The organism is Pseudomonas sp. NY5710 (assembly GCF_013305665.1).
In the GTDB taxonomy this organism is placed as follows: Bacteria; Pseudomonadota; Gammaproteobacteria; order Pseudomonadales; family Pseudomonadaceae; genus Aquipseudomonas; species Aquipseudomonas juntendi.
In genome coordinates this window covers 3,925,142-4,378,648 of record NZ_CP045554.1, presented here as the reverse complement: position 1 = coordinate 4,378,648, position 453,507 = coordinate 3,925,142, and the positions used below count along the sequence as shown (strand labels likewise).

General features: G+C 62.1%; 412 protein-coding genes, 7 tRNA genes, 3 rRNA genes, 1 other RNA gene and 10 pseudogenes (2 of these 433 only partly in view). 213 read left to right on the top strand and 220 right to left on the bottom strand.

The features are described 5' to 3' along the window. Positions 1-44 carry the 5' portion of an alpha/beta hydrolase gene (locus GEV39_RS20200; protein ID WP_173890984.1) on the bottom strand. The gene continues 613 nt to the left of window position 1, outside the view, so 44 of the gene's 657 nt are visible here — the first part of the coding sequence; it begins with the start codon at positions 42-44; its stop codon lies beyond the left edge, outside the window. A gap of 332 nt (positions 45-376) precedes the next feature. Here GEV39_RS20200 and GEV39_RS20195 point away from each other — a divergent pair, with 332 nt between their 5' ends. From GEV39_RS20195 to GEV39_RS20180, 4 genes are all read left to right on the top strand, one after another. Continuing rightward, positions 377-1,405 carry an amino acid ABC transporter substrate-binding protein gene (locus tag GEV39_RS20195; RefSeq protein WP_009684450.1) on the top strand — a complete coding sequence of 343 codons (1,029 nt, stop codon included), beginning with the start codon at positions 377-379 and terminating at the stop codon, positions 1,403-1,405. 67 nt (positions 1,406-1,472) lie between these two features. Continuing rightward, positions 1,473-2,651 (top strand): amino acid ABC transporter permease, encoded by a 1,179-nt coding sequence (locus GEV39_RS20190; RefSeq protein ID WP_173890983.1) that lies wholly within the window; start codon positions 1,473-1,475, stop codon positions 2,649-2,651. 10 nt (positions 2,652-2,661) lie between these two features. After that, complete coding sequence (locus GEV39_RS20185) at positions 2,662-3,759, top strand: amino acid ABC transporter permease (RefSeq protein ID WP_173890982.1); 1,098 nt, start codon at positions 2,662-2,664, stop codon at positions 3,757-3,759. A gap of 10 nt (positions 3,760-3,769) precedes the next feature. Next, positions 3,770-4,534 carry an amino acid ABC transporter ATP-binding protein gene (locus GEV39_RS20180; protein ID WP_003251792.1) on the top strand — a complete coding sequence of 255 codons (765 nt, stop codon included), beginning with the start codon at positions 3,770-3,772 and terminating at the stop codon, positions 4,532-4,534. A 31-nt stretch (positions 4,535-4,565) separates the two neighbouring features. On the opposite strand, the gene algW is transcribed toward GEV39_RS20180, so the two are convergent. Next, positions 4,566-5,726, bottom strand: a complete 1,161-nt coding sequence (gene algW / locus GEV39_RS20175) for a Do family serine endopeptidase AlgW (protein WP_173890981.1) — start codon at positions 5,724-5,726, stop codon at positions 4,566-4,568. A gap of 168 nt (positions 5,727-5,894) precedes the next feature. On the opposite strand from algW, the gene GEV39_RS20170 reads away from it, so the two are divergent. From GEV39_RS20170 to cysN, 4 genes are all read left to right on the top strand, one after another. After that, positions 5,895-6,653 carry a Nif3-like dinuclear metal center hexameric protein gene (locus tag GEV39_RS20170; RefSeq protein WP_009684446.1) on the top strand — a complete coding sequence of 253 codons (759 nt, stop codon included), beginning with the start codon at positions 5,895-5,897 and terminating at the stop codon, positions 6,651-6,653. Between the two features lie 272 nt (positions 6,654-6,925). Next, complete coding sequence (cysD, locus tag GEV39_RS20165; protein ID WP_009684445.1) at positions 6,926-7,843, top strand: sulfate adenylyltransferase subunit CysD; 918 nt, start codon at positions 6,926-6,928, stop codon at positions 7,841-7,843. A 103-nt stretch (positions 7,844-7,946) separates the two neighbouring features. After that, on the top strand, positions 7,947-8,288 hold the full coding sequence (locus GEV39_RS20160) for a four helix bundle protein (protein ID WP_173890980.1): 342 nt from the start codon (positions 7,947-7,949) through the stop codon (positions 8,286-8,288). 53 nt (positions 8,289-8,341) lie between these two features. Beyond that, complete coding sequence (gene cysN, locus GEV39_RS20155; protein WP_009684444.1) at positions 8,342-10,243, top strand: sulfate adenylyltransferase subunit CysN; 1,902 nt, start codon at positions 8,342-8,344, stop codon at positions 10,241-10,243. A gap of 98 nt (positions 10,244-10,341) precedes the next feature. Here the strand turns inward: cysN and GEV39_RS20150 are convergent, their stop codons facing one another. Continuing rightward, positions 10,342-10,821, bottom strand: a complete 480-nt coding sequence (locus tag GEV39_RS20150; RefSeq protein ID WP_173890979.1) for an Lrp/AsnC family transcriptional regulator — start codon at positions 10,819-10,821, stop codon at positions 10,342-10,344. 127 nt (positions 10,822-10,948) lie between these two features. Between GEV39_RS20150 and GEV39_RS20145 the strand changes: the two genes are divergently transcribed. After that, positions 10,949-12,145 (top strand): methionine gamma-lyase, encoded by a 1,197-nt coding sequence (locus tag GEV39_RS20145; RefSeq protein WP_173890978.1) that lies wholly within the window; start codon positions 10,949-10,951, stop codon positions 12,143-12,145. 167 nt (positions 12,146-12,312) lie between these two features. Here the strand turns inward: GEV39_RS20145 and GEV39_RS20140 are convergent, their stop codons facing one another. After that, on the bottom strand, positions 12,313-12,750 hold the full coding sequence (locus tag GEV39_RS20140) for a Z-ring associated ZapG family protein (RefSeq protein WP_173890977.1): 438 nt from the start codon (positions 12,748-12,750) through the stop codon (positions 12,313-12,315). 135 nt (positions 12,751-12,885) lie between these two features. On the opposite strand from GEV39_RS20140, the gene GEV39_RS20135 reads away from it, so the two are divergent. The 3 genes from GEV39_RS20135 to zapE all read left to right on the top strand — a co-directional run bounded on the left by GEV39_RS20135 (position 12,886) and on the right by zapE (position 16,075). Beyond that, positions 12,886-13,521 carry an alpha/beta hydrolase gene (locus GEV39_RS20135; protein ID WP_054905345.1) on the top strand — a complete coding sequence of 212 codons (636 nt, stop codon included), beginning with the start codon at positions 12,886-12,888 and terminating at the stop codon, positions 13,519-13,521. A gap of 25 nt (positions 13,522-13,546) precedes the next feature. Beyond that, a complete protein-coding gene (locus tag GEV39_RS20130) occupies positions 13,547-14,896 on the top strand; it encodes a tryptophan--tRNA ligase (protein ID WP_173890976.1) in 1,350 nt (449 codons plus the stop codon). An 84-nt stretch (positions 14,897-14,980) separates the two neighbouring features. Beyond that, positions 14,981-16,075, top strand: coding sequence for a cell division protein ZapE (gene zapE, locus GEV39_RS20125; RefSeq protein WP_029886538.1), 1,095 nt, complete (start codon positions 14,981-14,983; stop codon positions 16,073-16,075). Positions 16,076-16,195: 120 nt separating this feature from the next. Here zapE and GEV39_RS20120 read toward each other — a convergent pair whose 3' ends face one another. After that, a complete protein-coding gene (locus GEV39_RS20120) occupies positions 16,196-17,116 on the bottom strand; it encodes a GlxA family transcriptional regulator (protein ID WP_173891736.1) in 921 nt (306 codons plus the stop codon). A gap of 285 nt (positions 17,117-17,401) precedes the next feature. Then, complete coding sequence (locus GEV39_RS20115) at positions 17,402-18,442, bottom strand: NADP(H)-dependent aldo-keto reductase (RefSeq protein ID WP_173890975.1); 1,041 nt, start codon at positions 18,440-18,442, stop codon at positions 17,402-17,404. Positions 18,443-18,700: 258 nt separating this feature from the next. On the opposite strand from GEV39_RS20115, the gene rplM reads away from it, so the two are divergent. From rplM to GEV39_RS20080, 7 genes are all read left to right on the top strand, one after another. Continuing rightward, positions 18,701-19,129, top strand: coding sequence for a 50S ribosomal protein L13 (rplM, locus tag GEV39_RS20110; RefSeq protein ID WP_003251819.1), 429 nt, complete (start codon positions 18,701-18,703; stop codon positions 19,127-19,129). Positions 19,130-19,143: 14 nt separating this feature from the next. Beyond that, positions 19,144-19,536: a 30S ribosomal protein S9 gene (rpsI, locus tag GEV39_RS20105; RefSeq protein ID WP_003260797.1), complete on the top strand. Its 393-nt coding sequence runs from the start codon at positions 19,144-19,146 to the stop codon at positions 19,534-19,536. 262 nt (positions 19,537-19,798) lie between these two features. Continuing rightward, positions 19,799-20,392 (top strand): ubiquinol-cytochrome c reductase iron-sulfur subunit, encoded by a 594-nt coding sequence (gene petA / locus GEV39_RS20100; protein WP_009684434.1) that lies wholly within the window; start codon positions 19,799-19,801, stop codon positions 20,390-20,392. Continuing rightward, positions 20,392-21,603 (top strand): cytochrome b, encoded by a 1,212-nt coding sequence (locus GEV39_RS20095; protein ID WP_046616511.1) that lies wholly within the window; start codon positions 20,392-20,394, stop codon positions 21,601-21,603. The genes petA and GEV39_RS20095 overlap by 1 nt, the downstream gene beginning before the upstream one ends. Beyond that, on the top strand, positions 21,603-22,382 hold the full coding sequence (locus GEV39_RS20090) for a cytochrome c1 (protein ID WP_173890974.1): 780 nt from the start codon (positions 21,603-21,605) through the stop codon (positions 22,380-22,382). The genes GEV39_RS20095 and GEV39_RS20090 overlap by 1 nt, the downstream gene beginning before the upstream one ends. 115 nt (positions 22,383-22,497) lie before the next feature. Then, positions 22,498-23,121, top strand: coding sequence for a glutathione S-transferase N-terminal domain-containing protein (locus GEV39_RS20085; protein ID WP_054913251.1), 624 nt, complete (start codon positions 22,498-22,500; stop codon positions 23,119-23,121). Between the two features lie 10 nt (positions 23,122-23,131). After that, positions 23,132-23,566 (top strand): ClpXP protease specificity-enhancing factor, encoded by a 435-nt coding sequence (locus GEV39_RS20080; protein WP_173890973.1) that lies wholly within the window; start codon positions 23,132-23,134, stop codon positions 23,564-23,566. Positions 23,567-23,814: 248 nt separating this feature from the next. Here GEV39_RS20080 and GEV39_RS20075 read toward each other — a convergent pair whose 3' ends face one another. The 4 genes from GEV39_RS20075 to GEV39_RS20060 form a co-directional block, all read right to left on the bottom strand. After that, positions 23,815-24,393 carry a BON domain-containing protein gene (locus GEV39_RS20075; RefSeq protein ID WP_009684429.1) on the bottom strand — a complete coding sequence of 193 codons (579 nt, stop codon included), beginning with the start codon at positions 24,391-24,393 and terminating at the stop codon, positions 23,815-23,817. Further along, complete coding sequence (locus GEV39_RS20070; RefSeq protein ID WP_173890972.1) at positions 24,390-24,983, bottom strand: phosphoheptose isomerase; 594 nt, start codon at positions 24,981-24,983, stop codon at positions 24,390-24,392. The genes GEV39_RS20075 and GEV39_RS20070 overlap by 4 nt, the downstream gene beginning before the upstream one ends. Positions 24,984-25,069: 86 nt before the next feature. Then, entirely contained in the window at positions 25,070-25,441 is a 372-nt protein-coding gene (locus GEV39_RS20065; protein WP_173890971.1) for a YraN family protein, read from the bottom strand. After that, a complete protein-coding gene (locus GEV39_RS20060; protein WP_173890970.1) occupies positions 25,441-27,258 on the bottom strand; it encodes a penicillin-binding protein activator in 1,818 nt (605 codons plus the stop codon). The genes GEV39_RS20065 and GEV39_RS20060 overlap by 1 nt, the downstream gene beginning before the upstream one ends. A 186-nt stretch (positions 27,259-27,444) precedes the next feature. Between GEV39_RS20060 and rsmI the strand changes: the two genes are divergently transcribed. The 18 genes from rsmI (at position 27,445) to lpxC (ending at position 46,878) form a co-directional block, all read left to right on the top strand. Next, positions 27,445-28,320: a 16S rRNA (cytidine(1402)-2'-O)-methyltransferase gene (rsmI, locus tag GEV39_RS20055; RefSeq protein ID WP_173890969.1), complete on the top strand. Its 876-nt coding sequence runs from the start codon at positions 27,445-27,447 to the stop codon at positions 28,318-28,320. A 67-nt stretch (positions 28,321-28,387) separates the two neighbouring features. After that, positions 28,388-28,748, top strand: an RNA gene (rnpB, locus tag GEV39_RS20050) — RNase P RNA component class A. Between the two features lie 308 nt (positions 28,749-29,056). Further along, positions 29,057-29,512, top strand: a complete 456-nt coding sequence (gene mraZ / locus GEV39_RS20045; protein ID WP_021784148.1) for a division/cell wall cluster transcriptional repressor MraZ — start codon at positions 29,057-29,059, stop codon at positions 29,510-29,512. Beyond that, positions 29,509-30,456: a 16S rRNA (cytosine(1402)-N(4))-methyltransferase RsmH gene (rsmH, locus tag GEV39_RS20040; RefSeq protein ID WP_009684422.1), complete on the top strand. Its 948-nt coding sequence runs from the start codon at positions 29,509-29,511 to the stop codon at positions 30,454-30,456. Before mraZ ends, rsmH begins: the two co-directional genes overlap by 4 nt. Further along, the gene (ftsL, locus tag GEV39_RS20035) at positions 30,453-30,746 is read left to right on the top strand and encodes a cell division protein FtsL (RefSeq protein WP_009684421.1); all 294 of its coding nucleotides are present in this window, start codon (positions 30,453-30,455) and stop codon (positions 30,744-30,746) included. The genes rsmH and ftsL overlap by 4 nt, the downstream gene beginning before the upstream one ends. Further along, entirely contained in the window at positions 30,746-32,494 is a 1,749-nt protein-coding gene (locus GEV39_RS20030) for a peptidoglycan D,D-transpeptidase FtsI family protein (RefSeq protein WP_161893096.1), read from the top strand. The genes ftsL and GEV39_RS20030 overlap by 1 nt, the downstream gene beginning before the upstream one ends. Then, positions 32,491-33,981 (top strand): UDP-N-acetylmuramoyl-L-alanyl-D-glutamate--2,6-diaminopimelate ligase, encoded by a 1,491-nt coding sequence (locus GEV39_RS20025; RefSeq protein WP_457254268.1) that lies wholly within the window; start codon positions 32,491-32,493, stop codon positions 33,979-33,981. Before GEV39_RS20030 ends, GEV39_RS20025 begins: the two co-directional genes overlap by 4 nt. After that, positions 33,974-35,341: a UDP-N-acetylmuramoyl-tripeptide--D-alanyl-D-alanine ligase gene (locus GEV39_RS20020; RefSeq protein WP_173890968.1), complete on the top strand. Its 1,368-nt coding sequence runs from the start codon at positions 33,974-33,976 to the stop codon at positions 35,339-35,341. The genes GEV39_RS20025 and GEV39_RS20020 overlap by 8 nt, the downstream gene beginning before the upstream one ends. Then, positions 35,341-36,423: a phospho-N-acetylmuramoyl-pentapeptide-transferase gene (gene mraY, locus GEV39_RS20015; RefSeq protein WP_003251852.1), complete on the top strand. Its 1,083-nt coding sequence runs from the start codon at positions 35,341-35,343 to the stop codon at positions 36,421-36,423. The genes GEV39_RS20020 and mraY overlap by 1 nt, the downstream gene beginning before the upstream one ends. 6 nt (positions 36,424-36,429) lie before the next feature. Next, positions 36,430-37,776, top strand: a complete 1,347-nt coding sequence (gene murD / locus GEV39_RS20010) for a UDP-N-acetylmuramoyl-L-alanine--D-glutamate ligase (protein ID WP_173890967.1) — start codon at positions 36,430-36,432, stop codon at positions 37,774-37,776. Further along, positions 37,776-38,987: a putative lipid II flippase FtsW gene (ftsW, locus tag GEV39_RS20005; protein ID WP_173891733.1), complete on the top strand. Its 1,212-nt coding sequence runs from the start codon at positions 37,776-37,778 to the stop codon at positions 38,985-38,987. The genes murD and ftsW overlap by 1 nt, the downstream gene beginning before the upstream one ends. Continuing rightward, complete coding sequence (gene murG, locus GEV39_RS20000; protein WP_173890966.1) at positions 38,977-40,056, top strand: undecaprenyldiphospho-muramoylpentapeptide beta-N-acetylglucosaminyltransferase; 1,080 nt, start codon at positions 38,977-38,979, stop codon at positions 40,054-40,056. Before ftsW ends, murG begins: the two co-directional genes overlap by 11 nt. Further along, positions 40,049-41,497 carry a UDP-N-acetylmuramate--L-alanine ligase gene (gene murC, locus GEV39_RS19995; protein WP_029886559.1) on the top strand — a complete coding sequence of 483 codons (1,449 nt, stop codon included), beginning with the start codon at positions 40,049-40,051 and terminating at the stop codon, positions 41,495-41,497. Before murG ends, murC begins: the two co-directional genes overlap by 8 nt. Further along, a complete protein-coding gene (locus GEV39_RS19990; RefSeq protein WP_009684410.1) occupies positions 41,494-42,450 on the top strand; it encodes a D-alanine--D-alanine ligase in 957 nt (318 codons plus the stop codon). Before murC ends, GEV39_RS19990 begins: the two co-directional genes overlap by 4 nt. 5 nt (positions 42,451-42,455) lie before the next feature. Continuing rightward, a complete protein-coding gene (locus tag GEV39_RS19985) occupies positions 42,456-43,325 on the top strand; it encodes a cell division protein FtsQ/DivIB (RefSeq protein WP_173890965.1) in 870 nt (289 codons plus the stop codon). Between the two features lie 14 nt (positions 43,326-43,339). Beyond that, the gene (gene ftsA / locus GEV39_RS19980; RefSeq protein WP_054912891.1) at positions 43,340-44,602 is read left to right on the top strand and encodes a cell division protein FtsA; all 1,263 of its coding nucleotides are present in this window, start codon (positions 43,340-43,342) and stop codon (positions 44,600-44,602) included. A gap of 55 nt (positions 44,603-44,657) precedes the next feature. Continuing rightward, positions 44,658-45,854: a cell division protein FtsZ gene (ftsZ, locus tag GEV39_RS19975; protein WP_009684407.1), complete on the top strand. Its 1,197-nt coding sequence runs from the start codon at positions 44,658-44,660 to the stop codon at positions 45,852-45,854. A 112-nt stretch (positions 45,855-45,966) separates the two neighbouring features. Next, positions 45,967-46,878, top strand: a complete 912-nt coding sequence (gene lpxC, locus GEV39_RS19970) for a UDP-3-O-acyl-N-acetylglucosamine deacetylase (RefSeq protein WP_003260771.1) — start codon at positions 45,967-45,969, stop codon at positions 46,876-46,878. Between the two features lie 53 nt (positions 46,879-46,931). Here the strand turns inward: lpxC and GEV39_RS19965 are convergent, their stop codons facing one another. Continuing rightward, positions 46,932-47,387, bottom strand: coding sequence for a DUF721 domain-containing protein (locus GEV39_RS19965; RefSeq protein ID WP_009684406.1), 456 nt, complete (start codon positions 47,385-47,387; stop codon positions 46,932-46,934). 389 nt (positions 47,388-47,776) lie between these two features. Between GEV39_RS19965 and secA the strand changes: the two genes are divergently transcribed. The 3 genes from secA to GEV39_RS19950 all read left to right on the top strand — a co-directional run bounded on the left by secA (position 47,777) and on the right by GEV39_RS19950 (position 52,890). Beyond that, on the top strand, positions 47,777-50,512 hold the full coding sequence (secA, locus tag GEV39_RS19960; protein WP_173890964.1) for a preprotein translocase subunit SecA: 2,736 nt from the start codon (positions 47,777-47,779) through the stop codon (positions 50,510-50,512). A 90-nt stretch (positions 50,513-50,602) separates the two neighbouring features. Further along, entirely contained in the window at positions 50,603-51,820 is a 1,218-nt protein-coding gene (gene argJ, locus GEV39_RS19955; protein ID WP_173890963.1) for a bifunctional glutamate N-acetyltransferase/amino-acid acetyltransferase ArgJ, read from the top strand. A gap of 125 nt (positions 51,821-51,945) precedes the next feature. Then, positions 51,946-52,890, top strand: a complete 945-nt coding sequence (locus GEV39_RS19950; RefSeq protein ID WP_173890962.1) for a Nudix family hydrolase — start codon at positions 51,946-51,948, stop codon at positions 52,888-52,890. Between the two features lie 48 nt (positions 52,891-52,938). Here the strand turns inward: GEV39_RS19950 and GEV39_RS19945 are convergent, their stop codons facing one another. Genes GEV39_RS19945 through GEV39_RS19935 form a run of 3 tightly spaced genes read right to left on the bottom strand, consistent with a single transcriptional unit; the run spans position 52,939 to position 56,494 of the window. Next, positions 52,939-53,505: a cob(I)yrinic acid a,c-diamide adenosyltransferase gene (locus tag GEV39_RS19945; protein WP_173890961.1), complete on the bottom strand. Its 567-nt coding sequence runs from the start codon at positions 53,503-53,505 to the stop codon at positions 52,939-52,941. A gap of 1 nt (position 53,506) precedes the next feature. Beyond that, positions 53,507-55,537 carry a sensor histidine kinase gene (locus GEV39_RS19940; protein WP_173890960.1) on the bottom strand — a complete coding sequence of 677 codons (2,031 nt, stop codon included), beginning with the start codon at positions 55,535-55,537 and terminating at the stop codon, positions 53,507-53,509. Positions 55,538-55,576: 39 nt separating this feature from the next. Beyond that, positions 55,577-56,494 (bottom strand): putative 2-dehydropantoate 2-reductase, encoded by a 918-nt coding sequence (locus GEV39_RS19935; RefSeq protein ID WP_173890959.1) that lies wholly within the window; start codon positions 56,492-56,494, stop codon positions 55,577-55,579. A gap of 100 nt (positions 56,495-56,594) precedes the next feature. Between GEV39_RS19935 and GEV39_RS19930 the strand changes: the two genes are divergently transcribed. The 3 genes from GEV39_RS19930 (at position 56,595) to GEV39_RS19920 (ending at position 59,406) form a co-directional block, all read left to right on the top strand. After that, positions 56,595-57,080, top strand: coding sequence for a YajQ family cyclic di-GMP-binding protein (locus tag GEV39_RS19930; RefSeq protein ID WP_054884610.1), 486 nt, complete (start codon positions 56,595-56,597; stop codon positions 57,078-57,080). Positions 57,081-57,192: 112 nt separating this feature from the next. Continuing rightward, entirely contained in the window at positions 57,193-58,035 is an 843-nt protein-coding gene (locus tag GEV39_RS19925; protein WP_173890958.1) for a mechanosensitive ion channel family protein, read from the top strand. A gap of 126 nt (positions 58,036-58,161) precedes the next feature. Then, positions 58,162-59,406, top strand: a complete 1,245-nt coding sequence (locus tag GEV39_RS19920; RefSeq protein ID WP_173890957.1) for an MFS transporter — start codon at positions 58,162-58,164, stop codon at positions 59,404-59,406. A 602-nt stretch (positions 59,407-60,008) separates the two neighbouring features. Here the strand turns inward: GEV39_RS19920 and GEV39_RS19915 are convergent. Together GEV39_RS19915 and GEV39_RS19910 are read right to left on the bottom strand one after the other, a co-directional pair. Further along, positions 60,009-61,556 carry an AmpG family muropeptide MFS transporter gene (locus tag GEV39_RS19915; protein WP_173890956.1) on the bottom strand — a complete coding sequence of 516 codons (1,548 nt, stop codon included), beginning with the start codon at positions 61,554-61,556 and terminating at the stop codon, positions 60,009-60,011. 43 nt (positions 61,557-61,599) lie between these two features. Further along, the gene (locus GEV39_RS19910) at positions 61,600-61,953 is read right to left on the bottom strand and encodes an MGMT family protein (protein WP_033690708.1); all 354 of its coding nucleotides are present in this window, start codon (positions 61,951-61,953) and stop codon (positions 61,600-61,602) included. A gap of 151 nt (positions 61,954-62,104) precedes the next feature. Here GEV39_RS19910 and GEV39_RS19905 point away from each other — a divergent pair, with 151 nt between their 5' ends. From GEV39_RS19905 to groL, 5 genes are all read left to right on the top strand, one after another. Next, on the top strand, positions 62,105-63,115 hold the full coding sequence (locus GEV39_RS19905; protein WP_029887495.1) for a DUF481 domain-containing protein: 1,011 nt from the start codon (positions 62,105-62,107) through the stop codon (positions 63,113-63,115). 90 nt (positions 63,116-63,205) lie between these two features. Further along, positions 63,206-63,937 carry a HugZ family pyridoxamine 5'-phosphate oxidase gene (locus GEV39_RS19900; protein WP_173890955.1) on the top strand — a complete coding sequence of 244 codons (732 nt, stop codon included), beginning with the start codon at positions 63,206-63,208 and terminating at the stop codon, positions 63,935-63,937. A 67-nt stretch (positions 63,938-64,004) separates the two neighbouring features. Further along, the gene (locus tag GEV39_RS19895; RefSeq protein ID WP_009684395.1) at positions 64,005-64,466 is read left to right on the top strand and encodes an FxsA family protein; all 462 of its coding nucleotides are present in this window, start codon (positions 64,005-64,007) and stop codon (positions 64,464-64,466) included. Between the two features lie 254 nt (positions 64,467-64,720). Further along, entirely contained in the window at positions 64,721-65,014 is a 294-nt protein-coding gene (locus GEV39_RS19890) for a co-chaperone GroES (RefSeq protein WP_009684394.1), read from the top strand. Between the two features lie 49 nt (positions 65,015-65,063). Next, a complete protein-coding gene (gene groL / locus GEV39_RS19885; RefSeq protein ID WP_009684393.1) occupies positions 65,064-66,704 on the top strand; it encodes a chaperonin GroEL in 1,641 nt (546 codons plus the stop codon). A 78-nt stretch (positions 66,705-66,782) separates the two neighbouring features. Here groL and GEV39_RS26615 read toward each other — a convergent pair whose 3' ends face one another. After that, positions 66,783-67,523, bottom strand: a complete 741-nt coding sequence (locus GEV39_RS26615; RefSeq protein WP_502708018.1) for an RHS repeat-associated core domain-containing protein — start codon at positions 67,521-67,523, stop codon at positions 66,783-66,785. A gap of 276 nt (positions 67,524-67,799) precedes the next feature. Next, complete coding sequence (locus tag GEV39_RS19875; RefSeq protein WP_173890953.1) at positions 67,800-68,528, bottom strand: phosphatase PAP2 family protein; 729 nt, start codon at positions 68,526-68,528, stop codon at positions 67,800-67,802. A gap of 183 nt (positions 68,529-68,711) precedes the next feature. On the opposite strand from GEV39_RS19875, the gene colR reads away from it, so the two are divergent. The 5 genes from colR (at position 68,712) to GEV39_RS19850 (ending at position 72,421) form a co-directional block, all read left to right on the top strand. After that, the gene (gene colR, locus GEV39_RS19870) at positions 68,712-69,395 is read left to right on the top strand and encodes a two-component system response regulator ColR (RefSeq protein WP_009684391.1); all 684 of its coding nucleotides are present in this window, start codon (positions 68,712-68,714) and stop codon (positions 69,393-69,395) included. Next, complete coding sequence (locus GEV39_RS19865) at positions 69,385-70,695, top strand: sensor histidine kinase (RefSeq protein ID WP_173890952.1); 1,311 nt, start codon at positions 69,385-69,387, stop codon at positions 70,693-70,695. The genes colR and GEV39_RS19865 overlap by 11 nt, the downstream gene beginning before the upstream one ends. 107 nt (positions 70,696-70,802) lie before the next feature. Then, positions 70,803-71,483, top strand: a complete 681-nt coding sequence (locus tag GEV39_RS19860) for a class I SAM-dependent methyltransferase (RefSeq protein WP_054913949.1) — start codon at positions 70,803-70,805, stop codon at positions 71,481-71,483. A 6-nt stretch (positions 71,484-71,489) separates the two neighbouring features. Further along, entirely contained in the window at positions 71,490-72,188 is a 699-nt protein-coding gene (locus GEV39_RS19855) for a lipopolysaccharide kinase InaA family protein (protein ID WP_173890951.1), read from the top strand. Further along, entirely contained in the window at positions 72,188-72,421 is a 234-nt protein-coding gene (locus GEV39_RS19850; protein WP_029887498.1) for a hypothetical protein, read from the top strand. The genes GEV39_RS19855 and GEV39_RS19850 overlap by 1 nt, the downstream gene beginning before the upstream one ends. Before the next feature lie 82 nt (positions 72,422-72,503). Here GEV39_RS19850 and GEV39_RS19845 read toward each other — a convergent pair whose 3' ends face one another. From GEV39_RS19845 to GEV39_RS19795, 11 genes are all read right to left on the bottom strand, one after another. Next, on the bottom strand, positions 72,504-75,548 hold the full coding sequence (locus GEV39_RS19845; RefSeq protein WP_173890950.1) for a multidrug efflux RND transporter permease subunit: 3,045 nt from the start codon (positions 75,546-75,548) through the stop codon (positions 72,504-72,506). A gap of 12 nt (positions 75,549-75,560) precedes the next feature. After that, positions 75,561-76,709, bottom strand: coding sequence for an efflux RND transporter periplasmic adaptor subunit (locus GEV39_RS19840; RefSeq protein ID WP_173890949.1), 1,149 nt, complete (start codon positions 76,707-76,709; stop codon positions 75,561-75,563). A gap of 313 nt (positions 76,710-77,022) precedes the next feature. Further along, positions 77,023-78,120 carry a DUF1513 domain-containing protein gene (locus tag GEV39_RS19835; protein ID WP_173890948.1) on the bottom strand — a complete coding sequence of 366 codons (1,098 nt, stop codon included), beginning with the start codon at positions 78,118-78,120 and terminating at the stop codon, positions 77,023-77,025. A gap of 2 nt (positions 78,121-78,122) precedes the next feature. Further along, positions 78,123-79,187 carry an imelysin family protein gene (locus tag GEV39_RS19830; protein ID WP_173890947.1) on the bottom strand — a complete coding sequence of 355 codons (1,065 nt, stop codon included), beginning with the start codon at positions 79,185-79,187 and terminating at the stop codon, positions 78,123-78,125. An 18-nt stretch (positions 79,188-79,205) separates the two neighbouring features. Continuing rightward, the gene (locus GEV39_RS19825; RefSeq protein WP_173890946.1) at positions 79,206-80,633 is read right to left on the bottom strand and encodes a di-heme oxidoreductase family protein; all 1,428 of its coding nucleotides are present in this window, start codon (positions 80,631-80,633) and stop codon (positions 79,206-79,208) included. 110 nt (positions 80,634-80,743) lie between these two features. Beyond that, the gene (locus GEV39_RS19820; protein WP_009686821.1) at positions 80,744-81,130 is read right to left on the bottom strand and encodes a hypothetical protein; all 387 of its coding nucleotides are present in this window, start codon (positions 81,128-81,130) and stop codon (positions 80,744-80,746) included. Positions 81,131-81,142: 12 nt separating this feature from the next. Further along, positions 81,143-81,625: a hypothetical protein gene (locus GEV39_RS19815; protein WP_033691313.1), complete on the bottom strand. Its 483-nt coding sequence runs from the start codon at positions 81,623-81,625 to the stop codon at positions 81,143-81,145. A 145-nt stretch (positions 81,626-81,770) separates the two neighbouring features. Then, positions 81,771-83,105: an imelysin family protein gene (locus tag GEV39_RS19810; protein ID WP_173890945.1), complete on the bottom strand. Its 1,335-nt coding sequence runs from the start codon at positions 83,103-83,105 to the stop codon at positions 81,771-81,773. Positions 83,106-83,249: 144 nt separating this feature from the next. Further along, positions 83,250-85,301 (bottom strand): putative bifunctional diguanylate cyclase/phosphodiesterase, encoded by a 2,052-nt coding sequence (locus GEV39_RS19805; protein ID WP_173890944.1) that lies wholly within the window; start codon positions 85,299-85,301, stop codon positions 83,250-83,252. A gap of 260 nt (positions 85,302-85,561) precedes the next feature. Then, entirely contained in the window at positions 85,562-86,158 is a 597-nt protein-coding gene (locus tag GEV39_RS19800; protein WP_009686825.1) for a superoxide dismutase, read from the bottom strand. A gap of 219 nt (positions 86,159-86,377) precedes the next feature. Further along, positions 86,378-86,977, bottom strand: a complete 600-nt coding sequence (locus GEV39_RS19795; protein WP_173891732.1) for a LysE/ArgO family amino acid transporter — start codon at positions 86,975-86,977, stop codon at positions 86,378-86,380. 100 nt (positions 86,978-87,077) lie between these two features. Between GEV39_RS19795 and GEV39_RS19790 the strand changes: the two genes are divergently transcribed. The 3 genes from GEV39_RS19790 to GEV39_RS19780 all read left to right on the top strand — a co-directional run bounded on the left by GEV39_RS19790 (position 87,078) and on the right by GEV39_RS19780 (position 89,925). Continuing rightward, on the top strand, positions 87,078-87,968 hold the full coding sequence (locus GEV39_RS19790; protein WP_173890943.1) for a LysR family transcriptional regulator ArgP: 891 nt from the start codon (positions 87,078-87,080) through the stop codon (positions 87,966-87,968). A 49-nt stretch (positions 87,969-88,017) separates the two neighbouring features. Further along, positions 88,018-89,013: an NAD-dependent epimerase/dehydratase family protein gene (locus GEV39_RS19785; protein ID WP_173890942.1), complete on the top strand. Its 996-nt coding sequence runs from the start codon at positions 88,018-88,020 to the stop codon at positions 89,011-89,013. Positions 89,014-89,100: 87 nt separating this feature from the next. Further along, positions 89,101-89,925 (top strand): ATPase, encoded by an 825-nt coding sequence (locus GEV39_RS19780; RefSeq protein ID WP_173890941.1) that lies wholly within the window; start codon positions 89,101-89,103, stop codon positions 89,923-89,925. A gap of 50 nt (positions 89,926-89,975) precedes the next feature. Here the strand turns inward: GEV39_RS19780 and GEV39_RS19775 are convergent, their stop codons facing one another. Both GEV39_RS19775 and GEV39_RS19770 read right to left on the bottom strand, forming a co-directional pair. Then, positions 89,976-91,025, bottom strand: a complete 1,050-nt coding sequence (locus GEV39_RS19775) for an alkene reductase (protein WP_009686830.1) — start codon at positions 91,023-91,025, stop codon at positions 89,976-89,978. Between the two features lie 16 nt (positions 91,026-91,041). Continuing rightward, entirely contained in the window at positions 91,042-91,344 is a 303-nt protein-coding gene (locus tag GEV39_RS19770) for an ArsR/SmtB family transcription factor (RefSeq protein ID WP_054906130.1), read from the bottom strand. 150 nt (positions 91,345-91,494) lie between these two features. Here GEV39_RS19770 and GEV39_RS19765 point away from each other — a divergent pair, with 150 nt between their 5' ends. Then, on the top strand, positions 91,495-92,079 hold the full coding sequence (locus tag GEV39_RS19765; protein ID WP_173890940.1) for an acyl carrier protein phosphodiesterase: 585 nt from the start codon (positions 91,495-91,497) through the stop codon (positions 92,077-92,079). Between the two features lie 125 nt (positions 92,080-92,204). Here the strand turns inward: GEV39_RS19765 and GEV39_RS19760 are convergent, their stop codons facing one another. Next, complete coding sequence (locus tag GEV39_RS19760) at positions 92,205-92,993, bottom strand: lysophospholipid acyltransferase family protein (protein ID WP_173890939.1); 789 nt, start codon at positions 92,991-92,993, stop codon at positions 92,205-92,207. Further along, complete coding sequence (gene olsB / locus GEV39_RS19755; protein ID WP_173890938.1) at positions 92,993-93,748, bottom strand: L-ornithine N(alpha)-acyltransferase; 756 nt, start codon at positions 93,746-93,748, stop codon at positions 92,993-92,995. Before olsB ends, GEV39_RS19760 begins: the two co-directional genes overlap by 1 nt. Before the next feature lie 161 nt (positions 93,749-93,909). On the opposite strand from olsB, the gene GEV39_RS19750 reads away from it, so the two are divergent. The 4 genes from GEV39_RS19750 (at position 93,910) to GEV39_RS19735 (ending at position 97,252) form a co-directional block, all read left to right on the top strand. Beyond that, positions 93,910-94,797 carry an acyl-CoA dehydrogenase middle domain-containing protein gene (locus GEV39_RS19750; RefSeq protein ID WP_173890937.1) on the top strand — a complete coding sequence of 296 codons (888 nt, stop codon included), beginning with the start codon at positions 93,910-93,912 and terminating at the stop codon, positions 94,795-94,797. An 84-nt stretch (positions 94,798-94,881) separates the two neighbouring features. Next, positions 94,882-95,463, top strand: a complete 582-nt coding sequence (locus GEV39_RS19745) for a YceI family protein (protein WP_173890936.1) — start codon at positions 94,882-94,884, stop codon at positions 95,461-95,463. A 1-nt stretch (position 95,464) separates the two neighbouring features. Next, entirely contained in the window at positions 95,465-96,622 is a 1,158-nt protein-coding gene (locus GEV39_RS19740) for a phospholipase D-like domain-containing protein (protein ID WP_173890935.1), read from the top strand. Positions 96,623-96,673: 51 nt separating this feature from the next. Beyond that, a complete protein-coding gene (locus GEV39_RS19735; RefSeq protein ID WP_173890934.1) occupies positions 96,674-97,252 on the top strand; it encodes a DJ-1/PfpI family protein in 579 nt (192 codons plus the stop codon). Between the two features lie 39 nt (positions 97,253-97,291). On the opposite strand, the gene GEV39_RS19730 is transcribed toward GEV39_RS19735, so the two are convergent. Further along, on the bottom strand, positions 97,292-97,690 hold the full coding sequence (locus tag GEV39_RS19730) for a nuclear transport factor 2 family protein (RefSeq protein WP_173890933.1): 399 nt from the start codon (positions 97,688-97,690) through the stop codon (positions 97,292-97,294). A 115-nt stretch (positions 97,691-97,805) separates the two neighbouring features. On the opposite strand from GEV39_RS19730, the gene GEV39_RS19725 reads away from it, so the two are divergent. After that, complete coding sequence (locus tag GEV39_RS19725) at positions 97,806-98,396, top strand: GNAT family N-acetyltransferase (RefSeq protein WP_173890932.1); 591 nt, start codon at positions 97,806-97,808, stop codon at positions 98,394-98,396. After that, a complete protein-coding gene (locus GEV39_RS19720; RefSeq protein WP_173890931.1) occupies positions 98,393-99,265 on the top strand; it encodes a carbon-nitrogen hydrolase family protein in 873 nt (290 codons plus the stop codon). Before GEV39_RS19725 ends, GEV39_RS19720 begins: the two co-directional genes overlap by 4 nt. Positions 99,266-99,369: 104 nt before the next feature. On the opposite strand, the gene GEV39_RS19715 is transcribed toward GEV39_RS19720, so the two are convergent. Next, on the bottom strand, positions 99,370-100,893 hold the full coding sequence (locus tag GEV39_RS19715) for a fumarate hydratase (RefSeq protein ID WP_009685641.1): 1,524 nt from the start codon (positions 100,891-100,893) through the stop codon (positions 99,370-99,372). Between the two features lie 279 nt (positions 100,894-101,172). On the opposite strand from GEV39_RS19715, the gene GEV39_RS19710 reads away from it, so the two are divergent. Further along, positions 101,173-102,093, top strand: a complete 921-nt coding sequence (locus GEV39_RS19710; RefSeq protein WP_173890930.1) for an iron-sulfur-binding ferredoxin reductase — start codon at positions 101,173-101,175, stop codon at positions 102,091-102,093. 140 nt (positions 102,094-102,233) lie between these two features. On the opposite strand, the gene pyk is transcribed toward GEV39_RS19710, so the two are convergent. Further along, positions 102,234-103,688, bottom strand: a complete 1,455-nt coding sequence (gene pyk / locus GEV39_RS19705; RefSeq protein WP_009685639.1) for a pyruvate kinase — start codon at positions 103,686-103,688, stop codon at positions 102,234-102,236. Between the two features lie 234 nt (positions 103,689-103,922). Here pyk and GEV39_RS19700 point away from each other — a divergent pair, with 234 nt between their 5' ends. From GEV39_RS19700 to sbcB, 3 genes are all read left to right on the top strand, one after another. After that, positions 103,923-104,309 (top strand): tetratricopeptide repeat protein, encoded by a 387-nt coding sequence (locus GEV39_RS19700; RefSeq protein ID WP_173890929.1) that lies wholly within the window; start codon positions 103,923-103,925, stop codon positions 104,307-104,309. 123 nt (positions 104,310-104,432) lie between these two features. Next, the gene (locus tag GEV39_RS19695; RefSeq protein WP_173890928.1) at positions 104,433-104,792 is read left to right on the top strand and encodes a PilZ domain-containing protein; all 360 of its coding nucleotides are present in this window, start codon (positions 104,433-104,435) and stop codon (positions 104,790-104,792) included. A 59-nt stretch (positions 104,793-104,851) separates the two neighbouring features. Beyond that, the gene (gene sbcB / locus GEV39_RS19690; RefSeq protein ID WP_173890927.1) at positions 104,852-106,285 is read left to right on the top strand and encodes an exodeoxyribonuclease I; all 1,434 of its coding nucleotides are present in this window, start codon (positions 104,852-104,854) and stop codon (positions 106,283-106,285) included. Positions 106,286-106,359: 74 nt separating this feature from the next. Here sbcB and mvaT read toward each other — a convergent pair whose 3' ends face one another. After that, positions 106,360-106,737, bottom strand: coding sequence for a histone-like nucleoid-structuring protein MvaT (gene mvaT / locus GEV39_RS19685; protein ID WP_173890926.1), 378 nt, complete (start codon positions 106,735-106,737; stop codon positions 106,360-106,362). Between the two features lie 284 nt (positions 106,738-107,021). On the opposite strand from mvaT, the gene purU reads away from it, so the two are divergent. Further along, positions 107,022-107,873, top strand: a complete 852-nt coding sequence (purU, locus tag GEV39_RS19680) for a formyltetrahydrofolate deformylase (protein WP_047149623.1) — start codon at positions 107,022-107,024, stop codon at positions 107,871-107,873. Between the two features lie 209 nt (positions 107,874-108,082). Here the strand turns inward: purU and gpgF are convergent, their stop codons facing one another. The 5 genes and pseudogenes from gpgF to GEV39_RS26605 form a co-directional block, all read right to left on the bottom strand. Beyond that, positions 108,083-109,075 (bottom strand): glucosaminyl phosphatidylglycerol flippase, encoded by a 993-nt coding sequence (gpgF, locus tag GEV39_RS19675; RefSeq protein ID WP_173890925.1) that lies wholly within the window; start codon positions 109,073-109,075, stop codon positions 108,083-108,085. Next, the gene (gpgD, locus tag GEV39_RS19670) at positions 109,072-109,836 is read right to left on the bottom strand and encodes an N-acetylglucosaminyl phosphatidylglycerol deacetylase (protein ID WP_173890924.1); all 765 of its coding nucleotides are present in this window, start codon (positions 109,834-109,836) and stop codon (positions 109,072-109,074) included. Before gpgD ends, gpgF begins: the two co-directional genes overlap by 4 nt. Further along, the gene (gene gpgS, locus GEV39_RS19665) at positions 109,829-110,950 is read right to left on the bottom strand and encodes an N-acetylglucosaminyl phosphatidylglycerol synthase (protein ID WP_173891731.1); all 1,122 of its coding nucleotides are present in this window, start codon (positions 110,948-110,950) and stop codon (positions 109,829-109,831) included. Before gpgS ends, gpgD begins: the two co-directional genes overlap by 8 nt. Positions 110,951-111,106: 156 nt before the next feature. Then, complete coding sequence (locus GEV39_RS26610; RefSeq protein ID WP_392483593.1) at positions 111,107-111,871, bottom strand: methyl-accepting chemotaxis protein; 765 nt, start codon at positions 111,869-111,871, stop codon at positions 111,107-111,109. Between the two features lie 93 nt (positions 111,872-111,964). Further along, a pseudogene (locus GEV39_RS26605) lies at positions 111,965-112,981 on the bottom strand (cache domain-containing protein); the annotation flags it as partial. Positions 112,982-113,149: 168 nt separating this feature from the next. Here GEV39_RS26605 and GEV39_RS19655 point away from each other — a divergent pair. Continuing rightward, a complete protein-coding gene (locus GEV39_RS19655) occupies positions 113,150-114,625 on the top strand; it encodes a helicase HerA-like domain-containing protein (RefSeq protein WP_173890922.1) in 1,476 nt (491 codons plus the stop codon). Between the two features lie 109 nt (positions 114,626-114,734). On the opposite strand, the gene GEV39_RS19650 is transcribed toward GEV39_RS19655, so the two are convergent. Continuing rightward, entirely contained in the window at positions 114,735-116,207 is a 1,473-nt protein-coding gene (locus GEV39_RS19650) for an inorganic phosphate transporter (RefSeq protein ID WP_173890921.1), read from the bottom strand. 310 nt (positions 116,208-116,517) lie between these two features. Next, entirely contained in the window at positions 116,518-116,718 is a 201-nt protein-coding gene (locus GEV39_RS19645; protein WP_009685625.1) for a hypothetical protein, read from the bottom strand. Between the two features lie 476 nt (positions 116,719-117,194). Here GEV39_RS19645 and pcaR point away from each other — a divergent pair, with 476 nt between their 5' ends. The 7 genes from pcaR (at position 117,195) to pcaC (ending at position 125,250) form a co-directional block, all read left to right on the top strand. Continuing rightward, positions 117,195-118,070 (top strand): pca regulon transcriptional regulator PcaR, encoded by an 876-nt coding sequence (pcaR, locus tag GEV39_RS19640; RefSeq protein ID WP_373875749.1) that lies wholly within the window; start codon positions 117,195-117,197, stop codon positions 118,068-118,070. A 309-nt stretch (positions 118,071-118,379) separates the two neighbouring features. Further along, positions 118,380-119,726, top strand: coding sequence for a 4-hydroxybenzoate transporter PcaK (gene pcaK, locus GEV39_RS19635; RefSeq protein ID WP_173890920.1), 1,347 nt, complete (start codon positions 118,380-118,382; stop codon positions 119,724-119,726). A gap of 259 nt (positions 119,727-119,985) precedes the next feature. Next, positions 119,986-121,191: a 3-oxoadipyl-CoA thiolase gene (gene pcaF, locus GEV39_RS19630; RefSeq protein WP_173891730.1), complete on the top strand. Its 1,206-nt coding sequence runs from the start codon at positions 119,986-119,988 to the stop codon at positions 121,189-121,191. Between the two features lie 201 nt (positions 121,192-121,392). Continuing rightward, positions 121,393-122,682 (top strand): MFS family transporter, encoded by a 1,290-nt coding sequence (locus GEV39_RS19625; protein ID WP_009685621.1) that lies wholly within the window; start codon positions 121,393-121,395, stop codon positions 122,680-122,682. A 9-nt stretch (positions 122,683-122,691) separates the two neighbouring features. After that, positions 122,692-124,044, top strand: a complete 1,353-nt coding sequence (locus GEV39_RS19620; protein WP_173890919.1) for a 3-carboxy-cis,cis-muconate cycloisomerase — start codon at positions 122,692-122,694, stop codon at positions 124,042-124,044. Between the two features lie 11 nt (positions 124,045-124,055). Next, positions 124,056-124,847, top strand: a complete 792-nt coding sequence (gene pcaD / locus GEV39_RS19615; RefSeq protein ID WP_173890918.1) for a 3-oxoadipate enol-lactonase — start codon at positions 124,056-124,058, stop codon at positions 124,845-124,847. A gap of 10 nt (positions 124,848-124,857) precedes the next feature. Then, positions 124,858-125,250 (top strand): 4-carboxymuconolactone decarboxylase, encoded by a 393-nt coding sequence (gene pcaC / locus GEV39_RS19610; protein ID WP_173890917.1) that lies wholly within the window; start codon positions 124,858-124,860, stop codon positions 125,248-125,250. A 170-nt stretch (positions 125,251-125,420) separates the two neighbouring features. Here pcaC and GEV39_RS19605 read toward each other — a convergent pair whose 3' ends face one another. The 5 genes from GEV39_RS19605 to ttgA form a co-directional block, all read right to left on the bottom strand. Beyond that, positions 125,421-125,933, bottom strand: coding sequence for an Mpo1 family 2-hydroxy fatty acid dioxygenase (locus GEV39_RS19605; protein WP_173890916.1), 513 nt, complete (start codon positions 125,931-125,933; stop codon positions 125,421-125,423). A 199-nt stretch (positions 125,934-126,132) separates the two neighbouring features. Next, positions 126,133-127,389, bottom strand: coding sequence for an OprD family porin (locus GEV39_RS19600; protein ID WP_009685614.1), 1,257 nt, complete (start codon positions 127,387-127,389; stop codon positions 126,133-126,135). Between the two features lie 198 nt (positions 127,390-127,587). Beyond that, positions 127,588-129,042 (bottom strand): AdeC/AdeK/OprM family multidrug efflux complex outer membrane factor, encoded by a 1,455-nt coding sequence (locus GEV39_RS19595; protein WP_054912198.1) that lies wholly within the window; start codon positions 129,040-129,042, stop codon positions 127,588-127,590. Then, positions 129,039-132,191 carry a multidrug efflux RND transporter permease subunit TtgB gene (gene ttgB, locus GEV39_RS19590; RefSeq protein WP_173890915.1) on the bottom strand — a complete coding sequence of 1,051 codons (3,153 nt, stop codon included), beginning with the start codon at positions 132,189-132,191 and terminating at the stop codon, positions 129,039-129,041. Before ttgB ends, GEV39_RS19595 begins: the two co-directional genes overlap by 4 nt. A 3-nt stretch (positions 132,192-132,194) precedes the next feature. Further along, positions 132,195-133,349 carry a toluene efflux RND transporter periplasmic adaptor subunit TtgA gene (gene ttgA, locus GEV39_RS19585; RefSeq protein WP_009685610.1) on the bottom strand — a complete coding sequence of 385 codons (1,155 nt, stop codon included), beginning with the start codon at positions 133,347-133,349 and terminating at the stop codon, positions 132,195-132,197. Between the two features lie 259 nt (positions 133,350-133,608). On the opposite strand from ttgA, the gene ttgR reads away from it, so the two are divergent. Continuing rightward, positions 133,609-134,241 carry an efflux transport transcriptional regulator TtgR gene (gene ttgR / locus GEV39_RS19580; RefSeq protein ID WP_054912197.1) on the top strand — a complete coding sequence of 211 codons (633 nt, stop codon included), beginning with the start codon at positions 133,609-133,611 and terminating at the stop codon, positions 134,239-134,241. Positions 134,242-134,346: 105 nt separating this feature from the next. Here ttgR and GEV39_RS19575 read toward each other — a convergent pair whose 3' ends face one another. After that, positions 134,347-135,798 carry an MDR family MFS transporter gene (locus tag GEV39_RS19575; RefSeq protein WP_173890914.1) on the bottom strand — a complete coding sequence of 484 codons (1,452 nt, stop codon included), beginning with the start codon at positions 135,796-135,798 and terminating at the stop codon, positions 134,347-134,349. A gap of 438 nt (positions 135,799-136,236) precedes the next feature. Between GEV39_RS19575 and GEV39_RS19570 the strand changes: the two genes are divergently transcribed. Further along, positions 136,237-137,106 (top strand): oxaloacetate decarboxylase, encoded by an 870-nt coding sequence (locus GEV39_RS19570; RefSeq protein ID WP_173890913.1) that lies wholly within the window; start codon positions 136,237-136,239, stop codon positions 137,104-137,106. A gap of 19 nt (positions 137,107-137,125) precedes the next feature. Here the strand turns inward: GEV39_RS19570 and GEV39_RS19565 are convergent, their stop codons facing one another. Next, positions 137,126-137,299 (bottom strand): hypothetical protein, encoded by a 174-nt coding sequence (locus GEV39_RS19565; RefSeq protein ID WP_173890912.1) that lies wholly within the window; start codon positions 137,297-137,299, stop codon positions 137,126-137,128. Between the two features lie 75 nt (positions 137,300-137,374). Then, positions 137,375-138,289: a LysR family transcriptional regulator gene (locus tag GEV39_RS19560; RefSeq protein ID WP_173890911.1), complete on the bottom strand. Its 915-nt coding sequence runs from the start codon at positions 138,287-138,289 to the stop codon at positions 137,375-137,377. 103 nt (positions 138,290-138,392) lie between these two features. On the opposite strand from GEV39_RS19560, the gene GEV39_RS19555 reads away from it, so the two are divergent. Together GEV39_RS19555 and GEV39_RS19550 are read left to right on the top strand one after the other, a co-directional pair. Continuing rightward, positions 138,393-139,268 (top strand): MBL fold metallo-hydrolase, encoded by an 876-nt coding sequence (locus GEV39_RS19555; RefSeq protein ID WP_173890910.1) that lies wholly within the window; start codon positions 138,393-138,395, stop codon positions 139,266-139,268. Between the two features lie 27 nt (positions 139,269-139,295). Continuing rightward, a complete protein-coding gene (locus GEV39_RS19550; RefSeq protein WP_173890909.1) occupies positions 139,296-139,910 on the top strand; it encodes an NAD(P)-dependent oxidoreductase in 615 nt (204 codons plus the stop codon). 98 nt (positions 139,911-140,008) lie between these two features. Here the strand turns inward: GEV39_RS19550 and GEV39_RS19545 are convergent, their stop codons facing one another. Then, entirely contained in the window at positions 140,009-140,884 is an 876-nt protein-coding gene (locus tag GEV39_RS19545; RefSeq protein WP_173890908.1) for a LysR substrate-binding domain-containing protein, read from the bottom strand. Between the two features lie 114 nt (positions 140,885-140,998). Here GEV39_RS19545 and GEV39_RS19540 point away from each other — a divergent pair, with 114 nt between their 5' ends. Continuing rightward, complete coding sequence (locus GEV39_RS19540; protein WP_173890907.1) at positions 140,999-142,636, top strand: 5-guanidino-2-oxopentanoate decarboxylase; 1,638 nt, start codon at positions 140,999-141,001, stop codon at positions 142,634-142,636. Between the two features lie 173 nt (positions 142,637-142,809). Here GEV39_RS19540 and GEV39_RS19535 read toward each other — a convergent pair whose 3' ends face one another. After that, positions 142,810-143,730 carry an AraC family transcriptional regulator gene (locus GEV39_RS19535; protein ID WP_173890906.1) on the bottom strand — a complete coding sequence of 307 codons (921 nt, stop codon included), beginning with the start codon at positions 143,728-143,730 and terminating at the stop codon, positions 142,810-142,812. Positions 143,731-143,931: 201 nt separating this feature from the next. Between GEV39_RS19535 and GEV39_RS19530 the strand changes: the two genes are divergently transcribed. Then, positions 143,932-144,225, top strand: coding sequence for a putative quinol monooxygenase (locus GEV39_RS19530; protein WP_173890905.1), 294 nt, complete (start codon positions 143,932-143,934; stop codon positions 144,223-144,225). Between the two features lie 84 nt (positions 144,226-144,309). Further along, the gene (locus GEV39_RS19525) at positions 144,310-144,543 is read left to right on the top strand and encodes a hypothetical protein (protein WP_173890904.1); all 234 of its coding nucleotides are present in this window, start codon (positions 144,310-144,312) and stop codon (positions 144,541-144,543) included. Here the strand turns inward: GEV39_RS19525 and GEV39_RS19520 are convergent, their stop codons facing one another. After that, entirely contained in the window at positions 144,544-145,149 is a 606-nt protein-coding gene (locus GEV39_RS19520; RefSeq protein ID WP_173891729.1) for a flavin reductase family protein, read from the bottom strand. Positions 145,150-145,266: 117 nt separating this feature from the next. Next, positions 145,267-145,593 (bottom strand): hypothetical protein, encoded by a 327-nt coding sequence (locus GEV39_RS19515; RefSeq protein ID WP_173890903.1) that lies wholly within the window; start codon positions 145,591-145,593, stop codon positions 145,267-145,269. A gap of 340 nt (positions 145,594-145,933) precedes the next feature. On the opposite strand from GEV39_RS19515, the gene GEV39_RS19510 reads away from it, so the two are divergent. Further along, positions 145,934-146,686, top strand: a complete 753-nt coding sequence (locus GEV39_RS19510) for a COG4705 family protein (protein ID WP_173890902.1) — start codon at positions 145,934-145,936, stop codon at positions 146,684-146,686. Positions 146,687-146,851: 165 nt separating this feature from the next. Here the strand turns inward: GEV39_RS19510 and GEV39_RS19505 are convergent, their stop codons facing one another. The 4 genes from GEV39_RS19505 to bglX form a co-directional block, all read right to left on the bottom strand. Then, complete coding sequence (locus GEV39_RS19505) at positions 146,852-148,171, bottom strand: MFS transporter (protein ID WP_173890901.1); 1,320 nt, start codon at positions 148,169-148,171, stop codon at positions 146,852-146,854. 221 nt (positions 148,172-148,392) lie between these two features. After that, positions 148,393-149,724, bottom strand: coding sequence for a two-component system response regulator MifR (gene mifR / locus GEV39_RS19500; protein WP_173890900.1), 1,332 nt, complete (start codon positions 149,722-149,724; stop codon positions 148,393-148,395). Then, positions 149,718-151,475, bottom strand: coding sequence for a sensor histidine kinase (locus tag GEV39_RS19495; RefSeq protein WP_173890899.1), 1,758 nt, complete (start codon positions 151,473-151,475; stop codon positions 149,718-149,720). The genes mifR and GEV39_RS19495 overlap by 7 nt, the downstream gene beginning before the upstream one ends. 122 nt (positions 151,476-151,597) lie before the next feature. After that, on the bottom strand, positions 151,598-153,889 hold the full coding sequence (gene bglX / locus GEV39_RS19490; protein ID WP_173890898.1) for a beta-glucosidase BglX: 2,292 nt from the start codon (positions 153,887-153,889) through the stop codon (positions 151,598-151,600). A 186-nt stretch (positions 153,890-154,075) separates the two neighbouring features. Between bglX and GEV39_RS19485 the strand changes: the two genes are divergently transcribed. Beyond that, entirely contained in the window at positions 154,076-154,693 is a 618-nt protein-coding gene (locus tag GEV39_RS19485; RefSeq protein WP_173890897.1) for a TPM domain-containing protein, read from the top strand. A 345-nt stretch (positions 154,694-155,038) separates the two neighbouring features. Beyond that, complete coding sequence (locus tag GEV39_RS19480) at positions 155,039-156,253, top strand: class I SAM-dependent methyltransferase (protein ID WP_173890896.1); 1,215 nt, start codon at positions 155,039-155,041, stop codon at positions 156,251-156,253. Between the two features lie 39 nt (positions 156,254-156,292). Here GEV39_RS19480 and GEV39_RS19475 read toward each other — a convergent pair whose 3' ends face one another. From GEV39_RS19475 to GEV39_RS19445, 7 genes and pseudogenes are all read right to left on the bottom strand, one after another. Continuing rightward, a complete protein-coding gene (locus GEV39_RS19475; protein WP_173890895.1) occupies positions 156,293-157,303 on the bottom strand; it encodes a DUF4917 family protein in 1,011 nt (336 codons plus the stop codon). Between the two features lie 63 nt (positions 157,304-157,366). Next, positions 157,367-159,073 (bottom strand): annotated as a pseudogene (locus GEV39_RS19470) (SulP family inorganic anion transporter). 182 nt (positions 159,074-159,255) lie between these two features. Continuing rightward, positions 159,256-159,329 (bottom strand) — tRNA-Gly (locus GEV39_RS19465). Between the two features lie 110 nt (positions 159,330-159,439). After that, on the bottom strand, positions 159,440-160,327 hold the full coding sequence (locus GEV39_RS19460; protein WP_173890894.1) for an alpha/beta fold hydrolase: 888 nt from the start codon (positions 160,325-160,327) through the stop codon (positions 159,440-159,442). A gap of 459 nt (positions 160,328-160,786) precedes the next feature. Next, on the bottom strand, positions 160,787-161,479 hold the full coding sequence (locus GEV39_RS19455) for a pseudouridine synthase (protein ID WP_173890893.1): 693 nt from the start codon (positions 161,477-161,479) through the stop codon (positions 160,787-160,789). A gap of 9 nt (positions 161,480-161,488) precedes the next feature. Next, positions 161,489-161,701 (bottom strand): cysteine-rich CWC family protein, encoded by a 213-nt coding sequence (locus GEV39_RS19450; RefSeq protein WP_009683070.1) that lies wholly within the window; start codon positions 161,699-161,701, stop codon positions 161,489-161,491. Next, a complete protein-coding gene (locus GEV39_RS19445) occupies positions 161,698-163,173 on the bottom strand; it encodes a sensor domain-containing diguanylate cyclase (protein ID WP_173890892.1) in 1,476 nt (491 codons plus the stop codon). Before GEV39_RS19445 ends, GEV39_RS19450 begins: the two co-directional genes overlap by 4 nt. A 212-nt stretch (positions 163,174-163,385) precedes the next feature. On the opposite strand from GEV39_RS19445, the gene GEV39_RS19440 reads away from it, so the two are divergent. Further along, complete coding sequence (locus GEV39_RS19440) at positions 163,386-163,844, top strand: hypothetical protein (protein ID WP_173890891.1); 459 nt, start codon at positions 163,386-163,388, stop codon at positions 163,842-163,844. Between the two features lie 12 nt (positions 163,845-163,856). On the opposite strand, the gene dspII is transcribed toward GEV39_RS19440, so the two are convergent. Next, positions 163,857-164,963 (bottom strand): enoyl-CoA hydratase/isomerase DspII, encoded by a 1,107-nt coding sequence (dspII, locus tag GEV39_RS19435; protein ID WP_173890890.1) that lies wholly within the window; start codon positions 164,961-164,963, stop codon positions 163,857-163,859. Positions 164,964-165,089: 126 nt separating this feature from the next. Here dspII and ung point away from each other — a divergent pair, with 126 nt between their 5' ends. Then, positions 165,090-165,782 carry a uracil-DNA glycosylase gene (gene ung, locus GEV39_RS19430; RefSeq protein ID WP_009683066.1) on the top strand — a complete coding sequence of 231 codons (693 nt, stop codon included), beginning with the start codon at positions 165,090-165,092 and terminating at the stop codon, positions 165,780-165,782. Positions 165,783-165,842: 60 nt separating this feature from the next. Here ung and GEV39_RS19425 read toward each other — a convergent pair whose 3' ends face one another. The 5 genes from GEV39_RS19425 to GEV39_RS19405 all read right to left on the bottom strand — a co-directional run bounded on the left by GEV39_RS19425 (position 165,843) and on the right by GEV39_RS19405 (position 171,339). After that, complete coding sequence (locus tag GEV39_RS19425) at positions 165,843-166,871, bottom strand: AbrB family transcriptional regulator (protein ID WP_173890889.1); 1,029 nt, start codon at positions 166,869-166,871, stop codon at positions 165,843-165,845. Further along, positions 166,864-168,378 (bottom strand): tripartite tricarboxylate transporter permease, encoded by a 1,515-nt coding sequence (locus GEV39_RS19420; RefSeq protein WP_173890888.1) that lies wholly within the window; start codon positions 168,376-168,378, stop codon positions 166,864-166,866. Before GEV39_RS19420 ends, GEV39_RS19425 begins: the two co-directional genes overlap by 8 nt. A 3-nt stretch (positions 168,379-168,381) precedes the next feature. Beyond that, positions 168,382-168,840, bottom strand: coding sequence for a tripartite tricarboxylate transporter TctB family protein (locus GEV39_RS19415; RefSeq protein WP_173890887.1), 459 nt, complete (start codon positions 168,838-168,840; stop codon positions 168,382-168,384). A 183-nt stretch (positions 168,841-169,023) separates the two neighbouring features. Continuing rightward, positions 169,024-170,004 (bottom strand): Bug family tripartite tricarboxylate transporter substrate binding protein, encoded by a 981-nt coding sequence (locus tag GEV39_RS19410; protein WP_054912178.1) that lies wholly within the window; start codon positions 170,002-170,004, stop codon positions 169,024-169,026. A gap of 45 nt (positions 170,005-170,049) precedes the next feature. Next, the gene (locus tag GEV39_RS19405) at positions 170,050-171,339 is read right to left on the bottom strand and encodes an OprD family porin (protein ID WP_009684775.1); all 1,290 of its coding nucleotides are present in this window, start codon (positions 171,337-171,339) and stop codon (positions 170,050-170,052) included. Between the two features lie 198 nt (positions 171,340-171,537). On the opposite strand from GEV39_RS19405, the gene tctD reads away from it, so the two are divergent. Then, on the top strand, positions 171,538-172,209 hold the full coding sequence (gene tctD / locus GEV39_RS19400) for a two-component system response regulator TctD (protein ID WP_173890886.1): 672 nt from the start codon (positions 171,538-171,540) through the stop codon (positions 172,207-172,209). Continuing rightward, entirely contained in the window at positions 172,202-173,581 is a 1,380-nt protein-coding gene (gene tctE / locus GEV39_RS19395) for a two-component system sensor histidine kinase TctE (protein WP_173890885.1), read from the top strand. Before tctD ends, tctE begins: the two co-directional genes overlap by 8 nt. 48 nt (positions 173,582-173,629) lie before the next feature. On the opposite strand, the gene GEV39_RS19390 is transcribed toward tctE, so the two are convergent. Both GEV39_RS19390 and ygfZ read right to left on the bottom strand, forming a co-directional pair. Further along, a complete protein-coding gene (locus GEV39_RS19390; protein ID WP_173890884.1) occupies positions 173,630-174,436 on the bottom strand; it encodes an HDOD domain-containing protein in 807 nt (268 codons plus the stop codon). Positions 174,437-174,491: 55 nt separating this feature from the next. Further along, positions 174,492-175,433, bottom strand: a complete 942-nt coding sequence (ygfZ, locus tag GEV39_RS19385) for a CAF17-like 4Fe-4S cluster assembly/insertion protein YgfZ (protein ID WP_173890883.1) — start codon at positions 175,431-175,433, stop codon at positions 174,492-174,494. Between the two features lie 133 nt (positions 175,434-175,566). On the opposite strand from ygfZ, the gene GEV39_RS19380 reads away from it, so the two are divergent. Both GEV39_RS19380 and GEV39_RS19375 read left to right on the top strand, forming a co-directional pair. After that, positions 175,567-175,821, top strand: a complete 255-nt coding sequence (locus tag GEV39_RS19380; RefSeq protein WP_009684770.1) for an FAD assembly factor SdhE — start codon at positions 175,567-175,569, stop codon at positions 175,819-175,821. After that, entirely contained in the window at positions 175,805-176,269 is a 465-nt protein-coding gene (locus GEV39_RS19375) for a protein YgfX (RefSeq protein ID WP_173890882.1), read from the top strand. Before GEV39_RS19380 ends, GEV39_RS19375 begins: the two co-directional genes overlap by 17 nt. Here GEV39_RS19375 and nadB read toward each other — a convergent pair. Further along, positions 176,256-177,860: an L-aspartate oxidase gene (gene nadB / locus GEV39_RS19370; protein WP_173890881.1), complete on the bottom strand. Its 1,605-nt coding sequence runs from the start codon at positions 177,858-177,860 to the stop codon at positions 176,256-176,258. The genes GEV39_RS19375 and nadB overlap by 14 nt on opposite strands. 432 nt (positions 177,861-178,292) lie before the next feature. On the opposite strand from nadB, the gene rpoE reads away from it, so the two are divergent. From rpoE to pdxJ, 10 genes are all read left to right on the top strand, one after another. Next, complete coding sequence (rpoE, locus tag GEV39_RS19365; RefSeq protein ID WP_003252049.1) at positions 178,293-178,874, top strand: RNA polymerase sigma factor RpoE/AlgU; 582 nt, start codon at positions 178,293-178,295, stop codon at positions 178,872-178,874. Between the two features lie 31 nt (positions 178,875-178,905). Further along, positions 178,906-179,496, top strand: coding sequence for a sigma-E factor negative regulatory protein (locus GEV39_RS19360; protein ID WP_173890880.1), 591 nt, complete (start codon positions 178,906-178,908; stop codon positions 179,494-179,496). Positions 179,497-179,508: 12 nt separating this feature from the next. Continuing rightward, a complete protein-coding gene (locus tag GEV39_RS19355; protein WP_173890879.1) occupies positions 179,509-180,474 on the top strand; it encodes a MucB/RseB C-terminal domain-containing protein in 966 nt (321 codons plus the stop codon). A 176-nt stretch (positions 180,475-180,650) separates the two neighbouring features. Then, complete coding sequence (locus tag GEV39_RS19350) at positions 180,651-182,084, top strand: DegQ family serine endoprotease (RefSeq protein WP_173890878.1); 1,434 nt, start codon at positions 180,651-180,653, stop codon at positions 182,082-182,084. Positions 182,085-182,265: 181 nt separating this feature from the next. Beyond that, positions 182,266-184,065 (top strand): translation elongation factor 4, encoded by a 1,800-nt coding sequence (lepA, locus tag GEV39_RS19345; protein ID WP_029886108.1) that lies wholly within the window; start codon positions 182,266-182,268, stop codon positions 184,063-184,065. Between the two features lie 5 nt (positions 184,066-184,070). Beyond that, on the top strand, positions 184,071-184,925 hold the full coding sequence (lepB, locus tag GEV39_RS19340) for a signal peptidase I (protein WP_009684762.1): 855 nt from the start codon (positions 184,071-184,073) through the stop codon (positions 184,923-184,925). Positions 184,926-185,088: 163 nt separating this feature from the next. Continuing rightward, a complete protein-coding gene (gene rnc / locus GEV39_RS19335; RefSeq protein ID WP_009684761.1) occupies positions 185,089-185,778 on the top strand; it encodes a ribonuclease III in 690 nt (229 codons plus the stop codon). Next, positions 185,771-186,673 carry a GTPase Era gene (gene era / locus GEV39_RS19330; protein ID WP_003252061.1) on the top strand — a complete coding sequence of 301 codons (903 nt, stop codon included), beginning with the start codon at positions 185,771-185,773 and terminating at the stop codon, positions 186,671-186,673. Before rnc ends, era begins: the two co-directional genes overlap by 8 nt. A 170-nt stretch (positions 186,674-186,843) precedes the next feature. Continuing rightward, positions 186,844-187,527: a DNA repair protein RecO gene (recO, locus tag GEV39_RS19325; protein ID WP_173890877.1), complete on the top strand. Its 684-nt coding sequence runs from the start codon at positions 186,844-186,846 to the stop codon at positions 187,525-187,527. A gap of 61 nt (positions 187,528-187,588) precedes the next feature. Continuing rightward, positions 187,589-188,311, top strand: coding sequence for a pyridoxine 5'-phosphate synthase (pdxJ, locus tag GEV39_RS19320; RefSeq protein ID WP_232108691.1), 723 nt, complete (start codon positions 187,589-187,591; stop codon positions 188,309-188,311). A 155-nt stretch (positions 188,312-188,466) separates the two neighbouring features. Here the strand turns inward: pdxJ and GEV39_RS19315 are convergent, their stop codons facing one another. Together GEV39_RS19315 and GEV39_RS19310 are read right to left on the bottom strand one after the other, a co-directional pair. Continuing rightward, a complete protein-coding gene (locus GEV39_RS19315; protein WP_173890876.1) occupies positions 188,467-189,849 on the bottom strand; it encodes a heavy metal sensor histidine kinase in 1,383 nt (460 codons plus the stop codon). Further along, on the bottom strand, positions 189,846-190,520 hold the full coding sequence (locus tag GEV39_RS19310) for a heavy metal response regulator transcription factor (protein ID WP_173890875.1): 675 nt from the start codon (positions 190,518-190,520) through the stop codon (positions 189,846-189,848). The genes GEV39_RS19315 and GEV39_RS19310 overlap by 4 nt, the downstream gene beginning before the upstream one ends. 261 nt (positions 190,521-190,781) lie before the next feature. On the opposite strand from GEV39_RS19310, the gene GEV39_RS19305 reads away from it, so the two are divergent. Continuing rightward, positions 190,782-190,985: a hypothetical protein gene (locus GEV39_RS19305; RefSeq protein ID WP_173890874.1), complete on the top strand. Its 204-nt coding sequence runs from the start codon at positions 190,782-190,784 to the stop codon at positions 190,983-190,985. Between the two features lie 246 nt (positions 190,986-191,231). Here the strand turns inward: GEV39_RS19305 and cmoB are convergent, their stop codons facing one another. From cmoB to GEV39_RS19270, 7 genes are all read right to left on the bottom strand, one after another. Beyond that, positions 191,232-192,188 (bottom strand): tRNA 5-methoxyuridine(34)/uridine 5-oxyacetic acid(34) synthase CmoB, encoded by a 957-nt coding sequence (gene cmoB, locus GEV39_RS19300; RefSeq protein ID WP_173890873.1) that lies wholly within the window; start codon positions 192,186-192,188, stop codon positions 191,232-191,234. Beyond that, the gene (cmoA, locus tag GEV39_RS19295; protein WP_173890872.1) at positions 192,185-192,928 is read right to left on the bottom strand and encodes a carboxy-S-adenosyl-L-methionine synthase CmoA; all 744 of its coding nucleotides are present in this window, start codon (positions 192,926-192,928) and stop codon (positions 192,185-192,187) included. Before cmoA ends, cmoB begins: the two co-directional genes overlap by 4 nt. 88 nt (positions 192,929-193,016) lie before the next feature. Further along, positions 193,017-193,409 carry a protease inhibitor I42 family protein gene (locus GEV39_RS19290; protein ID WP_173890871.1) on the bottom strand — a complete coding sequence of 131 codons (393 nt, stop codon included), beginning with the start codon at positions 193,407-193,409 and terminating at the stop codon, positions 193,017-193,019. 184 nt (positions 193,410-193,593) lie between these two features. Further along, positions 193,594-196,014 (bottom strand): endopeptidase La, encoded by a 2,421-nt coding sequence (lon, locus tag GEV39_RS19285; RefSeq protein ID WP_173890870.1) that lies wholly within the window; start codon positions 196,012-196,014, stop codon positions 193,594-193,596. 148 nt (positions 196,015-196,162) lie between these two features. Beyond that, positions 196,163-198,574, bottom strand: coding sequence for a glucose/quinate/shikimate family membrane-bound PQQ-dependent dehydrogenase (locus GEV39_RS19280; RefSeq protein WP_110679982.1), 2,412 nt, complete (start codon positions 198,572-198,574; stop codon positions 196,163-196,165). A 28-nt stretch (positions 198,575-198,602) separates the two neighbouring features. Further along, positions 198,603-199,937, bottom strand: coding sequence for a carbohydrate porin (locus GEV39_RS19275; protein WP_173890869.1), 1,335 nt, complete (start codon positions 199,935-199,937; stop codon positions 198,603-198,605). A gap of 290 nt (positions 199,938-200,227) precedes the next feature. Continuing rightward, positions 200,228-202,267 carry a TonB-dependent receptor gene (locus GEV39_RS19270; protein ID WP_173890868.1) on the bottom strand — a complete coding sequence of 680 codons (2,040 nt, stop codon included), beginning with the start codon at positions 202,265-202,267 and terminating at the stop codon, positions 200,228-200,230. 163 nt (positions 202,268-202,430) lie between these two features. Here GEV39_RS19270 and GEV39_RS19265 point away from each other — a divergent pair, with 163 nt between their 5' ends. Both GEV39_RS19265 and GEV39_RS19260 read left to right on the top strand, forming a co-directional pair. Further along, positions 202,431-202,652 (top strand): VF530 family protein, encoded by a 222-nt coding sequence (locus GEV39_RS19265; protein ID WP_003252112.1) that lies wholly within the window; start codon positions 202,431-202,433, stop codon positions 202,650-202,652. A gap of 2 nt (positions 202,653-202,654) precedes the next feature. Then, positions 202,655-203,290: a Pr6Pr family membrane protein gene (locus GEV39_RS19260; RefSeq protein ID WP_173890867.1), complete on the top strand. Its 636-nt coding sequence runs from the start codon at positions 202,655-202,657 to the stop codon at positions 203,288-203,290. Positions 203,291-203,410: 120 nt separating this feature from the next. Here GEV39_RS19260 and GEV39_RS19255 read toward each other — a convergent pair whose 3' ends face one another. The 3 genes from GEV39_RS19255 to GEV39_RS19245 form a co-directional block, all read right to left on the bottom strand. Further along, a complete protein-coding gene (locus tag GEV39_RS19255; RefSeq protein ID WP_173890866.1) occupies positions 203,411-204,172 on the bottom strand; it encodes a siderophore-interacting protein in 762 nt (253 codons plus the stop codon). Next, the gene (locus GEV39_RS19250) at positions 204,165-204,710 is read right to left on the bottom strand and encodes a PadR family transcriptional regulator (RefSeq protein WP_173890865.1); all 546 of its coding nucleotides are present in this window, start codon (positions 204,708-204,710) and stop codon (positions 204,165-204,167) included. Before GEV39_RS19250 ends, GEV39_RS19255 begins: the two co-directional genes overlap by 8 nt. A gap of 89 nt (positions 204,711-204,799) precedes the next feature. After that, entirely contained in the window at positions 204,800-207,946 is a 3,147-nt protein-coding gene (locus GEV39_RS19245) for a transglycosylase domain-containing protein (RefSeq protein WP_173890864.1), read from the bottom strand. A gap of 312 nt (positions 207,947-208,258) precedes the next feature. On the opposite strand from GEV39_RS19245, the gene GEV39_RS19240 reads away from it, so the two are divergent. After that, positions 208,259-209,677, top strand: coding sequence for an amino acid permease (locus GEV39_RS19240; protein WP_173890863.1), 1,419 nt, complete (start codon positions 208,259-208,261; stop codon positions 209,675-209,677). A 420-nt stretch (positions 209,678-210,097) separates the two neighbouring features. Here the strand turns inward: GEV39_RS19240 and GEV39_RS19235 are convergent, their stop codons facing one another. Then, positions 210,098-211,717 (bottom strand): FMN-binding glutamate synthase family protein, encoded by a 1,620-nt coding sequence (locus tag GEV39_RS19235; protein WP_173890862.1) that lies wholly within the window; start codon positions 211,715-211,717, stop codon positions 210,098-210,100. A 160-nt stretch (positions 211,718-211,877) separates the two neighbouring features. Then, complete coding sequence (locus GEV39_RS19230; protein WP_173890861.1) at positions 211,878-216,152, bottom strand: DEAD/DEAH box helicase; 4,275 nt, start codon at positions 216,150-216,152, stop codon at positions 211,878-211,880. A gap of 133 nt (positions 216,153-216,285) precedes the next feature. Between GEV39_RS19230 and GEV39_RS19225 the strand changes: the two genes are divergently transcribed. Continuing rightward, positions 216,286-216,699 carry an NUDIX hydrolase gene (locus tag GEV39_RS19225; protein WP_173890860.1) on the top strand — a complete coding sequence of 138 codons (414 nt, stop codon included), beginning with the start codon at positions 216,286-216,288 and terminating at the stop codon, positions 216,697-216,699. Here GEV39_RS19225 and metR read toward each other — a convergent pair. From metR to GEV39_RS19190, 7 genes are all read right to left on the bottom strand, one after another. After that, on the bottom strand, positions 216,683-217,600 hold the full coding sequence (gene metR / locus GEV39_RS19220; RefSeq protein ID WP_009684539.1) for a transcriptional regulator MetR: 918 nt from the start codon (positions 217,598-217,600) through the stop codon (positions 216,683-216,685). The genes GEV39_RS19225 and metR overlap by 17 nt on opposite strands. 162 nt (positions 217,601-217,762) lie before the next feature. Continuing rightward, a complete protein-coding gene (aauR, locus tag GEV39_RS19215) occupies positions 217,763-219,091 on the bottom strand; it encodes a two-component response regulator AauR (protein ID WP_173890859.1) in 1,329 nt (442 codons plus the stop codon). Beyond that, entirely contained in the window at positions 219,088-220,992 is a 1,905-nt protein-coding gene (gene aauS, locus GEV39_RS19210; protein ID WP_029887761.1) for a two-component sensor histidine kinase AauS, read from the bottom strand. The genes aauR and aauS overlap by 4 nt, the downstream gene beginning before the upstream one ends. A gap of 73 nt (positions 220,993-221,065) precedes the next feature. Further along, on the bottom strand, positions 221,066-221,800 hold the full coding sequence (locus GEV39_RS19205; RefSeq protein WP_009684542.1) for an amino acid ABC transporter ATP-binding protein: 735 nt from the start codon (positions 221,798-221,800) through the stop codon (positions 221,066-221,068). Next, on the bottom strand, positions 221,797-222,468 hold the full coding sequence (locus GEV39_RS19200; RefSeq protein WP_173890858.1) for an amino acid ABC transporter permease: 672 nt from the start codon (positions 222,466-222,468) through the stop codon (positions 221,797-221,799). Before GEV39_RS19200 ends, GEV39_RS19205 begins: the two co-directional genes overlap by 4 nt. Beyond that, positions 222,469-223,215 (bottom strand): amino acid ABC transporter permease, encoded by a 747-nt coding sequence (locus tag GEV39_RS19195; RefSeq protein ID WP_009684544.1) that lies wholly within the window; start codon positions 223,213-223,215, stop codon positions 222,469-222,471. It abuts the gene before it with no gap. A gap of 143 nt (positions 223,216-223,358) precedes the next feature. After that, on the bottom strand, positions 223,359-224,276 hold the full coding sequence (locus tag GEV39_RS19190) for a glutamate/aspartate ABC transporter substrate-binding protein (protein WP_009684545.1): 918 nt from the start codon (positions 224,274-224,276) through the stop codon (positions 223,359-223,361). Between the two features lie 350 nt (positions 224,277-224,626). On the opposite strand from GEV39_RS19190, the gene GEV39_RS19185 reads away from it, so the two are divergent. After that, positions 224,627-228,922: an NEL-type E3 ubiquitin ligase domain-containing protein gene (locus tag GEV39_RS19185; RefSeq protein WP_173890857.1), complete on the top strand. Its 4,296-nt coding sequence runs from the start codon at positions 224,627-224,629 to the stop codon at positions 228,920-228,922. Between the two features lie 20 nt (positions 228,923-228,942). On the opposite strand, the gene glpD is transcribed toward GEV39_RS19185, so the two are convergent. From glpD to GEV39_RS19165, 4 genes are all read right to left on the bottom strand, one after another. Continuing rightward, entirely contained in the window at positions 228,943-230,481 is a 1,539-nt protein-coding gene (gene glpD / locus GEV39_RS19180; RefSeq protein ID WP_173890856.1) for a glycerol-3-phosphate dehydrogenase, read from the bottom strand. Between the two features lie 231 nt (positions 230,482-230,712). Further along, positions 230,713-231,468, bottom strand: coding sequence for a DNA-binding transcriptional repressor GlpR (gene glpR, locus GEV39_RS19175; protein ID WP_173890855.1), 756 nt, complete (start codon positions 231,466-231,468; stop codon positions 230,713-230,715). 143 nt (positions 231,469-231,611) lie between these two features. Then, positions 231,612-233,111: a glycerol kinase GlpK gene (gene glpK / locus GEV39_RS19170; protein ID WP_173890854.1), complete on the bottom strand. Its 1,500-nt coding sequence runs from the start codon at positions 233,109-233,111 to the stop codon at positions 231,612-231,614. A gap of 51 nt (positions 233,112-233,162) precedes the next feature. Next, a complete protein-coding gene (locus tag GEV39_RS19165) occupies positions 233,163-234,014 on the bottom strand; it encodes an MIP/aquaporin family protein (RefSeq protein ID WP_173890853.1) in 852 nt (283 codons plus the stop codon). A gap of 298 nt (positions 234,015-234,312) precedes the next feature. Between GEV39_RS19165 and ybaK the strand changes: the two genes are divergently transcribed. Next, positions 234,313-234,783: a Cys-tRNA(Pro) deacylase gene (ybaK, locus tag GEV39_RS19160; RefSeq protein WP_054904052.1), complete on the top strand. Its 471-nt coding sequence runs from the start codon at positions 234,313-234,315 to the stop codon at positions 234,781-234,783. 36 nt (positions 234,784-234,819) lie between these two features. On the opposite strand, the gene GEV39_RS19155 is transcribed toward ybaK, so the two are convergent. Together GEV39_RS19155 and argF are read right to left on the bottom strand one after the other, a co-directional pair. Continuing rightward, complete coding sequence (locus tag GEV39_RS19155; RefSeq protein WP_173890852.1) at positions 234,820-235,929, bottom strand: ABC transporter ATP-binding protein; 1,110 nt, start codon at positions 235,927-235,929, stop codon at positions 234,820-234,822. Beyond that, positions 235,926-236,846 (bottom strand): ornithine carbamoyltransferase, encoded by a 921-nt coding sequence (gene argF / locus GEV39_RS19150; RefSeq protein ID WP_054913622.1) that lies wholly within the window; start codon positions 236,844-236,846, stop codon positions 235,926-235,928. Before argF ends, GEV39_RS19155 begins: the two co-directional genes overlap by 4 nt. Positions 236,847-237,228: 382 nt before the next feature. Between argF and GEV39_RS19145 the strand changes: the two genes are divergently transcribed. Both GEV39_RS19145 and grxD read left to right on the top strand, forming a co-directional pair. Beyond that, positions 237,229-239,337 carry a molybdopterin oxidoreductase family protein gene (locus GEV39_RS19145; RefSeq protein WP_173890851.1) on the top strand — a complete coding sequence of 703 codons (2,109 nt, stop codon included), beginning with the start codon at positions 237,229-237,231 and terminating at the stop codon, positions 239,335-239,337. Between the two features lie 91 nt (positions 239,338-239,428). After that, the gene (grxD, locus tag GEV39_RS19140) at positions 239,429-239,764 is read left to right on the top strand and encodes a Grx4 family monothiol glutaredoxin (protein ID WP_009684557.1); all 336 of its coding nucleotides are present in this window, start codon (positions 239,429-239,431) and stop codon (positions 239,762-239,764) included. A gap of 55 nt (positions 239,765-239,819) precedes the next feature. On the opposite strand, the gene bfr is transcribed toward grxD, so the two are convergent. Next, the gene (gene bfr / locus GEV39_RS19135; RefSeq protein WP_173890850.1) at positions 239,820-240,293 is read right to left on the bottom strand and encodes a bacterioferritin; all 474 of its coding nucleotides are present in this window, start codon (positions 240,291-240,293) and stop codon (positions 239,820-239,822) included. 199 nt (positions 240,294-240,492) lie between these two features. After that, positions 240,493-240,711 carry a bacterioferritin-associated ferredoxin gene (locus GEV39_RS19130; protein ID WP_009684559.1) on the bottom strand — a complete coding sequence of 73 codons (219 nt, stop codon included), beginning with the start codon at positions 240,709-240,711 and terminating at the stop codon, positions 240,493-240,495. 223 nt (positions 240,712-240,934) lie between these two features. Between GEV39_RS19130 and GEV39_RS19125 the strand changes: the two genes are divergently transcribed. Continuing rightward, entirely contained in the window at positions 240,935-241,537 is a 603-nt protein-coding gene (locus GEV39_RS19125; protein ID WP_009684560.1) for a peroxiredoxin, read from the top strand. A 250-nt stretch (positions 241,538-241,787) separates the two neighbouring features. On the opposite strand, the gene rnt is transcribed toward GEV39_RS19125, so the two are convergent. Beyond that, a complete protein-coding gene (gene rnt, locus GEV39_RS19120; protein ID WP_259369752.1) occupies positions 241,788-242,399 on the bottom strand; it encodes a ribonuclease T in 612 nt (203 codons plus the stop codon). 59 nt (positions 242,400-242,458) lie between these two features. Beyond that, positions 242,459-243,505, bottom strand: a complete 1,047-nt coding sequence (gene pyrC, locus GEV39_RS19115; RefSeq protein WP_173890848.1) for a dihydroorotase — start codon at positions 243,503-243,505, stop codon at positions 242,459-242,461. 130 nt (positions 243,506-243,635) lie between these two features. Between pyrC and GEV39_RS19110 the strand changes: the two genes are divergently transcribed. Beyond that, the gene (locus tag GEV39_RS19110) at positions 243,636-244,571 is read left to right on the top strand and encodes a flagellar protein MotY (protein ID WP_173890847.1); all 936 of its coding nucleotides are present in this window, start codon (positions 243,636-243,638) and stop codon (positions 244,569-244,571) included. A gap of 171 nt (positions 244,572-244,742) precedes the next feature. After that, positions 244,743-245,960 (top strand): argininosuccinate synthase, encoded by a 1,218-nt coding sequence (locus GEV39_RS19105; protein ID WP_029886602.1) that lies wholly within the window; start codon positions 244,743-244,745, stop codon positions 245,958-245,960. A 239-nt stretch (positions 245,961-246,199) separates the two neighbouring features. On the opposite strand, the gene GEV39_RS19100 is transcribed toward GEV39_RS19105, so the two are convergent. Next, positions 246,200-246,673, bottom strand: a complete 474-nt coding sequence (locus tag GEV39_RS19100) for a hypothetical protein (RefSeq protein WP_173890846.1) — start codon at positions 246,671-246,673, stop codon at positions 246,200-246,202. Between the two features lie 362 nt (positions 246,674-247,035). On the opposite strand from GEV39_RS19100, the gene GEV39_RS19095 reads away from it, so the two are divergent. Beyond that, complete coding sequence (locus GEV39_RS19095; RefSeq protein ID WP_009684566.1) at positions 247,036-247,659, top strand: response regulator transcription factor; 624 nt, start codon at positions 247,036-247,038, stop codon at positions 247,657-247,659. 46 nt (positions 247,660-247,705) lie between these two features. Here GEV39_RS19095 and GEV39_RS19090 read toward each other — a convergent pair whose 3' ends face one another. From GEV39_RS19090 to metG, 3 genes are all read right to left on the bottom strand, one after another. Next, positions 247,706-247,882 (bottom strand): PA3496 family putative envelope integrity protein, encoded by a 177-nt coding sequence (locus tag GEV39_RS19090; protein ID WP_173890845.1) that lies wholly within the window; start codon positions 247,880-247,882, stop codon positions 247,706-247,708. A gap of 104 nt (positions 247,883-247,986) precedes the next feature. Continuing rightward, positions 247,987-248,625, bottom strand: a complete 639-nt coding sequence (gene nth / locus GEV39_RS19085; protein ID WP_173890844.1) for an endonuclease III — start codon at positions 248,623-248,625, stop codon at positions 247,987-247,989. Positions 248,626-248,718: 93 nt separating this feature from the next. Continuing rightward, positions 248,719-250,758 carry a methionine--tRNA ligase gene (gene metG / locus GEV39_RS19080; RefSeq protein WP_173890843.1) on the bottom strand — a complete coding sequence of 680 codons (2,040 nt, stop codon included), beginning with the start codon at positions 250,756-250,758 and terminating at the stop codon, positions 248,719-248,721. A 157-nt stretch (positions 250,759-250,915) separates the two neighbouring features. On the opposite strand from metG, the gene apbC reads away from it, so the two are divergent. Further along, the gene (gene apbC, locus GEV39_RS19075; RefSeq protein ID WP_173890842.1) at positions 250,916-252,010 is read left to right on the top strand and encodes an iron-sulfur cluster carrier protein ApbC; all 1,095 of its coding nucleotides are present in this window, start codon (positions 250,916-250,918) and stop codon (positions 252,008-252,010) included. Between the two features lie 182 nt (positions 252,011-252,192). Here the strand turns inward: apbC and GEV39_RS19070 are convergent, their stop codons facing one another. Further along, entirely contained in the window at positions 252,193-252,402 is a 210-nt protein-coding gene (locus GEV39_RS19070) for a cold-shock protein (RefSeq protein WP_003254922.1), read from the bottom strand. Between the two features lie 327 nt (positions 252,403-252,729). Here GEV39_RS19070 and dcd point away from each other — a divergent pair, with 327 nt between their 5' ends. After that, positions 252,730-253,296 carry a dCTP deaminase gene (gene dcd, locus GEV39_RS19065; protein WP_009684571.1) on the top strand — a complete coding sequence of 189 codons (567 nt, stop codon included), beginning with the start codon at positions 252,730-252,732 and terminating at the stop codon, positions 253,294-253,296. Positions 253,297-253,388: 92 nt separating this feature from the next. Then, on the top strand, positions 253,389-253,616 hold the full coding sequence (locus GEV39_RS19060) for a hypothetical protein (RefSeq protein WP_009684572.1): 228 nt from the start codon (positions 253,389-253,391) through the stop codon (positions 253,614-253,616). A gap of 7 nt (positions 253,617-253,623) precedes the next feature. On the opposite strand, the gene pdeM is transcribed toward GEV39_RS19060, so the two are convergent. The 7 genes from pdeM to GEV39_RS19025 form a co-directional block, all read right to left on the bottom strand. Continuing rightward, a complete protein-coding gene (gene pdeM / locus GEV39_RS19055) occupies positions 253,624-254,280 on the bottom strand; it encodes a ligase-associated DNA damage response endonuclease PdeM (protein ID WP_173890841.1) in 657 nt (218 codons plus the stop codon). Beyond that, positions 254,277-256,724 (bottom strand): ligase-associated DNA damage response DEXH box helicase, encoded by a 2,448-nt coding sequence (locus GEV39_RS19050; protein ID WP_173890840.1) that lies wholly within the window; start codon positions 256,722-256,724, stop codon positions 254,277-254,279. The genes pdeM and GEV39_RS19050 overlap by 4 nt, the downstream gene beginning before the upstream one ends. 67 nt (positions 256,725-256,791) lie before the next feature. After that, positions 256,792-257,907 carry a succinylglutamate desuccinylase/aspartoacylase family protein gene (locus GEV39_RS19045; RefSeq protein ID WP_173890839.1) on the bottom strand — a complete coding sequence of 372 codons (1,116 nt, stop codon included), beginning with the start codon at positions 257,905-257,907 and terminating at the stop codon, positions 256,792-256,794. Between the two features lie 157 nt (positions 257,908-258,064). Next, positions 258,065-259,723, bottom strand: coding sequence for an ATP-dependent DNA ligase (locus tag GEV39_RS19040; RefSeq protein WP_173890838.1), 1,659 nt, complete (start codon positions 259,721-259,723; stop codon positions 258,065-258,067). Next, on the bottom strand, positions 259,720-260,736 hold the full coding sequence (locus GEV39_RS19035; RefSeq protein ID WP_173890837.1) for a ligase-associated DNA damage response exonuclease: 1,017 nt from the start codon (positions 260,734-260,736) through the stop codon (positions 259,720-259,722). Before GEV39_RS19035 ends, GEV39_RS19040 begins: the two co-directional genes overlap by 4 nt. A 109-nt stretch (positions 260,737-260,845) precedes the next feature. Beyond that, the gene (locus GEV39_RS19030) at positions 260,846-263,287 is read right to left on the bottom strand and encodes a penicillin acylase family protein (RefSeq protein ID WP_173890836.1); all 2,442 of its coding nucleotides are present in this window, start codon (positions 263,285-263,287) and stop codon (positions 260,846-260,848) included. A 103-nt stretch (positions 263,288-263,390) separates the two neighbouring features. Then, positions 263,391-264,731 (bottom strand): aminotransferase-like domain-containing protein, encoded by a 1,341-nt coding sequence (locus GEV39_RS19025; RefSeq protein WP_173890835.1) that lies wholly within the window; start codon positions 264,729-264,731, stop codon positions 263,391-263,393. A 180-nt stretch (positions 264,732-264,911) separates the two neighbouring features. Here GEV39_RS19025 and GEV39_RS19020 point away from each other — a divergent pair, with 180 nt between their 5' ends. Genes GEV39_RS19020 through GEV39_RS19005 form a run of 4 tightly spaced genes read left to right on the top strand, consistent with a single transcriptional unit; the run spans position 264,912 to position 268,508 of the window. Next, positions 264,912-265,616 carry a serine O-acetyltransferase gene (locus GEV39_RS19020; protein ID WP_173890834.1) on the top strand — a complete coding sequence of 235 codons (705 nt, stop codon included), beginning with the start codon at positions 264,912-264,914 and terminating at the stop codon, positions 265,614-265,616. Continuing rightward, positions 265,613-266,401 carry an alanyl-tRNA editing protein gene (locus tag GEV39_RS19015; protein WP_173890833.1) on the top strand — a complete coding sequence of 263 codons (789 nt, stop codon included), beginning with the start codon at positions 265,613-265,615 and terminating at the stop codon, positions 266,399-266,401. The genes GEV39_RS19020 and GEV39_RS19015 overlap by 4 nt, the downstream gene beginning before the upstream one ends. Next, positions 266,398-267,609: an MFS transporter gene (locus GEV39_RS19010; protein WP_173890832.1), complete on the top strand. Its 1,212-nt coding sequence runs from the start codon at positions 266,398-266,400 to the stop codon at positions 267,607-267,609. Before GEV39_RS19015 ends, GEV39_RS19010 begins: the two co-directional genes overlap by 4 nt. Next, positions 267,606-268,508 carry a pyridoxal-phosphate dependent enzyme gene (locus tag GEV39_RS19005; protein ID WP_173890831.1) on the top strand — a complete coding sequence of 301 codons (903 nt, stop codon included), beginning with the start codon at positions 267,606-267,608 and terminating at the stop codon, positions 268,506-268,508. Before GEV39_RS19010 ends, GEV39_RS19005 begins: the two co-directional genes overlap by 4 nt. Positions 268,509-268,601: 93 nt before the next feature. Here the strand turns inward: GEV39_RS19005 and GEV39_RS19000 are convergent, their stop codons facing one another. The 6 genes from GEV39_RS19000 to GEV39_RS18975 all read right to left on the bottom strand — a co-directional run bounded on the left by GEV39_RS19000 (position 268,602) and on the right by GEV39_RS18975 (position 272,652). After that, positions 268,602-268,799 carry an SEC-C metal-binding domain-containing protein gene (locus GEV39_RS19000; RefSeq protein WP_173890830.1) on the bottom strand — a complete coding sequence of 66 codons (198 nt, stop codon included), beginning with the start codon at positions 268,797-268,799 and terminating at the stop codon, positions 268,602-268,604. 7 nt (positions 268,800-268,806) lie between these two features. After that, positions 268,807-269,283, bottom strand: a complete 477-nt coding sequence (locus GEV39_RS18995) for an LEA/WHy family protein (RefSeq protein ID WP_173890829.1) — start codon at positions 269,281-269,283, stop codon at positions 268,807-268,809. Positions 269,284-269,285: 2 nt separating this feature from the next. Then, complete coding sequence (locus GEV39_RS18990) at positions 269,286-269,762, bottom strand: YchJ family protein (RefSeq protein ID WP_173890828.1); 477 nt, start codon at positions 269,760-269,762, stop codon at positions 269,286-269,288. A 670-nt stretch (positions 269,763-270,432) separates the two neighbouring features. Next, on the bottom strand, positions 270,433-270,897 hold the full coding sequence (locus GEV39_RS18985) for a Rha family transcriptional regulator (protein ID WP_054881156.1): 465 nt from the start codon (positions 270,895-270,897) through the stop codon (positions 270,433-270,435). Positions 270,898-271,201: 304 nt separating this feature from the next. Continuing rightward, on the bottom strand, positions 271,202-272,212 hold the full coding sequence (locus GEV39_RS18980) for a hypothetical protein (protein ID WP_041478056.1): 1,011 nt from the start codon (positions 272,210-272,212) through the stop codon (positions 271,202-271,204). Between the two features lie 44 nt (positions 272,213-272,256). After that, entirely contained in the window at positions 272,257-272,652 is a 396-nt protein-coding gene (locus GEV39_RS18975) for a hypothetical protein (protein WP_041478055.1), read from the bottom strand. Between the two features lie 579 nt (positions 272,653-273,231). On the opposite strand from GEV39_RS18975, the gene GEV39_RS18970 reads away from it, so the two are divergent. After that, positions 273,232-274,394, top strand: a protein-coding gene (locus GEV39_RS18970; protein ID WP_173890827.1) for an IS3 family transposase whose coding sequence is annotated in 2 segments (ribosomal slippage) — positions 273,232-273,487 and positions 273,487-274,394 — 1,164 coding nt in all. Because the reading frame shifts where the segments join, the coding sequence is not laid out codon by codon here. 244 nt (positions 274,395-274,638) lie between these two features. Here the strand turns inward: GEV39_RS18970 and GEV39_RS18965 are convergent. From GEV39_RS18965 to GEV39_RS18950, 4 genes are all read right to left on the bottom strand, one after another. Continuing rightward, positions 274,639-275,265, bottom strand: coding sequence for a hypothetical protein (locus GEV39_RS18965; RefSeq protein ID WP_054881155.1), 627 nt, complete (start codon positions 275,263-275,265; stop codon positions 274,639-274,641). A gap of 101 nt (positions 275,266-275,366) precedes the next feature. Then, positions 275,367-275,771 carry a hypothetical protein gene (locus GEV39_RS18960; RefSeq protein WP_041478052.1) on the bottom strand — a complete coding sequence of 135 codons (405 nt, stop codon included), beginning with the start codon at positions 275,769-275,771 and terminating at the stop codon, positions 275,367-275,369. A 49-nt stretch (positions 275,772-275,820) separates the two neighbouring features. Next, positions 275,821-277,095 (bottom strand): site-specific integrase, encoded by a 1,275-nt coding sequence (locus tag GEV39_RS18955; protein WP_041478051.1) that lies wholly within the window; start codon positions 277,093-277,095, stop codon positions 275,821-275,823. A gap of 227 nt (positions 277,096-277,322) precedes the next feature. Beyond that, positions 277,323-277,817 (bottom strand): DUF6231 family protein, encoded by a 495-nt coding sequence (locus tag GEV39_RS18950; protein ID WP_173890826.1) that lies wholly within the window; start codon positions 277,815-277,817, stop codon positions 277,323-277,325. Between the two features lie 159 nt (positions 277,818-277,976). Here GEV39_RS18950 and GEV39_RS18945 point away from each other — a divergent pair, with 159 nt between their 5' ends. The 3 genes from GEV39_RS18945 to GEV39_RS18935 all read left to right on the top strand — a co-directional run bounded on the left by GEV39_RS18945 (position 277,977) and on the right by GEV39_RS18935 (position 279,909). Then, the gene (locus GEV39_RS18945) at positions 277,977-278,672 is read left to right on the top strand and encodes a PA1041 family peptidoglycan-binding anchor lipoprotein (RefSeq protein WP_009684601.1); all 696 of its coding nucleotides are present in this window, start codon (positions 277,977-277,979) and stop codon (positions 278,670-278,672) included. Positions 278,673-278,882: 210 nt separating this feature from the next. Next, entirely contained in the window at positions 278,883-279,158 is a 276-nt protein-coding gene (locus GEV39_RS18940) for a DUF1145 domain-containing protein (protein ID WP_173891728.1), read from the top strand. Continuing rightward, positions 279,151-279,909, top strand: a complete 759-nt coding sequence (locus GEV39_RS18935; protein ID WP_173890825.1) for a collagen-like protein — start codon at positions 279,151-279,153, stop codon at positions 279,907-279,909. The genes GEV39_RS18940 and GEV39_RS18935 overlap by 8 nt, the downstream gene beginning before the upstream one ends. Positions 279,910-280,000: 91 nt before the next feature. On the opposite strand, the gene GEV39_RS18930 is transcribed toward GEV39_RS18935, so the two are convergent. Beyond that, entirely contained in the window at positions 280,001-280,465 is a 465-nt protein-coding gene (locus GEV39_RS18930) for a CopD family protein (RefSeq protein WP_173890824.1), read from the bottom strand. Between the two features lie 98 nt (positions 280,466-280,563). Here GEV39_RS18930 and dinG point away from each other — a divergent pair, with 98 nt between their 5' ends. The 5 genes from dinG (at position 280,564) to pdxH (ending at position 288,032) form a co-directional block, all read left to right on the top strand. Further along, positions 280,564-282,708, top strand: coding sequence for an ATP-dependent DNA helicase DinG (gene dinG, locus GEV39_RS18925; RefSeq protein ID WP_173890823.1), 2,145 nt, complete (start codon positions 280,564-280,566; stop codon positions 282,706-282,708). Positions 282,709-282,787: 79 nt separating this feature from the next. Beyond that, positions 282,788-285,025 (top strand): beta-galactosidase, encoded by a 2,238-nt coding sequence (locus GEV39_RS18920; protein WP_173890822.1) that lies wholly within the window; start codon positions 282,788-282,790, stop codon positions 285,023-285,025. A gap of 118 nt (positions 285,026-285,143) precedes the next feature. Next, on the top strand, positions 285,144-286,289 hold the full coding sequence (locus GEV39_RS18915; protein ID WP_173890821.1) for a serine hydrolase domain-containing protein: 1,146 nt from the start codon (positions 285,144-285,146) through the stop codon (positions 286,287-286,289). Between the two features lie 99 nt (positions 286,290-286,388). Beyond that, positions 286,389-287,366, top strand: coding sequence for an OmpA family protein (locus GEV39_RS18910; protein WP_054904080.1), 978 nt, complete (start codon positions 286,389-286,391; stop codon positions 287,364-287,366). Between the two features lie 18 nt (positions 287,367-287,384). Further along, positions 287,385-288,032 carry a pyridoxamine 5'-phosphate oxidase gene (gene pdxH, locus GEV39_RS18905; RefSeq protein WP_009684611.1) on the top strand — a complete coding sequence of 216 codons (648 nt, stop codon included), beginning with the start codon at positions 287,385-287,387 and terminating at the stop codon, positions 288,030-288,032. A gap of 112 nt (positions 288,033-288,144) precedes the next feature. Here pdxH and GEV39_RS18900 read toward each other — a convergent pair whose 3' ends face one another. Beyond that, positions 288,145-288,384, bottom strand: a complete 240-nt coding sequence (locus tag GEV39_RS18900; RefSeq protein WP_173890820.1) for a hypothetical protein — start codon at positions 288,382-288,384, stop codon at positions 288,145-288,147. A gap of 146 nt (positions 288,385-288,530) precedes the next feature. On the opposite strand from GEV39_RS18900, the gene GEV39_RS18895 reads away from it, so the two are divergent. After that, positions 288,531-288,995, top strand: a complete 465-nt coding sequence (locus tag GEV39_RS18895) for an outer membrane lipoprotein (RefSeq protein ID WP_009684613.1) — start codon at positions 288,531-288,533, stop codon at positions 288,993-288,995. Between the two features lie 112 nt (positions 288,996-289,107). Here the strand turns inward: GEV39_RS18895 and GEV39_RS18890 are convergent, their stop codons facing one another. The 7 genes from GEV39_RS18890 to GEV39_RS18860 all read right to left on the bottom strand — a co-directional run bounded on the left by GEV39_RS18890 (position 289,108) and on the right by GEV39_RS18860 (position 296,641). Then, positions 289,108-290,715 (bottom strand): NAD(P)/FAD-dependent oxidoreductase, encoded by a 1,608-nt coding sequence (locus GEV39_RS18890; RefSeq protein ID WP_009684614.1) that lies wholly within the window; start codon positions 290,713-290,715, stop codon positions 289,108-289,110. A 103-nt stretch (positions 290,716-290,818) separates the two neighbouring features. Next, the gene (locus GEV39_RS18885; RefSeq protein ID WP_173890819.1) at positions 290,819-291,490 is read right to left on the bottom strand and encodes a COG3650 family protein; all 672 of its coding nucleotides are present in this window, start codon (positions 291,488-291,490) and stop codon (positions 290,819-290,821) included. Positions 291,491-291,697: 207 nt separating this feature from the next. Then, entirely contained in the window at positions 291,698-292,399 is a 702-nt protein-coding gene (locus tag GEV39_RS18880; RefSeq protein ID WP_009684616.1) for an ABC transporter ATP-binding protein, read from the bottom strand. Beyond that, positions 292,400-293,167, bottom strand: coding sequence for a high-affinity branched-chain amino acid ABC transporter ATP-binding protein LivG (livG, locus tag GEV39_RS18875; protein ID WP_013973920.1), 768 nt, complete (start codon positions 293,165-293,167; stop codon positions 292,400-292,402). After that, positions 293,164-294,420: a high-affinity branched-chain amino acid ABC transporter permease LivM gene (locus tag GEV39_RS18870; protein WP_009684618.1), complete on the bottom strand. Its 1,257-nt coding sequence runs from the start codon at positions 294,418-294,420 to the stop codon at positions 293,164-293,166. Before GEV39_RS18870 ends, livG begins: the two co-directional genes overlap by 4 nt. Next, the gene (gene livH / locus GEV39_RS18865; protein WP_008097482.1) at positions 294,417-295,340 is read right to left on the bottom strand and encodes a high-affinity branched-chain amino acid ABC transporter permease LivH; all 924 of its coding nucleotides are present in this window, start codon (positions 295,338-295,340) and stop codon (positions 294,417-294,419) included. Before livH ends, GEV39_RS18870 begins: the two co-directional genes overlap by 4 nt. A 185-nt stretch (positions 295,341-295,525) precedes the next feature. Further along, on the bottom strand, positions 295,526-296,641 hold the full coding sequence (locus GEV39_RS18860; protein ID WP_173890818.1) for a branched-chain amino acid ABC transporter substrate-binding protein: 1,116 nt from the start codon (positions 296,639-296,641) through the stop codon (positions 295,526-295,528). Between the two features lie 360 nt (positions 296,642-297,001). On the opposite strand from GEV39_RS18860, the gene GEV39_RS18855 reads away from it, so the two are divergent. Further along, a complete protein-coding gene (locus GEV39_RS18855) occupies positions 297,002-297,313 on the top strand; it encodes a DUF2288 domain-containing protein (RefSeq protein ID WP_161892842.1) in 312 nt (103 codons plus the stop codon). Between the two features lie 165 nt (positions 297,314-297,478). After that, on the top strand, positions 297,479-298,366 hold the full coding sequence (locus GEV39_RS18850) for an NAD(P)-dependent oxidoreductase (protein WP_173890817.1): 888 nt from the start codon (positions 297,479-297,481) through the stop codon (positions 298,364-298,366). Here the strand turns inward: GEV39_RS18850 and GEV39_RS18845 are convergent. Both GEV39_RS18845 and rapA read right to left on the bottom strand, forming a co-directional pair. Beyond that, positions 298,266-300,530, bottom strand: coding sequence for a putative bifunctional diguanylate cyclase/phosphodiesterase (locus GEV39_RS18845; RefSeq protein WP_173890816.1), 2,265 nt, complete (start codon positions 300,528-300,530; stop codon positions 298,266-298,268). The two genes, GEV39_RS18850 and GEV39_RS18845, sit on opposite strands and share 101 nt — an antisense overlap. A 248-nt stretch (positions 300,531-300,778) precedes the next feature. Beyond that, positions 300,779-303,625: an RNA polymerase-associated protein RapA gene (gene rapA / locus GEV39_RS18840; protein ID WP_173890815.1), complete on the bottom strand. Its 2,847-nt coding sequence runs from the start codon at positions 303,623-303,625 to the stop codon at positions 300,779-300,781. Between the two features lie 151 nt (positions 303,626-303,776). Between rapA and GEV39_RS18835 the strand changes: the two genes are divergently transcribed. The 7 genes and pseudogenes from GEV39_RS18835 to GEV39_RS18810 all read left to right on the top strand — a co-directional run bounded on the left by GEV39_RS18835 (position 303,777) and on the right by GEV39_RS18810 (position 308,640). Then, positions 303,777-304,472, top strand: coding sequence for a M949_RS01915 family surface polysaccharide biosynthesis protein (locus tag GEV39_RS18835; protein WP_173890814.1), 696 nt, complete (start codon positions 303,777-303,779; stop codon positions 304,470-304,472). 63 nt (positions 304,473-304,535) lie between these two features. Beyond that, positions 304,536-304,865, top strand: coding sequence for a hypothetical protein (locus GEV39_RS18830; RefSeq protein WP_009684625.1), 330 nt, complete (start codon positions 304,536-304,538; stop codon positions 304,863-304,865). A gap of 67 nt (positions 304,866-304,932) precedes the next feature. Next, positions 304,933-305,094, top strand: a complete 162-nt coding sequence (locus GEV39_RS18825; RefSeq protein WP_009684626.1) for a hypothetical protein — start codon at positions 304,933-304,935, stop codon at positions 305,092-305,094. Positions 305,095-305,229: 135 nt separating this feature from the next. Beyond that, positions 305,230-305,346, top strand: a complete 117-nt coding sequence (gene ccoM, locus GEV39_RS26385; protein ID WP_003254862.1) for a cytochrome c oxidase subunit CcoM — start codon at positions 305,230-305,232, stop codon at positions 305,344-305,346. Positions 305,347-305,590: 244 nt separating this feature from the next. Continuing rightward, positions 305,591-307,577, top strand: a pseudogene (locus GEV39_RS18820) (FUSC family protein). After that, a complete protein-coding gene (locus GEV39_RS18815; protein ID WP_173890813.1) occupies positions 307,564-307,770 on the top strand; it encodes a DUF1656 domain-containing protein in 207 nt (68 codons plus the stop codon). Before GEV39_RS18820 ends, GEV39_RS18815 begins: the two are co-directional and overlap by 14 nt. Before the next feature lie 12 nt (positions 307,771-307,782). Further along, the gene (locus tag GEV39_RS18810; protein ID WP_173890812.1) at positions 307,783-308,640 is read left to right on the top strand and encodes an efflux RND transporter periplasmic adaptor subunit; all 858 of its coding nucleotides are present in this window, start codon (positions 307,783-307,785) and stop codon (positions 308,638-308,640) included. 22 nt (positions 308,641-308,662) lie between these two features. Here GEV39_RS18810 and GEV39_RS18805 read toward each other — a convergent pair whose 3' ends face one another. Continuing rightward, complete coding sequence (locus GEV39_RS18805; protein WP_173890811.1) at positions 308,663-309,421, bottom strand: SDR family NAD(P)-dependent oxidoreductase; 759 nt, start codon at positions 309,419-309,421, stop codon at positions 308,663-308,665. Positions 309,422-309,533: 112 nt separating this feature from the next. On the opposite strand from GEV39_RS18805, the gene GEV39_RS18800 reads away from it, so the two are divergent. Next, the gene (locus GEV39_RS18800; protein WP_173890810.1) at positions 309,534-310,442 is read left to right on the top strand and encodes a LysR family transcriptional regulator; all 909 of its coding nucleotides are present in this window, start codon (positions 309,534-309,536) and stop codon (positions 310,440-310,442) included. 125 nt (positions 310,443-310,567) lie between these two features. Then, on the top strand, positions 310,568-310,897 hold the full coding sequence (locus GEV39_RS18795) for a DUF2025 family protein (protein ID WP_173890809.1): 330 nt from the start codon (positions 310,568-310,570) through the stop codon (positions 310,895-310,897). Positions 310,898-310,955: 58 nt separating this feature from the next. Here the strand turns inward: GEV39_RS18795 and GEV39_RS18790 are convergent, their stop codons facing one another. Both GEV39_RS18790 and GEV39_RS18785 read right to left on the bottom strand, forming a co-directional pair. Continuing rightward, positions 310,956-313,520 carry a bifunctional diguanylate cyclase/phosphodiesterase gene (locus tag GEV39_RS18790; RefSeq protein ID WP_173890808.1) on the bottom strand — a complete coding sequence of 855 codons (2,565 nt, stop codon included), beginning with the start codon at positions 313,518-313,520 and terminating at the stop codon, positions 310,956-310,958. A gap of 51 nt (positions 313,521-313,571) precedes the next feature. Further along, positions 313,572-314,645, bottom strand: a complete 1,074-nt coding sequence (locus GEV39_RS18785) for a diguanylate cyclase (protein ID WP_173891727.1) — start codon at positions 314,643-314,645, stop codon at positions 313,572-313,574. A gap of 129 nt (positions 314,646-314,774) precedes the next feature. On the opposite strand from GEV39_RS18785, the gene GEV39_RS18780 reads away from it, so the two are divergent. Further along, a complete protein-coding gene (locus GEV39_RS18780; protein ID WP_173890807.1) occupies positions 314,775-315,866 on the top strand; it encodes an MBL fold metallo-hydrolase in 1,092 nt (363 codons plus the stop codon). 3 nt (positions 315,867-315,869) lie between these two features. Here the strand turns inward: GEV39_RS18780 and GEV39_RS18775 are convergent, their stop codons facing one another. Beyond that, positions 315,870-316,766 carry a formate/nitrite transporter family protein gene (locus GEV39_RS18775; protein WP_173890806.1) on the bottom strand — a complete coding sequence of 299 codons (897 nt, stop codon included), beginning with the start codon at positions 316,764-316,766 and terminating at the stop codon, positions 315,870-315,872. Between the two features lie 456 nt (positions 316,767-317,222). On the opposite strand from GEV39_RS18775, the gene GEV39_RS18770 reads away from it, so the two are divergent. The 13 genes and pseudogenes from GEV39_RS18770 (at position 317,223) to GEV39_RS18710 (ending at position 331,653) form a co-directional block, all read left to right on the top strand. After that, positions 317,223-318,759 (top strand): 16S ribosomal RNA (locus GEV39_RS18770). Positions 318,760-318,845: 86 nt separating this feature from the next. Beyond that, positions 318,846-318,922 (top strand) — tRNA-Ile (locus GEV39_RS18765). 114 nt (positions 318,923-319,036) lie between these two features. Then, positions 319,037-319,112, top strand: a tRNA-Ala gene (locus GEV39_RS18760). Positions 319,113-319,361: 249 nt separating this feature from the next. Beyond that, positions 319,362-322,254 (top strand): 23S ribosomal RNA (locus GEV39_RS18755). Positions 322,255-322,388: 134 nt separating this feature from the next. After that, positions 322,389-322,504 (top strand): 5S ribosomal RNA (rrf, locus tag GEV39_RS18750). Together the 16S, 23S and 5S rRNA genes with 2 tRNA genes alongside form the textbook arrangement of a ribosomal RNA operon. A gap of 229 nt (positions 322,505-322,733) precedes the next feature. After that, positions 322,734-324,377: an acetolactate synthase large subunit gene (locus GEV39_RS18745; RefSeq protein ID WP_144189107.1), complete on the top strand. Its 1,644-nt coding sequence runs from the start codon at positions 322,734-322,736 to the stop codon at positions 324,375-324,377. Positions 324,378-324,600: 223 nt separating this feature from the next. Further along, positions 324,601-325,497, top strand: a complete 897-nt coding sequence (locus tag GEV39_RS18740) for a nitrilase family protein (RefSeq protein WP_173890805.1) — start codon at positions 324,601-324,603, stop codon at positions 325,495-325,497. Positions 325,498-325,507: 10 nt separating this feature from the next. Further along, on the top strand, positions 325,508-326,662 hold the full coding sequence (locus GEV39_RS18735; protein ID WP_173890804.1) for a hypothetical protein: 1,155 nt from the start codon (positions 325,508-325,510) through the stop codon (positions 326,660-326,662). Then, positions 326,659-327,060 (top strand): annotated as a pseudogene (locus tag GEV39_RS18730) (asparaginase domain-containing protein); the annotation flags it as partial. The gene GEV39_RS18735 and the pseudogene GEV39_RS18730, both read left to right, overlap by 4 nt. Positions 327,061-327,219: 159 nt before the next feature. Continuing rightward, positions 327,220-327,771, top strand: coding sequence for a UPF0149 family protein (locus GEV39_RS18725; protein WP_173890803.1), 552 nt, complete (start codon positions 327,220-327,222; stop codon positions 327,769-327,771). A gap of 213 nt (positions 327,772-327,984) precedes the next feature. Next, a complete protein-coding gene (locus tag GEV39_RS18720; protein WP_054913713.1) occupies positions 327,985-328,614 on the top strand; it encodes a glutathione S-transferase family protein in 630 nt (209 codons plus the stop codon). A 22-nt stretch (positions 328,615-328,636) separates the two neighbouring features. Beyond that, positions 328,637-330,673, top strand: a complete 2,037-nt coding sequence (locus GEV39_RS18715; RefSeq protein ID WP_173890802.1) for a pyridoxamine 5'-phosphate oxidase family protein — start codon at positions 328,637-328,639, stop codon at positions 330,671-330,673. Positions 330,674-330,756: 83 nt separating this feature from the next. Then, positions 330,757-331,653 (top strand): LysR family transcriptional regulator, encoded by an 897-nt coding sequence (locus tag GEV39_RS18710; protein ID WP_173890801.1) that lies wholly within the window; start codon positions 330,757-330,759, stop codon positions 331,651-331,653. Between the two features lie 21 nt (positions 331,654-331,674). On the opposite strand, the gene GEV39_RS18705 is transcribed toward GEV39_RS18710, so the two are convergent. The 8 genes from GEV39_RS18705 to GEV39_RS18670 all read right to left on the bottom strand — a co-directional run bounded on the left by GEV39_RS18705 (position 331,675) and on the right by GEV39_RS18670 (position 339,675). Next, positions 331,675-332,544 (bottom strand): aldose 1-epimerase, encoded by an 870-nt coding sequence (locus GEV39_RS18705; RefSeq protein WP_173890800.1) that lies wholly within the window; start codon positions 332,542-332,544, stop codon positions 331,675-331,677. Positions 332,545-332,569: 25 nt separating this feature from the next. Further along, entirely contained in the window at positions 332,570-333,493 is a 924-nt protein-coding gene (locus GEV39_RS18700) for an EamA family transporter (protein WP_173890799.1), read from the bottom strand. A 154-nt stretch (positions 333,494-333,647) separates the two neighbouring features. Then, entirely contained in the window at positions 333,648-334,928 is a 1,281-nt protein-coding gene (locus tag GEV39_RS18695; RefSeq protein WP_173890798.1) for a TRAP transporter large permease, read from the bottom strand. Then, positions 334,929-335,456 (bottom strand): TRAP transporter small permease, encoded by a 528-nt coding sequence (locus GEV39_RS18690; RefSeq protein ID WP_173890797.1) that lies wholly within the window; start codon positions 335,454-335,456, stop codon positions 334,929-334,931. It lies immediately after the preceding gene. 64 nt (positions 335,457-335,520) lie between these two features. After that, positions 335,521-336,492: a TRAP transporter substrate-binding protein gene (locus GEV39_RS18685; protein ID WP_029885563.1), complete on the bottom strand. Its 972-nt coding sequence runs from the start codon at positions 336,490-336,492 to the stop codon at positions 335,521-335,523. Between the two features lie 67 nt (positions 336,493-336,559). Beyond that, positions 336,560-337,441, bottom strand: coding sequence for a glucurono-1,5-lactonase (locus GEV39_RS18680; RefSeq protein WP_173890796.1), 882 nt, complete (start codon positions 337,439-337,441; stop codon positions 336,560-336,562). A 24-nt stretch (positions 337,442-337,465) separates the two neighbouring features. Continuing rightward, positions 337,466-338,272, bottom strand: coding sequence for an NAD-dependent epimerase/dehydratase family protein (locus GEV39_RS18675; protein ID WP_173890795.1), 807 nt, complete (start codon positions 338,270-338,272; stop codon positions 337,466-337,468). A gap of 158 nt (positions 338,273-338,430) precedes the next feature. Further along, on the bottom strand, positions 338,431-339,675 hold the full coding sequence (locus GEV39_RS18670) for an OprD family porin (RefSeq protein ID WP_173890794.1): 1,245 nt from the start codon (positions 339,673-339,675) through the stop codon (positions 338,431-338,433). A gap of 312 nt (positions 339,676-339,987) precedes the next feature. Here GEV39_RS18670 and GEV39_RS18665 point away from each other — a divergent pair, with 312 nt between their 5' ends. The 7 genes from GEV39_RS18665 to GEV39_RS18635 all read left to right on the top strand — a co-directional run bounded on the left by GEV39_RS18665 (position 339,988) and on the right by GEV39_RS18635 (position 348,532). After that, on the top strand, positions 339,988-342,369 hold the full coding sequence (locus tag GEV39_RS18665; protein WP_173890793.1) for a glucose/quinate/shikimate family membrane-bound PQQ-dependent dehydrogenase: 2,382 nt from the start codon (positions 339,988-339,990) through the stop codon (positions 342,367-342,369). Positions 342,370-342,584: 215 nt separating this feature from the next. Further along, on the top strand, positions 342,585-343,559 hold the full coding sequence (locus GEV39_RS18660) for a 2-dehydro-3-deoxygalactonokinase (RefSeq protein ID WP_173890792.1): 975 nt from the start codon (positions 342,585-342,587) through the stop codon (positions 343,557-343,559). A gap of 12 nt (positions 343,560-343,571) precedes the next feature. Then, a complete protein-coding gene (locus GEV39_RS18655) occupies positions 343,572-344,192 on the top strand; it encodes a 2-dehydro-3-deoxy-6-phosphogalactonate aldolase (RefSeq protein WP_173890791.1) in 621 nt (206 codons plus the stop codon). A gap of 38 nt (positions 344,193-344,230) precedes the next feature. Then, positions 344,231-345,379 (top strand): galactonate dehydratase, encoded by a 1,149-nt coding sequence (gene dgoD / locus GEV39_RS18650; protein ID WP_173890790.1) that lies wholly within the window; start codon positions 344,231-344,233, stop codon positions 345,377-345,379. Positions 345,380-345,437: 58 nt separating this feature from the next. Further along, complete coding sequence (locus tag GEV39_RS18645; RefSeq protein WP_173890789.1) at positions 345,438-346,748, top strand: MFS transporter; 1,311 nt, start codon at positions 345,438-345,440, stop codon at positions 346,746-346,748. A 60-nt stretch (positions 346,749-346,808) separates the two neighbouring features. After that, positions 346,809-347,600 carry an IclR family transcriptional regulator gene (locus GEV39_RS18640; protein ID WP_173890788.1) on the top strand — a complete coding sequence of 264 codons (792 nt, stop codon included), beginning with the start codon at positions 346,809-346,811 and terminating at the stop codon, positions 347,598-347,600. A 95-nt stretch (positions 347,601-347,695) separates the two neighbouring features. Continuing rightward, entirely contained in the window at positions 347,696-348,532 is an 837-nt protein-coding gene (locus GEV39_RS18635; protein WP_173890787.1) for a hypothetical protein, read from the top strand. A gap of 352 nt (positions 348,533-348,884) precedes the next feature. Here GEV39_RS18635 and GEV39_RS18630 read toward each other — a convergent pair whose 3' ends face one another. The 5 genes from GEV39_RS18630 to GEV39_RS18610 all read right to left on the bottom strand — a co-directional run bounded on the left by GEV39_RS18630 (position 348,885) and on the right by GEV39_RS18610 (position 356,206). Continuing rightward, complete coding sequence (locus GEV39_RS18630) at positions 348,885-350,108, bottom strand: type II toxin-antitoxin system HipA family toxin (protein ID WP_173890786.1); 1,224 nt, start codon at positions 350,106-350,108, stop codon at positions 348,885-348,887. Continuing rightward, positions 350,108-350,374, bottom strand: coding sequence for a helix-turn-helix domain-containing protein (locus tag GEV39_RS26210; protein ID WP_283246111.1), 267 nt, complete (start codon positions 350,372-350,374; stop codon positions 350,108-350,110). Before GEV39_RS26210 ends, GEV39_RS18630 begins: the two co-directional genes overlap by 1 nt. A gap of 313 nt (positions 350,375-350,687) precedes the next feature. Further along, entirely contained in the window at positions 350,688-351,224 is a 537-nt protein-coding gene (locus tag GEV39_RS18620; RefSeq protein WP_173890785.1) for a BRO-N domain-containing protein, read from the bottom strand. Between the two features lie 202 nt (positions 351,225-351,426). Further along, on the bottom strand, positions 351,427-352,677 hold the full coding sequence (locus tag GEV39_RS18615) for a ribonucleotide-diphosphate reductase subunit beta (protein WP_029885549.1): 1,251 nt from the start codon (positions 352,675-352,677) through the stop codon (positions 351,427-351,429). Between the two features lie 649 nt (positions 352,678-353,326). Continuing rightward, positions 353,327-356,206, bottom strand: coding sequence for a ribonucleoside-diphosphate reductase subunit alpha (locus GEV39_RS18610; protein WP_173890784.1), 2,880 nt, complete (start codon positions 356,204-356,206; stop codon positions 353,327-353,329). 746 nt (positions 356,207-356,952) lie between these two features. Here GEV39_RS18610 and GEV39_RS18605 point away from each other — a divergent pair. Beyond that, a complete protein-coding gene (locus GEV39_RS18605; RefSeq protein WP_173890783.1) occupies positions 356,953-357,651 on the top strand; it encodes a response regulator in 699 nt (232 codons plus the stop codon). Further along, positions 357,648-359,255 (top strand): ATP-binding protein, encoded by a 1,608-nt coding sequence (locus GEV39_RS18600; RefSeq protein ID WP_173890782.1) that lies wholly within the window; start codon positions 357,648-357,650, stop codon positions 359,253-359,255. Before GEV39_RS18605 ends, GEV39_RS18600 begins: the two co-directional genes overlap by 4 nt. A 3-nt stretch (positions 359,256-359,258) precedes the next feature. Here GEV39_RS18600 and GEV39_RS18595 read toward each other — a convergent pair whose 3' ends face one another. Beyond that, positions 359,259-359,960 (bottom strand): 4'-phosphopantetheinyl transferase family protein, encoded by a 702-nt coding sequence (locus GEV39_RS18595; protein WP_173890781.1) that lies wholly within the window; start codon positions 359,958-359,960, stop codon positions 359,259-359,261. 175 nt (positions 359,961-360,135) lie between these two features. After that, positions 360,136-360,927, bottom strand: a complete 792-nt coding sequence (locus tag GEV39_RS18590; protein WP_173890780.1) for a dienelactone hydrolase family protein — start codon at positions 360,925-360,927, stop codon at positions 360,136-360,138. Between the two features lie 129 nt (positions 360,928-361,056). Between GEV39_RS18590 and GEV39_RS18585 the strand changes: the two are divergent. Then, positions 361,057-361,314, top strand: a pseudogene (locus tag GEV39_RS18585) (hypothetical protein); the annotation flags it as partial. A 20-nt stretch (positions 361,315-361,334) separates the two neighbouring features. Here GEV39_RS18585 and GEV39_RS18580 read toward each other — a convergent pair. Both GEV39_RS18580 and GEV39_RS18575 read right to left on the bottom strand, forming a co-directional pair. After that, positions 361,335-361,910, bottom strand: coding sequence for a recombinase family protein (locus GEV39_RS18580; protein WP_001173919.1), 576 nt, complete (start codon positions 361,908-361,910; stop codon positions 361,335-361,337). Positions 361,911-362,036: 126 nt separating this feature from the next. Next, positions 362,037-362,336, bottom strand: a complete 300-nt coding sequence (locus GEV39_RS18575; RefSeq protein ID WP_196240184.1) for a type II toxin-antitoxin system YafQ family toxin — start codon at positions 362,334-362,336, stop codon at positions 362,037-362,039. Between the two features lie 102 nt (positions 362,337-362,438). On the opposite strand from GEV39_RS18575, the gene GEV39_RS18570 reads away from it, so the two are divergent. From GEV39_RS18570 to GEV39_RS18540, 7 genes are all read left to right on the top strand, one after another. Beyond that, entirely contained in the window at positions 362,439-362,816 is a 378-nt protein-coding gene (locus tag GEV39_RS18570) for a type II toxin-antitoxin system RelE/ParE family toxin (protein ID WP_003151133.1), read from the top strand. Beyond that, positions 362,797-363,132: a helix-turn-helix domain-containing protein gene (locus tag GEV39_RS18565; RefSeq protein ID WP_001172026.1), complete on the top strand. Its 336-nt coding sequence runs from the start codon at positions 362,797-362,799 to the stop codon at positions 363,130-363,132. Before GEV39_RS18570 ends, GEV39_RS18565 begins: the two co-directional genes overlap by 20 nt. Positions 363,133-363,146: 14 nt before the next feature. Beyond that, a complete protein-coding gene (locus GEV39_RS18560) occupies positions 363,147-363,482 on the top strand; it encodes a hypothetical protein (protein WP_000741275.1) in 336 nt (111 codons plus the stop codon). A 23-nt stretch (positions 363,483-363,505) separates the two neighbouring features. Beyond that, positions 363,506-363,832 (top strand): hypothetical protein, encoded by a 327-nt coding sequence (locus GEV39_RS18555; RefSeq protein ID WP_000091614.1) that lies wholly within the window; start codon positions 363,506-363,508, stop codon positions 363,830-363,832. Further along, the gene (locus tag GEV39_RS18550) at positions 363,829-364,209 is read left to right on the top strand and encodes a hypothetical protein (RefSeq protein ID WP_001054412.1); all 381 of its coding nucleotides are present in this window, start codon (positions 363,829-363,831) and stop codon (positions 364,207-364,209) included. Before GEV39_RS18555 ends, GEV39_RS18550 begins: the two co-directional genes overlap by 4 nt. Positions 364,210-364,365: 156 nt before the next feature. Beyond that, positions 364,366-364,662, top strand: a complete 297-nt coding sequence (locus tag GEV39_RS18545; protein ID WP_249414369.1) for a DUF3391 domain-containing protein — start codon at positions 364,366-364,368, stop codon at positions 364,660-364,662. Between the two features lie 91 nt (positions 364,663-364,753). Then, on the top strand, positions 364,754-365,623 hold the full coding sequence (locus tag GEV39_RS18540; protein ID WP_223198360.1) for an HD-GYP domain-containing protein: 870 nt from the start codon (positions 364,754-364,756) through the stop codon (positions 365,621-365,623). Positions 365,624-365,907: 284 nt separating this feature from the next. Here GEV39_RS18540 and GEV39_RS18535 read toward each other — a convergent pair. The 3 genes and pseudogenes from GEV39_RS18535 to GEV39_RS18525 form a co-directional block, all read right to left on the bottom strand. After that, positions 365,908-366,684, bottom strand: a pseudogene (locus GEV39_RS18535) (Tn3 family transposase); the annotation flags it as partial. Between the two features lie 415 nt (positions 366,685-367,099). Further along, entirely contained in the window at positions 367,100-368,602 is a 1,503-nt protein-coding gene (locus GEV39_RS18530; RefSeq protein ID WP_151883860.1) for a methyl-accepting chemotaxis protein, read from the bottom strand. A 179-nt stretch (positions 368,603-368,781) separates the two neighbouring features. Beyond that, positions 368,782-369,354 (bottom strand): DUF6436 domain-containing protein, encoded by a 573-nt coding sequence (locus tag GEV39_RS18525; RefSeq protein WP_125855394.1) that lies wholly within the window; start codon positions 369,352-369,354, stop codon positions 368,782-368,784. Positions 369,355-369,455: 101 nt separating this feature from the next. On the opposite strand from GEV39_RS18525, the gene GEV39_RS18520 reads away from it, so the two are divergent. The 6 genes and pseudogenes from GEV39_RS18520 (at position 369,456) to GEV39_RS18495 (ending at position 374,642) form a co-directional block, all read left to right on the top strand. Next, positions 369,456-369,755: a type II toxin-antitoxin system YafQ family toxin gene (locus tag GEV39_RS18520; protein ID WP_196240184.1), complete on the top strand. Its 300-nt coding sequence runs from the start codon at positions 369,456-369,458 to the stop codon at positions 369,753-369,755. A 126-nt stretch (positions 369,756-369,881) separates the two neighbouring features. Continuing rightward, a complete protein-coding gene (locus tag GEV39_RS18515; protein WP_001173919.1) occupies positions 369,882-370,457 on the top strand; it encodes a recombinase family protein in 576 nt (191 codons plus the stop codon). 32 nt (positions 370,458-370,489) lie between these two features. Next, positions 370,490-370,852: pseudogene (locus GEV39_RS18510) on the top strand (outer membrane protein); the annotation flags it as partial. A 149-nt stretch (positions 370,853-371,001) separates the two neighbouring features. Further along, positions 371,002-371,679, top strand: coding sequence for a response regulator (locus GEV39_RS18505; RefSeq protein WP_009682561.1), 678 nt, complete (start codon positions 371,002-371,004; stop codon positions 371,677-371,679). Next, positions 371,676-373,022, top strand: a complete 1,347-nt coding sequence (locus GEV39_RS18500) for an ATP-binding protein (protein ID WP_173890778.1) — start codon at positions 371,676-371,678, stop codon at positions 373,020-373,022. Before GEV39_RS18505 ends, GEV39_RS18500 begins: the two co-directional genes overlap by 4 nt. 297 nt (positions 373,023-373,319) lie before the next feature. Beyond that, positions 373,320-374,642 (top strand): dicarboxylate/amino acid:cation symporter, encoded by a 1,323-nt coding sequence (locus tag GEV39_RS18495; RefSeq protein WP_054911991.1) that lies wholly within the window; start codon positions 373,320-373,322, stop codon positions 374,640-374,642. A gap of 561 nt (positions 374,643-375,203) precedes the next feature. Here GEV39_RS18495 and tsaA read toward each other — a convergent pair. The 5 genes from tsaA to rimO all read right to left on the bottom strand — a co-directional run bounded on the left by tsaA (position 375,204) and on the right by rimO (position 379,189). After that, the gene (tsaA, locus tag GEV39_RS18490) at positions 375,204-375,896 is read right to left on the bottom strand and encodes a tRNA (N6-threonylcarbamoyladenosine(37)-N6)-methyltransferase TrmO (RefSeq protein WP_009682558.1); all 693 of its coding nucleotides are present in this window, start codon (positions 375,894-375,896) and stop codon (positions 375,204-375,206) included. Positions 375,897-375,902: 6 nt separating this feature from the next. Next, positions 375,903-376,364 (bottom strand): YehS family protein, encoded by a 462-nt coding sequence (locus GEV39_RS18485; RefSeq protein WP_029887591.1) that lies wholly within the window; start codon positions 376,362-376,364, stop codon positions 375,903-375,905. A 49-nt stretch (positions 376,365-376,413) separates the two neighbouring features. Next, positions 376,414-377,124: an rRNA pseudouridine synthase gene (locus GEV39_RS18480; RefSeq protein ID WP_173890777.1), complete on the bottom strand. Its 711-nt coding sequence runs from the start codon at positions 377,122-377,124 to the stop codon at positions 376,414-376,416. 109 nt (positions 377,125-377,233) lie between these two features. Beyond that, complete coding sequence (locus GEV39_RS18475; RefSeq protein ID WP_173890776.1) at positions 377,234-377,701, bottom strand: GNAT family N-acetyltransferase; 468 nt, start codon at positions 377,699-377,701, stop codon at positions 377,234-377,236. Positions 377,702-377,857: 156 nt separating this feature from the next. Continuing rightward, complete coding sequence (rimO, locus tag GEV39_RS18470; protein WP_009682554.1) at positions 377,858-379,189, bottom strand: 30S ribosomal protein S12 methylthiotransferase RimO; 1,332 nt, start codon at positions 379,187-379,189, stop codon at positions 377,858-377,860. A gap of 235 nt (positions 379,190-379,424) precedes the next feature. On the opposite strand from rimO, the gene GEV39_RS18465 reads away from it, so the two are divergent. Continuing rightward, positions 379,425-381,335 (top strand): potassium transporter Kup, encoded by a 1,911-nt coding sequence (locus GEV39_RS18465; RefSeq protein WP_009682553.1) that lies wholly within the window; start codon positions 379,425-379,427, stop codon positions 381,333-381,335. A 135-nt stretch (positions 381,336-381,470) separates the two neighbouring features. Here GEV39_RS18465 and GEV39_RS18460 read toward each other — a convergent pair whose 3' ends face one another. The 5 genes from GEV39_RS18460 to GEV39_RS18440 all read right to left on the bottom strand — a co-directional run bounded on the left by GEV39_RS18460 (position 381,471) and on the right by GEV39_RS18440 (position 386,145). Further along, positions 381,471-382,763: a virulence factor family protein gene (locus GEV39_RS18460; protein ID WP_173890775.1), complete on the bottom strand. Its 1,293-nt coding sequence runs from the start codon at positions 382,761-382,763 to the stop codon at positions 381,471-381,473. Beyond that, the gene (gene mprF, locus GEV39_RS18455; RefSeq protein ID WP_173890774.1) at positions 382,763-385,405 is read right to left on the bottom strand and encodes a bifunctional lysylphosphatidylglycerol flippase/synthetase MprF; all 2,643 of its coding nucleotides are present in this window, start codon (positions 385,403-385,405) and stop codon (positions 382,763-382,765) included. Before mprF ends, GEV39_RS18460 begins: the two co-directional genes overlap by 1 nt. Before the next feature lie 253 nt (positions 385,406-385,658). Continuing rightward, positions 385,659-385,735 (bottom strand) — tRNA-Met (locus GEV39_RS18450). Positions 385,736-385,856: 121 nt separating this feature from the next. After that, positions 385,857-385,933 (bottom strand) — tRNA-Met (locus GEV39_RS18445). 135 nt (positions 385,934-386,068) lie between these two features. Further along, positions 386,069-386,145: transfer RNA gene (locus GEV39_RS18440), tRNA-Met, on the bottom strand. Between the two features lie 221 nt (positions 386,146-386,366). Between GEV39_RS18440 and dinB the strand changes: the two genes are divergently transcribed. After that, positions 386,367-387,425 (top strand): DNA polymerase IV, encoded by a 1,059-nt coding sequence (dinB, locus tag GEV39_RS18435; RefSeq protein ID WP_161892868.1) that lies wholly within the window; start codon positions 386,367-386,369, stop codon positions 387,423-387,425. 81 nt (positions 387,426-387,506) lie between these two features. Here dinB and GEV39_RS18430 read toward each other — a convergent pair whose 3' ends face one another. The 3 genes from GEV39_RS18430 to GEV39_RS18420 form a co-directional block, all read right to left on the bottom strand. After that, positions 387,507-388,460, bottom strand: coding sequence for a hypothetical protein (locus GEV39_RS18430; RefSeq protein WP_173890773.1), 954 nt, complete (start codon positions 388,458-388,460; stop codon positions 387,507-387,509). A gap of 20 nt (positions 388,461-388,480) precedes the next feature. Then, positions 388,481-390,196: a proline--tRNA ligase gene (locus tag GEV39_RS18425; RefSeq protein WP_173890772.1), complete on the bottom strand. Its 1,716-nt coding sequence runs from the start codon at positions 390,194-390,196 to the stop codon at positions 388,481-388,483. A gap of 159 nt (positions 390,197-390,355) precedes the next feature. After that, the gene (locus tag GEV39_RS18420; RefSeq protein ID WP_173890771.1) at positions 390,356-391,639 is read right to left on the bottom strand and encodes an OprD family porin; all 1,284 of its coding nucleotides are present in this window, start codon (positions 391,637-391,639) and stop codon (positions 390,356-390,358) included. 692 nt (positions 391,640-392,331) lie between these two features. On the opposite strand from GEV39_RS18420, the gene GEV39_RS18415 reads away from it, so the two are divergent. Further along, complete coding sequence (locus GEV39_RS18415; RefSeq protein ID WP_173890770.1) at positions 392,332-392,751, top strand: HIT family protein; 420 nt, start codon at positions 392,332-392,334, stop codon at positions 392,749-392,751. Between the two features lies 1 nt (position 392,752). Further along, the gene (locus tag GEV39_RS18410) at positions 392,753-392,959 is read left to right on the top strand and encodes a SlyX family protein (protein WP_173890769.1); all 207 of its coding nucleotides are present in this window, start codon (positions 392,753-392,755) and stop codon (positions 392,957-392,959) included. 89 nt (positions 392,960-393,048) lie between these two features. On the opposite strand, the gene GEV39_RS26380 is transcribed toward GEV39_RS18410, so the two are convergent. After that, positions 393,049-393,642, bottom strand: a complete 594-nt coding sequence (locus GEV39_RS26380; RefSeq protein ID WP_173890768.1) for a cold-shock protein — start codon at positions 393,640-393,642, stop codon at positions 393,049-393,051. Between the two features lie 282 nt (positions 393,643-393,924). On the opposite strand from GEV39_RS26380, the gene GEV39_RS18400 reads away from it, so the two are divergent. The 18 genes from GEV39_RS18400 to GEV39_RS18315 all read left to right on the top strand — a co-directional run bounded on the left by GEV39_RS18400 (position 393,925) and on the right by GEV39_RS18315 (position 407,702). Beyond that, complete coding sequence (locus GEV39_RS18400; RefSeq protein WP_009684045.1) at positions 393,925-394,398, top strand: Dps family protein; 474 nt, start codon at positions 393,925-393,927, stop codon at positions 394,396-394,398. 295 nt (positions 394,399-394,693) lie between these two features. After that, entirely contained in the window at positions 394,694-395,023 is a 330-nt protein-coding gene (locus GEV39_RS18395) for a ribbon-helix-helix domain-containing protein (protein ID WP_009684046.1), read from the top strand. A gap of 92 nt (positions 395,024-395,115) precedes the next feature. Beyond that, complete coding sequence (locus tag GEV39_RS18390; RefSeq protein WP_003254776.1) at positions 395,116-395,337, top strand: FmdB family zinc ribbon protein; 222 nt, start codon at positions 395,116-395,118, stop codon at positions 395,335-395,337. Positions 395,338-395,430: 93 nt separating this feature from the next. Next, positions 395,431-397,206 (top strand): aspartate--tRNA ligase, encoded by a 1,776-nt coding sequence (gene aspS / locus GEV39_RS18385; RefSeq protein ID WP_173890767.1) that lies wholly within the window; start codon positions 395,431-395,433, stop codon positions 397,204-397,206. 113 nt (positions 397,207-397,319) lie between these two features. Next, positions 397,320-398,066, top strand: coding sequence for a YebC/PmpR family DNA-binding transcriptional regulator (locus GEV39_RS18380; protein WP_029888029.1), 747 nt, complete (start codon positions 397,320-397,322; stop codon positions 398,064-398,066). Positions 398,067-398,251: 185 nt separating this feature from the next. Next, positions 398,252-398,776 carry a crossover junction endodeoxyribonuclease RuvC gene (ruvC, locus tag GEV39_RS18375; RefSeq protein ID WP_029888028.1) on the top strand — a complete coding sequence of 175 codons (525 nt, stop codon included), beginning with the start codon at positions 398,252-398,254 and terminating at the stop codon, positions 398,774-398,776. 109 nt (positions 398,777-398,885) lie between these two features. Further along, positions 398,886-399,503 carry a Holliday junction branch migration protein RuvA gene (ruvA, locus tag GEV39_RS18370; protein ID WP_173890766.1) on the top strand — a complete coding sequence of 206 codons (618 nt, stop codon included), beginning with the start codon at positions 398,886-398,888 and terminating at the stop codon, positions 399,501-399,503. Then, complete coding sequence (gene ruvB / locus GEV39_RS18365) at positions 399,500-400,546, top strand: Holliday junction branch migration DNA helicase RuvB (protein WP_029887414.1); 1,047 nt, start codon at positions 399,500-399,502, stop codon at positions 400,544-400,546. The genes ruvA and ruvB overlap by 4 nt, the downstream gene beginning before the upstream one ends. Positions 400,547-400,671: 125 nt before the next feature. Further along, a complete protein-coding gene (gene ybgC, locus GEV39_RS18360) occupies positions 400,672-401,124 on the top strand; it encodes a tol-pal system-associated acyl-CoA thioesterase (RefSeq protein WP_054911979.1) in 453 nt (150 codons plus the stop codon). Positions 401,125-401,126: 2 nt separating this feature from the next. Beyond that, on the top strand, positions 401,127-401,822 hold the full coding sequence (tolQ, locus tag GEV39_RS18355) for a protein TolQ (RefSeq protein WP_009684054.1): 696 nt from the start codon (positions 401,127-401,129) through the stop codon (positions 401,820-401,822). 14 nt (positions 401,823-401,836) lie between these two features. Further along, on the top strand, positions 401,837-402,289 hold the full coding sequence (tolR, locus tag GEV39_RS18350) for a protein TolR (RefSeq protein ID WP_003254760.1): 453 nt from the start codon (positions 401,837-401,839) through the stop codon (positions 402,287-402,289). Beyond that, positions 402,289-403,398 (top strand): cell envelope integrity protein TolA, encoded by a 1,110-nt coding sequence (tolA, locus tag GEV39_RS18345; RefSeq protein WP_054905832.1) that lies wholly within the window; start codon positions 402,289-402,291, stop codon positions 403,396-403,398. Before tolR ends, tolA begins: the two co-directional genes overlap by 1 nt. Then, a complete protein-coding gene (gene tolB, locus GEV39_RS18340; protein ID WP_173890765.1) occupies positions 403,395-404,696 on the top strand; it encodes a Tol-Pal system beta propeller repeat protein TolB in 1,302 nt (433 codons plus the stop codon). The genes tolA and tolB overlap by 4 nt, the downstream gene beginning before the upstream one ends. A 54-nt stretch (positions 404,697-404,750) precedes the next feature. Next, complete coding sequence (gene pal / locus GEV39_RS18335) at positions 404,751-405,251, top strand: peptidoglycan-associated lipoprotein Pal (RefSeq protein WP_029887416.1); 501 nt, start codon at positions 404,751-404,753, stop codon at positions 405,249-405,251. Between the two features lie 6 nt (positions 405,252-405,257). Next, a complete protein-coding gene (gene ybgF, locus GEV39_RS18330) occupies positions 405,258-406,061 on the top strand; it encodes a tol-pal system protein YbgF (RefSeq protein ID WP_029887417.1) in 804 nt (267 codons plus the stop codon). Between the two features lie 168 nt (positions 406,062-406,229). Then, positions 406,230-406,877 carry a 7-carboxy-7-deazaguanine synthase QueE gene (gene queE / locus GEV39_RS18325; protein ID WP_009684060.1) on the top strand — a complete coding sequence of 216 codons (648 nt, stop codon included), beginning with the start codon at positions 406,230-406,232 and terminating at the stop codon, positions 406,875-406,877. Positions 406,878-406,894: 17 nt separating this feature from the next. Then, positions 406,895-407,569: a 7-cyano-7-deazaguanine synthase QueC gene (gene queC / locus GEV39_RS18320; protein ID WP_173890764.1), complete on the top strand. Its 675-nt coding sequence runs from the start codon at positions 406,895-406,897 to the stop codon at positions 407,567-407,569. 57 nt (positions 407,570-407,626) lie between these two features. Beyond that, a tRNA-Lys gene (locus GEV39_RS18315) sits at positions 407,627-407,702 on the top strand. A 338-nt stretch (positions 407,703-408,040) separates the two neighbouring features. Here the strand turns inward: GEV39_RS18315 and GEV39_RS18310 are convergent. From GEV39_RS18310 to GEV39_RS18290, 5 genes are all read right to left on the bottom strand, one after another. Then, the gene (locus GEV39_RS18310; protein WP_023662949.1) at positions 408,041-409,294 is read right to left on the bottom strand and encodes a site-specific integrase; all 1,254 of its coding nucleotides are present in this window, start codon (positions 409,292-409,294) and stop codon (positions 408,041-408,043) included. Then, positions 409,291-411,186: a MobH family relaxase gene (gene mobH, locus GEV39_RS18305; protein ID WP_031325672.1), complete on the bottom strand. Its 1,896-nt coding sequence runs from the start codon at positions 411,184-411,186 to the stop codon at positions 409,291-409,293. Before mobH ends, GEV39_RS18310 begins: the two co-directional genes overlap by 4 nt. 96 nt (positions 411,187-411,282) lie before the next feature. After that, positions 411,283-411,888: a hypothetical protein gene (locus GEV39_RS18300; RefSeq protein WP_128637346.1), complete on the bottom strand. Its 606-nt coding sequence runs from the start codon at positions 411,886-411,888 to the stop codon at positions 411,283-411,285. A 118-nt stretch (positions 411,889-412,006) separates the two neighbouring features. Beyond that, a complete protein-coding gene (locus GEV39_RS18295) occupies positions 412,007-412,360 on the bottom strand; it encodes a type II toxin-antitoxin system RelE/ParE family toxin (RefSeq protein ID WP_023662951.1) in 354 nt (117 codons plus the stop codon). A gap of 8 nt (positions 412,361-412,368) precedes the next feature. Continuing rightward, positions 412,369-412,647 carry a type II toxin-antitoxin system ParD family antitoxin gene (locus tag GEV39_RS18290; RefSeq protein ID WP_009402065.1) on the bottom strand — a complete coding sequence of 93 codons (279 nt, stop codon included), beginning with the start codon at positions 412,645-412,647 and terminating at the stop codon, positions 412,369-412,371. 112 nt (positions 412,648-412,759) lie between these two features. Here GEV39_RS18290 and GEV39_RS18285 point away from each other — a divergent pair, with 112 nt between their 5' ends. Continuing rightward, positions 412,760-413,086 carry a hypothetical protein gene (locus GEV39_RS18285; protein ID WP_023662952.1) on the top strand — a complete coding sequence of 109 codons (327 nt, stop codon included), beginning with the start codon at positions 412,760-412,762 and terminating at the stop codon, positions 413,084-413,086. A gap of 48 nt (positions 413,087-413,134) precedes the next feature. Here GEV39_RS18285 and GEV39_RS18280 read toward each other — a convergent pair whose 3' ends face one another. The 12 genes from GEV39_RS18280 to intI1 all read right to left on the bottom strand — a co-directional run bounded on the left by GEV39_RS18280 (position 413,135) and on the right by intI1 (position 424,167). Continuing rightward, positions 413,135-414,676, bottom strand: coding sequence for a conjugal transfer protein TraG N-terminal domain-containing protein (locus tag GEV39_RS18280; RefSeq protein WP_023662953.1), 1,542 nt, complete (start codon positions 414,674-414,676; stop codon positions 413,135-413,137). Beyond that, entirely contained in the window at positions 414,673-415,029 is a 357-nt protein-coding gene (locus GEV39_RS18275; RefSeq protein WP_023662954.1) for a hypothetical protein, read from the bottom strand. Before GEV39_RS18275 ends, GEV39_RS18280 begins: the two co-directional genes overlap by 4 nt. A gap of 2 nt (positions 415,030-415,031) precedes the next feature. Continuing rightward, entirely contained in the window at positions 415,032-416,393 is a 1,362-nt protein-coding gene (locus GEV39_RS18270) for an integrating conjugative element protein (RefSeq protein WP_023662955.1), read from the bottom strand. Positions 416,394-416,412: 19 nt separating this feature from the next. Continuing rightward, the gene (locus tag GEV39_RS18265) at positions 416,413-417,348 is read right to left on the bottom strand and encodes a TIGR03756 family integrating conjugative element protein (RefSeq protein WP_023662956.1); all 936 of its coding nucleotides are present in this window, start codon (positions 417,346-417,348) and stop codon (positions 416,413-416,415) included. After that, positions 417,348-417,767, bottom strand: a complete 420-nt coding sequence (locus tag GEV39_RS18260) for a TIGR03757 family integrating conjugative element protein (RefSeq protein ID WP_023662957.1) — start codon at positions 417,765-417,767, stop codon at positions 417,348-417,350. Before GEV39_RS18260 ends, GEV39_RS18265 begins: the two co-directional genes overlap by 1 nt. A 329-nt stretch (positions 417,768-418,096) precedes the next feature. After that, entirely contained in the window at positions 418,097-419,422 is a 1,326-nt protein-coding gene (locus tag GEV39_RS18255; protein ID WP_249414368.1) for a cyclic di-GMP phosphodiesterase, read from the bottom strand. Positions 419,423-419,578: 156 nt separating this feature from the next. After that, the gene (locus GEV39_RS18250; protein WP_001054412.1) at positions 419,579-419,959 is read right to left on the bottom strand and encodes a hypothetical protein; all 381 of its coding nucleotides are present in this window, start codon (positions 419,957-419,959) and stop codon (positions 419,579-419,581) included. Further along, the gene (locus GEV39_RS18245; protein WP_000091614.1) at positions 419,956-420,282 is read right to left on the bottom strand and encodes a hypothetical protein; all 327 of its coding nucleotides are present in this window, start codon (positions 420,280-420,282) and stop codon (positions 419,956-419,958) included. The genes GEV39_RS18250 and GEV39_RS18245 overlap by 4 nt, the downstream gene beginning before the upstream one ends. Before the next feature lie 23 nt (positions 420,283-420,305). Next, on the bottom strand, positions 420,306-420,641 hold the full coding sequence (locus GEV39_RS18240; protein ID WP_000741275.1) for a hypothetical protein: 336 nt from the start codon (positions 420,639-420,641) through the stop codon (positions 420,306-420,308). A gap of 13 nt (positions 420,642-420,654) precedes the next feature. After that, complete coding sequence (locus GEV39_RS18235) at positions 420,655-420,990, bottom strand: helix-turn-helix domain-containing protein (protein ID WP_001172026.1); 336 nt, start codon at positions 420,988-420,990, stop codon at positions 420,655-420,657. Continuing rightward, positions 420,971-421,276 carry a type II toxin-antitoxin system RelE/ParE family toxin gene (locus tag GEV39_RS18230; RefSeq protein WP_019819701.1) on the bottom strand — a complete coding sequence of 102 codons (306 nt, stop codon included), beginning with the start codon at positions 421,274-421,276 and terminating at the stop codon, positions 420,971-420,973. The genes GEV39_RS18235 and GEV39_RS18230 overlap by 20 nt, the downstream gene beginning before the upstream one ends. Before the next feature lie 1,877 nt (positions 421,277-423,153). Next, positions 423,154-424,167, bottom strand: a complete 1,014-nt coding sequence (gene intI1, locus GEV39_RS18225; protein ID WP_000845048.1) for a class 1 integron integrase IntI1 — start codon at positions 424,165-424,167, stop codon at positions 423,154-423,156. A gap of 152 nt (positions 424,168-424,319) precedes the next feature. Between intI1 and GEV39_RS18220 the strand changes: the two genes are divergently transcribed. From GEV39_RS18220 to aadA1, 4 genes are all read left to right on the top strand, one after another. After that, positions 424,320-425,060 carry a subclass B1 metallo-beta-lactamase IMP-1 gene (locus GEV39_RS18220; protein WP_003159548.1) on the top strand — a complete coding sequence of 247 codons (741 nt, stop codon included), beginning with the start codon at positions 424,320-424,322 and terminating at the stop codon, positions 425,058-425,060. A 147-nt stretch (positions 425,061-425,207) separates the two neighbouring features. Beyond that, on the top strand, positions 425,208-425,762 hold the full coding sequence (locus tag GEV39_RS18215) for an aminoglycoside N-acetyltransferase AAC(6')-Ib4 (protein ID WP_003159191.1): 555 nt from the start codon (positions 425,208-425,210) through the stop codon (positions 425,760-425,762). An 81-nt stretch (positions 425,763-425,843) separates the two neighbouring features. Further along, complete coding sequence (locus GEV39_RS18210) at positions 425,844-426,671, top strand: OXA-2 family oxacillin-hydrolyzing class D beta-lactamase OXA-21 (RefSeq protein ID WP_014386432.1); 828 nt, start codon at positions 425,844-425,846, stop codon at positions 426,669-426,671. A 36-nt stretch (positions 426,672-426,707) separates the two neighbouring features. Continuing rightward, positions 426,708-427,499: an ANT(3'')-Ia family aminoglycoside nucleotidyltransferase AadA1 gene (gene aadA1, locus GEV39_RS18205; protein WP_001206316.1), complete on the top strand. Its 792-nt coding sequence runs from the start codon at positions 426,708-426,710 to the stop codon at positions 427,497-427,499. A 157-nt stretch (positions 427,500-427,656) separates the two neighbouring features. Here the strand turns inward: aadA1 and GEV39_RS18200 are convergent, their stop codons facing one another. The 4 genes from GEV39_RS18200 to GEV39_RS18185 form a co-directional block, all read right to left on the bottom strand. After that, positions 427,657-428,280, bottom strand: a complete 624-nt coding sequence (locus tag GEV39_RS18200; RefSeq protein ID WP_003155741.1) for a recombinase family protein — start codon at positions 428,278-428,280, stop codon at positions 427,657-427,659. Positions 428,281-428,341: 61 nt separating this feature from the next. Further along, on the bottom strand, positions 428,342-429,559 hold the full coding sequence (locus GEV39_RS18195; protein ID WP_006122485.1) for a TniQ family protein: 1,218 nt from the start codon (positions 429,557-429,559) through the stop codon (positions 428,342-428,344). Continuing rightward, a complete protein-coding gene (locus tag GEV39_RS18190) occupies positions 429,556-430,464 on the bottom strand; it encodes a TniB family NTP-binding protein (protein WP_003155746.1) in 909 nt (302 codons plus the stop codon). Before GEV39_RS18190 ends, GEV39_RS18195 begins: the two co-directional genes overlap by 4 nt. Before the next feature lie 2 nt (positions 430,465-430,466). Further along, entirely contained in the window at positions 430,467-432,146 is a 1,680-nt protein-coding gene (locus GEV39_RS18185; protein WP_000179844.1) for a TnsB C-terminal domain-containing protein, read from the bottom strand. A 338-nt stretch (positions 432,147-432,484) separates the two neighbouring features. Here GEV39_RS18185 and GEV39_RS18175 point away from each other — a divergent pair, with 338 nt between their 5' ends. The 6 genes and pseudogenes from GEV39_RS18175 (at position 432,485) to GEV39_RS18160 (ending at position 436,246) form a co-directional block, all read left to right on the top strand. After that, a complete protein-coding gene (locus GEV39_RS18175; RefSeq protein WP_033902000.1) occupies positions 432,485-433,462 on the top strand; it encodes an IS5 family transposase in 978 nt (325 codons plus the stop codon). A gap of 199 nt (positions 433,463-433,661) precedes the next feature. Further along, positions 433,662-434,426, top strand: a pseudogene (locus GEV39_RS26600) (PAS domain-containing protein); the annotation flags it as partial. Positions 434,427-434,513: 87 nt separating this feature from the next. Next, the gene (locus GEV39_RS26595) at positions 434,514-434,972 is read left to right on the top strand and encodes a methyl-accepting chemotaxis protein (RefSeq protein WP_275941885.1); all 459 of its coding nucleotides are present in this window, start codon (positions 434,514-434,516) and stop codon (positions 434,970-434,972) included. Between the two features lie 20 nt (positions 434,973-434,992). Further along, positions 434,993-435,255: pseudogene (locus tag GEV39_RS26180) on the top strand (Tn3 family transposase); the annotation flags it as partial. A gap of 33 nt (positions 435,256-435,288) precedes the next feature. Continuing rightward, positions 435,289-435,603: pseudogene (locus GEV39_RS18165) on the top strand (Tn3 family transposase); the annotation flags it as partial. Between the two features lie 421 nt (positions 435,604-436,024). Continuing rightward, complete coding sequence (locus GEV39_RS18160) at positions 436,025-436,246, top strand: hypothetical protein (RefSeq protein WP_060495291.1); 222 nt, start codon at positions 436,025-436,027, stop codon at positions 436,244-436,246. 325 nt (positions 436,247-436,571) lie between these two features. Here the strand turns inward: GEV39_RS18160 and GEV39_RS18155 are convergent, their stop codons facing one another. The 21 genes from GEV39_RS18155 to GEV39_RS18055 all read right to left on the bottom strand — a co-directional run. Continuing rightward, a complete protein-coding gene (locus GEV39_RS18155) occupies positions 436,572-436,892 on the bottom strand; it encodes a hypothetical protein (protein WP_023660755.1) in 321 nt (106 codons plus the stop codon). Between the two features lie 8 nt (positions 436,893-436,900). Next, a complete protein-coding gene (locus tag GEV39_RS18150; RefSeq protein ID WP_225624752.1) occupies positions 436,901-437,506 on the bottom strand; it encodes a DsbA family protein in 606 nt (201 codons plus the stop codon). Positions 437,507-437,537: 31 nt separating this feature from the next. Beyond that, positions 437,538-437,843 (bottom strand): death domain-containing protein, encoded by a 306-nt coding sequence (locus tag GEV39_RS18145; protein ID WP_023660753.1) that lies wholly within the window; start codon positions 437,841-437,843, stop codon positions 437,538-437,540. Next, positions 437,840-440,833, bottom strand: coding sequence for a conjugative transfer ATPase (locus tag GEV39_RS18140; protein WP_225624740.1), 2,994 nt, complete (start codon positions 440,831-440,833; stop codon positions 437,840-437,842). The genes GEV39_RS18145 and GEV39_RS18140 overlap by 4 nt, the downstream gene beginning before the upstream one ends. Further along, the gene (locus tag GEV39_RS18135) at positions 440,833-441,282 is read right to left on the bottom strand and encodes a TIGR03751 family conjugal transfer lipoprotein (protein ID WP_023660752.1); all 450 of its coding nucleotides are present in this window, start codon (positions 441,280-441,282) and stop codon (positions 440,833-440,835) included. The genes GEV39_RS18140 and GEV39_RS18135 overlap by 1 nt, the downstream gene beginning before the upstream one ends. Further along, a complete protein-coding gene (locus GEV39_RS18130) occupies positions 441,260-442,759 on the bottom strand; it encodes a TIGR03752 family integrating conjugative element protein (protein WP_023660751.1) in 1,500 nt (499 codons plus the stop codon). The genes GEV39_RS18135 and GEV39_RS18130 overlap by 23 nt, the downstream gene beginning before the upstream one ends. Next, complete coding sequence (locus GEV39_RS18125; protein WP_023660750.1) at positions 442,740-443,633, bottom strand: TIGR03749 family integrating conjugative element protein; 894 nt, start codon at positions 443,631-443,633, stop codon at positions 442,740-442,742. Before GEV39_RS18125 ends, GEV39_RS18130 begins: the two co-directional genes overlap by 20 nt. Beyond that, positions 443,630-444,280, bottom strand: a complete 651-nt coding sequence (locus tag GEV39_RS18120) for a PFL_4703 family integrating conjugative element protein (protein ID WP_023660749.1) — start codon at positions 444,278-444,280, stop codon at positions 443,630-443,632. Before GEV39_RS18120 ends, GEV39_RS18125 begins: the two co-directional genes overlap by 4 nt. Positions 444,281-444,288: 8 nt before the next feature. Further along, positions 444,289-444,672 (bottom strand): TIGR03750 family conjugal transfer protein, encoded by a 384-nt coding sequence (locus GEV39_RS18115; protein WP_023660748.1) that lies wholly within the window; start codon positions 444,670-444,672, stop codon positions 444,289-444,291. A 13-nt stretch (positions 444,673-444,685) separates the two neighbouring features. Further along, positions 444,686-444,991 carry a TIGR03745 family integrating conjugative element membrane protein gene (locus GEV39_RS18110; protein WP_225624753.1) on the bottom strand — a complete coding sequence of 102 codons (306 nt, stop codon included), beginning with the start codon at positions 444,989-444,991 and terminating at the stop codon, positions 444,686-444,688. Positions 444,992-445,051: 60 nt separating this feature from the next. Next, a complete protein-coding gene (locus GEV39_RS18105; protein WP_023660746.1) occupies positions 445,052-445,285 on the bottom strand; it encodes a TIGR03758 family integrating conjugative element protein in 234 nt (77 codons plus the stop codon). Between the two features lie 2 nt (positions 445,286-445,287). Beyond that, positions 445,288-445,605, bottom strand: coding sequence for an integrative conjugative element protein, RAQPRD family (locus tag GEV39_RS18100; RefSeq protein WP_028690570.1), 318 nt, complete (start codon positions 445,603-445,605; stop codon positions 445,288-445,290). A gap of 520 nt (positions 445,606-446,125) precedes the next feature. Beyond that, the gene (locus GEV39_RS18095; protein ID WP_023660744.1) at positions 446,126-446,449 is read right to left on the bottom strand and encodes a DUF4177 domain-containing protein; all 324 of its coding nucleotides are present in this window, start codon (positions 446,447-446,449) and stop codon (positions 446,126-446,128) included. Positions 446,450-446,467: 18 nt separating this feature from the next. Further along, positions 446,468-447,937, bottom strand: a complete 1,470-nt coding sequence (locus tag GEV39_RS18090) for a UvrD-helicase domain-containing protein (protein ID WP_023660743.1) — start codon at positions 447,935-447,937, stop codon at positions 446,468-446,470. Between the two features lie 11 nt (positions 447,938-447,948). Beyond that, positions 447,949-448,698, bottom strand: a complete 750-nt coding sequence (locus tag GEV39_RS18085) for a TIGR03747 family integrating conjugative element membrane protein (protein WP_023660742.1) — start codon at positions 448,696-448,698, stop codon at positions 447,949-447,951. 10 nt (positions 448,699-448,708) lie between these two features. After that, positions 448,709-450,925, bottom strand: a complete 2,217-nt coding sequence (traD, locus tag GEV39_RS18080; protein WP_023660741.1) for a type IV conjugative transfer system coupling protein TraD — start codon at positions 450,923-450,925, stop codon at positions 448,709-448,711. 1 nt (position 450,926) lies between these two features. Beyond that, the gene (locus GEV39_RS18075; RefSeq protein WP_060500124.1) at positions 450,927-451,175 is read right to left on the bottom strand and encodes a hypothetical protein; all 249 of its coding nucleotides are present in this window, start codon (positions 451,173-451,175) and stop codon (positions 450,927-450,929) included. Between the two features lie 8 nt (positions 451,176-451,183). Further along, positions 451,184-451,660: an integrating conjugative element protein gene (locus GEV39_RS18070; RefSeq protein WP_031324279.1), complete on the bottom strand. Its 477-nt coding sequence runs from the start codon at positions 451,658-451,660 to the stop codon at positions 451,184-451,186. A 50-nt stretch (positions 451,661-451,710) separates the two neighbouring features. Beyond that, positions 451,711-452,271 (bottom strand): lysozyme family protein, encoded by a 561-nt coding sequence (locus GEV39_RS18065; protein WP_031324278.1) that lies wholly within the window; start codon positions 452,269-452,271, stop codon positions 451,711-451,713. After that, positions 452,256-453,014 carry a TIGR03759 family integrating conjugative element protein gene (locus GEV39_RS18060; RefSeq protein ID WP_055985437.1) on the bottom strand — a complete coding sequence of 253 codons (759 nt, stop codon included), beginning with the start codon at positions 453,012-453,014 and terminating at the stop codon, positions 452,256-452,258. Before GEV39_RS18060 ends, GEV39_RS18065 begins: the two co-directional genes overlap by 16 nt. Positions 453,015-453,024: 10 nt before the next feature. Beyond that, positions 453,025-453,507, bottom strand: partial view of a hypothetical protein gene (locus tag GEV39_RS18055; RefSeq protein WP_031324277.1) — the 3' portion only. It continues 216 nt past the right edge of the window; only the last 483 of its 699 coding nucleotides appear in the window; its start codon lies off the right edge, out of view — the gene reads right to left on this strand; it ends in the stop codon at positions 453,025-453,027.

Below are 453,507 nucleotides of genomic sequence, written 5' to 3'. Positions count from 1 at the left end.
GCATCGGCGGTTTTCTGGGGTTCGAGAATCAGCGGGTTGGTCATGACTGCTCCGAAAGAGTGCGGGTGATCGTGTTGTGTGCCTGAAAAAAAGGCGCTGCAAAGGGTTGTCAGAAAAAGAATGTCGCAACGATACAACTTTCCCTACTTGACGAACGCTTAAACGCTCCAGCCAAAACATTTGGTACGCGCTTTGCAGCTGAGGTTGCGATGCAAAGGGCAGGCCGTGACGGTAACACCCTTTGTACGCGAAGGCTGTCATAGAACAGCCCATTGCGCCAATTGACCCAATAACTAGCCAATACGGGTCGGACATGCCTCAAAAGGGTGCGGTGCAATTCCGGCTCGATACAACAAGAGCGATTTGGAGGTTGTGAATGAAAGTGTTGAAAACCACCCTGGCAGTCCTCACCGCTGCCGCCGCGCTGGGCGCCGTGAGCAATGCCCAGGCCGGCGCCACCCTTGATGCGGTAAAGAAGAAGGGCTTCGTCCAGTGTGGCGTGAGCGACGGTCTTCCAGGCTTCTCGGTACCTGATGCACAAGGCAAGATCATCGGTATCGACGCCGATGTCTGCCGCGCCGTGGCCGCTGCCGTGTTCGGCGACGCCAACAAGGTCAAGTTCAGCCAGCTCAACGCCAAGGAACGCTTCACGGCCCTGCAATCGGGCGAAGTTGACGTGCTGTCGCGCAACACCACCTGGACCAGCTCGCGCGATGCCGGCATGGGCCTGGTGTTCACCGGTGTCACCTACTACGACGGCGTCGGTTTCCTGGTCAACAAGAAGCTCGGTGTTTCCAGTGCCAAGGAGCTCGATGGCGCGACCATCTGCATCCAGGCAGGTACTACCACCGAACTGAACGTGTCGGACTTCTTCCGGGCCAATGGCCTGAAGTACACCCCGATCACCTTCGATACCTCTGACGAGAGCGCCAAGTCGCTGGAGTCCGGCCGTTGCGATGTGTTGACGTCCGACAAGTCGCAGCTGTTCGCCCAGCGCTCCAAGCTGGCCGCACCGACCGAATATGTGGTGCTGCCGGAAACCATCTCCAAGGAACCACTCGGCCCGGTGGTGCGCAAAGGCGACGAAGACTGGTTCAGCATCGTCAAGTGGACCCTGTTCGCCATGCTCAACGCCGAAGAGGCGGGCATCACCTCGAAGAACGTCGAGGCTGAAGCCAAAGCGACCAAGAACCCTGACGTGGCCCGCTTGCTGGGTGCGGACGGCGAGTACGGCAAGGACCTCAAGCTGCCCAAAGACTGGGTAGTGCAGATCGTCAAGCAAGTCGGCAACTACGGTGAAGTGTTCGAGAAGAACCTGGGCCAAGGTACCGACCTGAAGATCGACCGTGGCATGAACGCCCTGTGGAACAACGGCGGCATCCAGTACGCGCCACCTGTGCGCTGATGGCTGCACCCTGCGGCGGCATCCGGCCGCCGCAGGTTGTTCGAATCCCTATTTTCCGGGGCACTTCATGCAAAATCATATTGGCGCACAAAAGGGGTTATCCCTGAGCGATCCACGTGTGCGCGCGTGGCTGTTCCAGATTCTTACCATCGTTTTCGTGGTCGGTCTGGGCTGGTATCTGTTTCACAATACGCAAACCAACCTGCAACACCGGGGTATCACCTCGGGCTTCGACTTTCTCGATCGCAGCGCCGGCTTCGGCATCGCCCAGCACCTGATCCCCTATGTGGAATCGGACAGCTACGCACGGGTGTTCGTGATCGGCCTGCTCAACACCCTGCTGGTCACCCTCATTGGCGTCATCCTGGCGACCATCCTGGGTTTCATCATCGGCGTGGCGCGCTTGTCGCCGAACTGGATGATCAACAAGCTGGCGACGGTGTACGTGGAGACCTTCCGCAACATTCCGCCGCTGCTGCAGATCCTGTTCTGGTACTTCGCCGTGTTCCTGACCCTGCCGGGACCGCGGGGCAGCATCAACCTCAACGACCTGTTCTTCATCAGCAACCGTGGCCTGAACATGCCTGGTGCCTCCATGGCGGACGGTTTCTGGCCATTTGTCGCGGCGTTGGCGGTGGCGGTCGGGGCGGTCTGGCTGATGGTGCGCCTGGCCAACAAACGCTTCGACGAGACCGGTGTACCGTTCCACAAGTTCTGGGCCGCGCTGGCGCTGTTGCTGGTCATTCCAGGCCTGAGCGTGCTGCTGTTCGGCAGCCCGGTCACGTGGGAGGCACCGCAGCTCAAGGGCTTCAACTTCGTTGGTGGCTGGGTGCTGATCCCCGAACTGCTGGCGCTGACCCTGGCGCTTACGATCTATACCGCCGCCTTCATCGCCGAGATCGTGCGCTCGGGCATCCGTTCGGTCAGCCACGGCCAGACCGAGGCGGCGCGCTCGCTGGGGCTGCGCGAAGGGCCAACCTTGCGCAAGGTGATCATCCCCCAGGCCTTGCGGGTGATCATTCCGCCACTGACCAGCCAGTACCTGAACCTGGCGAAGAACTCGTCGCTGGCGGCCGGTATCGGCTACCCGGAGATGGTCTCGCTGTTCGCCGGTACCGTGCTCAACCAGACCGGCCAGGCCATCGAAGTGATCGCCATCACCATGAGTGTCTATCTCGCCATCAGCATCAGCATTTCGCTGCTGATGAACTGGTACAACAAGCGCATTGCGCTGATCGAGCGGTGAGGATACGCCTGTGAATGCCCATGTTTTCAAACCCGATATGCCGCCACCGGTGAAAACCGTCGGCGTACTCGCATGGATGCGTACCAACCTGTTCTCCAGCTGGCTGAACACCCTGTTGACCCTGTTTGCGCTCTACTTGATCTGGTTGATCGTGCCACCGCTGTTGCAGTGGGCGCTGATCGACGCCAACTGGGTTGGCACCACCCGCGCCGACTGCACCAAGGACGGCGCCTGCTGGGTGTTCGTGCAGCAGCGCTTCGGCCAATTCATGTACGGCTACTACCCGGTCGAGCTGCGCTGGCGGGTCGACCTGACGGTATGGCTGGCGGTGCTTGGCGCAGCGCCGTTGTTCATCAAGCGCTTCCCGCGCAAGGCCCTCTATGGCCTGGGCTTCCTGGTGTTTTACCCGCTGCTGGCCTACACCTTGTTGCACGGTGGCCTGCTGGGCCTGAGCACCGTGTCCACCAGCCAGTGGGGCGGGCTGATGCTGACCTTGGTGATCGCCACCGTGGGCATCGTCGGCGCCTTGCCCCTGGGCATTCTGCTGGCCTTGGGGCGGCGTTCGAGAATGCCGGCGGTGAAGGTGGTGTGCGTGACCTTCATCGAGTTCTGGCGCGGCGTGCCGCTGATCACCGTGCTGTTCATGTCTTCGGTGATGCTGCCGTTGTTCCTGCCTGAGGGCATGAGCTTCGACAAGCTGCTGCGGGCGATGATCGGCGTGATTCTGTTCCAGTCGGCCTATGTCGCCGAAGTGGTACGCGGTGGCCTGCAAGCCATCCCCAAGGGCCAGTACGAAGCGGCCGCAGCCATGGGCCTGGGGTACTGGCGGGCGATGGGCCTGGTGATCCTGCCGCAGGCGCTCAAGCTGGTGATCCCTGGCATCGTCAACACCTTCATTGCCCTGTTCAAGGACACCAGCCTGGTGATCATCATCGGCCTGTTCGACCTGCTGAACAGTGTCAAGCAAGCCGCCGCCGACCCGGCCTGGTTGGGTATGGCGACCGAGGGCTATGTTTTCGCCGCCCTCGTGTTCTGGATTTTCTGTTTCGGTATGTCCCGCTACTCCATGCACCTGGAGCGCAAGCTGGACACTGGCCACAAGCGTTAGGAGTTTCGAAATGAGTGAAGCGATCAAGCAGCCTGCTGGCCCCGAAGGGATCATCCAGATGCAGGGTGTGAACAAGTGGTACGGTCAGTTCCATGTGCTCAAGGACATCAACCTCAATGTTCGCCAGGGCGAGCGTATCGTGCTGTGCGGGCCGTCCGGCTCGGGCAAGTCCACCACCATCCGTTGCCTCAACCGCCTGGAAGAACACCAGCAGGGGCGCATCGTGGTCGATGGCGTGGAGCTGACCAACGACCTCAAGCAGATCGAGGCGATCCGCCGTGAAGTGGGCATGGTGTTCCAGCACTTCAACCTGTTCCCGCACCTGAGCATTCTGGAGAACTGCACCTTGGCGCCGATGTGGGTGCGCAAGATGCCGCGCCGCAAGGCCGAAGAAATTGCCATGCATTACCTGGAGCGGGTACGTATCCCGGAGCAGGCGCACAAGTACCCGGGGCAGTTGTCTGGTGGCCAGCAGCAGCGCGTGGCGATTGCCCGGGCGCTGTGCATGAAGCCGAAAATCATGCTGTTCGACGAACCCACTTCGGCTCTGGACCCGGAGATGGTCAAGGAAGTGCTCGATACCATGGTCGGCCTGGCCGAAGATGGCATGACCATGCTCTGCGTGACCCACGAGATGGGCTTTGCCCGCACCGTGGCCAACCGGGTGATCTTCATGGATAAAGGTGAAATCGTCGAGCAGGCGGCACCGGATGACTTCTTCGACCGGCCGCGCAGCGATCGGACCAAGTTGTTCCTCAGCCAGATCCTGCATTGATACAGCCGGGGCCGCAAAGCGGCCCCGATGTTTACTTCTCTTCTTGTGGGGCAGCGGGTGCCGGTGGCGGCCGCAGCCCCACCTCCGCCACCAGCTTGAGCTGCTGCCCGTTACGCATCACCTCGATGGTGATCTTTTCGTTCGGCTTGATCCGCGCCACCTGGTTCATCGACTTGCGCCCGTCACCTGCCGGTTCGCCGTTGATGCTCAAGATCACGTCCCCCAGCTGCAGCCCGGCCTTGGCCGCCGGCCCTTCGCGGAAGATGCCTGCAACCACGATGCCTGGGCGGTCCTTCATGCCGAACGACTCGGCCAGTTCCTGGCTCAGTGGCTGCACTTCGATACCCAGCCAGCCGCGGATCACCTGGCCATGCTCGACAATCGATTTCATCACCTCCAGTGCCAGCTTGACCGGGATGGCGAAGCCAATGCCCTGCGAGCCACCAGACTTGGAGAAAATGGCCGTGTTGATGCCGACCAGGTTGCCGTTGGCATCGACCAGCGCACCACCGGAGTTGCCCGGGTTGATCGCGGCGTCGGTCTGGATGAAGTCTTCGTAGTTGTTCAGGCCCAACTGGTTGCGGCCGGTGGCGCTGATGATGCCCATTGTCACGGTCTGGCCAACGCCGAACGGGTTGCCGATGGCCAGCGTCACGTCACCGATATGGATGGTGTCGGAGCGGCCGATGGTGATGGCGGGCAGGTTCTTCAGGTCGATCTTCAATACCGCCAGGTCGGTCTCCGGGTCGCTGCCAATGACCCGGGCCAGGGTCTCGCGGCCATCCTTCAAGGCCACCACGATCTGGTCGGCGCCACTGGTGACGTGGTTGTTGGTCAGCAGATAGCCCTCGGGGCTCATGATCACTGCCGAGCCCAGGCTCGACTCCCAACGGCGCTGCTTGGGCAGGTTGTCGCCGAAGAAGCGGCGGAACTGCGGGTCTTCGAACAGCGGGTGGGCGCTCTTGTTGACCACCTTGGTGGTGTACAGGTTGACCACCGCCGGGGCCGCGAGGGTCACGGCGTCGGCGTAGGACACCGGGCCCTGCATGATCTTCGTGGTCTGCGGTGCCTGCTGCAGGTTGACGTCCTGGCTGGGCAGGCCGACCCATTCCGGAAACCGCTGGATGATCAGCATGGCGATCAATACGCCGGTAAGCAGGGGCCAGCCAAAGTAACGCAAAGCCTTGAACATGAACGAGTCCTGAAAAGAGCGGGGGCCAGTGGCCGCGCGGTGGGGCATGAGCGCGCGCGATCATACACCGGTTCCCCCAGTGCCGGCGACGGCCCATAATGGCCGGCATTATACGGGCGTTCCCGGTGCGTTGTGCCTGGGGAAAGTGCAGTTTTCGAGGAGATTTTCATGGCCGTCGCGCTAAACACCCTGGTTGAAGAAGCCGAGCGTTACCTGGGCAGCGCCAGGATCCAGGACTACTGCCCCAATGGCCTGCAGGTCGAAGGCCGGCCGCAGGTCAGCCGTATCGTCAGCGGTGTCACCGCCAGCCAGGCGTTGCTGGATGCCGCGGTCGAGGCCGAGGCCGACCTGGTGCTGGTGCACCATGGCTACTTCTGGAAGGGCGAAAACCCCTGCATCACCGGCATCCGTCAGCGCCGCCTGAAAACCTTGCTGAACAACGATATCAGCCTGCTGGCGTTTCACTTGCCGCTGGATGTACACCCTGAGGTGGGCAACAACGTGCAGCTGGCGCGGCAACTGGAGATCACCGTCGAAGGGCCGCTGGACCCGGAGAACCCCAAGGTGGTCGGGCTGGTCGGTTCGCTGGCCGAACCGGTGACCGCCCGCGATTTTGCCCGGCGCGTGCAGGAGGTGCTGGGGCGTGAGCCGCTGCTGGTCGAAGGCGACGAAATGATCCGCCGGGTTGGCTGGTGCACCGGGGGCGGGCAGGGCTATATCGACACGGCGATTGCCGCCGGGGTAGACCTGTACTTGACGGGCGAGGCGTCTGAGCAGACCTACCACAGTGCGCGGGAGAATGGCGTCAGCTTCATCGCTGCCGGGCACCATGCCACCGAGCGGTACGGGGTGCAGGCACTGGGTGATTACCTGGCGCGGCGGTTTGCCGTGGAACACCTGTTCATTGATTGCCCGAACCCGATCTGACCTGACTGGCCCCATCGCGGGCACGCCCGCTCCCACAGGGGATCGCGCATTTCTTGAGTTCAGCGCCAAACGTGTGGGAGCGGGCGTGCCCGCGAAGGGCTGCAAAGCAGCCCCAGTAACGCTTGACTGACAGGCATTAGCCTAACCCCCAGTCATATCGTTAGACTTTTTCGATCTAGCTGGCTGCCTAAATAGAAGCAGCCGCTGTGATAGAGTGATCCGCTCGAACACGGCCCGCAGGCCGTCCATAAGATCGTTTTACGTGAGTAGCCATGGTCGACAAACTGACGCACTTGAAACAGCTGGAGGCGGAAAGCATCCACATCATCCGCGAGGTGGCCGCCGAGTTCGACAACCCGGTGATGCTGTACTCGATCGGCAAGGATTCCGCCGTGATGCTGCACCTGGCGCGCAAGGCCTTTTTCCCGGGCAAGCTGCCGTTCCCGGTCATGCACGTCGACACCCAGTGGAAATTCCAGGAGATGTACAGGTTCCGCGACAAGATGGTCGAGGAAATGGGCCTGGAACTGATCACCCACGTCAACCCCGAGGGTGTGGCGCAGGGCATCAACCCGTTCACCCATGGCAGCTCCAAGCACACTGACATCATGAAGACCCAGGGTCTGAAACAGGCGCTGGACAAGCATGGTTTCGACGCCGCCTTCGGTGGTGCTCGCCGCGACGAAGAGAAGTCGCGGGCCAAGGAGCGTGTGTACTCGTTCCGTGACAGCAAGCACCGCTGGGACCCGAAGAACCAGCGCCCCGAGCTGTGGAACGTGTACAACGGCAAGGTCAACAAGGGGGAGTCGATCCGCGTCTTCCCACTGTCGAACTGGACCGAACTGGACATCTGGCAGTACATCTACCTCGAAGGCATCCCGATCGTGCCGCTGTACTTCGCTGCCGAGCGTGAAGTCATCGAGAAGAACGGCACCCTGATCATGATCGATGACGAGCGCATCCTCGAACACCTCTCCGAGGAAGAAAAGGCCCGCATCGTCAAGAAGAAGGTGCGTTTCCGTACCCTCGGCTGCTACCCGCTCACGGGCGCTGTCGAGTCGGAGGCCGAAACGCTCACCGACATCATTCAGGAAATGCTCCTGACGCGCACTTCCGAGCGCCAGGGCCGGGTCATCGACCACGATGGCGCCGGTTCCATGGAAGACAAGAAACGTCAGGGCTATTTCTAAGCTTCAAGTTACAAGCGGCAAGCTGCAAGACAGAAGCGGAGCGAGTAGTTTCTGAGTTTTGTGGACTGCCGCCTGCATTGCGGGCGCACTGGGAGTGCCTGCAGTGGGTTTTGAGAAGTTGCTGGTTTGGCAGAGAAGTAAAAATTTAGCCGTTGAGATCTATCGGGCATTTGCTGGGTGTCGGGATTTTGGATTCAGGTCCCAAATCACTCGAGCAGCCGTTTCAGTCCCCTCCAATATCGCTGAGGGAATGGAGCGCAGAGGAATGCGGGAGGAAGCATGGTTCCTGAGCGTGGCGAAGGCTTCCTGCGCAGAACTGCGGACCCAACTGATCATCGCCGGTGAAATCGGTTATTTGCCTGCCGAATTGGCCAACGACTGGATAACTGAAACCCGTGAGCTATCCAGAATGCTTGCTGGGTTGATCAACAAAATTTCTAACTAGCTGTACGCCGACAAGCTTGCTGCTTGAAGCTTACAGCTTGGAGCTTGAATGCAATGAGTCATCAATCCGATCTGATCAGCGAGGACATCCTCGCCTACCTGGCTCAGCACGAGCGTAAAGAACTGCTGCGTTTCCTCACCTGCGGCAACGTGGATGACGGCAAGAGCACCCTGATCGGGCGCCTGTTGCACGACTCCAAGATGATCTACGAGGACCACCTCGAGGCCATCACCCGCGATTCGAAAAAGTCTGGCACCACCGGCGAAGAAGTTGACCTGGCGCTGCTGGTAGACGGCCTGCAGGCCGAGCGTGAGCAGGGCATCACCATCGATGTCGCCTACCGCTATTTCTCCACCGCCAAGCGCAAGTTCATCATCGCCGACACCCCGGGCCACGAACAGTACACCCGCAATATGGCCACCGGTGCATCCACCTGTGACTTGGCGATCATCCTGGTCGATGCCCGCTATGGCGTGCAGACCCAGACCCGCCGCCACAGCTACATCGCGTCGCTGCTGGGCATCAAGCACATCGTGGTCGCGGTCAACAAGATGGACCTGAAGGGCTTCGATGAAGGCGTCTTCGAGGCCATCAAGGCGGACTACCTGAAGTTTGCCGAAGCCATCAACCTGACCCCGAGCAGCTTGCACTTCGTGCCGATGTCGGCGCTCAAGGGTGACAACGTGGTCAACCACAGCGAGCAATCGCCGTGGTACACCGGCCCGACCCTGATGGAAATCCTCGAAACCGTCGAAGTGTCGGCTGACCGCAACTTCACCGACCTGCGTTTCCCGGTGCAGTACGTCAACCGGCCGAACCTGAACTTCCGCGGTTTTGCCGGCACCCTCGCCAGCGGCGTGGTGCACAAGGGCGACGAAATTGTCGTGCTGCCGTCGGGCAAGAGCAGCCGGGTCAAGTCCATCGTCACCTATGAAGGTGAACTGGAAAGCGCCGGCCCAGGCCAGGCCGTGACCCTGACCATGGAAGATGAGATCGACATCTCCCGTGGCGACCTGCTGGTGCATGCCGACAACGTGCCGCCGGTCACTGACCAGTTCGACGCCATGCTGGTGTGGATGGCCGAAGAGCCGATGCTCCCGGGCAAAAAGTACGACATCAAGCGCGCCACCAGCTACGTGCCGGGCTCGATTGCCAGCATCACCCACAAGGTTGATGTGAACACCCTCGAGAAGGACGCCGCCAGCGCCCTGCAGCTGAACGAGATTGGCCGCGTCAAGGTATCCCTGGACAGCGCCATTGCCCTGGACGGTTACGACAGCAACCGCACAACCGGTGCGTTCATCGTCATCGACCGCCTCACCAACGGCACCGTCGGCGCCGGCATGATCATCGCCCAGCCAGTCTTGCCGCATGGCAGCACCGGCCAGCATGGCAAGCAGGCCCACGTGTCTACCGAGGAGCGCGCCCTGCGTTTCGGTCAGCAGCCAGCCACCGTGCTGTTCAGTGGCCTTTCTGGCGCCGGCAAGAGCACCCTGGCCTATGCCGTTGAGCGCAAGCTGTTCGACATGGGCCGTGCAGTGTACGTGCTCGACGGGCAGAACCTGCGCCATGACCTGAACAAGGGCCTGCCGCAGGACCGCGCTGGCCGCACCGAAAACTGGCGCCGTGCCGCCCATGTGGCGCGCCAGTTCAACGAAGCCGGCATGCTGACCCTGGCAGCGTTCGTTGCCCCGGATGCCGAAGGCCGCGAACAGGCCAAGGCGCTGATCGGCAAGGATCGCCTGGTAACGGTCTACGTCCAGGCGTCCCCACTGGTTTGCCGCGAGCGTGACCCACAGGGCCTGTACGCTGCCGGTGGCGACAACATCCCGGGTGAAAGCTTCCCGTTCGATGTGCCGCTGGATGCCGACCTGGTGATCGACACCCAGGCCACCAGCGTGGACGAAGGCGTTAAACAGGTGTTGGACGTACTGCGTCAGCGTGGTGCGATCTAAGCGCTGGCCTGCACTACCAAAAACCCCGCTCCGGCGGGGTTTTTTTGTGCAGGTTGTCTCACGCCTGGTGATGCGCTAGGGGGGGGCGTGCTTGCCGTTCAGATGTGGTGTTCCGATACAGGAATTACCCGGCGCTCCTTCACCGCCTTGAACGAAAAACTCGAATAGATCTCCTTCACCCCTGGCAACCGCTGCAGCACCTCGCGGGTGAATTCGCCGAACGATTCCAGGTCTCTCGCCAGAATCTCCAGCAGAAAGTCGTAGCGCCCAGAGATGTTGTGGCAGGCGACGATTTCGGGAATTTCCATCAGCCGCTGCTCGAACGCCAGGGCCATGTCCTTGGTGTGCGAGTCCATCATGATGCTGACAAAAGCAGTGACGCCGAAGCCCAGTGACTTGGGCGAGAGCACGGCCTGGTAACCGGTGATGTAGCCGTTGTCCTCCAGCAGTTTGACGCGGCGCCAGCAGGGCGAGGTGGTCAGTGCCACTTGGTCGGCGAGCTCGGCAACGGTGAGGCGGGCGTTGTCCTGCAGGGCGGCCAGCAAGGCGCGGTCGGTGCGATCGAGGCTCGAAGGCATGTTTTGCCCTCCTGCTTGTTTGATTGTTGTTTTCTTTCCACCAAGCAGGCCGCTGTGTGGGCTACTTTGGAAAAATTCGGGCAGCTCGGTGGCATAAGCTTATAGCAAACCACAAGAGGCTGTTGCCATGCGCGACTCCCATAACAACACCGGTTTTTCGACGCGAGCCATCCACCACGGCTACGACCCGCTGTCCCATAGTGGCGCGCTGGTGCCGCCGGTTTACCAGACCGCCACCTATGCCTTTCCCACTGTTGAACACGGCGCAGCGTGCTTTGCCGGGGACGTAGCAGGGCATTTCTACAGCCGCATCTCCAACCCCACGTTGGCGCTGCTGGAAGAGCGCATGGCTTCGCTGGAGGGTGGTGAGGCAGGCTTGGCGCTGGCGTCGGGGATGGGCGCGATTACCTCGACGATCTGGACTCTGCTGCGCCCCGGTGACGAACTGATCGTGGGGCATACCTTGTATGGGTGCACCTTTGCGTTTCTGCATCACGGCATTGGCCAGTTCGGGGTGAAGGTCCGTCACGTCGACCTCAATGACGTCAAGGCTTTAAGCGCGTCCATCACTCGCAAGACACGGATGATCTACTTTGAAACGCCAGCCAACCCCAACATGCAGCTGGTGGATATCGCGGCGGTCGCCGAGGTGGCCCGCGGGCATGACTTGCATATCGTGGTCGACAACACCTATTGCACGCCGTACCTGCAGCGGCCACTGGCGTTGGGGGCGGACCTGGTGGTGCATTCGGCGACCAAGTACCTCAGTGGCCATGGTGATATCACCGCGGGGTTGGTGGTGGGGCGCAAGGCGCTGGTCGACCGTATCCGTCTGGAAGGGCTGAAAGACATGACCGGGGCGGTGCTGTCCCCGCATGACGCGGCTTTACTGATGCGCGGGATCAAGACCCTTGCACTGCGCATGGACCGCCACTGCGCCAATGCGCTGGAGGTGGCGCAGTTCCTGGCTCGGCAGCCTCAGGTCGAGCTCATTCACTACCCGGGCTTGCCATCGTGCGCCCAATACGAGCTGGCGCAGCGGCAGATGCGTTTGCCGGGCGGGATGATTGCTTTTGAGCTCAAGGGTGGAATCGAGGCCGGGCGCAGGTTCATGAACGCACTGCAGCTGTTTGCCCGGGCGGTGAGCCTGGGGGATGCCGAGTCGTTGGCGCAGCACCCCGCGAGCATGACCCATTCCAGCTATACGCCAGAGGAGCGGGCGCATCACGGGATCTCGGAGGGGTTGGTGCGCTTGTCTGTGGGGTTGGAGGATGTGGAAGACCTGCTGGCGGATGTCGAGCAGGCATTGCAGGCTTGCAGCTAGGTTGCTTGGGCCGGCCGTTCCATAGAACAGTACATAACTTATTGATTTAGCAAGGGCCTGTGGGAGCGGGCGTGCTCGCGAACACCGGCGTAGCCGGTGCCCGCTGTTGCGTACCTGGGCTGCCCACAAAAAAGGCCTCTCGCGAGGCCTTTTTCATGTTCAGCGAATCAACGCTTGAGCCCGTAGCTCTCGTCGAGCATGCCCGGGGAATTCGGCGCTTTGGGCGCATAATCACGCGGCACTTCGGCAGTGTCCTTCGGTGGGGTCAGGCGATCACGTGGGCCATGCGCACCTTCGGAGTGCAGGGCGGCCAGCAGGCGCTGGCGGGTCAGTTCGTCCAGCGCCAGGGTGTTGGCACCGTCGGCCAGGTGATCCTGGACATCCTGGTAGCTCTGGGTCAGCTTCTTGACCAGTACTGCAGTGCTGTTGAAGTGGGTAACCACTTCGTTCTGGTAGTTGTCGAAGCGTTTCTGCATTTCATCCAGCTGGCGCTGTGTGCTGCTGGGCGCGGCATTGGGCAGCAGGCGAGCCACGACGAAACCGACGACCACGCCAATGACCAGGGCCAAGGTCGGCAACAACCAAACAAGGAGCGAGAGTTCCACGAGTCCTTCCTCTATAAACGGCTTTGCTTTACGTTAACGGCTCAGACCTGCGCTGTATACCGCGAGCGATCGCAAATCAGAACAGAATTCCTCACCTAGACGAAACGACCCACCCCGAGGTCACGGAGTAGTGCCTTGCTTGTCCGCGAAACCCCCTTGTTCATCGATGGCCCCAGTGGCCAGTTGGAAGCCTTGTACCTGGACGTGGCCGATGCCCGCGGCGCGGTGCTGATCTGCCACCCCAACCCGGTTCAGGGCGGCACCATGCTCAACAAGGTGGTCTCGACCCTGCAGCGCACCGCCCGTGATGCCGGCTATGTGACCCTGCGGTTCAACTACCGGGGTGTCGGGCAGAGCGCTGGCAGCCACGACATGGGCGCAGGCGAAGTGGCCGATGCCGAGGCTGCTGCGGCCTGGCTGCGCGATAAGCACCCGCAATTGCCGCTGGTGCTGATGGGCTTCTCGTTCGGCGGTTTCGTTGCCACCAGTCTGGCTGGCCGCCTGGAGGCGGGTGGGGTGAGCCTGCAGCACTTGTTCATGATCGCCCCAGCGGTAATGCGCCTGACCGACGAATTCCCGTTGCCACAGCAATGCCCGATCACCGTGGTGCAGCCGGAGGCTGATGAAGTGGTCGCGCCGCAGCTGGTTTACGATTGGTCCGACAGCCTGTCGCGTCCCCATGAGCTGCTGAAAGTGGCAGAATGCGGACACTTCTTTCATGGCAAGCTGACCGATCTCAAGGATCTGCTGCTGCCGCGCCTTTCGAACTGAGCCAAGCCTGAATAAGCGAACACCCATGACCACGCGCATTCTCACCGGTATCACCACCACCGGCACTCCGCACCTGGGCAACTACGCCGGCGCCATCCGCCCGGCGATCCGTGCCAGCCAGCAGCCCGGTGTCGACTCGTTCTACTTCCTGGCCGACTATCACGCGCTGATCAAGTGCGACGACCCGCTGCGCATCCAGCGCTCGCGCCTGGAAATCGCCGCCACCTGGCTGGCCGGTGGCCTGGACGCCGACAAGGTGACCTTCTACCGCCAGTCCGATATTCCGGAAATCCCCGAGTTGACCTGGTTGCTGACCTGCGTTGCAGCCAAGGGCCTGCTCAACCGTGCACATGCGTACAAAGCCTCGGTGGACAAGAACGTGGAAGCCGGTGAAGACCCGGATGCCGGCGTGACCATGGGCTTGTTCAGCTACCCAGTGCTGATGGCGGCCGACATCCTGATGTTCAATGCCAACAAGGTGCCGGTGGGCCGCGACCAGATCCAGCACGTGGAAATGGCTCGGGACATCGGTCAGCGTTTCAACCACCTGTTCGGCCAAGGCAAGGAGTTCTTCGCCCTGCCAGAAGCGGTGATCGAAGAAAGCGTGGCGACCCTGCCGGGCCTGGACGGGCGCAAGATGTCCAAGAGCTACGACAACACCATTGCGTTGTTCACCAGCGCCAAGGACATGAAAGACGCCATCTCGCGCATCGTGACCGATTCGCGTGCGCCCGGCGAAGCCAAGGACCCGGACACTTCGCACCTGTTCACCCTCTACCAGGCCTTCGCGACGCCAGAACAGTGCGCCGGGTTCCGCGACGAGTTGTTGCAAGGCTTGGGCTGGGGCGATGCCAAGCAGCGCCTGTTCCAGCTGCTGGACGGCGAGCTGGCGGAAAAACGCGAGCACTACCACCAGCTGATCGCGCGCCCGGCCGACCTTGAGGATGTCCTGCTGGCGGGGGCCGCGAAGGCCCGCAAGATTGCCACCCCGTTCCTTGAGCAACTGCGCGAGGCGGTTGGCCTGCGCTCGTTCCGCAGCAGCGTGCAAACCAGTACCGAAGTGAAGAAAAAGGCCGCCAAGAGCGCGCGTTTCGTCAGCTTCCGTGATGAGGACGGCAGCTTCCGCTTCCGCCTGCTGGCCGCCGACGGTGAGCAACTGCTGCTGTCGCGCAGCTTTGCCGACGGCAAGAGTGCAGGTGCGGTGAGCAAGCAACTGCAGCAGGGAGCTGAGGCCGATGTGCGTGTGCAGGGCCTGGGTTTCGGCGTGTGGCTCAACGGTGAACAGGTTGCCGATGGGCCGCAGTTCGCCAGCGCTGAAGCGCGGGATGCGGCCATTCACAGCCTGCACGAAGCCCTGGCTCCACAACAGGACTGAGGCAATTCGCCGCAACTCTAATTGCCATAAAGCGGGCCGGTCGCTACAGTGACGGCCCGTTTTTTGTTGCCTCGCTAACGAATCATGACTCCCTTAGAACGCTATCAAGCAGATCTGAAACGTCCCGACTTCTTCCATGACGCGGCGCAGGAAACTGCGGTGCGTCACCTGCAGCGCCTGTACGACGACCTGGTACAGGCGCAGAACAACAAGCCGGGGGTATTCGGCAAGCTGTTCGGCAAGAAGGAGCAGACCCCGGTCAAGGGCCTGTACTTCTGGGGTGGGGTAGGGCGGGGCAAGACCTACCTGGTCGATACCTTCTACGAGGCGCTGCCGTTCAAGCAGAAGATGCGCACCCACTTCCACCGCTTCATGAAGCGTGTGCACGAGGAAATGAAGACCCTCAAGGGTGAGAAGAACCCGCTGACCATCATTGCCAAGCGCTTCAGCGAAGAGGCCAAGGTGATCTGCTTCGACGAGTTCTTCGTCTCGGACATCACCGATGCGATGATCCTCGGCACCTTGATGGAAGAGCTGTTCAAGAACGGCGTGTCGCTGGTCGCCACCTCCAACATCGTGCCCGACGGCTTGTACAAGGACGGCCTGCAGCGCGCGCGTTTCCTGCCGGCAATCGCCATGATCAAGCAGTACACCGACGTGGTGAACGTCGACAGCGGCGTGGACTATCGCCTGCGTCATCTGGAGCAGGCCGAACTGTTCCACTACCCGCTCAATGAGGCGGCGCACGAAAGCATGCGTGCCAGCTTCAAGGCGCTGACCCCGGAATGCACCCAGGCAGTCGAAAATGACGTGCTAATGATCGAGAACCGCCCGATCAATGCCTTGCGGACGTGCGACGATGTTGCCTGGTTCGACTTCCGGGCATTGTGCGACGGGCCGCGTAGCCAGAACGACTACATCGAGCTCGGCAAGATCTTCCACGCGGTGCTGCTGAGCAATGTCGAGCAGATGGGGGTGACCACCGATGATATCGCGCGGCGTTTCATCAACATGGTGGACGAGTTCTACGACCGCAACGTCAAGCTGATCATCTCGGCCGAGGTGGAGCTAAAAGACCTGTACACCGGTGGGCGCCTGAGCTTCGAGTTCCAGCGTACCCTGAGCCGCCTGCTGGAGATGCAGTCGCACGAGTTCCTGTCTCGGGCGCACAAGCCCTGAGATCAGCGGCAAGCTTCTAGCTGCAAGCCTCAAGAAAAAGCCGGAGCAGGCCATGAGCTGCTCCGGCTTTTTGCTTTGTCTTGTAGCTTGCAGCTAGAAACTTGCCGCTGCTGGAAGCCCTCAAGCCTCCTGCATGAACTGCTGCCGGTACTGGTTCGGCGACAACTCGGTATGCTGGCGGAACAGCCGCGCAAAGAAACTGGCATCGTCGTAACCGACCTCGTAACTGATGGTCTTGATGCTCTTGCGCGTGCTCGACAACAACCCCTTGGCCGTTTCGATCCGCAGCCGTTGCAGGTAGTGCAGCGGCTTGTCACCGGTCGCCCCCTGGAACCGGCGCATGAAGTTGCGAATGCTCATGCCATGGTTGCGGGCCACATCCTCGAAGCGGAACTTGTCCGCGAAGTGCTCTTCCAGCCAGTGCTGGATCTGCAGGATGATCAGGTCCTGATGCAGCTTCTGCCCGCCAAACCCCATGCGCCCCGGGGTGTAGTTGCGCTGCACTTCGTAAAGGATGTCGCGCGACACCGCACGGGCCACATTGGCCCCGCAGAAACGCTCGATCAGATAGATGTACAGGTCGCAGGCCGAAGTGGCGCCGCCAGCGCAATAGATGTTGTCGGCGTCGGTCAGGTGCTTGTCCTGGTTCAGGCGGATCTTCGGGAAGCGCTCGGCGAAACTGCTGAAGAAGCGCCAGTAGGTGGTCGCCTCCTTGCCGTCGAGCAGGCCACTTTCGGCCAGCCAGAACACGCCACTGGCCTCGGCGCACAGCACCGCGCCGCGGGCGTGCTGGTCCCGCAGCCACGGCAGCACCTGGGGGTATCGTTGCAGCAGGTTGTCGAAGTCGTCCCAGTAGGCTGGCAGGATGATGACATCTGCGTCATCCAGGCCGCCGTCGACCGGTAGCTGTACATTGCTGAAGCTGTCCACGGGCAGGCCATCGGGGCTCACCAAGCGGATCTCGAACATGGGCTGCAAGCCCAGGCCCAGCTGCTTGCCGTAGCGCAGGCTGGCGAGGTGGAAGAAGTCCTTGGCCTGCATCAAGGTCGAAGCGAACACCTTGTCAATGGCCAGGATGCTGACGCGCCGCAGCGACGCGGGGGGTTGGGTAAACATCATTGTCATTGTTCTTATAGGGTAGAGTGGTCAATCACCGGCTGGATCGTCTTATTTTTTTGGTCGAGCTGCAAGCTTCAAGCTGCAAGCTGCAAGCTGCAAGATAAAGCAGGTCAGCATGCGGACCGCTCTGTCTTGTAGCTTGTAGCTTGTAGCTTGTAGCTTGTAGCTTGTAGCTTGTAGCTTGTAGCTTGCAGCTTGCAGCTCTGATCAAGGCGCCGGGTTCGGCTGCTCCTGGTGAATGGCTTCGATCGCCGCCAGCAGTTCGTCGCTCAGGTGCAGCTCGGCGCTGGCCAGGTTGCTGTCCAGTTGCTGCAGGCTGGTCGCACCAATGATGTTGCTGGTCACGAACGGCTGGTGCGTCACGAACGCCAGGGCCATCTGCGCCGGGTCCAGGCCGTGTTCACGGGCCAGCTGCACGTAGCGGCTGCAGGCGGCCACGGTCTGCGGGTTGGAGTAGCGGGCAAAGCGGCTGAACAGGGTCAGGCGGGCGTTTTCCGGGCGAGCACCGTTCTCGTACTTGCCCGACAGCATGCCGAATGCCAGCGGCGAGTACGCCAGCAAACCGCATTGCTCGCGAATGGCGACCTCCGCCAGGCCCACCTCGAAGCTGCGGTTGAGCAGGTTGTACGGGTTCTGGATCGACACCGCCCGTGGCCAGCCCCGGCTTTCGGCCAGTTGCAGGAATTTCATGATGCCCCACGGGGTTTCGTTGGACAGGCCGACATGACGGATCTTGCCCGCCCGTACCTGGTCGTCCAGCACTTCCAGCGTTTCTTCCAGCGGCGTGAAGTGATCGTGCGGCAGGTGCTGGTAGCCCAGTTTGCCGAAGAAGTTGGTGCTGCGTTCCGGCCAGTGCAACTGGTACAAGTCGATGCATTCGGTCTGCAGGCGCTTGAGGCTCTCGTCCAGCGCCGCGACGATGTGCTGGCGGTTGTGCTTGAGCTGGCCGTCGCGGATGTGGCTGATGCCGTTGCCGGGGCCGGCAACCTTGCTGGCCAGCAACCAGTCATCGCGGTCACCGTTGGCCTTGAACCAGTTGCCGATGATGCGCTCGGTAGCCGCGTAGGTTTCCGCGCGTGGCGGCACCGGGTACATTTCGGCCGTGTCGATGAAGTTGATCCCCGCGGCCTTGGCCCGGGCAATTTGGTCGAAAGCCTCGTTCTGGTCGTTCTGCTCGCCCCAGGTCATGGTGCCCAGGCACAGGGCGCTGACGTTGAGGTCGGTTCGGCCGAGCTGGCGGTATTCCATCGGGTAAACACTCCTTGGCAATGGAAGCTCATCAAAGCAGGTTGAAATTTTTCGCGCAATCTGGATAATTCAGCCCCTCTCCGCGTGGCGGAAGTGATGCACCATCACGCAGGAAGAACCCCGTCGAATATTGGCGTGCCCGACCCGAGCCCCCAAAAGCGTCAGTGTTCGGCTGCGCGCTTGCCCTTGGCAAGCTGTGCACTATCCAGTAAGATTCGCCGTCTATTTTTCGCTGGGCGGCCTCTGAGGCTTTAGAGAATGAAAACTTTTACTGCTAAACCGGAAACAGTAAAGCGCGAGTGGTTCGTAGTCGACGCCGCTGGCCAGACCCTGGGTCGTCTGGCTACCGAAATCGCTACCCGTCTGCGTGGCAAACACAAACCAGAATACACCCCTCACGTTGACACCGGCGACTACATCGTCGTTATCAACGCTGAACAGGTTCGTGTGACTGGTGCCAAGTCTTCCGACAAGATGTACTACTCCCACTCCGGTTTCCCAGGCGGTATCAAGGAAATCAACTTCGAGAAGTTGATCGCCAAGGCCCCTGAGCGTGTTATCGAAACCGCGGTCAAAGGCATGCTGCCTAAGAACCCGCTGGGTCGCGACATGTACCGTAAGCTGAAAGTGTACGCGGGTGCTGCTCACCCACACACTGCTCAGCAGCCTCAAGAACTGAAGATCTAACGGGATAGTTCATTATGTCGGCGACTCAAAATTACGGCACTGGCCGTCGCAAGACCGCAACCGCTCGCGTATTCCTGCGTCCGGGTACTGGTAACATCTCCATCAACAACCGTTCTCTGGACGTGTTCTTCGGTCGCGAAACCGCTCGCATGGTTGTTCGTCAGCCGCTCGAGCTGACCGAGACCGTTGAGAAGTTCGACATCTATGTCACCGTTTCCGGTGGTGGTGTCAGCGGTCAGGCCGGTGCGATCCGTCACGGTATCACCCGCGCTCTGATGGAATACGACGAAACCCTGCGTGGCGCTCTGCGTCGTGCTGGCTACGTCACCCGCGACGCTCGTGAAGTCGAGCGTAAGAAAGTGGGTCTGCGTAAAGCGCGTAAGCGTCCTCAGTACTCCAAGCGTTAATACCGCTTCGGCAGTCGAAAAGAGCCCGGTTCCTTGGAACCGGGCTTTTTTTTTGCCTTGAACTAACCTGTCAGCATGTCTGTGGCCGCTCGTCGCATAGACGCAGATCAAGCAAAGCGCTGGTAGTGGGCCCTTGCCCGGCTAATCCCTTGTCAGTGTGTGGATTTGTTTCTTACCATGGCGACCAAATTTTAGTGCCACAGACACAACCTAAGTACAGGCCTGGTTCAACAGGCCAAGCAAGCTGATGGGAGAGGACTGAATGAGCAATGACGGCGTCAACGCAGGCCGGCGCCGCTTCCTCGTAGCCGCGACATCCGTGGTCGGGGCAGCGGGAGCAGTGGGGGCTGCGGTACCGTTCGTGGGGTCATGGTTTCCCAGTGCCAAGGCGAAAGCCGCGGGGGCACCGGTGAAGGTCAATATCGCCAAGGTCGAGGCCGGGCAGCAGATGGTAGCCGAATGGCGAGGCCAACCGGTGTTCATCGTCAGGCGCACCGAGGAGATCCTCGGTAACCTGAAGAAAATTACTGGCGAATTGTCTGATCCCGATTCCAAGTCTTCGGTGCAGCCGACCTATGTCGACCCCGAAGTCCGCTCCATCAAGCCGGAAATCCTCATTCTCGTCGGCCTGTGCACGCACCTGGGCTGCTCGCCCACCTTCCGCCCGGAGGTTGCGCCAGCCGACCTGGGCCCTAAATGGGTGGGTGGCTACTTCTGCCCGTGCCACGGCTCCCACTACGACCTGGCTGGGCGTGTCTACAAGTCGCAGCCGGCGCCACTCAACCTGCCCGTACCGCCGCACTCGTACGAGTCGGACGATATCATCGTCATCGGCGTCGACCAGGAGAAAGCATGATGAGCAAGTTCATGGACTGGATTGATGCTCGCTTCCCCGCAACCAAGATGTGGGAAGATCACCTGAGCAAGTATTACGCGCCCAAGAACTTCAACTTCCTGTACTTCTTTGGCTCCCTGGCATTACTGGTGCTGGTCAACCAGATCGTCACCGGTGTGTGGCTTACCATGAGCTTCACACCCTCGGCAGAAGAGGCATTCGCCTCGGTCGAGTACATCATGCGTGACGTCGAATACGGCTGGATTCTGCGCTACCTGCACTCCACGGGCGCTTCGGCGTTCTTCATCGTGGTTTACCTGCACATGTTCCGCGGCCTGCTCTACGGCTCCTACCAGAAGCCGCGCGAGCTGGTCTGGCTGTTCGGCATGTTGATCTACCTGGCGCTGATGGCCGAGGCCTTCATGGGCTACCTGCTGCCGTGGGGCCAGATGTCCTACTGGGGGGCCCAGGTCATCATTTCGCTGTTCGGTGCCATCCCGGTGATTGGTGGCGACCTCACCCAATGGATTCGTGGTGACTACCTGATCTCCGGCATTACCCTGAACCGCTTCTTCGCCCTCCATGTGGTCGCCCTGCCTATCGTCATTCTCGGCCTGGTGGTGTTGCATATTCTTGCTCTGCACGAAGTGGGTTCGAACAACCCCGATGGCATCGACATCAAGAAGAAAAAGGACGAAAACGGCATTCCGCTCGATGGCATTCCGTTCCACCCTTACTACACCGTCAAGGATATTGTCGGCGTGGTGGTGTTCCTCTTCGTGTTCTGTGCGGTGGTGTTCTTCTTCCCGGAAATGGGCGGTTACTTCCTGGAGAAGCCGAACTTCGAGCAGGCCAACGCCTTCAAGACACCGGAGCATATTGCCCCTGTATGGTACTTCACACCGTTCTACGCCATCTTGCGTGCGGTGCCTGACAAGTTGATGGGTGTGATCGCCATGGGGGCGGCGATCGCGGTGCTGTTCGTACTGCCCTGGCTCGATCGCAGCCCGGTGCGTTCCATGCGTTACAAAGGCTGGATCAGCAAGCTCTTCCTGCTGGTGTTCTGCGTGGCCTTCGTCATCCTCGGCGTGCTGGGCGTGCTGGCACCTACACCTGGGCGCACGTTGTTGTCGCAGGTGTGTACGGTGCTGTACTTCGCCTACTTCCTGTTGATGCCGTTCTACACAAGGCTCGAGAAGACCAAACCGGTTCCGGAAAGGGTGACTGGCTGATGAAAAAGTTGATTGCAGTATTTTTGCTGGCACTGGTGCCTGCCTTTTGCTTCGCTGCCGAACACGGGCTGGAGCTGGACAAGGTCGATATCGACCTGACTGACAAGGCCGCGATGCAGGACGGGGCGCGGACGTTTGCCAACTATTGCATGGGCTGCCACAGTGCCAAGTTCCAGCGTTACGAGCGTGTGGCAGATGACTTGGGCATCCCCCATGAGCTGATGCTCGAAAAGCTGGTGTTTACCGGGGCCAAGATCGGTGATCACATGCAGATCGGCATGAAGCCTGAAGACGCCAAGACCTGGTTCGGTGCCGCGCCGCCCGACCTGACCCTGGTGGCCAGGGTGCGCGGTACCGATTGGCTGTACACCTACCTGCGCAGCTTCTACGAGGACCCCTCGCGGCCTTATGGGGTGAACAACAAGGTGTTCCCGAACGTCGGCATGCCCAACGTGTTGGTCGGCCTGCAGGGCAACCAGGTGATTGGCTGCAAGCAGGTGCAGACGGTGACTGATGGGAAGAAGCAATTCGACCCGTTGACCGGTAGCCCGATTACCCATGAGGCCTGTGACCAGCTGACCGTTACGCCGAAATCCGGTACCCTGACCGCCGAGCAGTTCGACGAGAAGGTCAAGAACCTGGTGACCTTCCTGGCCTATTCGGCCAACCCGGTCAAACTGGAAAGCCAGCGCATCGGTACCTATGTGCTGCTGTACCTGGCTTTCTTCTTCGTATTCGCCTATTTGCTCAAGCGTGAATACTGGAAGGACGTGCACTGATCACGCAGTAATTTCTGGTTGTTGAACGCGCCCGGGGCGCCTGGCAGAAATGCCAGGATGCCCCGGGCGCGTTTTCATTTAAAGTTGCACAGCATCTCGTGCGAGGAGCCGCTACATGGGCGCAACCAACAGGTTAGCCTGCTATTCCGACCCCGCTGACCATTATTCTCATCGGGTACGCCTGGTGCTGGCCGAGAAGGGGGTCAGCGTGCAGGTCATCGATGTCGATCCGGCGCGCCTGCCGCCGAGGCTGGCCGAAGTCAACCCGTACGGCAGCGTGCCGACCCTGGTCGACCGTGACCTGGCCTTGTATGAATCGACCGTGGTGATGGAATACCTCGAGGAGCGTTACCCGCACCCGCCGCTGATGCCGGTGTACCCGGTTGCGCGCGGCAACAGCCGTTTGCTGATGCACCGCATTCAGCGCGACTGGTGTGCCCTGGCCGATAGCGTGCTCGATTCGCGCAGCAGCGAGGCTGCCCGAAGTGAAGCGCGCAAGGCCCTGCGCGAAAGCCTGACCGGTGTTTCGCCATTGTTCAATGAGTTCGCCTGTTTCATGAGCGATGAGCAAAGCCTGGTCGATTGTTGTCTACTGCCCATACTCTGGCGCCTGCCAGTGTTGGGCATCGAGTTGCCCCGGCAAGCCAAACCGCTGCTGGATTACATGGAGCGCCAGTTCGCCCGCGAGCCATTCCAGGCGAGCCTGTCCTCTGTAGAACGTGAAATGCGTAAGCTTTAAGGAGCCGTTGATGAACTCCAGTCGCCCCTATCTGGTTCGAGCACTGTACGAGTGGATCGTCGACAACGATTGCACGCCCCATATGCTGGTCAATGCCGAATACCCTAAGGTGCAGGTACCGGATGGTTTCGCCAGTGATGGCCAGATTGTCCTTAATATCTCGCCAAGTGCGGTGCGCAACCTGCACATGGATAACGACGCGGTCAGTTTCGAGGGCCGTTTCAGTGGCGTGACTCACTCTCTTTTCGTGCCGACAGGCGCCATCCTGGGTATCTATGCCCGGGAAAATGGCCAAGGCATGGTCTTCGAGCTGGAACCGCCGCACATGGAAGAAGATGATCTGGTAGACGATGACCACGTGCAGCCGGATGATGATGGCCCGCCAGAAGGGGGTGGGCAGCCGCCGCGACCGAGTGGCCGGCCTAGTCTGAAAGTGGTCAAGTAATAAAAAAAGGCGACCTTGAAGGGTTAGTGCCAGTCAGTTAAGTAATTGGGGCCGCTTTGCGACCCATCGCGGGCACGCCCGCTCCCACAAGGGATCGCGCATTGCTTGAGTTCAGCGCCAGACGTGTAGGAGCGGGCGTGCCCGCGAAGGGCTGCAAAGCAGCCCCAATAACGCTTAACTGACAGGCATTAACTTCCAAGGGTCGCCTTTTTTAGACCGGGATTGTTGCCTTACCGGCCCAGGGTTCTTCAGTCGATGTACTCGAAGAGTTTGACGATTTTTTGCACGCCCGATACACCCTGTACTACGGCGGTGGCGGAATTGGCCTCCTGCTGGGTCACCAGGCCGAGCAGGTAGACGATACCGTTCTCGGTAATGACCTTGATTCGCGAGCTGGGCACGGCGCTGTCGGTCAGCATCTGGGTCTTGATCTTGGTGGTCAGCCAGGCATCGTTGTTGCGCGCCAGGATCGAAGACGGCTGCATGACCTGCAGCTCGTTGTGCACCTTTTTCACCCGTTGAACCTGGCTGGCGGTTTGCTCGGCAAGGCTCTTGAGGTCGGCGCGCGGGGTTTGGCCAGCCAGCAAGACGATGCCGTTGTAGCTGCTGACAACGATGTGCGAGCCCTTGTCCAGGTCCGGGTTGGCCTTGGAGATGTTGACCGCGGCTTTGGTTTCGATCAGCGAGTCGTCGATCTTGCTGCCGATGGTGCGCGTGCCGCGGTCGTCTTCAATGGGCGAATTGCGGGCAGAGGTGAGTACCGAGCTGCAGCCGGTAACGCTCAGGCACAAAGTCAGGGCCAGCAGGCCAAGGCGCATAGGGGTCATTCTTCACTCCCGAACAGTTGGCTGTCGATCAGGTCGCACAGGCAGTGGATCGCCAGCAGGTGGACTTCCTGGATGCGCGCGGTCACTGTCGAAGGTACGCGGATTTCCACGTCCTCTGGCAGTAGCAGCGAGGCCATGCCGCCGCCGTCGCGCCCCGTCATTGCTACGACAATCATTTCGCGGTCATGCGCGGCCTGGATCGCCTGGATCACGTTGGCCGAGTTACCGCTGGTGGAGATCGCCAGCAGAACATCACCCGGTTGGCCCAGTGCGCGGATCTGCTTGGAAAAGACTTCGTTGTAGCTGTAGTCATTGGCGATCGACGTCAGGGTCGAACTGTCGGTGGTCAAGGCGATGGCCGGCAAGCTCGGGCGTTCGCGCTCGAAGCGGTTGAGCAGTTCCGAGGAAAAGTGCTGGGCGTCGCCGGCCGAGCCGCCGTTGCCACAGGCGAGCATCTTGCCCTCATTGAGCAGCGCATTGACCATGATCAGGCTGGCCTGCTCGATGTGCGGTGCCAGGATGTCCATTGCCTGTTGCTTGGTTTCGATGCTGGCCTGGAACAGCCGGCGAATTCGGGATTGCATGTCCATCTGGTGACCTTAAATGGGGCGGTGGCCTTTGTTACGCGCAACAACGACCAGCCCGCGATACATAGAGCAAAAAAAACGTAGAGGGTTCAGCACTCGAAGGCGTTTTTCAGCCACTGGAGCGGTTTGCCTGCATGGTGACTACCCTGCAGGGCGACAACGTCGAAGCGGCAGGGTTGGTTGCCCCATTGAGGCTCCTTGAGCAAGAACAGGCTGGCCGCATGCACCAGCCGTTTCTGCTTGCGCCCATCGATACTGTCGAGGGCGCCTCCGAAGGCCGCGTGCAGCCGGTAGCGGACTTCGACGAATACTACTGTATCGGCGTCGAGCATGACCAGATCAAGCTCGCCGCCTTTGCATCGCCAGTTGCGCGCCAGCAGCCGCAGGCCTTGCCCCTGAAGGTACTCAAGGGCATGGGTTTCTGCGGCGTGGCCGGCGCTGGTTGGTGATGCTGCAGCCATCAGCGTGGGGTATCAGGCAGGCGCTTGACCTGGCCGCCAGCGAATTCAGCCCATGGCAGTTGGCGCTCCACACGCTGGTTGGCATTGATGCTCAAGCTGCCGGAAAGGCCCTGGACGCGGTTATCCGGCAGCGCCTTCAGTTGGCCCAGGCGCGGTGCCAGGCTGTAGGCATCGACGCCCATGGCGTACAGACGGCCCAGGCTGCCGGCGGCTTGCGGCCACTGCTGAACCACCTGTTGGCGCAGGCTGTTGCTGGTATCGAGCAGCCACGGGGTTTCGCAGAAGCGGATGCCGTTCATGTCGTTGTACTGGTTGACGTCACCGCTGGCGCTGTACAGGTTGGAAGTGGCGTATACCGGTACGTCACCGGCGTACTGGAAGTTCAGGGTCGGCTTGATCTGTTGCGCCTGCTGGGGTGTAGAGGCAAGGAAGATGAAGTCGATGTCCTGGCGGCGCGACGGTTGTGCGGCGATGTTGCCGCCAACCGTGCTTTGCAGGCTCTTGGCGCGGCTTTCGCTCTGGCGCAGCTGGAACAGGTCGGCAATCTGCTGGGCCAGCGCAACCGGTTGCGCAATGCGTTGGGCCGCGAGCACGGTGCCGCCATTGCCTTCCCAGTCCTGGCGGAAGGCAGCCAGCACGCGATCACCCCATTCGCCGCTCGGCACCAGGGCTACGGCGCGGACCATGCCGTCGGCACGGGCGCGACGGGATACTTCGCGTGCTTCGTCCTCGGCCGCCAGGCCGAACTGGAACAATTGCGGTGGGGCCACCTGGCCCGCATCGGCGTAGTTGAGCGCCAGGGTGGTGATCGGCAGTTGCGGTTTGCTGGCCAATTGCTTGACCAGCGGTTTTTCCAGCGGGCCGATGACCAGCTGCACGCCTGCGGCCTGGGCCTGGCGGTAGAAGTCGTCGAGCGAGCCGATGCGCGAGCTGTCGAACACCTGCACTGCAGGGGCGGCTTGGCCAGCCTGCTGGGCCTGGAAGTGGGCGGCCATGAAGCCGTCACGCAGGGCCCGGGCAACCCCGGCCAGTGGCCCTTCCTGGGGCAGCAGCAGGGCGATTTTGGTCAGCGGTTGGCTGGCCAGTTCCTTGAGCTTGACCAGTGGCGCTGGCAGCTGTTTGGCAGCCGGGTGGTCCGGGTGCTGTTTGACCCAGCTCTCGATGGCGCTCTGTTGCTGCTCGAGGGTGCCGGCACTTTTCACCGCCAGGGCCAGGCTGGTCCAGCCGGCCAGGGTCTGATCATTGGCCGGCTGTTGCAGCTGTTCGGCCGGCAGCGAGGCGACCAAGGCCCAGATGGCGTCATTGTTGGCGCTGGCGGCCTGATCGCTGAGCAGCGGGGCCAGCAGAACGCGTTGCTGGGCGGCGGCCAGGGCCTGGCCGTCGGCCTCCAGGGCGGCAGCGTGCACGTAGTAGGTGCGCGCCTGCTGTTCCTTCGGCAGCTCGGGAACGTGCTGCAGGCTTGGGTGGGCCAGGGCGGCCAGGGCAGCCTTGGGTTGGTTGCGGCTCATGGCCAGTTCTGCCGCCAGGGTGCTGGCGAACACTTGCTGGGCCGGCTTGAGCGTGTCCAGCGGGACCTGCTCGAGAATGCGTGCGGCGCGGGGGAAGTCCTTCTGCTTGTAGGCCAGGTCGGCTGCGCTCAGGCGCAGCAGGGCGGCGTCTTGTGCAGACTTGCTGGAAGCAGCCTGCTCGAGCAGTTGCTCGATGCTGGCATCCGGGGTGCGTGGCAGTTCGCCCAGGCTGGATGAGGGCGAGCTGGCGCAGGCTGCCAGCAGGGCAGCGAGGCAGAGGGCTGTGAGCAGCCGCAGGCAAGCGATCATGTAAAGGTCCTGTTACTCGATCAAGTTGGCCGGCAATTGTACCCAAGCACTGGCCGGGGCGCGATGTCGCCGTGTCGATCCTTCACTATAGGTGGCTTGCCGCCGGACGCGTGTGAAGTTCTTTGCGCCCTGTTGCAGGCGCTCGGGCTACAATACCGCCTTTGATCCGACTGACAGGTGTGCGCAGTGACTGATGTGGCAGGGGCTTCTAAATCCACCGTGGGAACGCTGTATGTGGTGGCAACTCCCATCGGCAACCTCGATGACATGAGCGCCCGGGCGCTCAAGGTGCTGGCAGACGTAGCGCTGATCGCGGCCGAAGACACCCGCCATTCGATCCGCCTGCTGCAACACTTTGGCATCGATACGCCACTGGCGGCCTGCCACGAGCATAACGAGCGGGACGAAGGCGGGCGCTTTCTCGGCAAGCTGCTGGCCGGCGAAGATGTGGCGCTGGTTTCCGATGCCGGTACCCCGTTGATTTCCGACCCTGGCTACCACCTGGTGCGCCAGGCGCGGGCTGCCGGCGTCAGCGTGGTGCCGGTGCCGGGCGCCTGCGCCTTGATCGCGGCGTTGTCGGCGGCAGGCCTGCCATCGGACCGTTTCATTTTCGAAGGTTTCCTGCCGGCCAGGCAGGCGGGGCGCCTGGCACGCCTGGAGCAAGTGCGCGAAGAGCCGCGCACGCTGATTTTCTATGAAGCGCCGCACCGTATCCTCGAGTGCCTCCAGGACATGGAAACGGTGTTTGGCGGTGAGCGCCCGGCATTGCTGGCGCGCGAATTGACGAAAACCTTCGAGACGCTCAAGGGCTTGCCTCTGGCCGAGCTGCGGGCGTTCGTCGCCGGTGATAGCAACCAGCAGCGCGGAGAGTGCGTGGTGCTGGTCGGTGGCTGGAGTGCACCGGAGGGCGAGCAAGCCATCAGTAGCGAGGCCCAGCGCGTGCTCGACCTGTTGCTGGCCGAGTTGCCGCTGAAGCGGGCGGCGGCGCTTGCCTCGGAAATTACCGGCGTGCGCAAGAACCTGTTGTATCAACTTGCCCTGGATAAGCAGAAAGCCCAGTAGTGGCAAATTGATATAAATGCTGCTGCCGCTTGTTCTTGAGCGCGTGTGCCGTTAACCTTGTCGGCGGAGAGTCGATCGGACAGTCGCTGCCGTCTTTTGTTCCGCAAAAGATCGGGGGAGGAAAGTCCGGGCTCCACAGGGCAGAGTGCCAGGTAACGCCTGGGAGGCGCGAGCCTACGGAAAGTGCCACAGAAAATAACCGCCTAAGCACTTCGGTGCCGGTAAGGGTGAAAAGGTGCGGTAAGAGCGCACCGCACGGCTGGCAACAGTTCGTGGCTAGGTAAACCCCACTCGGAGCAAGACCAAATAGGGTTCCATCAGGCGTGGCCCGCGTCGGAACCGGGTAGGTTGCTAGAGGCGTCCAGTGATGGCCGTCGTAGAGGAATGACTGTCCTCGACAAAACCCGGCTTACAGATCGACTCTCCACCTTTCTTTTCTGCATCTTTCGATAGCAGACCCCCCTTTGGTAATACCGAAAAAATCTTACTCTTAATAAATTACTTTAAGTTCAAGCCCCAGTGGCTTGTGCAGGTTTGATTTTTCTCGTGTTTTTTTCATTGTGAAATACCTTTCACAATCCTTTAACGCGCTAAATCTCGGTCCTGTAAGGCTTTTCCTTCCGAACGTGCCTTGACGGTGCCTCCGGCGGATTCCTATAGTGTGCGCAAGTGGCAGAAAGTGGGATGAAGTGGGTTTTCTGGCACAAAAAAGATAACATTGTGGGGAATCGCAGCCGTGTTCCGCGGAGCCAACGCCGTCAGTCTCGATGCCAAGGGCCGACTCGCCATGCCGAGCCGGTACCGTGACGAGCTCGATTCGCGTTGCAACGGTCAGCTGATCGTGACCATCGACGCCGTGGACCCGTGCTTGTGTGTTTATCCCCTCGATGAGTGGGAACAGATAGAAGCCAAGTTGCGTGCCTTGCCATCGTTGCGTGAGGAAAACCGCCGCCTGCAGCGATTGCTGATTGGCAATGCGGTAGACCTGGAGCTCGACGGCAGTGGGCGTTTCCTGGTGCCGCCCCGTTTGCGTGAGTACGCCAAGCTCGACAAGAAGGCGATGCTGGTGGGGCAACTGAACAAATTCCAGCTGTGGGATGAAGATGCCTGGAACGTGGTTTCGGCAGCCGACCTTGCAGCTATTCAACAACCGGGCGCCATGCCCGACGAACTGCGTGACCTGATCCTGTGACCATAGATAGCGGCTTCAACCACATTACCGTCCTGCTCGACGAAGCTGTCGAGGCATTGGCCTTGCGCGCCGACGGTTGCTATCTGGACGGCACGTTCGGCCGTGGCGGACACAGCCGCCTGATCCTCAGCAAGCTCGGGCCGCAAGGGCGGCTGCTGGGCTTCGACAAAGACCCACAAGCGATTGCCACAGGGCAAGCGCTGGCGGCCGAAGACGGCCGCTTTGTCATTGTGCAGCGCAGCTTTGCCGAGTTGGGCGCAGAAGTGGCCGAGCGCGGTCTGCATGGCAAGGTCAGCGGCGTGCTGCTGGACCTTGGCGTGTCCTCGCCGCAACTGGACGACCCCGAGCGGGGCTTCAGCTTTCTCAATGATGGCCCGCTGGACATGCGCATGAACCCCGACCAGGGTGTCAGCGCTGCCGAATTCATTGCCACCGCGCCGGTGGAAGAGATTGCCCGCGTGTTCAAGGAGTATGGCGAAGAGCGCTTTGCCGGGCGCATGGCGCGTGCCGTGGTCGAGCGCCGCGAAAAGCAGCCGTTCACCCGCACTGCCGACCTGGCAGAGGTGCTCAAGGTGGCCAACCCGGCCTGGGAAAAGGGCAAAAACCCGGCTACCCGCGCCTTCCAGGGCTTGCGCATCCACGTCAACAACGAACTGGGTGACCTGGAGGCGGGGCTTGAGGCCGCGCTCGACGCGCTCGAAGTCGGCGGTCGGTTGGCGGTCATCAGCTTCCACTCGCTGGAAGACCGTATCGTCAAACTGTTCATGCGCAAACTGGTCAAGGGCGAAGCCGACAACCTGCCACGCAACCTGCCGGTGCAGCACAAGGTCTTCGAGCCCAAGGTCAAGCTCATCGGCAAGGCCCAGTTCGCCTCCGAAGCTGAGCTCAAGGCCAACCCGCGGTCGCGCAGCGCCGTGATGCGTGTGGCGGAGAAGTTGCGGTGAGCAGGCTGTTCGCCAAGCCCTTGCCAGGCGGGAGCTTCCTGATGCTCCTGCTGTTCGTTGCCGTGCTGGTTTCGGCCATTGCGGTGTCCTACAGCGCGCACTGGAACCGCCAGTTGCTCAATACCCTGTACGGTGAGCTGAACGAGCGTGACAAGGCCCAGGCCGAGTGGGGCCGGTTGATCCTCGAGCAGAGCACCTGGACCGCGGCCAGCCGTATCGAAAACCTTGCGTCCGAGCAATTGAAGATGCGCGTGCCTGCGGCTGACGAAGTGCGGATGGTGGCGCCATGATGAAACTCGAAGGCGCACTGTACCCATGGCGTTTCCGCGTGGTCATCGGCCTGCTGGCACTCATGGTCGGCGCGATCTGCTGGCGCATCATCGACCTGCAGGTGGTCGACCGTGACTTCCTCAAGGGCCAGGGCGACGCGCGCAGCCTGCGCCATATCTCGATCCCGGCACACCGTGGGCTGATTACCGACCGCAACGGTGAGCCATTGGCGGTCAGCACCCCGGTCACGACCTTGTGGGCCAACCCCAAGGAAATGCAGGCCTCCAAAGAGCGCTGGCCGCAATTGGCAGCAGCGTTGGGGCAAAACCCGCAGCAGCTGAGCGAGCGCCTGACCCAGCAGGCCAACAAAGAGTTCATCTACCTGGTTCGCGGCCTGACCCCGGAGCAGGGCCAGCACGTGCTCGACCTGAAAGTGCCCGGCGTGTACGGGCTGGAAGAGTTCCGCCGGTTCTACCCGGCCGGTGATGTCACTGCGCATATGGTCGGCTTCACCGACCTGGACGACCACGGGCGCGAGGGGGTCGAGCTGGCCTATGACGAGTGGCTGGCCGGCGTGCCTGGCAAGCGCCAGGTCATCAAGGACCGGCGCGGCCGGCTGATCAAGGATATTCAGGTCACCAAGAACGCCAAGGCCGGGAAGACCTTGGCGTTGTCGATTGACCTGCGTCTGCAGTACCTGGCTACCCGCGAGCTGCGCAACGCCATTGCCGAACAGAACGCCAAGGCCGGCAGCCTGGTGATCATGGACGTCAAGACCGGTGAGGTCCTGGCCATGGTCAACCAGCCGACCTACAACCCCAACAACCGCCGCAGCATGTTCCCGGCGGCCATGCGTAACCGGGCGATCATCGACGTGTTCGAGCCAGGTTCGACGGTAAAGCCGATCTCCATGAGCGCAGCGCTGGAAAGTGGCCGCTGGAAGCCTACCGACAAGGTCGAGGTATACCCCGGCAGCCTGCAGATCGGCCGTTACACCATCAAGGACGTGTCGCGTAGCGAGGGGCCGATCCTCGACCTGACCGGCATCCTGATCAACTCCAGTAACGTGGGCATGAGCAAGATCGCCTTCGACATCGGTGGCGAGGCCATCTACCGCGTGATGTCCCAGGTCGGCCTGGGCCAGTACACCGGCCTTGGTTTCCCGGGTGAGCGTGTCGGCAACCTGCCGAACCACCGCGAGTGGCGTAAGGCCGAGACGGCCACCCTGTCTTACGGCTACGGCGTGTCGGTGACCGCCCTGCAGCTGGTGCATGCCTACGCGGCATTGGCCAACGACGGCAAGATGGTCCCGCTGTCGATCCTCAAGGTGGACAAGGCGCCCGAGGCGGTGCAGGCCATTCCGAAGGAAACCGCAGAAACCATCCAGGGCATGTTGCAGCAGGTGATCGAGGCCCCGCGCGGCGTGTTCCGCGCGCAGGTGCCGTTCTACCACGTGGCCGGCAAGTCCGGTACTGCACGTAAAGCCACGGTGGGTTCCAAGGGTTACACCGAAAACGCCTACCGCTCGCTGTTCGCAGGCTTCGGCCCGATGAGCGATCCGCGTTACGCCATCGTCGTGGTGATCGACGAACCGGGCAAGGGTGGCTACTTCGGTGGCCTGGTTTCGGCACCGGTGTTCAGCAAGGTCATGTCCGGCACCCTACGCCTGATGAACGTGCCGCCAGACAACCTGCCGCCGCCAGCTGCTGCTGCACCTGCCGGGCAACCACAAGTCAATGCTGCCGCTGCCAAGGGAGGGCGTGGATGATGACAATGCCATTGAGCAAACTGTTCGCCCACGCCAGCCGCGACCCGATGATCCGCGAACTGACCCTGGACAGCCGCAACGTGCGCCCGGGTGACCTGTTCCTGGCAGTGCCGGGGGCCAAGGTCGATGGCCGTGAGCACATCGCCGATGCCTTGGCCCGCGGTGCTGCCGCCGTGGCTTATGAAGAGCAGGGCGCCAACGTGCTGCCGTTGACCGATGTGCCGTTGATTCCGGTCAAAGGGCTGATCGCTCAGCTGTCGGATATTGCCGGCCGCTTCTATGGCGAGCCCAGCCGGCAGTTGGACCTGGTCGGCGTGACCGGTACCAACGGCAAGACCAGTGTCACCCAGTTGCTGGCGCAAGCGTTGGACCTGCTCGGCAAGCGCTGCGGCCTGATCGGCACCCTCGGTACCGGGTTCTACGGTAAATTGCAAAGTGGCCGCTTGACCACCCCCGACCCAATTGCCGTGCAGTCCACGCTGTATGACCTGAAAAAGGATGGCGCCAAAGCCGTGGCCATGGAGGTGTCTTCCCATGCCCTGGAACAAGGCCGCGTGGCTGCCCTGGCTTTCGACATTGCGGTGATGACCAACCTGTCCCGCGACCACCTCGACTATCACGGCAGCATGCAGGCGTACGAAGCGGCCAAGGCCAAGCTGTTCGCCTGGCCGAGCCTGCGCTGCCAGGTGGTGAACCTGGACGACGAGTTCGGTCGGCGCCTGGCTCAAGCTTTCGACGATAGAGCGCCGGCAGATGCTATCGAGTCACGGCTGCTCAGCTATAGCCTGGAAAACCGGGACGCGGATCTGTTCTGCACCAAGGCCGAATTCGACGACCATGGCGTGCGCGCCACATTGGTCACTGCCCAGGGTGAGCGCATTCTGCGCAGCCAGCTGTTGGGCCGTTTCAACCTGAGCAACATGCTGGCGGCGGTGGCAACCCTGCTGGCAATGGACTTCGCCCTCGACGAGATTCTCCGCGTCATCCCCAAACTGCAAGGGCCGGTTGGCCGCATGCAGCGCCTGGGTGGCGGTGCCAAGCCATTGGTGGTGGTCGACTACGCACACACGCCCGACGCGCTGGAGAAGGTTCTCGAAGCCCTGCGCCCGCATGCTCACGGCCAGCTGCTGTGCCTGTTCGGCTGCGGCGGCGACCGTGATCGCGGCAAGCGCCCACTGATGGCCGAAGTGGCCGAGCGCCTGGCGGACCGCGTGCTGGTCACCGATGACAACCCGCGTAGCGAAGACCCGCTGCGCATCTTCGACGACATTCGCCCCGGTTTTGCCAAGCCTGCCGAGGTGGAATTCATCGCTGGCCGCGGCGCGGCCATTGCGCACCTGATTGCCACCGCTGCTGCCGACGACGTGATCGTGTTGGCCGGCAAGGGGCACGAGGATTATCAAGAGATCAACGGCGAGCGCCATGATTTCTCCGACTTGATCGAAGCCGAAAAGGCACTTGCAGCCTGGGAGGCTCCACATGCTTAAGCCCATGTCACTCAGCCAGCTGGCCCCGCTGCTGAACGGTCAGCAGATCGGCGCAGATGCGGCGTTCACCGGCGTCAGCATCGACAGCCGCAGTGTCAGTACCGGGCAACTGTTCGTTGCCCTGGCCGGCCCGCGTTTCGACGGCCACGACTACCTGGCCGATGTCAAAGCCAAGGGTGCCGTCGCGGCGCTGGTCGAGCGCGAGGTGGCCGATGTCGACCTGCCGCAATTGCGCGTGGCTGACTGCCGCCTGGCCCTGGGCCAGCTCGGGGCACTGAACCGTGCCGCCTATGACAAGCCGGTGGTGGCCATTACCGGCTCCAGCGGCAAGACCACAGTCAAGGAAATGCTTGCCAGCATCCTGCGTACCCGTGGCCTGGTGCACGCCACCCGTGGCAACCTCAACAACGACCTCGGTGCGCCGCTGACCCTGCTGGAAATCGCCGCGGAGCACAGTGCTGCGGTGATCGAGCTGGGCGCTTCGCGCATCGGTGAAATTCGCTACACCGTCGGGCTGACCCGGCCGCAGGTGGTCGTCATCAACAACGCGGGTACCGCCCACGTTGGCGAGTTCGGCGGCCCGGAGAAAATCGTCGAAGCCAAAGGCGAGATTCTTGAAGGCCTGGGCGAGGGCGGTATCGCCATTCTCAACCTGGACGACAAGGCGTTCGCAACCTGGAAGGCCCGTGCCGGGGCCCACAAGGTCATCAGCTTCGCCCGCAGCGACGCCCGTGCCGATTTCCATGCCAGCGCCATAGGGCGCGACGCCCGTGGTTGCCCGTCATTTCAGCTGCATGGCGCCGGCGAGGTGGCCCAGGTACAGCTCAATGTGCTCGGTGAGCACAATGTCAGCAACGCCCTGGCCGCTGCCGCCGCTGCCCATGCCGTTGGTGTGAGCCTGGCAGGCATTGCGGCTGGCCTTGCGGCGGTACAGCCGGTCAAGGGCCGCACCGTGGCGCAGATCGCGCCCAGTGGTGTGCGTGTGATCGACGACAGTTACAACGCAAATCCCACCTCGATGTGCGCGGCCATTGATATACTCGCCGGCTTCCCCGGCCGCACCGTCCTGGTGCTTGGGGATATCGGCGAATTGGGGCAGTGGGCGGAAGAAGGCCACCGGCAGGTCGGCGACTACGCGCGCGGCAAGGTCGACGCCCTGTATGCAGTGGGTTCCAACATGAAACATGCGGTCGAGGCGTTCGGCGCCAATGGCCGTCATTTCGCTACTCAAGCTGAGCTGATCGATGCAGTTACTGCCGAGAACGCCAGCGACACCACTATTTTGATCAAGGGCTCGCGCAGCGCTGCGATGGAAAACGTCGTGGCGGCTTTGTGCGGTGCCAGCGGGGAGAAACATTAATGCTGCTGCTGTTGGCCGAGTATCTGCAACAGTTCCACAAAGGCTTCGCGGTCTTTCAGTACCTGTCCCTGCGCGGGATTCTGGGTGTACTGACCGCGTTGTCCCTGGCGCTGTGGCTGGGGCCGTGGATGATTCGTACGCTGCAAATTCGCCAGATCGGCCAGGCCGTACGTAACGACGGCCCGCAATCGCACCTGTCCAAGTCCGGCACCCCGACCATGGGCGGCGCACTGATTCTGTCGGCCATCGCTGTCAGCACCCTGCTGTGGGCCGACCTGAGCAACCGCTACGTCTGGGTGGTGCTGATCGTCACCCTGGCCTTCGGTGCCATCGGCTGGGTCGACGACTACCGCAAGGTGATCGAAAAGAATTCCCGGGGCCTGCCAAGCCGCTGGAAGTACTTCTGGCAGTCGGTGTTCGGCCTGGCGGCGGCGGTGTTCCTGTACAAGACCGCACCGACCAGCGTCGAAACCACGCTGATCCTGCCATTCATCAAGGACGTTACCATTCCGCTGGGCGTCGGCTTCGTGGTGCTGACCTACTTCGTCATCGTCGGCTCCAGCAACGCGGTCAACCTCACCGACGGCCTCGACGGCCTGGCCATCATGCCCACGGTGATGGTCGGCGGCGCGCTGGGCATCTTCTGCTACCTGTCGGGTAACGTGAAATTCGCCGAGTACCTGTTGATTCCCTACGTGCCTGGCTCGGGCGAACTGATCGTGTTCTGTGGCGCCTTGATCGGTGCCGGCCTGGGTTTTTTGTGGTTCAACACCTACCCGGCACAAGTCTTCATGGGTGACGTCGGCGCGCTGGCGCTGGGCGCTGCCCTGGGCACTATCGCGGTGATCGTGCGCCAGGAAATCGTGCTGTTCATCATGGGCGGCATCTTTGTCGTGGAAACCCTGTCGGTGGTGATTCAAGTCGCCTCGTTCAAGCTGACCGGCAAACGGGTGTTCCGCATGGCACCGATCCACCACCACTTTGAACTCAAGGGCTGGCCAGAGCCACGCGTAATCGTCCGCTTCTGGATCATCACTGTGATCCTGGTGCTGATCGGCCTTGCCACCCTGAAACTGAGGTAGATGAGCGTGTCTTTGATCGCTTCCGACCAATTCCGCATCGTTGTCGGCCTCGGCAAGAGCGGCATGTCCCTGGTTCGCTTCCTGGCGAGCCGGGGCATTGCCTTTGCGGTCGCCGACACCCGCGAGCAACCGCCGGAACTGGACACCCTGCGCCGTGATTACCCGCAGGTGGAAGTGCGTTGTGGTGAACTGGACGTAGACTTCCTGTGCCGCGCCAACGAACTGTACGTAAGCCCTGGCCTGGCCCTGGCTACCCCGGCCCTGCAGCAGGCCGCTGCGCGGGGCGTGCAACTGTCGGGGGATATCGAACTGTTCGCCCGCCATGCCAAGGCGCCGATCATCGCCATCAGCGGTTCCAACGCCAAGAGCACCGTGACCACGCTGGTGGGTGAAATGGCAGCCAAGGCCGGCAAGCGCGTGGCCGTGGGCGGTAACCTGGGAACCCCGGCACTGGACCTGCTGGCCGATGACGTCGAGTTGTACGTGCTGGAGCTGTCGAGCTTCCAGCTGGAAACCACCGACCAGCTCAATGCCGAAGTGGCCAGCGTGCTGAACATCAGCGAAGACCACATGGACCGCTACAGCGGCCTGCCGGCCTATCACCTGGCCAAGCACCGCATCTTCCGCGGTGCCAGGCAGGTGGTCGTGAACCGCCAGGACGCCCTGAGCCGGCCCCTGCCGGTAGAGGGCCGCCCTTGCTGGTCCTTCGGCCTCAACCAACCAGACTTCAAGGCCTTCGGCCTGCGCGAAGTGGATGGCGAGAAATACCTGGCGTTCGAATTCCAGGCATTGCTGCCGGTGCGCGAGCTGAAGATTCGCGGCGCTCATAACCAGAGCAATGCACTGGCTGCGTTGGCCTTGGGCCATGCTGCCGGCTTGCCGTTCGAGCCGATGCTCGAGGCGCTGCGCGAATTCGCTGGCCTGGCCCACCGTTGCCAGTGGGTGCGCGAGCGCAACGGCGTGAACTGGTACGACGATTCCAAGGCCACCAATGTCGGTGCTGCCCTGGCCGCCATCGAAGGCCTGGGGGCCGATATCGAGGGCAAGCTGGTGTTGATCGCCGGTGGCGACGGCAAAGGCGCCGAGTTTGGTGCCCTGCGTGAACCGGTCAAGCGTTTTTGCCGCGCCGTGGTGTTGCTGGGCCGTGATGCCGAGCGCCTTGCCCAAGCCTTGGGTGATGACGTGCCGCTGGTGCGGGTAAAAACCCTCGACGACGCCGTGCAACAGTGCGCCGACCTGGCCCGGGCCGGCGATGCCGTACTGTTGTCGCCAGCCTGCGCCAGCCTTGACATGTTCAGGAACTTCGAGGAACGCGGGCGGCTGTTCGCCCAGGCAGCGGGGGCCCTGGCATGATCTTCGGTGTGCTCAAACCCTATCCGTCGCCGCTGATCAGCGGCCGTGGCATCGACCTCGACTTCGCGATGCTGGCCGGCTGCCTGGCCTTGCTCGGTCTGGGCCTGGTGATGATCACCTCGGCCTCCTCGGAAGTGGCTGCAGTGCAGTCGGGCAATCCGCTCTACCACATGTTCCGCCATCTGGTGTACGTGCTCCTCGGTGTGGTGGCCTGTGGCGCAACCCTGATGATCCCGATCGCCACCTGGCAGCGCATGGGCTTCCTCATGTTGCTGGGCGCCTTCGGCTTGCTGGTGCTGGTGCTGGTGCCGGGGATCGGCCGCGAAGTGAACGGCTCCATGCGCTGGATCGGCTTCAGCTTCTTCAATGTGCAGCCTTCGGAAATCGCCAAGGTGTTCGTGGTGGTCTACCTGGCCGGGTACCTGGTGCGCCGCCAGACTGAAGTCCGCGAGACGTGGATGGGCTTCTTCAAACCTTTCATCGTGTTGCTGCCGATGGCTGCGCTGCTGCTGATGGAACCGGACTTCGGCGCCACCGTGGTGATGATGGGCGCGGCCGCGGCCATGTTGTTCCTTGGCGGTGTCGGGCTGTTCCGCTTCAGCCTGATGGTGGTGCTGGCAGTGTTGGCGGTGTTCGTTCTGGTGCAGGCGCAGCCTTACCGCATGGCGCGCCTGATCACCTTTACCGACCCATGGTCCGACCAGTTCGGCTCCGGTTACCAGTTGACCCAGGCGTTGATCGCGTTCGGCCGCGGCGAGTGGCTGGGCGTTGGCCTGGGCAACAGTGTGCAGAAGCAGTTCTACCTGCCTGAAGCGCACACCGACTTCGTGTTCTCGGTATTGGCCGAAGAGCTGGGGGTGGTCGGCTCGCTGGTGACCATCGCCCTGTTCGTGTTCGTGACCGTCCGCGCCCTGTACATCGGCCTGTGGGCGGAGAAGGCCAAGCAGTTCTTTGCCGCGTACATGGCGTTCGGCCTGGCCTTCCTGTGGATCGGCCAGTTCCTGATCAACATCGGGGTGAATGTCGGCTTGCTGCCGACCAAAGGCCTGACCTTGCCGTTCCTCAGCTACGGGGGCAGCTCGCTGGTCATCTGTTGTGCTTGCGTGGGCTTGTTGTTGCGTATCGAGTGGGAAAGCCGTACGCACCTGGGCAGCGAGGAGCACGAGTTCAGCGAAAGCGATTTTGCCGAGGAGACCAGTCATGGCCGCTGACGGCAAGAACGTACTGATCATGGCCGGCGGTACCGGCGGCCATGTGTTCCCGGCGCTGGCCTGTGCCCGTGAGTTCCAGGCGCGCGGGTACAGCGTGCACTGGCTGGGTACCCCGCGCGGTATCGAGAATGAACTGGTGCCCCAGGCCGGCGTGCCCCTGCACCTGATCCAGGTCAGCGGCCTGCGCGGCAAAGGCAAGCTGTCGTTGCTCAAGGCACCCTTGACCCTGATCAAGGCCGTTCTCCAGGCAAGGCGGATCATTCGCCAGCTCAAGCCGGTATGCGTGCTGGGCTTTGGCGGTTATGTGACCGGCCCCGGCGGCGTGGCTGCGCGGCTGTGTGGTGTGCCGCTGGTGATCCATGAGCAGAACGCCCGCGCCGGTACCGCCAACCGCTTGCTGGTGCCGCTGTCTGCGCGGGTTTGCGAGGCGTTTCCGAACACCTTCGAGGCCAGCGACAAGCGCCGCACCACCGGCAACCCGGTGCGCCCCGAGCTGTTCCTGGATGCGCCACGCGCGCCCTTGGCCGAACGCCGGGCACGGCTGTTGGTGCTGGGCGGCAGCCTGGGGGCGGAACCATTGAACAAATTGTTGCCTAAGGCCCTGTCCGAAGTGCCTGCTGCCCTGCGGCCCGAGGTGTTTCACCAGGCCGGCAAGCAACACGCGCAGGTCACCGCCGAGCGTTATCACGAGGCCGGCGTCGAGGCTCAGGTCGAGCCTTTCATCAAGGACATGGCCCAAGCCTATGGCTGGGCCGACATGGTGGTGTGTCGGGCGGGGGCGCTGACCGTCAGCGAGCTGGCGGCGGCAGGCCTGCCTTCGGTGCTGGTGCCGTTGCCTCACGCAATCGACGATCACCAGACCCATAACGCCCAATATCTGGCTCGCGAAGGTGCTGCCTTCCTGATGCCACAAGCGACAACTGGCGCAGCGCAGCTCGCTGAACGCCTGAACGAGGTGCTGATGCAACCCGAGAAACTCAATGTCATGGCAGGTACCGCACGGCGCCTGGCCAAACCTGCAGCAACCAGCACCGTGGTCGATATCTGCCTGGAGGTGGCTCATGGTTGAGAGCCAGAAAGCCATGCCCCAGCCGAAAATGGGTCGTATCCGTCGCATTCACTTCGTCGGTATCGGCGGCGTGGGCATGTGCGGCATTGCCGAAGTGTTGCTGAACCTGGGCTATGAAGTGTCCGGTTCCGACCTGAAGGCCTCCCCGGTCACCGAGCGCCTGGAGTCATTCGGTGCCGAGATCTTCGTCGGCCACCGTGCCGAGAACGCTGCCACTGCCGATGTGCTGGTGGTTTCCAGCGCCATCAACCCGGCCAACCCGGAAGTGGCCACCGCCCTCGAGCGGCGTATCCCGGTGGTACCGCGTGCCGAGATGCTCGCCGAGCTGATGCGCTACCGCCACGGTGTGGCAGTCGCCGGTACACACGGCAAGACCACCACCACCAGCCTGCTGGCCTCGGTATTCGCCGCCGGCGGTCTGGACCCGACTTTCGTCATCGGTGGTCGCCTGACTGCGGCCGGCACCAATGCCCAGCTGGGCACCAGCCGTTATCTGATCGCCGAAGCCGATGAAAGCGATGCCAGCTTCCTGCACCTGCAGCCGATGGTGGCTGTGGTCACCAACATCGACGCCGACCACATGGCGACCTATGAAGGCGACTTCAACAAACTGAAGAAAACCTTCGTCGAGTTCCTGCACAACCTGCCGTTCTACGGCCTGGCGGTGATGTGCCTGGACGACCCGGTGGTGCGCGAGATTCTGCCGCAGGTGAAGCGCCCGACCGTGACCTACGGTTTCAGCGAAGAGGCCGACATCCGCGCCATCAACGTGCGCCAGCAGGGTATGCAGACCCATTTCACCGTGCTGCGCCGCGACTGCGAGCCGCTGGACGTGTCGGTGAACATGCCGGGCAACCACAACGTGCTCAATGCCCTGGCCACCATCGCCATTGCCACTGACGAAGGCATCACTGACGAAGCCATCGTGCAGGGTCTGTCCGGCTTCCAGGGTGTCGGCCGTCGCTTCCAGGTCTACGGCGAGCTGCCGGTCGAAGACGGCAGCGTGATGCTCGTCGATGACTACGGCCACCACCCGACCGAAGTGGCCGCGGTGATCAAGGCTGTGCGCGGTGGCTGGCCAAGCCGCCGCCTGGTGATCGTCTACCAGCCGCACCGCTATAGCCGCACCCGCGACCTGTACGACGATTTCGTTCAGGTGCTGGGCGATGCCAACGTGCTGCTGCTGATGGAGGTGTACCCGGCTGGCGAAGAGCCCATCCCCGGCGCCGACAGCCGGCAGCTGTGCCACAGCATTCGCCAGCGCGGCAAGCTCGACCCGATCTACATCGAACGCGGCGCCGAGCTGGCGCCACTGGTCAAGCCGTTGCTGCGCGCTGGCGACATCCTGCTCTGCCAGGGTGCCGGTGACGTTGGCGGCCTGGCCCCGCAACTGATGAAAAGCCCGCTGTTCGCTGGCGCCAAGCAGGAGAAGTCGAAATGACCAGCGCCTACGACAAGCTGCACTCTACCCTGGACGTGAAAGCGTTTGGCCGCGTTGCCGTGCTGTACGGCGGCAAGAGTGCCGAGCGCGAAGTGTCGCTCAAGTCTGGCGCCGCCGTGATCGATGCGTTGACCAGCGCCGGTGTCGACGTCGTTGCCATCGACGTCGGTGACGACCTGCTCGACCGCCTGCAGAACGAGAAGATCGACCGCGCCTTCATCATCCTCCACGGCCGTGGCGGTGAGGATGGCAGCATGCAGGGGCTGCTGGAGTGCCTGGGCATCCCTTATACCGGTAGCGGCATCCTCGCTTCGGCCCTGGCCATGGACAAGCTGCGTACCAAGCAGGTGTGGCAGAGCCTGGGCATTCCTACCCCGCGCCACGCGGTGCTGGCGAGTGAAAGCGATTGTTTGCAGGCCAGTACGGAACTGGGCTTCCCGCTGATCGTCAAACCCGCCCATGAAGGCTCTAGCATCGGCATGGCCAAGGTGAACAGCGCCGAGGAACTGATCGCCGCCTGGCAAGACGCTGCCCAGTACGATTCCCAGGTACTGGTGGAGCAGTGGATCCACGGCCCGGAGTTCACCATTGCGGTGCTGCGCGGCCAGGTGCTGCCGCCGATCGCCTTGGGTACACCGCACGTGTTCTACGACTACGACGCCAAGTACATCGCCAACGATACCCAGTACCGCATTCCGTGCGGCCTGGATAGCGCCAAGGAACAGGAACTGATCGACCTGACCGCCCGTGCCTGTGATGCCGTTGGCATCGAGGGCTGGGGGCGGCTGGACGTAATGCAGGACGAGCAAGGCCGGTTCTGGCTGCTCGAAGTAAACACCGCACCCGGCATGACCGATCATAGCCTGGTGCCCATGGCGGCCCGCGCGGCTGGCCTGGACTTCCAGCAACTGGTGCTGGCAATCCTGGCCGAAAGCGTGGCAACGCGAGGTTAACCATCATGCAAGGCGCAATGATACGTCAGCAGCAACCCGTAACCGGCCGTAGCAAGCCGGTGCCGCGTGGTGCCAGCAGGCTGGTGGCCGACGAGCCCGTATCGGCGCGCCTGCCGCGGCCCAGCCTGGGTGGCCTGAAGCGCCTGCTGTGGCCGGTGTTGCTGGTGGCAGCAGGCTTCGGTGCCTACGAAGGGGCCATCCGCCTGATGCCTTATGCCGACCGGCCCATCGCCAAGATCGATGTGCAGGGCGACCTCACCTACATCAGCCAGCAGTCGGTGCAGCAACGCATCGCCCCTTACGTGGCCGCGAGCTTCTTCAGTGTCGACCTGCCGGCGATGCGTACGGAGCTCGAACAGATGCCCTGGATCGCCCACGCCGAAGTGCGTCGGGTGTGGCCTGACGAGGTGGTGATCCGCCTGGAAGAACAGCTGCCGGTGGCGCGCTGGGGCGACGAAGCCTTGCTCAACAACCAGGGCCAGGCATTCACCCCGCGTGAGCTGGCCAACTATGAGCACCTGCCGCAGCTTGCCGGGCCGCAGCGTGCCCAGCAACAAGTCATGCAGCAGTATCAGGTATTGAGCCAGATGCTGCGCCCCTTGGGCTTTTCCATCGCTCGCCTGGAGCTGCGCGAGCGAGGCAGCTGGTTCTTGACCACTGGCGCGAGCAGCGCCGGGCCGGGCATCGAGCTGCTGCTGGGGCGCGACCATCTGGTGGAGAAGATGCGCCGTTTCATTGCCATTTACGACAAGACACTCAAAGACCAGATCAGCACTATCGCCCGCATTGATCTGCGTTATTCCAACGGACTTGCCGTTGGTTGGCGGGAACCGATTGCACCGACGACGGCCCAACCCGCCGTTGCGAAGAATTAGAGAGAGGCAGGACCATGGCAAACGCGCATAGCGGCAAAATGATCGTCGGGCTGGACATTGGCACCTCCAAGGTGGTGGCGCTGGTCGGCGAAGTGGGCGAAGACGGCACCCTGGAAATCGTCGGTATCGGCACACACCCGTCCCGCGGCCTGAAAAAAGGCGTGGTGGTGAACATCGAGTCGACCGTGCAATCGATCCAGCGCGCCGTCGAAGAAGCGCAGCTGATGGCCGGCTGCCGTATCCACTCGGCATTCGTGGGCGTTGCCGGTAACCACATTCGCAGCCTGAACTCCCACGGTATCGTCGCCATCCGTGACCGCGAGGTCAGCCTGGCCGACCTGGAGCGGGTACTGGACGCGGCCCAGGCGGTGGCCATTCCGGCCGACCAACGCGTGCTGCACACCCTGCCGCAGGACTACGTGATCGACAACCAGGAAGGCGTCCGCGAGCCGCTGGGCATGTCGGGCGTGCGTCTGGAAGCCAAGGTGCACGTGGTGACCTGCGCGGTCAACGCGGCACAGAACATCGAAAAGTGCGTGCGCCGCTGCGGCCTGGAAATCGACGACATCATCCTCGAGCAGTTGGCTTCGGCCTATTCGGTGCTCACCGACGATGAAAAGGAACTGGGCGTGTGCCTGGTCGACATCGGTGGCGGCACCACCGACATCGCCATCTTCACCGAAGGCGCGATCCGCCACACCGCGGTCATTCCGATTGCAGGCGACCAGGTGACCAACGATATCGCCATGGCCCTGCGTACCCCTACCCAGTACGCCGAAGAAATCAAGATCCGCTACGCCTGCGCCCTGGCCAAACTGGCGGGCGCTGGCGAGACCATCAAGGTGCCGAGCGTGGGCGACCGCCCACCGCGCGAGCTGTCGCGTCAGGCCCTGGCCGAGGTGGTGGAGCCGCGTTACGACGAGCTCTTCACCTTGATCCAGGCCGAACTGCGCCGCAGCGGGTACGAGGACCTGGTGCCAGCGGGCATCGTCCTCACCGGCGGTACCGCGAAGATGGAAGGCGCCGTTGAACTGGCCGAGGAAATCTTCCACATGCCGGTTCGCCTGGGCGTACCGCACAGCGTTCGGGGCCTGAGCGACGTGGTTCGCAACCCCATCTATTCCACCGGCGTGGGCTTGCTCACCTACGGCCTGCTCAAGCAGTCCGAGGACATGGTCCTGACCGGCAGCAGCAACAGCAGCAGCAACAGCTATGGCGATGAACCGAAGGCCCCAGTGCTTGAACGCTTCAAGCGCTGGGTACAGGGCAACTTCTAAGTTTCAAAGCAGTAGTGGTAGGCGCAACAACTAGAGAACTGTAAGGAGAGGGAAAATGTTCGAGCTCGTAGACAACGTCCCGCAAAGCCCGGTCATCAAGGTGATCGGCGTTGGTGGTGGTGGCGGCAACGCCGTCAACCACATGGTCAAGAGCAGCATCGAAGGTGTGGAGTTCATCTGCGCCAACACCGATGCTCAGGCGCTGAAAAACATTGGTGCACGCACCATCCTGCAATTGGGCACTGGCGTGACCAAGGGCCTGGGTGCTGGCGCCAATCCGGAAGTCGGCCGTCAGGCCGCACTGGAAGACCGTGAGCGCATCGCCGAAGTGCTGCAAGGCACCAACATGGTGTTCATCACCACTGGCATGGGCGGCGGTACCGGTACCGGTGCTGCACCGATCATTGCCGAAGTGGCCAAGGAAATGGGCATCCTCACCGTAGCCGTGGTGACCCGTCCGTTCCCGTTCGAGGGCCGCAAGCGCATGCAGATCGCCGATGAAGGCATCCGCATGCTGGCTGAAAGCGTCGACTCGTTGATCACCATCCCCAACGAGAAACTGCTGACCATCCTGGGCAAGGATGCCAGCCTGCTGTCCGCCTTCGCCAAGGCCGACGATGTACTGGCCGGTGCCGTGCGCGGTATCTCCGACATCATCAAGCGCCCGGGCATGATCAACGTCGACTTTGCCGACGTGCGCACCGTCATGGGTGAGATGGGCATGGCGATGATGGGTACTGGTTGCGCCAGCGGCCCGAACCGCGCACGCGAAGCCACCGAGGCAGCCATCCGCAACCCGCTGCTGGAAGATGTCAACCTGCAGGGCGCCCGCGGCATCCTGGTGAACATCACCGCCGGCCCGGACCTGTCGCTAGGTGAATACTCCGACGTGGGTAGCATCATCGAAGCCTTCGCCTCTGACCACGCCATGGTCAAGGTCGGCACCGTGATCGATCCGGACATGCGTGACGAACTGCACGTGACCGTTGTGGCCACTGGCCTGGGCGCGCGTATCGAGAAGCCTGTGAAAGTGGTCGACAACACCCTGCAGACTGCCCAGCAAGCGTACGAAGCGTCCAACCCGGCGCCAGTTCGTCAGGAGCAGCCAGCCGTGAACTACCGTGACCTGGAGCGCCCGACCGTGATGCGCAACCAGGCCCACGCCGGTGCTGCGGCAGCCGCGAAAATGAACCCTCAGGATGACCTGGATTACCTGGATATCCCAGCATTCCTGCGTCGTCAGGCTGATTAATGGAATTTATCAGGGGTATAAAGGTGATTGGTATTCATCAAAGGTTGGGTCTGTTATCATCCCCAGCCTTTGTTGATACCTGTTCGCAATTTGCGCTGAAGCGGCCAATGCCATGATTAAACAACGCACCCTGAAGAATACCATCCGTGCCACAGGTGTCGGCCTGCACTCCGGGGAGAAGGTTTACCTGACCCTCAAGCCTGCACCTGTTGACACCGGCATCGTCTTCCGCCGCGCCGACCTCGACCCTGTGGTCGAGATCCCTGCGCGTGCGGCCAACGTCGGCGAGACCACCATGTCGACGACGCTGGTCAACGGTGACGTCAAGGTCGATACGGTCGAGCACCTGCTCTCCGCCATGGCGGGCCTGGGCATCGATAACGCCTACGTCGAGCTCTCCGCCTCGGAAGTGCCGATCATGGATGGCAGCGCCGGACCCTTCGTATTCCTGATTCAGTCTGCCGGCCTGGAAGAACAGGACGCAGCCAAGAAGTTCATCCGCATCCTGCGTGAGGTGACTGTGGAAGAGGGCGACAAGCGCGCCACTTTCCTGCCTTTCGACGGTTTCAAGGTGAGCTTCGAGATCGACTTCGATCACCCGGTCCTCAAGGGCCAGACCCAGAGCGCGGTTGTCGACTTCTCCAGCACCTCGTTCGTGAAGGAAGTCAGCCGCGCCCGCACGTTCGGTTTCATGCGTGACATCGAGTACCTGCGCAAGCACAACCTTGCGTTGGGTGGCAGTGTCGAGAATGCCATCGTGGTCGACGAGACGGGTGTGCTCAACGAAGACGGCCTTCGTTCCGATGACGAATTCGTCAAGCACAAGATCCTCGACGCCATTGGCGACCTCTACCTGCTGGGCAACAGCCTGATCGGCGAGTTCAAGGGCTACAAGTCCGGCCACGCGCTGAACAACCAGCTGTTGCGCAAGCTGATCGCCGAAACCGATGCCTGGGAAGTGGTTACGTTCGAAGATGCCAGCACGGCACCGATCTCGTACATGCGCCCTGTTGCGGCCGTGTAAGTTCGAACACTCTCTCTAGTGTTGTAATCAAGGCCACCTTCGGGTGGCCTTTTTTATTGCTTGTCGCCAGCGTGGGCGGCCAAGCGCTCCAGTGCTGCGCGCAGCTTGGGGTCGGCGATGCCCTCGGCGGTGTCACGCAGGCTTGCCGCGGCGCTGGTGGACAGCTCGGCAGCATGCCCGCCGCGTTTGGCCGGTACCAGGGGCGGCTGCACCTTGTAGAGTATGCGCCGGAGGTTGCCAAAGGCCTCCATGGCCTGCAACGCCGCCAGCAGGCGCTTCTGCTGGTAGCGCAGGCGGGTAGCCCAATGGCCATCGGTAACCACCAGCAACAAGGTGCCATCGCGCCATGAGGCCACGTGGCAATGCTCGCGGGCAGCCGGCTGCAGCTGGCTTTCCAGCAGGCGCTGCAGGTGCTCCAGGCGTTCGGCCTGGTTCAGCAGCAGGCGCAGCGGGCGCACCTGGCGTAGCAGCGCCGAGGGGGGCTGGGCGGGGGAGGGTTTGTAGGCCATGGGGGTACGCATGAGGTTCAAGATGGGCAGTTTAACACCTGTATAACCTGTGCTGGCCTCTTCGCGGGCCCGCCCGCTCCCACAGGATTACTCCAGGCCTGAGTATTGTGGGGTCCCTGTGGGAGCGGGCGTGCCCGCGAAGAGGCCAGCACAGGCGACGCAAGATAAGACTGGTTCTCGATACCTTTCATGTTGCCAAACCTTGAACTCAGGGAAAATACCCCTATCTAAGACAAGCCCCTGCCAAAACGCTGTAATAGCATCGTGGAAATCCACCACTTTCCTCACCATCGTTTCCGGGTAGAATGCTCGTTCGCATGCGGCCTCAGGGCTGCACGGGCGACTCATGGGGCCGCCCTCCATCCCTACGTGTGGAAGATCCTGCCGATATGTTTGCGCCTTTGTTAAAAAAACTTTTTGGAAGCAAGAACGAGCGTGAAGTAAAACGCATGCTCAAGACGGTGAGTATCGTCAATGCCTTCGAAGAGAAGATGGTGGCCCTCTCCGACGAGCAACTGCGGGGCAAGACTGCAGAGTTCAAGGAGCGCCTGGCCAAAGGCGAGACACTGGACCAATTGTTGCCCGAAGCCTTTGCCGTGGCCCGCGAGGCCGGCAAGCGCGTGATGGGCATGCGCCACTTCGACGTTCAGTTGATTGGCGGCATGACCCTGCACGAAGGCATGATCGCAGAAATGCGTACCGGTGAAGGCAAGACCTTGGTGGGTACCCTGGCCGTGTACCTCAACGCATTGTCCGGCAAGGGCGTGCATGTGGTTACCGTCAACGACTACCTGGCCCGCCGCGACGCCAACTGGATGCGCCCGCTGTACGAGTTCCTCGGCCTGTCGGTCGGTATCGTATCGGCCTTCCAGCCGCCGGAAGAAAAGCGTGCCGCCTATGCGGCCGACATCACCTACGGCACCAACAACGAATTCGGTTTCGACTACCTGCGCGACAACATGGCCTTCAGCCAGGACGAGAAGTTCCAGCGTGAACTGAACTTCGCCGTGATCGACGAAGTGGACTCCATTCTCATCGACGAAGCGCGCACCCCGCTGATCATTTCCGGCCAGGCCGAAGACAGCTCCAAGCTGTACATCGAGATCAACCGCCTGATCCCGCGCCTGACCCAGCACATCGAAGAAGTCGAAGGCCAGGTCACCCAGGAAGGCCACTTCACCATCGACGAGAAGAGCCGCCAGGTCGAGCTCAACGAGGCCGGTCACCAGTTCATCGAAGAGATGCTGACCCAGGCCGGGTTGCTGGCCGAAGGCGAGAGCCTGTACTCGGCGCATAACCTGGGCCTGCTGACCCACGTGTATGCCGGCCTGCGCGCGCACAAGCTGTTCCACCGCAACGTCGAGTACATCGTCCAGGACGGCCAGGTACTGCTGATCGACGAGCACACCGGCCGGACCATGCCGGGCCGGCGCTTGTCCGAAGGCCTGCACCAGGCCATCGAGGCCAAGGAAAACCTGAACATCCAGGCCGAGAGCCAGACCCTGGCCTCGACCACCTTCCAGAACTACTTCCGCCTGTACACCAAGCTGTCCGGCATGACCGGTACCGCCGACACCGAAGCGTTCGAGTTCCAGTCGATCTACGCGCTGAACGTGATGGTCATTCCGCCGAACAAGCCGCTGGCGCGCAAGGACTTCAACGACCTGGTGTACCTGACCGCCGACGAGAAGTACGCCGCGATCATTGCCGACATCAAGGAAAGCATGAAGCAGGGCCGGCCGATTCTGGTCGGTACCGCGACCATCGAAACGTCCGAACACATGTCGAACCTGCTGAAGAAAGAAGGTATCGACCACAAGGTACTGAACGCCAAGTACCACGAGAAAGAGGCCGAAATCATCGCCCAGGCCGGTGCGCCGGGCGCCCTGACCATCGCCACCAACATGGCCGGCCGTGGTACCGACATCCTGCTGGGCGGTAACTGGGAAGCCGAAGTGGCAGCCCTGGAAAACCCGACCGCCGAGCAGATCGCCCAGATCAAGGCCGACTGGCAGAAGCGTCACCAGCAGGTGATCGAGGCCGGTGGCCTGCACGTGATCGCCTCCGAACGCCACGAGTCGCGCCGTATCGACAACCAGTTGCGCGGCCGTTCCGGCCGTCAGGGCGACCCGGGCTCCAGCCGCTTCTACCTGTCGCTGGAAGACAGCCTGATGCGTATCTTCGCCTCTGACCGGGTGAAGAACTTCATGAAAGCCCTGGGCATGCAGGCGGGCGAGGCCATCGAGCACCGCATGGTCACCAATGCCATCGAGAAGGCACAGCGCAAGGTCGAAGGCCGCAACTTCGACATCCGCAAACAGTTGCTTGAATACGACGACGTGGCCAACGAGCAGCGCAAGGTGATCTACCACATGCGCAACAGCCTGCTGGCGGCCGAGAACATCGGTGACACCATCGTCGAATTCCGCAAGGAAGTCCTGGACGCTACCATCAGCCAGCATATTCCGCCGCAGTCGCTGCCCGAGCAGTGGGACGTGGCCGGCCTGGAGGCATCGCTGGCCAGCGACTTCGCCATCAAGCTGCCGATCCAGCAGTGGCTCGACGAAGACGACCACCTCTACGAGGAAACGCTGCGCGAGAAGCTGCTGAACGAGATCACCACGGCCTACACCGAGAAAGAAGACCAGGCCGGCCTCGAGGCTCTGCGTACCTTCGAGAAGCAAATTCTGCTGCGTGTGCTGGACGACCTGTGGAAAGACCACCTGTCGACCATGGACCACCTGCGCCACGGTATCCACCTGCGTGGCTATGCGCAAAAGAACCCGAAGCAGGAATACAAGCGCGAGTCGTTCAGCCTGTTCCAGGAGCTGCTGGAGTCGATCAAGCGCGATACCATCCGCGTGCTGTCGCACGTACAGGTACGCCGCGAAGACCCGGTCGAAGAGGAAGCCCGCTTGCGCCGCGAGGCCGAGGAACTGGCCAGCCGCATGCAGTTCGAGCACGCCCCTGCCCCTGGCCTGGAAGGCGAGCAACTGAGCGAGGAGGGCGCAGAAGTGGCCGTTGCCTCGGCGCCGGTGCGCAACGAGCAGAAGCTGGGCCGCAATGAGCCGTGCTGGTGTGGTTCAGGCAAGAAGTTCAAGCATTGCCACGGGCAGATCGAATGATCTGACCTGGGTGTTGTAACCTGATACATCCTGGGGCCGCTTTGCGGCCCCGTTTTTTGTACATCCACCGAATTTTCTAGGAGCGCTCTAATGGCTGTTGGTCTTGGTCCTTTGCCCACCCTGCACCCGGTTGCGGGTTTTGAACTCGGCATCGCTTCTGCCGGCATCAAGCGCCCTGGGCGCAAGGATGTGGTGGTCATGCGCTGCGCCGAAGGCTCCAGCGTGGCGGGCGTGTTCACCCTCAACGCTTTCTGCGCGGCACCGGTGATCCTCTCCAAGCAGCGTGTTCAGGGCACCGTGCGCTACCTGTTGACCAACACCGGTAATGCCAACGCCGGTACCGGCGCCCCAGGGCTGGCAGCCGCCGAACGCACCTGCGCCAAGCTGGCCGAACTGGCCGGCGTACCCGCCGAATCGGTACTGCCGTTCTCCACCGGTGTGATCGGCGAGCCACTGCCGGTCGAAAAGATCGAAGGCGCGCTGCAGGCCGCCCTCGATAACCTGTCGGAGAACAACTGGGCCGAAGCGGCCACCGGCATCATGACCACCGATACCTTGCCCAAGGGCGCCAGCCGCCAGTTCCAGCACGATGGCGTGACCGTGACCGTGACCGGTATCAGCAAGGGGGCCGGCATGATCCGCCCGAACATGGCCACCATGCTTGGCTACATCGCCACCGACGCCAAGGTTGCCCCGGCGGTGCTCAAGGACCTGATGCTGGACGGCGCCAACAAGTCGTTCAACCGCATCACCATCGATGGCGACACCTCGACCAACGATTGCTGCATGCTGATTGCCACCGGCAAGGCCAACCTGCCAGAGGTCACCGAAGCCAGTGGTGCGCTGTTCGAGGCCCTGAAAAAAGCTGTGTTCGAAGTGTGCATGGACGTGGCCCAGGCCATCGTGCGTGACGGCGAAGGTGCGACCAAGTTCGTGACCGTGCAGGTCAACGGCGGTGGCAACCACCAGGAATGCCTGGACGTCGGTTACGCAGTGGCCCACTCACCGCTGATCAAGACCGCACTGTTCGCGTCGGACCCGAACTGGGGCCGTATTCTCGCCGCGGTGGGCCGTGCCGGTGTGCCGGATCTGGACGTGAACCTGATCGACGTCTACCTGGACAACGTGTGCATCGCCAGCCAGGGCGGCCGCAGCCCCAGCTACACCGAAGCCCAGGGCTCGGCTGTGATGGCCCAGGAAGAGATCACGATCCGTATCGAACTGGGCCGTGGCCAGTGCAGCGAAACCATCTGGACCACCGACCTGTCGCACGAGTACGTGAAGATCAACGCCGAATACCGTACCTGATCCAGTGCTGGGGTCGGGCAACGGCCCCACAATTCCAGAAGCAGGAGACGAACCATGAGCGATCACCTGAACTTCGGCGACACGTTGTGCGCCTTGTTGCAGGCTGGCCTGGCGGAGCGTGAAGTGTGAAACGGATTCATGTTGTAGCAGCGGTCATTCGTGGCGCCGATGGCCGCATTCTGATCGCGCGGCGGGCCGCCACCCAGCACCAGGGTGGCCTGTGGGAGTTTCCCGGCGGCAAGGTCGAAGCCGGTGAAAGCGTGGATGTGGCACTGGCCCGCGAGCTGCGCGAAGAGCTGGGTATCGAGGTAAGCCGTTCGCGTGCGCTGATCAAGGTCAGCCACGACTACCCGGACAAGCAGGTGTTGCTGGACGTGCGCGAAGTGCAGGCATTTACCGGCGAACCGCATGGCGCCGAGGGTCAGCCGCTGGCGTGGGTTGCCCCGCGCGACTTGCCGCAGTACGAATTTCCCGAGGCCAACCAGCCGATCGTGGCTGCCGCGCGCCTGCCGGACCAGTACCTGATCACCCCTGATGGCCTGGAAGTGCCGCAACTGCTCAAGGGCATACAGAAGGCGGTTGCCAGTGGCATTCGCCTGATTCAGTTGCGCGCCCCGGACATGTACGACCCCAAGTACCGCGACGTGGCGGTGGATGCGGCTGGGCTGTGTGCGGGCAAGGCGCAGTTGATGCTCAAGGGGCCGCTGGAATGGCTGGGCGATTTCCCTTCGGCCGGCTGGCACCTGACCGCGGCGCAGTTACGCAAGTACGCCGCCAAAGGTCGGCCGTTTCCCCGCGAGCGTTGGTTGGCGGCTTCCTGCCACAGCGCCGAAGAGCTGGCGCTGGCCGAGCAGATGGGCGTCGACTTCGTCACCCTGTCGCCAGTCCAGGCAACCCAGACCCACCCCGAGGCCGCGCCGTTGGGCTGGGACGAAGCTCGACGTTTGCTTGCCGGGTTCAGCAAGCCGGTGTATTTGCTGGGCGGGGTAGGGCCGGGTGATCGGGAGCGGGCCTGGGAGGCCGGGGCCCAGGGCGTGGCCGGCATCCGGGCATTCTGGCCCGAGGCCTGAGCCATTGGGGCGGCCCTTCGCGACACCGCGCCGGCCGCCCCGAACCTGTCAGCCCTGCGGCTTTTCAGCAGGCTGCCACAACACCTCGGCCACCCCCTGTCGCCGCCCGATGATCCGCGCTGCCACGAACAGCAGGTCGGACAGGCGGTTGATGTACGCCAGACCTACCCCTCCCAGTGGTTCCAGCGCATGCAATTGCTGGCAGCGCCGCTCGGCGCTGCGCGCCAGGCTGCGGCACACATGGGCCTGCGCCACCAGCATCGAACCACTGGGCAGGATGAAGTTCTTCAGCGGCCCCAGCTCTTCGTTCCACACATCGATGACGGCCTCCAGGCGCTCCACCTCTGCCTGGTTCAAGGCTTGGTAGCTGGGCATGGCCAGCTCGCCACCCAGGTCGAACAAGCGGTGCTGACACGGCGCAAGCACCGTAGTGAGCTCCTCCAGGCCTTGCTCGGCCAAGCCTGCCAAAAGCACGCCTAGCTGGCTGTTGAGGCTGTCTACCTCGCCAATGGCTTCTATGCGCGGATGGCTCTTCGGCACCCGCCGGCCGTCGCCCAGGCCGGTTTCGCCCTGGTCGCCGGTACGGGTGTAGATTTTCGATAGGCGGTTGCCCATGTCATTGCTCCGGTAAGGTCGGCGCCGCTGCTGCCGGCTGGCCGAGGGGCAGGCGCAGGGTGAAGCACGTACCCTGGCCAGGCGTGGAGTGCACCTCCATCTGCCCCTTGTGGTTGTTGGTGATGATGAAGTACGAAACCGACAGGCCCAGCCCGGTGCCCTGGCCGATTTCCTTGGTGGTGAAGAACGGCTCGAAGGTGCGCTTGCGCACGGCCTCTGGCATGCCGACGCCATTGTCCTCGACCTGGATCTCCGCCCAGGGCGGGTTCAGCCGGGTGCGCAGGGTGATCCGCCCCGGCTCGCTCGGTTGCGGGCGCAGGTGGATGGCCTGGGCGGCGTTCTTCAACAGGTTCAACAGTACCTGTTCCAGTTCGTTGGCAGTGCACGGCACGGGCCCCAGTTCAGGGTCGAACTGCCGCACGATGGCCTGCCCCTTGAAGTCGAAACCGATCGCCAGGTCGAAATCGTTGCCGGCAATTTCCACCGCCTGGTCGATCAGCGCCGGCAGCTCGCAAGGCTCCAGCTGTCGGTTGCTGCGCCGACTGAAACTGAGCATGTGGGTGACGATCTTCGCGGCGCGGGCCCCGGCCTGCTGAATGCCGTCGAGCAGTTGCGGCACTTCGCGGCTGGCCAGGTAGCGGTTGATCATGGCCAGGTCGAGGCCAAGCTCGCTGGCCTGTTCCTGGTTGCGGGGCAGGTCTGCCGACAGGCGTCGGCGGATGTTCTGTACGTTGTGCAGGATGGCGCCCAGCGGGTTGTTGATTTCGTGAGCCATGCCCGCCGCCAGGCCGCCTACCGAGAGCATTTTTTCCGACTGGACCATCATTTCTTCCAGCGACAGGCGCTGGGTGATGTCGTCGATGCGGATCACCACGCCGCGCCCGCCGCCGCCGGTGAGCGGGTAGAAGGTCAAGGCGTAATGGCGCAGTTCGTCGCCCTTGGGCCATGTGACCCGCTCGATCTTGGCCACCCGGTGCTTTTCCACGGTTTCCTTGAGTTGCGGCAGGAATGGCTTCAGGGGCTCGAAGGCGATGAACACTGGTTGGTTCAGCGCCTCATGCAAAGGCGTGCCGGAGAGGACCGTGGCTTCGTGATTCCACTGGGTGACATAGAGCTGTTCGTCCAGGGCGATCAATGCCGAAGGCATCGAGTCGATGATGCTGTTGAGGTAGTTCTGGAAACCGGTGAGTTTTTTCTCGATTTTGCTGCGCACCTGCACTTCCAGTTCCAGCTTGCGGTTGGTATGGCGGGTTTCCTCGGCCAGGCCTTGGGCCTGGTCATAGGCATCCTGGAACTCGTCACGGGCGCGTTTGAGTTGCTGCTCACGGGCTTCGATACGCGAAAGCATGGTGTTGAAGGCGTCGGCCAGGCTGCCGATCTCATCGTCGTTGCCACGCCGGGCGCGTAGGGCGTAGCTCTCTTCGCGGGTGACCTGGCGGCTGAGTTCTTCAAGCTGGTTGATCGGTTGGGTGATCAGGCGTTTGATCTGGCGGGCAATGAAGATCCACAGCAGGATGCTGAACACCAGGATAGCCAGGCTGGCACTGAGCGTGCCGGTGTAGAACGCGGTGGGCAGCTCGCTGCTGGCCACCAGCAACAGGTGGGCTGGCGGGTTGGCGTCACGCGGGATGCGGATCAGTTGGGTGCTGCGAAACTCCATCAGGCGCCAGCCGTCGATGTTGCGAAAGCGCTTGGGCAGGGTCAGCGGGTCGCCATGCTGGAGTTGCGCCAGCATGCGACCGTCACCCCCGTACACGGCTGCCGCGCGCAGCGGGGTGTAGCTGTCCAGCTCCTTGAGCAGGGCACTGGCGGTGTCCGGCGTGTCGCCCGCGCGCTCGGCCAGCTGCGGGTTGGCCACCAGCCGGCCGATGGTCTGCAGGGCCTGGGGTGCCATGCTCTCCTGGGTGATCCAGTAGGCCGCACTGATGAAGGTGAGGTTGGCCACCAGCAGGATGGTCACCAGCAACACCAGCAGGGCCGCCAGCAGCTTCTGCCCGACCGGGAGGTTTTCCAGGCGATGGCGCAAGGTCATGGGCTAGGCAGTGTCCGTATCCAGGTAATTAGGGCTGCGTCAGTCGCAGGGCAAGCCACGTAAGCGCAGGTGTTCGACCAGGCGTTGCAGCAGGTGTTCCAGTTGCGGCAGCTGCAGGCCGTGCCGCTCGGCAACCCGGCAGGCATGGCCGAGCAGGTAATGCACCTCTGTGCGTCGGCCTGCGTGCACGTCCTGGTACATGGAAGAGTAGTTGGCGGCGGTGGCCCCGATCACCCGTTGCACTTCTTCGTCCAGGCCCTCGGCCGCTTGCGGCTGGCCACAGCGGCGCAGCAGTGAGGCCAGTTCGGCGCACAGGCCATGTACTTCCGCCAGGTGGCCCAGCAAGCCGCCGTTCTGGCAAGCGTGCAGCACGGTCAGCGGGTTGATCGCGCAGTTGAGGGCCAGCTTGCGCCACAGGCGGGTGAGGATGTCCACCGTCCATTCGGCAGGGATGCCTGCTTCGCGCAGGTCATCGAACCAGGCCGGCAGCGCCGGGTTGCGCGGGTCGCCCAGCCAGTTGAAGCCATGCCCGGCAAAACGCACCTGCCAGTCGCCTTCGCGGAAGGCGCCTTCGGTGCTGGAGGCGAAAACGCAGCGCGCCTGTGGCAGCAGGTCGGCCACCTCGTCCTGGCTGCCCAGGCCGTTCTGTAGCAGTAGCACGTCTGCGCCCTCGGCCAGGCGTGGTGCCAGGCCGGCAATCGCCGGTGCGGCGTCGTAGGCCTTGCAGGCCACCAGCAGGCGATGGATCGGCCCGTCAGCCTGGGCGGTTTCGGCGGGTATGGCGTAGTGCCGGGCCTGTTCTTGCTCGAACAACGTCAGGCCGCCGGCCTGTTCATAGGCCTGCAGCCGTTGCCGATCGCGCAGCACAAGGCGCACTGCCTTGCCCGTGCGTGCCAGGCGGCAGGCCCACAGGCTGCCGAGGCTGCCGGCGCCGAGAATATGCCAGGTGCTGCTCATATGCGTTTCGCAACCCGTTATAATGAGCCCGCATTTTAACCGTCAAACCCAGCGCGCTCCATCTTCAGCCTGAGCGCGCTTTTATTTTGGGAGAACAACCATGCCTTCGTTCGACGTGGTATCGGAACTGGACAAGCACGAAGTGCAGAACGCGGTCGACAACGCCATCAAGGACCTGGACCGCCGTTACGACCTCAAAGGCAAGGGCTCCTTCGAGTTCAAGGACAAAGAGCAGACCGTGGTACTCACCGCCGAGGAAGAGTTCCAGCTCGAAGCCATGCTGGAAATCCTGCGCCTGGCGCTGGTCAAGCGCAAGATCGATGTGAAATGCCTGGAAACCAAGGACCCGTACGCGTCCGGCAAGGAAAAGAAACAGGAAGCCAAGTTCCGCGAGGGTATCGACAAGGACCTGGCCAAGAAGATCGTCGCCACCATCAAGGACGGCAAGCTGAAAGTGCAGGCCGCCATCCAGGGTGAGCAGGTGCGGGTAACCGGCAAGAAACGCGACGACCTGCAGGAGGCCATTGCCTTGCTGCGCACCAAGGAATTCGATATGCCGCTGCAGTTCAACAACTTCCGCGACTGAGGCGGGTGTGGCCAGGAACCCCAATGGCTCAATGATGTCCATGGGGGCCGGGGCCGCGTGAGCGCGCGGCCTGTTCTACCGTGTACTTGCCGTTCGGCATCAGGAGATGAATATGGATTTGAACGCTGAAGTCGATCAGCTGGTTCGCCAGTCGCAAACCTGGATCCCCTTGATCATGCAATACGGCAGCCGTGTGCTGCTGGCGCTGGTGACCCTGGCGGTCGGCTGGTGGATCATCAACAAGGTCAGCGCCCGCCTGGGCAAGCTTGTCGGCCTGCGCAATGCCGACCTGGCGTTGCAGGGCTTCATCAGCACCCTGGCCAACATCGTGCTGAAGATACTGCTGCTGGTCAGCGTGGCGTCGATGATCGGCATCGAGACCACCTCGTTCGTCGCGGCTATCGGTGCCGCCGGCCTGGCGATCGGCCTGGCGCTGCAGGGTAGCCTGGCCAACTTCGCTGGCGGCGTGCTGATCCTGATGTTCCGCCCGTTTCGCATCGGCGACTGGATCGAGGCGCAAGGCGTTGCCGGTACTGTCGACAGCATCCAGATCTTCCACACCGTGCTGCGCACCGGCGACAACAAGACGGTGATCATGCCCAACGGCAGCCTGTCCAATGGCATCATCACCAACACCAACCGCCAGCCCACGCGCAAGGTAGTGTTCGATGTGGGCGTGGATTACGAGGCCGATTTGCAGAAGGCCCGCAATGTGTTGCTGGAGCTGGCCCAGGACCCTCGCGTGCTGCCCGACCCCGCACCCCAAGCGGTAGTTTCGACACTGGGTGACAGCTCGATCACCGTGTCACTGCGCTTGTGGACCAAGACCGCCGATTACTGGGATGTGATGTTCATGCTCAACGAGCAGGCACGTGACCGCCTGAAGGCCGAAGGTATCGACATTCCGTTCCCGCAGCGGGTCATTCGGGTGGTGCAGGAAACTGCCGCCCAGTAACAGCGCATCAGCGCCGGGGCTGCACAGCGGCCCCGCTTTTTTCTCCCCGATTACACTTGTTCACAGCAAACCCCTGCTATTTCTGGCATATACCCTGCTCCTGCCTGTCACACCTGATATGCCATCATGAAACCACTGCTGTACATCACCCCCCTGCGGGCCTTGCTGTTTGGCCTGACCCTGGCCCTGTTCGAACTGCTGACCTACCTGGCCAGTGACGCGGTGATGCCGGCTATGCCGGTCGTGGTCGGCGACCTGAAGGCCGGCCCTGAATACATCCCCCATGCGCTCAACCTGTACCTGCTCGGTGGCGTGGTGCTGCAGTGGCTGATCGGCCCGCTGGCAGACCGCTATGGTCGGCGCCCGTTGCTGCTGGCCGGCTGCGCGTTTTTCGGCCTGGCCTGCCTGGCGACCTTCTGGGCCCATGATATTGGCCTGTTCAACCTGCTGCGCCTGTTGCAGGGGATAGGCCTGGGCTTTGTGGTCACGGTCAGCTACCCGGCGCTGAACGAGGCATTCAGCGAGGCGGATGCCGTGCGGATGATGGCGCTGCTGGCCAACATCGCCCTGCTGTCGCCGCTGCTGGGCCCGCTGGTCGGGGCCTTGCTGTTGCAGTGGCTGGACTGGCGTTGGCTGTTCGTGGCTTTCGCCGTGGGGGCCGTGGTGTGCTGGGGGCTGCTGTACCGGCTCATGCCCGAAACCCTGGGCGTAGAGCGCCGCGACGGTTCGCGCCTGGCGTTCACGCCGATCCACCTGCTGCCATTGCTGGCAGGCTACGGCCAATTGCTCGGCAACCGCCGCTTTGTCGCGGGCAGCGCCGCCCTGGGGCTGGTCGGGCTGCCACTGATTGGCTGGATTGGCCTGTCACCGGTATTGCTGATTCATGATGAGGGCCTGACGACCCTGGAATATGCGCTGTGGCAGCTGCCGGTGTTTGGTGGGTTGATCCTGGGCAACCTGATCATCAACCGTATTGCCGACCGCTACCCGCTGCCGGCCTTGGTCCGTGGTGCCCTGTGGCCGTACCTGGCAGGGTTGAGCGTGATGGTGCTGGCGACATGGTATTGGCCGACCGTGACCAGCCTGGTGGCAGGCATGTCGTTGTATGCACTGGGCTTGGGTGTGGCCAATGCGGTGCTGTACCGCATGACGCTGTTTTCCAGCGAGCAAAGCAAAGGCCTGGTTTCGGCCATGCTGGGGATGATCACCATCGCCCTGTTGGGGCTCGGTGGGGCATTGCTGGCAATGATCGGCGCCGGTGCCAGCTTGCTGCATTTCGCACTGGCGGCGGGGCTGGCGGGCGCGTTGGCGCTGTGGCCGTTGTGGTTTGTGGTGGGCGGGCGGCCGGGGCAAGGGGCCGTGGCTGACTGATCTGCAGTACCTGTGCCGGCCTTGTCGATCTGTGACTCGGTCGTCGTAAATGCCGGGGCCGCTTACAACGGGCGGGGGTGGCCGGCAGTCTTGCGGAGGTGGGACGGCACAATTCATCGAGCGGGTTCACCCGCGAATACGGTGGTACCGGCAACGCACAATGCCCGGCAGAATTCGGCCAGCAGGCCCGGCCCTTTCGCGGGTGAACCCGCTCCTACAACGGGCTGGGGTGGCCGGTAGTTCTGCGGGCCCGGGCCGGCATCATCGATCGATGTAGGAGCGGGTTTACCCGCGAATACGGTGGTACCGGCGACGCATAATGCCTGGCAGAGTTCGGCCCGCAGGCCCGGCCCTTTCGCGGGTGAACCCGCTCCTACAACGGGCGAGGGTGGCCGGCAGGCCTGCGGGGCTGGGCCGGCATCATCGATCGATGTAGGAGCGGGTTCACCCGCGAATACGGTGGTACCGGCAACGCACAATGCCTGGCAGATATCGGCCCGTATGCCCGGCCCTTTCGCGAGGAAAGCCTCAGGCTAGTGCACAGGTCTTGGCAGCAGCGCTGGTTTGCCAGCGAAACGGCCGGTACAGGCAGCAGAAACCTGTCAGGGCCGTTCGGCCGCCGCACCTGGCTCTGCCAACGGCTTACCGCGGCCAGCCTCCTGGCGCCACTGCAAGGCGATCAGGATCAGCGTAGGCACGCCCAGCAGGGCGGTAATCAGGAAAAAGTCGTGATAACCGAACTTCTCCACCATCACCCCCGAGTAACCCCCGATCAACCGCGGCAGCAACAGCATGATCGAGCTGAGCAGCGCGTACTGGGTGGCCGAGAACTTCAGGTTGGTCAGGCTCGACAGGTACGCCACGAACGCAGACGTGGCCATGCCGGAGCTGAAGTTGTCCAGCGAGATGGTGACCACCAGCATTTCCAGGTTAGGCCCCATGTCCGCCAGCATTAGGAACAGGATGTTGGTGCCCGCCGAAGCCGCGCCACCAATAAACAGGATGGGCATGATGCCGAAGCGCACGATCAGCAGCCCGCCGATACCGGCACCGACCAGGGTCATGATCAGGCCGAAGATCTTGCTGACACTGGCGATCTGGTCTTTGGTGAAGCCCATGTCGATATAGAACACGTTGGCCATCACGCCCATGACCGTGTCCGACATGCGGTAGGTGGCGATCAGGCCTAGCAACAGCAAAGCCTGCCAGCGGTAGCGGGCAATGAAGTCGTTGACCGGGGTCAGTACCGGGGCCAGGCCACGGCGGCCCAGGCTCGACAGGCACGCCCAGGTCAGCAGCACATAGAGGATCAGGCGCAGGAAGGCGCGGTCTTCGAGCAACAGGTCGAGCGGTGTGGCATCCCCGGAGATGACCGTGGACCAGCCGGTATTGAACATCTGGGTAAAACTGGCGGGCACCGATACCAGCAGGATGATCAGCACGAACACCGAGGCCATCTGATGCACCAGGCCGTAGCGCGCAGCCGACAGCTGGGTGCGCAGGGGCACTGGCGGTTCGCGCATGACCAGGGTCGTGAACAGCGCGGGCAGCATCATGACCCCGAACATCACGTAGGTGCCGGCCCAGGCTTTATGCAGGTAACTGAAGCCGGTGGACCCGAACCACTCGGCGAAGAACAGCGCGCCCGCGGTGGCGAGCAGGGCGGCAACCCGGTAGCCGGCCATGTAGCTGGCGGCGAGGGCGGCCTGGCGCTGTTCGTCGGCGATTTCCAGACGGTAGGCATCCACTGCAATGTCCTGGGTGGCCGAGGCAAAGGCCACCAGCACGGCCATGGCGATCAACCAGGATAGATGTTGTTGCGGGTCGCACAGGCTCATGCCGACCAGGCCGATCACCACCAGTGCCTGCGACAGCAGCAGCCACGAGCGCCGGCGCCCCAGGCCGCCGAGCAGCGGCAGGCGCCATTGGTCGAGCAACGGTGACCATACCCACTTGAAGGCGTAGGCCAGGCCGATCAGGCTGGCGTAACCAATGGTTTCGCGGGCCACCCCAGCCTCGCGCAGCCATACCGACAGGGTCGAGAACACCAACATGTAGGGCAGGCCGGCGGCGAAACCGAGCAGCAAAAGTACCAGGGTTGACGGGCTGGCATAGGCAGCGAGCGCAGCGCGCCAGGTTTTACGGGGCATGGGCCAACATCTGCCTCAAGTTTTCGAAAACAAAGCGCGCACTCTAACCGCTGTGCTCTGTCGGGCGCCAGCCATGGCGCGTCATATCCACACGATTGTTGGTCACATTCACGCCTTCTGCACGCAGTCGCGCCCGTTGTTCATCCCCGGCCGGGGTGCCCAGCGCCAAGCTCAGGCGGCCACCGGCGCCCAGTACCCGGTGCCATGGCAGGCGGGTTTGCGCAGGCAGCTGCCCGAGGGTGCGCCCCACCCAGCGTGCTGCGCGGCCAAGCCCGGCCAGTGCTGCGAGCTGGCCATAGCTCACGACTTTGCCCGCCGGTACTTGGCCAAGCACCGAATACAATGCCGTTCGTCGACCTTCGGCCGACTCCGGCATGTGCTCAGGTCCCCCAGACATGGCGCCCCCCTTGGGCTGTGGATGAAAACGGACAAATGGTCAGGTAAATGAGAGTTGAACTCAATGCCAAGCTGCCGGTCTGTGCTTGCTCTGGTCGGCGGTAGCTGGATAATGCCCGGCTTTTTTCTTCGAATCGAACCGTAGTACGTCTATGCATTCTAGATCCTTGTTGTGCCTGCTCGCTGCTTCCCTGTGCGCCTCACCGGCGTTGGCCGATACCGTGTGGATGAAGAACGGTGACCGGCTCAGTGGCAAGATCAAAGTCTTCGACGGCGGCAAGCTGCTGCTGGAAACGCCCTACGGCGGCTCCATTGCCCTGGACTGGAAACAGGTGCAGACCCTGGAAAGCGACCAGGAACTGCTGGTCAAGCAGGATGCCTACACGGGCGAGAAGGCCAAGTCGCTGAAGGCCGCTGAACCGGGCAAGGTGACCTTGGCCAACGGCGAGGCGCCCAAGACCGTGGAGCTGGCCAGCATCGAACAGATCATGAAGCCCAAGCCCCTGGTCGAAGACTTCGTGTGGAAAGGCAACGTGGATGTGGCGCTGGACTACAAACGCGCCGAAAACGACACCGACGACTACGATGTCAGCTTCAAGACCACGGCCCGCCACGGCCGCTGGCGGCACAACGCCGAAGGCGAGTACAACCGCGAAACCAAGGACGACGTCACCACCACCGACAACTGGAGTGCCGAATACGCGCTGGACCGCTTCATCACCGAGAAGTGGTTCTGGCAGGGGCGGGCGGAATACAAGCGTGACCGCATCGAAGACCTTGCCCGCCAGCGCACCGTCGGTACCGGCCCGGGTTACCAGTTCTGGGACAACGAACTTGGCGCATTCTCGCTCGGGTCGCTGATCAACCGCACCGACTTCGAGTACCAGGACGGCAGCAAGGACAACTTCTATTCCGCTGCCGTGAAGTGGGACTACACCCGTTACCTGATCGGCAAGAACGTGCAGCTGTTCACCAACGGCGAGCTCGCCAAACCGCTGGGTGGGGTGGCCGACTATTCACTGGATGCCGAGGTGGGGCTGCGCTACAAGGTTACCGAATGGGCTTCGCTCAACCTCAAGGCGGAGCGTGACATCATCAGCGGCACGAGTGAAAGCGATCTGGAGAAGACGCGCTATACCGCGGGCTTTGGCGTGACCTGGTAAACCGCCGGGCCGCACCGCGGCCCCATTGGCACTCGGTGTGATAATGCTTATCTTGTCATCCGTCCCGTTTGCCACCAGGAGCCGCACCCAGTGAGTACCAACGCCATCCGCCCAGCCCGGGAACTGCTGCTCAAGGAATACCGCGGCGTGCTCTCGACGCATTCCAAGTCGATGCCCGGCTACCCGTTCGGCTCGGTGGTGCCGTACTGCCTGGACGCTCACGGCAACCCGCTGATCCTCATCAGCCGCATTGCCCAGCATACCCATAACCTGCAGAAAGACCCCAAGTGCTCGCTGCTGGTAGGCGAGCGCGAAGCTGAGGATGTGCAGGCGGTAGGGCGCCTTACGGTAATGGCCGAAGCGCACAAGCTGGTCGAGGCAGACGCCATCGAGGCTGCCGCCGAGCGTTACTACCGCTATTTCCCGGACGCTGCCGACTATCATAAGGCTCACGACTTTGACTTCTGGGTGCTGCAGCCGGTACGCCACCGTTACATCGGCGGCTTCGGCGCGATCCACTGGCTCGACCAGGTCACCCTGGCCAACCCGTTCGCCGGCAGGTCCGAGGCCAGCATGGTCGAACACATGAACAGCGACCACGCCAATGCCATTGCCCACTATGTGCAACTGACCGGCCTGCCGGACCATGCCGCAGCGCAAATGGCTGGGGTGGACAGCGAAGGCATGCACCTGCGTATCGGCCAGGGGGTGTACTGGTTACCCTTCCCGCATATTTGCAATACGCCGACACAAGTCCGCGAGGCCTTGGTTTTGCTGGCGCGCGCCGATCAGTGGCCCACGCCTGCAGGGGGCGAGGGTTGAAAAAGCGTGCACTTGCATCCACTTGATGGTCTTAAAGGAAGGTTCTCTTCCGACGAGGAATGCTTTGATGCGTGCTTTTCTACTGTTGCTTCTGCTGTTTCCAGTGCTGGAGCTTTTCGTATTCGTCAAGGTCAGCGCGGCCATCGGTTTCTTCCCGGCGCTGTTGCTGATCATCGCCGGTTCCGCCTTGGGTGTGCTGGTCATGCGTGTGGCTGGCCTGGCCACCGCCCTGCGCGCCCGGGAAAGCCTGCAGCGCGGTGAGTTGCCTGCCGAGGACATGTTCCAGGGCATGATGCTGGCGGTGGGCGGTGGTTTGCTGCTGCTGCCGGGCTTTATCAGCGACGTGCTGGGCCTGCTGTGCCTGCTGCCGTTCACCCGCCATCTGGCCGCGCGCAAGCTGCGCGAACGCGCCGAGGCCCAGGCCATGCGCCAGCGCGCGTTCCAGGACGACCCGTTCCAGGCCCAGCCGCGCGATGGCGGCCACCGGCCGAACGTGATCGAGGGCGAGTACGAGCGCCGCGACAAGTAACCACCGCTTTCCACTACGGGGCCGCATATGCGGCCCCGCGTTTTTTTCCGCGAGCTGAAAAATTTTGTAGGGCAAGCCTTGTAATTGGATATGGCGGCCTCATGTATGTGGTCACCGCAAGGTTTCTGGCATTAACGCCAGACATTACTCAGGTGGCTTGCCCTTGGCGGGCTACCTTCCGGCAACGCCGGACAGCCTCAACCCGCCGGTTTCGATACCGGCCGATGAAAACCACAATTTGGGAGAGATCGACAATGAAGCTTCGTCCTCTGCATGACCGCGTAGTCATCCGTCGCAGCGAAGAAGAATCGAAAACCGCTGGCGGTATCGTCCTGCCGGGTTCGGCCGCTGAAAAACCTAACCGCGGCGAAGTCGTTGCTGTTGGCACCGGTCGCGTTCTGGAAAACGGCGAAGTCCGTGCACTGGCCGTCAAGGTCGGTGACAAAGTGGTTTTCGGCCCTTACTCGGGCAGCAACACCGTGAAAGTCGATGGCGAAGACCTGCTGGTCATGGCCGAGAATGAAATCCTCGCCGTTATCGAAGGCTGATTTCCCCGACTTCCCGTTACTCCAAAGAATTTCCAAGGATTAAACGATCATGGCTGCTAAAGACGTAAAATTCGGCGACTCCGCTCGTAAAAAAATGCTCGTTGGTGTCAACGTTCTGGCTGACGCGGTAAAAGCTACCCTCGGCCCGAAAGGTCGTAACGTGGTTCTGGCCAAGAGCTTCGGCGCGCCAACCATCACCAAGGACGGCGTTTCCGTCGCCAAAGAAATCGAGCTGAAAGACGCCTTCGAAAACATGGGCGCCCAGCTGGTCAAGGAAGTCGCTTCCAAGGCCAACGACGCCGCCGGTGACGGCACCACCACCGCTACCGTTCTGGCCCAGGCCATCGTCAACGAAGGCCTGAAAGCCGTTGCTGCCGGCATGAACCCGATGGACCTGAAGCGCGGTATCGACAAGGCCACTGCTGCCGTTGTCGCCGAGCTGAAGAACCTGTCCAAGCCATGCGCCGATTCCAAGGCCATCGCTCAGGTCGGTACCATCTCCGCCAACTCCGACAGCTCCATCGGTGAAATCATCGCCGAAGCCATGGAAAAAGTCGGTAAAGAAGGCGTGATCACCGTTGAAGAAGGCTCGGGCCTGGAAAACGAACTGTCCGTCGTAGAAGGCATGCAGTTCGATCGCGGCTACCTGTCGCCTTACTTCGTCAACAAGCCAGACACCATGGTTGCCGAGCTGGAAAGCCCGCTGCTGCTGCTGGTCGACAAGAAAATCTCCAACATCCGCGAGCTGCTGCCAGTGCTGGAAGCCGTTGCCAAGGCCGGCCGCCCACTGCTGATCGTGGCTGAAGACGTCGAAGGCGAAGCGCTGGCTACCCTGGTAGTCAACAACATGCGCGGCATCGTCAAGGTTGCAGCGGTCAAGGCACCTGGCTTCGGCGACCGCCGCAAGGCCATGCTGCAGGACATCGCCGTTCTGACCGGTGGCCAGGTCATCTCCGAAGAAATCGGCCTGTCGCTGGAAACCGCTACCCTGGAGCACCTGGGTAACGCCAAGCGCGTGATCCTGTCCAAGGAAAACACCACCATCATCGATGGTGCTGGCGCTGACACCGAGATCGAAGCACGCGTCAAGCAGATCCGTGCCCAGATCGAAGAAACTTCTTCGGACTACGACCGTGAGAAGCTGCAAGAGCGTCTGGCCAAGCTGGCCGGCGGTGTTGCCGTGATCAAGGTCGGTGCTGGTACCGAAGTTGAAATGAAAGAGAAGAAAGCCCGCGTTGAAGACGCCCTGCACGCTACCCGTGCAGCCGTTGAAGAAGGCGTGGTGCCTGGCGGTGGTGTTGCCCTGGTTCGCGCCCTGGCAGCCATTATCGACCTCAAAGGCGACAACGAAGACCAGAACGTCGGTATCGCCCTGCTGCGCCGCGCTGTCGAAGCGCCGCTGCGCCAGATCACTGCCAACGCCGGCGACGAGCCAAGCGTTGTCGCTGACAAGGTCAAGCAAGGTTCGGGTAACTTCGGTTACAACGCTGCCTCCGGCGAGTACGGCGACATGATCGAGATGGGCATCCTGGACCCAGCCAAGGTCACCCGTTCGGCGCTGCAAGCTGCTGCTTCGATCGGCGGTCTGATGATCACTACCGAAGCCATGGTTGCCGACCTGCCAGAAGACAAGCCAGCTGCTGGCATGCCTGACATGGGCGGCATGGGTGGCATGGGCGGCATGATGTAAGCCAGTCTTACCCCCTGCACCAAGAAAAAGCCCCGGTTCGTGAGAACCGGGGCTTTTTCATTTGGGTCAGGTCTTACATCAACGCGGTGATAACCATTGTGTTTGATTGCCCTGACGGATGCCCAGAACTCCGCCACGACCTATGACTGTCGATGGGGGAGAGGGATCTTCATAAGCGTCTGCAAGACTTGAACTTTGCCACATACGCATAAGTGCTTTTGGGCCACCGGGGTAATCAGGGTAAAGATCCTCTGCTCTTGCCAATGCGTCTTTAGGCAAGACGCCTTTTTGATTCCCCTCTGCGGCGGTAAGAAGTTCCATGGAACCGGAGAGTTTGCTTGCCATTTTTGAAGAACCCTGACCGACTGCCTGAGCGAGTCTCCTGGATGTCTGGGACAGGCTCACGAGATCTGCGCTACTGAGGCGGGAGAGGATGTTATCCATAGGTGGAAGGTGTGAAATCCTCTCTGGCCCTACTAGTGGTCCTCGCGGGTCTGGCATTGAGCTTCTTCGCGGTTGTGGGCGGGGGCGACGAGCCGGCACCGAGTTGGATCTCCTCAGCGTCCGGTGCCCGCCAGGGTCGCTAGCATTGACCGGATCTGCGGAGCAATAAGCGTACGCATTGAAGCCGCCTGCACCGAAGGGGCTCATGCTATCCGGCGAGTGAAAGCGCATGTGTATCGGATTAAAGGCCCTGTAGCCGTTACCTAGTAAGTACATGCCAGTGAGCATGTCGACTTTCTGCCCGTTGAAACCGAGCCATGAAAACCTCAAAAGTTCACTGTTGCTATATCCATAAGCGCTGTATGCAAATGGCATGATCATCGATTTCAGACCTTCTTCGCGAGGTCTCGCAAGATTGCCAGACGAATGTTGGCCAGAAAACTGGCAAAAATGTCAGTCAAGGTTCAATGCCAAATACCAGTGCGTCGATTAGTTCAATAGCCGCGCTTATAGCGGGGCCTGAGCGTCGATTTTGCTCAGCCATGTCGCGTGCCGGAAAATCCGGAGCCACGGCTGGCTAGTTGCCGTCCGCAGCGTCCACTGTGTGGGAGCCGCGCTTGCCGGCGAAAGGGCCGCAAAGCGGCCCCACTATCAGGCAGTGCGATGCTCGCCGGCTACCGCCTCGGCGACGCCCTTGCGATATAGCACCAGGTAATACGAGCCCAGGCCAATCAACCAGCAGAACACGGCGGTCCACACGTTATGCGACAGGAAGTGCGCTCCCTGCAGCATGCGCCCAACGCCAAGCAGCGAACCTGCCAGCAAGGCCACCACGAATGCCGCCCGCGCCAGGCGCGGCTTGCGGTCACGCAGCATGAAGAACAGGCCGAACAGGCAGAACCCGGTCGCGGCATGCCCGCCCGGCCAGCATAGTCCGGGCTTGTCGGTGGCCGGCCGTGGTTGCAGCAGCTTGCTGTAGGTTTCGGTACCGCCAAACTGGGTGAGGCTCCAGGGGCACTGCACCTGCGTCACCTTCTTCAGGGGCGTGACAAACGCGGTGGACAAACCCAGCGCCAACACCAGGCAGCCCAGCTCGCGGCGCCAGCCAAACAGGCGCTTGACGAAAAAGCTGGCGGCGAAGGTCAGCAGCGCTATCAGCCCCAGCAGGATCACCCCCTGTTTGACCCGGTCATGCAGGATGTTTTCCAGCCAATAACTGTGGCGGCCAATGAACTGCCCGGCTACAGGGTCGAAGAACAGCTCGGCGAGGTCCATGTCGATCGATGTCAGCTCCAGCAGAATCAGGGCCAACGCGGTCGCCAACGGAATACCCAGGTACAGCCAGTAATTGATCGGGCGAGGGCGGGTTGCTTGCTGCATGGCGGCTCCAGGGCGGGAAAAAGATCGGCCATTGTCATCGGCCCGCTATTCTGTGTCCGTGAAGGATCAGTGAAAAAACCGTCAAGTGCGGTGAATTTTTCCGGGGGCTGGCACCCTGCAGGCATAGGCCGTAAGCTGCGCCTGCCGCGCACCACAGCGAGAAGCGCCGCACAGGAGAAACCGATGCGCATTCTTTTGGTTGAAGACAACCGCGATATTCTGGCCAACCTGGCCGATTACCTGGGCATGAAGGGTTATACCGTCGACTGCGCCCAGGATGGCCTGTCCGGGCTGCACCTGGCTGCCACCGAGCACTATGACCTGATCGTGCTCGACATCATGTTGCCCGGTATCGATGGCTACACGCTGTGCAAGCGCCTGCGCGAAGACGCCCGCCGCGACACGCCGGTGATCATGCTTACCGCTCGCGACCAGTTGGACGACCGCCTACAAGGCTTCCGTTCCGGGGCCGACGACTACCTGCTCAAGCCCTTCGCCCTGTCCGAGCTGGCGGCACGCATCGAAGCCGTGCTGCGCCGGGCCCAGGGCGGCGGGCGGCGCAGCCTGCAGGTGGCTGATCTGAGCTATGACCTCGATACCCTGGAGGTCACCCGCCAGGGCCGCATGCTCAAGCTCAACCCGGTCGGCCTCAAGCTATTGGCCGTGTTGATGCAGAAGAGCCCCCATGTACTGCGCCGCGAAGTGCTGGAAGAAGCCCTGTGGGGCGACGACTGCCCCGACAGTGACAGCCTGCGCAGCCATGTGCACCAACTGCGCCAGGTGATCGACAAACCGTTCGAAAAACCGCTGCTGCATACCGTCCATGGCGTCGGCTATCGCCTCGCCGAGGGTCGTGATGGAGTTTAAGCAAAGCCTTGCCCAGCGCATCATCATCGCCTTTGCCCTGATGAGCGCGCTGGTGGCCGGGGCCTTCGCCTTCGGTATCGTCGGCACCGTGCACCTGGTCGAAGAGCGGCTGATTTCATCGGTACTGGGCGGTGACTTGCAGCGCCTGCTGCGCATGGACAGCGTCAGCGACTGGAGCCACCGCCCGCGCCCCGACCAGTTGTTCTACTTCAGCGGTGGGCGGGACGACTTCGAGCTGCCCAAAGACTTGCGCCACCTGGACCGTGGCTTCCACGAAGTATTCCGCGACCAGCTTTCCTACCACGCGATGGTCGAGATCGTCGATGGCCGCCGCTATGTCTTGCTGCAGGACCAAAGCGACTTCGAGGAGCGCGAGCGTGTGCTGTTCGCGGTGGTGCTGGTGGGCTTCGTGCTCAGCCTGGTGCTGGCGGTGATCCTCGGGTGGCTGGTGGCGCGGCGGGTGATGGCGCCGGTGATCCGCCTGGCGCGGCAAGTTCGGCACCGTGACCAGTTGCTGGGCCTGGCGCCGCCGTTGGCGCCGGACTATGCGGCGGACGAAGTTGGCCAGCTGGCGGTGGCGTTCGATGACACGCTGGGCCGGCTGCGCGATGCGCTGACCCGTGAACGGCTGTTCACCAGTGACGTCAGCCATGAGTTGCGCACGCCATTGATGGTGCTGGCCACGTCCTGCGAGCTGCTGCAGGAAAACCCCAACCTCGACACCCGCACGCGTAGCCAGGTGGAGCGCGTGGCGCGGGCAACAGAAGAGATGCGCGAGCTGGTCAAGACCTTCCTGATGCTGGCCAGGGCGCAACGTGATGAAGGCGCAGTAGCCTCCCGAGCGACCCTGCGCGAAGTGGCCAACGAGCTGATCGGGGTGTGGCGCGACACCATCGAACAGAAGGGCCTGACCTTGTATTTCGATGGCCAGGCCAGTGCCAGCGCAGTGCTTTACAACGCGACCTTCCTGCAGTCGGTGATGGGCAACCTGCTGCGCAATGCGGCGCACTACACCGATGCCGGCTACATCCGCCTGAGCCTGGAAAGCCATGGCTTCAGCGTGGAAGACAGTGGCGTGGGCATACCAGAAGAACAGCGCGAAGCCATGTTCAAGCCGTTCGTGCGCGGTGACGAGCGGCGCGGCGAGGGCCTAGGCCTGGGCTTGTCGCTGGTGCAGCGCATCTGCGACGACCAAGGCTGGCGGGTTACCTTGACCTCTTCCGTGCCACATGGCTGCCGTTTCCATGTCGATTTGAGCAATACGCGGGTGAAAGAAGATCCGGACGTCGTGGCTGGGTAATCTGTTGTTACACGTGTTACCGTGGCCAACACTTTTTTCACATCAACATGACCTGATTCCTACGCGCATTTACCTAATGTGAGCGCAATGGAATCAGGAGATGCTCAATGCGTAGCCCTATCAAGCTTGAATTTTCCGAGAAGTACGACAAAGACCATGCCCGAGAGTACTTTCTCAAGCACCAGGATGGCTTGGCCCGCCGGCTTTCTCACAAGCGAGATGAGCAGCTGGCCCGCCGCGCGCTGGCGCTGGCGGGTGAACCTGGCCTGGTCCTGGACTTGCCCTGCGGCGCTGGCCGCTTCTGGCCGCTGCTGGCGGAAAAGAACAACCGGGTCATCATCGGTGCCGATAATTCCGAGGCGATGATCGAGACCGCCTGTGCTGCGCAACCGCCAGAGGTGGTGGCGCGGGTACGGCCTTTGCAGACATCGGCATTCGACATCGACTTGCCAGATAATTCCGTCGACAGCATTTTTTGCATGCGGCTGTTTCACCATATTGGCGAGGCCGCCCACAGAAAGAAAATTCTCTCTGAATTTCAACGAGTTAGCCGTGATAGTGTGATCCTGTCACTGTGGGTGGACGGCAACTTCAAGGCTTGGCGGCGCAGAAAACTGGAACAGCGCCGCAGCACCAAAGCCGAGCAGAACCATTATCAGAACCGGTTTGTGTTACCGGCCGACACGGTCGAAGAAGAATTCCGCGCCGCTGGCTTCAGGATCCAGGAACGCCTCGATTTCCTGCCGTTCTATGCCATGTGGCGGGTTTATGTATTGCGTAAGGGGTAGTGTTTGATGGCTGTAGCCCAGAATGGGGAGTCGCGCTTCGATTTTTACTGGCGCCAACAAGGCGAGTGGGTAGAGGAGCCTAACCAGCGCCGGGGTGGCGAAAGTGGTGTGCAACGGCTCAACGATGCCAACGGCAAACTGCTGTATGCAAAGCGTCAGGTCGGGCATATCTATCGCAGCCTGTTGCACCCCTTCGGCCGGCCAACCGTGCTGCGTGAACTCGATGCGCTGAACAGCTTCGAGCAACTGGGGGTGCGTGTACCGCGCCTGGTGTTCTGTGGTGCCCAGCGCGATGCCGACCACCAGTGGCGGGCGCTGCTGGTCAGCGAAGCATTGGACGGGTTTGTGGAGCTGGACACCTGGCATGCCCAAGGTGCCCGAGACCGTTACCCACAGGTGGTCCACGAGCGCATGCTCAAGGACCTGGCCGACAACCTGGCGCGCATGCACCTGGGCCATTGGCAGCACGGCTGCCTGTACGGCAAGCATGTGTTCGTCAAGGTGCTGGGCGAGGGCGAGCAAGCCCGTGTCGAAGTGGCGCTGCTTGACCTTGAGAAGTGTCGGCGACGTTTCAGTTGCCAGCGCGCGGCCGGTAACGACCTGCGCCAACTGCGCCGCCATTCGTCGCTCAACGAGGCGGAATGGCAGACGCTACTCTACTTTTACAAGGTGGCGTTTGGCAGCGCTGTCAAAGGGTTAGGGTAATGAAACTAGAAATAGCTCGAGCTTTGTTCCTGGTAGCGGGCCTGGCGGTAACCACTGTAGCGGTGGCTGCCTGGGAAGAGCCGAGGCCAACGGTATTCAGCAAGGCTGAGATGGCCGCCCAGTGCGCGCTGCCGCGGGACGTGAAACCGCAGCAGAAGGCCAGGGTAGAGCCGGATCAGGATCTGTTGCTGTTGCTGTTTGGCCTGCGCCAAGGTTTGCGGCCATTTGGTTGAAACCGGTGTAGCTGTACATGCCAGGGGCCTCGCAAGCGCGAGGCCCCTGGCATTTCTGCAGGTGGCCCTCGGTGGGCGGGTTTCAGGCGGCAGCAGGCTCCTTGGCCACCGTCTTGTGCGCCAGCAGGGTGTAGATACAAGGCAGCACGAACAGGGTGAACAGCGTGCCGATCGACATGCCGGTCGCGATCACGGTACCGATGTCGAAGCGGCTTACCGCCCCGGCCCCGGTCGCGAGGATCAGCGGCACCATGCCGAACACCATTGCCGCCGTGGTCATCAGCACCGGCCGTAGCCGGATTGCCGCCGCTTCTTCGATTGCCTCGCGTGCGCCCAGGCCAAGCTCATCCCGTAACTGGTTGGCGAACTCGACGATCAGGATGCCGTGTTTGCTGATCAGCCCGATCAATGTCACCAGCCCGACCTGGGTGTAGATGTTCATGCTCGATAGGCCCAGGAACAACGGCAACAGCGCCCCGCAGATCGACAACGGTACCGTTACCAGGATCACCAGCGGATCCCGGAAACTTTCGAACTGGGCCGCCAGGACCAGGAAGATGATCGCCAGTGCCAGGCCAAAGGTCACCCAAAGTGCGCTCCCTTCCTGCACATACTGGCGGGCCACGCCGGCATAGTCGAAGGCGAAACCTTCCGGGGCCTCTTCGCGGGCGATGTCCTGCACGGTCTTCAGCGCTTCGCCCAGGCTGACCATCGGTACGCCTTGAATGATGGCCGAGTTCAACTGCTGGAACTGGTTGAGCTGCCGCGGGCGAGCGCGGTCGGTGAGGGTGACCAGGGTCGCCAGCGGCAGCAGCTTGCCCTGGTCGTTCTTCACGTAGTAGTTGTTCAGCCAACCGGGGTTGTCGCGGTATGCGCGCTCGGCTTGGGCAATGACCTTGTAGCTGCGCCCCTCGAGGGTGAAACGGTTGATTTCGGCTTCACCCAGCAAAGTGGCCAGGGTACTGCCGAGGACGTCCATCGATACCCCCATTTGCGCCGCCTTGGCCCGGTCGATATCGACCACCACCTCGGGTTTGTCAAAGGCCAGGTCGATGTCGAGGAAGGCGAACTTGCCCGATGCCTGGGCCCGAGCCTTGATGCGTTGGGCCACCTCCAGCAGTGCCGGGTAGTCGCCTGCGGTGTTGATCACGAACTGGAACGGCAGGCCTTCGCCGGTGCCGGGCAGCGACGGCAGGTTGAAGCCGAATATCTGCAGGCCGGCGACCTCTTCCAGCTTGGCCTGTACCAGTGGCAGCAGCTCCATTTGCGTACGCTCGCGCTCGTTCCAGGGCTTGAGCAGGAAGCCACCGATGCCGCTTTGCACGCCATTGAAACCGTTGATCTGGAACGACGAATAGTATTCGGGGAAGGTCTTGAACAGTGGGGTGAACTGGTTGGTGTAGGCGTTGAGGTAGTCCAGGTTGGCTGGCTGCGGGGAGCTGCTGATCATGAAGATCACCCCCTGGTCCTCGTTGGGGGCCAGTTCGTTCTGGGTGAACTTCAGCAGTAGCGGAATCAGGCACAGGATGATCACGGCAAACACCAGCACCACCGGCCGGCTGTCGAGCGTGCCGTGCAGCAGGCGCTGGTAGCGTACCTTCAGGCGCGCGAACTGCCGATCGAGCCAGTGGGCCAGGCCGCTGGAATGCTGCTCGCGGCGCAGCAGCAAGGCGCACATCATCGGTGACAGGGTCAGGGCGACGATACCGGAAATGACGACTGCGCCGGCCAGGGTAAGGGCGAACTCCTTGAACAGTGCCCCGGTGAGCCCGCTGAGAAAGCCGATGGGCGCATACACCGCTGCCAGGGTGATGGTCATCGACACCACCGGCATGGCGATCTCGCGCGCGCCTACCAAGGCTGCATCGAACGGCGACTGGCCTTCTTCGATATGCCGGTGAATGTTTTCCACCACCACGATCGCATCGTCCACCACCAGCCCGATGGCCAGGACCATGGCCAGTAGGGTCAGCAAGTTCAGCGAGTAGCCCATCATCTGCATGAAGAACAACACGCCAATCATCGACAGCGGAATGGTCACCACCGGGATCAGCACCGAGCGCAGGGCACCAAGGAACAGGAACACCACGAGGATGACGATCAGCACTGCTTCGCCGAGGGTCTTGATCACTTCGTCGATGGAGGCCTGGATGAACAGTGTGGCGTCGTAGGCGATCGACACCTTCAGCGCCGAGGGTAACTGGCTTTCCAGGTCGGGCATGACCCGCCGTACTTCCTTGATCACCTCCAGCGGGTTGGCGGCGGGCGTGGCCTTGATGCCGATGTACACCGAGGGTGTACCGTCGAATGAGCTGACGGTGTCGTAGTTCTCCGCCCCCATCTCCACCCGCGCCACGTCACCCAGCAGTACGCGGCTGTCGCCACTGGTCTTGACCGGCAGGGCGGCGAACGCCTCGGCTGACTTCAGCTCGGTGCTGGCGTTGATGCTGGTGATCACGTATTCGCCTTTGACTTCGCCAGCAGCGGACAGGAAGTTGTAGCGGCGCACGGCGTCGGTCACGTCGCTGGCCGACAGGCCGAAACCGGCCAGTTTCACCGGGTCCAGCCATAGACGCATGGCAAATACCTGGTTACCGAGGATTTCTGCCTCGGCCATGCCGGGTAGCGTGGCCAGCTTGGGCTGGATAACCCGTGACAGGTAGTCGGTGATTTGCGGGTTGCTCATCTGTTCGCTGTAGAAGCTGATGTACATCAGCGCCGAAGCATCGGCGGCTTCCTTGCTGAGTACCGGGTCTTCGGCGTTCTGCGGCAGCTTGTTGCGCACTTCGTTGGCCTTGGCCAGCAGCTCGGTGAACAGCCTGTCGCTGTCGGCACCGATGCGCGCGTAGATGGATATGACGGAAAAATTCTGCCGGCTCACCGAGGTCATGTAGTCGATACCTTCGGCGCTGGCCAGGCTTTGCTGCAGCGGCTGGGTGATGTAGCCCTGGATGGTTTCGGCGTTGGCCCCGGGGTAGGCCGTGGTGACGGTGATCAAGGCGTTTTCCATGCGCGGATACTGGCGGATCTGCAGCGTGTGCCAGGCCTGGATACCCAGCAACAGGATCAGCAGGCTGACTACGCTGGCCAGCACCGGGCGACGGATGAACGGGTCGGTGAACGCCATGCCAGCCTCCAGTCAGTCCTTGGTCGCGTCGCCCGGGGCGGGCTTGACGGCCTGGTCCTGGCCGATCCGGATTGCGGCGCCGGGGGTCAGCTTCAACTGCCCGGCAGTGACTACCTGTTCCCCAGCCTGCAACCCTTTGCTGACCACCACCAGGCCGTCACGGCGCTCACCGGTCTGCACCGTGCGTTGTTCGGCGACCCATTGAGGTTGGCCGTGTTCATCGTGCTGCGGCTTACCGTTCGGGTCCTTTTTCTCGGTGGCGACATACACCGAGTTGCCGTACAGGGTGTAGGTGATTGCACTTTCCGGCACCACCACCTGCAACTGCGGATCGGGCAGCAGGACCTGCAGGCTGGCGAACATGCCCGGCAGCAATTTGCCGTCGGGGTTGGCCAGGGTGGCCCGCACCAGCAGGTTTCGCGTGGTTTCCTCGACCTTGGGGTTGATGGCGCTGAGGCTGGCGGGGAAGGTCTGGTCCGGGTAGGCAGCCACTTGCACCAGCACCTGCTGGCCGAGGCTCAGCCGGGGCAAGGCCTGTTCCGGCACGTTGAAGTCGACGTACAGGCCGGAGGTGTTCTGCAGGGTCGCGATGACGGTGCCTGGCGCCAGATAATCGCCGACATCCACCTGGCGGATGCCCAGGGTGCCACTGAAGGGCGCGCTGATGCTTTTCTTGTTCTTCGAAGCCTTGAGCTGCTCGACCACCGCCTGATTGCGCTGGTACTGGGCATTGAGGCGGTCATATTCGCCACGGGAGATCGCCGAGTCGCCCACCAGTTGCCGCCCGCGACCGAAGTCGACCTTGGCCAGGCCCAGGTCGGCCACGGCGGTGCCAAGCAATGCGGTTTCCTGGTCATCGTTGAGCCGCAGCAGCAGCTGACCGGCCTTGACCGTTTGCCCAGAGTCGAAATACAGGGCTTTGACGATGCCTTCGACCTCCAGGCTCAACTCGACACCCTGCAGCGCCTTGAGGCTGCCGACCGCGGGCAGGCGCTGTTGCCACTGGCGTTGTTCGGCCAAGGCTGCCGCCACGGTGATAGGCGGTTTGGGGGCAGTGAACATCTGGATCTGCTGGTAGATCGAGAAGGCCTTGTAGCCCCCCAGGGCCAGCACGATCAGCAGAACCACGGCCAACATGATGAGCATGCGGCGGCGCAGCATAGGTCCGGTTCCTTGGATACGGTTGTTATTCGTTCAAGCACGACAACGGGCGATCCTGCCCACGTGGATGGGGGAAGTATTGACTGTTTTTTGTCTGAAGGGGAGGAAATTGTCTGCACCGGCCCTATCGCCGGCAAGCCAGCTCCCACAGGGATCGCCTCAGCACCTTCAGCGCCTGTGAGATCGAGCGCCGCGCGGGCGGCGCTCGATCTCACAGGCGCTGCATATCTTGTGACAAACACCTATCAGCCCTGATGCGACCCCTGTGGGAGCCGGCTTGCCGGCGATAGGGCCCGTGAAGGCCACGGATCAATCAGACCAGATGCAGGTGGTTGTCCCAGAACCCGGACGGCAGGCTCATCGGTTGCCCGACCAGTTGCGCCTTGGTGCAATCGTAGAAGCGGCAGCGGCCCTGCCCGGAGGTCACGACAAAACCGTCCTTGACGGCACCGACCCCGGCACAGTCGGGCATAGGGGCGTCGAGCCGCACAGCGCCGCTGTCCAGGTCCCAGACGAACAGGCGGTTGGCCCGTGGCGCGGTCAGCGCCACCAGCCGCAGCTCGCTGTGGATCGCCACACTGGCGGTGTACTGGGCCATGGCCTGCAATTGCTGCTCGGGCACCGGAAAGGCCTTGAACGGCTCGCCCGGGCGCTTGATGGCCAGCAACTCGGCCGTTTCATCGGCGTCGCCCATGAACTGCTGGCAGGCGGCAATGGTGCCATCGCTGCCCACTGCCAGGTGGCGTACGCTGTTCATCTGCTGGGCCAGGGTTTCCTTGCTCAACAAGGTGCCGTCACGCTGCATCAGCACCAGGCTCGGCTCCATGGCATCGAGGTTCATCTCGACCCGGCTTTCGGCCTCGGTGCGGATCCCGCCGTTGGCCACCACCAGGGTTTCGCCGTCGGGTAGCCAGGCCACCTCGTGCGGGCCAATGCCGTGGGTAGGAAGCTCGCCAGTGTGTACCAGGCGCGCACCTTCGAAGCGGTACACGCCGAGCACGCCACGCCCCGGGTCGCGGGTGTCGTTCTCGGTGGCGTACAGCCATTCGCCGCTTTTATGCACTACCGCATGGCCGTAGAAGTGCCGGTCCGGTTGCGAAACTACCGTTTGCAGCAAGCGCCCGTCGCGCAAGTCGACCAGGTAGCTTTCGGTACCGGGGCGGCGAGCGACGAACAGGGCGATCGGCTGTTCAGGGTGATGGATGATGGCATGGCAACGCTGGGCAACCTGGGTGCTGAACACCTGGGTGCCGTCCAGGCGGAACCCTACGGCATAGTGCTTGCCGTCGCCGTCGTCACGCGCCGAGAGCAGCAAGGGTTCGCTGCCTTTATTGCGGAACAGGCTCCAGCCACCCAGGGTAAGGGCGCTGAGCAGTACGCTACCGAGTTTGAGGGCCTGGCGTCGCAGCATGATCAGTCACCGTCGTTGGCATTGAAGCCCAGCTGGATGTTCAACGCCTTGGCCAGGTCGCCTTCGTGCAGGCGGTGGACCACGTTGAGGCTGTCATAGAGCTGGTTGAGGGTTTGTTGACCCACGTCGTCGGCCAGCAACTCGCCCAGGGTCTTCTGGTTGTCGGCCAGCAGTTTGAGCGAGGTAGCGTAGGCGGCGTCGATCTTTTCTGCCAACGCTTTCTGATCACTGGGCAGCAGGCCGCGCAAACCCTGGTTGTCGACCCCAACCCACACGGTCTGGGCAGCCTTGAGGGTGGCTTCCAGGCTTTTCAGTGAGCTGTGGCTGCGCCAGGCCTCGGCCTGCAGCGGCTGCGCGATGCCCTTGCTCTGGCGGCCCATGGGGGCGCCGAGTTTTTTCTTCAGCGTATCCAGTGCGGTCACCTGGGAGCGCAGCAGGTCGGCGATAGCCTCGTGGGAATCGGCGTAGCGCTGGTTGGGGAACTTGGTCATCTGCGAGAGCATGCCGTCGGTGCTGTTCCAGCTCTTGAGGATGTCCTCGGCCAACAGCTTCTGGTGCTCGCTGATGGCGACCAGCAGCGGGCAATAACGGGCCTTCTGTTCGGCTGTGGCGATGTCCGGCTTGCTGTCGAACAGAATGTACTCATAGGCCGACAGCCCACGCACCACCACGCTGGCCTTGCCCAGCGCGGCCACATCGACTGGTTTGTCGCCGTTGACCAGTTGCTCTACCTGGCGGCCGACCAGGTTTTTCTTGTCGGGCCAGAACTGCACCTGCCAGGCGCGGTTGCCTTCGGCCAGAGGGCCCACCAGCAGCGGTTGCAGTTCAGCCCAGGCTTTTTGTGCGTTGAGGAAGTCGGCACGGGCCTTTTCCAGGTCTTCCTTGCCTTCGCAGTAGGCCAAGGCGCTGGCGGCCAGGGTACGGTCGGCTTCGACCCAGCGGCTGTAGGTGGGCAGGATCACCTGTTTGGCGATGGCGGCGGAGGTCACTGCTTGCGGGTCCTGCGGCGAGCAGGCGCCAAGGGCGAGTGCGGCGAGGCTGGTGAACAACAATTTGGGTCGGAACATGCCGGCTCCTTTGCGCGTTTAAAGGGAATTCAGGAACGCCAGCAGCGCGGCGCGCTGCTCGGCATTGAACGTGAGAACGAAATTGCGTGCCGCTTCGGCTTCGCCGCCATGCCAAAGCACGGCTTCGAGCAGGTTACGCGCGCGGCCATCGTGCAGGAACTGGCTGTGGCCGCTGACCGTTTCGCTCAGGCCGATGCCCCACAGCGGCGCAGTACGCCAGTCCTGGCCGTTGGCGGCGAATTCGGTGCGCTCGTCGGCCAGGCCCGGCCCCATGTCGTGCAGCAGCAGGTCGCTGTAGGGGCGGATGACCTGGTGGGCCAGCTCTGGTTCGGTTGCATCGGCGGCGGTGGTGAACTGCGGTGTATGACAACCCTGGCAGCCGGCCTGGTAGAACAGGTTCTTGCCCGCCAGCACCTGTGGCGCGCCCACGTCGCGGCGTGCCGGCACGGCCAGGTTGCGGGTATAGAAGGTGACCAGGCGCAGAATGTTGTCGCTGACTTCCTTCTCGCCATCGGCGCCGTCGCCATTGGGCGCAGCCAGGCACGCGGTTTGCGCCGTGGTGCAGTCGTCCTTGGGCTGCAGGGTACTGGTCAGGCCCATGTCGCCGGCGAAGGCGTGCACGTTCTGCTGGTTGACGTTGGGTTGGCCGGCCTTCCAGCCGAAGCGCCCGACCACGGTCTTGCCCTGGGCGTCATCCCATACCCGGTTGGCCCGCCCGCGAATGCCGTCGTGGTTACGGTCGTCGGGGTCTTCGTTGGTCAGCAGTGCGGCTTCGGGGATGGCTTCGAGCAGGCCCAGGCCGATCATCGGCGGGGCTACCCGTGCGGAAAACCGGGTGTCGGGGTGCATCACGCCGTAGCCCAACTGGGTGATCTGCAGGCTCGGCTTGCGCAGTTGCACCTGATGGCCATCCTCGAACGTCACCGTGTGCTGGGTATAGCTCACCCGCACCTTGCCTTCCGGGGCCACGCCGGGGATGGCCATGTCTTGCAACTGGGTGCCATAGACCGGTTCCGGCACCACGCCGATGCGCTCGATCACCTTGGCCAGGTAGGGTTGGTCGGGAATCGACAGGCGCACCAGCATGCCGACGGCGTTGCTGTCATTGGCGGCGGGGGGATGACCACGGCCGTCGCGCACATGGCAGTTCTGGCAGGCATTGGTGTTGAACAGCGGGCCCAGGCCATCGCGTGCAGTCGTGGTGGAGGGGGCGATCACCCAGGGGCTACGGAAGAAGCTGTTGCCTACGGCGAAGTCCAGCCGCCGTTCCGGCGAAAGGTTGGCCGAGGGCTGGGCGTAAGCGTTGCGGTCACTGCGCTGTACGGTGGCCAGGCCAGCCGACAAGGCTTCGCCGGGCTCGGCCTGGGTGAAGCGCGGGGCGTCGTCACAGGCAGCGAGGGCAAAGGCTAGCAGCAGGGGGCTGAGTCGAAACAGCGACAACGACATCGAGAATCCTGGGCTTGGGCAAAAAACCGGCGTGCAAGCTTAGCAGGCCCAGGATCATTGAATAAGAGCAATTTGCGTTTGCTCGATGAAATCGTCGTTAGTCGTGGCCCTCAGGCGATATACAGCTTGAACTGGCGGTTCACCAGGCTGACGATCAGGTTCTTGTTGCCACCATTGCGATTATTGCCGGCCACTTCGATGACCTCGTCGCTGTCATAGTCCATGGTGCGGGCAGTGAGCTGTTTGATGGCATTCTCGTGTGCCGGTTTCCAGTAATCCTGGAAGACCCAGATGCTGGCTTCGGCAGCGGGGCCGAGGATGAGGCGCAAGGCTTTATGGTTTTCATTGGTATTGCCGATCCACGGTACGGCCAGTTCGCCGTTCCAGGCGTCCTGGGCGCCGACTGCAACGCTTTTGCCGCGGTTCTCACCGTCGACCACGGTGAGGGTGTAGGGGGTGTTGTTGGCGATGGAGCAAAGGTAGGTGACGCTGGCCATGTGAAGGTCCTTTTACGGTCGGGTTTCTGGGCGGGGTAACGGGCTGCTCGGGCTGCGGTAGACGTACACGCCAAGCAAGGTGATCTCGTTGAAAGGCGGGTCCAGTTCGGCGGGGTCAAAGCGCCCCAGCAGCTGCAGGCCCTGGGCAAGGGCGACAGCCTCGAACATCTTGCGGTCGGATTCGTTGGGGTCGTACAGGTAGATCTTGCCGGAGTGGGCAAGCACCCTGCACATCTCCAGGGCCACGTGGTAAGTGATGGGGGCGCCCATCAGGGTTACGTGGGGTATGGCGCGGGTGTCCAGCGGGAAACGGGGCGCATCGTATTCATCGACCTGATACAGGTGGGGGATGCGCTCGCCTGTGCGCGGCCCGTTGGAAATGCGCTGGCCGGCTTTATTCAGGTTATAGGCGTGGGTGAAGCCGGTCACGATGTCCTTGCCCCCCACACGCTGAACGATTCGGCCTTCTCCCCAAACATCAAGAATCTGTAGCACTGCGCCCTCCGGCCTGGTGATCCCGTGAATGGGGCCAGCATGAAGGGCGAAACGCAGGACAGGCATCTGGAACCCCAGCACCTGCAGCACAAACGCAAACGCCCGGCACAAGGCCGGGCGTTCGGGGTGAGGCGCCGTTACCGAATCAGAACTCGTGGTCCGCGGTATCCGGGTTCAGGTTGGCAATACCGAGCTTGCCCGCAGCCTGTTCGATCGCACCGGTCTGCTTGACCAGGGCGGCGATGGCATCGCGAACGATCTGGTTGCCGGCAGCGTTGTCGGGGGCGATCAACTGGTCGTAGTGCTCGCCTTTTTGCGCATGGTCGACCATGACCTGGATCTTGGCCTCGGTGGCCTCCAGGTCGGCCTTGAGGGTGGCGTCGGCCGCCGGGTCAACCTTGGCTACCAGGGACGACAGGCTCGGGCCGCTGACCTTGGTGCCGTCCGGGCGGGTGTACTCGCCCAGGTAGACATTGCGGATACCCTTGGCATCGTAGAAGTGCGAGTAGTGGGTGTTGTCGCTGAAGCAGTCCTGCTCGTCTTCCGGCGAGTTGGCTTCCAGGGAAACCTTCATGCGTTCACCGGCCAGTTCGCCCAGCGACAGGCTACCCATGCCGAACAGCATCTTGCGCAGGCCATCGTTGACCGGCTCGGCTTCGAGCTTGGCGCGGTAGTTGTCGGTGACGTTCGGAGCCCAGTTGCCGACCATCTCTTCAAGGTCGGTGACCAGCAACTGGGTCACGGCTTTGAGGTAGGCGCGGCGGCGCTCGTTGTGGCCACCGGTAGCACCCTGGCCTTCCAGGTAGTCTGACGCCGGGCGGGCGCCGGCGCCCGGGCCGGTACCGTTGAGGTCCTGGCCCCACAGGAGGAATTCGATGGCGTGGTAGCCCGTGGCGACGTTGGCTTCGGACCCTGCCAGTTCGTTCAGGCTGGCCAGCTTCTCGGGGGTTATGTCCTTGACGTCGATCTTTTCTTCGCCGACCTGGATCTCGGTGTTGGCGATGATGTTGGCGCTGGCGGCGGGGTTGCCCAGGGCATGCTCGTAGCTCTTGTCGACATAGTCGATCAGGCCTTCGTCCAACGGCCACGCGTTCACCTGGCCTTCCCAGTCGTCGATGATGGTGTTGCCGAAGCGGAAGGCTTCGCTTTGCAGGTAAGGCACGCGTGCAGCAACCCAGGCTTGCTTGGCAGCCTTCAGGGTTTCATCGTCTGGCTTGGCAAGGAACGCGTCAACAGCGGTCTGCAGGGTTTTCGCGGTGCTCAGCGAGTCGCTGTACACGGCGTAGACCATTTCTGCGTAATGCTTGACCACGGCTTTGCCAGCGGCTTCGTCGACAGCCCCAGGCGCCGCGGCGGTGGTGCTGGCGGCAGCGGGTGCCTGTGCTTGCGCAGCGGCAGCCTTGTCGTCTTTTTCGCCGCAACCGGCGAGAGCGATGGCCATGGCCAGCAGACTGGCGGAGGCCAGAGGCATTCGAATCATTATGGGTTTCCTGCGTCGTGTGGTTGGACAGTGCGCCTAGGCATGCGAAACGGCAACATCATGCGAAAGATTTGCATTTGCTGTAAAGGGGCGGGGGCGCATTTCATGCAAATCCAGGTCGCTGGCTTGGCCGGGCGAGCAGGTTCAGAGCATCGAGACTTGGTTACGTTGGGCTTGCTTGAGGAAGTGAGTCAGTTCACGCGCCGACAGCGGCTTGCTGTAGTGATAGCCCTGGCCCTCGTGGCAGCCCTGGGCAATGATGTAGGTTTCCTGCTCGGCGGTTTCCACGCCTTCGGCGATGACCTGCATGCCCAGGCTCTTGCCCAGCTGGATGATGGCGCGAACGATGGTAGCGTCGTCATCGTCATCAAGCAGGTCCTGGACGAAGCTCTTGTCGATCTTGATCTTGTCCAGCGGCAATGACTTCAGGTAGCTGAGCGACGAGTAACCGGTGCCGAAGTCGTCGATCGCAATCAGCGCCCCGGAACGGCGTAGGCTCAGCAGGTGCTGGGCGGCAGTGCTGATGTCTTCCATCAGGCCGGTTTCGGTAACCTCCAGCTCCAGGCTGCGCGGTGGCAGGCGGTAGGCCTGCAACAGGTTGTTGACCACCCGCGGCAGCTCGCTGTGGTGCAACTGCACGGTAGACAGGTTGACCGCCATGCGCAGGTCGCTGAAGCCCAGGTCGTGCCATTCACGCAATTGCCGGCAGGCCTGGTCGAGTACCCATTCGCCGATGCTGATGATGCTGCCGTTCTGTTCGGCCAGCGGGATGAACTGGTCGGGTGGCACCATGCCCAGTTCCGGGTGCTGCCAGCGCAGCAGGGCCTCCACGCCGACCACCCGGTGGTCGCGGTAGCTGATCTGTGGCTGGTACACCAGGTACAGCTGGTTACGCGGCAGGGCTTCGCGCAGGTCTTTTTCCAGCTCGCGGCGGCGGCGCATTTCACTGTCGACGCTGGCAATGTAGAACTGGTAGCGGTTGCGCGAGCGGGCCTTGGCCAGGGTCATGGTCTGCTCGGCTTTCTGCAGGAGTTTTTCCGTGCTGTCGCCGTCTTCCGGGAACAGGGTGATGCCGATGGTGGCGCGCAGGCGGATCTGTTGGTGATCGAGGTCGAACGGCACCTCCAGGTCATCCAGGATGCTTTGCGCCAGTTCGGCAGCCTCGTAGGGCTGCTCGATGTTGGCTTGCACCAGGGCAAACTGGTCGCCGCCCAGCCGCGCCAGGGCCCCCAGGCGGCCGCTATGCGCCCGCAGGCGGTCGGCCAGGGCCAGCAACAGTTGGTCACCTACCTGGTAACTGAATTGTTCGTTGATGCCCTTGAAGTCGTCCAGGCCCACGCACAGTACCGCCACCCGGTGTTGCAGGCGGCCACCGTCAACCAGGATCTTGTCCAACTGCTGCTGCAGCTGCTGGCGGTTGGGCAGGCCGGTCAGGAAGTCGTATTGAGCCATGCGCTGCAGGCTGTTTTCCGCTTCGTGACGCAGATGGGTGTTGCGCTCGATCGAAGCCAGCAACTGGTTGGCCGTGTTGACCCAAAGGCCCAGTTCGTTCTTTTCGTGCCCCTTGAGCAGCGGGATCTGGTGCTGGCTGGGGCGATCGGGGTTGATCTGCGTGAGGTGCTCAATGATCTTCGACAGCGGCTTGGTCAGCAGCCAGTGGTAAACCAGGTACAGCACCAGGCCCATGGCCAGGGCGCGCAGGACGCCGGAAATGAAGATGATGACCGCGTTGATCAGGAAATCTTCACCGTAGGCAGAGGTGTCGAGGGTGATGCTGAGGTCGCCGTAGTATTCGCTGTAGGGGCCGCGGCCGACCAGTTGCGTGGTATAGGTACGTTCCTGGCCGAGAATCAGGTCGGTCAGCCAGCGCATGGAGGTGTCACGCAGCGGCCTGGATTTTTCTGCCAGCATGGTTTCATTGGGGTGGCCGATGGACGCCATGCGTACCGATTCGTCCTGGAACAGGCCTTCCATCACCTGCATGCCCATTTCACGGTCGAGGCTGTACACCGCCTGGGTCGACGGGTCGCGGAACATGTCGAGGATGCGCTGGGCATCGTTGTTCACGGTCTGGCGGGTCTTGTAGGTGTCGTAGACAATTTGCGCACAGCTGAGCAGTACGCCGACCGCCAGCGCCGACAGCAGCACGACCCTGAGCAACTTGACCGACAAGCTGTTCCGCAATTCCAGCTTCAATGGGGTTTCCTTAATCCATGCGCGTGGCAGCATTTTGCCATCAACGATGACGATACACTATCGGCCTACCATGAGCAGTGTATCGGTTGCCTGCCCCTGCAACTTGAGTGCGCTGTATCAATCTTACAAAGATTTGATGTTAGCGCGCTCTGCCGCCTGAGCAAGCTGAACCGTGCGGGTCGGTGTACCGGCGCGGCGGCCCCTGGCAGGCACAAAAAAACCCGGCACATGGCCGGGTTTTCTGTTCAAGGCTTGGTGACTCAGGCCTTGAAGGTCTTGCCTTCGAACTGCTCGGCAACGAAGGCCCAGTTGACCAGGTTCCAGAACGCCTCGACGTACTTCGGACGCAGGTTGCGGTAGTCGATGTAGTAGGCGTGTTCCCAGACGTCGCAGGTCAGCAGCGGGGTGTCGCCGCTGGTCAGCGGGCAGCCGGCGCCAATGGTGCTGGCCAGGGCCAGGGAGCCGTCGGCTTTCTTCACCAGCCAGCCCCAGCCGGAACCGAAGGTGCCAACAGAAGTCTTGGTGAACTCTTCCTTGAACTTGTCGAAGGAACCGAAGGCGGCGTTGATGGCATCGGCCAGAGCGCCGGTTGGCTGACCGCCGCCGTTTGGCGACAGGCAGTTCCAGTAGAAGGTGTGGTTCCAGACTTGAGCGGCGTTGTTGAAGATACCGCCCGAAGAGGCCTTGACGATTTCTTCGAGGGACTTGCCTTCGAATTCGGTGCCTGGGACCAGGTTGTTCAGGTTCACGACATAGGTGTTGTGGTGCTTGTCGTGGTGATACTCCAGGGTTTCCTTGGAGATGTGCGGCTGCAGGGCATCGTGGGCGTACGGCAGCGGCGGCAATTCAAAAGCCATGGTGGATCTCCTGATTCAGGTCTGTTTGCGGTTTGCGCAAGGCCGATCACGGGCGGCCCGATCAGCGTCGGCGAGTTTTTACTCTTTGCGACGCAAGGGCTGGATCATAGCACCGGGTCCGGCGCATAACCACGCAACAAACATAGGGAATAGAGGTTCCGGGGCGGTTGAGCCATGCCGACCGGTGGTCTCGGGCTCTGCCTGCCAGGGCCCTTGAGATCAGTTGAAGATCAACTGCGCCGCCACCGCAAACATCATTATCGCCACCATCAGGTCGAGCATGCGCCAGGTTGCCGGCCGCGCCAGCCACGGGGCCAGCCAGGCCGCGCCGAGCGCCAGGGTCGAGAACCACAGCAGTGAAGCGCTGGCGGCCCCTGCCACATAAGCACCGGGCTCGGTCTGCTGGGCGCCCAGCGAGCCGATCAGCAACACTGTGTCGAGGTATACGTGCGGGTTCAGCAATGTCACCGCCAAGGCACTGAGCAGTACCGCACGACGTGAACGTGTGCCCTGGCCTTGCTGGTGCTGCAGGCTTTGTTTTGAACAGGCACTGCGCAAAGCCTTGGCCCCGTACCAGATGAGGAACACCGCACCGCCCCAACGGGCGATCGCCAGCAAGGTCGGGTTGTGTGCCAGTACGGTGGCCAGGCCAAACACACCGGCCGCCACCAGGATGGCATCACAGACGATGCACAGCGCCGCCACCGGCAGGTGGTGCTCGCGGCGCAGGCTTTGAGCAAGTACGAAGGCGTTCTGGGCGCCGATGGCCATGATCAGGCCGAAAGCCACCAGCATGCCGTTGAGATAGCTTTGCCACATGGCCAGGCTCTCCGAAAAGGTCATAAAAGATGCTGGTCATTGTGTTGGTTGGGGCGGTATAAGAAAAACAAATAAAGCTGATCCCTCATTAGGAAAATCGATGTTCGACTACAAGCTGCTTGCCGCCCTGGCGGCCGTGATCGAACAGGGTGGTTTCGAGCGTGCCGCGCAAGTGCTGGGCCTGTCGCAATCGGCCATTTCCCAGCGCATCAAACTGCTCGAGGCGCGGGTCGGCCAGCCCGTGCTGGTGCGCGCTACGCCGCCCAGCCCGACCGAGGTCGGCCGCCAGTTGCTCAACCATGTGCAGCAGGTGCGCCTGCTTGAACGTGACCTGCAGCGTCAGGTGCCAGCGCTGGACGAAGAAGGTATGCCAGAGCGCCTGCGCATCGCCCTCAACGCCGACAGCCTGGCCACTTGGTGGGCTGGCGCGGTGGGCAACTTTTGTGCGCAGCAGAACGTGCTGACCGACCTGGTGGTAGAGGACCAGGAAGTGGGCCTCAAACGCATGCGTGCGGGTGAGGTGGCGGCCTGCCTGTGTGGCAGTGAACGGCCTGTGGCAGGGGCGCGCAGCCTGCCGCTGGGGGCAATGCGTTATCGGGCGTTGGCCAGCCCCGGGTTCATGGCGCGCCATTTTCCCCAAGGCTTTGTCGCCAGCCGCCTGGCCCGCACCCCGGCCATCGTATACGGCCCGGACGACTTCCTGCAGCACCGCTACCTGGCATCGCTGGGCATTGAGGACGGTTTCCTGCACCACCTGTGCCCGTCATCCGAAGGTTTCCTGCGCATGACCGAGGCCGGCCTGGGCTGGGGGCTGGTGCCCGAATTGCAGGCCCGCGAACAATTGGCCGCTGGGCAGTTGGTGGAAATTTGCAGCGATACCCCCATCGATGTGCCGCTGTACTGGCATCATTGGCGCAATGGCGGGCAATTGCTCGCGCAACTGACCGAGCATCTGCGGCATACGGCAGGGCAATGGCTGGTGCCGTTGTAGCCGCGGCTGGCGTCAGTTGCATCTGAAATCTGGCAAGACGGAGTGTTACATGCGAATTCTGGTCACCGGCGCGAGTGGCTTCATTGGCGGGCGCTTTGCGCGTTTCGCCCTGGAGCAGGGCCTGGACGTGCGGGTCAGCGGCCGCCGCGCGGAGGGGGTGGAGCACCTGGTCAAGCGCGGTGCCCAGTTCATCCCCGGCGACCTGAACGATGCCGAGCTGGCCCGGCGCCTTTGCCAGGGCGTCGAAGCGGTGGTGCACTGTGCCGGCGCGGTGGGGCACTGGGGGCGTTATCAGGATTTCTACCAAGCCAACGTGGTGGTCACCGAGAACGTGGTCGAAGGGTGCCTCAAGGAGCACGTGCGGCGCCTGGTGCACCTGTCGTCGCCGTCCATGTACTTCAACGGCCGCTCGCGCCTCGACATCCGGGAAGATCAAATACCGCGCCGCTTCCATGACGATTATGGGAAAACCAAGCACCTGGCCGAGCAGAAAGTGTTCGGCGCGCAGGAGTTCGGCCTCGAGGTGTTGGCACTGCGACCCCGCTTCGTCACCGGTGCCGGCGATGCCAGCATCTTCCCGCGGCTGATGCAGATGCAGCGCAAGGGCCGGGTAGCGATCATCGGCAATGGCCTGAACAAGGTTGATTTCACCAGTGTGCACAACCTCAACGAGGCACTGCTCAGTGCCCTGTTCGCCGATGACCGGGCATTGGGCCAGGCCTACAACATCAGCAACGGCCAGCCGCTGCCGTTGTGGGACGTGGTCAACTACGTGATGCGCCAGATGCAGCTGCCGCAGGTGACCCGCTACCGTTCCTACGGCCTGGCCTACAGCCTGGCTGCGCTCAACGAAGCCGCCTGCATGTTATGGCCGGGGCGCCCGCAACCAACCTTGTCGCGGTTGGGAATGCAGGTCATGAGCCGTGATTTCACCCTCGACATCAGCCGCGCCCGGCAGCACCTGGATTATCAGCCGAAGGTCAGCCTGTGGACGGCGCTGGATGAATTCTGCGCCTGGTGGAAACATCAGCCGCCGGGGCAGTGAACCCGGCGCGCCGATGAGGGTCAGCAGTGCGCCGCGCGAGCGGTTTATACTCCCGTTTCTTTGCTATTACCGCGGTTGAACTCACCCATGCGCAACGATGCTCACGACAATTTCGATGATGTGCCAACCCTGCGGGCCGGCACCCCTGATGATGACGAACTGTTGCCGGCGCACGTGGCCCGTAGCCGCCAGAAGGCGGCCAGGCCGGCCAGCACCGGGCCTTTGTGGGTGCTGCTGGGGGCCTCGTTCATAGCCCTGGCCGGGCTGGGCTGGTGGAGCTTCCAGCAGATCTCGCTGATGGAGCAGCAACTGGTGGCCACCCAGGAAAGCTTTGCCCGCATCAGCGAGGACGCAGCGGGGCGCTTACAGGCAATCAGTGGCAAGGTCGCTGCCAGCGAATCGTCGGTCAACACCGGCAGCGAGGCGCTCAAGCTGCAGATCCGCCAGTTGCAGGCCAGCCTGGCCGAGCAGAGCAAGCAGCAGCAAGGCGTGGCTGGCCAGGCCGGCGACCTGGGCAAGCGCCTGGAGCAGGTGCTGGCCGATACGCGTGAGCAGCAGAAAGCCGTGACTGAACTGCAGGGCCAACTGCAGGCGCAGCTCAAGGCTGTGAATGCCGAACTGGCGGCGTTGAAGTCGGGCCAGGTGGACGGAGGCAAGCTTGACGGGCAGCTCAAAAACCTGAGCGAGGAGGTGGCTGCGCTCAAGAAGCAGGGCAACCCGAGTGCGGCGATCGAAAGCCTGGAGCAGGACGTGCTGGTGCTCAAGACCCAAATGGAAAACCGCGCTTCGCCGGGCACAAGTGGCGCATCGGTACAGGAGTTCGATGCGTTCCGCGGGCAGACCACGCGCAACCTCAACACCCTTCAGAGCCAGATCCAGAACCTGCAGCAGCAAATCAACGCTCGGCCCTGAATGGCCTGAACCCGCTGCTACAGGTGCACGGTAGCAGCGGGTTCACTGGGTTACAGGCGCGGGTAATCGATATACCCCACCGGCCCCTTGCTATAGAACGTTTCGGGGTGCGCCTCGTTCAACGGTGCATCTGCTGCCAGGCGTGCCGGCAGGTCCGGGTTGGCAATGAACGGCACCCCGAACGCCACCGCATCGGCCTTGCCATCGGCCAGCGCTGCATTGGCACTTGCCTTGTCGAAACGCTCGTTGACGATGTATGGCCCACCGAATGCCGCCTTGATCAACGGCCCGATGCTGTCGTCGGCCTCACGCTCCCGCGAGCAAATGAAGGCGATGCCGCGTTTGCCCAGTTCGCGGGCAACATACGTGAAAGTCTCGGCACGGTCGGCGTCACCCATGTCGTGGGCGTCGGCACGTGGTGCCAGGTGCACGCCGACCCGGTTGGCCCCCCACACCTCGATGGCGGCATCGGTCACTTCCAGCAGCAGGCGCGCGCGGTTTTCCAGCGAGCCGCCGTAGCGGTCGGTGCGCTGGTTGGTACTGCTTTGCAGGAACTGGTCGAGCAGGTAGCCATTGGCCCCGTGAATTTCCACACCATCGAAACCGGCGGCCTTGGCGTTTTCCGCGCCGCTGCGGTAGGCCTCGACGATGTCGCTGATTTCTTCGGTTTCCAGTGCGCGCGGGGTGGGATAGTCACTCAGCGGGCGTACCAGGCTGACATGGCCTTTGGCCTGGATCGCGCTGGGGGCTACCGGCAGTTCACCATTCAAGTAGCTGGGGTGCGAGATACGCCCCACGTGCCACAGTTGCAGGAATATGCGCCCGCCAGCGCCATGCACGGCCTTGGTGACATTGGTCCAGCCGCGAACTTGCTCATCGTTCCAGATACCGGGCGTATCCGGGTAGCCCACGCCCATGGCGGTGACCGAGGTTGCCTCGCTGAGAATCAGCCCGGCGCTGGCGCGTTGGACGTAGTACTCGGCCATAAGAGCATTGGGCACGCGGCCCTCGTCTGCACGGCAGCGGGTGAGTGGGGCCATGATGATGCGGTTGGGCAACTGCAGGTCGCCCAGGGTGATCGGATCGAAAAGCGTGGTCATGTCGGTTACCTGCTGGTCAAAGCGCTTGGCGCAGTTGTTCCAGGAACGCCTGGATGGTGGCTTCGTTGCGTTTGAAGAAATGCCATTGGCCGATTTTCTGGCTGCTGATCAGACCGGCACGCTGCAAGGTGGCCAGGTGGGCAGAGACGGTCGACTGCGACAGGCCGCAGCGTTGGTCGATCTGCCCGGCACACACACCGTTTTCGGTGCTGTGGTACTGGTCCGGGAACTGGTTTGCCGGGTCTTTCAGCCAGCTGAGAATTTCTCGCCTGACCGGGTGGGCCAGCGCTTTTATGATTTCGTCGAGATCGAGTGGCATGGCGTGAGGCTCGTTGTAGCGGTATATCGCGATAGGGCGAAATATAAATCGCTGAATGCCGATATCCAAATATCCAGTGGTGCTTAGCTGAGTGCAAATCGCTATATCGCGTTATAACGATATTGGGCGCCGCGGTGGTAGACTGCGCTCATGAACTACCTTGCACACTTGCACCTGGGTGGGCCGGCCCCGCAACAACTGCTGGGCAGCCTGTACGGCGATTTCGTCAAAGGCTCGCTGGACGGGCGCTTCCCGCCTGCTTTGGAGGCGGCTATCCGGCTGCACCGGCATATCGACAGCTATACCGACCGGCACCCATTGGTACTGGCGGCGCTGGCGCGGTTCCCACGTGAGCGGCGGCGCTTCGCCGGCATCGTGCTGGACGTGTTTTTCGACCACTGCCTGGCGCGGCATTGGCACGACTATGCCGAGCAGCCCTTGGCGCAGTTCACTGGCGCGTTTTATCGGGTATTGCTGGCGGAGCCGGAGCTGCCGGGGCGGCTGGCGCGCATTGCGCCGTTCATGGCTGCCGATGACTGGTTGGGGGCTTATGGCGACTTCGCCACGCTGGAGCAGGTGTTCAACGGTATTGGCCGGCGGCTGTCGCGGCCAGACGCGATGGCGGGGGTGATGGTGGAGCTGGAGCGGCTGTACGAGCCGCTGCTGGCGGACTTTCGCGCGTTCTACCCGCAATTGCAGGCGTTTGCAGCGGCGGGGCGCGTGTCAGGCAGCTGATGTTGCTTGCCTGTTGTGGCCCTCGCCGGCAAGCCAGCTCCCACAAGTTCACTGCAGGTTTGCAGGCCAACGCAGTACCTGTAAAGCCGGCTTGCCGGCGATAGGGCCGCAACATGAGATAGAGATCAGGCAGCCCGCGCCTGCCGCCGTGGCGCCGCCTCGACGTTTTCGAACTCATACAACGCCAGGTGAATCGCCTGCTGTGCCTGCATTGCCAGCAGCGCACGTTCCTTGCCCACAGTCCCGATGGGCGGCAACAGGTGAATGCAGACCTGCGCACGTGGCTGGGCGAACAGGCGCAGCAGGTGCGCTACCAGGTCGTCGTCACCAATAAAAGGCGCAACGGGATCGATCTGGCCGTCGCGCAGGTATTGGATGGCCACTGGCTGCACCGCTACGCCACGGTCGATGGCCGCTGCCAGCAGGCGGCCATGGAAAGTGCGCAAGGCGTGACCGCTGGTGGTGGTGCCTTCAGGAAAGATCAGCAGCGGCCGGGCCAGGCCCAGTTGCCTGGCAATCTGCTCGCGCAGCCGTTCGCTGTCGCCGCCCCCACGACGAATGAACAGCGTGCCGGCCTGTTCCGCCAGCCAGCCGGCCAGCGGCCACTGGCGCACTTCGGCCTTGGACAGGAATGACAGGGGCATCAGCATGCCCAGCAGGGGGATGTCGGTCCACGACACATGGTTGCTGACCCACAACATCGGCCGCTGCGGCAACGCACCGCTCACCTGCACGTCGAAGGGCAGGGCTGCGACCAGGCGCTTCATGAACAGGCAGGTCCAGCGCTGGCGCCGTTCGAGCGAGGCCTTCAGGCCCAGCCGCTGCCCCACGGCGATCACGCAGGCCATCAGCACGCCGAGCAGCACGACCAGCAGCAGCCTGCAGACGCGGGCCAGCACCCGCAGCCTGGGCATCAGACTGCCGCCTTGAAGTGGCGGGCGTAGCGCGGGCACAGGTCGTCGCGCTTGAGCAGGATGAACACGTCGGCGACCTGGAAGTCTTCGTCCCAGCACGGCTCGCCGCAGATCTTTGCACCCAGGCGCATGTACGCTTTGAGTAGCGGAGGCAGTTCGGCAATCACATTGTTGGGCAGCGCCAGGTTCGGCAGCGGCTTCTTCGGTTCGGCACGCAGGTGCTCGGTACACAGGTAGCGCTCGCGCAGGCGCTGCATCACGGCCTGGGCCTGTACGCCGCCGTCCTGCATGGGGATGCTGGCGCAGCCCATCAGGTAACGGTAGCGGCCTTCGTTGAGGACCTCGGCCAGTTCGCCCCAGAGCACCGCGATGGTGCCGCCGTTGCGGTAGGCGGGGGCTACGCAGGTGCGCCCCAGTTCAAGGATCGGCCCTTGCAGCTGCAACAGGCCGTGCAGGCGGAATTCTTCTTCGCTGTAGAAACGCCCCAGGCTGCTGGCGGCCTGGTGGTCAAGCAGCCGGGTGGTGGCCACCAGCTTGCCGGTACTCAGGTCGCGTACACCAATGTGGCGGCAGTGCACGTCATAGTCGTCCATGTCCAGGCCGTGCTCGGCACCTTTGAGTTTGGCCTTGAATTCTGCGCTGAACACTTGGTAACGCAAGGCTTGGGCTTCTTGCAGCGCCTTGGCGCCAACCAGGCGTTCGGCTTGCAGACGGCGTTCAGTGCGGTTGTCGCCAGCGTGAGCGATCCGAGTCATTGCGAGTCTCCATAAGCCAGCCATGAAGGGTTGCGGCCGGTCGGCTTTGTTGTGCAAAGTCAGCCTAGGTAGACGCGGTGTCACCCCGGTGACGCTTTGGTGATGCTTGCGTGACAACCCCTGGGGCTTGACCGCCGAGCCCTTCAGCAAGGAGCCCAGCCATGGCCTGGTTGCAACGACTCAACGATCCGCTTCGCCAACCACTGGCGGGCACCCTGGGCGAAACCTACGCGGCGCTGCTCGAGCGCTTGGGCCCGGTAGCACCGTTTGAACTGGCGGTGCTGGGCGGGCGCGCGATGGCCACCCCGGGCCTGGCATTTCTGGTGGGGTACCAGGCGGCGCTGCGGGTATTGTGGCCCAGTGCCCCCGCCAGCCTCGGTGCCCTGTGCGCTACGGAGCGGCGCAGCGTGCGGCCGGCCGACATGCACACGCGCCTGCACGGTTTGCGCCTGACGGGACGCAAGGACTTCGTCACGGCAGGCCTGGAGGCGGAATGGTTGCTGGTGGCAGCGCGCAGCGAAGCAGCTGGGGCCGCACCGCGTTTGAACCTGGCCGTGGTCTACCCTGGCGAGCCGGGGGTGACCCTGGAGCCACTGCCAACCCTGCCGCTGATGCCGGAAGTGGGCCATGGCCGGTTGCGGCTGGACCAGGCTGCGTGTGAGTTGCTGGCCGGTGATGGCTGGGACGCCTATGTGAAGCCGTTCCGCTCGCTGGAGGACTTGTATGTGCTGACGGCCCTGGCTGCCTGGTTGTATGGCGTAGGGCACGCGTGTGCCTGGCCGCAGGACTTGCGCCTGCAGTTGCTCGGGCTGTTGGCGGGGTGTGCCGAGGGCAGCCGACAGTGTGCTGATAGTGTCGCTTGCCATCTGCTGCTGGGTGGCCTGTACGTGCAATTTCAGGCCCTGCGGCCGCAGGTAGACGCGGCGTTGGCGGCAGGGCCGGCGCATTGGGCCGAGCTGTGGCAGCGTGATCAGGGGGTGATGGCGCTGGCTGCCGCGGCGCGGGAGAAACGGCTGCACAAGGCCTGGGCTGCTGTGGGCTCTGCATGAGTGCGCAAGACCCTGCAGGGCACGCCGCTTGCTGCCGGTAAAGCGGGCGGGTAAGGTTGGCGGCTTGGTTTTCTGAGATTTGTCATGTTCAAGTTGCCCTCCGCGCTCTTCGCCCTGTTGCTGGCTGTTTGCCTGCCCGCCCATGCCAACTGGCACCTCGATGGCGAGTCTTCGCGCTTGTCGTTCATTACCGGCAAGAACGGCGATACCGCCGAAGTGCATCGCTTCCTGGTGCTGCATGGTTCGGTCGACAACAAGGGCGTGGCGGGCTTGCGCATCGAGATGGATTCGGTCAGCAGTGGCATCCCCCTGCGTGACGAGCAGATGCGTGACCAGCTGTTCGAGGTCGGCCGCTTTGCCGAGGCCACGGTGAAGGCGCAAATCGACCTGCGCCCGATCAATGACCTGGCCGATGGTGCCCAGATCGAGCTGCGCCTGCCGCTGACGGTCACCTTGCATGGGCAGTCGCACCGCTACAACGCCTTGTTGCTGGCAACCCGCCTGGATGCGCGACGGTTCCAGGTGGTCACCCTCGAGCCACTGCTGCTGCGTGCCGAGGACTTTGGCCTGCTACCGGGGCTGGAACACCTGCGCAAGTTTGCCAAGCTCAAATCCATCAACCCGTCGGTGCCGGTCAATGCGGTGCTGATTTTCACCGCGCGCTGACATGGCGGGGCCGGTATTTCCCTGGCGGGAGGGTAACCAGTTCGAGCTGCTGATCGACGGCCCCGAGTTCTTTCCGCGCATGCTTGGGGCGATCGAGCGCGCCGAGTCGCAGGTAGACCTGGAGCTCTACCTGGTCGAGGCAGGGGCCTGTGCCGAGGCGGTGGTCGAAGCGCTGGAGCGCACGGCCCGGCGGGGTGTGCGAGTGCGCTGCCTGTTCGACGACTACGGTTCGCTGGCCTTCAACAGCAAGCTACGCCAGCGCTTGCTGGCGGCGGGCGTGGACCTGCGCTGGTACAACCGCCTGCGCTGGAAGCGCGGCCTGCGCAACTTGTACCGTGACCATCGCAAGCTGCTGTTGGTGGACGAGCGCTGGGCCGTGGTCGGCGGCACGGGCGTAACCGATGAGTTCTGGACACCCGGCCAGGCGCGCAGTGACTGGCACGAGGTCATGGTGCAGATGCAAGGCCCGGTGGTGGCCGACTGGCAATTGCTGTTCGACCGCCAATGGCATGCCAACAACCGCCGCACCGCATGGCGCCCCGCCGAGGGCTTTGGCTTGCCGCGCCTGCCCAGGGTGCCGGCGCAGGGGCAGGGCATGGGCCGGGTAGCCTACGCCGACGCCCGCCAGCACCAGGACATCCTGCACGCGCTGGTGCGCGCCCTGAACAGCGGCAAGCAACGGGTATGGCTGGCCACGCCCTACTTCTTGCCAACCTGGAGTGTACGCCGCTCCTTGCGCCGGGCGGCCAGCAAGGGCCTGGACGTGCGGCTGCTGCTGACCGGGCCGCGCACCGACCACCCCTCGGTCCGGTATGCCGGGCACCGCTATTACCCGCGCCTGCTGCGCGCCGGTGTACGCATTTTCGAGTACCAGCCGTGCTTCCTGCACCTGAAGATGGCCGTGGTGGACGACTGGGTCAGCGTCGGCTCCTGCAACTTCGACCATTGGAACCTGCGCTTCAACCTGGAAGCCAACATCGAGGCACTGGATCCACCGCTGACGGCGGCCGTGGTCGCCAGCTTCGAACGCGATTTTGCCCTCAGCGAGGAAGTAGACCTGGCCCATTGGCATGCCCGGCCGCTGTGGCGGCGGGTCAAGCAGCGCATCTGGGGCTGGCTCGACCGGCTGGTGGTGAACCTGCTCGACCGCCGCGACTGATAGCGGCTATCGTGCAATGACTGTTCACGGGCGAGCGAAGGAGTGTGTGCGATGACGGCGAAAAAAATTCTGATGCTGGTCGGCGATTACGTCGAGGATTACGAAGCAATGGTGCCGTTCCAGGCACTGAGCATGGTCGGCCACACGGTGCACGCGGTGTGCCCGGAGAAGCTGGCGGGGCAGACCGTGCGTACCGCGATTCATGATTTCGAGGGTGAGCAGACCTATAGCGAAAAACCCGGGCACAACTTTGCCCTGAACTTCGATTTCGTACGGGTGCGGCCCGAGCGCTACGACGCGCTGCTGATTCCGGGGGGGCGGGCGCCGGAGTACCTGCGCCTGGACGAGAAGGTGCTGGCGCTGGTGCGGGCGTTCGACCAGGCCGGCAAGCCGATTGCAGCAGTGTGCCACGGTGCGCAGTTGCTGGCAGCGGCCGGGGTGCTGGAAGGGCGGGAATGCAGCGCCTACCCGGCGTGTGCGCCGGAGGTGCGGCTGGCGGGTGGGACGTTCATCGACATCGCCGTGGACCAGGCGCATGTGGATGGCAACCTGGTAACTGCCCCGGCCTGGCCGGCTCATCCGGCGTGGCTGGCGGCCTTCCTCAAGGTGCTGGGCACCCGCATCGCCTGAGGGGCTCGCGGGTAAGCCCGCGAGCAGGCCGGTACAGGCTCAACCTACCTGCTCAACCCAGTCATTGAGGTTGTAGTAGTTGGTCACCCGGGCAATCTTGCCGCAATGGATGTAGAAGAAGGCCCCGGCCGGCAGCACATAGGTCTGCCCGTTCGCTGGCGGCAACCCATCGTCATCGGCCAGGTACTGGCCATGCACAGTGAACTCCGCCGCCGCACGGCTGCCGTCGGCGTTCTGCATGACCACAATGTCGGCCAGGCGCTCGCGGTAGCAGCGGTTCATCTTGTCCATGAACGCTGCAAACCTGGCCTTGCCCATCTGCCGCTCGCCCTGGTTGATGTCGTGGATCACGTCTTCGCTGAGCAGTGCCAGAAAGCCCGGCATGTCGCCGGCATTGAAGGCGGCGTAGTACGCATTTACCAGTTCGGTAGCGGTCATGGAACAATACCTGTCGTGTAGGGAAAAGGCGGGTCGTTGCCCCGGATGATAGGGTTTCCCCTCAAGCCCGGCTTAGCCGAGCGCGTCATCCACATCGACAAAACGACCGCCAAGCATGGAAATACGCCTGTTGCACGGCGCCGCTATCGCGCCCTATATCGATGACCTCGCTCGCTTGCGCCTTACCGTATTCCGCGAGTTCCCCTACCTGTACGACGGCACCCCGGAGTACGAAGCCGACTACCTGGCCAACTATGCCCGTTCCGGGCGCAGCCTGGTGGTGCTGGCGCTGGACCAAGGCCAGGTGGTGGGTGCATCTACCGGCCTGCCGCTGGTGGACGTGGCCCCGGAGTTTCAGCAGCCGTTCCTGGCCCAGGGGCGGGACCCGGCCAGCGTTTATTACTTTGGTGAGTCCCTGGTATTGCCGGGGTACCGCGGCCAAGGACTGGGTGTGCGCTTCTTCATCGAACGCGAGTCTTATGCCCACAAACTGGCCGAGTTCGACTACTGCGCGTTCTGTGCGGTCGAGCGGCCCGGTGTGCACCCGCGCCGGCCTGCAGACTACAAGCCGTTGCATGGCTTCTGGCGTAACCGCGGCTTCCTGCACGACCCGTCGCTGCGCACCCGTTATGCCTGGCGTGACCTGGACGAGCAGGAAAGCTCCGACAAGCTCATGTCGTTCTGGCTGAAGGAACTGCCGATATGATCCGCCTGGCGGCCTGCCAGTACGCCATCGAACTGCATGAAACCTGGGACGCCTACGCCGACCACCTACAGGGCCTGTGCGCCGAAGCGGTGGCGGCGGGTGCCCGTTTGCTGTTGCTGCCCGAGTACGCCGGGCTGGTACTCAGCGGCCAGTTGCGGGGTGAACAGCGGGGCGACCTGATGGGTTCGATTGCCGGGATCCAACCGCTGATCGGTGCCTGGGCTGCCTTGTGTGAAAGCATGGCCAGGCGCTGGGGCATCTACTTGCAACCGGGGAGCGTGCCGGTGCTGGACAATGACGGTGCCTACCGCAACCGCGCCTGGCTGTTCGGTCCCGAGGGGCCGCTGGGCTACCAGGACAAACTGATGATGACCCGCTTCGAGCGAGAGCAGTGGGGCATCAGCGCCGGCCAGGGGCTGCGGGTGTTCGATACCGCACTGGGGCGTGTAGGCATTCTGATCTGCTACGACAATGAGTTCCCGATGCTGGCCCGGCAGTTGGCCGAGTTGGGTGCCGACCTGATCCTGGCACCGAGCTGCACCGACACCGAAGCAGGCTATCACCGGGTGCGCATCGGTGCCCAGGCACGGGCGCTGGAGAACCAGATAGCGGTATTGCAGAGCCCGACGGTAGGGCTGGCTGCCTGGTCGCCGGCGCTGGATGAGAATATTGGCCGGGCAGGGTTGTTCGTACCGCCGGACCATGGCATGCCGGGGGACGGTGTGGTTGCCTTGAGCGCAGCGCTTGACCCGGGCAGGAGCCAGTGGCTGGTGTGTGACGTGGACCTTGAGGTAGTACGGCGGGTGCGGCGGGAAGGGCAGGTGTTTACCCGCAGGGACTGGCCAGAGCAGTTTGACAGAGTGCGGTGAAAGCAGGGGCGGCCTGTTTGCGGGTGAACCCGCTCCCATCGGGGACATGAGGTCCCTGTAGGAGCGGGTTCACCCGCGAAGCAGGCGCCGCTGTTACATCAGGCTTACTTGACTTCGACTGCCAGGCTCTGGGCAATCTTGCTCTGCCACAGGGCCGGGCCAGTGATGTGCACCGACTCACCGTTGCTGTCTACGGCAACGGTGACTGGCATGTCCTTGACCTCGAACTCGTAGATCGCTTCCATGCCCAGTTCGGCGAAGGCCAGTACCTTGGACTTGCGGATAGCCTGGGCTACCAGGTAGGCAGCGCCGCCCACAGCCATCAGGTATACGGCCTTGTTGTCCTTGATCGCTTCGATCGCGGTGGGGCCACGTTCGGACTTGCCGATCATGCCCAGCAGGCCCGTCTGCTCGAGGATCTGGCGGGTGAACTTGTCCATGCGGGTGGCAGTGGTCGGGCCGGCAGGGCCAACCACTTCGTCACCGACCGGGTCGACCGGGCCAACGTAGTAGATGAAGCGACCTTTGAGGTCCACTGGCAGCGCTTCGCCACGGTTGAGCATCTCCACCATGCGCTTGTGCGCGGCGTCGCGGCCGGTCAGCATCTTGCCGTTGAGCAGGATGGTTTCGCCCGGCTTCCAGCTGGCGACTTCTTCCGGGGTGATATCGTCGAGGTTGACGCGACGTGCGCTTGGGCCGGCTTCCCAGACGATTTCCGGGTAGGCGTCCAGCGATGGCGCTTCCAGCTCGGCCGGGCCGGAGCCATCGAGCACGAAGTGCGCGTGGCGGGTGGCGGCGCAGTTGGGGATCATGCACACCGGCAGCGAAGCGGCGTGGGTCGGGTAGTCCATGATCTTCACGTCGAGCACGGTGGTCAGGCCACCCAGGCCCTGGGCACCGATGCCCAGTTGGTTGACCTTCTCGAACAGCTCCAGGCGGATTTCTTCCAGGCGGTTTTGTGGGCCACGGGCCTTGAGCTCATGAATGTCGATGGACTCCATCAACACTTCCTTGGCCATGACCGCGGCCTTCTCGGCGGTACCGCCAATGCCGATGCCGAGCATGCCAGGCGGGCACCAGCCAGCACCCATGGTCGGTACGGTCTTGAGCACCCAGTCGACGATCGAGTCGGACGGGTTGAGCATGGCCATCTTCGACTTGTTCTCCGAGCCGCCGCCCTTGGCTGCGACATCGACCTCGACCTTGTCGCCAGGGACGATGGAATAGTGGATCACGGCCGGGGTGTTGTCCTTGGTGTTCTTGCGGGCACCGGCCGGGTCGGCCAGGATCGAGGCACGCAGGACGTTTTCAGGCAGGTTGTAGGCGCGACGCACACCTTCGTTGATCATGTCGTCGACGCTCAGGGTGGCACCGTCCCAGCGCACATCCATACCCACGCGCACGAACACGGTGACGATACCGGTGTCCTGGCAGATCGGGCGGTGGCCGGTGGCGCACATGCGCGAGTTGATCAGGATCTGGGCGATGGAGTCGCGGGCAGCAGGCGACTCTTCGCGCAGATAGGCCTCGTGCATGGCCTGGATGAAATCGACGGGGTGGTAGTACGAGATGAATTGCAGGGCGTCGGCGACGCTCTGAATCAGGTCGTCTTGCTTGATCACGGTCATGCAGCGCGCTCCTCTTAAAGACGGGAACATTCATAGAGACGCTCGACGGTGCCGACCAGCATGTCGAGACGCCTTGCAAAGGCGCGCCGGCAGCATGGCCGACGCAAAAGGGCGCGGCAGTATAGCGTGCCTCACCGCGTGACACACCTGCGAGTGGTCTGGACCTTGGTCGGTTGGGGCTGGGCATCCTTTTTGCTGCTGACGCCTGTGGTTGGCCTTACTATCGACGGGCGCGCAGAGCGCCCCCCCACAACCTGAAGCGGGAAGAGATACCTGAAGATGCCCGAACTTTGCGTAGGCGAGCACCGCTGGGCGGTGCCGACCGGCAGCAACCTGCTCGATGCCCTGAACGAGGCCGGGCTCAACGTGCCCTACAGTTGCCGCGCCGGAAGCTGCCACGCCTGCCTGGTGCACTGCCAGGCCGGGCAGCCGCTGGACGCCATGCCTGAGGCCCTGGCCCTGGACCAGCACGCCCTGGGCTGGCGCCTGGCTTGCCAGTGCAGGGTGACCGAGGACTTGAATGTGGCGCTGTTCGACCCGCAGCGCGATGGCGTGCCGGCGCACGTTTGCGCGCTGGACTGGTACGGTGACGTGTTGCGTGTACGGCTACGGCCCGAGCGGGCGGTGCGTTACCAGGCAGGTCAGCATGTGGTGCTGTGGAATGGTTCGGTAGCGCGGCCTTATTCACTGGCCAGCCTGCCGGGGGAAGATGACTTCCTGGAGTTTCACATCGATTGCCGGCGCCCTGGCGCCTTTTGCGACAAGGCTCGTGGTTTGCAGGTAGCAGATGTGCTGCGCCTGGGCGAATTCAGGGGTGGTGCTTTGCACTACGACCTGGATTGGCAGGATCGGCCACTCTGGCTGCTGGCAGCCGGAACCGGGCTTGCGCCGTTGTGGGGGATCTTGCGTGAGGCTGTGCGGCAGGGGCATCGCGGCGAGATTCGGGTGCTGCATGTGGCGCGCAACAGCGCCGGGCACTATCTGGCTGAACCCCTGATGCAACTGCAGGGCGTGCAGGTCGAGCTGGTGCTGGAAGAGCAGGTGGATGAAGCGCTGGCGCGGTTGCGGCCGCCTTCGCGGCAGACGGTGGCGCTGCTGTGTGGGGCTGCGGGGAGTGTGGATCGGTTTGCGCGGCGGCTGTTTATTGCCGGGGTGCCGCGGGGGCAGGTGTTTACTGATGTCTTCGTTGAACATGCCTGAGGCAGTCGGGTTGATTGTGCCGGGCTATTCGCGGGCTCGCCCGCTCCCACAGAGGTAACAGCAGGCCTGAGGCTGGCGCTGTACCTGTAGGAGCGGGCATGCCCGCGAAGGGCCGCAGAGCGGCCCCCTTTGAGGCAGGCTCAGCCGACCAGCGGATCACCCACATGCAGGATCTTCATGCCATTGGTGCCACCGATGGTGTGGTAGCTGTCACCTTTGGTCAGGATCACCCAGTCGCCTTGTTCTACCAAGCCGCGCTTGAGCAGTTCGTCGACGGCTGCCTGGCTGACTTTGTCGGCTGGCAGCGAAGCAGGGTCGAAGGCAATCGGGTAGACGCCACGGAACATGTTGGCCCGTGCCTGGGTCGCGCGGTGCGGCGAGAGCGCGAAGATCGGCACGTGCGAGCGCAGGCGCGACATGATCAACGGGGTGTAGCCGCTTTCAGTCAAGGCGATGATCGCCTTCACGCCCGGGAAGTGGTTGGCGGTATACATCGCCGCCAGGGCGATGCTTTCGTCGCAGCGCTCGAAGGTGGTGTGCAGACGGTGGCTGGAGCGCTGGCTGGTTGGGTGCTTCTCGGCACCGGAGCAGATGCGGGCCATGGCCTGTACGGCTTCGATCGGGTACGAACCGGCAGCACTTTCCGCCGACAGCATGACCGCATCGGTGTTGTCGAGCACGGCGTTGGCCACGTCGGACACTTCGGCACGGGTCGGCATCGGGTTCTGGATCATCGACTCCATCATCTGGGTCGCCACGATCACTGCCTTGTTGTTGCGGCGAGCGTGCTGGATGATCTTCTTCTGAATGGCGATCAGCTCGGCGTCGCCGATTTCCACGCCCAGGTCACCGCGGGCGACCATGACGGCATCGGAAGCGAGAATCAGCTTGTCCAGGGTCTCGTCGTCGGCGACGGCTTCGGCGCGCTCGATCTTGGCCACCAGCCAGGCGCTGCCACCGGACTCGTCACGCAGCTTGCGTGCGTATTCCATGTCGCTGGCGTCCCGCGGGAACGACACGGCCAGGTAGTCCAGGTCCATTTCCGCAGCCAGCTTGATGTCGGCCTTGTCTTTTTCGGTCAGGGCCGGTGCGGTCAGGCCGCCACCTTTACGGTTGATGCCCTTGTGGTCCGACAGCGGGCCACCGATGATCACCACGCAGTGCAGCGCATCGGCGGTGGCGGTTTCGACACGCATGACCACGCGGCCATCGTCGAGCAGCAGTTCGTCACCGACACCACAGTCCTTGACCAGGTCCGGGTAGTCGATGCCGACGATATCCTGGTTGCCTTCGGTCAGCGGGTGGGCGGTGGAGAAGGTGAACTTGTCACCGATCTTCAGTTCGATGCGCTTGTTGGCGAACTTCGCGATGCGGATCTTCGGACCCTGCAGGTCGCCCAGCAGTGCAACATGGCGGCCGTTCTTGGCAGCGATGTCGCGGATCAGGCGCGCGCGGGCCTTGTGCTCGTCCGGCGTGCCGTGGGAGAAGTTCAGGCGTGCCACGTCGAGACCGGCGAGGATCAGCTGTTCGATCACTTCCGGCGAGTTGCTGGCGGGGCCAAGGGTGGCGACGATTTTGGTACGGCGGATGCTCATGCACAGACTCCTATAGTGAAGCGCAGCGAAAGGCTACTCCTGAATCTCGCTGTAGTCATTGTTCCGTTGCACTACCTGCGACTTCCGGGGTAGGGCAGCTGCAAGCTACAAGCAGTAAGCTACAAGGAAAAGCGCGCGCGGCATTCATGCCGCTGATAGCGGCCAGGCACTTGTCGCGCGCCGCTGAAGAAAACCCGACAGCGGCCGATAGGTTTGCTATCAAAGGAGATTGCCATGCGAGCCCTGATCGTTTTCGCCCTCGCCGCCAGTGCTGTCGGCTGTACCCGCTGGTCCATGGACCACCACCTGAACAATGCCTATCGCGCCTATGACCGGGGTGATTGCGCGCGGGTGATGCTGGAGCTGTCACAAGTTGACCGAACCAGCCGCGCGCGACCGTTCATCCACCCCGAAGTGTCGCTGCTGCGCGGCCAGTGCCTGGAGCGCCAGGCGTTGTACGTGGACGCCGCCCAGACCTACCAGTACCTGATCCAGCAATACCCGCGCAACGAGTACGCCTATCGCGCCCAGGCCCGCCTGCAGACGCTGGAGAAGCTCGGTCATTTGCGCGGTACCGAAGCGGCGGTGGCCAGGCCAGCGGCTACTGCGCCTTGGCGCTAATACAAAGGTCTGGTTTATTTCACGGGATTCGCAGCGCGTGCTGCGCTAATCTGTAACCCAGCTGTTACAACAACCGCCAGTACCTTGTATTCCTGGCATCAGGTACGGAATACACTCGCCATCATGTTCAACAAACGCCGCATCGAACGCCATCAGCTCCCTTGCGCCCTCAAGGTGTTCAACCGCTTTACCGACCAGGAAATCGGCCTGCTCGGCAACGCCTCGGAAGACGGCCTGATGGTCATCAGCCAACTGCCGGTGCTGGTAGGGCCCGATTATGAACTGCAACTTCGCATGCCGCTGGTCGGCGGCGGGTTCCAGTTCGTCAACCTGACCGCCAGTTGCCTGTGGTGCAGTGAGGATCAGACCCCTGGGCATTACGATTCGGGCTTCATGCTGCTGCAGGCCCCGCGCGAGTACGACGATTTCGTGCGCTCGCTGCGCGACTACTTCAGCTTCCGCCCGGCCAACGCCTCTGCCTGAGCCTTGGCGCGCTGGAATCGCGTTAGAATCGGGTCGACCTCGCGAGACAGGACGACCCCGTGACCTCCAGCATTTTCTGGCACGACTACGAAACCACCGGCATCAACCCGCGCTGTGACCGGCCGCTGCAGGTCGCCGGCCTGCGCACCGACTTCGACCTCAACGAGATCGACGAGCCGATCAGCCTTTACTGCCGCCCCGCCGACGATATTCTGCCGCACCCGGCCGCGTGCCTGGTGACTGGCATCACCCCGCAGCTACTGGCCGAGCAGGGCCTGTGCGAAGCCCAATTCATGACCCGCGTGCATGCGCAGCTGGCCCAACCAGGCACCTGTGGGGCCGGCTACAACACCCTGCGTTTCGATGACGAAGTGACCCGCTACAGCCTGTACCGGAATTTTTTCGACCCCTATGCCCGTGAATGGCAGGGTGGCAACAGCCGCTGGGACCTGATCGACATCGTGCGCACGGCCTACGCCCTGCGCCCGGAGGGCATTGAGTGGCCGCAGCAGGACGGGCGCACCAGCCTGCGGCTGGAACTGTTGAGCAAGGCCAACGGCATTGATCACGGGCATGCGCATGAAGCGCTTTCCGACGTGCGGGCAACCATTGCCCTGGCGCGACTGATCCGGCAGAAACAGCCCAAGTTGTATGATTGGCTGTTCCAGTTGCGCAGCAAGCATAAAGTCATGGAACAGATCCGCTTGCTACAACCGCTGGTGCATGTATCCGGGCGCTTTTCAGCAGCGCGTAATTACCTGGGGGTGGTCTTGCCATTGGCCTGGCACCCGCACAATCGCAATGCACTGATTGTCTGCGACCTGCATCAGGAAACCCTGCCATTAATAAGGGAAAGTGCTGAAGTATTGCGTCAGCGCTTGTACACCCGGCACGAGGATTTGGCCGAAGGCGAACTACCGGTTCCGCTCAAACTGGTACAGATCAACCGCTGCCCGGTAATCGCGCCACTGTCGGTATTACGCCCCACCGATCAACAACGGCTGGGCATCGACTTGACGTTGTTACAATCGCGCGGTGAACAGTTGGCCGATCAACAGGCGCAATGGCAGGACAAGCTGGAGCACATTTACGGCAAGGACGATTTCGCCCCGAGTGAGGACCCGGAGCAGCAGTTGTATGATGGTTTTATCGGTGACCGCGACCGGCGTCTATGCGAGCAAGTTCGTGCGCTGGATCCGGCGCAATTGGGTCGGGGGCAATGGCTGTTCGATGACCCGCGCTTGCCTGAGCTGTTGTTCCGTTACCGGGCACGTAACTTTCCGGACACCTTGACCCCCGAAGAGCGCCAGCGGTGGTATGCGTTCTGCCAGCAGCGCCTTAGCCAGCCGCAGTGGGGGGCGCCGAACACATTGGGTGATTTCCAGCAGGCGCATCTGCAGGCCTGGGAGCGCGCCGACGAGGCCGGGCGGCGCGTGCTGGAGGCATGGCACGTACATGCCCGGAACTTGCAACAACAGTTTGCAATTGGCTGAAAGCCAAACAAACAAAAACGCCGGCAATGTGCCGGCGTTTTGTATTGCGATAAGCAAGAGGCTGGGCTGAACAATCAGTCCAGCAGGGTAGCCCAGCTCTCGACCACGTCGCCGCCCCACTTGGCTTTCCACTCTTTCAGGGTCTTGTGGTTGCCGCCTTTGGTTTCGATCACTTCACCGTTGTGCGGGTTCTTGTATTGCTTGACCTTGCGTGCACGCTTGGTAGCAACAGCCTTGACGGCGCCACGCGGTGCTTTGCTCAGTTTCGACTCTGGGTCGAGCAGGGCAATCACGTCGCGCAGGGACTTGGAGTACTCGCCCATCAGGTTGCGCAGTTTGCCTTCGAACTCCAGCTCTTTCTTCAGCTTGTCGTCCTGCGACAGGTTGGCCAGGCGAGCCTGAAGTTCTTTGATGGCTTCTTCGGTGGCGCGGTACTCGTTGATCAGGGACATGGAGTGTTCCTTAATGCGTGTTCAGAAATGTGTGGGGCAATAATAGACAGCCGATACTCGCAAGTAAACATAATGTTGGGCAATTAACTGTTGATTAAGCTGTGACAATGTTTCTCTGGTGAACAAAAATTTACATTAGCGTGTGCCATTTCGCCGGCTGTGTCAGAAAGTGTCCACATTGCCAGCGTGGTCGCTACAGTGGCTGCGGCCGCTGCAATCAATACTGCGCTTTTCCTTGCGTGCCGCTAGAATAAGCACCTTTGCGAAGTTCTGGAGTCTCATTCATGCGCACCTATCGTCTGGTGATCGCCTGCCCCGACCGTGTAGGGATCGTGGCGAAAGTCAGTAATTTCCTGGCCTTGTACAATGGCTGGATCAACGAAGCCAGCCATCATTCCGATGAGCAGAGCGGCTGGTTCTTCATGCGTCATGAAATCCGCGCCGAATCATTGCCCTTCGGTATCGAAGCCTTCCGTGAGGCGTTTGCGCCGATTGCCGAAGAGTTCTCCATGACCTGGCGGATTACCGACTCGGCGCAGAAAAAGCGCGTGGTGCTGATGGCCAGCCGCGAGTCGCATTGCCTGGCTGACCTGCTGCACCGTTGGCATACCGATGAACTGGACTGCGAGATCCCGTGTGTCATTTCCAACCACGACGACCTGCGCAGCATGGTCGAGTGGCACGGCATACCGTTCTTCCATGTACCGGTCGACCCCAAGGACAAGGCCCCGGCCTTTGCCGAAGTGTCGCGCCTGGTCGAGGAGCACGCGGCCGATGTCGTGGTGCTGGCCCGCTACATGCAAATCCTGCCGCCGCAACTGTGCCGGGACTACGCTGAGAAAGTCATCAACATTCACCACAGCTTCCTGCCGTCGTTCGTGGGTGCCAAGCCTTACCACCAGGCCGCGCTGCGTGGGGTGAAGTTGATCGGCGCAACGTGCCACTACGTCACCGAAGAACTGGATGCCGGCCCGATCATCGAGCAGGACGTGGTGCGCGTCAGCCACGCTGACAGCATCGAAGACATGGTTCGCTTTGGCCGTGATGTGGAAAAGATGGTGCTGGCACGTGGCCTGCGTTACCACCTCGAAGACCGCGTGCTGGTGCATGGCAACAAGACGGTGGTCTTCGACTGATACCGTTGGGTTGCCTGCAAGCCTTTGGGGCTGCCCGGCAGCCCTATCGCTACGCTTGAGGAACATACCGATGGCCAAACGGCGCAACCAACCCACCGCTACGGCCCCGCCCACCGTGGGTGAAGGCTGCCTGGCGCGCTACGACCCGCAAGCGCTGGCCGACACCGACGGCACCGATTTCCCCGGCGCCGCCGAATTGTGGCAGCGGCTCAACCCGCCTGGCGCCGCCAGCGCGCCAGCAACGGACGCGCCAGCAGGCACACGAACACCGGCCCGCCTGCCAGCAGGTAGAAGTAATAAGTGACCGCCCGCCAGATGAGGATCGCCGCGGCTGCGGTGGAACTGCCCACCAGCGGCGTCAGCAGGCTTGCCGACGTCAGCTCGGCCGCACCTGCCCCACCCGGTAGCAGGCTGAATTGCCCGGCACTGAGCGACAGCATCTGCACCAAAAAGCTGGGGATCCATGCCAGCTCCCCGCCCAACCCCTGCAATACCAGGTACAACACGCTGAAGCGCAGCCCCCAGTGGACGCAGGTGAGGGTGAATACCAGCGCCAGCGTGCGCTTGGGCAACTGCCAGGTCTGCACCAGTGCCGCGATGAAGTGCAGCAGTTTGCGGGCCCAGCGGCGCTTGCGCGGTGCGGCCACGCCCAGGCGGTGCAGCAGCCTGCCGTTGAGGCGCATGAGCGCGCGGCGGTAGCGCAGCAAGCCGATCACCCCGGCCAGCGCGCTGCACAGCAGCAACGCACTGCCCAGCAGCATGCTTTGCTGGCTGTGACCCAGGCGGTGGAACAGTGCATAGCCAGCAATCGCCAGCATCGCGCAGAAAAAGAACAGCAAGTCGTTCAATTGGTCCATGGCGAACACGGCGCCACTGCGCGCCGGGCCGATGCGCTCGCGTGCCAACAGCGCCATCAGGGTCAACGGGCCACCACTGCCGCCGGGGGTGGTGCAAATGGCGAATTCGGTGGCCATCACCACGCCCAGGCTGCGCAGGTGCCCAAGCCTTGCGCCTTGCTGGCCCAGCAACAGGCGCAAGCGCATGGCGTTGATCACCCAGCACAGCAGGATCATGCCCAACAGGGTCAGCAACAGGCCGGTATCGAACCCTTGCAACCGGGGCAGCAGATCACTGCCGCCAAGCAGGGCTGGCACCAGCATTGCTGCGAAAAGTGCCAGGCCTAGCCAGGCCAGACGGCTCATGCGCTGACCTGGCGGTCCAGCCAGGCGGACTTGGTGAGGGGTTCGCGACCTTGAGCCATCAGGGTGCGCAGGGTATTGAGCCAGTACTCGCGGGAGCTACGGTGGCGCATGTCCACCGGGTGCAGGCCCAGGCGCAGCGTCTCGGCGTTCTGCCAGCGTCGGCATTGCCAGTCGCAAAGGGCTCGCGACAGCCCCCGGCGCCAGGCGCTGCGGGCGCTCCACACCAGCCCTGGCGCCTTGATCGGGGTGAACTCGGGCAAGCGGTACAGATGCTGCGGTGTACTGGTGTAGCGCAAAGGCAGCTGGCGCAGCGCCTGGCGGGTGCCTTCGCTCATCAACCAGGCTGGCGCCACGAAACCTGCCACCGGCCATCGCTGTTGTGCGAACACGGCCAGGCCCTGTTCCAGGCGCTGCAGGGCCTGCTGTTGGTCAAGGCCATAGAACTCGCCTTCGTGGGTATAGATGCGGCGCATGAAGAAGTCGCCTGGCGTGCGCGGCGGTGGGCCGTTGTCGGCATGGTAGTAGCCATGCAGCGCCAGTTCGTCGCCCTCGGCCAGGCGCCGTTCAAGCAGGCGGCAGAACGCCGGTGAGCGCAACAGCGGGTTGCGCTGGTGAAAGTCCGGAACCACCAGCCAAGTCATGGGCACACCGCCGATAGCGTCCACGGCCTCGACGAAAGGTTGGTAGTCGGGCCATGTTTCAGGCGCGACATCGTGCAGTACCAGCATCAGGCTGCGCGGTGCGGGGCGTGGTTCAAGCATGGGCGCGCACCTGAGGCTGATGGCCGAGCACGGCCTGGTAATGCTGCAGCAGGCCCGCGACCACGTTGTCCCACGAGTAGTGCTGCTCGACGTGGCGGCGCGCCTGCGCGCCCAGCTTGCGCACACCTGCCTCGAATGCCTCGCGCACGGCTGTGGCCATGGCCTGGGCATCGTTGGCTGTACACAGGCGGCCGCACTGGTCATTGACGATTTCGCCAAAGGCACCCGCGCGCACGGCGACCACCGGCGTTGCACTGGCCATGGCTTCGAGAATGACCAGGCCGAAGGTTTCCTGGTCGCCGGCATGCACCAGCAGGTCGGCGCTGGCCATCAGCCGGGCGACTTCCTCGGGCGGGCAGAACTGGCCGATGACACTGACGTTGTCCGGCACATTGGCGGGCATGCCGGAGCCCACTAACAGCAGGTGGTAGGGGTGGCCTAGCTGCTGCATGCAGGCCAGCAATACCGGCAAGTTCTTTTCGCGCGAGCCACGCCCGGCGTAGATCAGCAGGCGGGTGGTATCGGCGATACCCAGTTCGGCACGCACATTGGCGTCGCGTTTGGACGGGTGGAACGTGGCCAGGTCCACGCCCAGCGGCTGTACGTGTACATCACGCACCCCCAGGCGGCGCAGTTTGTCGGCCATGACCCGGCTGGGGGCCAGCACCCGGTCGAAATTCCCGTACAGCTTGCTGACATAGGCCTCGACATTGGGCGTGAACCAGTTGCCCATGCGGTTGCTCACCAGCAGCGGCAGGTCGGAGTGGTAGAAGCCGATTACCGGTACGTCCAGCTGGCGCCGGGCCTCCAGCGCCGCCCAGGCAGTCAGGTACGGGTCGCCGACCTCGATCAGGTCTGGCTTGAGCGTGCGCAGGGTCTTGCACCATGGCGCCAGGCGAACCGGGAAGCGGTAGCCTTTGCCAAAAGGCAGCGGCAGTGCCGGTACTTGGTAGATGCCGTCGGCATTGTGGGCGCTGGCACCAGGAATCAACAGGCTATGGCGTACGCCCTGGATGGCGTCGAGGCGGTGATGTTTGGCATCAAGATAAGTTCGCACGCCACCGCTGGCGGGGGCGTAGAACATGGTGATGTCGGCGATGTGCACGATCAGCATCCCTCCGGGATCGTCTTTCGGGTCTGTCATCTGGCGCTTGGTTGGCGGCGATGACACGCCTAAAGGTTGACCTTTCAGAAGGATAGTTTGTTCGATCGGGGTTGCGCGGCACGCTGCCGGGGAGCGGGTGTACCTGCTTCCCCGGGACGCGTGGGACTAGATCCGGAAACTGCCCACCAGGTGCTTCAGGCGACCGGCCTGCTGCTCCAGGTCGGAGCACGCGCGCAGGGTGGCCTGCAGGTTCTCCACACCTTCCTGGTTGAGCATGTTGATCTCGTTGATGTCCATGTTGATGGCTTCGACCACGGCGGTCTGCTCTTCGGTGGCGGTGGCCACCGACTGGTTCATGCCATCGATCTCGCCAATGCGTACGGTTACGCTGTCCAGCCGTTCGCCAGCCTGGTTGGCGATCTGCATGCTGTCGTGGCTGTGGCGCTGGCTCTGATCCATGGTTTCGACCGACGCGCGGGCACCCACCTGCAGCTCTTCGATCATGGCCTGCACCTGTTGCGCCGATTCCTGGGTGCGGTGGGCCAGGTTGCGCACCTCATCGGCCACCACGGCGAAACCACGCCCGGCTTCACCGGCGCGGGCCGCTTCGATGGCAGCGTTCAAGGCCAGCAGGTTGGTCTGCTGGGAGATACTGGTAATCACTTCCAGAATCTGACCGATGTTCACGGTTTTGCTGTTGAGGGTCTCGATGTGTTCACTGGAGGTGACGATCAGGTCCGAGAGCCGGTTCATCGCCGCAATGTTTTGCTCGACCACCTGTTGGCCTTCTTCGGCCAGCAGCCGTGCGGAGCTGGCGTGCTGCGAGGCCTGGGCGGCGTTGCCGGCGATTTCCTGGGCCGCGGCACCCAGCTCGTTGATGGCCGCGGCCACGCTGTTGGTGCGGTTGGCCTGCTCATCGGAGTTGGTCATTGATGAGTTCGAGGCACTGATCACCCGCAGCGCCACTTCGTTGACTTGCTCGGTGGCCGAGGACACTTCGCGGATGCTGCTGTGGATACGTTCGACGAAGCGGTTGAAGGCGTTGCCGAGAATACCGAATTCATCGTGGTTATGGATGCGCAGGCGTTTGGTCAGGTCGCCTTCACCTTCGGCGATGTCTTCCATGGCGCGGGTCATTGTGTGCAACGGCTGCATCAGGACGCGAATCAGCAAGCCGAGCAAGGCGATGATGATGACCACGGCGACGATCGTGGCAACTACCGCCGAGGTGCGGAAAGTGCTCAGCATCGAGAAGGCCTTGGCCTTGTCCACCGACAGGCCGATGTACCAGTTGGCCGAAGGCAGGCCGGTGATCGGGGTGAAGGTCAGCAAACGCGCCTGGCCGTCGCTTTGCACTTCGGTCAGCTCGCTGGTCAGCTTGGGGGTGTGTTGCGGGAACAGGTCTGACAGTGACTTCATCACCAGGGCCTGGTCCGGGTGTACCAGGATCTTGCCCTGATCATTGACCAGGAAGGCATAGCCCATACCACCAAAGTCCAGCGAGTTGATGATTTGCACCAGACCGTCCAGGGTCAGGTCACCACCGACCACACCCACGCTGCTGGAGACCTTGCTGAGGATGCCGATGACCATCTTGTTGGTGGTCATGTCGATGTACGGCTCGGTCAACATGGCCCCGCTGGCATTCATCCCATCTTTGTACCAGGGCCGGGTGCGGGGGTCGTAGCCGTCGGGCATCTTCGCGTCTGGGCGGACACTGAAGCCGCCGTCGATCTTGCCCAGGTAAACGGTCAGGAAGCTGGAAAGCAGTGCGCGCTGGCCCATGAACGTTTCAGCGTTGGCCGGGTTCTGGGCAATGTTTTGCGCCAGGTTTTCCACCAGTTTGATCCGCCCGTCGAACAGGTTGCGGATGTTGGTAGACGTGGAAGTACCCATTTCAGCCAGGTAGTTTTCCAGGTCCTCGCGGATGGCATTACGCTGCAGGTAATCGTTGTAAAGGGTGAAAAGGCTGAAGGCGAGTATGACGATCAGTGAGGCGGCCAACAGTATCTTGTGGCTGAAACGCAGGCTTTTATTCATGGCGTAATCGGTTCCGCTAAGGTTTTAATCAGGGCGTTCGCACGAGTGAGGCCGCAAGGCTGTGCAATATCCGGAAAATCCCTTTTCGGTTGTTCCTCTCTTCTAAGGCGAATATCACCCGAAGGTATCGGCCGGTTTCAGTTAAAGCTTGAGCAGGGGATTAAAGAGATGTCGGAAACTTCGACCATAATTGTGGGATCGGGTCCGGATGGCCAGCCGCTCGGGCAAGCCATGCGCCTGGCCAACCGCCACGGCCTGGTGGCAGGCGCCACCGGTACAGGCAAGACCGTCACCTTGCAACGCCTGGCGGAAGTGTTCAGTGACGCCGGGGTCGCGGTGTTTGCCGCCGACGTGAAAGGCGACTTGTGTGGCCTGGGCGCCGCCGGTGCACCACAGGGCAAGGTGGCCGAGCGCATCGCCGGCATGCCGTGGCTTGGGCATACGCCACGGGCCTACCCGGTAACGTTGTGGGATATCGCGGGGCAGTCCGGCCACCCGCTGCGCACGACCCTCAGTGAAATGGGGCCGCTGCTGCTGGGCAATTTGCTTGAACTGACCGACAGCCAACAGGCGGCGTTGTACGCAGCGTTCAAGGTGGCCGACCGTGAAGGCCTGTTGCTGCTCGACCTGAAAGACCTCAAGGCGCTGCTTGCCCACCTGAAAGACAACCCGCAATTGCTGGGTGAAGACAGTGCGCTGATGACCACCGCCTCGACCCAGGCCTTGTTGCGCCGGCTGGCAACCCTCGAGCAACAGGGGGCCGAGGCGCTGTTCGGCGAGCCGGCGTTGCAACTGGAAGACGTGCTGCGCTCGGACCCCGATGGCCGCGGCCGGATCCACCTGCTTGATGCCAGCCGCTTGGTGCATGAGGCCCCCAAGGTCTACGCCACCTTCCTGTTGTGGCTGCTGGCCGAATTGTTCGAGCAACTGCCCGAGCGCGGCGATGCCGAAAAACCGCTGCTGGCGTTGTTCTTCGACGAGGCGCATCTGTTGTTCAACGGCACGCCCAAGGCGCTGCAGGAGCGTCTGGAGCAGGTGGTACGGCTGATCCGGTCCAAAGGTGTGGGTGTGTTCTTCGTCACCCAGTCGCCGGGTGACTTGCCGGATGCGGTGCTGGCCCAGTTGGGCTTGCGCATTCAGCATGGCTTGCGGGCATTCACAGCGAAGGAGCAGAAGGCATTGCGCGCGGTAGCCGATGGCTTTCGCCCCAACCCGGCGTTCGACACCTTGAGCGTGCTCACCGAACTGGGCATTGGCGAGGCGCTACTGGGGGCGCTGGAAGAGAAGGGCACCCCGGCCATGGTCCAGCGTGTGTTGGTGGCGCCGCCGCAATCGCGGATCGGGCCGTTGAGTGCAGCTGAGCGCGGTGCGCTGATTGCTGCTTCGCCGCTGGCCGGGCGCTATGACAAGCCGGTGGACCGTGAGTCGGCCTATGAAATGCTGACCCAGCGAAAAGGCGAGGCGGTGGAGCCGGCGCCGCAACCGAAGGCGGATGAAGAGAGCTTTGCCGACAAGGCCGGTGAGTTCTTGCAGAGTGCGGCGGGGCAGGCGATCAAATCGGCGGTGCGCCAGGCAGCCAACCAGTTGGGGCGGCAGCTGGTGCGGGGGTTGATGGGGTCGTTGTTGGGGGGCAAGAAAAAATAGTTGGCTGCCACCTGGACCGTAGCGAGCCTGGCCCTTGCGCACTGCCTGTGAGCCCTGTTGCCGATATGAAAAAGGCGCCCCGGGGGCGCCTTTTCTATTGCGGTGTCACTCAGCCAATGGCCTTGGACGCCAGCCAGAACAAGCCGGCCGCCAGGCCCATCGAGGCTGGCAGGGTCAGAACCCAAGCCATCAGGATGGTTTTGACGGTGCCACCTTGCAGGCCGCTTTTGTTGGCGACCATGGTGCCGGCCACGCCGGACGACAGCACATGCGTGGTCGACACCGGCAAGGCGAACACGTTGGCCATGCCGATGGCACAGGCTGCTGTGATTTGGGCCGACATGCCCTGGGCATAGGTCATACCCTGCTTGCCGATCTTCTCACCAACGGTCAGCACTACACGCTTCCAGCCCACCATGGTGCCCAGGCCCAGGGCCAGCGCAACGGCCACGATCACCCAGAACGGGGCGTATTCAGTGGTGGCGGTAAGGTCCTTGCGCAGTTTTTCCAGGTCGGCCTTTTCGCGGGCTTCCAGGCCAGGCAGCTTGCCAACCTTCTTCGCGGTGTCATCCAGGCACAGCAAGTAGCGGCGTACTTCAACGCGCTTCTCGGCAGCCAGGCTGTGATAGTCGGTCACGCCTTGCAACGAGGTCTGCAGTGCGGCGATGGTCGGCTCGGTCTGCTGCGGGTTGCAACTGAACTGCTCCGGCAGGTCGCTGGCCTTGGCCTTGCCCAAGGCCAGGAACTCGCCCAGGGTAGCGGCGTTGCGCTGGTAGAACTGGCTCATGTGCAGGGTGGCGTCGCGGGTACGCTCGATCTGATAGGTGGTGCTGTTCAGGTCGAGCACGAACTTGGCCGGGACGATGCCGATCAGCACCAGCATGATCAGGCCAATGCCTTTCTGGCCGTCGTTGGAGCCGTGCACGAAGCTCACGCCCATGGCAGAAACCACCAGGACCAGGCGGTTCCAGAAGGGCGGGTGCTTCTTGTCGTCGAGTTTACGGCGCTGCTCGGGGGTCTTGTGCATCTTCGACAGCGGGCGCCACCACTTCAAGCCGAGCAGCACCAGGGCGGCTACGGCGAAGCCGGCCATTGGCGAGACCACCAGCGACATGGCAATGTCGATGGCTTTCTGCCAGTTAACGCCGTCCCCCAACGGGATGTCGTTGATCAGGGCATTGGCCAGGCCGACACCCAGGATGGAACCGATCAGCGTGTGCGAGCTGGAAGCGGGAATACCGAAGTACCAGGTGCCAAGGTTCCAGGTGATGGCCGCGGCCAGCAAGGAGAAGACCATGGCCAACCCGTGCCCGGTGTTCACATTGATCAGCAACTCTACCGGCAGCAGGTGCACGATGGCGTAGGCCACCCCGACACCGCCCAGCAGTACGCCGAAGAAGTTGAACACGCCGGAGAAGAACACGGCGAGGTGGGGAGGCATGGCTTTGGTATAGATGACGGTAGCTACCGCGTTTGCGGTGTCATGAAAGCCATTGATGAACTCGAAGGCGAGTACGAAGGTCAAGGCGAGCAGCAGGCTCACCAACACCCAGGCATCCAGTCCGCTGAATAAATCGATCATGAAGGTTGTCTGGCGGTCATAGGGGGGGCGGGATTATGCCAGAAAACCTTGGCAATCGATGCACCTCCAACAGGCCAATGGCAGGGGCAAGCGCGCCAAAATTGCCCTATAAATGGAAACTCGCTGGAGGCTAAAATCTGCCTATATCCGTGAAGTGCGGCGAAAAGTGGGGTAAAGACCTGAAAATCCACATTTGGTATTAATTCAAACGAGCGTTTGAAATTTGTATAAATCCATTTCATGTCGCTTGGGTAATAAAGAGTGACACGCCCGGCCAAGCCGGGCGAACGCAGCGCTGCATTGACCAGGGTCAGGGGTTTTCGCTGCGTAGTTCCTTTTCCATCCGTTCCAGTTCCTGGCTGAAAGCCTGGTCGCGCAGGCTGGCGCGCTTGCGCCAGGGTTTGCGCTCCGGTTCCGTTTGGGCGGCATAGGTGGTGACTTCGCCGCCGTAGACATCCTTGTAACGTTCAGCCTGGCGCTCGAGTTCTGCGCGCAGTTCATCTTTCGTCACATGCAGTACCTGAATTAAGTGTAATCACGGGTGTAACGCGTTATGCGCTAGTGCACCCTGTTCCTGCCGCAACAGCTAGGTTCCACGGAAGGTTCCGTGAGCACAATAGCGTCACGACTGTGGGGCCGATTATAGCAACCGATAATTTGCCGAACATCGTTATTTGACCAGCATCGCCATCATCCGACGCAAGTTATGGCCTGTGTGGCTAAACGAGTTGGGGCTTTCTTACAAGTTTGAAAGGCATGCCGGGTAAAAGTTCGGGCAATGTGCTGAGGGGGGCGGGAATGAAAAACGGCCCCGCCGAAAGGCGAGGCCGTTGCCTGGGGACTTCTACGGTGGGTACCTGACCAGTCTCTCCAAAGAAGCCACATGTGGCAGGAGAAAGGTATAAGCAAAAGTGTCAGCGGTCAATTGCGATTATCGGCCGTTTGTTCGATAATCGCACGAGCCGGCGTTTTTTTTTGAGGTGTGCGATGAGTGACGAAACAGTGGACAACGCTGCTGCCAGCCCAGAGGCGGCACGGCCTGTTTTGGCGGCCATGGCGCCGCCGATCGTGGCCTCGCCGGCCAAGCGCATTCAGGCTTTCACCGGCGACCCGGACTTCATGACATCCCTGGCCCGTGGCCTGGCGGTGATTCAGGCTTTCCAGGAGCGCAAGCGCCACCTCACCATCGCCCAGATCAGCCACCGTACGGAAATACCCCGTGCCGCCGTGCGCCGTTGCCTGCACACGCTGATCAAGCTGGGCTACGCCACCACCGACGGGCGCACCTACTCGCTGCTACCCAAAGTGCTGACCCTGGGGCATGCCTACCTGTCATCCACGCCATTGGCGATTTCGGCCCAGCCTTACCTGGACCGCATCAGCGACCAGTTGCACGAGGCGGCCAACATGGCCACCCTCGAAGGTGACGACATCCTTTATATAGCCCGTTCGGCCACGGTCGAGCGCCTGATTTCGGTCGATTTGTCGGTGGGCGGGCGCCTGCCAGCCTACTGCACGTCGATGGGGCGCATTCTGCTGGCGGCGCTGGATGACACCAGCCTGCGCGAATACCTGGAGCGGGCCGACCTGAAGGCGCGCACCAGCCGTACCTTGCATGATGCTGAATCGTTGTTCGCCTGTATTCAGCAGGTCCGCGCACAAGGCTGGTGTGTGGTGGACCAGGAGCTGGAGCAGGGGCTGCGCTCGATTGCCGTACCGGTGTATGACGCGTCTGGGCAGGTGCTGGCAGCCCTGAACGTGAGTACCCACGTCGGGCGGGTTACACGCAGCGAACTGGAGCAGCGCTTCTTGCCGATCCTGCTGGCTGCCAGCCGGGACCTGTGCCACCAGCTGTTTGGTTGAGGGCGGGCGCTAGCGGTTTTTTGAACAGGCAAAACGGTTTCCTGTGCGATAAACGCACAGTGTCGCTCGCGGCGAATTGCTTCCCCTGCGCCTGCTGATTAATGTCTCTCGCAACGGTCGGCTGTGCCGACCGAACAAGAAAAACATGAGGCACTTACCATGCATACTGTCCCTAGGCTGCTGCGCTCGCACCCGCATGCAGTTTCGTTGTATCCAGGCTGACTCAGGCCATTTTCCCTAGCGTTGCCCACCTGTACCGGCTAGCCGAGTGCAATGGCCTGGCTGTGCCCCCTATTCTGGATAACAACAATGAACCAAGCGCAAACCAACGTCGGCGCAAGCCTTGACGTCCAGTCGTTCATCAATCAGCAACCGTTGTCCCGCTATCAGTGGCGGGTTGTGCTGCTGTGCTTTCTGATCGTCTTCCTCGATGGCCTGGACACGGCCGCCATGGGCTTCATCGCCCCGGCCCTGTCGCAGGAGTGGGGTATTGACCGTGCCAGCCTGGGCCCGGTGATGAGTGCCGCGTTGATCGGCATGGTTTTCGGCGCCCTGGGCTCGGGGCCGCTGGCCGACCGCTTTGGCCGCAAGGGCGTGCTGGTGGGTGCGGTACTGGTATTCGGTGGCTTCAGCCTGGCCTCGGCCTATGCCACCAACGTCGACCAACTGCTGGTGCTGCGCTTCCTGACCGGCCTTGGCCTGGGGGCGGGTATGCCCAACGCCACCACGCTGCTGTCGGAGTACACCCCAGAGCGGCTCAAGTCGCTGCTGGTCACCAGCATGTTCTGCGGCTTCAACCTGGGTATGGCCGGGGGTGGTTTCATTTCCGCGAAAATGATCCCGGCCTATGGCTGGCACAGCCTGCTGGTAGTCGGTGGGGTGCTGCCGTTGCTGCTGGCCGTGGTGCTGATGGTCTGGCTACCGGAGTCGGCGCGCTTCCTGGTGGTGCGTAACCGTGGCACTGACAGGGTGCGCAAGACCTTGTCGCCGATCGCCCCGCAGATGGTGGCCGAGGCGGCGAGCTTCAGCGTGCCGGAACAGAAGGCCGTGGCCGCCCGCAACGTATTCTCGGTGATTTTCTCTGGCACCTACGGCCTGGGTACCGTGCTGCTGTGGCTGACTTATTTCATGGGCCTGGTGATCGTCTATCTGCTGACCAGCTGGCTGCCGACCCTGATGCGTGACAGCGGCGCGAGCATGGAGCAGGCGGCCTTTATCGGTGCCTTGTTCCAGTTTGGTGGCGTGCTGAGTGCGGTCGGTGTGGGTTGGGCAATGGACCGCTTCAACCCGCACAAGGTGATTGGCATTTTCTACTTGCTGGCGGGGGTATTCGCCTACGCCGTAGGTCAGAGCCTGGGCAACATCACCTTGCTGGCGACGTTGGTACTGGTGGCGGGTATGTGCGTGAACGGTGCCCAGTCGGCCATGCCGTCGCTGGCGGCGCGCTTCTACCCGACCCAAGGTCGGGCGACCGGGGTATCGTGGATGCTGGGCATCGGCCGCTTCGGCGCGATTCTCGGGGCCTGGAGCGGCGCGACCCTGTTGGGCCTGGGGTGGAGCTTCGAGCAGGTGCTCACGGCGCTGCTGGTGCCAGCGGCGCTGGCTACTGTTGGGGTAGTGGTGAAGGGGCTGGTGAGTCACGCCGACGCCACCTGATAGCGAGGCCGCCACCGAGGGCAGCGCCGTGCGAAGGTGGGTAGCAAGGCAACAAACAGTTCGATAATCGCACGAATAGTCGATTATCGGATTGTAAGCTACCCACCGGCCTCCTTAATCTGAGCTTACTGAAGCACCCTGACCAGGAGCCTCCAATGCCACGTGCAGACCACCACCGAACCCACCGCAATCAAGCTGCCACCCCGCGTGACCTTGATGCCCGTACCGCCGCGGCCCATGGCCAGCCGGCAGGAGAAGCCTGATGCGAGACGTATTCATCTGTGACGCCATCCGTACCCCGATTGGCCGCTTTGGCGGTGCCCTGGCCGGTGTGCGTGCCGACGACCTGGCCGCCGTGCCGCTGAAGGCGCTGATCGAACGCAACCCCGGTGTGCAATGGGACCAGGTTGACGAGGTGTTCTTCGGGTGTGCGAACCAGGCAGGTGAAGACAACCGCAACGTGGCACGCATGGCGCTGCTGCTGGCCGGCCTGCCCGAAAGCATTCCGGGCGTTACCCTTAACCGCCTGTGTGCCTCGGGCATGGATGCCATTGGCACCGCCTTCCGCGCCATTGCCAGCGGGGAAATGGAGCTGGTCATCGCCGGTGGTGTGGAATCGATGTCGCGCGCCCCGTTCGTGATGGGCAAGGCCGAAAGCGGCTATTCGCGCAACATGAAGCTGGAAGACACGACCATCGGCTGGCGCTTCATCAACCCGCTGATGAAGAGCCAGTACGGCGTGGACTCCATGCCGGAAACCGCCGACAACGTGGCCGACGATTATCAGGTGTCGCGCGCCGACCAGGATGCTTTCGCCCTGCGCAGCCAGCAAAAGGCCGCTGCAGCGCAGGCAGCCGGCTTCTTTGCCGAAGAAATCGTGCCGGTGCGCATCGCCCACAAGAAGGGTGAAGTGATCGTCGAGCGTGATGAACACCTGCGTCCGGAGACCACTCTGGAAGCGCTGACCAAGCTCAAGCCGGTCAACGGCCCGGACAAGAGCGTCACCGCCGGCAATGCTTCGGGTGTCAACGATGGTGCGGCAGCACTGATCCTGGCCTCGGCTGAAGCCGTGAAGAAGCATGGCCTTACCCCGCGTGCCCGCGTTCTGGGCATGGCCAGCGGTGGCGTTGCGCCACGGGTGATGGGCATTGGCCCGGTCCCGGCAGTGCGCAAACTGACCGAGCGCCTGGGTGTGGCGGTGAATGATTTCGATGTGATCGAGCTCAATGAAGCGTTCGCCAGCCAGGGCCTGGCAGTGCTGCGTGAACTGGGCGTGGCCGATGATGCGCCGCAGGTGAACCCTAATGGCGGCGCGATCGCGCTGGGCCACCCGCTGGGCATGAGCGGTGCACGCCTGGTGCTGACGGCGCTGCATCAATTGGAGAAAAGCGGTGGTCGTAAAGGCCTGGCGACCATGTGCGTGGGCGTCGGCCAAGGCTTGGCGCTGGCCATCGAACGGGTTTGACCTGTCCTGGCCCCTTCGTGGGGCAAGCCGGGTGTCACAGCATGGTCGTTGCCCACTGCACAACGGCAAACTGTGGCAGCAGGCCTGCCCGGCGAAGGGGCCGGCACCTTCGACCCAAGGCCAATTGCCAGCCTCAAGGCGGAACGAGGTGTTACCAGGTATGTCTAGAATAACCTGGGACCCTTCAGGAGTAACCTCACCATGACCTCAACCTATTACACCGGTGAAGAGCGCAGCAAGCGTATCTTCGCTATCGTTGGTGCCTCTTCGGGCAACCTGGTGGAATGGTTCGACTTTTACGTCTATGCCTTCTGCGCGATCTACTTCGCCCCGGCGTTCTTCCCCTCCGACGACCCTACGGTGCAGTTGCTGAACACCGCGGGGGTATTCGCCGCAGGCTTCTTGATGCGCCCGATTGGTGGCTGGATCTTCGGCCGCCTCGCTGACCGCCATGGCCGCAAGAACTCGCTGATGATCTCGGTGCTGATGATGTGCTTCGGCTCGCTGATGATCGCCTGCCTGCCCACCTATGCCAGCATTGGCACCTGGGCCCCGGCGCTGCTGTTGCTGGCACGCCTGATCCAGGGCCTGTCGGTGGGTGGCGAGTATGGCACCACCGCCACGTACATGAGTGAGGTGGCCCTGCGCGGCCAGCGCGGCTTCTTTGCCTCGTTCCAGTACGTGACGCTGATCGGCGGCCAGCTTTTGGCCGTGCTGGTGGTAGTGATCCTGCAGCAGCTGCTGACCGAGGATGAGTTGCGCGCCTGGGGCTGGCGCATTCCGTTCGTGGTAGGGGCCATCGCAGCACTGATCTCGTTGATGCTGCGCCGCTCGCTGCACGAAACCAGCAGCGCCGAAACCCGTCAGGACAAGGATGCCGGCACGATCAAAGGCTTGTTCAGCAACCACGCTGCAGCCTTCATTACCGTGCTCGGCTACACCGCAGGGGGGTCGCTGATTTTCTATACCTTCACCACCTACATGCAGAAGTACCTGGTGAATACCGCTGGCATGACAGCGAAGAACGCCAGTTATGTGATGACGGCTGCGCTGTTCCTGTTCATGGTGCTGCAGCCGTTCTTCGGCATGCTGTCCGACCGGATTGGCCGACGCAACTCCATGCTGCTGTTCGGGGCGTTGGGAACGCTGTTCACCGTGCCGCTGCTGATGGCGTTGAAAACCGTGACCAGCCCGTTCATGGCCTTCGTGCTGATCAGCCTGGCACTGTGCATCGTCAGTTTCTATACCTCGATCAGCGGCCTGGTGAAGGCCGAGATGTTCCCGCCGCAAGTTCGCGCGCTGGGTGTAGGCCTGGCTTACGCGGTGGCCAACGCGGCATTCGGCGGCTCGGCCGAGTACGTGGCCCTGGGGCTGAAGACCATGGGCATGGAGAATACGTTCTACTGGTACGTGACAGCGATGATGGCGATAGCCTTCCTGTTCAGCCTGCGCCTGCCGAAGCAGGCCGAGTACCTGCACCATGATCATTAAGGAAGCTGCATGAGCAACCAACTGTTCGACGCCTACTTCACCGCGCCGGCCATGCGCGAGGTTTTTTCCGACCGTGGCCGCCTGCAAGGCATACTGGATTTCGAGGCCGCGCTCGCCCGCGCCGAGGCCTCGGTCGGCTTGGTTCCGCACAGCGCCGTGGCCGCCATCGAGGCGGCCTGCCAGGCCGAGCGCTATGACGTAGGCGCCCTGGCCAATGCCATCGCCAGCGCTGGCAATTCGGCAATCCCGCTGGTGAAGGCGTTGGGCAAGGTGATCGCCACCGGCGTGCCCGAGGCCGAGCGTTATGTGCACTTGGGCGCTACCAGCCAGGATGCGATGGACACCGGCCTGGTGTTGCAGTTGCGCGCTGCCCTCGACTTGCTGGAAAGCGACCTTGGCCAGCTTGCCGAAACCTTGGCGCAGCAGGCCTTGAAGCACGCCGACACCCCTATGGTGGGGCGCACTTGGCTGCAACATGCCACGCCGGTGACCTTGGGCATGAAGTTGGCCGGGGTGCTTGGCGCCGTGACCCGCCATCGCCAGCGCTTGCAGGCGTTGCGCCCGCGCTTGCTGGTGCTGCAGTTCGGCGGCGCCTCGGGCAGCCTGGCGGCCTTGGGCAGCAAGGCGCTGCCGGTGGCCGAAGCGCTGGCAGAGCAACTGCGGCTGGCCCTGCCGGAACAGCCTTGGCACACCCAGCGCGACCGCTTGGTGGAGTTGGCCTCGGTGCTGGGCATGATCGCCGGCAGCCTGGGCAAGTTCGGCCGCGATGTCAGCTTGCTGATGCAAACCGAGGCTGGTGAGGTGTTCGAGCCTTCCGCGCCGGGCAAGGGCGGCTCTTCGACCATGCCCCACAAGCGTAACCCGGTGGGGGCTGCGGTGCTGATCGGGGCCGCCACCCGGGTGCCGGGGCTGGTTTCGACGATGTTCAGCGCCATGCCCCAGGAGCACGAGCGAAGCCTGGGGTTGTGGCATGCCGAATGGGAAACTCTGCCAGAAATTTGCTGCCTGGTCTCCGGTGCGCTGCGCCAGGCCCAGGTGATTGCCGAGGGGATGGAGGTGGATGCCGAGCGCATGCGCCGCAACCTCGACCTGACCCAGGGCCTGGTGCTGGCCGAGGCGGTGAGCATTGTGCTGGCACAGCGCCTGGGCCGCGACCGCGCCCACCACCTGCTGGAGCAATGCTGCCAGCGTGCCGTGGCCGAGCAGCGTCACCTGCGTGCCGTGCTGGGTGACGAGCCGCAGGTCAGTGCCGAACTGTCCGCCGAGGAACTCGATCGCTTGCTCGACCCCGCCCATTACCTGGGCCAGGCCCGCGTCTGGGTGGCGCGCGCCGTGTCCGAACATCAACGTTTTACTGCCTGAAGGAGACCGCTGTGGCGCATTTGCAACTGGCCGATGGCGTTTTGAATTACCAACTCGATGGCCCGGCAGACGCCCCGGTGCTGGTCCTGTCCAACTCGCTGGGTACCGACCTGGGCATGTGGGACGCCCAGATGCCGCTGTGGGCCGAGCGTTTCCGGGTGCTGCGCTACGACACCCGTGGCCACGGTGCATCGCTGGTCACCGAAGGCCCTTATTCCATCGAGCAACTGGGCCGCGATGTGCTGGCGTTGCTCGATGGCCTGGACATTGCCAAGGCGCACTTTGTCGGCTTGTCGATGGGTGGCCTGATTGGCCAGTGGCTGGGCATTAATGCCGGTGACCGCTTGCGTAGCCTGACCTTGTGCAACACCGCTGCCAAGATTGCCAATGACGAGGTGTGGAACACCCGTATCGACACCGTGCTCAAGGGCGGCCAGCAGGCCATGGTCGACCTGCGCGACGCGTCCATTGCCCGCTGGTTCACCCCAGGCTTTGCCCAGGCACAGGCCGCAGAGGCCCAGCGTATCTGCCAGATGCTGGCGCAGACCAGCCCCCAGGGCTATGCCAGCAACTGCGCGGCGGTGCGTGATGCCGACTTCCGTGAGCAACTCGGTCGCATCCAGGTGCCGACGTTGATCGTGGCAGGGACAGAAGATGTGGTAACCACCCCGGCGCATGGCCATTTCATGCAGGCGGGTATTGCCGTTGCCGAATATGTCGAGTTCCCGGCAGCGCACCTGTCCAATGTCGAGATTGGCGGGGCGTTCAGCCGCCGCGTGCTCGACTTCCTGCTGGCTCAGTGAGGACCCTGCCATGGACGAGAAACAACGCTACGAGGCCGGCATGCAAGTGCGCCGCGCGGTACTGGGCGATGCCCATGTGGACCGCAGCCTGGAAAAGCTCAACGACTTCAATGGCGAGTTTCAGGAAATGATTACCCGCCATGCGTGGGGTGATATCTGGACCCGCCCCGGTCTGCCACGTCACACCCGCAGCCTGATCACCATTGCCATGCTGATCGGCATGAACCGTAACGACGAACTGAAGCTGCACCTGCGCGCGGCCGCCAACAACGGCGTGACCCGCGACGAGATCAAGGAAGTGCTGATGCAGAGCGCGATCTACTGCGGCATTCCAGCGGCCAACGCCACCTTCCACCTGGCGGAGTCGGTATGGGAAGAGCTAGGTGTAGAGTCGCGTAGCTGACCCTTACGCGGCACCTGTGCAGGCGCAACTGTCTTTCTCAAAATTTGAAAAGCCTGCGCGATTCATTGTAGGAGCGGGCTTGCCCGCGAAGCAGGCGACGCGGTGTCCGGCACCGGCTGCGCCGGTGTTCGCGGGCAAGCCCGTTCCCACAGGCCGCTCAGGTGTCAAGGCTACATCGAGCGTATACCAACCGGGCCTGCGTTGCTTTCCACAGCCTGCTTCAGGGCCGGGCACAAGCCCAACATGAAGGCCGCTTCTGCCACCACGAACAAAGGCCCGATGATCAGGCCACTGATGTCGTCCACAAACGCCGGTTTTCGGCCTTCGTAATAGTGGCCGATGAACTGGATGATCCAGCCCAGCACGAACGCGCCCACCCCGGCACCGAGCCACAGGCCGGTAGGCTGCACCGCCAGCACCTGGCCAACCCACAGGCACAAGCCCAGCAACGCCCCCATCACCAGCCCGAAGCGCAGGTCCAGGCGCAGATAGAACCAGACCGAAGCCGCTGCCGCCAGCAGGGCAGGGGACAGCCATATGCCAGCAACCTCCCACCCGGGGCGGGACAGCAGGATGGTGACTGCCAGCACGATCATGGGGATGCCGATGAAGTGGGTGACGATGTTGCGCGGGTCGCGGTGGTAACTGGCGTACTGGCTCAGGTGGTCGACGAGCGTTTTCATTGTTGTGCCTCCCTGGTTTGCCTGGGCTGGTCAAGCTGCCTGTCAGGGCCCTGCGCGGCGGTTACACGCCGCGACAGGCCCGGTACAGGCAACGGGTATAGCTCAGGATAGCCCCCAGCCACCACTATCATCAGCGGGGCGAATGGCAGGGACGCCCCGCGGGCTTATCCAGCGGGGCCATGGCGCACATTGGCAGGGCTTACAGCAGGTTCAGCGGGTAGCTCACGATCAGCCGGTTCTCGTCGAAGGCGTTGGTGCTGAAGTCACGGCGCATGGTGGAGTTGCGCCATTTCACCGACAGGTCCTTGAAACTGCCCGATTGGATCACGTAGGCCAACTCGGTCTCCCGGGCCCATTCCTTGCCATCATCGACATTGCCGACGGTCACGTTCTCACCCTTGATATAGCGGTTCATCAGGGTCAGGCCGGGAACGCCAACGGTGGCGAAGTTGAAGTCATGGCGCACCTGCCAGGAGCGTTCCTTGGCATTGTCGAAGCTGGAGTTGTAGCTGTCGTTGGCCAGGGTCCCGCCGCTGGTGCCGTTGACCCGCATCCAGGCGTTGTCGCCGCTGACCTTTTGCAGGCCCACGTAGAACGTATGGCCCTGGTAACGCGCCGAGAGCAACGCCGAGGCGGTACGGTTGTCCAGTTTGCCGGCACGCTCGGCGCCGTCTTCCTTGCCGATGAAGTAGCCCAGGTTGGCGCCCAGGGTCCAGTCGCCCAGCGGCTGGCTGTGGGTCAGGTTCAGGTACTGTTGGTGGTAGATGTCCTTGAGCTGGGCATCCCACAGGCCAATCATGGTGCGTTTGTCGTTGAAGGTGTATTCGCCGCCACCGAAGTTGAAGCGGTCGGAGGTGAACGCGCCTTTGCCGTTCATCGACATGTCTTCCATGCTGGCGTCGTTGCGCGGGCTGTTGCCGCGGAACTGGCCTGCGTACAGGGTCAGGCCGGCGATTTCCCTGGAGGTCAGCTGGCCGCCGCGGAAGGTTTGCGGCAGCGAACGGCCGTCGTCCGAACGCAGGATCGGCAGCACCGGCATCCATTCCCCGACCTTCAGTTCGGTTTCGGAAAGCTTGGCCTTCAACGCCACACCCAGGCGGCCGAAATCATCGGCTGGGCGGCCGTCGTCGTGCACGGGTAGCAGGTGGGTGTTGGTGGTGCCTTTGCCACCGTCGAGCTTGACCGAATACAAGCCCAGCACGTCCACGCCGAAACCGATGGTGCCTTGGGTGAAGCCGGAGCGGGCATCCAGAATGAAGCTCTGCGTCCATTCTTCGGCCTTGCCCTGTGGGTTGGCCGGGTCAACGAAGTTACGGTTGATGTAGAAGTTGCGCAGGTTGAGGGTGGCCTTGGCGTCTTCCAGGAAACCACCTTGGTCGGCAGCGAAGACGGGGAGGGCGCAGGACATGGCCAACAGGCCGGGCAGCAGCTGGCGTGCGGTTTGCGAAGTGCTCATCTGTCGTGGATCTCTTGTTTTTATGGGGCGTTGCGTGGGGGGATGGTGCGGCGTGAGGCGGGGGTGAGGCAATTCGTCGCAAACGGAAGGGGGCGATAATCGAACGGAATGTTCCAGTTGGTTAATTACTGACACATTTTGCAGCAGCCATGAAAAAGGCCCACCGCCAGGGTGGGCCTTGTGCTGTACCGAGCCAGGTCAGCCTTTGGGCGTATCCACCGCTGCTTGCTGGTTGGCCTGGCCAGTGCGCTCGTACCAGCCGCCACCCAGTGCCTTGTACAGATTGACCTCGCTGGTCAGCTGCGACAGGCGATCGCCGATCAGCGCCTGCTGGGCACTGAACAGGTTGCGCTGGGCATCGAGGAAGGTCAGGTTGCTGTCGATACCGATACGGTAGCGGCGCTCGGCCAGGCGATAGTAGTCCTGGTTGGCTTGCACCAGGTCGCGTTGGGCCTGCAATTGCTCTTCGAAGGTCTTGCGCGCTGCCAGGCCATCGGAGACTTCCTGGAAGGCCGTCTGGATGGTCTTTTCGTACTTGGCGACGTTGATGTCCTTCTGGATTTTCGAGTAGTCCAGGCTGGCTTTCAGGCTGCCGGCGTTGAAGATCGGCAGGTTGATCTGCGGCTGGAACAGCCAGGTGCCCTGGCCGCCTGAGAACAGGTGGCCCATGTCGGGGCTCAGGCTGCCGGCGTTGGCCGTCAGGCTGATGCTTGGGAAGAACGCTGCGCGGGCGGCGCCGATATTGGCGTTGGCGGCCTTGAGCAGGTGCTCGGCTTCCTGGATGTCCGGGCGGCGCTGGAGAATGTCGGACGGCAAGCCGGCCGGCACCTCCGCCAATTGATCGGCGTCGAGCTCCAGCGGCTTGGGCAGGTTGGCAGGAATGCCGGTGCCCAGTAGCACGGTCAGGCTGTTGACGTCCTGGGCGACCAGGCGCTGGTACTGCGAATACTTGACCCGGGCGCCTTCCACGGCGGTGCGCGCCTGGCTCAAGTCCAGTGCCGAGGCCACGCCCACTTCATTGCTGCGACGGGTGAGGTTGTAGCTTTCCTCGTAGGTCTTCAGCGTTTCTTCGGTCAGCTTGAACAGCGCCTGGTCGGCCTGCCAGGTGTAATAGGCGTTGGCCACGCTGGCCACCAGGGCAATTTGCGTGGACCGCCGTGCCTGTTCGCTGGACAGGTAGGTTTCCAGGGCTTGCTCGGTCAGGCTGCGTACCCGGCCGAACAGGTCCAGTTCATAGGCGCTGACACCCAGCGTGGCCGAGTATTGGCTGGTGATGCTGGACTCACCGGTTTGCGACATGTTCGCCGGTACCCGCTGGCGGCTACCGCTGGCGTTGGCGGAAACCGCCGGGAACAGGTCGGCCCGCTGAATGCGATACTGCGCGCGGTAGGCGTCGAGGTTCAGTGCGGCAACACGCAGGTCGCGGTTGTTGACCAGCGAAGTCTGGATCAGCTGCTGCAGTGCCGGGTCACGGAAGAACTGGCGCCAGCCCTGTTCGGCAGCGGCGACGTCTGCCGATTGCGTGGGGGAATATGCAGGGCCTTGCGGCCACTGCGCAGCCACCGGCGATTCCGGGGTCTGGTAGTCAGGGATCAGCGAGCAGCCGCCCAGAATGAAAGCGGTTACCGCCAGGGACAACAAAGACTTGGTCATTGCCCAGCCTCATAACGTGGAGTTTCAGGGGTGGCGTCTTTTTCCGGCTTTTTGCTGCCGAACAGCGACGACACTGCGACGAAGAATAGCGGTACCCAGAAGATTGCCAGCACGGTCGCGCTGATCATGCCGCCGATCACTCCGGTGCCGATGGCGTGCTGGCTGCCGGCGCCCGCGCCGCTGGCGATGGTCAACGGTACCACGCCAAGGATGAATGCCAGCGAGGTCATGATGATCGGGCGCAGACGCATGCGGCAGGCTTCGATCGCGGCGTCGTACAGGCTGCGACCCTGCTCGTGCAGTTCCTTGGCGAACTCGACGATCAGAATGGCGTTTTTCGCCGCCAGGCCGATGGTGGTCAACAGGCCGACCAGGAAGTACACGTCGTTGGACAGGCCGCGCAGGCTGGTGGCGATCAGTGCACCGATGATACCCAGCGGTACCACCAGCACCACGGCGATCGGAATCGACCAGCTTTCATACAGCGCTGCCAGGCACAGGAACACGAACAGTACCGAGAGGGCGAACAGTGCCGGCATCTGCGAGCCGGAGAGTTTTTCCTCGTAGGACATGCCGGTCCAGGAGAAGCCCACACCGCTAGGCAGTTCGCCGGCAATGCGCTCGACCTCGGCCATGGCTTCACCGGTGCTGTAGCCAGGCGCCGGGGCACCGAGAATCTCCATGGCCTCCACACCGTTGTAACGCGACAGTTTGGGCGAACCGTAGCTCCACTCACCCTTGGCGAAGGAGGAGAACGGCACCATCTCGCCAGCGCCATTGCGCACGTACCACTTCTGCAGGTCTTCAGGGCTCATCCGCGCGTTGGCTTCGCCCTGGATGTACACCTTCTTGACCCGGCCACGGTCGATGAAGTCGTTGACGTAGCTGGCACCCAAAGCGATGGACAGGGTGTTGTTGATGTCGGCAATGGTCACGCCCAGGGCGCTGGCACGCTCGTCATCGATGGTCAGCTGGTACTGCGGCTCGTCGTTCAGGCCATTGGGGCGTACGCCACTGAGCACTTTGCTCTGCGACGCCTTGGCCAGGAACTCGTTGCGCGCTTCCATCAGCTTGGCATGGCCGACACCGCCGCGGTCCTGCAGGAACACGTCGAAACCGGTGGCGTTACCCAGTTCCAGCACCGCGGGTGGGGCAAACGCGAACACCATGGCATCGCGGAAGGTGAAGAAGTGCTGCTGGGCGCGTTGGGCCAGGGCGAACACGCTGTTTTCCTGGGACCGTTCACCCCATGGCTTGAGCATGATGAACGCCATGCCCGAGCTTTGGCCACGGCCGGCGAAGTTGAAGCCGTTGACGGTGAATACCGACGACACGGTGTCGGCTTCATCCTTGAGCAGGTATTCACGCATCTGGTCGACCACCACCTGGGTGCGCTCGGCACTGGAGCCGGCCGGGGTCTGCACCTGGGCGAACAGCACGCCCTGGTCTTCCTCGGGCAGGAACGCAGTAGGGATGCGGGCGAACAGCCAGATCATGCCAACCACGATCAGTGCATAGGCCAGCAGGAACGGCACCTTGTTGCGCAGGATGGCACCCACGCTGCGCTCGTAGCCGTTGACGCTGCGGTCGAAGTTGCGGTTGAACCAGCCGAAGAAGCCACCTTTGGCGGTGTGGTGCTCGCCCTTTTTCAGCGGCTTGAGCATGGTCGCGCACAGGGCAGGGGTGAAGATCAGCGCCACCAGCACCGACAGCCCCATGGCCGAAACGATGGTGATGGAGAACTGCCGGTAGATTACGCCGGTGGAGCCACTGAAGAACGCCATGGGCAGCAGAACCGCCGACAGCACCAAGGCGATACCCACCAGGGCCCCCTGAATCTGCTCCATGGAGCGCTTGGTCGCCTCTTTGGGCGGCAGGCCGTCTTCGGACATGACCCGCTCGACGTTCTCCACCACGACGATGGCGTCGTCCACCAGCAAGCCGATGGCCAGCACCATGGCGAACATGGTCAGGGTGTTGATGCTGAAACCCGCAGCGGCAAGGATGCCGAAGGTACCCAGCAATACCACCGGCACGGTCATGGTAGTGATGATGGTGGCGCGGAAGTTCTGCAGGAACAGGTACATCACCAGGAACACCAGCACCACGGCTTCGATCAGCGTATGGATTACGCCACTGATCGACTCGGTGACCACCGGCGTGGTGTCATACGGGAATACCGCTTTCACCCCAGGCGGGAAGAAGGGTTCCAGGTCGCTGATGGTCTGGCGCAGCGCCTTGGCCGTGTCCAGAGCGTTGGCCCCGGTTGCCAGCTTCACGGCCAGACCGGAGGCCGGCTTGCCGTTGAACTGGGCGCTGATGGCATAGTTTTCACCGCCCAGGCCAACCTCGGCGACATCCCCCAGGCGCACCTGAGAACCGTCGTTGTTGACCTTGAGCAGGATCTTCTCGAACTGCTCGGCGGTCTGCAGGCGGGTCTTGCCGATGATGGTCGCGTTCAGCTGGGTACCCGGCACGGCCGGCAGGCCGCCAAGCTGGCCGGAGGACACCTGCACGTTCTGCGCAGCCACGGCGTTCTTGACGTCGACCGGGGTCAGCTGAAACTTGTTCAGCTTGGCCGGGTCGAGCCAGATGCGCATGGCGTACTGTGCACCGAACACCTGGAAGTCGCCCACGCCAGCAGTACGCGAGATCGGGTCCTGCATGTTGGAGACGATGTAGTTGGCCAAGTCGTCCTTGGTCATGCTGCCGTCTTCGGACACCAGGCCGATCACCATCAGGAAGTTTTTCACTGCCTTGGTAACACGGATACCTTGCTGCTGCACTTCCTGCGGCAGCAGCGGGGTGGCCAGGTTCAGCTTGTTCTGCACCTGCACCTGCGCGGTGTCAGGGTTGGTGCCTTGCTCGAAGGTGGCGGTAATGGTCATGCTGCCGTCGGAGTTGCTTTCCGACGACACATAACGCAGGTTGTCGATACCGTTGAGCTGCTGCTCGATCACCTGGACCACGGTGTCCTGCACGGTCTGCGCCGAAGCGCCCGGGTAGGTCACGGCGATGGCGATGGCCGGCGGCGCGATGCTGGGGTACTGGTTGATCGGCAGCTTCAGGATCGACAAGGCCCCGACCAGCATGATCACCAAGGCGATCACCCAGGCGAAGATCGGGCGATCGATAAAGAACTTCGACATGGTTTACTCCGCTTTGGCGTCTGCTTTCGCCGCGTTGGCCTGATCAGGGCTGCCCGGCTTCTTGACGTTGGTGGCTTCGCTGACCTTGACCTCGACGCCAGGGCGCACGTACTGCAGGCCTTCGGTGATCAGGCGGTCACCAGGGTTGAGGCCTTCTTCGATCAGCCAGTCGCTGCCCAGGGTTCGGTTGGCCTTGAGCTGACGCAGTTCGACCTTGTTGTCCTTGTTCACCACCAGCGCGGTTGGCGCACCTTTCAGGTCGCGGGTAACGCCCTGTTGCGGGGCCAGAATGGCGTTGGCGTTGACCCCGGCCTTCAACCGCGCATGCACGAACATACCGGGCAGCAGGGTGTGGTCAGGGTTGGGGAACAGCGCACGCAGGGTCACCGAGCCAGTGGTCTCGTCGACCGCGACTTCCGAGAACTCCAGGCGGCCTTCCTGCTTGAACAGGCTGCCGTCCTCGAGCACCAGCTGCACCGAGGCGGCGTTGTCGCCAGCCTTCTGCAACTGGCCGCTTTCCAAGTCGCGGCGCAGCTTGAGCAGCTCGGCAGTGGACTGGGTAACGTCGACGTAGATCGGGTCGAGTTGCTGGATGGTGGCCATGGCGTTGGTCTGGCCGTTGTTCACCAGCGCACCTTCGGTGACCGCTGAGCGGCCGATACGCCCGCTGATCGGGGCCAGCACCTTGGTGTAGCGCAGGTCGATCTGTGCACTTTTCAGCGATGCTTCTGCCTGCAACCGTTTGGCATTGGCGTCGTCGTATTCCTGCTTCGACACGGCCTGCTCGTCGATCAGTTGCTTGTAACGCTCGGCCAGCGAGCGGGTAGCTTGCAGGTTGGCCTGGGCATTACCCAGCGCTGCCTCGTACACGGCAGGGTCGATCTGGTACAGCTGCTGGCCTTCCTTGACGTCACTGCCTTCCTTGAACAGGCGCTTGAGAATGATGCCATTCACCTGCGGGCGCACTTCGGCAATGCGGTAGGCACTGGTGCGCCCCGGCAATTCCGAGGTCAGGGTGAAAGGTTGAGGCTGGATGGTTACGACGCCGACCTGAGGAGCCTGCGCCGCTGGCGCTGCTTCTTCTTTCTTACAGCCACTGAGCAGTGTTGCCAGGGCGACGGCGGAAACCAGAGCGGTAACGGCTGGCTTGAATTGCATGAGGATCCTCGGGTCGCAGGAGCAGGTAGACGCTCAAGAATAATGGAAGAGTCGAGATCTGGAGAAATTTGCTATCCGGTAGATAAATAGCTTGCTAAGGAATATACTTACATTCATGGTTGTTTGTAAATACCGCTTGGTTGTACCCAGGTACCGCCACAGCCCGTGATTAGCCCCGCCGCGAGGCGCCCTGCAGAGGTGCCCGCGAAATGTTCCCCCGTGCGCAGCGCGCGTTCGGGCCCGATGAGGTTGTACTGCCATGGTCCGTCGAACCAAAGAGGAAGCCCAGGAAACCCGCGCCCAGATCATCGAGGCAGCGGAAAAGGCCTTCTACAAGCGCGGGGTTGCGCGAACCACGCTGGCCGACATCGCCGAGTTGGCGGGGGTGACCCGCGGGGCGATCTACTGGCACTTCAACAACAAGGCCGAGCTGGTGCAGGCGTTGCTCGACAGCCTGCATGAAACCCATGACCATTTGGCGCGCGCGAGCGAAAGCGAGGACGAAGTCGACCCGCTGGGCTGCATGCGCAAACTGCTGTTGCAGGTGTTCAACGAGCTGGTGCTCGATGCCCGAACCCGGCGTATCAATGAGATCCTGCATCACAAGTGCGAGTTCACCGATGACATGTGTGAGATTCGCCAGCAGCGCCAGGCCGCAGTGCTGGATTGCCACAGGGGCATTACCCTGGCCCTGGCCAATGCCGTGCGCCGGGGCCAGTTGCCGGGCGAGCTGGATGTCGAGCGCGCGGCGGTGGCCCTGTTTGCCTATGTCGATGGCCTGATCGGGCGCTGGCTGTTGTTGCCGGACAGCATTGACCTGTTGGCGGATGTCGACAAATGGGTCGACACCGGGCTGGATATGCTGCGCTTGAGCCCGGCGCTGCGCAAATGACTCTTTGTTAAGGATTGTGAGGGAGTGTTTGCGCTTTGTATTAAGGGACGATTAATGCGTTGCGCTCCCTCAGCCAGGCACCGTGCCTGCACCGTGCCCAGGTGCTCAACGGCCGCGCAGTTGCCGGTCCGGTAACGCCACCGCCGCGATCAGCCCGAGCACCGCGACCAGCGCGCTGCCCAGCAACAGCTGGCGGAATGTCTGCAGCAACCGCCCTTGGGTGGCCACGTCCACCTCGCCCGCCTTCAAGCTCCCCAGCAACGGGTTACCGAGCAATTCAAAACCGCCCTGATGCAGCAGTGCCAGCAACAGGCTGGACATGCATGCCACGCCCATGGCCCCGCCCAGCGAGCGGAACAGGTTGGTGGTGCTGGTGGCGACGCCGATGTCCTGGCTGGCCACCGCGCTTTGCGTGGCTACCAGCGAGGTAGGGAACTGCAGGCCACAGGCTATCCCGGTCAGCAGCATGAACAGTGCGCTGGGCAACGCCGACTGCGGCGAGGTCAAGGCCATGCCGACGATGGCCAGCGGCATCAGTAAAGCCCCGGCAAGGATCTGCGGTTTGTAGCGCCCGGTGAGGCTGGTCATGCGCCCACCGGTGAACGCCCCCATGGGCAGCCCCATCACCAGCGGCAGCAGGTGCAGGGCGGCGCTGTCGGCACCGGCACCGGTGATGCCTTGATAACGCAAGGGCATGAGCATGGTCAGGGAAATGGACTGGAAGCTGGCAAAGAAGATCACCCCCCAACACAGCACGGCTACCCGATTGGCGAACAGGCCAAGTGGCAGCAACGGTTCCGCGCAGCGGCTTTCGTGGGCAATGAACAAGCCCAGGCCCAGCACGGCGCAGGCGAACAATGCCAGCACGGCCGAGTTGCCCCAGCCATGGCCCTGGCCGACCAGGGTAATGCCCAGCAGCAGGCTGCCCAGGCCGAGAATCAACAATACAGCGCCAAGGTAGTCGACCTGGGCCTGGCGGTGTTGTACCGGCATGCCCGCCAAGGCTCGGTGAATCGACCACAAGGCCAGCAGCCCCAGCGGCAGGTTGATCCAGAAAACGCCGCGCCACGACAAGTATTCGGTCAACCAACCGCCCAGCACGGGCCCGGCGACACTGGCCACGGCATACATGCTGCTGAAGTAGCCCTGATAACGGCCACGCTCGCGGGGCGGCACGAAGTCACCGATGATCGCCTGGCTGACCGAGACCATGCCGCCTGCGCCGATGCCTTGCAGTACCCGGGCCAGCACCAGTTGCTGCATGTCCTGGGCCAGCGCGCAGGCGATCGAGGCCAGGGTGAACAGGCTGATGCCGGTCAGGATCATGCGACGTCGGCCGTACAGGTCGCCCAGTTTGCCGTAGATGGGCACGGCGATGGTCATGGCGACCATGTAGCCGGAAATGACCCAGGCCAGCAGGCCGACGTCGTTGAACTGGGCCGAAATGGCAGGCAGCGAGACGGCGACAATGGTCTGGTCGAGGGCGCCGAGAAAGATCGCCAGCATCAGCGCGGTGAGCACGTTGCGCAGGGTGGTGTGGGGCAGGGCGGCTGTCACGGGGGTACCTTGGTTGTCGGTTTTTGCATCTTCCCGGGCATGCCCGCTCCCATAGGTGAAGATCAGGCTCGAGCATGAGCCGTATCTGTGGGAGCGGGCGTGCTCGCGAACAGGCCCTCGAATTGTAACCTGAGTTAGGTAGCTTCCTATGTACTAACTGCATCCCCTATGCCGAATCGGCATTGGCGTATTCATCCAGCGCAGCATGGCCGCGTGATATCGTTGGTATGCCACAGAGGCCGAACGCCGCGGCTTGCACCAGCTTGGTGCAACATTATGCCGCAGGTTTCATGGGCCGCTGTCTCCCACACCTTTTATTCCTCTGCCTGCATGCCGAGCATGACCGCCCACATGGCGACGGTTGGAACAGGTCAGGTAGACCCGATTGCAGGGGTCGGTAGTTACCGTTCAAAATTTGCACATAATTGCGGAGTGATCATGCCCAAGGCTTCCCATCAAGATCTGCGTTTTGCCTTCCGCGAGCTGCTCGCTTCAGGTTCCTGTTACCACACCGCCTCGGTGTTCGATCCGATGTCGGCACGCATTGCGGCTGACCTGGGGTTCGAGGTCGGTATCCTCGGCGGCTCGGTCGCCTCGTTGCAGGTGCTGGCTGCGCCGGACTTTGCGCTGATCACCCTCAGTGAGTTCGTCGAGCAGGCCACCCGGATTGGCCGCGTGGCGCAGTTGCCGGTGCTGGCCGACGCCGACCATGGCTATGGCAACGCACTGAACGTGATGCGCACGGTGATCGAGCTGGAGCGCGCCGGGGTGGCTGCCCTGACCATCGAGGACACCCTGCTGCCAGCCCAGTTCGGGCGCAAGTCCACCGACCTTATCCCGGTTGATGAGGGCGTTGGCAAGATCCGGGCGGCATTGGAGGCACGGGTCGATTCGTCGTTGTCGATCATCGCCCGCACCAATGCTGGCGTGCTCAGCACCGAAGAAATCATCGTGCGTACCCAGAGCTACCAGAAGGCTGGTGCCGATGGCATTTGCATGGTGGGCGTAAAGGACTTCGAGCAGCTCGAAAAGATCGCCGAGCACCTGACCGTGCCACTGATGCTGGTCACCTATGGCAACCCGAACCTGCATGACGACGAGCACCTGGCGCGCCTGGGCGTGCGCATTGCCGTCGATGGCCACGCGGCTTACTTTGCTGCAATCAAAGCCACCTACGACTGCTTGCGGCTGCAGCGCGGCAAGCAGAACAAGTCGGACAACCTCAGTGCCACCGAACTCTCGCACACCTACACTCAGCCCGAGGACTACATCCGCTGGGCCAAGGAGTACATGAGCGTCGAGGAGTGACCGGCAGGGCGCCGTCAACTCAACGGACGGCGCTCAAGGTGGCAGTGTGAGGCACGCAGTGTGCCTGCTCGCAGCTGGCGGCAGTGCTGGGCTGGCTGCGTAGCAGTTCGGCGCGCCAGCAGGCCGAGCCGTACAGTGCTGCTACTGCGCTCAGGGCCATGACAAGGGCGACTCTTCTTGATTTGATGCCCATGGTGTTCACCTCCTGGTACAGCGATAGGTGATACCAAGGAGCATAGTCCATGCAGGCTGGCCGGCGATGAGGCCATCATGCCCATGACAGATCGCGGTCCCACTCTGGCTCGTCCTTGAACCGCTCCACCAGAAAATCCAGCATGCTGCGCAAGGTGGCCGGCATGTGCTTGCGCGAGGTGTACACCGCATTCAGGTTCAGCTCGCGCGGCTTGGCATGTGCCAGCAGCCGTACCAGTTCACCTTTGCGCAGGGCGTCGGCGGCCTGGTAGGTCGGCAACATGGCAATGCCGGCCCCAGCCAGTGCCGCCTTCTGCAAGGTCATTGCCTCATTGGCGCTGATGTTGCCGGCCACCGGCACGCTGACCTGCTGGCCGGCCACGTCGAAGTGCCACAGGCTATGGCCGAAGTAGGCATGGGTCAGGCAGTTGTGCCGGCTCAGTTCCTCGACCTGTTGCGGGGTGCCATGCTCGTGCAGATAGGCGGGTGCCGCACAGACCACCGACCGGCACACGCTCAGGCGCCTGGCAATCAGGTTGGGATCCAGGTCGTTGCTGGTGCGGATGGCCAGGTCGATGCGCTCGTCTACCAGGTTGACGGTGCGGTCGAGCATCTGCAGTTCAACCTTCACACCGGGGTAACGCTGCACATAAGCCGCGATGGCATCCACCAGTTGGGCCTGGCCGAACGAGGTGCTGACGCTGATGCGCAATGCCCCCTTGGGGGCATCGTCCGGTTGTTGTACTGCGGCCTGCAGGTCACCTGCCAGGTCCAGCAATTGCCGGCAACGGGGCAGGGTTTCCTGGCCGGCAGCGGTCAGGCTGAGCTTGCGGGTGGTGCGCTGCATCAGGCGTGCCCCTACCCAGGCCTCCAGCTCGGCCAGGTAACGCGACACAACCGGACGCGACAGTTGCAGGTGATCTGCCGCCGCTGACTGGCTGCCCAGGTCGACAACGGTGACAAAGACGCGCATGGCGCTCAGACGGTCCATGACTTGCTCGCTTTCAGAAACAAACTATGTCCAAGCATCGCATTTTTTGTTACGGATTGGGCAACTAAGCTGTGGGTCATCGATCTAGCGGAAGGCTTACCCAATGTCCCTGTTCACCCCGCTGCGTGGCCTGTTGCTGGCCTGCGTCACCCTCGCTGGTCCGGCCATGGCCGCCGAGCCTTTGCACCTGGAAGTCTACAACCCCGGCCGCGACGCTATTTTCCCGGTGAGCTCGGTAATCATCAGTGGCGAGCACGATGCGGTGCTGGTTGATGCCCAGTTCGGCAAGGCCCAGGCCGAGCAACTGGTGCAACGCCTGCGGGCGGGTGGCAAGCACCTGACCAGCATCTACATCAGCCATGGTGACCCGGATTACTACTTTGGCCTGGCTACCGTGACCCAGGCGTTCCCCGACGCCAAGGTGCTGGCTTCGGCTGCCACCGTTGCGCACATTCGCCAGACCATGCAAGCCAAGCTGGCCTACTGGGGACCGCAGATGGGCGCCGACAAACCGGCGCGGCTGGTGCTGCCTCAGGTGCTCGAAGGCGGCCGCCTGACCCTGGAGGGGCAAGCCCTGGAAGTGGTCGGCCTGGACGGCCCCCAGCCTGACCGCAGTTTCGTCTGGATCCCTTCGATCAAGGCCGTGGTCGGCGGTGTCGTGGTAGCCGAGCACATTCATGTGTGGATGGCGGATACGCAAACGCCCAAGTCCCACGCCGACTGGCTGAGCACGCTGGCGCGCATCGAAGCGCTGGCGCCGCGCACGGTCGTCCCGGGCCACTACCTGGGCGATAGCAGCCGTTCGTTGGAGGCCGTGCATTTCACGGCCAACTACATTCGCGATTTCGACAGCGAGGCCGCCAAGGCGAAAGATGCCGGCGCGCTGATCAAGGCGATGAAGCACCGTTACCCAGGCCTGGCTGATGAAAGCTCGCTGGAGCTGGGGGCCAAGGTCGCCAAGGGCGAAATGAAGTGGTAATTCCGTTCAATTGAGGGAGCGTATGACATGAGCAAGATTGCAATCATCGGCGCCACCGGTCGTGCTGGCAGCCAGTTGCTGGAAGAGGCCCTGCGCCGTGGCCATAACGTGGTCGCGATTGCCCGCGACCCGTCGCAGTTGCAGGGGCGTGAAGGGGTGACCGTCAAGGCGCTGGATGCCAAGGACAGCACAGCCCTGCAAGCAGCAGTGGCGGGTGTGGACGCGGTACTGAGTGCTGCGCATTTCTCCACCATCGAGCCGCAGGCGATCATCGAGCCGGTCCAGCGTGCCGGGGTCAAACGCCTGCTGGTGGTTGGCGGTGCCGCCAGCCTGTTGCTGCCGTCGGGGCAGCGGGTGATCGACAGCCCTGATTTCCCGGAGGCCTACAAGGCCGAGGCCACGGGCGGTGTGCGTTTTCTGCAGGCGTTGCAGGGCGAGCCGGACCTGGACTGGACCTTCCTCTCACCCTCGGCGGAGTTTGTTGAAGGCGAGCGTAGCGGGCGCTACACGTTGGGCAAGGACCATCTGCTGATCGGTGCGGATGGCAAGAGCTGGATCACCTTTGCCGACTATGCGATTGCCATGCTGGATGAGCTGGAGAAACCGCAGCATTCGCGGCAGCGGTTCACGGTCGGGTATTGAGTCGCCTGCTTCGCGGGCTCGCCCGCTCCCACAGGTAGTGCACAGGTTTCAAATTATGTGCGCTACCCGTGGGAGCGGGCGTGCCCGCGAAGAGGCCTTCACAGGCTGGCCTGGCCCTCCAGCCAGTCCAGCAGCTCCAGCAACCCCGCCGGCAGGTTCCTGGCGTGGCTCACCAGGTAGTAGCCCTTACCGGTCAGCACCTTCAGCGCAAACGGCATGCAAAGCCGCCCGCTACGCAAGTCATCGCCAATCAGCGACCAATCACCGATAGCCACGCCTGTCCCCTGCGACGCCATGGCCATGGCCATGTCCAGCGTTTCGAAGTGCTGCTTCGGCCCCTGCGCGGTCAGCGTTACCCCAGCCGCCTGCAGCCATAACCGCCAATCATGCTCATCCCGCGAAGGGTGCAGCAACATGTGCCGCGCCAGGTCTTCAACCCGCTGCAAGGGCAGCGGCCCCTCACGCAAAGACGGTGCGCATACCGGCGTCAGTTGCTCATCGAACAGCTTGCGCACCTGCAGCCCGTGGTTCGGTGCCTCGCCATAGACCACCGCTGCATCAAAGCCCTCGCGGCGCAAATCCACGCCATGCTGAACGGTCGTGGTCAGTTCCACCGGTACATCCGGGCGCAGTGCCTGCCACTCCATCAGGCGCGGTAGCAGCCAGCGCATCACGCACGTGGGGGCCTTCAACTGCAGGGTCGTGCTGTGCGCGCCCACTTCACGCACCCCTTGCTCGATCAGCGCAAACACCTGTTGCACCCGTGGCAACCAATCCTGGCCTTCACGGGTCAGGCTCAAGCCGCGGGCCTGGCGCTGGAACAGCGCATAACCCAAGTGCTGCTCCAAGGCGGCGATCTGGCGGCTGACGGCGCCCTGGGTGATGTGCAACTGCTGCCCCGCGCGGGTGAAATTGCAGCACTGGGCGGTGATCAGGAAGGTATGCAAGGCGGGTAGGGGCGGGAGGCGTTTCATCGCAATAAGCCATGATTTCAGAACATGGCTAGTATGTGTTTTTTTGCATTGTGGCGGTAGCCGTAGCTTGGGTCCAATAAGCGCATAACCCAACAAGATTGATGGTGGACCCCGATGGCAACCTGCGGCGAAGTGCTGGTCAAACTCCTTGAAGGCTATGGCGTGGACCATGTCTTCGGCATCCCCGGCGTGCATACTGTGGAGCTTTACCGAGGCCTGGCGGGCTCGTCCATTCGCCATATCACCCCGCGCCACGAGCAGGGCGCCGGGTTCATGGCTGACGGCTATGCGCGCACCCGTGGCAAACCCGGGGTGTGCTTCATCATTACCGGCCCGGGCATGACCAACATCACGACCGCCATGGGCCAGGCCTATGCCGATTCGATTCCGATGCTGGTGATCTCCAGCGTGCAGTCGCGTGACCAGCTGGGCGGTGGCCGCGGCAAGCTGCACGAATTGCCTAACCAGGCGGCGCTGGTGGCGGGTGTCGCAGCGTTTTCGCACACCCTGATGAATGCTGCCGACCTGCCACAGGTATTGGCGCGGGCCTTCGCGGTATTCGACAGCGCCCGGCCGCGCCCGGTGCATATCGAGATCCCGCTGGACGTGCTGGTTCAGCCCGCCGACCAACTGTTGCCGGGCCGCCCGGTACGGGGTAACCGGGCAGGGGCTGCACCGCAGGCCGTGGCGCAGATGGCTGAACGCCTGGCCAGCGCACGGCGGCCGTTGATCCTGGCCGGTGGCGGTGCCTTGGCAGCAGGTGCTGCGCTGGCCCGCCTGGCCGAGCACCTGCAGGCACCGGTAGCGCTGACCATCAATGCCAAGGGCTTGCTGCCATCCAGCCACCCGCTGCAGATTGGCTCGACCCAGTCGCTACCGGCTACGCGGGCGCTGGTGGCCGAGGCCGACGTGGTGCTGGCGGTCGGTACCGAACTGGCCGAAACCGATTATGACGTGACCTTCAAAGGCGGTTTCGACATCCCGGGCAGCCTGCTGCGCATCGACATCGATCCGGACCAGACCGTGCGCAACTACCTGCCGGAACTGGCACTGGTGGCCGACGCCGAACTGGCTGCCGAAGCGCTGCTGGCGGCCTTGCAGGCGCAGCCGCAGTTGGTACACGACAGCACTTGGGGGCGGGCTCGCGTGACCAGGCTGCGGGACGCCTTGGCAACCGGCTGGGACCAGCCGACCCTGAGCCAGACACGCTTGTTGACGGCCATCGTGCAGCGCCTGCCCGGTGTTGTGCTGGTGGGCGATTCTACCCAGCCGGTCTACACCGGCAACCTGACCTTGGACATGGATCAGCCGCGCCGCTGGTTCAACGCCTCGACGGGGTACGGCACCCTGGGCTATGCCTTGCCGGCGGCCATGGGCGCCTGGTTGGGCAGTGCCGAGCACGCCATTGAGCGGGCGCCAGTGGTGTGCCTGATTGGCGATGGCGGCCTGCAGTTCACGTTGCCGGAGTTGGCCAGTGCCGTGGAGGCGCAGGTGCCGCTGATCGTGCTGCTGTGGAATAACCAGGGCTACGAAGAGATCAAGAAGTACATGCTCAACCGGGCGATCGAGCCGGTCGGGGTGGATATCCATACCCCGGACTTCATCGGCGTGGCGCGGGCGTTGGGGGCCACAGCGCAGAGCGTGGCGGATGTGGCGCAGTTGCAGGCGGCGCTGGGGCAGGCGGTGGAGCGCAAGGGGCCGACGTTGATCCAGGTAGACCAGCACCAGTGGCAGGGCACGGTTGTCGGTTGAACCTTGAGGCTTGGGTGGCTGGCGCCGGTCCCATCGCTGGCAAGCCAGCTCCCACAAGATCACCATAGACCATGGGACTTGCGCATACCTTGTGGCAACCACCTGTCAGCCCTGATGCAATCCCTGTGGGAGCTGGCTTGCCGGCGATGGGGCCGGTACAGCCACCCTGAACTTCAGCCAGCATTGGCCCGCAACCGAGCCACATCCCGAATGGGCGGCGCGCCATACAGCCGGCTGTACTCGCGGCTGAACTGCGACGGGCTTTCATAGCCCACCCGGTAGGCCGCCACCGCCGCCTCGAGCCCGTCGTTGAGCATCAACCGCCGTGCCTCCTGCAGGCGCAGTTGCTTCTGGTACTGCAACGGGCTCATCGACGTCACCGCCTTGAAGCGGTGGTGCAAGGTCGAGGTGCTGAGGTTGACCTCACGGGCCAGGTCTTCGATACGCAGTGGCTGTTGGTAGTGGTTGTTGAGCCAGGCGATGGCCTGGCAAACCCGGTGGGTTTGGCTGTTCGCCAAGGCGATTTCGTACAGCCGATAACCCTGCGGCCCACGCAACAGGCGGTAGAGGATCTCACGGCGGACCAGCGGCGCCAGCATGGGGATGTCGCGTGGGCTATCCAGCAGGCGCAGCAACCGCAACAGGGCGTCGAGCAACGCCGCATCGGTTTTATCCACGTACAGGCCACGGCCCGATGGCTTGTTGGGCACCAGCATTGGGCCACTTTCGGCGATCAGTTGGCTGATCTCGGCCGGGTCCAAGTCCATGCGCAGGCCCAGGCTGGGGTTATCGGGGCTGGCATCGAGCCGCACGCCGCTCAACGGCAGGGTGACCGAAACCACCATGTAGTGCAGTGGATCGTAGGCATACTGCTCGTCACCCAGAAACAGGCTTTTGCTGCCTTGTGCAAGGATGCACAAGGCCGGTTGCGCCAGGGTGGGGACCGAGCGCACATTTTCGGTGTAGCGCACCAGGTACAGATCCGCGATGGCCGACGCCGGGCCGTGGGGCTCGCCGGCGTGGCGGGTAATCAGCTCGGCCAGCTCCAGGCGCTGCAGTTCCAGGGTCGGGTCGGTGGGCGTGGCGATGGTCATGATGCTTTCCTCTGCTGACGGTCGCAGCATAGGTTTGGGCAACGGCCGACGCTAGTCGAAAGCTGCACGCCGCTTGCCTGATCCTGCCGCGCCGCAGGATCAGGCAAGCGGCGAGCAGTAATGGCCTAACGGGTCGCGCGGGCGAACTCCTAACCTTGGCAGCCTGGCTTTTTCGTCCGCTTGCTTCAAGGAGATTGTGCAATGGCCCTAAAACAACCGGTCACCCATCTTGCGTTCATTCGTGCCAGCAGCGGGCGCTCGGCGGAGCTTGGCGCGCGCCTGCGTGACCTGCTTGAGCCGTCGCTGCGTGCGCCGGGTTGCCTGAGCTTCAGCGTACAGCGTTCGCAGGCCGACGCTGACCTGTGGCTGCTCAGCGGCAGTTGGCAGGACCAACAGGCGATGAGTGGCTATTTTGCGTCGCCCACGCTGGAGGTGTTCGGTGAGCTGGTGCAGGCCCAGGTGGTCAGCAGCCTGGACTTGCATACATTCGGCTGATGGCATGGCCCCCTCCCACAGGGCGCGCGCTGGCTGGGGTTTGGGTTAACATGCCGGGCCACGATCAAGCAGGCAGAGAGCAACATGGCACGTAGGGAATTCGCGCAGTTCGAAGCGGTGTCGGCGATGGTGCCGGTGGAAGGTGGTGGCTACCACGCGGCCATCGCAGTCAAAGCCCTGGGTATGGGCGGCGCGCCGCGTTTTCACAAGGTGCTCGACGGCCAGGTGTTCAAGGGCGCCGTGGCCGCCGACGAAGCGGCCACGGCCGAACTGCAGCGCCTGCAAGGCGTTAGCGCTGAGGGTGAGCTGGTCTGGTGATCAGGCCGACGGGCGGGCCATCTTGAACAGGTTGCCCAGCTCGAAATAGTCCGCCGGGCCACCACCGCGCAAGATAGGTTCGGCTGCCGCGGTATCGTAGATGCCGTTCTTCAGCAGGTGGTCGGCAATGTGCACGGCCACCACTTCCCCAAGAATCAGCCAGCTGGGCACCAGCGCCTGGTCGGCCCGCTTGAGCTGGACTATCTGGCTGACCTTGCACTCGAAAGCGACTGGGGTTTCGCCCACGCGCGGCACCTTGACCAGGCTTGAGGGTGTGGCCGTGAGGCCGCTCAACTCGAATTCACTGACCTCAGCAGCCACCGGCGCACAGCTCTGGTTCATCTGCTCGGCCAGCGATCGGGTGGCCAGGTTCCAGACGAATTCACCGGTCTGCTCGATATTGTTCAGGCTGTCTTTGCGCCCGACACTGCAGAAACCGATGATCGGCGGGATGTAGTTGAAGGCATTGAAGAAGCTGTAGGGCGCCAGGTTCAAGCGTCCCTCGCGGTCTTGCGAAGAGATCCAGCCGATAGGACGTGGACCGACGATGGCGTTGAAGGGGTCGTGGGGCAGGCCGTGGCCTTTGGCGGGTTCGTAGTAATACATGGTGCTGGGCATGCTGGCCCTACCTCCTGGTAGACAAGAAGCCTAGTGTGCCAAGCCTTTGCTTGCCTGCAAATGATCAAGCCCGGCAAAAGCCGGGCTGGGCGCTCGCAGCAGGGATCAGCTGATGCGGTTGGCGTGGGTGCGGTCGAAACCGTCTTCGGCGAAGCGTTGGCCGCCAGTGCGGTCGAAGCCGTCTTCAGCGAAGCGTTGGCTACCGGTGCGGTCGAAACCGTCTTCAGCGAAACGTTGGCCGCCGGTGCGATCGAAGCCGTCTTCAGCGAAGCGTTGGCCGCCGGTGCGATCGAAGCCGTCTTCAGCGTAGCTGGCCGACTGGGTCTGGGCTGCGGCAAAGGTGTGGGCATTGGTCCGGTCGAAACCATCTTCGGCAAAGGCGCCAGTGGCGAAAACCGAAAGGGCCAGGGTGAGGATCAGTTTGTTTTTCATGGTCATTGCTCCAGGGGTTTGTGGGTTGTTTGTTTCTATGACTTGAATTTTACGCCTAATATGCTGATTAAAAAGCGCAAAAATACGCGCTAAATAATCGTATTATTAGATGTATCAGGGCGCTGTTACCGTCGCACAGGCCGTTGCCCGGCCGGACGCGGGTGAGCGCGGACACCTTTCATCGGCCAGCCCTCGCATACTGAAGGGTGGCAATTAATAGGGCGTTAAGAAGAAAACTCGGGGCAGGGCACCGATGAACGTTTTTTTCATCGCTCGCCAACCTATTTTTCAGGCCATGCTCAGCACCATCGCCGCACTTATGAACTGGAGCGGCACAGCAATGAACAAACTTCCGCAAATCACCCTGGCCTTCTGGGTCATGAAGATCTGCGCTACCACCCTGGGGGAAACGGCAGGTGACCTGCTGTCGATGACCCTGAATATCGGTTACGCACTGAGTTCGCTGCTGTTGATCAGCGTGTTCCTGCTAACCCTGCTCGGCCAGTTGTACGCGCGCCGCTACCACCCGATGCTGTATTGGCTGGTGATCCTCTCCACCAGCACCGCCGGCACCACGATGTCCGACTTTATGGACCGTACCCTGGGCCTGGGCTATGCCACCGGTTCGGCCCTGCTGATCGGCATCCTGCTGCTGACCTTCCTGGCCTGGCGCCTGAGCGGCAACCCACTGGATGTCACCCGTATCAAGAACCGCAGCGCCGAGCTGTTCTACTGGGTGGCGATCCTGTTCTCCAATACCTTGGGTACCGCTCTAGGCGACTACCTGGCCGATGATTCGGGGCTAGGCTTCGCAGGCGGTGCGTTGTTGATTGGTAGCGCTATAGCCCTGGTAGTGGTGGCCCGCTACTGGACCCGCATCCCCGGCGTGGTGCTGTTCTGGGTTGCATTTGTGCTCACCCGTCCATTTGGCGCGACCTTGGGCGACTTCCTGACCAAACCTCATGCGAGGGGCGGGCTGGACTTCGGCACGGTCGGTTCATCGGCCGTGCTGGGGGGCGTGCTGCTGGTACTGGTACTGATGGCCAGCTGGTACCAGCGTCGTGAACCGCGTCAGGCGCTGGAAATGTCCTGAATGTTGATGCGGTAACGGGTCAATGCTTTCACGCTTGCCCAGTAAACGGTCTTTCATACCCATCCCATGAGCCGAATAGCTCAGCTAATCGGCTCATGGGGCACTAGGGGGCATAAAAAAAGGCGCCCTGCACGTTGGGCGCCCTTGCAGAACGGCCTTACCGGGTCACTCGGTGGTGATACGTGAGTGCTGTTTGGTGTCCTTCATCGTCGCGTACACCAGCAGCGAGCAGGCGATACAGGCAGTGACGTACCAATAGAAGCCGCTTTCCATGCCCGCGCTCTTGAACCACAGCGCCACGTACTCGGCGGTGCCGCCGAAGATCGAAACGGTCAGTGCATAGGGCAGGCCCACGCCAAGGGCGCGGATTTCGGTCGGGAACAGTTCAGCTTTGACCACCGCGTTGATCGAGGTGTAGCCACTGACGATGATCAGCGCTGCCATGATCAGGAAGAACGCCCCCCACCAGGTCTGGATGGTATGCAGGGTGCTGAGGATCGGCACGGTGAACAGGGTGCCCAGCACACCGAAGGCGATCAGGATCGGGCGCCGGCCGATCTTGTCGGACAGGCCACCGATCACAGGCTGCAGGCACATGAACAGGAACAACGTGGCGGCCGAGATCGTGGTCGAGTCGCTGATGCTCATGCCCACGGTATTGACCAGGTACTTCTGCATGTAGGTGGTGTAGGTGTAGAAGGCCAGGGTACCGCCCATGGTCAGGCCAACCACGGTCATCAGTTCCTTGGGGTGGCGCAACAGGGTGCGCATCAGGCTTTCCTTGGCTTTTTCCTTCTTGGTGAACGAGGCGGTTTCTTCCATGCCACGGCGCAGGTACAGCGCGACCACGGCGCACAGCGCACCGATCACGAAGGGTACGCGCCAGCCCCAGGCATACAGTTGCTCGGTGGTCAGGGTCTGTTGCAGGACGATCAGCACTGCCAGGGCGATGAGCTGGCCGGAGATGAGGGTCACGTACTGGAAGCTGGAGAAGAAGCCGCGGCGGTCCTTGCTGGCCATTTCGCTGAGGTAGGTTGCCGAGGTGCCGTATTCGCCACCCACCGACAGGCCCTGCATCAGGCGGGCGATGACCAGCAGGACCGGTGCCGCGAAGCCGATGGTTTCATAGCCAGGCGTCAGGGCGATGACCAGCGAGCCGGCGCACATCAGCAGTACCGAGGCCATCAGCGCGGCCTTGCGGCCTTTGCGGTCGGCGTAAAGGCCCATCAGCCAGCCGCCGATCGGGCGCATCAAAAAGCCAACGGCGAAAATCGCGGCGGTGTTGAGCAGTTGTGCAGTGGAGTCGCCGGCCGGGAAGAAGGCCTTGGCGAAATACAGCGAGAATGCGGCGTAGACGTACCAGTCGTACCATTCGACCATGTTGCCGATGGACCCGCTGAAGATCGACTTCAGGCGGCTGGCGGTAGTTTTTTCTGCGGCAGGCGCAGCGGCCGCCCCAGCGGGCAGGGAGGTGGTGTTATCCATCAGGGATACCTTCTCGTTGTTGTTGTGAAGCGCGCCTGGGCGCAGCTGACACGAGCATTTGCAGAAGGTGTGCCAAACCGGGGCGGGCCGACCCAATCCGGGGCAATAGGCCGCTTTGCGGGCATTTCGCCGGCCGCGCGGCGGCGAGGCCAGCCCAAGAAGTGCTGTGCATGGGCGGTATTTTGCCTATCGCTGGTCAGTGATAGGCGGAATTCCGCTTATCACTGGCCCGTAAAATCGTCCCGCGACAACCCATGCCGCTGCATCTTTTCGTTCAGCGTTCGCCGCGGCAGTTGCAACGCCGCCATCACCGCACCGATGGCGCCCCCATGCTGGCGCAAAGCCGCACGCAGGCACTGGGCCTCGAACGCTTCCATCTGCTCGCTCAGCGATTGCCCGGCAGGGGCCACCTCGGTACTCGGTGAACCCAGGCCCAATGCGTGCCGCTCTGCCGCATTGGCCAGCTCGCGCACGTTACCCGGCCAGTCATGCGCCAGCAGTTGTGCCAGTTGCGCGCCCGACAGCGGCGGCGCAGCGCGGCCAAGCCGGTCGGCAGCAGCGCGGGCGAAGTGGTCGAACAGCAGCGGAATGTCTTCGCGCCGTTCGCGCAAAGGCGCCAGGCGCAACTCGGCAACGTTCAGGCGGTAGGCAAGGTCTTCACGGAAGCGCCCGGCACGGGCCTCCTTCAGCAAGTCGGGTTTGGTTGCGGCGATGATGCGCAGGTCAACGTTGATACTCTGGTTCGCCCCCAGGCGCTCGAGCTTCTGCTCCTGGATCACCCGCAGCAGTTTGGCCTGCTGGGCCAGCGGCATGCTTTCGATTTCATCGAGAAACACCGTGCCGCCGTTGGCATATTCCAGCTTGCCGACGCGCTTGCCCTGGGCACCGGTGAAGGCGCCGCTCTCATGGCCGAACAGCTCGGCCTCGAACAATGCCTCAGGAATGGCCGCGCAATTGAGCGCCACGAATGGCTTGGCCGCGCGTGGCCCGAAATCGTGGAGGCAGCGTGCTACACGTTCTTTGCCGCTGCCTGTCTCGCCCCGGATCAGCACATTGACCGGCAGGCTGGCCAGGTCCAGCACCTGCCGCCGCAGCAGTTGCAGGCCCTGGGACATGCCCAGCAGCGTGCCTTCCAGGCGTGACTTGAGGTCGGCCTGCTCGTGCAGGCGGCGGTTCTCCAGCACCAACTGGCGTTTTTCCAGAGCCCGCCGCAGGCTGCCCAGCAGGTGTTGCGGGGTGAAGGGTTTTTCCAGGAAGTCGTAGGCCCCGTTGCGCATGGCCTCCACGGCCATGGGGACATCGCCGTGGCCGGTCAGCAGGATCACTGGCAGGTCGGGGTCGTCTGCCTGCAGGCGTTCGAGCAGCTGCAGGCCACCCATGCCGGGCATGCGCACATCGCTGATGATCACACCCGGGAAATGCTTCGGCAGCTGGCTCAGGCAGTCTTCGGCGCGGGCAAACAGCTGCACGTTGAACCCCGACAGGCTCAGCCATTGCTCGACCGCTGTGCGGATACTGGCTTCGTCATCGATGACGATCACTGAATTCAACATGCAGGCTCCAGGTCTTGGGGCAGGGTAAGGCTCAGGCGCGCACCGCCAGACAGGTTCTCGGCCTGCAGCTGGCCGCCGACCTCATGGACGATACCGTAGGAGATCGCCAGGCCAAGGCCCAGCCCTTCGCCCACGGGCTTGGTGGTGAAGAAGGGGTCGAAGACCTTGGCCAGGTCGGCCTCGGCTATGCCGCCACCGGAGTCGAGCACACTCAGGCGCCACCGTTGGCCATCGGCTTCGATGCGGATCTCCAGACGCTTGTAGCGTTTGTCGGCCATGGCGTCGAGGGCGTTGCGCAACAGGTTGATCAGCACCTGTTCCAGGCGGATGGCATCGCCCCGTACCCAGGCCGGGCGTGCCAGGTACAGCGCGACCTCGACCTCTTCGCTGCGGATACGCGTTTCCAGCAAGTGCAGTGCCTGATCGACCACGGTGGCCAGGTCCAGGCGCTCGCGCAAGCCCATCGGGCTGTTACGGGCGAAGGTCTTGAGGTGACTGGTGAGCGCGGCCATGCGTGTGAGCATCTGTTCCAGCGGCTCGAGTGCCTGCCGCGCTTCGGCAGGCCGGCCATTGTCGAGCAGCAGGCGCACGGTTTCCAGTTGCATGCGCTGGGTCGTCAGCGGTTGGTTGATTTCGTGGGCCATGGCCGCCGACATTTGGCCCAGCGCGGCCAGTTTGGCGGATTGTACCAAGCCCTCCTGGGCGGTACGCAGCTCGCGGGTGCGTTCCTCGACCTGGCGCTTGAGCTCTTCCCGGCTGCGCTGGCGCAGCCGTGCCAGGCGCAGGCGCTGGCTGATGAACAACGCCGCGAACACCAGGCTCAGCCATACGGCAGCAGCGCCGAGGGCGGCATTGCGGCCGTCTGCCGCCACCTGCGGCTTGCGCAGCAGGTGCAAGGTCCAGCCCTCGCCTGCCAGCGGCAGGCTTTCCCACAGGTACTCGGCGCTGCCGTCGGGGCCTTGCACGCGGCTGAGGGTGCTGTTGGCAGCGAAGCGCGTGAGCACCTGATGGTGCAGTGGCACCAGCGGCTGCTTGTCGTACTGGCGTGTTTCGGCGAGTTCGGCACGGTCGGCGCCGCTCAGTGGCTGCAACTCGCGGTAGCGCCAGCCGTCCTGGTTGGCAATGAAGGTGATGCCGCGGGCATCGCTGACCAGCAGGATATCGCTGCCCTGGCGCCATTCGCGTTCCAGCTCCGGGAACTCCAGCTTGACCACCATGGCGCCGAGAAAACGGCCATGTTCGTCGTTGACTGCGCTGGCCAGAAAGTACCCCGGTACCCCGCTGGTCACGCCAACGGCATAGAAGCGGCCCGTACCCTGGCTGCGGGTTTGCTTGAAGTAGGGGCGAAAGCCGTAGTTGGAGCCGACGTAGGTGCTGGGTAGCCGCCAGTTGCTGGCTGCCACGGCCAGGCCGGTGCGGTCGAGCAGTTCGAGGGTCGAAGAGTTGGCCGCACCGTTGATACGTTCGAGCTTGCGGTTCAGGGCGCCTTGCACCGTCTCGCTGACGGGGCCGCGCAGGGCGTCGATCAGTTCCGGGTCCAGCGCCAGCACGGCCGGCAGCGCCCGGTAGCGGTCGATCAGCGTATGCAGGGTATTGGCGTACAAGCCCAGTTGCTGGTGAGCACGTTGTGCGTCGTTTTCCATGGCCTGGCGCTTGGCCTGGTGCATCGCCCAACCGGCACTGAGGGCAGTGCCTAGCAGGATCAGCAGGGTAATCAGCCCCAGCCGCAGGGCGCGAAAGGAAAAGGGCATGGCGCGGATCCGGGTCATTGGGACATCGGGGCTGGCCCTTTCACGGGCTTGCCCGCCCCCACGTGTGAGTACCTGTGGGAGCGGGCAAGCCCGCGAAAGGGCCGGTACAGGCGACCGTTCAGTTACAGCAATTCAAAACTCTGCTGCTGAACCGCCTGGGAGTCCAGCCCGACCTGGACATTGAACTCCCCGGGCTCGGCAACCCGCTGCAACTGGCCATTGTAGAACTTCAGGTCTTCCTCGCTGATGCGGAAGCTCAAGGTGCGGCTCTCACCAGGCTTGAGCATCAGTTTCTGGAAGTTCTTCAGCTCTTTGACCGGGCGGCTCATCGATGCCGAGACATCCTGCAGGTACAGCTGCACCACGGTCTCGCCTGCCAGCTTGCCGGTGTTCTTCACCGTGACCTTGGCTTGCAGCGTATCGCCGCGCTTGAGGTTGTTGGCCGACAGCGACAGGCCCGACAGCTCGAAGCTGCTGTAGCTCAGGCCGTAGCCGAACGGGTACAGCGGGCCGTTGGGCTCTTCGAAGTACTGCGAGGTGTAGTTGCCGGGTTTGCCTGGGGTGAAGGGCCGACCGATACGGGTGTGGTTGTAGTACATCGGGATCTGCCCGACCGACCTCGGGAAGGTGATGGCCAGCTTGCCGGACGGGTTGTAGTCACCGAACAGCACGTCGGCAATGGCATTGCCGCCTTCGGTGCCGGCGAACCAGGTTTCGAGAATGGCATCGGCCTGTTCACGTTCCCAGCTGATCGACAGCGGGCGGCCGTTCATCAGCACCAGTACCAGTGGCTTGCCGGTCGCCTTCAAGGCCTTGATCAGTTCACGCTGGCTGGCAGGAATTTCCAGGGTGGTGCGGCTCGACGATTCGTGGGACATGCCGCGGGACTCGCCAACCACGGCCACTACCACATCGGCTTGTTGCGCTGCCTTGACCGCTTCATCGATGAGCACCGCAGGGGGGCGCGGGTCGTCGACGATTTCCGGGGCGTCGAAGTTGAGGAAGTTCAGGTAATCGAGGATGGCCTTGTCGCCGGTGATGTTGGAGCCTTTGGCGTAGACCAGTTTGGCCTTGCCTTCCACGGCGCGGCGCAGGCCTTCGCGTACGGTGACCGAATGCGCCGGTTTGCCGTCGGCGGCCCAGCTGCCCATCATGTCGATCGGGGCATCGGCCAGGGGCCCGACCAGCGCGAGGGTGCCGGTTTTTTTCAGCGGCAGGGTCTGGTTGTGGTTTTCCAGCAGCACCAGGCTACGACGCGCCACGTCACGGGCGGCTTCGCGGTGCAGGCGGTCGCTGCCGTAGTAGTCTTTCAGGTCGGTTTCGGCCTTGCCGATGCGCACGTACGGGTCCTTGAACAGGCCCATGTCGTATTTGGCCCCCAGCACTTCGCGCACGGCCTGGTCCAGTTCGTGCTGGCTCACCTCGCCAGACTTCAGCAGGCCTGGCAGTTCCTGGCCGTACAGGGTGTCGTTCATGCTCATGTCGATGCCGGCCTTGATAGCCAGCTTGGCGGCTTCGCGGCCATCGCGGGCGACGCCATGGCGGATCAGTTCCTGGATGGCGCCATGGTCGCTGATGGTCACACCCTTGAAGCCCCACTCCTTGCGCAGCAGGTCGTTCATCAGCCAGGTGTTGGAGGTGGCCGGCACACCGTTGATCGAGTTCAGCGCCACCATGACGCCCCCGGCACCGGCATCGAGTGCGGCGCGGTAGGGCGGCAGGTAATCGTTGTACATTTTCGGCAGGCTCATATCGACCGTGTTGTAGTCGCGCCCACCCTCTACGGCACCGTACAAGGCGAAGTGCTTGACGATGGCCATGATGCTGTCGGGGTTGGCCGGGCTGCTTCCCTGGAACGAGCGCACCATGACCTGGCCGATCTTCGAGGTCAGGTAGGTATCCTCGCCGAAACCTTCACTGGTGCGGCCCCAGCGGGGGTCGCGGGCAATATCGACCATGGGGGCGAAGGTCATGTCCAGGGCGTCGGCCGAGGCTTCGATGGCGGCGGTGCGGCCCACTTTGGCCACCGCGTCCATGTCCCAGGTGGCGGCCATGCCCAGGCCGATCGGGAAGATCGTGCGCTCGCCGTGGACGGTGTCGTAGGCGAAGAACATCGGGATCTTCAGGCGGCTGCGCATGGCCGCATCCTGCATCGGCCGGTTTTCCGGCGCGGTGCGGGAATTGAAGGTACCGCCAATGCGGCCAGCGGCGATTTCCTCGCGAATCTTGTCGCGCGGCATTTCCGGGCCGATGCTGATCAGGCGCAGTTGGCCGATTTTTTCGGCTTCGGTCATCTGGCCGATCAGATGGTCGATGAACGCCTGCTTGTCCTGCAGGGGCGGGGCGGAGGTGGCGGCGAGGGCCGCCTGACTGGCAAGGCCCATGGCCAGGCCCAGCAAAGACAGTTTCATCATCAGTTCCGTTGTGGGGGCCTCTGCCGTATCCAGGGTGGTACGCGCGCGGCCGAAGTTTTCAGGCGGCTATTGTTGTACGATTTGCAGGCAATGCTTCCAGCGGCCGATTATGCCTGAATATGTCACCCGCGGATGAAGCCCCGTATGCCGGGACAACAACTATAAGAAAGCTCAGAGACCGACGGCGTGACCCCTTTTGACGAGTATGATCAGCGGCAGATTGCCGAAGCCATAGCCCGTGCCGAGCGGCATACCGACGCCGAACTGGTGACGGTGCTGGCGCGGCGTGCCGACGACTATGCGTATTGGCCGCTGCTCTGGGCTGCCGTGCTGGCACTGGCTGTGCCCGGCCTGCTGCAGTGGCTGCTGGGCTGGCCGGGCGTGCGTGGCTTGTTGGTGGCCAACATGCTGCTGTTTGTCGGCCTGTGCCTGCTGCTGCGCAGCCCGCGCCTGGCCGGCTGGCTGATCCCCCGGGCGCTGCGCCGCTGGCGGGCTTCGCGCCTGGCGCACCAGCAATTTCGCGAGCTGAACCTGCAGCGCACGGCGGCTGGCACGGGGGTGCTGATTTTTGTCAGCGAGGCGGAGCGGCATGTGGAAATACTGGTTGACCGCGGCATCGAGCACTGCCTGGATGCCAGCGCTCGGGCGGCACTCGTCAGCCGGTTTGCCGAACAGGTGCGCCAGGGACGGACCCTGCAGGGTTTTGTCGAATGCATCAAGGCCTGCGGCGAGTTACTGAGCGAGCAGGTGCCACCGACCCATGCGCGTAACGAGCTGCCCAACCGCCTGGTGATTCTCGACTGAGGCAGCATGCAGGCGCGCACTGGATGGGGCTGGCAGTTCGGGGCTGCTGTGCAGCCATCGCTGGCAAGCCAGTTAATATTGAACAATACATAACTTGTTGATTAGCAGGGCCCTTGTGGGAGCGGGCGCGCCCGCGAACACCGGCGTAGCCGGTGCCAGCCACCGCGTTCGGCTCTTCGCGGGCTCGCCCGCTCCCACACAGGCCGCGTCGCGCTTGCGGCAGCTGTTTGCCATAAGATATGCAGCGCCTGGCCTGGGCGTGACGCGGCCGTGGGTGGCCAAGGTATGCCTGGCCGCGCGGCACACGGTAGAATGAGCGTTCCGCTACCCAAGGCCCCTTTGTCCATGCCCGCCAGTCATTCCGCTTCCGCCGCGCCGGACGCACTCGCCCAGTTCCTCGACCTGCTGAACGCTGCCCTGCAGGGCGGCACGTTGGTCAAGCTGGTGCTGGCGCGCCATGTCGGTGCCGACCAGACCCTGCAACGAATCATCGCCAAGCCGCTGCAGGTCAAGGGCCAGCCCTGCCTGTCGCTGGTCTACCGTCACCAGACCCGTGACATCACCCGCAACCTGGCTCTGGACGACGCCTTGGCGCTGGTGGCCGAGTTGCTGCCGGGCAGCTTCCGTAACGCCCACCTCTTCGATACCGATGGCGAAGTACAGCTGACCTTCAGCAAGAAGGGCAAGCCGATGCTTCAGCGCCATGGTGCACAAGCCCCGCGCGAGGCTGCGCCCGCCAGTGGCCATGACCGCGAGAAAAAACGCTACCTGGAGCTGTCGCGCCCATTCCTGCGCGACCTTGGCGTAACCGACGCGCAGGGGGCACTGATCCCGTCCATGTCGCGCAAGTGGAAGCAGATCAACAAGTTCATCGAGGTCTTCGACCACGCCCTGGCCAGCGCCCCGGTGCCGGCACAGCAGGTACTGCGGGTGGCCGACTTTGGCTCGGGCAAGGGCTACCTGACCTTCGCCATGCATGATTACCTGCGCAATACGTTGGGCCGCGAAGCGCAGGTGACCGGGGTTGAACTGCGCCAGGACATGGTCGACCTGTGCAACGCCGCCGCGGTGCGGTTGCAGCATGCGGGCCTGGAGTTCCAGTGTGGTGACGTGCGCAGCGTGGTACCCGACGCCATCGAGGTGATGATCGCCCTGCATGCCTGTGACATCGCCACCGACTATGCCATCCATACCGGCATCCGCAGCAATGCCGCGATCATCATGTGTTCGCCGTGCTGCCACAAACAGATCCGCCCGCAACTGCACAGCCCGGGCCTGCTGCAGCCAATGCTGCAGTACGGCCTGCACCTGGGCCAGCAGGCCGAAATGCTCACGGATAGCTTGCGGGCGCTGTACCTGGAGGCCTGTGGTTATGAGACCAAGGTGTTCGAGTTCATCTCCTTGGAGCACACCAACAAGAACAAGATGATTCTTGCAGTGAAGCGGCGCCAGCCGGGCGACAACCGTACGCTGCTGGAGAAAATCGCTCAGCTCAAGGCGTTCTATGGGGTGCAGGAGCATTGCCTGGAGACGCTGTTGCGAGTTGACGGGCTGCTTTGAGGCGGCACTGGCCCCTTCAACAGGCGTTTGAAGCTGGCCTCAACCTCGGGTGAACACGGCTTCGATAGACAGCGATGCCTGGCCCAGCGGATGCGTCGTGGCATCGAAGAAGTGCAGTGACGTGCCCGGCATGGCGCCCAGGCGATCGACGAAATGCTGCTTCTGGTTGATCACCGACGCTTCACTCAACGGCCGAATGGCGATCGCCAGGTGCTTGGGCCCGGCCATTCGAATGGCGTCGAGCAGGTGCTGGTCAGTGCTGTCCAGGTGCTGCCCGAACAGGCACAGGCCGCGGTGTTCCTGGGCCAGCTGCCCCAGGCACCAGCTCAGGTAGTCCGAGTGGCGGATGGCGCGCAGTTTCTCGTCGCTGCGGTCTTCATTGACGAACAGCGGCACTTCACCGGGAATGTTCACGGCAAAACCTTCCAGCAGCTCGGCGCTCTCGGCGCTGCGTTGACGGGTGGTGCCGTCGGGTTGCTTGAGCAGGTGCAAGCCCCCGTGCAAGTGCATCACCCGGGTACCCTCGCTGCTGCGCCGGCGCACATCGAAGTAACCGTGCTCGTCGAACAGGTCGGCGAAGCCCTGAGGGGCATGTTGCAGGGCCCAAGGCAGCAGCAGGTCGTAGTTGCTGGTGTAGACGCTGCGATAGTCGCGTAAGGCCTGATTGAGCACGGCCAGGGTTGCCGGGGGCATCAGCCGCCAGGGCAGATGCACGGTGCGCACGGCGTGGATCAGCGCTTCCTTGATCGAGTAATAGCGGTTGAGCGGCGCAGTGGAGTTGATGGCAAGCGCAGCATTGGCGCGCACGGTGGTGTTGAGCGCGCTGAGCACCGGTTCGAACAGCTCCGTGCCCAAGGACTTGAACAAGGCCTGGTCGCTGATCGCCAGGCCTTTCTTGCGACCGGCGCGTTGCGCCTCCTCGAACAGCGAGAAATAGCCGAACGGCTTCCACACTGCGCGGCTGGCGCCGTTACCCAGCAGCAGGGCATCGCAGGGGTGGCGGGCGGCAAGTTCCGGCCAGGGCAGGAGAGGGGCGTCGAGTGCAGGCATGCTGGGTCCATTGGTGGTGCGGGCGCGGGGCGACTTTAGCATGTCAGGCGGGGGGAAGGGGCATCAACCCTGCCTGGCGGCCGGCACGCTGCGCTTGCGGTTACGCCATACCCGGTAGGCCCGAATGCCGGCGCGCACCGAACCGAACAGCAATTTGTCCTCCATTTCGCGCGCCATGCCCGAGCGCACCAACATACGCAGGAAGCTGCCGCGGGCACGGGCGATGGCGAAGAGAATGCCCTGCGCGGCCAGGGTGTCGCGCACTTCACGCAATGCGGCCATGCCGCTGACATCGATACTGGTCACGGCCTCGGCATCGAACAAAACGGCCTTGGCCTGTGCCTCGCCTTGCACCGCCTCGAGAAGGCGCATCTTGAAGTAGTCGGCATTGAAGAACAGGATTGCATCGTCGAAACGATAGACCACCAGGCCGGGCACCGTCCGCGCATCCTTGAACTTGCGAATGTCGACCTGGCCTTCGGTGCCCGGCAGCCAGCCAAGCACGGCGTCGGTAGGCTGGTAGATGCTGTACAGCAAGCGCAGTATCGCCAAGGTCACGGCAAACACGATGCCGGGCAGCACGCCTAGCCCCAGCACCCCCACGGTGGTCAGCAGGCACAGCCAGAATTCAAAACGGCTCAGGCGCCGAATGTGGCCCAATGACTTGATATCGATCAGCCCCCAGCCAGCCATCAGCAGCACCGCGCCCAGTGCGGCCTGAGGGATCCACGCCATGGGGGCGGTGAAAAACAGCAGGATCAAGGCGATCACCAGGGCGGCGACGATGCCGACCAGTTGGCTTTTGCCACCGACCATGTCGTTGACGGCGGTGCGCGAGTCGGCACCGCTGATGGCAAAACCCTGGGAAACCCCGGCGGCCAGATTGCTCACGCCCAACGCCACGAACTCGTGGTTGGCGTTGATGGCGTAGCCATGCCGGGCAGCAAAACTGCGTGCGGTGAGCATGGCGCTGCAGAAACTGACCGTGGCGATACCCAGGGCGTCGCGCAGCAAGCTTTTCATTTCTGCCAGGTTGCTGTGTGGCCAGGCCAGTTGCGGGATGCCGGCAGGCACCGGGCCGAGGATGGCGACGCCGAAGCGGTCGAGGCCGAACACACCCACCAGCAGCATGAACAGCGCCACCACCGTTAGCGCTGCCGGCAGGCGCGGGTAGCGGCGTGGCAGCCAGATCAGCAGGCCCAGGGCGGCCAGGCCGATACACAACGTCAACCCGTGGATTTCGCCCAGGCGCTGGAGGAAGTTGATCAGGCTGAGGATGAAACCGTCGCCCTCGATCCTGAACCCCACCACCTTGGATAACTGCCCGGCGATCAGGCTCAGGCCGATACCGTTGAGGTAGCCGATCAGAATCGGCCGCGAGAAGAAGCTGGCGATGAAACCGGCCCGCGCCAGGCCAGCGGCAATCAGCATGACCCCGACCAGTACGGTGACGATCACCGACAGCTCGGCAGTGCGTTGCGGATCGCCCAGGGCCAGCGGCGCCACTGCCCCGCCAATCATGGCGCAGGTAGCCGCATCGGGGCCGACCATCAACTGGCGCGAGCTCCCGATCAGCGCGTAGACCATCATCGGCAGTACACAGGCGTACAGGCCGTACTGTGGCGGCAGGCCCACGATCTGGGCGTAGGCGATGGCAATCGGGATCTGGATGGCTGCCACACCGACAGCCCTGCTTGCAGGTCGGCCTGCAGCCATTCGCGGCGGTAGTGCAGCATTGGCAAGGCCCGGTAGCCAGCGGGAGAGCAACATGCGTCATCCTTTCGAAATGTTTCACGAAACCATGGGCGCATTGAAGCGGATCGACAGGCAATTGGCCATGCTGCTGATCATCGAAAGCAGCAGATCGTAGCGATTGGCAGAAACGAAAAAGGAGCGAACGCTCCTTTTGACAGCGATGACGTTGCCGGAACGCCATGCGGGGGGATGTAATGTGGAGCGGGTAGAGGGAATCGAACCCTCAACTAAAGCTTGGGAAGCTTTCGTTTTACCACTAAACTATACCCGCCTTACGCCGCACTTTTTACCAGAACCCTGCGTGAAATAGAAGCCCACGTTATAAAAAAAGCGTGTCGGCGCCCCATGCCGGCGGGTATCCGCACCCAGGCGCCGAGTTGCTCAGATAGCCAGTGCATGCTGCCCCTGTTGCAGCGGCTGGTAACGTTGCCGGGCTTCGCGCAGGGTTGGCTTGAGGAAGCCCAGCATGGCATTGCGGGTGTCCTCACAGGCGGCCTTGGTCTCCATGTCCAGAAAGTGCCCTGCACCGCGGATAACCCCAAACTGGCTGCGCCCCACGTGTTTGCCGAACTGCCGTGCATCTGCGGCCGTGGTGTACTCGTCGCGTTCACCATTGATGAACAACACCGGAATATCGATATCGCGCGCGCCATCCAGTGCCCGTGCCAGGTCATGCTGCAGCACCTGGTTGATGTGGAAGTGCATCTGCGCGTACTCGTGGCTGTCCAGGCTGCTGACGTGCCGGTAGTTGAACCGCTTGAACAGCGACGGCAGGTACTTGCCGATGGTGTCGTTGATCAGGTTACCAACCTGATAGCGGTCGCAGGCGGCCAGGTACTGGCAACCGCGTGCCAGGTAGTCGCGCATCGGTTCATTTATTACCGGCGAGAACGAACTCACCACGGCCTTCTTCACAGACCGCGGCTGGTGCGCCAGTGCCAGTAGCGTGCTGGCACCGCCCCACGAGAACGACATCACGTGGTCGGCTTGGAAGTGATCGATCAGTTCAAGGAGGATATGCGCCTCGGTCTCCTTGCTGATCAGCCGTTCGTGGCGGTTGTGCGGTTTGGATTTGCCCGCGTAGGGCTGGTCGAACAGGACGACATTGAACTGCGGGTGCAGGTTGCGCACCGTCTGGGCGAACGAGGCTGTGGTGGCCAGCGAGCCGTTGATCAGGATGATCGTATTCTCAGCCGCATCCGCGCGATAGAACTCCGTGTAAACCCGATACTGACCTTGAATATCAAGTACAGCGATTTCTGGCCTCATGTCATCGACTCCTGGCGCAAAAAGGGTATTCGCGTCACCTGGTGGCCTGTCGCGGAAACGGGTTGTGCACTTTTGCCGGCGGCTTGGCCGAACACTCAAGCCACTGGCCCAAAGAGAGCGCATTCCCGAAACAGGACCTCAGGGTGCACGTTCTTTATGACAGGTAGGCATTCGCCTGAAGAGTAACCGGGGCCCTGTGTCGATCCTTGGCACTTGCGTCGACGGTGTTGTTGTATGGCGGGCAATCTGCCGTGCCCCAAGGCATCTAGGCCCTGGGTGGCCGACAAAAAGTGTCTGGGTCTACGGTCGTGACTTGGTGGTCACATGCAGACTGACGATTGGGATTCAAGCAGGGGGGCGGGGATCCTGCAAGTGCCGTTCGGGCTTAATTGTGACGTTTGGCGCTGAGCGGTCGTATCGCAACCGCTCAGCGGTAGGTTCCGCGGATTCGCGGGCGGGCTAGACGGTGCCTATTTCTTCCGGCGTGAGTGGCCGAAAGGCCCCGGGCGCCAACCCCGGGTCGAGCCGGATCGCCCCCATGCTCTCCCGGTGCAGCCCCACGACCTTGTTGTCGAAAAAACCGAACATGCGTTTGACCTGGTGATAACGCCCTTCGACAATCGCCAGCCGCGCCTGCCGCGGCCCTAGAATGTCCAGCTGGGCGGGCTGGGTGGTGAGGTTCTCAAAGGCGAAGTAGAAGCCTTCACGGAACTTGGCCACATAGTGCTCGGCAATCTCGTCCTCGGTTTCCACCAGGTACTGCTTGGGCAGCTTGGTCGCTGGCTGGGTCAGGCGGCGCGACCACTGGCCATCGTTGGTCAGGATCATCAGGCCGGTGGTGTTGAAGTCCAGGCGCCCGGCGATGTGCAGGTCCGCACGCAGCGCCGCCGGCAACAGCTCGAGCACAGTGGGGTGCTGTGGGTCTTGGGTCGCGCTCACGCAGCCGGCCGGCTTGTGCAACATCAGGTAGCGCGCTGGGCGGCCAGCCTGCAGCAACTGCTCGTCCAGTTGCACCCGGCTGAACTCCCGCACCTCGGCCAGCGGGTCGCTGATGACCTGGCCATCCAGGCGCACACGGCGCTGGGCCAGCATCAGCCGGGCTTGCTGGCGGTTGCAGTGGGGCAGGTTGGCAAGGAAACGATCGAGGCGCATTGCTTGGCGTCAGCTGGAAGGGCGTGATTGGAGTTGGTCTTCAACGGCGGCGCAGCGCGGGCACAGGCAAGCTTTGTCCCGCAGCGCGGCGGGCAGTGCCTGGAGCACGCTCGGGTCTATGGTGACACCGTAGCACCAGCAGGCCTGGGTGGCGCGGCGTGGGTCGGCCAGGCTGCAGTGGTTGAGCGCGCCGCAAGCGGGGCAGTGTTGCTGATCAGTCATGGGGTTTCGCTACAGACACGGTTGCGGCCAGCCTGTTTGGCACGATAAAGGGCACGGTCGGCGCGGGTCAGCAGGGTGTGCAGGGTATCCCCCGGTCGCAGGCTACTCAGGCCGATGCTCGTGGTCAGGCGCAGTGGCTGGTCGTCGTAGCTGAAGGTCAGCCGTTCGGTGCGCTGGCGGATCTTTTCGGCCACCTCGATGGCGTGCCGACCCTCGGCTTCACGCAGCAGCACGATGAATTCCTCGCCACCCCAGCGGCACAGTATATCCGACTGGCGCAGGCTGCTTTGCAGTACATTGGCGAACTGGCGCAGCACTTCGTCGCCTGCCAGGTGGCCATGGGTATCGTTCAGCGCCTTGAAGTGGTCCAGGTCGAACAGCAATGCTACCAGTGGGCCACTTTCGCGCTGGGCTTCGCGCAGGGCCTGGGCAGCCAGCAGGTCGAAGCTGCGCCGGTTGAGCAGGCCGGTGAGGCTGTCGAGGGTCGCCAGGGCCTCTGTGCTGGCCTGATGGCGGCGGACCATGGCGTGTACCAGTGCCAGTACCACCAGGGTGATCATGGTGCAGATCGCCAGGTTCAGGTACAGCGAGTGACGAATGCGATCGAGCGCGCCGGTTTCCCGCTTGTCCACCAGTAGGTACCAGTCCAGCTCAGGCAACTGGCGCACGTTGAGGAAGTGGCTGTGCTGGTCGCTGTCACGGTACTCGTGGCTGCCTTCACTGGGTACCGGCCGTTCTGCCAGCAGATCCTGCAGTTCGGGGTTGGCACTGAGCTGCTGGCCCACCTGTAGGCCATGCGGGCCGCCTGCCGAGCCGGTCAGCAGGACCTTGCCCTTGGCGTCGGTGAACAGCACCGCGCGCTGGTAGCGTTGTTGATAGCGGTCGATCAGCTTGACCACCGACGATACGCTCAGGCCGACACCGGCGGCGCCGATGAAGCGTTGCTGATAGTCATGCACCTGATAGTTGATGAATACGGTCAGGCTGTCATGGTTGGCCATGTCGAGGTCGACGTTGATCTCATAAGGCGCCTTGAGCTCACGCAGGCGGAAGTACCAGGCGTCGCGCCAGGCGCCAAGGTCGACATGCTTGAGCACCCCCTTGGCCTGGTAGTAGGTCAGGGTGCGGTCGGACACGAAAAATGAGGTGAAGGTGTCCTGCTTGCCCATGACCTCGCCCAGGTAGCGGGTTATGCGGGCGGTGTCCTGCTCGCCGGACAGCACCCAGTCGCGCAGGAAGGTGTCCTGGGCCATCATCGAGGCGATCAGTACCGGGCGAATCAGGTCTTTCTGGATTTCCGAGTAGACGGTGTCGGAGGTCAGCGGCAACTCGGTGTTGATGATGCCGTCACGGATGGCGCTGCGCGAAGCGAAGTAACTGAGCAGCGAGGTGGCAAGAAAGCCGCAGGCCAGCAGCAACAGTAGGGTGAAGATCAGCGAACGCTGCGAAAACAGGGCGGAACGTAAAGGCATGATCTTCCCATGATGTGTGCCGAGCCGCCCATTCTAGTGAGGTGGCGGTGAAATGACTGCAAGTTTTTCGGTGCCCGGGCAGCTGTATCAAATTATTGCAGGAATGGCACTGCACCTTGTTCCCAGTGTCTTATTCAATGTCGATGAACACATTTCGCATCGACGCCCGACAGCGCCGCTGTGCGGGCACTCCAGCGGTCCAGGAGGCCGCCATGTCCTATCGAATCCTGTTGATCGCCCTGCTGGGGTCGATGACTTCCGCCTGCGCGCCTTACTACGAGAGTGGCAGCTACTACCGCTCCGACTATTACACCAGCGACCGCTATGCAGCGCCCGGGTATTACCGTTATGACCGTTACTACGTGGCGCCACAGCCACGCTACTACTACCAGCCGGCACCACGCTACTACTACCAGCCCGCTCCGCGTTACCGCTACCAACCCGCACCCTACTACCGGCCGCAGCCACGCCCGCCGGTGACCCAGTGGCACGGTAACCCGCGTCATGACTATGGCAACCGCCAGCGTGATGACTACCGGGGTGACCGGGACCGGCACGACTACCGCGATGGCAGCCAACGCTACCCGCGTGGTGGTTGGCAATCCAATGGGCCAGGCCATGACGGTGGGCGAGGTGATGGTCCGCGCGGGCAGGGGCAATGGCAGCGCTAGGCAACGGCCGCACTAACCCAGGTCCGCCAGCGGGTGCCTGCCCTCCCAGACTTTGGCAAAGTGCGCCTCAACCACTGCCGTGGGCACCTGCGCCGCGTCCGGCCAGTGCCAGCGCGGCTGGTTGTCCTTGTCTAGCAGGCGGGCGCGTACCCCTTCACTGAACTCCGGGTGGCGGCAGCAGTTCAGGCTCATGCAGTACTCCATCTGCAACACTTGCGCCAGTGACAGGTGTCGCGCCCGGCGAATCTGCTCCCAAACCAAATGGGCGGTCAGCGGGCAGCCTTGCTGCAGCCGTTGGCCGGCGTCGGCCAGCAATGGGTCGTCATGGTGCTTCAGGTTTTCCAGCGCGCGCCATGCGGCAGCCGCATCGGCAACATCGAGCAACGCGTCGATCGCTGAACGGCGCGGCAACCACTGAGCGGCCGGTAATTCGGCACACACGCGGTGCTGTTCGGCCTTGAGCAGGCTGTTGAGCTGTAAAGCGGTGTGTTCCTGCCAGTTCAGTTGCAGCAGCTCATCGACCAAGGTTTCTTGCTGGTGCTCACCCAGGAAGCGGTCGGCCAAACCCAGGTCCAGGGCGTCGCGGGCGTTGAGCGGGGCGCCGGTCAGGCCAAGGAACAGCCCCAGCTTGCCTGGCAGCCGGGCCAGGAACCAGCTGGCACCCACGTCCGGGTACAAGCCGATGCTGACCTCCGGCATGGCCAAACGGCTGCTGGGTGTGACAATGCGCACGTTGGCGCCTTGCAGCAACCCCATGCCGCCGCCCAGCACATGGCCATGCCCCCAGCACAGCAATGGTTTGGGATAGGTGTGCAGGCTGTAGTCCAGGCGGTACTCGGCAGCGAAGAAGGTGGCGGCCAGCGGTGGCACGCTGCCAGGCTGATCGCGGCAAGCCTGGGCCAGCGCGCGCACATCACCCCCCGCGCAGAATGCCTTGGCGCCGCTGCCACGCAACAGCACGCAGACCACGCCAGGGTCGCGCGCCCAGGCCTGCAGCTGGTCGCCCAGCGCCTCGATCATGGGCAGGGTCAGGGCATTGAGCGCCATGGGCGCATCGAGGGTGGCGATGCCCATGCGGGCGCCATCGGCGCCGGTAAGCACCTCGCAATGAATGGTCATGGGCTACCTCGCGCAAGTCATCGCCCAAGTATGGCTTGCCTGGCCAATCATGCCGGTCGTCGGTCGGATCGTTTGACAAGCGGGTAGGGCTTACCTAGTGTCGCGCCATTGTTTATGGAAGGCCCCATGACTGACGACGACCGTATCAAACTCGAACCCAGCTGGAAGGCCGCGTTGCGCGGTGAGTTCGACCAGCCCTACATGCATCAACTGCGCGAGTTCCTGCGTAGCGAGTACGCTGCCGGCAAGCAGATCTACCCGCCAGGGCCGCTGATCTTCAACGCGCTCAACTCGACACCGCTGCAACAGGTGAAGGTGGTGATCCTCGGCCAGGATCCGTACCACGGGCCGGGCCAGGCACACGGCTTGTGCTTTTCGGTGCAGCCCGGGGTGGCCACGCCGCCGTCGTTGGTCAACATCTACAAAGAGTTGCAGCGGGACCTGAACATCCCGATCGCCAGCCACGGCTACCTGCAAAGCTGGGCCGAGCAAGGCGTGCTGCTGCTCAACACCACCATGACGGTCGAGCGTGCGAATGCGGCCTCGCATGCCAAGAAAGGCTGGGAGCACTTTACCGACCGGATCATCCAGGTCGTCAGCGAGCAGTGCCCGCACGTGGTCTTCCTGCTGTGGGGCGCACATGCGCAGAGCAAGCAGAAGCTGATCGATGGCACCAAGCACCTGGTGCTGAAGTCGGTGCACCCGTCACCGTTGTCGGCTTACCGCGGCTTTCTCGGCTGCGGGCACTTCAGCCGCACCAACAGCTTCCTCGAGCAGCGCGGGCTGGCGCCGATCAACTGGGCGTTGCCGCCGTTGTAGTCATGTGAACGGGCGCAGCGCCTGGCCAGCAGGTTCGCCGCTCGCCGGGCGCTGTGTTCATCAAGGCCTGGCGTTCCACGCGCGGAACAACGGCTCGGCCAAAAACAGCACCAGCAGCAGCCGCATCACCTGCAGTGCCGTCACCAGGGGCACCGACAGCTGCAGTGTCTCTGCGGTCAGGCTCATTTCGGCAATCCCGCCTGGCATCATGCCCAGCGTCAGCGAGCGCAAGTCCAGTGCCGTCAGGACGCTCAGTGCCCAGGCGGCCAGGGCGGCAATGGCCATGCACAATGCCGTGGCCAGCAGGGTGCGGGCGAGAAACGATGGCGCGCGGCGGAAGAATTCCCGGTTGAAGTGGCAGGCCAGGGCGCTGCCAATCAACCATTGGCCGATCTGGCTGGCGCCGTTGGGCAGGGCGATCTGCAGGTTGGCGGCCAGGCTCACCGAGGCCGCCACCAGCAGCGGCCCGAACAACCACGGGTTGGGTTGGCGCAAGCGCTGCCACAGCAGGGCCACGGCAATGCCCAGCGGGGCAATCAGGGCCAACCAGCTCCAGCTTACGCTGCCTGCGTGGTTGAGCGCGACGCCGTCGCCCAGCAGGTACTTGAATACTGCCGGTACGCACAACACCACAGCCAGCACGCGCAGGCTCTGCGCGGCCGCCACCTGGCTGAGCACCGCGCCGTTGCGCGCGCCAAGGTTGACCATCTCCCCCGAACCGCCGGGCATGCTGGCGAAGAACGCAGTGGCGCGGTCCTCGCCGCTGCGCCTGAGCAGCCACACGCTGATCACGCTGGTCACGGTAGTGAACACCGCGCTGAAGAAAATCAGGGCGAAGTGGCTGGCGACCTGCTCGATCACCGCCGGGGTGAAGTGCAGGCCAATGCCGATGCCGATGACCCACTGCCCGCATTTGCGGCCATTGGGTATTTCCGGCAATTGCCAGGGCGTCAGGCAGCGCACCAGGATGATCGCCAGCAGCGAGCCGATCATCCACGGCAAAGGCCAGCCGACCTTGCTGGCGGCAAAACCCCCAGCAAGGCCGACCAGCCCGGTTGCAACGTACAGCGGCAGTGACCGGTCAGGCATCGGCCATGGCCCGACGCTGCTGCGCCCGTTTGCGCCAGCTGCGTAGCAGCGGCAGGGCCAGCATGCACAGGGTCAGCCCCCATACCGACAGGCTGATGGGGCTTGACCAGAGGATGCCCAGTTCACCGTTGGAAATCGACAGCGCGCGGCGCAGGTTCTGTTCCATCAGGCCGCCGAGGATGAAGCCCAGCAGGATCGGCGACAGCGGGAAGTCCAGCTTGCGCAGGATGTAGCCCATGATACCGATGCCGACCATCAGGAACAGGTCGAAGGTGGTGGCATGCACGGCGTACACGCCGATTGCGGTGATGATGGCGATCACCGGCACCAGCGCCCAGTTTGGTACAGCCAGGATGCGGGTGAAGATGCGGATCATCGGGATGTTGAGGATCACCAGCATGATGTTGGCGATGAACAGCGAGGCGATCAGGCCCCAGACGATGTCCGGCTGCTGCTCGAACAGCAGGGGGCCTGGGGTGATGTTGTACAGGGTCAGTGCACCGATCATCACCGCGGTGGTACCGGAGCCCGGTACGCCCAGCGTCAGCATGGGCACCAGGGCGCCACAGCAGGAAGCACCAATGGCGGTTTCGGGTGCCGCCAGGCCACGGGCGTCGCCCTTGCCGAACTTGCCGCTGGTGCCGGCGAGGCGTTTTTCGGTCATGTAGGCCACGGCGCTGGCCAGCGTGGCGCCAGCGCCCGGCAGCACGCCCATGATGAAACCGAGCAGGCCGCAGCGGATATTCACCACGAACACCGAAGCCGCTTCCTTGAAGTTGAACAGCATACGCCCGGTGGCTTTGACCGCCTGGTGGCCATGGTGGGTCTTTTCCAGCAGCAGGAGGATTTCGCTGATCGAGAACAGGCCCAGTACCAACACCACGAACTGGATGCCATCGGCCAGGTGCACGCTGTCGCCGGTGAAGCGGTAGACGCCGCTGTTGGCGTCGATACCGACCGCCGACAGGAAAAGCCCGATCAATGCGGCAATGAAGGTTTTCAGCGGTTTGTCACCGGCCATGCCGCCAAGGGCGACGATGGCGAACACCATCAGCACGAAGTACTCCGCGGGGCCGAAAGCAATCGCCCATTTGGCCAGCAGTGGAGCGAATAGCACCATGCCGCAGGTAGCGATGAGCGCACCGATGAACGAACTCCAGGCCGACAGTGACAGGGCGACGCCCGCCAGGCCCTGGCGGGCCATCGGGTAACCGTCGAGGGTGGTCATCACGGTCGAAGCCTCGCCCGGGATGTTCAGCAGAATCGAGCTGATGCGCCCGCCATATTCGCAGCCCAGGTACACCGCTGCCAGCAGGATCAGCGCCGACTCTGGCGGCAGGCCGAGGGCGAAGGCAATCGGGATCAGCAGGGCCACGCCGTTGATCGGGCCCAGGCCCGGCAGCAGGCCGACCACGGTGCCGATCAAGGTGCCGGACAGGGCGGTGACCAGGTTATAGGGGGACAGGGCAACGCCGAAGCCCTGGCCCAGGTAGCTCAAGGTATCCATGTGTCAGTTCTCCAGTACGCTCAGCAGGCCAAGGGGCAGTGGCACGTCCATCACGCGGTCGAACAGCCAGTAGAGGAAGATGCTCATGCCCACCACCACCATGGCGCTGTGCAGCCAGCGGCCGCCGTACAGGTGCGCCATGGGCAGGCCCACCAGGATGGCACTGAGGATGAAGCCCAGGGGTTCGAAGGTGGCGGCGAAAACCAGCAGCAGGCCGACGCACGCGGCGATCTTGATCAGGGTCGCGCGGTCCAGTTCTGGTTCGTCGTCCTTGCGCACGATCGGGGTCGGGCGGATAGCCAGGTACAGTAGGCCCAGGCCCATCAGGCCGAGCATCAGCAGTGGGTAGGCACGCGGGCCCACCGGCTCGTAGGAAAACGCCGCCTGGTAGGGCCAGGCCATTACGGCAAGCACGGCGCACACCGCCAGCAAGACCAGGGCGAAGAGGCGTTGCAGGATCATGAAGGAATCCTCGTTGGGATCGCTTGTAGGAGCGGCCTTGTGTCGCGATCGGGCGCGAAGCGGCCGCAAAGCCAGCCTCTGCGATCTGTCTGAAGCATCGCAAGGCTGTTCCAGGGGCCACTTTGCGGCCCGATCGCGACGCAAGGCCGCTCCTACACAGGGATGGTGGTGGATCCGGCAGGTTTACTGGATCAGGCCAAATTCCTTGGCCAGCGTCTTGTAGTCAGCCACTTGCTTCTTCACATAGCCGTCCAGTTCCTCGCCGGTCATGGCGAACGGGAACAGCTCGCGTTGGTCGCGCAGTTTGGCGAAGTCCTCCGAAGCCAGCATCTTGTCGAACGACTGCTTCCACCAGGCGTAATCCTCGTCGCTGACCTTTGGCCCCAGGTAGAAACCGCGCACCACCGGCCAGACGATGTCATAGCCCTGCTCCTTGGCAGTCGGGATGTCTTTCATCTCCGGCTCGTCCAGGCGGTTTTCCGAGAACACCGCGAGGATGCGCATGTTGCCGCTCTGAATGTGCGGCATGGAGTCTGAAATGTCGGTCGAGCCCACCTGGATGTGGCCGCCCAGCAGGGCCGTGGCAATTTCGCCGCCGCCTTCCAGAGCCACGTAGCGCAGGTCGCGCGGGTTGATCCCGGCGGCCTTGGCGATCAGGGCGGTCTGCATCCAGTCCTGGCTGCCGACGGTGCCGCCAGAGCCGATCACCACTTTGCTCGGGTCTTTCTTCAGTGCTGCGACCAGGTCGTCGAGGGTCTTGTAGGGCGAGTCGCTCTTCACCGCGATGGCGCCGTAGCTGGTGCCGACCGCGGCCAGCCATTTCACGGCGTTTTCGTCGAAGCGGCCGAACTTGCCCTGGGCCAGGTTCAGCAACGAACCGCTGGACCAGGCCACCAGTGTGCCGGCGTCAGCCGGGCGTTGGGCGACCACGGCGTTGTACGCCACCGCGCCGACACCGCCGGGCATGTAGGTGACGCGCATGGGTTTGCTGAGGATCTTTTCCTGCACCAGGGCGCTTTGCACCAACTTGCAGGTCAGGTCGAAGCCGCCGCCCGGCGAGGCGGGGGCGATACATTCGGGGCGTTTCGGTTCGGCAGCGAGGGCGTTGCCGGCCAACAGCAGGCAGCCGGTAGCGAGGACGAGGCGGCGCAGTGAAAAGGTCATCGTCGATCTCCGTGAATGTTGTTGTTATCGGGTTAGGCTAGCGGCTTACCACAGCGCCACGCTGTAGCTCACCAGCAGCCGCACTTCGTCGGCATCGCGGGCGAGGTTGGAGCGGAATGTGGCGTTGCGCAAACGCACGGCCACGTTCTTCAACGGGCCGCTTTGTACGACGTACTTCATTTCGGTGTCGCGTTCCCACTCTTTGCCTTCGCCACCGGCGGCGCGGCTGACGTTGTCGCCGCTGATGTAGCGGGTCATGAAGGTCAGGCCGGGCACGCCCAGGGCGGCGAAGTTGTAGTCGTAGCGCGCCTGCCAGGAACGCTCGTCCTTGCCTGCGAAGTCGTTGATCTGCACGAAGTTGACCAGGTAGGGGTCGGCGCCATCCACATAAGGGAACGCGCTGTCGCCCGACAATTGCTGCCACGCGCCACTGACCTTGTGCCCACCCAGGGCGTAGCTGAGCATGCCGTTGAAGGTGGTGTTGTCGATGTTGCCAGCTTTGGCGGCACCGGCGTCGTCACTGATGGCCAGGCGCAGGTCGGCACCGAGGGTGCCTGGGCCCCAGGGCTGGGTGGCGACCATGCCGATGAAGTGCTGGCGGTAGATATCGTCGAGTTGGGCGAAGTGATAGCTGCCGGTGATACGGTCGGTGAACTGGTAGTCGAGCCCACCCAGGGCCAGGTGATCGGCGCTGAACGAACCACCGAAGCGGCCATTCTTGTTGTTCAGGGCCAGGTCTTCCCAATTGGTGTCGTTACGGTCCTTGGCTTTGTCCAGGCGCCCGCCAGTGAACGTCAGGCCCTTTATTTCCTTCGAGGTGAGCAGGCCGCCTTCGAAGGTTTGCGGCAGGATGCGGCCGTCGTTCGGTTGCAGGGTTGGCAGTTCGGGGATCAGCGTACCGATCTTCAGTTCGGTCTGGGACACCTTGACCTTGCCGGTCAGGCCCAGCTTGGAGTATTCGTCGGCAGCCTTGCCGTCATCGTGGGTCGGTAGCAGGCCGGTATCGGTGCGGTCCGGGCTGGAGTCGAGCTTGATACCGAGCATGCCCAGCGCGTCCACGCCGAAGCCTACGGTGCCATCGGTGTAGCCGGACTCGAAGTTGAGCATGAAGCCCTGGGCCCATTCATCGCGCTTGGATTGTTGCGCGCTGGTGCCGTCGCGGAAATCGCGGTTGAAGTACATGTTGCGGGTTTCGAAGGTGGCCGTGCTGTCTTCGAAGAAGGCGGCCTGGCTCAGCGGGGCGACACCGGCGAGCGCAAGGGCGCTGGCGAGGGTGCTGGGGCGTGAGGCAAAGGAACGGGTAGGCGCAAACGCCTGCGGCTGTGCTGACAGCATCGTCGATGACTCCGTTTATTGTTCTTATTCGTTGCACCTTGCTGGTGCTTTTTTCGGTGCGAGGCGCGACCGTAGGGCGATGCTAGGCAACGAACCTTTCGCTAACCTTTCAACCTGAAAGGTTGCTACAAGGGGCTTCACAGGCCCGGCGACAGCGGTACACTCCGCGCCATTGCCCCAGCCAAGAGGGAGAAACCGATGCGTGTGCTGCTGGTCGAAGACCACCTGCAACTGGCCGAAAGCGTGGCCTTGGCCTTGAAAAGCATGGGCCTGACCGTGGATGTGCTGCATGACGGCGTGGCCGCCGACCTGGCCCTGGCCAGCGAAGAATACGCAGTAGCCGTGCTGGATGTCGGCTTGCCGCGCATGGATGGTTTTGAAGTGCTGGCGCGTTTGCGTGGGCGCGGCAAGACCCTGCCAGTGTTGATGCTGACCGCCCGCAGCGATGTCAAGGACCGGGTCCACGGCCTGAACCTGGGGGCCGATGACTACCTGGCCAAACCGTTCGAGCTGACCGAGCTGGAAGCCCGGGTCAAAGCCCTGCTGCGGCGCAGCGTGCTTGGTGGGGAGCGCCAGCAGCGCTGCGGGCCGTTGGTGTACGACCTCGATACCCGGCGTTTTGCCCTTGGCGACGACAACCTGACCCTGACCTCCCGTGAGCAGAGTGTGCTCGAGGCGCTGATCGCCCGCCCGGGCCGGGTGATGAGCAAGGAACAGCTGGCCGCCCAGGTCTTCGGCCTGGACGAGGAGGCCAGCCACGATGCCATCGAAATCTACATCCACCGCTTGCGCAAGAAGCTCGACGGCCAGCCGGTAGCCATCGTCACCTTCCGCGGCCTGGGCTACCTGCTAGAGCACCGCGATGCGTGACAATGGCAGCCTGCGCGGGCGCTTGATGGGCAACCTGGCGTTGCTGCTGGTGGTGCTGATGCTGGCCAGCGGCCTTAGCGCCTACTGGAATGGTCGTGAGGCTGCCGATACCGCCTACGACCGTACCCTGCTGGCCTCGGCACGGACCATCGCCGCGGGGCTGTCGCAGCGCGATGGCTCGCTGAGCGCCGACGTGCCTTACGTGGCGCTGGACACCTTCGCCTACGACAGCGCCGGGCGCATTTACTACACCGTGCTCGATATCCAGCAGCGGCTGATTTCCGGTTACGAGAACCTGCCGCCACCGCCACCTGGCACGCCCCGCACCGATGATTACCCGGCGCTGGCGCGGTTCTACAACGCCACCTACCTGGGCCAGGACGTGCGCGTTGTCAGTTTGCTGAAGGCGGTGAGTGAGCCGAACATGAATGGCATGGCGGAAATCCGGGTGGCCGAGACCGAGGAGGCGCGGGTGAGCATGGCCCGCGGCTTGATGGCCGATACTTTGCTGCGCCTGGGCATGCTGGCGCTGGCGGCGCTGGTGATGGTGTGGTTCGCCGTCAGTGCGGCGCTGCGGCCGCTGGAGCGCCTGCGCACAGCGGTGGAGGAGCGCCAGCCCGATGACCTGCGGGCGCTGCCGGTGGTGCAGGTGCAGCGTGAGTTGGGCCCATTGGTGCGTGCCTTGAATCATTTCACTGAACGTCTGCGTGGCCAGTTCGAGCGCCAGGCGCAGTTCATTGCTGATGCCGCGCACGAACTGCGCACGCCGCTGGCGGCCTTGAAGGCGCGCGTCGAGTTGGGCCTGCGCTCGCCGGAGCCGCAGGCGTGGCGGGAAACGTTGGAGTCCGCCGCCCAGGGCACCGACAGGTTGACCCACCTGGCCAACCAGTTGCTGTCATTGGCCCGGGTAGAGAACGGCGCGCGGGCGATTGCCGAGGGCGGTGCGCAGCGCCTGGACTTGAGCCAACTGGCCCGGGAGCTGGGCATGGCCATGGCGCCACTGGCGCACAAGCGCGGCGTTGCGCTGGCGCTGGAGGCCGAGGCGGCGGTCTGGCTGAAAGGCGAACCGACGTTGCTCAACGAGCTGTTGAGCAACCTGGTGGACAATGCCCTGGCGCATACACCGCAGGGCGGCAATGTGATCATTCGCGTGCTGGCCCCGGCCGTGCTGGAGGTGGAAGACGACGGGCCGGGCATTCCCGAGGCTGAGCGCGAGCGGGTCTTCGAGCGGTTCTACCGGCGCAGTGCGCAGGGTAGCGGGTTGGGGCTGGCCATCGTGGGCGAGATCTGTCGGGCGCACCTAGCGCAGGTGAGCCTGCATGATGGCGCAAAGGGCGGGTTACGGGTGCGGGTGAGTTTTATCGCGGATTGACGGGGTACCTGTGCTGGCCCACCGCTGGCCAGCGCAGGTTTGAACGGGTCAGCGCAACATGCTCCGCGCCTCAAGCAGCTCTTCCACCTCAAGCTCGGTACCGAACGGCAAGCCCAGGTGGCGGTACGCCGGCAGCGCCGCCAACGGCCGCTGGCGCTCGCGCTGGCTGATGCAACGCGCGATCTGCACGATGTCGATATAGTCGGCCTTGTCAGTCTGGCGGTCCAGGTCCTGAACCTGCGAGGGCAGGTTGACCAGTTGCTCCGGAAACTCCCACGCCTTGAGAATCTTGTCACCCAGCGCCGGCTGGATCTGCTCGATCACATAATGCAGGCACACCGGGTCGGACAGCAGTTCGTTGTGCTCTTCGGCGTAAATCAGCACCGGCAGCGCGCCAATCTGATTGACGAGCCCACCCAGGGTCGCCTGTTCAGGTTTGAGTTGGGTGTAACGGCGGCTGAGTTCGTAACTGATGCCGGCCACTTCCAGGCTGTTGGCCCAAATTTCCCGCAACTTTTGTTCCACGGCCGATGAGCGGGCGTGAAAAATCTGCTCGATCACCAGGCCGATGGCGAGGTTGCAGCTGTAGTTGATGCCCAGCCGCGTGATGGCGGTGTGCAGGTCGGTCACTTCTACTGCCGCGCGCAGCAGTGGGCTGTTGACGACCTTGATCAGGCGCGCCGAAAGCGCTGCATCGCGGCCGATCACCTTGCTCAGGGCCGCTACGCTGATCTCGCTGTCTTCTGCGGCCTCACGGATGCTCAAGGCAACTTCGGGCAGGGTCGGCAGGACCAGGTCATCCTTTTCGATGGCATCGAGCAACTGTGCTTGAACCATCTCGGCCAGCTTGTTCATGGGCGTGTCTACCGCAGTGGTGGTGCGGCCCCGCCACGCGGGCGGGGCAGGCTGGTCAGCGCTGGATTTCCCGGTCGCGGTCCAGTTCGTAAGGCAGGGTCAGCACTTGCAGGCGCGGGCCTTCCAGGCTGCCCAGGTGCAGGTTGTCGTCTTCAACCGCCTCGGCACTCAGCACGGCGAGCAATTCGCAGCCAGCACCGTTGCTGGCGGCCAGCACCACTTCACCGACCGACGAGCCGTGGGTGGGCGAGAAGATTTCCGCCCCCGGCGCCGGAATGGCTGCCTGGCCCAGCGCCAGGCGGTACTGACGGCGCTTGAGCTTGCCCAGGTACTGCATGCGCGCGACGATTTCCTGGCCGGTGTAGCAGCCTTTCTTGAAGCTGACGCCATCGACGGCTTGCAGGTTGATCATCTGGGGAATGAACAGCTCGCGGGTCGGCCCCATGACCTGGCCGATGCCGGCGCGGACCTGGCCGAGCAGCCAGTCGTTGAGGCTGCCTTCGGGCAGGGCGGCGGCGAGGGCCTGGCGCACGGGCTCGGCGTTGTCCGCCGCTACCCACAGCTCTGCGCGGCCGGCGGACGCAGTGATCGCAATCAGCCCGGCGTGGCGCACGGTGCTGCCCGCAGCGCTGGGCAGGTCGATCCCCAGTGCTTGCAATGCCGCTTCGCCCCCTTGCAGGCCGAAGCGCGCCCAGGCGCTGCTCTCATCGGTGAGCGTGGCCTTTGAAAACACGGCGTACTTCTTCAGGTCGGCCAATTGCGCCTCGAGCAGCTCGCTGGCCATGGCCAGCAGGTAGCCGTTGCCTTCGGGCAGGATACGGAAGCTCGACTGCATGCGCCCCTTGACCATGCAGCGGGCGCCGAGGCCGGCGTGTTCCTGGCTGAGATAGTTGATGTTGCAGGTCAGCTGGCCTTGCAGGAACTTGCCTGCATCGGAGCCGCGGACGGCGAGGATGCCCTCGTGGGACAGGGGGCAGTAGAAAGCGGAATCGGCCATGGGTCATCGCGGTGGCTAAAGACTGGCGGCCATCATAGAACGCCGGTAACAAAATAGGTAGGTGAGTAGACCAACGCCCGGTGCCGCTGCGCTCGCCTGCCTGTATACTGGCGGGCCATTCGAGGAGGGCCCCATGGTCGAACAAACTGAACTCAACCGGCTGTTCTGGCACAGCCGCCGCGGCATGCTGGAACTGGACGTGCTGCTGGTGCCTTTCACCCAAGAAGTCTACCCCACCCTCAACGAGGCCGACCGCGAGCTGTACGTGCGCCTGTTGAGCTGCGAGGATCAGGACATGTTCGGCTGGTTCATGGAGCGCACCGAGTCTGAAGACCCGGAGCTGCAGCGCATGGTCCGCATCATTCTGGACCGTGTCCAGCCCAAGTGAGTGTTATGAGTGCCGCTGGCAGGGCTCGCGCCGGCTGCTGGCGGTCTACCTGGCATGCCAGGGGGTAGCTGGGCTGGCCGCGTGGGCAAGTGCGCTGCCAGCCTGGCTGGCGTTTACCCTCATCATTGCCTGCCTTGCCCACGCTGCCTGGGCGATTCCCCGCCGTATTCTGTTGACCCATGAACAGGCCGTTACCGGGTTGCGCCGTGATGTGCGCGGCTGGCAGGTGTACACCCGTGGTGGTGGCTGGCAGCCGGTGCGGCTGTGCCGGGACAGCATGGCCCTGCCTGGGTTGGTGGTGGTGCGCTTTGAGCGCGCCGGGCGCTGGTTGGGGCAAAGCCAGTGTGTACCGCCGGATGCCCTGGGCGCGGATGAGCATCGGCGGTTGCGGGTGCGGTTGAAATTCAGCCGGCGGCGCTGGGGCGCTACAGCGCTCAGGTCGGGCTGAGCACCGTGTCCTTTGCTTCGTCCAGCATGCCCGGGTAATCCAAGGTGTAATGCAAGCCGCGGCTCTCCTTGCGCTGCATTGCCGACAGGATCATCAGCTCGGCCACCTGTGCCAGGTTGCGCAGTTCGATCAGGTCGCGGCTGACCTTGTAGTTACTGTAGAACTCGTCGATTTCATCCAGCAGCAGCCGAATGCGGTGCTGCGCGCGCTGTAGGCGCTTGCTGGTGCGCACGATACCCACGTAGTCCCACATGAACCGCCGCAACTCGTCCCAGTTGTGCGCGATGATCACGTCCTCGTCCGAATCGGTCACCTGGCTGGCGTCCCAACCCGGCAGAGCCTTGGGCATGCTCACCTGCTGCAGGTTGGCCTCGATGTCGGCAGCAGCGGCGCGGCCATACACAAAGCACTCCAGCAGTGAGTTGCTGGCCATGCGGTTGGCGCCATGCAGGCCCGTGAAACTGGTTTCGCCAATGGCGTACAAACCCGGCACATCGGTGTGGCCGCGGTCGTCGACCATTACGCCGCCGCAGGTGTAGTGCGCTGCAGGCACCACCGGAATCGGCTGGCGGGTGATGTCGATGCCAAACGCCAGGCACCGCTCGTACACGGTGGGGAAGTGGCCCTTGATGAACTCGGCTGGCTTGTGAGTGATGTCCAGGTACACGCAGTCCACACCCAGGCGCTTCATTTCGTGGTCAATGGCGCGGGCGACGATATCGCGGGGCGCCAGTTCTTCGCGCGGGTCGAAACGCGGCATGAAACGCTCGCCATTGGGCAGGCGCAGCAGGGCGCCCTCGCCACGCAGGGCCTCGGTGATCAGGAAGCTCTTGGCCTGCGGGTGATACAGGCAGGTCGGGTGGAACTGGTTGAACTCCAGGTTCGCCACCCGGCAACCGGCCCGCCAGGCCATGGCAATGCCATCGCCACACGCGCCGTCGGGGTTGCTGGTGTACAGGTAGACCTTGGCCGCGCCGCCAGTGGCCAGCACGGTGAAGCGTGCCCCGAAGGTGTCGACCTCACCACTGTTGCGGTTGAGCACATAGGCGCCCAGGCAGCGTTCGCCGGGCAGGCCCAGGCGCCGCTCGGTGATCAGGTCGACTGCCACGCGCTGTTCCAGCAGCTCGATATTCGGGCGCGAGCGGGCCTGCTTGAGCAGCGTGGTGAAAATGGCGGCACCGGTCGCATCGGCGGCGTGGATGATTCGCCGGTGGCTATGGCCTCCCTCGCGGGTAAGGTGGAACTCGAAGCCGCCATCGTCGACGCTGTAGTGCTCGTCGCGGGTAAACGGTACGCCTTGTTCGATCAGCCACTGTATGGCTTCGCGGCTGTGCTCGACAGTGAAGCGTACGGCGTCTTCATGGCACAGGCCGCCGCCAGCATTGAGGGTATCCTCCACATGCGACTGCACCGTGTCGGTATTGTCCAGCACCGCAGCGACACCGCCCTGGGCCCAGAAGGTCGAGCCATTGGCCAGGTCGCCCTTGCTCAGCACGGCGATACGCAGGTGGCTGGGGAGGTTGAGTGCCAGGCTGAGACCGGCGGCACCGCTGCCGATCACCAGGACATCATGTTGGAATTGTTGGCTCATGTCGGGACACTAGTAATCTTTGGAGGGGGCGCGGCACAATAGCCACGCGCAGGTGGCATAGTGAAACTATTGTTCGCTCGACCGGGTTGCCTTTATAGCAGCCCCCGGTGGCCAATTTCCATGCCAGCTGCCAGCGTGGCCAACCTTTGTGGGAACTTTCCGGCATGGCCGGAAATCCTATGAAGGCTGCCCGCACGCCACAAATTGCCGCGGCGACGCAGGGCTGCAGGCCTGTCCAGGCTGTCCCTGCGTACACGTAACCTGATTATCGACGAAGCCGGCGATGACCGTGCCTTGTCTTCCGTGCAAGCCGACCAAGGGCTGCAGGAAACTTGCTTGGAGGGGAGAACTTTTGCGAAAAGCCCGAGTCTATGGTTGCAAGCCTGAGCGATGGCTGTTGCAACGCTCCTTCGAGTTCACTGAGGAGTGTTCATGCTAACCCAGGAAGAGGATCAGCAACTTGTCGAGCGCGTGCAGCGCGGCGACAGGCGAGCGTTCGATCTGTTGGTGCTGAAGTATCAGCACAAGATTCTCGGGTTGATCGTGCGGTTCGTTCACGATACCCACGAGGCCCAGGATGTTGCGCAGGAAGCCTTTATCAAGGCCTACCGTGCACTTGGCAATTTCCGCGGCGACAGTGCGTTTTACACGTGGCTGTACCGCATCGCCATCAACACGGCGAAGAACTATCTGGTGTCCCGTGGAAGACGGCCGCCAGACAGCGATGTCAGCTCCGAGGATGCGGAGTTTTACGACGGCGATCATGGCCTCAAGGATCTTGAGTCTCCAGAACGCTCGTTGTTGCGGGATGAGATCGAAGGCACCGTCCATCGCACCATCCAGCAACTGCCCGAAGACCTGCGCACGGCGCTTACCCTGCGTGAGTTCGATGGCCTGAGTTACGAAGACATTGCCAGTGTCATGCAATGTCCGGTGGGTACCGTGCGCTCTCGAATCTTCCGCGCTCGGGAGGCCATAGACAAAGCCCTGCAACCGTTGTTGCAGGAAACCTGAGACAGCGGCGACAGCCAAGAGAGGAACCGCCATGAGTCGTGAAGCTTTGCAGGAATCGCTGTCCGCGGTAATGGATAACGAAGCGGACGAACTGGAATTGCGTCGGGTGTTGAACGCCGTCGACGAAGCCGAAACCCGTGCCACCTGGTCCCGTTACCAGGTAGCCCGCGCAGCCATGCACAAGGAGTTGCTGCTGCCCAACCTGGATATCGCCTCGGCGGTTTCCGCGGCGCTGGCCGATGAGGCCGTGCCGGCCAAGGTCAACAAGAGCGCGTGGCGCAGCATCGGCCGCCTGGCTGTGGCTGCTTCGGTCACCGTGGCCGTGCTGGCGGGTGTGCGCATGTACAACCAGGACGAGATCACCGGTGCCGAGCTGGCTGCCCAGCAGCCGGTCCAGCAGGGCGTGAGCGTGCCACAAGCACAGGGCCCTGCAGTGTTGGCAGGTTATACCGAGAGCAGCGAGCAACCTACCGGGCCAATGGCCAACGGTGTGTTGCAGAACCAAGCCGGCTGGGACCAGCGTCTCCCAGGTTACCTGCGCCAGCATGCTCAGGAGTCTGCGCTCAAGGGTACTGAAACTGCACTGCCGTATGCCCGCGCTGCCAGCCTGGAAAACCGTTAAGTAAGGAGGATCATGCGCGCGCTACCTCTCCTGACGCTGCTGGTTGGCAGCTGCATGACGGTGCCAGCGTTGGCAGCCAATTCTTCGCCCGAGGCGAGTGAATGGCTGAACAAGCTGGCACAGGCCGAGCAAAAACAGAGCTACCAAGGCTCTTTCGTCTACGAACGCAACGGTAGTTTTTCCTCCCACGATATCTGGCACAGGGTAGAGGGCGGTAAGGTCAGCGAGCGGCTATTGCAGCTCGACGGCGCTGCCGAGGAAATCGTGCGCGTGGATGGCAAGGTGGCGTGTGTCAGCGGCGCCTTGGCCAGCGGGGTTACCAGCCCTCCAGATACTTCGCCGCGTGTGCTTGATCCGCTGAAGCTCATGGGTTGGTACGACCTGAGCGTGGCGGGCAAGTCCCGCGTAGCCGGGCGTGACGCCGTGATTGTGACGCTCACGCCGCGTGACCAGCACCGCTATGCCTTCGAATTGCACCTGGACCGCAAAACCGGCCTGCCGCTGCGCTCCTTGATGCTCAACGACAAGGGGCAGTTGCTGGAACGGTTCCAGATGACCCGTCTCGATACCGACGACCTGCCCAGCGACAGCGAGCTGCAACCAAGCGCAGCCTGCAAGCCCGTGCAGCATGTGGCCTCGGTCAGCAACGATAGCATCGCCGCCTGGCGTTCGGATTGGTTGCCGCCAGGCTTCGAACTGGTCAACAGCACCGTGCACCGCGACCCCAAGCTTGGCAGTTCGGTCAGTAGCCTGATGTACGACGATGGCCTGGCGCGCTTCTCGGTGTTCCTCGAACCGGTCAAGGATGATGTTGGTAACGATGTGCGCACCCAGCTTGGGCCGACGTCGGCGGTTTCACGTCGCCTGAACACGCCCAAGGGCAAGGTCATGGTGACGGTCGTCGGTGAAATCCCCTTGGGTACGGCAGAGCGTGTTGCCCTGTCCATGCGACCTCAGGATGGCCAGGCAAGCCAGTAACGGTGCCCGTTTGCGGCCCGCGCCAAAGCCAGGCAGGCATGCGCCTGAAATGAAATTAAAGCATTGTCATTTGCAATCCTGTGGCAAATTTTCTATAGGTCAGGCTTTCAGGAGCCTGGCCTTTCCTGTTTTGTGCAGGGGCCTTTCTAACTACCGCTCGTTGTGACGGGAGCCGTATGTCAATACCACGCTTGAAATCCTACCTAATGATGGTCGCCACCGTGCTGATGCTCGGCCAGGCGCTCACCGCCCAGGCCGACGAAGCCCTGCCGGACTTCACCACGCTGGTCGAGCAGGCCTCGCCCGCGGTGGTCAACATCAGCACCAAGCAGAAGCTGCCGGACCGCCGCGTCGCCCAGGGCCAGATGCCGGACCTGGAAGGCCTGCCGCCGATGTTCCGCGAATTCTTCGAGCGCAACATGCCGCAACAGCCGCGCTCGCCGCGTGGCGATCGCCAGCGTGAGGCCATGTCGCTGGGCTCTGGCTTCATCATTTCCAGCGATGGCTATGTGTTGACCAACAACCATGTGGTCGCCGATGCCGACGAGATCATCGTTCGTCTTTCGGACCGCAGTGAGCTGCAGGCCAAGCTGATCGGCACCGATCCCCGTACCGACGTGGCCTTGCTCAAGGTCGATGGCAAGAACCTGCCCACCGTGAAACTGGGTGACTCCGAGAAGCTCAAGGTGGGCGAGTGGGTATTGGCCATCGGTTCGCCCTTCGGCTTCGACCATTCGGTGACCAAGGGCATCGTCAGCGCCAAGGGCCGCACCCTGCCCAACGATACCTATGTGCCGTTCATCCAGACCGACGTGGCCATCAACCCGGGTAACTCCGGTGGTCCGCTGTTCAACATGAAGGGCGAAGTGGTGGGTATCAACTCGCAGATCTTCACCCGTTCGGGCGGCTTCATGGGCCTCTCGTTCGCCATCCCGATCGATGTGGCGCTCGACGTTTCCAACCAGTTGAAGAAAGACGGCAAAGTCAGCCGCGGCTGGCTGGGCGTGGTGATTCAGGAGGTCAACAAGGACCTGGCCGAATCCTTCGGCCTCGACAAGCCGGCCGGCGCCCTGGTAGCCCAGGTGCTGGAGAACGGCCCGGCCGCCAAGGGCGGCTTGCAGGTGGGTGACGTGATCCTGAGCATGAACGGCCAGCCGATCGTCATGTCGGCAGACCTGCCGCACCTGGTCGGCAGCCTCAAGGATGGTGAGAAAGCCAAGCTGGAAATCATCCGCAACGGCAAGCGCCAGACCCTGGACGTGGCCGTGGGCGCCATGCCGGATGACGACGCCGACATCACCGCCGGTGCTGAAGGCAGCGCCGAGCGCAGCAGCAATCGCCTGGGTGTCGCGGTCGCCGACCTGACCGCCGAGCAGAAAAAATCCCTGGAGCTCAAGGGCGGCGTGGTGATCAAGGAGGTCCAGGATGGGCCGGCAGCACTCATTGGCCTGCGCCCGGGTGACGTCATCAGCCACCTGAACAACCAGGCCATTGGCTCGGCCAAGGAATTCACCGAAATCGCCAAGGAACTGCCGAAGAACCGCTCGGTGTCGATGCGGGTGCTGCGTCAGGGCCGTGCCAGCTTCATCACCTTCAAGCTCGCTGAATAAGCGGCCAGGTGGGGCGAAAAGGGCAGCTTCGGCTGCCCTTTTTCATGAATATTCACAATTGATTGGCGGGTTGTTGTGTACAGTCGGACAGAGGAATCTCCCATCTGCGAACAGCTTAAGGTACAATGCCCGGCTATTTTTCGGCGGGCGTCCGGCTCGCAGCCTTTTCGAGTGTTGACCCGTGAGTGATTTGAGTCATATCCGCAATTTCTCCATCATCGCCCACATCGACCATGGCAAGTCGACGCTGGCCGACCGTTTCATCCAGATGTGCGGTGGCCTGACGGCTCGCGAAATGGAAGCCCAGGTACTGGACTCCATGGACCTGGAGCGCGAACGCGGTATTACCATCAAGGCCCACAGCGTCACGCTGCACTACAAGGCGCAGGACGGCAAGATCTACCAGCTGAACTTCATCGACACCCCCGGCCACGTCGACTTCACCTATGAAGTCTCGCGCTCGCTGGCAGCCTGTGAAGGCGCACTGCTGGTGGTCGATGCCGGTCAGGGTGTAGAGGCCCAGTCGGTAGCCAACTGCTACACCGCCATCGAGCAGGGCCTGGAGGTCATGCCGGTCCTCAACAAGATGGACCTGCCCCAGGCCGACCCGGACCGCGTCAAGGACGAAATCGAGAAAATCATCGGTATCGACGCCACTGACGCCGTGGCCTGCAGTGCCAAGAGCGGCATGGGCGTGGACGAGGTGCTCGAGCGCCTGGTGCACTCGATCCCGGCGCCCGTGGGCGAAATCGATGCGCCGCTGCAAGCGCTGATCATCGACTCCTGGTTCGACAACTACCTGGGCGTGGTCTCGCTGGTGCGCGTGCGCCAGGGGCGCGTCAAGAAGGGCGACAAGATCCTGGTCAAGTCCACCGGCAAGGTGCACCTGGTCGACAGCGTGGGGGTGTTCACCCCGAAACACACCCAGACCGCCGACCTGAAAGCCGGTGAAGTGGGCTTCATCATCGCCAGCATCAAGGACATTCACGGTGCTCCGGTAGGCGACACCCTGACCTTGTCCTCGACCCCCGAGGTCGAAGTGCTGCCAGGCTTCAAGAAAATTCAGCCGCAGGTCTACGCAGGCCTGTTCCCGGTCAGCTCCGACGACTTCGAAGACTTCCGCGATGCCCTGCAGAAGCTCACCCTGAACGATTCGTCGCTGCAGTACATGCCGGAAAGCTCCGATGCACTGGGCTTCGGTTTCCGTTGCGGCTTCCTCGGCATGCTGCACATGGAGATCATCCAGGAGCGCCTGGAGCGCGAGTACGACCTGGACCTGATCACCACCGCACCCAGCGTGATCTACGAGCTGGAGTTGAAAACCGGCGAAACTATTGTCGTCGACAACCCGTCCAAGCTCCCGGATGTTTCAGCCGTGGCCGACTTCCGCGAGCCGATCGTGACCGCGACCATTCTGGTGCCGCAGGAGCACCTGGGTAACGTGATCACCTTGTGCATCGAGAAGCGTGGCGTGCAGCGCGACATGCAGTTCCTCGGCAGCCAGGTGCAGGTGCGCTATGACATGCCGATGAACGAAGTGGTGCTGGACTTCTTCGACCGCCTCAAATCCACCAGCCGCGGCTATGCTTCGCTGGATTACCATTTTGATCGCTACCAGTCGGCCAACCTGGTCAAGCTGGACGTGCTGATCAACGGCGACAAGGTCGATGCCCTGGCATTGATTGTGCACCGCGACAACGCGGCCTACAAAGGCCGTGCGTTGACCGAGAAGATGAAGGAACTGATCCCTCGGCAGATGTTCGACGTGGCGATCCAGGCTGCCATTGGCGGCCAGATCATCGCCCGGACAACCGTCAAGGCGCTCAGAAAGAACGTACTGGCCAAGTGCTACGGTGGTGACGTCAGCCGTAAGAAGAAACTGCTGGAGAAGCAGAAGGCCGGTAAGAAACGCATGAAACAGGTGGGCAACGTGGAAATTCCACAGGAAGCCTTCCTCGCCGTGCTCAGGTTGGATAGCTAGGTCCTATGTCGCTAAATTTCCCGCTGTTGCTGGTCATTGCCGTATTCGTCTGCGGTTTGCTGGGCTTGATCGACTTGCTGTTCCTGGCCCCGCGCCGGCGTGCGGCAATTGCCAACTATCAGGGCAGCGTAAGCCAGCCTGAAATGGCGGTGGTCGAGCGCCTGAACAAGGAACCGTTGCTGGTCGAGTACGGCAAGTCGTTCTTCCCGGTGCTGTTCATCGTACTGGTACTGCGCTCGTTCCTGGTCGAGCCGTTCCAGATCCCTTCGGGGTCGATGAAACCCACTCTGGAAGTGGGCGATTTCATCCTGGTGAACAAGTTCTCCTATGGCATTCGCCTGCCGGTGATCGACAAGAAGGTCATCGAAGTGGGTGACCCGCAGCGTGGCGACGTCATGGTGTTCCGTTACCCGAGCGACCCGAACGTCAACTACATCAAGCGTGTGGTCGGCCTGCCAGGCGACGTGGTGCGTTACACCAACGACAAGCGCCTGTTCGTCAACGGGCAGCCGGTTGCCGAACAGCTGGTAGGTAGCGAGCCGGGCACCTTGGGCAGCGCCACGCTGTACAAGGAAAAGCTGGGCGAGACCGAACACCTGATCCGCAAGGAAATGAGCCGCTATCGCATGCCACCGGACCAGCAATGGACCGTGCCGGCAGGCCACTACTTCATGATGGGCGACAACCGCGACAACTCCAACGACAGCCGCTTCTGGGATGACCCGAACATTCCCAAGGAGCTGCACGGCATGGTTCCGGACCGGAACATCGTCGGCAAGGCCTTCGCGGTATGGATGAGCTGGCCGGAACCCAAGCTCAGCCACCTGCCCAACCTGTCGCGGGTCGGTTTGATCCATTGATACCCATCGGCGCTGTCCAGCAGACAGCGCCGAATGCATTTCTGACATAGGCTGTGTTCTCAGGGATCGGGAGATTCGCCGCACATCGCGCGGCGGGCCACAGCCAAACAGTCTTTCAGGATGTTGATTTGAACAACGCGTTAAATAACCAACGGGTGGCCGCATGAGTGCTTCCCTTGCCCGTCTGGAGCGAAAGCTCGGCTACACCTTCAAGAACCAGGACCAGATGCTCCTGGCGCTAACCCATCGCAGTTACGCCGGGCGCAACAACGAGCGCCTGGAGTTTCTGGGTGACGCCATTCTCAACTTCGTCGCCGGTGAAGCGCTGTTCGAGCGTTTTCCGCAGGCCCGCGAAGGCCAGCTGTCGCGCCTGCGGGCGCGGCTGGTCAAGGGCGAAACCCTGGCCCGCCTGGCACGTGGCTTTGATCTTGGTGAGTATCTGCGCCTGGGTTCCGGCGAGCTCAAGAGCGGTGGTTTTCGCCGCGAGTCGATCCTTGCCGATGCGCTGGAAGCACTGATTGGTGCCATTTACCTGGACGCCGACATGGAAACCGCCCGCGAGCGCGTGCTGGCCTGGCTGGCCAATGAGTTCGAGGGCCTGACCCTGGTCGACACCAACAAGGACCCGAAAACCCGCCTGCAAGAGTTCCTGCAGTCGCGCAGCTGCGAGCTGCCGCGCTACGAAGTGGTGGATATTCAGGGCGAGCCGCACTGCCGCACCTTTTTCGTCGAATGCGAAGTGGTGCTGCTGAACAACAAGAGCCGTGGCCAAGGCGTTAGCCGGCGTATCGCCGAGCAAGTTGCCGCTGCGTCTGCACTGATCGCCCTGGGCGTGGAGAATGGCAATGACTGATAGCAACCCGACCCGCTGCGGCTATGTAGCCATTGTCGGCCGCCCGAACGTGGGCAAGTCGACCCTGCTCAACCACATCCTCGGCCAGAAGCTGGCGATTACCTCGCGCAAGCCGCAGACCACCCGCCACAACATGCTCGGCATCAAGACCGAAGGTGATGTGCAGGCGATCTACGTCGATACCCCTGGTATGCACAAGGCCAACGACAAGGCCCTGAACCGCTACATGAACCGCAATGCTTCGGCGGCCCTGAAAGACGTCGATGTGGTGATCTTCGTGGTCGACCGTACCAAGTGGACCGACGAGGACCAACTGGTGCTGGAGCGCGTGCAGTACGTGACCGGGCCGCTGATCATCGCGGTCAACAAGACCGACCGCATGGAAGAGAAGGCCGAGCTGATCCCGCACCTGCAATGGCTGCAGGAGCAGTTGCCGAACGCCGAGGTGATGCCGATTTCTGCGCAGCAGGGCCATAACCTTGAGGCGCTGGAAGCGCAGATCGCCAAGCACCTGCCGGAAAATGACCACTTCTTCCCGGAAGACCAGATCACCGACCGCAGCAGCCGTTTCCTGGCGGCCGAACTGGTGCGCGAGAAGATCATGCGCCAGCTGGGGGCCGAGCTGCCTTACCAGATCACCGTGGAGATCGAGGAATTCAAGCAGCAAGGGCACGTGCTGCACATCCACGCGCTGATCCTGGTGGAGCGCGATGGCCAGAAAAAGATCATCATTGGCGACAAGGGCGAGCGCATCAAGCGCATCGGCTCCGAAGCGCGCAAAGACATGGAAGTGCTGTTTGACTCCAAGGTCATGCTCAACCTGTGGGTCAAGGTGAAAGGTGGCTGGTCCGACGATGAGCGCGCGTTGCGTTCGCTGGGTTACGGCGACCTGTAAGCAATACTGTTGGGGCCGCGGCGCGGCCCATCGCCGGCAAGCCAGCTGCCACAGGTACTGCACAAGCCCTGGGGGCGATGCGGTCGGTGTGGGAGCTGGCTTGCCGGCGATGGGCTGGACAGCCGCCCCACTATGCGGTTTTCCTGGCGACAGGGAACGAGTAATCTCCCATGGAACAACCTGTCGGCCAGCCAGCCTATGTGCTGCACAGCCGCGCCTACAAGGAAACCAGTGCGCTGGTGGACTTTTTTACCCCGCAGGGCCGCATGCGCGCGGTACTGCGCCGTGCGCGCGGCAAGGGTGGCAGCTTGGTACGGCCGTTCGTGCCGCTGGAGCTCGAACTGCGCGGGCGTGGCGAGCTGAAGAATGTCGGGCGCATGGACAGCGCCGGCATCGCCGCCTGGTTGCATGGCGATGCACTGTTCAGCGGGCTGTACCTCAACGAGTTGCTGATGCGCCTGCTGCCTGCCGAGGCGCCATCCGTGGCACTTTTCGAGCACTACACACTCACCCTGCAGGCCTTGGCCGAGGGGCGCCCGCTGGAGCCGCTGCTGCGTTCGTTCGAATGGCGGCTGCTCGATGAGCTTGGTTACGCGTTTTCCCTGAGCCAGGACGTCAACGGCCACCCCATTGCCGCCGATGGCCTGTATCGCTTGCGCGTGGACGCAGGCCTGGAGCGGGTCGAGCTGGTGCAACCCGGCTTGTTCCGCGGCACCGAGCTGCTGGCCTTGGCGCAAGCCGACTGGAGCGCGGACGGTGCCTTGCTCGCCGCCAAGCGCCTGATGCGCCAGGCCCTGGCCGTTCACTTGGGCGGCAAGCCACTGGTCAGCCGGGAACTGTTTCGCAAGCGCTGATCACGACGTATGCTGTGGGCCTCAATCTTCAGGAGAGCCTTTCGTGACTCACAGCAACCGCATGCTTCTTGGCGTCAACATCGACCACGTGGCAACCCTGCGCCAGGCCCGCGGCACGCGTTACCCTGACCCGGTCAAGGCTGCCCTGGATGCCGAGGAAGCAGGCGCCGACGGCATTACCGTGCACCTGCGCGAAGATCGCCGGCACATTCAGGAGCGCGACGTGGTGCTGCTCAAGGACGTGCTGCAGACGCGCATGAACTTCGAAATGGGCGTCACCGAAGAGATGATGGCCTTTGCCGAGAAAATCCGTCCGGCGCACATCTGCCTGGTGCCTGAAACCCGTCAGGAGCTGACCACCGAAGGTGGCCTGGACGTGGCGGGGCAGGAGGCACGGATCAAGGCGGCGGTCGAACGCCTGGCACGCACTGGCGCCGAAGTGTCGCTGTTCATCGATGCTGACGAGCGGCAGATCGAGGCCTCACGCCGGGTCGGCGCCCCCGCCATCGAGCTGCACACCGGGCGCTATGCCGATGCGCAAACCCCAGGCGAGGTGGCCGATGAGCTGCGGCGCATTGTCGACGGTGTGGCGTTTGGCGTGGGTCAGGGGCTGATCGTCAATGCCGGCCATGGCCTGCATTACCACAACGTCGAGGCCGTGGCGGCGATCAAGGGTATCAATGAGCTGAACATTGGCCACGCATTGGTGGCGCATGCCCTGTTCGTGGGCTTCAAGGCTGCAGTGGCCGAGATGAAAGCCTTGATCGTAGCGGCTTCGCGCTGATCTGTCAGTTGCCTGTACCGGCCCTTTCGCGGGTAAACCCGCTCCTACAGGGGGTTGTGGTACCGGCCTATTCGCGGGTGAACCCGCTCCTACAGGGGTTTTGGTACCTGTGTAGGAGCGGGTTTACCCGCGAAAGGGCCGGTACAGGCGGCCGATTACTCGGCAGGAAACACCAGGGTAAAGCGGGTCGGCCCGGAGGGGCTGCTGCTCACCTCAACCCGCCCCCCGTGCAGCTGCATGATCGATTTGACGATCGCCAGCCCCAAGCCGGTCCCGCCCTCCAATCGCGAGCGCCCCGAACCCACCCGGTAAAAGCGCTCGAACAGCTGTGGCTGCTCAGCCGCAGCGATGCCTGGGCCACGGTTCTGCACAGATAGCCGTATTTCGTTGCCTGTACGCTGGATATGCAAGTCGACCGGTTCACCCTCAGGGCTGTGCCGTATGGCATTGCTCAACAGGTTCGACAGTGCCCGTTGGACCATCAACCGGTCGCCCAGCGCCGTGCCCCAGCCCTGCACCCGCAGCGCTACGCCTTTGGCCTCGGCACTGAAGGCGAACAGCTCGACTACCCGGGCAGTCTCGTCGGCCAAAGCCACGGGCTTGAGCGCCACCTGGGTCTGCGGTTGGCTGACCTGGGCGAGAAACAGCATGTCATTGATGATGCGGTTGAGCCGGGTCAGCTCCTCGATACTGTCTTCCAGCACCTCCCGGTAGTTGGCGTTTTCCCGTTCGCGGGCCAGGGTCACCTGGGCCTTGCCCATCAGGTTGCTCAAGGGGCTACGCAGTTCGTGCGCCAAGTCGTCGGAGAACTGCGCGAGCTGGCTGACACCCTGGTCAAGGCGGTCGAGCATCACGTTGATGCTGCGCGCGAGTTCAGCCAGCTCCAGTGGCAGGCCGCTGGCGGGCAGGCGATGCTGCAGGTCCTGGGCCGAAACCTGGCCAGCGATGCGCCGGAAATGGCGCAGGGGCTTCAGGCCGCGCTGCATCAGCCACCAGGCACCCGCGCCAATCAGCAGCAGCAGCAGCGGCAGCGCCAGTAGGGTTGAGTGCAGGTACGCCTGCAACAAGGCGTAATCGTCGGCGCGGTTGAGCGACATCAGCACCTTGACCGGGGTATTGTCACGCAGGCGCATCAACCGGCTGACGGTCAGAATCTGGTTGCCGCTGCTGTCGCGCCAGGCGTGAAAGGCCAGGCGTTCGTCGGTGGGCAGCTCAGCGACGCGCGAGTCCAGTGCCGGCCCCAGGCTGAGCAGGTGCGGGTGGCGGCTTTCCAGCGCCAGCACGCTGAGGCTGAGGTTGTCGTGCCCCATCACCAGGTCGAGCAGGGGGTGGGCCCTGGTGCCCAAGTCCTCGCTGCGCAGATCGACGCGCAGGTTGTGCTCGACCTGCAGCATCTTGCGCGCCAGGTCCTTGCGTGCGCGGCTGTCCAGCTCGTGATCCAGGGCGAACACGGCCAGGCATGCCAGCAACAGCACCAGCGCAGCGCCCATCAGCGTGACGCTCAGGCCCAGGCGCAAAGAGAGGCTGGTAGTCTTCAAAAACGCGCCTCCAGCACGTAACCGACACCGCGCAGGGTATGGATCAGTTTGGTGTCGAACGGATCGTCGATCTTGGCGCGCAGGCGCCGGATCGAGACCTCCACCACATTGGTGTCGCAATCGAAATTCATGTCCCACACCAGTGAGATGATCTGCGTGCGCGACAGCACTTCACCGGTTTGGCGCATCAGCAGGTGGAGCAGGGCGAACTCCTTGGCGGTAAGGTCGATGCGTTGCCCGGCGCGATAGGCGCGGTGCCGGCCCGGATCCAGTTCAAGGTCGGCGACCCGCAGGGTACTGGGTTGCAGTTGCTGGTCGTTGCGGCGCAGCAGGCTGCGAATGCGCGCCAGCAGTTCAGGGAATTCAAAGGGTTTGAGCAGGTAGTCATCGGCACCCAGGTCCAGGCCCTTTACCCGGTCGGCCAGGCGGCCATGGGCGGTCAGCATCATGATGCGCGTGGCCGACTCAGCACGCAGGTGCTGCAGCACGGTCCAGCCATCGAGCTCGGGCAGGTTGACGTCGAGGATGACCAGGTCGTACGGGTGCTGGCGTGCCAGGTGCAGGCCGTCGGTGCCGGTACGGGCGCAGTCGACCACATAGCTGTTTTCGCGCAGCCCTTGCTGCAGGTAATCGGCGGTACGCGGCTCGTCCTCGATGATCAGTAGGCGCATGGGTTGGCTCGGGGTGGTGAAAATGGGGCGATTCTCGACCCTGTAGTGACATCAGGGTCAAGGCGCAGGATGTTACGGCATGCGTTAGCGGCCGAGGCGTAGATAACGGATTTGTAATGCGGGTGTTATCTGGCTGTCTGTTGCGGCGCCGGCATTGCGATTGCGCCGGCACATTGCAGGACTGTAATCCGCGCCTCACCTTGCTGTTAGCCAGCCTTTGCGACCATGGCCTGACTGATCGGCTACCACGAGGCAACCCCGATGAACCTGACCAAATACCTGCTGTTGGCCACCCTTGCCCTGGGCAGCGCCAGTGTCTACGCCGAGGGCGGTGCGGAGCGCTCCAGGCAGTTCTGGCAAGCCTTCCGCGAAGACCAGCAGCGCCTGCACGGCGACAAGCATCAGGGCGTTGCAGAGCGCGAGCGCAAAGCGCAAGAGAGAGCCCGTGAGGTGGCCAAGGATTGAGTCGCAGCAGCGGCGCCGGCACTGCTCCCCGGCGTCGCTGTCTTCAGGCGCCCGCATGGGTAATGCCTGTCAGTTAAGCGTTAATGGGGCTGCTTTGCCGCCCTTCGCGGGCACGCCCGCTGCCACACGTTTGGCGCTGAATTCAATAAATGCGCGATCCCCTGTGGGAGCGGGCGTGCCCGCGAAGGGTCGCAAAGCGGCCCCAAATTACTTAACTGACTGGCATTACCCCCATGGACGCTTTTTTTATTTGCGCGCCAGCAGGGTGGCCCGGCGAGGTGCGGGCAGGCCTTCGATGGTCTTGCTGTGGTCGTTCGGGTCGAGGAAGTCAGCCAAGGACTGGTAACGCATCCAGTCGGTGCTGCGCTGCTCTTCAGTGCTGGTCACACTCACGTCGACGCAGCGTACGTCGCTGAAGCCGGCACGGCGCAACCAGCGCGCCAACGCCGGTACCGACGGCAGGTACCAGACATTGCGCATCTGTGCGTAGCGGTCTTCGGGCACCAGCACCTGGTTTTCATCACCCTCGACCACCAGGGTTTCCAGTACCAGCTCCCCCCCTTTGACCAGGCAGTCCTTCAGCGCCAGCAGGTGCTCGATGGGCGAGCGGCGGTGGTAGAACACGCCCATGGAAAATACCGTATCGAACCCTTCCAGGTTGGCCGGCAGGTCTTCGAGTGCGAATGGCAGGTGCCAGGCGGGCAGTTCCGGCAGGTATTGCTGCACCGCCTGGAACTGGCAGAAAAACAGCCAGTTGGGGTCGACGCCAATCACCATGTCGGCGCCTGCACCGAGCATGCGCCACTGGTAGTAGCCGTTGCCACAACCGACATCGAGCACACGTTTGCCCTGGAGATCCAGGTGCGGGGCAACGCGAGACCACTTCCAGTCGGAACGCCATTCGGTGTCGACGTGCACGCCAAACAGGTCGAACGGGCCTTTGCGCCAAGGTGACAGGCCCATCAAGGCCTGGCGCATCTGTGCACGGGTGGCCGCGTCGCAGTCGCAGTCCAGGCGCAGGCCGTTGACCAGGTCGACTTCACTCGGTTGCACGGCGGGCAAGGCTTCCAGCGCACCGCGCCAGCGGGCCAGGTCACCGTGGCCCTTTTCCAGCTTGGCTTGCAGTTGCGCTTGCAGGCCTTGCGACCAGGAAGCCAGGGGGGTGCCCGCCAGGCGGCGGACCAGGGGAGACAGATCGATCATGGCAGGGCTATCAACGAGGCGAAGTTAAGGCATTGGAACCACGGCACCACTTTCGAGAAGCCGGCGGCAAGCAGGCGCTCCTGGTGGGTTTCGAGGGTATCGGGGCGCATCACATTTTCAATGGCGCTGCGTTTCTGGGCGATTTCGAGTTCGCTGTAACCGTTGGCCCGCTTGAAGTCCAGGTGCAGCTCATTGAGCAGGTCCTGGGCTTGCTGGTCGGCGAAGCGCAGCTTTTCCGACAGGACCAAGGCACCGCCGGGCAGCAGTGCCTGGCGGATGCGGGCAAGCAGTGCCCCCCGTTGATCGGGGGCGATGAATTGCAGGGTGAAGTTCATCGCCACCACCGAGGCGGGCTCGAAGGGGAGGGCGAGGATATCGGCTTCCAGCACCTGTACCGGCAACAGCTCCTGGAACATTGAGTCCTGGGCGGTGAGGTACTGGCGGCAGCGCTCGACCATGGCGGCGGAGTTGTCGACCGCGATCACCCGGCAGCCATCGCTGCGCACATGTCGGCGCAGCGACTGGGTGACCGCACCCAGCGATGCGCCCAGGTCATACAGGGCGGTATGCGGCTGGGCAAAGCGTGCGGCCAGCACACCGAGGTTTTCCACGATGGTTGGATACCCCGGCACCGAGCGCTTGATCATGTCTGGGAATACGCGCACTACGTCCTCGTTGAAGACGAAGTCGGGCACTTGCTCCAGGGGTTGGGCAAAAAGGCGGTCGGGTTGTTTGCTCACGGTGGATCCAGGCTGCGGGTGGTAGGCAAGGGCGGCATTCTAGCCAAACCGCGGCCTGGATGCATGACTGGCTGACCGGCGCTGCAGCTCAATTGACCCGAAGGGCGCAATCGAAGGTTTGCACGGGCGCGACGTCAGTGGCCCAAGGTTGCTGATAGACCAGCACCAGCTTGCCTTCGCCCCGGGCGTGAGCCTGGTAGCGCCAGGTGGACAAGCCCGAGCTGCCGACCATGCCTGAGTCGTCTGGCGCGCTGTAGACCTCGGGGCCAAGGCTGTGCAGTACATCGGCTGCCGGGTCCTGCACACGCCAACGGTAGCCGGTCGAGGGGTTGCTGGGCAGGCTCAGCGTGAGGTTCTGGCCAACCTGCAGGCGGATGGGGCACTCGCTTTCGGCGTCCAGTTCGACGGGTTGAGTGGGTTGCTGGGCGCAGGCGCCCAGTAGGGCGAAGCTCAGGGGAACGAGCAGACGAGGGGCGGTCATGTTGGCTCCGGAGGCTGGCGATGGCCTGAGGATAACCGATGATCAAGGAAATTTGTGGGGCTTGTGCCTGATGCCGGTCAGTCAAGCGGTTGGGGCCGCTTTGCGGCCCATCGCCGGCAAGCCGGGCTCCCACAGGCTGGGCGCTGGCTTGCCGTCGATGGGCTGCAAAGCAGCCCAGGGCCTGTCAGAACAGTACTTTCGCCACGTCGGCAAAGCGTTTGGCAAAATGCACCGTCAAACCTTCGCGCAGGTAGTCCGGCAGTTCCTCGAAGTCGCCGCGGTTAGGCTCTGGCAAGATCAATTCGAAGATCTTCTGCCGCCGTGCCGCGATCACTTTCTCGCGTACCCCGCCAATGGGCAGCACCTGGCCGGTGAGGGTGAGTTCGCCGGTCATGGCTACCCCTTTCTTCGGTGCTTGGTCGCGGGCCAGCGACAGCAGGGCACTGGCCATGGTGATGCCAGCGCTCGGCCCGTCCTTGGGGGTGGCCCCTTCAGGCACATGCAGGTGAATGAAGGCTTCGTTGAAGAAACCGGGGTCACCCCCAAACTGCTTGAGATTGGAGCTGACGTAGCTGTAGGCGATTTCGGCCGATTCCTTCATCACATCGCCCAACTTGCCAGTCAGCTTGAAGCCGCGGTTGAGGGTATGGATGCGGGTTGCCTCGATCGGCAAGGTCGCGCCGCCCATGCTGGTCCAGGCCAGGCCAGTGATCACACCTTTGCCCGCCAGCACTTGCTCGCTGCGGAACACCGGCATGCCGAGTGCGGCTTCTAGGTCCTTGGTGCCGATTTTCAGCTTGGCGTCCGGGTTTTCCAGCAGCTTGACCACCGCCTTGCGCACCAGCTTGCCCAATTGTTTTTCCAGCTGGCGCACCCCGGCCTCTCGGGCGTAGCCCTCGATCACCGTGCGCAGCGCGCTGTCGCTGATGCTCAGGCTGGCCTTGGCCACCCCGGCCTTTTGCAACTGCTTGGGCCACAGGTGGCGCTTGGCGATGGCCAATTTTTCTTCGGTAATGTAGCCGGACAGGCGGATCACTTCCATGCGGTCCAGCAACGGGCCGGGGATCGAGTCCAGGGTGTTGGCGGTGCACACGAAGAGCACTTTCGACAGGTCCAGGCGCAGGTCCAGGTAGTGGTCGAGGAAGTCGACGTTCTGTTCCGGGTCGAGGGTTTCCAGCAGCGCCGAGGCCGGGTCGCCCTGGTAGCTCTGGCCCATTTTGTCGATCTCGTCGAGCATGATGACCGGGTTCATCACTTCGACATCTTTCAACGCCTGCACCAGCTTGCCGGGTTGCGCGCCGATGTAGGTGCGGCGGTGGCCCTTGATCTCGGCTTCGTCACGCATGCCGCCGACGCTGAAACGGTAGAAAGGCCGGCCGAGCGACTCGGCAATCGACTTGCCGATACTGGTCTTGCCCACGCCGGGCGGGCCTACCAGCAGCACGATCGAGCCACTGATCTCGCCCTTCCAGGCGCCAACGGCGAGGAACTCGAGAATGCGTTCCTTGATGTCGTCGAGGCCAGCATGGTGCTGGTCGAGTACCTTGCGCGCATGCTTGAGGTCGAGCTTGTCCTTGCCATGGATGCCCCACGGCAGAGCAGTGGCCCAGTCCAGGTAGTTGCGGGTGACGGCGTATTCGGGCGAACCGGTTTCCAGAATGGCCAGTTTGCCCATTTCTTCATCGATGCGTTTGCGCGCCTGCTCGGGCAGGGTCTTGCCTTCCAGGCGCTGCTCGAACTGCTCCAGGTCAGCACTGCGGTCGTCCTTGGTCAGGCCCAGCTCCTGCTGAATGACCTTGAGCTGTTCCTTGAGGAAGAACTCGCGCTGATGCTCGCCAATCTGGCGGTTCACCTCGGCCGAAATCTCGTTTTGCAGGCGGGCGACTTCCACCTCCTTGCGCAACATGGGTAGCACTTTTTCCATGCGCTTGAGCATGGGCACGCAGTCCAGCACTTCCTGCAACTGGCCGCCGGTAGCCGAGGTCAGCGCGGCGGCGAAGTCGGTGAGCGGCGACGGGTCGTTAGGGCTGAAGCGGTTCAGGTAGTTTTTCAGCTCCTCGCTGTAAAGCGGGTTGAGCGGCAGCAGTTCCTTGATCGCGTTGATCAGGGCCATGCCATAGGCCTTGACCTCGTCGGTCGGCTCGGCGGGCTGACGCGGGTATTCCACTTCGACCAGATAGGGCGGGCGGTGATGCTTGAGCCAGGTACGGATACGCACCCGGGTCAGGCCTTGGGCCACGAACTGCAGCTTGCCGTTTTCACGGCTGGCATGGTGCACCTTGACCAGCGTGCCGTACTGCGGCAATGCCGAGGTATCGAAGTGCCGGTGGTCTTCTGCCGGTGTATCCATGAAGAACAGGGCGAGGCAGTGGTCAGGGGACTTGGCGACCAGATCAAGGGTTTCCGCCCAGGGCTCTTCGTTGACGATTACAGGCAGTACCTGGGCCGGGAAGAACGGGCGGTTGTGGATCGGGATCACATAGACCTTGTCCGGCAGCTGTTGGCCGGGCAGGGCGAGGGCGTGGCCGGCTTGGGCCTGGGGGGTGGTGTGTTCGACTTCGCTGTGTTCGTCGGGGTGTTCGGGGAAATCCTGCTGGTCGCTCATGGGGCACCTGCGTGAATGACTATGGTGCTTAGATGGGGCGCAGGGGATTGGGTTTCAAGTTTCAAGTTTCAAGCTGCAAGCTGCAAGAAAAAAGCGGGACCGCATTGGCCCCGCTTTTACTTGCGGCTTGTAGCTTGTGACTTGCAGCTTACTCAGCCAATTTGTAAGCGATGATGTAATCGCCCATCCGCGTGCCCAGCGAGCCATGCCCGCCCGCGGTCACCAGCACATATTGCTTGCCGTCCTTGCCGGTGTAGGTCATCGGGGTGGCTTGGCCACCCGCTGGCAGGCGGGCTTTCCACAGTTCCTTGCCGTTGTTCACGTCGTAGGCGCGCAGGTACTGGTCGAGGGTCCCGCTGAGGAAACCGACGCCGCCTGCGGTCACGATCGAGCCGCCCATGCTGGGCACGCCAACCGGCAGGCCGATCGGCACTGGTGTGCTGTCACGGGTGGTGCCGTTCTTGTGCTTCCACACGACTTTGTTGGTGAACAGGTCGATGGCGGCGACGTAGCCCCAGGCCGGGGCCTGGCACGGCACGCCCAAGGGCGACATGAACGGGTGCATGGTCACGGCATACGGGGCACCGGTGTTCGGCTGCACGCCGCTTGTTTCGCTTTCGCGCTTGCTGCCCTCGGCAACCTGTTCACGCGGCACCATCTTCGACACGAATGCCATGTAGTTGGGCGAGGTGAACAGCAACTGGCGCACCGGGTCGACCGATACGCTGCCCCAGTTGAACACGCCTACGTTGCCTGGGTAGACCAGCGAGCCCTGCTCGGATGGTGGGGTGTACTGGCCCTCGTAGCGCAGTTCGCGGAACTGGATGCGGCACAGCATCTGGTCGAACGGGGTGGCGCCCCACATGGCTTGTTCGGTCAGTTCCGGGCCCAGCAGGTTAAGGTCGGAACGGGCCTGGGTCGGCGAAGTGTGGTCGCCTTTCACCGCACCTTGCGGGGTGGGGATTTCACGGATCGGCACGATTGGCGTACCGTCGCGGCGGTCGAGCACATACAGGCTCCCCTGCTTGGTCGGCACGATGATCGCCGGTTTTACGCCATCGTCGGTCTTCAGGTGCACCAGGGTCGGCTGGCTGCCGACGTCCATGTCCCACAGGTCGTGGTGGGTGAACTGGTAGTTCCAGCGTGCCTTGCCGGTCGCAAGGTCCAGGGCCACCACACCTGCGCTGTACTTCTCGGCGCCCGGCGTGCGGTCAGCGCCCCACTGGTCTGGGGTCTGGTTACCCAGCGGCAGGTAGATCATGCCGAGGTCTTCGTCGACACTGGCGATCGACCACATGTTGGCCGAGTTGCGGCTGTACATCTTGCCGGGGGCCAACGGCTTGGTGTCTTCCGGGTTGTTGCTGTCCCAGTTCCACACCAAGTGGCCGTCGTGCACGTCGTAGGCGCGGATGACGCCAGACGGCTCGTTGGTCGACTCGTTGTCGGTGACATGGCCACCGATGATCACCAGGTCGCGGGTAATGGCCGCGGGCGAGGTGGAGTAATAACCGCCGGCGGTGAATGGGCCGATGCCGGTTGTCAGGTCGATCACACCCTGGTTGGCGAAGCCTTCGCAGACTTTGCCATTGTCGGCGTTGATGGCGATCAGGCGCGCATCTGCGGTGGGCAGATACAGGCGGCGCGGGCATGCCTGCGCCACGGCCTGGCCGGCGTCGCTGATTTTCGGGGCCGGGCTGCCGTCGCGGCTGACGTAGCGGTTCTCGTCATAATACGAAACCCCGCGGCAGGTCATGTGGGCAAAGCCTTTGAAGGTGCCGGTGGGGCTCTTCACCTGCGGGTCATAGCGCCAGATTTCCGCGCCGGTGTCTGGGTCGAGTGCCAGCAGGCGGCTATGCGCGGTGCAGGCATACAGCATGCCGTTGACTTTCAACGGGGTGTTCTGGTTGGTCAGCTCGACCGGGTCGTTCTCGGTCGGCAGGTCACCGGTGCGGATGCGCCAGGCTTCTTCCAGGCGGTAGGCGTTCTGCGGGGTGATCTGGCGCAGTGGCGAATAGCGGTCGCCATGCTCGGTGCGGCCATAAGCCTGCCATTCGCCGTCCGGCATGCTCGGCGCGGCGCTGGCCATCTCGCTGCTGTCGCGGCCCAGTTCGCCAAACACCTCACCCGGGTGGGTGAACTGGCTGCCCAAAGCGCAGGCGCCTGCAGCCACCACGGCCACGCTGAGCACCGCCGTGTTGGCCGTGCTGGCCGGGCCGATCAGCGGCCTGCGTGCCCACGGTAGCAGCAGGACCACGCCGATGGCGAACCAGATGGCCAGGCGTGGCACCAGTTGCCACCAGTCCAGGCCGACTTCGAGCAAGGCCCATACCGTGCTGCCTAGCAGCACCAGGCCGTACAGGCCCAAGGCAATGCGCCGTTGGGCCAGCAGCAGGATGCCAGACAAGGCAAAGCCGATACCGGCTACAAGGTAGTACAGCGAGCCGCCCAGCTGGCTCAACTTGATGCCGCCGGCCAGCAGGGCCAGGCCCATCAGCAACAGCAGCGCGCCGATCAGGCGCGGTAGCCAGCGGCTTCCAGTGTTGGCACCTTCAGTGCTCATTTCAGGTTCTCCGTCACGTCAAAAAAATTCAGAAACTGCTTTGGATCTTCAGGCCACCGACCAGGGCGCCATCGACTTGCGACACGCCGCCGGGGTGGCGGATGTACTGCAGGTTCGGGCGGACCGTGAGCCAGTTGGCCACATGAATGCCGTAGTACAGCTCGGCGCTGTATTCGGTGTCTTGCACAGGCAGGAAGCCGGGGTTGTCGTAATCGTCAAGGCCGGCTGCCTGGTTGGCCAGGCGGGCGTTCTTGCGGTAGCCAGGGTTGACGTGCACGCGGGCAAGGGCGAAGCCGATGTCGTCCTTGGCGCGGGCATCGAAAGGCCCTTTGAATACCAGTCCTGCCTGAACATAGTTGTCGATGACATTGGTCTTCTTGTCGTGCATCGTCGCGTTGGCGAACAGGCTCAGGCCACGCGACTGGTCGGAGGCCAGTGCAGTCACCTGCTGCTGGGCGCCGAGCCACACGCCATGCTTGCTCGAGCTGCTGCGGTAGGCGCCGCCGCTCAGGGCTGCCGGCTGGCCGTTGCTATCTTTGAGAACATCGTTTGCCTTGGCATTACTGTAGTAGTAACCGGCGCGATATTCCCCTTTCAGGCCTTTGACGCGCGGGCTCCATACCAGTTCGACTGGCATGACCGCCCCTTGGGTGCCACTGCCACTGAGCTTGAAGCCGTTACCTGACTCGAGGTTGGATGGGTTCTGTTCGAATACGCCAACCTGCGCGTACAGCGTGGGGCTGAGGTTGTAGCGCACGCGCAGGGCCCATTGGCTGACCGGCCAGTTGTACCAGATGCCACCCACCCAGTTGCCCACCTGCGAGCCGCAGAAGGCCAGGTTCTGGAAGTCACAGGGGAAACTGTTGAAGTCCTCGCCTTCGCCGAAGCGGCCGAATTTCACGTCCAGTGCGCCGTCGAAGTACTTCTGCTTGATCCACATTTGCGTCAACCGCCAGGTTTCACCGCGGCCCCACACTTCCTGGGCCGAGGTAAAGCCACCCACGCGTGGGTCGTTGATGCGGTCGTTGCTGATGTTGTCGCCGTGGCGTTCGGTAATGGTCAGCTGCACTTCGGTGTCGTGCCAGCCAAGAATCTTGTCCAGGTCCAGGTGGCTGCCAAAGGTGAACTGGTCGCTGTAGCGCGCGCTGCGATCATGGTCGTAGCCACCGTGCAGGTTGCTGCCCATCTCGCCGGTGTAGCCGAGGGTGAAGTCGTAGCCTTGTTCAAGCAACCGGGTGCGGAAGCCGCCCCAGTCGCCGAGCATCCACGGGGAGTCGTTGGCGAACATTTCGCTGGCGCAGGTGGGGGTTGCCAAAGCAGCGAGGGCAACACCGATGTAACAGGTTTTGGGCAGTTGGAGCATGAGATAGCGCTATCTTCTGATTATTGAAAAAACGACAAGCGCATCGAAAGGCGAGCCTTTCAATGGATGGGACAACGGGGGAGTTCAGTGAAGCGTTTCAGCTTGCGGCGGGGAGGATATAGGGGAAGGCGTCAGAAAAAAAGGCAAATTGTCGCAGGTCATTATTGTTCAATTGGTAATAATGTCCTGTAGGGTCTGCTTTGCACAGGAACTGCGCGTACCCAGGCATGACGCAGTTCATGTGGGGACGTGGCTTACCGGCGATGGGGGCGCCACGCGCCCCCACGATTTCAGAAGGTGGTACGCAGGCCCACTTCCACACTGCGTCCGGGTGCTGGCGCGATATCGCGCAGAATCGAGCTGGCATAGCGCACGGTCTGGTCGGTCAGGTTCTCACCGCGCACGAACGCCAGCCACTGGCTCTGGCCAATGTCGAAGCGGTAGCCAACGCTGGCCCCCAGCGTGGTATAGCCATCGGTGCTGCTTTCGTTGGCCGGCTTGCGGTGCTGAGAGGCGGCGTGCTGCACGTCCACCCGGGCCTGCCAGCGGTCCAGCTCCCAGACCAGCCCACTGTTCAGACGCAGCGGAGCAATGCGGGGCAGCGGCTCGCCGCTGTCAAGGTTCTTGGCCCGGGTGTAGTCACCCGACAATTCCAGGGCAAAGCTGCCATAACGGTTCTCGACCAGCTGCCAGCGGTCCTGGGCCTCGATGCCGTAGAAGCGTGCCCGCACACCTTGGTACTGGTACTCCGGGAAACCGTCGTCGTGATCATGGTCAGCTTCGTCGTGGTCGTGATCATGCCCGCCTTCGCGCAGGTTGCCGGTGCCGATCAGGCCGATGTAATTGCGGAAGTGGCTGTAGAACAGCCCGACGCTGCCCTTGTGCGTACCGTTGTCGAAGCGTAATGCCAGGTCGGCGGAAATGGCCTTTTCCTTGTTCAGGCTGGCATCACCGACTTCATAGGCACCGGTGGCGACGTGGGCGCCATTGGCATACAGCTCGTAGAAGGTCGGGGCGCGTTCGGTATAGCCAAGGTTGGCCGCCAGCGACCAGACCGGGTCGAGCTGGTACACCGCGCCCGATGACAGGCTGAACGCATTGAAGCTGCTGGCGCTGTTGGCGTCGACGAAGTTCTCGTTGCCTTTGGCATCCGGGTCCACGCGGGTGTGTTCCATGCGTGCGCCCAGGCTCAGGTTCAGGCGCTCGGTCGCTTGCCACTGTTCGAGCATGAACAACGCCAGGCTGTCGGTATCGGTGTGCGGCACGAAGGCCTCTTCGCCCAGGGCAGAGAATTCGTTGCGGCTGACTTGCGCACCGATCACGCCCTCCACCGGCCCGAGCGGTTGGTGGCGGGCTTCGATACGCGCTTCATAGCCTTTGTTCTTGAACGTGGTGTGAACCTCGCCTTCCTCTATTTCGCTGTGTTCGTAGTCGGTGTAGCCGGCATCGACCTTGACCGAGCTGAACGGGCCGTCGAGGTCGCGCAGTTCGGAGGCGAAGGCGTAGTGGTCCTGTTTCATGTCCAGGCGCACGCCGGATTCGGCCACCGAGCCGTAGTTGCTGTCGTAGCGGCTGTACGACAGGCCGGCGTAACCGTGGTCCCAGTGGTAGGCACCGCCGATGGCGCCGCCATCCTGGCGGCCATCGCTGTTTTCCAGGCGGTGCTTGCTGCCGAGCTCCTCGGCATCGCGCACTTTCGCGCTACGGGCGTAGCCAGGGATGCGCAGGTCATTGAACTGACGGCTGTTGGCATCCAGGTGCAGGGCGAAGGTGCCATCGCCGGCTTCTAGCTTGCCGGCGGTGCTGCGGGTGGTGTCGGCGCCACCGTAACGCAGTTCACCGGCCCCGTGAATGCCCTTGATGGGGGCGTCGGGGATGCGGTTATCGAAGGTGTTGACCACGCCGCCAATGGCGTTGCCGCCGTACAGCAGTGCGGCCGGGCCGCGCACGATTTCGACACGATCGACGGTCACCGGGTCCAGCGGCACGGCATGGTCGTAGGACAGCGAGGAGGCATCCAGGGCGCCTACGCCGTTGCGCAGGATGCGAATGCGGTCGCCATCCAGGCCACGAATGACCGGGCGGCTGGCGCCAGGGCCGAACCAGGTCGAGGCGACACCGGGCTGCTTGTTCAGGGTTTCACCGAGGCTGCCGTGCTGCTGTTGCAGCAGGTTGTCGCCTTCGAGCACGGTGCTGGGCGCGGCCAGTTGGCGGTTGCCCAGCGGGTTGGCTGTGATGACCTGGGGTTCAAGTTCCACCGCGTGGCTGGGCGAAGCGGCCAGCCAGAGCGCGACGGCAAGGGGGGAGAGGCGAAGCGGTGCAGACAGCATGAGGTGGGGACGTTCCTTGGCAGATGCGCATATAGTGTTACAACATAACATAACTATTTCAGCACAGAGGTTTCTTCCCTGGCCAGCATTTTTCTGCGGCCTCGCTGGATCCCACCCGCCACTACACTCGTGTAAGGTGCGCATCTTTCCTACGGAGTACAGCATGAGCACGGCCCAACACAACGCGCTGCACGGCAAGACCCTCGAACAGATCCTTACCGAGCTGGTGGCGCATTACCAATGGCAGGGCTTGGCCGAACGTATTGACGTGCGTTGCTTCAAGAGCAACCCGACGATCAAGTCGAGCCTGACTTTTTTGCGTAAAACCCCTTGGGCGCGCGAAAAGGTCGAGCAGTTGTACGTGAAGCTGCAGCGTCAGGCCTGAACGTGCTGCGGCGACCTTGGCTGACCGGCATGGCGGTGCTGGGCTGGTTCGGCCTGACCGTGCAGGTGTACCTGGTACTCCTGGCGCGTTGGCAGGAGCAGGCCAGCCTGATCGGCGGCCTGATCAACGTGTTTGGCTATTTCACGGTGTTGACCAACACCTTGGTGGCTACGGTGCTCAGTTATGCGGCGTTTGGCCGCGAAGGCCGGGCCAGGCTTTTTTTTCTCTCGCCGTCGGTGAGTTCTGCGGTGGCCGCGAGCATTGTGTTGGTAGCGCTGGCCTACAGCGTGTTGCTGCGCCACTTGTGGCAGCCCGAGGGCTGGCAATGGCTGGCCGACGAGTTGCTGCACGACGTGATGCCGGCGCTGTATGCCTTGTACTGGTGGTGTGAGGTGCCCAAGGGCTATTTGCGTCTGCGGCACCTGGCGCTGTGGGCGCTCTACCCGGCCGTATACTTTGGCTACGCCTTATGGCGGGGCAGCGAGATTGGCCTGTACGCCTACCCGTTCATCGATGTGACGAGGCTGGGGTACGGGCAAGTGCTGCTCAATGCCCTGGGCGTGCTGGCGGGGTTCTGGGGGATCGGGCTGGTGTTGCTGGGGCTGGATCGTTGGCGTGGGGCGCAAAAGTTTGCTTAGCCTGTGCCGGCCTCTACGCGGGCAAGCCCGCTCCTACAGGAAGACCACAGTCTTCAAGGCTTGTGATGTACCTGTGGGAGCGGGCTTGCCCGCGAAGAGGCCGGAACAGGCTGAAAACGATTATTCGTCGTCCACGGTGCCGTCGGCCCGCCAGTAAGCGGCGGCTTTCAAAGCATCCTCGGGCACGCCTTTTTCCAGCAGCAACGCCTTGGCTTGGCGGGTCAGGTTTTTTTCCAGCGCTACCCAGGCGTACAACCGGCCTTGCGGTAAGGTCAGGTTCTGCACCAATGCCAGCAGGTCTTCCTGGTGGCGGCGTACCCAGATCACTTCGACCTGTGCCTTGCTCGGCAGCGGCTGGCGCTCCTGCTCATCCTCGATCTGGATCACCGCCAGCACCTGGCGGCCAGCGGGCAGCTCCTCGAGCCGCCTGCCGATTGCCGGGATGGCCGTTTCATCGCCGATCAGCAAGTAGCTGTCGAACACATCCGGCACCACCAGCGAAGCGCGTGGCCCGGCGATATTCAGGGTGTGGCCGACCGCGGCCTGCGCCGCCCACGTGGAGGCAGGGCCGTCGCCATGCAGGACGAAGTCGATGTCCAACTCGTTGGCCACCAGGTCTATGCGCCGTGGCGTGTATTCACGCATGGTGGGCCGTACGCCACTGTCCTTGCCCAGCTTGCGGGCCTCGATGGCCTGTTGCTGCTCCGGGGTTTCGCCGAACAGCAGCTTGATATGGTCGTCGCTGCCCAAGCTGGTGAAGCCTTGCAGTTCGGCACCGCCGAGGGTGATGCGGCGCATGCGCGGGGTCAGCTCGGTGACCCGCAGCACCTGCAGGCGGCGCTGGCGAATCTCGTGGTTGACGCGGTGAATGCTGTTAGTCATGGAGCGTCTCCGTTGCAGCGCCGGCCGGCCCGGAAGCGATGGCTTTGGCGGTGTGGTTGAGCAGGTCGCGCACCCTGTCGATTTCTTCAGGTGTCCAGCGGCCGCTGTGCATGTGCAGCGCATGGCGCAGGTTGCCCACCGCTTCGTGAATTTCAGGCGGGCGGTCGTGGCCGCGCAAAGCGCGCTTGCTGACTTCGATGCGCATGCGCACGCCGTCCAGCGCCACCGCTTGGTCCCCCAGTGCACGGCGGCCGGCCTCGGTGATGGCATACAGGCGCTTGCTGCCCTGCACCTGGCCGCTGATCAGCTCGGCTTCTTCAAGAAAATTCAGCGTGGGGTAGATCACCCCGGGGCTCGGGCTGTAACTGCCTTCGAACAGGTTCTCAATCTGGCGGATCAGGTCATAGCCATGGCCGGGCTGGTTTGCGAGCAAGTCGAGCATCAGCAACTTGAGGTCACCGGGGGCAAATACGCGGGGGCCGCGTTCGCCGCGCCCGGGGCGCCGTTCGAAGGGGTCATGGGGGGTATGTTCACGCATGGGAATAGGGGCTCCTTCTTTGCGATATATCGTAAGATATTACTCAAGATATATCTAAAGACAAGCCCTCAATTGCTGATGATTCTCATCTAATTGTTCGATTCGTCCGCTTTCTTTGTCGAGTTCGCGGCCACTTCCGGCGGCTTGCACGCGTTCGGATTGCCCGGCTGCAGGTACGGCATGAGGATCGGTGCCATGCCCTTGAGTACCTGCACCGGCAGCGCCGAGGTGAACTTGAATGCCTCTGCCGAACGCCCTGGCACGAAGGCGGTCAAGGTGCCGAAGTGGTTCTCACCCAGGAAGAACACGAAGGTGGCGGTGCGGTTGAGCGACCGCGAGCCGATCAGCCGGCCGCCGGCGCCAAAACTTTCGATGCGGTTGTCACCGGTACCGGTCTTGCCGCCCATGACCAGGGGCGTGCCGTCCTGCAGCTTGAAACTGCCGGAGATGCGCCGGGCGGTGCCGGCATCGACCACCTGCGACATGGCGCCTTTGAGGGCGCGTGCCACCTCGACCGGCAGAATCCGCACCCCCCGGTCCGGGTCGCTGATCAGTTTGGTCTCGTAGGGGGTGTTGGCGGCAAAGTGCAGGGTGTCGATGCGCAGTGTGGGCAGGCGAATACCATCGTTCTGGATGATCCCGACCAGCTCCGAGAGGGCGGCAGGGCGGTCGCCCGAGCTGCCGATGGCGGTCGCCAGCGACGGCACCAGGTGATCGAACGGGTAGCCCACGCGCTTCCAGCGCTGGTGGATGTCGAGGAACGCTTCGATTTCCACCATGGTGCGGATGCGGCTGTCGCGAGCGCCCTGGTGGCGGCTCTTGAACAGCCAGCCGTATACCTCCTGGCGCTCGAAGCGGCTGGCGTTGACCATCTCGCTCAAGGTCGAACTGGGGTTCTTCAGCAGGTAGCCGAGCAGCCACAGGTCCAAGGGGTGGACCTTGGCAATGTAACCCTGGTCGGGCAGGTCGTACTTGCCCGGGCCATAGGCCTCGTACATCTCGGCCAGGCGGCCATCGTTGAGTTTGCCCAGGGCGCTCTTGTCACCCTTGAGGTGAGCGCGGACAAAGGCATTGAACGTTTGCTGGCCCGCTTCGGGGAACAGGTAGCGGTGCACGGCGGCCAACCGTTGCGGGGTCACGCGCATGCTGTCGAGGAAGGTATCCAGGCGCTGTTGCGAGGTCTTGCGCTGGTATTTCTTCCAGAAGCGCATCAGGTAGTTGGTGCCTTCCTTGTCGGCAAAGCGCGCCAGGTATTCCTGGCGACGCGGGTCGGCGTCATCCTTGAGCAGCGGTACGCGGTTGTAGGGCTGCTGGTAGGTCACATAGCGCACCAGGTCGCGCATCAGGCGGATGAAGGGCAAGTTGATCGACTCGCGCAGGGCATCCTTGAGCGTGGGGTTGCGGTTGTTGTCTTCCTTGCGGAAGTTATTGAACACATGCATGCCGCCGCCGGTGAAAAACGCCTCGCCGGTATTGGCCGAGTACTTGCGCTCCAGGGCGGCGTCGAGCATGGCATCCAGGCTCTGGTTCTTGCTGTTCTGCGCCAGCCAATCCAGTGACCATTGGGTGATGCGGTCAAGCTCGGCGACGTCGACCTTTTTCAGCTCGGCGACAGGCTTGCCGGCGTACTTGTCGTGCAGTTCGGCAATGATCTCCAGGTAGGTCGTCAGTACCCGCAACTTCGCCGTGGAGCCCAGCTCCAGCTTGCTGCCTTCGTTGATGTCGAAGGGCTGGTCGGTACTGTCGGTCTGCACCCTGACCCGCGAGCCATCGGCGGTGCGTTCGAACAGGGTGAAGCTGTAGCTCACCTGGTCGGTGGTCTTGGCGGTGAGCAGGCGCTCGCCGATCAGGCCGATCTGCGCAGCGAAAGCCGGTTCGGCAAGGTTCTTCAGGTATTGGCTGACCTGCAATTGCAGGTCAGCCTGCAGGGTGCTGGTAGCCGAGACATCGAGGCGGTCGAGGTCGTACAGCGGGCGGTTGAGCATGGCCGCCAGGCGGTTGCGCGCCAGGCTGATACCTTTGTTGGTGACGATGGGCACGATGGTCGGTTGCGCCACCCAGTCGCGGTACACCGCTTTGCTGGCCAGCGCCGCCTCGGCCAGTGGCTGTTCGATGACCTTGTTGGCGGCCAGCACGCGGATGTGCGAGTCGGTCAGCTCGGCCAGTTCCACCCGGCCTTTGGACAAGTAATGCGAGGGCCGCCGCTGGGCGATCATCAGCGACAGCACCTGGCGCAGGGCCAAGCCACGCGCCGCCATGCTTTGCGGGTCAGTGGCGGTGGACGTCAGCGCCTGGTTGACCTGGTCGAAGTCGGCGCCGTACCACACCCGCAGCCCCTCGGCCATGCCGTGCACCTCGCCGTGGCCCGGCACGGCCGACAGTGGCACGCTATTGAGGTAGTCACGCACGATGCGTTTGCGCGCCTCGGTGGTGTCGGGGCCGCCCTGGTACGCGCGCACGCTGGCCGAAATCATCTGGCGGATCTTCTCGGCCCCCGACACGGTCAGGCCATCTGGGGAGTGGCGATACTTTTCCAGTTGCGTGGCCAGGGTGCTGCCACCCGCCGACTGGCCGGGCAGCGCCAGGTACTTGGCCACCTGGCTGTAGGCGGCCTTGGCGAAGCGCGGCCAGTCCACGGCCGGGTTGTTGCGCGGGTCTTGGGTGTCAAGCAGGTCGCGGTTCTCGATGAACAGCAGGCTATTGACCATCACGGGCGGGATGGCGGCGAAGTCAGGGTACAGGTGCTGCGGGTAGTTGTACTGGTAGAGCATGTCGCCACGGCAGTCGGTGATCGACAGGCCCGCCTGGATCTTCTCGATATAGGGCACGAACAGCCCATGCTCGACGTAGTTCACCAACGCCGGGGAAAACCTGACCTGTTCGCTGATCAGGTAGTCGCGCTTGAGCAGGCGCGGCAGGAATTCACCCAAGGCACTGTAACCCAGGCGTTTGTCGAACGGCCCGTCACCGGGGTAGACGATGGCGTCGCTGGGGCCGGGCTGCAGCGAGTAGGTGAGCGTGCTGGCGAGCTTGCTGAATTCCCGCGACTGCAACTCGGACGTGCGAAATTCGTCGTAGGCGGCGAAGCCGATAGCCACCAGCGCCACCAGCACGATGAGGATGATCAGCCGCCACCATAGCCGACGCTGCCGGGGGGTATTGCGGTGTGGCGTCTCGGCCGGCGGTGTCTCGGGTGCTTCCGTTCTGCTTGGTTCCGACTGCCACAGTGCGCCCATAGTCTTCAATCCGGCCAGGTATTTTCGTCTTGCTTGCCTGAAGCTTAGACGGTGAGCGGGTAGGCGGAAACATTTGTCGGAGATGATCAAAGGTGCCAGGGGTTCCGGAGAACTCGCTGATTATTCCTGGATATACAGCGAAAACCCCTTCAACGGTCTTCCTATACTGCTCGCCCCTTCGCCCTGCCGGGTTGCTCTGACCCGGCACGCGGGCCGGCCCACGAGGCCAGCCTGGCAAGCCAAGGCCACGCCTATCGGCGTGGCGGGTGCTGCACGAAGGCAAATCCAATAACAAAATGAGGTTGAATCGCTATGCCAGTCGGCAACCACCCTGCCCATGGCCAGGCCACCGAAGGCGGCCCGCTCAAGCGTGAACTGGGCGAACGGCATATCCGTCTGATGGCGCTGGGCGCCTGTATCGGTGTCGGTCTTTTCCTAGGCTCGGCCAAGGCCATCGAAATGGCCGGCCCGGCCATCATGCTGTCCTACATCATCGGTGGCCTGGCCATTCTGGTGATCATGCGCGCCCTTGGTGAAATGGCCGTGCACAACCCTGTCGCCGGCTCGTTCAGCCGCTATGCGCAGGACTACCTTGGCCCGCTGGCGGGCTTTCTCACTGGCTGGAACTACTGGTTCCTGTGGCTGGTGACCTGTGTTGCGGAAATTACCGCGGTAGCCATCTACATGGGGATCTGGTTCCCCGACGTGCCACGCTGGATCTGGGCCCTGGCGGCGCTGGGCAGCATGGGGGCGGTCAACCTGGTAGCGGTCAAGGCCTTCGGCGAATTCGAGTTCTGGTTCGCCCTGATCAAGATCGTCACCATCATCGCCATGGTGCTGGGCGGCGTCGGCATCATTGCCTTCGGCCTGGGCAATGACGGTGTGGCAGTGGGCATCGCCAACCTGTGGAGCAACGGCGGCTTCATGCCCAACGGCGTGACCGGCGTGCTGATGTCGCTGCAGATGGTGATGTTCGCCTATCTGGGCGTGGAAATGATCGGTTTGACTGCCGGTGAAGCGCGTAACCCGCAAAAAACCATCCCGCAGGCCATCGGCTCGGTGTTCTGGCGCATCCTGCTGTTCTATGTCGGTGCGTTGTTCGTGATTCTGTCGATCTACCCGTGGAACGAAATTGGCAGCCAGGGCAGTCCGTTCGTCATGACCTTCGAGCGCCTGGGCATCAAGACCGCCGCGGGCATCATCAACTTCGTGGTCATCACTGCGGCGCTGTCCTCATGCAATGGCGGCATCTTCAGCACCGGGCGCATGCTCTATAGCCTGGCGCAGAACGGCCAGGCCCCGGCGGCCTTCGCCCGTACCTCGAACAACGGGGTGCCCCGCAATGCGCTGCTGCTGTCCATCGGCGCGCTGCTGCTGGGCGTGCTGGCCAACTACCTAGTGCCGGAGAAGGTCTTCGTCTGGGTGACGTCGATTGCCACCTTTGGCGCGATCTGGACCTGGGTGATGATCCTGCTGGCGCAGTTGAAATTCCGTGCCGGCCTTACCCCTGCCGAGCGCCAGGGGCTGAAGTACCGCATGTGGTTGTGGCCGCTGAGCTCTTACCTGGCATTGGCGTTCCTGGTGCTGGTGGTGGGCCTGATGGCGTACTTCGAGGACACCCGGGTGGCGCTGTACATCGGCCCCGCATTCCTGGTGCTGCTGACCGTGCTGTACCACGTGTTCCGGTTGGCACCCAAAAACGTGCAGGGTACGGCCAGTACCGCTTCCTGACCTGAGTTGGCCGGGGCCGCGCTGCGGCCCATCGCCGGCAGCCCCACACAGGGATCGCATCAGGGCTGACAGGTGTTTGTCAGAAGATATGCAGCGCCTGTGAGATCGAGCGCCGCCCGCGCGGCGCTTCGCGGGTGAACCCGCTCCTACGTTTGTTTCGGGCCAATTATGCCTGTGGGATTTGCGCGCGAACGCCTTGGCGCCCACCACGATATCGCGTCGTAAAAACAAGGCGGTCGCGCGCGTCCGGCATAGGCAATACTGGCCCGAGACAAACGTAGGAGCGGGTTCACCCGCGAAGCGCCGCGCGGGCGGCGCTCGATCTCACAGGCGCTGAAGATGCTGCGGCTACCCTTGCCAGAAACCATAGAATCTCCCACAGGGATCGCAGCAGGGCTGCCAAGCAGCCCCCGGGGCGCGTCAGGCCGCGACCTCACTGTGCGGCTCGAAGCTGTCGGCCCTGGCCAGCTGCCACATGCGCGAATAGAACTGGCCATCCACCTCGCCGGTGAGCAGCTCGCCCGGTTTGAGGAACACATGCATCTGCGAGAACAGCTTGATCTCGGTGGCCGAGATGCGGCGCACCAAGTGCTTGGCCTCCAGCTGTGCCGGGTGTTCCAGGCCAGCCGCCGCCAGCATTTCTGCCAGCGCGCGCAAGGTGTTGTGGTGGAAGTTCAGCACCCGCTGGGCCTTGTCCGGCACTACCAGCGCACGTTGGCGCAGCGGGTCTTGCGTGGCCACGCCAGTGGGGCATTTGTTGGTGTGGCAGCTTTGCGACTGGATGCAGCCAATGGCGAACATGAAGCCGCGCGCCGAATTGGCCCAGTCGGCGCCAATGGCCAGCACGCTGGCGATGTCGAAGGCGCTGACAATCTTGCCGCTGGCGCCCAGCTTGATCTTGTCGCGCAGGTTCAGGCCGACGAGGGTGTTGTGCACGAACAGCAACCCCTCACGCAGGGGCACGCCAATGTGATCGGTGAATTCCACCGGCGCCGCGCCGGTGCCGCCTTCCTTGCCATCGACGACGATGAAATCCGGCAGGATACCGGTCTCCAACATGGCCTTGGCGATGCCCATGAACTCCCACGGGTGGCCCAGGCAGAACTTGAAACCCACCGGCTTGCCGCCGGACAGTTCGCGTAGCTGGGCGATGAACTGCATCATTTCGATGGGGGTGGAAAAGGCGCTGTGCCGCGACGGCGAAATGCAGTCTTCGCCCATCAGCACGCCACGGGTCTCGGCAATTTCCTGGGTGACCTTGTGCTTGGGCAGGATACCGCCATGGCCGGGCTTGGCGCCCTGGCTCATCTTTACTTCGATCATGCGCACCTGCGGGCTACGGGCTTGTGCGGCGAAGCGCTCAGGGTCGAAACGCCCGTCCGCGGTGCGGCAGCCAAAGTAGCCGCTGCCCAGTTCCCATACCAGGTCACCACCGTGTTCACGGTGGTACGGGCTGATGCTGCCTTCGCCAGTGTCATGGTGGAAGTTGCCCAGTTTGGCGCCCTGGTTGAGCGCGCGGATAGCGTTGGCGCTGAGCGAGCCGAAGCTCATGGCCGAGATATTGAAAATCGAGGCCGAATACGGCTGGCTGCACTGCGGCCCACCAATGATGATGCGGAAGCTGGCCGGGTCGGCCAAAGGTGCCGGGCGCATGGAGTGGCCAATGAACTCGAAGCCGGACTGGTACACATCGATCAAGGTGCCGAACGGTTTGTCGGAAGCTTCGTTCTTGGCCCGGGCATACACCAGCGAGCGCTGCGCACGGGAGAACGGCAGTGCGTCGCTGTCGGACTCCAGCAGGTACTGGCGGATCTCCGGGCGGATGGTCTCTACCAGGTAGCGGATGTTGCCCAGGATGGGGTAGTTGCGGCGCACGGCGTGGCGCCGCTGCAGCAGGTCGAACAGCCCGATCAGGCTGAGAACGCCTGCGGTCAGGGTGAAGGGCCACAGCCATTCATGCTGGCTGAAGGGCAGGCTCGCCAAGGTGAACAGGACACAGGCGGCGAAGAAGGCATAGCGGCTGAGAAGTGACAGGCTCATACAGGGTCCTTGCGATGGCGCGGTCAGGCTCAGGGCCTGGGGGCAAACCCCGACCATAGCCAAGTTGCCGGGCGCTGCAAATTAAAATCGGGGTAGCGAAAATCATTCTCGCCACGCCAAGCGGCAACAGCCCCGGCCCTTGGTCGGCAAGACAGGCTGTTCACAGTGCGCCGCGCAGCAGCTTCTGTCGCCAGCTTTCCTGCTCGTGCGCGGGCGCCTCGCTCAGGTACACAGGGCGCCCGGCCACGCGCTTGGCCACTGGCACGCCGTCGCGGTACAGCAGGCGGTTGCCGCTCACCGCCGGCACCTTCACCCCCGGCAGCAACGAGCCGATCAGGTTCAGCGGGTCACTGGCACTGACCACCTGCAATGCACCGTCCGCCTCGCGCCGGCGTACCTGGCGCAGCAACCCCACTGCCTCCGGCAAGGCAAATTGTTCACCAGCCAACCCGGCAATGAAGCGCCCCCCGCGGATCTCGCCGCGCGCCTCCAGCCGGTGGTAGCAGCGCAGCAGTTCCCGCCACGGCGGCAGTACATCGCTCTCGCGCTCCAGCAGCCGCCAGCACACCACGCCATAGCGCCTTAGCAGGGCGTGGGCGATGTGCTCCAGGCGCTGGCTGTCATCCGCCGTGCCCTGGCGCAGCAATGCCCAGCGCCCGGCATGGGACATGCTGCTGGAGAACGGTGCATGGCCGTGCCGGCGGGTGCGTGAAGCGCGTTTCGCCGCCGGGGCGATCAGGCTGCGCAGGCCAGTGAAGCTGTCGGCACCTACCAGGCCGGCACCCACCAGTTCCTGCAACGCTGTTTCCAGTTCGCTGGGCAGCAGGCGGGCATCGTGGGTCAGTTCGTCGAAGAACAACGCGCCCTCAGCCTGCAGCACCTCATGTACCCGCTGCGCCCTTGCGCCAAGGCTCTGTACGGCAGGGGCGGGCGCCAGGCTGCGCCACAGCCCCAGGTGCTCCCGAGGCAGCAACACCAGCGGGGTGCTCGACAAGGTGCTGCTTGAGCGGGTCGCGGCCAGCCGGCTCCAGGCGAATTGCCCGCTACGGCAGGCATCATCGAGCCAGTGGGGGCTGTAGTCGAGGATGCGTGCGGGCAGCAGTTCGGCCTCCCAGGCTGCGGCTGCACTGGGGAAGCCCTGCAACTGCCCAAGCACTTCGGCTACGGCCTGCGGGCCACGCAGGCGCGTGTCAGGTGCCAGGTGCTGCCAGTCGAACAGAAAACGCATGAAGTCCTGCAGGCTGACCGGCTCGATTTCGCGACGCAAGCGCTTGACCGTGTAGCGGTGGATGCGTGCCAGCAAATGGCGTTCGCACCATTGCAGCTCGCTGGCGGCCGGGCTGAAATAGCCGCGCAGCACGTAACCTTCGGCTTCCAGGCGGGCCAGAGCCTGTTCGACTGCCTGCGCTGGCATGCCCAACGGCGCGGCGATCTGTACCAGCGTCTGCGGGCCATGGGCGCTCAGGCGGCCACGCAGCAGTTCGGCCAGGGCATTGTCGCGCTCGATGGGCTGATCGAAGCCAGGCAACTGCTCCAGCGCCGGTTCGAGGGGCGTCGCCGGGTAGATTGCCTGCAACAGGTTCAGGCGCTCACGGGCCAGCCACAGCTGCTCGCGGGGCAGGCGCAAGGCGCGGCCGGCCTTGGCCAGTTGCCTGAGGAGCAGGTTCCAACCAGGGTTGGCGCTGACCTGCGCCTGGCTGATGGCGCCCAGGCTCATCAGGGCTTCATGCATTTCGTCGCTATTGCGCGGCTGCGGCCAGGCCTCGGCGGCCACGGCAGCAATGGCGTCGGCGTCCAGTGCGCCCAGGTCGTCACTGCTGTGCACCTCGTTCCAGCGCCGGTTGAGCACCGCCTGGGTACGCCGCTCTTCCAGCGGTGCGTCGTCGAGGAACGTATAAGGCCGGGCATTGAGAATGGCCGACGCCAGTGGCGATGGCGCAGGCAAATCGCGGCACAGCAGGCGTACCGCCCCGCTTTCCATGCGCCTCAACAGGGCCAGCCAGCCCGTGCAATCCAGTGCCTCGTGCAGGCAGTCGTCGAGGGTCTGCTCGACCAGTGGGTGTTCGGGTATCTGCCGCTCGCCGGCGATATTTTCCAGGCAGGCGATCTGGTCGGGAAATACTGCGGCAACCAGGTCTTCGCTTTTCATGCGCTGGATTTGCGGCGCGACTTTGCGCCCGCCTACGAAGCGCGGTAGGGCCATGGCGACACTGGCGTTCCAGCGCCAGCGCACACCGAACAGTGGCGCTTCGAGCACGGCCTGTATGAGGAGGGCTTCTGCGCTGCCGCTTTTCAGGTAACGCCAGACCTCGTCGAGGTCGAAACTGTGGCTGGTGGACAGCGACAGCACGATGGCGTCCTCGCTGGCGGCCGCCTGCAGTTCGAAATTGAAGGTGCGACAGAAGCGTTTGCGCAAGGCCAGGCCCCAGGCGCGATTGATGCGGCTGCCGTAGGGCGAATGGATGATCAGCTGGGTGCCGCCGGAGGCATCGAAGAAACGCTCCATCACCAATGTTTCCTGCGAGGGCAGGGCACCGAGCACTTCGCGGGTACGGCCCAGGTAGTCGAGCAACTGCTCGGCACAGTCTTCGCCCAGCTCGAACGTACGCTGCAGCCATGCCGACACCGCGCGGGTATCGCCGTCGGCCAGCGTCAGCTGCTGGTCAAGCTGTGCCTGCAGCCTGGCCACGGCCGCGGACAGCTCGTCGCTGCGGCCAGGCGCCTCGCCGAGCCAGAACGGAATGGTGGGCGGCAGCCCTTGGGCATCCTCCACCCGAACCCGGCCCGACTCGACGCGCAGGATGCGGTACGAGGCATTGCCCAGCTGGAAGATGTCGCCTGCGATGCTCTCCACCGCGAAGTCTTCATTGACGCTGCCAATGTTCAGCGCCTGCGGCTCCAGCAATACGCTGTAGTCGGCATTGTCCGGAAGGGTGCCGCCACTGGTCAGCGCGGTCAGCTGACTGCCGCGGCGGCCCCGCAATGTGCCGCTTACCGCATCGCGGTGCAGGTAGGCACTGCGTACGCCCTGGCGGCCGTTGTAGCCCTCGGCAAGCATGCGCAGCAGGGCCTGGTAGTGCTGCTGGTCGAGGTGGGCATAAGGTGTGGCCTGGCGCAGGCAGTCGAACAACGCCTGTTCGTGCCACGGCTGGTTGCAGGCTTCGGCGACGATCTGCTGGGCCAGCACGTCCAGGGGCGCCCGGGGTATGTGCAGCGCCTCCAGTTCCCCACGGCGTACGCAGTCGAGCAGGGCCACGCACTCGATCAGGTCGTCACGCGATGTCGGGAACAAGCGCCCTTTGGGCACGCCATCGACCTGGTGGCTGGCGCGGCCAACCCGTTGCAGGAAGGCGGCAATCGAACCCGGCGAGGCAACCTGGCAGACCAGGTCGATGTCGCCTATGTCGATGCCCAGCTCCAGTGAAGCGGTGGCCACCAGCACCTGCAACTGGCCGTGCTTGAGCCGTTGCTCGGCGCCCAGGCGCAGCTCCTTGGCTAGGCTGCCATGGTGTGCAGCCACGGCATCCTTGCCCAGGCGGTCGCTGAGGTGGCGGGTGATGCGCTCAGCCAGGCGCCGGGTGTTGACGAAGACCAGGGTGGTGCGATGCTTGCGGGCCAGGGCTGCCAGGCGGTCGTAGACCAGGCCCCAGACATCGGTGGCCATGACCGCCCCCAACGGTACCGGCGGCAGCTCGATGGCCAGGTCGCGTGGCCGGGCATGGCCGACATCGACAACCGCGCAGGGCCGGCCGCTCCCGGCCAGAAACTGCGCCACCCGCGCCACCGGGCGCTGCGTGGCAGACAGGCCAATACGGCGCAAGGGCCGGCCTGCCAAGGCCTGCAGGCGTTCCAGGGTCAGCGCCAGATGCGCCCCGCGCTTGTTGCCGGCCAAGGCATGGATCTCGTCGACGATTACCGTATGCACGTTGCGCAGGCCTTCACGGCCAGACGCTGAACCCATCAGTACATACAGGGATTCGGGAGTCGTTACCAAAATGTGCGGTGCCAGCTTGCGCATGGCGGCGCGCTCTTTTTGCGGCGTATCGCCGGTGCGCACGGCGGTGGTGATGCGGGGTGCGGCCAGGCCCTGTTCTGCCAGGGCCTGGCTGATACCCTCGAGCGGGGCTTGCAGGTTGACGCGGATGTCATTGGACAGCGCCTTGAGCGGCGAAACATAGACCACCTGGGTCAGCGCCGGCAGTTGGCCCTGCTGCGCCAGGCCCTGGCAGAACAGTTCATCGAGCACGGCCAGGAACGCGCTCAGGGTCTTGCCAGAGCCGGTGGGTGCGGCCAACAGCATCGACTGGCCGCCATGAACCAAGGGCCAGGCCTGGGCCTGGGCATCGGTAACGGTTGCGAAGTGGCGGCCGAACCAGGTGCGTACGGCGGGGTGGAACAGTTCGAGCACCGGGTGCTGTTGGGCGGGCAGGTTCATGGGTTGGTTATGGAGGGGCATGGGCGCTTTGGCAAGGGGCCGTTCGTCTGGCCGGCACACGCGACAATGGCCTTGTCAGGCCAAGCGAGCCCGTGGGATCCTCCCCGGCCATTGTTGCCAGCGAGTTCACCCCATGCCCAATACCATTCGCATCGCCGCCGCCCTGTTGCTCGACCCCCAGGGGCGCACCTTGCTGGTGCGCAAGCGTGGCACCGAAGCCTTCATGCAGCCGGGGGGCAAGATCGATGCGGGTGAAACGGCGCTGCAGGCACTGGTACGCGAACTGCACGAGGAATTGGGCCTGCACATCGACCCGGCCCAGGCCGTGCACTTGGGCCAGTTCACTGCCACGGCTGCCAACGAGCCCGGCTTCGACGTGCAAGCCGAGCTGTTTCGCGTGGACAGCGCCGCTGCCGTGGTCCCGGCGGCAGAAATCGAGGAGGTGGTATGGCTGGCTGCAGATCAGGCGCCAGACACGCCACTGGCACCCTTGACCCGCGATCTGATCCTGCCGCTGTACCGCCAGTTGCTCAACGCACCGCGCTGACGCCGTCGAGGGTGGCGAAGGAGGTATCCTTGGCGGTCAGCAGAAAGTCGCGCATGTACGGCGCATCGAGCATGTCCGTGCGCACAGCGGCGTAAAGCGTCGCAAACAGGCCTTTCTCGCCCAGGCGCTTGCCTTTCACATAACCGCGCGCACTGTACTCATGCAAAGCCCAGTGCGGCATGCCGCACACCCCCCGGCCGCTGGCGACCAGCTGCATCATCATCACGGTCAGCTCCGAGGTGCGCACGGCGGCCGGCTCGACGTCGGCCGGCTCCAGGAAGCGGGTGAAGATGTCCAGGCGGTCGCGCTCCACCGGGTAGGTGATCAGGGTCTGGTCGAGCAGGTCCTGGGGCACGATATACGGCTTGCTGGCCAGCGCATGCTGGTTGGCGACCGCCAGCATGGCTTCGTAGGTGAACAGCGGCACGTAGGTGATGCCGGCCAGGTCCACCGGGTCGGAGGTCACCACCAGGTCGAGGTCCCCACGGGCCAGGGCTGGCAGGGGTGCAAAGGCGAAGCCTGAAGCCAGGTCCAGCTCGACTTCCGGCCAGGCATCGCGGAATTGGTCGATGGTCGGCATCAGCCACTGGAAGCAGCTGTGGCATTCGATTGCCATGTGCAGGCGCCCGGCGGTACCGCCGGCCAGGCGCGCGATGTCGCGTTCGGCACCCCGTAGCAACGGCAGGGTGGCATCGGCCAGTTGCAGCAGGCGCAGCCCGGCGCTGGTAAAGCGTATCGGCTTGCTCTTGCGTACGAACAGCGGCAGGCCCAGGCGCTCCTCCAGCTCCTTGAACTGGTGAGACAGCGCCGACTGGGTCAGATGCAGGCGCTCGGCGGCTTCCACAAGGCTGTCGGCCTCGCGCAAGGCATGAAGGGTTTTCAGGTGGCGGATCTCCAGCACTGCTGACTCCGGGGTGTGAATGGGGTGAACGAAGCAATGAGTTGAGTTTCGCTCATGTTGGCAACGCTGTCGACTGGGCGTAGCGCCGCACCGCCTGCGGCTGGCCCACACCCACTGGGGCCCGAATACCCGCGCCGCAGGCACTTCACACGGTTGTCGAGGTCAACCAAGGCCGTATTTTTTGACCTTGTCGAACAGCGTGGTCTTGGCCATGCCCAGCTCCTGGCTGGCCTGGCTGAGGTTGCCGCCGGTGCGTTGCAGTGCATCGCTGAGCAGGTTGCGTTCAAACGCCTCCACTGCCTCGGCAAAGCCCAGGCCTTGGCTGGCCCCCCCGCTGGGCCCTTTCTTGAACGCCGGCAGGCCCAGGGCGTAGCGTTCGGCCACGTTGCGCAGTTCCCGCACATTGCCTGGCCAGTCGTGGGCGAGGAGGCGGGACAGGGTCTGGCTGTCCAGGGTCGGTGTTTCCCGATCGAAGCGCAGGGCCGATTGCTGTAGGAAGTGCTCGAACAATTGCAGGATGTCTTCGCGGCGCTCGCGCAGCGGTGGCAGCTCCAGGGTCACCACGTTCAACCGGTAGTACAGGTCGCTGCGGAACTGACCGCTCTGGCCCAGGCTATCGAGGTCGGCCTTGGTTGCCGCAATCACCCGGCAATCCACGGCAATGCTCTGGTTCGACCCCAAACGTTCCAGGGTGCGCTCCTGCAAAACGCGCAGCAGCTTGATCTGCAGGTTGATCGGCATGCTCTCCACTTCGTCGAGGAACAGCGTGCCGCCATTGGCGTGTTCGATCTTGCCAATACGGCGCTTGCCGGCACCGGTGAAGGCGTTCGCCTCGTGGCCAAAAATCTCGGTCTCGAACAGGTTTTCCGGCAGGCCGCCACAGTTCAGCGCCACGAAGGGCTGGCCCTGGCGACGGCTGAAGTCATGCAGGCAGCGCGCGACCAGTTCTTTGCCGGTGCCGGTCTCGCCCTCGATGAGCACGTTGGCCGAGGTGTCGGCCACATTGGCAATCAGCTCGCGCAGGTGCTCCATGGCCGGCGAGCGGCCGATGATGCGGCCTTCCAGGCTGCTCTGTTCGGCCAGCTGGCGGCGCAGGGCGACCACTTCGCGGGACAGCCCCCGTTGTTCCAGCGCGCGGCGCACCACGTCGACCAGGCGCTCCGGGGAGAACGGCTTTTCCATGAAGTCGTAGGCACCATTGCGCATGGCGCCAACGGCCATGTCGATGTCGCCGTGGCCGGTGATCAGTACCACCGGCAGGCTGCGGTCGCGGGCCTTCAGGCGGTTGAGCAACTCCAGGCCGTCGATGCCGGGCAGGCGGATATCGCTGACGACGATACCGGCGAAATCGTGGCCGATGCGCTCTAGCGCTTGCTCGGCACTGCCCACACCCTCGCAGGCGATGTCCTCCAGGGCCAGTGCCTGCTGGCAGCCGAGCAGCACATGCGGGTCGTCTTCGACGATCAGGACGGTAAGAGGCGCTTGGTTCATGGGTGCTCTGCCGATTCGTTAGGGGGCGAAACCAGGGGCAGGGCCAGGACGAAGGCGCTCCCGCCGGTGACGGGGTGCTCGACGTTGAGGCTGCCCTTGGCCGCAGCCGCAAGGCTCGCCGACAGGGTCAGGCCCAGGCCCAGGCCGTGTTCGCCCGGTTTGGTGGTGAAGAAAGGTTCGAACAGGTGCTTGCGCGCCTCGGCGTCGATGCCGTGGCCATTGTCACGCACCTGCAAACGGTATTTGTCGCCCTGCACTTCGCCCTCCAGCCACAGTTCGGGCTGGGGCTGCGCAGCCATGGCATCAAGGGCGTTGCCGATCAGGTTGACCAGGATCTGCTCCAGGCGGGTCTGGTCGATGGCCAGTTGCTGGTCCTCGTAGTGGTTGTGCAGCTGCAAGTGGCAGGCGCTGATGCGGTTGCCCAGTACTTGCAAGGTGGCTTCTATCGCCTTGGCCAGGGAAGCCTGGCCACTGTCGTCGCTGCGCCGGGCGAACGAGCGCAGGCTGGCAGTGATGCGGCCCATGCGGTCAATCAGGTCGTTCATGGTGCGCAGGTTGGTGCTGGCGGTTTCCAGCGCCCCGCGTTCGAGGAAGCGCACCGTGTTGCCAGACAGCGTCCGCAAGGCAGCCAGCGGCTGGTTCAGCTCGTGGGCGATGCTGGTGGACATTTGCCCGATGGCTGCCAGCTTGCCGGCCTGCACCAGCTCGTCCTGGGCGTGGCGCAGCGTTTGTTCGGCGTGCCGGCGCTCGCGAATCTGGCCTTTCAGGCGTTCGTTGCTGGCACGCAGGTCGGCGGTGCGTTCGGTAATCCGTCGCTCCAGCTGGCTGTTGGCTTCCTCCAGCGCCTCGCGTGCGGCCAGGCGGGTGGCGATGACTTTGCGCCGCTCGTTCCAGGCGATGCCGAGGATGGCCAGCAGGGCGAAGGCGACCCCCACCAGAATGCCCTGGACCATGGATTCGCGGCGCAGGTCCTGCAGCGGGGTGAGCAGAGTGAAATGCCAGGGCGTGTCGACCAGCCGCCGGGTCTGGGCCAGGTAGGCCACTTCGTGGGGCTCGCCGTGGGCAGTCTCGCTGTTGGCGGGGAAGGTCAGTTTTTCCACGCCATCGGCCAGGGTCTCGCGGGCCAGGGGCTGCAACTCGTTCAACGGCCACCAGTAATATTGCAGGCTGCGCGCCAGCCGTTCCTTAGTTTGCGCGGTCAGCGGGCGTACCGACTTCAGGCGCCTGGCAGGGTCGCTGGAAAGGATGATGATGCCGTTCTCGTCGCTGACGAATGCCTCCAGGCGCGCCCGCTGCCAACGTTCTTCCAGGGTATCCAGGCGTACCTTGATCACCGCCACGCCAATGATCTTGCCGTGTTCCTCGAGCCCGTGGGCCAGGTAGTAGCCAGCCTCGCCCGTGGTGCTGCCGATGCCGTAGAAGCGCCCAGGTTCGCCGCGTACGGCAGTCTGGAAATAGGCGCGGAACGACAGGTCTTCGCCCAGGAACGAATCGGCATCGCGCCAGTTGCTGGTGGCCTGGACCCGGCCATTGGTATCGAGCACGAAAATTGCCCGGCTGCGGCTGCGCCGGTTCAGGCCTTCGAGGTATTCGTTGACTGCCTGGCGCGAACCGCCATCCGGGTCGGTGAGCAGGTGCGAGACGCTGTCTTCCAGCTCCAGCAGGCTCGGCAGATAGGTGTATTTGCTGATCTCGCTTTCGACCGTGCGCGCGTGCAGCTCCAGCTGGCGTTCACCGTTTTCGCTGAGGGTGCGAATACCGTTGCTCTCGCTGATCAGGTAGCCAGCCATACCCAGGCCGACCATCAGCAAAATGATCAGTGGTGGCAACAGCAATTGACGGAGCAGGCGGGATTTCACGGCAGGCTTGGCAGGGAGAAGAAGCGAAGGATCGCATTTCATCACAGTGGCCTTGTCACGACCAGCGCCTGCTGCCCGATTGGGCAGCCGCGCCGACCGGTTCTATGAAGCAAAGTCAGTGTTGCAGGATCTTGCTGAGGAAGTGCTGGGTGCGTTCGTGGCGGGCAGTCGGGTCGCCGAAGAACGCTTCCTTCTGGCAGTCTTCGATGATGTGGCCTTTGTCCATGAAGATCACGCGGTTGGCCACTTTACGGGCGAAGCCCATTTCGTGTGTCACGCACATCATGGTCATGCCTTCGTGGGCAAGCTCCACCATCACGTCCAGTACTTCGTTGACCATTTCCGGGTCCAGCGCCGAGGTCGGCTCGTCGAACAGCATGACGATCGGGTCCATCGACAGTGCACGGGCAATGGCCACGCGCTGTTGCTGGCCACCCGACAGCTGGCCCGGGTGCTTCTTGGCATGAGCGCCAAGCCCGACGCGGTCGAGCAGGGCCAGGCCTTTTTTGGTGGCCTCCGCCTCACTGCGGCCCAGTACCTTGCGCTGGGCGATGGTCAGGTTTTCGGTGATGCTCAGGTGGGGGAACAGTTCGAAGTGCTGGAACACCATGCCCACCCGCGAACGCAGCTTCGGCAGGTTGGTCTTGGGGTCGGCAATGGAGGTGCCATCAACCACGATATCGCCCTTCTGGAACGGCTCCAGGGCGTTGACGCACTTGATCAGGGTGGACTTGCCCGAACCCGAAGGGCCGCACACCACCACCACTTCACCTTTTTTGACCTCGGTGCTGCAGTCGGTCAGTACCTGGAAGTCCCCGTACCACTTGTTGACGTTCTTGATGGAAATCATACGGCGATCCTTTTTTGCAGGCGCTTGACCAGCCACGAAGCGGAGAAGCTGATGAGGAAGTACACGACCCCGGCGAAGATCAGGAACTCATGGGAGCGCCCAATGATGTCGCCGTTGGAGCGTGCCGAGTTGAGGAAGTCCACCAGGCCCACGGTGTAGACCAGCGAGGTATCCTGGAACAGGATGATGCTCTGTTGCAGCAACAGCGGGGTCATCTTGCGAAAAGCCTGCGGCAGGATGATCAGGCGCATGGTCTGGCTGTAGGTCATGCCCAGGGCCTGGGCGGCGCCCATCTGGCCCTTGGAGATCGACTGCACACCGGCGCGGACGATTTCACAGAAGTAGGCGGCTTCGAACATCATGAACGCCACCACGCACGAGGTGAAGGCACCCACCGGGGTGTCCTCGCCGGTGATCCAGCGCAGTACGAACGGTACCGCCAGGTAGAACCAGGTGATCACCAGCAGCAGCGGGATCGAGCGGAAATAGTTGACGTAGGCACCGGCCAGGCGCGACAGCAGCTTGCTCGATGACAGCCGCATGAGCGCCAGGATGGTGCCCAGCACGATACCGCCCACCACGCCCATGACCATCAGTTGCAAGGTCATGAGCATGCCTTCCCACAGGGCGGGCAGGGCCGGGATGATTTCGCTGAAATCCATGTCCATTTACTTGCCCCCCACGGAAATCAGGCCAGGCACGGCGACTTTCTTCTCGACCATGCGCATCAGCAGCATCAGCCCCATGTTCAGGGTGAAGTAGATCAGCGTGGCCAGGGTGAAGGCCTCGAACAGGTTGGCGGAAAATTCGGCGGTCTGTTTGGTTTGCGCCAGAAGCTCCATCAGGCCGATCAGCGATGCCACCGAGGAGTTCTTGAACACGTTGAGAAATTCGGAGGTGAGCGGCGGAATGATGATCCGGTAGGCCTGGGGCAGCAGCACGTTGGTGTAGATCTGCGGCAGGCTGAAACCCATGGCACGGGCCGCGGATTCCTGGCCGCGCGGCAGCGCCTGGATGCCGGTGCGCACTTGCTCACAGACACGGGCGGCAGTGAACAGGCCCAGGCAGATGACCACACTGATCAGCGCCGAGGTGGTCGGGTTGAGGTCTTGCTTGAACCATTCCTGCAGGCCTTCGGGCAGCAGGTCTGGCACCAGGAAGTACCAGATGAACAGCTGCACCAGCAGCGGCACATTGCGGAACAGCTCCACGTAGATGGTGGCGATGCCCGATACCAGGCGGTTCGGCACGGTGCGCATGACGCCGAGCACCGAGCCCAGCAACAAGGCGATGATCCAGGCGGAGATGGCGATGGCGATGGTCCAGCCCAGGCCGGTGATGTACCAGTCGAGATAGGTCTCGCTGCCCACGCCGGTGGACTTGAAGAACACGCCCCAGTCCCAGTTGTAATTCATCGGGATTTCCCCTCAGACGGTTGTTTCACGGGCACCTTGGAACATCCGGGGGCGCTGGGCGCCCTCGGATGAAAGGTTAGACACTAATGAGTGGCCTGTAGGATTTGATTCGTGCTGTCGAGCACCAGGCCGTTATCTGAGGATCAGGACTTCTTCTCGTCCGCGGCCTTGTCGGTAGGCTCAGCGATCAGTTTTTTCAGCTCATCGCTCATCGGGAACTGCAGGTTCAGGCCTTTTGGCGGGATCGGTTGCTGGAACCACTTGTCGTAGCTCTTGTTGACTTCGCCCGATTTGAAATAAGCAACGATGGCATCGTCGACCGCTTTCTTGAACGCCTCGTCACCCTTGCGCACCATGCAGCCGTAGATTTCATAGGACTGCGGGGTACCGGTGATGACCCAGTCTGCCGGCTTGCGCGCCTTGGCCATTTCACCGGCGAGCAGGGCGTCGTCCATCATGAAGGCTACAGCGCGGCCGCTTTCGAGCATGTTGAAGGCTTCACCGTGGTCCTTGGCGGAAATCACGTTCATCTTCATCTGCTTGTCGGCGTTCATCGCCTTGAGAATGCGCTCGGAGGTGGTGCCGGCGGTGGTCACCACGTTCTTGCCAGCCAGGTCCGGGAAGTCCTTGTATGCAGGTTGACCGTCCTTGACCTTGGTCAGCAGGCGGGTACCGACTTCGAAGATGCCGACCGAGAAGCCGACTTGCTGCTGGCGCTCGACGTTGTTGGTGGTAGAGCCGCATTCCAGGTCGACGGTGCCGTTTTGCACCAGCGGGATGCGGGTCTGCGAGGTGACCAGGTTGTAGCGGACCTTGATGTCCGTACCCAGTTGTTTTTTCAGGGCATCTACGACAGCCAGCTGAATGTCATGCGAGTAGCCCACGGGCTCGGGTTTGCCGGCCAGGTAGGAAAAGGGAATGGAAGAGTCGCGGTGGCCCAGGGTGATGGTGCCCGAGTCCTTGATCTTCTTGAGGGTGCCGGTCAGTTCTTCGGCCATGGCTGGCGAAGCGATGATCGCAGCTGCAATGGTGGCGCCCAACAGATGACGAACGATACGCATCAAATTTTCCTCGACGTGTTTGTTTTTTTTATGGAGCCGTTGGCGGACTCTTTCGTTCAACGAATACAGCGAAGCGCTGTGCATTCGGTTGAAGAGTGTAGAGCATGAGTCGTGCCAAACGGGTTCGACGAGCAAAAAACCCGATCGTTCGGGTGCTCGGCGCCTTGGCGGGGTGCGTCTACCTCGGGCTTTTGTTCGGTTTTCCGAACTATCCTGATTGCTGTGGTCGGAAAACCGATTGTTTGCCCAGGCTGGCTCGCTGCAGGAACCAAGGTTGGGGCTATGGGTGTACCTCAGCCTCTGGCTGGATGGCTGGTTGACTCGGCGCCCTTGTCGCTGGAGCTGAACCGATGACCGAGCCGTTGTTTCCCGCTGATTCGATCGATACCTTGATTGCCCGGCGCCTGCCTGCATGGCTGGTGGCGCATGGCAATGTCGACTGGTTGCTTGCCTTGCGCCGCGCGCTGCAGGCCCAGGAAGAAGCCACCCGTTCGCTGCACCGAACCCTGCAAGCCATTCCGGCACTGGACGAGTTCGCAGCTACCCGTTTGAACCAGGTATTGAACCGTGCAGGCCTGACGATCACCGACCTGCGCCGCAGCCACGTGGGTGTCGAGCGCACCGTTACACTGCCGCCGATGGCGCCGGGCTGGCCCATGCGTCGGCACATATTGCGATCTTCCACGCCGTTGCTGGCGGCGGTACTGCACAATTTCCATATCGTCGACACGCGCCCTTCGCCCAGCCGCCGGGGCTGGCTGCTCGACGCCAGCGGCGAGCCCGTGCCGGTGGGTTACGAGGTATTCGCCGGGCGCTGCCGCGAGGCCGATGTGGGCGGGCGCTACCAGGCCATCCTGCGCCAGTGCCTGGCGCCGGACGATGCCCCAGGTGCTGCACCTGGCTCGGCCAAGGCCGCTGTACACCGGTGCTTCGAGGAAAACGCCCGCGCCGACCTGGAAGTGGCAGTACGCTGCGCATTGCTCAAAGGTGATCTGGACGAGAACAGCTACCGCTTGCTGTTGCCCTGTATTACCGCGTCACCGACGGTGCCGGCGGGGCCGGGTGAGGTCGCGCCACGGCAGCTGTACCTGTTGGGCAAATGTGTGCGAGGCGTGGTGACATTGGAACTGCGGCCAGCGCTGGGGGCGGACCTGCAGGGGGTATTCGTCTGGGTACCGAATGACCCGCAGTCGCCGGTTCGCGTCTATCAGTCCTGGGAAGAGGTGTTTCGGGCGTTGGCCAGGCGCCTGACGACGGCACCCTACCGCCGATTCTTCAGCCGCTTCATCAGTGAGCGCGACCGGGTTGGCTTTCAGCAGCTGCTCGAGGAGCGGATAGAGGCAAGTGCGGCGCACCAGGTGCCTGAGCTCGATGGCAGGCACCTGCCCATCAATACGACGCTGTTCAGTCATGTGCGTGGGTTGCAGATAGACAAACTGCTCGATGATGCCCACGTGCTGGCCGTGCCTACCGCAGACCTCGATGAACAGGCGCGCGATGCCCGGCTGCAAGCCTATCGGGAACTGGGCCTGAACCTCTTGAACCTGGCAGGCATGTTCGTTCCGGTGCTGGGCGAGGGCTTGTTGGCCTACACCGCGGTGGAGTTAGCCGGGGAAGTTTACGAAGGCTACCAGGACTGGCGTATCGGCGATCGGCAGGGCGCCATGGATCATGTGTTCGGTGTTGCGCAAACCGTAGTGGCGGGTGCGCTGATTGCCACCGGTGCCTCCGCGGCGCGGCATTACCTGCAGCGCGTGCCGTTCGTGGACGCGCTGCAGCCAATGCGTGACCAGGCCGCAAATGCTCGTTTGGTTGCAGCGCACCTGCCCGGGTATTCGATTGACTGGAGCCCGGGAGACGACCTCCACGAGTGGGTGTGGCACCTGGACGGAGCCATGTACCGGGTAAGCGAGGATCCTGTGCATGGCAGCACGCGAATTCGCCACGCATCGCGTGCTGAAGCCTGGCAGCCCAGGCTCGAAAGTAACGGTGGCGATGGCTGGCGCCATGAGCTGGAGCGGCCAGGGGACTGGCAGGGGGCCGGCCAGTTGGTCAGGCGGCTGAGTTCAAGGCTTGCCGGTGTACCCGATGCCGCCGCGGATTACCTGTTGCAGGCGACGGGGTTGAGTGAAGCCCGGCTGCGGCGCCTGCATCTGGAACAGGTGGATGCCCCCGCACGGCTGTACGATGCGCTGGATGTTTATCGCGCCCATGAGCGCTTCCCCGACCTGGCCGGCCCGGCCTTGGAGCAGCAGCTTGCCGATAGCGTGGCGGAGCACGGCAGCAGTCTGTTGGCCAGGGCATTCCCGGGTTTGTCGAGGCGTCAGCTGGTTGAGTTGATGGCGCAGTGCAGCGGCGTCGAGCGGGAACAATTGCTGGAGCGGCAACGCTTGCCGTTGACGCTGGCCGAGCGGGCGCGCTGGCAACTGCGTGAGCGCCGGCTGGACCGCGCGTGTGCCGGCTTGTACCTGCCGCGTGCAGTCAACGCCGACAGCGAACGCATTGCCTTCGGGGTCTTGGGAGAGCGGCTTGCCTGGCCATCGACGCTGAGGCTGGAGCTTCGTGAGCGCACTGCGCAGGGGGCGCTGCTGGCCAGTGCCGGCAGTGAGGGCGCCGAGCAGGTGCAATACATCTTCAGGCGCGGCGACGGTTACCGCAGTCCACGATCGACGCGTTCCCACAGCTTGCAGTGGGCATTGCTGACGAGCCTGGATGAGGCGCAGCTGGCAGAGCTGGGCAATGGTGGCCTGGGTGAAGAAGCCTTCGGCCAGTGGTTGTTGCGCAGTGCCGCAAGTGACCGGGAACAGGCCGCCAAATGGTGTGGCATGCAACCTGTGCACGGCGCCTTGCGCCCACCCCAGCGTTTCGGGGATGGGCGCCTGGGTTACCCGCTCAGCGGGCGCGGAAGTGGCGAGCGGCAAGCGATCCGGCGGGGCATTCAACAGATTTTTCCGACCCTGAGCGACGATGAGATACAAGCGTATTTGCTGAACGTGGGCGGTGGCTATGGCGGGCTATGGGAGCACTACACCCAACTTCAAGAGCATCTGGCGCAACTACGCAGTTGTTTGCGCCAGTGGCGCCAGGCCGCCAGCAACCCGCTGCAGGGCGTGAGGCGTCGTCGGTTGGAGACCGCCCTACGCCGTTGCTGGAGGCGCAAGGTGGTCAACGCAGGGGGTGAATACGTGCTGGATCTGGATGGCGAGCATATCGGCAGCTTGCCACAGCTTCCGCCGGGCATCCGTTTCGATCATGTCAAACGTCTGTACCTGCGCGACAGCGGCCTTACTGTAATCGACGAAGACTTCCTGGCGCGCTTTGGCAATTTGGTCGAGCTGGACCTGTCACGCAACCGGTTGACCACGATCCCGGCAGGGCTGGAAAGTCTGGAGCGGCTCAGGACCTTGACGCTATCGCGCAACCAGATCGCCCTTGACAGTGTGGGTGAGGGGCGTCTGGTGCAGGCGCGGAGCCTGCAGTTCCTGGACTTGAGCTACAATCCGCTGGGGCGGGCGCCCGTGTTGACCACGTTGCGCTACCTGCGCGAAGTGCGGCTCAGGTCAACCGGCCTGGAGCAGATGCCTGAGCCGGTGTCCTGGCGGGCCAGGATCGATCTGCGAGACAATCGTATCCGTCAGTTACGCCAGGACCTGGCGCGGCTACGCCTGCAATTGGAAGATCATGCCCTGCACGACAACCCCCTCGACGAGGCAGAAGAAGCCCAGCTCGAGCAGGCCGGGGCCAGGAACCCTGCTGCTGGCGGCGTACGGCATCATCGCCCCGTAGACGACGCTTTGTTCGGGCGTTTGACCGATGCGGTAGAGGAACACCAGCGGGGCCGGTGGCGCGCGATCTATGACGCGTTAATCGCTGAGCGGGGCGCGGCCGACCTGTTTCGGTTTCTGGCGGACTTCGTCGCTGCCGAGGATTTTGCCCTTGCGCCGACCCGTTACCGCGCGCGTATCTGGCGCATTCTGGAGTTCTGTGAGCAACATGAGGCTGTGCGTGTGCGCCTGTTCGCTGAAGCCGGTGGCCCAAGGACGTGTGAAGACCGGCTGCTGTTGACGTTGGAGCAGCTTGAACTGAGTGTAATGGTGGAGCGCGCCGTAGGCGGTGAGCCGGCGGGACTGGAGGGGCGTTTATGGCGTCTGGGGCGTTCGCTTTGGCGCCTGGACGAAGTCGACCGGCTTGCCGTGCGCCACATCGAGCGCCTGCGTGCCCAGCGTACGGTCGGCGTGGATGAGGTCGAGACCCGGCTGTACTACCGGCTCAAGTTGAGTGCCACCCTGGACCTGCCCATCGAGTACGATGAAATGCACTACCCAGGGTTTGCGCATGTCACCAGCAGCGACCTACTGCGTGCTCGCGACCAGATTCTGGCAAACGAGACACCTGAGCAAGTGATTGGCTCCCTGGCGCAGCGGCCGTTCTGGGAGGTCCATGCCCGCGAGCGCCACCCGTCGCGTTTCGAGCAAGTCCTGCAACCGCTCAATGAGCGGATGGAAAGCCTCGAAGAGCAGGTAAGCCAGGCGCAGATCGACGACTGGACCTTCGCCCTGCGTTGCAAGGCCCTCAAGTACGAATACGAGCAGGCCGAGCGACGCTTGTTGCTAACCCTGGCGCAGGAGCTGCACAGCAGGCTTTGAGCCTGCTGTGCAGCGCTGCATCACGCGGCGTGGCCCTGGGCAAGCCCGACTCGGGTTTGTTGCAGGTAGTTTTCCAGGGCCAGGCGTTCTGCTGCATGGGTAAACAGGCCAAGTTTGGTGCGGCGCCACAGGATGTCGTCGGCGGTCGTCGCCCACTCCGCCTCGCAAAGGTAGTCCACTTCGCGAGCGAAGAGCCCACCGCCAATGGCCTGGCCGAGGTCATCCGGGCCGTTCACACCCTCGAGCAGTTGCCAGACCCGGCTGCCATAGGTGTTCGCCCAGCGTTGGGCAATGTCCACCGGCAGCCAGCTGTGGCGGGCCACCAGTTGCTCCAGCAGCGCTTGTGCGGTGGTCATCTGCTCGCCACCCGGCAGGGGCGCGGTGGCTGTCCAGCTGCCGCGCATCTGGCTGAAGAAGGGCTTGAGCTCGGCCATCGCCGATTCGGCCAGCTTGCGGTAGGTGGTCAGTTTGCCGCCGAATACTGACAGCAATGGGGCCTGACCGACCTCTGCCGACAGCGCCAGCGTGTAGTCGCGGGTGACGGCCGACGGGTTGTCCGACTCGTCGTTGCACAACGGGCGTACCCCGGAATAGGTGTTAAGGATGTCGGCCTGGCTCAACTGATGGTTGAAGTGGGCGTTGACCACGTTGAGCAGGTACTGGGTTTCCTGGTCGGTGATGGCGACTTTCGCCGGGTCGCCGCTGTACTCCCGGTCGGTAGTACCGATCAAGGTAAAGCGCTCCAGATAGGGGATGCAGAAGACAATGCGCTGGTCTTCGTTCTGCAGGATATAGGCGTGTTCGCCTTCATACAGGCGCGGCACGATCAGGTGGCTGCCCTGGATCAGGCGAATGCCATAGGGCGCATCGAGCTTGAGGTCGTCCTTGATGAAGCTGGCCACCCAAGGGCCTGCCGCATTGACCAGAGCGCGAGCCCGAATGCGCTGTTGCTGGCCGTCGGCATGCAGCAGGTCTACGTGCCACAGCCCATCTACACGCTCGGCGCGCAGGCAGCGGGTGCGGGTCAGAATATGAGCACCGTGTTCACGGGCCGCCATGGCATTGAGCACCACCAGGCGGGCATCGTCGACTGCACAGTCGGCGTATTCAAAACCGCGCGTGATCTGCGGTTTGAGCGGGTAGCCCGGGCCAAAGCGCAGGCTGCGCGAAGCACCCAGGCGCTTGCGCTTGCCCAGGTGGTCATACAGGAACAGGCCAGCACGGATCATCCAGGCCGGACGCAGGTGCGGGCGGTGTGGCAGCACGAAACGCATGGGCTTGACGATATGTGGCGCCTTGGCCAGCAGCACTTCACGTTCAGCCAACGCTTCGCGAACCAAACGAAACTCGTAATGCTCAAGGTAGCGCAGGCCGCCGTGGATCAGTTTGCTGCTGGCCGATGAGGTGTGCTGGGCCAGGTCGTCCCTTTCGCACAGGAACACTTTGAGGCCCCGGCCAGCGGCATCGGCGGCAATGCCGACACCATTGATGCCACCGCCAATCACGGCAATGTCGTAGCAGTCGGCGAGTGCTGGCTGGGACGAAACGGGCTGGGACACGGGCAAGGCCTCCTGAAGCTGTTCATAGCGAATATGAACATTAATGTTCGTTTCCGAAAATACTAGCGCAACAAGGGGGCGCTTGTCAGTCAGTTTTCATAGAAAAAACTGATCACATGGCAAGTAAGTGAACATTTACGAAAATTCGCTGAATACTTCGCGCAACGAGCCGCCCCGCAGATCGCGCGGCGCTCGATCCGAGGGCGTTACCGCCTGACGGCCTGGGGGCGTTTACACCACTTCGATGCGGATCTTGTACTGGTTGAGCAGCTGCGTCAGGGCGGGGGCGGGGGCCTGGTCGGTCACCAGGCAATCCACCAAGTTGATCGAGCCCAGGCGCACCATGGCATTGCGCCCGAATTTGCTGGAATCGGCGGCCAGGATGACCTGGCGGGCATTGGTGATGATGGCCTGGGATACCCGCACTTCCTGGTAGTCGAAGTCGAGCAGGCTGCCGTCCTCGTCAATGCCACTGATCCCTACCAGGGCGAAATCGACCTTGAACTGGTTGATGAAATCGACGCTGGCCTGGCCGACCACGCCGCCATCCCGGCGCACTGTGCCGCCTGCCACCAGCACCTCGAAATCATCCTTGGCCGCGAGAATGGCGGCCACATGCAGGTTGTTGGTAATGACTTTCAGGTGGTTGTGATTCAGCAGGGCCCGGGCGATGGATTCGGTGGTGGTGCCGATGTTGATGAACACCGAGGCATGGTCGGGAATTTGCCTGGCCACGGCCTCGGCGATACGTTGCTTTTCGTCGCGCATCTGGTCGGCACGCATGGCATAGGCGGTGTTTTCGACGCTCGAATCGTAAGCGGCACCCCCGTGGTAGCGGCGCAGCAGGTTGAGTTCGGCTAACTGGTTGATGTCACGGCGGATGGTTTGTGGCGTCACGACGAACAGCTGCGCCATTTCTTCGATACTGACGTAACCGCGCTCTCGCACCAGTTCGAGGATTTGTTGTTGGCGTGGGGGCAGATTCATGGGCGGTCCTTTGGGGCTGCCGGACAAATTCTGCAATGATGCCGTAGGACGGAGACTACGGCCAGTGCGCTATGACGCATGGCCCGTGCCGCAAACCGCGAACTGCGATCCCATGGTGGGACCGCGTCATCGCTGAGGGTGCCTCAGGCGTCGTGATCTTCCCAATCGCGGGTGCGGTCGACGGCCTTCTTCCAACCGGCATACAGCTTTTCTTTCTGCGCTTCATCCAGCTGCGGGCTGAACTCGCGTTCGATGATGGCCTTGTCGCGCAACTCGTCCAGGCCACACCAGAAGCCACAGGCCAGACCCGCCAGGTATGCCGCGCCGAGGGCTGTGGTTTCACGCATCTTCGGGCGTTCCACGCAGGTGCCGAGGATGTCTGCCTGGAATTGCATGAGGAAGTTGTTGGCCACTGCGCCGCCGTCCACGCGCAGTTCGGACAGGCGCTGGCCGCAGTCCTGTTGCATGGCGTCGAGCACGTCGCGGGTCTGGTAGGCGATCGACTCGAGGGCCGCACGAATGATGTGGTCCACCTTCACGCCGCGGGTCAGGCCGAACAGCGCGCCACGGGCATAGGGATCCCAGTACGGCGCACCCAGGCCGGTAAACGCCGGCACCAGATACACGCCATTGCTGTCCTTGACCTTGCTGGCGAAATACTCGGTATCCAGTGCATCGTTGACGATCTTCAGCTCGTCACGCAGCCACTGCACGGTGGAGCCGCCATTGAACACGGCGCCTTCCAATGCATAGGCCACTTCGCCCCGCGGGCCGCAGGCAATGGTGGTGAGCAGGCCATGGGAGGACTTCACGGCCTGGTCGCCGGTGTTCATCAGCAGGAAGCAGCCGGTGCCGTAGGTGTTCTTGGCCTGGCCCGGTGCCACGCACATCTGGCCGAACAGGGCCGACTGCTGGTCGCCGGCGATACCGGCGATGGCGATGCCGCTCTTGGTGTGGCCATACACTTGCGACGACGGCCGCACCTCAGGCAGCATCTGCCGCGGGATGCCCAGAATTTCCAGCAGTTTGTCGTCCCACTGCAGGCTGTGGATGTTGAACATCAGCGTGCGCGAGGCATTGGTGTAGTCGGTGACATGGACCTTGCCGCCGGAAAATTTCCAGATCAGCCAGGTATCGATGGTGCCGAACAGCAATTCGCCACGTTCGGCCCTTTCGCGGGCGCCTTCGACGTTGTCGAGGATCCATTTCAGCTTGGTGCCGGAAAAGTACGGGTCGGTGACCAGGCCCGTGGTTTCGCGAATGTAGTCTTCATGGCCATCGCGCTTGAGCTGGGCGCAGATCTCGGTGCTGCGGCGGCACTGCCAGACGATGGCGTTGTACACCGGGCGCCCGGTTTCCTTGTCCCATACCACGGTGGTCTCGCGCTGGTTGGTGATGCCCAGCGCGGCAACCTGCGCATGGCTGATGCCCGCCTGGGCCAAGGCTTCGACCATGGTCGCGCTTTGGGTGGCGAAGATCTCCATCGGGTCGTGTTCGACCCAGCCCGCCTGCGGGTAGTGCTGGGCGAACTCGCGCTGGGAGGTACCCACCACGTTGGCGTCACGATCGAAAATGATCGCTCGCGAACTGGTGGTGCCCTGGTCCAGGGCGATGATGTAGTTCTTGTCCTGGGTGTCTGTCATGGTCGTAGGCCTTGCAAGAATAGGGGGTCAGGGCTGTGTGTGATGCCGCGATCAACTGGCTTGAGTATCGCCCTGGCGGTTGTCATTTGTCTCAGGGTGCGTCGCAGTTGCAACAGGCAGGTTGCGGGCGATCAGGCCGCGATAGGCCGCGGCGCCCACGCAGGCGCCAACGATCGGCGCGAAGATCGGCACCAGGAAGTAAGGAATGCTTCGCCCACCGGTAAAGGCAATTTCGCCCCAGCCCGCCAGGAATGTCATGAGCTTTGGACCGAAATCACGGGCCGGGTTCATCGCGAACCCGGTCAGCGGGCCCATGGCGCTGCCGATCACGGCGATCAGCAGGCCGATCAGCAGCGGCGCCACGGCACCGCGCGGCAGGCCATTGTTGTCGTCGGTCAGGGCCATGATCACCGCCATCAGGATAGCGGTGATCACCACTTCGACCAGAAAGGCCTGGCTGGTGGAGAGCGAGGGGTGCGGGTAGGTGGAGAACACCGAGGCCAGCTCCAGGCTGGCTTCGCTTCCGCGTAGCATGGCGTGCGCCTGTTCGAAATCGAAGAACAGGTTGCTGTACAGGGTGTAGACCAGTGCTGCACCACAGAATGCGCCGCACACCTGGGCCAGCATGTAGAAAGGCAGCTTGCGCTTGTCGAAACCGGCGAACAGGGTGAGGGCGATGCTCACGGCCGGGTTCAGGTGCGCGCCGGAAATGCCGGCGCTGAGGTAGATGGCCATGCTTACCCCGACACCCCAGATGATACTGATTTCCCACAGGCCGAAGCTGGCGCCGGCGACCTTGAGCGCGGCGACGCAGCCAGTGCCGAAGAATATCAGCAAGCCCGTGCCGAGAAATTCGGCCAGGCATTGGCTGGACAGCGTGGGTTGGCGTAGAGCAGTCGTCATGTATGACCTCGTTGTTTTTGTTGTGAGGCGCTTGGCGCTCGACAGCAAAGCACGGCGTCCATCCCCATTGACACCGAGCAGGGAAGTGCACCTTTAACGTGCACCACGTATTCAGAAACGAAAAAATATAGACAAGAAACGCTGATGTCAAAGGTCGAAAGTGAACGACCAGTCACGAAATGGCCGCTAAAATCGGTTTCGGATGCCCGTGCCAGAGCTGCGCGATTGCGGTGCGCTGGCTGCCATGTGGGAATTGTCCTAAAGTAGCCGCCGAGCCGTCCCAGACCGGAGCCCCTGCATGACCCCCGCCCTAGACCTGTTGAAGAAGCATCGTGCCGAGCATCGCGTGCACAGTTACGAACACGACCCCAAGTCGGCGTCGTATGGGCTGGAGGCGGCAGAGAAGCTTGGGCTGGACCCGCAGCAGGTATTCAAGACGTTGCTGGCGAGCAGCGAGAAAGGCGAGTTGCTGGTGGCGGTGGTGCCAGTGGGAGGCACCCTGGACCTCAAGGCCCTGGCCCATGCTGCCGGGGTGAAGAAGTGCGAAATGGCCGACCCTGCAGCCGCCCAGCGTGCCACCGGTTACCTGGTCGGCGGCATCAGCCCGCTGGGGCAGAAGAAACGCCTGCGCACCTTCATCGATGAGTCGGCGCAGAACTTTGCCACCATACATGTCAGTGCCGGACGGCGAGGGCTGGAGGTGGAGTTGGCGGCCGCCGTGCTGGCCGAGCATACCCAAGGTAAATTTGCCGGCATTGGCAGGGGCTGAGAAGTTGGGGCTGGCTTGCAGCCCCAATACGCTGTATCAGGTCGCCGAGCTGTAGCGACGAACCCCTTTCTCCAGGGGTGGCAACTGCGCTGCAACGCTACCGGGTGCCGGAAACAGCACCAGGTGGTCGGCTTTTACCGCAATGCCGACATCGTCACCCACCTGCTGATCGTCATGGCTGGGGAAGATCGCTTCCAGCTGGCTGCCCGTCGGCAACTGCAGGCGGTACAAGGTCGAGGCGCCGAGGAAGCTCTTGCCGACTATTTTGGCCTGCAGGGGGCTGCCTGGTGCATGCACGATATCGTCCGGGCGCAGCAGCACATCTACCGAGCTGCCCGGGGCCATGATGTAGGCGCGGTTACCCCGCAACTCGCCCAGTTCGGTGCTGACCGCTTCGTGGCTGACCATCTGGCCACGAATGAAATAGCCCTGGCCGATGAAACTGGCAACGAACGGTGTCTGTGGCTCGTGGTACAGATTGTACGGTGTGTCCCACTGTTCCAGGCGGCCCTCTTTGAACACCCCGACCTGGTCGCTGACGGCAAACGCTTCCTCTTGGTCATGGGTGACCAGAACGGCACTGGTGCCGCGGCTTTTGAGAATGTCACGCACTTCATGGCTCAGCCGCCGGCGCAGTTCCACGTCGAGGTTGGAGAACGGCTCGTCGAGCAGTAGCAACTGCGGCTCGGGAGCCAGCGCACGGGCCAGCGCGACCCGTTGCTGCTGGCCGCCAGACAGCTCGTGCGGGTAACGCCCGCCCAGGCCAGCCAGCTTGACCAGCTCGAGCATTTCTTCGACGACTGCCGCCTGGCGGGGGTGCTTGGCAATGCCGAAGGCTATGTTCTGCGCCACAGTCAGGTGGGGGAACAGCGCGTAGTCCTGGAACACCATGCCGATGCGGCGCTTTTCCGGGGCCAGGGTGAAACCGGCTCGGGAAATCACTTCGCCAGCCAGCTGGATCTCGCCATCGTGCACCGGCTCGAAGCCGGCGATGGCGCGCAGGGTGGTGGTTTTGCCGCAACCGGATGAACCCAGCAGGCAACCGATGTCGCCTGCGTTCAGGTGCAGGTTGAGGTTCTGGACGATGCGCTGGTCGCCGTAGCCGCAGGCAAGGTTGCGCAGGTTGAGCAGTAGGGGTTGACTCATGCGTGGTGGTAAGCCGGTTCGACAAGGAATTCGAGAAGGGCCTTCTGTGCATGCAGGCGATTTTCAGCCTGGTCCCAGGCGACGGACCGCGGGTCGTCGAGCAGGTCATGGCTGATTTCCTCGCCACGGTGGGCAGGCAGGCAGTGCATGAACAGGGCGTCGGGTGCCGCCAGGTCGAGCAGTTCGCGGGTGACCTGGTATGGCGCAAAGTGCGCCAGGCGCCGTGCAGTTTCCTCCTCCTGGCCCATGGAAGTCCAGACGTCCGTGGTCACCAGGTGGGCACCGCTTACGGCTTGCTTGGGGTCGCGCACGATTTGCACGTGGTCACCGCCAATGGCCATGAAGCGTGGGTCAGGCTCGTAACCTTCCGGGCACGCGATACGCAACTGGAAGTCAAACTGCCTGGCCGCCTCGATGTAGGAGTTGCACATGTTGAAGCCGTCACCGATCCAGGCCACGGTCTTGCCTTGAATGGTGCCGCGGTGTTCGAGGAAGGTTTGCATGTCGGCCAGCAACTGGCACGGGTGCGACTCGTCGGACAGCGCGTTGATCACCGGTACGCGTGAGTTGGCGGCGAATTCGGTGAGGGTGCTGTGGGCATGGGTGCGGATCATGACCACGTCGAGCATGCTCGACAGCACGATGGCGCTGTCGCCAATCGGCTCCCCACGGCCCAGCTGGGTATCGCGAGGCGACAGGAAGATGGCCTGACCGCCGAGTTGAATCATGCCGGCTTCGAACGACACACGGGTGCGGGTCGAAGACTTCTCGAAAATCATGCCCAGCACGCGGTTTTTCAGCGGCTCGAACAGCACGCCTCGCTTGCGCAGGTCCTTCAGCTCGATGCCGCGGCGGATCACCCCGAGCAATTCGTCGGCGGTGAAGTCCAGCAGGGAGAGAAAGTGCCTAGCGCTCATGATTGACTACCTTATCTGCAACAGTATGCAGGTCGACCGTATGGTTTTTTTGACAACGGGAGTGACCTGCGGCGTAAGCCGCACGGGGGCGGACGAAAAAGGGAAAGGCGCAATACTATAAGTAAATGTCGCCTAAAGCCAAGAGGGGAAACAGCAGGCTGCCCGCAAAGAGGTTGCAAGGCGTGTCTCTACCCGTTGGGCTGTGCTGTTTTTTATTTGCTACAGCAAGTTGTACACGGCTTGCTGGCAATTTGGCAAATGGCTGTCGCAAATCGTGCCACTGATGTCGGTGGATTCACGCGGCGAAGCGCGCTGGCCGGGATAGGGTGCGGGGCGCATAGTTTCAGCTCGTTCACCCCCCAACAACAAGGCAGAGGCGGCCATGACCAAGACCCTGCATCACCGTGCGTGTCACCTGTGCGAAGCGATCTGCGGGCTCAACATCGAAATCAGCCATGATGACGCGGGGCGGGCGCAGATCAGCTCGATCAAGGGCGACCCCCACGACCCGTTCAGCCGCGGCCATGTCTGCCCCAAGGCGGTGGCGTTGCAGGACATTCAGAATGACCCGGATCGTTTGCGCCAGCCCCATAAACGGGTAGGGGAGCACTGGCAGGCGATTGAGTGGGATGAAGCGTTTGCCTTGGCCGCCGACAGGCTGTGGGCGATCCAGCAGGCCCATGGGCGCAATGCCGTGGCCGTGTACCAGGGCAATCCCAGCGTGCACAACTATGGGTTGATGACCCACAGCAATTATTTCCTCGGCCTGCTGAAAACCCGCAACCGTTTCTCTGCCACATCGGTGGACCAGTTGCCGCAGCACCTGGTCAGCCACCTGATGTATGGGCATGGCTTGCTATTGCCGATCCCGGACATCGACCATACCGATTTCATGTTGATTCTAGGCGGCAACCCGCTGGCCTCCAACGGCAGCATCATGACGGTGCCCGACGTGGAGAAGCGGCTCAAGGCCCTGCGCGGGCGCGGTGGGCGCCTGGTGGTGGTGGACCCGCGGCGCAGCGAAACGGCGGCCATGGCCGACCGCCATCTGTTCATTCGCCCCGGGGGCGATGCGGCGCTGTTGTGCGGCCTGCTGAGCACGCTGTTCGACGAGGGCCTGACGCGCGGCTCCCACGTGCCGGTCAATGGTCTGCAGCAGGTTCGCGCGGCACTGGCGCCACTCAGCGCCGAGGCCATGAGCGCGCTGTGTGGCATCGAGGCGGCCGAGATCCGGCAGCTGGCACGGGATTTCGCCGCCGCCGACAAGGCGGTGTGCTACGGGCGCATGGGCGTGTCGACGCAAACCTTCGGCACCCTGTGCCATTGGCTGGTGCAACTGATCAACCTGGTGACCGGTAACCTCGACCGTGCCGGCGGGGCGTTGTGTACGGAGCCGGCCGTCGACCTGGTCGCAACCACCTCGGGTGGGCATTTCAATGTCTGGCAAAGCCGGGTATCGGGGTTGCCCGAATACGGCGGTGAGCTGCCGGTGGCGGCCCTCGCCGAAGAAATGCTGACGCCCGGCGAGGGGCAGGTGCATGCCTTGGTGACGGTGGCCGGCAACCCTGTGCTGTCCACGCCCAACGGCCGCCAGCTGGATGCTGCGCTGGAGGGGTTGCAGTTCATGCTCAGCATCGACCTCTACATCAACGAGACCACACGCCATGCCGACTTGATCCTGCCCTCGACCTCGGCGTTGGAAAATGATCACTACGACAGCACATTCAACTTGTTGGCCGTGCGCAACATCACGCGCTTCAACCGGGCGATCCTGGCCAAACCGCAGGGCGCCTTGCATGACTGGGAAATTTTCGTCGGGCTGGCGCAGGCCTATGCCAGGCGTGCCGGGCTGGAGATCAAGCCGACCGTGGCCCCCGCACAGATGATCGACCTGGCCCTGCGCAAAGGCCGCTACGGCGAGGCAACCGCCTGGCAGCTTTCCCTGGCCAAGCTCGATGAGAACCCGCATGGCCTGGACCTTGGCCCATTGCGCGCCAACCTCCAGGCTCGCCTGGCCACTGCCAGCAAGGCAATCGAAGCGGCGCCCCAGGTACTGTTGGACGATTTGCAGCGGTTGGCTCGGCAAGCACCGCCGGCGCCGAACGAACTGTTGTTGATCGGGCGTCGGCACGTACGCAGCAACAACTCATGGATGCACAACTATCATCGGCTGGTCAAAGGCAAGCCCCGGCACCAGTTGCTGATGCACCCCCACGATCTGCAGCAGCGGCAACTGCAAGATGGCCAGCGGGTGCGGATTCGCTCGCGCACCGGGGCCTTGGAAGTCGAGGTACTGGCTTGCGAGGATATGATGCCCGGTGTGGTCAGCTTGCCCCATGGGTTCGGTCATGGCCGGCAGGGCATACACCTGCAGGTCGCCCAGGCGCAGCCTGGCGTGAGTGCCAATGACCTGACCGACGAGCGCTTGCGTGACCAGGTGTCGGGCAATGCGGCGCTCAATGGCGTCCCCGTGCAGGTCGAGGCCGCTTGAGCGATGGTAAGGCCGAGCATGCTGCTCGGCTTTCCGTTACAATGCCTCACCGTGCCGACGATCGCGTCGGAAAGTTCAGCTGAGGTGCTAGATGGATATCATCGATACGATCAAAGAGCAGATTGCCAACAACACCATTCTGCTTTACATGAAAGGTTCGCCGAATGCCCCGCAATGCGGGTTCTCGGCCAAGGCATCGCAGGCTGTGATGGGTTGTGGCGAGAAGTTCGCCTACGTCGACATCCTGCAGAACCCGGAAATCCGCGCCAACCTGCCAAAGTACGCCAACTGGCCGACCTTCCCGCAGCTGTGGGTTGCCGGTGAGCTGGTCGGCGGTAGCGACATCATGCTGGAAATGTTCGAAAAGGGTGAGCTGCAGGCCCTGATCAAGGACGCCGCCGCCAAGGCCAAAGCTGCCGAAGCCTGATTTCGGCAAGCATAAAAAAACCCGCTGATCGCGGGTTTTTTTATGCGGCGGGTGGTTACTCTTCGCCCATCTGCGATTGCAGGTAGTTTTCGATACCGATCTTGTCGATCAGCCCAAGCTGGGTTTCCAGCCAATCGATATGTTCTTCCTCGGACTCGAGGATATCTTCCAGCATGTCACGCGAGCCGAAGTCACCTGCAGTTTCGCAATGGGCGATGGCGGCCTTGAGATCGGCCAGGCCCTTGTGTTCGAGCCTCAGGTCGCACTCGAGCATTTCCTTGGTGTGCTCACCGATCAACAGCTTGCCCAGGTCCTGAACGTTAGGGATGCCTTCGAGAAAGAGAATACGCTTGATCAACTTGTCAGCGTGCTTCATCTCGTCGATCGATTCCTTGTACTCGTGCTTGCCGAGCTTGTTCAGGCCCCAATCTTCGTACATGCGGGCGTGCAGGAAATACTGGTTGATCGCGACCAGCTCGTTTCCGAGGATCTTGTTGAGATGCTGGATGACGCTTACGTCGCCTTTCATTTGGGTTCCTGCCCTGTAGAAGTGTGCCAATAGCAGGAAGTTTGAGCCCGATGCGTAAGTGTGTCAAACCTAAGTGATTGAATAATAAATGAAAATTAATAGGAATAAGAATGTTTGTGAACCGCGTTGGTACCTTAACTTATTGATATGTAGGCATAAAAAAACCGGACGCTAGGTCCGGTTCTTGGAAATGCTGGTGTCAGGCGGTGGTGAATTCTACCGGGTAGGGCAGGGCTGCCTGGCTGACCTGTAGCTCGGTCAGGGTCTCGCGGACCACCTGCTTGGCCAGGCAGGCACATTTGCCACATTGGCTGGCGACGTTGGTCGCGGCTCGCACATCCTTGTAACTGCAGCATCCTTCATAGATCGCGTCGCGGATCTGTCCGTCTGTAACGCCGACACAAAGACACACATACATAAGGGCTGACCATCGCTGGTGGAGTCGATGGGTTGGAGCTTAATGTTAATGAGAATGCTTGTCAAAGCACTTTCTGCAAGGCGTGTGCTTGAGCGACCGGCGGTTGCCTGCTCGTTGGATTCGGCCTGTCATCAGAAGCCGTGTATGATGGTCGCCTTTGTTGGATGTCGGGCAGGCCCGTCTGGCCCGGCAAACGGTTCTACATCCTCATCAGGAGATTACAATGAGCGTACTCGTTGGTAAGAAAGCCCCCGATTTCACCGTACCGGCCGTGCTGGGCAATGGCGAGATCGTCGACAGCTTCAACCTGGCTTCGGCCATCAAGGGCAAGTACGGCCTGGTGTTCTTCTACCCGCTGGACTTCACCTTCGTCTGCCCGTCCGAGCTGATCGCCCTGGACCACCGCATTCCTGATTTCCAGGCGCGCAACGTAGAAGTGATCGGCGTGTCGATCGACTCGCACTTCACTCACAACGCCTGGCGCAACACCCCGGTCAACAACGGCGGCATCGGCCAGGTGAAGTACACCCTGGCTGCCGACATGACCCACGAAATCTGCAAAGCCTACGACGTTGAGTCCGAAGGTGGCGTGGCCTTCCGTGGTGCCTTCCTGATCGACACCAACGGTGTTGTTCGTTCGCAGATCGTCAACGACCTGCCACTGGGCCGTAACATGGATGAGCTGCTGCGCCTGGTCGACGCCCTGCAATTCCACGAAGAGCACGGCGAAGTCTGCCCTGCCAACTGGAAAAAAGGCGACAAGGGCATGAACGCTTCGCCAGAAGGCGTTGCCGCCTACCTGAGCGAGAACGCCGGCAAGCTGTAATTGCCGCGCGCATGAAAAACCGGCCCTCTGGCTAATGCCTGTCAGTTAAGCGTTACTGGGGCTGCTTTGCAGCCCTTCGCGGGCACGCCCGCTCCCACGATCCCCTGTGGGAGCGGGCGTGCCCGCGAAGGGTCGCAAAGCGGCCCCAAATTACTCAACTGACAGGCATTAGCCTTGGTGGCCGGTTTTTTTGTGCCTGGGTGGTGGCTGCGCGCTGGTGTTGCGAAAGGGCCGCCAGGCGGCCCTCCGGTCAATCGTTGAAGTCGCGCCAGCCGCCCAGTTCCTTCCAGCGGTTGACGATGCCGCAGAACAGCTCCGCGGTTTTCTCGGTGTCGTACCGCGCCGAGTGCGCTTCACGTCCATCGAAGTCGATGTCGGCGCTTTGGCAAGCCCGCGCCAGTACGGTTTGGCCATAGGCCAGGCCGGCCAGGGTGGCCGTGTCGAAGCTGGAAAACGGGTGGAATGGGTTACGCTTCACGTCATTGCGCGCCACGGCCGCGTTGAGGAAGCCGAGGTCGAAGCTGCTGTTATGGCCGACCAGAATCGCCCGCTTGCAGCCATTGGCCTTGAGGGCCTTGCGCACACCGCGGAAAATATCGGTCAGCGCGGTTTCCTCGCTGACTGCCATGCGCAGCGGGTGGTCGAGCTTGATGCCGGTGAACTCCAGCGCGGCCGCCTCGATGTTTGCGCCTTCAAACGGTTCCACCCGGTGGAAGTACGTGTGCTCGGGGAACAGGAAGCCTTTCTCGTCCATGCCGATGGTCACTGCAGCAATTTCCAGCAAGGCATCGGTGGCGCTGTTGAAGCCGCCCGTTTCCACGTCCACTACAACCGGCAGGTAACCGCGGAAGCGCTCGGCCATTGGATGGCGCGGCCCGCTGTTGCCTTGGCTTTCCAGGTCGTCTTCGTAGAGGTCTTCGCTCACGCGTTTTCCTCCAGCAGGCGCCAGCGCAGTTTCTCGCCAGCGCGCAACGGAACCACGGTTTGCTCGCCGAATGGCAGGCTGTCCGGGGCAGTCCATTCTTCGCGGACCAGGGTGATGGTGTCGGTATTCGCCGGCAGGCCATAGAAAGCTGGGCCGTGCAGGCTGGCAAAACCTTCCAGCTTGTCCAGCGCGTTGCGTTGCTCGAACGCCTCGGCGTACAGCTCGATAGCCGCGTAGGCGGTGTAGCAGCCGGCGCAGCCGCAGGCCGCTTCCTTGGCGTGACGGGCGTGCGGGGCCGAGTCGGTACCGAGGAAGAACTTCGGGTTGCCGCTGGTGGCTGCATCCAGCAGTGCCACCTGGTGAGTGTTGCGCTTGAGGATCGGCAGGCAGTAGAAGTGTGGACGAATGCCACCGACCAGAATGTGGTTGCGGTTGTACAGCAGGTGTTGCGCGGTGATGGTCGCGCCAACATTGGCCGGTGCCTCTGTGACGAACTGCGCGGCATCGCTGGTGGTAATGTGTTCGAACACCACTTTCAAGGCCGGGAAGCGCTCGACCAGGCGGCGCATGTGCTCGTCGATGAAGCGCTTCTCGCGGTCGAACACGTCGATTTCGCTGCGGGTCACTTCGCCGTGCACCAGCAGCGGCATGCCGACCTCCGCCAATGCCTCGATGGCCGGGAAGATATTGTCGATACTGGTCACGCCCGAATCGGAATTGGTCGTGGCGCCCGCCGGGTACAGCTTGGCGGCATACACGATACCGCTGGCCTTGGCGGCACGCACATCTTCGGGGCTGGTACGGTCGGTGAGGTACAGGACCATCAGCGGCTCGAAGCGGCTGCCTGCCGGGCGGGCAGCGAGGATGCGTTCACGGTAGGCACCGGCCTCGGCGGCGTTGCGTACCGGCGGAACCAGGTTGGGCATGATGATGGCGCGGGCGAAAGTACGCGCCACATCGCCAACGGTGTGGGGCAGGACGGCACCATCACGCAGATGGATGTGCCAGTCGTCGGGGCGCAGGAGGGTCAGGCGATCGGACATTGGGGATTCCAGGCGGGTCGAACTCAAGCCCCAATGCTACCGGAAAACCCTGGGCCGAGCACGGCTATCAAGTTTTCCGGTCGGCGTCCGATAGCCTGCAGGTAAGCCGTTGAAATTTGTGGAGCCGCCCGTGCGCCAGCGTTACTTGACCCTGTTGACCCTGTTCGCCAGCCTGCCGGCTGCCGCGCTGACTTTCCAGACGCGCATGGAGAACATTGCCTGGAAGGTCGAGGGTGACCTGTTCGAGTGCCGGCTGATCCAGCCGATCGATGGCTTTGGCAGTGGTGAATTCGTACGCCGGGCGGGCGAGCAGGCAGTGTTCCAGCTGCGCTCGGCCAGCAACGTGCTGGGTGCCGGCAATGCCAGCCTGCTGGCGGCCGCGGCGCCCTGGCAACCCGGTCGTGGTGATATCAACCTGGGTAGCGTGCGCATGGCCCGTACCGGCGTGTTGTTCAGTTCGTCGCAAGGCCAGGCCAGCCGCCTGATCAATGGCTTGCTCGACGGGCGCAGCACGGTGGTGCGCACGTACACCGGCGAAGCGGGCCGGCCCATGGAAGTGCGGGTACTGCCGGTGAGCTTTGCCAAGGCCTACAGCGACTACCAGGTGTGTGCCGCCAAGCTGCTGCCCATGAACTACGACCAGGTGCGCCAGACCCAGGTCGGTTTCCCGGGCGGGGGCATCGAACTGGATGACGCGGCCAAGGCCAGGCTGGATGTGATTCTCGAATACATGAAGGCCGACCCGTCGGTGAACCATGTCGAGCTCAACGGTCACTCCGACAACAGCGGTAACCGCCTGACCAACCGCGACCTGTCACGCCGCCGGGCGTTGGCGGTGGCGGACTATTTCAAGGCTCATGGTGTCAAGGATGAGCAGATCACCTTACGCTTCCACGGCGAGCGCTACCCGGTGGCCAAGAACAACACTGCAGCCAACCGGGCGCGGAATCGGCGAGTGAACATCGAGCTGGACCGGGTGTTGGTGCCTGAAAAGCCGGTGGAGAAGCCGGCGGAGCAAGCGCCGCCGGCTGCGGCTGCTGCTGCTGCGCCGCTTAGGCAACCCTGATGTCGGATGGCAGCGTGCACCAAAGAACCGCCATTTGCCTGCCGTATGACCGTCCGTCGCCCCTGTGAAAGTTCTTGTCGCTTTGTCGTCAGAAGCTGTCGCGCCACTGTAAATTTATCGTTAACGCCGTTAGAATCGGTCCTTTTCCGTACAACCCCGTGGAGTGATGGCATGGCGGACGTAAAAAAGGTCGTACTGGCGTATTCCGGCGGCCTTGATACTTCGGTGATTCTCAAGTGGCTGCAGGATACCTACAACTGCGAAGTGGTGACTTTCACCGCTGACCTCGGTCAGGGCGAAGAGGTCGAACCGGCCCGTGCCAAGGCCCAGGCAATGGGTGTTAAAGAGATCTACATCGACGACCTGCGCGAAGAGTTCGTGCGTGATTTCGTGTTCCCGATGTTCCGCGCCAACACCGTCTACGAAGGTGAGTACCTGCTGGGTACTTCCATCGCCCGTCCGCTGATCGCCAAGCGCCTCATCGAAATCGCCAACGAAACCGGTGCAGACGCCATTTCCCATGGCGCTACCGGCAAGGGTAACGACCAGGTGCGTTTCGAGCTGGGTGCCTACGCGCTCAAGCCTGGCGTAAAGGTTATCGCCCCATGGCGCGAGTGGGACCTGCTGTCGCGCGAGAAGCTGATGGACTACGCCGAAAAGCACGGTATCCCGATCGAGCGCCACGGCAAGAAGAAGTCGCCGTACTCGATGGACGCAAACCTGCTGCACATCTCCTACGAAGGCGGTGTCCTGGAAGACACCTGGACCGAGCACGAAGAGGACATGTGGCGCTGGAGTGTCTCGCCTGAGAACGCCCCGGACCAGGCCACTTATATCGAACTCACCTACCGCAACGGTGACATCGTTGCCATCGACGGCGTCGAGAAAACCCCGGCAACCGTTCTGGCCGACCTGAACCGTATCGGCGGTGCCAACGGCATCGGCCGCCTCGACATCGTCGAAAACCGCTATGTCGGTATGAAGTCGCGTGGCTGCTACGAGACGCCTGGCGGCACCATCATGCTCAAGGCTCACCGTGCCATCGAGTCGATCACCCTGGACCGTGAAGTCGCTCACCTCAAAGACGAGTTGATGCCCAAGTACGCCAGCCTGATCTACACCGGTTACTGGTGGAGCCCGGAGCGCGTGATGCTGCAGCAGATGATCGACGCCTCGCAGGTCAACGTGAACGGTGTGGTGCGGCTGAAGCTGTACAAAGGCAATGTCACCGTGGTTGGCCGTAAATCGGATGATTCGCTGTTCGACGCCAACATCGCCACCTTCGAAGAAGATGGCGGCGCCTACAACCAGGCCGACGCTGCTGGCTTCATCAAGCTCAACGCCTTGCGTATGCGCATTGCCGCCAACAAGGGCCGTTCGCTGCTCTGATCGCTGGCTCGTGCCATGAAAGAACCCGGCTGCGGCCTAATGCCGGTCAGTTAAGTGTTACCGGGGCTGCTTTGCAGCCCTTCGCGGGCACGCCCGCACCCACGAGTTTGGCGCTGAACTGCGCGATCCCCTGTGGGAGCGGGCGTGCCCGCGAAGGGTCGCTAAGCGGCCCCAAATTACTTAACTGACTGGCATTAGGCTGCGGCCGGGTTTTTTGTGCCTGCTCGAAATGAAGATACTCAACTGCATGGGTTCGTGGCCGCACTGCTCAGCGGGCTGATGGACAATTGCGCGCATTGGCCTTTATCCACATTGCAAAACCGCCAGGTGCGGGGCGGCGTTGGTGGTTGCGCGAGCGCTTGCAACAGCTGCTGTTCCATCAGGTGACAGGCATCCGGGCCAGAAAACATGAAGGTTACGGGCTCGCCTGGCAACCCCTCCTGCGGCATGGCAGCGAGGGCTTCACTGCTGGGCGGGGGCGCGCTGTCCGGTGCTGTTTTGTTGGGTGACGGGCTGTAGAACGACTTGTAGTTGAAGTTGAGCGTCAAGAAGAACAGCGCGGTAAGGAAGAAGGGGAAGCCCACCAGAAACCAGGTGTAAAGCTTCTGGCTGGACTCGCTGAGAAACGGCAATGTGGCCAGGGCGGAGGCTTCGATGATGCCGGCGAAGATGGCAATGATCGTCAGCGGGGCGACAGGTTGTGCTTGGGTCATGGTGGCTGCCTCCAGCGGTTTTGCCCATCTTTGCCTTACTGCGTCGGGCAACTAAAGACTGGACTACTTCCCGGTGCGCGCTCATCGACAAAGTCCCCCTGATCCTGTGCTTTATCCCAAGGTAGGGAAGTGCGCAGCCCCTGTCAGTCTACGCGCAAGTGCTAATGGTCGCCGTACAAACACTTGTATTCGGTAATAAGGAATTTGTTTGTTACAACCATAGTCACGATGTGTAGGAAGTTTCTGCAAGTGTTGTAGGTTTTGTCTGCGCATGAGTTTCGTCGGCAAATCGCCGCGCCATTCGTCGTTCTGTCAGTTATCTTGGCGTGCCAAAGCCACAACAGTGAATGAATGGATGTCGCATGAATAAAGTGCTTATCGTTGATGATCATCCGGTCATACGCCTTGCCGTGCGCATGCTGATGGAGCGGCATGGGTATGACGTCGTGGGGGAGACCGACAATGGGGTGGCTGCATTGCAGCTGACGCGGCAACACCTGCCGGATATCGTGGTGCTGGATATCGGTATACCGAAGCTCGATGGCCTGGAGGTGATTGCCCGCATGGCGAGCTTCAGCCCGGGCAGCAAGGTGCTGGTGCTGACGTCGCAGGCACCCGGCAATTTTTCGATGCGCTGCATGCAGGCGGGGGCGGCGGGTTATGTATGCAAGCAACAGGAGCTTACCGAGCTGTTGAGCGCAATCAAGGCGGTGCTCTCGGGCTACAGCTATTTCCCTAATCAGGCCCTGCATGCGGCCCGTGGCAGGGGCACGGGCAGCGAGGTGGACATGGTCAACCGCCTCTCGGCCCGGGAAATGACCGTGTTGCAACAGTTGGCGCGCGGGCGTTCTAACAAGGAAATTGCCGACAGCATGTACCTGAGTAACAAGACGGTCAGTACCTACAAGTCACGGCTGTTGCTCAAGCTCAATGCACGGTCGTTGGTAGACCTGATCGAGTTGGCACAACGGCAAGGGCTGAGCTGAGCACAGGCCATGAAGCCTCCCGGCTGGAGGCTTTGCCAAGGCGGGGCTACAGGTCGTAATCGAAATCGGCCAGTTGTTTCTGCAGGCGCCGTTCTTCGAGCATGTTGTCGATGGTGCGGCGCTTGCTGAGGTTGGTTTTTGCAGGTTCCACGGGGGGCTCCGCGTCATCGTCTGCGGCAACAAAATCATCTTCGATCGACAGGTCGTCTTTATCGGTGCTCATGAGTCGCTCCAAGCCAAGGGGCTGTTGGCCGACCTTATAACCAGAAAGCAGCCGCTGGTAAAAAAGATTTTTTCAATCGCGTGCAGTGGTTTTCAGCTATCCGCTCAATCGTCGGAAGTTTTGTGCTTGTACTCGCACAGGTCTTCGATCCTGCAGCTGCCGCACCTTGGCTTGCGTGCCTGGCACACATAGCGGCCATGGAGAATCAGCCAGTGGTGGGCGTCCAGCAGGTAGTCCCTGGGTACGAACTTGACCAGTTTCTTTTCCACTTCCAGCACAGTCTTGCCCGGCGCTATGCCCGTACGGTTGCTGACCCTGAAAATATGCGTATCGACGGCCATGGTCGGCTGGCGGAACGCCGTGTTCAGCACCACGTTCGCCGTTTTGCGGCCGACACCCGGCAGTGCCTCCAGCGCCTCACGGGTCTGGGGTACCTGGCTACCGTGACGCTCGATCAGTAAGCGGCAGGCTTCGATGACGTTTTTGGCCTTGCTGTTGTACAGCCCGATGGTCTTTATGTATTCGCTGAGGCCTTCGACGCCCAGGGCATAGATGGCCTCGGGGGTATTGGCGACGGGGAACAGGCGCGCAGTGGCCTTGTTGACGCCGACGTCGGTCGATTGCGCGGACAGTGTCACTGCCACCAGCAATTCAAATGGCGTGGTGTAGGCCAGCTCGGTTTTCGGGTCGGGGTTGTCTTCATGCAGCCTGCGAAAAATCTCCAGGCGTTTGGCGGCGTTCATGAATCAGAGCTTTCCTTGATGGCGCGCACAGACCGGGATTGCCCCGGCCCGCCGCAGAAGCCAACGGGGCTGCCAGGCAGCCCCCACGGTCAATTACTTGATGCGCTGGCCTGGCTTGGCGCCGCTGTCCGGGCTCAGCAGGTAGATCTCTTCACCACCAGGGCCTGCCGCCATGACCATCCCCTCGGACACGCCAAAGCGCATTTTCCGCGGTTTCAGGTTGGCGACCATCATGGTCAGGCGGCCTTCAAGCTTGGATGGGTCCGGGTACGCCGACTTGATGCCGGAGAACACATTGCGGCGCTCATCCCCGATGTCCAAGGTCAGCTGCAGCAGCTTGTCAGCACCCGCCACGGCTTCGGCCTTGACGATCAACGCCACACGCAGATCCACGGCGGCAAAGGTGTCGAACTCGATTTCTGCCGACAGCGGGTCCTTGGCCAGCTCGCCGTTGCCTGCCGGGGCCTTGGGTTCGGCGGCCAGCAGGTCTTCCTTGCTGGCGGCAACCATGGCTTCGACCTTGGCCAGCTCGATACGGCTCATCAGTGCCTTGAACGGGTTCAGCGTGTGGTTTTCCAGGCGCGACAGGTGGTCGTTCCAGGTCAGCGGGGCCACGTTGAGGAAGGCCTCGGCGTCGGCAGCCAGCAGCGGCAGTACCGGCTTGAGGAAAATGACCAGCTGGCGGAACAGGTTGATGCCCTGGGCGCAGATTGCCTGCACTTCGTCCTGCTTGCCCTCCTGCTTGGCCAGCGACCACGGCGCCTTGTCAGCGATCCAGGCATTGGCACGGTCGGCCAGCGCCATGATTTCGCGCATGGCGCGGCCGAAATCGCGGCCTTCGTAGGCCTCGGCAATGGACGGCGCGGCAGCCAGGAAGGCTTCGGTCAGTTCAGGCGCGGCATCACCGCTAACCATCACGCCCTGGTTACCCTTGTGGATGAAGCCGGCGCAGCGGCTGGCGATGTTGACCACCTTGCCAACCAGGTCAGAGTTGACCTTCTGCACGAAGTCTTCCAGGTTCAGGTCGAGGTCGTCGACGCCGCGGCCCAGCTTGGCGGCGTAGTAATAGCGCAGGTACTCTGGCTGCAGGTGGTCGAGGTAGGTACGGGCCTTGATGAACGTACCCCGCGACTTCGACATCTTGGCACCGTTGACGGTCAGATAGCCGTGCACATTGACGGCTGTCGGCTTGCGGAAGCCGGCGCCTTCGAGCATGGCTGGCCAGAACAGGGCGTGGAAGTTGACGATGTCCTTGCCGATGAAATGGTACAACTCGGCCTTGGAGCCCTCGCGCCAGAACGCATCGAAGTCTAGTTCCGGGCGGCGCGCGCAAAGGTTCTTGAAGCTGGCCATGTAGCCGATAGGCGCATCGAGCCAGACATAGAAGTATTTGCCCGGCTCACCCGGAATTTCGAAACCGAAGTACGGCGCGTCACGGGAGATGTCCCATTCCTGCAGGCCGGAGTCCAGCCATTCGGCCAGCTTGTTGGCGACCGCGTCCTGCAGCGTGCCGCTGCGGGTCCACTGTTGCAGCATGGCCTGGAAGTCGGGCAGCTTGAAGAAAAAGTGCTGAGAATCGCGCAGTACCGGGGTAGCCCCGGAAATGGCCGACTTGGGGTTCTTCAGTTCGGTCGGTGCGTAGGTTGCGCCGCATTTCTCGCAGTTGTCGCCGTACTGGTCTTCGGCCGCGCACTTCGGGCAGGTGCCCTTGATGAAGCGGTCAGCCAGGAACATGCCCTTTTCCGGGTCGAAGTACTGCGTCACCGAACGGGTGGCAATGTGCCCGGCCTCACGCAGGCGCGTGTAGATGAGGCTCGACAGCTCACGGTTTTCTTCGCTGTGGGTGGAGTGGAAGTTGTCGAATTCCACCAGGAAGTCAGCGAAGTCGCTGCTGTGTTCGGCCTGGACGTTGGCAATCAGCTGTTCCGGGGTGATGCCTTCCTTTTCCGCGCGCAGCATGATGGCCGAACCGTGGGCGTCATCGGCGCAGACGTAAATGCACTGGTTCCCGCGCAGCTTCTGGAAGCGTACCCACATATCCGTCTGGATGTACTCCAGCATATGGCCAAGGTGGATCGATCCATTGGCATAGGGCAGGGCGCTGGTGACGAGAATCTGACGTGGCTCGGACATGGTGGCTCGGCTACTTATCTGGCTCGGGGTAAAAATGAGGGTGATCGGCCACTATAAAGGGCTGGCGAAGATATTTCACCCCGCAAGCGCATCTGTTGATGATTGACGGGTTAGGATAGGCGCCTGTTTTACATTCAGTTTGCCAATGGGAGTCTCCATGAGTGCCGTCACCCGTGCCGCCATCGAAGGCGTGCTTCGCCAGTACACCGACCCCTACCTGAACCAGGATCCGGTCAGCGCCGGCTGCGTGCGCGCCATCGATATCCAGGGCGGGCACGTCAGCGTGCAGTTGCAGTTGGGCTATGCCGCCGGGCTGTTCAAGAACGGCTGGGCCCAGGTGCTGCAGACCGCCATCGGCAACCTCGAGGGCGTCAGCGGCGCCCAGGTGTCGATCGAGTGCGTGGTTGCCGCGCACAAGGCCCAGGCCCAGGTGCCAGCCATGGCCAACGTCAAGAACATCATCGCCGTGGCCTCGGGCAAGGGCGGCGTGGGCAAGTCGACCACTGCCGCCAACCTGGCCCTGGCGCTGGCCCGCGAAGGTGCCCGGGTGGGTATTCTGGATGCCGACATCTATGGCCCCAGCCAGGGCGTGATGTTCGGTATCGCCGAAGGCACCCGCCCGCAGATTCGCGAACAGAAGTGGTTTGTGCCGATCAAGGCGCATGGCGTGGAAGTGATGTCCATGGCGTTCCTGACCGACGACAACACGCCGATGGTCTGGCGTGGCCCGATGGTCTCGGGTGCGCTGCTGCAGTTGGTGACCCAGACCGCGTGGGACGACCTGGACTACTTGGTGATCGACATGCCACCGGGCACCGGTGACATCCAGCTGACGCTGGCCCAGAAGGTTCCGGTAGCCGGGTCGGTGATTGTCACCACGCCGCAAGATCTGGCCTTGCTCGATGCCCGCAAGGGCGTGGAAATGTTCCGTAAGGTCAACATCCCGGTATTGGGCGTGGTCGAGAACATGGCCGTGCACATCTGTTCCAACTGCGGCCACGCCGAGCACCTGTTCGGCGAAGGCGGTGGCGAGAAGCTGGCCAGCCAGTATGGCGTCGATCTGCTGGCCTCGCTGCCACTGTCGATGGTCATCCGCGAGCAGGCCGACAACGGCAAGCCGACCGCCATTGCCGAGCCGGAAAGCCAGATTGCCATGGTCTATCAGGAGCTGGCGCGCCAGGTAGGGGCGCGGATCGTGCTGCAGGAAGCTGCGGCGCCGGCGATGCCGAGCATCACCATCAGCGAAGATTGACCTGAGAACGAGCCGCCTGCTTTGCGGGCATGCCCGCTCCCACAAGGACTGCACAGCACTTGAAGCTGCGCGATCCCTGTGGGAGCGGGCGTGCCCGCGAAGAAGCCAGCGCCGAATTTCGACCAAGCATAAAAAAACCCGCCAGAAGGCGGGTTTTTTGAAAGCTAGGAAGCTAGATCGACTTAGGCGATCTGAACTTCTTCAGCCTGCATGCCTTTCTGGCCGCGGGTAGCGACGAAAGTAACAGCCTGGCCTTCTTTCAGGGTTTTGAAGCCGTCAGCTTGGATGGCTTTGAAGTGCACGAACAGGTCGTCGCCCGACTGAGGGGTGATGAAGCCGTAGCCTTTCTCATCGTTGAACCACTTAACAACACCGGATTGACGGTTGGACATTTTTCTGTCTCCTTGGACAATTTGATAACGGTCAGGAAACACCCTGACCGGGACTGAGCGCAAAGAGAGCAGAAAATTCAGCGATGGGCCGATCAGGATCGTGCATCAAACTAGAGATTCTCGGTGTCACGTGCAGCACAGTGGCGCCACCTTACCCCACTTTCCGCAACCTGCCAATGGTCTGAAGGCGGTTTAAGCAAATTCGGATCGACGGCGGCTGCAAGCCCCGCCCGGCGCGGGGTGAGGGATGGAACTTTAACCTGGGCGCCGGGACCGGTAAGATGCGCACCACGTTTTCCACCACGCAACTCTTCAGGACACCCCGCCATGAGCATCAAATCGGACAAGTGGATTCGCCGCATGGCGCAGGAACACGGCATGATCGAGCCGTTCGTCGAGCGCCAGGTGCGCGGCGAGCAGGACAGCCGTGTCATCTCTTTCGGTGTTTCCAGCTACGGCTACGACGTGCGCTGCGCCGACGAATTCAAGGTGTTCACCAACATCAACTCGGCGACCGTCGATCCGAAAAACTTCGACGCTGGCAGCTTCGTCGACATCAAGAGCGACGTGTGCATCATCCCGCCGAACTCGTTCGCCCTGGCGCGCACTGTCGAGTACTTCCGCATTCCGCGCGACGTGCTGACCATCTGCCTGGGCAAGAGCACCTACGCCCGTTGCGGCATCATCGTCAATGTCACCCCGCTGGAACCTGAGTGGGAAGGCCACGTGACCCTGGAATTCTCCAATACCACCACGCTGCCGGCAAAAATCTATGCCAACGAAGGCGTGGCGCAGATGCTGTTCCTGCAGTCCGACGAAGCGTGCGATGTGTCGTACAAGGACCGCGGCGGCAAGTACCAGGGCCAGCGCGGCGTGACCCTGCCGCGGACCTGAGCCGACGAGCGCGGGGAATTACCTGCGCTTTTGCCACTCCAACGAAGTACGCCGGTGCTCATGATGTGCATCGGTTTCGTCAGGAGCAGCCAATGAAACTCCATCCCGCAATCAGTGCCAAGCTGGCAGGTCTGCAGCCCAACCACATCGGGTTGTTGCCCTGGGCTTTGCTGGCGCATCCGTTGCCCATGCAGGCCGGGGGCGTGCCCCACCAGCCTGATCCCGATACGCCGCAGCCGGCGCAGCCAGGTGAATCGCCACCCATGGAACCGGGCGAGCCGACCTTGCCTGACGAGCCTCCACCAGCGCCTGTAGCGTGATGCGCTGCTAAATCGGCCAGACCCGGCCGGCACCAGCCAGGTAGACCTGGCTGGTGGGCAGTTGGGCAATTTCCCAGCCGCCGGTGAACTCGCCGAATGCGGGCAGCAGGCTTACCTGTTCGTCGATCAGAAAGCACGGCAGGCGCAGGCGTTGCCTGGCCCTGCCACGCAGGATGAATACTGGGTGCACGTGGCCGGCCAGCACCGGCCGTTGCGGGTGAGCATGCGGTTCGTGCTGCAGGGCGAAAGGGCCAAGCAGCCAAGGTTCATCCAGCACTGTGATGCCCAGCGTTTCTGGAGGATCGCCGGCGTTGTGATCGTGGTTGCCGCGTATCAGCACGATTTTCAGGCCAGGATGGCGGTCACGCCATGCCTGCAGGCGAGCCAGCGTGGCAGGTGCCCGCGCGCTGCGCGCGTGCAGGAAGTCGCCGAGTACGACCAGCTGTTCGCAGTCGTAGTGCGCCAGCAGGTCATCCAGCCGCGCCAGGGTCGCCTCGGTGGTGCCACGCGGCACCGGTTGGTGCAACGCGCGGTAACTGGCGGCTTTGCCGATATGCACGTCGGCCACCAGCAATGCACGCTGCGCCGGCCAGTAGATGGCCTTGTCCGGGAGCAGCCAGAGCTCCTGGCCGTAATGTTCGATGGCCTGATACTGTTGAGTCATTCCTTGTTCGCCGCCTGTTCCAGTTCTGCCACCATTCGCGCAATACGGTCCGCCAGCTTCTCGGTGCTCAACGTCTCGCGCATGCCCTCCACCAGCAAGGCGAACGCCAACGGCCCCGGCCGTTTCAAGGCCCGCAGGTCCAACTGCAAGCCGGCCATCTTCAACAGTTGGCGATGCAGGCGGTCAATTTCCAGTTCCTCGCTCAGCACCTCGTCACGGGCCTGGCCGAGCAGCAGGTTGCCTGCATCATGTTTGCGAAACACCTCGTAGAACAGGCCACTGGAGGCTTGAATCTGCCGCATGCTTTTCTGCGCCGCCGGATAGCCGCCAAACACCAGCCCGGCAATCTGGGCAATTTCCCTGAAGCGGCGTAGCGCCATTTCACCCGCGTTGAGGCTGGCCAGCACATCCTCCAGCAGCTGCTCGGTGCCCAGCGCCTGCGGCAAGTGTGTCGCCCAGTCCACGTGGGCAGGGCTGAGCAGCTCGAAGCCATAGTCATTCACGGCAATCGATACCGACAGGGGTTGGTGGCGGCTCACGCGCCAGGCAATCAGGTTGGCCAGGCCCAGGTTGGCCATGCGCCCGGCGAAGGGGTACAGGAACAGATGCCAGCCCTGGCGCGACTTGAAGGTCTCCGCGAGCAGGGTGGCCGTGGTGGGCAGAGCCGACCACTGGGCTTGCAGTGCCAGCAGCGGGCGCACGGCGCGCATTTCCGGGCCGGTAAAACGTTCGTGGGCGGCAGCGTCGAGCTGTTCGACCAGCGCATCGGCCAGCTCGCTCGACAAGGGCATGCGCCCGCCGTTCCAGCGTGCTATTGCAGCCTTGCGCGCGGTGCTGCGGCGTACGTAGGCGGTCATGTTTTCCACCCGCACCAGTTCCAGTACCCGCCCGGCGAATACCAGCGTATCGCCGGGCCGCAGGCGGGCGATGAAGGCCTCTTCGACACTGCCCAGCGTCTTGCCGCCGCCGCCCTTGCTCCAGTACTTGAGCTGCAGGCTGGCGTCGCTGACGATGGTGCCGATGCCCATGCGATGGCGCCGCGCCAGGCGCTCGCTGGCCACTCGATAAATGCCGTCGGCATGGCGCTCGACCCGCTGATAGTCGGGGTAGGCCGTCAGTGAACTGCCGCCGTGGCAGACAAAGTCCAGGGCCCACTGCCACTGGCTGTCGCGCAAGCCGGCGAACGCCCAGGTGCTGCGCACTTCGGCCAGCAACTCGTCGGCGCGAAAGCCACTGCCCAGGGCCATGCTGACCAAGTGCTGCACCAGTACGTCCATGCACAGCCGGGGGGAGAAACGCGCCTCGATGTGCCCGGCTTCCAGTGCCTGGCGAGCCGCTGCTGCCTCGACCAGCTCCAAGCTGTGGGTGGGCACAAGGGTTATTCGTGAGCGCCGCCCGGGGGCATGGCCCGAGCGGCCGGCCCTTTGCATCAGGCGTGCGATGCCCTTGGCCGAGCCGATTTGCAGCACCCGCTCCACGGGCAGAAAGTCTACCCCCAGGTCCAGGCTGGAGGTGCAGATCACCGCTTTCAGGCTACCCTGCTTGAGGCTGCGTTCGACCCAGTCGCGGGTTTCCCGGGCCAGCGAGGCATGGTGCAAGGCGATAAGGCCGGCCCAGTCGGGGCGGCTTTCAAGCAGGGCCTGGTACCAGAGCTCGGCCTGGGCCCGGGTATTGGTGAATACCAGGCAGCTGGCGCTGGCGTCGACCTCGCGGCTGACCTGGTCGAGCATTTTCAGGCCCATGTGCCCGGCCCAGGGAAACCGTTCAATGGCCCCGGGCAGCAGGGTATCGACCTGCAGTGCTTTGTCTTGCCGGCCTTGCACCAACAGGCCGCCCTCGGGCAGCAGCACATCCCGTGCATGTTGCAGGTTGCCCAAGGTGGCAGACAAACCCCAGGTCGGCAGGCCTGAGTGCCAGCGGCGCAGGCGCGCCAAGGCCAGCTGCAGCTGTACGCCGCGTTTGTTACCCAGCAACTCGTGCCATTCGTCGACCACGATCAAGCGCAGCGTGGCGAAATCGGCTTCGGCCTGGGCACGCGTCAGTAACAGGGTCAGGCTTTCCGGGGTGGTGACCAGCACGCTGGGCAGGCGCCGCGCCTGCCGGGCGCGCTCGGCACTGCTGGTGTCGCCGCTGCGTACGCCGACACTCCACGGCAAACCCAGCTCATCGAGGGGCGCTTGCAGGGCGCGCGCAGTGTCGGCGGCCAGGGCACGCATGGGCGTGATCCATATCACCTGCAGGGGGGCTGCCTGGCGCCCCTGTGCCTGGGCCTTGAATGCGCGCAGTGCCGCCAGCCACACCGCGTAGGTTTTGCCGGCACCGGTGCTGGCGTGCAGCAGGCCAGACTCGCCGCGCTCTACCGCCGCCCAGACCCGGCGCTGGAACGCGAACGGTTTCCAGCCACGTTTGCTGAACCAGGCGTTGGCGAGGTCGGTGGTCGGCATGGGGCGTAGGGTCCTTCGAAGGTTGTCTTGCTACAGACCACCCGCCGTCGGCAATGGTTTTACCGGATCAATTGCCCAGCAGGTAACCGCTTCGGCACACCTGCTCGCCGGCCACATGGGCGATGACCATGCCCGCGGTGGCCATGCGCCGTACGCTGCGGGCGTACAACAGGCCGGCCTGGCTATTGCGCACGGCAGTGACCCGGTCGCTGAGGGGGTCGATGACTTCGGCGATCAGTTGGCCTGCCGCCAGTTGTTGGCCTGGTTTGGCGTGGTACACCAGCAACCCGCCAAGGGGTGTCGCCACGGGTTCTACAGCGGCCAGCGGTGTGGCCGGGCGCGGCAGGGCGGGGAGTGCCGGCTTGGCACCCTCGATAATGCCGGCGTGGGTGAGGAAGTCCAGAATCGCCCCGCAATCCTTGCTGGCCAGTGCGTGACTGACGTCGGCCTGGCCGCGCAACTCGACCGTGACCGAGCAGCAGCCCAGCGGGATAGGGAAGCGTTTGCCGAAGCGCTGCTGCAACTGCCACCAGACCAGGCTGAAGCACTCGTCGAACGACTGCCCGCCCGAATCGGTGGCCAGCAGGCTGGCCTGTGCACCCAGGTAGCGGGCCAGCGGTTCGATCTGCGGCCAGGCGTCAGGTGTGGTGTACAGGTGCTCCACCGCTTCGAAATCGCAGTGCAGGTCCAGTATCAGGTCGGCATCGCAGGCCAGACGTTGCAGGATCAGGCGCTGGGCCTGCAGCGGCGTGCGCGCCGGGTGCGCATCCAGCCCACGGCGCAGGTACTCGCGGATCAGCGCAACGTTATGGGCAGGGTCCTGGCTCAGGTGCTCTTCGATCTGGTCGCCGATGGTGTCCGACAGGTCGACGAAGTTACGGTTGAAATTCTCGCCACTCTGTAGCTCGTAGCGCCCCAGTGGCGCGTCCAGCAGCACCTGCTCCAGGCCAACCGGGTTGGCCACCGGCACCAGGATGATTTCGCGCTGCAGGCGGCCTTGTTGTTCCAGTTCTGCAAGGCGCCGCTTGAGGTGCCAGGCGACCAGCATGCCGGGTAGCTCGTCGGCGTGCAGCGATGCCTGGATATAGACTTTGCCACCACCGCGGGGGCCGAAGTGGAAGCTGTGCAGTTGGCGGGTGATGCCCGGAACGGGTGAGAGCAGGTCGTGTGTTGAATGGTGCATGGTGGTCCTGGCTGCGTGGCGAAAACGGTCTGCGACACGGGTCGGCACACAGATAGAAGCACAGTTTTCGGCGTTGTGCCTGCACTGGGTTTGTCGAAACCCGGTGAGGGTGGCTGCGTGGGTTAACCCGCCCACACCGGGCCACCCAGCCAGCAACCTAGGCCAGCAAGGCCTGCAGCGTCGCCAGGTCGTCGGCCTCTTCCACCGGTTTGTCCAAGCGCCAGCGCAGCATGCGCGGGAAGCGCACGGCGATACCGCTCTTGTGCCGGCGGGACAGCGCGATGCCCTCGAAGCCTAGCTCGAACACCAGCGTGGGGGTCACGCTGCGCACCGGGCCGAAGGTTTCCACGGTGGTTTTGCGGATGATGCTGTCGACCTTGCGCATTTCCGCATCGCTGAGCCCTGAGTACGCCTTGGCAAACGGCACCAGTGCTCGCCCAGGCGTGCCGGCTGGCGCGTCCCACACGGCGAAGGTGTAGTCGCTGTACAGGCTGGCCCGGCGGCCGTGGCCCCGTTGGGCGTAAATGAGCACGGCGTCGACGCTGAAGGGGTCGATCTTCCACTTCCACCAGGTGCCCATGTCCTTGGTACGGCCCACGCCGTACAAGGCCTCACGCTGCTTGAGCATCAGGCCCTCGACGCCAAGGCTGCGGGATTGCTCACGCTGGCGGGCAAGGTCGGCCCAGTCCGGGCCTTCGAGCAGCGGCGACAGCAGTACCGGGGCAAGCGGGTGTTCTTCCACCAGGCGTTGCAACTGGGTGCGGCGTTCATGCTGCGGTCGGCTGCGCCAATCTTCGCCTTGCCACTCCAGCAAGTCGTAGGCTTGCAGCACGACAGGCGCGTCGGCCAGCAGCTTCTTGCCCAAGGTTTTGCGGCCAAGGCGCTGCTGCAGCAGCGCGAATGGCTGCACGGCCAGTTCCGTCGGTGACTCGCCCGGCTTCCAGACCAAGATCTCGCCATCCAGCACCACCCCATCAGGCAGTGTTTGCGCCAGGCCATGCAGCTCGGGAAAGCGCTCGGTGACCAGCTCTTCGCCCCGCGACCACACCCAAAGCTGGCCCTCGCGCTTGACCACCTGGGCACGGATGCCGTCCCACTTCCATTCGATCTGCCAGTCACTCGGCGGGCCGAGCAAGGCATCGAACTGCTCGCTGGGTTCCTGCAGTGGGTGGGCCAGGAAGAAGGGGTAGGGCTGGCCGCCGCGCTGACTGTGTTCATCGGCGGACTCCTCGGCGATCAGCTTGTGGTAGCTGGCGGCGCTGGGGCGGTGACTGATATCGGTATACCCAACCAGCCGCTGGGCTACGCGTTTGGCGTCCAGCCCGGCCAGTTGCGCCAGCGCACGGGTGACCAGCAGCTTGGACACACCCACGCGGAAGCTGCCGGTGATCAGCTTCAGGCATAGCATCAGGCTGGGGCGTTCCAGTTGCGCCCACAGCGCTGGCAGGCGTTCGCGGACCTGCTCCGGCGGCAGGCCCCGCAAAGGCAGCAGATGATTTTCAACCCAGGCTGCCAAGCCTTCATCGTTGCCTTCTGCATGCTGCGGCAGCAGCAATGAAATGGTTTCGGCCAGGTCACCGACTGCCTGGTAGCTTTCTTCGAATAGCCAGTCCGGCAGGCCGGCCATGGCCGTTGCCAGTTCGCGCAGCAGGCGCGTCGGCACCAACTGCCGAGGGCGCCCACCGGCCAGGAAATACACCGCCCAGGCAGCGTCTTCGGCGGGCGCGGTGGCGAAGTAATCACGCAGCGCTTCGAGCTTGGCATTGCTGGAAGTGGTCGCGTCCAGGCGCAGGTACAACGCAGCGAACGCTTTCATGGCGCAGGCTCGGGCGTGGCTGCATCGTCTTCGTCGCCATACTCGGTCACGAAGGCACGGGCATCCAGGCCTCGTTCGTTGAGGTAGCGCACCAACACATTGACCGAACCGTGGGTCACCATCACCCGTTCGGCGCCGGTCTGGCTGATGGCCCAGAGCAGGCCTGGCCAGTCGGCATGGTCGGAAAGCACAAAGCCCCGGTCCACACCGCGGCGCCTGCGTGTGCCGCGCAGCAGCATCCAGCCGCTGGCGAACGCGTCGCTGTAGTCACCGAAGCGGCGCATCCAGCTGCTGCCGCCGGCTGACGGCGGTGCCAGAACCAACGCCCGCCGCAGCATGGGGTCGTTGCGCGCGATGTCGCCGGCATAGCGGGTCTCGGGCAGATGCACACCGGCTTCACGGTACACCCGGTTGAGCGGTTCGACGGCGCCATGCACCAGGATCGGGCCGATGCTCGCGTCCAGGCCGTGCAGAATCCGCTGGGCCTTGCCGAAGGCGTAGCAGAACAGCACGCTGGCTTTGCCCAGCTCGCAATTGGCCCGCCACCAGGCGTTGATGCCGGCGAAGATCTCGCTTTGGCTTGGCCAGCGATAGATCGGCAAGCCGAAGGTCGACTCGGTGATGAAGGTGTGGCAGGGCACTGGCTCGAAGGGCGTACAGGTGCCATCAGGCTCGACCTTGTAGTCGCCGGAGGCCACCCAGACTTCGCCCTGGTACTCCAGGCGCACCTGCGCCGAACCCAGCACATGCCCGGCCGGGTGCAGGCTCAGGGTTACGCCGTGGTGCTGCAGGCGCTCACCGTAGGGCAGGGTCTGCAAATCGATGTGCTGGCCCAGGCGGCTGCGCAGGATGCCAGCGCCCGGGCTGGCGGTCAGGTAGTGGCCGTTACCGGTGCGGGCGTGGTCGCCGTGGCCATGCGTGATCACGGCGCGGTCCACGGGCCGCCACGGGTCGATGTAGAAATCACCGGGTGGGCAGTACAGGCCTTCGGGGCGTGCAATGACGAGGTCCATGGCGTAGGCGCTGGTTACCGAGAGTACTTGTTAGGAGCTCGGAACCGGCTCGGGAGTTCGAACCATTTCTTCGAGAGAAAGGGTCACAGGCTTCCATGCCCGGGTACGCCTACTTGCCCGGCACCAGCGTCAAGCGCTGGTTGCCATACGCTCGCGCGAAGTTCTGCTGTTGCAGCGGCAAGCTCATGAAGCGCCCTTTGAACCAGGCATCCAGCCCATCGCTGTAATGCGCGCTGGCCGGGTTGCCGGACTGGCCACTGCTGGTCAGCACCTGCAGCGGTTCGGTCTGGCCGAAGTCGACGATCATGCGCGCGGAGGCGGGCAGGTGGGTGGTGAAGTCACTGCCCCAGGCGTAAGGGGTGAGCGCAAGGGTAGTGAAGTCGCCACCTGCGGCTTGCGGCGAACGGCTGAGGGCATCGCCCAAGCCATGGTAGGCCGGCGCCGGCCAGTTGTACTGGTGCAGCTTGCCCCATTGCCAGGCGCGGCGGTCTGCGCCCAGCTGCGCAGTACCGGCATCCACCGCTGCCGCCAGGCTGCGGGCCAGAATGGCCGGCTTGTCTTCTTTCTGCGGGGTGTTGCGGTCATCCCAGAACGGGCTGTCGTCGCGCCCCAGCAGGTGATCGGCCTGTGCCGAGAACGACAACCGCGCGTTGCTTACGAAGGCCTGCCAGGCGGGGCTGGATGCAGGGCCGAGGTCATCGAGGAAGGTTTGCCGGGCGACTTCCTGCAGGAACAGTTCATACAGCGCGGCGTCTGCCGATACCGGGCTCAGGCGACCATCGAATGCCTTGAGCCGCGCCAATGCCTCGCCGGCCTTGTCGCGTTGTGCGCCTGGCAGGGCGTCGATTGCCTGCTTCAGCGGCTGGGCCATGCCGGGGGCGTCGAACATCTGCTTGAGCTGATTGGCCAGTAGCGTGACCTGGTCGTTCTGCAGGGCCATCAGGCTGCGGCTGTCATGGCGGCCATTGCCAGCCAGCTGGGCCAGGCGCTCGGCACGCTCAGGGTAGTACCAGGTGCTGGACAGCTGCATGCCGTAACCGCGCGGCTGGCTGCGCTGGTTGGCATGGCCGATCCAGCCAGCAGTGGGGTCCTGGTCGTACGGGTGCAGCATCGGGTCGGCGTAGCCGTCCCAGTCATAGCGCCCGTCCCAGCCTGGGGAGGGCAGCAGGCCCTGGCCTTCGCGGCGGTTGGGGTAGCGCCCGCTGACCTGCCAACCGATGTGCTCGGGCTCGGCGAAGACGAAGTTGAGGGCGGCCGCAGTGACCTCGCGGGTACTGTCGAAGGCGCGCTCAAGGTTGCCGGCACGGGTCAGGTCGAAGAGCGCATCCAGGCTCCGGTCGCCCTTGAACTGCGGCAAGTTCAGGGCCAGGCCCAGGTTGGCATTGGCGGGCTGGGCCAGCAGGGTGCCGTGGCGGGTGTCATACATCACTTCGCGCTGTGGCCGCTGGCCGCGCACGAAGAAGGTTTCGCTGCGCGCGCGGGCCGGCACCCACTTGCCATCTGCCAGGTAGCTCAGCTGGCTGCCCTGGCGGCGCAGTTGTTCGAGGAACAGGTCCTGGTTGTCGGCCATGACTGCGCTGCTGCTCCAGGCCAGTTTGCCGTTGTAGCCGGCCAACACGATCGGCAGGCCCGGCAGCGACAGGCCGGCAACCTGGTACTTGCTGGTGTGGATCTGCACCGGGCTGAGGGCCCAGGCGGCGCGGCTGTCACTGGCCAGCAGGCTTTTGCCGCTGCGGCTGCGTTGCGGGCCCAGGGCCAGGTTGGCCGAGCCAGGGCTACCGAGCAGGTCGAGGTCGGCCAGCTTCTGGCTGGCGGCCGCCAGTGCCGGCAGCCCCGGCAACTGGCTGGCCAGGTTGAGGCCCTTGAGCTTATCGACTTCGTTTGTAGCCAAGGGCTCGTCGGGCGCCCCGGGCAGCAGCCAGGCCAGTTTGTCGCTGCCGACTTTTTGCGCCAGGGTCAGGGCGCTGAGTTCCTCCTGCAGGTTCACCGACTGGCTGAACGCATACAGGCAGAAAAGCAGCGCCGAATCTTCAGGCTTCCAGTATTCGGGGCGATAGCCACTGTTGGCCAAATCCGCTGGCAGCTTGTCGCGGTAGCGGAACAGGTAGGCGTTGACCCCGCGTGCGTACACCTCGAAGAAGCGCTTGAGCCGTGGTGATGCGTCGGCGTATTGCTGGGCGGCGCTTTGCTTGAGGTTGGCGGCGCGCATCAGGCGGTCGATGTCGAGCGCTTCGCTGCCCGCCAGTTCCGCCAGGCGGCCTTGGGCCAGCAGGCGCATGGCTACCATTTGTTCGATGCGGTCGCCGGCATGCACATAGCCCAGGCTGAAAAGGGCGTCATGGAAATTGCTGCTTTCGATCAGCGGTGCGCCCACGGCGTTGCGCCGCACTGAAACGTTCTGCGCCAGGCCCTTGAGCGGCTGCACGCCGCTGGCGGGCGGCACGCTGCCCTGGTAGCCGCCTGTCTGGCAGCCGGCCAGCCCAAGCATGCCGAGCAGCGTGGCAGCGGTGGTGAACCGCGGGCGGAAATGAGGAAAGGCGGCGGCGGCCATGGCAAGGGCTCCTGCAGGGCGAGGCGAGTTCGCAAAGGCGCTAAGGTAGTGAGCGCGCAGGCGCCATGCAAGGTCCCAGGTCGGTTTATTTGCCGGTGGTGGGTCAAACTTCGAAGTGCCCCGCCAGGGCGTCGGAAAAATGCGTGCAATTGATGCGGGCGTAACGCCGGTAATCACGGCTGACAGCGAACGCCGAGCCGGGCATCAGCAGGATCTTGTGTTGCTCCAGCTTGCGCATCAACGGCTGCAGGTCAGGCAGTTGCGGGTGGTAGACCCAGAGGAACATGCCGCCCTGCGGCGCGATCTCGAATTGCCAGCCGCGCTCGAGCAGCAAGCGCTGCGTCTGTACTTGCTGGCGGATCAGCCGCTGCTGCACATCTTTCATGTGCCGGGCGTAGGTGCCGTCCGACAGGATGGTGTTGACGAAGCGCTCGCAAAACGCCGGCACGGCCACGCAGGTCAGCAGTTTCAGGCGGGTCAGCGGCTCGATCAGGTCCTGCGAGCAGGCGATGAAACCTACCCGTAACGACGCCGACAGGCATTTGGAAAAGCTGCCGATGTAGATGACCCGGTCCAGGTTGTCCAGTTCGGCAAACGTCTGGCGCACGGCCGGGCTGAAGTCGCCATATACGTCATCCTCGACCACGTAGAACTCGTGCTCCACGGCCAGGCGCAGCACGCTGAAGGCGTTGTGCGGGCTGATGTTGCTGCCAGTGGGGTTGTGGAACGTGCTGTTGCAGAAAAACGCCCTGACCTTGTGCCTGGCCAGGTAGCTGCGCATTTCTTCTACGTCTGGCCCGTCCTGGGTTCGGCGGATGCCGACCACCTGGCCGCCGGCCAGTTGGATCAGCTTGATCAGGTTGCCGTTGCCCGGCTCGTCGACGAACACATGGTCACCTGGCTTGATCAGCAACCGGGCGACCAGGTCCAGGCCCTGGGTGGCGCCAAGCGTGGTCAGCAACTGGTTGGGGCGCACTTCAACCCGGGTCAAGCGTTTCATGTGCACGCACAGCTGTTTGCGCATGGGCAGGTAGCCCTGAATATCGCCGTACTCGGCCAGCGAACTTTGCTCCAGCCGCGCCGTGCGCCGGATCGCCTTGGCCAGCAGCTCGGTGTCGCGCCACGCCGGGGGCAGCCAGCCGCTGCCGAGTTTGGTGTAGTGCTGACCGCCCTGCAGCAGCCGGAACAGCGGGTCGCCGGCCATGCACTCGGGTTCGTGGATCACGCTCGCCTGCCGGCTGCGGTTGGCGACAAAGTAGCCGCGCCCGGGCGAGGCGGTCAGCACCCCTTCGCTGACCAGCTGGGCATAGGTCGAGACCACGTCGTGGTAACTGAAGTCGACCGCCGCCGTGAGCTTGCGAATGGAGGGCATGCGCTGCCCAGGCAACCATTCCCCTGCATCCAGGCGTTGCTTGAGCAATTGATGAAGGCTGCAGGTGCTCATGGCAGGTTCCCAACCGTTAGAAAAAAAAGCCTAACAGTTAACGGAAATGCTTGTCGACTGTTCGTTTGCACGTGGCCATTACCTGCCACTATTCCCTCGTCGGAACTTTCGGCTGCCAGCCCTGGCAGCCCGTTTAACGTCTGTAAAGACCAGACAACTGGATATAGAGCCGTGCACCCTATGGACATGCAATCAGCCGTCATTGCCAGGCTTCCTGTGCCTGAAGAACTGGAGTCATTCAACGTTGTAAAAAACCTTGTGACCTCGGCGTTACTGGAGTGCTGTTCAATTGAAGAATTTGAAACGCTGAAACAAACCGATGTTATTGAACGGGTGGCGGAACAGGCCCATGACGACTTGTTGGCATTCGCCAGTAAAGACCCTGCCGCCGGCCGCGACCTGGTATTCATTGCCAGAACCTATACGTCCTACTCGGCGGTTTTGCATTATCGGCTTGCACACTGGGTGTACCGCCATGGCGCTTCGGTATATGGCGCCGGCGGGCAGTGCCTGGCCGCCATGATCTCGCGCCGCGGCAAGATGCTGTCGGGTGCAGAGATCCACTTCCGCAGCCGTATTGGCGCGCGCTTCATCATCGACCACGGCATGGGCACCGTCATTGGTGAAACCGCGACCATCGGTGACGACTGCTACGTGCTCGGCGGCGTCACCCTAGGGGCCCGCGGCATCAGCGGCAACCCTTCCAGCCCCCGCCACCCGACACTGGGCGACCGGGTACAGATCGGCGCGTTTGCCAGTGTGCTGGGGGCTATCCACATCGGTGACGGGGCCTTCATCGGGCCGGGCTGCATCGTTACCAAAGACGTACCTGCCGCTGCCCGGGTGCAGGTCAAAACATCATTGCAGGTGGTACTCGAGTCATGAATGCTCTGAATTACGAAGTTCTGCGCAATACCGAAAAACTGTATTACAAGGATCAGTATCTGTCCGCTGCAAGTACGCAAGTAACGCGCGTGCACAGCGACGGTATCGAGTTGCAAAGTACCGTGGCTTATCCGGAAGGCGGTGGCCAGGAAGCTGATCATGGAATCATTGAACTTCCGATCGGTAAGGTGCGCTTTGTCTGGGTCAAGAAACTCTATGGCAGCCCTATTCGCCTGGAAGGTTTCAAAGGCGGGAAACTGGGCGGCATCATTATTCACACCGTGCACCCGGACGACTTGCACTTGCTCGATGAAGTGACTGTCGATATGCCTGCCCGTGTGAGCATCGATATTCAACGGCGCGAGCGGCTAACACTCTCTCACAGTGCCAGCCACTTCCTGTATGCCGCTGCCATCGGCCTGCGTGAGGAACTGAAACAGTGGACCATCGGCTGCCACATCAAGGAGGACACGGCTCGGTTCGACTTTCTGGTCGAGGACGCCTTCACCGCTGAGGAGGTGATCGAGATAGAACGGCGCGCCAACGCACTGATCGGTCGCGACGCGCCCATCGAGCATTACGCCGTCCAGGGGCTGGAAGACGCTCGCTTGTGGACCTATAACGGCATCGAGATTCCGTGTGGTGGCACCCACCTCGATTCGCCAAGGCGCATAGGGCGCCTGAGCGTGAAGCGCAAACGGCTGGGCAAAGGCAAGGAGCGCCTGATCTGCGTATTCCCGGATGCCGAAATCGACCTTGGCGCCTACCACGAGCATGCCTTATGAACACTACCTTGCCGCGGCGCACCTACCTGTATTTCACCGCCCAGTCGATCAACCTGACCACCGCCGTGATGTCGGTGACCATGGCGGCCATCGTTGGCGCCGCACTGGCCCCTGACGCCGCATGGTCGACGGTACCGTATGGATTCCAGTTCCTGTGCCTGATGCTGGCAACCTACCCGGTTTCCAGGTTGATGAGCCGTATCGGCCGCAAGAAGGCCTTCATGCTGGGGGCCATTCCGCTGGTGGTGTCTGGGGTCAGCGGCTTTCTGGCGGTGGAGCACCAGCATTTTGCCACGCTGGTACTCAGCCACTCGGCGTTGGGTGTTTACATCGCCTTCGCCAACTTCAACCGCTTTGCCGCCACCGACAACCTTTCCCAGGCTCTCAAGCCAAAAGCCCTGTCGCTGGTCGTAGCGGGGGGCGTGATTGCCGCCGTGGTGGGCCCGACGCTCACCGAGTGGCTGCGCGACGTGGGTGGCTACCCACTGTTCTCGCTGTGTTATGCCGCGTTCATCGGCCTGGCGCTGTTGTCGTTGCTGATTGCAGTGTGCCTGCCCAACGACACCGCCCAGGCCGGTGCAACCGGCAGCGCTGCCACGTCGGCCAGCAGCCGCAGCGAGCCTTTGAGCCCCAGCGTGTTGGTGGCAATGGCAGTCGCGGCGCTGGGCTACGGCATCATGAACCTGCTGATGATCCAGGCCTCGATGCACATGAAGCATATGCACGAAGACTTTACCGACGTGCGCCTGGCCATCCAGTGGCACGTGATCGCCATGTTCGCCCCATCATTCTTCACCGGGGCGATCATCCAGCGCCTGGGCATCCGCACTACCATCTGCGCGGGCCTGGCCCTGTTGATCGGCTGCTCGGCGCTGAATATCTGGTCGCACAGCTACAGCATGATGACCGTGGCGCTGATCGCCTTGGGGCTGGGTTGGAACTTGACCTACGTCGGCGGCGGAGCCTTGTTGGCGCAGTCGCTGCAAAACAGCCCGGCAGCGATGCAGATGCAGGGCAAGAACGATCTGGGCATCGCCATCTGCGCCACCATCGGTGCGTTCAGCCCCGCGCTGCTGTTGAGCACCGTGGGCTGGGACGGCACCAACGCCATCTGCATGGCCCTGTGCATCGGCTTGCTGATCGCCACCGTTAGCCTGTTGCAGAACAAGGCTTGCCTGCAGACTTCCATGGAAGGCAGCCGAAAATGAGCGAACTCATCAACGTCAGCGAGCGCATCTACACCAAGCTGGAAATGAACAACCCCGGTGGCAGCCACAAGTACCGCGCCGCCCGGCGCATCGTTGAGCATGCCGTGCGCAATGGCGACATCATCCCCGGGGAGACCACGGTGATCGAAAAAACCGGCGGCAGTTTTGGCTTCGGCTTGCTGGCGGCATGCCACGCGTACCAAGTGGCCGTCGAGCTGGCGGTTGGGCTGAGTTTCAGCCAGACCAAGCGGGACTTGTTGGAATGCTTCGGCGCCCGGCTGATTGGCAAGGAAATGCTGATGGCCGGTGCCACGCCCAAGGACGTGGTGATGCACCACTTGGAAAACCAGGCCGCGCTGGGCAAGTCATACTTCTATACCGACCAGTTCAACAACCCGGTGGGTATCGAAGCGCACCGCTATCAGACAGCCAGTGAGCTGGCGCTGCAACTGAATAACGCGGGCGCCGGCAAGGACATCCTGTTCGTTGGCTGCGCAGGCACGGGCGCCAGTTTCACGGGCATTACCCTGGGGCTGAAGGATCACGGCTTCGAGGTGTCGACAGTGCTGGTCGACCCCAACGGCTGTGACTCCAAAGCCGGCGTATTCACCGAGCACCGCTTCGAAGGCATGGCGGTAGGCGTCAGCCCGCCATTTCTGGACTGGTCGCTGGTGGACGAACGGGCGCAGGTGCAGCATGCCGAAATGTTGGCAGCGCAACGTTGGTTCTACATGCAAAGCGGGGTCTTCGTCGGTAACACCGCCGCCGCCTGCCTGGCGGTTGCGCAGCGCATGGCCCAGCAGCCGCGCTATGCGGGGACCACCTTGGTGACCATCGCCTATGACGCCGGCCTGTGGTACCAGGACTTGCTGGGGGCGAACCGGCGCAAGGCCGCATAGCGCCAGGCACTGCGCGCAGGACTGGACCGGTTGCCAGGGGGGTATGGTGCGCGAAGCAGACGAGGTGGGCCATACCCCCACAGACGCGCTAGATCAGGCGCCGTGGCACTTCTTGAATTTTTTCTCGCTGCCGCACGGGCATGGGTCGTTACGGCCAACGTCCTTCAGGGCGTTGCGTACCGGCTCCTGATGGCTGTGGTTGCAGTGTGGGCCGTGGACATGGCCGTGGTCGTGGTGATGGTCATGGTCGTGGTTGCAGTCAGGGCCATGAACGTGGGGTTGTTGGGACATTGCAGGGTTACTCCGGGATGTGATCGCCTGGGATTATCTCACCACTGCGCGATAAGTGCAGGTCCCGGTGAATCAGCAGGCCAGTGGCCAGGTCGCCCTGCAGGATGTAATGCAGCGGCTGCCCACTTTTCAGCAGCTTGGCCAATGGCTTGAGTTGCCGCCAGAGGTTGGTGCGGGCGGTGATCTTGAAGGTCCGCCGGTCGTGGCCACCTACGCTGCGCCAAAGGCTGGTTTCATCCTGCACCAGCAGCAGGTCATTGAGCCGCACGGCATAGGCCAAGCTGCGGATGAACAGACGGCTGTCGTTGGGGTTGATGACCTCCAGGTGCAACACGAACTCCTGCTGCAGCAACCTGGCCTTGACCGTTTCTACCTCGACCAGGTGCACTTCAGGCGGGCGCCAGTCGTCTGAGCTCCAGCTGGCGCAGCCCGTCAGCAATGCCAGCAGCGAACCGAGCAGCAGCAGACGGGCGCGTTCGATCATGCTCAGTTCCCCATGTAACTGGCGCAGCATTTCTTGAACTTCTGCCCGCTTGCGCATGGGCAGGGGTCGTTGCGCCCGGCCTTCAACGCGACCGTAGGGTCTATGAAGTACCAGCGCCCGGCGTGCTGGACGAACGCCGAGCGCTCGCGGTGCTGGTGGTCGCCATCCGGGTCGTGCCAGCGCGCGGTGAACGTGACAAAGGCATGCTCGGGCTGGCCGCCCAGCACCTGCGCGCTTTCCACTTCCAGCCCCAGCCAGGTGCTCTGGGCGCTCCAGGCGGCCATGCCGGCGCGGTCCAGCTGGGCCTGTTGAGCCGGCAGGGTGGTAGCGACCAGGTAGTCGAGCAGGCCCAGCACGTAGGCACTGTAGCGTGAGCGCATCAGCGTCTGGGCATCGGGTGCGGGGGTACCGGCATGGTAATGCCCACAGCAGGCATCGAGCAGGTTGCCACTGCCACAAGGGCAGACCGAGACACTCATCATCACCACCAGTACTTGCCAAAGTTTTCCGGGTTGGCCCAGAACTGAGTGGGGTATGGCGGCAGGCCAAGCGTAGCGGGCTTCATAGAGGACCTCAAGGAGTTTGGTGACAAAGCTGGTGACAGTGTTGGTGACAGACAGCAAGACCGCAAGGGTGAATTAACCGGGGTCCTTAACGCGCCCACCGGCACCCATGCGAGGGCCTACGGGGGAGCCAGCGCGGGAAGTCTTGTAATGGTGACCTTTCAGATTTTTCTGTCAGATTCTCAAAGGGCCTTAGGGTGGTCTATGCGACCACAACCAGAACCCCAGTTGCACGGCCAGACAGACCCAGTAGAGGGCCTGTAGGTGGTCCATGGGGTTCTCCTTGAGGGATTAGAGTGACTTGTGAAAGCGAACGTCTGTGAGTTCGTGTTGCAGGGCTACCTCAAGGAGGCGCTCATATGAATGCGGCCAGCTCCCTTGGGATTGGTCGTCAGAGGCGCCTGATTGAAGCAAGGCATAGCATAGCGCCGCATGTGGAGTCAGAGACTCGACAGGCACTTTGGTTACTACCCGTTTACCCTTGTAGGTGTAACACAGCGTGACACTCATGGAGGCGTCTCGTCAGGACAAGTTAGTCATTCAGCATAGCCCGTCACGCTTCGTTTGAGGAAGTGTCATTCAACTCTCAGCAGGCCTTGAGACGCCTTGCAGCGGTCCTGATGTCCCTCATTGCGATTCGATAGTTGTCCTTCTCACGCTCGATCAGGTGGACCACAGCGGCCTGTACCGACACACGTTCAAAGCCTGAGCCTTCCAGTTCAAGCCAGCGCTTGACGATCATATTGGACAGCTTGAAGGAATACCGGGAGAGCAGCGTAAAGGTCAGCTCCTTGTCGAGGATGGTCAGCGGCTGGAAACGACCATAGCCATCTGGTGCCTTGGTCTCGACATACTGACATTGGTCCAAATCTGGGCCGATCTCGTTGAGCATCTTTCGGATGTCCCGAAGGACGTGCTTGTGGTTCTTCCCGGTGATCTCCGCGATCTCCAAGGACGACATACCGGGTAAGCCGTTGAGGGTCGTTGGGGAGACCGCTCCAGTCTTGGAGATTTTCTCGAAGATGGTTGCGGTGCTGTTGATCATGTTCATAGTGTCGATTTCCTTTTGGTAGTGCCCTTCAGGTCGCACCCACAGCCGAGCATCCAGACCCCGACAAAGGGACCCGGCGTGGCATGAAAGGCACTATCAGAAAGACTGGATTGGGTGATGCCCAGCGACGGGCGAATAGGTCTCCCCAGATTTGGGGCGTCCTCTTTAAGGAGAAGCTTCACGAAATTTCGGGAAGGTGGAGCGATATGCAAATCTGCACATCGTCTGATAGTGCCCCTGCCGGTCCCTCTTGGATCGGCCTTACGGGGCTCACAGAGGTGCCCTCAGATCTGAGGAGTCCTCCTTAGGTCAGCTTGATGTTGGTGATCATCGGGAACGCCACCATCTCGGTCTGGAGACCATCGGCGGTCAGCTTCACCTTGACCTTGCCGTTAGCCACGATGTCCACGACTGTCATGATCTCAATGTCCCATGCCTGATGGGCGCCATTGCGGGTCGCTTGGATCTTCCAGACGTTACCGTCGCGGCCTTCGCGGTAGCTCAGCGAGGTAAACATCTTGGGCAACAGGAACAGGCCGAAGTCAGTACCGCTGTAAGGCTGCACAGAGGCGCCGATGAGGTCCTCAATGTCACCCACGCCAGCACGCTGAGCAGCACGCTCAAGCACCGCCACCAGAGACACAGGCAGCAGGACCACAAAGTCAGACAGCGAGGTGCCTACGGTCTGGTTGATGTGGGTCGTCAAGAGGTCAATGAGGTCCTCAGCGATCTCTACAGGCTTGCCGGTTGGCTTAGCCTCAGAGAACACTTCGGTGCTTGGGGCAGTCGAGAGGATGCCAGCGATCTTGCCCGCAGCACTCAGTTCGATATCGCGCAGGATCTTGTCAGCGGTCTGCGCAAGGGAGCCCTCAGTGAAGCCCGCCATGATGTTGTGATCGAGGATGGTTGCACGATGGCTGATTACCAGAGCGGTATCGGTCGCCTCAGTGAAGATGATCGACCCGGCCAGCACTTCGCCTTTCTCGACGGTCTGGTTGTCCCAGTTCTTACGTGGGTCGAACTTAACGGTACGGTCTGCCATGGTGATGATCTGTTGACCAGTGGCCTCAGAGCCAGCCGGGCGGAACTCACAAGGAGTCGCCTCCATGGCAGCTTCACGCCACTCATCGCCGTTCAAATGGTCCTCAGCGGCCTCCACAAGGGCCTGCACATAGACAGAAGGATCAGTAGCCACTTCGGTCTCGCTACGGACATCGGCAGTATTGAAACGGATAGACCCAGCCTCATGACCCGGAGTGTCGTTGAAAACGGCAGTGGTGTAGGTGGACGGCTTGACATATTGATTAGGTTTCATGGGGATTGGTCTCCTGAATTAGATTGAATGAAGGTGGCAAGTTATCAGCCGTTGTTGCGAGAGCGGGCCGCTAAGATCTTCTGAGCGTGCGCACGATGGGCAGCAGCTCGTTCTTCCTTGTCGGCTTTCGCTTGGGCCAGTTCGCGAGGGGTTGGCTCACGGAGTCGCTCAGCGCGCTCATCGGCCTCACGCTGGAGCTTTTCACGCTCAGCCTTTTGGGCCCGCTTGGTCTCGAAGTAAGTCAGAGCGTCCTCTTGGATGGCCTTGAGGGACAGACCGGCTTCGTCGAAAGCCTTGATCACTCCGAACTTAGCGCCGTTGTTCCGGCCACATTGGGCCATCAGCAAGGGCAGCATTACGTTCTCGACGTACTCACGGCTGAGGGTCTGGCCCGACACAGTTACTTCGTTCTTCAGGACTTTGGTGATGGTGATGTTCATGGGTTTGGATCTCCTATAGGCGACCCTTTGATTCGACCTTGGCGCCATAGACGCGCACGACCAGACGGCCAAGGAGGGAGCCTCATGGGCATCTTCCAAGGTCGATCAAAAGGTTCTGGGGTTTGGGTATTGGTGATGCTGGATCACAGGACATGGCAAGCCTGAGAGGGCATCTTTAAGGACAACCGTGGCGACGGTCGTTTGTAGCTGGGAGGGAATCTTTTGCAGGTGATTCGGTGTGGTCCCAATAGTGAGGGGTTTTAACGTCACCTTGACGATGGAGCTAAAGCCTGATCGAAATTGGTTCTTTTCCGGCCATTGGGATGCTCAAAGGCGTCTTGGCGAGAGCTTGAAGGCTGACCCCAAGCGAGACCAGTTCGGAGACCCTTGAGGCCGTCCTTGGGGAGCCTCGAAAGGACACCTCTTTGATCAAAGCGTCAACGTCAAAGCAGACCATTCCATTCTCATAGGTTCTGTAGGTGGCGTGTCGATCATTGAGCAGGTTCTTAACGATGTGTAGTGGTCTACTAACCCCGGACACCCATTTAGGCGAGAATGCTCGCCACAGAGAGGTGTCTGATGACCAAGCAACGCCGTACCTTTACCCCTGAGTTCAAGCGCGAAGCTGCCTGCCTGGTGCTCGATCAAGGCTACAGCCATGCCGAAGCGGCCCGTTCGCTCGGCTTGGTCGAGTCGGCACTGCGCCGATGGGTTAATCAGCTTCAGCAGGAGCGCGGCGGCGTTACGCCGGCCAGCAAAGCGTTGACGCCAGAGCAGCAAAAAATCCAAGAGTTGGAAGCCCGGATCACGCGCCTTGAACGCGAGAAATCGATACTAAAAAAGGCTACCGCGCTCTTGATGTCGGAAGATCTCGAGCGTACGCGCTGATCCGCCAGCTCAGCGATCATGAGCCCGTTGATTGTTTGTGCGAAGTGTTTGAAGTCACTCGCTCAAGTTACTACGCACATCGTCACAGAAGGCGAACTCCGGACGTTGAACGACTGCGGTTGCGCAGTCGAGTGAATGAGTTGTTCACGCGAGGTCGAGGTGCGCCCGGCAGCCGTACCATCAAGACAATGATGCAAGAAGAAGGTGAGCAAATCGGGCGGTTCAAGGTACGCAGCCTGATGCGTGAGCTGGCGTTGATCAGCAAGCAGCCAGGATCACATGCGTACAAAAAGGCCACAGTGCAGCGGCCAGATATTCCGAATACCTTGAACCGAGCGTTTGATGTCGAAGCGCCAAATCAGGTCTGGTGTGGAGACATAACTTACGTCTGGGCTCAAGGCAAATGGCACTATCTCGCAGTTGTACTGGATCTCTACGCACGCAGAGTGGTGGGCTGGGCCTTATCAGAGAAGCCGGATGCAGACTTAGTCGTCAAAGCGCTGGACGTAGCTTACGAACAGCGTGGAAAGCCTCAAGGACTACTGTTCCACTCCGACCAGGGATCGCAATATGGCAGCCGTCAGTTCCGCCAGAGACTGTGGCGCTACCGCATACGCCAGAGCATGAGCCGCCGAGGCAACTGTTGGGATAATGCACCGATGGAGCGAGTCTTCCGCAGCTTGAAATCAGAGTGGATACCGACCACGGGCTACCTGACCGGGCAGCAAGCTCAACGAGACATTGGCCAATACCTAATGGGCCACTACAACTGGATCCGGCCTCATCAGTTCAACGATGGACTAGCTCCAGCGAAAGCAGAAGAAAAACTCAAAACCGTGTCCGGGATGAGTTGACCACTACAATGACCAACTGGGGACGTGAAGGCGTGGGGAAGACACGAGACAGGGCAATCAGGTCGTCTTCAGTGAGCGTATCGGTGGCTTGATAGCAGGTCATGTAGGTTCTCCTTAATGATGTCTATGAGATGGATGAAAGGGAGGGGTGATTATTATCACTACCCCTCTCACTCTGAGGCTGGTCGATCAGGTGTCGATAAGCTGAAAGGGTCGTTAAGATTTATCTTTATATTATCCGGCGTTAAGTCGAAGAAGCCCGGAATAGGGCCTCCAAGCCAATCTCAGCACCAATCTCTGCCTTGATCCCAGGATGTCTATCCACATACAAAGCGATCCCATGGGCAGCATGTCGGGCAGCCTTGGCAATGCGCTGGGCGGTCCTCAAGCTGATCTCACTGGTCTTACAGGCTTCCGCTGTGATCTCCGAAAGGAACAGCGCACCGATGACCGCTCGGGCCTTGACGTTTATCTTCCCGTTGGTGACTCCGGCACTGGTGATGATCGACCCAGTAACGATGTCGTCTATCCATGGCAGAGGATCGGGAATCGCAAGGAGGTGCATGTAGGCAGCGACCGGATTCACATAGCTGGTCTTGGGACGCCCACGGCCTCGCTTGGGGGCTTCGATAGGGGGATCGCTGGGCTTGGCTCGGGCTGCCTTTTCGGCTGCCGTTTGGTGGTCCTTAGAGAGGGACTCATCGGCTCGGCGTTCGGCTGCCCATGCTTGATACTGCGCTTCAGGATTTTGGAGTCGGACCATCTCTTTGCGAGTAACGGCCTCGCCAGTGATTGGGTCGATATGAAGGATGTGGCCCGTCTCGTGATCGACGTGGCGGTGCAGCGGTCCCGGTTGGGTAAGTAGGGTCATTGGATCGGTCCTCATGTTGTTGGTCGCAACAGTGAGGGGTTTTAACGACACCGATCCAATGACCAGCAAACACAGCGCTTTATAGCAGCCTTCAGGTTGCCTCAATAGGCTCGCCAGACCTTCGCCACAACATAAAGGATGAACCCTAAGGCCATGAATAGATTCCTGAACGTGTAATTAGACACAGTACGGTTCGCATACTTTTCCGCAAGCTGCTTGCCTCCGAGGTAGGAGACTGGATCACCATCATTACGTCCTTGTAGAAACGTGGTATTGAATTTCAGGACTTGGATCGTATTTTCAATGCGCTTATGAGCGAAAAACGCAGCCAAGCCAAGCACGATAAGGTCGATTAGGAAAAGGGTTTCTGGATTGAGACCGATCTTTCCATATGGGTTGCTTTGCGCGAGATACGCGCATGCTGCTGCTATTGCACCCAATAAGAAATGGTCCGATTTGGATGACGCATCGAGATATGCCTTGTGTAGCTCCGTGACTTGTCCCATTTCTAATCCCTTACAGAGTTTGTGGATGTGGTGATACCGATCATTTTGTTCATATTATCCAGCCACTAAACGCCTTAACGAGCGCCTCATGGAGTGTCCCCACAGGAAGCCTCTGAGACCCCGCATACAGGTCATATGTGATGTTCCCTGCACTGTGTCCAGTGATGCCCTGCGCGATTACCTCAGGGGTCGCAGCGGCCTTCAGAAGACCCGACAACGAGTGTCTCAGGGAGTGAAACGATTGGTCGCCCCCAGAGGCCAGCCCCAGAGGTTCCCTTAGAGCCTCATTGAGCGGCTTGTTGAAATAATGTTCCTTTGCCTTGAACAGACGGCCTTCGTTGGCATTGACCCACTCAAGGAAGGTCTGAAGGGAGAACCCATAGGCCCCATCAACCAGAGGGACTTGTCTCACAGAGAAGCTATTCTTCAGGGTCTTGCCACCGTTCTCATCTTTGTTGATGTCGATAACGGTGATTCCGTCCACCTGCTTGATGTCCTCTTTGTTCAACTGGTAGATCTCGCCAATACGGGCACCTGTAAGAACCCCAAGGGACAACGCCCAGCGCTTCCAGTCGTCAATAGCCAGACCATTCGCGTGATCCATGATTGTGATCACCTGATCCTGAGTCAGAGGCTTGCGAGTGCTCTCAGCGCCTCGCTCAATCTTCAAGCCCTTATCAAAGGAGCGCTCAAGGAAACCGTTATTTACCGCCCAGCTCATCACCGTTGATAGCTGAGTTAGTAGCTTGTTAGATGTCAGAGGTTTGCGACCATCAATGATTTTCTCCTTGAGCGCCACCATATCGGCCCGAGTGTGGGTCTTGAGGTTCAAGTCTCCAAGGAGCCCGCTGAGGGTTCGGCAAGCTGACGTAACTGATTTGTGAGTGGTGGCGGTGACGTTGCCTTTGCGCTCAGCCAGATAGAGCCCTGAGAGGGTCTCAAAGGTTGTCGGCTCGCCAGACGGTAATACAGATAGGGACACAGAAGGGGCTACAGACGTGCCACAAGATAGCTCCCCAATGATCTCCGTGAGGTCCTGCGGGCGACCATCAAGGCGGTCTTGAGCAGCCCTGAGCATACGTTGACCGGTGCCTATGGCTCGTTGTTGACTCGCATTGAACCGACCGGTTGAGGCTGCCTCTGCGAGGTGGTTGCTCATCTGGTCATAGATTTCCATGTAGAGGCCCCGTGAGTCCTCGCTATGGCCCTGTAGCGCGTCCTCAGCGATCTCCTTGAGACGTTCCTTGAGGTCCTCCCACGAAGCCTCAGGGCGGTCGAGGTGGAAGACAGCCAGTGTCTTGAGGATGTCCTTGGAGAACTGCATAGCGGTCGGCCTATCGGTAGATCTGAGAGAGATGGTGAGACTACGGGCGGAACAGCCCCGTGGACGGACCCTCAGGTAGTAGATCCCTGAGCGCCTGTAATGCCAGACAGATAGGTGCTGATCTGGTCTTTGGTGACAAGGCTGGTGACAGGCTGGTGACACTTGGCCCTGCTCGGGCATAGCAATGCTGGTGGTCATGGTGAGGTAAGCCCTTGATATTCATGGGTTTACCACCAGTACTTCCCGAACATTTCCGGGTTGGCCCAGAACCTGGCGTTGAGCCAGTCCGGGACCTGCTTGTAATCATGCAGATCATAGGTGAACAGGCTCAACACCTGCTCATCGCGGCAGAATTTCTCGCTGGCCGACAATGCCAGGGCGAAAAAATCGGTGTCCTGCCAGCTGCACGCCGCCAGGTCGGCCAGCACGGCAACCCGGCTGGCATTGAGGTTGCGAATGCCGCCCAGCAACTCCAGGCCGGTTCGCTTGGGCAGGTGTTCCAGGCAGTCCACCAGCAACGCCAGGTCGAAACGCTGGTCTGCCAGTTCGGCAGGCAGTGGCCCTGGCGCAGCGGTAGCGATGGTCACCTGCGGGTGCGCTTGGGCAAAGGCGTCCAGCGCCGGGAAGCGGGTGCCCACCAACAGCAGGCGTTGCGGGGTGAAGCGTTCGAGCAGGGCCGCCAGGGCCTGCTGCGGGGTACGTTGGGAAAAACCTGCGGTCATTGCCAATCCTCGTTTAAGTCGTCCAAGACTAGCCGGCTGCAGCGTGCGGGCATAGAGGCATGTGACCGCGCCGTGGCTAATTGCTGGCAGCATTGGAATGCGCGGTCTTTACTCCCAGAGATCGGCCTTATGCCGATTCCCCCTAGGAGAAGCAAAGAAATGAGCATAGTACGCACAGCGTTACCCCTGGTACTGCTCACCAGTGTGTTGACTGGTTGTGCAGGTTTGCAAAAAACCGACTGGCCTAAATGTGCCGCCGTCGGGGGTGTCGGTGGCGCCGCGCTGGGCGCTATCGAAAGTTCCAGCTGGGCTGGCTGGGGCGCGTTGCTGGGCGGCGGCCTGGCGGCGGGTTATTGCTGGGCTCATGGCGATGGCGACGAAGATGGCGATGGCGTGCCGGACAGCCGCGACAAGTGCCCGGGCACCCCACGGGGTGTGCAGGTCGATGCCAACGGTTGCCCGCCGGCTGCGCCGGCGGTGGTCGAGGAAGTGGTGGTGGTGGAGAAGGAAGAAGTCATCGTCATTCGTGATGTGCACTTCGAATTCGACTCTGCACGCCTGACTGCCACTGACAAGGAGCGCCTCAACACGATTGCCACGCGGCTGAAACAGGAAGCGCCCTCTGCCCGCCTGAGTGTCAGCGGCCATACCGACAGCGTTGGCTCCGACAGCTACAACCAGAAACTGTCCGAGCGCCGTGCCCACTCGGTGACCGATTACCTGGTCCAGAGCGGTGTACCGCGCAGCAGCTTCGTTTCGGTGGTGGGTGCCGGTGAAACCCAGCCGGTGGCCGACAATGCCACGGCCGAAGGGCGTGCCATGAACCGCCGTACCGAGATCAAGATCCAGCGCTAGCACGGCGTGCGCCCGTGCCTTGAGCAGTGGCACGGGCGCTTTCTCAGCGCCCCCGACCATGAAACCGAGGACAGGCGCGCGCAACCGACGGGTGGAACTGCACCTCGGCTGACGGGTGCTGGCGCCTGCCTTGGCATTGCAGTTAATGTGGAGCGCACGGCCGGCGCGAACGGGCCGGCACGCCATAACAACAATCAATGGGGGCGGGGTATGAAGTTCATCCTGGGCCTGGGCAAGGTCCTGACAGTCGCATTCTGGGGCGTGGTGTTGTTCAACCAGTTGCTGCCCCAGCCGTTGCCTTTCAACTTGCTGATCAATGCCGTCGGCATCGTTCTGCTCAGCCTGCATCTGCTGGAAGTTCTTTTTTTCAACGGCAGCTTGGGCGGGCGCAGCCACCGTTGGTTCGATCGCCTGCAAATTCTGTTGACGGGAATCTTCCACGTCATGTCCATTCCCCGTGCGCAGGAGGCGCTGCGAAATGCGTAATCTGATACTGCTTGCCCTGGTGGCTGCCCCCTTTGCCCATGCCGAAAGCCTGGACGTTGCCGCCAATTCCATGCTGCGCCTGCCGAGCAAGTCGGCCAGCGTACACCTTGAGCATGTGCGTGTTGCCGATGCCGCCACCCTGATGCTGCCCGCGTCGCTGGAGCAATTGAAGGTCGACCGGTTGGAGCTGGGGCGTGATGCGCGGATTGTCGTGACCCCTGGCGAGCAGCCGTTGCTGATCGACGTGCGTAGCGCGCGCCTGGGTGAGGGCAGCGAGTTCAGTGCCACCGGTGCTGCGGGCAGCTACCAGCGGGCAGCCCGCCCCGGCCGTAGCCTGAACCTGGTACTGGCGCAGGTGGAGGCCCAGCAGCTGGTCATCGACGCCCGGGGCGGCGCCGGTGCACCGGGATACGCTGGGCTCGATGGCGGCAATGGCCAGGCCGGCGGCTGCACCTGGGGCCAGGCCAGCCGCGGGGCCAATGGCGATGACGGCGGCAACGGCCAGGATGGTGCAGCAGGTGGGCGCATACGCCTGAGCTTGCCGCAAGGCTTTGCCCAGGAGCACATCGCCGTGCGCCTCGATGGAGGGGCGCCGGGCAAGCCCGGTGCGCCTGGCAAGGCCGGTAAAGGCGGGGCGAGCAAGGGCTGCCTGGTGTACCGCACCGATGCCGGGGCCAATGGCCGACCGGGGCAGCCGGGCCAGCCCGGCTTGGCGGGGGCGGCGGGCGAGCTGATCCTGCAGCGCCTCTGAACCGTGTGCAGAGGCCTGGGTGCGGCGTTGTCGCAATGGGCCCCACCCACCGGCAGCGCAGGCAGCCCGCCAGGCGAAGGGCTGCCTGCGATCAGATCACCAGCCGCGAACTGGCCACCGCGACCACGGCCAGCCCCAGCAAAAGGTTGATGCCCACCATTCGCCGAATGCGGGCCAGCACCGCCGCACCCGTGGGCCAGTCCTGCGCCTGTACCGCCGCTTTCAACTCTGGCAGCAGCAACGCCTGGATGCGCATGAACAAGGCGAACATGGCGATCCCGCCGCCGATCATCACGTGAATGTACTTCGGCGCAGTCTCGAACCCGCTGAAGCGCAGGTGCAACATGCCGATACCACTTATCGCCAAGATCGCCACCGCCAGCCAGACCCAGACGAAGAAGCGTCGGAAAACTTCCACCCACAAGCGCAGGCGGGCTGGCCCCTCAAGGGCTGTAACCGTGGCGGGGCGCAGCACCAGCCAGGCGAAGAACATGCCGCCAACCCATACCAGGGCGGCCAGAACATGCAGTGTGTAGGGCAGGGTAAAGGCGAGCATCCGGATCTCCATGCGGCACAATAGGCAATAGCGGGGTATGATAGCCGCCCCATGCGAAACACTGAAAATATATCCAGCCCTACGGGCGCCTGCAGACCATGATCAGCAACGAACTCAAAGCCACCATCCAGGGCGCCTATACGCGTTTTCTCGAAGCCAAGAGCCTCAAGCCGCGCTATGGCCAGCGCCTGATGATCGCCGAAGTGGCCAAGGTGCTTGGCGACATTCCCTGCGACGATGAAGGCCGCCGTGCCGGCGAGCCTGCCGTGGTGGCGGTGGAGGCGGGCACCGGTACGGGTAAAACGGTCGCCTACGCGTTGGCGGCGATTCCGGCCGCCAAGGCCGCCGGGAAACGCCTGGTGATCGCCACCGCGACCGTGGCCCTGCAGGAGCAGATCGTCATCAAGGACCTGCCCGACCTGATGCGCAGCAGCGGGCTCAACTTCAGCTTCGCCCTGGCCAAGGGCCGTGGCCGCTATCTGTGCCTGTCGAAACTCGACATCCTGCTGCAGGAAGGCCATGCCCAGTCGGCCACTGCCCAGCTGTTCGAAGAAGAAGGCTTCCGCATCGAAGTCGATGAACGCAGCCAGAAGCTGTTCAACAGTATGATTGAAAAGCTCGCCGGCAACCGCTGGGACGGTGACCGTGACAGCTGGCCCGAGGCCCTTGAGGACCAGGACTGGGCCCGGCTGACCACCGACCACAGCCAGTGCACCGGTCGCCACTGCCCGAACTTCCAGCAGTGCGTGTTCTACAAAGCCCGTGAGGGGATGGGCAAGGTCGATGTGATCGTCACCAACCACGACATGGTGCTGGCCGACCTGGCCCTGGGGGGCGGCGCAGTATTGCCCGATCCGCGCGATACCTTGTATGTGTTCGACGAAGGCCACCACCTGCCAGACAAGGCCATCGGCCATTTCGCCCATTACTCGCGGCTTCGCTCCACCGCCGACTGGCTGGAGCAGACCGCCAAGAACCTGACCAAACTGCTGGCCCAGCACCCGCTGCCTGGCGACCTGGGCAAATACATCGAGCAGGTGCCGGAGCTGGCGCGGGAAGTCCGTACCCAACAGCAGTTCATGTTCACCCTGTGCGAACAGGTAGCCGACTTCCGCCCGAGCGAGGACACCGAAGGCCGAGAACGGCCGCGTTACCGCTTCGAGGGTGGCGTGGTACCGGAGCAGATCCGCGAGGTCGGCATCGAACTGAAAAAGGGCTTTGCCCGGCTAAACGATCTTTTCACGCGGCTGGCCGACCTGCTCAAGGAGGGCATGGACGGCGAGGTCAGCATCGGTATCGCCAGCCACCAGGCCGAAGAGTGGTACCCGCTGTTCGGCAGCCTCGTCACCCGTGCCCAGGGCAACTGGGAGCTTTGGGCGGCCTTTACCGCCGAAGACCCGGAAGACAGCCCGCCGATGGCGCGCTGGCTCACCCTGGCTGAAAGCGGGGCCTTGTTCGACATCGAAGTCAACGCCAGCCCCATCCTCGCTGCCGAAATGTTGCGCCGCAGCCTGTGGAGCGTGGCCCATGGCGCGCTGGTGACCTCGGCCACACTGACCGCGCTGGGCAAGTTCGACCGCTTCCGCATGCGCTCGGGCTTACCACGCGATGCCGTCACCTGCGTGGTGCCCAGCCCGTTCGTGCATGGCGATGCCGGCCTGCTGCGGGTGCCCGACCTGCAAGCCGACCCGCGCGACGCCACCGCGCATACGGCGGCGATCATCCGTGAGCTGCCGGGTATCGTCGAAGGGGCCCGGGGTGCGCTGGTGCTGTTCTCGTCACGCAAGCAAATGCAGGATGTGTTCGACGGCCTGGACCGGGACTGGCGCAAACTGGTGCTGATCCAGGGCAACCTGTCCAAGCAGGAAACCCTCAACAAGCACAAGGCCCGGGTCGATGATGGCCAGCACAGCGTGCTGTTCGGCCTGGCCAGCTTTGCCGAAGGTGTCGACCTGCCGGGGGCCTATTGCGAGCACGTGGTCATCGCCAAGATTCCGTTCTCGGTGCCCGACGACCCGGTCGAAGCTGCCCTGGCCGAATGGATCGAGGCCCGCGGCGGCAACCCGTTCATGGAAATCGCGGTGCCCGACGCCTCGCTCAAGCTGATCCAGGCCTGCGGTCGGTTGCTGCGTACCGAACAGGACCGCGGCATCATCACCTTGCTTGACCGGCGCCTGGTCACCCAGCGCTATGGCAAGGCTATTCTCAATGCGCTGCCGCCGTTCCGGCGGGAGATTTCCTGATCGCCGGAGCACTTGCTTCGGCGCGCTGTCCATTACTCAGTCCTGGGCCATGACGGCCCTGAAGGAGAGCCCCAGCCTTATGGTCCGCCGTACCCTGCCCGCTGTTTTCGCCCTGTTGTTCAGCTCGTCCGTATGGGCCGGGCAGCAGACGCTGTTTAGCTTCGTGCGCCCGGCCTCGGTGGTCAACGTGGCGACCGAGGATGCCGGTATGCCGCAGTACAACGCAGAGCAGACGGCCGAAGGCGAGGTGCTGCGGCGTGTGGTGTTCAACCCGGCGCAGCGGCCGACCTTGCGCTTGAGCCCGCAAAGTGGTGTGTGGGACTGGTCCAGCGGCAAGTTTCTTACCTTGCGCCTGCAAAGTGCCATGGACTGGGCGCTGACCGTGGATGTCACGGTGCAAGGCAGTGATGGGCGCACCCTGACCAGCCGTATCGACTTGCCGGCCGGCCCGGCGCAAACCGTGATGGTGCCGCTGACTGCCAGCTCGCCGTTGAGCCAGGGCATGCGCGCAGGCCCCCCCATGCCCTGGCTGCACGGCGGCCAGCGGCTGCTGCTGACCAGCAGCGCTGGCGCTGTAGACCTCAAGCAGGTGGCCTCGGTCAGCTTGAGCATTCCCGGCCCCAAGGTCGCCCAGAACCTGTTGATCGAACGGGTGGGCATCCAGGATGACGACCAGGCCTACCAGGCGGCGTACCGTGAGCTGATCGATGCCTATGGGCAGTCCACGCGTGGCAGCTGGCCGGAAAAGGTGGCCAACGACGAACAGCTCAAGGTGGCCGCCAACCGTGAACAGCAGCAACTCAAGGCTTGGCTGGCCGAGCGCGGCAAACAGCAGCTGGATGCCTATGGCGGCCTGCTGGCGGGGCCGGCCTTTGCTGCCGAGGGTTTTTTCCGTACCGAAAAGCGTGATGGCCGCTGGTACCTGGTTACCCCTGATGGCCACCCGTTCTATTCGCTGGGTGTCAATGCCGTGGCAGCCGACGGCGGGCGTACGTACACCGCCGGGCGCGAGGCCATGTTCAAGGCACTGCCGGGAGAGGGTGATGCCCTGGCAGCGTTCTACGGTGAAGGCAACAACGACGACGGCAATGCGTCCTCGCAGGGGCGCAATTTCAAGAAAGGGCGCTGGTTCGACTTCTATGCAGCCAACCTGCAGCGGGCCTATGGCAAGCCCTGCCCGCCGGCGGCAACAGCGCAGCCGGCCGCTTGCCCACCGCTGGTAGTGGACACAGGCCGTTGGCAGGCGCATGCGCTCGACCGTTTGCAGGCTTGGGGTTTCAACACGCTGGGCAACTGGAGCGAGCCTGCCCTCGGCCAGGCCAGGCGCATGCCCTACACCCTGCCGCTGTCGATCGTTGGCGATTACGCCAGCATCAGCACCGGCATGGACTGGTGGGGCCGCATGCCCGACCCGTTCGACCCGCGCTTTGCCATGGCCACCGAACGCGCCGTGGCCATTGCTGCCCGCGATCACCGTGACGATCCCTGGCTGATCGGCTACTTTGCCGATAACGAGCTGGCCTGGGCCGCACCGGGTAGCGAGCCCAAGGCCCGTTATGGCCTGGCCTACGGCACATTGCGCCTGACCACCGACGTGCCTGCCAAGCGCGCCTTCCTCAAGCAGTTGCGTGACAAGTACCGTAACCAGGCGGGGTTGTCCAAGGCTTGGGGTATCGAGCTGAGTGCCTGGGAACTGATGGAAGACCCAGGCTTCGAGGCACCGCTGCCCAGCCCGGAGCACCCGGAAATCGAACGGGACTACCAGCACTTCCAGCAGGTGTTCGCCGAAACCTACTTCAAGACCATTTCCGATGCCTTGAAATGGCATGCACCCAACCACCTGTTGCTGGGGGGCCGTTATGCCGTGAGTACACCAGAGGCGGTCAACGCCTGCGCCGAGTTCTGCGATGTACTCAGTTTCAACTTTTATACGCTCAAGCCGCAGGACGGCTACGATTTCGCCCGCCTGGCCGAGCTGGACAAGCCGGTGCTGGTGTCTGAATTCCAGTTCGGTTCGCGTGATCGCGGCCCATTCTGGCCGGGGCCACTGGAGCTGGCGCGTGAGGAAGACCGCGGTCCGGCCTATGCCAATTTCCTCACTGCCGCCCTGCAACAACCAATGATCGTGGGCGCGCACTGGTTCCAGTACCTCGACCAGCCGGCCAGCGGTCGCCTGCTCGATGGCGAGAACGGCCACTTGGGGCTGGTGGCGATCACTGATGTGCCGTACCCCGGTTTTGTCGATGCCGTGCGCAAGGCCAACGCGCAGGTCATGGGGCAGCTGCGCACTGGCCTGGAGAAGAACCGGGCACCCTGATTACAGGCGGGGGCGGTGCGCTCGGCATCGCGACCGCCGGGCTCAAGCCAGTTTGCAAAACGCCCAACTACTGAAACAATGCAGACCTTTTTGACTATCGTCATACGGAGAGCAGCGGGTGCAGATCCAGGGTCACTATGAGCTGAAGTTCGAAGCCGTGCGCGAGGCCTTTGCCGCGCTGTTCGATGATCCCCAGGAGCGTGGCGCAGCGCTGTGCATCCAGGTGGGGGGCGAAACCGTGGTCGACCTGTGGGCCGGCAGTGCAGACAAGGACGGCCAGCAGGCGTGGCACAGCGACACCATCGCCAACCTGTTTTCCTGCACCAAGACCTTCACCGCGGTGACCGCACTGCAGCTGGTCGGGGAGGGCAAGCTGGCACTCGATGCGCCGGTGGCCCACTACTGGCCCGAGTTTGCCCAAGCCGGTAAGCAAGCGATCACCCTGCGCCAGCTGCTCAGCCACCGCGCGGGTTTGCCTGCCATACGCGAGCTGCTGCCGGCCGAAGCTTTGTACGACTGGCAGGTCATGGTCGATGCCTTGGCGGCCGAAACGCCGTGGTGGGCCCCTGGCACGGAGCACGGGTATGCCGCCATCACCTACGGCTGGCTGATCGGCGAACTGATTCGCCGGGCCGACGGCCGGGCCCCGGGTGACTCGATCGTGGCGCGTACCGCCCGCCCGCTAGGGCTGGACTTTCATGTTGGCTTGGCCGACGAAGCGTTTCCCCGTGTGGCGCATATTGCCCGCGGCAAGGGCAACCCCGGCGATGCCGCGGCGCAGCGCTTGCTGCAGGTGACCCTGCGCGAGCCCGAGGCCTTGTCCACCCGTGCCTTTACCAACCCCCCGGCGATCCTGACCAGCACCAACAAGCCGCAATGGCGGCGCATGCAGCAGCCGGCGGCCAACGGCCACGGCAACGCACGCAGCCTGGCAGGGTTCTATGCCGGTTTGCTGGACGGCAGCCTGCTCGAGTCCGAATTGCTCGACGAACTGACCCGCGAACACAGCCTTGGCCAGGACCGCACCTTGCTCACCCAGACCCGCTTCGGTCTGGGCTGCATGCTTGATCAGCCGGAGGTGGCCAACGCCACCTTCGGCCTGGGGCGCCGCGCCTTTGGCCACCCTGGGGCCGGCGGTTCTGTGGGGTTCGCCGACCCTGAACATGATGTCGCGTTCGGTTTCGTGGTCAATACCCTCGGGCCTTATGTGCTCATGGACCCGCGGGCGCAAAAACTGGTCCGTGTGCTTGCCGGTTGCCTTTGATCGGGTAATGCGGGTATTGCTTCGGCCCTTTGACTATCCTCAATGCCAACGCCTGAAGTGCCTAGGCAAAATATCTTTCTATTTCATGGTGTATCGCTGATGTCTTCACATAAAACCTTAGCACTCGCCCTGTGTCTGACCGCCGTTACCGGTTGCGCCAGCCACTCCCCGGAGGGCTCCAAGGAAGGTGGTTCCAGCTGGTGGCCTTTCGGTTCGGACAAGGTCGCCGAGCAGGAAGTGAAGGCAGCCGTCACAGACAATGTGGCCAAGGCCGATGCCAAGTCGGAAAGCACCAGCCGCTGGTGGTGGCCGTTCGGCGGTGACGACCAGCAAGCCAAGGGCCCTGTGGTGCCTAAAATTGACCAGCAGGCGACCCAGGCCTGGCTGGACGAGTATGAGCCAAAGCTGCGCGAAGCCATCAAGGACAGCAAGCTGGAACTGGAGCGCCGCGACAACGTGTTGGCCGTGACCCTGCCGGTGGACAGCTCGTACAACCCAGACCGCCCGAACATGCTGCTGCCCATGTCGCTTGGCCCGATCACCCGGGTTGCCAAAACGGTTGAAGGCGACCCTAAGACCGCCGTACTGGTATTAGGCCATGCCGACACCAGCGGTGCCGCTGCTGCCAACCAGAAGCTCAGCCTGGAACGCGCCGCGTCGGTTTCGGCTATTTTCCGCCTCAGCGGCCTGCAGCGTGACCGCCTGACCCTCAAGGGTATGGGTTCGGTAATGCCGCGTGCTGCCAATGACAGCCCCGAGGGCCGTGCCCTCAACCGCCGCGTGGAAATGCTGCTGACCCCGCAAAACACCATGGTCGCGTTGCTGGCCAAGTACCAACAGGCTGCTCCGGCACCGGCGCCGGCCGCAATGGTGGCAGTGCAGGATGCCAAGGCGCCTGCCGCCAAGCCGGCCACCAGCAAGCCGGCTGCCAAGCCCGCAGCGAAAAAGCCCGTGGCCAAGGCCAAGGCGCCTGCGAAAACCACTGCCAAGAAAAAAGCCGCGCCAGCCAAGCCTGTCGCCAAGAAAGCTACCACCGACAAGAAAGTAGCTGCCAATAGCCCTGCGAAAACCAACTGATCGTCAAGGAACGCAGCAATGACCCAATCCCTGGCCGATATGCGCCGCGACTACACCCGTGATGGCCTGGCAGAAGCCCAGGCTCCGGGCGAGCCGTTCGCCCTGTTTCACCAGTGGTTCGCCGATGCGGTCAAAACCGAGCAGGCACCGGTGGAAGCCAACGCCATGACCTTGGCCACGGTGGACGGCGAGGGCCGTCCGCATTGCCGGGTATTGTTGCTAAAAGGGCTCGATGAGCAGGGTTTCACCTTTTTCACCAATTACGACAGCGCCAAAGGCCAGCACCTGCAAGCCAACCCGTTTGCAGCCATGACCTTTTTCTGGCCGGCGCTGGAGCGCCAGGTGCGGATCGAGGGGCGGGTGGTGAAGGTGTCGGCCAAAGAGTCGGACGACTATTACCAGGTACGCCCACTGGGCAGCCGCCTAGGCGCCTGGGCATCACCGCAGAGCCGGGTGATTGCCGGGCGTGAAGAGCTGGAAGGGCTGGTGAAGGCCACCGAAGCGCGGTTTTCCGACACCCAGCCACACTGCCCGGAACATTGGGGTGGCTATCGCTTGCTGCCTGAGCGGGTCGAGTTCTGGCAGGGGCGGGCGAGCCGTTTGCATGACCGCCTCAACTACCGGCGGGTCGATGGGCAGTGGCTGCGGGAGCGGTTGGCGCCCTGAGATTTTCCAGAGCTTGCCATGCCCTGTCGCGACACCGCGACAGGGCATGGCCTTGCGGCCCATCGCCGGCAAGCCGGGCTCCCACAGGTGAGATCAAGGCATGGTCGGTCTTTCAACGTGACCTTGAATACTCCACCGCCTCCCGTTGCAGCCAGCCTGCCAGTTCCCTGCGCTTCACCTTCGCCAGCCGCGCCTGCTCCAGCCTCTGCAGCATGAACGCGCGTTTGTGCGGATCAGCCCCTGCCAGCGACAACGCCAGGTCGCGGTCCATCCAGCGGCGCATGCGCATGTACAGCCACCCGTGGAAATAAAGCCCCGCAACGGTGGCCACCACGACGATGAAGTAATCCATGGCTATCCTTGGTCTCAATTGAAGCGCCATGGCACAGCCGCGCTGGCTGTACCCCGGCTGAATGAAAACAACTTTATTGCGTTTGTACCGTGACAGCCGTCAATGTGCAGCGTCTAATGAGCACCTGACTTATGGAGATTTTACCCATGCGTAAATCCGCTTTGCTGGTGGCAACCTTTACCACCATGTCGCTGCTGCTAGGGGGCTGTGCCTCGAGCCTGACCGGCGATAGCTACTCCCGTGATGAGGCCCGCCGCGTGCAAACCGTACGGATGGGCACTATCGAATCCCTGCGCCCGGTCAAGATCGAGGGTACCAAGACCCCGATCGGTGGTGGTGCGGGCGCCATTGTCGGTGGTGTGGCGGGCAGCGCCGTCGGCGGTGGCCGTGGCAGCATCGTTGCCGCAGTCATCGGTGCCGTTGCCGGCGGCCTGGCGGGTTCCGCTGCCGAAGAAGGCCTGACCCGTACCCAGGGTGTCGAGATCACTGTGCGTGAAGACGACGGCAGCATGCGTGCTTATGTCCAGGCCGTGCAGGAAAACGAAATCTTCCGTGTGGGCGACCGTGTGCGCATCATGACTGTTGACGGCACCAGCCGCGTTTCGCACTGAGCGTAGCGCAGTCAAAAAAAACCCCGACTGGCGACTGCCAGCCGGGGTTTTTTTTATGCTCCAGGCTGGTGGCAGAGCCGGGGTACGCGAACCACGGCTCGGCTGACCCTCGTCAAAGGCCCAGCATGTCCCGCGCTACCGCTTCGGCAATGCGAATGCCGTCGACCCCTGCCGATAGGATGCCGCCGGCATAACCTGCGCCTTCGCCGGCCGGGAACAGCCCTTTGAGGTTCAGGCTCTGATAGTCCTCGCCGCGGGTGATGCGCAGCGGCGAGGAGGTCCGTGTTTCGATCCCGGTCAACACCGCATCAGGCAGGTTATAACCCTTGATCTGCCGGTCGAATGCCGGCAGTGCCTCGCGGATCGCCTCGATGGCGAACGCCGGTAGGCTTGGTGCCAGATCGCCCAGGGTCACGCCCGGCTTGTAGGATGGCTCGACACTGCCCAGCGCGGTCGACGGCCGCCCCGCAACGAAGTCACCCACCAGCTGTGCCGGCGCCTGGTAATTGCTGCCCCCCATCACGTAGGCATGGGCCTCCAGGCGCTCCTGCAGTTCGATACCGGCCAGCGGGCTGCCGGGGTAGTCGCGTTCGGGGTCGATACCGACGACGATGCCGGAGTTGGCGTTGCGTTCGTTACGCGAGTACTGGCTCATGCCGTTGGTGACTACCCGGCCCGGTTCGCTGGTTGCGGCGACCACGGTGCCGCCTGGGCACATGCAGAAGCTGTATACCGAACGGCCGTTACTGGCGTGGTACACCAGCTTGTAGTCGGCAGCCCCCAGTTTCGGGTGACCGGCGTATTTGCCCAGGCGCGCCTTGTCGATGAGCGTTTGCGGGTGCTCGATGCGAAAGCCCACCGAGAATGGCTTGGCTTCCATGTACACGCCTTTGGCATGCAGCATACGGAAGGTGTCGCGGGCACTGTGGCCCAAGGCCAGAACCACATGGCGCGAGTGCAGTTGCTCGCCGCTTTCCAGCACCACGCCGGTCAACTGGCCATCTTCGATCAGCAGGTCGGTGACCTTTTCCTGGAAGCGCACTTCGGCACCGAGGGCGATCATGTCCTGACGCATCTGCTCGACCATGCCGGTCAGGCGGAAGGTACCGATGTGCGGCTTGTTGATATACAGGATCTCGTCGGGTGCGCCGGCCTTGACGAACTCTTCCAGCACTTTGCGGCCGTGGTGCTGCGGGTCCTTGATCTGGCTGTACAGTTTGCCGTCCGAGAAGGTGCCGGCGCCGCCTTCGCCGAACTGCACATTGGACTCGGGGTTGAGCACGCTCTTGCGCCACAGGCCCCAAGTGTCCTTGGTGCGCTGGCGCACTTCCTTGCCGCGTTCGAGGATGATCGGCTTGAAGCCCATCTGCGCCAGCAGCAGGCCGGCAAAAATGCCACATGGGCCAAAGCCGACCACGATCGGGCGTTCCTGCAGGCCGGCCGGGGCCTGGCCAACGAACTTGTAGGTCACGTCCGGGGCTGGGCCGATGTTGCGATCATCGGCGAACTTGGCAAGCAGCTCGGCTTCGTTGCTGGCTTGCAGGTCGATGGTGTAGATGAACAGCAGTTCGCTGTTCTTCTTGCGCGCATCGTAGCTGCGCTTGAACAGGTTGAAGCTGAGCAGTTGCTCGTCGCGGATGCCCAGGCGCTGGACGATGGCGTCACGCAGCGCTTCGTCGGGGTGGTCCAGGGGCAGCTTCAGTTCGGTGATTCGTAGCATGGCAGGGTCCAGTATCCCGGCCATGGGCGGCCGGCGGCTTTACACAAACCGCCAAGTATAAGCTGTTAGCCGCCTCGACTGGCAGGATAAAAGCGCCCGGTGATCAGTTGTCGCGTGCGCCGCCGTAGTAGCCGCAGCCTTGCAAGGTCTTGCCGTCGATGCGCAATTCGGCACGCAGGTGGTCAACGGCCCCAGTGGCGCTGTCTACGCAGCGCTGTGGTGCGACCCACAGTTCCACATGCTGACCGTTGGCTTCGCTGGTCAGGGTCAGGCCGCCACCGGGGACTTCTTCTTCAAGGAAAGGCAGGGGCAGGGGCGCTTGCCCCACGCGGTTGAGCACCATGCCCTTGCCACTGGCCTTGACGTCCCAGCCCGGCTCGTGGCCGCTGGCGCGCAGGGTCAGTTGCCTGAAATTGGGGTCTTCGCAGGCGCGGGTGGACGGTTCCAGCCGGTACAGGCGACGCACTTCCAGCTGGCCGTCGCTGTTGGCCTGCTTGCTGCCGGTGAGGCGGCCGCGCACATCGGCGAACAGCTTGTCATTGGCACCCTTAGCCAGGTTGGCGGCTTCTTGCAGGATGCCGGTGGCGCCAGCGTCATTGATCACGAAGGTACGGTTTTCGCTGCAAGGCTTGAACAGCAGCTGGCCACCGGCAGCGCGCAGTTCGCCCTGCATGCGCGTGGTGCCGATGTTCGGGTCGCTGGGGGCGTCAGCCATCAGTTGGCAGCCGGCGAACAGGGGCAGGGCGGTGAGCAGCAGGGTGGGGGTGAGGCGCATGGGGCGGGCTCCGGGATCTTTGCCGTGAAAGCTGGCCACGTTACGCAGGCTGGCGGTGGATCTCAAGTTAATGGTTGCTCGCACAGATCCCCACTGCTCTGAGGATTGCGGGGCATTTGTAGGCGCTGGCTTGCCGGCGATAGGGCCAGTGCAGACGACACGTTCCTTGCAGACAGAAAAAAGGGCCTGTGAAGGCCCTTTCCACAATCAGCCACCCAGATACGCGTCGCGCACCTTCGGGTCGGTCAACAAGGCTTCCCCAGTACCTTGCATCACCACCCGGCCGTTTTCCAGCACATATGCCCGGTCGGCAATCTTCAGCGCCTGGTTGGCGTTCTGTTCCACCAGGAACACCGTTACGCCGTCGCGGCGCAACTGTTCGATGATGTCGAAGATCTGCTGGATGATGATTGGCGCCAGACCCAACGAGGGTTCGTCGAGCAGCAGGAGCTTGGGCTTGCTCATCAGCGCACGGCCAATGGCGAGCATCTGCTGCTCGCCACCCGACATGGTGCCGCCACGCTGTGAGTAGCGCTCCTTGAGGCGCGGGAACAACTGCAGGACTTTGTCCAGCTGCGCCTGATAGTCGCCTTTGTCGGTGAAGAAACCACCCATCGCCAGGTTCTCCTCGACAGTCAGGCGGGCGAACACGCGGCGGCCTTCCGGTACCACCGCGATGCTCTTGCGCATGATGTGCGAGGACGGCTGGCCGACCAGTTCTTCACCCAGGTACTTGATGCTGCCGCTGTGCGCCTGGGGTGAGCCGCACAGGGTCATCAGCAGGGTCGACTTGCCGGCCCCGTTGGCACCGATCAGGGTGACGATCTCGCCCTGGTTGATCTCCACGTTGACGCTGTGCAGTGCCTGGATCTTGCCGTAGAAGGTGGAAACGTTCTCGAACTTCAGCATTTACGCTTCCCCCAGGTAGGCTTTGATCACATCAGGGTTGTCGCGGATTTCCTCCGGCGTGCCGTGGGCCAGGGGGGTGCCCTGGTTGATGACCACAATATGGTCGGAAATGCTCATCACCAGCTTCATGTCGTGCTCGATCAGCAGCACGGTAACGTTGTGCGACTCACGCAGGTAGGCGATCAGGGCCTTGAGGTCTTCGGTTTCCTTGGGGTTCAGGCCAGCTGCCGGCTCGTCGAGCATGATGATGCGCGGCTGGGTCATCATGCAGCGGGCGATTTCCAGGCGGCGCTGCTGGCCGTAGGCCAGGGTGCCGGCGGTACGGTTGGCGAACTCGGTCAGGTTGACCTTTTCCAGCCAGTACTGCGCGCGCTCCATGGCCTCCTTTTCACTGCGGCGGAAGCTCGGGGTCTTGAACAGGCCGGCGAAGAAGTTGGTGTTGAGGTGACGGTGCTGGGCGATCAGCAGGTTTTCCAGCGCGGTCATTTCCTTGAACAGGCGCACGTTCTGGAAGGTGCGCACCACGCCTTTGCGGGCGATCTGGTGCCCGGCCAGGCCCTGGATGGGTTGGCCATCGAGCAGGATGGTGCCGCCGCTGGGCTTGTAGAAGCCGGTCAGGCAGTTGAACACCGTGGTCTTGCCGGCGCCGTTCGGCCCGATCAGTGCCACCACCTGTTTTTCCTTGACGGTCAGGCCCACGCCGTTGACCGCCAACAAGCCGCCGAAGCGCATGCTCAGGCCGCTGACTTGCAGAATTTCGCGGCTCATCGACGCAGCTCCATGTGTGGACGTTGCATAGGCAGCAGGCCTTGCGGACGCCAGATCATCATCAACACCATCAGCGCACCGAACATCAGCATCCGGTATTCGCTGAACTCTCGCATCAGCTCTGGCAGCAGGATCATCACGATGGCCGCGAGGATCACGCCCAGCTGTGAGCCCATACCGCCGAGCACGACGATGGCGAGGATGATCGCCGACTCGATGAAGGTGAACGACTCCGGCGTCACCAGGCCTTGGCGCGCAGCGAAGAAGCTGCCAGCGAAACCGGCGAAGCAGGCACCCAGGGTGAACGCCGAAAGCTTGATCACCGTCGGGTTGAGGCCCAGTGCACGGCAGGCGATCTCGTCTTCGCGCAGGGCTTCCCAGGCGCGGCCGATCGGCATGCGCAGCAGGCGGTTGATGACGAACAGTGCGAGCAGGGCCAGCAGCAGGGCCACCAGGTAGAGGAAGATGACCTTGTTGATCGAGTTGTACGGCAGGCCGAAGAACTCATGGAAGGTCTGCATGCCCTCGGCGGCACGGCGTTCGAAGGTCAGGCCGAAGAACTCCGGCTTGGGGATGTTGCTGATGCCGTTGGGGCCGCCGGTCCAGTCGGTGAGGTTACGCAGGAACAGGCGGATGATCTCGCCGAAGCCGAGCGTCACGATCGCCAGGTAGTCGCCGCGCAGGCGCAGCACCGGGAAGCCGAGCAGGAAGCCGAAGGTGGCGGCCATCAGGCCGGCGATCGGCAGGCATACCCAGAAGCTCCACCCCAGGTAATGCGACAGCATGGCGTAGCTGTAGGCGCCGACGGCGTAGAAACCCACGTAACCCAGGTCGAGCAGGCCCGCCAGGCCAACCACGATGTTCAGGCCCAGGCCCAGCAGCACGTAGATCAGGATCAGCGTGGCAATGTCGACCGCGCCGCGTGAACCAAAGAACGGCCACACCAATGCGGCGACGATCAGGCCCATGATCACGTAGCGCTGGGTTTTCGGCAGGGTCAGGTAGTTGCTGACCGCCGGTGGGATCAGTTTGCGGTCCGAACGGCGGCCCATCACCGCACTCCACTGCCGGTCGAACAGTACCCGCAGGAACATCAGTAGCGAACACACGGCAATGATGCTGATGGTGAACGTGCCTTGGCTGTGCACGACCAGGCTGATGCCGTCGATGCTCAGTTTCAGGCCCAGCACCGGGAAGGCCACGGCCCAGACCAGCAAGGCGCTGAAGAACGCCTGTTTGAGATTTCTGTTCATACTTTTTCAACCTCCGGGCGGCCCAGGATGCCGGTCGGCCGGAATAGCAGGACAAGAACCAACAAGCCGAATGCCACGACGTCCTTGTACTGGTCACCGAAGATATCGGCGCCGAACGCTTCGGCCACGCCCAGCACCAGCCCGCCGAGCATGGCGCCCGGGATGCTGCCGATGCCACCCAGTACCGCCGCCGTGAAGGCCTTCAGGCCCACCAGGAAGCCGGCGTTGGGGTTGATCACCCCGTACTGCATGCTCAGCAGTACGGCCGCCACGGCTGCCAGGGCGGCACCGATGACGAAGGTGAGGGCGATGATGTTGTTGGTGTTGATGCCCAGCAGGTTGGCCATCTTGATGTCCTCGGCGCAGGCGCGGCAGGCGCGACCCAGGCGGGAACGGGAGATGAACAGTGTGAGCAGGGTCATGGCCACCAGGGTGACCACGAACACCAGGATCTGCATGTAGCTGATCAGTACCTCCTCCGCGCCACCTGGCCCGAACGAGAAGCTGCCGGGGATCAGGTTGGGGATGGACTTGTCCTTGGAGTCTTGCGACAGCAAGACCGTGTTCTGCAGGAAGATCGACATACCAATCGCGGAAATCAGCGGGATCAGGCGGTTGCTGTTGCGCAGGGGGCGGTAGGCAACCCGTTCGATGCTGTAACCGTAGGCACTGGTGACGAAGATCGTCGCGACGAAGGCAACGGTCATCAGGATGGGCAGCGAGTGGATGCCCATCATGGCCAGGCCCGCCAGGGCGATGAAGGCCACATACGAACCGATCATGTACACCTCGCCGTGGGCGAAGTTGATCATGCCGATGATGCCGTACACCATCGTGTAACCGATGGCGATCAAGGCATAGGTGCTGCCGATGGTCAATCCATTAACCAGTTGTTGGAAGAAATGGTAGATCTCAGGCATTACAGCGCTCCTAAAAACCTGATTTGCATTTCGCTGGCGAGGGTAAGGCCAGGAAACCGCGGGTGACGGTTTTAAGATTTTCAGGTGAGCCCGCCCCCGGATCGCGGGGGCCAGGCCCATGAACCTCGTAAAACAAAGCCCACTGCTCGCACAGTGGGCTCCTAGGTCAGCTATTAGTCACGCAGTTACTGAGGGGAGACTTCGGTCTTCGGCTTGCCGAAGTGCCATTCGTAGACCACGAACTTGAAGTCTTTCAGGTCGCCTTTGGCGTCGTAGGACAGCTCGCCGGTCGGGGTTTTGAAGGTGCCGGCGTGGATGGCCTCGGCCACCTTGTCGGTGTCTTCGGACTTGGCGGCCTTGATGCCTTGGGCGATCAGTTCCACAGCCGAGTAGGCAGGGAATACGAACGGGCCGCTTGGGTCCTTGCCGTCAGCCTTGATGGCGTCGACGATCTTCTTGTTCGCAGGGTCGGCGTCGAACGATTTCGGCAGGGTGACCAGCAGGCCTTCGGAGGCGTTCTGGGCGATCTGCGAGATGGAGTCGTTGCCCACGCCTTCCGGGCCCATGAATTTGGCTTTCAGGCCTTTTTCCTGAGCCTGGCGCAGGATCAGGCCCAGCTCTGGGTGGTAGCCGCCGTAGTAGACGAAGTCGACGTTGTTCTGCTTGAGCTTCTGGATGATCGAGGAGAAGTCCTTGTCACCGGCGTTCAGGCCCTCGAACACGGCGACCTTGGCGCCTTTTTTCTCCAGGGTCTGCTTGACCGCGGTGGCAATGCCTTCACCGTACTGCTGCTTGTCGTGCAGTACCGCTACCACTTTCGGTTTGACGAAATCGGCGATGTAGTTGCCGGCCGCCGGGCCTTGGGCGCTGTCCAGGCCGATGGTGCGGAAGATCAGCTTGTAGCCACGGGCAGTGATTTCCGGCGAAGTGGCGGCCGGGGTGATCATGATCACGCCTTCGTCTTCGTAGATGTCCGATGCCGGCTGGGTGGAGCTGGAGCACAGGTGGCCGATGACGAACTTGACGCCGTCGTTGACCACCTTGTTGGCGACTGCAACGGCCTGTTTGGGGTCGCAAGCGTCGTCGTATTCCTTGGCCTCAAGCATTTTGCCATCGACGCCGCCAGCGGCGTTGATATCCTTGATGGCTTGCTTGGCGCCGATGAACTGCATGTCGCCGTACTGGGTCACAGGGCCGGTTTTGGGGCCGGCGATGCCGATCTTGATGGTATCGGCGGCAAACGAATGGCTGGCTACCCCGGCCAGTACCATCGCGGCGAACAGCTTGGAAATCTTGATCATAGTGCTCCACTCATTCTGTTGTAATTCTTATAGTCCTGGCGGCCAGGGCTACAGACCGGGCGGGATTTGCGGCGTGGCCATGCCAACGCGCAAGCCCACCTTTCCCCCGGAACATGTCCCGGAACTGTACCGGTACAGTGTAGAGCGCTGTCGGATCGCTTGAAAAGCGGTCAAAAAGTGCCTGCTTCCTGGGTTGTCGCTTGATCGAAAGAAAGATACAGAAAGGCGCCATCAAACTGCCTGCATCTGCGCTTTCAGCCCACAAATTCGGGGCCAATCGACCAAATTACATATTTGAAACCGGGTTTTTCTGCAAAAATGCCGACCTTTTTTTATTGGCGATTTTTGCGGATACCACCCATGACCGATCAAACAAGCACCCTCTATGCCAAATTGCTTGGCGAGACTGCAATCATCGAGTGGAAAGCGCTGGAGCGTTTCTGGGCAAAGGGTGACCTGATTTGGGTCGACCCCAGCCTGGATCTGATCGCTGTGGCTGAGGCAATGGCCGAGAACCGCAGTGAAATCTTCGCCAAATGGCGTAGTGATGGCACGGTGGGGCCCGTCTCGGCAGAGCAGGCCCTGGACCTGCAAAGCCGCGATCCAGAGATATGGGCAGTGGTGGTGTCGCCGTTCATCGTGATCCAGGCGAAGCGTGCTGACCAGGCGTGATCTTTTTTGGTGCGTAAAAATGCGCACTTGTCTCGTTTTGGTGCTCGCTGCTGCTCAAGGCGGGTGGAGGTAAGTAACAATTCGGCGTGGCGGTAACAGTTTACGGGATGCGTAATGAGGTTGCCCCGCAACCCAGCTCGATATCGAATCTGACGGGAGTCATTGATGAACACTGCACTACCTTCACTTGGTTTTGCCGGCATTGGCCTGATGGGCTTGCCCATGTGTCGCCGGTTGCTGGCTGCGGGCTATCCGCTGACGATCTGGAACCGCAGCCCGGACAAGTGTGCCGCGCTGGTCGACGCCGGTGCTCGCCTGGCTCGCAGCCCGGCCGAACTGTGCCGTGACAGCGACATGGTGTTGTTGTGCCTGGCCGACACGGCTGTGGTGCGTGAGGTGGTGTTTGGCGAGCAAGGCGTTGCCGAGGGTGGCCGCGGTGGCCAGTTGCTGATCGACTGCTCGAGCCTGGAGCCCACTGCCACCCGCGAAATGGCGGCCGAGCTGGCAGCACTGTGCGGCATGGCCTGGCTCGATGCGCCAGTGTCAGGCGGCACCGCCGGTGCCGAAGCTGGCACACTGGCGATCATGGTCGGTGGCGAAGCGGCGGACCTGCAGCGCGCTCAGCCGGTACTGGAGGTGCTGGGCCAGCGTGTCACGCACATGGGGGCGGTGGGCGCGGGCCAGGTGACCAAGGCGTGCAACCAGATGATCGTCGCCTGCAATGCGCTGGTGATTGCCGAAGTGGTGGCCTTGGCCGAGCAGGCCGGGGTGGACGCCACGCTGCTGGCCGAGGCGTTGGCCGGTGGTTTTGCCGATTCCAGACCGTTGCAGATCCTGGCACCGCAAATGGCCGAGAGCCGCTTCGAGCCGGTCAAATGGCACGTTCGCACTTTGCTCAAGGACTTGGACGGCGCGGTCAAGTTCTCGCGTGAGCAGGGTTCGGCAACACCGCTCAGTGGCCTCGCCGCGCAACTGATGCGCCTGCACGGTAGCCAGGGTTACCTGCATAAAGATCCGGCGACCCTGGTAACGCTGTATCGCAGCAAGGGGTAAGCACCACGCGGGTGCGCTGCAGCCGGTCCAGCATGGGTTGCAGCTCGGCCCAGGGCATTGGCCGCCCGAGCAGAAAACCTTGCAGGTAATCGCAGGCGTGGTCTGCCAGAAACGCCTGCTGCTCCTCGGTTTCCACGCCTTCGCTGACCACTTGCAAGTGCAGGGTATGCGCCATCACGATGATAGCCTGGACAATTTCACGGTCCTTCTGGCTGGCCGGCACGCCTTGCAGGAAGGTGCGGTCGATCTTCAGCACGTCCAGAGGCAGGTGCTTGAGGTAGGCCAGGGACGAGTAGCCGGTGCCGAAGTCGTCGATCGACAGGGCGACGCCCAGGGCACGGACCCGTTTGAGCAGGTTGACCGTGCGCTGGATATCGCCCATCAAGGCGTTTTCGGTGACTTCCAGCTCCAGCTGGTGCGCTGAAACACCGGCGTGGAACAAGGCTGTTTCCACCTCGTTGGGCAGTTCGTCATGGCTGAGGGTCACCGCCGAGCAGTTGACCGTGACCTTGAGTTCGCCGTGACCGCCGTGCTGCAGCTGGGCCAGGTCGGAGCAGGCGTGCCGTAACACCCACAAGTCCAGGTCGACGATCAGACCGTTGGCTTCGGCTATGCCGATGAACCGGTCGGGCCCAAGCAGACCATGCTGGGGGTGCTGCCAGCGTACCAGGGCTTCCAGCTTGGCCACCCGCCCAGTGCGCTGGTCGAAGATCGGCTGGTAATGCACGCACAGGCCGCGCTCCTCCAGCAACGCCAGTCGCAACTCCTCTTCCAGTTGCAGGGCAATCGAGGCGCGTGCTTTGAGGCTGTCATTGAAAAAATTCAGGCTGTTGCGGCCGTTGTCCTTGGACTGGTACAGGGCCAGGTCCGCATGCTTGAGCAGCTCTTCGGCGTTGCTGCCATCATCCGGAAAGATACTGACCCCGATACTGGTGGTCATCACCATGCGCCTGCCGCAAAGCTCGATGGGGTCCTTCATGCGTTGCATGATGCGCTGGGCCAGGTGGCGGGCTTCGTCGCGGCTGTTGAGGCTGGTGACCACGCAGAACTCGTCGCCGCCAAAGCGTGCCACCAGGTCCTGGCTGCGGGTCGCGGCCTTGATATGGTTGGCGATGACCTTGAGCAGTTCATCGCCGGCGTGGTGGCCAAGGCTGTCATTGATGCGTTTGAAATGGTCGATATCCAGGAACATCACCGCCAGACGGCTTTCGCTGGCCAGGTGCTCGGCCAGGCGTTCGGCGAACAGTTGGTTGAAACCACGGCGGTTGACCAGGTTGGTCAGTGCATCGTAGTGCGCTGCCTGCTGCAGCGAGGCGCGGGCCTGGTCCAGTTCGCTGAGCAGTACGCTGACCCGGCGCAGGTCATGCTCCTTGCTTTGCAACTTCTTGTCAGCCAGGGCCGCACTGATGCTGGCACCGCTGATCAGCAAGGTGATGAAACCGATGCCCAGCGCCAGTTGCAGGCTGTTTTCGCCAGACGGCAAGCGCAGTGCCGTATCGCTGGGGATGACCAGGGTCATCCCCGACATCGCCATGAAATGGGTAGCCACCATGCCAGCGGCGATCAGCAGGCTGGCGCCGTACTTCGCGGCCTGGTACAGCGTGCCGCTGCCATTGCGAAAATAGCGCGCCAGGTACAATGCCATCAGGCTGGTCAGCGGGGCGATGATGGCAGCGCCCAGCAGCGGGCCGGTCTGGTAGTACTGCCGGGCGCCGGTTTGCATCGCGGCCATGCCGACAAAGTGCATGAGGACGATGCCCATGCCGATCAGTACCGCGCTTTGCACGATGTGTGGCGTGCGCATGTCCTTGCGATCGAGGCTGCGCATGGCCAGCCAGGCAACCGCCAGGGCAATGAACAGGGAAAGGATGGTCAGCGCCAGGTCGTAGTGCACTTCGACAGACGCCTGGAAGGCCAGCATGCTGATGAAATGCATGGCCCAGATGCCGCCGGCCAGGCAGCAGGCGCCCAGTACGTTCCATTGCCGGTGGGCGTTAGGGTCTTCGCTGTGGGACTGGCGTTCGGCCATGTCGAGGGTGGCGAAACAGCCTGCGCAGGCTACTAGGTAGGCGAGCAGCACCAACAGCGGCTCATGTCGACAATCGAGCAGGATACGTCCGGTTGCCGGCAGGTCGGCGAACAGTTGCAGCCCCAGCCACTCCATGGAATGCCTCTCGATCGAGTTTTCACTCGTCTGCGCTACAACCCTGTGCAGACTGCCCAGAGGCAGTATAGGAACAAGTGTTTAACCCTTCCTGGATAATGGCACATTGATCTCTACGATTTGGTTATCAACCTAATCGCTGTCGGAAATATGGCAACTACTCAAGGGCAGCATGCCCGCGACGTGCCTGGCACGTTGCCAGGCACCGGATACGCCGGTTTTCGCGGGCAAGCGGTGCTGGTTCGGCGTCAGCCGGCGACTAGTACACGAATGGCCTCCAGGCGCAGCGCAGCTTTTTCCAGCATTACCAGGCCCTCTTCGCGCTGCTTGCGCAGGGCGTCGATTTCGCTGTCACGCACGCTTGGGTTTACCGCTTGCAAAGCGAGCAGGCGCGCCAGTTCTTCGTCGGCCTCCGCAGCCAGGCGGCGCTGGGCTTCGGCCACACGCTCGATGTGGGTCGGCAGGATCTTCTCTTCGCCACCGCTGATGCGCTTGGCCAACACGTCGCGCTGCGCCTGGACAAACTTGTTGGCGCTGGCCCGTGGCACGCTTTCAAGCTGGTCGTTGAGCGTTTCGAAGGCCACGCGCGAGGCCAGGTCGTTGCCATTGGCATCAAGCAGGCAGCGCAGCGCCGCTGGGGGCAGGTAACGGCCCAGTTGCAGGCTTCGCGGTGCCACCACCTCACTGACGAACAGCAGTTCGAGCAGCACGGTACCGGGCTTGAGCGCCTTGTTCTTGATCAGGGCGACGGCAGTATTGCCCATGGAGCCGGACAGCACCAGGTCCATGCCGCCTTGCACCATCGGGTGTTCCCAGGTCAGGAACTGCATGTCTTCGCGCGACAGCGCCTGGGCGCGGTCGTAGGTAATGGTCACACCTTCGTCGTCGCCCAGCGGGAAGCTGGCGTCGAGCATTTTTTCGCTCGGCTTGAGGATGAGGGCGTTTTCGGAGTGGTCTTCGCTGTCGATGCCAAAGGCGTCGAACAGCGTTTCCATGTAGATCGGCAGGGCGAACTGATCGTCCTGCTCGAGGATGGCTTCGACCAGCGCCTCGCCCTCACCCGCGCCGCCCGAGTTCAGCTCCAGCAAGCGATCGCGGCCGGTGTGCAGTTCGGCTTCCAGGCGTTCGCGTTCGTGACGGGCGTCGGCCACCAGGCTGTCCCAGGCCTTGCTGTCGCCGCCTTCGAGCAGCGGCACCAGGCGTGGGCCGAACTGGTGTTGCAGGGCGTTGCCGGTCGGGCAGGTGTTGAGGAACGCGTTGAGCGCTTCGTGGTACCACTGGAACAGGCGTTCCTGCGGGCTGCCCTGCAGGTAGGGCACATGCAACTGGATGGTGTGCTTCTGGCCGATACGGTCCAGACGACCGATACGTTGTTCCAGCAGGTCCGGGTGGGCCGGCAGGTCGAACATCACCAGGTGGTGCGAAAACTGGAAGTTGCGGCCTTCGCTGCCGATCTCGGAGCAGATCAGCACCTGAGCGCCGAACTCTTCATCGGCAAAGTAGGCTGCCGCCCGGTCGCGCTCCAGAATGCTCATGCCCTCGTGGAACACCGAGGCCGGAATGCCGGAGCGCACGCGCAGGGCGTCTTCCAGGTCCATGGCGGTTTCGGCGTGGGCACAGATGACCAGCACCTTGGTGCGTTTGAGCATTTTCAGGGTGTCGATCAACCAGTCGACCCTTGGGTCGAAACGCCACCAGCGCGCGTCGTCGGTGCTGTCACCCTGTGCCTGGAAGGCGACCTCTGGGTACAGCTCGGCTTTCTCGCCTGGCGGCAGCTCGCGGTATTGCTCGGGCATGGCCACCGGGTAAGGGTGCAGTTGGCGCTCCGGGAAGCCCTGGACCGCCGCGCGGGTGTTACGGAACAGCACCCGGCCGGTGCCGTGGCGGTCGAGCAGCTCACGGATCAGCCGCGCGCTGGCCTGGGTATCGCCATCGCTGACCGCGGCCAGCAGCGCTTCGCCCTCAGCCCCCAGGAAGCCCTGGATGGTGGCGTGTGCCTTCGGCGACAGACGGCCTTCGTCGAGCAGCTCCTGCACGGCTTCGGCGACCGGGCGGTAGTGATCGCTTTCGGCGCGGAAGGCGGCCAGGTCATGGAAACGGTTGGGGTCGAGCAGGCGCAGGCGAGCGAAGTGGCTGTCCTGGCCAAGCTGCTCAGGGGTAGCGGTAAGCAGCAGTACGCCAGGAATCACCTGGGCCAGTTGCTCGACCAGGGCGTATTCGGCGCTGACCTGGTCCTCGTGCCAGACCAGGTGATGAGCCTCATCGACAACCATCAGGTCCCAGCCGGCAGCAAACAGCGCATCCTGGGCCTTCTCGTCCTCTACCAACCACTCCAGGGCCACCAGTGCCAACTGGGCGTCATCGAACGGGTTGCTGGCGTCGCTTTCGATGAAGCGTTCGGCGTCGAACAGCGCCACCTGCAAGTTGAAGCGCCGGCGCATTTCTACCAGCCACTGGTGCTGAAGGTTCTCCGGCACCAGGATCAGTACTCGGCTGGCACGGCCCGTCAGCAACTGGCGGTGAATGACCAGGCCAGCCTCGATGGTCTTGCCCAGGCCCACTTCGTCGGCCAGCAGTACCCGCGGCGCGCTGCGGTCGGCGACTTCGCGGGCAATGTGCAACTGGTGAGCGATTGGCTGAGCGCGGCAACCACCCAGCCCCCACAGCGCCGACTGCATCTGCTTGCTGGTGTGCTGCAGTGTGTTGTAGCGCAGGCTGAACCACGACAAAGGGTCGATCTGCCCGGCGAACAGGCGGTCGCTGGCCAGGCGGAACTGAATGAAATTCGAGAGCTGGGTTTCCGGCAAGGTGCGCGGCTGGTTCTGCCCGTCGAGGCCGTGGTAGACCATCAGCCCGTCGATGTCCTCGACCTCGCGTACGGTCAGCTTCCAGCCTTCGAAGTGGGTGATCTGGTCACCTGGCGCGAAGCGTACGCGAGTCAGCGGCGCATTGCGCAGGGAATACTGGCGCGTGTCGCCAGTGGCCGGGTAGAGCACGGTCAACAGGCGGCCATCCTGCGCCAGGATGGTACCCAGGCCGAGCTCTGCTTCGCTGTCGCTGATCCAGCGTTGCCCCGGTTGATACTGCTGCGCCATACTGCCTGAACTCCCGCGATGAAAAAGCCGATTATGTTAACGGATCGGCCGGTGAGACCAAAGTGCCGAGCGCACCTAATGGTGCCGAAAGCCATCAGTCTAGCCGTTTCACCGCTCTGTACCGCACCGCCGACGAGGGCCACGCACCAACATGTCTGCCAAGCACAGCTGGATCAGCGCTTCCATGGCCGTGGGCAGCCTGTTGCTGCTCAGTGCCTGCGAGCAGAAAACCTTCGAGCCTTTGGCCCCTATACCAACCGATCAGCTTGAGGTGCTGGGCGTGCAGGCGCCGATCAAGAGCGTGCATTTTCGCGACCGCGATGGCGAAGGGCTGCTGGTATTGAGCCGCAGCGATGGCCAGGCCAGCGACCCGGAAAGCGAGCAGGAGGTCGACAAGGTGGTGCTCAAGGCCACCTTGTACGGGCGCACGGCGCAAAGCGATGCGTTCAAGGCCCGCTGGCAGATCGAGCAGGAAACCACGTGCCCCGGCCTGGACCTGGATGTCGACTTCTATACCGATGTCAGTGACGTCAGCGACCTGAACAAAGATGGCGTGGCCGAAGTGACAGTTGCCAGTCACGCCTTTTGCGGCGGGGGTATCGACCCCCACGACATCGCCATCGAAATGCGTGAAGGGCAGGCCAGCTACACCATTACCGGGCAGTCGCTGATCAGCCCCGCAGGCGAGGACCCGGTGGGGGGCGAGCGCACCGACAGCGCTTCGCTCAAGCACGCCCCGCAGGTGTTGCGTGACCACATGGATGCGGTCTGGCAGCAGGTCTACAAGCGCCCCTGGAGCGAAGCCAGCCCGCCCAGTGACGACGAGCCTGACGATGATGTGGAGTAAAGGCTGGGCCTGAAATCAAGGTAATGCCGCGCCTGCCGATACAGCGGGCATAGGAGAACGCCCATGCTGCCGCCGATCATACCGCTCAGTGCCGCCCCGGTGACCTCGCAACAGGACCCGGTCAAACCTACCCCTGACATCAAGCCAGTGGTACCGGCGCAGCCTGCGTCCGGCGAAACCGCCATCGACCTCAAGCAGCAACGCGATCCTCAAGAGCAGGCACTGCTGTTGCGTGATGAGCAGCGCCGCCAGCAGCAACGGCGCCAGCAGCGTGGGGCAGGGCGCTATAACCCCGAGCCTGGCGACGAGGTCAACGCCGACAATACCGTCCCGGTCGTGCCATTGATGGACGAGCCCAACCGCCAAGGGCTGCTGGTGGACATCGAAGTCTGACACGGGGCTGGTCAGCGCCGGCGTCGGGCTTCATCATGCAAGTCTCCGTTGATCGTCGAGCCCACCCATGAGCCAAGACAACCTTATCGATTTCGATGCTGAACGCGCCAAGCGCGTGCATGACCTCAAGGAAAAGCGCCTGAACGAAATGCGCAATGCATTCGAGCAGGCCCTGCCGTTGAACACCGGCAAGAAAAAGAAGCCCAAGGGCAAGCCGAAGAAGCGCTGAAACTTGACGCAGGTCAACCCTGCACCTGCCTCGTGTGCCCGGGTCCGGGCACCATTGACCCTGATCAATTTTCCCTCGCCCGACATTGGTTAACGTTCTCCCATCGGACAGCGGCAAGCGAATGGGGAGGCCAGCATGTTCTTCGACAATGTGGTTATCGCCGGTGTGGTAACGGTCGGGCTGATGGTTGCTTTCTTTGCCGGTCTGGGCATTTTCATCTGGAAGGACTCGAACAAGCGCAAGCCGCGCTGACCTTCCGGGTACACGAGCACGCAAGGCATTTAGGGCGACTTCGGTCGCCCATTTTTTTTGCCTGGCATTTACGTGTGGCCTGCGGGGCAGCAGGGCTCATGCCAGCGGTTGCGCAGCGTGGCGCGCGCTGGTGCAGCGGCTGGATTTCGATGAAGATGAGTAGCTAGCTAATTATTCATTTTCACCTTATTCTCTGCGCCATTGTCTATCTTTTCATTACTACCATCCCCGCAAGGTTCGCCCAGTGCCCATCACGCTTCAGGCCCTGTTCGCCCCCTCCCCCCTCGCCATCAAGTTCGCCATCAAAACCCTGCTCGGTGGTGGCCTGGCGTTGTGGCTGGCAATGCGTTGGGGCCTGGAGCAGCCGTCCTGGGCACTGATGACGGCGTTTATCGTTGCCCAGCCGCTGTCTGGCATGGTGGTGCAGAAAGGCCTGGCGCGGTTGGCCGGGACCCTGGTCGGCACGGTCATGGCGGTGGTGCTGCTGGGCCTGTTCGCCCAGACCCCGGGGCTGTTTCTGATTGCCCTGGCCTTGTGGCTGGCCTTGTGTACCGCTGCCTCTACCCAGTTGCGCAGTGCCTGGGCCTATGCATTCGTGCTGGCCGGCTACACCGCAGCGATCATCACCTTGCCGGCCATCGACCACCCGCTGCAGGTGTTCGACCAGGCGGTGGCCCGCTGCACCGAGATCAGCCTGGGTATTTTCTGCGCCACGGCCAGCAGTGCCTTGCTCTGGCCCATGCGGGTCGAGCAGCAACTTGGCGGCCAGGCGCGCCAGGCCTGGCAGAACGGCCTGCAGGCCGCCAGTGCGATGCTCGGTGGCGAGGACGATGCACGCAGGGGCTTGCTAGAGAGCCTGGGGCGCATCGTTGCCATCGACAGCCAGCGCGAGCATGCCTGGTTCGAAGGCAACCGCGGGCGTCAGCGTGCCCGTGCCATTCGGGGGCTAAGCCAGAAGCTGATGGTGCTGTTGCGTATTTCCCGGTCGGTGCGCCGGCAGTGGCGGCAACTGGATCAGCAGCAGGCGGAACACCTGGCCCCCTGGTTCTGAAGTTCGGGCGCTGCTGGACAAGCCCGACCAGCCCAGCCTGTTGTTGCTGCGCCAGCGCGTCTGGGATGCCGCCCACGATGAGCATATAAGTTCGGTTGAGCACTACTGCCTGGCGCGCATGGCCCTGCTGCTGGATTACGCAATGGCCGCCGGCCAGGCGCTGGACGCTGTGGAGACGGGCACGGCGCCGAAGGATGTCGCCCAAGGCCTGGCCGTGCACCGCGATTGGTCGCTGGCCTTGCTGTTCGGTTCGCGTAGCGCACTGGCGTTTCTGGTGATGAGCGCTTTCTGGCTGGCCACCGCCTGGCCTTCGGCGCCGGGCGGCCTGGTGCTGACCTGTGTGGTCTGCAGCCTGTTCGCCAGCCGCGAGAATGGCGCGCAGATTGGCTTGAGTTTCCTGCGCGGGATCTGCCTGGCCATACCGGTAGCGTTCCTGGTCGGGCAGATTCTGCTGCCGCAATGGAGCAGCTTCGCGCTGCTTTGCCTGGGTATGGGGGTGCCGCTGTTGTTCGGCGCGCTGGGTATGGCCCACCCGCGTACTGGCGCCACTGCCACCTCTTATTGCCTGCACTTCATCGTACTGGTGTCGCCGGTGAATGCCATGCAGTTCAGCGTGGCGACCATGCTCAACAGTGCCTTGGCCATGCTGGTAGGGGTGTCGGCAGCGGTCATGGCGTTTCGCTTGTTGGTGTTTCGTCACCCGGCCTGGCTTGGGCGGCGTCTGCGTGCTGCAACCCAGAGTGACCTGGTACGCCTGACCCGGCGTGACCTGCGCGGGGCCGATACCTGGTTCGGCGGGCGCATGGCCGACCGCCTGATGCAGTTGGCGCGGCATGCCAGCGAGTTGCCCGAGGCTGAGCGCAAGCGCTGGGACGATGGCCTGCACGGGCTGGATATCGGTGATGAACTGGTGCACCTGCGCATGTGCCTGGCGGTCGCACAGGCGCCGCTGGGCGGCGCCGAGCGGGAGTACTTGCAGCAGGTGGAGGCGGTACTGGCCAAAGGGCCTGCCGCTGGGCGTGGGCAACAGCTGGACAGTGCCAGCGAACGGTTCATTGCTGCGTTGCACCGCCAGCCTGCGAGCGACCCGCTGCGGTTGGCCGAGGGCGCGGTATTGCAGTTGCAGAAAAGCTGGGGCAAGTGGTGCCGCTGGCAGGAGGAAGCCCATGGGATTGCGTGAATGGGAAGTGGGCGGCGTGCTGCTCAGCCCGTTTCTGCTTTATGTGTTGCTGGCGCTGGCGCTTACCGGCCTGCTGCGCTTGCTGGTGCAGGCCACGCCGTTGGCGCGCTGGATCTGGCATGAAGCGCTGTTCGATGCGGCGGTTTTCGTTTGTGTGCTGTTCCTGGTGGTACGCCTGCTGGGAGCTTTATAAAGGAGTGTTTCGATGCGTGCGGCCGTACGTACTCTTGTAACCCTGTGCGTGGTGGCCCTGGCCGTGCTGGCCGGCTACCAACTGTGGCAGTACTACATGCTTACCCCCTGGACACGGGATGCCCGTGTGCGCGCCGATGTGGTGGTGATTGCACCTGACGTTTCCGGCTGGGTGCGCCAGCTCAAGGTGCATGACAACCAGCAGGTCAAGGCGGGGGAGCTTCTGATGAGCATCGACCGCGAGCGCTTCCAGGCCGCGTTCGACCAGGCCAGTGCGGTGACGCAAACCCGCGCTCAGCAGCTGCGCCTGCGCGAGAGTGAAGCAGCCCGGCGTACCGCCCTGGGGCCCGAGGCGATCAGTGCCGAACTGCGGGAGAACGCGCAGATCAATGCTGCCATCGCCCGGGGCGAGTTGCACGAAGCCCAGGCGCAGTTGCAGGTGGCGAAGATCAACCTGGCGCGCAGTGAAGTGCGTGCGCCGCGCAGCGGGCATATCACCAACCTGCGCCTGGCCGAAGGCAACTATGTGAACACCGGCCAGTCGGTGATGGCCTTGGTGGACGATTCGACGTTCTATATCCAGGCCTACTTCGAGGAAACCAAGCTGCCGCGCATTCGCGTGGGTGACCCGGTGAAGGTCTGGCTGATGGGCGCAGGCGAACCCATGCAGGGGCATGTCGAAAGCATCAGCCGCGGCATCACCGACAGCAACAGCAACCCGGACAGCCAGCTGCTGCCAGAGGTGGAACCGACCTTCAACTGGGTGCGCCTGGCCCAGCGGATACCGGTGAGAATCCGCCTGGACCAGGTGCCCGACGGCGTGACCCTGAGTGCGGGGATGACTGCCAGTGTGCAGGTGCATGAGCTTTGAGCCGTGGCTCAGGCACCCGGCACTACAGGAACATACCGCCCGAAACCTCCAGGCGCTGCCCGGTGATCCAGCCATTACCGTCTTCCAGCAACAAGGCGATCGCCGCGCCGATGTCATCCGGCATACCCACCCGTCCCAGCGCGGTGTTGCCAGCAATGTAGTCATTCACCTGCGGGTTGTCCCGCACTACGCCACCGCCAAAATCGGTCTCGATGGCCCCCGGCGCCAGGATGTTCACGCGAATGCCCCGGGCGCCCAGTTCCTTGGCCTGGTAGCGGGTCAGCACTTCCATCGCGCCTTTCATGGCGGCATAGGCGGCGTACCCTGGGAGGGCAAACCGCGCCAGCCCGGTCGAAATGTTGATGATCCGGCCGTTATCGACCAGCAGTGGCAACAGGCGCTGGGTGAGGAAGAACGGGCCTTTGAGCTGAATGTTCAGCAGTTGGTCGAACTGCGCCTCGCTGGTATCGGCGTACGGCACGTTCAACCCGATGCCGGCATTGTTCACCAAAAAGTCGAAACGTTGCCGACCGTAGTGCTGCTGCAAGGCAGCCGCCAGCCGCTCGGCAAAGCCGGCAAAGCTGCTGGCGTCACCGACATCCAGTTGCAACATGGTCGCCTTCACCCCTGCCTGCTCCAGGGCGGCCGCCACGGCCTGTGCTTCTTGTGCCTTGCTATGGTAGGTGCCGATGATATCGATGCCTCGGGCGGCCAGATGCTCGGCGGTATTGCGGCCAAGGCCGCGGCTTGCGCCGGTGATCAGGGCAATCTTGCGGGTCATGGTAAGAACCTCGTGATGGGTGGGTGCGCACAGGTTATTGGTCGGCTCGCGGCTGTTAAATCCTGCAAAAATGGAAATACTGTTCGCCTAAACCGGATGATCGAGGGCGGGCGTGAACAAGTTGGAATTGTTGCGGACCTTTGTGCGGGTCAGTGAAGTGAACAGCTTTACCCTGGCCGCCGAGAGCTTGGGCTTGCCGCGTTCGACAGTGTCGGAACAGGTCAGGGCGCTGGAGCGTCTGCTGGGTACGCAACTGTTCAATCGCACCACCCGCCGGGTGCAGGCCACGCAGGATGGTGCCTTGCTGTACGCACGCAGCAAGGACCTGCTGTCAGGTATGGACGAGATCGAGAGCCTGTTCAGCGCCGATGATGCCGAACTGGCCGGGCGCCTGCGTGTCGACCTGCCGACGATGATGGCGCGGCGGGTCATCATTCCCGCGTTACCCCAGTTCCTGCGGCGTTTTCCGCGTTTGCAGGTGGAGCTCAGTTCCACCGATCGGCAGGTCGATTTGCTGCGTGAGGGCTTCGACTGCGTGATGCGCATCGGCGCCTTGCATGACCTGGATGTCGTGGCCAGGCCGGTCGGGCAATTGAGCATGCGCAACTGTGCCAGCCCGGCTTATCTGGCGCGCTATGGGGTGCCCCGTACCCTGCAGGACCTGGCAGGGCATCAATTGGTGCACTACGTGCGCAACCTGGGGGGGCGCTGCGCCGGCTTCGAATACGTGCAAGGTGGGCAGGTGCAGTACCAGCCCATGGCTGGGGCGGTAACGGTCAATAATGCCGAAGCCTATTCGGCAGCTTGCCTGGCCGGGCTGGGGCTGATACAGGTACCGGCCGTGGGGGTGGCCGAACACCTGCAGCGCGGCGAACTGGTCGCGCTGCTGCCGGCTTGGCAGGCGCCGGCAATGCCCGTGTCGTTGCTGTATGCGCGGCAACGGCATGTACCCCGCCGGGTGCAGGCGTTCATGCAGTGGCTGGCAGAGGTGCTTAGCAGCGAGGTCGATACTACGGCGTGAAGTTGAGCCGGGTCATGGCGCACGCACGGCCGCTTGCATTAGGCTTGGACTGGCGAGGCGCCCGGCAGAGGCGACCCTGTGCTGCCCAGCGTGCGTATCTTCCGATTTCATCACGAGGTTACGCCATGGCCATTACTTCCCAGGACATCTGCAACGCAGCTGAGCAGCTCAAAGGCTTCGTCGGCTTTCATCATAAGCGCGGCGTTCATATCGTGCGTTTTTCCGAAGACGCGTTCGGTATGGATGTCGCTGACGCCAGCATCACCCCCTGCAGCGAGTTTGTCTGGCGCCCCGAGCAGGGGCAGCGCATGGCCCTGTGCCGGGAGCGCCTGGCACTGTTGCTGGAGCAGCACGTGGACGACCGCTTGAATATCGCTGAGCCGCTGCGCATCTACCTGCGCCGCGGCGACTTGCCGGAAATCATCGCCGAGCGACGTGTGCAGCCGTCTTGCTGAAGTTCGCTGTTGGTCAAAGCGCTACCGCGCAACCGTGTAGGGGCGGCCCGACCCGTGTCTACCGGGGGCGCTGCAACAACGCCCGCATGCCCGCGGTATCCAGTGGTCGGCTCAGGTAATAGCCCTGTACTTCATGGCAGCTGTCCTTTTGCAGCATGGCAAGTTGCTGTTCGGTTTCCACGCCCTCGGCCGTCACGGTCAGCCCCATTGCCTTGCCCAGGTTGATGATGGCCTGGACCACCGCACGGTCGCTGCCGCCGTTGGTGCTCAAGCTACTGATGAAGCGCTTGTCGATCTTGAGGCTGTCGAAAGGATACGTACGCAGGTAACCCAGCGATGAATAGCCGGTACCGAAGTCGTCCATGTTCAGGCGCACGCCCAGCTCTTTGAGCGAAAGCATGGTCCCCAGCGCGCCTTCGATGTCGTTGAGCATCACATTCTCGGTGATTTCCAGTTCCAGGCGTTGTGCCGGGAATGCCGTGCCCAGCAGGATTTCCCGCACGTCTTGCACCACATCGCTGCGCAGGAACTGTGCCGGTGACAGGTTGACCGACACCAGAATGTCGGCAGGCCAGTCAAGGGCGGTGCGGCAGGCCTCGTGCAGCACCCAGCGGCCCAGCGCGACAATGATATCGCTCTGTTCGGCCAGCGGGATGAAGGTATCCGGCCCCAGCAGCCCTTCCTGGGGGTGCTGCCAGCGTATCAGCGCCTCGACCGCGACCACGCGCAGGTCGCTGAGGCGGTAGCGCGGCTGGTAGTGCAACTCGAACTCCTGGTTGCGCAGGGCGCGGCGCAGATCGTTCTCCAGTTGCCGCCGGTACTGGATCTGCTGGTTCATTTCGCTGGCGAAGTAGCGCCATGTGTTCTTGCCGTCTGCCTTGGCCTGGTACAGGGCGATGTCGGCACAGCGAATCAGCTCGCCGGCGTCGAAGCCCTGGGTGCGGGTCTGGGCGATGCCGATGCTGGCGCCAATGTGCAGGGTTTGGCTGTCGAACATGACCGGTTGTTGCAGCAAGCCGATCAGGCGCGCGCAGAAGCGGTCGATCTCCTGGCGGTTGTCCATGCCGCCAAGTACCACGATGAACTCGTCGCCGCCCAGCCGCGCCACCAGGTCACCGTCGCGGGTGGTGTCGCGCAGGCGGGCTGCCACTTCCTGCAGTACCGCATCGCCAGCCGCATAGCCGAGTGAGTCGTTGATCGGCTTGAAGTTGTCCAGGTCAAGCAGCAACAGGGTCAACGGCGGTGAGTCAGTGCCGCGCAGCAGGGCCTGTTCCAGGTGCCGGGCCAGCTTGTTGCGGTTGGCCAGCCCGGTCAGTGGGTCGTGCAAGGACAGGTGCTGGATACGCGCATGGGCCTCGACTTCGTCGGTGATATCGCTGGCAGTGCCGCGCAATCCCACGGCCGTGTCCTGGTGCCAGATGGCGCGCGCGGAGATCCGGCAATAGCGGTTCTGGCCATTCTGGTCGCGGTAGGTGCAGCGCAGGTTGGCCAGCTGCTGTGGGTCGGCGGTGGCCAGGGCATCCAGCCAGGGCGACAAGGGTGTGGTGTCGCAGGCCAGTAGCTGGTTGAGCGGTTGGCCGAGCCAGTCTTCGACCGGGTAGCCCGTCACCCTGGCAAAGCGTTGCGACAAGTAGGTCAGACGCTGATGCCGATCGGTCTCCCAGATCCAGTCCGAGGCCGACTCGGCCACCGCGCGAAAACGTTGCTCGCTGGCCTCCAGCGCCAGGTTGCTCTGCTGCAGGTGAGCTAGCGTCAAGCCGATGGCCCGGGAGCTGCGCCACGCATGGCGGCACAGGTAGAGCATGACCAGCCCAAGGATCAGCAGGGCGCTCAGCAGGGCAGGCAATACCGCCCGCAGCAGCTGGCGCCCAGGCAACGCACTGTTCCAGGACAGGTGGTACCCGGTGTCGCCCAGGTTGATGCGCAGGTGGTGGTGGGCTTTTGCGTCTTCTTTCTCAACGCGCATGCCGGCCAGGCCTGCACGTTCACCCAACTGCGCCAGTTTGACCTCGGTCAGTTGGTCGACGAACAGCAAGACCGGCGCCTGGCTCACTTCGCTCTCAGTGACATCCCGGTCTGGCCGTATGGCCGCCGCAGTGAGCACGGCCGGCCAGCCATTGAACAGCACGAAGCGGGCAATCTGCTCGCGGGTAATTGCCGCCGCCCGGGCCTGGTCGATGATCGGCTGTAAAGGAGCATCTATGTACGTGCCTATGCCTGCAGGGCTGGGCTGGCCTTTGAACAGGGCATAGGTAGTGTGGCCGTTTTCCACGACGAACACGCCTTCATACCCGCTGGCGCTGTACAGCGATTCACCTATGTTCTTTTCATCATAGGCCCAGTGCCAGTCGGCCCCGCCCGACAAGTGCTGCAGGGCGTCTTCCCATACGGCATAACTGGACAGGAATTGGCGTGACGCCAGTAACCGTTGCTCCAGCGCCTGATTGGCATGGAAGGCGCTGCGGTCGCGCTCTTGCTGGTCGAGGGTTGCGGCGATGTTGAACAGCGCGCCGAGAATGACCAGGCAAGCCAGACCGTAAACGGTGCTGAAGCCGGCGATCAGGTTACGCACTTGCAAGCGTGGGGTAGGGCTGGCGGGTGGGAGGTTGGCAGTCCTGGCCATGCACGAGCGGCTCCTTCAGGAAACCTACCGCCAGGCATTCAGGCAGCAGGTTCAATCAGGATAGGCCAGCTTCAGTGCCGTAGCTGCGCCAGCGGCAAAATTCACCCGGTCGCGGCCAGCGTGCTTGGCAGTGTATAGCGCCCTGTCTGCCTGTTGCAGCCAGTGTTCCGGTGATTCCAGGCTGGCATCGTAGGGGGACAGGCCAATACTCAGGCTGATGCGCAGGTGAGGGAGCTGCGCGTTGCGATAGCCGGAAACCTGCTCACGCAGGCGCTCCATGATCTGGCAGGCCTGGGCTTCGCTGGTGTCTGGCAGGATCACGCAGAATTCGTCGCCACCGTAGCGCCCCGCCTGGTCGCACTCGCGCAGGTTGCGGCGCAGCTCGGCACTGAGCTGGCGCAGTACGCAGTCGCCGACCACGTGGCCAAAGGTGTCGTTGATGGTCTTGAAATGATCGATGTCGATCAGGGCAATCACCGCGTGTGCCTTTTGCTGTTTGCATTTTTGGTATTTGAGGAGCAACAGGTCTTTCCAGGCGCCGTGGTTGAGCAACCCGGTGAGGCTGTCCGTGAGGCTGAGGGCGCTGAGCCGGCGTTTATGGTCGCCCAGTTGGATTGCCAGGCGGTAGCACACCCAGCCCAGGGCCAGGGGGTACAGCGTCAGCATGGGCAGGCAGGCGTATATCTGCAGTGCAGTGGCATTCAATTGCAGGCCGGGGGCGAGCAGCAGGGTGCCGACCAGAATCCCGGCCAGTTGCGCAACAGCCCCTTTTAGCACCAATTGCCGGCCCCCCGCGGCCACGTTGTTCATGGTCATCATCGACAGCACGGTCACGGTCGGCAGCGGGTTGAAGTGCATGGCGGCGGCCCAGAACCCGCCCAGCAGCGAGTCCAGCAACAGGTTGCGGTGTTCGGCCCGGTACGGGGTTGCCGACCGGCTCGCCCACAGGTAGGCGACGTGGGGCCACAACAGGCCATTGAACAGCATTAGCCCCCACACCCAGGTGGGCGGCGACTGCGGGGCTACGCCGGCCATGACGCTGAACAGGCCGATCCCCATGCCCACCACACGTGGCGGGTAGATGCGCTTGACGAACGAAAGGCCTTTGCCGCTGCGGTTGTGCATCATGGTCATGTTCTTCTGCCGGGGTACCGTTTATCGCATAAATCGCATGAATATTGTCGAACAGTGCTTGTCCACCGAAAAATGACCTTACAAGCCAATTCACGGTTGATGCGATCACTGTGGGGTAATATGCGGGCTTTCCTGTTGCTTGGAGTGTTGCTGATGGTTCCTCTGGCCAATGCTGTCGGTGAGCCTGCGCCCCAGTGTGATGGGCGTTTTCACAATCAGGCGCAGCTACCGAAAGACGGCGTGCTGAAGAAGCTGCGCATCGGACTGAAATACCTGTTCCTGCGCAAGCCGCCGAATACCCGGCCAACTACGCCAATCAGCCTGCAACCGATGACCCGCCAGCAGGTGCTCGATGCGCCGGACCACAGTTTGTGGCGGCTGGGCCATTCCACGGTATTGCTGAAGTTGCGGGGGCGCTTCTTCATTACCGACCCGGTATTCGCCGAGCGCGCCTCACCGGTGCAGTGGGCCGGCCCGCAGCGGTTCCATGCCCCGCCGCTGGGGCTGGACCAGCTGCCGCCACTGGCGGCGGTGGTGTTGTCGCACGACCACTTCGATCATCTTGACGAGCGGGCAATCCGCCAGCTGGCATCGCGAACCGGGGTTTTCCTGGCGCCGCTTGGCGTGGGTGAACTGCTGATCAGCTGGGGTGTAGCGCCAACGAAAGTGCGTCAGCTGGACTGGTGGCAGGAAAGCGAAGTCGAGGGTGTGCGTTTCATTGCTACCCCGGCCCAGCACTTTTCCGGGCGCGGCCTGTTGGATAGCAACCGTACCTTGTGGGCGTCGTGGGTGATCATCGACGAAGGCGTGCGCGTGTTTTTCAGTGGCGATACGGGCTACTTCAACGGGTTCAAGCTGATTGGCGAGCGCTTTGGGCCGTTTGACCTCACCCTGGTCGAGACCGGCGCCTACAATCTCGCCTGGCCTGATGTGCACATGCAGCCGGAGCAGAGCCTGCAGGCCCACCTGGATTTACGTGGGCGCTGGATGCTGCCTATTCACAATGGCACGTTCGACTTGTCCGTCCACGGCTGGCAGGAACCCTTCGAGCGTATCCTGGCCCTGGCGAACCAGGCCCAGGTACGGCTCAGTACGCCGCAGATGGGCGAGCGGGTGAGCCTCGACTCGCCGCATGCCGGGCAGAACTGGTGGCAGCCCCGCCCGGTGCGTCAGCGCAACCTCAAGAATGAGCGAAGCGTGGCAATGCGTTGAGTGTCACTTGATGTCGTCTTTGCCACGCTGGCGTTGCGCCCGCTCGTGCTCCAACAGCCGCGAGGGTGCCTTGCCGCTGTCGCTGCGCACCTGAGCGTGGCTGATGAGCGCGAAAATGAAGCTACCGCCGATGATGTTGCCGGCCAGTGTCGGCAAGGCAAACTCCAGCCAGAAGCTGCGCCAGGTTTCTTCGCCGGCCCACACCAGGTAGGACACCTCGACCGAGCCCACTACTATATGGGTGAAGTCGCCAATGGCCATCAGGTAGGTGATCATCAGGATGATCCAGATCTTGGCGTTCTCCATCGAGGGAATCATCCATACCATGGTGGCGATCATCCAGCCCGAGACGATGCCCTTGGCGAACATCTGGCTGATGTCGTTGCTCATGACCTTGCGGCCGATCTCCAGAAACGCCATGTCGGTCTTGCTGTCGAAGATCGGCAGCTCGAGCATCACCCAGGCCACCAGCAGCGTGCCCGCCAGGTTGCCCAGCAGCACCACAGCCCAGAGCCGCAGAAGGCGGCCGAAGTTGGCAAGGGTAGGGCTGGTCATGACCGGCAGCACCGCAGTCAGGGTGTTCTCGGTGAACAGTTGCTGGCGGGCCAGGATCACGGCAAGGAAGCCGGCGCTGTAACCGATGCTGGCGACTACCTGGGCACTTTCACCCCCTGGCAGGCGGGCATAGAACAGTCCCATGGCCATCAGGGACAAGCCCATGGACAACCCGGCGGCGACAGCCGACCACCACAAGGCGGCAACGGTCCGTTCCAGTTCCTGATCGCCCTGGTAGCGAATGGTCTCGTGCAGCACTGCCGCTCGGGGCGGCTGATTGTGGCTGACTTCCTGCTCTTCATCTGCCGAAAGCCCTGGGGTTTTCTCGCTTTGCTCGACACTCATGGCCGCTTCGCTCCGTGGTGGGGTTCTCTACAGATTCGTGGCGATTTCATTAGTTGCCAGGGGGCAGGCGAAACGGCTGAGAAAAGTTTTTGGAACAAGGTGTTGACTCTAAATTCAAAGCGCGTATTATTCGCCTCCTCGCAGCGATCAACGCTTCGAGGCAAGCGGTAAGTTATTGAAGTTTTTGGCTTTCGAAAGAAAGCAGCGGTAAAAAACTTCAAAATAAACGCTTGACAGCAAATGAGGAAAGCGTATAATGTGCGCCTCGGTTGAGACGAAACGCTCTTAACCAGCCGTTCTTTAACAAATTGAATCAAGCAATTCGTGTGGGTGCTTGTGAGTACGGACTGATAGTCAAAAAGATTATCAGCATCACAAGTGGCCATGCGAGAAATCACATAGTCATTTGAGATTGCTGAGCCAAGTTTAGGGTTTCTTAAAAACCCAAGCAGTATTGAACTGAAGAGTTTGATCATGGCTCAGATTGAACGCTGGCGGCAGGCCTAACACATGCAAGTCGAGCGGATGACGGGAGCTTGCTCCTTGATTCAGCGGCGGACGGGTGAGTAATGCCTAGGAATCTGCCTGGTAGTGGGGGACAACGTTTCGAAAGGAACGCTAATACCGCATACGTCCTACGGGAGAAAGCAGGGGACCTTCGGGCCTTGCGCTATCAGATGAGCCTAGGTCGGATTAGCTTGTTGGTGAGGTAATGGCTCACCAAGGCGACGATCCGTAACTGGTCTGAGAGGATGATCAGTCACACTGGAACTGAGACACGGTCCAGACTCCTACGGGAGGCAGCAGTGGGGAATATTGGACAATGGGCGAAAGCCTGATCCAGCCATGCCGCGTGTGTGAAGAAGGTCTTCGGATTGTAAAGCACTTTAAGTTGGGAGGAAGGGCAGTAAGCTAATACCTTGCTGTTTTGACGTTACCGACAGAATAAGCACCGGCTAACTCTGTGCCAGCAGCCGCGGTAATACAGAGGGTGCAAGCGTTAATCGGAATTACTGGGCGTAAAGCGCGCGTAGGTGGTTTGTTAAGTTGGATGTGAAAGCCCCGGGCTCAACCTGGGAACTGCATCCAAAACTGGCAAGCTAGAGTACGGTAGAGGGTGGTGGAATTTCCTGTGTAGCGGTGAAATGCGTAGATATAGGAAGGAACACCAGTGGCGAAGGCGACCACCTGGACTGATACTGACACTGAGGTGCGAAAGCGTGGGGAGCAAACAGGATTAGATACCCTGGTAGTCCACGCCGTAAACGATGTCAACTAGCCGTTGGAATCCTTGAGATTTTAGTGGCGCAGCTAACGCATTAAGTTGACCGCCTGGGGAGTACGGCCGCAAGGTTAAAACTCAAATGAATTGACGGGGGCCCGCACAAGCGGTGGAGCATGTGGTTTAATTCGAAGCAACGCGAAGAACCTTACCAGGCCTTGACATGCAGAGAACTTTCCAGAGATGGATTGGTGCCTTCGGGAACTCTGACACAGGTGCTGCATGGCTGTCGTCAGCTCGTGTCGTGAGATGTTGGGTTAAGTCCCGTAACGAGCGCAACCCTTGTCCTTAGTTACCAGCACGTTATGGTGGGCACTCTAAGGAGACTGCCGGTGACAAACCGGAGGAAGGTGGGGATGACGTCAAGTCATCATGGCCCTTACGGCCTGGGCTACACACGTGCTACAATGGTCGGTACAGAGGGTTGCCAAGCCGCGAGGTGGAGCTAATCTCACAAAACCGATCGTAGTCCGGATCGCAGTCTGCAACTCGACTGCGTGAAGTCGGAATCGCTAGTAATCGCGAATCAGAATGTCGCGGTGAATACGTTCCCGGGCCTTGTACACACCGCCCGTCACACCATGGGAGTGGGTTGCACCAGAAGTAGCTAGTCTAACCTTCGGGAGGACGGTTACCACGGTGTGATTCATGACTGGGGTGAAGTCGTAACAAGGTAGCCGTAGGGGAACCTGCGGCTGGATCACCTCCTTAATCGACGACATCAGCCTACTGATGAGCTCCCACACGAATTGCTTGATTCATTGTAAAAGACGATCAAGACCCAAAGTTATACCATTAGGTCTGTAGCTCAGTTGGTTAGAGCGCACCCCTGATAAGGGTGAGGTCGGCAGTTCAAATCTGCCCAGACCTACCATTTTTGGTTGGAATGTTGAGCACCCCATGCCTCTGGATAAAGAGTGGTGAGGACGGCTCTTCTGCAGTTCAAATCTGCCCAGACCTACCATTACATGGTTCAGCCGTAGAATACGGGGCCATAGCTCAGCTGGGAGAGCGCCTGCCTTGCACGCAGGAGGTCAGCGGTTCGATCCCGCTTGGCTCCACCACTTTCTGCGGTAGATGTTGCTCCTGGTCAGAACTTAGAAATGAACATTCGTTGATGAATGTTGATTTCTGACTTTTGTCAGATCGTTCTTTAAAAATTCGGATATGTGATAGATATAGACTGACATGCACTTTCACTGGTGTGTGATCAGGCTAAGGTAAAATTTGTGAGTTCTGCTCTTAACTGAGCGAAATGCGAATTTTCGGCGAATGTCGTCTTCACAGTATAACCAGATTGCTTGGGGTTATATGGTCAAGTGAAGAAGCGCATACGGTGGATGCCTTGGCAGTCAGAGGCGATGAAAGACGTGGTAGCCTGCGATAAGCTTTGGGGAGTCGGCAAACAGACTGTGATCCAGAGATCTCTGAATGGGGGAACCCACTCAGCATAAGCTGAGTATCTTGTACTGAATACATAGGTGCAAGAGGCGAACCAGGGGAACTGAAACATCTAAGTACCCTGAGGAAAAGAAATCAACCGAGATTCCCTTAGTAGTGGCGAGCGAACGGGGACCAGCCCTTAAGTTGATTTGAGATTAGTGGAACGCTCTGGAAAGTGCGGCCATAGTGGGTGATAGCCCCGTACACGAAAATCTCTTATCAATGAAATCGAGTAGGACGGAGCACGAGAAACTTTGTCTGAATATGGGGGGACCATCCTCCAAGGCTAAATACTACTGACTGACCGATAGTGAACCAGTACCGTGAGGGAAAGGCGAAAAGAACCCCGGAGAGGGGAGTGAAATAGAACCTGAAACCGTATGCGTACAAGCAGTGGGAGCCTACTTTGTTAGGTGACTGCGTACCTTTTGTATAATGGGTCAGCGACTTATATTCAGTGGCGAGCTTAACCGAATAGGGGAGGCGTAGCGAAAGCGAGTCTTAATAGGGCGTTTAGTCGCTGGGTATAGACCCGAAACCGGGCGATCTATCCATGGGCAGGTTGAAGGTTAGGTAACACTGACTGGAGGACCGAACCGACTACCGTTGAAAAGTTAGCGGATGACCTGTGGATCGGAGTGAAAGGCTAATCAAGCTCGGAGATAGCTGGTTCTCCTCGAAAGCTATTTAGGTAGCGCCTCATGTATCACTGTAGGGGGTAGAGCACTGTTTCGGCTAGGGGGTCATCCCGACTTACCAAACCGATGCAAACTCCGAATACCTACAAGTGCCGAGCATGGGAGACACACGGCGGGTGCTAACGTCCGTCGTGAAAAGGGAAACAACCCAGACCGTCAGCTAAGGTCCCAAAGTCATGGTTAAGTGGGAAACGATGTGGGAAGGCTTAGACAGCTAGGAGGTTGGCTTAGAAGCAGCCACCCTTTAAAGAAAGCGTAATAGCTCACTAGTCGAGTCGGCCTGCGCGGAAGATGTAACGGGGCTCAAACCATGCACCGAAGCTACGGGTATCATCTTATGATGATGCGGTAGAGGAGCGTTCTGTAAGCCTGTGAAGGTGAGTTGAGAAGCTTGCTGGAGGTATCAGAAGTGCGAATGCTGACATGAGTAACGACAATGCGAGTGAAAAACTCGCACGCCGAAAGACCAAGGTTTCCTGCGCAACGTTAATCGACGCAGGGTTAGTCGGTCCCTAAGGCGAGGCTGAAAAGCGTAGTCGATGGAAAACAGGTTAATATTCCTGTACTTCCAGTTATTGCGATGGAGGGACGGAGAAGGTTAGGCCAGCCTGGCGTTGGTTGTCCAGGTTTAAGGTGGTAGGCTGAAATCTTAGGCAAATCCGGGATTTCAAGGCCGAGAGCTGATGACGAGTTGCCTTTAGGCGACGAAGTGGTTGATACCATGCTTCCAAGAAAAGCTCCTAAGCTTCAGATAACTGGGAACCGTACCCCAAACCGACACAGGTGGTTAGGTAGAGAATACCAAGGCGCTTGAGAGAACTCGGGTGAAGGAACTAGGCAAAATGGCACCGTAACTTCGGGAGAAGGTGCGCCGGCGAGGGTGAAGGACTTGCTCCGTAAGCTCATGCCGGTCGAAGATACCAGGCCGCTGCGACTGTTTATTAAAAACACAGCACTCTGCAAACACGAAAGTGGACGTATAGGGTGTGACGCCTGCCCGGTGCCGGAAGGTTAATTGATGGGGTTAGCGCAAGCGAAGCTCTTGATCGAAGCCCCGGTAAACGGCGGCCGTAACTATAACGGTCCTAAGGTAGCGAAATTCCTTGTCGGGTAAGTTCCGACCTGCACGAATGGCGTAACGATGGCGGCGCTGTCTCCACCCGAGACTCAGTGAAATTGAAATCGCTGTGAAGATGCAGTGTATCCGCGGCTAGACGGAAAGACCCCGTGAACCTTTACTATAGCTTTGCACTGGACTTTGAATTTGCTTGTGTAGGATAGGTGGGAGGCTTTGAAGTGGGGACGCCAGTTCTCATGGAGCCATCCTTGAAATACCACCCTGGCAACTTTGAGGTTCTAACTCAGGTCCGTTATCCGGATCGAGGACAGTGTATGGTGGGTAGTTTGACTGGGGCGGTCTCCTCCCAAAGAGTAACGGAGGAGTACGAAGGTGCGCTCAGACCGGTCGGAAATCGGTCGTAGAGTATAAAGGCAAAAGCGCGCTTGACTGCGAGACAAACACGTCGAGCAGGTACGAAAGTAGGTCTTAGTGATCCGGTGGTTCTGTATGGAAGGGCCATCGCTCAACGGATAAAAGGTACTCCGGGGATAACAGGCTGATACCGCCCAAGAGTTCATATCGACGGCGGTGTTTGGCACCTCGATGTCGGCTCATCACATCCTGGGGCTGAAGCCGGTCCCAAGGGTATGGCTGTTCGCCATTTAAAGTGGTACGCGAGCTGGGTTTAGAACGTCGTGAGACAGTTCGGTCCCTATCTGCCGTGGACGTTTGAGATTTGAGAGGGGCTGCTCCTAGTACGAGAGGACCGGAGTGGACGAACCTCTGGTGTTCCGGTTGTCACGCCAGTGGCATTGCCGGGTAGCTATGTTCGGAAGAGATAACCGCTGAAAGCATCTAAGCGGGAAACTTGCCTCAAGATGAGATCTCACTGGGATCTTGAATCCCCTAAAGGGCCGTCGAAGACTACGACGTTGATAGGTTGGGTGTGTAAGCGCTGTGAGGCGTTGAGCTAACCAATACTAATTGCCCGTGAGGCTTGACCATATAACACCCAAGCAATTTGCTGACGCAGATTGCGGTGGTGGAGATGACATGAACCGAAAGTTCGCAAGGCATCACAAACATCACATATCCGGATTCGCTGGGCTGTCCAACTGGACATTCTGGCTACAGAATTTCTTGACGACCATAGAGCATTGGAACCACCTGATCCCATCCCGAACTCAGCAGTGAAACGATGCATCGCCGATGGTAGTGTGGGGTTTCCCCATGTGAGAGTAGGTCATCGTCAAGATTCATTTCGCAAAACCCCTATCTGCGCATGCAGGTAGGGGTTTTGTCTTTCTCACGCCGTTGTCCCGGGCTGCGACAATATTACCGCCCTCACAACGTGACTTTCCCTCGGCTACCCTTCGTCAAGGCTTAGGTCCGGGGCATCCCTGCCCCTCAACCTGGCGATGCCAGCGCACCGTGCTGCGCATTTCTGGACTTCCACCGTCCCATCACTTGAGGTAGCAAGCAAGATGGCCAAGGCCGCCGATGTCGTTGTGCAATGCCTGGAAAACGAAGGTGTCGAGTATGTATTCGGCATCCCTGGCGAGGAAAACCTCGACCTGCTCGAATCCCTGCGCAAGTCGAAGATCAAACTGGTACTGACCCGTCACGAGCAGTCTGCAGGCTTCATGGCGGCTACCTACGGCCGCCTGACCGGCAAGACCGGCGTCAGCCTGTCGACCCTCGGCCCGGGTGCCACCAACCTGGTAACGGCCAGCGCCTATGCCTACCTGGGCGGCATGCCGATGATGATGATCACCGGCCAGAAGCCGATCAAGAAGTCCAAGCAGGGCCGCTTCCAGATCATCGACGTGTGCGGCATGATGGACCCCATCACCAAGTACACCCACCAGTTCGCTTCGGCCGACAACATCCCTTCGCGCATGCGTGAAGCCTTCCGCCTGGCTGAAGAAGAAAAGCCGGGTGCCGTGCACCTGGAACTGCCGGAAGACATCGCCGCCGAGCAGACCGACGCGCTGCCGATCCCGCGCAGCCTGCACCGCCGCCCATTGGCCGAGCACGTGGCCATCGAAGCAGCGATTGAAAAGCTACACAAAGCCCGCAGTCCGATTTTGGTTATCGGCGCCGGTGCCAACCGCAAGATGACCGCCAAGGTCCTCAAGCAACTGATCGACAAGACCGGCATCCCGTTCATCACTACCCAGCTGGGTAAAGGTGTGGTCGATGAGCGCCACCCACGCTTCCTGGGTAACGCTGCGCTGTCGTCCGGCGATTTCGTGCACCGTGCGATCGAAGCGGCGGACCTGATCGTCAACATCGGCCACGATGTGATCGAGAAGCCGCCGTTCTTCATGGTGCGTGGCGGCACCGAAGTCATCCATATCAACTTCCGTTCCGCCGAAGTCGATGCCGTGTACTTCCCGCAGGTTGAAGTGATCGGTGACATCGCCAACGCCGTGTGGCAGATCGCTGAAGGCCTGGGCGACACTTCGCACTGGGACTTCACCCGCCTCATGGCGATTCGTGAAGCCAACGAAGCCCAGATCGCCGAAGGCGCCGACGATGACCGCTTCCCGGTCTACCCACAGCGCCTGGTGGCCGACATTCGTCGCGTGCTGCCGTCCGAAGGCATCGTGGCCCTGGACAACGGCATCTACAAGATCTGGTTCGCCCGTAACTACAAGGCGCACAAGCCGAACACCGTGCTGCTGGACAACGCCCTGGCGACCATGGGCGCTGGCTTGCCATCGGCCATGGCTGCACACCTGGTCTACCCGGATCGCCCGGTGATTTCGGTGTGCGGTGACGGCGGCTTCATGATGAACAGCCAGGAGCTGGAAACCGCCGTGCGTCTGGGCATGCACATCACCGTGGTGATCCTGCGTGACGACGGCTACGGCATGATCCGCTGGAAGCAGGCCAACATGGGCTTCACCGATTTCGGCCTGGACTACGGCAACCCGGACTTCGTCAAGTATGCCGAAGCCTACGGCGCCAATGGCCACCGCGTGGAAAGCGCCGACGGCCTGCTGCCGCTGCTGGAGCACTGCATCAAGACCCCAGGCGTGCACGTGATCGACTGCCCGGTCGACTACAGCGAAAACGACCGCATCCTCAACAGCGAGCTGCGTGAGCGCGCGCTGGCGGTGTAAACAGATCCACAAGCCCTTCATAGGGCCAGCAGGCGCAGGGAGCTTATGATCCTGCGTCAGCTGGCTGTGGGCAATCACTCCTTCCCGCTCTTTATCCTAGGGCGTTTCCCACTCACTCCTCTCCAAGATCCTTCAACTGCTTGAGAATCGCCCGACTGTCTCTCCCAACCCCAACCCCGCTCTACTGGCGACCTTCCAAAACAACCACAAAAAGGAAGTCGCCATGTCCGAACATTGCCCCCCCGTCAGCCCTGTCCGTATCGCTGTCATCCAGTACGACCCACAAGTCGGGCTAGAGTACTGCGATGGCAACCTGAGCAGAGGCCTGGCACTGGCCCGGCGTGCGGTGCGTGAAGGTGCCAATCTGATCGTGCTGCCCGAGCTGGCCAACACCGGGTACACCTTTCACTCCCGTGCCGAGGCCTATGCCCATGCCGAAACGTTGCAGGCGGGCCGCAGCCTGAAAGCCTGGGCTGATTTCGCCAGGGAATATCAGGTGTACCTGGCAGCAGGATTCGCCGAGCGTGAGGGCCTGAAGCTCTACGACAGCGCCGTATTGTTTGGCCCCGACGGCCTGCTTGGCCACTATCGCAAGGCCCACCTGTGGAACCAGGAAAAACTCTGGTTCACCCCTGGCGACCTCGGCTTCCCTGTATTCGAGACGCCAATCGGCCGTATCGGCCTGCTGATCTGCTGGGACATCTGGTTCCCTGAAGTGCCACGGCTCATGGCAGCGCAAGGGGCAGACATCATATGCAGCTTGAACAATTGGGTGTGGACACCGCCTCCACTGTTTGATGAAACAGGGCGTTGCATGGCGTCTTACCTGACCATGACAGCCGCGCATGTGAACAATGTCTACGTCGCCGCCGCAAACCGTATTGGCAGTGAGCGAGGAGGGCGCTTTCTCGGTTGTTCGTTGATTGCCGGAACCAACGGTTGGCCCATTGGTGCTGTGGCCAGTGCGGAGGAGGAAAGCATTGTCTACGCCGATGTCGACCTCAGCAGCGCGCGTTCAGCGCCGATCTGGAACAGCCTCAACGACCTGCAGCGTGATCGCCGTACCGACCTCTACGATGCTGCGCTTGGCTACCGCCTGCATGCGCCTATGCCACGCTGAGGATCCGCACATGAAGCCATTACTGCTGCCCAATCGGCAGCACGCCCCCGTGCTGATCTTCACCTGCCTGGCAATGCTGCTGGCAGCCAGCCTTGCGTCAGGCCCGTGGCCAGACTACGGGCAACTGGCGGCGACACTGGACCAACCGCTGAGTCGTTTGCGCTGGATAGTGGGCGATATCAGCGAGGTCGCATTCTACAAGCATGAGCTGCCTGCGCTGGGCTTGCTGCTAGGCGCCAGCCTGGCACATTGGGCCCATCTTCGCGGGTACCGCTGGCAGGGTTTTGCCATCTGCTATGGAAGCGGACGGTGGCCATGGGTGTTCACCAGCTCGCTGATGGGCCTTTTACTTAGCCATGCCTTGTGGGGATGGACCTTGGCCAGTGGTAGCTGGCAACCAACGTTCGTGGCCTTCGTGTCGTTGCCGGCAGCCATGGTGCTGTTGTATGGGGCGGGCTGGCGGGTGGCGATAGCAGGCGCATTGCTGGGGGCATTACTGGTAACCCCGGCGAGTCTGCTGCTGGTCAACTACCTGTGCTACCCCCTGCAGTTGCCTGTGGTTATCGGCAACGTGGGTGGTATGGCCGTGGCAAGTGCCGCCGCTTTCCTGCTGTGCAAGCGCTACCCGTCATGGGTCCGTCAGAGCCACGAACCCGACGTTGTGAAACCTGTGGCCAGCCAACCATCCTACGGTGTGATCTGGACCTTGCGGCGTGTACTGGCCGATTTCAGTGAAGCCCCCTTCTTTGGCAATGAGCTGGCCAGTCTGGGTCTACTACTGGGCTTGTTACTGGCTTACCTATTGGCCCCGGCAGCACCTGCATACGGTTCAATGTTGGCGTTGCACATACTGGCCGGACAGGCCTTGGCATCCTTGGTCGGCGTCGTATTCTGGCGCGGCCAGTGGCAAGCCCGGGGCTGGTACCCGACTTACATTCCGATTGTCTCGATCGTGCCGGCCGCCGTGCTGACGCACGGCGGTAGTTGGCAAGTCATTGTGGCCAGTGCAGTGCTGGGGGCCCTGTTGGCTCCGCCGCTGGCAGTGGCGATCACGCAGCGGTTGCCGGGTTATGTGCATGGCTACATCGGCAACGTGGTGTCGATGGCCATCAGCACGTTGGGAATCGTACCGCTGATAGGGTTACTGGTGGGGGGAGAAGGATGATTGAGCATTCGGACCTGCCCAAGCTGTCGATCGCCAGTCTGGGCGGGACGGGCAGCATGCAGGCGACAGCGGGTGGGTGTGGCGTAACGCCTCCCCTGGATTGTGAGCAGCAACTGCTTCAGGTACCGCAGTTGCGCGAAGTGGCGCAGTTGACTGTAACGTCATTGAGCCTGGTCCCCAGTGCATCGCTCAGCTTCAAAGCGCTGCTGGAAGTGCTGGCCTGGGCTCGCTGCGAAGTTGAGCGCGGTGCCCGGGCCGTAATACTGACCCAAGGCACCGACAGCCTTGAGGAAACGGCCTATTTCCTTGACCTGCTCTGGCCATTCGATGCGCCTTTGGTGATGACCGCTGCAATGCGCTCGCCCAGCCAGCCGGGCAACGATGGCTCGGCCAACCTTTCTTGCTGTGGCTGCTGATTGGCGCCGACCGGCAGCATGAGTTGCCGGGTTGGCTGCCCACCTGAGGAAATTTGCCCGTGCAGTGTCTTGCACGGGCAACCCTCCAAGCATTGCTGTGCTAGGGTGCACACACTTTTGCTAGCAAGGATTCCCTGCCCGATGCTCCCGCCACTCAGCGAGAAAGAACTGCACCGCCTCGAAGACCTGCTGATCACTTACGGCAACGACTACTCGGTACTCAACCTGGCCGAGCTCAATGGCTTTTTCACTGCGCTGGCTAGCTCGCTGACCACGGTCAACCCTGAGCACTGGCTGCCGGCAGTGGCAGGTGGCAAGGTGCCCAAGTTCAAGAAACCGGCCCATGAAGAAGCCTACGTGGCATTGCTGCTGCGGTATGCCGGCCAGATAGCTGAACAGTTGGGCGACCACATCGATCAGTTCGAGCCGCTGTTCGAGGAGACAGAAGACGAGCAGGGCACCGTGGTCGTGATGGAAGAATGGTGCTTCGGCTACATGCGCGCCACCCAGATCGCCAACTGGGAAGCTTTACCGCCGGAGCAGGACCAGTTGCTCAAAGCCATCTCTTTGCACGGGCTGGAGGATAACTTCGAGCTGCTGGACCAGATGAGCGAAGCGGATATCCAGGCTTGTGTGCCCAAGGTGATCGAAGCTGCGCGTGGTTTGTACCGCTACTTCAAGAAGCCGCACTGAGGCACACGGGCTCGGTTGCTGCGGTACTTGCCGGGGCCGCACTGCGGATCCGTCAACAACGCCCGAAAAACGCAGACTGTTGTTTGTCATGGGCGGTTGATTATTCCATCTGGCGAAATTATGGTTTCCCCCGCGCACTGATTCTGCTGCCAGTCGAATCAGTGCAGCATGTGCTCCATCAGCCCAATCCGGTGCTGACCAGGAGCCAAGCCCATGTCGAACCCGATCAAACTCTACAACTTCCCCAAGTCCGGCCATGCCCACCGCATCGAGCTGATGCTTTCGCTGCTCAACCTGCCTACCGAGCTGGTGTTCGTTGACCTGGCCAAAGGTGCGCACAAGCAGCCGGACTTCCTGGCCCTCAACCCGTTCGGCCAGGTACCGGTCATCGATGACAACGGCACGGTGATCGCAGACTCCAACGCAATCCTCGTTTACCTCGCCAAAAAATATGACAACGGCACCTGGCTACCCGAAGCGCCAGCCGCTGCCGCCCGTGTACAACGCTGGTTGTCGGTCGCTGCAGGCCCGCTGGCCTTTGGCCCGGCCGCTGCACGCCTGGTGACCGTGTTCGGCGCTTCGTTCAACACTGACGAAGTGATTACCCGGGCGCACACCCTGCTCAAGGTGATTGATGCCGAACTGGCGAAGTCGCCGTTCCTGGCAGGCGACACGCCGACCATCGCCGACATCGCCAACTATTCGTACATCGCCCATGCACCGGAGGGCAACGTGTCGCTGGAGCCGTATGCCAACGTACGTAGCTGGCTGGCGCGGATCGAGGCATTGCCGGGCTTCGTACCGATGCCCCGCACCGTCATCGGGCTGCAGACCAGCGTCTGATCCCCCTGCGAGGAACGCCACCATGCAACAGTCCCCCGATCACCGCCCCTCGCCCTGGCATGCGGGCGAGAAAACCCTGCAGGAAAAGGTCGGTGTAGCAGAGCGCATGGAGGCGTTCGGGCAAAAGGTCATTCGTGACTACATGCCCGACCAGCACCGCACGTTCTATCACCAGCTGCCGTTCATGGTGGCGGCCAGCGTTGACGCTCAGGGGCAGCCCTGGGCGACGCTGCTGGAAGGGCCGGAAGGTTTCGTCAGTTCGCCCGACCCACGCCAGTTGACCATTGACACCAGGCTAGCGGCCGATGACCCGGCGACCCCTGGGTTGGTCGCCGGGCAGGCAATCGGCCTGCTGGGCATCGAACTGCACACCCGCCGGCGCAACCGCCTCAACGGGCAGATCCGCCAGGCGGTCGCAGGGCAATTGCAGGTGACGGTAGAGCAGTCGTTCGGCAACTGCCCGCAATACATCCAGTTACGCGACTACACGCGCGTCGCCGAACCGGCCCAGGGGCGCATCGATGCGACATTCCTGGATGCCACGACCGCCAGTATGATCCAGTCTGCCGACACCTTCTTCGTCGCCAGCTATGTCGAGCATGACACCGGTCAGCGCTCGGTGGATGTGTCCCACCGAGGCGGTCGGCCAGGATTCGTCAGGGTCCAAGGCAATACGCTGACCATCCCCGACTACGCCGGTAACCTGCACTTCAACACCTTGGGCAACTTGTTGGTCAACCCGAGGGCAGGTTTGCTGTTCATCGACTTCAGTAACGGCAACGTGCTGCAGGTGGGCGGGCGTGCCGAGGTGCTGCTGGAAAGCCCGGCCATCCAGGCGTTCGAAGGTGCAGAGCGGCTGTGGACGCTGGAGGTCGACCAGGTGGTGTGGCGGCCGGCTGCGGTTTCCCTGCGCTGGGCCTTCAAGGCGTACGCCCCCACCAGCCTGATGACCGGTACCTGGGCCGAGGCCGATGCGCGTTTGCAGCAACGTCAGCAGCAGCGCCAATGGCAAGCCTGGCGGGTGCTGCGGGTAGAGCAGGAGAGCCGCGATATCCGTTCGTTCTACCTCCAGCCGCCCAACGGTACCGCTGTGGCGTTTGCACCCGGGCAACATGTACCGGTGCAGGTCAAGCGCGACGGTGAGGCACCGCTTATCCGCACCTACAGCTTGTCCAGCGCACCTTCCGACGGCTATTGGCGCATCAGCGTCAAAGCCCAGGGCCCGGTTTCCCGCCACCTGCATGCGCGCATCGCGCCAGGCGATGTGCTTGACGTTCGCCCACCCATGGGCAGTTTCACACTCGACATACAGAGCACGCGGCCGTTGGTGCTGATTGGCGCGGGCGTAGGCATTACGCCGTTGCTGGCCATGCTGCGTGAGCAACTGAGCCATGGGCAGGCCCGGGCTATCCACGTGTTCCAGGGTGCGCGTAGCCTGGCCGACCTGCCGTTCAGGCAGGAGCTGGCAAGTTTGCGGCAACGGGCCGCAGGCTTGCTGCACATTCATCGCGCCCTGAGCCAGCCGGAAAGCCATGCGCTGCTTGGGCGGGATTACGAGTTTGCCGGGCGCCTGGGCATCGGGCAGGTCAAAGCGGCGCTGGCGCTGGACGACTACGAGTTCTACCTGTGCGGACCGGGCAGTTTTACCCAGGACTTGTATGAAGGGTTGCGCGGCGTGCATGTGCCGGATGCGCGGATTCACGCAGAAGCGTTTGGGCCGTCGACGTTGCGCCGGCACATGGACGCCGACCAGCCCGCCTTGCAGCAGCCACCCGCTGCCAGCGAGCCAGTACCGGTGTACTTTGCGGCATCGGCCAAGGAGGCGCGCTGGGCACCCGGCGGCGGTACCTTGCTGGAGCTGGCCGAGGCGCGCGGGCTGGCGCCGGAGTTCAGCTGCCGGGGTGGCTCGTGTGGTACCTGCAAGACCAGACTGGTGAGTGGCCAGGTGCATTACCCGAATCCACCGGCAGAGCTACCGGAGGCGGGGTCGGTGTTGATCTGTTGTGCCGTGCCGGCGCAGGTGCAGGCGGGGGTACAGGCCCTGGTGCTGGACATCTGATACACCAGCCCCGCCTCCTCGCGGGCAGCAGAAAATACCCAGATGAATAATAATCCCGGCACCTCATGCCCCCAGGAGCTCGCATGGACCAGATCCACCTGATGAAGGTATTCGTCGCCGTAGGTGAGCTGGACAGCTTCGCCGCTGCTGCCCGCCGCCTGGCCATCTCCCCGGCCGCCGTCACCCGTGCCGTCAGCGCCCTGGAGGAGCAGCTGGGGGTCAAGCTGCTGCTGCGTACCACTCGCAGCGTGCGCCTGACCGAGGCAGGCGGCCGCTACCTGGAGGACACCCGGCATATCCTGGCCAGCATTCACGAGGCCAACGAAGCGGCGGCCGGCATCAATGCCACACCCAAGGGCGACCTGGCGGTGACTGCACCTATCCTGTTCGGCAAGAAGTTCGTCATGCCCAGCATCGTTCGCTACCTGCAGCAGTATCCGCAAGTCGACGTCGCCGCCTACTTTCTCGACCGCGTGGTGAACCTGGTCGAGGAAGGCATGGATGTAGCCGTGCGCATCGGCCCGTTGCCCGACTCCGGGTTGAAGGCCCTGCGGGTCGGTCAGGTCCGGCGCATGTTGTGCGCTTCGCCCGACTACCTGGCGCGCCACGGTGTGCCCAGGCACCCCTCTGACCTGGCCGGGCATGCGGTGATCGGTACCACCAACCTGTCCCCCCGAGCCGGCTGGCGCTTTGGCGTGACCGATGAGCCGACGTTGGTGCGCATGAAACCGCGGCTGACGGTGACCAGCAATGATGGGGCTATCGCTGCGGCCTGCGGTGGCTTGGGGATTGCCCGTTTATTGTCATACCAGGTGGCTGATGAACTGGCGAGCGGGCAGTTGCAGGTGATTCTGGCCGAGTATGAGGAAGCACCCTGGCCGATTCACATACTGCACCGCGAGAGCAAGTACGGGTCGGCCAAGGTCAGAACCTTCATCGACATGCTGGCGCAGGCGCTGCGGGACCAGCAGCTGGAGTGAGCACGTAGCGCCTACAACGCGTTACAACGCTTGGTACTGCATGCTGAACCCCAGGCTCATCGTGTCACCCTGTTGCAACAGCCTCAGCCCGGGCCGGCCGGGCAGGTGATGGGCGTTGACCGGGTGGCTGACCGGCTCGAAGCAGAAGAAGCCTTGCCCCAGCGGGCAGAACAGCAAGAAGTGCTCCGCCCCGCTGGCGCGACAGGCCAGCCGGTAGCCAGCCCCCGGCTGTTCGATCACACAGTGCCCCGGCCAGCCACTGAAGGCGTGGTCGACCAGCGTCTCGGGCAGGTGGCCCAGTGCTTCGAACCGCCACGGCTCGGGCACCGTGGCCTGATACGACGGCAAGCGCCCAGCCTCGGCCAGCCACACCTGGCGCGCGGGCGCAGACAGCCTGGTAGCCGGGTAGCGCGGAAAATAAGGGTGCAGGCCCAACCCATACCAGTTGGCCGAATCATCCCGGTGCGTCACATGCAGGTCCAGGGTCAGGCAGCCTTCATGCAGGTGTATATCCAGCGCGGCCTGGTAGGCGAAGGGTACGGTACTGTCCAGCGTCAACCGTGCGCGCTGTTCGCTGTGATGCGCAACGTGCCAGGCTTGCTGCCAGGCGCTGCCATGAATGGGATAGGGGTCGTGCTCGGTATTCGGCGCCAACGCCTGCCAGCCCTGCGGCCGGGCATAACCACCCTCGGCAACCCGATTGGACCAAGGCGCCAGTGGGTAGCAAGCCAGCCGCCTGGGCGCGGCGCTGGCCAAGGCAGCTGCGTCGGAGTGGCGCAGCAGTGCCTGCCCGGTTGCCTTGACCTGCCAGTTGACCAGGCTGGCACCCAATTCCGGCGCCAGGCTCAGGCGGGTCAGGCGGTCCTGCAGGTGCAGAGTGGTCACAGCCATGCAAGGTTCCTCTGGAGCAGAGCGATCAATTGGCCCGCCGGTAAGTCAGCAGCACGATGCCGCATACCACCACGGCGCCGCCGAGCAATTGCAGCGGGCCCAGTTGCTGGTCGAGCAGGGCCCAACCCAGCAGTAAAGTGGCGATGGGTTCGACGTTCATCACCGGGGCGTTTTGCGCCATGTTCAGCCTGGGTACGCAGACGAACAGCAAGCTGAACGCCAGCCCGTACAGCAGCACCAGGCTGGCCAGCGCCACCCAGCCACTGCTGCTGCCCGGCAGCGACAAACCGGCCGGCATCACCCCGCTGGCGCCCGCGAGCAGCATGCTGGAGAACACGATCAGCAGGGTCAGCAGGCTGCGTACCGGGCCCCGCACGCTAGCCAGCTTGTGGTCGGTGATCCACAACGCGCATGCAAAGGCACAAGCGGCGCCGAAGGCCAGGCTGACCCCCTGCCCCCAGTGCGGGTTGCCCGCACCGCTGTCGGCCAGGCGTGCCGGCACATCCAGCGCCAACACCAGGCCGCATAGGATCAAGCCCATGAACAGCACGGTGCGGCCAGTGGGGCGCGCACCGCCCAGCGCCCAGGTCAGCAACGCCAGCAGCATCGGGAAGGTATTGCCCACCAGCAAGGCCAGGGCCACCGGAATGCGCGCCACCGCCGAATAAAGGCACAGGCTCTGGGTGGCGATGAGCAAGCCAAGCAGCAGTTGCCAGCGGTGGGTGCCAGCGGGCAGCGCCAGCGCCTGGCGTTGCCACAGCAGTACCCCGGCCAGCACCAGGAAGGTGAGGCCGGAACGGCAGAGTATGGCCAGCAGCACGCCGGTGCCGTCATCGAAGGCGATGCGTGCGGCGATGTGGTTACCGGCGAATGAGCAGGCAAGCAGAGCCAGCAGGGCGATGGCCAGCTTGCGCGGGAACAGCGGGGGAGCAGAGGAAGGGACAGCCATGTGCAGGATCCGTTTGCAGGTAGGGCCAAGGGGGCTGCTCAGCACCCCATCGCCGGCAAGCCAGCTCCCACAGGACAGCACCGCTGTTAGGCTTGCGCAATACCTGTGGGAGCTGGCTTGCCGACGATGGGCCGCAAAGCGGCCCCGCTTTTATTTACAGCACCACGCTAGGCAGCCACAGCGAAATGGCCGGAATGTAGGTCACCGCCATCAGCACCAGGAACAGTGCCAGGTAGAACGGCACCATCGCCTTGACCGTCGATTCGATACTCACCTTGCCCACCGCCGAGCCGACGAACAACACGGCGCCCACCGGCGGTGTGATCAGGCCAATCCCCAGGTTCACCAGCATGATCATGCCGAAATGCACCGGGTCCACGCCGATGCCGGTGATCACCGGCAACAGGATCGGCGTAAGGATCAGGATCAGCGGCGCCATGTCCATCACCGTGCCCAGCAGCAGCAACATGAAGTTGATGCACATCAGGATCACATAGCGGTTGTCCGACAGGGTGAGGAACGCCGTGGTGATCTTCGATGGAATCTGCATCAGCGTCATCACGTAGCCAAAGCTGGCCGCGAAGCCGATCAATATCATCACGATCGAGATGGTGCGCACCGTGCGGTGCATCAGCGTGGGCAGGTCGCGCCACTTGTAGTCACGGTAGATGAACATGGTCACGAAGAATGACCAGACGACCGCCACGGCTGCCGACTCGGTCGCAGTGAACACGCCCGAGAGGATACCGCCCAGGATGATCACCATGGCCATCAGGCCCCACAGTGCCTCACCGGCAATCTTCAGCGCCTGGCGCAGCGGGATGACCTCACCCTTGGGGTAGTTGCGCTTCTTGGCGAACAGCAGGCACAGGCCCATCATCACCGCGCTCAGCAGCAACCCCGGCATTACCCCGGCCATGAACAGCGAGGCGATCGAGACCGTGCCGCCCGCCGCCAGCGAGTACAGCACCGAGTTGTGGCTGGGCGGGGTCAGCAGCGCCTGTACCGAGCCGCTGACCGTCACGGCGGTAGAGAACTCGCGCGGGTAGCCTTTGCGCTCCATCTCCGGGATCAGCACCGAGCCCACCGAGGCGGTGTCTGCCACCGACGAGCCCGAAATCGCACCAAAGAACGTCGAGGCCATGATGTTGACCAGCGAAAGGCCGCCGCGCACGAAACCCACCAGCACCCCGGCAAAGGCCACCAGCCGGCGTGACATGCCGCCTTCGGCCATGATGGCGCCGGCCAGCACGAAGAACGGAATGGCCAGCAGCGAGAATTTGTTAACCCCGCTGGCCACCTGGATCATCATCGCTTGCAGCGGTATGTCGATCCACCAGGCGCCGATCAGCGCCGAAAGGCCCAGGGCATAGGCCACGGGCATGCCCAGCAGGATGAGCGCAATGAAACTGCCCAACAGAATGAACGCATCCATTTACGCCGCTCCTTCGTTTTCTTCCAGTTGGTCGAAGCGCACCACTTTGCGGTGGCTCTGGTCGCCCAGCAGGAGTTTTTCCAGCACAAATACCAAGGTCAGCACGCCACCGACCGGGATCGGCGCATAGGTCATGCCCACCCGCACACTGGGCAGGGAGGCCAGAAACTGGTTCCAGGTGGTGATGCACAGCTGGGTGCCGTACCAGGTCATGAACAGGCACACCAGAACCATCAGCACCTGCACCAGCAGGGCCACCAGCCGGCGCTGCAGCGGTGGCAGGCGGTCGGTGATCATCGCCACCGCCATGTGCGCCCCGGCGCGGTAGCTGGCGGCGGCGCCAACGAAGGTGAACACCACCATCAGCAAGATGGCCACTGGCTCTGGCCAGCTGGCCCCGGTGCCGAGTACATAGCGGGCGAAGATGCCCCACGGGATGATCAGCGACATGCTCAGGATCGACAGGCCGGCGACCCAGATACAGGCGCGGTACAACGTGTCGTTGGCACGCAGAAAGAGGTTTTTCATGGGCATCACCAAAGCGGCAGGGCGGCTGACGCGGCCCTGCCGAGGTCGGTAGGAAAGGTCGCGCTTACTGCACCGCGTCGATACGTTTCATCAGGTCGGCGTATTGCGCGCCGTATTTTTCCCGGACCGGTGCGGTCGCGTCGTAGAAGGGTTTCTTGTCGACGGTGATGAACTCGACACCGGCGGCCTTGAGCTTCTCTTCGCTGCTGGCCGTTTTCGCATCCCACAGCACCCGCTCTTCCATCTGCGCCTCACGCGCTACCTTTTTCACCAGCGCTTGCTGTTCGGGGGTGAGCTTGTTCCAGGTGGTCTTGGACATCACCACCGGCTCGGGCAGGATCAGGTGGCCGGTCAGGGTGAAGTATTTGGCACTCTGGTAGTGGTTGTGTTCGAGCAGGGTCGGCGGGTTGTTCTCGGCGCCGTCGATTACCCCGGTCTGCAGCGCGCTGAAGATTTCCCCGGTGTCCATGGCGATCCCGTTGCCACCCATGGCGTTCATCATATCGATGAACAGCGGGTTGCCCTGCACGCGAATCTTCATACCCTTCAGGTCTTCCAGGCTGCGCACCGGCTTTTTCGTGTAGAGGCTGCGCGAGCCACCATCCATCCAGGCCAGGGCCACCAGGTTGAAGTCGGAGTTGGTAATCTTGTCGAGGATTTCCTGGCCGATCTCGCCATCGATGACCTTGCGCATGTGGTCGTGGTCGCGGAATACGAACGGCATGTTGAACACGTTCACATCCGGCACCACCGGGCCGACGATCCCCAGGCTGACGCGGGTCATCTGCACGGCGCCGATCTGCGCCTGTTCGATCACTTCCTTCTCCGAGCCCAGCACACCGCCGGCAAACATCTTGAAGGTGATGTCGCCATTGCTGGCCTGTTCCAGTTTCTTGCCCATGTTCTGCTCGGCCACCACCGTGGGGTAGCCGGCGGGGTGAATTTCCGCGAACTTGATGTCCAGCGCCGAAACGGGCATGGCCACGCTGCAGGCGAAGGGAAGTACGGCAAGAAGCAGCTTGCGTTTGAACGTCATGATGAAACTCCGTGGTTTTTATTATCTGGTTTCGGGCGTGCAAAGGGTGTGGTGCGCGTCGCGGGGCTCAGCCCCGCCAGGCTGGCTCCTCCAGGCCCTTGGTGCCTGGGTTGAGGGCAAATACCCCGCCCGCCAGCGGCTGGTCGCCAAGGTCGACCCCTGCCGGGCGGATCGAGGTGACGTACAGGGTGTCGAGGTTGGCGCCACCGAAGGCGCACATCGCCGGCTTCTTCACCGGTACGCTGAGCGAGCGGTCCAGGCGCCCGTCAGGGGTGAACCGGTGGATCTGCCCGGCGTCATTGCCGCATATCCAATAGCAGCCGTCCTGGTCGATGGCGGCACCGTCGGGGCGGCCGGGGTATTTGCGCATGTCCACGAACAGCCGCGGGTTATGGGGTGTGCCTGTGTCGGTGTCGTAGTCGAAGGCCCAGACCTTCTGCACGCTGGGGTGCGAATCAGACAGGTACATGCGTGTGCCGTCGGGGCTGAAAGCCAGCCCGTTGGGCACGATCAGGCCCGCTTGCTGCAGGTGCAAATGGCCCTCGCGATCAAGCCGGTACAGTGCCCCTACCTGGGCGCCTTGCTGCATGTCCAGCAGCATGCTGCCGGCCCAGAAGCGCCCTTGGCGATCGCAGCGGCCATCGTTGAAGCGCATGCCCGGCTGGGCATGCGTCACGCCGCTGAGCACACGGCTGGCCAGGCTGCCGTCGGCCCTGGTTTGAATGTGGAAGATGCCGCTTTCCATGCCGGCGATCCAGCCGTCCTCACAGCGGGCGATACAGGCGAGCATCTGGTCGCCCTGCCAGACCTGGTGCGTGTTATCCACCGGCCGCCAGCGGTGCAACTGGCGCGCGGGTATGTCGACCCAATACAAGGCCTGCTCGCTAGGGTGCCACACGGGGCTTTCCCCGGTGCCGTTGCGGGCGTCGACGATCAGTTCACAGTCCATGGCCGTGCCTCCTGGCGCGTGCGGTCAGTTGAACGGTCCGGCCACGGCAAATGCGCCGCCCTGATAGACCATGCTCGGGTCATCGGCGGCAGGCGCCGGCTCGGCTTCAACCGCTGCGCGGAAGGGCTCCGAGCTGTCCTTGGGCACGTAGCCCAAGTGTGCGGCATGGCGGTTGTCCCACCACACGGTGCGGTTGCCAGAGGCACCGTAGACAATGGTGTGGCCGACGTTCGGCGTGAACAGGCCGCGCTCGATCAATTGCACCAGGTCGTCGTAACTTAACCACGTGCAGAGCATGCGCGGGTTCTGTGGCCGGGGGAACGAAGAGCCGATGCGGAGGCTGACGGTTTCGATGCCGTAACGATCGAAATAGAAGCTGGCGACATCTTCGCCATAGCACTTGGACAGCCCGTAGTAGCTGTCAGGGCGGCGCGGGGCATGCGCGTCGATGCGCTCGTCCTGGCGGTAGAAGCCGATGGTATGGTTGGAGCTGGCGAAGACCACCCTTTGCACCCCATGCTTGCGTGCCGCCTCGTAGACATGGAACACGCCGCAGATATTGGGGCCGAGAATCTCTTCGAACGAATGCTCGGTAGACACCCCGCCGAAGTGCACGATGGCATCGACGCCTTCGACCAGGGCATGCACGGCTGCCTTGTCGGCCAGGTCGCAGGTGACCACTTCTTCGTGGGGGCCAGCGGCTGGGGCCATGGGGTTGATGTCGGAAAGGCGCAGGACCTCGGCGCAGCCTTGCAGGCGTTCGCGAAGGACCTTGCCCAGGCCGCCTGCGGCTCCGGTGAGCAGCAGGCGTTTGAGGGGGGTAGTGGTCATGACCGGCTCTTGTTGTTAATTGTTGTAGGTTGTCGTATGACTTTTGTGATTATTGGCGGTGCGATTCAGTGTTGTCAATGACAACGCAATGTCAGTTTGGTGTTATGCGCGTGCCCTGTAGGAGCGGCCTCGTGTCGCGAAATGAGCTGCGTAAAGCCTTACAGCAATGACAACGGGTAGTTGAAAATCAACCGGTTCTCATCGAACTCGTTATTGCTGTAGTCCCGCCGAATCGACGAATTGCGCCATTTCACACTCAAATCCTTGAACGCTCCGCTCTGGATCACATACGCCAGTTCAGTCTCACGGACCCATTCCTTGCCATCCGTCACCACCCCGCTGTGCACGTCGCGGCCGCTGATGTAGCGGTTCATCAAGGTCAGCCCCGGCACGCCGACGGTGACGAAGTTGAAGTCATGGCGCACCTGCCACGAGCGTTCGTTGGCGTTGTCGAAGCTGGCGTTGTAGCTGTCATTGGCCAGGGTCCCGCCACTGGTGCCATTGACCCGCATCCAGGCATCGCCATCGACCTTCTGCAGCCCGACCCAGAAGGTGCTGCCGCCGTATTTGGCGGAGAACATCCCCGAGTACGTCTTGTTGTCCAGCTGGCCAGCGCGCCTGGAACCGTCCTCATCGCCCTGGAAATAGCCCAGGTTGGCGCCCAGGGTCCAGTCGCCGAGCGGCTGGCTGTGGCTCAGTTGCAGGTATTGCTGCTGGTACACGTCCTTGAGCACCGCATTCCACAGCCCGACCAGGGTGCGCTCTTGGTTGAACCTGTACTCGCCCCCGACGAAATTGAAGCGGTCCGACACCGCGCCGCCGTAGCTCATGTCCTCCATGCTGGCGTCGTTGCGCGGGCTGTTGGCGCGGAACTGGCCGCCGTACAAGGTCAGCCCGGCAATCTCGTTGGACGTGACCTGCCCGCCACGCAATGTTTGCGGCAGTGAACGCCCGTCGTCCGCACGCAGAATTGGCAGTACCGGCATCCATTCGCCGATCTTCAGTTCGGTTTTCGAAATGCGCGCCTTGCCCGCCACGGCAAGCCGGCCAAAGTCATCCGCCGGCCGCCCATCGTCGTGGCGTGGCAGCAGCGCGGTGCCATAGGTGCCGCCCCCGCCATCGAGCTTCACCGACCACAGCCCCAGCACGTCTACGCCAAAACCCACCGGGCCCTCGGTGAAACCGGAACGGGCATCGAGGATCACGCTCTGGGTCCATTCTTCGGCTTTGCTTTGTGGGTTGGCGGGGTTGGTGAAGTTGCGGTTGATATAGAAATTGCGCAGGCCCAGCACGGCTTTGCTGTCTTCGATGAAACCTTGGGCGAGGCTGGTGCCCGGCAGGCAGCTGAGCAGGCTGGCGCCCAGCAGCGCACAGGGGAGGGTGGTCTGGCAGATTTTCGACATGGGTTGCTTCCGCTGATGTTGTTTTTGTTATGTGTTGTCGTACAACTTTGGCTTTTTTAACAAGTGAAAAACCAGCTGTCAACGGCGTTCGTAGCCGGAAATCAGCTACTTTCAGCGAGGAGGGATCAAGCGCAGGCTCTAGCTCGGGCTTCGCAATGAGCGTTAGTCATACTATGACCACATGCGAATTGTTGCATTTGTCGCAACGCTCTCCCTCGAGTGCGTCAGTTTGTCGCAGAATCATTTAGTAATACTATTCTTCGTTGCTGGATGTCTTATTGATTCAGTCCCATGGAAACGGAGATTTCACCGATGAGCACCACCCGTGCTTCACACCCCTCACGCTTGCTGCCCAGATTGCTAGGCGTGGTTTTTTTGCTGATGGGCCTGGCCTTGCTGGCCGGCGGCATCAAACTGGCAACCCTTGGCGGTTCGCTGTATTACCTGCTGGCCGGCGTTGGCTTGGCAATTACCGCAGCCTTGTTACTGGCTGGCCGCCGTGAGGCGTTGAGCGTTTATGGCGTCGTGCTGTTGCTGAGTTCGCTCTGGTCGTTGGTCGAGGTGGGCCTGGACTGGTGGCAACTGGTCCCCCGGCTGGCCCTCTGGTTCGTCCTTGGCCTGGTGTTGTTATTGCCTTGGCTGCGCAGGCCGTTGACGCAGGGGCAGCCTTATCCCCTCGGTACAGGGGTATTGAGTGTGGGCGTGGCGGCCGCGGGCCTGATGGCGCTGGCCAGCCAGTTCACCCAGCCCGACACCGTGGTAGGCCGCCTGGACCGCGACACGGCAGGCACCACCAGCACGGCACCGGCAATACCTGACGGTGACTGGCAGTCCTACGGGCGTACCGAGTTTGGCGACCGTTACTCGCCACTCAAGCAGATCACCCCGCAGAACGTCGGCAAGCTCAAGCTGGCCTGGACCTACCGCACCGGTGATATCCCCGGGCCAAACGACCCGGGCGAGACCACGGCGGAAAACACCCCGCTGAAAGTCAACGGCAAGCTCTACGTATGCACCCCGCATAGCCAGGTGATTGCCCTGGACCCCGACAGCGGCAAGGAGATCTGGCGTTTCGATCCCAAGCTCAGCACGCAGAATGCGGCCAACTTCAAAGGCTGGGCGCACATGACCTGCCGCGGCGTGGCCTATTACGACACGGCCAGCTCGCAAGCGAGCCCCGCGCAGGGGCAGGCCTGCGCCAAGCGCATCTACGTACCCACCGCCGACACCCGCCTGATCGCGCTGGATGCTGATACCGGCCAACAGTGCGCCGGCTTTGGCGATAACGGCCAGATCGACCTTACCCGCAACATCGGCAGCTTCGCCCCCGGTGGCTATTACTCCACGTCGCCACCCACCGTGGCCGGCGGCCTGGTGATACTTGGCGGTCATGTCACCGACAACGTTTCCACCGACGAGCCGTCCGGCGTCGTCCGCGCCTATGATGCGATCACCGGCCAGCTGGTGTGGAACTGGGACAGCGGCAACCCCGACGCCACGGCGCCGATCAGTGACGGCCAGTTCTACACCCGCAACTCGCCAAACGTGTGGTCGGTGATCAGCGCCGATGAGAAGCTCGGCCTGCTGTACCTGCCCATGGGCAACCAGATGCCCGACCAGTGGGGCGGCAACCGCACGCCAGAGGCGGAGAAATTCAGTGCCGGCCTGGTGGCCCTGGACATCGCTACCGGCAAGGTGCGCTGGAACTACCAGTTCACCCATCACGACTTGTGGGACATGGATGTCGGTGGCCAGCCGAGCCTGGTCGACATCAAGACCGCCGAAGGCGTCAAACCGGCAGTAATGGCATCGACCAAGCAGGGCAGCATCTATGTGCTGGACCGCAGCAACGGTCAGCCGCTGGTGCCCATCCACGAAACCCCGGTACCGCAAGGCGCCGTGGAAGGTGATCACACCGCACCGACCCAGCCGATGTCCGAGCTCAATTTCATGCCGCCTACCCTGCGTGAGCGAGACATGTGGGGGGTAACGCCGTTCGATCAGATGCTGTGCCGCATCGACTTCCGTTCGCTGCGTTATGACGGCATCTACACCCCACCATCGTTGCAGGGCTCGCTGGTCTACCCGGGCAACTTCGGTGTCTTCGACTGGGGGGGCATTTCGGTCGATCCGGTACGCCAGATTGCTTTCGTCAACCCCAGCTACATGGCCTTCAAGTCGCAGTTGGTGCCTGCCTCGAAAATCGCCGGGCAGCCGGCGCGCAAGAGTGAGACCGAAGGTATCCAGGCCAACAAGGGCGCGCCTTACGGCGTGATCATGGGCGCTTTCCTGTCGCCGCTGGGGCTGCCTTGCCAGGCACCGGCCTGGGGTTATGTGGCGGCAGTGGACCTGACCACCCACAAGGTGATCTGGAAGCACAAAAACGGCACCGTGCGAGACAGCTCGCCCATTCCGATCCCGCTGACCATGGGCGTGCCGAGCCTGGGCGGAAGCTTCACCACCGCCAGCGGTTTGGCGTTCCTCAGCGGTACCCTCGACCAGTACCTGCGCGCCTATGACGTGCGCGATGGCAAGGTGCTTTGGGAAGGGCGCCTGCCGGCAGGTGCCCAGACCACGCCGATGACCTACACCGGCAAGGATGGTCGCCAGTACGTGCTGGTGATGGCCGGCGGGCATGGCTCTTTGGGTACCCGGCAAGGGGACTATGTGATGGCGTTCGCCCTGCCGGAGTAAGCCGCGGCAGGTTCAAGGCCTGTGATACCGAGCACCGCGCGGCCGGCGCTTGGTTTCACAGGCTTTTTTGATGGCCGGCATGTCGCGACCCAGTTACCTTCCATAAAGCGAACGCAAAATCCCTATATGTGGGATTGTGTTTTACATATTGGAATTTTCCTTCGCCCAGGTTTATAGTCGCCTCACTCACTGCCAAAAACAGAACAGGTGAAGCGATGCAGGCGCAATTGATCGCGCTCGACTGGGGAACCACCTCCCTTCGTGCTTACAAACTCGCCGCGCAAGGCCAGGTGCTGGATGTGCGCACCCTGCCCAGCGGCATCATGCACTTGCCAAAAGCCCCGCGCCTGATCAACGGCCAACTTTGCAATGACGGTTTCGAACTGGCATTCGACGACGCCTGTGGCGATTGGCTCGACGCCCAGCCCGGGCTGCCCGTGATTGCCTGTGGCATGGTCGGCAGCGCCCAGGGCTGGCGCGAGGCCGTGTACCGCGAAACCCCGGCCAGCGTCGCCAACCTCGGTGGCGCGCTGCAAACTGTCGGCAGCCTTCGCGGCGTCGAGGTGCATATCGTGCCCGGCGTGATCCAGCACGCGCGCCTGCCCAATGTCATGCGGGGTGAAGAGACGCAGGTGCTGGGCGCGCTGCCTGGGGTGAACACCGATGACCTGCTCATTGGCCTGCCCGGCAGTCATTCGAAATGGGTAGAGGTCGTCGATGGCTGCATCGTCCATTTCGATACCTTCATGACCGGCGAAATTTTCGCCGTGCTCAGCGCGCACAGCATCCTCGGCCGTACCCAGCAACGCGGCGCCGCGTTCGATGCGCCAGCCTTCGACCTCGGTGTGCAGGCCGCCTGCTCCGCCGAGGGGGAAATCGGCCCGCTGTCCACCCTGTTCAGCGCCCGCACCCTAGGCCTGACCGGTGAGCTGAGCGCCAGCGCCCAGCCTGATTACTTGTCGGGTTTACTGATCGGTCACGAACTTTCAGCCCTGGCCAAACTGCAACGCCAGCGGCGCCACAGTGTGCATCTGCCTGGGATCCTGCTGATCGGCAACGGCCCGCTGTGCGCGCGTTACAGCCGGGCCCTGCAGGCATGCGGCTTCACCCATGTGAGTGTCGCCGAGCAGGCCACCGAGCGCGGTCTTTGGCAACTGGCGCTCGCCGCCGGCCTGGTTCATTCATCCTGAAGGGAGCTCGACATGCTCGAACAAGCATTGGCACACAATGGCCTGATTGCGATTCTGCGCGGTTTGCAACTGCATGAAGCGGCTGCGGTTGGCGAAGTGCTCTACAGCGCCGGCTTTCGCATCATCGAAGTACCGCTCAATTCGCCTGACCCGTTCGCCAGTATCCGCCTGCTGCGTCGCACCCTACCTGCCGATTGCCTGATCGGTGCAGGTACCGTGCTGACGCCGGCCCAGGTCGCGCAGGTGAAAGAGGCGGGCGGCCAGTTGATCGTCATGCCCCACAGCGACCCTCATGTACTGCGTGCTGCCAAGGCGGCAGGCCTGTACCTGGCACCGGGCGTCGCCACACCGACCGAAGCCTTTGCCGCCTTGGCGCAAGGGGCCGACGTGCTCAAGCTGTTCCCAGCCGAGCAACTGGGCCCGGCGGTGGTCAAGGCCTGGCTTGCCGTGCTGCCCGCCGGCACCGTGCTGGCGCCGGTCGGCGGCATCACCCCCGGCAACCTGCAGCAGTTCCATGCCGCTGGCGCCCGGGGCTTCGGCCTGGGCTCCGGCCTGTACAAGCCAGGCATGACCCCTGAACAGGTCGAGGCCGCTGCCAAGGCTTACGTGAGCGCCTGGCAGAGCCTGCGCTGAGCCGGCCCTGCACTGCATCCAACAAGAGAGACAAGCAGATGAAAATTACCAAGCTGACCACCTTCATCGTTCCGCCGCGCTGGTGCTTCCTCAAGGTCGAAACCGATCAGGGCGTCACCGGCTGGGGCGAGCCTGTTGTCGAGGGCCGGGCCCACACCGTGGCTGCCGCCGTCGAGGAACTGTCCGATTACCTGATCGGCAAGGACCCGCGCAACATCGAGGATATCTGGACCGTGCTCTACCGCGGCGGCTTCTACCGCGGTGGTGCCATCCACATGAGCGCCCTGGCGGGTATCGACCAAGCGTTGTGGGACATCAAGGGCAAGGCGCTGGGTGTGTCGGTCAGCGACCTGCTCGGCGGCCAGGTGCGCGACAAGATCCGCGTGTATTCGTGGATCGGCGGCGATCGCCCCGCTGACACCGCGCAAGCGGCAAAAGAGGCCGTGGCGCGTGGTTTCACCGCCGTGAAGATGAACGGCACCGAGGAACTGCAGTTCCTCGACACCTTCGACAAGGTCGACCAGGCGTTGGCCAACGTCGCCGCCGTGCGCGATGCGGTGGGGCCGAACGTGGGCATTGGCGTGGACTTTCATGGCCGCGTGCACAAGCCCATGGCCAAGGTGCTGATGAAGGAACTCGACCCTTACAAGCTGATGTTCATCGAAGAGCCGGTGCTCAGTGAAAACTACGAAGCGTTGAAAGAACTGGCGCCGCTGACCAGCACCCCGATTGCCCTGGGTGAGCGGCTGTTCTCGCGCTGGGACTTCAAGCGCGTGCTCAGCGAAGGCTACGTCGACATCATTCAGCCAGACGCGTCGCATGCCGGCGGCATCACCGAAACCCGCAAGATCGCCAACATGGCCGAGGCCTACGACGTCGCCCTGGCGCTGCACTGCCCGCTGGGCCCGATCGCCCTGGCGGCCTGCCTGCAGCTCGACGCTGCCTGCTACAACGCTTTCATCCAGGAGCAGAGCCTGGGCATTCATTACAACGAGAGCAACGACCTGCTCGACTATGTGCGCGACCCCGGCGTGTTCGACTACCAGCAGGGCATGGTCAAGATCCCCAACGGTCCTGGTCTGGGCATCGAGATCAACGAGGATTACGTGATCGAGCGCGCCGCTGTCGGCCACCGCTGGCGCAACCCGGTGTGGCGCCACGCCGATGGCAGCTTTGCCGAGTGGTGACTGCCTGGCCCCAACTGCGCTGAAACGACCTCAATAACCATAACAAGAGGCACTGCTCATGCACCCGCATACCCTTACCGGGCAGGCGACCCTGTCGGCGCCCAGCCGCAAGCGCTTTTTCATCATGGTGCTGCTGTTCATCACGGTGGTGATCAACTACCTGGACCGCAGCAATCTGTCCATTGCCGCACCGGCCTTGACCAGCGAGTTGGGCATCGACCCGATTCACGTCGGCCTGGTGTTCTCGGCGTTTGGCTGGACCTACGCCGCCATGCAGATCCCAGGCGGCTGGCTGGTCGACCGCGTACCACCGCGCATTCTGTATACCGTGGCGCTGGTGCTGTGGTCGCTGGCCACCGTGATGCTCGGTTTCGCCGCCAGCTTCATCGCGCTGTTCGTGCTGCGCATGGCGGTCGGCGCCTTGGAGGCGCCGGCCTACCCGATCAACAGCCGCGTGGTCACCACGTGGTTCCCCGAGCGGGAGCGGGCCACGGCCATTGGCTTCTACACCTCTGGGCAGTTCGTCGGCCTGGCATTCCTGACCCCGGTGCTGGCCTGGCTGCAGCATGCGTTCGGCTGGCACATGGTGTTCGTCGCCACCGGCGCGGTGGGCATCCTCTGGGGCGTGATCTGGTACGCGGTGTATCGCGAACCGCGCGATTTCAAGGGTGCCAATGAGGCCGAGATCGAACTGATCCGCGAAGGTGGCGGGTTGGTGGATATCCAGCAGGAGCAGGCCAAGACCAAGGCCAGGTTCAGCTGGGCCGACCTGGGCATCGTGCTGACACAGCGCAAGCTCTGGGGCATTTACCTCGGCCAGTTCTGCCTGAATTCGACACTGTGGTTCTTCCTCACCTGGTTCCCGACCTACCTGGTGAAGTACCGCGGCATGGACTTCATCAAGTCCGGCATGTTGGCCTCGTTGCCGTTTCTCGCCGCCTTTGTCGGGGTGCTGTGTTCGGGCTTTTTCTCCGACTGGCTGATCCGCCGTGGGGCCAGCGTGGGCCTTGCGCGCAAGCTGCCGATCATCAGCGGCCTGTTGATTTCCACCGCCATCATTGGCGCCAACTTCGTCGACTCCACCCCGCTGGTGATTGCCTTCCTGGCGCTGGCGTTCTTCGGTAACGGCCTTGCCTCGATCACCTGGTCGCTGGTTTCTACCTTGGCCCCGGCGCGCCTGCTCGGGCTGACCGGCGGGGTGTTCAACTTCATCGGCAACTTGTCGGCGATCGTCACACCCATCGTGATCGGCTTCCTTGCCAGCGGCGATTCGTTCGCCCCGGCGATCACTTACATCGCCGCGTTGGCCCTGCTAGGCGCGCTGTCGTACATCCTGCTGGTCGGCAAGGTCGAGCGTATCGAGTTGTAGCCGCGCCCTGCGGGTGAACATAATGTCGCCCGCCCATACGCACTTCGATAAAGGCCGCACATGCAGGAAGACCCTACCAAAACCGCCCCTACCGGCACCCAGACCCTGCTGCGCGGCCTGGCCGTTGTGCAGGCCGTGGCCGCAGGCGCGCGCGACCTCAAGGACATCGCCCAGCACATCGGCACCACCCGCAGCACCACCCACCGCCTGGTCAGTTGCCTGGTGGACGAGCGCTACCTGCGTGTGGTGCCCCAGGTCGGTTACCTGCTTGGCCCCAAACTGATCGAACTCGGCTTCCAGGCCCGAGAAGAGCTGCCGTTGGTCACCCTTGCCGGGCCGTACCTCGACGAGCTCTCGGCGCTGACCGGCGACACCATCCACCTGGCGGTCCGCGAAGGCGATGAGGTGCTGTACCTGCACAAGACCCCGGGGCGCAACGGGCCGGAGATGCGCTCCCGGGTCGGCCACCGCATGCCGCTGGCGCGCACGGGTATCGGCAAGGCGCTGATGCTCGACGACACCCCGGCCGAGTGGCAGAGGTTGTATGAAACCAGCCTGCCGGCAGGTGGCAAAAGCGCGTTCTGGCCGCACCACGCCGCGCAAACCTGGGCGCAGTTCGAGCAGCGTATGGTCGAGTATGGGGCGGGCGGTTATGCCTTCGACCTGGAGGACAATGAACCGTCGATCCGCTGCGTGGCGGCGCCGGTACGTGATGCCAGCCGGCGGATCGTGGCGGCGGTCAGTGTGGCCAGTACGGTGCCTTACATGCCTGAGGAAAAGATGCGCGAGCTGGTACCGGTGGTCAAAGGCGTGACCGCGCGGCTGTCGGCAGAGCTTGGGCTAAAGCACTAGCCTGAACCGCGTTGGCACTGAACTACGCGCTCCAATTGGTGTCTGAGCGCCAACTATGACATGACGTCCATTTCCCCAAGCAAGGAGGCTTCCCCATGCAACCCACCCCAGTCACGTCCGCCGGCAAGCTGCTCGGCAGTTATGGTTATGGCAAGGCGCTGATCGTCTGCATGCTTATGCTGGGCAGTATCTTCCTGGGCCTGGCCGCTTTCGTCGGCTACCTGAGTGCTACCAGCGGCCAGAACTTCAACGGCCCGCAAAGCCTGTTCTATTCCACCATCGCCTTGCTGGCGGTGCTCGGTGGGGTGATGTTCGCCCTGGCGCTGTGGCAGAAGAAACTGCGCGCTGCCCGTTATGAGGTTTATGAGAAAGGCATCTGCCAGATCATCGGCAACCAGCGCGATTATGTGCCTTTCAGCGAGATGGGCGACTTCTACCTATTCGCTTCTGGGCAGACTGCCATAGCCGGCCTGATCAACAATCTCGCTTATCGCCGTAACGCCAGTGAGCCGTTTCGCCGGGTCAACCCACACCTGCAAAAGCTTTATGTGTTTCTTGAGCAGGTACGCGAGCTGTACCTGAACGAACGCCTGCCAGCAGTATTCGCCACCCTGCAAAGCGGCGGGGCGGTGCAGTTTAACTACCTCGAAACGTCCCAGGTTTGGGGCAAGCGCATGAGCGGCGACTTCTTCAATGTCACCACCAAACCGCTGACCATCACTCGCGAAGCGCTCGACGTGGCTGGCCGCAAGGTGGCGTTGAGCAGCCTGCGCAATGTTGACCTCAACCAGTGGAGCGAGCAGGTGGTGATCAAGGACGAAAACGGTCAGACCGTGCTGTCGACCGTTTCGACCGGCATCATCAGCTTCGACCTGTTCCTCAATACCTTGCATAACCTGCTGGAAACCCAGCAGGCACAAACCACCGCCTGATGCCCTGCGCGACCCATGCAGGCGCGGCCTTTCCGTAACGCCGGACCTATTGGGAAGGGGCGCAACGCGCCCCCAGCCGGCCGTTGATAATTCCCGTATTTCAATTATCAAGTCGGTTTTTTGATTAATGGTTGTTTTTTTAGGAGCTACGGACGCTGACTCCAAGCTGGTGAGTCTTCGGCGACTTTTGCAAAGGGTTGGTTTCGTCCAAGATCAATCTATACTCAAGCCGACCTCGCCCACGACCACGTAGACTGGCAAGTCCAGTCCCGGCACATGGCAACTGAGTGTGCCGTACCCCTCCTGTCGGCGTGGGCGAGGTCTCTTGTCACTCCGCCTTATCTCGGCAGAATCAAGTGCGCAGCTTATCAGCGCCTATGGCAACCAATGCCTGCTCCAGTTCTGCCGGCTGCAAGTACCGCCGATAATGGGCCGCTAATTCAGCTTCCCATCCAGCCACCTCATCAATGATGGATTCCGCCTGAGCGTGAGACAGGCCATAGTGGCCTACCTGGCTGAGCAGATTGCGCCGCGACAGTTCCTTTCCGAAACTCCCGATGCCCATGGCCAGGCTGGAGGGCGCAGCCCCCTCGGTCGTTGGCAGCACGTCATACATGGGTGACAGCCGCCAACTGCCATTCAAGAAAAGCACGGCTACATTCTTGGGGTGGTCATCATCGTTGCCGACCAGAATGTTGAAGCAGATGCGTTTGAAAAGCTCCTGAAGGTCACTGTGAGGCACGCCGCGCCGGCTCATTTCGTCTGCCAGCAAGCCATAGTGCCATTCCTGTGCCCAGCTCATCTGGTTGTTCCAGTCACTGTCGAGCAATGTCAAACCGCTCAACATGGGGACGCGGTAGAAATGTCCGTCGCCAGCTGGCGACCGGTCGAAGCGTTCGACCAGCAATGTGTTGACCCGCCCCCGATGCAACTGCACCTGCGCCACGTTCATGCCCTTGCTCGCTGCGAATGTCATGCACGCATGTTCGAGTGCCGGCACATCGTAGGTATCGTAGCGGTCGCGCGGCTTGGCCAGCAGCAGCCTGTTTTCATTTATCAGCGTGCATTTGGGACGAGCCCCGCCCAGTGACGAGCGCTGCTGCAAGGTTGCTTTGGTGGCTTTATCGGTGTTCTGCGGGAATCCACCCTGCACGCCATCCGCAAATTGTATGAAGGCGTCCAGCTGGGTGATCTTACCCAGTCCGGCCTGGCCGATACCTGCAGGAGGTTTACGGCCGGCGCCAGCCATGAGGTTGCCCGTGCGGTCATGGTTTGGTGATCTCAAAATGAAGCCAATGGCATCTTGCTGGTCACCATGCTCTCGCGCAACCAGGCGCTCGCCCCAGCCATCGGGGGCCGCGTCCCGGATAAACCCAGGTATACCCCGGTTCTTGGTAATGCGTTCATAAGGTTGCGTTCGAAGCGGGTAGCGCGACGCATCCGGTACCCAACCACCTGCTTCGACATGGGCCGGGTTGTAGACGAACTCGCCTACGTTGTTCTCTACGCTCAACCGCCCGATGGTGCGCACTTCCAGCGAGCCTGGCATCTGCATGTAAAGGTAGATGACAGTCATCAGAAGTCATCCCCGGTCACGCTCTTCAGGCGTACCCTGTGCTCGGTTGCGAAGGAAGCGGGTGCGGACATCGGCACGTCCTGGAATACCTCGTCCAGCAAGCCCAGGTGCCACAGCGCGATCATGTAGCTGCGCATCTCTACGGTAGGCGTACCTGATTCGATCTTGGCAAGGGTAGTAATGGACAATCCGGATTGGGCTGCCAAGTCTTTTTGGCGAATTTTCCGTTCAAGGCGCCTTGTTTTCGCCAGAAGCCCTATCTTCATTAGCCTGTCGGCACATGCCAAAGGAAAAACATTCATTTTAAGACCTGCTAAGACAGTGCTTATATGGTTTAAAAACCACTATAGCAGCTCTTATGATTCGAAGAGCGTCCGATTTCGAGGTGGTGAATGAGTAGAGGCTCGCTGATGGCGCGCGGCGTAATCAACCCCCACAGTGTTGGCACATCCATGCCTTGGGCGATACGCAAAACCTGTGGGAGCGGGCTTGCCTGCGAAGCAAGCGACGCGGTGTCTGGCACCGGCTTCGCCGGTGTTCGCGGGCAAGCCCGCTCCCACAGTTTCCGCCACAGGTCAGCTACACCCCATGTAACCTGAGAGCCCGCTGAGCACATTCCTTCCAATTGATCCTGCGCTTCAGCAGCGGCGTTACCTCATCACTTTCAGCCGCCAGCACCATCGGCATGTCCCGCATCCTGACCCACGGCTCACTCTGCCAATACAACAACGTCGCCGTCCTTCCCCCAGGCCAGCACATCTGCCCCAGCCGCGGCGCATCCTCAACCCCGTCCGCCTGCCCATCCCGCAGCACCGCCACCACCTCATGCGTCAGCCACCAGCGCAGATGGCGGTTCTCCGGAACATGGTGATGCGCCAGCAAGGTATAGGCCCCGGACTCGCTGACCATCGTGGTTTCCTGATACTTGCCATAGCGCAGCAACTGCACCGTGCGGTACTGGTCCGGGTCGAGCTTGCGCATGCAGTGTTCGTCGAAGAAATGCCCGCTCAGCCGGCCGAGTTCGTGGGCGCAGAACCAGGCTTCGGATTCTAGCCAGAGCGTGTGAAGAGGGCGGTTGTGGCGGGTGAAGAGGGTAGGTGTATTGAGACTGTCCATGCTTGGCCATCCTGAAGTTGGAGAGCCGTTGCTAACGGGAACGGGGTTCCGCTGCGTGAGCGTTCTTAAGCGCCATGAAACGTTATCGCGACGCCTTCAAAGTGACAATCGCGAAGCTTGTAGGATGCTTCCTGTTTTGCAATTCCTGCGCTAATAAAAAAGGCTGCCATTCGGCAGCCTTCTCGATGCTCAGCCCGGACGATCAATCCCAGCTCAACGCCCCACCAGTCTGATACTCAATCACCCGCGTCTCAAAGAAGTTCTTCTCTTTCTTCAAGTCCATGATCTCGCTCATCCACGGGAACGGGTTGGTAGTCCCCGGGTACTCTTCCTTCAGACCAATCTGGGTCAAACGACGGTTGGCGATGAACTTGAGGTAGTCCTCCATCATCGCTGCGTTCATGCCCAGTACGCCGCGTGGCATGGTGTCGCGGGCGTATTCGATCTCCAGCTGGGTCCCTTGCAGGATCATCTGGGTCGCTTCTTCCTTCATCGCCGCATCCCACAGGTGCGGGTTCTCGATCTTGATCTGGTTGATCACGTCGATACCGAAGTTCAGGTGCATCGACTCGTCACGCAGGATGTACTGGAACTGCTCGGCAACGCCGGTCATCTTGTTGCGGCGGCCCATGGACAGGATCTGGGTGAAGCCGCAGTAGAAGAAGATGCCTTCCAGTACGCAGTAGTAGGCGATCAGGTTGCGCAGCAGCTCCTTGTCGGTTTCGACGGTGCCGGTGTTGAACTCCGGGTCGGAAATGGCGCGGGTGTACTTCAGGCCCCAGGCGGCTTTCTTCGCGACCGACGGGATCTCGTGGTACATGTTGAAGATCTCGCCTTCATCCATGCCCAGCGACTCGATGCAGTACTGGTAGGCGTGGGTATGGATCGCCTCCTCGAAGGCCTGGCGCAGAATGTACTGGCGGCACTCGGGGTTGGTGATCAGGCGGTACACGGCCAGGGCCAGGTTGTTGGCAACCAGCGAGTCGGCGGTGGAGAAGAAGCCCAGGTTGCGCATGACGATGCGGCGCTCGTCTTCGGTCAGGCCGTCCTGGCTCTTCCACAGGGCGATGTCGGCGGTCATGTTGACCTCTTGCGGCATCCAGTGGTTGGCGCAGCCGTCCAGGTACTTCTGCCAGGCCCAGTCGTACTTGAACGGTACCAGCTGGTTGAGGTCGGCACGGCAGTTGATCATGCGCTTTTCATCAACCGCAACGCGGGCCGAGGAGCCTTCCAGTTCGGCTAGGCCTTCGGCAACGTCGAGGGCGTCGAGGGCTGCCTTGGCACGTTTGACCGCGTCGGAGTCAGCAGCGGTGGCCGCACGGGCTTCCAGGGCGGCGGCACCGCCGGCGCTGTCGAGCTTGTCGAGGGTGGCGGCGGCAGCGGCCTGCGCAGGGTTGTTGCCTTTGGCGGCTACTTCGCCGTCTTCTTTGTCGAATTCGTCCCAGCTCAGCATGGTTTGGCTCCTGCTTGAGGGTTGCCCTGGGGCAACCGCTTGGATTTAAAGAATGTGATGCCTGACGCAAGGCCGTAACGGCGAATGGACAGCTCGAGAGGCTGGCTCTCGTTTACATCTGAATGTGTTCTGGCTTGTACCTGGCCAGGCCTCGGGGAGGGGCCAGGACAATTGAATGGTGCTCTTTTCAGAGGGGGCGAAGTATATCGGATTTCGCCTTGGATCGGGGCGCGTCTCTTGCGGGCGAGGGTAACTTTTTCGACCGGAAATGCGTGCGTCCGTTCACCGGGTTTGTGTGGCTTGCTATGGGAAGGGAGTGTAGCGGCAAAAAGCGGATGGCACTACATGTTGTGGCTTTTTATTTTTAAGGCACATTATGTGGTGTTGGCGTGATTTTTGTGAGAGCGGCCTTGTGTCGCGAACGGGCCGCAAAGCGGCCCCGCGAATCATGCGGCGAAGCTGCAATCTTTGGGGCGCTTCGCACCCCAATCGCGCCACAAGGCCGCTCCCACAGTGACCGCGTTTTGTGAGAAGTCCTGTTCTTTTGCCGAGCCGCGTGAGCGCTGGGCAAAGGGCAAGGTTTCTCCGGGGTGCAGATACAAAAATGCCGCGCGGGGCACCCAAGGGCACCCCGTGCGGCATTCAGGCCTTACTGGCAGGCTTCGCAGTCGGGCTCGTCGATCGCGCAGGCCTTCGGCACTGGCGCTGGGCCTGCTGCCTGGACCGGGGCGCTGTCGCCACCGCTGGAAACGGCGTTGAGCTTGCCGGTGTTGATGGTCGACTTCTCGGTGCTGGTCGCGGCCAGGGCACGGAGGTAGTAGGTGGTTTTCAGGCCACGGTACCAGGCCATGCGGTAGGTCACGTCCAGTTTCTTGCCCGAGGCGCCGGCAATGTACAGGTTCAGCGATTGCGCTTGGTCGATCCACTTCTGACGACGCGAGGCAGCATCGACAATCCACTTGGTTTCGACTTCGAACGCCGTGGCGTACAGGTCTTTGAGCTCTTGCGGAATACGCTCGATCTGCTGCACCGAACCGTCGTAGTACTTCAGGTCGTTGATCATGACCGAGTCCCACAGGCCGCGGGCTTTCAGGTCGCGAACCAGGTACGGGTTGATCACGGTGAATTCGCCCGACAGGTTGGATTTCACGTACAGGTTCTGGTAGGTCGGCTCGATCGACTGCGACACGCCGGTGATGTTGGCGATGGTTGCAGTTGGCGCGATGGCCATGATGTTCGAGTTGCGAATACCTTTTTTAACGCGCTCGCGCACCGGGGCCCAGTCCAGCGACTCTTCCAGGTTGACGTCGATGTACTTGGCACCACGCGCCTCGATCAGGATCTGTTGCGAGTCCAGTGGCAGGATGCCCTTGGACCATAGCGAGCCCTGGAAGGTCTCGTAGGCGCCACGCTCGTCGGCCAGGTCGCACGAAGCTTGGATGGCGAAGTAGCTGACCGCCTCCATCGACTTATCGGCGAACTCGACGGCGGCGTCGGAGCCGTATGGGATGTGCTGCAGGTACAGCGCATCCTGGAAGCCCATGATGCCCAGGCCGACCGGGCGGTGCTTGAAGTTCGAGTTACGCGCTTGCGGCACCGAGTAGTAGTTGATGTCGATCACGTTGTCGAGCATGCGCACGGCGGTGTTCACGGTGCGTTGCAGCTTGGCGGTGTCCAGCTTGCCATCATTGATGTGGTTCGGCAGGTTGATCGAGCCCAGGTTGCAGACCGCGATCTCGTCCTTGTTGGTGTTCAGGGTGATCTCGGTGCACAGGTTCGAGCTGTGGACCACGCCCACGTGTTGCTGCGGCGAACGCAGGTTGCACGGGTCCTTGAAGGTCAGCCATGGGTGGCCGGTCTCGAACAGCATCGACAGCATCTTGCGCCACAGGTCTTTGGCCTGGATGGTCTTGAACACCTTGATCTTGTTGTACTCGGTCAGGGCTTCGTAGTACTCGTAGCGCTCTTCGAAGGCCTTGCCGGTCAGGTCGTGCAGGTCGGGCACTTCCGATGGCGAGAACAGGGTCCACTTGCCGTCATCGAAGACGCGCTTCATGAACAGGTCAGGGATCCAGTTGGCGGTGTTCATGTCGTGGGTACGACGGCGGTCATCACCGGTGTTCTTGCGCAGCTCGATGAATTCTTCGATGTCCAGGTGCCAGGTTTCCAGGTACGCACACACGGCGCCTTTGCGCTTGCCACCCTGGTTTACGGCAACGGCCGTGTCGTTGACCACTTTCAGGAACGGCACGACGCCCTGGGACTTGCCATTGGTGCCCTTGATGTACGAGCCCAGTGCACGGACCGGGGTCCAGTCGTTGCCCAGGCCACCGGCGAATTTCGACAGCATGGCGTTGTCGTGGATCGCGTGGTAGATGCCCGACAGGTCGTCCGGCACGGTGGTCAGGTAGCAGCTGGACAGCTGCGGGCGCAGGGTACCGGCGTTGAACAGGGTCGGGGTCGAGGCCATATAGTCGAACGACGACAACAGGTTATAGAACTCGATCGCACGGGCTTCCTTGTCTTTCTCTTCCAGCGCCAGGCCCATGGCCACACGCATGAAGAACACCTGTGGCAGCTCGAAGCGCACGCCATCCTTGTGGATGAAGTAGCGGTCGTACAGGGTCTGCAGGCCCAGGTAGGTGAACTGCTGGTCGCGCTCGTGGTTGATGGCCTTGCCCAGACGCTCCAGGTCGTAGCCTTTCAGGGCAGGGTCCAGCAGCTCGAATTCGACGCCTTTCTCGACATAGGCCGGCAGCGCCTTGGCGTACAGGTCGGCCATTTCGTGGTGGGTGGCGCTTTCGGCGACGTTCAGGAAGCCCAGGCCTTCGGCGCGCAGGGTGTCCATCAGCAGGCGTGCAGTGACGAACGAGTAGTTCGGCTCGCGCTCTACCAGGGTACGGGCAGTCATGACCAGGGCGGTGTTGACGTCCTTGATGGCTACGCCGTCGTAGAGGTTCTTCAGGGTTTCGCGCTGGATCAGGTCGCCATCGACTTCGGCCAGGCCTTCGCAGGCTTCGCTGATGATGGTGTTCAGGCGGGCCATGTCCAGTGGTGCCAGGCTGCCGTCGGCCAGGGTAATGCGGATGCTCGGGTGCGGCTCGACCACGGCGTCGTTGTTGGCGCGGGTCGCACGCTCCTTGGCACGCTGGTCGCGGTAGATCACGTAGTCGCGGGCGACTTTCTGCTCGCCAGCGCGCATCAGGGCCAGCTCGACCTGGTCCTGGATTTCTTCGATGTGGATGGTGCCACCCGATGGCATGCGACGCTTGAACGTGGCGGTAACCTGCTCGGTCAGGCGCGCGACGGTGTCGTGGATGCGCGACGAGGCGGCGGCGGTGCCGCCTTCAACTGCGAGGAACGCCTTGGTGATGGCAACGGTGATCTTGTCGTCGGTATACGGGACGACAGTGCCGTTACGCTTGATCACGCGCAGTTGGCCAGGGGCGGTAGCAGCCAGATCCTGCTGGGAATCGGCGGCCTGCGGCACCTTGGCCTGCGGGTTCTCGCGAGTTGTGTCGGTTTGCATGGGTGGGTGTCTCCACAGTTTCTATATTGTACAGGCGCCTTTTGAGCGCCCACCGTTCCGTCCACTTGCTCGATAACCTCACGGGGATGCGCACTGCATGCGCACCCGCCCGCGCGGGCGTACCGACTTCGGGACAGACTCAGGAATAAGGGGCAATGGCTTGCCGCTCCCTGGCCGAAGTCAAAGGTTTTGGGCTGGGCCCAAAAACTGTTGCTGATGGGTGCCAGGCTGGCCTGCAACACCCATGCCCGAACAAGGCCCTGGATGGGCTTGCCTCGGTCGCCTCCGCAGGAGCGGTTTGGCTGCTGAAATCACTTGAAGTTCCACCCCGAAGATCGTTTGATCTAGCGGGTTGACTTTTGTGTGTGATTTTGCACGAACCCCTATATCTAGTGGTTCGCTGCGATCGGGATACAAGATAATGCGGTATTGGGGTGTTTGCAAGGCGAGCGTCTGTGGATAACGTGTGGGTACTTTGTGGGTGAAAGGTGAGTATTCGCTGTAGGCCTTGTGCCAAGTGGTTTGCAGTATTTTTCGGCCGTTCGCCGCCCCGTCGCAGTTTTTGCGGGCGCGCACCCTACCACAAAAAACGCTTCAGTCCAGCGCCTCGGTACACGCCGGCAGGCGGTTGTTGCCGGCCGGTACAAGCACCGCGCGGGCCCCGCTCGATTTCATGGACAGCAAAGATCTACAGTCATACGCTCAAAGGCCAAGATTGCGATCCAGAGAATAAAAAGGCCAAAGCCATGGACCAGACCCAACCCCGCATTCTGATCGTCGAGGACGACCCGCGCTTGGCCGAGCTGACCGCCGAGTACCTGCAGGCCAACGGCTTCGAGGTCGCGGTTGAGGGCGATGGCGCGCGTGCCGTGCGTCGGATCGTCGACAGCCAACCTGATCTGGTCATCCTCGACCTGATGCTGCCGGGCGAGGACGGCTTGAGCATCTGCCGCCGGGCGCGCAACCAGTATCCTGGGCCGATCCTCATGCTCACCGCACGCAGCGACGAACTCGACCAGATCCACGGGCTGGACCTGGGCGCCGACGACTATGTCTGCAAACCGGTGCGCCCACGCCTGCTGTTGGCGCGCATCCAGGCCTTGCTGCGCCGTAGCGAAGCCCTGGACAGCAAGCGCCAGCACCTGGCGTTCGGTGCGCTGCACATCGACAACCGGCTGCGCGAGGCGCGCCTCGGTGAGCAACTGATCGAACTGACCGGTGCCGAATTCGACTTGCTATGGCTACTGGCCAGCAACGCCGGGCGGGTGCTTACCCGTGAACAGATCTTCACTGCGCTGCGTGGTGTTGGCTACGACGGCCAGGACCGTTCCATCGACATCCGCATTTCCAGGATCCGCCCCAAGATCGGCGATGACCCGCTGCAGCCGCGGCTGATCAAGACCCTGCGCAGCAAGGGCTACCTGTTCGTCGGCGAGGCGCCATGAACAATTCGATATTCCTGCGCATCTATGGCGGCATGCTGGCGGTGCTGGTGCTGGTGGCGCTGCTGGGCGTGCTCAGCCTGCACCTGGTCAACGAGGTGCGTGCCGCCCAGCACCGTGAGCGCCTGGCGCAAGGCACCTTCAGCCTGATGGCGGACAACCTGGCGGTACAGAACGCAACCGAACGCAAGCGCTCGCTGTTGATCTGGGAGCGCCTGCTGGGCGTGCCACTGGCGCTGCAACCGATGAGCGCACGCCGGCTTGATGGCAGCCAGCGGGCGCGCCTGGCCCGTGGCCTGGTGGTGGTGGAAAAAACCGGCCCGCATGCGGCACAGGTGCTGCGCAAGGTTGGCCAGGAAGACCTGATGCTGGTGGCGCAGATCAACCAGATCAGCGAGCAGCTGGCACGCGCGACACTTTATCTGCTGGCCGATGAGCTGGTGCGCTACCCGGTCACCGAACAACAGCAGCGCCTGGCCCAGTTGACGCAGGAAAAAGGCTTCGGCTTTGGCGTTGCATTGCAACGGATCGAGCGCGTCAGTCTGGACGATGACCAGCGGCACAGGGTCGAGGAGGGCGACACGGTGATGGCGCTGGGCAAGGATGGCGATTCGATCCGGGTGTTCGCCGGGTTGACCGGCTCGCCTTGGGTGCTGGAGATCGGCCCGCTGTACCAGCTCAACCCGTATCCGCCGCAATTGCTGGTCCTGATCGCGTTTCTGGGCCTGTGCCTGATCGGTCTGGTGGTCTACTTGCTGGTCCGCCACCTGGAGCGCCGCGTGTCGGGCCTGGAAGTCGCCGCCACACGCATCGCCCAGGGCAGTCTGGACACGCGCGTACCGGCTGGCGATACCGACTCGGTAGGGCGCCTGGCCGCCGCATTCAATGGCATGGCCGAGCACTTGCAGCGTTCGCTGACCATGCAGCGCGAGCTGGTGCGCGCAGTATCCCACGAGTTGCGCACGCCGGTGGCGCGCCTGCGCTTTGGCCTGGAGATGATCGAAAGTGCCAGCACCGAGCAGGCGCGCGCCAAGCACTTGGCTGGCATGGACGGCGACATCCAGGACCTCGACAGGCTGGTCGACGAAATGCTCACTTACGCGCGGCTGGAGCAAGGCGCGCCGGCCTTGCAGTTCCAGCGGATCGACCTCGATGCCTTGCTCGACCGGGTGATCGACGAGCTGGCGCCGCTGCGTGCCGATGTGCGCGTCGAGCGGGGTGAGTGCCAGGGGGCCGATGCCGACGGCGCCTGGGTCGAGGCGGAGCCGCGCTACCTGCACCGGGCGCTGCAGAATCTGGTTGGCAATGCCATGCGCCACGCCGAGTCGCAGGTACGCCTGAGCTACCAGCTGGGGCAGCAACGCTGCCGCATCGATGTGGAAGACGATGGCCCGGGGATCCCGGAGGGGGTATGGGACCGCATTTTCACGCCGTTCACCCGCCTGGACGACAGCCGCACCCGCGCCTCGGGCGGCCACGGCCTGGGCCTTTCGATCGTGCGGCGAATCATCTACTGGCATGCCGGGCGAGCCACGGTGGGGCGCAGTGCGGCGTTGGGGGGCGCCTGCTTCAGCCTGAACTGGCCGCGCCAGCAGGCACCGTTGTAGGCCTCAGACGCTTACCAGGCTAAGCAGATGGCCGTGTTGCAGGCTGAACTGGCCGTGCAGCTCTGCCCCGCGTCGCCACTGTGGCGACAGGTCGGTGAGCAGGCGCAGGCGCGCCAGCCCTTCGCCAGACCAGTCGAGCACTTCGGCGTGCTCGAAGTAGAAGCGCTGGCGTGTCAGAGGGTACAGGGTCTTGAACAGGCTTTCCTTCAGCGAGAAGGTCAGGGTGACCGTCAGCCCAAGTTGAGCGCGGTCCAGGCGCTCCAGCTCGGCCGGGGTGAGAATTTCGCCCATCAAGCGCTCGGCGCGTTCGTCATCGAGCAGGGCTTCCTGATCCAGGCCCAGGCCCTGGCAGCTGCCCTCGGCGGCGACCACCGCGGCGGCCCAGCCTTTGCCGTGGGTGATCGAACCACGGATGCCGCCGGGCCAGATGGGCGAGCGGTCTTCGTGGGTACCGGGTATGTAGTCGCGGCCGTCCAGGCGCTGCAGGGCGGCGCGGGCGCATACGCGACCGGCCAGGTACTCGGCCTGGCGCTTGGCCACTGAGCGCTGCAGGCTGCTGCTGGGTACGATGCCGGCGCGCTGGAAGTCGTCAGGTGCCAGGTGGGCGGGGTCGAAGGCACAGCTGACCAGCACCGCGCCGGGCAGTGGGCGGGGCAGGGGCCAGTGGTGCTGGAGCGGGGCGCAGCAGGCGGGGAGTGTGTTCATGGGGGCTATTGTGCCAGCCGCGGCGGCGGTGTGGGAGGTGCAATAGTTGGGGCTGCTTCGCAGCCCAATCGCCGGCAAGCCAGCTCCCACAGGTTCAAGACAGGCCTCAAGACCTGTGCGGTCCCTGTGGGAGCTGGCTTGCCTGCGATGGGCCGCAAGGCGGCCCCGGCGTTCTTTACTTGAACACCTTCTTGAAAAACGCCTGCATGTCCGCCCAGGAACTCTCATCCGCCGCCTTGTTGTAGCCAATGTCCGGCCCGCCATGCTCACCATGGCTCAAGCGATCCGCGTCCGGGTTGGTAAACCCGTGCTTTGCCCCTTCGATACTGACGAACTGATAGTTGACCTTGGCCGCATCCATCTCGGCCTTGAATGCCTCTACCTGTTGCGGGGTGACCATGCTGTCGGCCGCGCCATGCTCGACCAGGATATCCGCGCGCACCACACCCGGCTTGGCCGGGGTCTGGGTGGCCAGTGCGCCATGGAAGCTCACTACGCCGTCCAGCTTCTCGCCACGGCGCGCAGCATCCAGCACCACCTTGCCGCCGAAGCAGTAGCCGACCGCGCCCAGCTGGTGCTTGTTGGTGTTCGGTTGCAGTTTCAGCAACTCCAGGCCCGCATCGAAGCGCCTGGCCGCAGCGGCAGGGTCTTTCAGGGCGGCCGCCATGAACGCCTGGGCGTCCTGCGGGTGCTCGGTGTGCTTGCCATCGCCGTACATGTCGATGGCCAGGGCGTTGTAGCCCAGCGCTGCCAGGTCACGGGCGCGGCGCTTGGCATAATCGTTCAGCCCCCACCATTCATGCACCACGACAATGCCTGGGCGCTTGCCCTCGACGGCGTCGTCGTATGCGTAGTAGCCGACCAGGCGGTTGCCGTCGGCATCCTGGTAAGGAATTTCGCGGGTTTGTACCGCCGCTTGGGCAAGGGCGGCGCTGCACATCAGGGTCAGAGCCAGCAGGACACGCATGGGTACTACTCCTAGGTCGGCAATCAAGTCGTTCAGCCGAGGTTCAGTCAGGGTTCAGTCGCGGTTCAGGGTGTCCTGCTTACTCTAGCTTCCAGACCGAAACAGCGCACCCAACTGGAGTAACCTGCCATGAAAACCTTCAATACCCTGCTTGCCGCCATGGCCGTCTGCGCCGCTGGCATCACCACCGCCCAGGCTGCCGACGACAACTTCGCCAGCCTCACCTACGGCCAGACCAGCGACAAGGTTCGCAAGTCCGGCCTGTTGCAGCGCAACACCGACAACCTCAACACCGACGGCATCATCGGCAAGGATGACACCTGGGGTGTGCGTGTGGGCAAGATCAACGACCAAGGCCGTTACTACATGACCTATGTGTCGTTTTCAGAAGGCGACTGCACGAAATATCAGGAGTCGGCTGCACTGCCAGAACTGGCCGCCTGCAAGGCAGCGTAGAGAGCGGTTTTTCCTACCTTGAGGCGTGCGGCGGCCTCGCGGACATTCAAGCCGTTGGCGACAAGCTCCCGCGCTCGTTGCAACTTGTCGGCAGTGACAACCGGCTTGCGTCCGCCTTTGCGCCCGCGTGCGGCGGCAGCGGTCAACCCGGCCTTGGTGCGCTCGCGGATCAGGTCGCGCTCGAACTGGCCCAGCGCACCGAACACATGGAAGATGAGCCGTCCGCCCGGCGTGGTGGTGTCGATGTTTTCAGTCAACGAGCGGAAGCCGACGCCCCGTGCTTCCAGCTTGCCGACCGTCTCAATCAGGTGCGGCAGGGAGCGGCCAAGCCGATCCAGCCGCCAGACGACCAGCACATCGCCATCGCGCAGATAAGCCAGCGCATCGGCCAAGCCGGGCCGGTCTGCCTTGGCCCCGGATGCCGTGTCCTCGAAAACCCGTTCGCAGCCTGCATTGCGCAGCGCATCCGTCTGCAAGGCGGTGTCCTGTTCCGCCGTCGATACCCGCGCATAGCCGATGAGTGCCATTTCCGCCAATTTGTCCGTTATACCGTCCGCCTATCTTATTGTCCGTCATCCCGTTGCGCAAGATGTTTTCGGACAGGCGTCCGGTTTGGCCGCCTAATGATCGTTTGGCGGACAAGGCGACTGGCATCAGCCGAACAGCTCGCTATGGGAGCCAAGCCGCGCCAGTCGCAGGGTGTCGGCGTCGGACTTGCGGTAGATCAGCAGCAGGTCGGGCTTGATGTGGCATTCGCGGTAGCCCGCCCAATCGCCGGAAAGATCGTGGTCGCGGTATCGCACATCCAGGGGCTGATCGGTCGCCAGCGCGACCAGAACCGGCTTGAGGTCATCATTCGTGCAGCGGACTCCTGATACTGTTCGTTCAATAGACGACTGCACAACAGCCTTCAAACCGCGTTGTCTGGTGCAGTCGTCTTCTGAAAATGACAAGCACAGCGGCGGCTGACAGCCTGTCGCAAAACAAATGTTTTACGACACCTCCTTGAGGTTGCCGCGTTTACATCATTACCTGAACAGGTATAAAATTCCGTCATGACAAACAAAGAAAAACCGCTCGAATGGATCGCGAGCAGCCACAAGGATTTGATGGCGTTGCCGTCCGACGTGCGTCGCCGTTTCGGTTACGCGCTCTCGTTGGCGCAGATAGGCGATCAGGATGACGCAGCAAAGGTGCTCAAGGGGTTCGGTGGTGCCGGCGTGCTGGAGGTCGTCGAAGACGATGCCGGCGGCACCTATCGAGCGGTATACACGGTCAAGTTTGCGGAAGCGGTGTTCGTCCTGCACTGCTTCCAGAAGAAGAGCAAGAGCGGAATCGCCACGCCAAAGGCCGACATGGACATCATCCGCGCTCGGCTGAAGGTGGCCGAGGTATTGGCACAGGAGCTACGAAATGCAAAAACGAATCATTGAAGGCGTCGAGGTTCAGCGCAGCTCGGGCAACGTCTTTGCCGACCTTGGACTGCCTGACGCTGAAAAGCTCAAGATCAAGACCGGCCTGGTGGTCGAGATCAGGAGGGCCATGCGCGCCCTTGGGCTGACTCAACAAGCGGCGGCCAAACGCATGGGCATCCCGCAACCGAAGGTGTCGGGCATGATGCGCGGCGACTTCACCAATCTATCCGAACGCAAGCTGATGGATTGTCTGAATCGCCTCGGCTACGACATCGAAATCAAGGTACGGCCAGCAGCCGAGCCGATCGGGCATCTAACGCTCGCAACCGCTTAATCGGAGCCCTCCTGATGGCAGCCCGCATCACCGACGACGAATGGGACGAACTGACTCCCGAGAATTTCGATACCACGGCACTGCTGCGTGCAGTCGATGCCGTGGACGTGCTGCGCGGCGATTTGAATGACAGCGCAGACGGCGCACCTCCGCAACTGCGCACCGACCTGTTGAAGCTGCATCAACTGGCAATGGCCGCGTTCAACGAGGGATCACGCAGCCGAGTGGCTGAGCTATTTGATCTCGCCGTGGATCTTCAGGATCAGGTTGATCATCTGATGACCTCGCTGGAACAAGTGCAAGAAACCCTGTCCCGGTTGACGGCGCTCTACCCAGAAAGCCTGTCCTGAATGTTCTTGGAGACAACCACATCATGAGCCGCAGCCGCCGCAAAACGCCCATCGTTGGGCACACGACCTGCCGTAGCGAGCGCGAGGACAAGAAACTCTGGCATCAGCGCTGGCGAACCCACGAGCGCACCGCGCTGGCCAGCGCGTCGCCGGAAGCTCTATGCGCCCATCTGCCTCTACTGGAAAACCAGGTCAGCAACGTCTGGTCGATGGGTAAGGATGGCCGCTCCTACTGGCCCATCAAGCGCCAGGCCGCCACGGCGGATCGCATTGCCAACCACAAGGGACGCAATCCGCAAGAGCGCGCCTCCCTGAAAAAGCGTCTGCTGCGCAAGTGGATGAGCAAATGAACCTGTCCACCATCGAGGCGCTGGCTATCGCTTGGGCGCGAATCGCTGAAGAAGCAGAACTCCCAGCCGGCTACGAGGGCACGGCGACGCCAGAGGCGCATCGGGCCTGCGAGGTGATCCAGGAGCGGATTCGAGAGCACGTCGTCGCCACCAATGACATGCGGCTGTTCGGCCTGCTGCACCTGCTTGGGCAGGCGTCGCTGCGCATGGAGCAAGCGCTGTGGCCGGAAGAATATGCGCGGATGACCCGCGAGGTCGAGGAAGCTCTCCGAGAGGCCGACGACCCCAACGCCAAGTCGTACACCCACGAAGAAGTCATGCAGGCGATGCAGGAACGCATCGACCGAGCGCGAGACAAAGCCATGTTGATCGGCTGACGGAAATTTCGGCGGTTCCGGCTGATCCAAGAATCTTGGCGTGACCTTACCTCCGCTCTACCGCTGGGTGCCAGCCTCGGCGCACGCCTAACCACCCAACTCAGAAAGAAAAATAAGTTGGTAAAACGCATTCCCGTATCCGAGCTTCGTCTCGGCATGTACATCCACAAGCTCGCCTGCTCTTGGGTTCGACACCCATTCTGGCGCGGCAGCTTCCTGCTGACCGAGCCTCAGGATCTCTCTGCCATTCGAGAATGTGGCGTCGGGGAGGTCTGGGTCGACTTGGCCAAAAGCCAAGTCGACCCAGAGAGCCCAGAGAGCCCAGAGAGCCCAGAGAGCCCAGAGCCCAGAGCCCAGAGCCCAGAGCCCAGAGCCCAGAGCCCAGAGCCCAGAGCCCAGAGCCCAGAGCCCAGAGCCCAGAGAATTGTCGGAGGAGCAATCTCTGCCGTCTAGTCCACTAAGCAAGAAAAGTGACGGCGCAACCTCAATGGAGAGCGAAATGTGTTATGCACGGAAACTCTGTCTTGCGGCCAAGTCCCAAGTCATGGACATGTTCCAGGAAGCCCGGCTTGGCAAGGCCGTCGACCCAAGCACGACGTTGCCGCTGGTCGGAGAAATCGCTGCCTCGGTGCTGCGCCAACCTCATGCCCTCATCAGCGTCGCACGCATCAAAACGCACGACGATTACACCTACCTGCACTCGGTTGCCGTCTGCGCCCTGATGCTATCGCTGGCCCGGCATCTCGATCTAGACGAGGAGCAAACGCGCCTGGCTGGCATCGGCGGACTGATGCACGACCTAGGCAAGGCCGCGATGCCGCTGGAAGTGCTTAACAAACCAGGCAAGCTCACCGATGCCGAGTTCGCCATCATGAAGCGCCACCCTGTGGAGGGCGCAAAGATGCTGCGCGCAGGCGGGGCCGAGCCCGGGGTGGTGGACATTGCCCTGCACCATCACGAGAAGATCGACGGAACCGGCTACCCGGATCGCTTGGCCGGTGACGCCATTTCACTCCTGGCCCGCATGGGCGCAATCTGCGACGTCTATGATGCCGTGACGTCGGAGCGAGCCTACAAAAAGCCGTGGGACCCGTCCGCGGCGATGCGGCAGATGGCCAAGTGGGAGGGCCATTTCGACAAACGCATCTTCCACGCCTTCGTCAAGGCCGTGGGCATCTACCCCGTCGGCTCCTTGGTTCGCCTGTCCTCTCAGCGTCTGGCCGTTGTCGTTGAGCCGGGAATGGAATCACTGCTGACTCCCAAGGTTCGCGTGTTCTTCTCGCTACGCTCGAGAGAGCCGATCCCGATGCAGACCATCGACCTGGCGGCCACGAGTTGCAAGGACAGTATCACTGGCCCCGAAGACCCGACGCTCTGGAACTTCAAGAACCTCGACGACTTGTGGATGGAATAGCCCCCACAAAACGACGGCCCCGTGAGGGAGCCGTTGAACATCGTCGAGCGATGCCCGTCCAGGGAGGGATGGCCGAGCTCGATTCTCCAGAAGGTAGCTGGTGACACGAGTGTTGAGCCCACCCAACTAGGGTGACGGAAATTTCTGGGGTTCCGGCTTACATCCCCGGCATCCGTAGCGGCCTGAACTTCCCGTCTTCCAGCCTGCGGCTTTGCCGCCAAACGTAATCGCCGGTCAGGTTGATGTGCTCCCAGCCCAGCGGCGACAGGTATTGCAGCAGCTCGCCGTCCACCGGCTTGTCCGTGTCGCCCATCGCCCCAGTGGGCGGCGAAGGCGTGGCGGTACTGGTGGTTGACCAGCTCGGCCAGGGCCGCCGAATAGGTTTCGTCGCGGATGTGCCAGGCTTGCAGCCAGGACAGCTTGGCGTAGGTCAGGCCGGGGCTCGACTCGGACATCTTGGTTAGCCCGAGGTTGATCGCATCACCGAGAATCGCGGACAGCAGCAGCGCCCGATCTTTGGCCTCGGCACCGTTCTTCATGTGGGTGAAGTGGCGGCTGAAGCCCGTCCAGTCGTCCACGTCCATCAGCAGTTCGGTGATCTTGATGCGCGGCAATAGCTGGCTGGTCTGGTCGATCAGCGCCTGCGCGGTATTGGGCACCGCGGAATCCAGTGGGGTGATCTTCAGCCCGGACTCGGTGAGGATGACATCGGGCAGCTCGTTGTCCTTGGCCAGGCGGGTGACGGTGGCCAACTGTTCGTCCAGCAGCTGCAAGCGCTCTTCCAGGTACTGGTCGCTGTTCGGGTTGATCGCCAGGGGTAGGGCCTGCGCACGCTTGAGCGCGGCGAACTTCTCCGCCGGCAGCAGGTAGTCATCGAAGTCTCGGAACTGCCGTGATCCCCTGACCCAGATGTCACCGGAACGCAGGGCGTTCTTCAGCTCGGACAGTGCACATATTTCAAAGAAACGCCGGTCGAGGCCTTCAGGTGTTATAACCAGCGGCTTCCAGCGCGGCTTGATGAAGGCGATGGGAGCATCGGCCGGCACCTTGCGCAGGTTGTCGCGAACTTCACTGCCTCCGGGCAGCTTAGAAATTAGAAATGAACGCAGAAATGCTCAACTTCAGCTTCACCTAACGCGAGAAAGCTTCACCACTTCACTGCCCTTTGGGCAGCTTAGAAAAAGCGCAAAGGCTTCGGCTGAGCGAGATCCGAAAGGATCAAAACCTTCACCACCCTACGGGTGGATGCTTCACCTACCCCACGTCAGTGGGGCTTATACAAAACCGCCTTCGGGCGGTTTTGTCGTTTCTGCGGTGCGCATAACGCCGTTTATGTAAATCGGGTCAAGATCATACCGCGTGCCAGTGCAGGGCTCGCGCTGGCACGCGTCCGACCGTTAATGTCGGACTCGACACACAAACATCAGCCAAAAGTAGTCCGTAAGATTTGCCTACCAAGTCGGGGCTATTCAGCGCTTAGCGGCTAACGCGGAAGCGACCACTCAAACGGCTCAAACGATCGGCTAACTGGCTGAGTTGCTGGCCATCGTTATTAAGCTTGTTCGCATCGCCGAACGTTTGCTCAGCCACTTTTTGCACACTGTGCAGATGCTGACTGACTTCTGCACTGATGGCAGCTTGCTCGTGGGTGGCAGCGGCAATCAGCTCGTTCATTTGAGTAATGGCGCTGATGTCTTGCGCTACGGCGCCGAGCAGTTCGGCAGTTGCCTGACTGTCTCGTAGGCAGCTGCGCGCACTGTCTCGGCTTTCCTGCATGGCAGTCGCTGCTTGACGGCTGCCTTGTTGCAGGCCGCTGATGATTTCTTGGATCTCAGCGGTGGACAACGCTGTTTTCTGCGCAAGATTACGCACCTCGTCAGCCACGACGGCAAAACCACGACCATGCTCGCCAGCACGTGCGGCTTCAATCGCAGCGTTTAGGGCCAGCAGGTTGGTTTGATCCGCAATCGAACGGATCACTTCCAGAACCTTGCCGATTTTCTCGGACTGTTCTGCCAGCGCCTGAACCTCGGTTTCAGTAACATCGATTTGCGTGGCTAGTTTGCCAATCTCGCTACGCACATGGTTGACCGAGCGGCTACCCTCGGCAGCCTGTTGATTGGCGGTTTGAGCTGCCGTTGCGGCGCCATCTGCATGTCCAGCTACTTCGTCAATAGCGGTGCTCATCTGCAGCATGGCTGAGCTCATGTAGATGATTTCGCCTTGCTGCTGCTCCGCGCCGGAGCTTAGGTGGCCGGTGGTTTGCAGCAGACTGTCACCCATTTTTTGCAGGCTTTGGGTGTCTTTAATCACTTCACCGACCAACTCATCTAAGGTGCCGAGAAAGTGGTTAAAGCCTCGGCTAACTTTGCCCTGGGCACTGCTGCGGTAAACGAGGTTTATTTCGTCATCTTTCTCAGTGAGCTTTTCGGCCGCTTGTATCAGCGCCGCGCTTTCAACGGCTTCCGCGTGGGTCTGCATCGCCAAGTAAATCAGGATTGCGCTTTCGGCTACGACGTACATTGCATGCAGGAAAATGATCGGCCAACTGCCGCTCGGCAGTACAACCACGTCAACACCTTGTGCCTGCAATGCAAAGAAACTCAGGTGGTGCACTGCAATCACCAACGCTGCGACCACGATCGGCAGCCAGTCGCGGTAATAGACTAAGAAGGCCAGTAACACAAAGATGCTGAAGTGCATTTCCATCATGCCGCCGGCCTGGTTGATGTGCAGGGCCGCCATCACCATATACGCCGCGCCCATCACGCAACGCAACAGGCGTTGGCCGCTGATGAGCTGGTTAAGTACGCTCATTACTACAGCCGTACCACCACCGACCAGGAGCGCTTGACCCCAAGTGCCATTCCAGAACGCGAGGCCGAGCGAGTACACAAACATCAGCCACAGCACCCCCAGCATGATTCGGTCTGATTTTTGGTAGTGCTGTTGAAGGGTGGGGGAGAGGTTAGCTGACATGGTGAGAGGCTCGAGAGGTTGTGAAGTCGTGGTGAGTGCGGCAATCAATATACTTCTAAATAGCGTTAGCTTGATTTAGGCGAGCGGCAACTGCTCACAATTGCTGTATCGGCAAGTTGAGTCTAGGGATGAGCGTGAATTTGCGCATAATGCCGTAGCGCGCTGCCGGTTTGTGATCGTCAATTGCTCGGCCAGTCGCAGAAGCAGCCTACGGCCATTGTGTTGTTTGCGTGTACGGGTCTGCCAGCATTTAGGGCGTCTAAAATGGGCTCGATAATGCTGTTACTAGAGGTGCAGGTTGCGCCTTCACTGTAGGGGCCGAAGTATGCCAGTTGGCCTGTCCGGTCCCAGATTGCCACAGCCGGGCTGGCGGGGATTTTGTAGCTGCCGCTCAAGGCCGGTAAGGTTTTCAGGGCGTTCAGGACATCAGGTAATTGGCCGTGGCTACCTGGCGTTTGTACCGCGTAGAAACTTACACCCTGTGGGCCGAAGCGCTTGATCAGCTCGGTCAGGTGTTGCTGGTTGCCGATATTGCACGGGCAGGACGGATCCCAGAAATGTATCAGGCGGATCGGGCCTGGACCAGCAAGCTCATCAGGCAGGCGCAGCTGTTTACCGTAGAATAACGCGGTCTGCTCACCGAAGCTGCGCAGGTAGCGCGCTTCGTACCACCAGTAGGCGACTAGCATGGAGAGGCCCCAGAGCATAATCAGCAGGCTTGCTATAAGGGTTTTGCGATTCGGACGGGTCATGGGCAGTCTTTAATTTTCAGATGCGCAACTTACCATAGCTAGGGCTTACCAGCCCAAGCCACAGCCGTCGCTTTACCCCTAACTTATGCGACAAGCCAACATTGTCATTTTCAGAAGACGACTGCACCAGACAACGCGGTTTGAAGGCTGTTGTGCAGTCGTCTATTGAACGAACAGTATCAGGAGTCCGCTGCACGAATGATGACCTCAAGCCGGTTCTGGTCGCGCTGGCGACCGATCAGCCCCTGGATGTGCGATACCGCGACCACGATCTTTCCGGCGATTGGGCGGGCTACCGCGAATGCCACATCAAGCCCGACCTGCTGCTGATCTACCGCAAGTCCGACGCCGACACCCTGCGACTGGCGCGGCTTGGCTCCCATAGCGAGCTGTTCGGCTGATGCCAGTCGCCTTGTCCGCCAAACGATCATTAGGCGGCCAAACCGGACGCCTGTCCGAAAACATCTTGCGCAACGGGATGACGGACAATAAGATAGGCGGACGGTATAACGGACAAATTGGCGGAAATGGCACTCATCGGCTATGCGCGGGTATCGACGGCGGAACAGGACACCGCCTTGCAGACGGATGCGCTGCGCAATGCAGGCTGCGAACGGGTTTTCGAGGACACGGCATCCGGGGCCAAGGCAGACCGGCCCGGCTTGGCCGATGCGCTGGCTTATCTGCGCGATGGCGATGTGCTGGTCGTCTGGCGGCTGGATCGGCTTGGCCGCTCCCTGCCGCACCTGATTGAGACGGTCGGCAAGCTGGAAGCACGGGGCGTCGGCTTCCGCTCGTTGACTGAAAACATCGACACCACCACGCCGGGCGGACGGCTCATCTTCCATGTGTTCGGTGCGCTGGGCCAGTTCGAGCGCGACCTGATCCGCGAGCGCACCAAGGCCGGGTTGACCGCTGCCGCCGCACGCGGGCGCAAAGGCGGACGCAAGCCGGTTGTCACTGCCGACAAGTTGCAACGAGCGCGGGAGCTTGTCGCCAACGGCTTGAATGTCCGCGAGGCCGCCGCACGCCTCAAGGTAGGAAAAACCGCTCTCTACGCTGCCTTGCAGGCGGCCAGTTCTGGCAGTGCAGCCGACTCCTGATATTTCGTGCAGTCGCCTTCTGAAAACGACACTATGACAACGTCTCGGGCGATCACAGCGGCCTGAAACTGCGTCAGGAAAACCTGTTGGGCAGCTATGACCTGTTCCTGCCGGTGGGCGATACCACCAAACTGTTTGGTGGTGGCAGCCTGGGCATGACCAAGCTCACCCAGGACTCGCCAGGTGCCCGCCGCGATACCGACTACGGTTATGCCTACGGGCTGCAGGCCGGTGTGATCCAGGACATCACCGACAAGGCTTCGGTCGAGCTGGGCTACCGTTACCTGCGCACCAATGCGGCAACCGAAGTGGGCGCGCATGGCGGGCCGAAGGATGGCACCCTGCGCCTGAGCAGCAGTGCGCAGACTTACCTGGCGGCTTCCTACAAGTTCTGACGGCCTGCCGGGTTATCCTGTACCGGCCCCTTCGTGGCTAAAGCCGCTGCCACAGCGATCGCACAGGCCAGCAAACCTGTGTGCTTCCTGTGGCAGCGGCTTTAGCCGCAAAGAGGCCGGTACAGGCAATAGATGAAAAGGAGCTGCATATGAAACTGCTGGTGGTCGAGGACGAAGCCCTGCTTCGCCATCACCTCTACACCCGCCTGGGCGAAAGCGGCCACGTGGTCGAGGCGGTCGCCGATGCCGAAGAGGCGCTGTACCAGGCCGGGCAGTATCACTTCGACCTGGCCATCATCGACCTGGGCCTGCCCGGTATCAGTGGCCTGGAGCTGATCACGCGCCTGCGCAGCCAGGACAAGACCTTCCCCATCCTCATCCTCACGGCCCGTGGCAACTGGCAGGACAAGGTCGAAGGCCTGGCCGCAGGCGCCGACGACTACTTGGTCAAACCCTTCCAGTTCGAAGAGCTCGAAGCCCGCCTGAATGCGCTGCTGCGTCGCTCCAGCGGCTTCACCCAGTCGACCATCGCTGCCGGCCCGCTGGTGCTCGACCTCAACCGCAAGCAGGCCAGCCTCGATGCGCAGCCGTTGGCGCTCACGGCTTATGAGTACCGCATCCTCGAATACCTCATGCGCCATCATCAGCAAGTGGTGGCCAAGGACCGCTTGATGGAGCAACTGTACCCAGGCGATGAGGAGCGTGACCCGAATGTCATCGAAGTACTGATCGGCCGCCTGCGCCGCAAGCTGGAAGGCGAGCAGGGGTTCAAACCCATCGATACCGTACGTGGCCTGGGCTACCTGTTCACCGAGCGCTGCCGATGATTCGTTCCCTGCGCGTGCGCCTGATGCTGGCCGCCGCCGTGCTGGCGCTGCTGTTCATGCTGGGGTTGCTGCCCGCGTTACAGAAGGCGTTCAGCCTGGCCCTGCAGGAGTCGATCGAGCAGCGCCTGGCCTCGGACGTGACCACGCTGATATCGGCCGCGCGCATCGAAGGCGGCCAGTTGCAGATGCCCGAACTGCTGCCGGACGAGCGTTACAACCTGCCGTACACCGGCCTGCTCGGGTATATCTTCGACCGCGGTGGCCACCTGGTCTGGCAGTCCCGCGCCACTGCCGACCGGCACATCAACTACCGGCCGCGCTATGACGGGCGCGGCAACGAATTTGCCCGCATCCACCAGGCCGATGGTGAAGAGTTCTTTGTCTACGACGTCGAGATCAAGCTGCTGGGTGGCCAGAGCGCAGCCTACAGCATTGTCGCCCTGCAGCCGGTGAGCGAGTACAAGGCCACCCTCAGCGGCCTGCGCGAAAAGCTCTACCTGGGCTTCGGCGCCGCCTTGCTGGCGCTGCTCGTGTTGCTGTGGGCAGGCTTGACCTGGGGTTTGCGCTCGCTGCGCCGGCTAAGCCACGAACTGGATGAAGTGGAAGCAGGGGCGCGCGATGGCCTGAGCGGCGAGCACCCCCGCGAGCTGCTGCGCCTGACCCGCTCGCTCAACCGTTTGCTGCGCAGTGAACGCGAGCAGCGTACGCGCTACCGGGATTCGCTGGACGACCTGGCACACAGCCTGAAAACTCCGCTGGCGGTGTTGCAGGGGGTGGGCGAAAGCCTGCAGCAGCGCAGTGGCGAACGCGAACAGGCGCGGGTGCTGCAAAGCCAGATCGAACGCATGAGCCAGCAGATCGACTACCAGTTGCAGCGCGCCAGCCTGCGCAAGAGCGGCCTGGTGCGCCACAGTGTGCCGCTACGGCCTGTGCTCGACAGCCTGTGCAGCACGTTGGCCAAGGTATACCGGGACAAACGCGTGGAGGTGCAACGGGTGTTACCCGGGGCGGCCCAGGTGCCGATGGAGCAGGGCGCCTTGCTGGAGATGCTCGGCAACCTGCTGGAAAACGCCTATCGGTTGAGCCTTGGCCAGGTGCGCGTAAGCCTTGAGCAAGTGCCAGGGCGCCTGACCTTGTGCATCGAAGACGACGGGCCGGGCGTGCCGGTCGACCAGCGCGAGCGCATCCTCGAGCGCGGTGAGCGGCTGGACAGCCAGCACCCGGGGCAGGGCATCGGCCTGGCGGTGGTCAAGGATATCGTCGACAGCTATGACGCCGTGCTCAGCCTGGGGGACTCCCCACTGGGTGGGGCTGCGTTCAGGATTACCTTCAACCTCGATTGATTCACGGCCCGGGTGGGCGGATTCCCGCCAACATGCCTGTACAAAACCCGCCACCGGGCGGAAATCCGCCAGCTTTCCTCACCTTTATCGCCCCGTCGTTGGGCACTAATCCTTGCTAAACAAGGCATTTGCACCCTTGCTGGGCACTTTGGCACCACCCTTGCTATTGATCTACGCAGAGGCCTGCCCAGGCAGCTCGAACACAACGACAAATCCCTCCAGGTGCAGGAGGGTTAGCGATTCAGGTGCCCCATCACCCTGGGAAGGGTGAGCCGGCACACTTGAGGAAAATTAGCCATGACGACACGTCAGCCGCTGTACAAATCCCTGTATGTCCAGGTGTTGGTCGCCATCACCATCGGCATCCTGCTCGGCCACTTCTACCCGGAAACGGGCGTCGCGCTCAAACCTTTCGGTGACGGTTTCGTCAAACTGATCAAGATGGTCATCGCCCCGATCATCTTCTGTACCGTGGTCAGCGGCATCGCCGGCATGCAGAGCATGAAGTCGGTCGGCAAGACTGGCGGCTACGCGCTGCTGTACTTTGAAATCGTCTCCACCATCGCCTTGATCATTGGCCTCATCGTCGTCAACGTGGTCAAGCCAGGCGCTGGCATGCACATCGACGTCAGCACCCTGAACGCCAGCAGTGTGGCTGCCTACGCCGCCGCCGGTGCGCAGCAGACCACGGTCGGCTTCCTGCTCAACGTCATCCCCAACACGGTGGTCGGTGCATTCGCCAACGGCGATATCCTGCAAGTGCTGATGTTCTCGGTCCTGTTCGGCTTCGCCCTGCACCGCCTGGGCAGCTACGGCAAGCCGCTGCTGGACATGATCGACCGCTTCGCCCATGTCATGTTCAACATCATCAACATGATCATGAAGCTGGCACCGCTTGGCGCCTTCGGTGCCATGGCCTTCACCATCGGCCAGTACGGCGTGGGTTCGCTGGTGCAGCTGGGCTACCTGATGGCCTGCTTCTACATCACCTGCCTGTTGTTCGTACTGGTGGTGCTGGGCGGTATCTGCCGCGCCCACGGCTTCAGCGTGCTGAAGCTGATCCGCTACATCCGTGAAGAGCTGATGATCGTACTGGGCACCTCCTCGTCGGAATCGGCCCTGCCGCGCATGCTGGCCAAGATGGAACGCCTGGGTGCCAAGAAGTCCGTGGTAGGCCTGGTGATCCCGACCGGTTACTCGTTCAACCTCGACGGCACCTCGATCTACCTGACCATGGCTGCGGTCTTCATCGCCCAGGCCACCGACACCACCATGGACATCACCCACCAGATCACCTTGCTGCTGGTGCTGCTGGTGGCTTCCAAGGGTGCTGCCGGCGTCACCGGGTCGGGCTTCATCGTGCTGGCTGCCACCCTGTCGGCGGTGGGCCACCTGCCGGTTGCCGGCCTGGCGCTGATCCTCGGTATCGACCGCTTCATGTCCGAAGCCCGCGCCCTCACCAACCTGGTCGGCAACGCCGTTGCCACCGTGGTCGTGGCCAAGTGGGTCAAGGAAATGGACAACGACAAGCTGGCCTCGGAGTTGGCGTCCGGCGGTGCACCGCTGGTTGATACCCGCCCAACCGACGACCTGGGTGTGGCTGAAGGCCCGGCTCGTTGATAGCGGCTTGAAATGCAAAAAGGCGACCCCGGGTCGCCTTTTTCATGCCTACGCGGTTCTTGTATGAGCAACGGTCTTTCTCAAAATTTGAAAAGCCTGCGCGATTCATTGTAGGAGCGGGTTCACCCGCGAAAGGGCCAGGCCTGCGGGCCAGTTTCTGTCAGGCATTGTGCATTGCCGGCACCACCGTATTCGCGGGTGAACCCGCTCCTACATCGATCAATGATGCCGGCCCGGCCCCGCAGGGCTACCGGCCACCCCCACCCGTTGTAGGAGCGGGTTCACCCGCGAAAGGGCCGGGCCTGCGGACCGATTTCTGCCAGGCATTGTGCGTTGCCGGCGCCACCGTATTCGCGGGTGAACCCGCTCCTACATCGATCGATGATGCCGGCCCGGCCCCGCAGGGCTACCGGCCACCCCAGCCCGTTGTAGGAGCGGGTTCACCCGCGAAAGGGCCGGGCCTGCGGACCGATTTCTGCCAGGCATTGTGCATTGCCGGCACCACCGTATTCGCGGGTGAACCCGCTCCTACAATGGACAGCGAACAAGCCTGAATCGGGGTCAGGCCAGCACGACCTCCAACACCCGGATCGCCTCCGGCTGCGGGTAATGCCAGCGCACCTGCACATCCCAGAACCTCACCCCGTACACCCGTTCTGGTGCAGGTACCTGGTAGGCCGGGCGTGGGTCCTGGGCCAGGCATTGTTCGATCAGCGCCACCAGCGGCTCACCCAGCCGCAATGCATGCTCGCGGGCCTGCGCCAATGCGCTGTCGGCCCAGTGCACGGCAATGGCTGCAGGCGCGGCGCTGGCCATCTGGTTGCTGGCGCATGCAATGCTGTCGGCGTAAGGCACGTAGGGCTTGATGTCCAGCACCGGCGTGCCGTCCAGCAGGTCAATCCCGGACAGCAGCAGCCGCCCGGGTTCAACCCCCTCCAGACGCACCACCGACTGGCCGATGCCATTTGGCCGATGGGTGGCGCGGGTCGCGAACACGCCCATGCTCTTGTTGCCACCCAGGCGCGGTGGCCGCACCTTCAGGCGTGGCTTGTCTTCCAGCGCCTGGTGGAACAGGAACAGCAGCCAGACATGGCTGACCTGCTCCAGGCCTTCGACTGCTTCACCCTGGTCGAACGGCGGCAGCAGCTCCAGCACCCCGCGGGCGGCGGGAGCCAGCTGCGGTTGGCGCGGAATGGCAAACTTCTCCTTGAAGCATGAACGGACGATACCGACCGGGGCAACGGTGTGCTGCATGGTCACTCAGCCGCGCACGCGCAAAGTCAGGCCCTTGAGGAAGTTGCGCAGCAACTGGTCGCCGCACGGCCGGTAGTTGTCGTGGCCAGCTTTGCGGAACAGTGCGCTCAATTCCGGCTTGCTGACCGGGAAGTTCACGGACTTTAGGATCGCGTGCAAGTCGTCCTCCTTGAGTTCGAAAGCCACCCGCAGCTTCTTGAGGATCAGGTTGTTGGTCACCGGCAGCTCGATCGGTTGCGCCGGGCGGCTGTCATCCTTGCCGCGACGGTAGAACACCAGGCCGTCGAGGAAGTGCGCCATCACCCGCTCAGGGCAACGCACAAAGCCTTCTTCGTCTTCTTTCTTCAGGTAGGTGGCGAGCACCAGCGGGTGCACTTCGAGGCCGGAGAGGCCGATGATCTCGGCCATCTTGGCGTCGTTCACCTTGAGCATGTAGCGCAGGCTGCGCAGGACATCGTTGTGGTTCATTGCTGCTGAATCCTGTTCAGGTGCCGCGCGTTCCAGCGCGGCCTATTGCTTAGAAACGTTCGGTAGTGGCCACGTAGCGCCATTGGCCCAGCGGCAACTTGCCCATCGACACGCCACCCAGGCGAATGCGCCGCATGCCGACCAGCTCCAGGCGCAGGTAAGCGCACAGTTCAGCGATCTGCCCAGGCTGCGGATTTTTCAGGGCCATGCGCAGGTGGGTCTCGTTCTGCCAGCTGGCCTTGGCCTTGGGTAGCTCACGGTCGTTGCGCGTAGCACCGCGGGCCAGGCGCTCCAGCGCCTGGGGCGTGGTCTGGCCGCGCACTTCAACGATGAATTCCTGCTCCAGGCGGCGCAGGTCGGCTTCGATCTTGCGGGTCACCCGCCAGTCCTGGGTGAACACTTGCAGGCCACTGGCACCGCGCTCCAGTGGGGCGATGCAAGCCTGCCGGACAAAGTGCCCGTGCAGCGCACGCACGCCCTCGCGGTGGGCTTCGCTGAGGCTGCCCATGCTGATGCTGGCGCGGGCGCTTTCGCTGTCCATGCCGGCAGGCTGGTTCAGCAGCAGGGTCACCGGCTCCAGGGTCTCGGCGCGGGCGCCAGGCAACAGCTCGACGCGCTGTTGCCCGACCTTGAACTGCGGCTGCTCGATCACCACGCCATCGACCGTGACCCAGCCTCCTTCAATGTACAGCTCGGCCTCGCGGCGAGAGCAGCCAAGCTGCTCGATGAGGCGTTTGGACAGGCGGACGGGTTCGGACATGGCGCAATTCGCAGAGGCAGGGAAAGGTGACCATTGTACCTGCCCCTACGCGGTTGATGATGGGAATCTGTGTCAGTTGCGCCATTTCGGCGACCTGCTGGCGGCATATTCAGTCGCCGCTGCACTGGCCTGTGCCCCGCAGGCGCATATGCAGCAGGGGGTAGGGTTGGTTAAGGCCATCGGTAGGGGAGCGGCCGACTACCTCGAAACCTTCATGCAGGTAGAAGCCCAAGGCTTGCAGGTTCTGCTCGTTGACGTCCAGGGTTTCGGCATTGAGTTCGTTGATAGCGTAGCGCAGCAGGCGCCTGCCCACGCCCTGGCCACGGTAGGCCGGGGCAACGAAGAGCATATCCACCCGGCCGCTGGCGACTCCGGCAAACCCGCAGATACGCTGGCGGTCCTTGCAGCAGACCAGCATCACGGCGTCGAGGTAGCGGTACAGCACATGCTCACGCAGCAGCCGGATATAGGCATCGGGTAGAAAATCGTGGGTCGCGCGCACCGAGTCTTCCCAGACCTGGGCCAGTTCGGGGTAGTCGCTAAGGTGCGGGGTTTGCAGGGACAATGGCTGGCGCATCGGGGTACGTTCCTCTGGGGCTGAGGAAACGATAGATGCTAAAAGCGCAACAGGCCCAAGGATTGCCGGTGCGCCTGCACGGCCCATCATCGGCCAGGCAGCTCCCTGGTAAAGGAGCTGCTGGCCGGCGATGGTGCGCAGCGTACTGCGTGGGTGTCAGACCGGCTCGGCCCACATGTCGTATTCGTCGGCGTCTACCACCCGGCAACGAACCTTGTCGCCTGGCTTGAAACCATGGTCGCCATCGATGAACACGCTGCCGTCGATTTCCGGGGCATCGAAGAAGCTGCGGCCTACCGAACCTTGCGCCTCGACTTCGTCGATCAGCACTTCGATCTCCTTGCCGATGCGCAGTTGCAGGCGGGCCGCGCTGATGGCCTGCTGGTGGGCCATGAAGCGGTCCCAACGGTCCTGCTTGATGTCGTCCGGCACTTCATCCAGGCCCAGGTCGTTGGCCGGGGCGCCTTCCACCGGCGAGTACTGGAAGCAGCCCACGCGGTCGAGCTGGGCTTCGGTCAGCCAGTCCAGCAGGTACTGGAAGTCTTCTTCGGTTTCGCCGGGGAAGCCGACGATGAAGGTGGAACGGATCACAAGTTCGGGGCACTGTTCGCGCCATTGCTTGATGCGTGCCAGGGTACGGTCTTCGAAAGCCGGGCGCTTCATCGACTTGAGCACTTTCGGGCTGGCATGCTGGAACGGAATGTCCAGGTACGGCAGGATCTTGCCGGCCGCCATGAGCGGGATCACATCGTCGACATTCGGGTACGGGTACACGTAGTGCAAACGCACCCAGGCACCCAGGCTGCTCAGTGCTTCGCACAGTTCGAGCATGCGGGTCTTGACCGGGCGGCCGTTCCAGAAGTCGGTCTTGTACTTGACGTCGACGCCATAGGCGCTGGTGTCCTGGGAAATCACCAAGATCTCCTTGACCCCGGCTTTCACCAGGCGCTCGGCCTCGCTCAGCACTTCGCCCACCGGGCGGCTGACCAGCTTGCCGCGCATCGACGGGATGATGCAGAAGCTGCAGCTGTGGTTGCAGCCTTCGGAAATTTTCAGGTAGGCGTAGTGGCGCGGGGTCAACTTGACCCCTTGTGGCGGTACCAGGTCGATCAGCGGGTTGTGGTCCTGGCGGGGTGGCACCACTTCGTGCACGGCGTTGACCACCTGCTCGTACTGTTGCGGGCCTGTGACCGACAGCACGCTTGGGTGCACGTCACGGATGTTGCCTTCTTCAACGCCCATGCAGCCAGTCACGATGACCTTGCCGTTTTCCTTGATCGCTTCGCCGATGACTTCCAGCGATTCGGCCTTGGCACTGTCGATGAAGCCGCAGGTGTTGACCACCACCACGTCGGCATCCTCGTAGGTGGGCACGACTTCATAGCCTTCCATGCGCAGCTGGGTCAGGATGCGCTCGGAATCGACCAGGGCTTTGGGGCAACCCAGGCTTACGAAACCTACCTTGGGGGTGGCGGGCGTGGTGGACATGACTAACCTCGGTATTGAATGCAGGTCGCCCGGCCGGAATCGGGGGCGATCTTGACGGGCGCTTTTGGCGCCTCTGATCAAAAAGTGCGCAATTCTAGCGAGCGCAGGGACGCTTGACCAGCAGAAATACGACGAACGCTGCGCTATGCTTCGCGCCGTTGCGCCAAGCTGCAGTGAGTGCTTGGTCGCAGAGTGAATACTGAAAGGCCGTAATGGCCGTCTGCGGGAGTGGTCGATGGTTCAGGCAAGCAGTCACGCTGAGGGCGGGCACGAGGGTAAGCAGGGTGCGACGCGGTCGCTGGGCCTGCTCGTGGCAGCGGTCGGGGTGGTTTATGGCGATATCGGCACCAGCCCGCTGTATACCCTCAAGGAAGTCTTTACCGGTGGTTATGGGGTGCCGGTCAACCATGACGGCGTACTGGGGATCCTGTCGCTGATCCTCTGGTCGCTGCTGTGGGTGGTGTCGTTCAAGTACGTGATGTTCATCCTGCGCGCCGACAACCAGGGCGAGGGCGGCACCATGGCCCTGACTGCGCTGGCGCGGCGGGCTACGGCGGCCTACCCGCGGCTGCGCACACTGATGGTGATCTGTGGCCTGATCGGCGCTTCGCTGTTCTATGGCGACAGCATGATCACCCCGGCGGTGTCGGTGCTGTCGGCGGTAGAGGGCATGGGCCTGGCGTTCGACGGTATCGACCACTGGGTGGTGCCGATCTCGCTGGTGGTGCTGGTGGCCCTGTTCCTGGTGCAGAAGCACGGTACCGAGAAGATCGGCAAGCTGTTCGGCCCGATCATGGTCACCTGGTTCGTGGTGCTCGGTGCACTGGGCGTGCACGGCATTTCGCAAAGCCCGGAAGTGCTCAAGGCCTTCAATCCCGGCTGGGCGGTCAACTTCTTCGTGGTGCACCCGGGGATGGGCGTGGCCATTCTGGGTGCGGTGGTGCTGGCGCTGACCGGTGCCGAGGCATTGTATGCCGACATGGGCCACTTTGGCCGCAAGCCTATCGCCCGTGCCTGGTTCATCCTGGTGCTGCCGGCGCTGGTGCTCAACTATTTTGGCCAGGGCGCGCTCTTGCTGCAGGACCCGGATGCGGCCCGCAACCCGTTCTACCTGCTGGCACCGGGCTGGGCGCTGTTGCCGTTGGTCGGCCTGGCCACCCTGGCCACGGTGATCGCCTCGCAGGCAGTGATTTCCGGGGCCTTCTCCTTGACCCGCCAGGCCATCCAGCTGGGTTATATCCCGCGCATGCAGATCCAGCACACCTCCAGCGACGAGCAAGGGCAGATCTATATCGGTGCGGTGAACTGGACCCTGATGGTGGGCGTAGTACTGCTGGTGATCGGTTTCGAGTCCTCCGGGGCGCTGGCGGCAGCCTACGGCGTGGCGGTAACCGGGACCATGCTGATGACCACGATCCTGGTGTCGGCGGTGATGCTGCTGCTGTGGAAGTGGCCGCCGCTGCTGGCGGTGCCGATTCTGGTCGGTTTCCTGCTGGTCGACGGGCTGTTCTTTGCCGCCAACGTGCCGAAAATTGTCCAGGGTGGCGCCTTCCCGGTGCTGGCCGGGGGCGTGCTGTACCTGCTGATGAGCACCTGGAAGCGTGGCAAGCAGATCCTGGTCGAGCGCATCGACGAAGGGGCACTGCCGCTGCCGTTGTTCATCAGCAGTATCCGCATCCAGCCACCGCACCGGGTCGAAGGCACGGCGGTGTTCCTGACCGCGCGTTCCGATGCCGTGCCGCATGCGCTATTGCACAACATGCTGCATAACCAGGTGCTGCATAGCCAGGTGGTGCTGTTGACGGTGGTCAGCGAGGATCGGCCGCGGGTGCCGGAGCACGAGCGCTTCGAAGTGGAAGCCTATGGTGACGGCTTCTTCCGCGTGCTGCTGCATTTTGGCTTCATGGACGAGCCGGACGTACCGGCGGCGTTGAAACTGTGCCATCTGGATGGCCTGGACTTCACCCCCATGCGCACCACGTACTTCCTCAGCCGTGAGACGGTGATCGCCTCACGGCTCGAGGGGATGTCGCGCTGGCGTGGCAACCTGTTCGCCTTCCTGCTGAAGAATGCCAACGGCAACCTGCGCTTCTTCAACTTGCCGCTGAACCGGGTGATCGAGCTGGGGACCCAGGTCGAGATCTGATTGGCAAGGGGCTGCTTCGCAGCCCATCGCTGGCAAGCCAGGCTGCCACAAGTACTGCGCTGGTATTCAACATGGCGCGGTTCCTGTGGGAGCCTGGCTTGCCAGCGATGGGCCGCCAAGCCGCCCCGATTTTTGTCAGTTCTGCTCAGCCACGCTCGCCTTGCCTTGGCGCGTCTCGATTTCGCCAATCAAGCGCTTGGCCAGCGCCGGGTAGTTCTCGTCGAAGTGGTGGCCGCCGGGCAGCTTCAAGCGCTCGCCAACAGCCGTGCCGTCGGTGCAACCGCTTTCGTCGGCTTCCTCGACGCCATACACACACACCACCTTGGAAGCGGGCAGCTTGGCCATTTCCGGCCCGGTTGGCGCTTCCTGGCCTTCCTTGCCCAGCCAGCCCTCGACTTCGATCTCGAAACTGCCACTGCGGGCAAAGGCCAGCAGCATCACGGCGTCGATACGCTGCTGGTCTTCGGCCGGCAGGCGGTTGTAGATCGCCGGCAGTACGTCGGCCCCGAATGAGTACCCGGCAAGCACGAACCGCTTGGTGCCCCATTTCTGGCGGTAGTGCTGCATCAGTTCGGACAGGTCGGCAGCGCTTTGCTCGGGGGTTTTGTGCTGCCAGTAATAGCGCAGCGTGTCGATGCCGACCACCGGGTAGCCCAGCTTGGCCATTTCACCGGCCACATCACGGTCCAGGTCGCGCCAGCCGCCGTCGCCGGAAAGGAACAGGGTGACGGTATCGGTGGTTTGCCCGGCCGGCACCTCGACTACCGGGACTGGCAGCGCGTTGCCATCGTGGCCGAGCAAGGCCTGGGTCAGTTGCGCCTTGAGCACCTGCGGCAGGTGGATGTCGTAATCGCTGATGCTGGTTTCGGCATTGGCCTGGTCACGCACGAAGGCGGCGCTGGCGTCGTCCGGGTTGTCGTTCCAGGCCACGCTCCAGTGGCCATGCGCCGCCGATGTGGGCAACGGCGCCTGGCAGCCGGGCTGCTCAAGGGCGAAACCTACGGAAATGGCGCGGGCCTTGTCATCGCTCTGCCCGGCCAGCCAGCGCCAGGCCTGCGCGGCACCAGGGCCGATACCGGCGACCAGGTCGGGTTTTGCCGGCAATTGCTTCAGGGCTTGGTCCAGCGCCTGTTGCTGCTTGCTGCAATCGGTCGGTGGCAGGATCACCTGCACCAGCTGGGCCTCGCCAGCCTGGGCCAGGTCCAGCAGTTGCTTGTCGCTCAGCGCCTGGTCCTGAGGCACGCCGATGGCCACGCTGACTTTGGGGTGCACGCCTGGCGTGACCCGGGTAATGGGGGTGTCATTGATGCTCAGTTGTTCCAGGTGCGCCTCTGGGGCAGGGCGCGTCCACAGCCAGAACGCCAGCCCGCCACCCAGGGCAGCCAGCAACAGGGGAACCAGCAGGTACAGCCAATAGCGTCGGGTCATCAACGTTTCACCAATCCAGTCAGGCCGCCAGCAATGAGGGCGGCAGTGTCGGCCAGTGCCACCAGCGGGTCGAGCCCGGCTGGCACGGCCATGTAGCGGGGTTCCCAGTCCGGTTGGAACTTGTCCTTGAAGCGCCGGAGCCCTTGGAAGTTGTAAAGCTGCTCACCACGGCGGAACACCAGTGAGCCCAGGCGCTGGGTCAATGGCGCGCCACGCCGTGGCTGCAGGCCGGAGAGCGGCACCATACCCAGGCTGAAGCGCCCGTAATCACGGCTTTTATAGTGCAAGATCAAGCCGATCATCATGTACTCCATGGTCAGCTTGGGGGCCTCGGGGTGGGCGCGCATCAGGTCCAGGCTCGCCAGTTCGTGGCTGTGGGTTTCCAGCAGGTTGGCGAAGGCCACCGGCCGGCCCTGGAAGCGAATCAGGGCAATCCGGAAGTGCTGCAGGTAGTCCGGGCTGAAGCGTCCCAGCGAGAAGCCTTTCTCGCGTACGTTCTTGCCGCCGAGCCAGGCGTCGGAGATTTCCTTCAGTTCTGCCAGCGGTGCTTGGCCAGGCTCGTGGATTTCCAGGCTCAGGCCATCGCGTCCGCCGCGGTTCCAGGTATAACGCAGATCCTTCATTTCCTTGCCCTTGGCTTCGAGGTCGAAGCGGCGCAAGTCGACCCGGGCCTCTTCACCCAGCTTCAGCGCGGTCAGGCCAATGTCCATGTAGAACGGCAGGTTTTCCGCACGTACTTGGTAGAACACCGGCCGCGCATGGTGCAGGTCGCACAGGTCGCGGAACTGCCAGATCATCTCGGCCCGTTCCTGTGCCGGGCCGATCGGGTCGTACAGTGCCACCAGGCTACGGCCGCGCCGGGCATACATGAGGAAGGCATCGTCCCGTGGGTGGAACAGCAAGGCCTTGTCGCCGGTAAGCGCCAGGCCGCCGTCAGGCTGGTCGGACGCCAGCAGAATGCGGTTGGCACGCTGCAGTTCTTCTTCGTCGGGCAGGTGGATCACCGGTGGTGCGGTGCGCAGCAACCAGGTCAGTGCCAGGGCCGCCAACAGCAAGGCGCTGCCCATGGCGGCGCGCAGGCCGCGGGGGGCGTCGGCGTCGAGGGTGAACTGCCACCACAGCTGATGGCTGTAGGGCACATCCTGGTAGGCAAACAGCAGCAGCCACACCGAGGCCCCGACAACACAGGCACTTGCGACCAGAAATACCGGCGAGAAGGGCAGCTCCATCAACCGGCTGGGGCGGTAGAACGAGCGCCGGAACACGGCGAGCAAGGTGGCAGTAAAGGTCAGCAGGCTGGCCTCTTCCCAGTCGAAGCCTTTGAGCAACGACAGCAGGGCACCGACCAGCAACAATACGATTGTCAGCATCCAGGCGGCCGACAGGCGCCGACGCAGGCCTTGGGCCAGCAGCAAGCACAGCACGCCGATCAGGCTGGCGCCGAAGTGCGATGCATCGATCAGCCGGTGTGGCACCAGAAAGCCCATGTGCTCCAGACGCGTGTCGATTTCCGGGGTGGCGCCGGAGAACAGCAACACCACACCGGACAGGAACACCAGGATCGACAGGATAGGCGCAGCCAGCCCCGAGGCAGCCTTCATGGCCTGCTGCGCGAACAGCAGGCGCCGGGCTTCGTTGGCCAACAGCAACACGCAGGCCAGCAGCAGCGGCACCACTACGTAGATCAACCGGTACAGCAACAATGCGGCAGCCAGTGGCGCTGCACCGAGCTGATTGGCAAAGGCCGCCAGCAGGATCGCCTCGAACACCCCGACCCCGCCCGGTACATGGCTGAGCACACCTGCCGCCAAGGCCAGCAGATACACCAGCACGAACGCGCCGAACGGAGGCGCTTCGGGCAGCAGCAGGTACAGCACGGTAGCGGCAGCTGCCACATCCAGTGCAGTGATCAGCAGTTGCAGGGCAGTCAGGCGGGCATCCGGCAGGCGCAAGGTGCGGCGCCCCAGTTGCACCAGCAGGTTATTGGCCAGTGGCTGTTCGGCAAGGCGCCGACGATACAAGCCGATGACCAGCAGGGCAGAGGCGACCAGCACCGCACTGGCGATGCCCGCCAGCAGGCCCTGGGCCAGGCCAAGTGCGTTGGATGCAGCCCGCAGGTCGCTCAAGGTCGCCAGGGCGGCCAGGGGGGGAAGCGCGCAGCCCAGCGACAGGCTGGCAAAAACGGTCATGCGTGCGACCTCGCCAGCCCCCAGCCCATGGCGGGCGTACAAGCGGTAGCGCACCGAGCCGCCCGAGAGCATCGACAGGCCGATGGCGTTGCCGATGGCGAACGCGCTGAAACCACCCAGCACCAGGGTAGGTGCCGGTAGCTTGACCCCGGCATAGCGGCTGGCCGACCACTCGTAGCCAAGCAGGATCACGAAGCCGACCACCGTCGCGACGAACGCGCCCAGCAGCGACTGCGCCGGAACACTGAGCATGGCGTCGTGCAGGGCGTAGATGTCCAGTTCGCTGAGCAAGTGGCGGCAAGCGATCAGGGCCATGGTGAACAGCAGTAGGGTTACCGCAAGGCCGATGGGCTGGCGGTAGCGGCTCAGGCGTTCGAGCAACGGCAGGCGCTGAACCGCACCTGGCAGCGCCGTGGCAAGCGGTACCTGGGGTTCGGGGTTGTGCGTAGTCATGAATTGCCCCGGGCAAGCAGCGCGAGGTGGAGGAGAGGTGCGGCCAAGTGAAAGTCCCTTTGGAAAACGTATCCGGATATTACTCCGGACAACATGACTTGCAGTCGTCCGGCAGCGTTAAAGATAGTTCATCCAGAGGATGACCCCTCAACACCGCAGGTTGGATCGGTAAACCCGGTCATGCGAGTGGCAGGAGACAAATGCAACAAACCCCGCGCTGCTGTTACACAGGCGGGGTTTGTTCTGACGAATATGGTTGCGGGAGCCGGATTTGAACCGACGACCTTCGGGTTATGAGCCCGACGAGCTACCAGGCTGCTCCATCCCGCGTCAGAGGGGCGCATTCTACAGTGTGACGGTCAGGTGTCAAGTATTATCACGCTGTGGTTCAAACCTTTTTTCAAGGGCAAAGAAAAAGGCCACTGTGTTAACAGTGGCCTTATCTTGAATCTGGTTGCGGGAGCCGGATTTGAACCGACGACCTTCGGGTTATGAGCCCGACGAGCTACCAGGCTGCTCCATCCCGCGTCAGTGGGGCGAATTCTACAGTGTGCAGCGTGTGTGTCAAGCGCTACTTTTTGATTTACCGAGACTTTTTGGAAACTGGCTTTATCACGGGCAAAGAAAAAGGCCACTGCGTTAACAGTGGCCTTTTCTCGAAACTGGTTGCGGGAGCCGGATTTGAACCGACGACCTTCGGGTTATGAGCCCGACGAGCTACCAGGCTGCTCCATCCCGCGCCTGTGAGATCGAATTCTACGGATTTGCGCGCGAGTGTCAAGCAATTGTTTTGGAAAAACCTTTTTTGTTCAAACCCTTAGCGTATCGAACCCGCATGCGGCTCAGGCGCGGCGGGCGTTTCAGGCCGATTATCGCGCGGGCATGCGGGTCAGCTGTTGAACGGGCGGCCCCATGCGATACTATCTGTATGAATTTACAGTACTGACGGTCATCCATGTCTTTGCGCAAGATCATCCACGTTGACTGCGATTGCTTCTATGCCGCGATCGAGATGCGTGACGACCCGCGCCTGGCCGGGCGGCCCATGGCGGTGGGCGGCTCGGCGGAGCGCCGTGGCGTGATCGCCACCTGTAACTATGAAGCGCGTGCCTACGGTGTGCGTTCAGCCATGGCATCGCGCCACGCGCTGAAACTGTGCCCGGACTTGTTGATCGTCAAGCCGCGTTTCGAGGCCTATCGCGAAGCCTCGCGGGAAATTCATGCCATCTTTCGTGACTACACCGAGCTGATCGAGCCCTTGTCGTTGGACGAGGCCTACCTGGATGTCAGCGACAGCCAATGGTATTCGGGCAGCGCCACCCGTATTGCCGAGGATATTCGCCGGCGAGTCGCGCGAACCCTGCATATCACCGTGTCGGCGGGGGTGGCGCCGAACAAGTTCCTGGCCAAGATCGCCAGCGACTGGCGCAAGCCCAACGGGCTGTTCGTGATTACCCCCGATGAGGTCGAGGCATTCGTTGCGGCCTTGCCAGTGGCCAGGCTGCACGGCGTGGGCAAGGTCACTGCAGACAAACTGACGCGCCTGGGTATCGAAACCTGCCTGCAGCTGCGTGACTGGTCGCGCCTGGCGCTGGTGCGCGAGTTCGGCAGTTTCGGTGAACGGTTGTGGGGGTTGGCGCGAGGTATTGACGAGCGTGCGGTGCACAACGATAGCCGGCGCCAGTCGGTCAGCGTGGAAAATACCTACGACACCGACCTGCCGGACCTGGCCAGTTGCCTGGCGCGTTTGCCGGAGCTGCTGGAAAGCCTGAACGAACGCATCGCCCGCATGGACAGCAGTTACCGGCCAGAGAAACCCTTCGTCAAGGTCAAGTTTCATGACTTCAGCCAAACCACGCTGGAACAGGCGGGTGCGGGCAGGGACCTGGAAAGCTACCGGCAGTTGCTGGGGCAGGCGTTCGCCCGCGGTGGCAAGCCGGTGCGGTTGTTGGGGGTAGGGGTAAGGTTGCGCGATCTGCGCGGGGCGCATGAACAGCTGGAGCTGTTTGCGCCTATATAAAGAAGCGGCCATGCGTCGCGGTGGGCGACGCAATGCCGATCCACAAGGTGACCGCGACGCGTGGCGCGGGTAGAGACCGGGTTATTGCGCCCCCGGGTCAGCCACCAATCGCCCGGTAGCCTTGGTCAGCGACTGCAGAAACTCCTGCTGCAGTTCCGGGTCGTTGCGGGTCAGCTCGATCAGGCTCTGTTCCATTTCGCTGGCTTCTTCTTCAAGGCCCAGCTCGGACAGGCGCTTGACCCGGTGTACCCACTGGCTGACGTCGTCATCTTCAAGGTCATCGAAGATCAGCTCATGGGCCTCAAGCAGCTTGTTGCGCAGGGTGGCGCTGACCAGCAGGCTGGCGTCGCCACGGACCCCGTTGTCCTCGTCGAGCACTTGCAGGTGCAGGGTGCCGACGTGGTTGAGGTTCTGCTCCGAAAACGGGCTGTCCAGCAGGTTCAGGCGCAGTACGCCGCTACGGTCGGTGGTCAGCTCGTGAGTCATCTTGCCAGCTTTGACCTCGACCAGGCGTTCGCTCCACGGCATGCTGGTGGATTCTTCACGCTGGCCTTTCTGCACTTCGCTGATCCCGGCCAGGTTCTGCTGGGCGCGGCCATTGGACGCTACGTTCATGAACGGGTTGAGCCCGTCCACCCCATAGCTGAGCCAGTCGTGGGTCATGCTTTGCGGCAGGTTGCCCAAGGCGAAGACATTGACCACGTTGGCGCCAACCCCGGCCACAACGGCCACCGCACCCAGCGGGATCTCGTAGATCTCCCGCCAGGGCTGGTAAGGCGTGTAGCGATCATAGCGGCGGGTGACTTCGAACTCGGTCACTTCGAAACGCTTTTGCTCATGCACGCGCACACGCCGTTGCGGCAGCTCCATCACCTTCGGCTCGCCGACATCGATCTGCAGGGTGTGGGCGAGCAGTTTGCGCTCCACGCGCTCCTCATGGTCGCTGCGCTGGGACATCTGGTTGGCGCAGCCGCTGACGAGCAGGGCGCCGCACAGTGCGGCGCCCCCCCGGGTAAAGGTACTTCGCTTGAACATGATTACTCGTGCATTGGTTATCAGCGGCGAACGCGGGCCTGCAGGAAGGTCAGCACTTCATTGAGCGGCAACGGGTGGGCGTCCTGCTCGGTGCGGTGCTTGTACTCCAGGTTGCCTTCGGCCAGGCCGCGATCGCTGACCACGATGCGGTGCGGGATGCCGATCAACTCCATGTCGGCGAACTTGATGCCGGGGCTGGTTTTCTTGTCGCGGTCGTCCAGCAGTACTTCGAAGCCGGCGGCGGTCAGTTCGGCGTACAGCTTGTCGGTTGCCTCGCGAACCGCTTCGGTTTCGTAGCGCAGCGGTACCAGGGCGATCTGGAACGGGGCCAGGGCGTCGTTCCAGATGATGCCTTTGTCGTCGTAGCTCTGCTCGATGGCAGCTGCCACCACGCGCGATACGCCAATGCCGTAGCAACCCATCGACAGCACGACCGGCTTGCCGTTCTCGCCCAGCACCTGGCACTTCAGCGCTTCGCTGTACTTGGTGCCCAGCTGGAAGATATGCCCGACTTCGATGCCGCGTTTGATGATCAGGGTGCCTTGGCCGTCCGGGCTCGGGTCGCCTTCAACCACATTGCGCAGGTCGGCTACCTGTGGCACTGGCAGGTCGCGCTCCCAGTTCACGCCGAAATAGTGCTTGTCGTCGATGTTGGCACCAATACCGAAATCGCTCATCAGCGCCACCGAACGGTCGATGATGCATTCCAGCGGCAGGTTCAATGGGCCCAACGAGCCGGCGCCGGCACCGATTGCCTCGCGCAGTTCGGCTTCGGTGGCCATTACCAGCGGGTCGGCAACCTGTTCAAGCTTGGTGGCCTTGATTTCGTTCAGCTCGTGGTCGCCACGAACGATCAGGGCCACCAGCTTGCCCTCCTCGGCGCCGCGCACGATCAGGGTCTTGACGGTTTTCTCGATCGGCAGCCCGAAGTTTTCCACCAGCTGAGCGATGGTCTTGGCGTTTGGCGTGTCGACCAGGCGCAGCTCTTCGGTAGGCGCAGGGCGCACGGTTTCCCGTGGGATGGCCTCGGCCTTTTCGATGTTGGCGGCGTAGTCGGAGCTGTCGCTGAAAATCACGTCGTCTTCGCCAGACTCGGCCAGTACGTGGAATTCGTGCGAGTAGCTGCCGCCGATCGAGCCGGTGTCAGCCTGCACTGGGCGGAAGTCCAGGCCCAGGCGCGTGAATATGTTGCTGTAGGCCTGGTGCATGCGGTCATAGGTTTCCTGCAAGGAAGCCTGGTCGGCATGGAATGAGTAGGCGTCTTTCATGATGAACTCGCGGCCACGCATCAGGCCGAAGCGCGGGCGGATTTCATCGCGGAATTTGGTCTGGATCTGGTACATGTTGAGCGGCAGCTGTTTATAGCTGGACAGCTCGTTACGGGCCAGGTCGGTGATCACTTCTTCGTGGGTTGGGCCAACACAGAAGTCACGCTGATGACGGTCTTTGAGGCGCAGCAGTTCCGGGCCGTATTGTTCCCAGCGGCCAGACTCCTGCCACAGCTCGGCGGGCTGGATGCTTGGCATCAGCACTTCGAGGGCGCCGGCGGCGTTCATTTCCTCACGCACCACGGCCTCGACCTTGCGCATTACCCGCAGGCCCATCGGCAGCCAGGTGTACAGGCCGGAAGCCAGTTTGCGGATCATGCCGGCACGCAGCATGAGCTGATGGCTGATGACCACTGCATCGGCAGGGGTTTCTTTCTGGGTGGCGAGCAAATATTGACTGGTGCGCATGGTTAGCCGTGTCGATTGCCTAAGACGTTGAAATAGCCCCGCATTGTACGGGGGTGAAACGAAGGCGTACAGGATGCCCCAGGGCGTGACGCTTGTCAGCCAAGAAAAAGCCCGGCGTGGTCGCCGGGCTTTTCAGGTGCGGGGCACTGCAAGCCAGGCTTACAGGATGCTCAGCGGGTACTCCACGATCAGGCGCAGTTCGTCGATCGAAGGCGAACCGTAGTAAACGCCATCGGCTGAACGGTAGGTAGCTTGACGGACGCGGAAGCTCAGGTCCTTGGCCGGGCCGCTCTGCATCACGTACTTGACGTCGATGTCGCGTTCCCATTCCTTGCCGCTGTCGGTGGTGCGGGTGGTTGCACCGGTACCACGTACATAGCGGGTCATGAAGGTCAGGCCGGGTACGCCGAATTCAGCGAAGTTCAGGTCGTAGCGAGCCTGCCAGGATTTTTCGTCTTCGGCGTTGAAGTCGGAACGGGCCACGGAGTTGGCCAGGAAGACCGTGCCGCCACCGTCTACACCGTAGGCGTAGTCGCCGTCACCGGTGACCTTCTGGTAGGCCAGGGTGAAGGTGTGGGCGCCGACGTTGTACGCGGCCGACAGGCTGGCTGCGATGTTGTCCAGTTCGTTGCTGCCGTCGGACTTGCTGACGAATGCACCGGTCAGGTTGTTGCCGATGGACTTGGTGTCATAGATGTTGAAGTCGAACACCAGGCCTTGCTTGTCGCTGATCGGCAGCGCCCAGTTGATATTGCCGTACCACTTGCGGAAGTGGTCTTCGACACGCGAGTAGTAAACGCTGGTGCTGAGGTTGTCGGATAGGGCGTAGGTGCCACCAAAGACATTGGCCTCGGTCAGCCGCAGGCTGTCGTGGTAGGTCTGGGCCTGGGCGTTCAGCGCGGTGAAGTGACCGGCGTGCAGGGTCAGGCCGTCGATTTCGTTGCTGGTGATCAGGCCACCTTCGGCAACTTCTGGCAGCAAGCGGCTGTCGTCGGTTGCGAATACTGGCAGTGCGGTGAACTGGTCGCCCCACTTCAGTACGGTATTGGAGATGCGCATTTTCACAGCGCCGCCCGCTTCCGAGTAATCATCTTGCGAGCGACCGTCCGAGCCAGTCGGGAACAGGCCGGTGCCGGCGCGGCCGCGGCCGCTGTCCAGCTTCAGGCCGAGCATGCCGATGGCGTCGACGCCGAAGCCTACGGTGCCTTGGGTGAAGCCGGATTCAAAGGTGCCCAGGAAGCCAAGGCCGGTTTCTTCCGCGCGGCTCTGGCTGCCAGGCGCGTTGTTGCGGAAGTCACGGCTGAAATACAGCATGCGGGTCTTGACGTTCAGCTTGCTATCTTCGATGAAACCTTTGGACTCATCTTGTGCGGAGGCCATTGCCAACTGCGAGGTCCCTGCCGCAACGGCCAGGGCGATCATGCTCCACTTCATCACGCGCATCGTGATTTGCTCCTTTGGTTTTTAGGAAGAGTACCGCTGCGTCCAAGTGTTTTAGTTATATGGAGCAGCTCTTTCTTGTTATGTCGGCGAAAATGTATAGCACGCTGACTGTTCTTGGCGATATGGCGATAGGCACTCTTTACGGAACTTTTCCACCATGTCGCGTTCAGGTATTTCCATGTCGCAAATCACGCCCCGGTATAAGGGCCGTATAACCCCAGCGCTGCTCCTTTAGCCGTCATGAATCGGTAACTACCGATGCCGGCTGAGGAAACTCCCTGGTAACCAATGCCGCTGTTGTTATTTGTCGCGTTCACCTGCCATTGCAGATGCCGTGCCGACTTGGCGTGAAAGGAATGCAACAAGCGTGCTCAAAATTCGCAACAGTTCATGAAATTTTCACAAAACCGGCGACCGAGGGTCGGAAACTGCCGTAAACACGGGGGCGAGCGCCGTTTTGGTATTGTTGAGTTCGAGAATCATTAAAATTTAAAGCACGTTCATAAAAGTCAATGTGTTACCGCCATTTGTTCATCCCGAGTCGGTTGTGGGGTGGCAGGTGTGGGAGGGGTGGGTAGATGGCCTCATTTTGGTGCGAAAAGTAGCGCTGTGTTACCGGGATTGTGCAGGGTATCCTTGCCGTCCCCGCTTTCCGCTCGATGCGGGTCGTTTTTGCCTTAAGGAGATATGCCGTGTTCGTCCTCGATTCGCGTTTGCAGCAGGATTCCCTGGTGCTGGGGGAGTTTGCGCTGTGCCAGCTGCTGCTGAGCAAGGATGCCAATTACCCATGGTTCATTTTGGTGCCCAAGCGTGCTGAGGTGAGTGAGCTGTTCGAGTTGAATGCGCACGAGCAGCAGCAGCTCTGGCAGGAGACCACCCAGTTGGCAGCAGCGCTGAAGGCCAGCTACCGCGCCGACAAGATGAATGTGGCAACTTTGGGCAATGTGGTAAGCCAGTTGCACATGCACGTGATCGTGCGCCGGCGTGACGACGCTGCCTGGCCCGCCCCGGTCTGGGGCAAGTGCCCGCCAGTGGCCTATACCGATGCCCAGCTGCAGGCGGTGCGCCAGCGCGTGCGCGACTTGGGGCTGGCCGGTTATCAGGAGGCCTGACATGTCACTGGAAATGCGCATGATCGAACTGGAAACCCGCCAGGCCTTCCAGGATGACACTCTCCAGGCATTGAATGATGTGGTGGTCGAGCAGGCGAAGGTGATCGAGCGCCTGCAGCTGCAGGTGGCCGAGCTGATAAAGCGTCATGAAGAAATGATGGGGCAATTCGGTAGCGAAGGGGACGAGGCGCCGCCGCCGCATTATTGATGCACTGATTACTGTTCTGATCGGGTGCAGGCGCCCCCACAGGCCGGTAGTCAAGGCCTGTGGGAGCGTGCGTGCTGGGGCTGGCGGTATCAGCGGCGGGTCACGGCCACCACATCCTCGGCCTGCAGGCCTTTGTCGCGGTGCATCACCGAGAACTCCACGCGCTGGCCTTCGACGAGGATGCGGTGACCCTCCCCGCGAATGGCGCGAAAGTGCACGAAGATATCATCACCCGAATCACGGGAGATGAAGCCAAAGCCTTTGGACGTGTTGAACCACTTCACGGTGCCGGTATCGCGGTTGCCGGTATCTGGAGATGTGTGCTGGCTGTTGCGTGGCTTGCGCGGGCTGCGCGCAAAGCCCACCGCCAGGTGCAGGGCGACGGCCAACGTGGCGCAGACCAGTGCTGCCAGGTTGCCCATTTCCGGGCGGGCCAGCAGGGTCAGGGTCTGCAGCACCACGGCCACCACCAGCAAGGCACAGGCCAGGTGCTGCAGTTGCTGGCGCGCGCCGCGGTAATACAGGGGCACGACTGGCGCCAGGACCAGGTTGAGCAGGCCAAGCAGGGCCAGGTAGACCGCGTCGGGTTGCTGGAGGAAGGGGGTTGCTTCGGTTTTCAGGCTGGGTATGAGCGATAGCAGCAAAGCTGCTACGCCCGTCACCAGATGGACGATCTTGAACATGGGGGTTGGCTCACAGTTGATAAGGCCGATCACAGGAAGAGCGGGCAGCACGGTGCGCATGAGGTGTAAAGCGCAAACACGTGGCAGGCCAGCCTATGCACCCGGCAATAACAGTCCGCACGGGTGGCACGCTGCCTATTTAACAGTAAAGCCGCAGGCTACTCAAACCGCAGGCCGCCCGGCGGCCTATGTGTTGCGCCATGTCACATGCGACAGGCGCCAAGTATTGCTACAGTGGTCGTCGCCCGCTTGAGTCTCAAGCCTTATGCAAAGGGGAACTTCATGGCAATCGATATCGGTATCAGTGAAGAAGATCGCAAATCCATCGTTGATGGGCTGTCCCGCTTGTTGTCGGATACCTACGTGCTGTATCTGAAAACCCATAACTTTCACTGGAACGTCACAGGGCCTTCGTTCCGCACCCTGCACCTGATGTTCGAAGAGCAGTACAACGAACTGGCGCTGGCGGTGGATTCCATCGCTGAGCGCATCCGTGCCTTGGGCTTCCCGGCGCCGGGGTCGTACGCATTTTATGCCCGGCACTCGTCCATCAAGGAGGAGGAAGGGGTGCCCGCTGCGGAAGAGATGATCCGCCAGCTGGTGCAAGGGCAGGAGGCCGTGGTGCGCACTGCGCGCAGTATTTTCCCGGTGGTCGACAAGGTCAGTGACGAGCCGACAGCCGACCTGCTGACCCAGCGCATGCAGGTGCACGAGAAAACCGCATGGATGCTGCGGGTGCTGCTCGACGGCAAATAATTACCCAGGCTGTCACATAACCCTGTGGGAGATAACACAGCCCTACGGGCTGCGCTGTCGCGCAGAGAACTCGATTCATAAGCGCGACGCGGCCTGTGTGGGAGCGGGCGTGCCCGCGAAGAATCCAGCGCGGTGGCTGGCACCGGCTACGCCGGTGTTCGCGGGCAAGCCCGCTCCCACAGTCCGCGTCGTGCATGACAATCAGTGTTTGTGCAGGAACACTTTGCCGCTGCTTTAACCGCGCCCATCAGCGCTTCATAGGCCACCTGGTACCTGTGACGAGGAAGTGTGGCGCATGATGCAAGCGAGCAAGCGTGTAAATGGCCAGGGGCGTTGGCCGGGGAAGCCGTGCATCGATCCGTTCAAGGCGGATTTCGACATGTTGCAGATCCAGCCGGTGTCGCGCTCCGTGCGCCTCAACGGCTTTTCCACCTGCCTGCGCCTGGAGGCCGTCTACTGGCAGATCCTCGAGCGCATTGCCGCCGCCAACCGCTGCTCGGTCAGCGCGGTGTTGTCCTACGTGGACCGCGAGATCCACCTGCGCCAGGGTGGTGTACGCAACTTCAGCGGCCTGATCCGGGTCATCTGCGTGGCGTGGCTGCAGAACCCGCCAAGTGCGCGCTGATCGCCTGGCGGGCTGCGCAGTGCTTGCTAACCATATATAATCCCGCTTTTTGCTGCCCCCGCAGCCAGCGTTTTGGTTGACGAGAGACACCCATGCCCCTGTATGACTATCAATGTGCATCCTGCGAGCACCGTATGGAAGTGCTGCAGAAGATCAGCGCCGCGCCGCTGACCGATTGCCCGGCCTGCCAGGCGCCAGCGCTGAAGAAGCTGCTGTCGGTCCCAGGCTTCCGCCTGAGCGGTAACGGTTGGTACGAAACCGACTTCAAGACCGGGGCGAAAAAGAATCTGGCAGGCGGCGACAAGGCCGACTGAGTTGAATGCTGTGACCGGGTCTTGCAGTATTAGCCCTCCGGGCGGCCAAGGCCTCCACCGAATACACGAATCACGAGAAGCGAAACCACCATCATGATGCGCAGCCATTATTGCGGCCAACTGAACGAGAGCCTGGACGGCCAGGAAGTCACCCTTTGCGGCTGGGTCCATCGGCGCCGCGACCACGGCGGGGTGATCTTCCTCGACATCCGTGACCGCGAAGGCATGGCCCAGGTCGTGTTCGACCCGGATCGCGCCGAAACTTTCGCCGCTGCCGACCGCGTGCGCAGCGAATACGTCGTGCAGCTGACCGGTAAGGTCCGCAAGCGCCCTGAGGGTGCAGTGAATGCCAACATGGCGTCCGGTGCCATCGAAATCCTCGGCTACCAGCTGACCGTGCTCAACGAAGCAGAAACGCCACCGTTCCCGCTGAACGAGTACTCCGACGTCGGCGAAGAAACCCGCCTGCGCTACCGCTTCATCGACCTGCGTCGCCCGGAAATGGCCGACAAGCTGCGCCTGCGCTCGCGCATTACCAGCAGCATCCGTCGCTTCCTTGACGAAAATGGCTTCCTCGACGTCGAAACCCCAATCCTCACCCGTGCTACCCCGGAAGGCGCGCGCGACTACCTGGTACCTAGCCGTACCCACGCCGGTAGCTTCTTCGCCCTGCCGCAGTCGCCACAGCTGTTCAAACAGCTGCTGATGGTGGCCGGCTTCGACCGTTACTACCAGATCGCCAAGTGCTTCCGTGACGAAGACCTGCGTGCCGACCGCCAGCCGGAATTCACCCAGATCGATATCGAGACCAGCTTCCTCGATGAAAGCGAGATCATGGGCCTGACCGAAAGCATGATCCGCAAGCTGTTCAAGGAAGTGCTCGACCTGGAATTCGGCGAATTCCCGCACATGACCTTCGAAGAAGCCATGCGCCGCTACGGTTCCGACAAGCCAGACCTGCGTAACCCGCTGGAACTGGTTGACGTTGCCGACCAGCTCAAGGATGTCGACTTCAAGGTGTTCGCTGGCCCGGCCAACGATCCGAAGTGCCGTGTAACCGCCCTGCGCCTGCCAGGCGGCGCCAGCATGCCGCGCAGCAAGATCGACGAGTACACCAAGTTCGTTGGCATCTACGGTGCCAAGGGCCTGGCCTACATCAAGGTCAACGAGCGCGCCAAGGGGGTTGAAGGCCTGCAGTCGCCGATCGTCAAGAACATCCCCGAGGCCAACCTCAACACCATCCTCGACCGCGTTGGCGCCGTAGACGGCGACATCGTGTTCTTCGGTGCCGACAAGTTCAAGGTGGTCAGCGAAGCGCTGGGCGCGCTGCGTATCCGCCTGGGCCACGACTTCGAGCTGCTGACCTGCGAGTGGGCACCGATGTGGGTCGTCGACTTCCCGATGTTCGAAGAGAACGAAGACGGCAGCTTCACCGCGCTGCACCACCCGTTCACCGCGCCGAAGTGCACCCCGCAAGAGCTCGAGGCCAACCCGGCTACCGCGCTGTCGCGTGCCTACGACATGGTGCTGAACGGTACCGAGCTGGGTGGCGGTTCGATCCGTATCCATCGCAAAGAGATGCAGCAGGCCGTGTTCCGCCTGCTGGGTATCGAAGCCGAAGAACAGGAAGAGAAATTCGGCTTCCTGCTCGACGCCCTGAAGTTCGGTGCACCGCCTCACGGTGGCCTGGCCTTCGGCCTGGACCGCCTGGTCATGCTGATGACTGGCGCCCAGTCCATTCGTGAAGTGATTGCCTTCCCGAAAACCCAGAGCGCCGCGTGTGTCATGACCCAGGCCCCTGGCCTGGTCGACGCCAAGGCCCTGCGCGAGCTGCACATCCGACTGCGTGAACAGACCAAGGTCGAATAAGCAGTCCCGGGCGCATCCACATGGATGCGCCTTTGCGTTTCGGCGCAGGCATTTTCCCGTCCCGCCCCGTCATGGGGCGGGGCTGTTTGTGATTCAAGGAAAACGGAGTCGTTATGGCTGGTCATTCCAAGTGGGCGAACATCAAGCACCGCAAAGAGCGCCAGGATGCCAAGAGAGGCAAGGTCTTCACCAAGTGGATCCGCGAACTGACGGTCGCTGCCAAGCAGGGCGGCCCTGACCCGGCATCCAACCCGCGCCTGCGCCTGGCGCTGGACAAGGCCCTAGGCGCCAACATGAGCCGCGACATCATCGACCGCGCGGTGGCCCGTGGGGCTGGCACCAACGAAAGCGACAACGTCGAAGAGCTCAGCTACGAAGGTTACGGCCCGGGTGGCGTGGCGATCATGGTCGAAGCCATGACCGACAACCGCAACCGTACCGCCGCCGCCGTGCGCCATGCCTTCACCAAGTGTGGCGGCAACCTCGGTACTGATGGCTCGGTGGCCTACCTGTTCGAGCGCAAGGGGCAGCTCAGTTTTGCGCCGGGCGTGGACGAAGACGCGTTGATGGAAGCGGCGATGGAGGCCGATGCCGACGACGTGGTAGCCAACGACGACGGTTCGTTCGAGGTATTCACCTCGTTCAACAGTTTCTATGCCGTGCGTAACGCCCTGGAAGAGGCTGGCTTCAAGGCCGCTGACGCGGAAATCGTGATGCAGCCGACCACCAGTGCCGAACTCGACCAGGAGGGTGCCGAGAAGGTGCTCAAGCTGATCGACATGCTCGAAGACCTGGATGACGTGCAGAACGTCTACTCCAACGCCCAGATTTCCGACGAGATCATGGAAAACCTCGGCTAAGGTGATTTGGCATTTTGTGCCAACTCTGAGCGTTTGATAGCGCCTGTGCCGGCCCTTTCGCGGGTAAACCCGCTCCTACAGGTATTACGCCCATTTCAAATGTGGTGCAGTACCTGTAGGAGCGGGTTTACCCGCGAAAGGGTCGGCGCAGTTTGTAGAGATGCATCATTTTTTCGACGGGCTTTATGACTCTGATTCTAGGTATCGACCCCGGCTCGCGAATCACCGGCTACGGCGTCGTCCGCCAGACCGCCCGTGGTTGCGAGTACGTGGCGTCGGGCTGTATCCGCACCGGCAGCGGCGAGCTGCACGAGCGGCTGCAGATCGTTTTTCGTGGTGTCAGTGAAATCATCACCCAGCACGGCCCGGTAACCATGGGCATCGAGCGGGTGTTCATGGCTCGCAACGCCGACTCGGCGCTGAAGCTCGGCCAGGCGCGCGGCGCCGCTATCGTTGCCGCTGCCGAAGCCGGCCTGGAAATCGCTGAATACAGCGCCACTCAGGTCAAGCAAGCTGTGGCCGGCACCGGTGGGGCCAACAAGGAACAGGTGATGATGATGGTCATGCACCTGCTGAAACTGACGCAAAAGCCGCAGATCGATGCCTCCGATGCGCTGGCCATTGCCCTGTGCCATGCCCATACCCGTTCCAGCCTGGTGCCCCATGGCCTGGCCACCGCGCGGCGACGCGGCGGGCGCTTGCGTCTTTGAGCGCTTCATGCGCAGATACAAAATTTGTCCGGGTGAAGCATTCACCCGCCGCATTTGCTGATAGGGTTGAGCGGTCGTTGACCGGCTCCCCGAGAGGAAGGATCGGAACGTGATTGGACGTTTGCGCGGCACCCTGGCGGAAAAACAGCCGCCGCACCTGATTATCGACGTCAATGGCGTGGGCTACGAGCTCGAAGTGCCCATGACCACGCTGTACCGTCTGCCCAAAGTGGGCGAAACCGTCACTGTGCACACCCATCTGGTGGTGCGCGAAGACGCCCACCTGCTTTATGGTTTTGCCGAAAAGCGCGAGCGCGAGCTGTTCCGCGAGTTGATCCGCCTGAACGGCGTGGGGCCCAAGCTGGCCCTGGCGTTGATGTCCGGGCTGGAGGTCGACGAGCTGGTACGTTGCGTACAGGCCCAGGATACTTCGGCCCTGGTACGCGTGCCGGGGGTCGGCAAGAAAACCGCCGAACGCCTGCTGGTCGAACTGAAGGACCGCTTCAAGGCCTGGGAAACCTCGCCGGCCATGTTCACCCTGGTGTCGGATGGGCCGTTGCCGGCCGCCAGCGCGTCCAGCGCCGAGGCCGATGCAGTCAGTGCCCTGGTCTCGCTGGGCTACAAGCCGCAGGAAGCCAGCAAGGCGATTGCCGCGATCAAGGACAAGGCTGGCTTGAGCAGTGAAGAACTGATCCGCCGCAGCCTGAAAGGGATGATTACCAAGTGATCGAAGCCGACCGCCTGATCGCCGCCAGTGGCCGCGACCGCGAAGAAGTCCAGGACCGTGCGATCCGGCCGCTGAGCCTGAGCGAGTACATCGGTCAGCCGGTGGTGCGCGAGCAGATGTCGTTGTTCATCCAGGCTGCTCGCGGGCGCAGCGAGTCGCTCGACCACACGCTGATCTTCGGCCCGCCAGGCTTGGGCAAGACCACCCTGGCCAACATCATCGCCCATGAAATGGGCGTTTCGGTGAAGAGCACCTCTGGGCCGATTCTGGAGCGCCCGGGTGATCTGGCGGCCATGCTGACCAACCTCGAACCGCACGACGTGCTGTTCATCGACGAGATCCACCGGTTGTCGCCGGTTGTCGAAGAGGTGCTGTACCCGGCCATGGAAGACTTCCAGCTCGACATCATGATCGGCGAAGGGCCAGCGGCCCGTTCGATCAAGCTCGACCTGCCGCCGTTCACCCTCGTCGGTGCAACTACCCGTGCCGGGATGCTCACCAACCCGTTGCGTGACCGCTTTGGCATCGTCCAGCGCCTGGAGTTCTACAGCGACAAGGACCTGGCCACCATCGTCAGCCGCTCGGCCAATATTCTTGGCCTGGCCATCGAGGACCTGGGCGCCTACGAAATTGCCCGCCGCGCCCGTGGCACGCCACGAATCGCCAACCGCCTGCTGCGCCGCGTGCGTGACTACGCTGAGGTGCGCGGCAAGGGCCAGATCACCAAGGCCGTGGCTGACATGGCGTTGAACCTGCTGGACGTCGACGAGCGCGGTTTTGATCATTCCGACCGTCGCCTGTTGCTGACCATGATCGAGAAGTTCGATGGCGGCCCGGTGGGCGTCGACAACCTGGCGGCGGCCATCAGCGAAGAGCGCCATACCATCGAAGACGTACTCGAGCCCTACCTGATTCAACAGGGTTACATCATGCGCACGCCGCGTGGCCGCGTCGTCACACGGCATGCCTACCTGCACTTCGGCCTGAATATTCCAGGGCGCCTGGGGGAGGGCGCAGATTATTCGGAACCGGGCGATGAATGACAGATCGAAACCGACTTTTCGTGGTCCTACCGCAGGCACGCCGAATGGTTGCTGGCAATAAGACATTAATGACGAAAAAACAGTTGCCACAGCGGATTGGCAAGCCGAGGAGTAAGCACTAGAGTATGCGCGCGCAAAATGGCCTGGAACCGTTCGCACACCGTTGTCGCGTCTATTACGAGGATACCGATGCCGGTGGCGTGGTGTATTACGTCAACTACCTGAAATTCATGGAGCGCGCGCGCACCGAACGCCTGCGGCACCTGGGGTTCTCCCAGTCGCAACTGGCCGAAGACAATCTGCTGTTCGTGGTCCATTCCAGCGAAGCGCGCTACCACGCGCCGGCGCGGCTGGACGACCAACTGCGGGTCACCGCGCAAGTACTTGAACTCAATCGCGCCAGCCTGCGTTTCGTCCAGCAGGTTTGGCGGGAAAACGATGAAACGCTGCTCTGCGAGGGGCAGTTCCTGGTGGCCGCAGTGCGTGCTGACACTTTCAAACCCCGAGCCATACCCCCCCAGCTGCGCGACGCTTTTGCGGCGGACGGCTCGGGTAATCAATCGAACGCAGGAGAATAAGCGTGGAAGCTAACGTCGTCGACCATACCTCCATGTGGAGTCTGGTCAGCAATGCCAGCGTGGTGGTTCAGCTGGTAATGCTGACCCTGGTGGCCGCCTCGGTCACCTCATGGATCATGATCTTCCAGCGCAGCGCCATGCTGCGCGCCGGTCGTCGTGCGCTGGATGCCTTCGAAGAGCGCTTCTGGTCGGGCATCGACCTGTCCAAGCTGTACCGTCAGGCAGGCAGCAACCCAGACCCGGACTCAGGCGTGGAGCAAGTATTCCGTGCCGGCTTCAAAGAGTTCTCGCGCCTGCGCCAGCAGCCCGGTGTAGACCCCGACGCGGTGATGGAAGGCGTGGGCCGTGCCATGCGCGTGGCCATCTCGCGCGAGGAAGAAAAGCTCGAGCAGAGCCTGCCGTTCCTGGCCACCGTCGGTTCCACCAGCCCGTACATCGGCCTGTTCGGTACCGTATGGGGCATCATGAACTCCTTCCGCGGCCTGGCCAGTGCCCAGCAAGCGACCCTGGCCACCGTTGCCCCAGGTATCGCCGAAGCCCTGGTGGCTACGGCCATCGGCCTGTTCGCGGCAATTCCGGCGGTCATTGCCTACAACCGTTTTGCCGCGCGCAGCGAAGTGCTGATCGGTCGTTACTACACCTTCGCCGACGAGTTCCAGGCGATCCTGCACCGTAAAGTGCACACCAGCGAAGAGTAATCAGGTAGAAGCCCATGGCCCGAGTTCGCCACAAACGCAAGCCCGTCGCCGAGATGAACGTGGTGCCCTACATCGATGTGATGCTGGTGCTGCTGGTCATCTTCATGGTGACGGCGCCCATGCTCAACCAGGGCGTGAAGGTAGACCTGCCCAAGGTTTCCAGCGAAGCCTTGCCGCAGGACAACAACGTCCAGATCCTCACCATCTCCATCAAGGCCGACAAGACCTATTACTGGAACCTCGGCAGCGAAGTCGATACCGACAAGCAGATGGACAAGGCCATGACCCTGCCGGCCATGACCGACGCCGTGACCAAGATCATTGCCGCCGGCCGTGACCAGGGCAAGCAGACCCAGGTATTCATTCGGGGTGACAAGGCGGTCGACTATGGCGCGGTCATGGGTGCCATGGGCGGGTTGCAGAAGGCCGGTGTCGGTAACGTTGGCCTGATTACCGAGGCGCCCTGATGCAACAGCGAGAGCCATCCGCCTCGGAAAGCTACTTCTGGCCCAGTGTCTGGGCCATCGGTCTGCATGTGCTGGTGTTCGGCCTGCTGTTCGTCAGTTTTGCCATGACGCCTGAGCTGCCGCCTTCCAAGCCAATCGTCCAGGCTACCCTTTACCAGCTCAAGTCCAAGAGCCAGGCGACCACCCAGACCAACCAGAAGATTGCCGGGGAAGCGAAGAAGACCGCGTCGCGCCAGACTGAAGTCGAGCAGTTGGAGCAGAAGAAGGTCGAGCAGGAGGCCATCAAGGCTGCGGAACAAAAGAAAGCCGACGCCGCTCAAAAGGCCGAAGAGGCTCGCGAAGCCGCCGAGGCGAAAAAAGCCGAGGACGCCGCCAAGGCCGCCGAAGCCGCCAAGGCCAAGCAAGCCGCCGAAGCCAAGAAGGCCGACGAGGCGAAGAAAGCCGCCGAGAAGCAGCAGGCTGACATCGCCAAGAAGAAGGCTGAGGACGAAGCGAAGAAAAAAGCCGAAGAAGAGGCCAAGAAAGCGGCCGCTGAAGAGGCGAAGAAACAAGCCGCCGAGGACGCCAAGAAGAAGGCAGCCGAAGAGGCCAAGAAGAAAGCAGCCGAGGACGCCAAGAAGAAAGCGGCGGCCGAGGACGCGAAGAAGAAGGCAGCTGAAGAGGCCAAGAAGAAGGCCGCTGCAGACGCCCAGAAGAAAAAGGCACAGGAAGCGGCCCGCAAGGCGGCAGAAGACAAGAAAGCCCAGGCCCTGGCCGAGCTGTTGTCCGATACCACCGAGCGGCAGCAGGCCCTGGCTGACGAGCAAGGTGACCAGGTGGCCGGCGATTTCGACGACCTGATCCGCATGCGCGCGGCCGAGGGTTGGGCGCGTCCGCCTTCCGCGCGCAAGGGCATGACGGTGACCCTGCAGGTAAGCATGTTGCCGGACGGTACCGTTACCAGTGTCAGCGTGGTCCGTTCCAGTGGTGACGGCCCGTTCGACAGTTCGGCGGTAGCTGCGGTCAAGAACATTGGTCGTTTGACCGAGATGCAGGGTATGAAGCCGAGCGATTTCAACCGTTATCGTTCGTTCAAGATGACATTTACACCTGAGGATCTAGCGTTGTGATTAAACGTCTGAGAGGACTGCTGGTCTTGCTCTGCTGCGTGGCAGGCTTGGCGGTGGCAGAGGAAAAGAACATCCTGGTCACCAGCGGCAGCGACCGGGCCACGCCCATCGCGGTAGTACCGTTCGGTATGCAGGGCGGTAGCGTGTTGCCTGAAGACATTGCCGACATCATCGGCAACGACCTGCGCAACTCTGGCTACTATTCGCCGATTCCGCGGCAGAACATGATCAGCCAGCCGTCGCAGGCCAGCGAAGTGATCTTCCGTGACTGGAAAGCCCTGGGTGCCCAGTACGTGATGGTCGGTAGCATCGTGCCCTCGGGTGGTCGCCTGCAGGTGCAGTACGCGCTGTTCAACGTCGCCACCGAGCAGCAAGTGCTGACCGGTAGCGTGGCGGGCAGCACCGACCAGTTGCGCGACATGGCGCACTACATTGCAGACCAGTCGTTCGAGAAGCTCACCGGCATCAAGGGCGCGTTCTCGACCCGCATGCTGTACGTGACTGCCGAGCGCTTCTCCACCAACAATACCCGCTACACCCTGCAGCGTTCGGACTACGACGGTGCACGTGCAGTCACCCTGCTGCAATCGCGCGAGCCTATCCTGTCGCCGCGGTTCGCACCGGATGGCAAGCGTATTGCCTACGTGTCGTTCGAACAGAAGCGCCCGCGCATCTTCGTGCAGAACATCGATACCGGCCGTCGCGAACAGGTGACCAACTTCGAGGGCCTGAACGGCGCGCCAGCCTGGTCGCCTGACGGTTCGCGCCTGGCCTTCGTGCTGTCCAAGGACGGCAACCCGGACATCTACGTGATGAACATGGCCTCGCGCCAGATCAGCCGCGTAACCGCCGGCCCTGGTATCAATACCGAGCCGTTCTGGGGTAAAGACGGCAACACCATTTACTTCACCTCCGACCGGGGCGGCAAACCGCAGATCTATAAACAGTCGGTCGGTGGGGGTGGTGCCGAGCGCGTAACCTTCGTGGGTAACTACAACGCCAACCCGAAACTTTCGGCAGACGAGAAAACCCTGGTGATGATTCATCGCCAACAGGGCTTTACCAACTTCAAAGTGGCGGCACAGGACTTGCAGCGCGGAAGTGTAAAGATTCTCTCGGAAACAAGTCTTGATGAGTCTCCCACTGTTGCGCCAAACGGCACCATGCTAATCTACGCCACCCGCCAGCAGGGCCGGGGAGTCTTGATGCTCGTGTCGCTTAATGGCCGCGTGAGGCTCCCACTTCCTACCGCTCAAGGCGAAGTCAGAGAACCGTCCTGGTCCCCTTACCTGAACTGATTGCGGCGTAATACGTTTTGCTTAACACACTGGGGTTTCATTAGGAGTTTCACGATGGAAATGCTGAAGTTTGGTAAATTTGCTGCGCTGGCTCTGGCCATGGCCGTAGCTGTAGGTTGCTCCTCGAAGGGCGGTGACAACGCAGGCGAAGGCGCTGCTGTAGATCCTAACGCTGGCTACGGTGCCAACACTGGCGCTGTCGACGGCTCCCTGAGCGAAGAAGCGGCCCTGCGCGCAATCACCACCTTCTACTTCGAATACGACAGCTCGGACCTGAAGCCAGAAGCCATGCGCGCTCTGGACGTTCACGCCAAGGACCTGAAAGCCAACGGCAACCGCGTTGTTCTGGAAGGTAACACCGACGAGCGCGGCACCCGCGAGTACAACATGGCTCTGGGTGAGCGTCGTGCGAAAGCCGTTCAGCGCTACCTGGTTCTGCAGGGTGTTTCCCCTGCTCAGCTGGAAGTGGTTTCCTACGGCGAAGAGCGTCCAGTTGCTACCGGCAACGACGAGCAGTCCTGGGCTCAGAACCGTCGCGTAGAACTGCGTAAGTAAGTTCTTATGCGTATGTGCCGCCGTGTAGTAACCGTCCTCGCACTCAGCCTGCCGCTCGCGGCCTGGGCTGAGGTCCCTGTAGTAGATGACAACGCAGGCAGTTATCCGCCTGCGGGTTATGGCACGAGCGGCGCCTATGCCGGGTCGGGGGCTTCGGCCCCTGCCTCTGCACAGGGCCAGCTGTTCATGCAGCTGCAACAGATGCAGGACCAGCTTTCCCGTCAGCAAGGCATCATCGAAGAGCTGCAAAACGATGTGTCGCGCATGAAGCAGGAAAACCTGGAGCGATACCAGGACCTGGACCGTCGCATCAACAGTGGTGCTGCACCTGCCGCAACCCCTGACAATTCCTCCGGTGGTGCATCCAATGCCGCCTCCGGTGCAGCAGCCGGTGCTGCTGCGCAACAACCGGCCGCCAGTAGCGAGCCCGGTGATCCGGCGAAAGAGAAGCTCTACTACGATGCAGCTTTCGACCTGATCAAGCAAAAAGACTTCGACAAGGCCAGCCAGGCCTTCACCGCCTTCCTGCGCAAATATCCGAACAGCCAGTACGCCGGCAATGCCCAGTACTGGTTGGGTGAGGTGAACTTGGCCAAGGGTGACTTGCAAGGCGCCAGCCAGGCGTTTGCCCAGGTCAGCCAAAAGTACCCCAAGCACAGCAAAGTGCCAGACTCGCTTTACAAACTGGCCGACGTCGAGCGCCGCATGGGCCACACCGACAAGGTCAAGAGTATCCTGCAACAGGTCATCACCCAGTATCCCGGCACCTCTGCCGCGCAATTGGCACAGCGTGACCTGCAAAAGCTCTAAGGCGCTTTGCAGTTGCGTTTGAAATAAACCCGCGCCAGTCGCGGGTTTTTTCGTTAGAATCACGGCCCTTTTTTCGTAAACACGCTGCTGCGGATAACGCGATGTCGAGTCCGCGGCAGTGCCTGACGGAGGCGGGCAGCCTGTTTAGCTGTCACGCCCGTGGCGAGCATGCAAGACACATTACGCATCACCGAAGTCTTTTACTCTTTGCAGGGTGAAACACGAACGGCTGGGCTGCCCACGGTATTCGTGCGGCTCACCGGTTGCCCCCTGCGCTGCCAGTACTGCGACAGTGCCTACGCCTTCAGTGGCGGTACCGTTCGTACCCTCGACTCGATCCTCGAGCAAGTGGCCGGCTTCAGGCCGCGCTATGTGTGCGTCACCGGTGGCGAACCGCTGGCCCAACCGAATGCCCTGCCGCTGCTGCAGCGGCTGTGCGATGCCGGCTACGAGGTGTCTCTGGAGACCAGTGGCGCGCTGGATATCGCCGGCACCGACACCCGGGTCAGTCGTGTGGTAGACCTGAAGACCCCAGGTTCCGAAGAGTCGCACCGTAACCTCTATTCGAACATCGACCAGCTGACCCGCAACGACCAGGTCAAGTTCGTCATCTGTTCCCGCGAGGATTACGACTGGGCAGTTTCCAAGCTGATCCAGTACAACCTGGCCGAGCGTGCCGGTGAAGTGCTGTTTTCACCCAGCCATCATCAGGTGAGCGCCAGCGACCTGGCAGACTGGATCGTCGCCGACAACCTGCCCGTGCGCTTCCAGCTGCAGTTGCACAAGCTGCTGTGGAACGACGAACCCGGGCGTTGATTGAGGAGTAAATACACATGACAGAAAAACGCGCAGTCATCCTGTTGTCCGGTGGCCTGGACTCGGCCACGGTAGTCGCCATGGCCAAGGCCGACGGCTACAGCTGCTATACCATGAGCTTCGATTACGGCCAGCGCCATCGCGCCGAGCTTAACGCCGCTGCCCGTGTGGCCCGCGACCTGGGCGTGGTCGAGCACAAGGTCATTGGCTTGAACCTGGACGGTATCGGAGGTTCGGCCTTGACCGACAGCAGCATCGACGTGCCGGAAACACCCGGTGAAGGTATTCCAGTGACCTATGTGCCAGCGCGCAATACCGTGTTCCTGTCACTGGCGCTGGGCTGGGCAGAAGTGCTGGAGGCACGTGATATCTTCATTGGCGTGAACGCCGTGGACTACTCCGGCTACCCGGATTGCCGCCCTGAGTTCGTCGAAGCGTTCGAGCGCATGGCCAACCTGGCGACCAAGGCTGGGGTCGAAGGGCAGGGCTTCCGGATCCAGGCGCCGCTGCAGAACATGAGCAAGGCGCAAATCGTGCAGGCTGGTATGGCCCGCGGCGTGGACTATAGCCTGACCGTTTCCTGCTACCAGGCCGACGATGAAGGGCGTGCCTGCGGCAAGTGCGACAGCTGCCGCCTGCGTGCCGATGGTTTCGGGGCTGCCGGTGTCGACGACCCCACGCGCTACGCTTGAACTGATCAGAGGGTATTGATTTCCCGTTAGAAATCAGTATTATACGCGCCATCCAACGGGTCGTTAGCTCAGTTGGTAGAGCAGTTGGCTTTTAACCAATTGGTCGTAGGTTCGAATCCTACACGACCCACCACTATTCACAGCGGTTCGTGATGTACTAGGAAGGGGGGCTTGCCAGCCAGTTTCTAGTCTTGCAGCCGTCTGGAGCGAACCTTAGGCTCGCTTCGGCGTGATGTCAATATGGAATAGCCCGCCGCTTATGGCGGGCTTTTTCGTCTCTGGCCCAAAAAACTCAATGACTTAGCGGATTCGCGTGCTACTCAGCACTGCGAAAACTCGCCTCGAGTGGCCCCCAAAACCCGCGCAGCCAAAGGCATGGCGCCAGTTTCCTAGCACCAGAGACCTGGGACAGTTCTGTCCTATCTGCCCTTGATCAGCTGTCGATGTAGTGGCTGATTGCCATTCGTCGACTCATAGCTTCGGGGAGGCGCGTGCGTTGTAGACCGTGCCTGCGTCAGCCGAATGAGATCGAGCAAAGGGTGTAGACCCTGTCGTCGATGCCATCAGGCTGAATAGAAGGCTGGGTTGAAAGAGATCTTCGGGCGGTAGCAAAGCACTGGCACAGATCTGCTTGAACTCAATCAGCAGATGTCCTGGTGCAGGGTCGCCACCTCCTTGATGATCTTGTTCGATCGCTCTTCGTCGACCAGGCTCTATGCGTTGTTCGCCTTCACCTAGTCGCGAGTTTGGTGCAGCACTGTCATCCACCCGCCGTACAAGACGTAATGCTCCCTGCTGCATGCTCCGCTCGTGCAACACGTCTCGCATGTGGTCATAGTCGGCCTCGATGTAGCTCATCGTGGTGGCGATGTTGGAATGGTTCAGCAGGTTCTTGGTGAGGTGGATGTTTCTTTCTGGCTGCTTCATCAGATCGGTTGCAAGCGTGTGCCTGAACCGGTGCGGAGTCATCCGAACCCCGAGCTTGACGATCAGCTTCTTGTACATCGCCTCGACTTGGTCGGAGTTCATTTCATGCCGCTTGTAATAGCGGGAGAAGCGATTGACGTTGAAGAGTTGGTCTTCGGCGGCGAAGCCAGCTCGAGCGGCTTCATCCAACAACCGACGCATATGAGGCGCAAGACCATCCATAATCGGGATCCGGAACTCCCGGTGGGTCTTCTCTGTTTCGCCTCGTACTAGGATGAGTTGGCGGTCCCAGTCGACATCCCGAAGCCGAATGCACAGTAGTGCGTTCAACCGGATGCCCGTGTAGTAGAAGATTTCGAACGTAGCGAGCCAGAACCACCCTGGCGTGATCCTGGCACGGCTGCCAGTCGATTCCTCTTGGTCAGCCAGGCTTCTGAGCCAGCGCCGCGCACGGAGGATCGCCTCGCCGTCAATGATTTTGCTCGGCCGCTTCGGTGCAATTACCGTCGTCTTCTTGAATGGGTTCACATCGGTGTTGGGAAGAATCCCGTACTCGATGCCATACCCCCATATGGTTCGGAGGTGATTGGAGTAGGTGTTCCAGCTGCGCTTCGATAGACCTCCGTCAATCAGCTTGTTCCTCAACGCGAGAACGCCACGTCGATCGATAGACTCCACATCGACAGCTTTGCCGAAGTTCTTTTCCAGCTTCTTCATTGCCGCGCCGTAGATTTTCGCACTGGCCGGCCGGAGGTCGTGATCGACTAGGTATTCCCGGAGCAGATTCTCGGGCGTCATTCGGCGGCCCCTTCCGTCACCCGTCTCAAGCTTGGGTTATTCATGGGCTGCTCGGGGAATATCAGCTTCGGGTCAAGAAGCAGGTAGCCCCTCAACTGCGTGGTCTTCCTTGGACCTATTACATCGTAGGTCCAAATGTTCAGCTGCTTGCTGGTCTTCTGGTGGCTCTTCTCTTTCTCAAAGGCGCGTTGAACATGCTGCCAGGCCGCTGTCCCAGGTTTACCGACGATCTTCTCAAGCTCCGGGTGCTCCAGCACATATCGCTTGAAGATCCCTGGGGTGACGAGCATTGCTGTGTCGTCGACGGTGTGAATCAGGGCCTTGGTGTCATTGATGATCAATTTATGGGAGGCGGCACCTGCTTTTACCCAAGCGATGAAAGCCCCTCCCAACGAACTACTCGTAGGCATTGTGGTTACATCTTTTTGTGCAGCATTCCTTGCTATGGCTGCTAGAGAATCGTCAGCCCGCCCTACCTCCTCTAGTCCTTGATGGGGAGGGGAGGCGGCTGCTGAGCCTTGGCTAGCACTTAGCTCTTCTGATGGCGCAGTGATATTACTATACAGTGACAGTAGTTCTTCACGCTCAGATGATTGGATTCCTTGGCTTGGAGCTGGCTGTACCAGCGCTCGGGGCCGCGCCGGCGGTTGAGGTGTGTCGTCACTGGTGTCGATGGGTTGTTCCGGTACCGCGCAAACTGTTTCTTCACTCGTACTCGGCTGCGTGACTACTTCCGGTTCCTGCTCCAGGGTGAGGGTGCCGGCGTACTGGGGAGGGCGATCGTCTGGATTGGGCCATACGAGTGCCGGCGAGATCTTCAAGAAGGTGAAGCTATTCTTCCAGCCGCGGCCGTTATCGATGGTGGCTTTCCAGATCGCTTTATCCTGCGCGTTGGTCTGGATGATTGCCTGGTCCTGCAGCATGTTGAAGAACGGGGCATTGGAGGTTGGCACTCCCTCAATACCCTGGGTCAGCATGTATGCCCGGAGTTGATCTGCTGCAGGCTTACTCACCAGCCAAAGCGCATCCTGTGTCAGCCAGCCATCTGCAGGTCCGTCCTGGTGATTGAGCTTGAGTTTCTCCCGCACCAGGAAACGCAGGCCGTCGGCGAGTTGCCGCTGCAGTGATTGTTTGGGGGCTGTCAGCGCGCGCTCTGGATTTCCTCCCAGTTGCTGGGCAACGGAAGCTTTGTCTGCTTGGACCACAATTTCGCCGAGGATGCCGGCGTGCTCGTATTGACCTGCGAGGAGGTAGATCAGCTGCCTCCATAGTTCAGGAAAACCACTGAGCCAGTCGAGAATCCCGCTGTCCAGGACCTGCATATACACTAGGGCTGAAGCAGCACCGTGTAGCTGGTACTCCCTGCCTTTGACGTACTTGAACCGGTAGGGACGGCTGATCGGTCCATGCCACGGGTGCCACGCTCGGCCATCCTCGAGCTCCACGCGGAGGTCAACAGCGATCTTTCCCAAGTCGTGCAGCAACGCGCCGTACGCTGCGGCTGCGGTCCATGCCTCAGCTTGGGCCGACTGCGATTCCGGTGGCGCTCCGATCGGCAGAAGGTGCGTCTGACGGATCTTGAGGGCGTAAGCCATGATCTCCAGGCCATGGTCTAGGAGGCCCCCAAGGTGGGCATGGTGATGGTTTTCAGAAGCAGGGAGCAGCTGCACCAGCTCTGCGTAGCGCTCGAGCGGCTTGAGGTAGAGGGTGTTGAACTGAGCTCGTGAGAGCGAAGCCCGACGCCAGATATTCTCCAGGAGCTGCTGGCGGAGGGGGCTCTGCAGCAGAGCAGTAGCCTTCGCCGGCAGATGGAAGCCATGCGGTGAGGCTTCTGGCGTTGGTTTGGCCGAACGGCGGCCTAACCATGATAGGAGGTGCATAGGGTGCTCCATGGGTGTGCATGGAGCGGGCTTTTCTCCTAATGCCAAGATGGCATCAACGGAAAAGGGTATCTGAGAGGTTCTAGAATTCGTGGCAATGCGCCATCACTACATGCCGCGTGGCCTCAATGATGGACTTGAGTTAGGGGGGTTACGTGGAGCAGGTGGAGCAGGTTTCAGTTCATGCTTATATTGTTCAAGGCTGAGGCTACCAACAAGTTTTCCCGACGGCGAAACACCTAGAACCGTTAACATGCTTTCGGGTGAGACGTGACCACCTCCGCCGCGCCCATCTGCACTCCTGTAATATTGTAGTTGTTCAAGGTAGTTCATAAACTCAGGGTGAGTTATGCCCATGGAAAGAATATCAGCCAGGTCGGCGGACCGAGCATTCGGGTCAAAATATTTCTGGTTCCCGAGTCCTAATTTTTGCTCATTGGTTAGGCCTCCATATACAATCCAATGATGGTTGTAGTGGTTCAACTGATTTGCAGCTACGTCGTAGTCTGTGAAGATTGTTTTCTCTGCTGCGATCTCTGATTTGTCTCTCTTGAACTCTACAAGTACCAGTTTTTTATCTTTTCCGAAAATTCCATCGCCTGATGAACGCTCATGACGGCCTGCAATCGGCGCTGCGAAATCTAATCGACCGGCTGCGTTGAGTCTAAGGATGAAACCGTACTCGACTGTTTTTTCCCACCAAGTTGCTTGCATATTAAGCTCCTAGCGTTTCCTTTTGTCGGACTACGTCCGCCCTTTCGGGTAGGGCTTTTACCCTTGTGATCCATTCCATTATCCATTCAAGCCCATTTGCTTCTGAGCCATTTACCCTTTACTGCTGATGCAGGTGTTTCAAATTCTGCGCGACCTCCATAGCATCGTGGAGGACTCGTAGTATCTCAACGATTTGATCTGTCCCAGTTCGGTAAAACACGATATGTCGAGGTCTAATCACACGGCCGTCAGTCATCTGCAGCACGTTGAATGACAGATGCAGGCTGCGAAGGCCCGGGGAAAGCTCATCACGCATTTTGCTGTCTGCCGGCGTCGGCTGTTCAGCTAGGGCGAGGAGCGTCTCCTGCAGCAAGTCTTGATACCGATTCCTGACGGACTGACCGAGCCTCACCTCAGTGAAGCGAAGCGTATCGGCGATGTCGATGCATGCCTGGGGTGACATGCGAACCATGACCCTACTCATGCTTTATCGCCCGCTAGTCTTCCAAGATTGTCCAGGTAGGCTGCCAGATTGGACGGATCGATTTCATCGTACTGGCCTGCTTCGACCTGCATGATGCCTACTGATGTTGCGTTCCGCAGTGCTTCGAGCCTGGCTGCCTCAGCTGCTTCATGCTCAAGCAGCATCCGGATGCCTGCACGCACGACTTCGCTGAAGTTCTGGTACCGACCAGTGTTGACTAAATCATCAATGGACTGCTCCATCGGCTTTGGAACGACGACATTGTGGGTGGCCATGGATGTGAACCTGATGAGTGGTGATGGCGTTTTATGCCATACCTCTTGCGGAAATGCCAAAGGTGTCGTATATCTGATGGCAAGGTGCTCTCACAGAGCAAGGAGATGGAACATGACCACAGCCGCCAAACGATCGATTGCCTTCCGCTTGGGCCGGGCTCTGGGGAGCGTGGCGCGTTTCTTCATGCATGACATCAATCCGACAGTCCGTTGGGTTAAACGGGTATTCCTAGCAACGGTTATTGCGCTCATTTTAGCCAACTCGATCAGCTGGGTTATGTCGGTGCTACTGACAGTCTTTTCTCTGACTCTCGGTCTGTACGCACTTTCCAAAGTTGACCTCGGAAAGGTTGAGCTGTTTTCTGAGGATGAAGAGGCACCATACGGTCGGGATGTTTTTGAAAGACCGCTTGATTCTTATGGTAGGTCAGTTAAATAGATACTGGCTCAGTACTTGCTGTATCAAGCCAGTATCACCATGATGCGCTCAGCTCTTTGAGGCTCCTCCAGCAACCGACTTTACTCCGCCCTCAACCAGATTGCCTGCTTTTTGACCTGCCCTTTGCACTGCTCCAGTTCCTTCTGACAGTCCGCTAAGAATTGTACCTGTTTGCACTCCTGCCCAGCCAAGAGCTAGAACCCAAAAGGTTGGGAGAATGATAAACATCGAACCCATGACGAAGTTCAGAATCGCGTCTTGAGTCGTGGTGTTCAAGCCCATCACTGGATCAAAGGATAAGTGCGGCGAGCCCGAGCCATATAAAACGTCGATGATAGTGCTGTCGACCCATCTTGCCAGTTGAAACCAGAAATCTACAAATATTAAGGCGAACATTGTTACTGACATGGTCATGGCAACCTTCAGTTGATACGCTCCGATTATCAGTACCAGTGGAATGCAGATAACCATGGCCATCTTGAGGAAGGCCACTACCATCGGTAATGCTTGACGCACCATGTCCATAGCCGGGAAGAAGGCCAGCGAGCCTACGGCGACCCCCAGTGTACCCCCTGCACGAGCAAGGCCATTCCAGACGGTTCCGTCGATCTGTCCGCCATAGTCGGTGTAGACGTCGCCGTTGACCTGGCTGGATGGCGACACGAGCTGGCGAATCATCGAGTCGGTTACTTCCTCCTGGGACAGCCACTTTGCCCATCCGAGGAACTGGTTCAGCAGACTTGGGTCGACCTGGGCTTTCAGTCGGTCCCGTAGGCCGATGCTCCCATCTGACCACCACTGCTTGCAGGTGGGGTACCCACCGCCCCCGGTCACCTGAGGCATGCCATCATCTCGTTTCGTGTCATACGGCCAGGATGTACGTGGTGTTCTGGAGTAGTCCGTGTCGTAGTAACCAGCTGTATTCAGCAAGTAGTGGGACCCGATCCAGTTCAGGTCCTGCAGGGCCTTCTGGTCTTTGGCGATCGACCCAATGTCGGGCTGACGCATGAACAGGCGCGCGCGGGAAGGACCGAAGCAATCGTGGGTGAAGTCTGCCACCTCCTGCGCGAGCAGGGGGTTGCCGATCCTCATCGCGTCGACCTCCATGCGCATTTGCCTGAGATCCGTACCGCAAGGGATGGCTGCAACAGCACCGCTATTCAAACCCTTGGACAGCGCGTGAACGAGCGCCCACCACACCGGCACCTTCGCGCTCTTGCCGGCCAACGAGCTGAAGGTGGTGTTCCAGCCTGTCTCCGAGGGCGCCGGCGTCAGCACTTGGCACTGCTTCCCTCGCGCCTGATCGAACTGCAGAGTGTCAAACCCCACGGAGATGGCTGGCACAGCACACAGTGAAACGACCACGTATCCGACGTACAGCTGGGTTTCAATGCGAGCCAGGGACAGCACACCTTTGTTGCCTTCGTCGGCACCTTCTCCTCGTACCTTGATCCACTCACGGGCGACGATGATGATGAAGGGCAGGGCAAACAGCCCCGTGTCGGAGATCATGTCCCAGATCCCGTTGTTGATGATCCACCCTACCAGGGTGAGGTAATACTCCAGGTAGTCGTTTGTATAGAGCGTCATAGCACCTCCGACCAGGTGATTGGCGCCTTCGAGATTTCGATTATCACGAACAGCAGGAGCACCAAGAACTCGACCCGCTGAGCGCCTTTAGATGGTTGGCCATCCCCCGTTCCGGGCAGTCGCGCCTTGAGCTTCAACCAGGCGATGACGATGCTGCCGTAGAGGGCAAGTCGCCATAGCAGCAGTGGCAGGTAATTGCCCTCACGCCACTTCAGCCAAGTGTCGAAAACACCCAGGTGATTGACCGCGATGATGCCGAGCAACACGCTCAGCAGCAGCATCACTACGCTCAAAGCTACGCCCCCGAGCAGGACTTTCAGGGGGTGGACTTTTTTCTCGACATCTTCGGACATGGTCACTCCTTGCCGGCAGGCTTCTGCAGCTGAATCATGCGATCCTGTTCAGGCGCCGCGTTGTAAATCGAGCGAGAACTTTCGGAGCGTGCCTTGCCGCGTTCGATGATTTTCATCGGAGAGTTGTTCGCGAGCTGCTGTCGCATATCGAGCTCGGTCTTCAGATTCGTGATTAGCAATTGGAGGTTGTCCACCTGGCCGAGGGTCGCTTCTACGGCAATCTTGTTCATGCTCACATTCGGCTCCCTGCTGCCTGTAATCAGCATGCGTTGCATCAGAAGCGCTTTCTCCAGAACGTCTGCAAGTGCCACCTCCGAGGCAAGGCGGGACGTAAGTACAGCTTGGTCACGCTCGTCACGAAGTGCGGTTACGACGCCGCGGGTGATGGGCAGTGAGTCGCTGCTGGCCTCACGCAGCTTCTCGGAGGTGATCTGTGTTCCCGGCTTCAAGAGCTCCTGCAGCGCCGCGAGCTTCTTGTCGTATGTTTCCTGGATCAGCGGCGTCAGGCCCACTCCCGGAGTCGAGGTGGTGGCGCAGCCTTCACAGGTTTGGATCTGCTGCTCACCCAGGACCCGGTTTGCGAACTGGGCGGCTTCGGCTGGTGATTCCCAACTGCCGCATACCAGTCCATTGGAGCAGCTGGCCTGCGGAATGCTCGAGGTATCCTGAGCTGCGCGGTTGTTGAGAAGGTTATAGCCTGCCTTCGCGACGTCCCCGACCACTTTGATAGGCTGCTGACCGTTGCCGCCGGCCTGCTTTCCGCCTACCCAGGTCACGCCGTTGGTTCCAGGCGCTTCCTCGACCTTGTCGACCACTGCTACGGCGTCGTTGCTGGATGCCAGGGCTTGCCCCATCTTTTGCCCCTCTGCAACCTTGCCCCACCCCATCTGACCACCCGCGATGTCGGCCATGCGTTCGGCCATCGCCCTGCAGGTTCCCTTCGATCGGTCGTAGTCGAGGCGCGCCTGCAGGATTCCGTTCGTCAGCAGGTTATAGAGGGCGGGATTGGCCCGCTGCAGGATCATCGCCGGCAGTGACGTGACTGCGCCGGTAGCGTTCTGGATGACGCTGCCCATGATCTGTTGGAAACCCTGCGTTGCGCCGTTCAGCTGGTTCTGCAGCGTGTTGCTGAGGTCCATGTTTCCGCAGACCAGGTTGTTCTGCCAGCCGGCACCGACGGTGATGCTCTCCATCTGGCCAGCGCTGCCCATCTGGACAGCACTGCCACCACCGATGCTGTAGAGCACGTCGTCTCCGATCACGCTGCCCTGGGATTCGACCTTGATCGGGTCGGCGGCCTCGGCCATGCACCAGGTGCTGGTCATGCCAGCTGCGAGAATGATCGCGATGGATAATTTATTCATTGAACTCTCCAGTCATATCTCATTGGAAGTCAGTGCTTCCCAGGAAGGTTTGGCCCTTACGCTGGCAGCATGAGTAGGGCCGCCACAGGGCCCACGCATAGGCTTCGTCGACAGCGTCGGCATTAGGGCCGGGGGAGGGGAATACGGCGCAGGTGGGGCTCATGGTTGGCGTGAGTTGCTGCCACTTTCCTGTGGTGGCATCGCCTTCTTTCAGCTCGCCGGCAGGCCAGTAGCCTGGTTCTGCAAGACCGCGCATTGGCAGGTACACGTGGGGTTGACCGACACGGGTGGTGACGTCGCCGGCGCGCTGGGCGATGACAGCACCGGCTTTAAAATCGTCGACCTGGTGGATGAAGCCGCTGCGTGGGTAAACGCTTCCCCACATGTCTGCCGATAGAAGGCCGCCGACTTCACGCATGCCCGGAATCAGGGCCTCCGGGTAAACGGACTCGGGTACTCCGTACCGCCATGCAAGGGTGTCCAGCGTGCTGAGCATGTATGGAACGTAAGGCGTGGTCGCGCCGTGGCAGGAATAGCCAAAGGAACTGGCGAACCGGCTGAACACCGCAGCCCCAGGATGGCCAATAACGTCTGCCTCCTTGAACTTGGCGATGTTGTTCTCGGCGTTGTGGTTGGTTGTTCCATCATTACCGGCTTGCGCTGCCGCATTCGGCGCTCCCATCGGGCTCACCTCTGTCCAAGGGTTTTCCCCGGTATTGGCGTAGGCAGATACCACCGCGTCCGGGATGTAATGCCGGACTTTGGTGGAGGTTTTGACCGTGCAGCCAACAGGGGTGCAGAGCAGCCAGTAGCAGATGCCGACCACTTTGTACTCAAGGCAGGTAGGCGAACTGGTGGAGGCGATAATCGCCGCTGAACTGATGGCCGCTGATGCTGAGAGCGGGAGTGATGCTGTAAGAAGACCGGTCAGGGTCAGTCTGGATATTCGCCTCATCATTGCCCCCTTGCACGGTTGATGGTCTGCATGGCTGTTGCCACGTCGGGTTGGCCGTACACCACATACCGGCGATCGACGACCACCGCCGGCACCTTCGAAACACCGACACTCCAGGCATCAGCATTTCCCTGCTGGGCGGTGGCCAGCTGTTGCATCAGTGCGGCCCCTGCCGGAGTGCTCATCAGCCGTCGTGCGGCGAGAGCGGCCTGGTGAGGGTTAGGTGGCAGCTCTCGGGACAACTGCTCCTCGATGCGCTGTTGGTCATCGAGCTTGATGACACGCACATCTGCTGGTACGGAAGTCAGTGGGTGCGCTGAGTCTGTTATGGCCCAGATCTCGGCATGGGCGGTGCCGGTGGCCAACGCGACAACGAGCAAGGGGACTGCTCGCCATGAGGGCGGGAGGGGATTGAACATGGGACTGCACCTGAAGTGGGGACCGATACAGGAAAACGGATCGGCCCACCAGGCGCAGTAGGAAATAGATATCTGAGGGTGCTTGGATTTATCGGGGAGTTAGGTCGGGTGGAGCAGACGGAGCGTTTTTGCCGTGGCAGGCTTGTGGATATGGCTCATACTGGGGATGTAAGCCGGAACCCCAGAAATTTCCGTCACCCTAGTTGGGTGGGCTCAACACTCGTGTCACCAGCTACCTTCTGGAGAATCGAGCTCGGCCATCCCTCCCTGGACGGGCATCGCTCGACGATGTTCAACGGCTCCCTCACGGGGCCGTCGTTTTGTGGGGGCTATTCCATCCACAAGTCGTCGAGGTTCTTGAAGTTCCAGAGCGTCGGGTCTTCGGGGCCAGTGATACTGTCCTTGCAACTCGTGGCCGCCAGGTCGATGGTCTGCATCGGGATCGGCTCTCTCGAGCGTAGCGAGAAGAACACGCGAACCTTGGGAGTCAGCAGTGATTCCATTCCCGGCTCAACGACAACGGCCAGACGCTTAGAGGACAGGCGAACCAAGGAGCCGACGGGGTAGATGCCCACGGCCTTGACGAAGGCGTGGAAGATGCGTTTGTCGAAATGGCCCTCCCACTTGGCCATCTGCCGCATCGCCGCGGACGGGTCCCACGGCTTTTTGTAGGCTCGCTCCGACGTCACGGCATCATAGACGTCGCAGATTGCGCCCATGCGGGCCAGGAGTGAAATGGCGTCACCGGCCAAGCGATCCGGGTAGCCGGTTCCGTCGATCTTCTCGTGATGGTGCAGGGCAATGTCCACCACCCCGGGCTCGGCCCCGCCTGCGCGCAGCATCTTTGCGCCCTCCACAGGGTGGCGCTTCATGATGGCGAACTCGGCATCGGTGAGCTTGCCTGGTTTGTTAAGCACTTCCAGCGGCATCGCGGCCTTGCCTAGGTCGTGCATCAGTCCGCCGATGCCAGCCAGGCGCGTTTGCTCCTCGTCTAGATCGAGATGCCGGGCCAGCGATAGCATCAGGGCGCAGACGGCAACCGAGTGCAGGTAGGTGTAATCGTCGTGCGTTTTGATGCGTGCGACGCTGATGAGGGCATGAGGTTGGCGCAGCACCGAGGCAGCGATTTCTCCGACCAGCGGCAACGTCGTGCTTGGGTCGACGGCCTTGCCAAGCCGGGCTTCCTGGAACATGTCCATGACTTGGGACTTGGCCGCAAGACAGAGTTTCCGTGCATAACACATTTCGCTCTCCATTGAGGTTGCGCCGTCACTTTTCTTGCTTAGTGGACTAGACGGCAGAGATTGCTCCTCCGACAATTCTCTGGGCTCTGGGCTCTGGGCTCTGGGCTCTGGGCTCTGGGCTCTGGGCTCTGGGCTCTGGGCTCTGGGCTCTGGGCTCTGGGCTCTGGGCTCTGGGCTCTCTGGGCTCTCTGGGCTCTCTGGGCTCTCTGGGCTCTCTGGGCTCTCTGGGCTCTCTGGGCTCTCTGGGCTCTCTGGGCTCTCTGGGTCGACTTGGCTTTTGGCCAAGTCGACCCAGACCTCCCCGACGCCACATTCTCGAATGGCAGAGAGATCCTGAGGCTCGGTCAGCAGGAAGCTGCCGCGCCAGAATGGGTGTCGAACCCAAGAGCCGGCGAGCTTGTGGATGTACATGCCGAGACGAAGCTCGGATACGGGAATGCGTTTTACCAACTTATTTTCCTTTCTGAGTTGGGTGGTTAGGCGTGCGCCGAGGCTGGCACCCAGCGGTAGAGCGGAGGTAAGGTCACGCCAAGATTCTTGGATCAGCCGGAACCGCCGAAATTTCCGTCAGCCGATCAACATGGCTTTGTCTCGCGCTCGGTCGATGCGTTCCTGCATCGCCTGCATGACTTCTTCGTGGGTGTACGACTTGGCGTTGGGGTCGTCGGCCTCTCGGAGAGCTTCCTCGACCTCGCGGGTCATCCGCGCATATTCTTCCGGCCACAGCGCTTGCTCCATGCGCAGCGACGCCTGCCCAAGCAGGTGCAGCAGGCCGAACAGCCGCATGTCATTGGTGGCGACGACGTGCTCTCGAATCCGCTCCTGGATCACCTCGCAGGCCCGATGCGCCTCTGGCGTCGCCGTGCCCTCGTAGCCGGCTGGGAGTTCTGCTTCTTCAGCGATTCGCGCCCAAGCGATAGCCAGCGCCTCGATGGTGGACAGGTTCATTTGCTCATCCACTTGCGCAGCAGACGCTTTTTCAGGGAGGCGCGCTCTTGCGGATTGCGTCCCTTGTGGTTGGCAATGCGATCCGCCGTGGCGGCCTGGCGCTTGATGGGCCAGTAGGAGCGGCCATCCTTACCCATCGACCAGACGTTGCTGACCTGGTTTTCCAGTAGAGGCAGATGGGCGCATAGAGCTTCCGGCGACGCGCTGGCCAGCGCGGTGCGCTCGTGGGTTCGCCAGCGCTGATGCCAGAGTTTCTTGTCCTCGCGCTCGCTACGGCAGGTCGTGTGCCCAACGATGGGCGTTTTGCGGCGGCTGCGGCTCATGATGTGGTTGTCTCCAAGAACATTCAGGACAGGCTTTCTGGGTAGAGCGCCGTCAACCGGGACAGGGTTTCTTGCACTTGTTCCAGCGAGGTCATCAGATGATCAACCTGATCCTGAAGATCCACGGCGAGATCAAATAGCTCAGCCACTCGGCTGCGTGATCCCTCGTTGAACGCGGCCATTGCCAGTTGATGCAGCTTCAACAGGTCGGTGCGCAGTTGCGGAGGTGCGCCGTCTGCGCTGTCATTCAAATCGCCGCGCAGCACGTCCACGGCATCGACTGCACGCAGCAGTGCCGTGGTATCGAAATTCTCGGGAGTCAGTTCGTCCCATTCGTCGTCGGTGATGCGGGCTGCCATCAGGAGGCTCCGATTAAGCGGTTGCGAGCGTTAGATGCCCGATCGGCTCGGCTGCTGGCCGTACCTTGATTTCGATGTCGTAGCCGAGGCGATTCAGACAATCCATCAGCTTGCGTTCGGATAGATTGGTGAAGTCGCCGCGCATCATGCCCGACACCTTCGGTTGCGGGATGCCCATGCGTTTGGCCGCCGCTTGTTGAGTCAGCCCAAGGGCGCGCATGGCCCTCCTGATCTCGACCACCAGGCCGGTCTTGATCTTGAGCTTTTCAGCGTCAGGCAGTCCAAGGTCGGCAAAGACGTTGCCCGAGCTGCGCTGAACCTCGACGCCTTCAATGATTCGTTTTTGCATTTCGTAGCTCCTGTGCCAATACCTCGGCCACCTTCAGCCGAGCGCGGATGATGTCCATGTCGGCCTTTGGCGTGGCGATTCCGCTCTTGCTCTTCTTCTGGAAGCAGTGCAGGACGAACACCGCTTCCGCAAACTTGACCGTGTATACCGCTCGATAGGTGCCGCCGGCATCGTCTTCGACGACCTCCAGCACGCCGGCACCACCGAACCCCTTGAGCACCTTTGCTGCGTCATCCTGATCGCCTATCTGCGCCAACGAGAGCGCGTAACCGAAACGGCGACGCACGTCGGACGTGCAACGCCATCAAATCCTTGTGGCTGCTCGCGATCCATTCGAGCGGTTTTTCTTTGTTTGTCATGACGGAATTTTATACCTGTTCAGGTAATGATGTAAACGCGGCAACCTCAAGGAGGTGTCGTAAAACATTAGCGTACGATTTTTTCCGAATTCTGCGGGCACCCCTAAACCATGTTTTGTCGCGTATTCCCTCCCAGGCTGTGGATAGCCCGTCTATTAGGAACCGAGTTCCGTCTATTAGGAACCGAGTTCCGTCTATTAGGAACCGAGTTCCGTCTATTAGGAACCGGCCACATCCGTAAGACCTTGATTTCAAAAGATAAAAAGCCGTTTTTTCCTCCTAAATCTTTTAAATCTTTTAAATCTTCTTAAAACCTCTCAGCCTGTGGGCAACTCGCAGCCCTGCAAGCAACATACAAGCCGCCGTTAGCGCCCTATGGGCGCGCCTACCCTTCTGTCGCTTCGCTCCCTTCGCCCCGCCGCTTCGCGTCGGCCTGTCGCGGCCTGCGCCCGCTCAAAAATGCCTGGCCTACGGCCAGCAACGTTTACCAAGGGCGCGGCAAGCCGCGCCGGCGTCAACCCAACCACCTCGAACTGAACCAAACCTATGCGCCGCCTGAAGGCTCGCTAAGGGTTGGACAGTATGGATCGAGGCGATCCGACCGCCTGTACTCATCCTGGACGACTGCCGCCGCCTGCAAGTCCGTAAGGGTTGAACGCCAAAGAGGGGGCGGGAGCGCTGCAACCGGAGCAGCGTCAGAGCCTCCAGAATCGCCCACACAACGCGGAAGCTGTCAGTCAGGGGGCAAGCCTACCTTAGCACCAGAAACGCGCCCAGGGGGCCGCAGGGGGCCGCAGGGGGCCGATTTTGGGGACGATAGAGAAATCGGGTAGGAGGCGGGGTCGCCCCCGCCGTCCTCCCACACCACCGTACATACGGTTCCGTATACGGCGGTTCCTGCCTACTGACAGACTGCGTCAGCGAGCTTGGTTCCGTTGATGTGTCGCCTGTGGTAACTAAGCGCCCAGACCGGCCCTCGGAGTTTCCGACTCCTACCTCCTGATGGTCTCGACCGCCGCTGTTCACGACGTTTCTGCCTTACGCTCCAACAGAGAGCACACCTGACTATCCACTCATGACAGGTTCAGCCCTTCATCGCTCCGGTTCCGAGCAACTACTACGGCCTCTGCTGACTTCTGTTCGCCCATCCCGCCACCTCTCGGTGCCGGTAGCACGTGGCAGGCCAAACAGATCTCCCAGGGTAATTCGCGCGCCCTTCCTGCTTATGCCTGTCGGATTTACGTCGTAGCGTTCCGTGCAAGTATCGGGCTTTGGCAATCGTTGCTACCTCACCCCGCTACGCCGCCTCTATCCGCTTCCTATACGTCAGACCAGCATTTTGCCTCGGGCTTCCTTCAGATTCGCGGTCACCCGCGACACCCTTGCCTTCAGCTAACACTTCCCCTTGCCGGGTGTGTAGAGGACTTTCACCTCCAAATCGTCCGACTCACCACCACAGTGAGCCGAACAGCGCCAGTCACGGCACTACGCGCCATGCCTGGCGCACAACGGAAAAAATCGTACGTTAAGCGTACGGCCTGTCAGGTTGAGGCCCTAGAGGTTGCCGGCGAGGCGTCAGAAAATGCTGGAATCGGCCCTATCTGTCGTTTTCAGAAGACGGCTGCACTGAACGTCAGAAGCCGACTGCACTATAGCAGCGGAGGGGTTGGATCCATCAGGCAACGACGGGCTGCTGCCGGCCATCAGCGGACGCAGGGAGGACTTTCCGCAACCGGCCGTTCGATGCGGCACCGATGGCCTTCGCGCAGGGGTAGTGAATCCGCCAGGATTGACTTGCGCTGCCCTACCTCTCACTAGTGAGGGGCGGCAGCGCATCAAGCGGTGAGCGCACTCCGGCACCGCCAACTTTCAGCACATGCGTGTAAATCATCGTCGTAGAGACGTCGGAATGGCCGAGCAGATCCTGCACGGTTCGAATGTCGTAACCGCTGCGGAGCAAGGCCGTCGCGAACGAGTGGCGGAGGGTGTGCGGTGTGGCGGGCTTCGTGATGCCTGCTTGTTCTACGGCACGTTTGAAGGCGCGCTGAAAGGTCTGGTCATACATGTGATGGCGACGCACGACACCGCTCCGTGGATCGGTCGAATGCGTGTGCTGCGCAAAAACCCAGAACCACGGCCAGGAATGCCCGGCGCGCGGATACTTCCGCTCAAGGGCGTCGGGAAGCGCAACGCCGCTGCGGCCCTCGGCCTGGTCCTTCAGCCACCATGCCCGTGCACGCGACAGCTGCTCGCGCAGGCTGGGTGCCAAGCTCTCGGGTAACATCAAGGCCCGATCCTTGGAGCCCTTGCCCTCCCGCACGATGATCGTGCCGTGATCGAAATCCAGATCCTTGACCCGCAGTTGCAAACCCTCACTGATCCGCATGCCCGTTCCATACAGAAGCTGGGCGAACAAACGATGCTCGCCTTCCAGAAAACCGAGGATGCGAACCACTTCATCCGGGGTCAGCACCACCGGCAAGCGCCGCGACGGCCGAGGTCTTCCGATCTCCTGAAGCCAGGGCAGATCCGTGCACAGCACCTTGCCGTAGAAGAACAGCAAGGCCGCCAATGCCTGACGATGCGTGGAGACCGAAACCTTGCGCTCGTTCGCCAGCCAGGACAGAAATGCCTCGACTTCGCTGCTGCCCAAGGTTGCCGGGTGACGCACACCGTGGAAACGGATGAAGGCACGAACCCAGTGGACATAAGCCTGTTCGGTTCGTAAGCTATAATGCAAGTAGCGTATGCGCTCACGCAACTGGTCCAGAACCTTGACCGAACGCAGCGGTGGTAACGGCGCAGTGGCGGTTTTCATGGCTTGTTATGACTGTTTTTTTGTACAGTCTATGCCTCGGGCATCCAAGCAGCAAGCGCGTTACGCCGTGGGTCGATGTTTGATGTTATGGAGCAGCAACGATGTTACGCAGCAGGGCAGTCGCCCTAAAACAAAGTTAGAAAAGGAAAAGTATGAGCAAGTTATCTGTATTCTTTATATTTTTGTTTTGCAGCATTGCTACCGCAGCAGAGTCTTTGCCAGATTTAAAAATTGAAAAGCTTGATGAAGGCGTTTATGTTCATACTTCGTTTGAAGAAGTTAACGGGTGGGGCGTTGTTCCTAAACATGGTTTGGTGGTTCTTGTAAATGCTGAGGCTTACCTAATTGACACTCCATTTACGGCTAAAGATACTGAAAAGTTAGTCACTTGGTTTGTGGAGCGTGGCTATAAAATAAAAGGCAGCATTTCCTCTCATTTTCATAGCGACAGCACGGGCGGAATAGAGTGGCTTAATTCTCGATCTATCCCCACGTATGCATCTGAATTAACAAATGAACTGCTTAAAAAAGACGGTAAGGTTCAAGCCACAAATTCATTTAGCGGAGTTAACTATTGGCTAGTTAAAAATAAAATTGAAGTTTTTTATCCAGGCCCGGGACACACTCCAGATAACGTAGTGGTTTGGTTGCCTGAAAGGAAAATATTATTCGGTGGTTGTTTTATTAAACCGTACGGTTTAGGCAATTTGGGTGACGCAAATATAGAAGCTTGGCCAAAGTCCGCCAAATTATTAAAGTCCAAATATGGTAAGGCAAAACTGGTTGTTCCAAGTCACAGTGAAGTTGGAGACGCATCACTCTTGAAACTTACATTAGAGCAGGCGGTTAAAGGGTTAAACGAAAGTAAAAAACCATCAAAACCAAGCAACTAAATTTCTAACAAGTCGTTGCAGCACGCCACTACGTGGCTGGACAGTTTGTAAGTTGCGCTTTTGTGGTTTGCTTCGCAAAGTATTCCACAACGCGCAACTTACAAACTGCCGCTGAACTTAGCGTTAGGCATCACAAAGTACAGCATCGTGACCAACAGCAACGATTCCGTCACACTGCGCCTCATGACTGAGCATGACCTTGCGATGCTCTATGAGTGGCTAAATCGATCTCATATCGTCGAGTGGTGGGGCGGAGAAGAAGCACGCCCGACACTTGCTGACGTACAGGAACAGTACTTGCCAAGCGTTTTAGCGCAAGAGTCCGTCACTCCATACATTGCAATGCTGAATGGAGAGCCGATTGGGTATGCCCAGTCGTACGTTGCTCTTGGAAGCGGGGACGGATGGTGGGAAGAAGAAACCGATCCAGGAGTACGCGGAATAGACCAGTCACTGGCGAATGCATCACAACTGGGCAAAGGCTTGGGAACCAAGCTGGTTCGAGCTCTGGTTGAGTTGCTGTTCAATGATCCCGAGGTCACCAAGATCCAAACGGACCCGTCGCCGAGCAACTTGCGAGCGATCCGATGCTACGAGAAAGCGGGGTTTGAGAGGCAAGGTACCGTAACCACCCCAGATGGTCCAGCCGTGTACATGGTTCAAACACGCCAGGCATTCGAGCGAACACGCAGTGATGCCTAACCCTTCCATCGAGGGGGACGTCCAAGGGCTGGCGCCCTTGGCCGCCCCTCATGTCAAACGTTGGGCGTCAAGGAAAACTTAATGGCAATCCGAATCTTCGCAATACTTTTCTCCACTTTTGTTTTTGGCACGTTCGCGCATGCACAAGAAGGCATGCGCGAACGTTCTGACTGGCGGAAGTTTTTCAGCGAATTTCAAGCCAAAGGCACGATAGTTGTGGCAGACGAACGCCAAACAGATCGTGTCATATTGGTTTTTGATCAGGTGCGGTCAGAGAAACGCTACTCGCCGGCCTCGACATTCAAGATTCCACATACACTTTTTGCACTTGACGCAGGCGCTGCACGTGATGAGTTTCAAGTTTTCCGATGGGACGGCATCAAAAGAAGCTTTGCAGCTCACAACCAAGACCAAGACTTGCGATCAGCAATGCGGAATTCTACTGTCTGGATTTATGAGCTATTTGCAAAAGAGATCGGTGAAGACAAGGCTCGACGCTATTTGAAGCAAATCGACTATGGCAACGCCGATCCTTCGACAAGTAATGGCGATTACTGGATAGATGGCAATCTTGCTATCGCGGCACAAGAACAGATTGCATTTCTCAGGAAGCTCTATCATAACGAGTTGCCCTTTCGGGTAGAACATCAGCGCTTGGTCAAGGACCTCATGATTGTGGAAGCCGGTCGCAACTGGATACTGCGCGCAAAGACGGGCTGGGAAGGCCGCATGGGTTGGTGGGTAGGATGGGTTGAGTGGCCGACTGGCCCCGTATTCTTCGCACTGAATATTGATACGCCAAACAGGATGGATGACCTTTTCAAAAGGGAGGCAATAGTGCGGGCAATCCTTCGCTCTATCGAAGCGTTGCCGCCCAACCCGGCAGTCAACTCGGACGCAGCGCGATAAAGCCGCGCAGCGCCGGTTACTTCTACGTTAAACATCATGAGGGAAGCGGTGATCGCCGAAGTATCGACTCAACTATCAGAGGTAGTTGGCGTCATCGAGCGCCATCTCGAACCGACGTTGCTGGCCGTACATTTGTACGGCTCCGCAGTGGATGGCGGCCTGAAGCCACACAGTGATATTGATTTGCTGGTTACGGTGACCGTAAGGCTTGATGAAACAACGCGGCGAGCTTTGATCAACGACCTTTTGGAAACTTCGGCTTCCCCTGGAGAGAGCGAGATTCTCCGCGCTGTAGAAGTCACCATTGTTGTGCACGACGACATCATTCCGTGGCGTTATCCAGCTAAGCGCGAACTGCAATTTGGAGAATGGCAGCGCAATGACATTCTTGCAGGTATCTTCGAGCCAGCCACGATCGACATTGATCTGGCTATCTTGCTGACAAAAGCAAGAGAACATAGCGTTGCCTTGGTAGGTCCAGCGGCGGAGGAACTCTTTGATCCGGTTCCTGAACAGGATCTATTTGAGGCGCTAAATGAAACCTTAACGCTATGGAACTCGCCGCCCGACTGGGCTGGCGATGAGCGAAATGTAGTGCTTACGTTGTCCCGCATTTGGTACAGCGCAGTAACCGGCAAAATCGCGCCGAAGGATGTCGCTGCCGACTGGGCAATGGAGCGCCTGCCGGCCCAGTATCAGCCCGTCATACTTGAAGCTAGACAGGCTTATCTTGGACAAGAAGAAGATCGCTTGGCCTCCCGCGCAGATCAGTTGGAAGAATTTGTTCACTACGTGAAAGGCGAGATCACCAAGGTAGTCGGCAAATAATGTCTAACAATTCGTTCAAGCCGACGCCGCTTCGCGGCGCGGCTTAACTCAAGCGTTGAACGACAGCTTTCCCAAAAGCTCTACGGCTGCTCTGGGTCGACACCGGTAATCGGATCGTTGCCGCACTGAACAGCGCCCCGTTCCAGGTCGCCTCCATTTATGCGGCTGAACCGAGGGAGAGCAGCTTTACGCCGTCTGGCCGCAGTTCGCCCTTGGGCGACACGTGCCGGTAGAGCGTCTGCCGGGTAATCCCGAGTTCTTCGCAGAGATCGCCCACCTTGGTTTCCGGTTGCCCCATGCTGGCCATCGCCAGGCGTAGCTTGGCGGCGGTCATCTTGAAGGGGCGCCCCCCTTTCCTGCCGCGAGCGCGCGCCGAGATAAGTCCAGCGACTGTTCGCTCGGAAATCAACTCACGCTCGAACTCGGCCAGCGCGGCAAAAATACCGAACACAAGCTTGCCGGCGGCAGTCGTCGTGTCGACCGCCGCACCGTGACCGGTCAGGACCTTCAGGCCCACGCTACGCGCAGTTAGGTCGTGCACGGTGTTGATCAGGTGGCGCAGATCACGGCCAAGCCGATCGAGCTTCCACACGATCAGCGTGTCCCCTTCACGAAGCGCCTTCAGGCAAGCAGCCAACCCTGGGCGATCATCGCGCCTGCCCGAGGCCAGATCCTCGTAAAGGTGCGCAAGGCTCACACCAGCGGCGATGAGCGCATCGCGTTGCAAATTGGTGGACTGGGATCCGTCCGCCTTCGATACCCGCATGTAGCCGATCAGCACCTTTTCACCCGTCACGTATACGTTCGATTATGTGACAGTGTGAGCCGGAAAGCTCTATCCGTCAAAATTTGTCACTTAACCCGTCATTTTGTTTAAGACATGCAAAGGGTGCATCAGGCAGGTAATGTGACAGAAATTCCGGCGGGATGCCTTCCTTCACGAAGGTGGCGCGCAACCGTTCCAAGGAAGCGGGATCGCGCCGACCATAGGAAGCCAACGCGAACAGCGAGCGTGCCGTCTCGGGGTTGTGTCGCGCTTCAATGATGGCCTCGTCGATGGCCTGGACTGCACGCTGCCAGTGATTGATGGGCTCGGGCTTCGGCGCTTTCGTCGGCAGGCCACTGGTGAACCCGGTTTGGGGCTCGGACCAGAATAGCTTTGCCTGCTCGCCTGGCGGGCTGATGTCCCTCACCTCAATCAAGCTGATTGCCGTTGCCGCCGCCTCCAGCATCTGTAACCGTACTATCGGATTCAGGGTTTCATACGGTCGCCACAGACTTTGCCCAGCACGCAGCGGATGCCCGCAGCCTTCCCAGACTTGGCGGGGATACCCCGCGCAGGTTCCGCACGCGGAAAGCGGGGTGTTCAGCTCATCGAGCAGCGTGCGAAGAAGTCGAAACCACAATCCGGCGTGGATGCGTCGGCGCGGCAGCTCCACGTGACCGGTTGTCAGTGCCTGCCAGGTACGCTGGTCCATCGCCGCAATCGCGTCGCTGGCGGTGCGCGGTTCGGCGTCGGCGTTCTCCCAGCCGAGAAACCGCCCTGGCACGCCCCAATAGGATTCCAGCCAGCAGCCATGCAGCGGGCAGCTCAGCATCAGGGGCAGCTTCCACGCGAGCAGTACGGCTTGGTTCTCCGGATCGCTCAGGCAGAGCGGACAGGCGCGGTTTATCGGCTGGCTGGGCAGCCAGGCACGCCAGCTCGTGATGGATCGCGTCTTACGGCGGAGTCTTGGCAGCAACACCGAGAGCTGAAACGCATAGGTTTCCAAGGCGTCTGGAATCTGGTCATCAAGGCTGTCCAGTAGCCAAGGCACCCATCCGGCGAAACTCATACAGCGCAGCCGGTCCAGCTCGATGCCGCTCCGCTGGGAAAGCAACGCCAGCAGCGAGAGTGGTGGCGCGGTGTCCAGGTCATCGACCTGGCCGTGACCAAGATCGTGCTCCAGCAGGTCGGGCTCCTCCATGTGATAGCAAAGGGCCACGCGGTTGAGCCATGAGGACAGCGCCTCGCCTTCTTTCGGGGCGGGATGCAGCGGCCAGCGCGGCGCAGGCTTCACATCAGTTCCCGCTCGAATTGCCGCCGCCGCTCGCTGGGTCCGGTGTAAACGGCCATGCTGAGTGTGCGATGGTTGATCGCTTCCTCGCCGCTCTCCACGGCGACGATGGCCGCCGCCATCAGCAAGTGCGCCAGTTCCCCTATGGTGCCCTCGCTGCGTGTGAGCAGGTAGCGAGCCATGTCCAGCGTGGCAATTGGGGAAGGCCGGCGCAGCGGGAGCGAAGCGGCGAAGCTGGCCAGCAGTGAGCAGCAATCGTCGTTGGCCTCCCATACCGGCAGCATCATCGGCTCGAAGCGATTTTCCAACTGGTCATCGGAGCGGATGGCTAGGTAGGCGTCGCGCGTGCCTACCCCAACCAACGGGATGCGCAGTTCGTTGCCGAGGAAGCGCAGCAGGTTGAGGAATTCCCGGCGGTTGACGCTGTTGCCGGCCAGCACGTTGTGCAGCTCGTCGATCACCAGCATGCGCACGCCGACCTTGCGCAGCAGTGCCAGAGCCAGTTGCTCCATTTCCGGCAACCGTGGGCGTGGGCGCAGCGGCGCGCCCATCGCGGCGAGCAGCGCGACGTAGAAGCGGATCACGGACGGCTCGGACGGCATCTGCACGACCAACACCGGGATGTGCTCCTGGTCGGCGTCGGAGCTGGCCGGGTGGGTGCGGCGGAACTTCTCGACGATCATCGACTTGCCATTGTTGGTCGGGCCAACCAGCAGCAGGTTGGGCATGCGTTGCTTGTTTGGCCACGCATAAAGGGCTTCCAGCCGGTTCAGCGCCTCGACTGCGCGCGGATAGCCGATCCAGCGGTCGGCGCGAAGGCGCTGGATGCGCTCGTCCGCCGGAAGACGGGCCAAGCCCTGGGCCGCCGGCAGCAGGTGGGACAGGTCGATGATGGGATATTCGTCCACGGCTACCACTCCTCAATCTGGTCGAACGGTTTGGCGGGTGGCAAGTTGTCTGCCTGCGGGTCGGCAATATCCGTATCCGGCGGAACGGGCTTGTCCGGCCGAGCTGATGTCTTGAGGTGCTGGCGGCGATCCGCGTCACGCCGCGCCTTGCGTGTGGCCTTCTGCGCGCTGGTCACAATCTCACGCATCTGGCCGATCATGCGGAACAGCGCCGACTCATCCACCTGTTCGCGCCCTTGCTGCCGCAGTTTCGCCAGCGCCTGCCGTTGTTCCCAGAGGGTGACAGCCGGATGCGACAAGGTACGGTAGGGAATTTCCAGGTAATGCTGTCCCTCCGGTTCCAGGACCCAGATACGGCTGATGTCGCGCGGATCGCGCCGGATCAGAAAGGACGGCCAGCGTTCACGCCGCGCAATCCACGGCTTGAGCGCATCGGCGTAGTAGTGGATGTGGTCGATGACAAAGCCGGTGCGGGTCAGCGTGCGCCGGAGGATCGGCAGAAAATCGACCAGGAACGAAGTAGCGCGTGTGACGACGGCCGGTACGCCGACACGCGCCACGGCCTCGGCCCAGCGCGCGGCCGGCGGTTGGAGCAGGCCGTTGTGCACCGAACCGTGGTAGGTGCCGACCGCCAATGTGAGCCAGCGCTCTAGCTCGCGCAGCGTCAGGGCGGCCTTGTTTTCGGAATCGTAGTCGCCGCGCTGGTCAGGGTTGGAGAAGGTCGTTCCCGGCAGTTCGTCGTGAATCATCTGCATCGCCGTGCCGATGATCCGTTCCACGATGCCGCCATAGTGCGGCTGTCCCAGCGGGCGATAGTCCAGCCGGATGCCATGCTGCTCGCAACCCCGGCGCAGGGCCTCGCTCTTGAACTCGGCCGCGTTGTCTAGGTAGAGCAGCAAGGGCTTGCCGCTCATCTGCCAATCCATTTCCACGTTCAGTCCTTCCAGCCAAGGGCGCTTGTCGCAGGCGACATGCACGAGGCACAGGCCAACCGAAACGGCAGACGGCGCTTCCAGCGTGACGACCATGCCGAGCACGCAGCGGGTGAACACGTCGATGGCGAGGGTCAGGTACGGGCGGCCAATAGGTTGCCGGTCGCGGTCATCGACCACGATCAGGTCGATGACCGTATGGTCTATCTGCACCTGCTCCAGCGGCGCGGTCACGGCAGGAGGCTCGCCGCCCACACCTTGTAGGTCACGAGCGGCATCCTGGCCTTCCCGCCGGCGGATGACCTTGCGCGGGTCAAGGCTAGCGATCCGTAAGGCCACGGTATTGCGCGCCGGCACTCGCAGTTTTTGAGCCTTGCACACCTGAGTGACTTCGCGGTGAAAGGCCGCTAGGCTGCGCTTCTGCTTGGTCAGGAACCGCTTTTGCAGTAGCTCGTGGATGACGCGCTCGACCGGTTCCGGCAAGCGCCCCTTACCTTTACCTCCACCGGACTGGCCGGGCACCAGATCCGTCACGAGGCCGCTGCCTTGCCGGGCACGCCGGATCAGAACGTATACCTGGCGCCGAGACAAGCCCAGCGCCTGAGCCGCCATATCGGCCGCTTCGTGCCCGACCGTCTCCGACTGCGCCAACGGACTGATGATCTCCGCACGACGGCGCGCACGCTCCCAAGCCTCATCAGGCAGAGTGGCCACGCCTTGTTCTGGAATCCGTGGGGTGTCCGTCGCCATGCTCACCTCGCTTTGGTGCACACGAGTATTGAGCATAGTCGAGATTGGTGCAGATCACTTCTGATATTGAACTGTCAGGAGCTGGCTGCACAACAGCCATTACGCCCAATCAACTGGTGCAGTCGTCTTCTGAAAATGACACTATCCTGACGCGGCCCAAGGTTCCGGCCTGACGCCTAGTTAGGGCATAGCTCAATATGACACATGGCTGCAAATCGCTAATTTTCCAACTATAAAGAGCTATGCTCTCAAGAAGCGGTTGCGCTAAGGAAACTCTGAAAAAGACTTCCAAATCTGGTGAGATACGGCTGTCCCACGAACTGAACGGTTGAGCCCCGATGAAGCAAATGTCTTTCGCTGATGCCGAGTACGCAGGCAAACGTAAGCAGACCCGCCGTGAGCGTTTCCTGATTGAGATGGATCAGGTCGTGCCCTGGAAAGGCCTGATTGCGTTGATCGAGCCGCATTATCCGAAGGGTGAAGGCGGTCGTCCGGCGTATCCGTTGATGGCCATGCTGCGGGTTCATCTGATGCAAAACTGGTTCGGCTACAGCGATCCGGCGATGGAAGAGTCCCTCTACGAAACCACGATTCTGCGCCAGTTTGCCGGGCTGCATTTGGATCGGATTCCGGATGAAACCACGATCCTCAACTTCCGCCGGCTGTTGGAAAAACATGAGCTGGCCGGTGGGATTTTGCAGGTCATCAACGGCTATTTGGGCGACCGAGGTTTGCTGCTGCGTCAGGGAACTGTGGTCGATGCGACGATCATTCATGCGCCCAGTTCGACCAAGAACAAGGACGGTAAACGCGACCCCGAAATGCACCAGACAAAGAAAGGAAATCAGTACTATTTCGGGATGAAATCGCACATCGGTGTCGATGTTGAATCCGGTCTGGTACATAGCGTGGTGGGCACGGCGGCGAATGTGGCGGACGTGACTCAGGTCGATCAGTTGCTGCATGGCGAGGAAACTTACGTCTCTGGCGATGCCGGTTACACCGGCGTGGAGAAGCGTGCGGAGCATCAACATCGCCAGATGATCTGGTCGATCGCAGCGCGCCCCAGCAGCTATAAGAAGCATGCAAAAAAGAGCCTGATCGGTCGCATGCGCCGCAAAATCGAATACGCGAAAGCTCAAGTCCGGGCCAAGGTTGAGCATCCATTCAGGGTGATCAAGCGCCAGTTTGGTTATACGAAAGTCCGCTTCCGAGGCTTGGTGAAAAACACCGCGCAGCAGACCACACTGTTTGCCTTATCGAACCTGTGGATGATGCGAAAACGACTGTTGAATGCAGGCGAGGTGCGCCTGTGATGTGGACAATGAGCCCTGAAAAGGTGCTATTCCGCAAAAAACAGTGAACTGACAGGAGGAAAGGTCTGATTTTCGATTAAGTCGGTGTTTTTTGAACCTCAGACAGCGAGGCCGTTAAAAACGGCTGCTTACTTCAGACCTTCCCTAACCGATACAGTATAAATTGGGCCCCAAGTATTATTTTATTTGCACAAAGGTAATGATTATGTTTTTCAATAAAAACAAACAACTGCTGGACACAGAAAATAAGCTCTCAGAACTACAGCGGCAGCTTGATTCAATAAGTCGAAATGTCGCGGAAATCAGATTCAGGCCAGACGGGAGCGTAATCTATGCGAGCAATATCTTTCTAGAGATGCTTGGTTACAAACTCGAAGAAATAGCAGGGCAGCACCACAGAATTTTCTGCGAAAAGAATTATGCTAACACAGCTGATTATTCGCGCTTCTGGCAGAAATTGGCTGACGGCCATCTTCAATCAGGTTTATTTAGGCGGCTGCGCAAAGACGGTAACTTAGTATTGATTGAGGCTACTTATATTCCAGTTCAAAATCAAGATGGAAAAGTTATTGAAATCATTAAGATTGGCTCAGATGTCACTCAGAGAGAAAACGAGTTACTCTCACTAAGAGCCGTCCATGCAGCCATCTCCCGCTCGATGGCGGAGATCGAGTTCACACCTAACGGTGACATCCTGCATGCAAATGAGAATTTCCTCCGTGCTATGGGTTATCGCCTCAGCGATATCAAGGGTCGACACCACCGAATGTTCTGTTTCGATAATTTTTATCAAGAAAATCCAAATTTTTGGCAGAGTTTAAAGGGAGGAACTTTTTTAAGCGGGCAATTTGAGCGCAAGACCGCATCGGGAGAGACCATCTATCTTGAGGCCACCTACAACCCCGTCATTGATGAAGCCGGCCAGGTTGTGAAAGTGTTAAAATTTGCCACCGACGTCAGCTCGCAGAAGCATAAGGCTGATGAAATCCGTCAGGCCGCAGAGCTTTCCTTCACCACCGCCGAGGAGACATCTCAAATTTCCGTGCGGGGCATGGAGTCCCTTGCTAGTTCAATTGAACTATCTCAGGGTACATTTAATTTAATAAACGGTGCGGTTATTTCGATTACACAGCTAAATGCTCAGGCTAAAGATATCGAGAAAATTGTTACCATCATCCAAGGCGTGGCAGAACAAACTAACTTACTAGCACTTAACGCCGCAATTGAAGCTGCCCGAGCGGGTGAAATGGGCCGAGGCTTTGCTGTAGTAGCCGACGAGGTTCGTCAGTTGGCAGCTCGAACTAGCAGTGCCACCGTGGAAATCCAGAATGTGGTAACTGCTAACGGAAAGCTTACTCAGCAACTGAATATAGATATGAACAGCATCGCTAGAAGCGCCGAAGAAAACAACGATCAGATCGCAACTGTAACAACTATTATGCGTGAAATCAGTGACGGTGCAGACCATGTTGCCCGTACCGTATCGACGTTGTTCAAAGACAATAGCTAGTGTCCAGTTTTAGGCAAAATCAGGATCGGAACTTCGAGCCGCAGCGCTACAGAGCCAGAAGCCCAAACTTGGTGACGGCCATCGTGCTATGGAACACGATGTATCTGGAGTGCATCACTTGGGGCTGGTCGAGGCTGGCAAGTCGGTGGGCGGCGAGCTGCTGCAATACCTATTGCCGCTGGGCTGGGAGCACATCAACCTGACTGGCGATTACGTCTGGCGGCAGAGCCGCAGGCTGGAGATCGGGAAGTTCAGGCCGCTACGATTGCCCGGAAAACCTTAGCGTACGATTTTTTCCGAATTCTGCGGGCTCCCCTATCACCAGCTACGCTCGACCATCGCCCAAGTCGGTGGGAAGAAGGAATTGACCGGCCGCACCGACATCGAAATCGAGATCAGCAACCAGTGCGCCAGGCTGATCGGCAACGCGATCATCTTCTACAACTCGGCGATCCTGTCCCTGCTGCTGACGAAGTACGAGGCAGCTGGCAATGCCAAGGCGCTGGCGTTGATCACGCAGATGTCGCCAGCGGCCTGGCGGCACATCCTGCTGAACGGGCATTACACCTTCCAGACTGACGGCAAGTTCATCGACCTGGATGCGCTCGTGGCGGGACTGGAGCTGGGCTGACGGAAATTTCTGGGATTCCGGCGTACAACCCCATACTGCCTGGATTGTCACTTACCCTGGGACGGGACATGCGCAACAGAGGTCAAATTTTCTGGGAGTGGGCAGATCCAGATCTGCACTTCAGAAACTTCGATGAGAGGATGGCGGATGGCTCCCTCATTAACATCCAGGTAAGGGTCTCAAAGGCGAACCAGACTCAGCTATTTCTCGGGATTTATGCCCAAGATGGTGAGTTGCTGCTCGAGGAGGGCTATTTGGACTGCAAAGATCAGACGATGACTACGGCAATGACATGGGCGCTTCAGCGCGCTTATTCCTGGATGACAACGGGCAAGCTCTCCGACCGATAGACGGTTGGTGTCAGTTCAATTGCGCTGGAGTATTTTGCAACATTGGTAAGGCGCAGGGAGGCAGGTTAGTGATGGACCGCATACCCACCAACCCAGAAGTGGCGGCCCTTCTCGGCATAGATGAAGCATCTGTTGAAGAGTTTCGCCAGGAAACCCATCGGCTGAAGGATGGCGCGTGGCTAGTGCAGTTTGCCTACTGGATGCCTCAGGAGCTGCGACAAAGCCTCACCGGGAGTTTCACCCTGACCGTCACACCTCCTCGAGATCCTCTTGATCGCCGAGAGCCTGAGTGAGTTGGGGTCAATCGGTCGGTGAAGACCTGGTCCCCGGACCCGGTGATCTGGAACGGAGTATTACTGATTCCATGACATCCCGCTGCAATTCGCAAATGTCGTCGTTGAGTTGCGTGACTGACGCCGAAAAGCCCACGATATCGGGAGGGCCGGACAGCTGCTGGTAGAGCTTTTCAAGTTGGACGCTCAAGTAGCTGTGTCGGCTTGCGAATCCTTGTAGTTTCATCATCCACCTCACCTCGACATCATCCCTGCGTGTGACTGGGTGAAGGGATATCCGTTCCCTCCGGATGTTGGGCGATCTCTAAAATGTGAACTAGTAGAATCATTCCGCGTCGTCTGGATCCTGCTCCTCAAAAGTCATTTCGCGCTGCAGGTTCAGCTCGAGCACGGTCCCCGGCGCCGGCGCATACCAGTCGACGATCACGAAGCGTCCTTTGCCTGTGGCAGCGTCGTACTCCATGAGGACGCAGTCGTCATTCCACTCCTGGAGAGCCCAGCTTAGCTCAGAGTGTGAGGGTGACTCTTCCCCAGCCGGCTCAAGCTGAAACCATCCATGGCCAGAGCCTGCGCTGGGAAAGAACCTGCTTGGCAGGTTGCTTTCTTCTTCATTGTTGTCGTTGCGCAATACCGTGAGTTTGGTCATTACCTGGCCTAGTCCTTGCGCAGTGGGGCCTGGGCGGCGAGGGCATCGATGACCGACAACAGCGCGGCGCTGTCCACGGGGCCCTCCAGGCGCATGCTGTGCCCCGTCAAACTGTCGGTGACCTCGATCGTAGGGGTAGCGGCAATGCCGCGGCTCTTGGCCACAGCCAGTTGTTTGTCTACAACCCCACGGATGTCCATGTTTGCTCTAGCGCAACTGGAAAGAGCCTCGGTGGACACACCGGGCACCTCCAGTTCCCCTGCGAGTCCTTGTCCATCACCCCGTGTGCGCAGCAGAACCAGTTCGATCGCCTGCCAGAATACCGCTGCCCCCCCTAAGTACCCTGCGCATTGAACGAGTCGCGCCTCCGATTGTGCGGCAACTCCATGGATATCGAGGGGGAAATGGTGCCACGCGAGCTTCACGTTCTCTTGCCCGCTCACCCAGTGCTTCAGTTGCGGGGTGTATGCCCTGCAATAAGGGCATTCGAGGTCTGCATACTCAGTGATTACCCACCTGGCATTCGTGGGGCCGAAGTACCAGGTCTCATCGGGGCTTCTGGTATTCGAACTCGTCGCGAGCTGCCAGCAGACACCTACGCCTGCGATCACCATGACAATAAACAAGATGAGGTTGAGCCTAAGCTTAGGCATGCTTCCCCCCTAACTCACCAGGATTGGCTCCAGGCCGGCCGAGATTCTGCAACGCAACTTGGAGATCCTGGATTGCCCCCTCCGGTTGAGGATGCTGCTTCAGCCACTCATCCAACACGGACTGAACCAGGGGAATGATGTCGCGACGATCGAGGGCGTTATTTTTGATCTGTTGCAGCTCGTCAATGAGCACTGGTGCGCAAACCGACAGCGACTGGAGTGTGTCGTGCCCGGGGTCTTTGAGCAGCTGGGTCAGGTTATCAATGATGTTCTGGGTCAGGGTATTCATGACTCTCATGCCACGCGCTCCACGGCCTTCTTTTGTTCGGGAAAGGTGATGGGGAAAGGGGTGATACCGCGCTTGCGGTCCAGGTCTGCTGCCACCTGCAGCGCGGCATGTAATTCATCGCAGCCGAGCGCTTGCATGGTTTCATAACGTTGCCGCTTTTCTTCTGGCTCGGTCATGGCCAAGGCGAGGCATAAGCTGGGCGGCACTACCCGGAACAGCATCTCGATCCGCTTGGCCAGGACGATGCCCTCGGTGAATTTGCCGTTCTCCTTCCTTGCCGAGAGCATCATCGTCTTCTGTGCCGGCGTGAGTTCACGGAAGCGCGCGATCTTCTCCACCTCGTCTGGTGGCATGTTCAGGCAGATCCACCACTCGATCATGTTCAGCAGCGCCGATGCTTCTGGGGGGATGTCGTCGACGTTTTGGGTCGCCATCCAGTACCAGGCACCCAGTTTTCGCCACATCTTGGTGATCTTGACCGAGTACGGGGAGAGCAGTGGGACCTTCAATGGAATGTGGCCTTCGTCGGTGAAGGCAATCAGTGGTCGACCTTTGAACTGGTCACGCTCTGCGATGTTGTTGATGGTGTTCAGCAGTGAGATATAGGCGATGGCCATCTGGGCCTGATAGCCCTCACGCGCGTAAGTAGCCAAGTCTACGATCGTGATGTCAGCTTCCGGCCAGGCGGTACCAGGACGGTTGAACATCTCGGCTTCCGTACCCATGGTGAACATCCCCATGGCTTCGGCCATCTCCATGAGTCGGTTGCGCCGGCTTTCAGGGAGCTTGTCGTTGCTGGCCATCGCTTGGAGTGCTGCGCTGATATCTTCAGTGAGCACTGGCCGGTTCTTGCTGACACACAGCTCGGCCGCGTTGAGGATGCACTGGCGGATAGCACTGCGGTCAGCCCGAGTGAGCCGAGCATCTTCCTTGGACTCGCCGCCTGTGATCATCAGTCGGGCAGTGATCTCAAGTTCGCCCAAGATATCCCGCTGGTCGTCCTCGAGCCCCGCCAGGGCGTCGGCGAGGTGTTGATCGGAAGCATCCACGTCCGCCGCATTCAGGACCTTGACCTGGTCCTTGTTTTTGACGAGTTGCACCGCGTCTACGAACGGGGCAAGGCTCACGCCGCTGCCTGGGGCGAGCCGCACTCGGTTGACGGTCAAACCGAGCCGCTTGGCGAAATCCCCCAGCAGGCCGAAGCTGTTGCCGGCCTCGATGATGAAGAACCTTGGGCGGTACAGTGCGATGGCTTGCATGATCAGGTAGTTGGCTGTTGCGGACTTACCCGCGCCGGTGGGACCAAACAAGAACAGGTGCGCGTTCATCTGGCGATCGAGCTTGTTCAACGGGTCGAAGGTCAGCGCCGCTCCCCCCCTGTTGGAGAGCGTGAAACCTGGGTTGCCTGTGCCAGTGGAACGCCCCCATACCGGCGCCAGGTTCGCGATGTGCTGGGTGAACATCAGCTGGGTGTACCAGTCCAGAGCGCGGTTTTCATTCGGGTCGAAATTGCAGGGTAACCACCGTAGGTAGCTGTTCAGGGGCGCTACCTCGTCCTGTGGCTGGACTGGCTGCATGCCGGCGCCGAGCAGGATGTTGCACAAGCTGGTCGTGCGCTCCCCGAGCACGTCCTTATCCTGCCCACGCAGGAAGAAAGCAACACTGCCCCTGTAGAGCTTGTGCTTACGCCCGAGGATGGACCGTGCCGTTTGAACGTCATCCCGGGTGTGGCTGGATGCCTGGGTGTCGCCGATGGCCTTCCTGGAGAGTTGTTCAAGATGCCCTTCCAGCAGATCCTGCGGGGTCGGCACCATGGTGATACACAGCACGGTATCCTCAGGCAGGCGGTCGAACAGCGAGTTCAATGAGTCTGACTGCTTGGTCTCACCGGTCAGGTGCCCGGTAAGGGGGGCATTTTTCAGGCGATCGAGGATCACAACTCGGTGCGGCATGCCGTCGAACGACCAAAGGCCGCTGTCGACATCCGAGCGCGGTTCTCGGAAGAACAAATTCTCCGAAAAGTCGGTACCGCTGGCCACCGGCAGTTCACCCTCGTCGAGCTCGCGTGGTGGTTGGCAGACCGTGTCGTAGAATCGACGGATATCGCTATCGGTCGTGCCCAGATGATCTGGGTGTGGATTGAACCAACCCACGAGCCAGCGCTTGATAGCGTGGCCATCCATGCGTTTGGTTGTAACGCCGGCGTTGGCCAGGGATCCCTTGAGGCGATCGCAGATTGCTTTGAGGTATGCGGCAGGCTCCTGACCGCGAACCACGAGGTCCTGTTTCTTTACCCGGCGGTACACCACCAGGCGGACTTTCCGGGTCTGCCCACGCCACGGAAGGTTGCTGACGGCCGTGTCGACGAACAGCCCACCGGGCTTGGAGATGGATTCAAGGTGGTGGCGGAACAGCGCGAGATATAACCTGGTGAAGTCTGTGTTGTCAGCCCGGGGCTGAACGTAGGCCTGGAGTTTCTGCAGGTAGTCACCCCAGTCCGTCTCGTCCTGGGCGTAAAGCTGAACGACCCAGTGCGAGCTCTCCAGCTCGTCAAAACTGTCTTGTAGGACGCCTTGCAACGCATCGCGAGCTTGTTGAAGCCAGTCGTCGGAGCGCCCCTCGGTCCCAATCGGGACCAACTCGAAAAACGCCGCCCTGGAAATGCCATCCTCGAGGAGCATGGCTTCTTCCTCGGGCAGATATTCGGCCCATGGCAGCATGTCCACGAACGACGGGTTGACCTCGTACATGCGCGACACGTCAGCTTTCGTAGCCGGCCGACGTTTAGGGTTTTGCCAGTCGATAGGGGAAGGGATGCCCATCGACTCCAGGCGGGCGATGTACCGGTCATTCGCAGCTAGGCGGTGCTCCTCGTTGATGGCTGTACTAACCGTTGTGGGACGGTCGTCGATTGGCTCGTGTTCGGTCGCTGTCTGGCCGAGCACGGGCTCGATGGGCATTGCAGAGCCTTTGCCCAGCAATTTGCTGATGAACTGCATCAGTACTCCTCCGTACGCTCGCCTGGCATGGCGTACTGCACGCGTTGATACATCGGGAACACCGTGGTGTAACCCGGGACTGGAACCGGATCCGTACCAGCCAGGTGCGGGAACACGTACATCACCAGGTCAGGATTCGGCAGGCGCTTGAACTGGCTGTAAATCTCGTTCTGGGGCGTGCGAGTGAAGGCGTCAGCACCTGTCTGTTGGCGAACCACCTGCGCCTCATCAAGCGGCCGGCGAAGTTCCTGGCGAGCATCCAGCAGCATTCTGCTGTTGGAGCTGCCAGAGCTTCCTCCAGACGTTCCGTGTTGCCACACGTCCATCATGTTGGCTTCCCCGTGGGGGAGCAGCTCGTCTTTGTCAGTCGTGCATCCGCCTAGAAGGAGGGTGAGCACGAGCCAGGCCCCGGCCTGCAGGTGGGGCTTAGTCCAAGTTTGCAGATACATGGTTGGCTCCGGAGTTGTAATCGACCTTGCGGCCTTTGATCTCGTAGTCGATGGCGAGCTGCTGGTCCAAGTGGACGGCGACCTTCGCCCCGGGCTGGACGTACACGGCGGCGAAGGCTTCGCCGTAGAGCTTGTTCATCCAGGAGCGGATGTCGCTGACGCCGCCGGTGAGAATCGCGCCCATGGCTGAGTTCCCCGAGGAGCCCGTGGTCCCGAATGACGTTCCTCCGCTGCTGAAGGATGTTGAGCTATTTTGCTCATCGGCCTTCAACAGTTTGGCGATGCCGGCGCCCGCGGCCGTCACCAGGGATTGGTTGGTCAAATACTCCTTAGCGTTTGATCGGCGGTCGCCCGAGATGCAGGGGATGCCGTAGGAATCGCTAATCCAGCCGAGCCCGCCCTGGATCGCAGGCTGCCCATTCCCGTTGCTGCTGTTCTGATTGTTGTTCTGGCTGCCATTTGCTTCCTCGGCCGGGGCAGGGAACGATCGAACCGTGCCGTCGGCGAACACGAAGGTCAGGCTCCGTACTTGTCCGCGCACGCAGGACAATGTCCAGTCGCCCGATGCGGTCCCACTGGCGACGGCGCCGACGACGTCAGGGAGATCAATGCCGTTGGCGGTTAGGTTGTCCGGACCGATCAAAACCTTAAATGGGAAGGGGTCATTGACTGTTCCATCGATCGGGACGCGGCCAATGAGCGCCGACATGGCTACCGACCCCATCAGGGTCGAGTTCTGAGGCAGGGTATAGGCTTTGCGCACTTGCTTGCGGGCATCCTGGGGAGACATCTCAGCACCGACGTTCTGCGCCGTTGCGTTGAGAACGGTCTGGCCTTTGTCCAGGGTGCTGCCAAAGCTGGTGGGAAAATTGAAGCCGCTGGCTGCCTGGGGGGAGCCGGGCTGAAGTGGCTTACCGCTGGCGTCCACTGCAGTGGCGTCGGTCGGCTCGACCCACACGAGGCCATTGGACTTCGTACCCTTGTCGAAGCCTGCGCCGTCACCAGGTTGCACGCCAAGCCCGATAGGCAGGTCTTGCCCAGCGGCATTGGGGTTCTGCGACAGGTTATCCAACTGACGCTGGAACTGGTCCAGTAGGCCCAGGCTCTGGTTTTTAACCTGCTCCTGCAGCTCGCCCTTCGCATCATTCAGCTTGCTGTCGACATTCTGATCTATGCGCGAAAGCCGGAGCTGGAGCTCTGCGTTCTGGTCCTTGAGTTCTTTGTTGTCGGTCAGCACCTTCGCGATCTGGTCTTTCACCTCCCGACTTTCAGCGACCACTGTGCGGAGAGTGTCGGCCGGGGTATCCCCGTCCACCCCTAGCTTGCGCGCGGTGTCGCCGCCGATGATGATCGGCTCATCTTCAGGAGCCTTCACCTCTTCTTTTTTACTCCCGCCCTTGAACAGGATGATGAGCACGACGATCAGCACCGGAATGAGCAGGTACTTGAGGAGTGGATTACTTTTCAGACTGCCCACGGCGCCCTCCTGCTTTCGGATCAATTTGGCTGACCGAGGACGGCAGCAGAGCCTCTTTCAGCCCTTTGCTCTGGGTGACCAGGTAAAGCGTGGTGGTATCGCTGGCGTTTCCGCGAGCCCCAAGGTACGGGTGCTGGAATGTCGCTGTGGTGAAGTTACCCATCAGCTCTGTGGCATTCATCGTCAGCTGCTGGGCGCTCAGGTTCCTCAGCTTGACCGCAGTGACGTAACTGTTGTCGAGGCGCCAAGCCCCCAGGATTGATGCCTCCACGGGCAATACCGGCAACAAAGTGCTCAGATCCAGGGCCCGGTCAACACGCACCTGGCTGATGCCGGCGACAGGCTCAACGGTGCGAAGTGGGGCGTACAGCATTTGTGCCGCATAGCGGGTCAGGGCCACCGGCGCTGGAGTCTCATGGCGGGGGGGCGGTGGAACATCCTCTTCTTCCTCCGACGTCGCGGATCGCTTTGTCGAAGTTCGTGCTGAGGTGGTATCGCCGTAGTAGGTGGAAGGGGCCGCACCGGCGACGATCTTGGCGGGCTCGAGCTTGGCTTGGCCCTCTGCCGCCGGTGTTGCGGCAATATCCACCAGCATGATCTCGCCGGTGGCCACGTTCTGCAGCTGGAGCCGAGTCGGTGGAATTTCTTGGCTGGCCAAGAGGTAGACCGCGCCACCGGTGCTCTGGATGCGCAGCATGCCGACAAGCTGGGGAGGCATCCCAACGCGCACGTTTTGGTCGACGAACACAATGCGCTCTTGCCCTACAATCAGCGGGATTGCCATGGGGATACGGTCCCACTGCAGTAGCTCTACCGCTTTCACATCGGCAACTGCGAAGAGGCCCAGAGCAAGAAGCCAGGCGCGCAGATTCATGGCTTCACCCCGGTGGCTTGCAGATCGACCTCGATGCGTTGTGGGTTGGATGCGTAGCAGTTCCACATCAACCCGAATGGATTTTTCTCTGGGTTGACGTCGGCACGGACAATGGACAATGGGTAGCGGGTCATGGCGCGCTTGACCCGCTCCCCGTTCACCGACTCGTCAGCGAGCAGATCCAGGTTGACTGTCCAATCGTTGATCCCGATTTCTTCTACGCGCAGCACGCCAGGGTCGGTCAGCCCGTGACCCGGGATTTCTGAGACGTTCCGCTCACGGCGACGCAGCTCACCGGCGTTACGGCGCATCTCGTAGTCTTTCTTCAAGTATTCCTTGCAACCAGGGGTAACGTAGGAGGCCAGGCGTTCGATGTTGTCCTGGTAGTCGTCGTCCCCATTCTTCTCCCAGCGCTGCATCTGCTGGAAGATATAGAACCCGAAGGCGTACACGTTCTCAGGCGGCACTTCCCACCATTTGCGAGTGCTGCCGGAGCGGAGGTCCGGCGGCACATGCACGGTCAGGTCTTCGGGGGCTTTGTGCCAGCCGTAGAACGCAAAAAGACTGACTGCGCCCAGCACAATGACCGCGATTCGCAAGCTAAGGATGTGTGCCTGCTGAGCATCCACTCGTTTTCGAAAACTCATGAAGATCCCTACTTTCCTGTACGACGGCATGTCCACGCACCCTTCCGGGTGACCAACTGGGGGCCACCGAGGAAGGGGAGGTGTTGAGCCTTATAGAACTGGAGCTGGCGGTAAAACCATGTGTCCGGCCGGCCGCGCTTCATCTTCCGGAGGATTCGGCTTGCCACGGTCAAGCCCAGAGCTCCACCTACAAGAGCGCAAGCGATGAAAAGAGCTGGGTTGCCGAACAAGAACGACACAGGGATGCCCAGAATCACTCCGACCCCCCCACAAACACCGACCGTTCCCCACATTTCATCAGCAGTGAGGCCGCCCATGACGATGGGCTGCCTATTCAGGTTGTGGGGGAGGAAGTCGAGCGTTCCATCCTTCAGGTAAGTGGTCTCAGCCATGTCGCATCACCAGTTAGAGGACGCCGGTAGCTTTGGTGACCATGAAGATGCCAACGCCGATCAGACAGATCCCGACAACGGCGGTGAGCCCCAGGTCTCGCCACTTTTTCTTGCCCTCATGGATATCGTGGTAAACGCCGTAGGCATGGGAGGCGACCCCCACCATCATGCCTCCGAGCAGAAACAGCCCGATAAGCATGAAACCGTCGTAACCGTAGTTCTGGATGGTTTGCAGCCAGCTCGTTCCCTCGCCGCGTGTGGGGGCTTGTGCTCCTGGTAAGGCGGCAGCGGCAATGACTGGGTGCAGACCCATGATCATTGCGGCGGCGCCGGTGAGTGACTTGGTGATGGTGCGGATAGACATCGGTTAGCTCCTTGGCTAGCTGAGAACGAGTGTGGATAGGATCAGCAGGAGGACGATGACCTTGACGGTCGACGCGGCTGCAATGTTTCTGTCGATGTTCTGGGTCGCCCAGCCCCGGTAGATGCTGTACAGCGCCCAGGCACCCCAAAGGGTCGACAGTGCGATGACGGTGCCTACGAACAGCACGGTGCTGGCCTGCGGTGTGATGCCGCTGGCAGCGTTGAAAGCTGCGACTTGAGTGCCGCTCATGCTCATGGCATCCGCCCGCCGGTGAGGGTGTATTTTCCCGCCAGCTCTGCCGGATCCCGCGGCTGTGCGCGACTTGGGGTCAGGTACTCTTGCAGGCCCTGGCGAACGCGCTGGATATCGCCGGCCAGACGTTCATAGTCGAAGTAGTAGCGCTGGCCAGGTTCGCTGGCGATCGTGGCGCTGCGGCGCGCTGAGTCCTCCAGCGCGTTCAGCTGGCGGATCATCACCTCGATGTTGGCCTGTTCTGATGCACCGGCCGCCTGAGCGCTTGGTATTAGTGAAAAGCCGCCGCTGACGCTGATCAGCGCGCCAAGCAGGATTCGGCGAGGAGATACAAGGAGGAGGGATGGCTTGTTCACGGCTGGGCTCTGGGACGACTGACTGTGGATGTCAGAATGCCGAGACCAGGTGGGGGGGCGCCTCAAGAAATACTTATCTGGGGGCCGTAGAATTTTTTCTCGAGGCCAATCAGGGTTTGAAACCGTACAATTAACCTGTCTCGATAAGGCAGTTGATCAGCCCAGTTCGGCCTGAGCCCACTGCATCGATTACGATGAGCCGGAGTCAAGCCAGGGAGTTGGTGTACTGGAATACTGATCTGTGGGGAGTCGTATGCCGCAGCAAAAAACTTATTTGCCGGCGTTTGATACTTGGGTCTCGGACTTTCTCGGTGTGCATTTCCGAGATGAGGGTTGCTACGATAAAGCGGTCCTGGCCGCTGAGATGTTGCAGCACAGTCGGGCAGTTAGCTCGTCCGAGTTGATCGAGATGGTCAGAAGAGCCAATGCCATGTTGGCCCTTCTCCCTGGTTACGATCATGAAGGCTAGGCAACGGATGGGTCAGGCTGGTAACTCGCTGTTCCCGGCCTCGCGCTTGAAAAAGAGCAGATATCCGACCGGCATGGGAAATCCGTAGGACCAGGCCTGGGCATTTTGATTGCCCATCTTGATCTCCCCTCGGCACACTGGCTGCGTGCTGACGAGTTCCCAGCCATCGGCGCCGAGCTCGAGCATCTTCGTCTGCAGCGGCTCGTCTTCGGACAAGAGAGACACAACATCGGGTTCCAACGTCTGCTCAGTGCTCTTGAAGATCCATGCGCCGCTAGTCGTGTTCTTGAATGGGATAGCGACAAACTCAGCGCGGTGTTCGAATTTCTTGCTCATGGTTCCTCCTTTACTTAATCAGCCGCGCGCTTGACGTGCCCCGGGGGCGAGCGCGTCGACGTAGCGTTCCATAATGGACAGCACCAGACTGTTGATCGCCAAGATCTTCATCGCTCGGGTGACGGCCACATACAGAAGGTTCAGCTCATCATCTCGTCGGCCTGGATCGATATCCGGTGAGAGCGGGTCTGACGTGAAGTCGTCGAAGAGCCCGACAAAATCCCACTCCAGGCCTTTCGACTTGTGGGCAGAGGTCAACGTAATAGTTGCGTCAAGCTCCTTATCCACCGTGCATGAGCGTAGAGCCAAGATTCGCTGGGGCAGATCCGGATACATGTTGATGATCTTGATCGAGCGGATCATCTCGCTGTCCTGGCTCACCTCGGCGATTTCTACGTACTGGGCATAGTCCCGGTAGTCACGGAGCAGTTTTTTGTTCTGGACCAGGTCGCGCTGCTGTCGACTGAAATAGAACAGGTCCTCGAGGTCGCGCACTGAGTAGCTGTCGATGCCGCCAACCCAGTAGATCTTGGGCTTCTCGGTGACCAGGCACAGAGCGTTTTCAATCACCCCAATGACGGTTCGATGAATGTACGTCCTGTGCGGCAGTCCAGCCGGCAGCGCTTTCTTCACCAATGTCTTCTCGCCCAGTCCCTGCAGCTTCCTGGTTTCTCCCTTGTAGGACAGGATGATGTTGGCGACATGGGCGACTGCCGGCCCAAACCTGAAGCTCTGGGTCAGGTAGTGCTTCTCAGCCCCGGCCATCCAGCTGGCGTTGAGAGCATCTTCCGCGCCTCGAAAGCGATAGATCTGCTGATGACGATCACCCACTGCCACCTTGCGAATGTTCTGAATGCGCACAATGTCTGCGATCACGGGGTTTACGTCCTGCCCCTCATCGAGCAGAACACAGTCGAAGCGCTGGCTCAGATCGGGTTTGCTCAACTGGTACAGCTTCAGGTAACCGTCATGAGTGATCTGCACCGCTGTGTCCTGCAGGTCAGTCATTCGCTTCCAGATGCCCATCGCTGCTGCGAGCGCTTGCTTCAGGTAGCGCTCCTGGGCGGACGTAAGCATCGGCCGGTCACGGAACCGCGGAAAGTGGCAGCGTTCGATAAGATCGTCGGCGCTGGCCATGTAGTTGTTGAGGGTGGTCAGCACGTCTCTAACCAACTCCCAGTCCTGCGTATCGATCGCTCGGGCGATGTCGGTCAGTCGCAAGTTGTTGGTCTGCTTATGGCTGAACTGTGTGCCATAGACGGCGTAGGCCAGGCCGTGTGCGGTTTTGTTCACCACGTTGCGCGGGAAGCGTCCCCGTGCGGCGATCTCCACCGACTTGTTGTAGCAGAGATAGAGAATCCGCAGTCGGGAGTGATGTTGAGCGTATCCCACCAGCGTGGTGGTCTTTCCACTGCCGGCGCCGGCCTGGATGAGGAGTTTCGGAGCCTCCGACTGGATGATCGGCGACTGTTCGTGGGTCCATTGCATCGTGCTCTTCCTCACAAATACTTCTTGAAGCTCGCGGCCGTGATGCTCACGGACACACCGAGCAGGGCGGCGCAGGGGAGCAGTACCAGCATGGGACTGATGCTGATCGGGAGTGCCAAGTAGAAGGTCCAGGGGAAAATAGCCAACGGCATGATCGTTGCGCGGGCCTTGTGATAGAGGTAACTGGATTCGCGGCCAGCGCCGAATTTGCGCAGATCTCGGCGCACCAGGCCGTCGACCAGACCCGTCAGTGCCGCCATGGCGAACAGCGGTATGGTCATCAGCAGCACGACCAAGCGGACGCAAAACACCAGAACGGTGAAGAGAGCGGCAAGCACATAGTTCTGGACCGTTGTGACGCTTTGCGCGGCCCAGTAGCGCATGTCCATCTCGTTGCGGGGCCCGGCGTGGGCTATCGACTCCATACCCTGGACCCAGCTGAGCATCCCGGTCTTCACGATCAGCCAGTCATAAGCTTCGGTGACCAGCCATGTCGCAGTGCGTCCCGGCTCTTGGACGATGGCACTGTGGACCAAGCCTTTGGATAACCAGCTGACCTCGCTGACCAGCATTTGCTGACCGTGTCGCCATCCAGCTTCTGGCCAGAAGAAGTACAGGCATACCCAGTCGACCAAGATGGCGACGAGCAGCGAGCCGAACATCACTCCGAGAAAGTTGAACGGGAACCAGAAGATCTTGCTGAACAGCGATTCCTGTCGCTCCTGCTGCTGTTCGGCCTTCTTTGAAACGTCGTCTGCCATGGCCTACACCTCAAGCTGCGTCATCGGTGGCCACCTGACGGAAATCTTCAACCAGGTCTTCGGGTAACGCAGATTTCAGTTCCTGATAGCCCGGGGCTTCCCACCAGTCGCTTGAGGACGCCGCCGAACGTCGCATGCCTGCGGCCAGGTCCTGCAGATTGCCGGGCATGACCTCGTCGGGGTCGTTCGCGGGAAGCGGCATGCGGACCTTCCAGAGGTTTCCACCCTCAATGAGCGCGAAGGCCTGCCCCTTGGGAAGCCCGACCACGTGGGCGGGCTCAATCATCGGCACGCTCGCCAGTTGCACTTGGTCATGTGAGCTCGAGGTGAATGCTGTTTTCCCGTTGACCGAGTCGTTCGCACTGCTCGCCGGGGTGCTGTTGTAAATCTGCACCTTGGGCAGCTGGTTGGTCAGCAGCTCGGCGGTTGCGGTTTCACGGACGCGCAACATGAACAGGTTGTTGAAGTTACCGATCACCTGGCCGGCCTTGGCTTTCGAGCCAATCTTCGCCTCGATGTCGCTCATGGTCTGGGTGTAGGCGGTGACCTGCATGCCCGCGCCGCCGGCTTTGTTCACCATGGGGATGAACTCGTCCCCGATCAGTTCGTTGAACTCGTCAGCGTGGAGGTTGATGCGAACCTTGCCACCGGCCATATGGCCCGGCAGACCATCATCGATGCCATGCTTGTAAATGTGGCCGGCGACGGAGACCAGGTCGCTGAACATCGAGTTGCCCACCGCCGCAGCGACCTCAGTGTCGGACAGCGCATCGAGGCCGATGTATACGACCGCGCGTTTCCGAATCACTTGCATCCAGTCGAAAATCGGTCGCTGGTCAGCGAGATCCAGGTAGTCGGGCGCGAGTAGCTCAGCGATACGACCAGTGGTGAGTTTCTCCAGGAGCGGCAGCAGGGATGCGACGATCTTGTCGAAGTAGGTCTTGTCGTAGCGCACGGCACTTCGCAGGCCATCCATGACGGAGTCGTTGATGCGTTTCTGGGTCAAGTACATGTCGATCGCCACGACGCGCAGCGGACGGTCCTTCATGGCGAATGACAGGTTCTTCCGATCGATCTTGCCTTCAACTTCAACGATGGCTTGCCAGGCCTTCGGATCATGTTCTGCGAAGTACTTCTGGGCGTATTCGATGAATAGCTCGTCGATGTTGATGACGTGCCGGCGGATCTGTTCGTAGTCAGGACGGCGGCCGAGGGCGACCAACGACTGCGCGATGATGTTGACGAATCGCCAGGCGAACTCCCGGAACGCAGCAGAGTTGCCCTCGCCGGAGAGCTGGCCAGCGATACGGGTGGCGACCTCGCTGATCCGACCAAAGCGGCCGATGGCGTTGTAGCGCGCGGAAATGTCCGGCCAGCCCAGGTGGAACACATAAAACTCGTCGAGGCGTCCGGCGCGCTTGCATTCGATGTACATGCGCTTGAGCAGATCCGCATCACCTTTCGGGTCGAAGACGATCACAACCTCGTGGTCGGCCTGTGCGTCTGCACGCCGGCGCCGGCTCCAGCGATGGGAAGTTTGGCTCCGGCGCCCCATACGGACTCGCGGCCCGCGTCGATGCGTTCGGCGAATGTCCTGCGTGATGAAGACCTCAGCCAGGCGAGTCTTGCCTACCCGTGTGGTTCCCAGCACCAATGTGTGGCCCACGCGCTCACCGAGAGGCAGGCTAACGTTCTGCTCATCAGGCTCGATTCCATGCAGCCTGGGCAGGCCACCCACGGGTGGCAGCGGCCTGGCGGGGTTCCAGTTGGAGTCCCAGCCAGTGACCTTGGTGATGAGCTTCAGTGGAAAGGGGGCGAACTCCAGACGTTCTTCCAGCCAGCGCGCACGTATATAGAGGTTCGTCGGCTCGACGTAGGCCGCGAACTGGGGAAGGTAGGTGTCGGCCAGGCGTTGCGTGTGCTTCTGTGTCCACCGGAATCCACGACCGATGAACAGGCGCTCATTGCTGATCGGCATTTCAGCGCTGGTCATGGTGTAGTGGGGAAGCCGCCGTAAATTCGCCTGGTAGCGTAGGACCCTCCGCGCCTGCAGGAGCCGAATGGTGCCCAGGTAGATAAAGCCCAGGGCGGCGACAATCCCGAACAGCGGTGTCAGGGCAAAAGCCCAGGGTGCGCCAATGCAGAGTGCAGCCGCTACATAGCAGACGGCAGTGGTGAATAGTTCTACCGGGGGGCGGAGCAGAGATTCAAGGGTATATGTCGCCATCTCACGTCCTCGAGGTGTAGGTCAGGGCGTCGGCTTCAGCGCGTGCTGCCTCGACCTGGTCCGGAGTCAGCCGTTCGGCCAGGCGCTGGGCGAATGCGTGTTCGTTGAACTCGGAGATCCCGGTTAAGCGCGCACCGTAGAGCTCGCTCACGTGGCGGACCTGCTCGATCATTTGCTCGCGGCCGGGTCGGTGCAGGGGATGGCTGATGATCAGCGTGAACACCGGCGATACAGGTCGTGTTGGGCGCATACCGGGTCTCACTGCTGAAGGGTTGTGGCTGTGATCAGCACCGGGTAGTGCTGCAGCCCCAAGCGACCAGCAATATCGCTGGCAGGAACGGGCATCACTTGCAACCCGGGAGCCCAGCGGCGGATCTCTTGCAGTCGTGCCGCGTTGCCAACATTCACGGCGAGTCCCACTGCCTGCAGGCCTTGAAGTGCCGGCAGTTTCTGCTTGAGCCAGGCCTGCGACATTGGATCATCCCCGACGATGAACATCGGCTGCAGACCAGCTGCATTGATGACCCGTCCCTGTACTGGGCCCGGGCTCAGTTCTGGAGTCAACACCGGGAAAGCCCCTCCAGCCCTGACACCAGTCACAACTGGGGGAGCGTGCGCAGGCTCGGGCTCAATGTCCTGGTAGTAGAGCAATGCGGATGCTCCGCCGCGGTCCTCTACTACTGTGAGCACCGCTTGCTGGTCAGCATTGGTGGGTAGGGCCAGGCTGGTCACCATCGCGAAGGCTAGGGCTTGCAAGACGTGTGACCGCCAGGCGTGGGGATATGTCATGGGGTCCGTACCTCGAAATTGATGCCGGTGACCCGGCTGAGATGTTTCGCGAAGTAGCCTCGGTACTTTGCCGCCGGCGCGCCGCCGGCCGGGCGGTGATACCGCCCGGCAGCATCGATCCAGGTTCCGCCCTTGGCCTTTTGCTCAGCCAGGATCTGGGCGGTCACCGCCAAGTTCTTGTAGGGGTCCAGGCCTTCGCAGGGAAAGCTGTAGCGATGCCCGTTCGAGCGAATATTGGTTTGCCCCAGTCCCACGTCGACTCGAGCGGGCCCAGCGGTCGCAATTGCGACCAACAGCGCTCGGCAAGCATCTGCGCGGGTGGCGAAGCGATAGCCGGTGCCCGCGACATTCAACGTCCACGGCCAGGGCACAAGCTGACCCCGAAGGCGGGTGCCGCTCTCCTGCAGCGCCACTGAATAGAGCACGACCGGTGGAACCCCGTGCCTGATGGCGATCGCCTTGTAAGCTGGTGGCGGATCTTCCACGCCCCACGCATTGCCGGCGAACAGTAGCACCGGCAGCAGGCAGAGCTGCCACCAACTCATTGACGGCGCCATGATCCGTTCACCTGCGTCACGGCCGCTGGCAGCGAGCCGCCGAGACCGAGGCGAATCCAACGGCCCTGGTCATGATTGAGTGTGATCAGTCGGCTTTTAACACTGGACGGGTCAACACCCGCGAGGATTGCCCAGCGGCGAATTCGTTCATCGTCGTTCTGGCTGCCGACGAAATAGAGGTCAAACGGTGTCTGGGACGCCTGCAGGCGTTTGACCTGGTCGATGCAGGGCAGGCAGTCGTCTTTGACGAAGAGTGCCATTCGCCCGTTACCTTCCAGAGCTGGGCCGCTCCCGGACCCGGCCCGGGTCGAAGGGGAGGCCGAAATCTCAATGGCATTGATGCCCGGGAACAGACGCTGGTACGCCTCATCGTAGGCTCGCTGGTAGGCGAGCTCCCTGTCGACTCGTTGACGCTCTGCCTGAACCTGGAGCTCGGCAAACCGGCGCCGCTCACTATCCGATCGAGCTTCGATTCCGAGTGCAGTGAGCGGGTCAAGCCCCGGCGAATACACCCCCCGAGGCCCTTGCATCACTTCTTGATATCGCTCGTATTCCTTGGAGGTCAGGCCCCACTCCTGCGCTGCTTTATCATGAAGCTTGTCCTGCGACAGGATGCTTTCGCTGGTGAGCTGTTGAACACTGGGGGCGCCTCCTCCTACAGCGGAAGGAAGCGGCGCGGCCTCAATGCCCGCAGCAGTAAATGCGCAGGCGCAGGCGATGGCTCGAACGATTGGTAGATTCATGATGCTTTTCTCATGGCTGGATGCTCAGGGTTCGGGTTGTGCCGCCGGCGTCGAAGGTTGCAGTTCGTTCATCTACAGCCTTGAGTCGCCAGGTGCTGCCACTGACCACTTCGCCTGGCCGAAGCAGGTAGATCTGGCTCAGTCGCGTGCTACCGGTGGGGGCAACAGATAGAAAGCGCTCGCCGCCCCGGTATTCGAGACCGACCATCTGAAATGGTGGAGGCTCTTGCGGGATGGGCGTGGCTTTAACCGGTGCGGGCTTCGCCTTCGGTTTGGAAGTGGAGGCTTTAGGAGCTGGTGCAGTTGCCTGGGCCTGTGGCCTGCTCATTTTCTGCACTTTGCCGTCAAGTGACTCAAGGTCGGCTTTCAGTACCAGGAGATCGCCCGCAGTCGCGGATGAGCGAGTGGCTTCAACTGCAGCTTCGTGGGCCTGCTTTGCCGTGGCTTGCACAGCATCGATCCGGCTCGAGAGTGTTTGCTGGCTAACACGGAA

Bases quoted from the DNA above. Each gene is read 5' to 3' on its own strand.
- GEV39_RS18710 (WP_173890801.1), top strand. From the start codon at position 330,757: ATGGACCAGATCCACCTGATGAAGGTATTCGTCGCCGTAGGTGAGCTG.
- GEV39_RS18410 (WP_173890769.1), top strand. From the start codon at position 392,753: ATGTCACTGGAAATGCGCATGATCGAACTGGAAACCCGCCAGGCCTTC.
- dcd (WP_009684571.1), top strand. From the start codon at position 252,730: ATGAGCATCAAATCGGACAAGTGGATTCGCCGCATGGCGCAGGAACAC.
- GEV39_RS18960 (WP_041478052.1), bottom strand. From the start codon at position 275,771: ATGGGACAAGTCACGGAGCTACACAAGGCATATCTCGATGCGTCATCC.
- GEV39_RS19760 (WP_173890939.1), bottom strand. From the start codon at position 92,993: ATGCCCAGGCTGCGGGTGCTGGCCCGCGTCTGCAGGCTGCTGCTGGTC.
- GEV39_RS18420 (WP_173890771.1), bottom strand. From the start codon at position 391,639: ATGCGCGTGATGAAGTGGAGCATGATCGCCCTGGCCGTTGCGGCAGGG.
- GEV39_RS19600 (WP_009685614.1), bottom strand. From the start codon at position 127,389: ATGAGCACTTCGCAAACCGCACGCCAGCTGCTGCCCGGCCTGTTGGCC.
- GEV39_RS18265 (WP_023662956.1), bottom strand. From the start codon at position 417,348: ATGAGGCGAATATCCAGACTGACCCTGACCGGTCTTCTTACAGCATCA.
- GEV39_RS18745 (WP_144189107.1), top strand. From the start codon at position 322,734: ATGGCCAAGGCCGCCGATGTCGTTGTGCAATGCCTGGAAAACGAAGGT.
- GEV39_RS19775 (WP_009686830.1), bottom strand. From the start codon at position 91,025: ATGACCACGCTTTTCGATCCGATCACCCTGGGCGACCTGCAGTTGCCC.
- GEV39_RS19535 (WP_173890906.1), bottom strand. From the start codon at position 143,730: ATGACCATCGCCACGCCCACCGACCCGACCCTGGAACTGCAGCGCCTG.
- argJ (WP_173890963.1), top strand. From the start codon at position 50,603: ATGGCTGTTGGTCTTGGTCCTTTGCCCACCCTGCACCCGGTTGCGGGT.
- GEV39_RS19495 (WP_173890899.1), bottom strand. From the start codon at position 151,475: ATGCCCTTTTCCTTTCGCGCCCTGCGGCTGGGGCTGATTACCCTGCTG.
- GEV39_RS19505 (WP_173890901.1), bottom strand. From the start codon at position 148,171: ATGGATAACACCACCTCCCTGCCCGCTGGGGCGGCCGCTGCGCCTGCC.
- GEV39_RS18940 (WP_173891728.1), top strand. From the start codon at position 278,883: ATGAAGTTCATCCTGGGCCTGGGCAAGGTCCTGACAGTCGCATTCTGG.
- GEV39_RS19910 (WP_033690708.1), bottom strand. From the start codon at position 61,953: ATGTCTGGGGGACCTGAGCACATGCCGGAGTCGGCCGAAGGTCGACGA.
- GEV39_RS18805 (WP_173890811.1), bottom strand. From the start codon at position 309,421: ATGACCCGCAAGATTGCCCTGATCACCGGCGCAAGCCGCGGCCTTGGC.
- GEV39_RS19940 (WP_173890960.1), bottom strand. From the start codon at position 55,537: ATGACCTTGCGCCATCGCCTGGAAAACCTCCCGGTCGGGCAGAAGCTG.
- GEV39_RS18115 (WP_023660748.1), bottom strand. From the start codon at position 444,672: ATGGCTGAGACCACTTACCTGAAGGATGGAACGCTCGACTTCCTCCCC.
- GEV39_RS19810 (WP_173890945.1), bottom strand. From the start codon at position 83,105: ATGATTCGAATGCCTCTGGCCTCCGCCAGTCTGCTGGCCATGGCCATC.
- GEV39_RS19060 (WP_009684572.1), top strand. From the start codon at position 253,389: ATGAAACTCCATCCCGCAATCAGTGCCAAGCTGGCAGGTCTGCAGCCC.
- GEV39_RS18475 (WP_173890776.1), bottom strand. From the start codon at position 377,701: ATGCGCCAGCCATTGTCCCTGCAAACCCCGCACCTTAGCGACTACCCC.
- ttgR (WP_054912197.1), top strand. From the start codon at position 133,609: ATGGTCCGTCGAACCAAAGAGGAAGCCCAGGAAACCCGCGCCCAGATC.
- GEV39_RS18400 (WP_009684045.1), top strand. From the start codon at position 393,925: ATGGCAATCGATATCGGTATCAGTGAAGAAGATCGCAAATCCATCGTT.
- GEV39_RS18595 (WP_173890781.1), bottom strand. From the start codon at position 359,960: ATGAACACACTCCCCGCCTGCTGCGCCCCGCTCCAGCACCACTGGCCC.
- ttgB (WP_173890915.1), bottom strand. From the start codon at position 132,191: ATGTCGAAGTTCTTTATCGATCGCCCGATCTTCGCCTGGGTGATCGCC.
- GEV39_RS19130 (WP_009684559.1), bottom strand. From the start codon at position 240,711: ATGTATGTGTGTCTTTGTGTCGGCGTTACAGACGGACAGATCCGCGAC.
- GEV39_RS18615 (WP_029885549.1), bottom strand. From the start codon at position 352,677: ATGCTGAGCTGGGACGAATTCGACAAAGAAGACGGCGAAGTAGCCGCC.
- rpsI (WP_003260797.1), top strand. From the start codon at position 19,144: ATGTCGGCGACTCAAAATTACGGCACTGGCCGTCGCAAGACCGCAACC.
- rnc (WP_009684761.1), top strand. From the start codon at position 185,089: ATGAGTGCTTCCCTTGCCCGTCTGGAGCGAAAGCTCGGCTACACCTTC.
- ruvC (WP_029888028.1), top strand. From the start codon at position 398,252: ATGACTCTGATTCTAGGTATCGACCCCGGCTCGCGAATCACCGGCTAC.
- pcaK (WP_173890920.1), top strand. From the start codon at position 118,380: ATGAACCAAGCGCAAACCAACGTCGGCGCAAGCCTTGACGTCCAGTCG.
- GEV39_RS19850 (WP_029887498.1), top strand. From the start codon at position 72,188: ATGAAACTAGAAATAGCTCGAGCTTTGTTCCTGGTAGCGGGCCTGGCG.
- GEV39_RS19985 (WP_173890965.1), top strand. From the start codon at position 42,456: ATGCAAGGCGCAATGATACGTCAGCAGCAACCCGTAACCGGCCGTAGC.
- GEV39_RS19405 (WP_009684775.1), bottom strand. From the start codon at position 171,339: ATGCTGTCAGCACAGCCGCAGGCGTTTGCGCCTACCCGTTCCTTTGCC.
- GEV39_RS19770 (WP_054906130.1), bottom strand. From the start codon at position 91,344: ATGCCACTCGATCTCGACGAAATCATAAAAGCGCTGGCCCACCCGGTC.
- GEV39_RS18500 (WP_173890778.1), top strand. From the start codon at position 371,676: ATGATTCGTTCCCTGCGCGTGCGCCTGATGCTGGCCGCCGCCGTGCTG.
- GEV39_RS19865 (WP_173890952.1), top strand. From the start codon at position 69,385: ATGGAGTTTAAGCAAAGCCTTGCCCAGCGCATCATCATCGCCTTTGCC.
- secA (WP_173890964.1), top strand. From the start codon at position 47,777: ATGTTTGCGCCTTTGTTAAAAAAACTTTTTGGAAGCAAGAACGAGCGT.
- GEV39_RS19245 (WP_173890864.1), bottom strand. From the start codon at position 207,946: ATGGGCGCACTGTGGCAGTCGGAACCAAGCAGAACGGAAGCACCCGAG.
- GEV39_RS19360 (WP_173890880.1), top strand. From the start codon at position 178,906: ATGAGTCGTGAAGCTTTGCAGGAATCGCTGTCCGCGGTAATGGATAAC.
- GEV39_RS19050 (WP_173890840.1), bottom strand. From the start codon at position 256,724: ATGCCGACCACCGACCTCGCCAACGCCTGGTTCAGCAAACGTGGCTGG.
- GEV39_RS18655 (WP_173890791.1), top strand. From the start codon at position 343,572: ATGCTCGAACAAGCATTGGCACACAATGGCCTGATTGCGATTCTGCGC.
- rnt (WP_259369752.1), bottom strand. From the start codon at position 242,399: ATGGCCGAGCGCTTCCGCGGTTACCTGCCGGTTGTAGTGGACGTGGAA.
- GEV39_RS18555 (WP_000091614.1), top strand. From the start codon at position 363,506: ATGAGCCGCAGCCGCCGCAAAACGCCCATCGTTGGGCACACGACCTGC.
- petA (WP_009684434.1), top strand. From the start codon at position 19,799: ATGAGCAATGACGGCGTCAACGCAGGCCGGCGCCGCTTCCTCGTAGCC.
- GEV39_RS18670 (WP_173890794.1), bottom strand. From the start codon at position 339,675: ATGTCGAAAATCTGCCAGACCACCCTCCCCTGTGCGCTGCTGGGCGCC.
- GEV39_RS18065 (WP_031324278.1), bottom strand. From the start codon at position 452,271: ATGGCGCCGTCAATGAGTTGGTGGCAGCTCTGCCTGCTGCCGGTGCTA.
- GEV39_RS19410 (WP_054912178.1), bottom strand. From the start codon at position 170,004: ATGACCTTTTCACTGCGCCGCCTCGTCCTCGCTACCGGCTGCCTGCTG.
- GEV39_RS18060 (WP_055985437.1), bottom strand. From the start codon at position 453,014: ATGAATCTACCAATCGTTCGAGCCATCGCCTGCGCCTGCGCATTTACT.
- ybaK (WP_054904052.1), top strand. From the start codon at position 234,313: ATGACCCCCGCCCTAGACCTGTTGAAGAAGCATCGTGCCGAGCATCGC.
- groL (WP_009684393.1), top strand. From the start codon at position 65,064: ATGGCTGCTAAAGACGTAAAATTCGGCGACTCCGCTCGTAAAAAAATG.
- GEV39_RS19920 (WP_173890957.1), top strand. From the start codon at position 58,162: ATGAAACCACTGCTGTACATCACCCCCCTGCGGGCCTTGCTGTTTGGC.
- murG (WP_173890966.1), top strand. From the start codon at position 38,977: ATGGCCGCTGACGGCAAGAACGTACTGATCATGGCCGGCGGTACCGGC.
- GEV39_RS19905 (WP_029887495.1), top strand. From the start codon at position 62,105: ATGCATTCTAGATCCTTGTTGTGCCTGCTCGCTGCTTCCCTGTGCGCC.
- GEV39_RS19475 (WP_173890895.1), bottom strand. From the start codon at position 157,303: ATGCCTGCACTCGACGCCCCTCTCCTGCCCTGGCCGGAACTTGCCGCC.
- GEV39_RS18945 (WP_009684601.1), top strand. From the start codon at position 277,977: ATGAGCATAGTACGCACAGCGTTACCCCTGGTACTGCTCACCAGTGTG.
- GEV39_RS18140 (WP_225624740.1), bottom strand. From the start codon at position 440,833: ATGCAGTTCATCAGCAAATTGCTGGGCAAAGGCTCTGCAATGCCCATC.
- GEV39_RS19250 (WP_173890865.1), bottom strand. From the start codon at position 204,710: ATGCGTGAACATACCCCCCATGACCCCTTCGAACGGCGCCCCGGGCGC.
- GEV39_RS19650 (WP_173890921.1), bottom strand. From the start codon at position 116,207: ATGATCGATTTATTCAGCGGACTGGATGCCTGGGTGTTGGTGAGCCTG.
- pcaR (WP_373875749.1), top strand. From the start codon at position 117,195: ATGAGTGACGAAACAGTGGACAACGCTGCTGCCAGCCCAGAGGCGGCA.
- recO (WP_173890877.1), top strand. From the start codon at position 186,844: ATGGAACAACCTGTCGGCCAGCCAGCCTATGTGCTGCACAGCCGCGCC.
- GEV39_RS18210 (WP_014386432.1), top strand. From the start codon at position 425,844: ATGGCAATCCGAATCTTCGCAATACTTTTCTCCACTTTTGTTTTTGGC.
- zapE (WP_029886538.1), top strand. From the start codon at position 14,981: ATGACTCCCTTAGAACGCTATCAAGCAGATCTGAAACGTCCCGACTTC.
- GEV39_RS19305 (WP_173890874.1), top strand. From the start codon at position 190,782: ATGAACCTGACCAAATACCTGCTGTTGGCCACCCTTGCCCTGGGCAGC.
- GEV39_RS18700 (WP_173890799.1), bottom strand. From the start codon at position 333,493: ATGGCTGTCCCTTCCTCTGCTCCCCCGCTGTTCCCGCGCAAGCTGGCC.
- pyk (WP_009685639.1), bottom strand. From the start codon at position 103,688: ATGAGCATCCGCCGTACCAAAATCGTCGCCACCCTTGGCCCCGCCAGC.
- GEV39_RS18860 (WP_173890818.1), bottom strand. From the start codon at position 296,641: ATGATCAAGATTTCCAAGCTGTTCGCCGCGATGGTACTGGCCGGGGTA.
- GEV39_RS18125 (WP_023660750.1), bottom strand. From the start codon at position 443,633: ATGAATCTGCGCGCCTGGCTTCTTGCTCTGGGCCTCTTCGCAGTTGCC.
- GEV39_RS18275 (WP_023662954.1), bottom strand. From the start codon at position 415,029: ATGTCCGAAGATGTCGAGAAAAAAGTCCACCCCCTGAAAGTCCTGCTC.
- GEV39_RS19730 (WP_173890933.1), bottom strand. From the start codon at position 97,690: ATGACCGCTACCGAACTGGTAAATGCGTACTACGCCGCCTTCAATGCC.
- GEV39_RS19390 (WP_173890884.1), bottom strand. From the start codon at position 174,436: ATGAACAAGCTGGCCGAGATGGTTCAAGCACAGTTGCTCGATGCCATC.
- pdxJ (WP_232108691.1), top strand. From the start codon at position 187,589: ATGCTTCTTGGCGTCAACATCGACCACGTGGCAACCCTGCGCCAGGCC.
- GEV39_RS18260 (WP_023662957.1), bottom strand. From the start codon at position 417,767: ATGTTCAATCCCCTCCCGCCCTCATGGCGAGCAGTCCCCTTGCTCGTT.
- GEV39_RS18380 (WP_029888029.1), top strand. From the start codon at position 397,320: ATGGCTGGTCATTCCAAGTGGGCGAACATCAAGCACCGCAAAGAGCGC.
- GEV39_RS19620 (WP_173890919.1), top strand. From the start codon at position 122,692: ATGAGCAACCAACTGTTCGACGCCTACTTCACCGCGCCGGCCATGCGC.
- GEV39_RS19790 (WP_173890943.1), top strand. From the start codon at position 87,078: ATGTTCGACTACAAGCTGCTTGCCGCCCTGGCGGCCGTGATCGAACAG.
- GEV39_RS18250 (WP_001054412.1), bottom strand. From the start codon at position 419,959: ATGAACCTGTCCACCATCGAGGCGCTGGCTATCGCTTGGGCGCGAATC.
- dspII (WP_173890890.1), bottom strand. From the start codon at position 164,963: ATGACCATTCATTGCGAGGTGCTTACCGGCGCCGATGGCGCCCGCATG.
- GEV39_RS19570 (WP_173890913.1), top strand. From the start codon at position 136,237: ATGCCCAAGGCTTCCCATCAAGATCTGCGTTTTGCCTTCCGCGAGCTG.
- GEV39_RS18785 (WP_173891727.1), bottom strand. From the start codon at position 314,645: ATGCACAACCGCAGCGGCAAAGGCCTTTCGTTCGTCAAGCGCATCTAC.
- GEV39_RS19480 (WP_173890896.1), top strand. From the start codon at position 155,039: ATGCCCGCCAGTCATTCCGCTTCCGCCGCGCCGGACGCACTCGCCCAG.
- pcaC (WP_173890917.1), top strand. From the start codon at position 124,858: ATGGACGAGAAACAACGCTACGAGGCCGGCATGCAAGTGCGCCGCGCG.
- GEV39_RS18990 (WP_173890828.1), bottom strand. From the start codon at position 269,762: ATGAGTGTCTCGGTCTGCCCTTGTGGCAGTGGCAACCTGCTCGATGCC.
- GEV39_RS18795 (WP_173890809.1), top strand. From the start codon at position 310,568: ATGGCCATTACTTCCCAGGACATCTGCAACGCAGCTGAGCAGCTCAAA.
- GEV39_RS19565 (WP_173890912.1), bottom strand. From the start codon at position 137,299: ATGGGCATCAAATCAAGAAGAGTCGCCCTTGTCATGGCCCTGAGCGCA.
- GEV39_RS19930 (WP_054884610.1), top strand. From the start codon at position 56,595: ATGCCTTCGTTCGACGTGGTATCGGAACTGGACAAGCACGAAGTGCAG.
- GEV39_RS20190 (WP_173890983.1), top strand. From the start codon at position 1,473: ATGCAAAATCATATTGGCGCACAAAAGGGGTTATCCCTGAGCGATCCA.
- intI1 (WP_000845048.1), bottom strand. From the start codon at position 424,167: ATGAAAACCGCCACTGCGCCGTTACCACCGCTGCGTTCGGTCAAGGTT.
- GEV39_RS19800 (WP_009686825.1), bottom strand. From the start codon at position 86,158: ATGGCTTTTGAATTGCCGCCGCTGCCGTACGCCCACGATGCCCTGCAG.
- GEV39_RS19625 (WP_009685621.1), top strand. From the start codon at position 121,393: ATGACCTCAACCTATTACACCGGTGAAGAGCGCAGCAAGCGTATCTTC.
- tolR (WP_003254760.1), top strand. From the start codon at position 401,837: ATGGCCCGAGTTCGCCACAAACGCAAGCCCGTCGCCGAGATGAACGTG.
- GEV39_RS20070 (WP_173890972.1), bottom strand. From the start codon at position 24,983: ATGGACATGCAATCCCGAATTCGCCGGCTGTTCCAGGCCAGCATCGAA.
- GEV39_RS18600 (WP_173890782.1), top strand. From the start codon at position 357,648: ATGAACAATTCGATATTCCTGCGCATCTATGGCGGCATGCTGGCGGTG.
- queC (WP_173890764.1), top strand. From the start codon at position 406,895: ATGACAGAAAAACGCGCAGTCATCCTGTTGTCCGGTGGCCTGGACTCG.
- GEV39_RS19820 (WP_009686821.1), bottom strand. From the start codon at position 81,130: ATGGCCAGCGTCACCTACCTTTGCTCCATCGCCAACAACACCCCCTAC.
- GEV39_RS20095 (WP_046616511.1), top strand. From the start codon at position 20,392: ATGAGCAAGTTCATGGACTGGATTGATGCTCGCTTCCCCGCAACCAAG.
- GEV39_RS26210 (WP_283246111.1), bottom strand. From the start codon at position 350,374: ATGAAGATAGGGCTTCTGGCGAAAACAAGGCGCCTTGAACGGAAAATT.
- GEV39_RS19720 (WP_173890931.1), top strand. From the start codon at position 98,393: ATGATCCGCCTGGCGGCCTGCCAGTACGCCATCGAACTGCATGAAACC.
- GEV39_RS19095 (WP_009684566.1), top strand. From the start codon at position 247,036: ATGAATAAAGTGCTTATCGTTGATGATCATCCGGTCATACGCCTTGCC.
- lpxC (WP_003260771.1), top strand. From the start codon at position 45,967: ATGATTAAACAACGCACCCTGAAGAATACCATCCGTGCCACAGGTGTC.
- GEV39_RS19190 (WP_009684545.1), bottom strand. From the start codon at position 224,276: ATGCGTATCGTTCGTCATCTGTTGGGCGCCACCATTGCAGCTGCGATC.
- GEV39_RS18640 (WP_173890788.1), top strand. From the start codon at position 346,809: ATGCAGGAAGACCCTACCAAAACCGCCCCTACCGGCACCCAGACCCTG.
- GEV39_RS19240 (WP_173890863.1), top strand. From the start codon at position 208,259: ATGCCAGTCGGCAACCACCCTGCCCATGGCCAGGCCACCGAAGGCGGC.
- GEV39_RS18660 (WP_173890792.1), top strand. From the start codon at position 342,585: ATGCAGGCGCAATTGATCGCGCTCGACTGGGGAACCACCTCCCTTCGT.
- GEV39_RS18285 (WP_023662952.1), top strand. From the start codon at position 412,760: ATGACCACAGCCGCCAAACGATCGATTGCCTTCCGCTTGGGCCGGGCT.
- GEV39_RS18255 (WP_249414368.1), bottom strand. From the start codon at position 419,422: ATGTACATCCACAAGCTCGCCGGCTCTTGGGTTCGACACCCATTCTGG.
- GEV39_RS19925 (WP_173890958.1), top strand. From the start codon at position 57,193: ATGGATTTGAACGCTGAAGTCGATCAGCTGGTTCGCCAGTCGCAAACC.
- GEV39_RS19855 (WP_173890951.1), top strand. From the start codon at position 71,490: ATGGCTGTAGCCCAGAATGGGGAGTCGCGCTTCGATTTTTACTGGCGC.
- GEV39_RS18465 (WP_009682553.1), top strand. From the start codon at position 379,425: ATGGTTCAGGCAAGCAGTCACGCTGAGGGCGGGCACGAGGGTAAGCAG.
- GEV39_RS18720 (WP_054913713.1), top strand. From the start codon at position 327,985: ATGTCGAACCCGATCAAACTCTACAACTTCCCCAAGTCCGGCCATGCC.
- bfr (WP_173890850.1), bottom strand. From the start codon at position 240,293: ATGAAAGGCGACGTAAGCGTCATCCAGCATCTCAACAAGATCCTCGGA.
- GEV39_RS19265 (WP_003252112.1), top strand. From the start codon at position 202,431: ATGAGCACGGCCCAACACAACGCGCTGCACGGCAAGACCCTCGAACAG.
- cysD (WP_009684445.1), top strand. From the start codon at position 6,926: ATGGTCGACAAACTGACGCACTTGAAACAGCTGGAGGCGGAAAGCATC.
- GEV39_RS19440 (WP_173890891.1), top strand. From the start codon at position 163,386: ATGTCCTATCGAATCCTGTTGATCGCCCTGCTGGGGTCGATGACTTCC.
- GEV39_RS18155 (WP_023660755.1), bottom strand. From the start codon at position 436,892: ATGACCAAACTCACGGTATTGCGCAACGACAACAATGAAGAAGAAAGC.
- GEV39_RS18430 (WP_173890773.1), bottom strand. From the start codon at position 388,460: ATGTTCAAGCGAAGTACCTTTACCCGGGGGGGCGCCGCACTGTGCGGC.
- GEV39_RS18950 (WP_173890826.1), bottom strand. From the start codon at position 277,817: ATGACCGCAGGTTTTTCCCAACGTACCCCGCAGCAGGCCCTGGCGGCC.
- GEV39_RS19700 (WP_173890929.1), top strand. From the start codon at position 103,923: ATGCGAGCCCTGATCGTTTTCGCCCTCGCCGCCAGTGCTGTCGGCTGT.
- GEV39_RS19420 (WP_173890888.1), bottom strand. From the start codon at position 168,378: ATGGATACCTTGAGCTACCTGGGCCAGGGCTTCGGCGTTGCCCTGTCC.
- rpoE (WP_003252049.1), top strand. From the start codon at position 178,293: ATGCTAACCCAGGAAGAGGATCAGCAACTTGTCGAGCGCGTGCAGCGC.
- GEV39_RS19935 (WP_173890959.1), bottom strand. From the start codon at position 56,494: ATGAGCAGCACCTGGCATATTCTCGGCGCCGGCAGCCTCGGCAGCCTG.
- GEV39_RS18665 (WP_173890793.1), top strand. From the start codon at position 339,988: ATGAGCACCACCCGTGCTTCACACCCCTCACGCTTGCTGCCCAGATTG.
- GEV39_RS18880 (WP_009684616.1), bottom strand. From the start codon at position 292,399: ATGCTGAAGTTCGAGAACGTTTCCACCTTCTACGGCAAGATCCAGGCA.
- argF (WP_054913622.1), bottom strand. From the start codon at position 236,846: ATGAGCGCTAGGCACTTTCTCTCCCTGCTGGACTTCACCGCCGACGAA.
- GEV39_RS20150 (WP_173890979.1), bottom strand. From the start codon at position 10,821: ATGCCTTCGAGCCTCGATCGCACCGACCGCGCCTTGCTGGCCGCCCTG.
- GEV39_RS18935 (WP_173890825.1), top strand. From the start codon at position 279,151: ATGCGTAATCTGATACTGCTTGCCCTGGTGGCTGCCCCCTTTGCCCAT.
- ftsZ (WP_009684407.1), top strand. From the start codon at position 44,658: ATGTTCGAGCTCGTAGACAACGTCCCGCAAAGCCCGGTCATCAAGGTG.
- GEV39_RS18505 (WP_009682561.1), top strand. From the start codon at position 371,002: ATGAAACTGCTGGTGGTCGAGGACGAAGCCCTGCTTCGCCATCACCTC.
- GEV39_RS18480 (WP_173890777.1), bottom strand. From the start codon at position 377,124: ATGTCCGAACCCGTCCGCCTGTCCAAACGCCTCATCGAGCAGCTTGGC.
- GEV39_RS18295 (WP_023662951.1), bottom strand. From the start codon at position 412,360: ATGGTTCGCATGTCACCCCAGGCATGCATCGACATCGCCGATACGCTT.
- GEV39_RS20195 (WP_009684450.1), top strand. From the start codon at position 377: ATGAAAGTGTTGAAAACCACCCTGGCAGTCCTCACCGCTGCCGCCGCG.
- GEV39_RS19010 (WP_173890832.1), top strand. From the start codon at position 266,398: ATGAACACTACCTTGCCGCGGCGCACCTACCTGTATTTCACCGCCCAG.
- GEV39_RS20075 (WP_009684429.1), bottom strand. From the start codon at position 24,393: ATGACCCCTATGCGCCTTGGCCTGCTGGCCCTGACTTTGTGCCTGAGC.
- GEV39_RS18780 (WP_173890807.1), top strand. From the start codon at position 314,775: ATGCGGGCTTTCCTGTTGCTTGGAGTGTTGCTGATGGTTCCTCTGGCC.
- pal (WP_029887416.1), top strand. From the start codon at position 404,751: ATGGAAATGCTGAAGTTTGGTAAATTTGCTGCGCTGGCTCTGGCCATG.
- GEV39_RS18240 (WP_000741275.1), bottom strand. From the start codon at position 420,641: ATGGCAGCCCGCATCACCGACGACGAATGGGACGAACTGACTCCCGAG.
- GEV39_RS19725 (WP_173890932.1), top strand. From the start codon at position 97,806: ATGGAAATACGCCTGTTGCACGGCGCCGCTATCGCGCCCTATATCGAT.
- GEV39_RS20020 (WP_173890968.1), top strand. From the start codon at position 33,974: ATGCTTAAGCCCATGTCACTCAGCCAGCTGGCCCCGCTGCTGAACGGT.
- GEV39_RS19545 (WP_173890908.1), bottom strand. From the start codon at position 140,884: ATGAAACGCCTCCCGCCCCTACCCGCCTTGCATACCTTCCTGATCACC.
- GEV39_RS18090 (WP_023660743.1), bottom strand. From the start codon at position 447,937: ATGCAATGGACCCACGAACAGTCGCCGATCATCCAGTCGGAGGCTCCG.
- GEV39_RS20025 (WP_457254268.1), top strand. From the start codon at position 32,491: ATGATGACAATGCCATTGAGCAAACTGTTCGCCCACGCCAGCCGCGAC.
- glpR (WP_173890855.1), bottom strand. From the start codon at position 231,468: ATGAATCTGCCCCCACGCCAACAACAAATCCTCGAACTGGTGCGAGAG.
- GEV39_RS18145 (WP_023660753.1), bottom strand. From the start codon at position 437,843: ATGAGAGTCATGAATACCCTGACCCAGAACATCATTGATAACCTGACC.
- GEV39_RS19795 (WP_173891732.1), bottom strand. From the start codon at position 86,977: ATGTGGCAAAGCTATCTCAACGGCATGCTGGTGGCTTTCGGCCTGATC.
- GEV39_RS19450 (WP_009683070.1), bottom strand. From the start codon at position 161,701: ATGACTGATCAGCAACACTGCCCCGCTTGCGGCGCGCTCAACCACTGC.
- GEV39_RS19525 (WP_173890904.1), top strand. From the start codon at position 144,310: ATGGCACGTAGGGAATTCGCGCAGTTCGAAGCGGTGTCGGCGATGGTG.
- GEV39_RS19090 (WP_173890845.1), bottom strand. From the start codon at position 247,882: ATGAGCACCGATAAAGACGACCTGTCGATCGAAGATGATTTTGTTGCC.
- livH (WP_008097482.1), bottom strand. From the start codon at position 295,340: ATGCCTGAGATCTACCATTTCTTCCAACAACTGGTTAATGGATTGACC.
- GEV39_RS18105 (WP_023660746.1), bottom strand. From the start codon at position 445,285: ATGAGCGGCACTCAAGTCGCAGCTTTCAACGCTGCCAGCGGCATCACA.
- GEV39_RS26610 (WP_392483593.1), bottom strand. From the start codon at position 111,871: ATGACCAACTCCGATGAGCAGGCCAACCGCACCAACAGCGTGGCCGCG.
- GEV39_RS18485 (WP_029887591.1), bottom strand. From the start codon at position 376,364: ATGAACCACAACGATGTCCTGCGCAGCCTGCGCTACATGCTCAAGGTG.
- GEV39_RS19455 (WP_173890893.1), bottom strand. From the start codon at position 161,479: ATGCGCCTCGATCGTTTCCTTGCCAACCTGCCCCACTGCAACCGCCAG.
- tctE (WP_173890885.1), top strand. From the start codon at position 172,202: ATGCGTGACAATGGCAGCCTGCGCGGGCGCTTGATGGGCAACCTGGCG.
- GEV39_RS20145 (WP_173890978.1), top strand. From the start codon at position 10,949: ATGCGCGACTCCCATAACAACACCGGTTTTTCGACGCGAGCCATCCAC.
- GEV39_RS18300 (WP_128637346.1), bottom strand. From the start codon at position 411,888: ATGCAAGCAACTTGGTGGGAAAAAACAGTCGAGTACGGTTTCATCCTT.
- GEV39_RS18310 (WP_023662949.1), bottom strand. From the start codon at position 409,294: ATGACGCCCGAGAATCTGCTCCGGGAATACCTAGTCGATCACGACCTC.
- GEV39_RS19835 (WP_173890948.1), bottom strand. From the start codon at position 78,120: ATGCTGCGACGCCAGGCCCTCAAACTCGGTAGCGTACTGCTCAGCGCC.
- GEV39_RS26380 (WP_173890768.1), bottom strand. From the start codon at position 393,642: ATGTTCAAGATCGTCCATCTGGTGACGGGCGTAGCAGCTTTGCTGCTA.
- nadB (WP_173890881.1), bottom strand. From the start codon at position 177,860: ATGAGCCAACAATTCCAACATGATGTCCTGGTGATCGGCAGCGGTGCC.
- cmoB (WP_173890873.1), bottom strand. From the start codon at position 192,188: ATGATCGATCTGTCTCCCCTGGTCCGCCGCCTGGCGGGCACCCCCCTG.
- GEV39_RS19275 (WP_173890869.1), bottom strand. From the start codon at position 199,937: ATGCTCCAACTGCCCAAAACCTGTTACATCGGTGTTGCCCTCGCTGCT.
- GEV39_RS19550 (WP_173890909.1), top strand. From the start codon at position 139,296: ATGAGCAAGATTGCAATCATCGGCGCCACCGGTCGTGCTGGCAGCCAG.
- GEV39_RS19230 (WP_173890861.1), bottom strand. From the start codon at position 216,152: ATGAACCTGCCCGCCCAACAGCACCCGGTGCTCGAACTGTTCCACCCC.
- tctD (WP_173890886.1), top strand. From the start codon at position 171,538: ATGCGTGTGCTGCTGGTCGAAGACCACCTGCAACTGGCCGAAAGCGTG.
- rapA (WP_173890815.1), bottom strand. From the start codon at position 303,625: ATGGCGCAGCAGTATCAACCGGGGCAACGCTGGATCAGCGACAGCGAA.
- GEV39_RS20085 (WP_054913251.1), top strand. From the start codon at position 22,498: ATGGGCGCAACCAACAGGTTAGCCTGCTATTCCGACCCCGCTGACCAT.
- GEV39_RS18635 (WP_173890787.1), top strand. From the start codon at position 347,696: ATGCAACCCACCCCAGTCACGTCCGCCGGCAAGCTGCTCGGCAGTTAT.
- GEV39_RS18075 (WP_060500124.1), bottom strand. From the start codon at position 451,175: ATGCGCCCAACACGACCTGTATCGCCGGTGTTCACGCTGATCATCAGC.
- GEV39_RS18630 (WP_173890786.1), bottom strand. From the start codon at position 350,108: ATGACTGTCATCTACCTTTACATGCAGATGCCAGGCTCGCTGGAAGTG.
- GEV39_RS18850 (WP_173890817.1), top strand. From the start codon at position 297,479: ATGAACACTGCACTACCTTCACTTGGTTTTGCCGGCATTGGCCTGATG.
- GEV39_RS19890 (WP_009684394.1), top strand. From the start codon at position 64,721: ATGAAGCTTCGTCCTCTGCATGACCGCGTAGTCATCCGTCGCAGCGAA.
- pdxH (WP_009684611.1), top strand. From the start codon at position 287,385: ATGACCCAATCCCTGGCCGATATGCGCCGCGACTACACCCGTGATGGC.
- GEV39_RS18235 (WP_001172026.1), bottom strand. From the start codon at position 420,990: ATGCAAAAACGAATCATTGAAGGCGTCGAGGTTCAGCGCAGCTCGGGC.
- GEV39_RS18690 (WP_173890797.1), bottom strand. From the start codon at position 335,456: ATGAAAAACCTCTTTCTGCGTGCCAACGACACGTTGTACCGCGCCTGT.
- GEV39_RS18965 (WP_054881155.1), bottom strand. From the start codon at position 275,265: ATGACCCTACTTACCCAACCGGGACCGCTGCACCGCCACGTCGATCAC.
- aauS (WP_029887761.1), bottom strand. From the start codon at position 220,992: ATGAAATGCGATCCTTCGCTTCTTCTCCCTGCCAAGCCTGCCGTGAAA.
- GEV39_RS18245 (WP_000091614.1), bottom strand. From the start codon at position 420,282: ATGAGCCGCAGCCGCCGCAAAACGCCCATCGTTGGGCACACGACCTGC.
- GEV39_RS19005 (WP_173890831.1), top strand. From the start codon at position 267,606: ATGAGCGAACTCATCAACGTCAGCGAGCGCATCTACACCAAGCTGGAA.
- GEV39_RS18565 (WP_001172026.1), top strand. From the start codon at position 362,797: ATGCAAAAACGAATCATTGAAGGCGTCGAGGTTCAGCGCAGCTCGGGC.
- GEV39_RS18715 (WP_173890802.1), top strand. From the start codon at position 328,637: ATGCAACAGTCCCCCGATCACCGCCCCTCGCCCTGGCATGCGGGCGAG.
- GEV39_RS19155 (WP_173890852.1), bottom strand. From the start codon at position 235,929: ATGAGTCAACCCCTACTGCTCAACCTGCGCAACCTTGCCTGCGGCTAC.
- GEV39_RS18775 (WP_173890806.1), bottom strand. From the start codon at position 316,766: ATGAGTGTCGAGCAAAGCGAGAAAACCCCAGGGCTTTCGGCAGATGAA.
- GEV39_RS18910 (WP_054904080.1), top strand. From the start codon at position 286,389: ATGTCTTCACATAAAACCTTAGCACTCGCCCTGTGTCTGACCGCCGTT.
- rplM (WP_003251819.1), top strand. From the start codon at position 18,701: ATGAAAACTTTTACTGCTAAACCGGAAACAGTAAAGCGCGAGTGGTTC.
- GEV39_RS18270 (WP_023662955.1), bottom strand. From the start codon at position 416,393: ATGAATAAATTATCCATCGCGATCATTCTCGCAGCTGGCATGACCAGC.
- pdeM (WP_173890841.1), bottom strand. From the start codon at position 254,280: ATGACTCAACAGTATCAGGCCATCGAACATTACGGCCAGGAGCTCTGG.
- GEV39_RS18120 (WP_023660749.1), bottom strand. From the start codon at position 444,280: ATGAGTTTTCGAAAACGAGTGGATGCTCAGCAGGCACACATCCTTAGC.
- bglX (WP_173890898.1), bottom strand. From the start codon at position 153,889: ATGATGAAACTGTCTTTGCTGGGCCTGGCCATGGGCCTTGCCAGTCAG.
- GEV39_RS20130 (WP_173890976.1), top strand. From the start codon at position 13,547: ATGACCACGCGCATTCTCACCGGTATCACCACCACCGGCACTCCGCAC.
- GEV39_RS19780 (WP_173890941.1), top strand. From the start codon at position 89,101: ATGCGCAACGATGCTCACGACAATTTCGATGATGTGCCAACCCTGCGG.
- GEV39_RS19125 (WP_009684560.1), top strand. From the start codon at position 240,935: ATGAGCGTACTCGTTGGTAAGAAAGCCCCCGATTTCACCGTACCGGCC.
- glpK (WP_173890854.1), bottom strand. From the start codon at position 233,111: ATGACAGACACCCAGGACAAGAACTACATCATCGCCCTGGACCAGGGC.
- GEV39_RS19825 (WP_173890946.1), bottom strand. From the start codon at position 80,633: ATGTCGTTGTCGCTGTTTCGACTCAGCCCCCTGCTGCTAGCCTTTGCC.
- GEV39_RS18280 (WP_023662953.1), bottom strand. From the start codon at position 414,676: ATGACGCTCTATACAAACGACTACCTGGAGTATTACCTCACCCTGGTA.
- tolA (WP_054905832.1), top strand. From the start codon at position 402,289: ATGCAACAGCGAGAGCCATCCGCCTCGGAAAGCTACTTCTGGCCCAGT.
- GEV39_RS18610 (WP_173890784.1), bottom strand. From the start codon at position 356,206: ATGCAAACCGACACAACTCGCGAGAACCCGCAGGCCAAGGTGCCGCAG.
- GEV39_RS18885 (WP_173890819.1), bottom strand. From the start codon at position 291,490: ATGCGCCTCACCCCCACCCTGCTGCTCACCGCCCTGCCCCTGTTCGCC.
- GEV39_RS18835 (WP_173890814.1), top strand. From the start codon at position 303,777: ATGTCTGCCAAGCACAGCTGGATCAGCGCTTCCATGGCCGTGGGCAGC.
- era (WP_003252061.1), top strand. From the start codon at position 185,771: ATGACTGATAGCAACCCGACCCGCTGCGGCTATGTAGCCATTGTCGGC.
- GEV39_RS18220 (WP_003159548.1), top strand. From the start codon at position 424,320: ATGAGCAAGTTATCTGTATTCTTTATATTTTTGTTTTGCAGCATTGCT.
- GEV39_RS19595 (WP_054912198.1), bottom strand. From the start codon at position 129,042: ATGACCAAGTCTTTGTTGTCCCTGGCGGTAACCGCTTTCATTCTGGGC.
- GEV39_RS19510 (WP_173890902.1), top strand. From the start codon at position 145,934: ATGAACAAACTTCCGCAAATCACCCTGGCCTTCTGGGTCATGAAGATC.
- GEV39_RS19695 (WP_173890928.1), top strand. From the start codon at position 104,433: ATGTTCAACAAACGCCGCATCGAACGCCATCAGCTCCCTTGCGCCCTC.
- GEV39_RS19530 (WP_173890905.1), top strand. From the start codon at position 143,932: ATGGCCCTAAAACAACCGGTCACCCATCTTGCGTTCATTCGTGCCAGC.
- GEV39_RS26615 (WP_502708018.1), bottom strand. From the start codon at position 67,523: ATGCCATTTGCATACAGCGCTTATGGATATAGCAACAGTGAACTTTTG.
- GEV39_RS19515 (WP_173890903.1), bottom strand. From the start codon at position 145,593: ATGAAAAACAAACTGATCCTCACCCTGGCCCTTTCGGTTTTCGCCACT.
- GEV39_RS18815 (WP_173890813.1), top strand. From the start codon at position 307,564: ATGGGATTGCGTGAATGGGAAGTGGGCGGCGTGCTGCTCAGCCCGTTT.
- dinG (WP_173890823.1), top strand. From the start codon at position 280,564: ATGATCAGCAACGAACTCAAAGCCACCATCCAGGGCGCCTATACGCGT.
- GEV39_RS19735 (WP_173890934.1), top strand. From the start codon at position 96,674: ATGACGGCGAAAAAAATTCTGATGCTGGTCGGCGATTACGTCGAGGAT.
- GEV39_RS18425 (WP_173890772.1), bottom strand. From the start codon at position 390,196: ATGCGCACCAGTCAATATTTGCTCGCCACCCAGAAAGAAACCCCTGCC.
- GEV39_RS18495 (WP_054911991.1), top strand. From the start codon at position 373,320: ATGACGACACGTCAGCCGCTGTACAAATCCCTGTATGTCCAGGTGTTG.
- GEV39_RS19540 (WP_173890907.1), top strand. From the start codon at position 140,999: ATGGCAACCTGCGGCGAAGTGCTGGTCAAACTCCTTGAAGGCTATGGC.
- GEV39_RS18920 (WP_173890822.1), top strand. From the start codon at position 282,788: ATGGTCCGCCGTACCCTGCCCGCTGTTTTCGCCCTGTTGTTCAGCTCG.
- GEV39_RS18395 (WP_009684046.1), top strand. From the start codon at position 394,694: ATGATGCAAGCGAGCAAGCGTGTAAATGGCCAGGGGCGTTGGCCGGGG.
- GEV39_RS19270 (WP_173890868.1), bottom strand. From the start codon at position 202,267: ATGCTGTCTGCACCGCTTCGCCTCTCCCCCCTTGCCGTCGCGCTCTGG.
- GEV39_RS18620 (WP_173890785.1), bottom strand. From the start codon at position 351,224: ATGGACAGTCTCAATACACCTACCCTCTTCACCCGCCACAACCGCCCT.
- metG (WP_173890843.1), bottom strand. From the start codon at position 250,758: ATGTCCGAGCCACGTCAGATTCTCGTCACCAGCGCCCTGCCCTATGCC.
- GEV39_RS19965 (WP_009684406.1), bottom strand. From the start codon at position 47,387: ATGGCCTACAAACCCTCCCCCGCCCAGCCCCCCTCGGCGCTGCTACGC.
- GEV39_RS18070 (WP_031324279.1), bottom strand. From the start codon at position 451,660: ATGGTGACCAGCCTGGCCCTACCCACCAATGCTGACCAGCAAGCGGTG.
- ftsA (WP_054912891.1), top strand. From the start codon at position 43,340: ATGGCAAACGCGCATAGCGGCAAAATGATCGTCGGGCTGGACATTGGC.
- GEV39_RS19195 (WP_009684544.1), bottom strand. From the start codon at position 223,215: ATGAATTACAACTGGGACTGGGGCGTGTTCTTCAAGTCCACCGGCGTG.
- GEV39_RS19035 (WP_173890837.1), bottom strand. From the start codon at position 260,736: ATGGACCTCGTCATTGCACGCCCCGAAGGCCTGTACTGCCCACCCGGT.
- GEV39_RS20030 (WP_161893096.1), top strand. From the start codon at position 30,746: ATGAAACTCGAAGGCGCACTGTACCCATGGCGTTTCCGCGTGGTCATC.
- GEV39_RS19350 (WP_173890878.1), top strand. From the start codon at position 180,651: ATGTCAATACCACGCTTGAAATCCTACCTAATGATGGTCGCCACCGTG.
- GEV39_RS26595 (WP_275941885.1), top strand. From the start codon at position 434,514: ATGGAGTCCCTTGCTAGTTCAATTGAACTATCTCAGGGTACATTTAAT.
- GEV39_RS19415 (WP_173890887.1), bottom strand. From the start codon at position 168,840: ATGATCCTGCAACGCCTCTTCGCCCTGGTCTTGCTGGCGGTGTGCGCC.
- GEV39_RS19915 (WP_173890956.1), bottom strand. From the start codon at position 61,556: ATGCCCCGTAAAACCTGGCGCGCTGCGCTCGCTGCCTATGCCAGCCCG.
- GEV39_RS18580 (WP_001173919.1), bottom strand. From the start codon at position 361,910: ATGGCACTCATCGGCTATGCGCGGGTATCGACGGCGGAACAGGACACC.
- GEV39_RS19520 (WP_173891729.1), bottom strand. From the start codon at position 145,149: ATGTATTACTACGAACCCGCCAAAGGCCACGGCCTGCCCCACGACCCC.
- GEV39_RS18980 (WP_041478056.1), bottom strand. From the start codon at position 272,212: ATGAAACCTAATCAATATGTCAAGCCGTCCACCTACACCACTGCCGTT.
- GEV39_RS18560 (WP_000741275.1), top strand. From the start codon at position 363,147: ATGGCAGCCCGCATCACCGACGACGAATGGGACGAACTGACTCCCGAG.
- GEV39_RS19765 (WP_173890940.1), top strand. From the start codon at position 91,495: ATGAACTACCTTGCACACTTGCACCTGGGTGGGCCGGCCCCGCAACAA.
- GEV39_RS18645 (WP_173890789.1), top strand. From the start codon at position 345,438: ATGCACCCGCATACCCTTACCGGGCAGGCGACCCTGTCGGCGCCCAGC.
- GEV39_RS18135 (WP_023660752.1), bottom strand. From the start codon at position 441,282: ATGTATCTGCAAACTTGGACTAAGCCCCACCTGCAGGCCGGGGCCTGG.
- GEV39_RS19460 (WP_173890894.1), bottom strand. From the start codon at position 160,327: ATGAGGCCAGAAATCGCTGTACTTGATATTCAAGGTCAGTATCGGGTT.
- GEV39_RS18830 (WP_009684625.1), top strand. From the start codon at position 304,536: ATGCTGCCGCCGATCATACCGCTCAGTGCCGCCCCGGTGACCTCGCAA.
- GEV39_RS20060 (WP_173890970.1), bottom strand. From the start codon at position 27,258: ATGATCGCTTGCCTGCGGCTGCTCACAGCCCTCTGCCTCGCTGCCCTG.
- GEV39_RS18695 (WP_173890798.1), bottom strand. From the start codon at position 334,928: ATGGATGCGTTCATTCTGTTGGGCAGTTTCATTGCGCTCATCCTGCTG.
- GEV39_RS19605 (WP_173890916.1), bottom strand. From the start codon at position 125,933: ATGAAAACGCTCGTCGACCACCTGAGCCAGTACGCCAGTTACCACCGC.
- mobH (WP_031325672.1), bottom strand. From the start codon at position 411,186: ATGGAGCACCCTATGCACCTCCTATCATGGTTAGGCCGCCGTTCGGCC.
- GEV39_RS19355 (WP_173890879.1), top strand. From the start codon at position 179,509: ATGCGCGCGCTACCTCTCCTGACGCTGCTGGTTGGCAGCTGCATGACG.
- GEV39_RS18175 (WP_033902000.1), top strand. From the start codon at position 432,485: ATGAAGCAAATGTCTTTCGCTGATGCCGAGTACGCAGGCAAACGTAAG.
- GEV39_RS19280 (WP_110679982.1), bottom strand. From the start codon at position 198,574: ATGAGCACTGAAGGTGCCAACACTGGAAGCCGCTGGCTACCGCGCCTG.
- GEV39_RS19425 (WP_173890889.1), bottom strand. From the start codon at position 166,871: ATGCCTGACCGGTCACTGCCGCTGTACGTTGCAACCGGGCTGGTCGGC.
- GEV39_RS20170 (WP_009684446.1), top strand. From the start codon at position 5,895: ATGGCCGTCGCGCTAAACACCCTGGTTGAAGAAGCCGAGCGTTACCTG.
- GEV39_RS18855 (WP_161892842.1), top strand. From the start codon at position 297,002: ATGACCGATCAAACAAGCACCCTCTATGCCAAATTGCTTGGCGAGACT.
- GEV39_RS18675 (WP_173890795.1), bottom strand. From the start codon at position 338,272: ATGACCACTACCCCCCTCAAACGCCTGCTGCTCACCGGAGCCGCAGGC.
- GEV39_RS19560 (WP_173890911.1), bottom strand. From the start codon at position 138,289: ATGGACCGTCTGAGCGCCATGCGCGTCTTTGTCACCGTTGTCGACCTG.
- GEV39_RS18390 (WP_003254776.1), top strand. From the start codon at position 395,116: ATGCCCCTGTATGACTATCAATGTGCATCCTGCGAGCACCGTATGGAA.
- GEV39_RS19040 (WP_173890838.1), bottom strand. From the start codon at position 259,723: ATGAAAGCGTTCGCTGCGTTGTACCTGCGCCTGGACGCGACCACTTCC.
- olsB (WP_173890938.1), bottom strand. From the start codon at position 93,748: ATGACTCGGATCGCTCACGCTGGCGACAACCGCACTGAACGCCGTCTG.
- GEV39_RS19205 (WP_009684542.1), bottom strand. From the start codon at position 221,800: ATGATTTCCATCAAGAACGTCAACAAGTGGTACGGGGACTTCCAGGTA.
- GEV39_RS18110 (WP_225624753.1), bottom strand. From the start codon at position 444,991: ATGATCATGGGTCTGCACCCAGTCATTGCCGCTGCCGCCTTACCAGGA.
- gpgS (WP_173891731.1), bottom strand. From the start codon at position 110,950: ATGCTGATCGTGCACATCGCCGACATCACCATGTTCTACGCCCCCGCC.
- GEV39_RS18870 (WP_009684618.1), bottom strand. From the start codon at position 294,420: ATGAACAGAAATCTCAAACAGGCGTTCTTCAGCGCCTTGCTGGTCTGG.
- mvaT (WP_173890926.1), bottom strand. From the start codon at position 106,737: ATGTCCCTGATCAACGAGTACCGCGCCACCGAAGAAGCCATCAAAGAA.
- GEV39_RS18995 (WP_173890829.1), bottom strand. From the start codon at position 269,283: ATGATCGAACGCGCCCGTCTGCTGCTGCTCGGTTCGCTGCTGGCATTG.
- GEV39_RS19715 (WP_009685641.1), bottom strand. From the start codon at position 100,893: ATGACCGTGATCAAGCAAGACGACCTGATTCAGAGCGTCGCCGACGCC.
- GEV39_RS19785 (WP_173890942.1), top strand. From the start codon at position 88,018: ATGCGAATTCTGGTCACCGGCGCGAGTGGCTTCATTGGCGGGCGCTTT.
- dgoD (WP_173890790.1), top strand. From the start codon at position 344,231: ATGAAAATTACCAAGCTGACCACCTTCATCGTTCCGCCGCGCTGGTGC.
- GEV39_RS19105 (WP_029886602.1), top strand. From the start codon at position 244,743: ATGGCGGACGTAAAAAAGGTCGTACTGGCGTATTCCGGCGGCCTTGAT.
- GEV39_RS19745 (WP_173890936.1), top strand. From the start codon at position 94,882: ATGTTCAAGTTGCCCTCCGCGCTCTTCGCCCTGTTGCTGGCTGTTTGC.
- ybgF (WP_029887417.1), top strand. From the start codon at position 405,258: ATGCGTATGTGCCGCCGTGTAGTAACCGTCCTCGCACTCAGCCTGCCG.
- GEV39_RS19165 (WP_173890853.1), bottom strand. From the start codon at position 234,014: ATGACGACTGCTCTACGCCAACCCACGCTGTCCAGCCAATGCCTGGCC.
- GEV39_RS19100 (WP_173890846.1), bottom strand. From the start codon at position 246,673: ATGACCCAAGCACAACCTGTCGCCCCGCTGACGATCATTGCCATCTTC.
- livG (WP_013973920.1), bottom strand. From the start codon at position 293,167: ATGAGCCGCGAAATTCTGCAAGTCAGCGGCCTGAGCATGCGCTTCGGC.
- GEV39_RS18680 (WP_173890796.1), bottom strand. From the start codon at position 337,441: ATGGACTGTGAACTGATCGTCGACGCCCGCAACGGCACCGGGGAAAGC.
- pyrC (WP_173890848.1), bottom strand. From the start codon at position 243,505: ATGTCCGATCGCCTGACCCTCCTGCGCCCCGACGACTGGCACATCCAT.
- GEV39_RS19895 (WP_009684395.1), top strand. From the start codon at position 64,005: ATGCGTGCTTTTCTACTGTTGCTTCTGCTGTTTCCAGTGCTGGAGCTT.
- colR (WP_009684391.1), top strand. From the start codon at position 68,712: ATGCGCATTCTTTTGGTTGAAGACAACCGCGATATTCTGGCCAACCTG.
- GEV39_RS18460 (WP_173890775.1), bottom strand. From the start codon at position 382,763: ATGACCCGACGCTATTGGCTGTACCTGCTGGTTCCCCTGTTGCTGGCT.
- GEV39_RS19860 (WP_054913949.1), top strand. From the start codon at position 70,803: ATGCGTAGCCCTATCAAGCTTGAATTTTCCGAGAAGTACGACAAAGAC.
- GEV39_RS18725 (WP_173890803.1), top strand. From the start codon at position 327,220: ATGCTCCCGCCACTCAGCGAGAAAGAACTGCACCGCCTCGAAGACCTG.
- GEV39_RS20090 (WP_173890974.1), top strand. From the start codon at position 21,603: ATGAAAAAGTTGATTGCAGTATTTTTGCTGGCACTGGTGCCTGCCTTT.
- GEV39_RS19655 (WP_173890922.1), top strand. From the start codon at position 113,150: ATGTCGGAAACTTCGACCATAATTGTGGGATCGGGTCCGGATGGCCAG.
- apbC (WP_173890842.1), top strand. From the start codon at position 250,916: ATGAGTGCCGTCACCCGTGCCGCCATCGAAGGCGTGCTTCGCCAGTAC.
- GEV39_RS18810 (WP_173890812.1), top strand. From the start codon at position 307,783: ATGCGTGCGGCCGTACGTACTCTTGTAACCCTGTGCGTGGTGGCCCTG.
- GEV39_RS19185 (WP_173890857.1), top strand. From the start codon at position 224,627: ATGACCGAGCCGTTGTTTCCCGCTGATTCGATCGATACCTTGATTGCC.
- GEV39_RS19225 (WP_173890860.1), top strand. From the start codon at position 216,286: ATGCCCAATACCATTCGCATCGCCGCCGCCCTGTTGCTCGACCCCCAG.
- GEV39_RS18525 (WP_125855394.1), bottom strand. From the start codon at position 369,354: ATGACCCGTCCGAATCGCAAAACCCTTATAGCAAGCCTGCTGATTATG.
- GEV39_RS18790 (WP_173890808.1), bottom strand. From the start codon at position 313,520: ATGGCCAGGACTGCCAACCTCCCACCCGCCAGCCCTACCCCACGCTTG.
- GEV39_RS19070 (WP_003254922.1), bottom strand. From the start codon at position 252,402: ATGTCCAACCGTCAATCCGGTGTTGTTAAGTGGTTCAACGATGAGAAA.
- GEV39_RS20115 (WP_173890975.1), bottom strand. From the start codon at position 18,442: ATGGAATACCGCCAGCTCGGCCGAACCGACCTCAACGTCAGCGCCCTG.
- GEV39_RS19290 (WP_173890871.1), bottom strand. From the start codon at position 193,409: ATGACCGCCCCTCGTCTGCTCGTTCCCCTGAGCTTCGCCCTACTGGGC.
- GEV39_RS19045 (WP_173890839.1), bottom strand. From the start codon at position 257,907: ATGCACCATTCAACACACGACCTGCTCTCACCCGTTCCGGGCATCACC.
- gpgF (WP_173890925.1), bottom strand. From the start codon at position 109,075: ATGAGCCGTCTGGCCTGGCTAGGCCTGGCACTTTTCGCAGCAATGCTG.
- GEV39_RS19030 (WP_173890836.1), bottom strand. From the start codon at position 263,287: ATGGCCGCCGCCGCCTTTCCTCATTTCCGCCCGCGGTTCACCACCGCT.
- GEV39_RS19945 (WP_173890961.1), bottom strand. From the start codon at position 53,505: ATGGGCAACCGCCTATCGAAAATCTACACCCGTACCGGCGACCAGGGC.
- GEV39_RS19145 (WP_173890851.1), top strand. From the start codon at position 237,229: ATGACCAAGACCCTGCATCACCGTGCGTGTCACCTGTGCGAAGCGATC.
- queE (WP_009684060.1), top strand. From the start codon at position 406,230: ATGCAAGACACATTACGCATCACCGAAGTCTTTTACTCTTTGCAGGGT.
- GEV39_RS20180 (WP_003251792.1), top strand. From the start codon at position 3,770: ATGAGTGAAGCGATCAAGCAGCCTGCTGGCCCCGAAGGGATCATCCAG.
- GEV39_RS18160 (WP_060495291.1), top strand. From the start codon at position 436,025: ATGGACCGCATACCCACCAACCCAGAAGTGGCGGCCCTTCTCGGCATA.
- mprF (WP_173890774.1), bottom strand. From the start codon at position 385,405: ATGACTACGCACAACCCCGAACCCCAGGTACCGCTTGCCACGGCGCTG.
- GEV39_RS19310 (WP_173890875.1), bottom strand. From the start codon at position 190,520: ATGCGCCTACTGATCATCGAGGACGAGCCGCGTACCGCCGATTACCTG.
- GEV39_RS18890 (WP_009684614.1), bottom strand. From the start codon at position 290,715: ATGCTACGAATCACCGAACTGAAGCTGCCCCTGGACCACCCCGACGAA.
- GEV39_RS19990 (WP_009684410.1), top strand. From the start codon at position 41,494: ATGACCAGCGCCTACGACAAGCTGCACTCTACCCTGGACGTGAAAGCG.
- GEV39_RS19235 (WP_173890862.1), bottom strand. From the start codon at position 211,717: ATGAGCCTGTCACTTCTCAGCCGCTATGCCTTCTTCGCCGCCTGTGTC.
- GEV39_RS18895 (WP_009684613.1), top strand. From the start codon at position 288,531: ATGCGTAAATCCGCTTTGCTGGTGGCAACCTTTACCACCATGTCGCTG.
- GEV39_RS18590 (WP_173890780.1), bottom strand. From the start codon at position 360,927: ATGCGTGTCCTGCTGGCTCTGACCCTGATGTGCAGCGCCGCCCTTGCC.
- GEV39_RS18845 (WP_173890816.1), bottom strand. From the start codon at position 300,530: ATGGAGTGGCTGGGGCTGCAACTGTTCGCCGACCTGCCGGCAACCGGA.
- mraY (WP_003251852.1), top strand. From the start codon at position 35,341: ATGCTGCTGCTGTTGGCCGAGTATCTGCAACAGTTCCACAAAGGCTTC.
- GEV39_RS19875 (WP_173890953.1), bottom strand. From the start codon at position 68,528: ATGCAGCAAGCAACCCGCCCTCGCCCGATCAATTACTGGCTGTACCTG.
- GEV39_RS19025 (WP_173890835.1), bottom strand. From the start codon at position 264,731: ATGAGCACCTGCAGCCTTCATCAATTGCTCAAGCAACGCCTGGATGCA.
- GEV39_RS19015 (WP_173890833.1), top strand. From the start codon at position 265,613: ATGAATGCTCTGAATTACGAAGTTCTGCGCAATACCGAAAAACTGTAT.
- aadA1 (WP_001206316.1), top strand. From the start codon at position 426,708: ATGAGGGAAGCGGTGATCGCCGAAGTATCGACTCAACTATCAGAGGTA.
- tsaA (WP_009682558.1), bottom strand. From the start codon at position 375,896: ATGCAGCACACCGTTGCCCCGGTCGGTATCGTCCGTTCATGCTTCAAG.
- GEV39_RS18740 (WP_173890805.1), top strand. From the start codon at position 324,601: ATGTCCGAACATTGCCCCCCCGTCAGCCCTGTCCGTATCGCTGTCATC.
- ccoM (WP_003254862.1), top strand. From the start codon at position 305,230: ATGTTCTTCGACAATGTGGTTATCGCCGGTGTGGTAACGGTCGGGCTG.
- GEV39_RS19380 (WP_009684770.1), top strand. From the start codon at position 175,567: ATGGTCGAACAAACTGAACTCAACCGGCTGTTCTGGCACAGCCGCCGC.
- GEV39_RS19255 (WP_173890866.1), bottom strand. From the start codon at position 204,172: ATGACTAACAGCATTCACCGCGTCAACCACGAGATTCGCCAGCGCCGC.
- ybgC (WP_054911979.1), top strand. From the start codon at position 400,672: ATGCGCGCGCAAAATGGCCTGGAACCGTTCGCACACCGTTGTCGCGTC.
- GEV39_RS18540 (WP_223198360.1), top strand. From the start codon at position 364,754: ATGGACATGTTCCAGGAAGCCCGGCTTGGCAAGGCCGTCGACCCAAGC.
- GEV39_RS18150 (WP_225624752.1), bottom strand. From the start codon at position 437,506: ATGGTGATCGCAGGCGTAGGTGTCTGCTGGCAGCTCGCGACGAGTTCG.
- GEV39_RS18530 (WP_151883860.1), bottom strand. From the start codon at position 368,602: ATGTCAGCTAACCTCTCCCCCACCCTTCAACAGCACTACCAAAAATCA.
- ttgA (WP_009685610.1), bottom strand. From the start codon at position 133,349: ATGCAATTCAAGCCAGCCGTTACCGCTCTGGTTTCCGCCGTCGCCCTG.
- GEV39_RS19845 (WP_173890950.1), bottom strand. From the start codon at position 75,548: ATGGCGTTCACCGACCCGTTCATCCGTCGCCCGGTGCTGGCCAGCGTA.
- GEV39_RS18605 (WP_173890783.1), top strand. From the start codon at position 356,953: ATGGACCAGACCCAACCCCGCATTCTGATCGTCGAGGACGACCCGCGC.
- GEV39_RS18085 (WP_023660742.1), bottom strand. From the start codon at position 448,698: ATGGCAGACGACGTTTCAAAGAAGGCCGAACAGCAGCAGGAGCGACAG.
- rimO (WP_009682554.1), bottom strand. From the start codon at position 379,189: ATGTCCACCACGCCCGCCACCCCCAAGGTAGGTTTCGTAAGCCTGGGT.
- GEV39_RS19710 (WP_173890930.1), top strand. From the start codon at position 101,173: ATGCCCGAACTTTGCGTAGGCGAGCACCGCTGGGCGGTGCCGACCGGC.
- GEV39_RS18515 (WP_001173919.1), top strand. From the start codon at position 369,882: ATGGCACTCATCGGCTATGCGCGGGTATCGACGGCGGAACAGGACACC.
- GEV39_RS19445 (WP_173890892.1), bottom strand. From the start codon at position 163,173: ATGCCTTTACGTTCCGCCCTGTTTTCGCAGCGTTCGCTGATCTTCACC.
- GEV39_RS18685 (WP_029885563.1), bottom strand. From the start codon at position 336,492: ATGACGTTCAAACGCAAGCTGCTTCTTGCCGTACTTCCCTTCGCCTGC.
- lepB (WP_009684762.1), top strand. From the start codon at position 184,071: ATGTCGCTAAATTTCCCGCTGTTGCTGGTCATTGCCGTATTCGTCTGC.
- mifR (WP_173890900.1), bottom strand. From the start codon at position 149,724: ATGTTGAATTCAGTGATCGTCATCGATGACGAAGCCAGTATCCGCACA.
- GEV39_RS18930 (WP_173890824.1), bottom strand. From the start codon at position 280,465: ATGCTCGCCTTTACCCTGCCCTACACACTGCATGTTCTGGCCGCCCTG.
- GEV39_RS20120 (WP_173891736.1), bottom strand. From the start codon at position 17,116: ATGCAGGCCAAGGACTTCTTCCACCTCGCCAGCCTGCGCTACGGCAAG.
- grxD (WP_009684557.1), top strand. From the start codon at position 239,429: ATGGATATCATCGATACGATCAAAGAGCAGATTGCCAACAACACCATT.
- GEV39_RS18985 (WP_054881156.1), bottom strand. From the start codon at position 270,897: ATGAACATGATCAACAGCACCGCAACCATCTTCGAGAAAATCTCCAAG.
- aauR (WP_173890859.1), bottom strand. From the start codon at position 219,091: ATGAACCAAGCGCCTCTTACCGTCCTGATCGTCGAAGACGACCCGCAT.
- aspS (WP_173890767.1), top strand. From the start codon at position 395,431: ATGATGCGCAGCCATTATTGCGGCCAACTGAACGAGAGCCTGGACGGC.
- purU (WP_047149623.1), top strand. From the start codon at position 107,022: ATGCGCACCTATCGTCTGGTGATCGCCTGCCCCGACCGTGTAGGGATC.
- GEV39_RS18185 (WP_000179844.1), bottom strand. From the start codon at position 432,146: ATGGCGACGGACACCCCACGGATTCCAGAACAAGGCGTGGCCACTCTG.
- GEV39_RS18545 (WP_249414369.1), top strand. From the start codon at position 364,366: ATGTACATCCACAAGCTCGCCTGCTCTTGGGTTCGACACCCATTCTGG.
- GEV39_RS19000 (WP_173890830.1), bottom strand. From the start codon at position 268,799: ATGTCCCAACAACCCCACGTTCATGGCCCTGACTGCAACCACGACCAT.
- GEV39_RS18955 (WP_041478051.1), bottom strand. From the start codon at position 277,095: ATGCAGTTCTCCAAGGACATCCTCAAGACACTGGCTGTCTTCCACCTC.
- GEV39_RS18735 (WP_173890804.1), top strand. From the start codon at position 325,508: ATGAAGCCATTACTGCTGCCCAATCGGCAGCACGCCCCCGTGCTGATC.
- GEV39_RS18705 (WP_173890800.1), bottom strand. From the start codon at position 332,544: ATGGCTGTGACCACTCTGCACCTGCAGGACCGCCTGACCCGCCTGAGC.
- murC (WP_029886559.1), top strand. From the start codon at position 40,049: ATGGTTGAGAGCCAGAAAGCCATGCCCCAGCCGAAAATGGGTCGTATC.
- GEV39_RS19750 (WP_173890937.1), top strand. From the start codon at position 93,910: ATGGCCTGGTTGCAACGACTCAACGATCCGCTTCGCCAACCACTGGCG.
- GEV39_RS19200 (WP_173890858.1), bottom strand. From the start codon at position 222,468: ATGGACATGGATTTCAGCGAAATCATCCCGGCCCTGCCCGCCCTGTGG.
- GEV39_RS19840 (WP_173890949.1), bottom strand. From the start codon at position 76,709: ATGCTGCGCCGCCGCATGCTCATCATGTTGGCCGTGGTTCTGCTGATC.
- lon (WP_173890870.1), bottom strand. From the start codon at position 196,014: ATGAGCGACCAGCAGGATTTCCCCGAACACCCCGACGAACACAGCGAA.
- GEV39_RS18550 (WP_001054412.1), top strand. From the start codon at position 363,829: ATGAACCTGTCCACCATCGAGGCGCTGGCTATCGCTTGGGCGCGAATC.
- GEV39_RS20080 (WP_173890973.1), top strand. From the start codon at position 23,132: ATGAACTCCAGTCGCCCCTATCTGGTTCGAGCACTGTACGAGTGGATC.
- GEV39_RS19740 (WP_173890935.1), top strand. From the start codon at position 95,465: ATGGCGGGGCCGGTATTTCCCTGGCGGGAGGGTAACCAGTTCGAGCTG.
- GEV39_RS19555 (WP_173890910.1), top strand. From the start codon at position 138,393: ATGTCCCTGTTCACCCCGCTGCGTGGCCTGTTGCTGGCCTGCGTCACC.
- ygfZ (WP_173890883.1), bottom strand. From the start codon at position 175,433: ATGGCCGATTCCGCTTTCTACTGCCCCCTGTCCCACGAGGGCATCCTC.
- nth (WP_173890844.1), bottom strand. From the start codon at position 248,625: ATGAACGCCGCCAAACGCCTGGAGATTTTTCGCAGGCTGCATGAAGAC.
- GEV39_RS18095 (WP_023660744.1), bottom strand. From the start codon at position 446,449: ATGAGCAAGAAATTCGAACACCGCGCTGAGTTTGTCGCTATCCCATTC.
- GEV39_RS18975 (WP_041478055.1), bottom strand. From the start codon at position 272,652: ATGAACATCACCATCACCAAAGTCCTGAAGAACGAAGTAACTGTGTCG.
- GEV39_RS19830 (WP_173890947.1), bottom strand. From the start codon at position 79,187: ATGTTCCGACCCAAATTGTTGTTCACCAGCCTCGCCGCACTCGCCCTT.
- ung (WP_009683066.1), top strand. From the start codon at position 165,090: ATGACTGACGACGACCGTATCAAACTCGAACCCAGCTGGAAGGCCGCG.
- GEV39_RS20065 (WP_173890971.1), bottom strand. From the start codon at position 25,441: ATGGCTGCAGCATCACCAACCAGCGCCGGCCACGCCGCAGAAACCCAT.
- GEV39_RS18290 (WP_009402065.1), bottom strand. From the start codon at position 412,647: ATGGCCACCCACAATGTCGTCGTTCCAAAGCCGATGGAGCAGTCCATT.
- cysN (WP_009684444.1), top strand. From the start codon at position 8,342: ATGAGTCATCAATCCGATCTGATCAGCGAGGACATCCTCGCCTACCTG.
- GEV39_RS19020 (WP_173890834.1), top strand. From the start codon at position 264,912: ATGGACATGCAATCAGCCGTCATTGCCAGGCTTCCTGTGCCTGAAGAA.
- gpgD (WP_173890924.1), bottom strand. From the start codon at position 109,836: ATGCTTGAACCACGCCCCGCACCGCGCAGCCTGATGCTGGTACTGCAC.
- GEV39_RS18825 (WP_009684626.1), top strand. From the start codon at position 304,933: ATGAGCCAAGACAACCTTATCGATTTCGATGCTGAACGCGCCAAGCGC.
- algW (WP_173890981.1), bottom strand. From the start codon at position 5,726: ATGTTCAAGGCTTTGCGTTACTTTGGCTGGCCCCTGCTTACCGGCGTA.
- GEV39_RS18900 (WP_173890820.1), bottom strand. From the start codon at position 288,384: ATGGATTACTTCATCGTCGTGGTGGCCACCGTTGCGGGGCTTTATTTC.
- traD (WP_023660741.1), bottom strand. From the start codon at position 450,925: ATGGCGACATATACCCTTGAATCTCTGCTCCGCCCCCCGGTAGAACTA.
- GEV39_RS18570 (WP_003151133.1), top strand. From the start codon at position 362,439: ATGACAAACAAAGAAAAACCGCTCGAATGGATCGCGAGCAGCCACAAG.